Here is a 461,373-nt window from a genome sequence, read left to right on the forward strand (position 1 = left end):
CGCAAGTCTCGAAGCACTTGCGGACGCTACATGATGCTGAGATCGTTCAGGTAAAACCGCTCGGTAATCGGCGGATCTATCATTTGCGTCCGGAAACTTTTTTTAAGCTGACGGCGTGGAGCCAATCATTCGAACAACAAGTCGAGGAACGGATGTTACGCCTTGAATCGTATCTTTTAGAGCTGCAGGAAAAACCAACTGAAGGAGTGACGGATGATGACTGAAAAGTTGAAAACGACGCTTGACGGATCAACCTTAATCATGGAGTGGACGTTTGATGCACCGCGTGACCTGGTCTTTTCTGCTTTCACAGAAAAAGATCACCTCGAGGCATGGTGGGGACCAGCCGGCTGGGAGACGGAAATCAAGCAGTTCGAGTTCGTCCCGAACGGCATTTGGCATTACTGCATGCGGTGTCAGGATCCGGCACAAGGAGACTTTTACGGGATGGAGTCATGGGGGAAAGCAATCTTCCGGAGTATCGACGCCCCGGTCCGTTATGCCCATGCCGATTATTTTTCCGACGAGGCAGGAACGATTTCTGAAACCTTACCAGGAAGCGAAAATGAGACGACATTCGAAGCGCTTGACGGAAAGACGCGGGTCATCTTCCGGTCTGATTTTGGGTCAGCGGAAGCCGTCCGTCAAGTTCTTGAGATGGGAATGAAAGAAGGGTTCACGTCACAATTAGAACGGCTTGACCACTGGTTAGCTGTCAACGTAAACACATGATAAGTCGAAAAAGGACGATCCTCGAGCGGGATGGTCCTTTTTTTACGGTCGTCACGCTTCGAAATCATGAGCTTCATAATACCGGACGGCTTCCCGCCAACTCGAAAACCGTTCAATCAATAATGTTAATGAAGGCGCATGGTGTTCGCGCGCCCACCGTGCATACGTCTGACTCGTCAAACGATCACCTAGTTCGTCCGCGGCTTGCCGTAATCCATTGAGACAGTCTTCGTTCGTAAAACAGCCGTTTGAGGACAAAGCAAACTGTTCCAACGCATTTTTCCACGTCCCGTAATGGCGGATGATCGTATTGCTGCTGACCATGCGACGCTCGGTCTCGCGTAAGTCGGAATAGCGTTTAATCGTCACGCGCGTTCCGTATGTTTCGACGTAATGAGCGATGCTTTGTTCCACCGTCCAGCGTTTTTTTGGTCCTGTTCCTGGTTTTGGTCGGTTCAATGTCGACAGTTCTGCCGGTGTCAGTTGTCCTTCCGTGATAACACCCGCTTCCTGCAATAAATTCGTCCAGGAGTCAAAACGCTGTTCGAGTTCTTCGAGTGGCGGGTAGGGAAGATAGGCAGCGAGCTTTTGATAATGTGCTGCTCTCATCGGCTCTGGGTGAATATGATGGAGTCCTTGAATCAAGCGGATAATTTTTTGATAGTCCGTCAAATCGGGTTGAAGTGCGTGAGTGGTCTTTCGCATAGCGGAGTCTCCCTTAAAGTGGTGAAAAACTTAAATCTAGTGTAGCAGTTCGTCACGGGTTCGTTAACTAACAAAACCGTAAGATAAGGAAATAATTAATCAACGACTACGATAAGCCGATCATCCATATGATTTTGTTCTAGAAAAGAAAAAAGTGTGTTGAAAGCGTTTAATATCTGGAAAATGAACCGATACTAGGGAGGGAACGAATGACTGGGGGAATGGATGATGAAATGGTGGTCAGCGAACCGACAAGGAACCGACTTTGAGAAAGCACGTGCATCGGTCGCAAGCGAAGTCGAGCTCGAACTCGGGACAGACTTGGTGAAACAACTCCGATTGATTGATTTAACGGTCGAGGATTTACAAAACGTCCGGGTCATCCGTGATGACGTCAAAGACTGGATGCCACAGATGGTCGATGCCTTTTATGCAGAACTCGTCCGTGTGCCGGAACTCAAGCAACTGATTGAACGGCACTCGACACTTGAGCGGTTAAAAGGGACGCTCGCGACGCACATTTTACAAATGTTCGAAGGTAAAGTGACGACAGATTATATTGCGGTACGGCAACGGATTGCCATGCGTCATGTTCAGATCGGCCTACATAATAAGTGGTACATCGCCGCTTTTCAGAATGTATTAAACGTCTTTAGCGGACAGGTCGAACGAAGTACTTGGCCGGAGCTCGAAAAGATGAAAATGTTGCGTTCTGTCGGGAAGTTATTCAATCTCGAACAACAAATCGTTTTGACGATGTATGAAGCGACTGTCGACGAGGAACGTCAAGGTGTGCTGGAGACGAAACAACGTGTCGGTGCCGCCGTCCAAAAATCAACCGAGGAACTGGCGGCGATGAGTGAAGAATCGTCAGCGAGTTTCCAGGAGATGGAGCGGCATGCGAACAACGTTTCGATGACGACGGAGAAAATCTCTAGTCAGTTGGCAGAGGCCGTCAAAGAAGCGGAAGACGGCGTCAAACTGGTCGAAGCGGAAACACAACGCTTCGAAGCCGTCGTCACGGACATGAAGGCAACGACGGAACAGGTCGCCCAGCTCGCCTTCTTGTCGCAAGAAATCGAGCGGATCGCCGGGATGGTAACAGCAATTTCCGATCAGACGAATTTATTGAGTCTGAATGCTTCGATCGAAGCGGCACGCGCCGGCGAGATGGGGCGCGGTTTTACCGTCGTTGCCCAGGAAATCCGCAAGTTAGCGGAAGAAAGCAAACGGTCAGCCGCGGAAGCGTCCGATATCGCGCAGGAAATCACGTCGAAAATGATGACGGTCTCGAGTCAGATGGCGGGAACGGAACAGTCAGTCACGCAGACGACGAATGAAATGGCGCGTGTCGTCTCGGCCTTCACGATGATTTCGAATCAGACGATCCATGTCTCAAAACAACTCGTCGACTTGTCGAGCGATACCCAGGATGTCGCCGGCACAATCGAAGGAATGCGGACCGTCGCAGAATCAATTGCCGAGACGGCGGATGACCTGCAGGAAGTCGCAACGACGTTATGACGGAAGTTGCGAACTAAAAGGCGTAGCTCCCGCTTCGGAACTACGCCTTACGTCTATAAAAGAGTAGCAATCAGGTGATTTCGGTATCGTGCCGGAGTCGCTTTTTAGTGCGCTTGCATAGGAGTTTTATCACGATGCGGTGCTCACGGATGCTGCCTTTAACACAGCTCCATTTCCAAAATCCGTGAACAACGATAAAGCGGGGTGGACCCGGACGTCGACAATCATCAATTCACCTAAGATGCCGCCGATGTTTAATTTTGTCATGTTCGTTTCCTCCTCCAGTCGAATGGGTTCCTCAAACGATTTAAGCTAATTAAGATCGTGCTCGATTTTAGAGATATTCCTTTTCGATCGTCCGTGTGCTTCGGACGGTATCAATCGGACGGACCATTTGTTCAATCTGTTGCCGTTGGGATTCGAGGAATGGTGGCAAGGATAACTTTTCTCCGACCGTTTCGTACGGCTCATCGCCTAGGAAGCCGGGACCGTCTGTCGCCCATTCGAACAAGACACCGCGGGCGACCCGTGCATACAGGGATTCGAAGAAGAACCGGTCGACGTAGCCGGATGTGTTGAATTGTAACTGTTGCATCCGCTCGATCCATTCAGTTAAGGCAGCCGTGTCTTCGACGCGGAACGCGACGTGATGGACGGTGCCGAACCCTTGACGTCCACTCGGCAGTAACAGGTTATGTTCGACGATGACCTGGGCGCCGTTTCCGCCTTGACCCATCTCAAACAGATGCAGGGAACCGGCTTGATCGATTTCCCGCATCAGCATCGCTTTTTCCAAGACGTCTTTTAACCGGTCGAATTCCGCGATCCGGATGTGAATCGGACCTAAACCGGTAATCGCGAATTCTAATGGAACGGGACCGTTCTGCCACGGGGTTCCGGAGGCGATGCCTTCGTTCAACTCGTCTGAAATCAGCATATACTGCTGGTCATCAAAATCGACGAACGAGAGCGTCTGTTTCCCGAACTGTTCCTTGATGCCGCGATGCTTGACGTCATATTTATCAAACCGTTTAATCCAGTAGTCAAGCGCTGCATCCGTCGGGACGCGAAAAGCAGTTTTAAAGATTTCATTTGTACCGTGTGTTCCTTTTGGGATGCCGGGGAAATCAAAGAATGTCATATCCGTCCCGGCTGACCCTTTATCGTCAGCGAAAAATAGATGATAGGTCTGGATATCATCCTGGTTGACGGTCTTCTTGACGAGACGCATCCCTAAGACATTTGTGAAGAACGCATAGTTTTTCTCGGCACTGCTTGTAATTGCCGTGACGTGGTGGATTCCTTTTAATTCATTCATGAAAATCGCTCCTTTGATTATTATCTCGAATTCGAGATATCTATTAAAAAAATTAATGGTGTTGTGCCTGATAGCCGACTTTTTTAGCAGTGTTAATCAACGCTTCGATGTCAGACGGGTCAATTCCTTCGAACACCTGATTGATTGTTTTCTCATGTTCCGGAAAAATCGTGTCCATTAATTCTCGGCCTTCTGTGGTCAGTTCGGCAAATGTCACGCGCCGATCAGTCGGACACGCCTGCCGGACGACGTAATTCTTTTTTTCAAGCTTATTGATGACATAGGTGATGCTGCTGCTCGTAATCAAGACTTTTTTACCAATCAGTTGAATCGGTTGCCTTCCTTTATGGTACAGCAACTCGAGGACAGAAAAATCGGTCGGATTTAGTCCGAACTTCGCAACATCCTGTTTGATCACTTCATGAAGCGCATCGACGGCCCGAACCATGACGGTCAACGCTTTTAAGTTCGGATTCGACTGTTCCATGTCGTTCACCTCAATTTGTCTTTAGTTCAAATATCTTTAATTCAAGATAAATATAACATCTACCGATTTCGTCGTCAATTGTTTTGATTCTCTGCATGCTGACGATATAAAAAGAGGCATCCTGTAGCGTACAGGGTGCCTTAAAACAATTTGAACTTTTTTCAATGCCTGTCTTCTACCACGTCAGCTCGTTTAAGAAGGTAAGAATCTCTTCATTGATGTCGTTTCTGTCCTGACCTAACGTCATCAAGTGTTTTGATTGGGCAAACCCCTTAATTGATTTTTGATCTGACGCCACGCGGTTAAAAATCTCCTCGGCACTTTCTTTGTACAGGGGCGTGTCTAATTCTCCGTACAGGATGCGAATCGGCGAATCGATTTGCACTAAGTTGTCCCGTGTTTGGTTGACGAGCTGTTCAAAATCGACCAATGAATCAACGGTAAGATGTCGGAGCGCTTCCATTTCTGACTCGATTTGCTGCTCCTCTTTCCCTTCAATCTGTTTATAGCGTCGGGCATAATATAACAGCCGTTTTTGCAAGGAACCGGCTTTCTTGTACATCGGCACAGACAGTGTTACAACACCGTTGACCTGCAATTCCTGTCCCAGTTTTAACGCAAGGACACCGCCAAGCGAAAGACCGACGACGGCGATTTTTTCAAATCCTTTGTCCTGCAACAGTTGATAAGCGTCGCGCACATCCTGCCACCAGTCGGCTGGTCCATAGGTCAGAAGGTCTTCTGCCGGCAGACTATGACCACTAAGTACCGGGGTGTAACACGAATACTGATTTTGCTGCAAATAACGTCCGAGCGGTTTCATGTCGTTCGGATTACTCGTAAACGAGTGTAAGAGGAGAACGGCGCGTTCACCTCCTTCATAATAGACGGGTTTGAGCGGTGATAGTTTGATGACCATAAGATGCCTCACTTTCTAGGTGTCGATTTGATTTTACGGTAATCCAATCATGATTGCGCAGTACCGGCGAGTGGCGTCTAACAATAGAAAAACCCAAACAGTTCACTTTTTCAAGTGTATCCCATTTGGGCACTGCGCGGTTTTCATTATAACGAGAATTTGTTCGTTTGATCTTCCAAATGACGAGAAGTTGTGTTGAGGGTCGCGACAAGCGTATGCAGGCCCGTAATCGTCGCAATCATTTGTTCAGAAGCGGCTGCGACTTCCTCATTGCTTGCCGTATGTCCCTCTGCGACCGTCGCGATTTCGTGCAAGGCACTGCGGATGGTTTGTTCCGACCGGGTGACTTGTGTCATCTGATCGGTCATTTGTGCCATCGACGAGGCGACGCTTGTGACATGTTCAGCGAGGTGACGGAACGAAGCATCCGTCTCTTTAATATCCGTTTGTCCGGACACCGTTTCCTGCAGCGTCAAAGCAAAGGTGCTTTCCATCTGCTGCGTGTTTTCCTGGACGCTTTGGACGATTGCCGCGATTTCGTTAACACTGCTTGCGACATGGTTCGACAGTTTTTTGACTTCGGACGCGACGACAGCAAAGCCTTTTCCTTGTTCTCCGGCACGTGCTGCCTCAATCGCGGCGTTCAGTGCAAGCAGATTCGTCTGCGCGGCGATGTCGCGAATGATTGTGACGAGCGCTTGGACTTCCGTCGATTGTCGTTTCAGGTGCTGGATTTGGTCTGTTGAAGCGTGAACTTGTTGATGGATCGTTTCCATCCGACTGACCGACCGTTCCATTTGGGAACGTCCGGCGTCTGTCATGTCACGCATCTCAGCTACCGTCATCTGGACCTGTTCACCTTCCGTCGAAGTCGCCCCGATTAATCGCGAGAATGCATCCATTTCATCCGTCAATGATAACGTGACGTGGGTCTGACTTTCGGTCCCGGTCGCGATTTCGGTCATCGTCTGTGCGATTTGTGTTGAACCGTCGAGGACTTCCGTTGTACTGTCGTCGATCGATTGACTCGTCTCATGGACGAGAAGTGACGTCTGCGAGATGTCGGTGATCATCGTCCGTAACATGTCGTTCATCTGTTTAATCGAGTGGGCGAGCGAATAAATCTCATCATGCGATTTGATTTCGAGCTGGGTCAGTTGTGTATCCGCCTGCCGAAGTTGCCCGGCCGCGATGTTTTCCGAGACGGCTTGGAGCGTCTCGAGCGGTTTCAGCTTCCGTCCGAGCATATAGTACAAGGCAGCTAAGGTGAGTGCAAGTAAAATCAGTAATAAACCGATGAAGAGCGGTAAGTTTTGTTTGAGTAAAGTTGTCGACAGCGCATCGACGTCTTTTGCAGCGATATCGACACCTAATATGCCGATGATTGTGTTCGAGGCATCTTTCAGCGGTACATAGACGCTGACGTATTGTCCGTATTCCGGATCATCAATCACGTCCGTCGTATGGGTCTCACCGTTCAAAACGTGTTTCATGTCCTGCGCGACGGCACCTGTCGCCGGGTCATTAATGGCTGCGGCTTCTGCTTTCGGTAGACCGTCAATCAACAAATTGACTTTATTTTGGTCGATCGTTGCCGTATAGGCATACAGTAAACCGTTTTGCTGACGTAACGTATCAAGTGATTCACGAAGCGTTTCATAATTCTCGGAAGCGGTCGGATTGCTCAAAAATTCAGCGTAGGCAGCCGTGTCGAATGTTTTTGCGATGCGAAGAGCGTCTTGTTCCGCTGTTTTTTTAAGCGTCGAAACCGCTGTTTGGTTCGTGTTGTAATAAAGGGCGGCACTACTAAAGAGGAAAAAAATGATGAGGATGGAGCTGATGATCAGTAACAAACGTGTACGAATGGAATGGGTTCTTGCTTCAGTCATAGATGGACCTCCTGGTGGATTTCTAGTTGGTGATATATATACTATCGGTCTGAAAATTATTTTTTCGATGTTTTAAAATAAAAGTTCAATTTTTTTGAATGGAGAAGTTGTGACGGTTTAAAATGCAGGACGGTCAGGTTTGACAAATCAAAAACAAAGGAATTATAAAAAAGTACGTGAATGCTAGACAATAAGGGAGTTGAGACTTATGACAAAAGCTTTATTTTTAAATTGTTCATTAAAATCGTCAGATGAATTATCGAATACGGAAGCCTTAATCAACGAAGTGATTGCTTATTATCAAGACTTTGACATCGAGTCGGAAATCGTTCGCGTCGTCGATTATAACGTCGCCTATGGCGTGACGACTGACGAGGGAGACGGGGACGAGTGGCCGGTAATTTTTGAAAAGGTAAAGGCTGCTGACATCGTCGTCATCGGGACACCACTTTGGCTCGGTGAGAAGAGCAGCATCGCGACGCAAGTCATTGAACGGTTGTATGGCGGCAGCGGGTTAACAAATGAGAAAGGGCAATACATGTATTACAACAAAGTCGGGGGAGTCATCGTCACGGGGAACGAGGACGGGGCGAAGCATGCATCGGCGTCGATCCTTTACGGATTATCACATATCGGCTTTACGATTCCGCCGAACGTCGATACGTACTGGGTTGGCGAAGCGGGACCGGGTCCGTCCTTCATTGAAGCAAATGGAAAAAACAACGCGTTCACGCAAGGGCATGCGAAAGTCATGGCCTACAACTTGATGCATTTCGCGAAGCTGCTGCAAGCTCACCCGATTCCGGCTGAAGGCAACGTCGTTGAATAATCTACTTTCATATTGAAAAACTAAACGATTAAAAGGAGCGGTTGATTGTGATCGAAAAAGTGACAGCAGTCTCAAAAGGGATGCACACGGAAGGTCAGGCAGGGATTCATACGATCCGGATTGATGAGCCCGAAAGCATGGGTGGTGGAGATCAAGGCGCGAATCCTCTTGCGACGCTACTCGTCGCCCTCGTCGGTTGTGAAAATGCGGTCGCGAATTTCGTCGCAAAAGAGATTGAGTTTGATTTACAAGGAATCGACTTTGAAGTCGAAGGTTCGATTGACCCGCGCGGCATGATGGGTGACCCGTCTGTCCGGACACAATTCAAGCGGGTCACGGTCCATGCGAAGGTCACGACATCGGAAACGGAAGAACGGGTCCAGGAATTGCAAAAAATCGTCGATGCCCGTTGTCCGATTTCGACGACACTCGTCGCAGCGGACGTCACACTTGTCGCGAATTGGACGAAAGCGTAAAAAACACCTCCGAAATCTAGACCTGTACAAGGCTAAGATTCGGGGGTATTCTTATGACATCTAAGATAAGAGGGGGATAAACAATTGAACTTAACAGTCTTACCAGAAGAATTATCGGTCGTTCGCTATGCGGTTGAAGCCACACTACCAGAATGGATCTTTCAGAGTGGATCATTTTGGAACATCATGAAAACACGTGATGAGCTATCGGTCGTCTGCGAGACATCCAGTATTCCGACAGACGAGACATACTTAAAAATCGAGTCCGGATTTCGGGCAATCAAGGTCGAAGGTCCACTTGATTTTGCATTGACGGGTATTTTATCCAAGCTGATTCGTCCACTTGCAGCACATGAAATCAGTATCTTTGCTTTATCCACATATGATACGGACTATATTCTCGTAAAAGATGTCACGCTCGAGCGAACGGTTGAACTGTTCCGGGCAGATGGCCATCAGATTGTTTGAACTTGTGCTTAAACCTAAAAAACGGTCATTTCTCGAAAAAAGATTCGGGCAATGACCGTTTTTAGTTGGCGTAATTAGTAGGCCGTACTTAAAAAATTAAAATTGGTTGAGAAGCTCACTTGCACGATTGGCATCAATCGCGAAGTAGAGCTCTTTTTTGAGCACTTCCTCTTTTTTTAACTGATTCAGAATGAGGCTCGTTGTCTCTCTTGTGGAACCGATCATTTGTGCGATGTCAGTGTGGGTAAGTTTCAAATCGATTGATTGCCACTGTTTGTGTCGCGTGCCCGATTTTTCACTCAGCTTCAGCAACAAATAAACGATTCGGTATTTCACATCATTTAGCGCAAGGTGCTCACTGAAGGAGTAGACATCCTTTAGTCGATTTGACAAGACTTGAATCAATTTCATCGCAATTTTTGGATTACTTTCGATGAATGTTTCGAACTGATCAGTTGGCATGATACAAAGGCACGTATCAGTCATGGCTTCTGCATACATGTCGTCGTCCGTTAACGATAGTGTTGCCGTTTCTCCGAACGTGTTGCCACCAACTAAAACATCAACTGTGAATTGCTTGCCTTGTTTATTCATCCGATACAAACGAACTTGTCCTTCTTTTAGAAAAAATAGTGCGTCTTGCCGTTGATGCGGCGAGAGGATAACGTCGCCCCGTTTCAACTGGACCATTTCACTTGCGTCATTAATAAGTTGCAATTCGTTCGTCGGAAGTTCTTCAAACAAGCTGATTTGCGACAAAAGCTTAAGTTTATCCATGTTATTACTCCTTTTGGTCATCTCTTCATCAAGATGAGGATTGTCTTTTCACTATAACTGGTTTTCATAGATTTTCTAAACAGATAGTTTCGAATCAGCAGCAAACGTGAACAGGTAATCGCCGAAAGTGTAAGCTGGCTTACACGCGTAAGCATTCGTCTTGGAGAGAGAAAAGACTGCGTGGTACGGTATGCGTGTGGTAAAGAAACCAACAAAAAAGTGTATGAGGAGAGATTACAAATGGTTGAAAAAATTACAGCAGTATCAAAAGGTATGTATACAGAAGGCGTTTCACACGGTCATAAAGTCATCATCGATGAGCCGGCGAAAATGGGCGGAACAGATGAAGGTGCAAATCCACTTGCAACACTGCTTGTTGCTTTGACAGGTTGCGAAAATGCGATTGCTAACTTCGTCGCAAAAGAAATCAATTTCGATCTGCAAGGAATTGAATTTGAAGTGGAAGGCACGCTGGATCCACGCGGTATGATGGGGGATGCATCAGTTCGTCCCTATTTCGAACGCATCACAGTCAATGCAAAAGTCTTAACAAGCGAATCCGAAGAACGTGTACAAGAATTGCAACACATTGTGGATTCACGTTGCCCAGTCTACACGACTATGGTCGCTGCAAATGTTGAAATGGTGCCAAACTGGACAAAAGCGTAAACGAATAAATGAACTATTCTTAACTGCAGCATCAATATAATATGTAATCTGTCACACGCAACGCGTTCACTTCCGAGTCGTCGGGAAATGGATGCGTTGCGTTTTTTTTAGAACATATCTTCAAGCGACTGGTAAGGTTCCGTTATTGACTTAATAGAGTCTAATGTCTGGTGTAAATGGCGTTGCAGGGCATCGGTAACAAGATCAACCTGACGGGATTCAATCGCTGTGATGATCTCGAGATGCTCCTTAAGGCTCTTGTTATTTCTTTTACTTTTATAATCAATGACATTGTACATCATTAAATAGACGTCGATTTGATCAATGATCCGACTTAAAAATTCAATGACATACCGGTTCTGACTTTTTTCGGCGAGTAGCATATGAAATTTTTTGTTGATGCTCGTATATTCGGTTAAATCTTCATGAGTGTAGGCGTCCAGTTCTTTTTCGATGAGTTGCTTTAAATAGTCAAGATCCTTCTGTTCGACATTCGCGAGACCAAATTTTACGGCGACACCTTCTAATTCAATCCGGAGTTCAAACGCCTGAATGATGTCATTTACGGTCGGTTGAATCACATAAGCTCCGCGATTCGGTTTCAAGACGATGTATCCATCAAGTTCGAGTTTCTTAAAAGCGTTCCGGACGGGCGTCCTGCTTGTCTCAAGTTTCTCGGCGATGACGGATTCAGTAAGTTGCATACCGGGAGCAAATTCCCGATTGAGGATAGCTCGTTTAATTTTTTCAATAATAATCGTTTCGATGGGTTTTACAGTTTTCATGAAAACGTTCCTCCGTCCATTGAATTGTCTCTTATTTTATTTTAGCATTTTTCCCGGTCGATTCTTTCTGAAAAATCGAATGGTTTTTATAAATGAAAAAAGCAATAGACAAAACAGGTTTTATGTAGTAGAACTAAATTGTACTACAATTTAGTTCTACTACAAAGGAGAGCAAAAAAATGCAAAAAAAACATGTACTGCAATTACATGCCGGGCTTTTGATGGTGGCCTTTAATATTCACTTTATCCTAGTACCAAATTCGGTCGCGGCCGGCGGGATTTCAGGGCTTTCCGTTATCATCCACGAATTTCTGCCGAACTTGTCGTTAGGTGTGCTCATGATAGGATTGAACGTTTTTATTTTTTGTATCGGTTTTGCTTTCTTAGGGTTTACTTTCGGTTTTAAAACAGTCTATGCAAGTCTGGTATTATCTTTGTTTGTGTATATGCTCGATTTGTATGCACCAATCCGTCAACCGGTAGGAAATGATTTATTCATCCAGCTAGTATTTGGTTTTTCGATTAATGCATACGGGATGGCATTGATTTTTAGTCATAATGCTTCGACCGGCGGAACAGATATTTTAGCGATGATATTGAATAAATGGAGTGGTGTACGAATTGGAGTAGCTGTACTTTTATTTGATTTAAGCATTGCGCTTGTGTCCAGTATGCTATTTGGAATTGAGAAGGGAATGTATGCTGTATTTGGTGTATTTCTCAATGGGGTCCTGATCGATACTTTGCTACAGAAATTAAAGCAGCATAGTGAAGTTGTCATCATCAGTCATCAATTTGAACATATCCAGTCCTTTATTCTACAGGAATTAAAGGCACCAGCAACGGTTCATGTCGTTAATACGAATTCTTCGAAGGCGAAGCAACACGTAATCACGGTGCATTTGATGTCACCGGATGTCACGAAATTAAAGCGTTTTGTGTTGGCAACGGACTCCACTGCCTATTTAACGATTACGCAGACCAAGGAAATATACGGAAGTCATGAAGAGAAGGCATTCCAGCGTGCGTGAACGTTCATTAAAAGGAATTCGCTGAAACCGGTTAAAGGGTCTGTCCTTGAAGTGACTGTTGTTTTGACTCGAGCTTTTGTATACTGTTTAATTGGTAGACAATTAAACGGTTAAACGTTGCGGCAGGAGTGGGGTATATGTTGACTTTTAAGGAACGGATTCAAAAGTATGAATATCACCTGAACGATACAGACGATCAGATTATTTCATATATCAACGATCATTTTACGAACGTAACACGCATGTCGATTCAGGCGATTGCGGAAGAATCTTTTACAGTCCCGAATACAATCGTCCGGTTAGCTAAAAAATTAGGCTATGACGGTTTTTCGCACATGAAAAATGCAATCAAGCATGAACTTGAAGCAAATGAAGAAGATGTGCCGGGTGACGTATTAAAAAAGACGAAAGAACTCATCGATGAAGTACATGTCGAGCAAGTTCATCATTTACTCGAACAAGCCCGTCGCGTACTCGTATACGGTATTGGAGACTCTGTCACCTATTGCGAATACTTGGTGCAAGGGTATCGAGTCGTTAATAAAAAATGTGAGTTTTATCTTCACCGTCATACGACAATCACGGAACTAGAAGCGATGACACCGAAGGACTTACTTCTTTTGATATCCGTTTCTGGCGAGAGTGAAGCCGTCATTGAACTGGCAGGGCGGGCAAAAGAGAAAAACATTCCGATTGTCAGTATCACCCACTTTACGCATAACAGCCTCGTGAACTATGCCGATTACCGCCTCTATTTTTATTCGCCCCCTGAACGCTTATTACATCACAACATTACAAACCCGACTCCGATTTTTTACTTGTTGCGTCATCTGTTAGAACAGTATTGGAAAAATCACAAGTGATGTGTATTTATACACATGAAAACCCTTACAAAAGAAAAGGATGTGAAAGAAGAAGAAGAATCAAGCTTCTTCTTTTTTTGTTGATACACTACAGGTAATTCATTAAAAGTAAAAATGAAAGGGGTTACAAACATGTTGTTGCAAGCGAATACATCAACCTCACTTTTACATGTTCAACAGGCATTTGATTCAAAAGATCAAGCGATTCGCTTTTTAATTCACGAACTCGCCGAAGCCGGTAAAATTTCATCGGAAGAAGCATTTTATGAAGCAGTCATCGCTCGGGAGGGACTGTCACCGACAGGATTTGAAGGGGGGCTTGCGATTCCCCATGGTAAGTCAGATAGTGTCAGAGAAGCATCATTTGCGATTGCGACGTTGACAAAACCGATAACGGACTGGGAAAGCATTGATCCGGCAAACAAGGTGGAGCTGGTCATCCTGCTGGCGATTCCTTCAGCGGAAGCGGGATCAACCCATTTGACACTATTGGCTGAATTTGTAACCCGTCTTTCAAACGAAGACTACAAAAACCGCCTCCTTCAATCGCGTTCAGCAGAAGACTTACTGGCAGCCTTAGACGCCTCTGTCGATGAAAAGACGGACTCAACAGCAGAAGTTCCTTCGTCTGGAAAGTTAGTACTGGCAGTTACAGCATGTCCGGCAGGGATTGCGCATACGTACATGGCAGCCGAAGCATTGATTAAGGCCGGTCGCGAACTTGGCATCGAAGTGAAGGTTGAAAAACAAGGCGCAAACGGAATCGAAGACCGACATGCAGCCAAAGATTTACAGCAGGCAGATGCCGTCATCTTTGCAGTTGACGTCGCGGTAAAGGACGAAGCACGTTTTAAAGGCATTCCGTCTATAAAAACATCAGTCGCTGCCCCGCTTCGTAATGCAAAGGATCTCCTGGAAAAAGCTTTGACGAAAAGTGAAAATGTGAAGTCTGATGCTGACCGGATGGCGGATGAAGCGGATGAGGAGCCGACGAATTGGAAAAGCGAAGTGAAAGCGTCATTGCTGACAGGTATCTCGCATATCATTCCGGTTATCGTTGCCGGAGGGATGACGCTTGCCGTCGCCGTCTTCATCTCCCAACTGTTTGATTTACAGGCGCTCTATGCGGAAGAAGGTTCGTGGTTATGGTTACTGCGTCAATTAGGGGGATCCCTGCTCGGTCAGTTAATGATTCCGATTTTAGCTGCATACATGGCGTATTCGATTGCTGATAAACCTGCTCTAGGACCTGGATTTGCTGCCGGAGTCGCAGCCAACTTAATCGGTAGTGGCTTCTTAGGTGGAATGCTCGGAGGCTTACTTGCCGGATATTTCCTCAAATTCTTAAAGCAAAAAGTTAAACCGAAGGGTACATTTGCCGGGTTTATCAGTTTTTGGTTTTATCCGGTCGTCGGAACACTTGTCGTCGGGTCAATCATGTTATTTGTCGTCGGTCGTCCGTTAGCGTATTTAAATACAGGACTGATTTCTTGGCTGGATGGATTAGAGGGGGCTAATGCTTTATTACTCGGGGCAATCATTGGTGCGATGGTTTCGTTTGATCTCGGTGGACCAATCAATAAAGCGGCGTATACATTTTGTATCGGAGCGATGGCGAGCGGAAATTTAATCCCGTATGCCACATTTGCTTCAGTCAAGATGGTATCAGCGTTTGCCGTAACCGGTGCAACCCGCCTAGGCAAAGAGGCGTTCACTAAAGAAGAACGGGAAATTGGAAAACAAACCTGGTTACTCGGTTTAGCAGGGATTACGGAAGGGGCGATTCCTTTCATGATTAATGATCCCCTCCGTGTCATTCCCTCATTAGTCGCAGGATCCGCCGTGACGGGAGCGATTGTGGCCTATTTCGGAATCGGTCTGAACGTACCGGGAGCAGGTATCTTTTCGTTGGCATTACTTCAAGGACAACCCCTCGTACTTGCGGCATCAGTATGGCTTGGTGCGGCATTGGTAGGAGCGTTCATTTCGATGGTCCTTCTCCTTCTCACTCGAAAACATAAAAATAAAAAGCATCAGGATGCACTGAAAAATGTTGCTTAAAGGGAGCTGGAAACAATGAAAAATGTTCATGTCGTACCACATATGCACTGGGATCGGGAATGGTACTTCTCGACCGAAGAATCACGCATCTTATTAGTCAATAATTTAGAAGAAATCATGGAAAGGCTTGAAACGGATAAAAATTATCCATATTACGTTTTAGATGGACAAACATCAATCCTCGAAGATTATCTTGCGGTAAAGCCGGAGAACCGGTCACGGATAAAACAGCTAGTTCAATCAGGAAAATTGATTATTGGACCTTGGTATACCCAAACAGACGAAATGATTGTAGGCGGGGAGTCGATTGTCAGAAACTTATTGTACGGCATTAAAGATTCAGGTGAATTTGGTCCCCATATGAAGATTGGTTATTTACCGGATTCGTTCGGGCAGTCGGCACAAATGCCGATGATTTTGAACGGATTCGATATCGAGCGCTCGATTTTCTGGCGAGGAACGTCGGAACGGCATGGAACGAACAAAACTGAATTCAACTGGAATTCAGCGGACGGTTCCAATGTACTCGTCCAGCTGATGCCGCTCGGCTATGCGATCGGTAAATATTTACCGACTGAAGAAACGGCACTAAGAAAGCGAATGGATAAATATTTGCCTGTCCTCGATAAGGGTGCGACCGGAGATCATCTGCTGTTACCGAATGGTCATGATCAAATGCCGCTCCAGCAAAACATTACGGAAGTCATCGAACAACTACATCGTCTGTATCCGGAACGCGAGTTTTTCTTGAGTCGATACGAAGATTTATTTGATCAACTGGAGCAACAACTTAATCTGCCGACCATTTCAGGAGAGTTTTTAGATGGGAAATATATGCGTGTTCACCGTAGCATCTATTCGACACGGATGGACATCAAAGCGATGAATACTCAAATCGAAAACAAGCTGACGAATACATTAGAACCGTTAATGAGCCTTGCCTATTCACTTGGGATTGAATACCATCACGGGCTAGTCGAATTGATTTGGAAAGAAATCATGAAAAATCATGCCCATGATAGCATCGGATGTTGCTGCTCCGATAAAGTCCATCAAGAAATTTACAACCGTTTTTTCATTGCAAACGAAAAAACCGATCAATTGATTTCATTCTATAAAAGAAAGATTGTCGATTCGATTGCGACGGAGCGAACGGAAGACCGGTTAACCTTCTTTAATTTGAATGCGAGTCAGGAAACGACCACAACGACGACGGAAATCATCAGTAAATTTGAAAATATCCGTCTGGAAACGGAAGCAGGGCAGCCTGTTCCTTATCAGTTGATGAAAAAAGCAGTCATCGACCCGGGGCTGATTGACCGCCAAATCGTCCACTATGGAAACTATGATCCGTTTTATCGTTACACAATTGAACTTGATATCACACTTCCGGCCTTGAGTTATGAAACACTTTTCGTTGTTGAAGAGAGTGCGACTCCGGACGCGTTGCCGCAGGCGGAAACAGGTATAACGGAATGTGACACAGCGCGGTATCACGTAGTAATTCAGTCGAACGGTACACTTGATGTGACGGATAAACAGTCGAATCGGACGTACCGCGATCTCTTCCTGCTTGAGGACAGTGGGGACGATGGAGATGAATATGATTATTCGCCCCTGCTTCATGATGTGAGTATTACGACAGAAACGGATCGCCCGACAATCGAAGTCACACAAACAAATTATCGGGTAATGATCCGAATTGATCACCGCTTCGCTGTACCGGCAGATTTAGAAGAGCGGAAGCAAGGCAAACGGACGAAAGAGATGACGGTCGCGCTTGAAATCGTCTTAAAGCATGACGATCCTGTTATTGCCTTTAATGTGACGATTACGAACAACGCGAAGGACCACCGTTTACGTTTGTTGATTCCGGCAGAAGTAAACACCCGGCAAACATTTTCAGATAATCAGTTTGGTGTAATAAACCGCCCCTTCGTCGATGATGCGCTCCGTGTGTGGGAAGAGGAACAATGGAATGAACGACCAGACGGTATCTTCCCGATGTTATCGTATGTTGGGCTAAAGGATGATGAGACAGAGAACGGACTCGGTTTAATCACGAACAGCTCACGGGAATATGAGGTCATTGCAGGAGCTCGACCAACGCTTGCAGTTACGCTGTTCCGTAGCGTAGGTGTACTCGGAAAAGAAGAGCTCGTCCGCCGCCCGGGTCGTCCGTCAGGAATCAAATTAGCGACACCGGATTCGCAGATGATCGGAACATACAGCTTTGATTTCGGTCTCGTTTCACTCCGCAAAGAAGAAGAACTGGCCGTTTGCGCTAAGCGTCACTTATCACCGACTGTTGCTTACAATAAAATCCCGCACGATGCGATGCGTTTAAATCCGACCGGACTCCATTTGCCGGTATCGTATTCGTTATTCGAACTCGAATCGACGGGGATTATCATGAGTACGTTGAAAAAAGCAGAGCAAGGGGAAGGACTCATTCTTCGTGTCTTCAATCCGACGACGACCAGCCGATCTGTTCGATTTAAATCAAACCAAACGGGAACGTTCCATGAAGTCAATTTAAACGAAGCACATCCAGTTGAAATCACGTCAGCGGTACAAGACAAATCTTATGAGGTCGCACCGAACCAAGTAAAAACAATTCTTATTAAAAGATAATTAATCGTCAGACCATGGTCTGATTTGAAGGTCTGTAAAACGACAGGAGGGCTGACGAATGCAAGAACGACAAACCATTTTAGTCGCAATGGACTCTTTTAAAGGAAGTTTAAGTTCAGCTCAGGCAAACGGGGCGGTCATGGAAGGAATTCGTCAAATCAATCCGAATCAATCCATACAATCGATCGAGGTGGCAGATGGCGGCGAAGGAACGGTCGCTGCCTTGACTGGCCCCTTTAATTTAACGAGACGGAAAGTTACTGTGCATGATGCAAACGGCCGTCCGACTGAAGCCGTATATGGTCATAACAAAAAGACAAAACGTGCCGTGATCGAAGTCGCATCTGCTTGTGGATTACCACAACTGAAAAAGGAAGAACGGAATCCGCTAACTGCGACATCGTTCGGGGTCGGACAATTAATTACAGATGCCCTGTCGTCAGGAGCACGGCGGATTTACTTAGGACTCGGCGGTTCGGCGACGACTGATGCAGGGGTCGGCATGCTTCAGGCATTGGGGTACCGATTTCTGGCACAGGACGGGACGGAAATTACAGAGATGCAAGAACTTACTTCTTTGGCGTCCATCGATGAGACACGGGTTCACCCTGCTCTCGAAGATTGTCAATTCACAATCATTTGTGATGTCGATAATGTTTTCTACGGTCCAACTGGAGCTGCATATGTATACGGTCCCCAAAAAGGGGCATCCGAGCGTGATGTTGTCGAGCTGAATGACCGTCTCATCCATGTAGCAAAAGTAATTACGGAACATACTGGAATAGATGTTCAATCTATTCAAGGAGCAGGTGCCGCCGGTGGATTAGGAGGTGCTTGTTCGTCGCTCTTACAGGCTGAATTAAAACGCGGTGCTGAACTGATTTTGGAGGAAACAGGGGTCATGGCGCAAGTAGCGGACTATGCGTTTATTTTTTCAGGTGAAGGAAAAATTGACGGACAGACGTTTCAAGGGAAATTGCCGCAAGCAATCGGGCAATTCGGACACCGGTTCGGCATCCCCGTTATTTTATTAGGCGGAAGTGTCGACGCACAGATTGAAAACATAAGGACAGCAGGGATCACAGCTGCGTTTTCGATTACACAACAACCGGTCGCGCTAGAGGAGATGATGCAGCCTAAAAAAGCATATGACACTCTGAAGTACACGGCGGCCAATCTATATGCACTATGGATGACGATGAGATGAAAGGATGAAGCCGAAAATGATTTTAAAATGTACACCTGTATTTCAAGAACGGATATGGGGGGGACGAAAGCTCGCCTCACGTTTTAACTATGAAATTCCTGACGGTCCAATCGGCGAATGTTGGGGGATTTCGGGTCATCCCAATGGAATGAGCATCATTGAAACAGGACACTATGCCGGCTACTCAATAGAACGGTTATGGTCTGAGGAACGGGAATTGTTCGGCGACTACACATTAGCGGAATTCCCACTATTAGTGAAGATTCTCGTTGCAGAAAAAGATCTGTCGGTTCAGGTCCATCCGAGTGATGAACAAGCTTTTGAGCTGGAGGGTGAAGCATACGGAAAAACGGAATGCTGGTATGTCATCGAAGCAGAAAAAGATGCGGAAATCATTTTAGGTCATACTGCCCGAACGAAAGAAGCGTTGCGAGAGTCAATCGAACAAGCTGAATGGAGTACCTTGTTGCGGACACAACGTGTCAAAGCGGGCGATTTTATTTTTGTACCGAGCGGAACGATCCATGCGATTGGAAAAGGCATTGTGGTTCTCGAGACACAACAATCTTCTGATACGACCTACCGGCTGTATGATTTCGACCGTATTGATGATGTTGGAGAAAAAAGAGTTTTGCACCTTGAACAAGCGTTTAATGTCATTACAACACCCGATGTTACGTTTTACGGACGAACAGAGACGAAGCAAGTGACAAACGCAGAGATCACGACGCTTATTAAAGTTCCGGAATTCAACGTATATCACGTCAAAGTAAAAGACGGGTTTGTCCTTAAGCCACTTGAACGTTTCCGTACGATCACAATTTTAAACGGGCACGGAGAGATTGAAAATGTACCGGTTCAAGCGGGAGATCATTTCATTATTCCGCAGGGACAAGCTCCCCGCAATTGTATGGGAACATTTGAATTCATCATGAGTGATGTGGAAGTTCGATGAATATAACTGGAGTCTTTCAAGATAATAACGTGAATAATTGACTGAATATTCAGACTTTAATGTCGGTTAGTTTCACACATTACAGGATTTGTGAACGAGAAAGTCCACTCCTTAGGGGGAGGATGAACGTGAGTTTAATTTCGGAGTCCAGCTAGTAGGAGTTTTAGAAATCAACAAGTTAATCAGGCTGCCCTTACACAGTATTTTATCCGTGTAAGGGCAGCCTGGTTTTTGTTGGATACATTCTTCATTGGAGTGAATGAAATAAGCGTTCACCTATTTATTTTTTTATCATTTTAAGTTCTTCTTAATATACGTAATGATTTTACGAAGTTCAGTAGCAGTAGGACGACCAAACGGGCTAGTTTGCCGTTGCTGATAAAGAAGAGATCCTGTTTCATCAACAAGGAAATAAGCCGGCTCACCATGTAATCCATGATCCTCATAAGGTGAATCTTCACCGTGGTAATAGACGTCAAAGTCTTTAAGGACCTTCAGCTCTTCATCGGAGAGTACAGGGAAGGACAGTTGCTCTTTTGAAGTCATTTCCGACAAATTTTTTAATTGATCCGTCGCAATCGTAATGAGATCGACGCCATGTTTATCAAAAAAGCCTTTATTTTCTTCAAGTTCCTTTAAATCTGCGACACAAACAGGACACCATGCCCCTCTAAAGAAGATGATTAGCTGCCAATTGTTGTCTTGTTTTTTCGATGAAGGATAGTGATAATCTTCACCTGTTGTAGAAGGGAGCGTAAATGATGGAATATGTGTACCTAGTTGGAATGTACTCATTGTATTCTATTCCTCCTTAATGTTAAATCTACTTATTACCTTACACCATCTGTAGCAGAAAGGCTGTAACTCTGCTTACAAAACGTCTTTTAAATTTAAATCATGATTTAATTCGGAAAAAAGTTTAAAACCTGATAAATCAGGATATAATTACTTAATACGTATAGTATATGAGGATAAAGAATTTTATGTAAAAATGACCCAAATCTTTTTTTTTACCATTTATCTTTAATTCTTACTATTAATATTTAGAATTAATTGTCAATCATTCCATTATGTACATTATTAAAAAACTTCTCCATGTATAAAACAGACGGTTGTACACGGGAGAAGATTTAAGCTAAGGAGACCACCCACTTGACTACATTTCTTTCAAACGAAAAAACACTCTCATCCACCCATGTCCTGGAAGCCTTAAAAACAAATGTCGCCATGATCCGGTTTGACATACAACGCCGTGTCGTCGACGTCAATGATCTGTTCGCGAAGACGATGAAATACCGACGCGACGAAATGATTGGGATGCACCATCATCTGTTTTGTCCACCGGAATTCGTCAACAGCCCTGCTTACCAGGAACTTTGGAATAAGTTACTGAGCGGTTTCAGTGCCGCCGACAAAATCAAGCGGATTGATTCGCAAGGCAATGCGATTTGGCTCGAAGCGACGTATATGCCGATTTACGAAAATGACCAGGTCGTAGGCGTCGTCAAGATTGCGTCAGACATTACGGCGCGTCAGGAAACGATTGCAGAATATGCAACATCCTTCGAACAAATCGCGACACATCTCGATGAGCGTTCGCTTCAAGGAAAGCAGGAAAGTGAAGAATTGAAGCGAACGATTGAAAAAATGGCGACGGACGCCAAAAACAATTTGCAGACGTTAGCGAACTTACAGGCACAATCGTCGGAAATCACAAAAATCGCGGGGACGATTAAAGAGATTGCCGCCCAAACGAACTTGTTGTCTTTGAACGCCTCGATTGAAGCAGCGCGCGCGGGTGAACACGGGAGTGGATTTAACGTCGTTGCGATGGAAGTCAGAAACCTTTCGAAACTCGTCGAACTCGCCGTCGTCAACGTCCGAACGACGACCGATGACATGAACAAGGAATTAAGCCGGATTGAAACCGGGATTACACGGGCGAACGAAGATGCCTCGTCAAGCGTCCGCGTCATGGAAGAGACGTTAAGCCGGTTTGATACAGTCAGTCATGCGGCCGAGACCTTGAATCAAACTTCGAAAAAATTCACGACCATTATCTAAACGATTCGTCAGGAGCGAGGAAGCGGCTTCTGATTTTTTTTAGGAGACCGTTCTGAAAATCAAGTATAATGAAAAGAAGGGACGAAACGATTGCACGTCAGGTCGTTTTTTAAAGGACGTGAAACTTGTGAAAAATCAATACATCCTCCTCTTGTTTCTCCTTCTAGCAGGAGTTTTTCTCTACATCGTCTGGATCAACCCGAGTCTCAGGGCGAATGAAATTCATGTCGCACTGGACGGTGACGATGTACAAGACGGATCCCGGAAAAACCCGGTCCGGACGCTAAAACAGGCAGCGGCGTTAGCAAAACCTGGGACGACCGTTTATATCCATGCCGGCGTCTACACGGAACCGCTCGTCGTCAAAAACAGCGGGACGAAGGCGAAACCGGTCGTCTTTCGACCGTACCGGAATGATGAAGTCATCTTAAGCGGGAAAAAACTCAAGTCGCAAGATGGAACAACGGCGCTCGTCACGATGGACGGGAAAGCCTACGTGACGATTCGCGGCTTCATCATCGAGGACATCAAAACGAAGCGTGCCGATGAAACGATCATCGGCATTTACCTGATGGGACCGAGCCACGACGTGACGCTCGAGCAAAACACCGTCCGCCGGATCGAAACGTCGTCGAAAGACGGAAACGGACATGGGATTGCCGTCTACGGGACGGAACCAATGCATAATATCACGCTTACGAAAAATCGTGTCGAAGATTGCCGGCTCGGTTCGAGTGAATCAATTGTCTTAAACGGGGACATCCGACGCTTCACCGTCAAAGAGAACCGGGTCAGCCGAAATGATAACATCGGAATCGATTTGATCGGGCACGAGGGCGTCGCGACGAGCGGAACAGATTACGTTCGGGACGGAATCGTCACCGGCAATATCGTCCACGACATCTCGTCCTACGGGAACCCGGCTTACGGGGACGCGTATGCTGCCGGCGGGATATACGTCGACGGCGGGAAAAATATCGACATCATCAACAATACCGTCTATCGAAGTGATATCGGAATCGAAGTGACATCCGAGCATCGCGGAAAATATGCTGAACAGATTAACGTCGTCGGGAATACAGTGTATGAAAACAACTACACGGGCATCGCGATTGGCGGCTACGACAGCAAGCGGGGCGGGACACGACAGACGGTGATTCAACAAAATGTCCTTTACCGGAACGATACGAAGGGCGAAGACGGCGGACAACTGTTGGTCCAGCACTATGTGGAAACGACACGCTTCGAGGAAAATACTGTGACGGCGGGTCCGTCCCGCATCATGATCGCCAATTACGTGTCGAGCGGTTCGCCGAATCAGTTCGCACGCAACGTCTATGAAAAAGAGTCCGGCAAGACGAGTGACTGGATTTGGAAAGAGGACACCTTGTCGTTTACTGCATTTAATAAACAAGTCAGTGATGCGACGTCACTGTATACAGATCCGTTATATGTCAATGCCGAAGATCATGACTTCCGGTTAAAAGAAAATTCACCCGTCTTGAAACTCCGTAAATGATCGCATCCATCATTTAATCACTTAAATCGATGCGGAAGAAGGAAACGAAGCGATTGTGTATAAATAGAAAGAAGTGAACGGTCAACTATTTGCGATAAGAAGTACGTTTCACAGGAAAGACGAATCGCTTGGCCGAGGAGGAACATTGTGAAAAAGTCCATCTTAGCATTCTTTTTACTGACACTGATTGGTTGCGTCGGCTATGTCGTCCTCAACCGGGGACCGGACGTCGCCTATGAAAAAATGGTTCAAGCAAAAGTGACGCAATATGTCCAAAAACAATATGGAAAAGCACAAATCGTCGAGGTCCGTCCGGCATATGCTGATACGGACGAAAGTAAGGAGCGGCGCCACCAAATCGCCGTCAAGCTGAAGGCATACAAGCAGGATCAATACATGTTGTACCGCTTAAAGAAAAATAAAGTGATTGAACTCGGACTGACAGAGACGTTGCCGATTCCAAAGCAATGAATCACGAAACAGGCATGATGGCCGCGAGCCATCATGCCTGTTTTGTGTATGGATGCGATTAACCTGCGTCTTTCAACTCTTGATACGGATTGACCCGTGCCGCGATTTGCGCCGGCAGCAGTGAAGCGATTGTCCCGAACAGGATTGGTAAAGCAAGCGAGACACCGATCAAGAGCGGTTCGTCCCACGGGACTAAATCATAGAGGACGTAAATCGTCAGATAGGAAATGCTGAGACCGACCAGCCCTGCGACGAATCCGATCAGCATCCCTTCGAGCAGAATCAATTGGCGGATCGAACGATTTGTCCAACCGACAGCTTTGAGGATGGCGAGGGAGACGCGGCGGTCGGTGACGTTTTGCCACATGATTTCACCGGTCGTCAAGATGGCGATCGTGATCGCGACGCCCATCGTCACGTAATGCATCGGGCCGACTTGAAGCGCGACGAACTGGCCGAGCCAGGACGTATAGAGGACACCTTGCAAGTGGAACGTCACGAACAGGAAGAACGTCAACAGTGCTGTCGGTAACGCAATCGACAGAATCGACAACGCATTACGTTTCCATTTACCGAAGATTTCCTTTAACGCCAGTGTAAAGATCGAACGCAGACCCAGTTTGATGTGTGAGGATGCGGCGTATTCACCGGTCTTGATCGCTTCGTACGGCGAAATCTGACGAATCGTCCAGGCGGACCAGGCAGCACCAGTCAGGTAGATGAGTAAGCTGAATCCGGCGATCAAGACGAGACTCAGTACGTTCATCGTCTCATTGCGGACATACGAGAAAATACTTTCGACGAGCAGGGCGACGAGCGAGACGAAGCCTGCGAGCAGTACGGCTTCAATCATGACGATCCGGTAAAGATCTTTCGTCCGCCAGCCGAGTGCGAGCAAGACAGCGAACTCTTTCCGGCGGGCAAGCATCGAGACGTAGCTCGTCGCGAGGACATACACGATGGCGACGGCAAGCATCGCGAAGATGACACCGGAGAAGCCGACGCTCGTCTCACGGAAAATCGTCATCGTGGCACCGATGTGGATCCACGGCTGTTCAATCCAGCCGAGTGTCTTCCCGTCATCAACGACTTTCGTCACGACCGGTTGCGGGGAGGAGCCTTTCGTGATCGTCGCGACGAGACCGGTCTCTTGTTCAATTTGTTTTTTCACGTCTTGCAGCAGTTGTTCCGACTGTTCGCTGACGGTCGCTGCTCCTTTGACTTTTAAACGAATGGATGAAATCGCTTGTTTCCCGTTAATTGCTAAGGCGCTGTCAAGCGTCGTCAGGATATTCGGTGAACTGGTCAATAGACCAACTGGGTTTCCTGACGTATCAATCGGTTTAGCCGGATTGATTGGTTTTCCTTCGGCATCAAGGACAAGATCAGCGGACGACGGACGATATGTTTCCATCGGTAATTCGTTGAGCGGATCTTTTGAGACGTTGATTTTGCTCGGATCATATAAACCGACGACATTAAATGATAAGTATGGGAACGCAGTGTCTACTTCACCTGGCTTTGGCTTGTTTATTTTTCGACCACTCGATTCAAGTGACCGGAATCCATGTTCAGGGAAATAATTTTTCCCATATGTCCAATTTTTAATTTGGATGGGAGCGGAATTTATCTCATAAGCCGTAGTCCAACGGGTTGGATAAGGACTGTTGATCGTTTTGAACTGGAGCGGACCTGATGTGTAGAGCAATTGTGCCCCCTCTAACTCATCCGTGCCTAAGGCAGTAGCGTTCGTTTTTTCTATCAATTGTTGTAAATACGTTTTTTCTACTTTAGACATCGGGATTGTGAGATGTTGAATGACTTTAGCAGCATACGTAGTAAGGGCAGAGTTAGTAATGGAACGTTTTGGTTGTTTTTTAATCAATTCATCAATCAGCTTTTGTTGATCTTGTTCTGTTACAAAAGGAGCATCCAATCGTTCAATCGTGTATTCATAATTGCCTTGATTAAAGGAATTCGGATTAATGAGGACGGGAATGATATGTTCACCCGGGTTGTTTCCAGGTTTATGGTGATCAAGGTTAGAGAAATAACGCGATTTATTTTTTGAACTGACACTTTCATCCAGTCCGACCAGTCGCGCTTCTTCGACCGGATCGATGGCGACGACAAGGGCAGGATTTCTTGCGTTGGCATCTTGAAAATATTCAACTGGATTCGCCGTAAAGGAGGCATTTTGAGGAACAGGGACTTTTGTGCCTTGTGCAATATGGATGATTTCTTGCGATTGCTGCTCTTTCGTAAAACCATTTTGAATGTAATTCGTCGTCGTCAAACGATATATGCCTGGTTTTGTCGGAAACTTTAACGCTTTTTTGTAAGAAACACTCGAATTCGCGTACCCCATCACAGCAATCGGTGCGGCAATATCAACTTCCTTCATCTGCTTGATGTCCTCATACTGTTGAAAGGAAATCCCACCGTTGATGCCGTTCAAATAGTTCGGCTCAAGCAGGTCACTCGCTTCGGTCGCCATCTGGCTGCCTTTCGGTCGGACGACGATGTCGTAAGCGGACGACCATTTTTTCTGTAATGTCTGTTCGACCGTACCTTGACTTGAATCGGTCAGGTTGAACATCAAACTGAGTCCGGCACTGATAATCAGGGCACCGACAAGCGTTAAAATGAATTTAAAGCGTTGCCGGCGCCAGTGGTTCAAAACGAAACGTAGCATCTGGATCCTCCTTGATGTTGTAATGAGTAGCGAGGTGAGCTTTGGAGCATTTGGTAAAGGCCGATAAGAAGAGCTGTGATGTCTCGTTTACCCGCTTTGGATTGTCTTCTTACGACGATCTTCGATGATTTGCCCGTCCTGCATGAACAGAATCCGGTCCGCCCGTTCAGCAAGTGCCACGTCATGGGTGACGAACAAAATGCCGCACTGCTCTTCCCTGTGCAGGTCAAGCAACAATTGAAAAATTGTCTCGCCGGTGACGGAATCAAGATTTCCGGTCGGTTCATCGGCAAGGATCCAGCGCGGGCGACTGATCAGCGCCCGTGCGATTGCGACCCGTTGCTGTTGACCCCCGGACAGTTGGGCCGGTAACGCGTGTTGTTTTTCAAGCAAGCCGACTTTCTCGAGGATCTGGGCAATCCGTTCTTCTTTGTTGAAGTCCGTTTTTTGTTTTAAGAGCGGGACGAGCACGTTTTCTTTGACCGTCAACGCAGGCAGAAGGTGAAACTGTTGAAAGACGAAGCCGATTTCCTGTGCCCGGAAGGCGGAGAGGCGGTGATTTTTCCAACGGCTGATGTCTTGGTCGTCGTATTCGATTTGTCCGGATGTCGGACGGTCGAGTGAACCGATCATACTGAGAAAGGTCGACTTGCCGGAACCCGAGGCACCGACGATTGCCGTCACTTCGGTGGCTGAGAACTGGCACGTGAGGTCGTTTAAGACGAGTGATGGACTCCCATCTAATTGAAACGCATGGGAGAGGTGATTAACGGAAATATCCATTCGAACGCTCCTTTTACAAAATAAGGTAATTCAACTATAAAATTATTTAAAAATTTTGTCTATTGTTCTTTTTATCAAAATTAGGCGAGAATACGCCTACTTCTAAACGAAGTGAAAGTGGGAGATGAATCGCCAGCCTGCTTTTCGGGTATATTCCCTTTGAAGGAGGTGAACATCATGTTGACTCACAAGGCCTACAAATTCAGAATCTACCCGACAGAAGAGCAGGAAATCCTGATCGCGAAGACCATTGGTTGTTCGCGCTTTGTCTTCAACCACTTCTTAGCGAAGTGGGATGAGACATACAAAGCGACAGGGAAAGGACTGTCCTACGGGTCTTGTTCGAAAGAACTCCCGTCGTTGAAGCAGGCGTTCGACTGGTTGAAGGAAGTCGATAGCACGTCTGTGCAAACGAGCGTCAAACATCTTGCTGATGCCTTTGACCGCTTCTTCAAGAAGCAGAACGAACGGCCCCGCTTCAAGTCAAAGTGCAATCCCGTTCAATCGTACAAGACGAACATGCAAGGCAAGTCTCAACTTCCAGAAGTCTCGATCGTCGGCAACAAGTTAAAACTCCCGAAGTTGAAATGGGTGCGTTTCGCCAACTCGAGGCAGGTCGTCGGACGCATCTTGAACGCGACCATCCGGCGGAACGCTTCAGGAAAATACTTCGTCTCCCTGCTCGTCGAGCAGGAGAGCAACGAAATGCCGAAGACGGGCTCATCCGTCGGCGTAGATGTCGGGTTGAAGCACTTCGCCATCCTGTCGGACGGCACGGTGTACAAGAATGACCGTTACTTCCGCTCGCTTGAGAAGAAGCTAGCGCGCGAGCAACGTAAGCTCTCTCGTCGTCAACGGTTGGCCTTGGACAAGAAAGTGAAACTTTCCGAGGCGAAGAACTATCAGAACCAGAAGCGCAAGGTCGCCCGCATCCACGAAAAAATTGCCAACAAGCGAACCGACTTCCTGCACAAGGTATCGACCGAAATCGTCAAAAACCACGACGTCATCGGGATCGAGACCTTGCAGGTGAAGAACATGCAGAAGAATCGCAAGTTGAGCAAGTCCATCTCCGAGGTCAGTTGGTCGGAGTTCTTCCGCATGCTCGGATACAAGGCGGCATGGTACGGGAAGACCGTCGTCAAGGTCGCCAAGACCTTCGCCTCTAGTCAACTGTGCTCCAGTTGCGGACATCAACACAAAGACGTGAAACATCTTGGTTTGCGTGAATGGACATGCCCGAGTTGCGGGATCCATCACGACCGGGATGTGAACGCAGGACTGAACCTCAAACAAGAAGCTGAACGCCTCTTAGCTTCTTCAACCGTCGGGACGACGGGGTTAGCCTGATCAATTTTCGACCGTTAGGTCGGATCACTCAGGAATCCTCCACCTCTAAGCGAAGCGTAGGTGGAGGTAGTTCAATATCGGGTTAAAAACTGAGACAGCCTTGTCTCGTCAGTGCCTGCTGTTTATGCGTAGTATCCTTTTTGATACTTAACCACATTAATGTGCCTACTTCTCAGTTCACAAACAGGACTTTATGATAAGAGAGTAAGAGACAGAAAAAACAGGAGGTTGTAAAAATGAAGTGGAGTGTACGAATTATTCAAGGTGTGTTAGTAGTTGGCTTTTTATTATTTGGATTTATGAAACTGAGTGCAGATCCGACAATGGTCGACTCGTTTGAAAACGTGTACGGCTATGGAACAGGGTTCATGTATTTTGTTGGAACAATTGAAGTGGTAGCAGCCATCGGCTTATTGATTGGTTACTGGAAAAAGAAACTTATTCCAGTCTTCAGCGGGCTACTTGTACTCGTCATGGCAGGCGCCGTTTTGACACACTTAAATGCAGGACAAGGCATGGCAGTCGCAATGACACCGTTGATTTTGCTCGTCTTGGTAGCATTTGTATTCGTCGGTCAAAAGAAAGTCAATAACGGAGCGAATCAATCGGCTGAACAAATTTCATAAAGTATAGGAGAGTGACACGGCTAGCACCGTGCACTCTCTATTTGTTTAGTGAGAAATAACAAGAAACTATGTTGACGTTCAATAACGTCAACAGTGTGTTTCGCGGGATGCAACAGGTGGTTCCGCCTGGTCATGTCGGGAATGCGGAAGAGATCGCGCATGCTGTCCTGTTCCTCGCGACGGATGAAGCGAGCCATATCTCAGGCGTCGGTCTTCCGGTCGACAGTGGCGTCACGGCAAGATAACTGAGGATACATCAAGGCACTGTTAATGCGACAGTGTCTTTTCTTAATGAAATATTTGGTCAATAAGTAACAGAGGTTGTGATCAAAAGAATTTATTTACAAAAAAAGCGTTACAATGGAAGGGGGAAATGACAAACGAAATGAGTGGATGATTTTGCTTCAATCATGGAAAAAACGATTGATTTACGGAACGGCTGGACTAGCAGCAGCTGGATGTGCGAGTGCATTCTATATCGGCGCGCATCCAGAAGAACCAAAAGCCAGTTCTTACCCGATCATATCAAAAGATGTCACGACGATGACGTTTAAGCCGAACGACGGTCAGGTCATCTTGCTGTCCGGAAGCGACATCAACCGTTATAAAGAAACACAGGATGATCCGCAAGAGCCGGCACTGATGACGACATTATCAAAAACGGGAACAGAATTAAAGACGGAAGCGATTGCTGATCCAGATTTGTATCGGATGGCATTTTCACAAAAAGGAACGGACCTGCGGCATATTTATATCCATCACCCGGACGGTATCGAAGCGGACCACTTTTTTACGTATGACTTAAAACGAGGGACGTTCAAGAAACACGAGGTGCCGAATACAGCGATCACATCCGTTGCCCATTACGGGAAAGATGCCTGGGTCACATCAAACGCTACAAAGCCGTCGGAAAAGATTCAATTAATCAACGTCCGGACGGACAAACGGTATCCGATTGAAAACCGGTTGATGCCAGTCGTTGATTCACCGATCCTTGAACTGAATCAGACGATTGCTTACGCCAACAACGGTACCGAGGATGATCAAGAAGGGGCGGCCGGAATGGTCCTGCTCGACCAGACGACCGGAAAATCACGCGTCATTCGAAAAGATGTCGAACCATATGCCTATACTGCTTTATACGGCGCTAAGGACACAGCGTATTTTGCAACGACCGACGGCATGATGATCAAGCTGAAGACGGACGGAACGATGCAGCAAAAGTCATTTTCAGTATTAGACGGTGCTAGTTACTCGTCGACGACACCGATGCGGATGATCAACAAACAGACTGGTTATCAAATCATCGGCACCGGTGAAAACGATACGGATCAACGGTTCGTTAAGTGGACGTTCGGACAAGCGTTCCGGGTTGAACCGGTCCGACCTGATTTTTGGAAGCCGGGTAACTATTACCGTTACTTGTACCGGAATCCGTATAAGAAGACTTCCTACTTCACGGAAACGGACATGTCATCTTCTGGTGAATACCGGTTGATTGTCACGGACGACCAGTTAAAAACGTTACGGACGATACCGATTGATGGAGAAAAAGGTGTGGACTTTGTGATTGATTAACAGCAGAAGGAGTGAGGGAAATGGCTTTTGAAGAGGTGTATTTGACGGCAATTCAAGCACGGTTCCGCGCGGTCCGGGAACCGGCAGAGCAGGCACTCGGTTGGCTGAACGAGGAACAGTTTCATCAGACACTGGCACCGGATACGAACAGCGTCGCCCTGTTGATTCAGCATATGACGAACAATATGACGTCACGCTGGACCGATTTTTTGACGACGGACGGCGAAAAGCCGGACCGCGACCGGGACGCTGAGTTCATCGACCAGGGACATGACAAAGCGACGTTACTGAAACTGTGGGATGGCGGCTGGCAGCTTGTCGAAGCGACGCTCGCGTCCCTGACACCGGACGATTTGGAACGGACCGTTTTGATTCGTGGGGAACCGCATCTCGTCGTCGACGCGATTGAACGGCAACTCGCACATTATGCCTATCACACCGGACAGCTGATTTTTTTAATGAAGATCCTGCTCGGACCGGACTTCAAGCCGTTGACGATTCCCTTGCCGCATCAACGGAATTGAATAAAACAGACCTGCCTCTCTGATTTAGGAGGCAGGTCTGTTTTTATAAGATATCGCGGACTGGTTTCGTTGATAATGAGATGATAAAGATTCGTTCCCCTTTACTAAGTTTCACGTCTTGGGGTGCATCGAGTTGATCCATTTGATTTCCGCGCATTGATTGATGAATGCTTGATTGTTCTAACATCAACACTTGATAGTCAGAGCGAAGGAGTGTTTTTTCACGGAACGAGACACTACTGTACAGAAAGTCTTTCAGTTCTTCGGATTGCTCAGACCACGTTTGCATCGTACCATCCAAATCATACATGAACGATCGGTAACCTTTCGCGGTATCGAACTGTTCTCCTAGTTTCAGTTTCTTTCCCTCATATTGGCCAGGTTGAATTACTTTCGTAAACCAGATTTTTTGTTCACCAGAATGGAAATATTCAGTTCCGGTCAGATAAAGGGGCTGATTGGACTGACCAGAAATGGTATAGGTGAATTCAGTTTCATTAGGATTCTTATGTTCTTTAGACTCATCCATCTTTAACGTTAACGGCAATTCAATCGGTTTGACGACTTTTTTCGGCACAGCCTCTTCCGAACTGCAACCGGCAAGTAAAAGTGCCGATAATGAACAGACGAGCATTTGTTTCAACATCCACTTCACGTCCTTCGTATGTAAATAAAGTAAGTATAAAAGGATTGGATGTTATTTACAATCAGAAAAGTGTTAACGGAAAGGGGGGATTTGCGTGAAAAAACGATTTATTCTTTTCCTGTCGCTTGGACTGTTCGGTTGTTTAGCGACCTGGAACCAGGAACAGGCAGAGGCGACCGCTTCCAAAAAAGTCCTGTATGTCGCGCCAGCCGGCAAAGATACGAATTCCGGTTCGTTGAAACGACCGCTCAAAACACTGAAACGGGCGAGTCAGCTTGCGAAAGCCGGGACGACGGTCTATCTGCGTCAAGGAACGTACACGGAAGCGTTGACAGTCCGGTACAGCGGAACGAAACAGGCACCGGTTGTCTTCCGGAATTACCAAACGGAAAAAGTCGTCTTAAGTGGGAAGGCGTTGAAGAAACAGGACGGGGAGACGACGCTCATCCGAATCGAAAACCGGCAGTACGTGACGATTCAAGGACTGGTTGTCGCAGACATCAAGACGACACGAAACGATGAGACACCGATTGGGATATGTATCACCGGGACAGGACGGAACATTCAACTGATCGATAATCAGGTTCGCCGCATCCAAACGAATGCGAAAGGCGGCAATGCCCATGGGATTGCGATTTACGGAACCGGTCGCTTGAAGCAAATCACCGTCCGTGGGAATCGTGTCGAAGACAACCGGCTCGGGGCGAGCGAAGCGCTTGTTTTAAACGGCAACATCGACGGGTTTTCCGTCACGGACAACATCGTCCGTCGTAACGATAATATCGGCATCGACTTGATTGGCTATGAGGGAGTCGCGACAAACAACTCGGAGGATTATGTCCGTAATGGAGTCATTTCCGGGAATCACGTCTCCGACAGTTCGAGTTACGGCAATCCGGTCTACGGCAAGGACTACAATGCGGCGGGGATTTACGTCGACGGTGGGAAACAGCTGACAATCGAACACAATACCGTCGAGCGAAATGATATCGGGATTGAAGTAACAAGTGAACATGCGAAGAAGTATGCAGAAGACATTACGGTCCGCGGCAATCTGGTTAAACAAAACCGGTTTACCGGCATTTCGATCGGCGGATACGATAAAAAGCGCGGTGGAACGAAACGGGTTCGGATTACGGACAATCAAGTCACCGGTAATGATACGAAGGGACTTGAAGGCGGTCAGCTGCTCGTCCAACATGATGTCCGCGATAATCGGATTGACCATAATGCATTTACGACAGGGCGGGATAACCTGTTTATCGCGAACTTCTTCAAAACGAGTTCCGGCAATCAGTTTGACCACAATACTTATCAATTAAAAAAAGGAACAGCGAAACGGTGGATTTGGTTGGATCACGAGTACCGGACACAGGCATCATTTGAGCGGGCAGTTAAAGGAGGACTTAATAAGTGAAGCGAGCAGGGATTGTGTAGCACATGGAGAAATGGAATGGGGTAAGCGAACGAATTTGGAAAAGGAGCGATTGATATGAGTCAGGTGCAAGTGTTACAAATCGAGACCGTCATCCGACGACCCGTCGCCGAAGTCTGGACGTACTGGACGGAATCGGAGCACATCAAGGCATGGAATGCGGCATCGGACGATTGGCATACGACGGAAGCGACAAATGATGTCCAGGCAGGCGGTCATTTTTCCAGTCACATGGCAGCAAAAGACGGCAGTATGGGGTTTGATTTTTCCGGTGTTTATGACGATGTCGTCTTGAACGAAAAATTAGCCTATACACTGGACGACGGACGGCACGTGACGGTCTTGTTCGAAGCAAATGGGGACGAAACGAACGTCGTCGAAACATTTGAAGCGGAGTCGGCGAATCCGCCCGAGATGCAACAAGCGGGCTGGCAGGCGATCCTTGACCGCTTCAAAGAATATGCGGAACAACAGTGAAGCAGACAAAAAAGCCCGTTCCTAAGCAGGAGGGCTTTTTCTTTAGAGAAAAAATCGATTTACTGCCGTACTTGAACCAATGTTTCCCCGCAATTTTGACAAATGGAATCGAGTGTCTTCGTACAATCTGCGCAATATGTACAATTGTGCGAACAATGATACGTCACTTGGTTGTCTTTGAACTCCTCTGCGCAGCGGGTACACGTCGTTGCCTGCATCGGTCTCACCTCACTTTTCTTCTTTACCTATCTTTATTTTACAAAATGGAGTCACGGTCCGACAGATGGTTTTCCTTGTTTTCAAGTAGCTTCGCCTAAGAATCAATGGTAATTTAAAGATATGTCTTCATAATATTAGGAGGGTTAAAAATTGGACGAAATTGATTACGCCATTATCCGGGCGTTGCAGGAAGACGGACGGATGTCCTGGACGGAACTCGGCAAAACGGTTGGCCTTTCAACCCCCGCCGTCAACGAACGGGTCAAGAAGTTGGAAGATCGGGGAGTGATTGAAGGATACCGCGCCGTCATCAATCCCGTCGCGATCGAAAAAACAATCATGGCGATTTTGATGTTCGAGCAGACACGCTGTGCGGCGTTCATCACGTTTTGTAAAGATCATCCGGATGTCGTCGAGTGCCACCGGCTCGCCGGGACGTTTAATTTCATGGTCAAACTGTACACGCCGACAGTCGAGACACTCGAAGCGTTTATCGATGCTTCGATGGAATACGGAAAACCGTCGACCTGGATTCGTCTGTCGTCGCCGGTTGCGTTTAAGGCGTTTACGGTCGGGGAAGGGATTTTGATATGAACGTTTCTATCCAAGAACGAATCGAACAACAAGTCGGTGTGATCGATTCGGTCCATCCCGTTCCCGAGCAGGGGGGAACAGCCATCGTCTACTATGTGAAAACGTTAGGCGGTACCTATATCCTCAAGCAGGCAAGCTTACCCCGATACCGCGAGTGGTTGGCGCAGGAAGCGACAGTGATGCAGACGTTCAAGTCAAAACACATCATTATCCCGACTTATATTGATTATATCGAAGACGCGCAACAGGATTATTTACTGATGTCCTACATAGCCGGTGAGACGTTGACAGCGGCACTAGCGGGTGCTTCCGAACTGCAACGTCTTGAGCTGATTCGTGCATTCGGACGGTTCCTCAGACAGCTTCATACGAGCGGGACTAGCCCTACCCATTCTTCAAAAGACTGGCTGGGCAAACAGCTGCTTCAAGCCAATCGCTACATTGAACAGGGCTGGACAAATGGTTCACGCGAGTTGCTTAACGCATTATCCACCAAACAGCCGGAACCTGTTCCAGCGACGTGGATACACGGGGATTGTACGACAGACAATCTATTGGTCCGAGACAACGAAATCGTTGCTTTCATTGACCTAGCTGGAATGAAGGTCGGCGATTCCCGCTACGATGAAGCCTTGGCGACACGATCTTTTCGGAAGGATATCAAGATGTTCGATGCGTTCTATTCGGGATATGGATTTTCACCAATCTCAGAAGAAACATTCCGCTATTTCGATGACGGATTGTATGAATTTTATTGAACCGTTTGAAAAGCAAAAACGGCTATCTTCTGAAAATTAAGAGGAGATAGCCATCTTGATTATTTTTTCTATTAAGTACAACACCTTGTCGCTTGATCGACCTGATCTTGCGAAATCAGTAATTGATCGCCCTTGACTATAAACTCAATGTCATTGGCTTTTAGCCGTTTCCGTTTGAGCCGGTGTATGTTCACCCCATGGAACAGTTTTCGGTTGCTCAGCAACACATCCGGCGAGCAATAAGGTTCTCATCATGAAATCATCTCCTGTCAGTCGGTTCGTGAGTTCTTGTTAAAGAACAACCGTTTTAATTGCAGTCCGTCGCTTGGAAAGCCACTGGTCAACCGGATTGGAATCAGATTAAATAAAATGAAAATGGTGGACAACTGAATAAACGGTGGAGCCAACAGATGCATGACCGGACTTGGAAAGAGCTGACTTAATCCGGCAACGAATGTTCCAGCTATAAAATTGGCGCAAATCCCGCCAAGTAACAAGGCAGCTCTTTGTCCACGGTGAAGCGGAACCGTTGGAGGATGTGGTTGATATAGGCCTTCCCATATCTGCTTTCGAGCGACGGAAAAATGACCGATGCGTAAGAAGGGTTTTCCTTTCCCGATCGAAACTGATTTTAGATTCAGACCAATCAGGCGGCCGACGAGCGCATGCCCGTATTCGTGCAGAATCAGACTCGGAAAGTAAAAGGCAAGCATGATTAGATTAAACCAAAGTAAACCCATGTTCTTCCTCCTCTCGTCCATAAACATAGCAAAAAATGGATGTTACAAGCAACTTACATAAGTGTCATCGATTCATTTAGACATTAATAAAGGAAATTCGTTTTATGAACCTGTTAACTGATTCCAATTTGCCAATTCGGACCTTTCCGGGCAACGTCCAATTTCCTGCAAAATCATCTGTCTGTACCACGGGTGAGGATCCAGTGTTAGCAAATATGATGAATTTGCGCGGATGCTTTCCGGTAAAGGATTTACCGTCATTGTGCCGGAGCTAATTTTGCATGACAGCCACAATGCGCTAGGTGCGTATTTTGACCAAGGAATCGTCGAACAGCACTTTTGGGAAGTCGTGTTTCAAAGCATCGAAGAATCGGACACGCTCGCAAAACAGCTGAACGTTCCAAGAGAGGACATCATTTGGCTCGGCGTCTCGATGGGAGGATTCATCGCGAGCGGTGCAGCGGCTAAACAACAGGGAAGCGCAGGATTGATTAACATCAACGGGTCTGGTTCCTTCCTCTTTTCGGAACAGCTTTTACGAAGCCGCGACAAAAGCACGACGTTGTCGACTTCAGAAGAACAACGCCTGAGAAAGTATGATCCCTTGTCGCAAGAGCAGGTGACGCCGACCTTATTGTTACATGGAGAGGACGATGAGGTCATTCCGATTGCGACACAACAGCATTTTGTGCAACAAACTGTCTCAACTACAAATGATTTGACGTTCCTCAAATATCCATTGATCAACCATACTGTCTCAGATGACATGATTGCAGACGTTTTAAACTGGTTGGATGAGCGTTTTTAACAGTTCAGAAAAACCGGACTCCTCTTCAGGGGCCCGGTTTTTCTTTAGAAGCGGTTGGTTATAAGGGCTGTTGCACCGAAGATGGAAGCGAGAGTCGCCAACATGAGGCATTCCCCACGGTCACCGTAAAATCTTTTCGAGCGCTTTTCCTTTTGCCAGTTCGTCAATCAGTTTGTCGAGATAGCGGATCTCGCGCATTAAGTCGTCCTCGACGTCCTCGACCCGGACGCCGCAGACGACACCTTTGATGAGTGATCGCCGTTCCTGCATGTCTGGTGCTTCCGCAAAAAAGGTTTCGAAGGTCGTCGCATCTTGCGATAACGTCGAGAGCTGTTGTTCCGAGTACCCGGTCAACCAGCGGATGATTGTATCGACTTCCTGTTTCGTCCGACCTTTCCGTTCCGCTTTTTTGACGTAAAGCGGATAGACACTTGGGAACGCCGTCATGTATAAGCGGTGTTGCCCCATTTTTCTCACTCCTTATGATTCGTATATTTTACATCAAAAAAAGCGCGGCACTACGTTGTCGGACACTGCTCGTGATACAGCTGTTTGATTTGTTGATATATCTGGTCCGTCGATTGTGCGGCATCGATCCGGATGACAGGTGACCTTGAAAGGATCATCTGGAGCTGATGTTCTGCCAATGTCCCAATCTTGGCAGGGTCCGTCTCCGTCAAATACGTCCTGCACCAATCGAGGAAATCGTTTGACTTTGAAAAATCGGGATAGCGTGCCTGTTCCCGTTTGATTAACCGGTTCATCCGTGTTTCTTCGTCCAACGTTAAAAATACGAGCAGCTCGCGGTCCGGGAAGCCGTATGGATTCCATGAAAAGATGGAACCGGAGACAATGTACTGTTGATGGCGTTCGATGTCCTGTGTATATAAGGTATACCGTTCGTCGACCGACCGTTTTTTGGTGAACGTTTGATCTGCCCATAAGTAGCGATCGCTATCAATCCAAGGTATCCTTTCTTGTTGCCCGATCCACTCGCTGAGCGTGCTTTTGCCGGTGCCGGATCCACCGATGATTTGAATGCGCATGTTAGAAGTTCTCCAAAAAAATATAAATCTTGTTTTAAATTAAAACAGAGAGGCTGTCAATGATTGAGCGGTCAGGAAATGACAAATGTATCGCGAAGCTCGACAATCGTCCCTTCCGGTGCTTTTAATTTACTGAGGTGCCCGTCGACGACGAAGTAGATGTTTCCGCCGTTTTTCGGCAGGAAGGTGACACCGCGTTGTTCGAGCCGTGCGACTTCCGCCGCTAAATCGTCGACGTATAAAGCAAAATGAACGGGACCGGACGTATGTTTCGTATAAGGCGTCAAGGTCTCGTCGACTTTGTTCGTCTGGAGTTCGATATAAAAGTCGCCGAGCTTCAGCCAACTGTTGAACGCACGTGTATGAAAGTCAGGTGATTCCTGGACGAGTTCGAACCCGAGAGCTTCATAAAAGGATTTAGAGGCCGCGTAATCAGCCGTTTGGATACAGAGGTGATGGATTTGTTTCAACGTAAGGACGTCCTTTCGAAAACGGACCGCAACCGGCGCTCCGTTGTTTAGTCTATATGTCAGTTTAGCATAGTTTAAACCGTTTCAATGCAGACGAAAAACTCCACCCGTTCAAGAAAAGAACAAGGTGGAGTAGCGGTTACGGCGTGACGTCGATGACATGAAACGTAACATCCTGACCGTCCGAAACGGAATAGGCAATCGTCCTATTGACGTAAATCGGTTTAGACGTCGTGTCTTCCATTTCGGTCAACGGGGCGACGGTTCCGCGCGTTAAGTCGGCATAGAGGAGCTGCGACGTGTTTTCACGGAAGATTACCCGATCGCGGGACAAGAAACGAAACGCATCGACGGTCGAATGCCGATCGGATAATTCATAAGTGAAGTCGGATTGTTTTGAATCAAGCGGTAAAAAAGCAGCGTGTCCTTCTTCACCGGTTGCGACGTAATCGGCACCGTACTCGAAATCAATCAACCCATCAATCGGTCGTTGGAACCTGCCGTCATCACTCGCAAGGCGCGAGGTTTTAGTCCCGTCCTTGAACGTGCGGGTATGAATCAAGCGTCCGGCGTCGCCCGACCGGAAATCAAACGGTAAGATGCCGTCCTGTTTTCTTTTGGTTAGGTCATACTGTTCGTGTACGATGATTGTATCGGCGGCTACATCAAAGGACTTCATCAGCGTTGTCGTCTTCTTCGCGGTCGCGTCATGGATCAGCCAGGAGAGGCGGGTCGTTGAAGCGTCAAGCACCGGGATGGAGGCGTCGAAGCGGCTGATCCCTCGGTCAAGCAGATCCTGTTTTCCGTTTTTAAGATTGAAGCTATGAATCGTCCAGGCAATCCCGTCTTCTGCCGGCGCTGACGCGACCCAGAACAGGTAATGGGACACACCGGTCAATGAGCCAATCGGCTGATCGACCGTCTGGATGACTTCGTTCGTGTTCGACCCCGGGGTATAGCAGTAGATCGTACTGCTGACCTTGTTTTCGTTCGTCTGGATGAAGTGCGTGTAGTAAATATCGTGTTCATACAGATACTCCGTGGCAACCTGGACCGTCTGCCCGACAAGAAAAGGCGACAGGTTGTATGAATGCTTCGTACCGACCGAGACCAGTGTCTCCTTTTTTTAGTAGAGTGAAAATTGTCAATCAGATGAAAAACGATACCAAAACGTGTAGACTGGTGGAGTACCTAATTATTGTAACAGATGGACGGTTTATCCAATTTTTTTCTGGAGGTTCAGGTAAATCGAATATTTACATTCAGCAAGGAGTGCATCGAAATGGCAAGAACATTACGGAAATCAGCGACGGACAAATCAATCCAGGGTGTCTGCGGCGGACTTGCGGAACAGCTTGGGTTGTCGTCATTCGCCGTCCGCTTGATTTTTATCTTTATTCCACTGCCCGTCAACGTCATCATCTACATGATTCTTGCGAATGCGATGGCGAGTCCACCACGGACGTTATGACACGAGTTTTAACTAAAAGGGAGGCAACCAAGATGAACAAACAGAACCGCGCGTCATCCTTAGCAGCGCGACTGATCGCGATCACAATCGGCGCCTTGATTGGAGTAACAATCATGTACAGCGTACAAGGAGAGTTCAACTGGAGTGTTTTTCTCGGATTCGTCGGCGGAGCACTCCTGTTAGGGGGCATCAGTGCCGTAGTGGCCCGTAAGAAGCGGCACGCGTAACTGGTTAAAATAAGGGGGAAAAGAAATGAGTTATTGGATTTGTACGACCTGCGGGGTGCAGACGGATGAGGAGGCGGTTCAACCAACGACCTGCCGGATTTGCAGTGATGAACGGCAATACGTCAATCCGGACGGACAATCGTGGACGACGCGTGAGGCGATGGTCGCGTCCAAGAACTACCGGACGACGGTGACACCGGAGCAGCCGGGTCTGATGAGCCTCGTGACATCACCACAATTCGGAATCGGACAAACGGCGTATCTGGTCGCCGGGGCAAAACGGCTGTTGTGGGACTGCATTACTTATCTCGATCAGACCGTGATTGATGAAATCAACCAACAGGGGGGACTCGACGCAATCGCCTTGTCGCATCCGCACTACTATGCGACACAAGTCGACTGGGCGGAAGCGTTTGACGTTCCGATTTATATCCACCAGGCGGACGAACAGTGGGTGACGCGACCGAGCGATCGGATTATTTTCTGGTCCGGCGACCGGCTGGAACTGGCAGAAGACCTCGTCCTGCACCGGGTCGGTGGTCATTTTGACGGAGCGACGGTCCTTGAGTGGACGCAGGGAGACGCGGGACGGGGTGTCCTGTTGACGGGCGATATCGTCCGTGTCGTCGCCGACCGGGCATGGGTCAGCTTCATGTACAGTTACCCGAACCTGATTCCGCTGCCGGCAACGACGGTAGCGCAGATGGCGTCGCAACTCAGCCCGCTTTCGTTCAACCAGTTGTATGATGCCTTTCACCGCATCGTCGAGACCGACGCGGCAGGTGCGGTCGCGCGGTCGGCCGCGCGCTACATCGACGCGTTAGGCGGCACGGATGATTAACGGCCTGTACGAAGCCCATCTCCCGGTCCGGAATTTAAAACAATCGATTGCCTTTTACGAAGGGCTCGGGCTGACGCTCGATCATATCGTCGACGACCGGTTGGCGTTCCTCTGGATTGTCAAAGAAGAAAGTTGGCTTGGCCTCTGGGTCGCGGATCAAGTCGAACTCGACTACCACCCGTCCATCCGGCATATCGCCTTTCATGTCGAACTGGAGGCATTGACGGATGCCGTCGATTGGCTGACGGCGCGCGGTTACACGCCACGAAAAGCGTTCGGGTTCGAACCGACGGAACCATTCGTCATGGCACTGGCGCACCACGCGCACGCGAAGATTCATTTCAATGATCCGGACGGGAACAGCCTCGAGTTCATCTGCCCGGTCGACAATCCGCACCGGATCACGGGTACGATGTACTGGAGCGACTGGTTATATATGAACGCTCAAGCAGAGGAGGAGACCGATGAAACAAGCAATCATCTTTGATATGGACGGAACGTTATTTCAGACGCACCGGATTTTAGGACCGGCTTTAGACGTGGCGTTCACCCGGTTACGGCAAGCAGGGAAATGGCATGACGCAACACCGCTTGATACATACGAAGCGATCATGGGTGTCCCGTTACCGCAAGTCTGGGCGACGCTCTTGCCGAACCATCCGGAGGCGGACCGAAAGCTGATGGACGACTGGTTTCAACAGGCCTTGATTGAGCGGATTCAAGCAGGACAAGGTGCCTTGTATCCGGAAGCGGTGACGGTATTGCAAACACTCCGCGCTGCCGGACACGACCTGTATGTCGCGAGTAACGGATTGCCGGCATATTTAGCGGCGATCGTCGAGCAGTTTGCGTTAGACCGTTACCTGACCGGCGTTTATAGTATCGAAGACGTCGATTCGCTCAACAAATCCGAACTCGTCCGGATGATTCGGACGAAACACGGATTACAGTCGGGTGTCGTCGTCGGCGACCGACAGTCGGACTTTACGGCAGCGAAAGAAAACGGCTGGCCGGCGATCGGCTGCCGGTTCGATTTTGCACAGGAAGTGGAGCTCGCGACGGCCGAGTATATCGTCGATGACCTGCTGGCGATTACGAAAATCGTTTAACGGGACATGTCGTGCTACCTCATCATGAGTTCGTCTGAACATATAGGCAGAGGAGTCGCCTTTTCGCAAACAGTTGCCGTATGATGAGACGGAATCTGTTTGTAGTTAGAGGAGGCACGTCATGTTAGCAATTATCATTGGTTTAGCGATCGGCATCATCGTTCCGGTGCAGACGAGCGTCAACACGCGGCTGCGTGGAGTTGTCGGATCACCGTTTACGGCATCCTTCATCTCGTTTAGTATCGGGACGGTCTTTTTAGTCCTCTTGACCCTGATCGTCGAAGGGGACTTCACATTGAACGAAGCCCTCTGGACGACGGAACCCCGCTGGATTTGGTTCGGTGGTGTTCTTGGGGTCATCTTCTTGACGGGAAACATCTTACTCTTTCCAAAACTAGGCGGGGTCCAGACGGTCATCATGCCCATCTTCGGACAAGTCATCATGGGGCTGTTGATTGACCATTTCGGATGGTTTGATTCAGCGGTCAACCGGTTGTCGCCGACCCGGTTAATCGGGGCCGTGCTCGTCCTGCTTGGTGTCGTCGGTACTGTCGCCTTAGGCGATTGGTTAGCGAAACGCCGGCAACGCGGACAACAGGAAACGAAGAACCTTGCGGAAGTCAACCTGACCGGTTGGCGTTTACTCGGCATCGTAACGGGGACGATGAGTGCGATGCAAGCAGCGATTAACGGGCATCTCGGAAGTGTCCTCGATTCAGCGATTAAAGGGGCATTGATTTCCTTCGTCATCGGGACGCTGACGTTGCTGCTCGTGTTGTTGCTCGTGCGACCGAAGCTCCAAGTGGACCGGACGGCGCCAAAACCGTGGTGGATGTTCATCGGCGGTCTGATTGGTGCGACGTTCATTGCCGGAAATGCGTTCATCGTCCCGCTCGTCGGCACCGGCGTCGCCATCATCATCGTGACGATCGGTCTGTTGACGGGGAGTCTCTTGATTGACCGGTTCGGTTGGTTCGGGGCAGCCCGGACGCCGGTTACCGGCGTTCAAATTCTCAGCTTGCTCGTGATGATCGGCGGAATTGTTCTGATCCGACTATAAAGTAAACGCCTTTCGAGATTCTTTTGAATCCCAAAAGGCGTTTTTTGTTACTTCCTTACACAGACACCTGCATTAAAACCGTGACGCAAAACTTCAACAAGACCGATTTTTTCATAAGTTACCCGATTCATGACATTTGGGAATTAAATAGCTGGTCGCGTGTCCCGAAGCGCAACGCGAGTTTTAACAGGAAAACGTTTAGAATCAGTAAACCGATCGATAACAGAATCAGGAACAGCGTATTGATGAAGAATAATCCGCTGATTTGACCGATGATTAATCCGATGAACGGTAAGATGATGATACCGCTCAAGTTTTGTGCTTCCTGGTACGTACTGACCCGAGTCGAGATCAATAAATTAATTAACGCCGTCGTCAATAAAAGAATCGGTAACAGCAAGAAGAGTAACACCCACCACTGGGTCGAGGGAAAGCTGACTGAAAAGCCGTTGACGGAAATCAAAGTGTTGATGACGAGCAGATTTATCAAAAAGCAGACGGCGGAAATCAGGTAGGATGAGGCAATCGAGATCAGCAGCTTGCCGTAAAACAAATCACGGATGGTGATTGGCGAAAACAGTAGGCTTTCTAATGTATGCTGTTCCTTTTCACTGACGAAACTATTGGCAGCGATGACGGAACATGTAATGACCGGAACTAACAAAAATAACGTCACGAGCGGATAGTTTAGGAACAAATAAAGCAATTGTTCATTAAACGTCAGTGTCAGGACATCCGGACTGGCCGTAGTCGCCAAAAAACGATTCAGTAAATCGAGCACTTCCGGGTCGGTTAACGTGGACGGATCAAGCTCGATGATGAACCAGGAGAATCCGATCGGAAGAACGAGCCCCATCAAGACCGGGATGATAATCAACGTAAACAGCAAGATCTTTTTTCGAAAGAGTTGGATGCTGTCTTTTTTAATCACGGCAAGCACGAGTGGTAAATTCATTTCGTTTCACCCCTTAACTTAAAATAGACACCTTCTAAATCACGGTCGATTACTTGACACTCATACACCGCGTAGCCCTGATCAATGATTTGTTTCAAAAAAGGACTGATGCACGTTTCGTCTTTAAACGATACTTCAATCACGTCAGAAGCAACAGGTGCAACAGCTGTTTCGAACATCGTGTGGACGGAACCTGGTGGAAGGTTTGTCCGGATTCTGACGCGAATCGCAGTTTGGTGACGCTTCAGTAAGTCCGCGAGTGTCCCTTGATCGATGAAGCGGCCTTGTTCGATGAAGATGTAGGAGTCACAGACACTCTCCAATTGGTAGAGGAGGTGCGACGTGATGATGATGGTCGTTCCCTTCGTTTGATTCACGGACCGAATCATATCCAGGACCTGGCGAATGCCGTCGGGGTCCAGTCCATTCGTCGGTTCATCCAAAAATAAAATTTCCGGGTCATGCAGCATTGCTTTAGCGAGCGCGAGTCTTTTTTTCATACCGGTACTAAACGTATGGACATAGACATCGCGGACATGGGTCAAATCAAACTGGTTCAACAGTTCAAGCAGATGATTTTTATTTCTGACACCATATAAAGATGCATAAAAAGTTAAATTTTCAAGCGCCGTCATATCAGGGTACAATCCCGCACTTTCGGTGACGATGCCAGCTTTCGTACGAAGGGCTTCAATCGGCTGATCATCATAATGGACCGTGCCATGCGTCGGGGAGATCACACCGTTCATGATTCGAATCAGTGTTGTTTTCCCGGCACCGTTCGGACCGATCAAGCCGACTACTTTTCCACGCGGAATCGTGAACGACATATCTGATAAGACAAGCCGATCACCAAACGTTTTCGAAATGTTTTGTAATGTTAGCATCTGTTGTATCCTCTCATGTTCTGAATTACTAAAATGTATGGGCATTGCCGAATGAATTATTGTCCTATGTTTCTATTTCTAATTTTATCCAATTCAAGCGGTTTTTCCAACTGAAATCATTAATTCGTACATATAGTTCAATATGTAGCCAAAGTCATATTGAGTGATAAAAGCATCTGTCCTTATTTAGAAGATGCCAAAAAAAGATGCGTCATCTAAACGTATTAAAGCGTATTCCGTCTCGACAAAACGGCATCTGTACGTAAAATCTTTAAGCTTCATCAATCTTTTTTCATTGAACGGATGAAGAAAAAACAGGAAGTGGTCACGATCATGATGCCGCAATACAAGAGAATCCATGTGATGGTGAAATGGAAGTAGAGCGAAAGTGAGATTAACGCATACGACAGCGGGACTAAGCCGTTCGACGCCGCATTCACTAAACTCATGACACGTCCCATCATCGGCTGTTGGCTCTTCGCTTGAATGGTCGTCAAGAGTAAGACGTTGATGACAGCGGACAGTAACCCCATTGTAAGCAACAGGACGACACCTTGAAAGACCGTTGAGATTTGACCCAGTGCGGCTAACCCGATTCCTAATCCGCCAATCAGTAGAAGCAGTAAGCGGATCGACTGACTTAAATAGCTAGTGCAACTTAAAAAAAAATCCAGGTTCGGTTAGTTTACGATACAAAAAAAGATTGCAGAGGAGAACCCTCTACAATCCACGCGTAAACATCTGTTGGTGATGATGCACGATCAATTCGGTCAATTCTTCAAGCGTCCCGCTGCAGGGGATGATTTCCGGCAAATGATAGAACGTACTCGTCGTCTCGAACCGGTCGTATGTCTGATCAACGCAATGGAGAAAAATCGGCTTGTCTTGTCCTAGGGCGATTCCGAGTTCGATATGGCTTCCTTTACCTGCCGGCAGCAAAATGATGACGCAGTCCGAGAGCGTGATGGCCTGCTTTTCAGCATGACCAATCGTTTGCAGTGCCGCTTTACTCGTCGCCCGTTCGTTTTGGGTCCAGTCGTACGTCAGCGTAAATCCGCGATCGATCAGTTTATCCCGTAATGTACGGACGTTCGTGATATTGGCAAAGCTTGATCCGATATAAAACTGCATCCGTCTGCTCCTTTCAGCATGGGTTGTCAAAAACATTTAATTCGCTTCCTTCACCTTCAAGATGACTTTCCCTTTCGCATGACCGGATTCTGAATAGGCGAGCGCCTCCTGTGCCGCTTCAAACGGATAGACGCGATCGATGACCGGTTTGATTTGCCCCGTCTCAATCCATTCCGTGATGTGCTGCAGTTGTCGTCCGCTCGGTTTCATGAACAAAAACGTGTATGTGACGCGGTATTTCCGCTCGAGAAAGGCCTCGCGGACCGTCAAGAGACGAAATAACATCGTTTTTAAAACCCCGGACCCGTACGCTTTGCCGAACCGACCATTCGGCAATCCGGAAATCGAGACGATTTGTCCACCGGGCCGGACGATTTTAAAGGCCCGTCTGAGCGTGTCGTCGCCAATCGTATCGTAGACGCCGTCGAAGTCATGTAAGACCTCATCGAAGGCGACGGTCCGGTAATCGATGATTTCGTCGGCACCGAGTGCTTTGACCAAATCATGGCCGGCAGGACTGGCGGTCGTCGCGACATACAGTCCCATCGCCTTCGCCAGTTGGATGGCGAACGTCCCGACACCGCCGGCACCGGCCTGGATCAAGATTTTTTGACCCGGTGTCGCTTGTAAGACGTCGTGGAGTGCCTGATAGGACGTCAAACCGACGAGCGGAATCGCCGCCGCCTCTTCGAACGATAACGCATCCGGTTTTCGTGCGACGAGGTCTTCATGAATGGCGATGAATTCCGCGAACGTCCCGATCCGCTGTTTTTCGGCCCGTCCGTAGACGGCGTCGCCGACTTGAAACTGTGTTACCGCGGAACCGACCCTCGTGACGATGCCGGCAAAATCGTTGCCGAGAATCAACGGGAACTGGAAGGGAATCAACAGTTTGACCTTGCCGTCCCGAATCTTAAAGTCAACCGGATTGATGCTCGCGGCATGAATTTCGACTAAGACATCATGTGCGGAGACAACGGGAAGAGGCTGTTCCGTTAGTTCGAGTGGTACGTTTCCATATTTTTCAATCGTCATTGCTTTCACCGAACATCCAGCCTCTCTGACAAGTCTTTTTAACCAGTGTATCACGCCTTCCGATAATGCTATACTGAAATTGGATAGGGAAAATATGGGATTAACCAATCGTGAAAGGTGGGGACGTGTTGAAGAAATGGGGAGCACGGTTATTACAAGAATGGATTCGCATACCCCGCTGGATGAAACGGACCGTTCCTTTAGCAATCACGCTCGTTCTCGTCTGGCAGCTTGTCAGGACGATGTTTGATTTTGATGTAGCGTCGGTTACGTTCAGTGATGTCATCATGTGTTTGATTGGTGCGGGTATCATCGTCTTTTTACCCAAATTTGATTCGAAACGATAGGGAGGTTACATCATGTCAAAGGAAGATGAACAGGAACAACCGCTAACAGGGGGAAACGTTTCTGCCGTCAGTCGCGCAGGCGACACGGTCCGGCGGGAACAAACGCCGGACAGCCCGCGGATTCACCGGCTGCTCGTGCACCTCGAGAAAAAAGAGTATCCGGCAAGTCCACGGTTTCTCGGAATCGATCTACAAAATCGGGAAATCCTGTCGTATCTTGACGGGGAGGCGGGAAACTATCCCCTCAAGGCCTACATGTGGTCGGAGGCCGTGTTAGAAGAGACGGCCCGGTTACTCCGTCAGTTTCATGATGCCACGGCAGACTTCGAAGTACCCGCGTCATGGGAGCCGCTCGACAATACGCCGCTGCCGTATGCAGTCATCTGTCACAATGATTTTGCCGTCTACAATGTCATTTTTAAGGACGAAAAACCGATCGGCGTCATCGACTTTGATTTAGCGGCACCCGGACCACGGATTTGGGACATCGCCTACACGTTGTATACGTTCGTCCCGCTCAGCCGCCATCATCACGATGGACACGGGCGACAAGTCGACTATGACCCCGTTACGGGACCAGACCGGATCAAACGGCGCATCGACATCTTTTTAGCGGCCTACGGGATGCCGGAATTAAAAACGCAATTGTTTGATACGTTACTGCTGCGGATTGAAGCCCTCCTGTTGACGATTCATCGGAAAGCAGCCGACGGGGAGGAGGCGTTTCAGCGGATGATTGAGGAGGGGCATGCGACGCATTATGAGCAAGAACTTGCCTTTATCAAGCAGCATGGCGTGACGTGGTTCGATTAAAAAGGAGCGATGGTGCAAATGAAGACGGAAACAGATATCGTCCAGATGTTTGAACGGGACCGGGAGACAAGAATACTTCTTGAGGCGGTCGCGACACTCGACTTACCGGACTGGTGGATTTGTGCCGGGTATGTCCGGGCAAAGGTTTGGGATGTTTTAGAGCAAAAGGAAGCGACAGCGGTGGCGGACATCGACGTCATCTATTTTGATACATCCGACACGACGGAAGCGACTGACCAAATGCTGGAAGCCCGACTGAACGAACAGTTGCCGGACTACCCCTGGTCCGTCAAAAATCAGGCACGGATGCATACCAAAAATGACTTACCGCCATACCGGTCGTCCCGCGACGCAATGGCACAGTTTCCGGAGACGGTGACGGCGATCGGTCTGACGCTACAAGCGGACCAGCTCGAATTTTTCACGGCCTACGGCGTTGGTGATCTGTTGCAACAACGGCTGCGGCCGACGCCGCTGTTCCAGGCGACGGCACGGCATTTGATTTACCGGCAACGGCTGACGGAAAAACAGTGGGGAAAGAACTGGCCGGGTGTCCATGAAGCGGAGAATGAATCAACTTGAGTGAAAAAAATTTAAATCGTTGAAACGAAATTCGTCGATTACGCGGTCTAATAGGTAGTGACAGACAGAAAGGGGAGAACGGGCGATGATCGGTCGGCGAAACAAGCGACAACCCGCGTTTGACGATGACACGTTTCTGATGTTTTTGACGCGTCATGATACCTATCTTTACAAGATGTCCTACCTGTACTTAAAAAATGACCAGGATGCACTCGAAAATGTGCAGGAAGTTGCCTATCGCGCCTGGAAACACCGCCATACGTTATTGGACGCGACGATCGCCAAAACCTGGTTGACGCGGATCGCGATCAATTGTGCGCTCGACATGCTAAAGAAAACCCAAGGAATCCGGGTCGATTATGCGACGGCGGCAACGGATGTCGCCGAACCAGTTATTTTCGAGGAGCGACTCGTCAATGATCTTTACTTGCAGGAGCTGCTCGAAGTGCTCACCGTAGCGGAACGGACGATCCTGTTTTTACGGTATTACGAGGACTACACACTGCAGCACGTCGCCGATCTCCTGCAAATACCGGTCAGAACGGTCAAAAGTACACTCTACCGGGCCATTCAAAAGGTTCAGGCCAAACAGGTGAAAGGGGGCGGGGCAAAATGAAAGAGCAGGTCAAACGCGCAGTGGATTCAATCGATGTGCCCCGCGGACAGGTTCGCAGTCATTTGCTCGCCGGCGTTCAGCAGGCACGCCGTCCGCGCTTCGTCGGACGTAAGACCGCGACAGGACTGGTTGCAGCAGCACTCCTGTTGGCGGTCGGTGGCGGCATGCTACTGGAAGAGACACCGCCTGCGGCAGAAATCGTTCGGACAGACGGTGCCGTCGTCGTCCCGAACTGGGCGCAGGACGAACAAGTGGAGGGCAGTTCGACCGCAGGCAGTATGCTCCCCGGGCTCGTCTATCAAAATGAGCTTTATCTTGCGATGGAGACACCGCTGACGGATGACGTCCGTGCCCTGCAAGGGAAGAGACTGGGGCGCGTGACGGCAACACTTGAGGAAACGGGTGATACTACCCCTGAAACACTGGAAAGTGGCTCGAACCTCGGACCGGTCACTTTGTATCGGGTCGACGGCTATAAGCCGTCCGTGCTCCTGTTCGCTGTAGGGGAGGAAGAAGGCATAAAAAAAGTCTGGCTACTCGAGCGCCAGACAGGCTTCGTGCTGAAAACAGGCAACGATTTTTTCCGGGATTTAAACCTCGACGCGCCGGTCAGACGCCTCGCCTATCAAACATTTGACCAGTGGAACGACGACGAAACGGCACAACCGATGACAGCGGACAATCGGTACCGGGCTTTCATTGATGCCTTGTACGAGGCCCGTGCGATGACACGCGAAGAAGTCCCGCCAGAAGTCACGGATTACAAAACAATGAAGGTCTTACGCGTGACGCAAGCGGACGGGATCACGGTGTCGCTGCGGCTGATTGCAGGCGGCTACGTCGTCTATCACCAACTGGGTGTCTTCTTTAAGGTCGACCCGGTCGTCTTCAAAGCGATGTGGGAGGCGTTGTGACGGTGGCATCGATCGTCTTTCGAAAACCATAAAACGGACGATAGCCGAGTTGTTCGTAAAACGAGTGGGAGGAAGCGCTCGCAAGAATCTCGAGCCGTGTCGCCGGATAGAGGGCGTGGACGTGTCCGAGCAAGGCTTGTCCGAGTCCCTGTCCGCGGGCACTGTCCGCGATCAACAGCTCACAGATGTAGAGCGTGATCGCCGTATCCGTCATGCCACGGATGTAGCCGGAAACGGTTCCGTCGATGACGACAACGTAAGCAACGTTAGACGCCGCAAAGGCGCGTTTTGTTTCGTCAGCACGGGCGACGAGATTACTCCAGCCTTCAGCCACATTCAACCGTTGAATCGCCTCGAAATCGTGGTCCGCGTAGGGGCGGATTTGGTATTGCAGTTCTGACATGGTAAAAACTCCTTTTTGTTAGTCGTTCTGAAGCAATGTGCCTAATTCGGACCAGTCGTCGATCCAGTCCGTACACGGGGGCCGACGCGTGGAGCCGTTTCTTTTCCAAATCACGTTCATCCCGACTTGCTGCGCACCGTAGACGTCGTTTACGGGATGGTCGCCGATGTAGACGGTCGCATGTGCGTCAAGGGCACACTTTTCTAAAAAGTAGTTAAAAATAAGCGGGTCCGGCTTTTTGATTCCAATGTCTTCCGAAATGAGGATGTGATTGAAATAATGTACAATCCCTAAAGCTTCTAAATTGGCGCGCTGGAAGTCAGATGCGCCGTTTGAAATGAGGCCAATCAGATAACCTTGTTTATTTAAGTTGTTTAACATGACCGTCGTATCAGGATACGCGAGGCAATGGTCTGGAAAAAAAACGAGGTAATCGTCGAATAATTGACGCCACGTTACCGTCGTGATCTCGAACTCTTGAAGTAATTGTTGATAGACAACATCTTTTGAAACGTAACCATCGTGATCTAATGTGATGAAGCGACGCGAATAGTCCGGCAGTGAAACAGGTTGTAAGTCGTTTAAAAAACGCTGGTATTGTCCCGTGATGAATCTTTGTAAGGACAACTGACGATTCAGAAGGGTACCGTCTAAATCAAAGATAACAGCTTGAATATTTTTAATTTCAATTACCGCTATTCCTATAATAAAATCAAAACATAATTTCATTATAATGGAAAAATGATGACTATAGGAAAAAATGTTTATACTGTAGAAAACGGAGGATATACATGTCCCATTTCGATACGAAAACGCCGGGACGACCACTCGTCATTCTGCCCGGTCTTGGCTGCACCTATCATGAATGGTATCCAGTCATTGAATCATTAAAACAAACATTTCGCGTGATTTCATTTCACCGCCATGAACTGATGAACACAACTCAAACCGGAACAGTTGCGGTCGCTTTGCAATTGCAGGAATTACTGAAAACTTTAGACGTCACGGAGCCGGTCCTGCTTGTCGGACACTCTTACGGTGGGCTGTGTGCCCAACAGATGGCGCATGATTACCCGGAAACCGTCCGTGGACTCGTTCTCGTCGACTCGACATCCGTTCGCTTACGGCAACTCGATTCCTTGACGTTACCGGTCCTCGATGAACTGTCGACGGATCAGGTCTGGCTTGACAAGTGCCGAAGTTACGCGGAAATGACACGTCACGCCTTATGCGAGGCCATTCGACCAGAACTGACACACGAGCAACGGCAGTTACCGGTAAGCGTCCAACGAGAGCTGCTCGATTTCCAAACCGATCCGTTGCTGTACGGCGAAATGGCCACCGCCATCGAACAGTGGCAGAACGACGCTGTTACGTTGGAACGGCGCGGTCGACTCGCTGATCTTCCACTTATTGTGCTCGGACGCGACAAGGAACTGGCCGTGAACAGCGGAATCGAAGAGGGGTTGCCGGAAGCGGAGCTACGCTTGCTTGAGGACACATGGAAACGATTGATTTGCGAACAGGCCGACTTATCGACTCAAAGCGAACTACTTTTTGTGGAGCAGGCAAGTCATGCGATTCATCTGGACCGACCGGACGCCGTCCTTGATGCCGTCCGCCGAATCGATGAACGCGCGAACGATTAAACTAAAAGGAGCGAAGACATATGGGATCGCGGATCATGCATTATTGTATTGCGTCATTGCTCGCGGACAAGCTGAAACCGGAGCCCCGGAGTGATTTTCTGTTAGGCGGGATTGCACCGGATATCCACGGTCTGATGGGCGTGCCGAAAGGGAAAACCCACTTCAAGGACCTGGATGAGAACGGGAAGAACCGGATTAACCTGGACCGCTTTTTGCATACATATGAAACACGATTAGCGGAACCGTTTTACCTCGGTTACCTCTGTCATTTGATATCCGATCAGGTATGGTTAGCGTTTTACCTCGAGAAGGTCGCGTACGTCTCACGCGAGCAATGGCAGGCGGATTTAGAAAAATCTTACAGGGATTTCAACCGTTTAAATGGTCGGATTATTAAATTATATGAACTCAAACTCTCTCCGCTAACGGTTCCTTTGTTTGAAATCGAAGGCTATGATCAGACTTATCTGCCTACTTTAATTGACGAGTTGGCATTGGATTTTCAACTTGATGCCTCATTAGAAACCGAGAAGCTGGAATTTTATAAAAATCACAATCAAGAAATTACTAGCTACATCAATCAAGCTGTAAACAGTTGTTTAAAAATCCTTTCGAATCAAGTTGGTATTACCATCAATCAGCATTTTCCTAGTTTCTTTCATTCAAAAAGCATAAACTCAAAAAGGGAATGATAGAAAGGAGATTAAGATGGTGAATCAAAACAAGAAGCACTTTTATTGTAATGTTGAACTTTCTTTAGATGTCATGGGCGGTAAATGGAAGCCTTTGATTATTTATCATATCGGCGGAGCAAAAATCCTCCGGTTCGGCGAATTGAAACGAAAAATACCGAATGTGAATGAACGTGTCCTTTCAAGACAACTAAAAGAGCTGGTAGATGCGGGGCTTGTAAAAAGAACAGTATATGACGAATTGCCATTGAAAGTCGAATATGCGTTAGAGGACTTGGGACAAGCATTACTGCCGATTTTGAAAGAGTTGGGCACTTGGGGAAAAACCTACCACGAAACGTATGAGTATGGTGAAATTTCTTTTAGCGAGGAATACGAGTAAAAAACATAAAAACGTGAACTGTGCGCCTTTTACTAAGGGGTGAACGGTTCACGTTTTTTGTACTTTAATGTCCGTACGGATAAAAATGTCAGTACTTGTTTGCCGATTTTCCGGGATATATACTGACGAAGTACTTTACACATTAAACATACAAAGGACGTGGCAATATGACATTGATCAACACATTACAAACACGCTACTCTACAAAAGAGTTTGATCAGGAAAAAAAAATTTCACAAGAAGATATGGCAACAATTAAATCACTCCTTCAACTAGCACCTTCGTCAACAAATGTCCAACCGTGGCACTTTGTCATCGCATCAAGTGAAGCAGGGAAAGAACGGATTGCAAAGGCGGCACAAGGCTTTTTCGGATTCAACGAATCAAAAATCACCGGTGCAGCAGCTGTCGTGATCTTTGCCGCGAAAAGCGACATTTCGGACGAATATTTACTTCATCTGACGGAAAAAGAAGATGCGGATGGCCGGTTTGCTAAAGAAGAATTTAAGCAGGCAAATCATGGGGGGCGAAAAATTTTCGTTGATTTACACAAATACGACTTTAAAGATCTTCAACACTGGACGGAAAAGCAGGTGTACTTGAACTTAGGGTCGTTCCTTCTCGGCGTCGCGGATTTAGGAATCGATGCTGTCCCAATGGAAGGACTAGACATGAAAGTATTAGATGAAGAATTTAACTTACGCGAGCAAGGCTTCACTTCAAGTGTCGTCGTTTCATTAGGCTATCGGGCTGCTTCTGATTTTAATGCATCCTTGCCAAAATCGCGACTCGAGCAATCTGAAATCATCGAAGAATTCTGATGAATATCCTAATCACCGGTGCTACAGACGGAATCGGACTTGAGACAGCAAAGATGCTAGCCGAACAAGGTCATACGATATTGTTACATGGACGGAACAAAAAGAAATTAACCGCTGTGTGTAAAACTTTAAAAAACTCGACAATCGTACCTTTTGTAGCAGATTTGTCTAGGTTAATCGAGGTTAAGCGATTGGCGGAGCAACTCTCTCATGAGGTTTCCAGAATCGATGTGCTCATTAACAATGCCGGCGTCTACGGTGCACCCGAAACGGTTACTGCTGAAGGTTTAGACATTCGGTTTGCCGTAAATACAATTGCTCCTTATATGCTGACAAAAGCGCTTCTGCCATTGATGTCTTTAAGTAGTCGCGTCATTAACGTTTCGTCAGCAGCTCAACAAGAAGTAGAGGTCGATGCCCTTCTCGGAAAAAAAGTATTGCCTAACGGGGATGCATACGCTCAAAGCAAGTTAGCACTTACAATGTGGACCATCGAAATGGCGAAACAGCAAGCACCTGCCTTTATCGCAATTAACCCTAAATCACTATTAGGAAGTAAAATGGTCAAGTCTGCATTTGGCATTGAAGGTCATGATGTGAAAATTGGCGCAAAAATTTTAGTGGACGCCGCACTTTCAGACGAGTTCAAAAATGCTTCCGGAAAATATTACGATAACGATAGTTGCCAGTTCGTAAATCCGCATCAAGATGCATCCAGTCAGGTCAAACGTGCAAGGCTTGTTCAGATTTTAGAGAAATTGATTCGTTCAGACGGTGCTCCTGAGCATGACGAAATCAGTCGGTAAGACGAAGCACCTTTCATTCGCTTATATAAAAAATCCGTACATCTTCCGCGTTTTAAAGTGTGGAAGATGTACGGATTTTTTTTGTTGATTTATCAATGTACATGGCAGCATCAGCTTGCATGATGAGCTGCTCGACATCTTGTGCCATTCCGTTCGCGAAGCCCGAAGCGAGAGCGATATGCATCTTGTCCATTTCAGCATGAATGCCTGCTCTTAGTGTTTCGATTTCTTCAAGCGTCAAGTGTGATTCGATAATGGCAAACTCGTCACCGCCAATGCGGTAAACATTTTGGCTATGCTGCTTTAGAGCGAACGCGGTCAATTTGAGCAATTCATCTCCGGCAGCATGACCGTGATGATCATTTTGAATCTTTAAGTCGTTTAAATCAAATAATAAGATAGCGAGTGGAACGTTTTGACACGGCATAAGTTCCGATATCATATTATCAAATTGATAACGGTTATAAAGTCCTGTCAAAGCATCGGTCCTGCACCGTTTCTCTAATTCATTTTTTTCAGTTATCGCTTGTTCAACATTACGTATGATTCCTTGGATTGCGACAAGTTCATCATTTTCATAAATCGGAGTTGTATACTCCTCAAACCAGACATATCGTCCATCATTCGTCCGCCACCGTTGTAAAAAGGCGGTATCATAATTTCCCGTACCTGATATCTTTGCAATCAAAATATCAAAGTCATCCGGATGAATACGGTCAAAACAGACAGCCGGATCGGCGTAGCTCGCGTCGACGACGCCATCACCAATATGTTCATCAAGCGACGGGCTGATGTACCGAAAGCGTTGGATTGGTTTCACTTCGTAAACATAAATAACATCTTTCGTATGATGTCCGATCAGTTCAACTGATAATTGAGAAGCTTCATCGGGTTTTTGAAGTTTGGTAAAGATTAATGCCATGATAATACCAATACTCATTCCTAAAACAAGCATGCGGATTCACCTTCTTGTATTCTATATAACCTATATAATACCATGTTTTTTGAATTATTTCACTTTTTTACACGACGATTTTTTAGGTTTCCGTTCTGCTTCCATCCAGAACTGTAATTCCTTTTTTGAACCGGATGAATTGTTCCTGTCTTTTTCGGGTATCGAGTGGATAGGAACTACTTGCAATATACGAGGAATTGAACGGGTTGCGATCTGCTTTAAACAAGAAGCTGCTTCATCCTTTCCGCGTGCATCTACGGACGATCGACTGTCCGAGTTGCAGACAACACTTAAAGGAGAGAATGAAATGGGACATGACCACGGGCACGACCATGCACACACTGGAAACAAACGTGTATTATTGATTGCTTTTTCCATCATCACACTATTTATGATCGTTGAAGTGATTGGCGGATACTTGACGAATAGTTTGGCACTTCTCGCTGACGCCGGACATATGTTAAGTGACTCGGCGTCACTCGCGATTTCGCTCGTCGCGTTTAAGCTCGGGGAACGGGCAGCGAGCGGCAGTAAGACATTCGGTTACAGACGTTTCGAAATCCTGGCTGCCGTCATCAACGGTGTCGCTTTAATCGCGATTTCGCTCTATATCTTTTATGAAGCGATTCGTCGTTTTACAGAGCCGACGTCGATTGCCTCGACAGGGATGCTGATCGTCAGTGTCATCGGTCTTCTCGTCAATCTGCTTGTCGCTTGGATCATGCTACGCGGAGGCGACGTCAAAGAAAACCTGAACATGAAAGGTGCCTATCTCCATGTCTTGAGTGACACACTCGGCTCGATTGGTGCGATTGCAGCAGCCTTGCTCATCATGTTTTTCGGTTGGAACTGGGCCGATCCGCTCGCAAGTATCATCGTAGCGCTGCTCGTCTTACGAAGTGGTTACTTCGTGACGAAATCAGCCGTCAATATTTTGATGGAAGGTGTCCCTGAGAACGTCAATCTCGAAGAAATCACCGCGACGATTCAAGGGACAGAGGGTGTCAACGACGTCCATGACTTACATGTCTGGGCGATCACGAGTGGATTGAATGCCCTGTCGTGTCACGTCGTCACGGACGGGGACATGTCGATTGCTGAAGGGGAGGCGTTACTTCAGGAAATCAAGCATAAGCTTGAAGATCAACATATCCATCATGCGACGATTCAAATCGAGACTGCGAATCACGAGCATAGTGATGCCTTACTTTGTGAACTCGAGGGGCGTGCCGCACCTCATTCGCATCACCATTAATTAAATGGATCAACATCATGCATCGTTCACGACAGCTGTCCTTTTGTTTTAAAGGAGTTGATTAAATAATGGATCATCATTATTCGCCAAGTGAATTTAAAGATAAGATGTATGCCGATTTAAAAGTAACACCGAGCGACTCCGTTATTCTCATGTGTTCAATCTTCATTGCCTCAATCGGTCTGAACATGAACTCCATTCCAATCATCATCGGCGCGATGCTCGTCTCGCCGTTGATGACCCCTATTTTAGGTGTCGGATTTGCATTATCCGTATCCGATTTAACACTCCTCAAACGTGCGACGAAATTATTGATTGTCCAAGTGTCCGTCAGTCTGATTGTGGCAACGTTATACTTTTCCATTTCACCCATCACGTATGCAAGTAATGAGATCATTGCAAGAACGTCACCGACGATTTGGGATGTGGTGATTGCGTTTGCCGGCGGGACGGCAGGCATCATCGGTGCGCGAAAAAAAGTCAGCAATAACATCGTCCCCGGTGTCGCGATTGCGACCGCTTTAATGCCGCCTCTTTGTACGGTCGGCTATTCGATTGCGACGATGAATTTGGACTATTTTTTAGGATCGAGTTATTTATTCGTCATCAATTGCGGCTTCATCACGATTGCGACGTTCATCGGTATTCGGTTCATGGGCATTGCTTCTGCAGTGAATGCTAATAAACGTCAAAACCCTCGCATTAACATTGCACTTGCCGTCCTGTCCATCCTGATTACGATCCCCAGTATTTTTTCTGCCGTGACATTAGTCCAGGAAAGTGTCATCAGTACCGGGATCACGTCGTTAATCGATGAGCAGTTCGCGGAAAACGTGGTGATTGACCAGTCCTATGATGAACAAAAAGAACAATTGACGGTGACGGTCACCGGGAAACGCCTGTCTCAAGAAGAGGTGACGGCAATCGAATCGAGCTTACCGGACTATGGATTAGCGGATACAGACTTGGTAATCAATCAGGTCCCGGACATCAACGCCTTGACGGGCGAACAAGCAGCAGCCGTCCTGAACCGTTATCTCGAAGAACGGTTGCGTCAATCCAGCTGGTTCAGCAACCGGTCATTCAATCTTGATGAACTTCCATTCCAATTAAAGGACTGATTCGATGATTGCCTTTTTCATATTGATGCGAAACATGTTTCATGTCGTCCGAATCCTGTTTCGCCAAGAAGAACAGAAAGCGGTCATGTTTTCCGTCGTCTTCTTACTCGCGGTCGGAATGTTCTTCTATCATAGCGTCGAAAAATTGACGTATCTCGATTCCGTCTACTTAGCGGTCATGACATTGACGACGGTCGGCTATGGTGACGTTCATCCGATCACGCCACTCGGAAAAATCTTTTCGATGGTCTACGTGTTGCTTGGCATCGGGGTCCTCAGTGCCGTCATTGCCAACTTCAATCGGGCGTTAAAAGAATTTCATCAAACGAAACGGAAGCCGAAATGAGGTCTAAAGGAGGAGGGGAATGATGTGAAGTTCAATCTGGTTTTTATCTTCTACAGTTGCTTACTCGGGATTCTCGTCGGTGTAGTCGCGTCACTTTTTTTAGGCGTCGTCAACGCATTGATTCATCTCGTGTGGACGACATTACCGGAAACGTTTGACAGCACCTGGTACCCGCTTTGGATGGGAGCGACGGGTGGGGTGTTGATTGGACTGTTCCAGAAATACATCGGGGATTATCCGAAGACGATGCACGAAACGTTACATGAATTTCAAGAAACCGGACGGGTTACGTATGAAGGGGCGATTATCAAAAACAGTAGCGCGGCATTACTTGTCTTGACGTTCGGGGCAAGTCTTGGTCCGGAAGCGGCGCTCGTCAGTATTTTGGGAGGATTGATGACGTGGATCGGCGACCGGATGACGTGGACGATTCATAAAAAGGAACAATTGCTTGAACTCGGGATCGGGGCGATGTTAGCGACGATATTTTATGCACCATTCGTCGGTGTCAGTGAAGCGATCGAAGAGGGAATCGCAGAACGTCGTTTTCAATCAAAACTGACGAAAGCCCTCTTGTACGGGATTACGACAGCGTGCGGGATTTTAGCGTTTACGTTGTTGAACCGCCTCTTCCCGAGTGCTTCCGTATTCGGTATCAGTACCCCCGAAGTCAATTGGACGCGGGAAGTCCTTTACTTCATAGTCCCGGCAATCCTCATCGGGGCAGGTTTCGGAGCAGTGTTTCTTCTTCTTGGTCGATGGACGGACCAGCTTGCAATCAAATATCCATCACCGCTCGGACTCGCGATCAGCGCCGGACTCGCCATCGGTTTGTTTGGTATCTGGTCACCGTATTTTTTATTTTCCGGTGAACATGAACTATTAGACTTCTCAAAAGAAGCGCTCGATCAATCCATTCTCTTTTTAGTCTTGCTTGCGCTCGGAAAAGCTTTGCTGACGAATATCTGTTTTTCATTCGGATGGCGGGGCGGGAAAATCTTTCCGGCGATTTTCTCGAGTACCTCCATCGGCTTCGCGTTTGCTGTCTTGTTTCCGTATACACCCGGGTTACTCGTCGCCGTCGCCGTTGCTGCGAGCTGTACCGTCATTTTGAAACAACCTTTCGTCACGGCGACGTTGTTATTATTTTTGTTCCCACTTCAATTCTTCCCGTTCATCTTATTCGTCGCAATCTTGATTAAACAAATCTCGATTCGAATCGAAGGAAGTATCAAGTAAACGTCAGACGAGTCATGCGGTCCTTGATTTCTTCAATCAATCTCTTTTCCTGCTCCAGCAACGAATCACGAGCACAGAAAGCACGACGAACACGACCATCCAGGAGACGTGTTTCATGGCAAATGTGGCAACGAGATCCCAGCGTTCCTTTAGATAGTAACCGCTCGTCATGAAAAGCAAGGACCAGACCGTAAAGGACAGTGCCGTTGAAAGTAAAAATGTCGTCAAGCGAATCCGGACCGTCCCGGCACCAAACGCAAAAACCGTTTTCCAGAGCGGGGGCAAGAGCAGGTACCAGCCACCATACTGGCGTAAGTTGTGTTCGGCGCGTTGCAAGCGGTCCGGACGTACGTGAAGCCACTTCGTCAGCACGCGTAGCAGCCGTTCACCGCCGAAGTAGCCGAGACCATACAAAACGAGTTGCGACAGGACGAATCCGATGACGCCCGTCGCGAGCATCACGACGTAGGACAGCTGATTCGTCGCTACTAAAAAGCCGGCATAACTCATGATCAGTTCGGTCGGGATAAAGTGGGCGAACAGGGCGAGAAAGACACCGAGATACCCATAATGGTCCATCCAGATTTGCCAGTTTGTCATGTCATTTCTCCTTTCGAAGTCGTGTAGCGGCAGCCCGCACCAGAAGTTTACCGAATCGTTACACGCCCTTCATAAATGAAACGGTCGACATCTCCGATAGACTCGACGAGGAGATGATACGCCATGAGACCTAGAAAAAGAAAACGATTGCTGAGTGAACAATTGAACGGGTGGTTAATTCCGTTAGTCGGAATCAGCTTACTGACGATTAGTTTACTGAGCGTCTATGAAGTATATCAGACATCGACGAAGTCAGTGACGGAACGGCTCGAACGGGAGTTGACGATGCTCGATACAAGCGTCAAAGCGATTGCGCTGACCTATCCGGAAGCGAATAAAGCGCGGGATCAAGCGGTGAAACGGACGAAAAATCAACAGTTGGCGGATCTTGCGCAAGATGATTATGAAGCTGCGTTCGAAACGTTCCGTACGAAAGATCAGGTTTTCCCGGCAATTGCATTAACGAACACCGAGCAAACCACCGTCCGGCGCGACTTAAACACGAAAACCGTCACGACGGTAACACATGGAGACCGGTTCATCCTGGCAAAAGCGATTCAGGAACTCGATACGATCGTCTTCTTATCGGTCGACCGGGATCAACTGATCGGTCCGGCCAAGGCACTGGCATTCGAACTCGGGACCTTAAGCCTCGCGGTCCTATTTTTCGTCAGTCTGCTGATCCGCTTCCGGATTAAACAACAGCTGGCCCCGTTATCCGTCCTCTCGCTGAAGATTGAAGAGGCCCACGCGAAACGGAACTATCGGCCGCTTTCACTTAAGACCACCACGTTTGAAGTCGAACAGTTAGTGTTCCAGTACAATCAATTGATGAACCAAATCACAAGCTTGACGGATGAACTGGGCAACACGAGTAACCAGCTCAAACGGATGCAACCGGAATTCATGACTCAGCTATCGGCAACCGAGGAGTCGGTGACCGCCATCTCAGAAGTCGCCACTTCCTTGACCACCCATTCACGGGAAGTGGAATCTGTCGTCGAAGAAACGGATCAACTCCTGCACACCTCCTCGTTAGCGTTAGAACGGATGAATCAATCACTACAAGAGAGTCAACGGACGCTCGTCCAGTTCCAGTCGGAGATCGCACAGGAAGAAACCATTCTTGATGCGTTGAAAATCAGAACGCAGACGTTACATACGTCGTCCGACGTCGTCTTGCGGTCACTACACAGCACACGTGAGAAAAATGATTCGATGAACCACTCCATTCAGCAGATTCAACGCGTCGCTGAGGCGACACGACGGTTATCGCTTAATGCCTTGATAGAAGCCTCGCGCGCCGGTGAAGCGGGGCGTGGTTTCGCAATCGTCGCAAAAGAAGTCGAACTGCTATCGCTTGACGTGACGCACTTGATTCGGAGCATCAATCAAGCCAACGACGAATTGACAGCGAGTGTCACGACGATGGAAGGCGATTTAAGCCAGATGACGACCCACATCAATGACACGTTCCAACAGTTAGGTCAAGCGACGGACGGGATGACCCAGCTATTTTCCGGTTCATCCCGGATTGAAGAAGCATTACGACACGTCGAGCTGGAACGCCATGCGGTCAATACGGTGAATCCAGCAGTCGCCTCGCACCTCAAGACCATCCAGCACACCTTACTGACGTTACAAACGTACGGCAAGACGCTGGGTGATCAAATGAATGTGAACATCGCGCGGCAGGAACAGTTAAAACGTCATGGAGATACGATGCATCAACAGGTCCAACTCCTTGAACGAGCGATTGATGCAAGTGACCACACCTTGACTAGACGGTAAACAAAAAACCAAGACACACTCCAACGTAAGCACGGAGTAACTCTTGGTTTATCTCTGTTTCACGTCACAGCGTCAAGCAGCCGCGAAAGCCACGACTCGCATAATAGGAATCCGCTCCATTGTGATAAACGAATACCGTATCATACCGGCGATCGCAATAAAGCGCACCACCTTGGTCACGAATCGATGATGGCGTTGCAATCCAACTTGATGTTTTGAGGTCCATCGGTTCGAGTGCTTGCAGCATTCGGTATTGCGCTTCTGTCAATAAGCTGACCCCCATCTCCGTTGCCAGTTCGAGCGCACTCGTCGCAGGTGGATTTTTTTTACGTTTCTCGCGGGCAGCCTGGTCATAACAGCAACTGCGGCGACCCGTCGGACTTTCCTTGACGCAATCAAAAAAGGTTAAGTCATCGGGTGCGTCCGGGTCCGTGACGAGATCCGGTTCACCACCGGTCTGTTCCATTCGTTTGAGAACCGCTAAGGCATCAGGCTGTTGCTGTAAGCGTCTTTCGACATTAGCCCAGTCGACATTCGGGTGCCGGTGCATCTGTTCCTTGAAGCGGGTTTCGAGTTGTTTCAGTAATGTCTGTTCTTCTTCCGTTGCAGTCATGGGTAATACCTCCATTCTTCATCTACTACTCGTTACAGTCAGTATACCCACTTTCACTGTAAGATATGAAAAATCCGTGTTTCCTGTCACTTCGGAAGGAAACACGGATTTGATTAACAGCTCTCTAGTCATTGCTCCAAATAGCGGTAGAGCGTACTTTTGCTAATCCCCGTTTCCTGACGGATTTCAGCGAGGTTGTACTGTTTGCTTTGATACATTTCGATTGCCCGTTTGACATTGGCATCTGCTTTACGCGGGCGGCCCGTCTGTTTCCCGTCCGCCTTCGCTTTCGTCAACCCTTGTCGTGTCGTCATACTGACGACATCGCTTTGCAGGGCGACAAGATGTTCGACGAGTTCTCGAAACGAGTGCGTGAGCGGTTCGCGGGTATCGATTTGTTCCCGGATCGTCACGAGGTATGCTTGCTTTTGTTCGATTTGTTCAAGCAATTCAATCAAATGGCGCGATGAGTCAGCCAAGACATAAAGTTGCGAGACGACAACCACATCCCCCGTCGCCAGTGAAGCGATTAACTGTTCGAGCGCTTCCCGTCGTTTGGACGAAGCGTGTTCTTCGATGACTTGGCGTTCGGGTTTGAAGGCTTGAACGGCTTCCATTTGAAGGATACATTCCGGATCTTCATAAAACGGACGCATATAACTGATAATCATAAAATTCTCCTCACATCGTACACTAGTCGTAAAATCAATCGTCCCAAAACAGTTCCATTATGATACTTTAAGTGGTACGCTTAACGGACATTCAACGAAACCACCCATTCGGGTCATCCTTAGTATACGGGAAACCCTGTAGGGGTGAAAGGAAAGGTGGAACGAAATTGATGAATTTGACACTCCGGGAACAGTGGTTCTCAAACATCCGCGGTGATATTTTAGCGGGAATCGTCGTCGCCCTCGCATTGATTCCGGAAGCGATCGCCTTCTCGATCATTGCCGGTGTCGATCCGATGGTTGGCTTGTATGCCTCGTTCTGTATCGCCGTCATCATCGCTTTCGTCGGCGGACGTCCGGGAATGATATCGGCAGCGACCGGTGCGATGGCACTCCTGATGGTCCCGCTCGTCAAGGAACACGGACTGGATTATCTATTAGCGGCAACGATTTTAACCGGTGTCATTCAACTCGTATTCGGTATCTTGAAGGTTGCCCGCTTCATGCGGTTCATCCCGAGAGCCGTCATGATTGGTTTCGTCAACGCACTGGCAATCTTGATTTTTATGGCACAAGTCCCGCACTTCGTCGGGATTTCAACGTTGACGTATGTCATTGTCGGCATCACACTCGCCATCATCTATTTGTTGCCGCGCTTGTTCAACGCGGTTCCGGCACCGCTCGTTGCCATCATCGTCTTGACGGGACTGACGATTTACTTCGGCTTCGACTTACGGACGGTCGGAGATCTTGGAACGATTGAGCGGTCATTGCCATCGTTCTTCTTACCGGACGTCCCGCTCACATTCGAGACGCTCGGCATCATCTTCCCGTACGCACTCGCCTTGTCGATCGTCGGATTGCTCGAATCGTTGCTGACAGCAACGATTGTCGACGACATGACGGGAACGGAGAGCGAAAAGAACCGCGAAGCACGGGGGCAGGGGATCGCGAACTTCGTCACCGGTTTTTTCGGAGGGATGGCTGGATGTGCGATGATCGGACAATCCGTCATCAACGTTAAATCCGGGGGACGTGGTCGACTTTCGACGCTCGTCGCGGGACTGTTCTTAATGTTCTTAATCATCGTCCTCGGCAACTGGGTCATTCAAATTCCGATGCCGGTTCTTGTCGGGATTATGATCATGGTTTCAATCGGAACATTTGATTGGTCGTCCTTCACCTATATCCGAAAGGCGCCGAAAGCCGATGCAATCGTTATGTTGACGACGGTCATCACGGTCGTCGCAACACATGATTTATCAATCGGAGTCATCACTGGAGTCATCTTGAGCGCCTTGTTCTTTGTCGCGAAAGTCTCAAAAATCAACGTCGTCAAACGACAGGAGAAGGATCAGACGATTTATACCGTCCAGGGACCACTCTTCTTCGCTTCCGTCGATCACTTCATCGCATCTTTTGATTATGAGGTCCACGATACTGTGATCATCATTGATTTCTCATCGACACAAATCTGGGATGATTCAGGAGTCGGTGCCATCGACAAGGTAATGTTACGCTTGATGTCGAATCAGAATAGTATCACGATCCTTGGATTGAATCCGGAAAGTAAACGTCTCGTCGATCGCTTGGCGATTCATAACCGACCGGATTCGAAGTCCTCACCCCATTAACCTGAAGGAGTGATTTGTATGTACAATCATATTCTATTAGCCGTCGACGGTTCTGACCATTCTGTCCGTGCAGCGGAAGAGGCGATTAAACTCGCACGCTTGAACGAATCGAGCAAGATTGAGGTCGTCTTCGTCGCGGACTTCGCGAAAGCACGCGAAGAAGTCTTGCATTCGGAGGGGAGCGGAGCGCTAGAAGTCGCACGGCGACGAAAGCTCGGACCGGTCGAAGAAAAGCTCGAAGCGGCAGGGGTGTCCTATTACGTTACAATCCTCCGCGGGGAACCGGGGCCGGCCATTGTCGAGCATGCGAATCAACAGCCGACGGATATGACGATCATCGGTAGCCGCGGGTTGAACTCGCTTCAGGAAATGGTCCTCGGCAGCGTCAGCCATAAAGTCGCGAAACGCGTTAAAAGCCCCGTCATGATCGTCAAATGACCGGACGAGGGGATATTCTCTATACAAAAAACAGACCACTTTGTTGCCGTTGCACACAAAGTGGTCTGTTTTTTGATTTTAAAGGCGCATGCCCGGAGACAGTTTGACGACGCGGTAAAGTATGAAGGCACCGACCAACAGAATCGGATACGTCGTCTCGATGTGTTTGACGAATACAATGAGAATCGGGACGGCAATCAATAGGCCGAGCAGGACATAACTGATTTTGAGTAATCTGCGCTCTTGTTGCCGCAACACGGGGAACCAACCTTCAAACAGCAGCAAAAGCAGTTGTCCGCCGTCGAGCATGATCAGCGGAAGACAGTTCGTCAATCCGAGAAAGAGACTCGTCGCAGCGAGTAACTGAAGCAGGACCGTCACGGTGTAAGGACCGTCCGGCAAAAGAGACGGCAGACTATCAAACAGGAAGTGAACCGGATACGTGACCCACGGTGTTATCAGGTGATACCACCCGGCCACTAGAGATTGTGCCGGATTCATGATTTGCAGGACCGAGAGACAAGCAAGCGGGACGAGGACGATGCTCATGATTAGTCCCGAAGCGACAAAGACGATCCGTCTACCGCGAGTGACAGCAGCGTCAGCCGGTAAGACATAACCTCCGAGTAACAGCAAACAAAGCTGGTAGGTGACTCCACGGTATGTCGCCCGCGCGAGAACGGGACCGAACCCAACTGACAGGGTGCGGACCTGTATCCGGACGAGCTTGGCACCTGCGACGTGTCCGAGTTCATGGAGGAGCGTCGCCAGCAAAAAAGTCCCCAATAATACGAAATACGACATGATCTGCTCCTTTTAACGCGTTAATTGTTCTTGAAAGATGAGACGAAACTTCGGACGAACGTCGATTTCGATGGTTTGGACGACTTCGTCTTGTTCCAAGGTCAGTAAAATCCGTGCAGCCTCCCGGTCGTCTTGAATGATTTCAAATGACGAAAGGGCCTCTAAGTACATACTCGACAGCAGTCGACCGTCGGAACGCTGATTGACTTGAAGGAAAAACTGACCGCTTGCCGGTGTCAGGCGAACGATGAACTGTTCGACGGCATTTTGAAAGCGGTACGTCGATTCGTCGTAATAGAAGAGTGGAACCGGTTCACCCGGGTTTACTGAAAATAAGGACAACAGGTCTAGTTCTTCAGGAAACGACTTCACGAAAATCCACTCTTTTGGTAAAATGAACTGACTTTCATATCATACAGTATTTTACAAAAGAGGGTACAGTGAAATTGGAAGCAATCGTAACAAAGGAGGACAACACGTGGGATACATAACAGAATTAAGAAAATTCATCGGCAGTCGACCGATCATCAGCGTCGGTGCGACAATCCTCGTCATCAATGAACAAGGACAACTTTTGTTCCAACACCGTTCCGATACAAACGATTGGGGATTACCGGGCGGCTCGATGGAACTCGGGGAAACATTAGAAGAAGTCGCAATCCGGGAATTATATGAAGAAACGGGACTTGTGACGGACAAGGTCAAACTCATTGGTGTCTTTTCCGGACCACGCTACCAGTTCACATATCCGAACGGAGACGAGACGGATAGTGTGATCAACCTGTTCCACGCGCACGAAGTCACGGGGACATTACAAATCAATGATGACGAAAGTTTTGACTTGGCATACTTCAGTCAAGATGCGCTCCCGGAAAAAATCGAAAAACGGGCACATGCCTTACTGGAGGAGTTAGGTACCACGATTTGGGCATTACGTAACTCCTTTGAAGTAAAGAATTAAACCAAGCATGACAGAAAAAGCGCCCGACGTCCTTTTGAACAGGACATCGGGCGTTATCTGTTACTTCGAGACAACTGAAATGCGCTCTTTATCATGGCGATTGTGTTCGACCTCATCCGCAATGGCGACGGCATAATCGGCGTAACTGATGTAACTGTCACCTGCTGCATTAACGGTCAAGACGTCTGAAGCGAGTTGGTACGTTCCTGTCCGTTCACCTTCCGGATCGAAGAAGGCTGCCGGACTGACGAACGTCCAATGTAAATCGGTCGTCTGTTCCAAATCAATCAGGTTAAGCGTCTGACTTTTCGCCGTCGGAAGGTATGCTTCCGGGAAATCCGGTGTATCTGCCAAACGTGTCGTTTGTTCCTGGTCGACGAACAGGCTGCCGGCGCCACCGACGACGATTAAACGCGTTGCCGTTCCGGACAATGCCTCCATCAAATGGCGACCGAGTTCGACGTGCTGCAGTTCATCTCCAGGCGCCGCGCCAAAGGCATTGATGACGACATCGAATCCCGACAGGTCGTCCTTCGTCAATGCAAACGCGTCTTTTTCGAGGACAGCATCGTGCGTCGTCCGGGTTACATTTCGGACAATGGCCGTCAAGGCATGACCTCTTTCTGCTAATTCTTTTAAAATGGTTCGTCCTGCTTTCCCACTTGCACCGATGATCGCAACTTTCATCTAACATCTCCTCCTTTTAAGTTTATGTAGCATGATACTTGTAATCATTTTAGTTACAAAAATTTATTCTGTCAAGGAAATTGACAAAAAAACATCCCCTCACTAAACTGAAGATATTGGTGGTGAAAACAATGATCAATAGTCGACTAGCGGTCGCAGTGCATATACTCGCTTTAATCAGTTCAAGTGAAGAACAACCGATGTCTTCCGAAATCATTGCCGGGAGTGTCAATACGAACCCTGTCGTCATCCGTCGCCTGACCGGTCTCCTGCGAAAAGCAGGACTGCTCAAGACACAGGCGGGACGGACCGGTGCAATCCTGACACTAAAGCCGGAAGACATCACATTGCTGATGGTCTATCGTGCTGTTGAGCCGAAAGAAGACTTATTCATGATGCATGAGTCCCCGAATCCGAATTGTCCGATCGGCCGCGAGATTCAAGGCGCGCTCGAGACGACGTTCAGCCGGGCTCAACAGGCGTTAGAAGCAGAACTCGCAGCAGAAACGTTAGCTGATGTCGTCCATCGTCTCATTCCGAGATGATGGTGGTCGTGTCTAGATTTGTAAACGGATTCAAAGGAGGATAAACGATGCGCTTAGTCAGTTACTCTGCTGTGAGTGTCCTTTTATCGTTTTTATGTTTTACGGGTTATGCGCTGTTAAACAACTTAGAAAATGAATTTCTTTATCAATTTGGAACGTTTGCCGTGACACTTTTTTCATTTTTGTTCGGGATTCCCATGTTATGGATTGCCGGGCGGTACCCTTTACCGTTACGTCTCCTGATTTATCTGACGACGTTGACCTTCGCCATTCTCTTGTTTATCGGTGGTTATCAAGCGTTTGGTCAATCATCCATCGATATCCAACTGAACGTGCTCGGAATCGTTCGCTTTGCCGTCATCGCCTGTCTGTTTTATGTGATTCCGTATGAAGTCTGTGCAAAACGGGTTAAACGTCCCTCTGTCTCGACGTAAAACGATCTTTTTTTAAAGGTCGTTTTTGTTTTGCAGGAATTTCCAAATATATCACGAATTCCATTCAGGACAAGATGAATTTAAGGAGGAAATCAGATGAAGGATACATTTCAGTGTCAGGACATCGGTAAATCATTTTCAGGGGACGGTATCGAAACGAAGGCACTTGACGCCGTCAATCTGACGCTCGACGCAGGTGATTTCATCTCAATCATCGGACCGTCTGGATCAGGAAAATCGACATTGCTTAGTCTGATCGGGACACTCGACCGTCCGACGACGGGGCAACTGCTGTACGGTGACCAACCGATCAATCAGTTGAAGAGCAAAGAACTGTCTGATTTCCGGTTCGAGAACGTCGGATTTATCTTCCAACAGTTTCATTTGATTCCGACGTTGACGGCACTTGAAAATGTGATGGCTCCATTGTTCGGACGCAAAGTTTCCTATGATAAGAAGGAGCGGGCACTTGCCTTACTCGACCAAGTCGGTCTTGCAGAAAAAGCCAGCTCGTTGCCGTCCCAGCTCTCCGGCGGACAACAGCAGCGTGTCGCCGTCGCCCGGGCACTCGTCCATGAGCCGAAGTGGCTCCTCGCGGATGAACCGACGGGGAACCTCGATACGGAAACCGGGGAAATCATCTTTCAACTTTTAAAACGGTTGAACGCTGAAAAAGGATGTGGCGTCTTATTTGTCACCCATGACCCGGAGCTTGCTGACCGCGCCAATCGAAAAATCGAGATGAAGGACGGACTCGTCATCGCGGACTCGCGACTCGTCACGGTCTGACGGAGCACCGATTTTGTTTTCGGACGGCTGACCCTTTACACTTATCAGTAAAGGAGGCGACGCACGATGCGACTTGGCATACTCGATCAAGTCCCGCTCCACGAAGGGGATACGATCGAACACACGATGATGCGAACAAAACGACTCGTCGAAGCAGCAGAACAGCTTGGTTATGAGCGCTACTGGTTCGCCGAACACCATAATACGAATGGTTTACTTAGCGCGGCGCCTGAATTATTCATTGCCCGGATGGGGAGTGAGACAAAAACGATTAAGCTCGGGACAGGCGGCGTCCTGTTGCCGCAGTACCGCCCATTAAAAGTCGCGGAAAACTTTTCGACGCTCGAAGCCTTTTATCCGGGACGGATCGAACTCGGAATCGGCAGTTCACCAGGCGGGAGCGAGCGGACACGAAGTGCCTTGACGGACGGGGAAGCGAATAAGTATTCTGAGTTCCCACGCTTGATGGATGAATTGTCCGGTTTTTTAACTGATTCGTTGTCCGCAAAGCATCCGTTTCGGATCGTCAAGTCGACGCCGCGCCTCACGCAAACGGCTCCCCTCTATTTGCTCGGTCTGTCACCGAACAGTGCAAGGCTCGCGGCAGAGCGGGGGATGGGGCTTGTCTTCGGTCATTTCATCAATCCGGACCGCTGGGAAGAGACATTACGGACATACCGCGAGCAGTTCATTCCGAGTGCGCAGTTCAAGGAGCCGACGGTCATCGTCTGTGTGTTTGCGATCTGTGCCGAAACGACAACAGAAGCAGAACAGTTGGCGACGACACAAGATGCTTGGATTCAAGGGATCCGGCTCGGAAACTCGATCGTCCCGTCGTTTGATACCGTCGGGACGAAGGACTGGAACCCGGAACAATTAAAACGGATCCAACATGACCGGCGCCGGACTATCGTCGGGACGGCGACGGAAGTCGAAGCAGCACTCGAACAGTTGGCAACCCGGTACGGGACGAATCAATTTTTGTTAATCAACAATGCTTACGACCAAGACAAACGGCTCGAATCGTACCGGTTGATCGCCGAACAGATGATACAGCACTAAAAAACGGCCGACGATGTGTCGGCCGTTCTTGTATACTCCTTATTTTTGTGATGTCGGACGGATCAGGATTTCATTGATCGAAACATCATCCGGTTCACTGACCGCATAGTTGATTGCCCGAGCAATCGCGTCGGCATCAATCGCCTGCATGTTGCCGATTCCTTGTTTGATGTCTTCATCCGTGATGTGGTCTTTTAACTCCGTATCGACGGCTCCCGGTGAAATGATTGTCGCGCGAATGTTATTGTCGACTGATTCTTCCTTCCGGAGACCTTCCGTAATCGCACGAACGGCAAACTTCGTTCCGCTGTAGACAGCGCTTGACGGCATGACTTCGTGACCTGCGACGGACGAGATGTTGATGATATGCCCTGATTTTTGTTTTCGCATGTACGGAAGGACAGCCCCGATTCCGTAAAGAACCCCTTTGATGTTGACGTCAACCATCGTATCCCATTCATCCTGCTTGTTTTTATGGAGTTGCGACAACGGCATCAGACCGGCATTGTTGACGAGGACGTCGACTGATCCGTACGTCTCCTGTGCCAGTTTCGCGAGTTGTTCGAGTTGCTCCGTCTTTGTCACGTCCGTCACTTGATAGACCGCTTGACCACCGAGCTGCTCGATTTCTTCTTTTAATGCTTGCAACCGCTCTTCACGACGTGCTGCGAGGACAAGTTTTGCACCATTCTTCGCAAGTAACTTCGCTGTGGCTTCCCCGATACCACTTGATGCACCTGTAATGATGACGACTTTGTTTTCAGCCATGATTGATAACCTCCTGTAGTAGTTGCTTCACTGATTTATGCTCACTGTTGAGTTATTGCCTGTTTTGCTGCAGGACAAACCTTCGGATGACACTTATGAAAAAAAGGAGCTGGTTCGTATGAAACGACGGACGATTCGTTTAATCGTCATCTTACTTGTGATTGGATTGATTTTCATCATCGAACCATTCCGAAATCAACCGCCGCTTCCTGACGTGTCGGTCGGAAACCAAACGATCCCGACGCAGCAAGGGTCCTATTGCTGGCATGGTCTCATACGGGGACAATGTGTCGACTATATCTACACGAACCCGCTCGAAATGACAGAAAAATTGAAGCCGACCGTGGTCCGACCGGAGTCACCGATTACGATTGCCTTTCATGACGGCCCTGCGCCGGACGATTTAAAAATCGAACAGTGGCAAGATGCAGGGACAAGACAGACGGTTCCGCTGCAAGGCGAACAACTCAAAGCACCTGATGTGCGCGGAATCTATGTGTATCATGTCCTTGCTGATTGGGAGCAAGGGGACGGGAACTCGGCTTTCGTGATTGAAGTGAAATGACACGTCGAAACGGGTAAAGACGAGTAAGGTCGTCGTGTTTAAGCAGAGAGGATGAAAAAACATGAGACTCGAAAACAAAGTGGCCATCGTGACCGGGGCGGCGTCCGGAATGGGCAAGAGCATCGCGGAGCGGTTTGCAGCAGAAGGAGCACGTGTCATCGTGTCTGACATTCAGCTGGACGGGGCAAACGCAGTAGTCGCGGCGATTGAAGCAGCCGGTGGGACGGCGACCGCCATCAAAACGGATGTCACGTCTGCTGAAGCGATCAAACAACTGTTTGACGAGACGTTAACGGCTTACGGACAACTTGATATCCTTGTCAACAATGCCGGAATCATGGACGGGATGGAAGGGGTCGACGAGCTGACCGATGAACGCTGGGACCGCGTTCTCGCCATCAATACGACGGCCGTCATGCGGACGATACGGCTCGCGATTCCCTTATTTCGTGCACAAGGTTCCGGAAACATCATCAACAACATCTCAATCGGTGGACTAAACGGAGCGCGTGCCGGTGCTGCGTACGCCGCCTCCAAACACGCCGTTGTCGGTCTGACAAAAAACACGGCGTTCATGTATGCACAAGAAGGGATTCGCTGTAACGGAATCGCGCCCGGTGCCGTCGAGACGAACATCGGACAATCGATGACGAACATCAGTGAGTTCGGGATGGGACGGACGATGCTCGGGATGGGCTTGAACCCCAGAACCGGACAACCTGACGAAATCGCACAGCTCGCTTTGTTTCTTGCATCAGACGACGCGAGTTTCATCAATGGGGCAATCGTCGTTGCAGACGGGGGATGGAGTGCCTATTAGGCTGATAAGACGAGAGCATATACTATAATAGGGCAATAGGCTGTAGCGTAATCAAGATGACGGACATCCCCGTCATCTTTTAATTTGTCCGAAAGCAAATAACGCTTGTTCAGTCCGATTTTTTAATAAAATACATAAGAAAAACGAATCTCACTGTTAACGATCAACAGTAAAAATCCGTTCGCGGACAGTCGTTGTTTTCAATTGTTTCCGGGCATCAATCGAGTCACGGATATGTATAATGTATTGTCGTCCTTTCCGATACCCAGAGCGAGGCGGTTTAATCCGCAACTCTTTCCCATCGATGACAACGAGTTCATTTTGCATCCGTTCCCCCGTCGAATCCGTGACGGTAACGGTTCGGTTCGAAACTTGATCAGCGCGGAGTCCATGTGAAAATTCAATAGCGAATGTATGATACGTCGAAATCGAACGTGTCCGTGATTTGAAGTGCGGGTCGTCTGTTCGTGCTTCAAGGGAACAGTAACACCCTGTGAAGACTAAACAAACAGTCAGGATAATGGAAAATAACGGTTTCAAAACAAGGCTCCTTTCGTCATTTACTTCATTTTAATACAAAATATGGTAGTATTCAATCCGTCTCAGGACGGAATACTAAAATTTTTTCTTCAAGGAAGGTGGAGTGGGGTGGTATACTCGAAAGCGAGAGAAAGGCAGTGAGAGCGTATGACAGAAAGCATGAGAGAAATTATCGTCTCCATCCGGACAAGTTATGATTTTAAAGCAGACCAGGGACGTGCCGTCCGCGTCGTCGAGTTTCACGGGCGTCGGACGACGACGATCGACACCATCAAACAATCGACACCGAAGCGGATGATTTTGCTCGAGATGATTCGGGCCGTCAATTCATTTAAAGAACCATTCCATATCATTTTTAATGTCGAATGTAATTTCGGCTTTAAATATTTGAATGATGAACGCAAGTGGGAAAACCGCGATCTTGGTGATACGTTTAACGAAGCGATCAAGCAAGGTGGACACACGATTGAATTACGTGACAGCTCTTTTTACGAAGGTGGAAAAGACCTGCAAAAATGGTTACTCAACATCTTAAAGAAAGCAGACTGAGTCGGTCTGAAGGGGGGGTTCTATCGTTACCGATAGGATTCCTTTTTTCTTTAGGACTCCCGTGACTTACTAATATGTGGTAAATTTGTTGGAAGAAAGATTCTTTTTAAGAGGAGGTACGCTCTTGAATCATGTATTGCGTCGGTCGATCCCTGTCGTCGTCAGCTCCTCGATCCTCTATTTGATTGTCTCGAGTCTCGTCTTGAGCGGCTATTTCCGAATCGCCGTCGCCGATCCGTTCAGTTTGCTGTTTTACTTGGGAATTTTGCTGTCGGCCTGTTCGATCGTACTACTCAGTCAAATGCGACACGTGTATACCGGCATCCTGCAAATCGTGTTAGTGTGTCTGCTGCTTACGATGACCGGACTCATGACGGTGATGTATGGACTGGAAATCATCTTGAACTGACTTAAAACTTACATGAAGAGGTGTGTACAGATGAACAAAGAAGACCATCAACTTGCGAGAAAACTTTTAACGACCTACTTAACCGGAACCCAACTCGCGACGATTCACTTGGCTAGTTTCGTCAGCCTGGATTTCATTAATCTCTACGATACGATGAACCCGGAAATTTCGTTACGGATTGAAACCGATCGCCTCTATTACGGGGACGTCGAATCGTCAAAAGACTGGGTCGTCCGCCATATGACGAAAGAAGAGATGTTGCATCTGATTGTGACTTTACATACAGAACGGATTACCGGTGTACGCATCGGAAAAACGATTCCGCACCTTTTTCTGACGTTCAGTTCCGGGAAGACACTCGTCGTCAACGGCTCGGATACGTATTACGAATCCTGGACGGTCGATTTACGGTTGAACGCCGAAGCGACGGCCTCAATCGTCGCTGTACCGGGAGATGAAGTGGCCGTTTTCTCCAGTGATAACGCCTTATTCCAAGATCAAGATCGAGTCATGGATTGATATGAATCCAGAAATTCTTACACTTACGAATGAACTGGTGGCTGAACGATTCCCTGAATCCTTAGCTGCAATGATTGCCGGCAGTCATGTCCGCGGACGGGCGACAACAACGTCTGACATCGACCTGATTGTCCTCATGCCAACAGGATCACGCACCTACCGGGAGTCGTTTCTGTATGAAGGACACCCCGTCGAAGCATTCATTTATACGGAAGCGACGATTGGTGATTTTTTCGACGCTGACCGTGCGCGTCGTCGTCCGTCGCTGCAACGGATGGTAGCGGAAGCGGTGCCGGTCCGGGTGCATCCACTCGTCGACCGGTTGAAAACGGAAGCGTCGCGCCAATTGCTTGCTGGACCAACGCGATGGACGGTTGAACAATTAAATCAGAATCGCTATTTTTTGACGGATCTGCTCGATGACTTCATCGGGGTAGAGGATCGGACGGAAGGACTCGCCATCGCAACACGTCTTTTCGATCAAGCAGCTGCCTTTCACTTAACGGCATCCGGACGCTGGCTCGGTCAAGGAAAATGGTTGCCGCGTGAACTCGCCGCCCTCAGTCAAGCAGATGCTGACCGATTCACGGATGCTTTCGAACGTTATTTCCGTCATGATGAGAAACAACCGGTCATTCAGTTGATCGAGACGTGGCTAACACAACATGGCGGACGACACTTTGATGGATTTTCCATCGGGACATAAGACCTGCTCTTGTTGCGACGAGCAGGTCTTTGTTATGCTAAAGAACTAGACGAAACCATCAATCGGTTGAACGGACCGTCGCTTACACAAGGAGAGAATCGCATGAAGAAACAACTTGTATGGCTCATCAGCAGTTTCCTCGTCGGGATCGGTTGTTTCTTATTTTTACAACACGACAACCATTCCGCTGCGTTCCAGGATTCGGCCCCAGAACTGACACCGCAAGCGGTCGTCGCGAGTTTCAACAAAGATCCGACCATTCAGCTTACGACGAAAGAGGTCTACTGGACAGAAACATTAAGCGACACGCAAGCGATCGCTTATGCAGAGACGCAGACGACGCGCTATTTGATTGTGTTACGGCGCAACGAGGCAACGTACGCCGTCACCCACGTCACACGCCGTACCGTACACGACGGACAAGAGTGGGCGGAAGCGGATGTCATCGAAACGGACGCCGGCCGCTTCTTGATTGTTATCGGTGAAAATCACCGTCGCCTGATTGATCATTTGACGATCGCGCCTTATAAGGTCTCGTTGACGAACGGCGCAGAAGAGACCCGTGCCATCGAAGCGATGACGCGTACATTTGACGTCGCAACGAAGGAACGGTTCCATACGGTGCAAAAGCTCCCGCAAGCTTTTTCGAAATCACTGTTCTTTGATCTCCACGCGGTCGACGCCTCAGGCGCAGAACGGTTCCGCTTCCTGTCGAACAGCATCGACTGAAGCATCAAGAGTGGGCACTCGTCTTCTCGTTCGGTATACTAGTTGCAGTGAACAAGGGAGGAATCGGTATGTGGATTGTAATGAATCAACTACGCGTTGTCAAAGGGAAGTCCGATCAAGTTGCGGCGCGCTTTAAGACGACAAAAGGGATTGAGCAGATGGAAGGATTCATCCGGATGCAAGTGCTCGTCGATATTAGTCAGGACGAACATGATGTCGTGACAATTATGACGACATGGGGAAAACAAGCAGATTTCCACGCCTGGCAAGCGAGCCAGGCGTATAAAGGCGTCCATAAAAAACGCGACGCGGGGACTTCTGAAGTCAAACCGCTCGTCCTGTCGAATGCCGTGACGGAATATGCCGTCGTCGCCGATCATCCGCATCTCTAAAAAATGCCTGACACCTGTTCTTCGGATGTCAGGCATTTCAGCGTGTAGACAAACTAGATGGAAGGTCACTTGAATGTGATCTCCCATCTTTTTTTGCTCTCTCTTTCCTCCCTAATCGTCTTCCTGTGGCAAACATCGCGCCGCTTCGCTTCGCTGCAGGGTCGCTCCTGTTTGCTTTCTACTAGGAAGCGATTAGATCGGAAATCGAGGCTTTTTTAGCTTTCTTTCATATTATAAAGTAAAAGAAATATACCACGAAGGAGGGTTTCCCATGATGGGAAAACGAAATCAACCCCATCGTTCTGAAAACATCACGGTCACACTCGAACAATTGGTTCCTGCGGACCACTTGGTCCGCAAGGTCGATCAGGTGATGGACTTTCAATTCATCTATCCATTTGTATCATGAGTGTGTTCCTGTATCTTCTACAAAAATATGTAAAGCCACTGAAGACGATTCTATCTTCAAATCCCTTGATGGTCTTTGCGGCAATAGGAAGAAAAAACCGTTCATTTTAGTCAATCTTTCGTTTTTAAATAAAACATAAAAAAAGTGGTGTTTTCGAAATCGAGAACATCACTTTTTTATTAGAATGAAACAAGAAAAAGAAAGTCATCAATATTTAAGGTTTTATAAACAACAAAATCAATTATGAATCAGTATAAAACTTATTTATTTTATTTGAAACGCTATACATCGTGTTGTTCAAAATGTTCAATCACTCGATGGAAATAAATATTCACCTGACAAAAGTAAGATAAAAGGCTTAATTTTTAAAAGGTGGACAGTAAATCTATTTGATATAAGTAAAACTATCTGTAACTCTCAAAAGCTCTTGAGAGAAAATTAAAGGATTTAAGCACTACACAATTTGTTAAATCCGAAATGTAAGTCAATATTTTCAAGTTGTAATTTTAATTGATAAATATTAGTTTTTTTATTTTTTTATAAAATAATTATGTTCAAATTAATGTTTTATTGAAAAATAAATTTTAAATATTTTCATAAAGGAAATTTAAGTAATAAAATTCTTTTAAATGATAAAATAAATATTATTAATGTAAAGTAATATCAGTAAAATATGTGGTATATTTTCATGGAATTACCAATAAAATTTTAGTGGGAAAAAGAACAATGAAAGTACAAAAGAAATTAGTAAACACAGGAATGGCTTTAGCACTAGGACTTGGTGTCCTAGGAACATCGTCAGTTGCATTGGCTTCTAATGATAACGTTGGGTATAGCTTTACTTTAAAAGCCAATTATGGTAATACTTACAGTAGCGAGCGATACCGTCAAACGGAAAACACAGCTAACAAATGGAAAGTCAATATGAGTTATACTTCTGAAGGAACAGGAAAAATCGCTACATACTGGTTGGATAAATCAGGAACACAAGTTTCTAATACAGTTGATGTTAAACAAGGCGGAGGCAGTTATTATCGATCTGCATACCAAACAGCGAGTAAATCGTATGTACGTTTAGCAGCAGAAAATAATAACTATACTTCTAACACTTATACTGTAAGTGGTTACTGGGACGAAGAAACTGATTAATTTTTAAAGATGATGAATAAATCAAACACTATCATGTGTTTGATTTATTCATTTTTTAAAGTGAAAGAAGGGACGATGGTTTTATGATTAAAAGTCAATTGTTGAATCTGTATAAAAATCGTATGAGTAGAATCTTATTCTTGATCATTGTATGCATTCCAATGGTTGAAATCTTTTTATTGACGAGACAACAACAGTTGTCGGATGAAGTTTATCAGCCTGTATTTGCTTCTTTTTTAACTGGGTCAAGTATTGGTCATGCACCTCAAATTATTTTATTATGGTTTTTGCCTATTTACTTACTGTTATTAGGTGGAGACAATGCGATTCAAGACTATAAAACAGGATATCGAAAAATACTGATTAGTAAAATTGGTCGAAAAGCTTACTTTGCTCAAAAATTATTTATTTCTTTTGTAACTTCTTTCTGTACGATTTTGACTTCTTTAATGCTGAATTTGGTGTTAGTACATATTGTTTTTTGGGGTGGCACATTATCGGGCGGTAAAACTGAACTCAAGTTTGATGACAATCCGCTGTTTAATTTTAGTATCGCTAACCCATTAACCACAGCTCTTTTATACATTTTCTTCTTTTCACTCATTGCAGGATTAGTAGGAATGCTTGGAACGAGTATTAGTTTGTTTTTCTTGGATAAAAAAATAGCATACGCTGCAACATTCTTTGTCTGGTTCTTACTCGTTTTAAAGAAAGACTCTATCTTATTGTTGCTTCAACCCTTTACTGAGTATGGATTTGCTGACTTGACGAATATCTTTTTCCTGTCTTTATTAGTTTTATGTCTGTTCCCGCTGACTATTTATGTGTATGGAGTAAAATTCAATGAAGACTAAAAAAATCAGTGCAGTAGTGGGTGTGGTCCTGTTTTTAATCTTTATTTGGAATACTCAAACGAAGGCTAGTTTAAGTAACCCCTATTTAAAGACAGGTGACCTTACATATGACGATATCTTATTAATTGCCAACAACAGTGCTTTCGAATTTAGTTCGATCCAAGCATATTCCTTATTCTATGTAGCACCGTTTTTGATATTACTGAATAGTTTCTTTTCGCGAGAAGCTAAATGGTCTATTACACGGTTCAAGTCTCGTCAACAATACTTCTTCCTAAGAGTTAGACAGATTTTGCTCACTGCGTTTCTCTTTTCACTTACGCACTCCGTGATCAATTTAGGAATGTCCTATCAACATTTTCCGAGTGAAGTCTTAGAAAGTAATCATTTTTTGAAGATTGTCTTTTTAAACACGATCAGTCTTTTCTTATTCTATAGCTTCGTGGGGATTCTGTATGAATTGGTAAAAGATCTTGTAAATTCCTCGACCAAGTCCTTCTTCATCGTAGTCTTTACTATTGGTCTGCTTTTCTTTATGGAAAAATTATTGTTAAGTCAAATATGGGGTCCGCTAAAAGATTTATCAATGTACAACAAAATGCTTGAGGGAGAATGGGGCGTCTTAGATATTGCGCTTATCTTTATCCGACAATTTTTCTTTGCTGCATTTGCCTCTAGTCTCGGTCTTGCTGCCTTTGTTAGAAAGGATATGTACAAATAATGATAAAAAACAAACGTTTATTTGTATTAGTACTTCTTTCGATTATTGTTCAAATGATCTTCTTAAATTTTTCGAGCTTAGAGATGTCCCGATTTCCTTTCTTGGATGGGGTACCATTGACATCGAGTAGAATGTTGACGTACCAGTACTTACTCTATTGGTACTTCCCGGTAATCGTCATGAGTTTCTATTTTTCAGGAAACCTAAGAGAAGCAATTCGATTTAAAGGAATCCCCTATATTACTAGAAGATATAGCAAGAATATGTTCATGATGAAGCAATTCCTGTCCATGTTCTTGTCTTTAGTATTCTTTATCTCTTTTCAATTTCTTATATTTCGATTGTTTAAAGTCAATACTTATGATTTATCGGTCGATACATATACGTATATGATGGTAATCTATGTTGGCAGCTTAGTCGTAATGTTTTCGATACAAATGTACATGGAGCTTTTGTTTAAATCGGAAATCGCTCAGCTCATCGTAAGCATTTATATTCTTGTTCCAACCTTACTGAGCGCCGAGTTTCAAAAGACAGCTATGCTTTCAAACTATTTCTTTTTATCGAACTATGCAATGGGGTTGCGCAACGGTTTAAATGACTGGGATTTCCTCTCGAGTAACATCGTCAATAGTTCATATGGAATGATTGGTATCATGTTACTAGAAATTTTATTGGTATGGCTGTCAATTCAACGATTTAAAAAATTAGACATAATGTAGGTGAAGATAATGATTAAAGTAGAGAATGTAAGTAAAGAGATAAAAAGAAAAGCTGTCTTGAAAGACATCACTGTTGAATTTTTACCAGGTCAAATTTATGGCGTATTTGGAAGAAACGGCTCGGGTAAAACGATGTTACTCCGATCTATTGCCGGATTAATCGTACCTACTGCCGGCACAGTAAAGATTAACGACGAAGTACTTCATGAGGAAATATCGTTTCCACCAAGTTTAGGCATCATTATTGAAAACATGGAACTGTTACCACAGTATGATGCAATGACAAATTTAAAAATTCTCGCGAAAATTAGAAAAGTAGCGACCGAACAAGATATGATTGAGGCAATCGAAGCAGTAGGTTTAGATCCGACATCAAAGTTGAAGGTGAAGAAGTATTCTTTAGGAATGAAACAAAGATTGAACATTGCACAAGCAATTTTTGAAAAGCCGGACATTATCTTGTTAGATGAACCGACCAATGCTATCGATCAGAGTGGTGTCAACTTGATTCAAGAGTTATTGGTTCGTGAAAAGCAAAGAGGCGCAACTATTCTCGTGTCGAGTCATCAAAAAGAAGACATCGAAAAAATATGTGACCACGTAATTTATATGGATGAAGGACGTATTGTAGTCGACCAGGGACGAATCGTAAATGAATAAGAATAAGAAAGTGATATTTGTACTACTAATGTGCGTGTGTATCGCCTCTATTACGTATCCATATGTATCTAACTTTTTCACACATAAAGAGCAAGATGCACTGCAGCAAGTTACTTTAAAGTCTGGTGAGTATAAAGTCGGAGAAGATTTTCCCGAAGGTCAATACGATATTCAATCTACTAGTGATGACGCCATGTTTATGCAGAAAAAAATGAGCAACAATGACAAGTGGATGGGAATTTCATTTAGTGACGGTGAGTCAATTCCTTTGAAGGGAACCTTTATACTTACACCCTCTAAGCGGAAGCCTTTAAAAACTGACGATACGGGAAAATATGAAATCTCGAATTCTGGCTACTATGAAATTGGCAATCAGATACCTGCAGGTAAGTATATGCTTACATATGAATCACAAAGTAGCATGATTGAAAAGCCACTGATACAAATCTTATCTAAAAAACGTAGTATACTTAAAGGGTACTCATTTGAGGGAGCTAAACAATATACAATCGAGTTAAAAAAAGAAGAAATTCTAGAAATCCATAAGTCACTGTTCAAAGAGAATAATGCAGGTGTCATTTTAAATCCAATGTGAGGGTAAAACGAAAAATTTTCAAATTACTCAAAAAGAAACGTTAACCCTTATTTCCTCTTGAAATGAGGGTTTCAGCGTGTAGACAAACTAGATGGAAGGTCACTTGAATGTGATCTCCCATCTTTTTTTGCTCTCTCTTTCCTCCCTAATCGTCTTCCTGTGGCAAACATCGCGCCGCTTCGCTTCGCTGCAGGGTCGCTCCTGTTTGCTTTCTACTAGGAAGCGATTAGATCGGAAATCGAGGCTTTTTTAGCTTTCTTTCATATTATAAAGTAAAAGAAATATACCACGAAGGAGGGTTTCCCATGATGGGAAAACGAAATCAACCCCATCGTTCTGAAAACATCACGGTCACACTCGAACAATTGGTTCCTGCGGACCACTTGGTCCGCAAGGTCGATCAGGTGATGGACTTTCAATTCATCTATCCATTGGTTGAAAAGTTATACTGTGAAAATAACGGAAGACCTAGCGTGGATTCTGTTCTCTTAATCAAGATGGCTCTCCTTCAATATTTATTCGGTATTCCTTCTATGCGGAAGACGAAGAAATCGAAACGAACGTCGCCTATCGTTGGTTTCTAGGACTTGGATTGGATGAAAAGGTTCCTCATTTTTCAACCTTCGGAAAAAACTATGTCCGACGCTTCCAAGACACGACGATTTTTGAAGATATCTTCTACAAAATTCTGACCCAAGGCGTCGATGCTGGATTCGTGGACCCAGTGGTCCTGATTATCGATTCGACACACGTCAAAGCAAATGCGAATAAGCGGAAATATAAAAAGAAACATGTTCGTCGTGCAGCACGTTTTTATCAAGATGAACTGGAACAAGAAATCAATGATGATCGTGAGGCGCACGGATAAAAGCGTTTTACCCCCAAGAAGAAGGACGAGAATGATCGACGTTTGACGAAGGAGAGTACCACGGATTCTGAGTCAGGATATTACGTGAAGGGGGAGCGTGAAAAGCAATTCGCCTATTCCTTTCATACAGCATGTGATCGGAATGGTTTTGTCCTCGGGACAATTGTCACACCAGGTAATATTCACGATAGTATCATTTTAAATCCCTTGCTCGAGCTCATCATCCACCGTTTTACCGTCCCGTTTGCAGTCGTCGCAGACTCCGCCTATAAAACCGCCCCCATCGTACATTTACTTCTCAGACAGCGTATTTTGCCAGTCTTCCCCTACACTCGCCCCAAAGGGGTGAAAGGTATGTTCAAAACGAATGCCTTTTATAATGATGCGTATTACGACTGCTATCTCTGTGAAAATAATCAGCAGCTTGTCTATCGAACAACTACACGGGAAGGGAGACGGGAGTATGTATCAGATCCAAAAATCTGTGAAACTTGTCCATTTCTAGAACGGTGTACGAAAAGTCAGACGATGCAGAAAGTGATTCATCGGCATGTCTGGCAAGATGCAATCGACGAAGTCGAGCGCCTTCGCCACACACCGGTTAATAGGCAGCTGTATGCCCGACGAAAAGAGACAATCGAACGTGTCTTTGCGGACGCGAAAGAAAAGCATGGCATGCGTTGGACTCGCTACCGCGGGTTAAAAAAAGTAACGATGCAGACCATGCTCACTTTTGCTGCCCTGAACCTCAAAAAATTGGCCAATTGGTCATGGGATTCCAGTCGGAATCCTAATGGAGTGTCATATTTTTTACGCATACATAAGACAAACCCTCATTTCCAAGTGGATATGAGGGTTTGTCTACAGTCTGAAATGCCTGACACCCGTTCTTCGGATGTCAGGCATTTTACATGTTCTTTCGCAGAAATGGGTAAAAGAGTTAAAACGGACAACAGAGGTGAGACAGCATGACGCGACGGAAACTGATTGTATCCGGTATGACCGTAGTATTCGGCATGGTATTGATTCTCGGTTTTTTACTGTCAGGTGGATTCGTCTATCTTTATTTCTTTGCCATCCTGATCGGTTGTGCCTCGTTTTTGCGGGAACCGCTGTCCCGTGCAGAATGGTTGCAAGAAGGCATTGTCTTCATCCTCGTATGTTGTCTCATTTATGTCACCCAGCATTTTTTATTCTAATCAGTTGATCTGATAGGAATCGAGCAGTAAGTCCCGTGCTTCCGGCGTCAATTTAAAGCTGATTTTCCGCGTCCGGTCTTCAAGGTAGATATCCGTCTTTTTGACACGTCGATCGAGATAAATCCGATACTGTTGTGCTTGATCTCCGTTGAAGAGCGTCAAATAGGACCGCTCTGCGAGTTTTCCCTTTTTCTCCGCGACCTGACTTTGCTTGATCAATCCTGTCAACGTCTTCATTTCCTCGACGGATGTCATCAGGAATTCCTGCTCGCTCAATTCGTCATATGGCGTTTTTTGTGTGTAGTCGACCTTTGGAAACGGACGGTCATGAAAAACGGCATGGCGGGGGGACTCCGAACTGTCGTCGTCATCCGGTAGCAGCTTGATGCCTGGCGGTAGCTCGGACTCCTGTCTGACGGTCAACGTATAGCGCGACCGTTCTCCTGATGTCGTTGTTACCTGTAGCAATCCATACTCACCCCGACTGTTCGGTTCTGCCGGTGTAAAGCGTACCTTGACTGGTTTTTCCGCCTCGATAATCGGCGCTTCAAAAAGAAGATTGATCCCATCCGTCAGCAGGTGCGGACGAATCTGATGTCGGTCGTCCATGTACGTCTTATCAATAAATACGAAGTGCGGTATCCCGTGAGCAAACGGCGTCAATTCCATCACATTCGTGACGGTTGTTTCTTTCGTCTGATCATTCGTCGCCCGGATGACGAGGTATCCCGTCGTCGGAAGTGTCAACTGCATTTGCGACTTGCGAACGTGATCGACCAGATGGCTGTACAGTTGACGATTTTTCGGATCAATGGTCTTGATTTCGATCTTTTTCACCGGTTTCGTCAAGGCTGAAGTTGAAAACGAATTTTGTTTTTTCGTTAGCGAATGGAACGTCGGCAGATGCCGCATATCTTCACAATAAAGGTATGGTTGACCGTCCGACTCGATGTACGTCGCCCGCATGCCTTCGATGAACAGTCCGATGTTGACGAGCGAGACGTAATAATGGTCACCCACCGTATACTGTTTTGGTGGCTTGACCTTTTTCTGATGACAGACTTCTTGAATCAGGCTCCCCAGTTTCGGATCGGCACTTTTAAAGTCGCTGACGTTTAACGTATCGTAAAGGTCCGGTACATAGCTGAACTGAACCGGTTCCGGATCTTCAGCACAGCCACTTAAGAATACGAGGCAGAGGGCCAACACGAACCGTATGCGCATATCTCATTCCCCCTCAATCTGTTCCGCGAGCTGTGCAGCCAGCTCACCTGACAATTTTGTACCTTTTTTCGAGGTTGTGTCTTGCAGGTAGACATCTGTTTTCTGGGCACGCTTTTTTAAATACACGGTGAACGTTTGTGTTTTCCCCTTGTCGACGAGTGTAAAATACTGAAGCGACGGTTTATTTCCTTGCGGTTGCTCGAGGGTGACCTGTTTCAGTTCGTTCGCGAGGGCAAGTGATAATTCATCCGGCATGATCCCAATTTTGCGGATGTTGCCTTCTTGCAGGGACTCGATCGTCGGGTGGAGGAAACCTTTGATTCCGTCATTGCGTTCTTCATCATCCATTTCAAATAACTTCACCTTCTGATAGACCGGCTGATACCGTAAGGACAACGTTTTTTCTTCCATATCATCCAGGTCATTTTTTGCGCGTAACGTGACATACGGAATCGTTTGGTTCGCCGTAAGTGTCTCCGGTAAGGGATGATACGTCATGTCGACTTTTTCCTGATCATATGTCGTCATTACGATCCGGTCCTGCAGGTACCAACCGGGACTTTCGAAAGTAATCGAATGATATGTCGCATTTGCTCCGTTCCCGCTCGGACGCGTCGTCAAATAAAAGTCTGTCGTCTGGTTGATGAACGAAGTCGGGACATCGACGAGCACGTGCTCTTTGTTGTTCTCTGTCAGGATGACGAGTATTTGTCCTGCAATCGGCATATGTAAGTTATGGAAGGGTGCGAGACGACGGCTGAAATCACCCTCTGTTTTCGCTTCACGATTTTGATCCGCATGGCGTGTCCGTTGTTTTTCCGTCACCGGGAAAAATGTCGGCGTCTGCAAGGGCGTTTTGTCCGTTCCTTGTTCTACCTTCACCCACGGATGGTCTTTCGCTTCGACCGGATGAATTTTTAATTGATGCGTATCCCGCGACCGGCAGGCGAGGTACAGGTTTTCTTTTTCAGCGAGATAAAAGACCTCGGTTTGAGCTCCATACATTTCAAGCGTTTTTAAGGAAAAGTACATCTCATATGTATTAAGGATCCGGTAGGATGAGGGCAGTGCCGTCGTCTTTTTATTCTTGCACGTTTTTAACAATTGTTTTTTCTCTTTCGTCGATACATCGTCTACGAATTGATGATCGGTAAAACGTTCGACTGACCAGTACGCCGGTACGGACTCAAGCTTCAATAAACGTTCTTGACCGCACCCGGTCAAGACGAGACTGCAGGCCAGTCCTAATGCCAGTGACCATGATTTAATGACAATCCCTCCCCGTCGTTTTCTACTTATTTTACCATATATTTTTCCATATTTTATCTATTTTTCATTTCACTTTAACCTTAAGATGTTAATAATCTATCAGAACGGGTAATACTCAATCATCATGAATTTCACTACTACACGGGGGTTATTCAAATGGGTACATTCATTCAAGCAGTTGACGGAACTAAAATTTATGTCGAAGATGTCGGTTCAGGACAACCGGTCGTCATGTTACACGGATGGCCAGCGAATAACAACATGTTCGAATATCAAAAGAATGCCTTGCTCGACGCCGGCTACCGTTACATCGGAGTTGATTACCGCGGCTATGGCAAATCGGATGCTCCAGCCAGCGGATATGATTATGCAACGATGGCATCTGACATCGATCAAGTCATCACGCAGCTCGAACTGAAAGACGCAGCGTTACTCGGCTTTTCAATGGGGGGCGGGATTGCGTTACGCTATCTGCTCAACCACGGATCGAGCAAAATCTCGAAATTGATTCTTGCGGGTGCTGCAGCTCCGGTCTTCACGCAACGGGAAGGGTACCCGTACGGGATGACAAAAGACGAAGTCGATGACTTGATTGCCGATACGAGAAAAGACCGTCCGGCGATGCTTGAAGGATTCGGAAAAATCTTCTTTGAACAAGACCATTCAGAACCGCTGACACAATGGTTCCACAACTTAAGTGTCGCAGCCTCTTCTCACGGCACGATTTTATCGGCAATCGCCTTGCGCGACGAAGACTTACGGAATGAATTGCCGCAGATTGACGTCGAGACGTTAATCATTCATGGCAAAAAAGATAAAGTCTGTCCGTTTGAATTTGCGGAAGAGATGCAAAAAGGAATCCCGAACTCACGGATTGAACCATTTGAAGAGAGTGGGCACGGGACGGTACTCGATGAACGCGAAAAATTCAACGATACGTTACTTGCTTTCTTAAAATAATCAAAGACACGAAAAACAGCCATCGCAAGTATGCGATGGCTGTTAAAGCTGTAGCTAAACGGTTATGAAGCCTGAAAATGCTATATCGAGATGCGCTTTCCTGTCTCACCTCGTATTCAAAGCGGCAATCGTTCGCAGTTCTAAGCGATTCAAGACAGATTACGCTCTAAACCGTCTGCATATTTGGATTTATCTCACGGTATTCCCTAAAAAGCGTCACGTTTCGTTGACTCCTACGGGAAAAAGTGCGTTTTTAACGCACTTTCAGAGGCAGGCAAGACCCTGCTCGTTGTCCGTTAGGATCAAGGAGCAACGGCTTGCGCCTCGCCCGAGGAAAGTAACGAAAAAAGACGCTTGATTTCCTGATAGCACGTTGTCTACAGTCTGAAACAGCCATCGCAAGTATGTGATGGCTGTTTTTGTGTCTAGATTGAGGAATGAATACCTCTCTGTTTTAGGAGGTTCCACATGCAGACACCTTAGTGCACGTTCCGCCTTGAACCGAACACCCAGTTCATTCGAAATTCGAGTTCTTATGTTGTATAACTTTTGATGAACCGGCGATCGATCCATTGTTTCAAACGCCAGCTCAAATGATTCGTCTGATAGTGTCGTCCGTAAAGCAAGGTCCCTTGCTGATGTCCCATCGAAAGAATCGTCAAGTAACGCGCTTGCGGCCGGAACGTCCGCAAACGTTCCTGATTGATGAAACGAAGAAGGTTCTCATGCAAGACCGGTGCTTGCCGGACGGCGGTTACACCGTTCTTCGGTGTGTTCGGATATGCGGCGAGCGTCGCACAGTCGCCGACGGCAAACAGAGAAGGGTCCTCTAGCGACTGGAACGTCTCGTGGACGAGCAAAAATCCGCGGTCGTCACAATAGAGGCCGGATGCCTTGAACAGATCCAGTGCTGACGCGCCACCTAAAAACAGGACGGCATCCGCTTTGAATGATTGACCCGACTGGAGCCGGACGGTTTGCTCATCAAGAGAGAGGAACCGGTCGACGATGCGTGTCACGCCCAGCGTATCCAACCGGTCAAGGATGCTTGCTTCTGCCGGGTGTCCTGCGAGGAGCGGTTCATCATGGACGAGTGTGACCGAACAACCGTCCGATTGGAATGAGGCGGCCATCTCGATTGCAGCAGCACCGCTCCCGACGATGACGGGCGACGATGCCTCTTTAAACTGACGGAGCGCCTGATCGATTTGATAATTCGGCTTGATCGTGACGCGTGACGTCGCATCTGAGACATTCCAGTCATTCGAACCGATGTTACACGATACGACGTCGTAAGAAATGATTTCGCCTGACTGACAGAAAACTTGTTTCGTTTGCGGATCGATTCGCGTGACACGGTCCTCCATCAATGTCTTTCCGTGAAGAGAACAGAGTGCTTTGACATCGACCCGGGTCTCCTCGAGTCGATACGTGCCGTCCGCAAGACCGGAGAACATTCCTGAATAATACTGATAACGGGACGGGTTGATGACGATCCATTCAACATCCGGATGCGTTCCTTCCTTGATACATTCTAAATGGGCATGACCTGCCCCGACTAATACGATTCGTTTCAAACCTTCACCTACTTCTTTAAATTAACTGCTTCCGAAACTATGATTCCCTGAATCCGTCTGCGTTAATCTAATGAATGTCATAGGACAATCCGAAGCGAGCTCGCCACGAGACAAACGAGAGCAAAAAACACTTGATCGTGACGCGTCACGACCGGACGGACATAATACGTCCGCTCGGCCTGAAACCGACGCGCTTCCATCGCAATCGCGATTTGTTCCGAACGGATGATACTGTTCGTAAAAAGCGGTAAACTGATGGCGAAAAACGTCTGCCATGGCCAAATCGAGTGCTGTTGGCGGACACGCCGTGCTTGACGGATTGTTCTTATTTCCTGCTGGAAGATCGGAATAAAACGAATCCCTGCTAAAAAGCCGTATGCGAGACGGTCTGGAAGGCGGCACTGATGAATCAGGCTCATGACGAACCGGGTTTGGTCGGTCGTCGCGATGAACGTCAAACTGAGGAAGACGAAGGCGAGCATCCGCAGTGCGATCAACCAGGCGTGACCGATACTTTCTTCCGTGACGCGAAACCAACCGAATGACCAAACTTCCGTACTGCCTTTTCCGAAGGCTGCCATCATCCAAAATGTCAGCAAGAACAAGACGAGGTAGGGGGAGACCCGTTTGGCGAGCGTCAACAGTGACCAACCGGAGCAGCCCAATCCGACCGCAGCGAGTAAAAGTAAGGCTATCGTTTCGCGTAACGTCGGTGCCGCAATCAAGAGCACCATCACGTACAGGAGGGCACCGAGCTTGAGTGCCGGATTAATACGTGCGAGCGGGGAGTCGTTTTCCTGCACGACGTTTCACCTCCTCGAGTTGCTGATACAAATACGATAACGGACGAGAGAGTTGGTTATGCTCGAGTAACGTCTCGTCTTTAAACAAAGTGTCCGGTGTGCCGTCGAACTGAAGTCGCCCGTCACCAAGGACGAGGACCCGGTCGGCATACTGGTGGACCAGCTCCATGTCATGCGTCACCATGATCAGCGTCGTCCCGTTTAATCGCGCCTGCTCGAACATCTCGATGAGTTGACTTGTCGTCTCGGCATCTTGACCGAACGTCGGTTCATCGAGTAACAGGACGTCTTTTGGTTCTAACAACATCGTTGCGACGCTGAGCCGTCGCTTTTGACCCATGCTCAGGGCGAGGGGCGACTGACGGGCGACATGGGTTAACCGGTAGGATTGCAACGCCGTTTCAATCCGCTCCGGCGTCGGTGCATCCATGCTGATTACGAGCTCGTCTTCGACCGTCTGCTTGAGAAATTGGAGCTCTGGCTGTTGAAAGACGAATCCGACGTGTCGGTAATAGCTCCGACTTTTCCATGTCCGCAGTTCTTTTTCGAACAAGCGGACCGTACCGCCTTGCGCCGGAATCAATTTCGCCAGTGTTTCGAGCAACGTGCTTTTCCCGGCACCGTTCGATCCGACGACCATGATCCATTCTCCGGCGTGTGTTGCAAGCGACAGGTTATCGACAATCACTTGCTTACGCCGGCTAATCGCGGTGCGCGTCAGCGCGAACGTCGTGTCGTGCCGAACCGGAGGACGGATGTTATTCGTTTTTCGTAACCGCCCCGCCTGGGAAGAAGCGGGGGGCACGGTTTCCAGTTCATACGGGTAGAGGAGCGGTGTTGCAATGCCGCGTCGTTCGAGTTCAGCGCGATGCTGACCGAAGACATCAAGCGGCGGACCATCACGTAAAATCGTTCCGCCGTGATCGAAGACGAGCACCCGGTCACTGAACGTCACACAGCGGTCAAGCTGATGTTCAATCAGAACGAGCGTCAACGTCCGGTCGTGATGGAGTTCCTCAATCAGCTGCATCAAAACCCGATGTCCTGCCGGATCGAGTTGCGCCGTCGGTTCGTCAAGCAATAGAATATCCGGCTCAAGGGCTAGGACGCAGGCGAGGGCGAGTCGTTGTTTCATCCCTCCTGACAGTTGCATAATCGGTGTCGTCAGCGGCACATCAAGGCCGACATGTGCCAGTACGGCGTCAACCCGGTCATCCATCTGACTGCGGTCGACTGAGCGATTTTCAAGACTAAAGGCAACTTCCGCTCCGACGGTCTGCATGCAGAACTGGTCGTCCGGATTTTGAAAAAGGATTCCGACCGTCCCATTCGTTTTGCAGTGGCCGCTGACATCGGCTTCAATCGCGTCAGGTAATAAACCGGCGAGAACATGTAAAAACGTCGTTTTCCCACTGCCGCTCGGTCCGACGAGCAACGTCGTTTCCCCTTCGTGTAGCGTCACCGTCACCTTGTGCAGGACGTTGTCATGTTGCCCCGGATAGCGGACAGACAAGTCGTTACAATGAATCATGCTGCATCCGGCTTCCGCCGCTTACGCCCGATCGCATAACCGTTCAACGTCCCTGTCTTGACGAGCGCATCGACGATGACTTTCGCAAGTAATCCACCGAGCAATGCACCGCTGACGAGTTGAAGGGAAAACGTCAACAGAAGTGTCGTCGTCGTATAGTAGGCGAAACCATTGACGACAAGACTATAGACCATACTACCGATTGCGGCGAACATTCCGGATAGAACTAACGTCATTGTGTTGAACTTCCGGTATCCGAAGAGGGCAAAAGCGATTTCGGCACCGATTCCTTGAGCGAAACCAATCAATAAGGCCGATAATCCGAAGTGACTCCCCGTGAATAATTCGACAGCCGCGGCGACGACTTCTGCAATCAGTGCTGCCCCGGGCTTTTGAATGATGTAGGCGACAAGCGGACTCGCGATGACCCAAATCCCGAACATCCAGTTCGATCCGACCGGTCCGAAGATCGCGGAAATCGGTAACCACAATGTCGACCACCCTAAGTAGAGTACCCCGCAAGCAACCGACAACATCATCATGACAATGATTTCTTTCATTTTCCAACTGTTCATGTTCCTATCTCCCTTTGGCACAACCACCAGACAAACAAAAAGACCGCCCTCTATGAAAGAGAGCGGTCGCTGAATCTGCAAACATGCAGAAAAATTGAACGAATTACCGCTCCACTTTCCTACGCTAGTATGAACTAGATCAGGTTCAAAGGGTCCGAAGTGAATCGTCTCAGCCAATGGGCTCCCCTAGTGGATGTGCATATAATGTGTACGCTATTTACTGTACCGACTCTACTGACAGTTGTCAATACAGATAAAAAAACCCTCCGCGAGGGGAGGGTAAGAAAAATTATTCTTTTTCTTCCGTGTGTTCTTCAGTAGAAACCTCTTCTGTCGCTTCAGCTGATTCTTCAGCATCTGCTTCTTCGAGATCCGCTTCAAGTGTCGATTCGACGACGGCAACGACTTGAATGTCACCTTCCGTAACGATACGGTATTCTTTTTCTTCCGGTAAATCCGAAACCGATAGAGAATCACCGAGGTTAAGATTTGTCACATCGACTTCGACGCGTTCCGGTAATTTATCTGGTGTAGCTGCAACTGTTACTTTAAAGAGTGTTTGTGAAAGATATCCACCAAGTTTTGCACCAGCCGCTTCGCCGACGAGGACGATATCTGTTTCGACTTCTGTTTCTTCATCCATTTTAACAGCGATGAATTCAACGTGCTTGATTGTTGGTGTGAAGATATCCATATCGAGTTTATTGATCAGTGTGTTGACTTTTTTACCACCGATTTGAAGTGCAACAAGTGCATTCTCACCATGTTCGCGAACGACTTTGATCAATGCTTTTTCGTCAAAGGCAATCGGTGTACTTTCCACTTTGTAACCATACACAACACCAAGAGCTTTTCCTTCATGACGTAATTGCTTTCTAAGTGAGCGTGGGCGTACTTCGCGTTCTTCTACTTTTAATGTTACTGACATGTTCATTTCCCCCTTGAATTTGGTATAGCCCTCAAAAGGTAATGAAGAAAGGAGTGGAACGAATCGTTCCGGATCAAGACGGTGCATCGAATGCTATTTCAAATTGATTTCATAAAAATGAAGATCGAAGTGAGTGGTTAGCATTTCTCTCCCAGGTCATTACGCTGATATTGAGAAACATGTGGTTGTAAAAGCAACTCGCTGATGCGGTGCTATGATAGTTATACCCCCGTAACATTAAAAGCTAAACATCAACCGGCGAAAAAACGATAGCCAGAAACCTGTTCTCCCTAGAGCAGCAACGGTTTACATCCTATTAAGAAATCGGTGCCTTTCCTCTTATTCAAGCAATTGAACCATCTCATCGACCGATAACGCAAGTGACGCCGGTTGTTCAAGTATGTCCGTCACGAGTGTCGCTTTCCGTTCCTGCAGCTCGATGATTTTTTCTTCGATCGTGCCTTTCGTGATTAATTTAATGACTTCGACCGTCTGTGTTTGTCCCATCCGGTGTGCCCGGTCAGCCGCTTGCTGTTCGACAGCCGGATTCCACCAACTGTCATATAAGATGACAGTATCCGCCGTCGCCAGGTTCAGTCCGGTGCCGCCCGCCTTCAGTGAAATCAAAAACAGATCGACTTCGCCTGCATTAAAACGGTCGCAGCGTTCGAGACGCTCCGCAATCGGTGTATCCCCGCGCAGTTCGAAATGAGGGAGGTGCAACTCATGCAGGTCGTCCCGAATCAAATCGAGCATTTTTGTAAACTGTGAAAAAATTAAGATCCGTTTGCCTGCTGCCCGTTTTTCTTGAATCAAGGCGAGCAACCGGTCCCGTTTCGCCGACCGACCACGGTAGTTTTCGACGAACAACCGGGGATCGCAACAGATTTGCCGGAGCCGGGTCAATCCGGCGAGTAACTTCATCCGTTCTTCCGGTTTTGACTGATCGAGATGCTGTAACGTCTCGAGCTGTAACTTTGCCAAGTGGGCGGCATAGAGTTTTTTCTGTGCCGCCGTCAGTTCCGTGTACTGATGGACGACTTGTTTCGCCGGCAACTGTTGCAAAACATCTTTTTTCGTCCGGCGCAGCAAAAACGGTTCGACGAATTGTTGAACGTCCCGTGCTGACCAGTCGAGAAACCGTTGCCGGTCCGGCAAGAGTGCCGGGAAGACGACGTCAAAGATTGACCAGAGATCAAGCGTCTTGTTTTCGAGCGGCGTCCCCGTCAAGGCAAACCGCCGCGTCGCCCACAGTTGTTTTAAGCTGACCGTCGTCTGCGACCGTGGATTCTTCAGATGTTGTGCTTCATCAAAAAAGATACAATCGTAATGGATCGTTTGATGATTTTTGATGTCGAGCCGGAGCGACGGGTAGGAGATGATGAGAATGACGTCGTCCGGCAAGTCTTCGAGCTGTCGTAAGCGCGACGCACGACTCCCGCTGAGCACACGAACGGTGCGTGTCGGGGCAAAGCGGTGCAGCTCTGCTGCCCAGTTGTAGAGGAGTGACGCCGGGGCGACGATCAAGACACGTGAACTCGGGAGCGTTTCGATATAACCGATGGCTTGAATCGTTTTGCCGAGTCCCATCTCGTCCGCTAAGATGCCATGACAGTCGTGTGCCGCAAGACTCTTGAAGAAGCGGACGCCGTCTTGCTGATACGGCAAAAGTTGTGTCGCGAGCGGTTCCGGTAACGCCAGTCGCTCTGTTTTTCCGGCTTTCATCTCGAGCAATCGTTCCTTCAGTTGACTGTGGACCGTCAAGAAGGCAGCCGGGGTCAACAGGGCCAAGTTCGGCACGGCAGGAACGGTCAATTCCGCTTCAAGTAACGTCTGTTCCGTCGCTTCGACTTCCTGTAACAGTCGTTTGATTTGCGTGAAGGCACGGTCTTCAAGCGACAGCAATTGTCCTGAACGTAAACGGTGGTACGTCTTTTGCGTCACGAGTGACGCAAGGACCGCCGACAGTTCTTGTTCTGAAATCCCGTCCATCGAAAACTTGAATGTCAACCAATCGAGTCGCTTCGTCACATTGACTTCAATTTTCGGATGGAATGGACCGGGGAGCAATGCCGTTTTGATACTCGCCGTCGCGTATAACTCGAGTTGACCGAGGGCAACCATCGGGTCAAGTAAACCTTTTAAGACAACGTAGTGATTACTTTCTCCTTCTACTACATAACGGGCTTGATCCGCGCGGAGTCCTGTCGCTTTCAAGTAACGCGTCACCGCCCGCTCCGTCGATAAGTCACGCCCGATCCAGCGTGTCGGAGTCAACGGGTTGACGGTTTTGCCGTCGTAATCAAACGTGACGACGACTTCCAGCCGGGTATTGATCCGGTCGAGAGCCAGTTTGACGCGAGGGGACCCGCTGACGAGTCGGCCCCGGACAGCGGCACTCATCCAGATGTCCGCCCGTTCCCGTAACCAGTCGCGGTCGTTCAGTAAACGGTCGAAGTAGGGCAGGGACAAGAGATAACTGCGTTGTGTCGTCAGGCTTTCGAGTGCAACCCCGCCGTCGCGGACGTCAAACCGGAGCTGCGCTTTATTTTCGCGCGTCAATGCCGCAAGATAGGTTGCAGCTGAGGCATCTTCAATTGTCGGTTGCGCTGAAAACGGTGTGATGGCCGGACGATTCGGTCCGGGCGTCCCGTAGGCTTGAATTTGTTGTAAGGCTAACAGCACCGCGACGATATGCCCGCAAAACGAGGCATCCATGGCGAGTGAGGGACAGTTGCATCCGGCGTCAACACCCGTTTCCCGGAGGTGGACGTGGACATGAAAACGTGTTTCACCGGCAACTTCCGCCTCGACGAATACATCACCCGGTGTGTAGTTGCGTAAGGTCACTTTTTTTGCCGTCACATACCGTTTTCCGCGGCGAAAGGCATAGGTATCTGACATTTGTTTGATTTTTCGTTCACTTAATCCAAAATTCATCTGTGGTCTCCTTTACTATAAGGTGACATAATACTATTATCGTTCACCATCAAATAATTCAATCGCCCGTTTTTTCTCCTGATCGCCGATATGGGCATAGACTTGAGTCGTCGCGACGGACTCGTGCCCAAGGAGTTGCTGAATCGTCAAGACATCGACGCCGCCTGTCGCGAGACGCGTCGCAAACGTATGCCGTAACTTGTGCGGTGTGATTTGTTTTCGTTCCAAAAACGGTAAGACCGATCGTAACCGATCGGTATGCCGCTTTAATATATGTTGGACCGCCCGCGGGCTGAGCGGTTTCCCTTGTTTTTCGAATACAGCATCTTTCCCACGCATCGACAACTGATAGTGCGCGGCATACTTTCTGAGGGCGACGCGTGCCGGTTGCGCAAGTGGGATGACCCGCTCCTTGTTGCCTTTACCAATCACCCGAATCGTCCCTTCATGAAAATCGAGATCGTTCCACGTCAATTGTGTCATCTCGCTGAGACGCATCCCGCTATAGCCGAGTAGCTGGAACAACGTCACGTCACGGACGCGGTCACGCTCATAATGGGCCGCCTCCCGCGGATTCATCTCAATGTTCGACGGCAGCAATTGAATCAATTCATCCCATTCACGTTTCGTTAAGTAGACCGGATCACGTTTTGCCTGTTTCGGACGGTTGATTTTTGCGACCGGGTTTTCCGACAGGACGCCGATGTCGATCAAATGGCGAAATAACGATTGTAACGCCGACAACTTCCGGTTGATGACACTCGGGGCATTGCCCTTCGTCAAGGCTAAGTATTCGGCGTAAGCCGCAATTCCCGCGCCGTCAATCTCAAGAAATGCCTCTTGCGTGATATCAATCGCCCGGACATCTTGACCTGACGCTGCAGCGACAAAACTAAAAAACGAATCAAAGTCATACACATACCGACGCATCGTTGCTTTTGAGAAATTTTTTGAAGCTAAGTGGTCGATGTAATCGCGAATAAATTCCGGCATTCGGTGATAGCCTGGTAGATCAACAGTATGGGCTGGAATTTGGACGGTTTTAACGGTTTTTCCTAGATTTTTAAATAAACTCATCAGTCTATTCCCCCTCTGACCTTACTATACCAAACGTTGGTAGACGGCACACTAGTTTGCGTGAAATAGTTATTTCACGCAATGTTAAATTGTCAGACAGGGAGCCCTCAGTTGCATCGACTTTCCGACTCACGGGCGACTGGTCAACTCGATGCAAATCAACGAAAGGTGTAATTCCTTACATCAAAGAGAACAATAATTATATTATGTCACCTTGACAGAACGAATTCAGAAAAATATTCTTGAAAACCAATTTCGCTCTCAGTTGCATCGAACATGACTTCGACAGGTGGTTGGTCGTCTCATTTTCGTACAGAACGTTTTTCGTTTTTTCTCGAAATTGTCGCGAACTTTTAGAAACACGGCTTAACCGAAAGTGATTCGGGTATAGACAAGAAGATTGACTCAATTACGTATAGGGGGAGAAATGAATGATTTCTGATCAACAAGCACGCCAATTACTAAAAGAAGCGAAACGGATTGCCGTCGTCGGGATTTCAAGTGATTCCGGGAAAACTGCGAACTGGATCGCCGATTACCTTGTGCAGCACGGGTACGAGGTCGTTCCCGTCAATCCGACGCTTGACGAATGGAACGGATTAAAAGTTTATCCGACGGTCGATAGCATCCCGGGTCATATCGATATCGTCGACGTGTTCCGTCGCTCCGAGTTTTTAGCGGACGCTGCAAAAGAAGCGGTTGCCCATGGCGACGTAGGGATGATTTGGAACCAGCTCGGTCTGTCGAGCGTCGAAGCGGAAAGTTTAGCGCTCGGGGCAGGAATCCCGTATATCGAAAATCGATGCATCAAAATCGAACACCAATACTTATGATTTCGGATCAAATTAAGACACTTACTCAAGCGCGAGTGAGTGTCTTTTTTACGTTCCCCCTTGTCAGATAGCAAGAAGATGCCTACAATTAGATACAGACTACTAGAAAAACGAACGAATGTTTGGAAAATCGACGTTTTTCTATATGAGGTGAAAACTATGGCGACAGATTTAAACAATTATAATGACGATGCCATCCAGGTGCTCGAAGGACTCGAAGCTGTCCGGAAGCGCCCAGGTATGTATATCGGCTCGACTGACCACCGTGGTCTCCACCACTTGGTGTATGAGATCGTCGATAACGCGATCGATGAAGCCCTTGCCGGGTTCGGGGAACAGATCGATGTCACGATCCATAAAGATAACGCCATCACGGTCCGTGACCACGGGCGCGGGATGCCGACGGGAATGCACGCGTCGGGGAAACCGACGGCAGAAGTCATCTTCACCGTTCTCCACGCCGGCGGAAAATTCGGGCAAGGCGGTTATAAGACGTCTGGTGGATTGCATGGTGTCGGTGCCTCCGTCGTCAATGCCTTATCAACAGACTTGAAGGTGACGATTTATCGTGACGGAAAACAGTTCGAGCAAACGTTTGAAAATGGCGGAATGCCTAAAACGACGTTACTTGAGACGGGAGCGACGCGTCAAAAAGGAACAGGCGTCTATTTTAAGCCGGATGCGAAAATTTTCAGTACCTTGACGTACAACTACGAAACGCTCGCTGAACGTCTTCGTGAATCCGCTTTCCTCTTAAAAGGCTTGAAAATCACGTTGACGGACGAACGGTCCGACAAAGCAGATGTCTTCCAATACGAAGAAGGGGTTAGCGAGTTCGTCGGTTATTTGAACGACGACAAGGATGTCCTGCATCCGACGGTCGCGTTTGAAGGCGTCGAAAACGAAATCGAAGTCGATATCGCGTTCCAATTCACGGACGCCTACTCGGAAAACGTCCTGTCGTTCGTTAATAACGTCCGGACGCGTGACGGTGGAACCCATGAAGTCGGTTCGAAAACGGCAATGACCCGCGTCATGAACGAATATGCCCGTAAAAATAGCTTATTAAAAGAAAAAGATAAAAATCTCGACGGCAATGATATCCGGGAAGGCTTGACGATGATCGTCTCGATTCGGATTCCGGAAGAATTCCTCCAGTTCGAAGGACAAACGAAGTCAAAACTCGGTTCTCCTGAAGCACGGACGAGTTGTGACGCCGTCATCAGCCGCCGTCTGTCGACGTACCTTGAAGAAAACCCGCAAACGGCGACTTTGCTCATTAAAAAAGCCATTCGTGCGGCACAAGCGCGCGAAGCAGCCCGCAAAGCCCGGGAAGAAGCGCGCAACGGCAAGAAAAAGAAACGTTCCAGCATCTTAAACGGGAAATTGACACCGGCCGCTTCAAAAAACGCCGACAAAAATGAATTGTTCCTCGTCGAGGGAGATTCTGCCGGAGGTTCTGCAAAACAAGGACGGAACCGGACGTTCCAAGCGATTTTACCGTTACGCGGGAAAGTCCTCAATACGGAAAAAGCGAAACTCGCGGACATCATGAAGAATGAAGAAATCAACATGATCATCCATGCGATTGGAGCCGGGGTCGGGGCAGATTTCGACCTGTCCGACTGTAATTTCGACAAGGTCATCATCATGACCGATGCCGATACCGATGGCGCCCACATTCAAGTCCTCCTGCTGACGTTCTTCTTCCGGTACATGCGTCCGTTGATTGACGCCGGGAAAGTCTTCGTCGCTTTACCGCCGCTGTATCGTGTCTCGAAAGGTAAGGGAAAAACGGAGAAGTTCGAGTATGTCTGGGATGAAGACACACTGGCGAAAACAACGAAAAAGTATGGTAAAGGCTATATGATCCAACGCTACAAAGGACTTGGTGAGATGAATGCTCCTCAACTTTGGGAAACGACGATGGATCCTGAGACCCGGACATTGATTCGCGTCACGATCGACGACGCCGCCGTTGCTGAAAAACGTGTTTCCGTCTTGATGGGCGATAACGTCGGCCACCGCCGGTCATGGATTGAAGATAACGTCGCGTTCGGACTCGCGGAAGACATCTCAATCATTGAAAATGAACACGTGACGAAAGCGAGTGTGACAAAGCATGTCTAATCTACAAAACATCTTAAATTTATCGCTCGAACAGGTCGTCGGTGACCGGTTCGGACGTTATTCGAAATACATCATTCAAGACCGGGCTTTACCGGATGCGCGCGACGGGCTCAAACCCGTCCAGCGGCGTATTCTCTATGCAATGCATACGGAAGGGAATCTGTTTGACCGTGCGTACCGGAAGTCTGCCAAGACGGTCGGGGTCGTCATCGGCAATTACCATCCTCACGGCGACTCGTCTGTCTATGAGGCGATGGTCCGCTTGAGTCAGGAGTGGAAGTTACGGTACCCGCTCGTCGACATGCAAGGGAATAATGGATCGATCGACGGCGATAGCGCGGCCGCGATGCGGTATACGGAAGCGCGTCTCTCGAAAGTCTCAAGCTTGATTCTAGACGGCATCAATAAACAGACGGTCGACTATACCCTCAACTTCGATGATACGACGGAAGAACCACTCGTTTTACCGTCGTTGTTACCGAACTTGTTGATGAACGGCTCGACCGGGATTTCTGCCGGATACGCGACAGAGATTCCTCCGCACCACGCGGGCGAAGTCCTCGACGCGGCAATCGGTCGCATCTCAGGCACGGTCAATGACGTCAACGACCTGCTGACACACATGCAAGGACCTGATTTCCCGACTGGTGGCGTCGTGCAAGGGCTCGACGGGATCAAAAAAGCGTTCGAAACAGGACGCGGGAAAGTCATCATCCGGTCGCGGGCGACAATCGAGACACTCCGCGGGGGACGTCAGCAAATCGTCATCACGGAACTGCCGTACGAAGTCAACAAAGCAAATCTCGTCAAACGGATGGAAGAATTACGCCTCGACCGTAAAGTCGAAGGAGTGGCTGAAGTCCGCGATGAAACGGACCGGGATGGACTGCGTGTCGTCATCGAACTGAAAAAAGAGGCTGATGCAGAGGGGATTTTACATTTTTACCTCAAACAAACCGACCTCCAAGTCGCCTATAACTACAATATGGTCGCCATCCATGAGCGGACACCGCGTCAAATGGGTGTGCTCGCCTTACTGGATGCTTATTTAAGCCACGTCAAGGAAGTCGTCATCCGCCGGACAACGTTTGATCTCGATCAAGCGAAACGCCGCCAGGAAGTCGTCTCTGCCTTAATGACTGCGATTTCCGTCCTCGATGAGACACTCCGTCTGATTCGGGCTGCGACGAACAAAGCGGAAGCAAAAGAGAATCTGATTGAACGCTTCGCCTTCTCGGACCGACAAGCAGAAGCTGTCGTCATGCTCCAACTGTATCGCCTGACAAATACGGACATCGTCGAATTGCAGGAAGAGGCTGAAAAACTCGAGAAGGAAGTCACGCGTCTCGAGAAAATCTTGAACGATGAGAAGACGCGGAACCGCCTCATCATTAAAGAATTGAGCATCTTAAAGGATCAAGTCGCGGATGAACGCCGTTCGACCGTCGAAGCCGAAGTCGAAGAACTGAAGCTGAAGACGGAAGTCATGATCGCCGTCGAAGAAACGATGGTCTTCATGTCGAAAAACGGCTACATCAAACGCTCGTCGCTCCGTTCATTTGGTGCCTCGAACGACCTTCCGGAGATGAAAGAACAAGATCGTCTGCTCTATCAAGGGCAAGCGATGACGACCGATCACGTCATCGTCTGGACGATACGCGGTAATTACTTATTGATTCCCGTTCATCAGCTCCCAGATACGAAATGGAAGGATGGTGGGCAACATGTCGCCAATCTCGTACCACTCGAACCGGGCGACCGTGTCCTCTCGATTGATCTCGTCCGGACGTTTGATGAAACGTCACATTGTCTGTTCGTGACTCGCCAAGGAATGGTCAAACGATCGAAACTGAGCGATTACAATGCCCAGCGGAAGTCGAAACCATTGCAAGGCGTCCGCTTAAAAGCAGATGACGAGGTCCTCTATGCTGCGGTCTCGACTGGCGAGAAACAATTGTTCCTCGCAACGCAAAACGGCTTTGGTCTTTGGTTCACGGAAGACGATGTGCCGGTCGTCGGCGTTCGGGCGGCAGGTGTCAAAGCCATCAACCTGAAGGATGATGATGTCGTCGCAGGGGCGATCGCCTTTATGCAAGCACCGAATATCGTCTTACTGACACAGCGGGGTGCCTTGAAGAAGATGCGCCTTTCGGATCAGTTCCAAATCACGAATCGTGCCTTACGCGGTCAGCAATTGTTGCGTGATTTAAAATCAAAACCGCACCAGGTGGCGGCATTACTTGATGTAACGAATCAAAAAGAACTCGTTTTGATTGGAAAAGAGCAGGCAAAATCGATTCAAATCGGTTCCTTGTCTTATCTCGATCGGTTATCGAATGGTTCGTTTGCGTATGATGAAGAAAAATTCGGTCCACTCGTTGACTGGTATACCGTTTGACGGTCAGACGTCCCTCACGATGAAGCGTGGGGGACGTCTTTTTTTCTGTCTTTTTGTAGGAAATGTCGTCTTTTTAATCATTTTTTTAGATTATTTCCACAAATTATCGGTGAATCTTTAGTTTACAAATTGAAAGAGTGACCAATAACCGCTACAATAAAAGAAAATGGTCAGGTCAAGCATGTCACATCAGACGCGAAGCGGTTCGAAGCGTAGCTTATATGTATTTCTCAAGCAGCTACGGATCCGTCCTTAGCTGCTTTTGTGCCATCTGCCTAACTGGAGAGGTGATGAAGATGAAATTCAGACGACGCGAAAAAGTAGCAATCTATATCACACGGGAACAACCAGAGGGATGGGAACTACTTGTTTTTCATCCACAATCAGCTCCAGATAGTGACTGGCAGATTCCTGCCGGGACGATTGAAGACGCAGAAATCGCCAAGGAAGCAGCCGTCCGCGAGACGCTGGAAGAAAGTGGTCTATCACTTGCGACCGTTCAATACGTTGGCGAAGAAGAGATGCGTTACCCAGAGCGGATGCGGGTCCATTACACATATTTCTATCATGCCCATATCGAATGCCAAGAAAACAGATGGACGCATTGTGTTGCGGGTGACGGTCAAGATTGCGGTGATTTTTTCCATTTCGCCTGGTTGCCGCTTGATCGCATCACACAGCTCGAACGCCGGCATCATATTTTTCTTGATCGGCTCATTCATCGGTTGGAACGTAATCAACCATATGATTGTCGCAAACACGGCTAATGTCGTGTTTTTTTTGTTTTGTCTCACTATATTGAGTTTACCTTACTTATGAGACAAGATTATTTAACTATTGATAATATATGTTATGTTAACTAGTAAAGAAAAATAATTTTTTTGCATGTCCCCCATAAAAAATAGTCAGTTTGCCCCTTTGTTTTTTACTTCCACCCCTGTTACTCTAAATACAGTAACAAATCATTTGTTACCTTTATAACGGTAACATTTCGGTTGTAACCGAAATATCAGTAACAAAGGAGGAATTTGATGCAAGCCGTCGCCATTTCATTTGACGTCAAAAATTCACGCACTTTTCCGCACAAAGAAGAATTATTGCAGACACTCCGGACGTTGGCGGAGCAATTAAATGACCAGTTTAAAGACGCACTCGTCCCATTTCAAATCAAGTCTGGAGACAGCTTACTCGGTGTTTTCCAAAGCTACCCAGTCTGTTATCCCGTTTTACTCGAACTCGTTAATGGTCCGCTCGACGGTTATGTCGGCGTCGGATTTGGTCAATATGAAACGCTTTCGACGACAGAAGCCGACGAAGCGAACGGTAGCGCCATCATTTTTGCCTTCGAAGCGCAAGAGGCGGCCAAAAAATCAGACAATCAAATCGTTTTCGCCGGCCCCCCTTATTTCCCGGCTGCTTTACTAACAGGCTATGTCGATATGCTGTATCCCGCTTATTTTGGGAAAACAGATCGTCAAGTCGAGCTCCATACACTGATGGACCGATTCCCGGACGCAACGTATGAAGAAATCGGACTAAAAATGGGTTTTCAAGAAAAAGATGCCCGAATTAACGTCGCGAAACTTGTTGCCCGCTCGCAACGTAAACAACGGAAGCAACTCGAAACGGCTTTTATACAAGCGCTCGAGCAACTCCAGGTCTGGGAGGCGATTGGATGAATTTACTGTTGAGCCTCCTGATTGCCCATCTCATTGCCGATTTCCCGCTGCAAGGTAAACGGATCGCGGAGCACAAGCACCGGAAGCTTCGCCCCCTGCTCGTCCATCTCGGGATACATAGCCTCTGTACAGCGGCTGTCTTAAGTTATTTTTACCTGACCGGACAAATCGAGCTCGTAAGTGCCCTGTATCTCTTCAGTGCGATTATCGGATCACACGCCGTCATTGACCGCTCGCAACTCAAGCGGATCATCAAACCGGCACCGGCTTTTTGGATTGATCAACTGTTACATATCGGCATCATCATTGGTCTGATTGCGGTGATGTTCCCGATCAGTTGGCCAAGTGATATCACCCTCTCCTTCCAAGTGCTTTGGATCATCATGTGGAGCCTGGTTGCGACGGAACTGGTCGGACGCGGCATCGCCCCCTTGCTGCTACCGTTCGCTCCCCGATTGATTGAATCCCATTTCGAGCGGAAAGTGACTCGTAAGGAACAATTGAACGGGATCAGCCGTTCCGTCACCCACGAGGTTGAGGATTCGGCCCGCAGTTACACGACAGAGATTAATGGCGTTGGTCGCTATATCGGTCTCGTCGAGCGGGCCATCATCGTTATTCTCGTCGCCGTCAATGCGGTTGGTGCAATCGGCTTCATCATCGCTCTCAAAGCATTGGCGCGGTTCAAGCAGTTTGAAGACCGCCGTTTTGCGGAATATTATATCATTGGCAGTTTACTTAGTATTTTGAGCGCACTCCTCTGCGGAATCGCCATTCGCTTCGTATTATAGAACGAGAAAGAAAGTGAGGTGAGACGGTTTCCTGGCTTTACCAGAAAGACCGTCGAACAAAAATGAAAACGATTGGATTAGTCAGACACCACCGGGTCACAGAAGGATATCCGACGAAAGGTTGGATTAGCGCTTCCGACATCGAAGCTTGGATTGAACGGTACGACAGCTCGGCAATTGATGTCAAACCGGTCGAACTCGGACAGACGGACTGGACGATCTGTTATGCGAGCAGTATGCCGCGGGCGATCCAGACAGCAGAGAGTGTCTATGAGGATGAGATCATCGTGACCGATCTCTTACGAGAAGTGCCGTTCCCGACGATCAATTCCCGGATTCGCCTCCCCTTCCTCGCCTGGGCGATCATCGGTCGGCTCGTCGCTCCGTTCAGCAAACGGATTCAGGCGCAGATTAAAGATGCCAACCAACGCATTGAAGTGTTGTTGAATCAATTGGCGTTCGAGAATAATGAACGCGTTCTCCTCGTCGGCCACGGCGGAATGATGTTATTGATGCGGACGGCACTGAAAAAACGTGGTTACACCGGCCCCCGCTTCCGTCACCCGCGCAACGGGATGCTCTATCAATTTGAAAAGAGTGAGGTTAGACGATGAAATGGGCTTCGACGATTCTGCTCGCCCTCGGTCTGATCATCATTTTCTATATGACGCGGGAGGACGAAGCGCTACGCACCGACCGCGCCGAAACGACGGTCTCGGTATACGGATTTGATGTCGGACAAGGTGACAGCACCTTCATCCGGACGAAGACGGACGCGATTTTGATTGATGGTGGCAACAATGGGAAAGGAGATGACGTTGTCCGCTACTTAAAAGCGCTTGGGGTGACACGCATAACAGCCGTCATCGCGACCCACCCTGACGCCGATCACATCGGCGGACTCGACACCGTCCTTGAAGCATTTGATGTCGACCAAGTCTACGCCCCGCGTGTCAATCACACGACCGATACCTATCGTGACTTTTTGCTTGCTGTCAAAAATGAAGGGGTGACAATCAAGACGGCGAAAGCCGGCGTCGTCATCCCGAGTGAATCAGCCGATTTTGAGATCATCGCTCCTTTGACGGACGGGACCCGTGATTTAAACAGTTGGAGTGCCGTCCTGAAGATGACGCACGAGGAGAATACGTTCCTCTTCATGGGGGACGCGCCAATTCGGACGGAGCAACAATTACTAACAGCCGGAATTGACGTCAAGGCAGATGTCTTAAAGATTGGTCATCACGGTGCCGATACATCGTCGTCGATTCCATTTCTTCAAGCCGTCCACCCTGAACGTGCCTTGATTTCAGCGGGAGAAGGAAATGCCTACAACCATCCCCGGCCGACAGTCATGAATGCCTTAGCAGCAGAGAGCATCGCAATCGACCGGACGGACCGGATGGGGACGATTGAATACACATCGGATGGGACGGCAATTACCGTCACAAGTCGCAAAGACTTCCGTCCGAACTAAGGAGGCATGACGATGAAGATGACGGTCACAGCTTTCGAGGAGGCATTCGCCTTGTGTGAGACGGAAGCACGGGAAACGATTCAACTCCCGCGAGAACGACTGCCGGTCGCAGCAGAAGTCGGCGATCGGCTGGAATGGCAAGGGCGCTCGATCCGGATTTTACGTACCGAGACGGTGGCGCGTCGCCAGGAAATCGACCAGTTGATGGATGAACTGTTTGAGGATTGACGCAGGAAGCAGACACAGCGTGTCTGCTTTTTTTACGGATTAATGGAATTAATTAGAAGAAACATCGAGAATTACTGGCGGTTTTATCTGAATTTTCGTACACTTTAGTGAGAAGAAGAAAACAAGGGGGAATTATTTTATGTTTCAACAACTACGTACATCCTTAAAACAATCCGTCCTCGGGCAGGACCATGTCATCGATCATCTGTTGATCGGCATGCTCGCCGAAGGACATGTCTTACTGGAAGATCGACCGGGTACCGGCAAGACGACACTCGCTAAGGCATTGGCGCAGTCGCTCGATGCGAAGTTTTCCCGTGTCCAGTGTACAGCTGATACGCTACCGACCGATTTACTCGGAATGGAGTTGTTCAATCCGTTGACCGGCTCATTCGAACAACGATTCGGCCCTCTGTTCGCCAACATCGTCCTCGTCGATGAAATCAACCGGACGACCCCGCGCACCCAGTCAGCGCTCCTTGAAGCGATGGCGGAAGCACAAGTCACAATCGGTGACACGTCCTATACGTTACCGCAACACTTTTTTGTCATCGCGACACAAAATCCGTTCGATGGACAAGGAACGTTCCCGTTGCCTCAAGCTCAGCTCGATCGTTTTCTTTTCAAACTTTCGTTCACACCACTCGACCGGACTGCTGAAAAAGCACTTTTGCGAGGCGCACATCTCGAGGCGATGGATCTTCATCTCCCACTCGAGCAATTGAACGCCTGGAAACAGGAAGTCGCAGCCGTAACCATCGAAGATACGGTCGAGGACTACCTCCTTGATGTATGTGACGCCCTACGAGCGCACCGTGACATCGAAATCGGTCCAAGTCCGCGGGCGACGCTCGCCTTGCTGAAAGCGGCAAAAGCACGCGCCTGGATGCATGAGCGGAATTACGTGACGCCGGAGGATATCAAGAGCTTGGCCACCCCCTTGCTCGCCCACCGTCTCGTCTTGACCCTTGAAGCGACGTTGAAGATGACGAATGAACGACTCGTCAAACAAACACTTGAATCTTTGACTGTACCGACTGAGGTGTAACCATGCAATTGATTACACCTAAAGCATTCCATCCCATCTTCTTATTTCTCGTCGGGGTAAGTGGTGTCTTTTGCGCCCTATATGGTTCACTCGTCCTCGCCAGTCTATTCGTCGCCTATGTCCTCTACGGCTGGTATATGCCGAAGTGCCTCGAATACTTAGCTAATCAGATCGACGTCCGACTGGTCGAAACGACACGTGCCTTTCGTGACGATGAACTCGCCATCCCGTTTGCTTTAGAAAACCGGGCAAGGTTTTCGCTCGGTAAAGTCACTGTATCCGGATTGCTCGGGGACCAGGTCCGAATCGATGGTGCAGGCAGTCAATTTTGGCGGCATCACCTGTTCGTCGGTAAAAATCAAATCGTTCCGTTCGAAATTGACGTCATCGCCGCACATCGCGGAACGATTCGGATTCAGTCGTTCGATGTGATGATTTCAGATCCGTTCCATACGATGACGCTCTACTTGACATTACCGATTCAACAACTCGGGCATGTCTTCCCGGACTTCGCCCCTGCTTCCGTCGAATGGAACGAACGGCAAATCCCTGGTGAGACGGTTGATCGGTCGAGCCCGTTCACGGACCGGTCGAGCTTTCATTCCGTCGTCCCTTATGCGGGAGACGCCAAGACAATTTACTGGTCAGCATATGCGAAGACGAGCGAACTCTATTCCTATCAATACGACCGTGTCCGGAATCATGATTATGCCGTCATCATCGACGGTCTGTCCGGTGACGGATTGTCCTTGCGGAGTGACTTTGAAAAACTGCTGTCCCGTGGTGCGACAATCATCCGGGAACTTGAAAAACAAGGTGCCTCTTACAGTCTTTGGATTTCGATGGTCAATCGGGATGGTCAGTGGTACCATGTTCCGTCCGGAAAAGGAAAGGAACAGTTTTTACGGACGATGGAGTGTTTGGCGCGCCTGTCAGAGTACGACTTACCGCTTGAACGCCGATACTTCATGAAACGTCTCCAACGGGCCGTCCCGTCGACGACTGCCGCAATCCACCTCGGTCATCGGCAAAAGGAGGTGGGCGCATGATGTTGCTCTGGTGGTTACTCATCATCAGTCTCTTACAGACGATGGCACTCCCGTTGCTTGCCTTTGCGCTGCTTGCCGTCCTACCCGTTCGGAAAGTCCGGATTCTTCTGCAAGTGATCGCTGCGCTCGCCCTGTTTTATGTATCACCATTGATCAGCATCTTCTTATTGTTGGCGACTGCGATCGGTGCTTTCCTCGAGACGATCGAACTCGAGTACCGCTTTGCTTTGACGGGTGCTGTCTTCGTCGGAATTTGTTTCTTGTACCCCGGACTGACACCACCGCTCCTCGCCTATGTCTTGCTTGGTCTACTCGTCCTGACGCCGTTCTTAAAACGACATCTCGTCGAGTGGCGCCGGATTTTGACGAGCGTCACGCTCGCCTTCGGACTTAGCTTTTTGCTCGTCTTCCTTCTTCGCCTGATGAAGGAAGCATTGTTCGGATCCGTCGCAAATTTAATGCGCCCCGCCTTCGAGGCATTCGGTTCACTCTTTACGTGGACGATTCCGCTTTCGGAAAAGGTCGATGAAAAGACGCAGACTGGTGCAACCCTCGGCAACATGGAAGCGGTCGAACCCATCAAACAAGGGGCAATGAACGCCGCGACGATCCAGGTGTTTAATTATGCCGCCCTCGGACTGGCTCTCCTCGTCGTCGGACTGATGTTCTATTTCCTCCGTAAACGACGCGTCGTCACGGTGGAGCAGGACGAGATCGTCCGACCAACCGCCAAAAAGCGGACGAAGGCCGCGAAAAAGCACAGTCAGCATCCGTTGCTCCAACTCGCCTCGCAACTGGAGCAAGCCTTTCCACGCAAACGCGATGAGACGACATACGAATGGCTTGAGCGGATCGCCTTCCCGGAAGTCGAGCGCAATGCCCGCTTGATTGACGGAATCGAGTTTAGTCAAAGTGAACCCGCCTATGATTTGCAAGTTTTCCGTCGTCAGGTTCGGGAACGTATTGAACAATAAAAAAATCTCCATCTCTGTAACAGAGAATGGAGATTTTTCATTTAGTTGAATCAATTTTCGATGCTTTACGTGCGATGACGACGATAAAGACGATCGCACCGACAGGAAGCACTAACGGCATCCAGTCGAGGATATACTGTGTGTTCATGGTATCCCCCCTTATTGGCATGAGCTATAAGCGTAGCATATTCCAAATAACGGGATGATGCAAGTCTCGTTACAGCCGCGGTAAGACCGAATAAGCGATTGAATAATACAGTAAAATACTTGTTGCAAGCGAATAGACGACAAGAATTACCGGGATATGTTTGAGTTGACCACGACGTTTAAAGAGACGAATCGAAAAAATTGTAATGGCTAGTGCAAAGAGTGGACTAAAACCAAAAATGACGATATCCATCGTTTCTAATAATTCTTCCGCAAAAAGTAAGTTAAAAGCAAAAATAAACAATAAGTACCAGGAAGTATAGGATAGACAGACGAAGAATAGATACAATAGTCCATCCATCCAGCCCCGTGTACGGCGATTTTCCATCTGTTGCATGACGTTCCTCCTACATAAGTATCAGATACCCTTAATAGTAGACGGAAAAGATACGCGAAAATATTCAAATATGAATATACGACAAAAAACGACAAAAAGTGTCCTTTCCCTTGCAAGGACACTTTTCGCAGCATTAGTTTACAACAGAACTTTCCTGATAGATTCGTGCCAACTGAAGGACCTTCTCTTTAAAGGTTTCACGACGGATGCTCGGTTCGATGATTTCAGCTTGGTTAGCAAATTGAATCAACCATATCATGAAGCCTTCCGAGAAGAGGGCACTGACTTTAACCTCGAACCAGTCCTCGTCGATTCGTCGACAGCGGATATCCGTCCCGAATCGATCGACGACCGTCGGCATGACGCTTTCGTGAAATTTTAACGTCAGTTGCTCATCTTCCCCTCCGTACATGTTGAACATGTTACTCAAGTAGGAAGGATCCACCTCGACCGGAGTCTCTGCCGGTTCGAATACACTGCACTGGACGATCCGGTCGACACGATATGTCCGAATCTGCTGGACACGTTCATCACGACCGATTAAGTAATAGTTCCCGTTATCGACAATTAGGTGCGCTGGTGTGACGAGATAAAAATCACCATCTCGGCGGAGCTCGAACTTCCGCGTCCGTTCATTAAACTTCCCTTGGTACTGGAAGCTGATGATTTCTTGTTCCGTAATCGCCTTTTGAATCGTATCGATCGAGAACGGAATCACTCCTTTTGGTTTTTTGACCGTATGGATGACGGGGTTCAACGTCTTCGCCAACCGCTCGCTCGTCAATGATTGAATCGTTCGAACAAGCGCCTTCGTCTCACTTTCCGAAATGAATTTCGCACTTGCGATCGCGTCGACGAGTAAACGCAACTGGTGGTGCTCAAACCGCCGGCTGACGAGATGATATGGCGTCGCCAGTCCATTTTTCGTCTCTTCTTTGACGACATCAAACCCTGATTTCGCAAGGGCCTCGATATCGTCCTTCAGCGATTTTCGTGATAATTTTTCAATCAATCCTCGTTTTGATAAAGCGATACTCAAGTCTTCTAACGTCAAGGTCTCCTCTTCGTCCGAGTATTTTTCAAAAATATCCCGAACAGCCAGTAAGCGATCACGGTTTGATAATTTTTCAGTAGGCACGGTACATCCTCATTTCCTATCGTTACGGTATTTGATTATACTTCGAGTATACCGTAAATAAATAATAATATTAACAATAAATTGGTAAAATTTATATCGTTAGGAGAATTTGGATGCATTTGATTGCTGAATGGAAGGAACAACAATTTGATTACCGAGATAGCGGAACAGGTCCCATCATTCTGTTAATCCACGGTACACAGTCCGATTACCGGGAGATTTATCATGTCGAAAAATTAATTCACGCCGGGTACCGCGTGATTGTCCCGTCACGTCCCGGATACGGAAAAACCCCGCTGCGGTTAGCGGAGTCCCCTGTCGAGCTAGCTGCGTTCTATAAAGGTTGGATGCAGGCACGTGGTTTTACGCGCTATACCATCTACGGCATCTCAGCAGGCGGTCCGACAGCAATCGCCCTAGCGAGCCAAAACGATGCCGCTTGCTCACTCGTTTTAGCGTGTGCGATGTCTCATCAAATTTCACTTCCATACCAGAACGTATTGATTCAACCGCTCTTGCAACGTCCACTCCACTTCATTCAGTGGGTATTATGGACGTATGTCAAAGATAAGTTAAAAAAATTTCCTGAAGAGGCGTCCGTCCGGATGGTCGAAATGACGAGCCTGTTGCAACGTAGTGACATTCGGTCACTCTTGACGCATGAGGATGAACGCTTATTGTATGCCGTCGGACTACAGAACGGTCCCGGGCGCGGCGTCTTGTTCGACATCACTCAGCAGCTTGAGCGACAGACACTCGAAACGGTCAGCTGCCCAGTCCTAATCGTCCATTCACAAGCCGATCGCGCTGTCCCGTTCGAGCATGCCCGCTATACGCAGCGTCTGATCCCCCATGCCCAGTTCATCGAATCGAAAAGTCCGGGTCATTTGATTTGGATTGGTCCTTCAGCACGACGAGATGAACGAATGATTGAACGCTTCATCACATTAAATCACCTGTAAACGAACATGTAGCTTCATTTTTTCATTTTCCTCGACAATCGAGATGATTCCCCGGGCCGTCAATTCGTCGATCGCCTGCTCCGTCCGTTCTTCGTTCAAGCGGGCACAGCGGGCGATTTCTGCGATGCCCATTCGACAGGACAGTTGATTCGCTTTGATTTTCGACGAAGGTTTGGCAACGGACCGTTGCAACAAACGCCAAAAGACATGACGGGCGTCGTCCGATAATGCATAGGCGTTCTTTTCAATGACAGGGGGTACATACCGAATGTCTTCACGGATCCGACGAATTAAGTACAGGCTGAGCCATTCCTCGAGTTCAGCTTGAATCCGGAAAAATTCAAACCACCAAAGTTGATCAAGGGCGTGTTCCTCATCACGGCTGAGCATCCAGCTCGGTGGGATTTGATCAAACTCCTCTTCAAGCCAATCCTCATAATCAAGTGCCGTCTCATAGAGGACTTGCGGCGAAATTTGAGCCAACGATTCCCGTGATTTATAGATATCAAAGCTCATCCGACGAAAATGTTCGACGGACGCTGCGACTTGACTGAGCTGAACGAACTTTTTCGTGATGAGACGAGCGAGACCGTCTAAATCATGGTGCATCGCATAAAGGTGTTTTTCTAAAGCAATCAAAATACTTCTTTCCATCAGACGTTTCCTCCTCTTTTCCTGGTGTGCTGATAGTCTTTTTCCGCAATCCCGGTTTTCAAAACCATTCTTAGAAGCAAATCAGTTTATTTCAACGTTTCCTTTGTCTTACAATGGACAAATAGCGATTAATAAAGGAGATGGAACGAAGATGTATACGATTTACGGCAGTTCTAGAAAAGGGAACAGTGAATGGCTCGGTGTCCGCGCATTCGAGGGCATTCCTCATGTATCGGTCGATTTAGCCAACACGATGATTCAACCTGTGGAAGACCGGCGGCATCATGGTGGGTTCTTACCGATTGGCGATGATTACCGGCGGATCGTGGAAGAAATGCTCGAGCATGACGACATCGTGTTCATCACGCCGATCTACTGGTATTCGATGTCCACGAAGATGAAGCTCTTCATCGACCGCTTCAGTGAATCGTTGCGTGATGAAGACTTACGTTTCCGTGAGCGGATGCAAGGCAAGCGATTCCACCTGATTGCTGTCGGCGGCGATGATCCAAAAGAAAAAGGACGCGCCCTTGTGACACAGTTCGACCATATCGCGACCTTTTTAGGAGCCCGTCTTGAAACGGCGATCCTCGCGGAAGGGAATGCACCAGGGGACGTCGAACGCGATACGGTCGCCCTTGCAGAGATTAATGCGTTCCGAGAAAAAATGTCAAAAGCGTACGTTTAAGGAAAGTTATGTAAGGGAATCCTTTGATTAGTTCCATTCTGTAGTCAGACTAATCGGAGGTGGCGATAGATGTTACAGTCGAAAAAACGCAATGAACGCAAGTGGAAACGACTTAAGACACGCAACCATATCGTTTTACTAGAACAGCTATTTCAAACGTATGAAGAAATACGGGTCGTGCGACCACGACTTGATTCTCACTCCACTCCCTTAAATCCGATCGAGCCTTCTCGTTAAGTCGTATAGGACAAAAAAAGACGCATTTGCAATCGCAAATGCGTCTTTTGACTGTTTAGTCGTTTTTGAGCTTCACATTTTGGTCGGCAGGCAAGGTTGTCGTCGTTTCCTCTTCTTCAAGCTTCGGTACACCCGCTCCATAATCTTTCGATTCATCTGCGACGTAAGATGCGGCATAGGCCGGGTTGATTAAGTCTGACTTCGATCCGACAATGACGATATGGCCATGGCGGACTTCATCTTCCAAACTTTCTGCAACATCTTTCGTCATGCCAAGTTCAGATAGTTGGGCGATACGATCTTTTCGATTACTACGGACGGTCGCCATCAATGTTTCAAAAAAAGATTTTTTCGTGACGCGGTAAGCAAGCGTCTGTGTATCGTTCGCAATCCGTTCTGCCAATTCCTCGTCTTTTGCAAAAATATAAATTTGTTTATTTGAATACCCGCCTGACTTTAAACTCGTTATTTCTGCATCGACGCCAGTCATGTCACGGACAATACGTGTTTCAATCATGTTCGTTCATCTCCTTCATACTAAGCCTCAGTTGGCTGTCTCAATATAAAGTTATTCCCGAAACATAATGAATAAAACATGGATTTCAAAAACTGCTTATGAAACTTTCTTTAGTGACGTGCCGCGTCGTTGTTTACGAAGTACCGTCAGGATGATGATGAGGCCTACCAGCACTTGCGGCACCACGGTTTCAATCGTCGGATAAAATCCGATCCAGGCGACGGGCGGCAACGCAAGTGGATGGACAGGCAATACACCTGTCAGTTGGAGCGCGTGCAGACTTACACCGAGTATCTTAAAGGCCATCACATAGATTAAGATGGTCGCGCCTAAGAATAGACGGCGAATCGGCAAACGGACACCGAAATAGATGACTGCAATTGACACGAGTCCAATCAAGAGAATCGCTGCCAAAATGCCTCCACCTAAGGCGAGTGGCGTCATCGCCGGTGCCATCCCGACATAAAAGAGTAACGTCTCCGCACCTTCCCGGAAAATCGTCAAGAAACTGACGATGAAGAGTGAAGTCCGCGATAGGTCGGACACGAGTTGCGTTTGACGGGAAGTGATGGCCGTTTTCGAATGTAACCAATTTCCGACCAGTAACATCACGAGAACGGCGAACAAGCCGGTCCATCCTTCAATTTGCTCTCGTCCGACACTTGCGAGCGCGGTCGAGAAGAAAAATTGAATGATTAGCGCAAGCAGACCACTCGCTAAAAGCCCGAGGACGGCTCCGAACCAGATGTGCCGTTCCCCCCGTAAATTCGCTTTACGTGTCAAGGCGACGAGCGCACTGATAATCAGCAACGCTTCAAGTCCTTCCCGGACCATGACGAGCATCGCGTCGACGAACGTATAGCTCGTCTGGTCGGTCAGTTGTCCGAGCGATGCGCTTAATTCCTGTAACGAAGTGATTGTCGCGTTCCGCGTCTCCTCATTTAAGCGGGCGAGCAATAAGGGGACGTCCGTCTCGACTTGCGTATATAAAGCACTGTCTCGTGTCCGGACCGCCCCTTCTCCGCTCGGCCACTGGGCGATGAACGTCGTCAAAGTCGACCGCGCCCCGTCGAGGTCTTTTGCAACGAGCGCATCCGACGCCTGATCGAGTAAATGGATCAAATCGGTCAATTCGACTGATGCCGTCTTGACGATGTCCCCTTCGACGAATGAGTCGATGCTTGTATCAAACTGGTCGAGGGCCTCGTTCCATTCCGTCTGGTCGAATGTCTGACGTGCTTGTGCAATGCGAATCGCAGATAACGCCATCTCGACTTTTCCGTAGTGACCGATGCTTTCTTCCCGGACGACGCTCTCACGGGCCGTCCATTCCTTTAACAAGGTCTGTTCGAGTGTCTTTCGCTCACCCGCATCCGCTTGCCGCATTTGCTTGGTCACTTCATGCAAATCAAGCAGACGGGTCCGGGCCGCCGCATCCTGCGCGGGACGCATTGTGTCTTCGAGCGTCCGGACGGCCGTCGACAGTGCCGTCAAGTCCGCACTGATCGTCGCGAACGACGCATCCTGATGTTGATTCAGCGTCGATAAACGCTTTAAGATGACGGCTTTTTCATCTGAGTCAGCCAGTTCCTTTGATTGTTTAGCTAACGTCGCGATTCGTTTTGAAAGTGCATCGCGATCTTCCGCCTTCACGGCTGAGATGGCTTGACCAATCGACACGTAAAGGGCATCGGTTTTCGCCTCTGCACCCGCATGGGGGATGAGCGTGCTACATATAAGGAACACGAGTAAGGCAGCTTTAAGCAAAGAGCGCATCACCGATGTAACCTCCTTTTTGAATGCCGCCGAAACACGCGAACAGCGCGCTTCCACGATGAGTAATGTATTCATTCATCCGGTCAGAAGTTGCGAGCCGTTCTTGAATCGTGATGAACTGCTCCGGCGAACGCTGATACGAGAGGAACAACAGACCGGCGTCTAATGCGCCTGTCGTCTCATCAACGCCATCCTGGTAGGAGTAGGAGCGTCGGAGCAGTTGCACCTTTCCTTCACCATGCGCGACTGCTGTATGCGAGTCTGCCGGTAGTTCTGCTTCCCCCCGTGCAATCCGTTTCGTCGGTGTAACGGACGCGAACTCATCTTTTGAACCGAGTGGTGCCCCGGACGCCCGTTCACGCCCGAATGTCCGCTCCTGCTCCTTCAAAATCGTCCGGTCCCAGACTTCAAGGTGCATCTGAATCCGGCGAACGACGAGAAACGTCCCGTTCGTCAGCCAAGGTGAACCATCACGCCATTGATAAAACAGCGTATTCTCCCGCGTCGCTGCTTTCGTCACGTCAGGATTGCCTGTCCCATCTTTGAATCCGAACAAGTTCCGCGGTGTCCCGCCCGTCGCATCTGCCACTTTCGACCGCTGGAAACCGGCTTGCGTCCAGCGAATCTTGACGACACCCCGTCCGATTCGGGTCAAGTTGCGTAACGCGTGGAAGACGACTTGCTGGTCGTCCGCACAAATTTGGACAATCAAGTCACCGCCGGACCATTTCTCATCGAGCTGGTCCAAATCAAATGTCGGTAAATCTCGTAAGAGTGCCGGGCGTTTATGGCCGATGCCGAAACGATCCCCTTCAAATAAACTAATTCCGCAACCGAACGTGAACGTCAAGTGACTTGCAGATAACCCCTCTGCTTCACCGGTGTCGTCCGGTGGGATGTAGGCGCTATCTGTTTCGCCGAGCGATAGTCCTGCTGATAAGCGCGCGCAAGCCCGCGTCCAGCGCTTCAATAAATCAATCAGCTCGTCGCGGCGATCCGTCTTGACGTCAAAAGCGACGAGTTGGACATGATTTTGGGCCGGCGTCATGATGCCCGCTTGATAGGTGCCGTAAAACGGGACTTGATCGGACGCCTTAGCCGTCAAGGCGCGCGGTAAGAAGCGTTCGACACCACTTGCATAAAAAGCTGCACCGAGACCGGTCAGGCCGGCGACTTTTAAGACATCACGTCGCGTCATGCCAGCCTCTAATGTTGGTCGTGTCATGATTATCCCTCCAGTACGATGCCCATCTTCGACAGCGGTTCTGCCAGTTCGTTAATGGCTTGACTCAACTGTTTAACGTCGGTTTTTGATAAGTCCGTGTAGAGGACGTACCCCTTTTCCGTTTTCTTCGCTTCTAATAAGGCATTGACGTCCTCAAAGCGCGCTGCGATCTCTTTTGACAACGCTTCGTCTTGTTTCATCAGGCTCGGGTTCAATAACTGGTAAATCTTTTCCGCCCCTTGGACGTTCGCTGCAAAATCATAAAGATCGGTATGTGAATAGCGGTCTTCTTCGCCTGTCACTTTCGAAGTCGAGACTTCATTCAATAGATCCGTCGCCCCCGTCACGAGAAGCTCCGGTGTCACGTCGACTGTTTCGACTTTTGCACGCAAGAGGTGGACGTCCTGCATCAATTGCTCCGCGTATTGCTCATACCCTTTTGTTGTTCCCTTTTCGAACAAGCCTTGTTCGATCCGGTGATAACCGCCCCACTCGGATTCCTTGACGTCACCTGCACGGGCATCGATTTTCGGATCGAGGTCACCGAAAACTTCCGCGATCGGTTCCGCCCGTTCATAGTGCATCCGCGCCGGTGCATAGAGCGCTTTCGCCTTTTCAAGGTCCCCTTCCTTGACGGCCGTCGTAAAGGCTTCAGTTTTATTCGTGAAGGCATCGAGTTCATTGATCGCATAATCGCGGTAATCGGCGACGACCTGATCGAATTGGCCGTCCGCTGTTTTCGGTGTCGCTTTTGTCGTTGTTTCTTGTTCCCCGCAAGCAGCTAACAAGGTCGCGAGCGACAAGGCACTCGCCGTAAGGATTTTTTTATGTGACATGATTCATTTCCCCCAAATCGTTAAGTAAGTTCAGTTGTTAGTATAGACGATAATGATAATCGTTATCAATATAAATTTAGAGCTAACATGAAAAACCCGTCCTGACGAGCGTCATCAGGACGGGTTTTTGCTCATTTAGTTGTTTTTTCGCTTTTTAAAATACGTCCGTGAAATGATGAACGCCACGATCGCAAACCCGATAAAGACAAACGCTTTTTGGACGAGCGTCAAGAACGATAAATCAAACACTAACAGCTTAATCGCACTGACGCTAAGTAGCAGCAGACCGGATAATCGCCAGACGGACAAATTACGGATCCGACCAATCGTGACGAGAAGCAAGGCAAGTAAAATGTAGGCAACCGATAATGTCGTACTGCGATTCGTTTCGTCGAGTCCGTCATAAAACGGCAGTTCCATGACGAGTAACGTATACGTCGTCAGGACGCCGACGGCTGCGACAACTAGACTGATCTGGAACGTCCCGTCCTCGACCATCGCGCGGTGTTGTTGCACGAGTAAATAAATTAAACCACTCGTCGCAAGTACTAAGGCGACGACCGAAAGACGAAACGAGTCGTTCATTGCCGCGTACATACCCGACTGCGTAATCTGGTCGAAGATGAAGTAGACATACAAAGCGAGAGCGATCATCCGTTGGTACGGCATGTGCTGGCGTTTGACGAACCAAAGGCCGATCAGGATGCAGGCGAACAACAGGGTTTCGAACTGCTCGCTCAGTCGGAGTATGTCATAGGGAATTTGCGTGATCGCGTAGAACACCGTCGCGTGACCGACTGCATTGTGCCAGGCATCTTTTGAGTAGTTAGCGATGCTATAGGCAAGCCCTGCCAGCGCGAGGGCAATCAGTGTCCCCCACTGCCAATCGATGACGGCTAGACTCGCAATCACAATAAGACCGGCCCCGTAACTCGGATAATTCCACTTCATCCGGAGACGTTGCCCAGTGAAGGCGGTCCCGATGTAGCTGACGAGCGACGCAGCAAGCAGTGAGATTTCGTCAGACGTGGACGGTGGTGAAAAGCCGACCATGCTCATCGCTGTAACAAGAGCGATCGTCAGGAATCCCCAGCTGACGACGAAACCGAGAATCGTTTTTAAGCGAACCGCGGCATAGAACAAGGCGGCGAACAATATCACTTCATACAGTAAAAACAACGAAACGTTCGCTTCGTCCGCCAGTTGCAGAAACGGGAGTAAAAATCCGGTGATTGAGACGAGAATCAGGAGGACACGTGACGCCATCCATAACATTAATCCGAACGTAATGAATAAAATGACGAGTTCGAGCGAGAAGGCAAGACCTGGCGAATAGAATTGATACAACGCCATGCCAGCGAACAAGGCGGCTAAAGAAACGATGGTCCCCGTCGCGACGAGCCCGACGCCGAGTTCTCGTCGCTTTTTCTCATACTGATACTCGCCTACTCCGATTAAGAGCAATCCGATGAGCACTCCGCTGCCGACTCGGACCGCTGGATTGACCCAGCCGGAGATCGAGGCGTAAGAAAATAAGAAAATTGCCCCAATCGCGGCAAAAATTGCGGCGATGCGCGGTAACCAGATGGTCGCAATCATGTGTTCCCACTCATCGCGCGTCCGGATTTGTTTGATTTTTGGTGAAAACGTGTCGTCTTTTTTGACGAAGGCGGGTCTTTTTTTCGGTGTCGCGACCGTACTTTGCTCCGGAGTCGACGTTGGATGCGGAACAGGATGCAGCTGTTCGAGTTGCGCGACACGTAACTTCAACGCCTCGAGTTCCTGTTCCAGTTGGGTGATTCGTTGTTCTTCCATCATTCCACCCTTTCTTTATTTTAGATGGTACTAGTGTACCTGTTTCTTCTGCCTTTTTCTTATTTTTTCAAAAATAAGGAAACGTTAGGTGACGATTCAACGAAAAAAAACGACTTCCGCCCTTTTGGAAAAGGTGAAAGTCGTTTGTCAGGAGACCGGTTAACGAACGGATAACGCATATTGTCCCGTCGTGTTATAAACAGATGTGAACTGTGCGCGACTGACGGCGTATTTCCCACGGTACGGATCAGACACGTAGAACGAACTGCTTGAAACACCCGTCACGAGCATGACGTGATAGTTCCGGTACCCGGTGAACGTTTTGCCGTCCGGCTTGATCCAAGAGAAGTAGCCATATGGATTTTTGAAATCAACGGTCGCCCAGACGATGACGGGATTCCCGCTCCGGATTTCACGTTCAATCTTACTGACACCTTGTTTGGAGATATCGACGGCGCCACTCCGGTATTTTTTAGCGAGCGGGAGAATGCCTTTTGGATAGACGCCCCAGTTTTTGTAGTAAGAGAGCGTCCCGGCCGGATCACCCGTAAACATTTTTTCTGGATCGGCCCAGTAGTATTTCCCATTTTTGTAGGTCGCATTGCTGATGCTTTTCGGTAGTTGTTTATAGAGCGACGCAGCCGAAACAGACTTTTTCTTGTAGGCGAGCGCCATCTTCAACGAGACGAACTCGCAACCTGACGGGTAGCCTAACGTGTATTGATTGTAGTACGGGACATTTAATTTTTTAGTCGTACTGCTCGTTGGCTTCGTTTTCGTTAAGTACTGTGTCGAGACATAGCGGTAGCTCCCGCTATACAAAATACGTGTAAAGCTCCCTGACGTGCCATACGTTGCGACTTTGACCCCTTTACCGAGCTGGGTGACGGATTTGTATTTTGTGCTCGGGCCCGTTCTGACGTTTAACGTCCCGACCGTCGTATACTTCGTGCCGGTCGATGTGTATTTCGAGGACGTCGTCGATGTCTTCACATAATCTTTGTGTATGTACCCCGTCCGTGATTTATAGGTGATTTTGTACCAACTTCCCGATGTTCCTTTTAACGTATAGACGTTTCCTTTGACGACATTCCCGAGAATCTTGCTTGAGGTCGTCGGCTTTTCACGGACACGTAAGACTGCGGTCGTGATGGTCAGCTTCGTGGCGGCATGTGCGACGAGCGACGGACTGAATACGCCAAACAGAACACCAGCGACGATGACACTTGAAAAAAACTTCTTCATGATAGACCCCCTTAACAGAATGACAATACGATGATATACACCATTTTTCCCAAGTTATTGAAATAATAATCATGATTTCAAAAGAAAATTCTGAAAAAATAGAAATATCTTCATTCTTTGTAACAAAAAAAATCCTCCTGTTGTATATGCACAACAAGAAGATTCAGACTGTAGACAAAGTTCTATCGGGAGATCAAGCGTCTTTGTTCGTTGCGTTCCTCGGGCGAGGCGCAAGCCGTTGCTCCTTGGATCCTAGCGGCCAACGCGCAGGGTCTTGCCTGCCTCTGAACGTGCGTTAAAAACGCACTTTTTCCCGTAGGAGTCAACGAAACATGACGCTTTTTAGCTAATACCGTGACCAAAAAGCCGGGCATGGAGACGTTTTAAAGCGCAATCCGTCTTGAATCGCTTTTAAAGCACGAAAAGTAATCGGTCGCGACCCTGTAGCTTTTTATATGAAATTCAATTTTTAATATTGACGATAAACGGTGACGGTTGAGTGAACGCCTGCTCGAGCACATGGGCGACGAACGTCGTCTCTTCTTCCGTCACTGGAAGAGGGGCATCTTCAACGATACTCCGGTAAAATGCCCGATATAATTTACCGTAGTCACCAATCGGACTCGGAATCCGGACATTTTGAAGATGATTGTGGTTATCATGATAGAGTAACCGACCGAAATCATCTTCCGAATCTTCCCCGAATCCTTCTTCCCCTGGGAAGTAGTCTGCTTTTAAGTCAAGCTCTTGCCGATCGACATGCTGTTTGATGAACGTCCCGTTCGTCCCATGAATCATCCAGCGCGGAGCGGGTGCCAGTGCGACATGACTCGTTCGGACACTCGCCTTGAAATCGTCATAATAAAAATCAAGCGCAAACGTATCGTCCGGAATCGCAGTACCCCGGACGGTTCGGATGTCATAAGCGACTTGGTTCGGTCTTCCGAACAAGGCAATGATTTGATCAATCGTATGGACGCCGAGACTATAGAGCGCACCGTTCTCATTCGCCGTATTCGCCGGCTTCGCATCCGGGCGATACAAGTCGAAATGCGAGACGACTTCGACGATGCGACCGAGCTTTCCGGACGCAATGACTTGGGCGACGGCTTGAAAGTCGCTATCGAAACGCCGATTTTGATAGGCGAGTAGCTTGACGCCTTGCTTACGTGCTTCCTCAAACAGTTGCACCGCTTCTTGTTCTGTGACGGTAAAAGGTTTTTCGACGAGGACGTGCTTCTGCTGTTGCAACGCCTTCAAGGCATAGGCAAAATGCGTCGCAGGCGGTGTGTTGATGACGACGACTTGAAGCTTCTCGTCCGACAACATCTTGTCGAGGTCCGTCGTGAACTGGACTGCGGGAAGCTTGTCCATATATTTTTCCTCTAACTCCGGTTTTGCCGTCCGATTATAAATCCACGTCACCTCGAAATGGGGATCAATCATGACATAAGGCAGATGATAACGGGTCGTGCTCTTACCGAAGCCGATGAAGCCAATCTGAAGTCGCATCCTATCACTCCTCGCAATTACTTTTCTTTTACCTTAACAAAGCGGCTACGACTTGTCTTGAACAAATGACCGATTATGCCGTCGCTTCGATTCGTTCGTACTCATATGTCGAAAATCCGTCATATGTTCCTTGGTACGTAAAACCGACCGACGTATAATAGTTGTTTAAAAATGCATTTGACGCCACGCAGTCGAGGCGAAGTGTTTCCCCTTCGTAATCCGTCAACTCGATTACATAATCAAGAAGTTGTTTTCCGACGCGGCGTCCTTTCGCCAAATCACTGACGACAATCCGGTGGATATAAAGACCTTCTGTATCTGCCCATAACGAGCGATCCCATTCCATCGAAGGAAGCAGGGCAACGGAACCGAGCAACTGGTCGTTTTCTTCAAAAACAAACAGTCTTCCGGCATCAAGATCCTCTTGGACGAGTGTTTCGATGTCTTGTTCAAGGTAAGCAGACCACTGTGTGCTGCCCGTCGCTTGGAGTGCGAGCGCCTTGTGCTCGAGTAGTGTTGCGATGTTTCGAACGTCTTGTGATGTAGCTAGTCGTATCATGTTGTACCTCCTGTAAGCAAAAATTCTTCTTTATCCTAACGAAAACTGCACCAGAAGAAAACCGTTTTGCTCGCATCGCTAAAAAAAAATCATAAAAACGCATCATTTTGTGATTTTTTTCATATTCTACAATTTTATTTTTAAATATCGTATTCTAAAAGTGTGATCAGACCCCCAGTCTTCACAACGTGGATCTACCGGCTTCCCACGAGCCGGTAGGCCTTTTTTTGTCTTCAGTCGAGTCCGACCCATTTTTTCGATAGACGGCGCGCATCTTCACGGTAGCGCGTATCCTCGACGACCGGGTTACTGAGACGTGGTGCGGAATCGGCGTAATAGCCGCCATTGTCGAGCCGGTCATTCGTCGTCGCGAGGTACAGTGCGGTTTTCGCCCCGTACTCCGGCGTATACAGTTTCCCGGTCCAGTAACCGATTTGAGCGATCGGCTTTAAAAGCACCTTCATCGCTTTGCCGTACTTGCCACGATAGAACAAGTCGGTATTGACGATGCCGGGATGGACGCTGACGAATGTCACATCGTCCCCATACTTGTCCGCGAGTTCACGCATGTGGACCATCTGTAGCAATTTCGATTCGCGGTACGACCGCATCGGGTTGTATTGTTCTTTTTTAACATGGGCAATCGATTCCAGTTCGATATCTGTTCGGACGAGTCCACCTTCCCCGGCGAGCGATGAAATCGAGATGACCCGTGGATCGTTTCCGTGTTGAAGGAGCGGCAGCAAGCGTTCAATCAAATAGAAGTGACTCAGGTAGTTGACTTGGAACTGGGATTCGAAGCCGTCTTTCGTCAAATGATACGGCGGGACCATGACCCCGGCATTTAAAATCAGGCGATCGATGCGACCAATCTGCTCAAACAAGTGGTCTGCAAACCGGCGGACGGATTCCAGTTGGTCAAGTTGAACGATTTCGATTTCAAGATTCGTATGCGACACCCCATGTTCACGTAACATTTGGACGAGCAGTGTTGCTTTCTTCTCTGAGCGGACGGTCGCAATGACGCGGTCCCCCCGTTCAAGCAACGCTTGGATTGTCACCATTCCCATCCCCGAGTTTGCGCCTGTCACGATACATATGTTCATTTCCATTTTCCTCCTCTAATTACGCTTTCTTCGTTTACATGCATATATATTGAGTGTTTTCCTTTTTCCGTCGATTTATACACATCATTTCAAAAAAAGACTTCTCCGCCTGCAAAAGAGGTGAATAGCGTATACTAAACGTAACAGAAGAGAACCCTGCCCCGATTCGAGGAGGTATGCATGTGCATGAAGGAACCGTCTTACTACTTGCCGGTATTTTGTTACTACTCGCAATCATCACGACCAAGTTCTCCTTTCGTCTCAACGTCCCGACCTTGATTTTATTCGTGTTCGTCGGCATTCTTGCAGGAACGGATGTCGCAGGATGGATTGCTTTTTCTGACTTTGAACAAGCGCGTCTATTCGGAACAATCGCCCTCGTCATCATTTTGTTCGATGGCGGTCTCAACACGAAATGGGGCGATTTCAGGCAAGTCCTCCCTGCTGCCCTTTCGCTTGCGACGGTCGGCGTCGTCATCACGACTGGCTTGATTGCACTCGTCGCCCACTTCATTCTTGATTTCAGCTGGCCGATGGCGTTACTCGTCGGCGCCCTCGTCGGCTCGACCGATGCAGCGGCTGTCTTTTCCTTACTGAGCGGACGTCCTGTCGATGAGAAGGTCAAACATACACTGGAAGCGGAGTCCGGAACAAATGATCCGATGGCTGTCTTTTTGACGATTCTCTTTACAGAACTTGCGCTCGATCCGGAAAGTTTCTCGATTATCAGTGGCGTCCTGTCTTTATTCTACGAAATGGGAATCGGTTTACTCGTCGGTCTCTGTATCGGCTGGTTCTTGACACAATTGATGAACCGGATTCAGCTTCAAGCATCGGCCCTGTATCCGACACTCTTGATCAGCGGCGCCTTACTGTCTTACGGGATCGCGACGAGTATCCATGCGAGTGGCTTCCTCGCCGTCTACGTGACAGGCATTTGGATCAGTAACCACGACATGATTTACCGCGACATCTTGATTCGTTTCAGCGGCAGCTTGTCGCATCTGGCAGAAGTCGGGATGTTCATCATGCTCGGACTGCTCGTCTTCCCGCGCCAACTGCTCGATCCGCAGATGCTGCTCATTTCAGGCATCATCGTCGTGACGCTGATTCTCGTCGCACGACCACTCGCTGTTTTCATCTCACTTCTTCCCTTTCACTACAATTACCGGGAGCAAAGTGTCATCACGGCTGCCGGACTACGCGGCGCCGTACCAATCATCCTTGCGACCTATCCGCTTTCGAGCGGACTTGCGAACTCCTATCTCTTGTTCAACATCGTCTTCTTCACTGTCATGACATCGGCTTTACTGCAGGGAACGGCCTTACCGTGGATTGTCCGTGTCATGAAGCTCGAAGTGAAACCAACGATCGGGATTGAGCCGTTGATTCAATTCATGACGGTCGCAAATCCGAATGCTGAAATCGTCGAGGTCAGTGTCCCGTCGTTCTGTCGGATTGACGGGAAAACATTGCAAGAGATTGAGATGCCGCAGGATCTGCTCGTCGTCGCCGTCATTCGTGACGATGCCATCATTACCCCCCGCGGTCAGACACGATTGATTGGTGGCGATCAACTCCTGATTCTGACGCCGAAACAATCGGAAGAACGGATTCGAAAGCTGATTGCCTCGCTTGGTCTTTAAAGTTAAAAAGGACCGATGATTCCGTGAAAAAAGCGGGATCATCGGTCCTGTGATGGATGTTGGACGGGATGTCCGGTACTTTGTTCAGACGTAAGAGTCCTATCCCAGATGGATGTTGTTGCGACGTTTAAGTCAGCCAGCCTTTCAGCGTCTCCATCCGGTCCGTGTGGCGTTTTAAGTCGAGGATCGTCTGTTTCACCTGTTCTGTACCGATTCGTCGCTCCGTTTTATCCGCACTGAATGTCCGGCTGATATTATAAGCGAGCCAATCAAGTTTGCTCGAATAGCTACAGGCGATTACAGCCGACCATTTCGCATCCCCTAGGTTATTTTTCGTTGTGTAACCACTAAAAAATGCTTGAAACTTCTGCTTGTTCAGATGCCCCGTCTCATCCTCTGACCAGTAAAGCGCCGTCTCAAGGACATCAAGGACAGGATGAATCGGACCCGCCGATTCCCAGTCAATGACGACCAGGTCGTTTTTCGTCCATAAGACATTTTTAGGATCCAAGTCGCGGTGACTCATGACCCAAGCGTTGGATAGGAACGCTTCTGCTCGCACTGCTCGCTCGTTCCACACTTTTAACGCCTCGGTGATTTCGCTTAGGGCAACACTCCACTCGGCGTCGATTGCTTGGCCTCTTATGAGATGAGTTGTCCATTCGTGGCTAATCGTTCCAACCACTGCGGGGACCATGCCAGCATCAAGTTGGTGTAAGCCTGCGAGATAGGTCCCGATGGTATTACAATGGGATGGCTGGATCTCCTTCAAGGAAAGCAGGTTGCCGTCGACCCAGTCAAAAATAAGAAAGTACTCGTCAGCTATCTGTTGCACCGCTTCCCCCCGTATCCGTTTTGCCGGAAGAGCGGAAAGGTGCCGACCTACAAGCAATGCAAAATCTTCCGCGTTTTTGAAGTTCGCAAACGCGTCAGGTCGTCTCATAATCTGCGGATTCAAGCATTTTACAGCATAATGTCCTTTTGTCGTCCTCAGTCCATACATGTCATGGATGAAACCGCCGGAAAGGGGGCGTGGGTCTTCTGTCCGTTCGCCTAAATCAAACAATACACAAATCTGATCAAATCGGTATGACTCCATTTGTTTCTCCTGTTATCTCCGTTATTTTTTACGAACTTTTTCGCCTTGACAGGCGCCAGAATCGATTGAACTGTTAACTTATGCGAAAAAACCCCCGACGTTTTTTCGCAGGGCGAAGACATCGGGGGTTCGATCCTCATTCAATAGAATTTACTTGTTTTCTACCAACGTTTGTTCCTGCTGACGAATACACCAGACATCGAAGTGGTCCGTCAACTGTCTGATGCGTGAAGTCGTATCAGACAGTTTCGCGAGTGTAGCTGACGTTCATCGTTGTTCCTCTTCTCGTCTAATCTCGATCGTTCCGGGTGGGCGGTGCGGTAATGTAATGGATAGTCCTGCGAACTGGAAGTGGTCACGTCCGTTTTGTGCACGTTCAATCCAATTGACTGCCTCTTGGCGCGCTAAGCCATGCCGGATCCGGTTCTCCGCCTGTGTCCGTGAAATCCCGGTACAGACGACCTCTGTCAAGTAGGTCCGTTCATCGGACTCAAACTGTTGCCAAATCCCGAGGATGAGTTGTCCGACAGCACTGACGGGTGTCCCGTCCGTTTCACCGGCGCTGACGGCCTCGTCAAGCGCATGAATCGCTTCGGTACACGTGTCGCCGAGTGCTAAAATCCGTTGGGATGCTTTTTGCATGATCCGGAACCGTTTTTGTCCGTCTTCCAGCCATAACCGCTGTGCAAAAGGGTCGACGGGAATGCCATGAAAGAATGTGACCGTCCCGCGCCAAGCGAAGCCGAACGACGGATCGTAGTCACGAATCGTCTCCATCGCTTGTGTGTGGAATCGTTTGATTTCTGACCGTTCCTCATGCAATTGGTCGCGCAATCCTGCCGTATCATCAATCGCAACCGCAAGCGGCGTCATCGTGAACAGTTCATTATCGGCAATCCGGTGCGGCATCAGGACTGCTCCATCGAACCGGTAATCGTTCGCCGGGCGTCCCGTCCGCCCGACGAACATGTGCCATTTGCCTTCCGCTGCGGCGAATGCGTACGCTTGGTGTGCGAACGGTGGTGCCACGAACAGTCCAGGAAATTCCTCGAACGTTTCAATCCGGATCGTTTCTCCGTCATACCACTCCCGTTCGATTGCCGCGAGCAACTGCCCCGTCGGAGATTGACGGTCTGTCAAATAACGACCGGTATTGCTATAGAAGCCGAGTAAAAACTCACGCTCTTCTTCTTCGAATGTCACCATCGTCAGTTGGAACAACGATTCGATTTGTGCTTCGGCGAACGCATCCTCGACCGTATCCGGATGGTGCGATTCAATCGCAATCATTTTCCAGCCCATCCGTTCATATAAGTTGATCGTCACGGGGAAAAACAAAAAGGCTCCGTGAGTCGCCTCGAGCTTAATGATGTCTTGCATGGCCAGGCGTTCAATCCGTAAGTTAAAGCCCATTCGTTCGAAGTGATCCTGTAAGCGTCTTTTCCAGTGCGTAAATTCCATGATCCGTCCACTCCTCTCTCGATTCGTTTAGGCGCGTTTTCGTAGCGGGTTCTTCGACCAGTAGAGGTATAACGCAATCAGACCACCGACTCCGATGATGTAAGAGGGTGTCCCGCTGACTTGGAAGATGACATCGGGATTCGGGACGAATGTAATCAAGACCGCTTTATACGTTGCAAATAAAACGAAACTGATGATGAACTGTCCCCAGATACGTCCTTTGACGTCACGTATTTTCGGTGACGTGATTAAGATCGACATCGCGTCAATCAAGAACAAGGCGATGATCGAGAACAACAAATAGTCGGCGAGTGCGAACTGAAAGACGCCATCGATTCCCTCGATGAAAATATACATCAAGATGCTTGAGACATAGTTCCGTGTCCAGCGTTTTTGTGTCTCAGCACGACGCTGTTCCGGAATCGCTGCGATCATCGTGTCGAGTCGCGCTTCCGGTGTTTGCCCATGGACTTCTTCGAACGGTCGTTGTTGCCGCTGCGCTTCATACAAATCAGCCTGCAGTTGACGTTCGATGTCCGTTCGCTCCGGTTCTTCCGCGTTAACGTTCAAACGGGGTAACAATGATTCAAAAATGCGTGTGTTAGCTTTCGTTAATTTCAAGCGACATCCCTCTTTTCCATGTTTAAGTATAACGGTTTATCGGGAAAAATACTTAGGTGAAGATGACGATTACTTGACGAATCCCACTTAAATGTTCAGAATAATCAAAAAGTGTAACTTTTCTTTTTTCAATTTCGTAGGATAACAAAAGAAGGAGTGAGCAACGATGCGCCAAACACTAACGAATGCCGCACTCATCACGCTATTGACCAGTGCCGGGATCGCGTTTCCTTTGACGAACGAAGCAGATGAACTGGATCCACCTGTCGAAACGGAACAAATCGAACCGCATGATGAGCAAACCCCCTAAGCGGTGTTGACTCAAACGGGAGCACGTCTCTCGATTAACAAAAAACAAGGAAGACGGTTCTCTGGTGTTCGCCCCGGAAATCCATCTCCCTTTTTTTAATGCGGTCTTGCGAGATACACGGCAAAGATGACCAGGAGGATCCCCGGGACGAGAAACAATATGTAGGAACGCTTCCGTTTCCTGCGCGAAATGCTGAAAATTGTCAAGTAGATTCCTAGTATGAATGACAGCAACATGATGTAAAAACCCATTTGTATTCATTCCTTTCGAACGTAATTGTTCATGCCTAAGCATTACTCGGTTGTGTCACGTCACCTGTAACATCGATCGACCACGTCAAGATCGTCGTACTGTCCCGGACAGCATGGTGCTTGATCGTCGTCAACAAGGTCAAAACGGCATCCTGCGCCTCCGTATCGCGAAACGCGCGACCGATGTCCGTCGCATCGCTGAACGGTTCACCGGGACATTCGACGAGTCCGTCCGTCGTCAAAAAGATCCGGTTGTGTCCCTGACGCAGTTCACGGATGCCGCGGGTATAACACGGGACAGGTAACGCAAACGTATTGACTTGTCCGATCCATTCAAAGAATTGCCGTTGATTGAGACTGTGTTGACCTAACCCGGCAAGCTCCGGATGAAACAGATGCGCGATGCAATCTCCAACCGACAACCAAAAAACATAGTTTCCTTTCCGGACGACGACTAAACAAGCCGTCTCCCCCCGACACGTCTCGCATCGTGCGCGAAATGTGTCTTCCGTCAACAGTTCGAGGATGATGTGTTCGAACGTCGGAAGGACTGACTCGGCTGCTTGTTCGAGTTGCTGATGCAACCGCTCTTGATACGTCAAAAATTGCTCCGCCACGAGTTCGGCACTTTCTGCCGAATTATGGGCATCGAGTAAGACGGTCAACTCCCAGTCCTTCCCCGTCATGACGAGACAACCATCTTCGTTTTTTGTTTGACCCGCCGTCGAGCAGCCACCGAACCGTCCGAGAACGACCGGACCCACCTGCCGTATGTCGATTTGATCGACATACGCTTCTTCACTTCCGACCCAGCTAAACATGCCTGACTCCCCCTATTCTGTCTGTTCTATCGAGAATACCACACCTGCTGTCATTTGGAACATTTTCCCTTTCATTAATCCAAAAAAAAGTCCCTCACTTCGACTACGGCTGTAGTGACGTGAGGGATGCGGCTTAATTCGTTGTCATGAATGGCTGGATGAATAATTTTAAGCGTTTTTGATAGTTGACTTGATCTTCGAGATACGTTTGACCATGACCCGCTCCTCGGACCGGATACAACTGCTTCAATCCAGGTTTTGCTTGATACAGTTCATAAACCATCCGCGATGGCATGAGTTGATCGTCCGTCCCATGGATGAACAGCGTCGGAATCATGATTTTGCTCGTTTGTCGTGTCACTGACACGTCACCGTAAAAGAAGTCCTGTTCGAATTTATTGAACGTGCTCGCCATTGCGAGTGACGGTCCTGCAGGATAACTGATCTGTAGATCCGCTAAATGATTGAGCCAGTCATCAAATCGGGCGTAGGCACCTTCAGAGATGACGACTTTGACTTGTGTCGGTAACATTTCTTCTCCAGCTGCGAGTAATGCGGTCGACCCGCCGACACCAAGCCCGTGATAGGCGATGTGACTCTCGTCCCCTGTTTCCTCGAGAAGTCGTTTCGTCCATTCAATCAAATCAAGCCGATCGAGCCAGCCGTAATTCTTTTTCCCACCGTTTTCAGGCTGCCCCCGTCGTTCGACGACTAAGACATTGTAGCCGAATTGTTCATGATACAGCTGCACGAGTGGTGCAACTCCGTCCGGCGTCGCTTGTTCCTCGTCCGGGACGAGAATGACCGATTTGTTTGTTGATTCTGTTGCAGGTAGATAGTCTGCGTGATGAACGCGTCCATCCGTCTCGAACGTCTTCTGTTCGAACGGTTGGGCAGCAGACCATTCAGTTGCCTTGGTCACGGCGTCACTTGATTCATCAGCCGGTTTACCCGCAAGAATCGGTGACGCTTCCGACTCGCCGACTAATGTTTTTTGAATGCGGTATCCATCAAAACTGATTAATCCGATGAATACGAGTAGTATCGCGAGTACGATTGCTAGTCCTTTTCGCACAACATGAACTCCTCTCTTTTCCTATATAACGCGTTATTCGTTATCATACCGTATGTCCCCTGCTTCTGCACGGTCTGTTTTCAGAAAAGAGCGTTGGTACCAGGTCCGGACGTCCTCAAATTGCTTATGTGTAAAATAACCTGCGTTCAAATGTCCTTTACCACGCAGATTGATTTCAAACTTCAGCAAGTCCTTTTGTTCGAGAAAACGGGAGACGTGCCCCGACAAAGCCTCGATTTTTAAACGCGGTGCATAAATCGTTTCCCGGTTGACGAGTTGGCGACGTAAGACGAACAACTCCTGTTCGAACCCGTAACACGTATTGCGGTACCCCGTCCGGGCAACAACGTAATAGAGCGGTAAAACCAGGTACAACAGCATGCCGATCCATTTAAGCGGGCTCGTCAAAAAATAGACGAGTCCGGCATTGACTGCTGAAAACAAGACAATATACCGGACGAGCCGCCAACGGATGACATAGAAGAATCCGCGGTCGGTCGCATGATGCATCGGTTTGACACGTTTGAAGCGCGGCAGAAACCGGTCGAGGAAGGCGTCGATTTCCGATTCCCGGATGAAGGGGTGGAACAACATCTGCTCTTCCTTCCCGTTCGCCGATATGACGTTGAGTGACAGGTGGGCACGCTTGAACCGTCGTTTGATCCAGTTTTCCTCGATGAATAAGGCTTGGACCTTATCCTGGTGAAAGATGACTTCCGTCCGGTTCACTAATCCGTAACGGATGGTCAGCCGTTCATCTTTAAGTGTCGCTTCGAACGAACCGTAACGAACGACGTAGACGACAATCGATCCGATGTAGGCGAGGAGCAAGACAAGCAATCCGATTCCAATCAGGAGGATGAGTGATAAATGCGCCAATTCATTAAAGACACGATCAACATACTTTTCGATATATTGATCAATCAGTTGATACCCTGCAAAGAAACCGACTAGCGCCAGTCCGAGACGACCGGACAAGGCGCCGGCAAAAAACAGGTCGGACAAGCTGACACGAAACGAGTCCGTCGTCTCTGTTTGTTCTATCTGTTCGTCCTCTTCTTTAATCGTCGACTTCAAGGAAGTAGCGAACGCGAGCCGGACACCTTTTAATTCGACTTCCGGTTCACCGCCTTCAGAAGACGTTTCGACGGACAGCGTCGCTAAACCGAGCAGACGCTCGAGCAGGTTTTGGTTGATGCCGACGGATTCAATCCGCCGCCGTTGTGTCGTCCGTTCACTTTTACGGAAGACGCCTTTGTTAACACGAATCGCTTGGTCATCAATCGTAAACGTATAAAAATACCAAGAAGTGATTCCAGAAATGAGAAGAACGAGACAAAAAACACTAAAGCCGATGATTGTATACCAACCGAATCCATCGTTCTTTAAATCATTGAACAATAAAAAAGCGAGCGGGATGACCGTCGACCGGAGATGCGTCAGCGTCGACATCAAGATGAATAACGGGTGGACGCGACGTGTCATAAGGATTCCTCCTCTTGCTCCTCGAGTTTCGCGAAGCGTTCGATATGGCGTCTTAATTCGAGTGTGCGTCGTTCCTCGAGACGCTGGATTTCCGCAAATCCGGATGCCGTATTGACTTTGATGTTCATCAAGCCGGCGCGACGTAACAAGGGACCGGTCGATGTATCGATGAACTGAACTTTGACGAGTGGTATGATTTCGATTTTACGGAAGATGACGCCTGACTTGACGCCTAAAAATTCTTCATCGACCTGATAACGGAAATAGTCGTAACGCAGACGCGGTATGTAATAAAACTTTAAGATGAATAACGCGGTCACGAGTCCTGTCACGATCCACATCCACCACGGAGATAAGTCGAGCCACACAATTTGGACGGTTGTCATGACGGCAATCAAAAGCGCATACAAACTAAACCGTATCGCCACATATTGCCGTTCGACTTTGACGGAGTCGAGTGATAACCGTTGCCAGCCACTTTCTAAGGTTGAAGATTGCATCTGTTCCCACTTCCTTTCTCTTAAAACTACGGAGTCCATCGTCAATAAGTTTCACTCGGCTTAAATCGAACATTGACATTTGACCCGAAATCATCGCATATATAGAAGAGTAGAAATGTAATTCTAGGAGGTACCATGCTAACATTTGAAGAAAAATTAAACATCATTGAGTCGTTTCCACAACTCGTCCGAAAAGATGTTTCACTGAACCGTGTCAATTTCCACTTTCCTGAAAGTCAGTTTGAGAAAAAAATCGTCGTCTATCACCTTCATCCGAACGGGAACGGATTCGTCTATGCCGCCGGATTACCGGGCTACGAAGTCGATAACAAAGGACTCGTCAACATCCGTGAGTTTTCTGCTCCTGCCTTGATTCTTTTGCTTGAAGATGCAATCAAATCGTTATCGACGGTCGAGACGGTCGAAACGCTCGAAGAAACGTGGGTCAACGATAACCAGTTCGAACTCACACTTTTGAATGAAGACCTCGATACATGGCTCGTCTATGCAGGCGACCTGCTCGATGGTGCCTTCAATTCATACAAAGAAGCGGCAAACTATCTTGAAGAAGAAGGTTTCCGCCGTAAATAACGAACATGAACGGAACTGAATCATTCAGTTCCGTTCATTTTTATAACCAATTGATTTAACGTTTGTTTGACACGTTCTAAATCCTCCTCCGACACGCCGAGTGTCTCTTTTAAGGCGAGCGGAACTTGTTCCGCTTGCTCGCGCAACATATGCCCTTTGTCTGTCAACGTGATTTGGATATGTCGTTCATCTTTCTTATTGCGGACGCGTCGAATTAACTCTGATGCTTCGAGCTTTTTCAATAACGGGGTTAGCGTCCCCGAATCCAAATGCAACCGTTCACCGACGGCTTTCAAGGATTGTTGATCTTCTTCCCATAAAACGAGCATGACTAAATATTGCGGATACGTCAGTCCAAGTGGTTCGAGCAACGGACGATATCGTCTCGTGATTTCCCGCGAAATCGAATAAAAGGGAAAACAAAGTTGTTCATCTAACGATAATGGGTTTGACATGATAGTCCTCCTCGGGAGCAAAGTACTTGCTTTCTTTTTTAAATTGTATACAATCTAATTGTAAGCTACTTAATAATAAGGAATCAACGAAAGGGAGTTATTGATTATGAAACCAATGTTCACATCATCAGCTACAGCAGTCGGAGGACGCGACGGACGCGTCGTTTCAGAAGATGGCGTTTTAGACGTCGCTCTCGCAATGCCAGTCCCAGGATCTAAAAAATCAGCGACAAATCCGGAGCAATTGTTTGCTGCTGGATACTCTGCTTGCTTTGATTCTGCATTAAATCTTGTTGCACGTAAACAAGGCATCAAACATGATGGAAGCGAAGTAACGGCACACGTTACGTTGAACGAAGCAGCAGACGGATTTGCTTTATCTGTTGAACTTGATGTTCTCGTCCGTGGTGTATCGGAAGAACAAGCTGCCGAACTTGCAAAAATCGCACACACAGTTTGCCCTTACTCACGTGCGACAGCTGGAAACATCCAAGTCGATGTTTTCACACGTACGACTGATGCAGCATAAGCATAACATTGTCTGCCCTTTTCTAGTGATATCTACTAGAAAGGGGTACTTTTTTATTGTCAATGCGACGTATTTTGAGGTATCGTTCGTTTTTTGTATCAAAAATTTAATAAGTAATTACGGTAAATGAAATAAATAGTCCGTTATTTTAGAAAACACACTTCTATTAACAGTGTGTTTTCTTCGTTTGTTCGCTGTTCGCTTTACAGTTGGTTGACGGATAAAATGACCAACTCGCCGGAGACAATCATGTAATAGGCATCATCGAACCGGTGCCGGACATACCGCTCGGCGTCAAAAATCGTCACCATCGGCTCGGCATCTTCTCCGATCGTTTCATGTACATAAAAGCGATCACGCAAGACGCGTTCGAACGGATCCCGGTCTAAAAAACGGGCTCCCGTCCGTAAATTAATCACTTCATGGTGTTGCTCCGACCGGTCGTTGACGATAAAGATCGTCGATTCGACGTCATCATACGTAAAATCAAATGCTTCATAATCACTCCAGCGGATCCGTTCAAGCTCCGTCACGTCCGTTTCGTCACGGATTTGATAAAACACTTCTTCGTTCAAACGGTCCGTATAGGCACTGAAAATCAAAAACCCGGCTTGTTCCCCGAGGTACTGCACCGTATCCCCTTCCCCGTCAAGGCGTAAGAGTGTCTTGAAGGACAGGACTTCTGTCCCTAGTTCGATTTCCGAAACGATCGTCTCAAGTGAAGCGATTAATAACCCTTCCGAGTGATCAATTGGATCTTCCGGAGAAATCAAGCCGCTTTCGAGGGCATCATAAAAGGAAAATTCGTCGAGGCGCGTGTTGCAGACGATATAATCGACGTCTTGGAGTGTGACGAGGAAAAAGTACAGTTCCCGGTAATTTTCCGTCATCCCGTACAGCCGTTGATCATGGATCAAGTGTTGCTGCTTCGTCTTCGTGTCATATAAAAAGGCAGACGTCACACGGTCGACGTGGAGCAGTACCATGTAGCGTTCATTGAGGACCCAGTACAGTGACAAATCACCCGGGACGTTGAACGTCGCGACCTGTTCCGTCTTCCCGGATAAGAGATCAATCGTCAATAACTCCGTCGCTCCCCCGTTCGCCCGGTCGTGTTCGTTCAAGCAATAGACTTTCTGGTGTTTGACGAACGGACGGGTCGGTCCGTGATCCGTCAAAACGTCTTGCGACAAATCAACTTGTTCTTGATCTTCGAGGTCAAACCGGCTGATATGGTACTGTTCGGCGTTGACTTTTCGTCTGAAGTAAATCGAAGATGGCGAGACATGAAGTATGTCCGAGTGATCCGCTGGTAACGCACGCGCGTCTAGTATTTCCATCTTGTGCACCCCTCCTAAGCATGTTCTACTGTTCTTTTCCCACGATTGGTCCCGCTTGAAACAAGGTCATTTCGTGCGTCTACGGAATACGAATGATACAATACAGCTAGATAATACCACGATGAGGAAGGTGATTCGCTTGCACGCACAAGACTTGAATACGATGATGCTCGAATACGTCAATGATAAGGAAGATTATGACGCATTCGCAGATAAACTAAAAATTCTATTATCCGAGCTGCTCGACGCGGCCGGAATCAAATACCATTCGATCGTCTCACGGACGAAAGATTCGGAAAGCCTCTACCAAAAAGTCTTACGGCAACCGAACAAATACCGATCGCTCAAGGACGTCCATGATTTGACGGGAATCCGGATCGTCACCTATTTCCACGACGACGTTCGGGAAGCTGCCCGTATCATTGAAAATGAATTCTCGATCGACCGTGATCAATCGGTCGATAAATCGACGTTGCTCGATACGACGGAGTTCGGCTACTTGTCCGTCCACTTCGTCGCCGCCCTGAGTGAGCAACGCCTGGCCTTAAGTGAATACGGCCGTTTCAAGTCGCATACGGCAGAAATTCAAATCCGTTCGATTTTGCAACACGCCTGGGCAGAGATTGAACATGACTTAGGGTATAAAAATCCGAACAGCGTCCCGGCAGAAGTCCGGCGCAGTTTCAGCCGCGTCGCCGGACTGCTTGAGATTGCCGATCAAGAATTCGTCAACATCAAAAAGCAACTCAAACAATTCGAGGATGAGACCGTCCAACAGATTTTATCGGACCCGTATAAAGTCCGGATCACGTCCGATAACTTAAACTATTTCATTGACCACTCCCCTGTCATCAGCGAGCTCGACAAGCGACTCGTCACGTCACAAATGATGCTCGATTCCGACCAGCAACTGATTAATGAGTTGATCCGGATGTTCCATTACGTCGACATCCGCAATTACGGTGAACTGATCGATGCCGTCTCGAGTCACAGCACACTCGCCTTAAAATGCGCTCAAGTCATGCCGAATCCTTTTTTGCCGCGCCAAGGCATCGGTATCGCCTACATCTGCATGGCCGTGACGATTGCCGGGAACGACACACACCGGATCGATTACTTTTTCCGTCGTTTCTATCCGGAACTTCGGAACGTCACGGAAATCATTACAAAAGTTCAGCCGTCGCATGATGAGATGATTCAAGAGAAAAATATTGATTAAACTAAAATTTTTCACTATACTAAATGGCGGGTAACGAAACTATCGTATGGAAAGAGTGAAGCTAAACATGGCAACGACAATCGAAGTAGCACAACGCGATCAATTGATCGTCGATACAGAAAAAGGACTCCGCATGAACTACCGCGCCATCAAAAAAGATGTTCGCAGCATGTTCACGACCTATTTGACACGGAATGAATTCTTCATTTTGAAGTCGCTTTGCGGGCAAAGTCCACAAATCGCATCCGCCCTGTCGAATGAATTCCAGTTCTCTGCAAGTATGATTACCGCACTTGCTGACGAATTGACAAAAAAAGGCTTGATTTCACGCGAACGCAGTGAACTCGACCGCCGTGTCGTCGAGCTCCGGGCAACACCGGACGGGATCGAACTCTACGGAAAACTTGAAGCGATGAAGATGGAGTACCTGTCGGACGTTTTCTCCACGTTTTCGGATGCAGAACTTGATACGTTCCGGACACTCTTGACGAAACTCGAGCAACAGGATTAACATTTCCCCCTCTAGCTGACTGAGCTGGAGGGGTTTTTGTACCAGCAACCGAATTGGAGGATGATGAGATGACGCATGCTACTTTAGAGCAGGTGACGGCGCTCCGTCAGTCGAAACAATACGAGCAAGCAAAACAGATGATGCGTGAGCTGTTAGAAACCGATCGTACGAACCCTTACTACCATTTCCAGATGGCCTGGTGCTTCGATAACCTCGGCGAGGAGCAGGCTGCCGTTCCGCATTATGAGTTTGCGATCGCAAACGGCCTCGACACACGGTTTTTGACGGACGCCTTCATCGGGCTCGGCAGTACATACCGGGCGCTCGGACAATACGCTGCTGCGCATGACACCTTTACGGAAGGCTTAGCACGTTTCCCCGACAGCACGGGATTGAAGACGTTTTTAGCCTTGACATTGTTTAATCTCAAGCAGCATGAGGAAGCGATGCAACAGTTACTTGACGTCATCACGACGATGACGCCGGACTCCGACGTCCATACTTACAGACAAGCCCTCCGTTATTACCGCGACCATTTACATGACGTGTCCGAGACATAACCGGCTGCCCGCTTAACCGTTCAATGATTCCTTCTCTTCCTCTTTTAGCGCGAAAGGAGCTTGTTCATGAAACGACCAGCAGAGGCACAACCGTCAGTCCTGACGATCATTGCCTATAAGTATCCCGACCGCCCCCATTACGAGTGGACTGGCAACATGCTCGTAAAAACAGACGACTACGTGCTCGTCCATGGACAAGTGGGCAGAAGACTGGTCCATCACACACGGGGACAGACCTTTACCTACGCGACACAGTCGCTTGAGTATTATCCCCTGAATGCGCCGTTCACGGTCAATATCGACTTCGATGCACACGGTGCCTCCTATCACTGCAACGTCTGCCTGCCCCCACGGCTCGACGGGGATACCCTTTCCTTCGTCGACCTCGACCTCGATTATGTCCGCAATCAAGCAGGTACCTGGCAGGTCGTCGACCGGAACGAGTTCCTCGTCAATCAACGGACGTCCGCCTATCCTGCCCGACTGATTGAACAAGCGGAAGCTGCCTTGACGGACTTGATTAAACGCGTGACCGAGGGACGGTTTCCGTTCGACGGGTTTCTTGCGCAACAGGTGACCAGACTGTCACAATCCGTCTCCCGTACCCCGTATGAAGAGAGTCATCAGATGAATCTAGACTAGAGCGTCAATCTTTTTAAACAATCCAAAAAGCCGCTGATGTAGATTGTTTGTCACATCCATCACTCGGCTTTTTGTTTGGTTTAACTACTGTTGTCCTCACTATCACTCCGCTCAGCCCGTATACCATACCGGAATCCGTCGCGAGAAGTTGTCGTGCGCCGCAAGAATACGCGTCAGGCGATTGGTCATCTCAGCGACTTCCTCCGTATGATTCCGAACCGTCCAGACGAGGGCTGAGAACAGGGCCATCGCCATATAGACACCGTAGACATCCCAAAACACATCCGGGACTGGGCCGTCAAAATAGCCTCTGAGCTGCCCCCGTGCGAACGGAATGCTCTGCTCGACAGTAAACAACCCGAGCTTGACGAAATCATGCCACGGGTCACCATAATCCGCTTGATCAAAATCAATCACACCTACAAGTGATCCGTCCCGGACGATCAGGTTGCCTGGATGAAAGTCATCATGTTGAAATCGGTTCGGACGATTGGCGAGTCGCGGTATCTGTTGCTCGACCCATGCATTGATTTGTTCCGCCTGTTCAAACTCCACTCCGCTGCTCCTGTAGCCGGTGACGTACCGCTCATGTTTTGCTTGGCACCGCTCTGCCCAAGGTGCGACCGAAGCAGGTGCAACATATCCGTGGAGCGCTGCCAGTACCCGTCCCGCCTCGATACCTAGCTTGTACGCTGTCGCCTCGTCTGCCGTCGCGAGCTCCGTCCTTGCATCGTTTCCCCTAAAATACGGTCTGATGCTGTAAGCTGAATGTGCTGAGAGCCGTCCCACCTCAACAAAAGGCACGACCGGCAGTCCGTCTGCACTCATCGTTTGGACGTTTTCCGCCAACTCCCGTTGCCAAGCGAACCGTGTTCCATCCATGAGCTGTAACACGTACTCCCTTTGCCCGTTGATGACGTAGAATTTCGGGTAAGACGAATAACCAATCGTCAATGGCTCGATGCGTGTCGCACTCCTTAACCAGCCGATGTTTTGTTTGATCTCTTCCCGGTCCATCCTGTTTCCTCCCTTGCATGGCTAGTCCTGAGATTAGACAAAGTAAAAAGCAGGGAAGCCCGTGCCTCCCTGCTTTTTTACGATGATGGCTGTCCTGGGATATACTCCGAGATGATCCCGAGTAACTCCGCGTAGGCCTGTTCAAAATCAATGTTTTCAATCATATAGTCATAGTGGTCCCGGTCTTTCCAAGCTTCCGAGTAATCGATGAGCCGTGCCTCGAACTCCGGTGTATCCCCGCGCATCAACAGACGTTCTTTCATCAGATCAGGTGGAACGGACACGAAAATCGTGATGACACGGTCTTCGAACAATTCCTTGAATGCTGCCGCACCTTTCGGATCGATGTCTTTGATGACGATTCCGTTCGTCGTCAGGACGTCCTCATACGCTTGTCGGGGTGTTCCGTACCACGCCCGGTGGACATGGGCGTACTCGATGAACCCCGTCTCTTGAATCAATTGTTGGAACGTTTTCACGTCGACGAAATGATAACTTTCCCCGTCTTGTTCGGTCGGGCGTTTCGGTCGTGTCGTCACGGAGGGAATGAACCGGACATGTTCATACTCGTGTCGTAATCGTTTGATTAAGGACGACTTCCCGCTGCCCGATCCACCAATCAATAGAATGATTTTACCTGACATTGTCATCCTCCTTTTGTTGTTGCCTAGTCATGAAATACCCCGAAACACGCAGCGCGAATTGTTCGAGTTCGCTATCGTCGACGACCCCGTAAATCGAACGGATGACGACGAGATACCGATCGTATTCAATGATGCGCGCGACATCATTTCGGGTCATCTGGACACGTTGTTCCGGATAGCTTGCGACGTAGTACCAGTCGACGGCAATACGTTCCGGTGTCGGTGTCGCATAAATCCACGTCTCGCTTTTCAGGTCATGTTCAATCGTACTCTTTAAAGAAAAACGTTGTACGGTCTCTAATTCGGTTTTTGCGTCTTGAAGTCCTGCTTGGAAGTCATCCGGTCGTGTCGCTGACTGTGCAACTTGTTTCGGTTGCGGTTGTGGTATTTTTTGAAAACCAATCTCGAGACCGATGCCAAGCGCAATCAGTGAAGCTATGATTGTCAACACATACCCCTTCCGCATGACGCTTCCTCCTTAGTCGATCGACAGGCGCGCTTTGAATCCTTTTGGATCATTGACGATGACGGCATCAATGCCGATTGCCTCCATCCATCTGACATCCTCTGCCGATTTCGGAGTATAGACACGGACGGAAATTCCTGCTGCGTGAGCCAGTGCGACGTCTTCTGCCGTCACGCGACGATAATCCGGATGAATGCCCTTCGCCCCGAGCTGCTTCGCTTGTTGCTCCGGGTGAAACAAGGGATACGGATAGAGCAGTGCTGTCTCGAGCGACGGATCAAGCTGACGAATCGTATCAATCGAGTAATGATTGAAGGAACTGAAGATTAATCGATCTGGTGCAAGCTGATGGGCACGGCACCGTTCGACGACGTAGGCCTCGAGACCTTCATAACGGATCGTATCCGTCTTCAGTTCGATGTTGAGGACGATTTGCGTTGGCGCCACGAGCTCTAAGACTTCGTCAAGTGTCGGAATCATCGCACGCTGCGGTCCCGTATCTTTAAAGCGCGCTCCCGCATTCAATTGTTTGAGTTCTGCAAGCGTAAGATCAACGACGCGCCCTGTTCCGTCCGTCGTCCGGTCGACCGTTTCGTCATGAATGACGATTCCGACGCCGTCTTTTGAGAAATGGACATCGAATTCGATGCCATCGACGTCCGGTAAAGCTGCTTCGAACGCCTCGAGCGTATTTTCCGGAAACGCGTCACTTGCGCCGCGGTGGGCAAACCATTGCATCACAGCGTTTCGACGACGCGTGTATATTTCTTCGTCAAGTAATCAATCAACGGCTGGACCGTAATCGATTGTCCGGTCGCTGCTTCAATCAATTCGGCCGGCGTCTTCGCTTTTCCGTGTTGATGGATATTTTCCTTTAACCAATTTTTGATCGGTGTAAACGAACCGCTTGCAATCAGTTCGTCGATGTCTTTAACATCCCGACGCATCGCTTCGTTCAACTGGGCACTGTAGACGAGTCCGAGCGCATAGCTCGGGAAGTAACCGAACGAACCACCTGACCAGTGAACGTCTTGTAAGACACCTTGTGCGTTCGATGGGACATCGACTCCAAGGTATTCTTTGTAGAGGCGGTTCCATTCCTCTGGCAGTGCCTTGACTTCGAGTTCACCTGTGATGAGACGTTTTTCAAGTTCGTAGCGGATGATGATATGCATCGCGTATGTCAGTTCGTCCGCCTCGATCCGGATCAACGATGGTTTGACTTCATTAACGGCAGCATAAAATGTTTCGAATGGAACGTCCGTCAATGAAGGAATCGCAGCTTGCAACCCTGTATAACGTGCTTCGAGGAAACCACGGTTGCGTCCGATGAAGTTCTCAAAGAATAACGATTGTGATTCATGAATCCCCATCGACGCCCCTTCACCAAGACCAAGCGAGTCGAGTTCCGGATCGATACCCTGTTCGTACGTCGCGTGACCGGCTTCGTGCATCGTCCCGAAAACAGAGTTCCGGTAATCCGCTTCATCATATTTCGTCGTGACACGGGCATCTTTGCGGTTGATTGTCGTTTGGAACGGGTGGACCGTCTCGTCCAAGCGACCGGCTGTAAAATCATAACCGATATCATGCAACCACTCGTGATTGAGTTTGATTTGTGTCTCCCGGTCTGCTGACCAATCGAGTTTCGGGAATGTTTTTCCATCAAGATCGGCGAGCAACGTGATGATTGCTTGACGGAGCTCCGCGAACAATGGATCGAGCTGAGCGACCGTCATTCCTGGCTCATAGTCATGGAGCAATGCATCGTATGGGTGATTGTCGTATCCCCAGTACTCGACGAATTTCCGCTCTGTCGCGACGATTTTTTCTAAGAATGGTTCGAATATCGCCCAGTCATTGGCATCCTTCGCTTTTTCCCAAACACTTTCCGCTTCCGAAATCAATGTCACAAAGGCTTGATATTCCGCTTCCGGAATTTTTGAGTCCCGGTCAAATGCCTGTTTCGCCTTTTCGTACGAAATCGCATCGAGTCCCGTCAACGATTCTTGCCCCATCGCTTCTAACAGCGACTGATACTGTGTGCCTGTCCGGCGACGGAAACTTTCCGTCGATAAGAAACCGAGTGATTTCGAACGGTTCGCTGCCGATTGTTCCGGCATGTATGTCCGCATGTCCCAGTAGAGTAAAGCGACTGCTTCCTCATAGGCACCGAGTGCGTCAAAGTGGTCGCGCCATTGTTGTAATGTATTCATTCTAAAATCCCCCTTGAAGTATGTAGTGGTATACGTTTTTTAGCATATCACAAAATGTTCAAAACATTCATACAGGAATACCCTTCGAAACCTTTGTGGTCATTTGAACGTATAAATTGTATAATCAAGCTATCAAAGAAAGGATGGGGCATACGTGAAAACAGATCAAGAACTGGCGTCTGCTATCGACATCGGATCGGACGGACAAACGTATACGATTATTAATCAACCAAACGAATTAGAATGGATCGGCACAGGACGGAGTGCGTTCGTCTTTCGGATTCAAGGAACGGACCGCGTCATCAAAAAGTTTTTCCCGAGCCATCGTCATCTCGCTGCACTCGAAGGGTCGATTTATGAACAGTTGGCCCCCTTTCCGACGTACGCCAAACAATACGCCTACGGGACGGATTATCTCGTCATCGAATACATCGAAGGACAGACGTTGTTCGACTGTCTCGTCAGCGGGACAATGATTTCACGTGACGTCATCCGTGTTGTCGATTACGCCTTGGCGGAAGCACGATCGGTCGGCTTGAATCCGTCCGACATCCATTTGCGCAACATCATGCTGACGAACGACGGGACAAGGATCATCGATGTCGCACGGTTCCGTCAGACAGCACCGTGTTCGCAGTGGGACGACTTAAAACGGGCATACGATTACTTTTATAGCAAATCGTATTTTCCGAAAAAGCTGCCCGAGTCCTTTTTGAATACGGTGGCGGATATTTATAAGCGGCGGATGTTCGAGTCACACCGTAATACCGGGTGACGCAGATAGATGAAGCGGTAACGTATCTTATTAACGATGAGATACGGTAGCGTTTTTCCTGATTCACTTCATAACTCGACTACTGAAACAGGAAAATCCATCCGTTTTCGTTATACATTTTTTGGTATAATTAAGATAGATGAAAAGCAATTCATACCCTGTTTGAAAGTAGGTCGACAGATGAAAGAAATGATTCAAACGCACGATGATTTACTTGACATGCTTGACGATTTACTGCGTGAACCGACAGCATTCTGGAACGGCTTTTACGCCGACCGGGACAGACGGATTCCTTTTTTCGTCAATAAACCGGACGAAAATCTCGTCCAGTATTTTGAGCGCGGCCTCTTCGCGCCGGGTCACGTTTTGGAACTCGGTTGCGGGCCGGGACGCAACGCGCTGTATTTTGCAAGGCAGGGATGTACCGTGACCGCCGTCGATTTGTCGCGCGAGTCGCTTGACTGGGCACGCGAACGGGCGCAGGAGGAGCAGCTCGACGTCGACTTCATCGAACGGAACATCTTTGATTTCCCCCTTGTTAAAGAGGCGTATGACATCGTATACGATTCCGGTTGCTTCCATCATATCGCCCCACACCGCCGACGCGATTATCTTACGCTCGTCACCGATTCCTTAAAGGATGGCGGACATTTCGCCCTGACTTGTTTTATCGAAGGCGGTGAGCTCGGCGGATCCGACATCTCCGACTGGGAAGTGTACCGGACACGCAGCTTAAACGGTGGCTTAGGATTCACGGAAGAGAAGTTACGGTTGGTTTTCGCTGACTTCGACGTGATTGAAATCAGACCGATGCTGATGATGCCGGCGTCCGCGACGACTTTCGGTCGTACTGGACTGTGGACGGCAGTGTTTCAAAAAAAGCACGATAATGGACCTCTGCTATATAAAAAAAACGTAGCAACGTGAGCCCTGATGTGCACCTGACAAAAAACCATGGAGGACGACCTCCATGGTTTTTTGTCACTTTGCTTTTTTTCCGCTCACGCGTTTCGGTTTAGCGAATAATCCGAAATACAGTCCGACCAATACGCTGACGATGATCCAGCCATCTGTTTTATCCATCTTGGCGCCTCCCGTCTTTCACTGAAGTGTTCCTAAATCATACACCAATGAATGATCATGTGCTTCATGAACACTTTTTTTGTGCCTTTACTTACGATTGAAAATGATAATGGAACAATACGAGCACCGACAAGATCAGGGACCGATTTTGCTGTTCCTTGACTTGAAACGTTACGTCGGACCGCAAGTTTGCTTTACTCGTCGCAATCACCTCAGCCCCCCGCCGCACTTCTATTTTCGAAGATAACGTCGAGGACGTGACTTCGTACTCGACGTCTTGATAGGACAGGAGCATGACTTCTTTAAACGTACTCATCCGTTTCAGTGACGCGTCGGTCCGGACCGTTCCGACGACTTCACCGTTTTCGTAGACGAGCCACTTTTGATTCCGCGCTAGGAGAGAACTCCGTTGTTCGACGTAAGAAACAGTACGGTCCGAAAAACTGAAGTTCAGATTCAAAAACCACCCCCGCAGTTTTGCCGAGAGCTGAACGAATAAAAACTGCCATCCTTTTTGATAGCTCCGTCGATAGGACCCGATTTGCTGTGCACCTTCCAGCACGTATTTCGGTCGCCGTGTCGTCCGTTCGACGCACCGTGTCGTTAACGTGTTCGCACGTCCCCCGTACCGCATGTCGCGTCTGATTTGCCAGTTGTCGAGAAGACCGAACACGAGTGATGCGAACAACAACAACGAAATCAAACCAAATTCCAGCCAACTGAACATGCCGGTTAAGAGGAAGCGGATGACCATCCCAATCGTGAATAACCCATACAATAACAGCATTTCACCCATCGTCATTCTTACCTCCTTTTAATACCCGCTCGTTAATCCTGGTTTTAGTGTACACTAGCACGATTACGTTAGTAAGGATTATCTAAATGAGTTAAAATATGTTAATACGTGAAATTCGAGGAGGAGATGCAGCATGATTGAACAACGACAAATCGCACTCGTGACCGGTGCCAGTCACGAACGGGATATCGGGGCAGCGATCTGTCGGACGCTTGCAGCACGAGGCATCGAGATTTTTTTCACCGCCTGGCAAGCGGAAGCCGACTGGATCCCATCATTTGAAGCGGAGTTAGCAACATTCGGTGTCCGGGCAAGAGGATTCCGGATTGACTTAGCCAATCCGACGGCGGCGGCAACTGTCCATCGAACCGTCGTTGAGACGCTCGGCCAACCGTCGATTTTAATCAACAACGCCGCTCACTCGACGCAGACCGACTATTTGTCGCTCGACGCCGCAGCGCTCGACACTCATTATGCAGTCAATATCCGCTCGACGTTACTATTATCGGTCGAGTTCGCCCGCCAGCTGCAAGCGTCACCGTTACTTTCAGGACGGATCATCAATATGACATCCGGCCAGGAACGCGGACCGATGCCGGGTGAACTTGCTTATGTCGCGACGAAAGGTGCGATTTCTGCTTTTACGCAGACGTTCGCGCAGGAAGTTGCACCGTTCGGCGTGACGGTCAACGCCGTCAACCCCGGTCCGACCGACTCGACTTGGATGACGGATGAGATCCGCTCCGCCCTGCTACCGAAATTTCCCTTTGGCCGCATCGGGGCACCAAACGACGTCGCCCGCCTGATTTCATTTCTCGTCAGTGACGAAGGTGCCTGGATCACCGGGCAAATTCTGCATTCGGAAGGTGGCTTCATCCGTCAATAATCGAGCCATTTCTCTTCAAGAGAACGAAAAAGGTCACGAGACAATCCGATTGTCCCGTGACCTTTTTACTTTATTTGCGTTTCATTCAAATCAGACGTCATCCTTGCAAAAATTGAGTCAAGGACGGAGCGACGACTTCTTCGCGTTCCAGTGTTTCATGACCGACGACCATCACTTCACTCGTTACGAGATCCACACATAACAGGTCCCCATCCATGTCTTCGTATCCGATGATGTACCATGATTTTAATCGATCCGCTTGATGGTGTTCGACTTCAATGATACTCCGAAAAATCGCTTGTGATTCCTCAAACAGATCAACCGGATGAACACATGCATAACGTGGCAATCCATCGACATCTGTCAATCGTATTTCTTCTTCCTCAACCGGTAACATCGCCATTACTTGTTCAATCGTCATCACTTCTTCTTCACATCCCTTTTAGGAGCACGTCGCTGTTTCATCTTCAGTTCGATGCTTCTTTATGTTAGTAAACAAAAACAGACTTCGGAAACTCCCGAAATCTGTTAGCGTCATTACGTATTTTTCTAGGGTAGCTTAGTCGTTTCGATTGGTCAACCCAAGGAACTGGGCTTTTTGATTAAACAGTTTCCGGTAGGACAGGTAGCCGACCATGACGGAAGACACGGCAGCATTCGTCAAAATCAGGAACAGGATTAATAACTGGTACATGACAGCTTCCATCGGATCGGCCCCACCGATGATCAAACCGCTCATCATGCCGGGAAGCTGGACGAGTCCCATCGTTTTCTGGGCCTCGATCGTCGGAATCATACTCGTCCGGATAGCGCTTTTCAAACTTCGGTCAATCGCTGTTTTCGGAGTACCTCCGAGCGCTAAAATCAGCTCAATGACCTCATCGCCCCGCTCGACCTCATCCTTGAACTTATTCAGGAACAGGAGCGACAAAATCATACAGTTGCCGATCACCATCCCGCTGATCGGAATGACTTCCTGCGCTTCGAACGGAATGATTTGAAGACCGAGCATGATGCCCATCGTCAAGACTTCGACACTGACTAACGTCAGTAAAATAATGCCCGTAATCCCGGGAATTCCGTCACCTTTTTTGATGATGTTGAGCGTTGCCGCGACAATCATCAACAGAATCATCAACCCGATGTAAATTTTACTGTCACTTTCGAAAACGAACGTCAAGATATAACCGACAATCAGCAACTGGACGATCGACCGGACCGTCGCTATCAAAATGTCGTTGCCAAGTCCAAGCTTTAACGTATATGTCAGCACTAACGGAATCAAGATGAAGACTAAGGCGGAAGCGAGTTGCACGTAACTCATTGGTCGACCCCCTTGACGAACGCTTCGATGGCGGGATTATCCGAGCCCTCAATCAATTCAATCGTTCCCTGTTCAATCAATTGCCCGTCTTTTAAGAACCACATGTCATCACTGACACGGCGCGCCTGTTCGAGATCATGCGTAATCCAGATCACCGTCACGTTGAATTCCCGTTGAACCTTTTGGACGAGCGCCTCGATTTCCTTGACCATCCGGTAATCGAGACTGGCCGTGATCTCGTCGAGCAGCAGGATATCCGGTCGGTTGACGAGTGTCCGCGCGATCGCGATGCGGCTTTTTTCGCCACCCGACAGTTCCTTGACGTTTTGTGTCAACGGGACCTCTTTCAAGTCGACCCGCTCCAACAGTCGTTTTGCCTCTTCCTGTTCCAATGTCTGATTGAAGATCGCTTTCGGAAGATTCAAATTGTCGTAAACAGTCCCCGCAATCATCGGGGCACTTTGAAAGGCCATGCCAATCTTTTTTCGAAGCTCCATCATATCGATGTCTTTTAAATCGGTCCCCTTAAAATAAATCGTCCCGGCGTCCGGGGAAAGTAATCCGTTGATTTGTTTCAGACACGTCGTTTTCCCGGCACCGCTCGGTCCGACGAGCGTCGTGATTTTTCCTTCCCGAAACGTCCCGGAGATCCCTTTGAGTATCGATTTGTACTGGACATCCTTAAATTCAATGACTGCCACACCACTCCACCTCACCTTTTTGGTCGTTTTTTCTAGTGTAGCAGGGACGGTTGCCGCGCGGACAGCGAGAAGGTTCGACAGATGCCCAAGGCTTAGCGAAAGTTAACGAATCGTTGATATCACGTCAGACGATAGACCCAAATTTCTTCGCCGTTCGTTTCATCGATCCGTTTGATATCAGTAAAGCCCGCTTGCCCGTAAAAATACTTGGCATGCGTATTTTCTGTGTGTAAGCTCAACACGATTTCATCGACTTCGAAATGGTCTTCGATGAAACCGATTGCTCGTTTTAAAAACTGCGTTCCTAGCCCTTGTCCTTGATACTGCTGACCGATCATGAACCGGTCAAGCCAGATGTACTTGTCCGTCCGGTTTTCCGCACCAATCATCATGAACCCGACCGGCTGCCTGTTTTCGCATAAGGCATAACAACGCCAGTCGTGGTCGTGGTCGTGGTCGTGATCGTTCATCGCTTCCTGAATCGACTGCGCGTTCGTTTCGATATATGCGCGCTGCGCGGCTGCGACTTTTAATCCGAGAACCGCGGCCAGATTCGCGTCATTAATGTCTTCGATCGTCATGAAAGGATTCATTGGCCATTCACCTCCTCTGCGTTCTTGTAAGATCTACAGCCTGCTCAAGACACGAACAAATCCCGCATCGCTTCAACAGACTAAGCGCGATACGGGTTATAGCGTGCATGGATCAATGAAACAAGCGATTTTACCGTCCTTCACGAATGACACGTGTTTTCGCAAACTCATCTTCCGGTAAAACGGAGGCATCCTCCAGATAACGCTGACGGTCCTTAAAGAATTTCCCTGCTGTGAATACTTCACGGTAAGCAATCCGTTTAAGGATTTGTGTCGTTTTCAACGGTTGGTTGTCTTGACTGACGACACGGAGTCCCATGACACGACTGCCGACCGTTCGGCCATCCGTCAAGCGTAATTGAACCGTTTCCATGACGACATCGACGACCGACTGGGTGACGATGCCACGGATGACGGGACGTTTGACCCGTTTGAGAACTGTTTCTTCAAGGACATTTACAATGACAGCGTTCACCATCAAGTTAACGACAGCCGCTCCGACTCTTCGTTTTGTGAGAGATTCCATTTAAATCATCCTTTCTCGATTTGAATTAAAAAAATGCCACTTCTCTTTCTGAAGAAAGAAGTGGCGTCATGCAAAACGATGAAACGTCCTGTCTGCCCAGCCATGCGGTGATTTCAGAGGCAACGAACATCCCCTCTCTTTTCCCGTTTTCTCATGGATTTAATCGAACGGTGACCGTTGATGTTTGAACAGTAATCTGTCTGAGTGTTGAAGCGTCAGCGTTGTCCTTTGATCGTTGAACATTCAGCTTTGACCGGACGGTCGCAAGGACCATCTTGGATGCTAATCGGTCAACCGATTAGAAGATGTCCGTTATCGCACGGACGACGCGTGTTCGGTTATGAAATCATCAGACAAACAGGATGGTAGGTTTAGATTAATATTTTCGTAAGTGTATTACTTTCAGATAGACTGAAATCGACTTCGGCATCAAATGCGTCGATTGACTCGTCTAACTGTTGAATGACTTGCCGAAGACCGGAGGGGTCAATCAATTTCGGTTCTAATCGTTGGATGAACAGACGACGCGTTTTTTCAATTTCTTCCGCGTCCCCTTTTTCACGCGCACCGTATGTCGCTTCGATATGATTTTCTGCACGCCGCTCGATCTCGATACGTTCCTGTTCAATCGTCTGCTCCACTTCATGCAGTTGTGTTTTGAGCGTTTGTAACAATTGGCGATCGTAATCAAGACCCGTATCGCGACGATCAATCGCTTCCGCGACCGTCATCTCGGTCCCGGCGATTCGGACACGCGTCACGGCATTCGATGCGGTAATCGCTGCTTTGATTTGATTTCGACGCTCAATCAATGCGCGAATCGACTGGAGATTTGCCGCCGCTTCCGTCGCGAACTGTTCGACGTTCGGAAAACCGACAGGCGGTTTGTCTCCCGTATGCAGTCCGATAAAGTGACCAAGCTGACCTTTTTTAATCCGTTTATCTAACATTTTCAATTCCACTAATCCACGATGGATCGACATCTCAATCTGCTCGATGTTCGCCACTTCCTTTTTAGATACTCGTGAGCTCCGCTCTACCTTTTCAGCATAGCAGAAAACACTTTAAAATCGGGCAATCGATGTTTCTTTCAACCTTACAAAATTGTCATATACTGATTTATCTTCATGTTATAATTCCATTATCAGGATATTCATATTAAGAAAACGGAGGAACTGAACGCATGCCACACAGACTGCAATTGACGGCCCCCCGGACGCTCCAGTGGGTCGAGCAACCCTTAGCGCCCTTGCAAGCAGATGAACTACTCATCCAGACATTACATGGAGCGATCAGCATCGGCGCGGAATTGCCGCAAGTCATGGCGACTGACCGGTCAGAGCTCGCCCCGACCTATCCGAAGGAAACGGGATACGAGAGTTACGGGGAAGTGCTGGCGATCGGAGAGGATGTCTCAAATATCCGTGTCGGCGACCGTGTCGTCGCTTTTTACGGTCATCACGACATCGCCATCGTCCGCGCAGCAAAAGTCATTCCCGTCCCGCGCGACCTGCCGCCGCAACTCGCCTTGTTGACGATTTTATCGTGTGACGCCGCAAAAGGCGTCCATAAACTTAATCCCCGTCCGTCGGATGCCGTCGTCGTGACCGGGCTCGGGACGATCGGATTATTGACCGTCTTTTACTTACGTCACTACTTCGGTCTCTCGCGCATTGACGCCGTCGACCCGGACGAGACACGCCACCAACTCGCAAAACAGCTCGGGGCAACCCGGACGGTTACGTCCGGAAACGACCTCGAGCTGAATACCTATGCCGCTGCCCTCGAATGTTCGGGACGGCAAACCGCGTTTGCGCATCTTCAGGAGGCACTCGCTCCAAACGGTCAGCTCTGTATTCTCTCTGACGGCAATTACGACGTCTTGTCGCTCTGCCCGAGCTTCTATGCAAAAGAGTTACGGATCGTCGGATCGAGTGACGGGCTCGATTACCGCGCCCATGCGGACTGGTTTTTGCCGGTCGCCCGAAAGACACCTGCCTTACTCAAGCTGTTTGAACAGTCGGTCGATTGGTCGGACTTGATTCCATGTTTCGAGGCTTTACAGGCAGGTGCAAAACCGTTAAAAGTGTTTGTCAGCTACGACCGGTGACCGTGTTTGTCTGACAGACACGCCGTTCGGATCGACGGCTTCCCTGTCTTCCCCCGTAAAAATGACTTGCTGTAAGACGGTATGATCACCAGGCACCGTCGTCACTTCATCGATTGCACGGCCGAACAACCGCTTCAACTCCTGTTCGAAGCCGACTTGCTTCGTTGAGAGCTCAAGCCGTTTCAGATGAGGACCGTCCGATAAAATCGCATCGTGATGCGTCTGCAGTTCAATCCGACAGGCGTACGGGGTCTGGATGAATGTCCGCCGTTCGTTCGCTTGGACTGTCCAGTCCATCTGTTGTGCACGTTCGAGAAGCAGCGTCCGTTGTTCGGGTGTCACGAGAAAACCGAGATGGTCGAAGCGGACGGCTTTCCCGTGACCGAACGTGACGTTGATGGCGCCGCGTTTCATCTCGATGATTCGAAAGCGGATCCCGTCGTCCCGGAAGTCATCCCATGTCAACGGCGGATCAAACGCGGTAAACGCGCCGTCGGTCTTTCCGATCCGTTGCGTGACCGCAAAGCCTAATTTTTCATAAAACTGCTCCGTCGCCTCAACGTTCGGCGTCCAAAGATGATAATGAAACAACATCGGCGTTACTCCCCTTCGCGATCAGTTCAGGGAACGTCATCACATCGACGCCCCCGCTGTCGTCTAAAAATTGTTTTAATAGCGGTAAATGGGCGGCACCGTACAGGACGAGAATCCGTTCCCCCGGTTCCGCCAAATCAAGAATCCGGTTCGCGATCAACAGATTGCGGTAGTACCAGTACTGGATGACCCACCTCGCCCCGACGTGCGTCGCCGGATCAAGCCGGGCGAGTTGCCGGTACGTCCGGTGACTTGCTTCGACCGCCTGTTTGTCATTTAGTTGTTCAAGAAATGAGAGGTAGGTCTGCCCGAGCAATGTCGCTTCGAGTGACTCGGATTTTTGTTGTTCGGCACGCATCAAGCGGTCAAACGCGACCGGGTCGAGCTGTTCGAGTTCCGCAAGATTCGGGACACCTTCCACCGTCTGATTCCAGTCCACCGCCTGCAGACCGGCCAGACCTGCCAAGCGCGCTACTCGAAACCCGAGTTGATGGCGTTCATTCGCCGTCAGCGTAAAGCTTTGCTTGAGGTAAGCGGCATAGTCGGCATTCAGTGCACCCGCCTGCTCAGGCAAAGTCTCTAGCGCGACTTCTGTCGGATCAAATGTTTGCAGGACCTCGGCGACCTGTTGAATTTCCCGCTGCCGTTCGTCTGAAAACACATCAAAGATGCGCGGACGAAACAAGTCCCCGTTGTCAGGACGGTCCAGATGAACGGTCCCGACGAGTAATACGGTTGCGCGTTGTGCCATCGATACCTCTCCCTTCTACTATTTCCATTTTACTGTAAACAGGAGGCTAATCCTAGTCGGTTTCTTTAAAATAGACCTCTCGCTGATTGTCAGAGGCGACTCGACCTGACTTCCCTCCAAGTAGAAGGAGAAGACGAACTGCGATGCAGAATCCATACACTTGCCGAAAGATTAAATCCGGTAGAAAAACTGAACCGATTCATGTCAGCTCAGTGAATTTAAAGGAATTAAAAAAGGAAGTACGTCAAAATTCAGTTAGTCTCAGGAGCTTATTGATATTTTTAAAGTTTTCAAAATGAATCCATCTTTTATGACTTGAATTTCATAAAGCCCCCCCGATTTTTTTATAGATTTTAGATTTGAAGTATTAGACTTTTTCTGATTTTATCACGCTTCGTATGCTTCGTACCCTTCGTCGTAAGCATTAGAAATATAAAGCTACCTCACAACAGTTAATCGCAATTTTCGTTATCACCCTTACAAAAAAACACCGGTTCTATAAGAACTTTGCCACCATACAACTTTCAATCTCACACATGAACTTGCAAGATTTCTTCTCTTTTTAAGATTGAATTACAATTGAACTATATTAGATTCTATATCCTTCTTGTTTGGAACAAATCTATCTCTTACTTATAGAGAAATATTTAAGTGATTTCGTATGAGCTGTTTGAACTCATTTTTCTCTGTCAAACTTAATACACGTATGTTCTTTGAGATAATTAATGCTTCAGATTTTTGATAATACAGATAAATATGATTTTCATCTTCATTTACTTTTTCAATCGATTCCCAAGCAAGTTTAAGTGTTCGATTCAATTTCCCATCGTCAGAATTCCAATCAATACCCGCTTCATGAAGATTCAACGTCACATTTCTCGGCCAACTACTATTTTTTTTCAAGAAGTACCTGCCTTGTCTCATAGCGATTGCCAGATACATTTTTTTCAAAAGAGGCCTCAGTAGAATAGCGAACAAAATCCCTACTGTTACAGCAATGGAGCAGAAAATTGCAAAGGGGATCGTTCTAGGTAAAAAATACAAGATCGATGTAAATCCATAGAAGAATGCTAAAATCTCCGTATAGATCAACAAAAATTTGCGTCTTTTTTTATGATACTTTGTGTTTTCAATCAGGTCTTTCTGTAAAGACATTAAATCCTCGAACGTTAATTGATACTTTATAATCAATTACATCGCTCCTTTCTACAGTCTGGAAGCTCTCGCTTGAACTTCTTCTAAAAAACCTGCTGAATATAAATTTTTCTAGTATTGATCCATACTCTAGTAAAGTAATTTTTTGAATTATAAATTCCAACTAACTCCCGTTTCCTTTTCCGAGACTTCCCATAGTCTTTTTGATACTTTCTTATCTAAGGCGTGATCTTTAATACCACAGTTGCCAACAGGACCTACCCAGTTGGCTCTTCCTGTAGGACCATAAAATCCACTCTCATCTAGATTGCCCTCTGTTGCACACATGAGTTCAGGGTATGCACCTTTTTCTGCTGATTGAACCATAGGTGACAATTTCATTAAACCAAATACGATTCTCAAACCTAAGCTGCCGCTTGTTGTTATTAATGACGTAGAAGACGAACCGGGATGACAGGCATATGCCTTAACATTGGTTTTACCTGCTTTTTTCAGGCGGTCTTGCAATTCATAGATACTCATAATTTGCGCCAGTTTACTTTGACTATACACATTATTTCCTTGATAACCCTTATCCCAATTCATGTCATCAAATTTGATAGTTTTAATCCCCACATCGTACCCCATACTCCCTACAGTCACTATTCGACCATTAGATTTTACACGAGGTCGTCATGAGCTTTTTTTGTTTTCTCCTAGGTGTTGCACTTAATATTACAATTCGTCACAAAAAAGACTAGCTCTGATTTCGGCTAGTCCAATCAATTGGCTCGTTCGTTCTCTGGAATCAATTGTTTAATCAACAACGTCTTCCCACTGATTTCTTTCGGAATTTCCGGGACCGCTTTTAAGAGGACATCCATTTGTCCACCGAACAAACGCTCTAACACGAAGTATAACTCCTTTTCATGCTCTTGTTTAAACCAACGTTCGTCCGGTACGTACAACATCACAACTTCATCCGCTTCTTCTTGGATGTACTGGACTCGTTCGATACAATTCGGGAACCGCCGCACGATTCCAGCGAGTTCCCCTTCAAAGATTCGATGCCCATTTTTCAACTGGATATAACTTCGTCCGCGTCCGTCAATCGATGCGATGATCGGACCACCATGCCCACATGGACACGTCTCGTGACTAAGCGTCATCCGGTCACCAATCCGGTAACGGACAAGGGGCGTACCATGTGTATCAAAACTCGTCACGAGAATTTGACCGTCTGCTTCGACTTCGATGATACCCATCTCATAATGGAGATGTTTTTTACCGTAGCGGCATTCGGCGACAATCGGTGCCCCTTCCGACGAGGCGTACTGATCAAAGATCGGTGCATGAAATACTTCCTCGATTAAAGCACGTTCGTCCCGTGTCAACATTTCAGCCGTCGGAAAAATCGCCTTCGGACGGAATGTACAGTCGACAGCATGTTTTTTGGCGTATCGTGCAACTTCAATCATTCCCGACGGTAAACCATCAATCGACACTGGATTAAATCGGTTCAATTGTTCGATGTAAGCGGGAATTGTCAACGGGTTAATATTCTTAATTGAAAAAAGCATTTGATTGATCGCCTTATTCATCCGCCAATAGACGGGTGACTTTTGTTGTTCTGCCGCTAATGTCTGTCCCGTAAAACTCGCCCGGCGCATTCCCTGTTCAATTCCATGCGTCCATTTGAAATAGTCGAGGTGCGCCATGCGGATTTGCATGTCCTCTCTCGTATAATGGACTTGGATCGATTTCCCGGTCGTCCCGCCCGTCTTTCCAAGAATCGGCGCATGAATCCGCGCATGGACGTCGGCATTCCTTGTCCGTAGCGTCTCCTTATCGAGCAAGGGAATTTGTTTTAACTCTGACAACTGCGCAAGCGGAAGCTCAATCCGCTTCTTATCGAACAACTCTTTGTAGTACGGGCTATAGGCCTGACAAAACAGTAAAAACTGATTCAGGCGGGATAATTGCTCCTGCTCGGGATCAATCGATTGCCGTTCTTTCCGCTTCAATTCTTCTAACCGATTACGGTAGGCGGACCCGTAACGTTCCTGGTACAAGACCCGTCCGTAAAGCGTCGTTAGGATATTCTGAATGAAAATCGGTGAATGGAAATAAATCGATTCTTTGAGTTGCATATGTTCACTCCCCTTCCTCATCATTCGACGCGCGACCTGTCAGCAGTCGCCACACCTTCCCTGTTACTTACATCTTATTTCCAGTCCTGCCGCTAGACAACCAAATCTTAAGGCATAAGCTTAGCTTTTATTTAGATGCTGTTTTACATTAATAACTTCAGTTCACAAATGTAAGTTAACGGTCCTTGAAATGACAAAAAAAGATAACCGAAGTCCATCTGACAACGGCTACCTTCTTTAGTGTACTTGCATGTTTTGATTTCCGAATGACCGGATTTGGATGGCTCCGAGGACGAGCTCTAACTCCGTTTCTTCTAACTGATCGATGATCTCCATGATCGTCAACGTCGTCCTGCCGTTATACAACTGAACGAGTAATTGACGTTCGACATCGACGGTTAAATCTTCGACAGGTTCCGCTAATAATTCTTGGTAAAAAAATTCACCCGTCTCCGGAAAAAAATAGTCACTGAACAATTGCATAAGTGCTAGATTACCCGTCGCTAAAAATAAGATTGATTGAAAAGAATACTTTTTACGGTTTCGTGCATTCAATCGCTTCAATATCATTTGGTAACGTGTATGATGACGTTCGTCCAAAAAACAGACAGCATTCATATCCGTCTCCCTCCCCTAAAAAATGATACTGTCCATCCCTCCAAAACAGTGCGCAAATCTTCTTTATTTGTTTTCCCTGTTTTAAAAAGATGAAGTATTTGTTTTTAACTATAACATTCGTTTGATTAAATCGCAGGTCGTTTGGGTAAATCTTTGTAGTAAGCAGTTAATGAGGAGGAATTGACATGACGCAACCACGTAAACGCCTGGCACTTGCCGGTGCGACAGGCTATATCGGACATAACCTACTAAATGAGTTGAAGAAAAAGTACGACGTCATTGCCTTGTCACGCAATGGTGACGATAAGGAAGATGAAGCGAATGTCGAATGGCGTTCGTGTGACCTTTTTTCGTTAGCGGATACGACAGCCGGATTAAAAGGAGCAGACATCGCCATCTACCTCGTCCATTCGATGATGCCGTCAGCAAAGTTGACGCAAGGCTCATTTGAAGACATGGACTTGATTTTAGCCGACAATTACGCACGCGCTGCAAAAGCAAACGGCATCCAGCAGATTGTTTACTTAAGTGGCATCATTCCGGACGAGACGGAAAATTTATCACGTCATCTTAAAAGTCGCCTTGAGGTCGAGCGCGTCCTCGGTGCATACGGTACACCGGTCACGACGATCCGCGCTGCGCTCATCGTCGGTCCGAAAGGGTCTTCGTTCCCGATTCTGTCAAAACTCGTCAAACGACTTCCCGTCATGCTACTCCCGCGCTGGACGCGTAACAAAACCCACCCCGTCGCGCTACCGGACGTCATTCATGCGCTCGGATCTAGCGTCGACCGCGAGGACCTCAAGGATCGTGCCATCGATATCGGCGGTCCGGAAGCGATGACGTACAAGGAAATGATTTTGAAGACGGCGGAAGTAATGGACAAAAAACAACCGACCTTCGACTTACCGTTGATGACCGTCAAATTGTCGCGGCTTTGGGTGACACTCATCTCTGGAGAACCGAAAGAAACCGTTTATCCGCTCGTCGAAAGTATGGTCCATGAGATGGTGGCGGATCCCGACAAGATGGTCGAGGGCATCAGTGACGGAAAAATTTCATTCGAGCAATCCGTACGGATGGCGATCGAAGAAGAAGAAGAGTCGAAATCAAAAAAATCAGGAAGCTCTTCATCGCACCAGAAATCACAAACGCTTGATGTCCGGTCCGTCCAACGTGTCCGTCTTCCAGACGACCGGAACGCGAACTGGGCTGCCGACAATTATGTCGATTGGTTATCGACGTTCGCGAAACCTTTTCTTACATCGAAGACAGCGGAAGAAACAGTCGTTCGGATTCATGTTCCGTTGCTTGACGCCCCGTTGCTTGAACTGACGAAAGAACCATTCGAAGACGATCAACAGGCAACGTACCGAATTACGGGCGGCTTGTTTGCTCAAGTTAAAGAAGATAGCAATGGACGCATCGAGTTCCGGCAAATCCCGGGTTCGCAAGAGTGTATCATCGCGATTCATGAATATGTTCCCGCATTACCATGGTTGCTCTATAAAACGACCCAGGCGAATGTCCATCTCATCGTCATGTATCTCTTTAAACTGCACCTGCTACGCTTGATGCAGACGACAGAAGAACAGCCCGACGAATCAGACATGATCGTTCCGGAACCGAACTGAATCAGCACTGTTTTTAGAGGCTTCTCACGATTCGTGAGCGCCTCTTTTTTCGTGTGCAACCGTAAGATGACGAAAGCAAAATAAACATGATACACTTACAATTGACTGTAAGAAAGGGGTTACAATTTGCATGCGCTCATTTGAAGAACGATTGACGAACCACCTGGAAGCGACGGCGCTTCTCGCGACACTGATTCAACCTTCACGCGATCAGCTCCGACTCGATAAATTAGATACATTTTCAAAGAAGTTATTACGACGCGACTATACGATTGCCTTCGCCGGTCATTTTTCTGCCGGTAAATCCAGTATGATCAATGCCTTGACGGGCGAATCCATTCTCCCGACGAGTCCCATTCCGACGAGTGCAAATATCGTCACGCTTCGTCAAGGCGAGACCGACGAAGCGATTGTTTCCTTCCATGATCGAAAAGCAGTCCGTCTAGCCTCGGAAGATGATTTGCAACACTTACGCCATTTCGGCCGTGACGGCACCGTCCAACAAATCGACATCACCCATGCGACATCCACTTTACCACCTGGTCTCGTCCTGATGGATACGCCAGGCGTCGACTCCGTTGATGACGCCCACCGGATTTCGACTGAATCGGCGTTACATGTCGCCGACTTAATCTTTTATGTCATGGACTATAACCATGTCCAATCTGAACTGAACTTCAGCGTCACAAAAGACTTGCTCGCTTCTGTTCCTGAACTCTATTTAATCGTCAATCAAATCGACAAACACCAAACATCCGAGCTGTCATTCGATGCCTTTAAACGATCCGTCGAAAAATCGTTTACTGAGCATGGTGTTCAGCCGAAAGGCATTTTCTTCACGAGCCTGCGTGAGCCGGAATTCGCGGGGAACGACTTTTCTGCCGTCAAGCGATTGGTCGACCAAAGCATTCGTGACGCCCAGCCGAAATTGATCGAATCCGCTCAAACGACGCTCGAGGTCTTACACCAGGAACACATCAACTATTTAGAAGACATGATTGAAGAAGCATCTGACGCGATGCGGGATACGGTCTCGGCGACCGAACGCGCAGAAGCGGAGCGTGTGTTTGACCGGCATGCACAAGTCAAACATCAATTGACCCTGTTTGCTCCTGAACAATGGAGCAGCCGTTTTTCGGCACACCGGGAAAGTTTACTTCGCAATGCGACGCTGATGCCGTTTGAATTGCGCGAAAAGATGAAAACGTTCCTCGAATCTCGGCAACCTGCATTCAAGGTCGGATTGTTCCGGAGCGCTAAAAAAACACAGGCGGCGCAACAAGTCATCGCTGACGATGTCCTGCGCGCTCTCCAGTCTGTCACTGCTTCTGAAATTGCGCTTCACCTTCGAAAACTTATGAAACAATCGCTAGCGGAAATTGATTTGCTGTCTGACGAGCACTCGTTACGAATCGATCAACTCCCACTTGATCCACCGTTAGCCGTCATTGAGGAAGCACTTCAAGACGGCATCACGATTACCGGGGAATCGGTCTTGCAATTCACGAATCGGGTCGTTGCATCGGTCAGTGCTTGGTACGTCAAGGAAACGAACCATTGGCGAGAAGCGGTCCGCCAGGAGTTGACGCATGAAAACATCCCTGCGAAAGCGACGCTTCAAGCTGAATTTGAAACGCTCGAACAAAAATGTGACGTGATGACAACGTTCAAGAATGCGGAACAGGTGTTAATAAGCTACCTCGAACGAGCGAACGAACCGACCACTGACGATATGACAGCGGCACGTGAGCAACTAGAACAGTGGCGTACGCAGCTTACGCAGGCGACGCTCGACATTGAGACGTTTACAGGGATCAATCCAGTCGTGACACAAGAGATGGAGACTACGCATGAAGAAACGCTTCAAGCTGTCCCATCCCGTTATACATTAGAAGAGATGCAGCAAATCCAGACCATTCTCTCCGGTGTTCGCGGGTTCGAGGACGCTACGAAGTATTTGCAACAAAAGCTTGCGCGCGTGACGACAAGCGACTTTACGATTGCCTTATTCGGTGCTTTCAGCGCCGGCAAATCTTCGTTTTGTAATGCTTTGCTCGGTCAGCGTGTCCTACCGGTCTCACCGAACCCGACGACGGCATCCATCAATCGGATTAAACCGGTCACGGCGACGCATGTCCACGGGACCGCAACGATCCGGTTTAAATCGGAGACTGACCTTCTCAACGACTTGAACGAAGCCCTGCAAACGTTTGACGCAACGATGCCGTCAGTCACTGCCGTCGTCACATGGTTGCGCGAACGGACGACAAGCGACTTGAAAGATGCCTCTTTCTTACGCGCGTTCCTAAAAGGATATCCGACGGTCGAACCTTTCATCGGTACAGAACAGACCGTCGATCAATCGGCATTCGAGGAGTATGTCGCGCAGGAACACCTCAGTTGTTTCGTCGATGTAATCGACCTGTATTTCGACAGCCCGTTGACACGTCTCGGAATCACGCTCGTCGATACACCGGGTGCCGATTCCATCAATGCCCGGCATACGGACGTCGCATTTGAATACATTAAAAATGCGGATGCGATCCTGTTCGTCACCTACTACAATCACGCCTTCGCCCGAGCCGATCGTGAATTTTTGATTCAACTCGGCCGGGTTAAGGATGCATTCGAGCTCGACAAAATGTTTTTCGTCGTCAATGCGATTGATCTCGCAACTTCGACAGCGGAACAGCAAGATGTCCTACACTATGTCGGCACGGAACTAAAACGGTTCGGCATCCGTGCACCACGTCTGTTCGGCGTCTCGAGCCTCAACGCCCTTGCCGAGAAACAACAAGGGATTGATGAACAATCCGGCATCGATTCGTTCGAACAAGCCTTCCATCACTTCTTGAACCATGATTTGAAAGGGCTCGCGCTTCAATCCTTGACGGAAGAGACGGACAAGACAATCCACCGCCTCAATCAATTGATTGATCAGACAGAACGGAACATCGCCAGAAAAGATGCCCGATTGACGGAACTCGATGCGCTCGAACAAGAAATCACGGCACACTTCTCGAACGGTCGGGTCGAACTCGTTCACCATGAGCTATTTGCTGAGATTCATGAATTGTTACATCACGTCAACCAACGCATCTATTACCGCTTCCCAGACTTTTTCAAGGAAGCCTATCATCCGGTCCGGTTTGCGAACGCGACGAAAGCAGTCGCTTTGCAACAAGCACTCATCGAATTACTCGGATTTTTGCGGTATGATTTTGAACAAGAATTACGTGTCACCCATTTCCGGATCGATAGCTGGATCCAACGTGCCATCGCAAAGCGTCTTGACGAAGAGGCGATGTATGCTGCGAAACTGAACCCGTCGTTCCAACTATCACCACTCGATCCGCCAACGCTACCTCCGATGACGTTCAGCGGTCCGTTCCAAGATGACACGAAATACCGTTCCGTCAAAAGCTACTTCCGGAACGCAAAGGCTTTCTTCGAACGGAACGAGAAGGAGCACTTAAAAGACGCGCTGGTCGCGTTGACGAAACCGGATGCCGTTAGTTATCTCGAAGGCGAAGAGTCGCGCCTTCGTCATCTAACGGAGCAACATCTCGACGAGGTCTTCGCGACACTCTATGCCGAATGGACAGAGACATTATTGAGCCAAATTGAGACGGAACGTTCGACTTTGACGGATGCGCATCCACTGGACTCATTCAAGGCTGCCCAAGCGAAACTGCATGACGTATTTGAGCAATCGGTTCACTAAAACAGTGGGCTGACGCTTTAAGATTTGTTCAGGTATCCGTCATGAATGAGAAGATTATACAATGGAAAACGCCGCTGTCCCCGTGTGTAAAACGGAAACATCGGCGTTTTTTTGTGTGACCGGTGGGAAAGGAACGACGATTTCCCACGCCTACTCTTCAAACCAGTGATTTCGGATAAAATAAACCGTCATCCCGATTGCGACGAGCGCCATCACGCCAAGCGTAATGAAGTAACCATAGCGGACCGTCAGCTCGGGCATATATTGAAAGTTCATCCCGTAGATGCCGGCGATGAACGTCAACGGCATGAAAATCGTCGTAAAGATCGTCAACGTCTTCATGATGTTATTCATGCGGTAGGAGTTCAAAGATATGAAGTTTTCCCGGAATTCCGACGTCATCGCCCGATTGTATTCAATCATGTCGTTTAACTTCAGCAAATGGTCGTAGATGTCACGGAAAAATGCTTGTTTGTTCGGATGAATCGCCAGTCGTTTCGATTCGATGACCCGGTACAGTAAATCCCGCATCGGTAAGACCGTCCGTGCGAGTTCAAGTAAGTCTGAGCGGATGTCAAAGATATCTTCCATGATTTGTTTGTCATTGCCTGCTTGTTCATATCGACTTTCGAGTGAAAAAATGCGGTCTTCCAGATTATGGACGATCGGGAAATACCCGTCGACGATTTTATCCATGATTTTATGGACAACTTCGACCGTTAGATGTTCTTCATGCCCTGTCAATTTTTGAAATGCCCGAAACACGAAGTCCACTTCCCGTGACGCCTGCTCATGATACGAAATGACGTATTGTTCACTCGCAAATAGATTGATTTCTTTCCCTTTTAACGAAGGTTCTTCAACCGCATGCAATACAAAAAAGCTGTAGCCGTCATAATATTCGAGTTTCGGTCGCTGTAAGTATTGAAAACAATCTTCTATTGCGAGCGGGTGGAAGGTAAACTCGGAAACGAGTAACTGTTTCTCCTGTTCTGTCGGTTGGTCGAAATCAACGAAATACCACTTAATGTCCGAACGGTCCAGTCGCTCGAGATTGCTATCGATAAAAACTTGATTGTCCTGTGTGACAATGAGAGAACGAATCACCAATGAACACCTTCCTTGCTATTTTCTCACTTTAGTATGGCAAAACCAATCTTAAATAGCCATCATCAAAAAAAGGACTTGCGCCAATTAGCAACACAGTCCTTGATCGTTCACCCGCGTTCAAAATAAAAGCCACTCCAATAGACTTGGCGATATGTGAATTCTTTCCCACTTTTCGTTGTCACGAGCATCTCATCTTCCGAAACGACAGCGATCTTGATCGGCGTTTCACCATGATCCGTCAAGTAATTGAGAATTTCAAGATGGCGGTTCAACCACATACGGCGCCGAAACCAACGAAAACGGCTAAATGCGGCGCTAAAGTGGAGAATCGACAATAACATGATGATCATTCCGAATGGAAGCGGGATTTGGAAGAGCGCGATGATATAAAGATCGGCGATGATGAGGAAAACAGACAGCCCCATCTCCGTCATCTCCATGAAGGAAGCTTTATACGTCGCGTAATATGTCATGACCCGAAACAAAACGATCACGGTCAAGTACGGTACGAAATAAAGTTGGAACACATTGTCGGAGCCACTATTCATGAACATCAATAAGGGTAAGAAGAAGAGCAACTTCCAGATCAGGATGGCGGAATAAAACAAAGTGTGGTCCGTGTAGCGTTTGCGTACGATGGTTTGACTAATGTTCATTGCCTTCCCCTCCTTCAAAAGTGACTGAGTGCTAAGCCATTGATGTCGGGACATGATGCCTATAAGGGTATCTTTCCTGATTGGACGGTTTCTAATCGTCTATTTTGCAATTATACGCGTCCGTATGTAAAGTATACGAAATATTCCGAAAAAAAGATTCGATTTCCCATCATTCCCCACACTTCAATGACACATTTGAATTTAGATTTGTCGCTTTGCCCTTTTTTCTTTAGACTAAAGAAAGACCGTCATTAGAAAAGAGTTGAATTGACATGTACACACACATCATCGTCGGCGCCGGTATTCTCGGTGCATCGACAGCCTATCACCTATCAAAACAAGGGGCGACCGTGCTTTTGATTGACCGAAAAGAAAGCGGACGCGCAACCGATGCAGCAGCCGGCATCATCTGCCCCTGGATGACACAACGTCGCAACAAAGCCTGGTACCGCTTAGCAAATAATGGCGCTCACTATTACGATACGTTAATCGAAGAACTGGAAGCGCTTGGCGAAACCGCGACCGGGTACCGAAAAGTGGGCACGATCGCGCTACATGAATCATCAAAAATCGAGAAGATGAATACGATTGCTGAAAATCGATTCCCGGAAGCCCCAGGCATCGGACGCATCGAACGACTCGACGCTTCTCAGGTCAAATCTCTATTTCCATTGATCGATACTGTCGAAGACGCGTTGTTCGTCTCCGGCGGGGCTCGCGTCGATGGTCGTGCCTTGCGTGGTGCACTCGAGCGGGCGGCAATCCATTACGGGGCGACCGTTATTGATGCGGATGCTGAATTACTCATCGAAACAGGACAAGTGAAAGGTATTTCAATCGATGGACAACCGCATTACGCGAAGCACGTGATTTTGACAGCTGGGGTCTGGATTAATGAATTGTTACGTCCGCTCAAGCTCGAACTCGATATCCGGACGGAAAAAGGACAAATCCTTCATCTTGATTTAGAGGAAATGAAAACGAAACATTGGCCCGTCATCATGGGGCAACGTGGACTCTATCTCGTGTCGACGGAAGATGGTCGCCTTGCTTTAGGTTCGACCCATGAAAAACAACTTGATTACAACTTACAACCGACCGTCAAAGGGATGCATGCGCTCTTAACGCGTGCCCTCCCTGTCGCACCACGACTCGAAGAAACGAACATCCATGAAATGCGGGTTGGTCTACGTCCCTACACGAGTAATTCGTTACCGGTCATCGCCTCACTCGATGCTCACCCGAACGTTTTCATCGCGAACGGCCTCGGTGCATCCGGATTGACGATCGGCCCTTATCTCGGACGCGAGCTCGCAGAACTGGCGTTAAATCAACCGTTCGAGATTCCGTTAAGTGATTACGTTCCGACTTATCACAACTAATTTGTTTGACGATAGGAGATGACCCATGGATCCGATTAAACCATTTGTACCCGTCGAAACCTTTACCGCGTTAGATATCCGTGTCGGGACGATTCGTTCTCTCATCCGTGACGAGAATGAAACACACCTTCTCAACGTGACGATCGACTTCGATGGACACGATCACTCTTTTTTACTCGACTGGGTCGAAACCCGGTTCGACTATGAAGAAATTTTAGGGAAACAAGCCATCGCGATCCTGAACGTCGAGGGCGTACGTGCCGGTTTCACAGGTCGTATCCTTGAACTCGGTCCGCTCGATCAACTGATGCCCGTCCTCGTATGTCCGGAACATCCAATTCCGGACGGAAGTCGCGTCAGCTGAGATTTCGCCTGATAGTTCTGCATGCCGCGTCTTTTCGGTTAAACAGTTTCAAGCGGAAAATCCAATGCAACTTTATCTACACGCAAATAGAAGGGATTGCCCATCAACTTTAAGATGGTAATCCCTTCTATTTTGTCATCAGTTAGCGGTGTGTCAGCCCTTCTTCCATCGTCATGATCGCGTTAGCCGTTCGTCTTCTCAAGGTAATGGACGCTGAAGTGATGATTGGCGTCCGTCCAGTAAGTGACGGCCCGAAAGCCACTTTTACCTGCCAACTGCTGAAATTCTTCGATGCTATATTTGTACGAATTTTCTGTATGAATCGTTTCACCTTCCTGGAACGTAAACGGCTGACCGTTGATTTGTACGATCTGGTCAATCCGACTGCGGATGTGCATCTCGATTCGACCTTGCGCCTCATTATAAAATGCTACATGCTCAAACCTTGTTTGATCAAATGTTCCATCTAATACACGATTGATGTGGGTCAGGATGTTTAAGTTGAACGCTTCCGTGACGCCGGCCATGTCGTTATACGCCCGATGAAGAATGTCCGGATTTTTTTTCGTATCGACACCGATTAAAAAGCCGTCTCCCACTTCGAGTAAATGAGATGAATGGCGCAAGAACTCCATCGCCTCCGCCGGATCAAAGTTACCAATCGTCGATCCCGGGAAGAAGATAACTTTTTTCAGTGCGCGGTCAATCGGTAGTGTGATCGGTGTCGAATAGTCGCCACAAACTGCTTTAATCGAGAGATTCGGATAATCTTTTGACAACTCCGCCGCCGACTGTAGTAAATAGTCCTTCGAGATATCGATTGGGACATATTCTTCCAACCCGTGCAGCGAACTGAGCAGACTTTTGATTTTCCGACTACTGCCACTCCCATACTCAATCAATGTATGGACAGGACCAATTTTATCTGCAATCGTCGTTTGGTGCGTCGTCAAAATCTCGAGTTCAGTGCGCGTCGGATAATATTCCGGTTGTTGCGTAATCTGCTCGAACAGTTCCGACCCCGTTTGATCGTAAAAATACTTGGCGTGAAGTGTTTTAGCCGGTTTCGATAAACCAGCTATGACTTCTTCTAACATATTTTGCTGCGTCGTATATAAATCAAAGCTTTTTACCTGCTGACTCATCTTACAGGTCACCTGCCAAACGGAACCCACTGAATTGCCACCGTTTATCCGGCGGGAAGAAATTACGGTACGTCTCACGGATGTGATCGTCCGGCGTCACACACGCGCCCCCCCGTAACACCATCTGGTTAGACATGAACTTTGCATTGTATTCACCTAGTGCTCCTTCAAGCGGTCGACTGCCCGGATATGATGAATAGGCACTGGCCGTCCATTCCCAAACGTCACCAAACATTCCTGTCAATTCGTGCTCGGCCCGTACAACCGATGCCGGATGATACGTTCCGCGTCCCATCATGTTCCCTTGTCTTGCGACCATTTTTGCCGCATGCTCCCACTCCGCTTCCGTCGGGAGACGTTTTCCTTTCCAGCGACTATAAGCATCCGCCTCATAAAAGCTGACGTGACAAACCGGTTCTTCGAGTGCGAGTGGTTCGACACCATTTAATGTGAAGACAGACCAGTCCCCGGACTCATTCTTCATCCAGTAGAGCGGTGCTTTCCAGCCGAGTTGCTTGATGACTTGGTACCCGTCAGAAAGCCAATATTCAGACGTCTCATAACCTCCAGCTTCGATGAAAGCTAAGTATTCCCCGTTCGTCACGGGCGCAGTTGCCAGTTCAAATGGATTCAACCATACTTTATGGACAGGACTTTCGTTGTCAAACGCAAAGCCGGTCCCATCATGACCGATTTCAATCAATCCTCCATCGAATGTTTTGTAAGTAGGACTGACATTGGTTTCAGCAGTCGGCACGACCGCTTTATTTTGATAGGCCGGTAACAAGGGATTGACGAACAAGTTAAATTTCATATCCATCAAAATAAGTTCCTGATGTTGCTGTTCATGTTGTAATCCCATCTCAATCAAACCTTCAATTTTATCTTGACTCGCCGCGTCGCGATCTTGTCTCAAGAACGTATCGATTGCCGCATCGACGTACGAGCGGTAGGCGATGATTTCACTTACAGTCGGCCGCGACAAGACACCTCGTTGATGGCGCGGTTGATACGGACCGATTGAGTTGTAATACGAATTGAACAGATAATTGAACTGTGGATTAAACACTTGATACGCTGCATCGTATTCCTGTAAAATCATCCGTTCGAAAAACCATGTCGTATGCGCGATATGCCATTTAGCCGGACTTACATCAGCACTTGCTTGGATTACGAAATCTTCCGGTTCAAGTGGATCAATCAATTCAATTGTCTTATCACGGACTCGCGTAAACTTTTCGATTAAGTACGTTGTCGTTTCTGTGTTCATATGCTATGACACCCCTTTTGATGGAATTTTCTGAAAAAATAACCATTTAACTATTACCCTAGTTTTATAGGAAGTATGCAAAAAAAAAGCAGACGTCGTCGAGACCGTCTGCTTTTTCTACTTTTAATTGCCTTAAAATACTTTATCCCCATTAAAGATTGAGTTCTTGACGACGACATAGTCGACCGTCCGAATCGCTTGCAGTTTATTTCCTCCGGCGTACGAGATCGACGATTGCAAATCTTGCTCCATCTCCGTCAATGTATCGGCTAAGCTCCCTTTATGCTCAACAAACATCTTTTTCCCTTCGACGTTCTTTTTTTCACCTTTTTGGAACTCTGATGCCGAACCAAAGTATTCTTTGACGCGGACACCATCGACTTCATGCGTCTCACCAGGCGATTCTTCGTGCCCGGCAAACAATGAACCGATCATGACCATCGTCGCACCAAAACGGACGGATTTCGCAATATCACCGTGTGTCCGAATTCCTCCATCCGCGATGATCGGCTTGCTCGCAGCTTTAGCGCACCAGCGAAGTGCTGCCAGTTGCCAACCGCCTGTGCCGAATCCTGTTTTAATCTTCGTGATGCAGACTTTCCCGGGTCCGATTCCGACTTTCGTCGCATCCGCACCTGCATTCTCAAGTTCACGGACAGCTTCCGGCGTTCCGACATTTCCAGCGATGACGAAACTGTTCGGTAAAAATCGTTTAATGTGCTGAATCATTTGAATGACTGCGTCTGAATGACCATGCGCGATGTCAATCGTAATATACTCCGGTACGAGCCCTGCCTGTGCGAGTTCTTCGATGAACGCGTACTCTTCGATCTTGACGCCGACACTAATCGACGCGATTAAGTTTTTCGCTTGCATCGTCTCAACGAACATCCGTCGTTTTTCTGGTTCAAAGCGATGCATAATATAGAAGTAACCATTTTCGGCTAAGTACGTCGCAATCGATTCATCGATGATGGTTTGCATGTTCGCCGGGACGACCGGTAGTTTGAATCGTCTTCCACCAAACTCGACCGTCGTATCACACTCAGATCGACTGCCAACGATTGACTTTGCGGGAATCAATTGAATATCTTCATAATCAAATACTACATCCATTTCCAACACTCCAAATAACGAATATTTTTTAAACTATTGTTTATAATCGTTCGTACTTGAACACTATATCGAATGCAGAATGTCATGTCAAAGGATTTAGAGTAATTTATCATCTAAAAACAAATATTTTTATCTTAAAAATGATTTATCGTTCGTTTTTTCACTCATTTTTATGCTTCAATTGCTCTAATCAGTTTTTTCAACAGTCAAAATATCTTAATTTTGACTTTCGGATGAAAATCGATGTTAGATCATGCAGTGCGAATGAGCGTGTAGACAAACTCTTATGAAGCGTGAACAGGCTATAACGAGAGGCAATCCGTTCGCGCTTCCCTGTCTCGCCTCGTCTTCAAAGCTTCAACCGATTGCTTTTCGCGGTCTAAAGCGATTCGAGACGGATTGCGCTCTAAACTGTCTGCATGACTGGATTTCTGTCACGGTATTACCTGAAAAGCGTCATGTTTCGTTGACTCCTACGGGGCAAAGTGCGTTTTTAACGCACGTTCAGAGGCAGGCAAGACCCTGCTCGTTGTCCACAGTCTGGCGAATGATAGTCGTTCTTCAAGATGAAAGTACGTCCATTCAAGCGATTCACCATTAAAACAGCCAATCAGGCGTGTTAGTCGAATGAATAATCCAGTTTCTTCATATAATGTGCAAATGACTGCATACACAGAAGGTTCACCTTATTCGATTGTACCCGCGGATGATCGCGACGACAAAAGACTAAAAAGTAATGGCGTTTTAGTTTTTTGCACCATGCACTATAATACGTCGACATCGACAACAATCATTTTCTCCTCACTCTAAAAATTCTTCTTTTAATAGTGCGAACATCGTGAAGTCTTCCCAGTTTCCATTTATATATAGACTTTTCCTAGCAAGTCCCTCTCTTCGAAAGCCTACTTTTTCGAGAACACGGATCGATCCAATGTTCTCAGGCATCACTTCCGCTCGTAACCGATGAAATGCATACTTGTCAAAGAGCAGTGCAACTGCTTGACTGACCGCTTCAGCCATCAATCCTTGACCATTGTAATTTCGATCAAGTTGATAGCCGATCATACATGTTTCAGCCGGAAACCGTTCAATGAAAGAAGCAGATACTTCGCCGATTAATGTATTGTTCTCCTTCAGGAAAACACCAAACGCATAGTAACGATCATCTTGCATCTTTTGTAATGTTTGACGAATCCGTTCTTGGTGGGCTCCAAGTGAATATTGATCTTCTTTCGGCTTAAGTGGCATCCAAAATTCAAAGTGCCCCCGGTTTCGTACGTTCAGTTCCAGCAATTCTAATGCATCTTCTTCTATATAAGGTCTAATAAAAACACGACTCATCCTTAAACAGCTCCTTTTTAAGTAACACGCCCTATAAATATCTTGAAATTAAACAGTTTAAACGTTTGATTATTATGTCTTGGGGAAAACAACCTAAGCAGAACAGATGACAATTCAATGACAATCATTTAACTACATGACATTAAGGAGGAGAGCATGAAGACAGACCAAGAACTATTCGAACAAATCGAATTAAGAAATAGTCATGCCCTCGAGTTACTTTACGATCGGTATGAAACTTCTCTTTACCTTCTACTTAGACGCGTGACAACGGATGAAACACGGATTCAACGGACGTTGACACATATTTTTAAAGCCGTTTGGACGGAGCCACGCCGGCATGCTTCCATTCACGGTTATGTCATGGCAGCAATTAAGCACGTCCGACACCCTCATCAGCCTGTCCATTGACTACAAACAGACCTTGCCACTTTTATTCGTTAGGTCGACGCCGAACCCTTTAAAATTTAAGTACATCTGAAGTCATTTCAAGTTTTTTAACAAAAGTTAATGATATTTCTGTTTATTCCTTCCTTTTTTTTCGAAGGCATGCTATATTATTAAGTAATTATTGTTGTTCGGTGGAGATACAAAGTTTACGCTTTAACTCGATGAAATTGATCACGGTAGTAATAAACAGTGTGACTCAGTCGCACGCAGGAGGCAACACACATGGAACAAGGTACAGTAAAATGGTTTAACGCAGAAAAAGGTTTTGGCTTCATCGAACGTGAAAGCGGCGACGACGTTTTCGTTCACTTCTCAGCTATCCAAACTGATGGCTTCAAATCACTTGACGAAGGTCAAGAGGTTTCTTTCGAAGTTGAAGAAGGTCAACGCGGACCGCAAGCAACTAACGTTACTAAACTTTAATTTCCTTAGAGGATTTGCTGATGCAAATCCTCTTTTTTTATTTTTTTTGAAATTACCCTTTCTTTCTTCCGATGAGCATGGTATATTATTAAGTAATTATTGTTGTTCGGTGGAGATACAAAGTTTACGCTTTAACTCGATGAAATTGATCACGGTAGTAATAATCAGTGTGACTCAGTCGCACGCAGGAGGCAACACACATGGAACAAGGTACAGTAAAATGGTTTAACGCAGAAAAAGGTTTTGGCTTTATCGAACGTGAAAGCGGCGACGACGTTTTCGTTCACTTCTCAGCTATCCAAACTGATGGCTTCAAATCACTTGACGAAGGTCAAGAGGTTTCTTTCGAAGTTGAAGAAGGCCAACGCGGACCGCAAGCAACTAACGTTACTAAACTTTAATTTCCTTAGAGGATTTGCTGATGCAAATCCTCTTTTTTAATTCTTTTTTATCTCCCCTTTCTTTTTCAATCGATCCATGGTATATTATTAAGTAATTATTGTTGTTCGGTGGAGATAAGAAGGTTACACTTTTAACTCGATGAAATTGATCACGGTAGTAATAATCAGTGTGACTCAGTCACACGCAGGAGGCAACACACATGGAACAAGGTAAAGTAAAATGGTTTAACGCAGAAAAAGGTTTTGGCTTCATCGAACGTGAAAGCGGCGACGACGTTTTCGTTCACTTCTCAGCTATCCAAACTGATGGCTTCAAATCACTTGACGAAGGTCAAGAGGTTTCTTTCGAAGTTGAAGAAGGCCAACGCGGACCACAAGCAACTAACGTTACTAAACTTTAATTTTTTTAAGACCTTGCTGATGCAAGGTCTTTTTTTTAATTTCATTCATGATAAACTTCATACGTATAGAAAGGAAAGGAGAACTTCCATGCAACTCTCAACACAAGAACAACTGCAACATGTCTTACAAGCAAGACACGACCATTTGATGGCTGGAAACCGAGAAGCGATGAACGAACTTTTAACTCCTAGTTTCTCGTTCATCGATGGACTTGGACGACAATTCGACGCAGAAACTTATTTAGACCACTATGTTGACGTTGATTTGATAAAATGGGTTTCTTCTATAGATGAATCGATGACTGTCGAGCTTTTTGAGACGACTGCCTTGGTACAAACATTGACAGAAGACCAGTTTCAATACGGGACGACGTCTTATGTAGGACGTTTTCGTATCGTCTCCCTTTATCAACTGACGGACACAGGCTGGAAGTGGCATTTTTCGCAAGCGACGTCGCTTGATCAAAATTAAATGACATGGATTCACTCCTCTCATTTACTGCGATGACGATCAACGGCCTTAACAAGGAATGGCTCTCTCACTTTTCTCGGGTGAGACAAAAGCCCGTTTCCCTGCTCACTATGGACAGGGAAACGGGCCTATTTGTATCTGACGGTGCGAGCTCTTCCGTTTTATTCTGTATAGCCGTGTGAAACCGGAACCGTCCGTCACTACAATTGGTTTTGGAGCGACTTTTGAGTCAGCGTCTTTGTTTATTCGAATTCGGTACTTGAAATCTATCTGAAAGCAATTTGAAAATCCGTTTTCATTCCGTTACACTGAAGTTGCATGTATTTTCTGAAAATTAACGAGAAAGAAGGAATTGGATGACTGTTTTTAACTTTTCCGCAGGTCCAGCCGTTTTACCTGAACCTGTCTTACGTAAAGCACAATCGGAATTATTGAATTATCGAGGGTCCCATCAGTCTGTCCTCGAGCTCAGTCATCGCTCCGCCCTATTCGAAGCAATCTTAGACGATGCAACGTCGCTCGTCCGCGAACTGCTTGAAGTGCCGTCAGACTATGATGTCTTGTTCTTACAGGGTGGCGCAACGCTCCAATTCTCTATGTTGCCACTGAACCTTGCGACGACTCATCGTGTCGACTTCATCGATACGGGCGGCTGGTCGCAAAAGGCGATTGCCGATGCTGCTCCTTATGCATCGACACGCATCATCGCCTCTTCCCGAGACGATCACTATCGGTCGATTCCGGCCGGTCCTTTTACTTCGGATGCCGATTATCTACACGTGACATGGAACAACACGCTTGAAGGGACGACTTTTCAGGAAGCTCCACGTGTCAACGTCCCGCTCGTCGCTGATTTTTCTTCATCAATTTTATCAGAACCGATTGATGTCAGCGCGTTCGACGTCATCTATGCAGGCGCCCAAAAAAACCTCGGTGCTGCCGGTATGACACTTGTCATCATCAAAAAAAGTTTAGTCGAGCAGACACCTTCTGCTCTCGGTTCATACTTACGTTATGACGTTCATGCGAAACACCATTCACTCTACAATACACCACCTACGTATAGTATTTATTTAACGAAACTCGTTCTCGAATGGATAAAACAAGAGGGCGGATTACAGACAATCACGGCACGCAACCGTGCTCAAGCCGCCTCGTTTTATGATGCGCTCGACCACTCCAACCTGTTTTCGAATCAAGTCGCTCACGCAGATCGAAGTTTGATGAACATCCCGTTTTCGACAGGACAACAAGCCTTAGACGATGCCTTTATCGCATACGCCGAACGACACGGCTTAGTGAACCTACAAGGACATCGTTCTGTCGGCGGTATGCGGGCTAGCCTTTATAACGCGATGCCGACCACTGGTGTCGAAGCTTTACTATCCGTCTTACGTAAATTTGAACAGGGGGAACGTTAAATGTACCAAATCCAGTTGTGGAATGATTTGTCTGAAAAAGGACTGAGTCGCTTTACGGACGATTACCACGTCCATCGCCAAGTTGAGGCACCAGATGCTTTCCTCGTTCGAAGCAAGGACTTACACGGGATGCAGTTCGCCGACTCCTTGAAGGCGGTCGCCCGTGCTGGCGTCGGTGTCAACACGATCCCGCTCGACCAACTCGCAAATCGTGGGATCCCCGTCTTTTCGACGCCCGGTGCGAATGCGAATGCCGTTAAGGAACTCGTCATCGCCAGTCTTTTTTTAACAGCCCGAAAATTGATACCGAGTATCCTTTGGACGAATAATTTACGCGGACCAGACATCCCGGAACGGATCGAAGCCAACAAGCGGCAATTTGTCGGGACAGAGCTGTTAGGTAAACGAATCGGCATCGTTGGCCTCGGGGCAATCGGGGCAAATCTTGCTAATACGCTGCATGAGTTAGGGATGACCGTTTCCGGTTACGATCCGCATATGTCGATTGAATCCGCATGGCGGGTCTCAAATCAAATTCATCGGGTGACGAATCTTGAAGAACTTCTTGCGACGAGTGACTATGTCACGCTTCACCTTCCACTCGTCGATGCAACACATCACCTGCTCGATGAACGCTTGTTGTCGAAAGTCAAGCAAGGTGCGACGCTACTTAATTTTTCGCGTGGTGAGTTGATTGATGAAGCTGCACTCGCAACCGTCCTGAAATCTGGTCGCCTCGCGAACTACGTGACCGATTTCCCGAATGCCTTCATTTTATCATTACCGCGCGTCATCCCGTTGCCGCATATCGGGGCATCGACGGCTGAAGCGGAGGAAAATTGCGCCATCATGGCCGTCGATCAACTGAAAACGTTTCTTGAGACCGGCAACATCCGTCATTCCGTCAACTTCCCGTCAGTTGAACTCGCCGATTCAGGTAAACGTCGCTTGACGATTGCCCATCAAAATATTCCGAACATGGTCGGTCAGATTGCTTCTGTCCTCGCGACGGAGCGTATTAACATCGCGAACATGATTAACGGTAGCAAAGGGCCGATTGCCTATACGATCATCGACATCGATAACCATCTTGACGAAACGATTTCCTTGACACAGCTCGATGCGATTCCCGGCATCTTAAAAACGCGACTACTTTAAAGGAGTGATCTCATGCCAACATTCGAACCTTTCCAGGCACTACGACCACAAAGCAAATATGCAGAAACGTTCTCTTCGCTACCTTATGATGTCTTCAACCGGGCTGAAGGACGGGTCGAGGTACGCCGTCGCCCTTTATCCTTCCTTCGGATCGACAAAGCTGAAGTGACGCTACCTGATCTAATCGATGAGCACGACATGCGTGTTTATCAACAAGCTGCCCTCCACTTCAAGGATGCACGCGATAGTCAAATCCTAAAGCTTGACGAAGACGAATGCTATTACCTCTATCGTCTCCGTGATGGCGAACATGTCCAAACAGGTTTTGTCGGTTGCGTGTCCGTATCTGATTACGACGACGGCTTCATCCGTAAACACGAATTTACGCGTCCTGATAAGGAGCGAGATCGCGTCCGTCAAATCGATGCGTTAGAGGCACATACCGGTCCCATCCTACTCGCCCATCAACCGGATGATGAACTCAATCGAATCGTTGCAGAACAGAGTACGAATGTCCCGCTCTATCAGTTCACCACCGAGGACGGGATTGAACATACAATCTTTAAAATTACAAATCGCTCTGACATGCTGACGATTGGGAGTCAGTTCGCTCGTCATGACGCACTGTACATCGCGGACGGACATCACCGGGCAGAAGCGGCATCAAAAGTTGCAAAATTACATCCGGACAACGAAGAGGCACAACTGTTCCTTGCTGTCTCCTTCTCAAGTGATCAATTAAAGATCATGGGGTATCATCGCGCTGTCGAAGATCTTTACGGACAATCGGTCGACGAATTACTCGAACGGATCAGTCAACGCTTCACCGTGACGGTTGGTCGTGCTGAGACGACGCAAAAACACCGGTTTGAGATGTATCTTAAGCAACAATGGTATACGCTCGATTACACGGCGCAACAGACGACTGTCAAAGACAATCTTGACGTCTCTATCCTTCAACATGAACTTTTGACACCCTTTTTAGGAATTGAAGATCCTCGGACCGATGCACGGATTCAATTCGTCGGTGGCATCCGTGGGTATGCCGGACTAGAACAACTCGTTGATCACGGGACGATGGCAGTTGCCTTTCACTTACATCCGACCGACTTGACGGATTTGATGCAAGTCGCGGATGCAAATCAAGTCATGCCGCCAAAATCGACGTGGTTCGAACCAAAACTGCGTAGCGGTTTACTGATTCATCGCTTTTTCAGCTGACAATATAAAAGGATTGGCGCAAAAATTGCGCCAATCCTTTTTCTTATCCATTCTTTATTTGTAAGATCGTCCCATGGATTGGCCCTACGTTGATTTCACCAGCCCACTCCGTTCCGTCCAGTAAGTCGACTGCACGTCCTGAAAATTCGAACCGCGCTTCTTTCTCCCCATTGTTGATGAGGATTAGATAGTCCCCATGTGGTGAGGAGCGCCGGATAACGAACTGATTTTTTTCGTCATCGATTTGCTCAAAGACATACGATGCTTCATTCGCGAGCGCCGGATGGGCTTTTCGAATCGCAATCAATTCCGTTACGTAGCTAAGCAGTTCTGTGTCTTGTTTTTCTTGATCCCACTCCATACATTTCCGGTTTGCCGGATCCTGCCCACCGGTCATACCGATCTCATCACCATAATAGATGACAGGACTTCCCGTGAAGGTTAAGAGCGATAATAAAAGCAGTCGCATCCGTTCCTTATCGCCACCCGCTCGTGTCAATGCACGTGGTGTGTCGTGAGAGCCAACTAAGTTAAACATCACCTCGTTGACGTTCATCGCGTTTCCGTTCAAGTTCCGGACGACGGCATAACTAAATTCAGAGGCTGTCGTTTCTCGCGTCGCAAAGAAGGTCAAGAACGCTTCCGTCAGTCCGTAGTTCATGACGGCATCAAATTGATCTCCAAACAACCACTCTTGCGAATCCGTCCAGCATTCTCCAACGATATAGGCTTCCGGATTTGCCGTACGTACTTCTTTTCTGAAGTCACGCCAAAAGGCATGATCGACTTCGCTCGCGACATCGAGCCGCCAGCCGTCAATTCCAAACTCTTCGACCCAGTATCGCCCGACTTTCAACAGATAGGCTTTGACATCTGCATTCGCCGTGTTCAACTTCGGCATGTTGGCTTCAAAAGCAAATACTTCATAGTTCGGCGGGTCCATCTCGATCGGAAACGAATCAATCATGAACCAATCGGCATATTCTGAATCAGCCCCCCGCTTGATGACATCCTGGAACGTCGGGTGGTCGACACTGACATGATTAAAGACGGCGTCGAGTAATACGCGAATCCCGCTCGCATGTAACAATTTGACCATCTCACGAAACTTCTCTTCCGTCCCGAATGCAGGATCGAGTTTCAAATAGTCAAGCGTGTCGTACTTATGATTGGAGGGTGCAGCGAAAACCGGACAGAAATAAATCCCGTTGATCCCCAAGTTTTTCAAATAACCGATGTTGTCAATCACACCTTGAAAATCGCCACCAAAGTGATTCTCGTAAGCCGGTGCTTCCGACGCCCACGGGACCGTTCCTTGTCGGTCGTTCGTAACGTCTCCATTCGCAAACCGATCAGGGAAAATTTGATACCAGACCGTCTCTTTGACCCATGCCGGTGCATCGAATACGTCAACTGCATTGATGTACGGAACGGCAAAATAATAACCGGGGTGGTCAAGCGGAATCTCGTCGTACCATCCCCGTTCCGTGTAGATTGCCGTTTCCTCAGCAGTCGACAACTCGAATCCATAACGGACGCGTCTTCGACTCGGTTTTATGGCGACGAACCAATAGTCGTGCGTCGCGTCAGCACCTGTCCGAATCATCGGTGTTTGTTGCGTTTTCCAAAACTTTTCTTTATCCGGATCAAAGTTCCAGTCCCGATCCTCTTCTCGTTCTGCATCCCATTCGTATGGATCGCCATGAATCAGACGGATACGGTCGACATCCCCTTTTGCGGTCGTCAACCTGATATGGACTGTTTCTTGATCGTACTTGTAGACATATGGCGACATCGCCCGGTGAAAAACGGCCTGCTTATTAATGATCCGTCACCCCTTCAGAATAGCTGTAGATTTAATTCCTGTTCCCGACTTCGTACCCCTTATAAACGTTTTCCGCAAAAAGTCAGCTATTCCCTCACCATTTTGATTCAATATCTGGCTGTTTTTGATGTATACTGATAACGCAGAGGAAGCCGTCTGGTTTCCAACTAAAATCGAAGTCATGTGAAAGAGAGAGTGGATTCTGATGGGTCGTAAATGGAATAACATTAAAGAAAAAAAGGCATCGAAAGACAAAAACACCAGCCGGATTTATGCGAAATTCGGTCGTGAAATTTATGTCGCTGCGAAACAAGGTGAACCGGATCCTGAATCAAACCAAGCACTTAAAGTTGTTCTCGAGCGTGCGAAGACGTATAACGTGCCACGGGCAATCGTCGATCGGGCGATTGAAAAAGCAAAAGGCGGCGCGGAAGAGAACTTCGATGTTCTCCGTTATGAAGGATTCGGACCAAGCGGCTCGATGGTCATCGTCGAGACATTAACGAACAACGTCAACCGGACGGCCTCAGACGTGCGGGCTGCCTTTGGGAAAAATGGAGGCAACATGGGTGTCAGTGGTTCCGTTGCCTATATGTTTGACGCGACTGCCATTTTTGCTTTTGAAGGAAAATCGGCGGATGATGTTCTTGAATTGATGATGGAAGCGGATATCGACGTCCGTGACATCCTAGAAGAAGAGGAAGCCGTTATCATCTATGCTGAACCCGATCAGTTCCACACGGTCCAGGAAACATTAAAAAATGCCGGTGTGACGGAATTTTCAGTTGCCGAACTCGTTATGCTCGCTCAAAACGAAGTCGTTTTATCTGAAGAAGATGTTCAGCAATTCGAAAAAATGGTCGATGCACTCGAAGATTTAGAAGATGTGCAACAGGTCTATCATAACGTTGAACTTTAAACGATAAAAAAGCAGCCTTTTGGCTGCTTTTTCCTTTTTTTAGCTGACGCTTGGTTTAACTATGCTTCCAATTACGCGCTACCTTATTTACAAAATACATTATGAAACGCGTTTCATGACAAGCAAAAAAAAGATTCTTTTTTTCAGCGTGTAGACAAACTCTTATGAAGCGTCAACATGCGATAACGAGAGACAATCCGGTCGCGCTTCCCTGTCTCGCCTCGTCTTCAAAGCGGCAATCTTCCGCGCCGCTACAGCAAAGCTGCAGGGTCGCGACCGATTGCTTTTCGCTTTAAAAGCGATTCGAGACGGATTGCGCCCTAAACCGTCTGCATGACTGGATTTCCGTCATAGCGTTACCTAAAAAGCGTCACGTTTCGTTGACTCCTGCGGGGAAAAGTACGTTTTTAACGCACTTTTAGAGGCAGGCAAGACCCTGCTTCTTGTCCGTTAGGATCAAGGAGCAACGGCTTGCGCCTCGCCCGAGGAAAGCAACGAAAAAAGACGCTTGATCTCCCGACGGCACTTTGTCTACAGCCTGAAAAAAAAAGATTCTTTTTTTATGTTTAGTTCTTCAATTTAATGGGAAAATTATTAATCGGAACGGTTAATCTTTGGAATAGCCCGTTAGTTTTGTAAGAGAAGAAGGAGGAATAATCATGTCATATGCAGTCATTGAAACTTTTAAACACATCGTCAACGAGGCTACTCGCTTTAATCGGGTCGACTTTGGTGGTTACGATATTTATATGCAGACGAACGATGGTCGCCTAATTACTGCCCACATCCGTTTCGACGGTGGTGGTGAAGATCAAAACGAGGCGTATTTACTCCTCGAATCAAGCACCGGTCAACGCCGGATGACGACACTGACGTTACATCAGTTCGAACATCTTTCATCCTATACTGCCCATAGCGAACGAATTCGAGCCCTCGAAAGTACGAGTGCTTAAGTGGTTTTCTAATACATGTCAACAGCGCCTCCCATTACAGGACGCGCTGTTTTTTTACACTTCTTCGTTTTCTAGACGCTCACGTTCCGCATGTGTTTGCGGGAAACCATTCGCTTGCCACTCTGCTTTTTGGATGGAATCGAGTTGTGTTAAGCCAACTTCCGATTCATCTTGACCTTGATCGACACTCGGACGACGATCGAGCTCAGCTGAATCACTGATGCTTTGATTTTGTTTCGCGCATGAACGTTTATATTGCTTGATTCCGAAAACAGACACTGCGGCTAAGCTACCTACAAACAGACTGCGCTTTAATGTAGTATTCATGATTTGGTTCCCCCTGCTTTCCATAGTAAATGATCTTACTTGAATAATGTTCCCTCAATGATTGCAGATTAATCACTTTCTAACCAAGGCTAAAAATTTTTTTCAATCCTTTTCACCCGTGTTTCTACATATTTAATAATTTAATCTAAAAACACTGGTCTCCTTTGCTTCATGAGGGTTCTAGTCATGCAGAGACGGCAAATGTACGCTATACTTTTAACAGGTGCTCAATCATAAAATCGAATGAATATGGCTGAGAGGACAAGTCCCAAGCAGAACAAACGCTTGCGTACGAAGTCCTTCTTTCATTTATTCGGTTCATTTCAAAGGAGGGAATCTTGTGTCATTGCTTCATTTGGCCATCTTGTTGCCATTACTTGCTAGTATCTTCATCCCATTCTTGTACAAACAGTTTCGCTCCGTGCATACGGGATGGTTCGTCTTGCTCGTCCCTCTTTCGCTCGTTCTTTACTTTAGTCAATACATCAGTCAGACGATGGCTGGGGAGACTGTCACGCAGTCGATGCAGTGGATCCCGTCACTCGGAATCAACTTCGTCGCTTACATCGATGGTCTCGGACTATTGTTCGCCCTGTTGATCACAGGAATCGGGACGCTCGTCGTTCTCTATTCCGTCTATTATCTCGACGCAAAAAAAGAGGCGCTGCATAATTTTTATGTCTACTTGCTTCTTTTCATGACGGCGATGCTCGGAATCGTCCTCTCTGACAACATGATTGTCATGTACATGTTCTGGGAGATGACTTCGATTTCTTCATTCCTGTTGATCGGGTATTGGTATGAAAGGGAACGTTCCCGCTACGGTGCTCAAAAATCAATGTTGATCACCGTCTTTGGTGGACTTTCAATGCTCGGTGGGATCTCGATTCTTTCGTTACTATCCGGCTCCTTTAGTATCCGGGAGTCATTCAGTACACTCGGTACGTACAGTAATGATCCGATGTTTCTTGTTGCACTCGTCCTCTTTTTATTGGCAGCCTTTACGAAATCGGCTCAATTCCCGTTTCATATTTGGTTACCGGATGCGATGGAAGCGCCGACACCGGTCAGTGCTTACCTCCACTCGGCAACAATGGTCAAAGCCGGTCTCTATCTCGTCGCTCGGATGAGTCCGATCTTTGCCGAGACGCCACTTTGGTTCTATCTTGTCTCTGGCGTCGGAATGTTCACGCTATTCTGGGGATCTCTCAACGCTGTCAAACAAGTCGATTTAAAAGCAATCTTAGCGTACTCGACGATTTCTCAGCTCGGTCTCATCATGTCGCTCCTCGGTTTAGGAGCTGCCGCTTTGCAGGTCGAGGCATTGCCTGACAGTTTATATACGATCGCGACCGTCGCGGCCGTCTTCCACTTGATTAATCACGCGACCTTTAAAGGAAGCTTGTTCATGATGGCGGGAATCGTTGACCACGAAACCGGAACACGCGATTTACGTAAGCTCGGTGGTCTATCACAATTGATGCCGGTCACGTTTACAATTGCGATGATTGGAACATTGTCGATGGCAGGTGTCCCACCATTCAACGGTTTCCTGAGTAAAGAGATGTTCTTGACTGGAGTCAACGAAGTATCTGAATCCGGCTTATTCCATCTCGAAACGTTCGGCTTCTTATTCCCACTTTTCGCCGTCGTCGGAAGTATCTTTACGTTTGTTTACAGTTTACTGATCGTCTACCGGACGTTCCTTGGACCAAAACAGCATGATCAGTTACCAAAAAAACCACACGAAGCACCAATCGGGATGCTGATCTCACCTATCATTTTGGCTTCACTCGTCATCTTGATCGGTCTTTTCCCGAATATGTTGTCGGAAACGATCATCCGTCCGGCAGCCGAAGCGATCTTACCGCAAGTCCTAGCTGCTGGTGGTGAAATTGATGTCCACATTAAGCTTTGGCACGGATTGAATCTTGAACTTCTCTTCACCGTCATCATCATTACGGTCGGGTTCATCTTGTTCAAGACTTTCCCGAAATGGCAGTCACTCTATAATCGGATGCCGAAAAGTTTCTCGCTGAACCATCAATATGATGGCTTGTTACGCCGCGGGGAAAAAGTTTCGACGGCGATTCACGATGCGGTCATGACCGGATATATGCGGTCTTATCTCGTTTATATTTTCGGATTCATTGTCCTCCTCGTATTATCGAGCCTGTTTTTCTTCGATGCCTTTGCCTTCGACGTCGATCCCCTAAGCTCGATTTCCGCTTACGAAATCATCTTAGTACTCGTCCTCGTCAGCAGTGCGCTCTCGATCACGTTCGCTCGGTCGCGTTTGACATCAATCATTTTGCTTGGTGTTGCCGGTTATTCGGTCGCTTTGTTCTTCGTCTTGTTCCGTGCGCCCGATCTCGCTTTGACGCAACTCGTCATCGAGACAGTTTCTGTCGCACTGTTCCTGCTAGTGTTCTACCACATGCCGGAAATCAGTCGTAAAGAAGAACGAATTAAATTTAAACTTGGAAATGCTGCGATTTCAGCATTGGTCGGTCTCAGCGTGACGCTCGTCGCCCTGTCATCGCTCAGTCAACGCTCGTTTGCCTCAATTGCTAAATACTATATTGATAACGTGTATGAATTGGCAGCTGGCGGAAACATGGTCAATGTCATCCTCGTTGATTTCCGTGGTTTTGATACACTGTTCGAAATCAGCGTGCTTGCCATTGCTGGTCTTGGCATCTACGCGATGATTCACTTCAGAAAGACAGGAGGCATCGACAAATGAAAAAACCAATGAAAAAGAATACGAATGACGTCATTCTAGAGTCGGCGACGACGTTCATCACCTTCATTATTTTCTTGTTTGCCGTCTACTTGTTTTTCGCTGGACATTATACGCCAGGTGGCGGATTCATCGGTGGACTAGTCACTGCGTCTGCTCTCGTGTTGATTTTGCTTGCCTTCGACATCAAGACGCTTCGGCAAATCCTGCCGTTCGACTACAAGATGGTGACAGCCGTCGGGATGTTGATCGCTGTTTTGACGGCGTCCGGTGCCTTACTGTTTAATGTACCGTTCTTCACCCACGCCCATGGGTACTTTGATTTACCATTGTTCGGAAAAACGTCTTTGCATACGGCCATGTTATTTGACCTAGGTGTCTACTTCGTCGTCGTCGGCGTCACGATGACGATCATTCAAACGATTGGGGAGAGTGATTAACAGATGGAGATTATCATGGCGATAGCTGCAGGCATCTTGACGATGTGTGCCGTCTATCTCATTCTTTCAAAAAGTATTTTACGCATCATCATCGGAACCGGCTTACTCAGTCACGCTGCCCACTTAATCGTCATGACGATGGGTGGACTGAAGACTGGTGCTGCGCCTGTCCTTGAAGACGGAGTGACGAAATATACCGACCCACTCCCGCAAGCGCTTGTCTTGACCGCAATCGTCATTAGTTTCGGGGTAACAGCATTTTTCCTCGTTCTTGCCTACCGAGCGTATCAAGAGCTTGGGACCGATAATATCGAGGAAATGAAAGGAACCGATACGAATGATTAATTTACCGCTATTACCGATTTTAATTCCACTGCTGACTGGTGTCTTGTTGATGTTTTTCACGAAACGTCTGTGGATGCAACGTATCGTATCCTTCTTGTCGACGCTGTTGACGATTGGTGTCTCGCTTTACCTCGTCTCTCAAGTCAAGGCAAACGGGATTTTGACGGTCACACTCGGCAGTTGGCCGGCACCGTTCGGCATCACACTCGTTTCAGATATGTTATCCGCCTTACTCGTTTTGACGACGAGCGTGCTCGTTTTCTTCGTCATTTGGTATTCGATGACGTATCTGTCGGAGCAGCATCAACGTTTTTATTACTACATCGCCGTTCAGTTTTTGCTCGTCGGTGTCAATGGCGCCTTTACGACCGGTGATATTTTTAACATGTTCGTCTTCTTTGAAGTCTTCTTGATTTCATCGTATGTCTTGATCGTGCTCGGTGGTAAACCAGCGCAGTTACGCGAGTCGTTGAAGTATCTGTTGGTCAATGTCATTTCATCTGCTTTGTTCGTCATGACGGTCGCTTTTTTATACGGCATCATCGGCACGCTCAATATGGCAGATATCTCGCAAAAGATTTCTGAAATCAATCAGCCCGGAATCTTGAGTGTCATCGCGATTTTATTTTTAGTCGTCTTCGGCTTAAAAGGAGCGATTTTCCCGCTTTATTTTTGGTTACCTGGCTCGTACCAAGTGCCACCGACACCCGTCCTCGCCTTGTTCGGCGCTCTCTTGACGAAAGTCGGCGTCTACGGCATCTTGCGGACGTATAGTTTGTTCTTTTCGAACGAAATCGGAATCATCCACTCGCTTCTTGGTGGATTGGCACTGGCGACAATCATCATCGGTGTCATCGGCGCCCTCGCGACAAAAGATGCGAAACAAATCTTAATCTACAACATCATCGTTGCCGTCGGCGTCATCCTTTACGGCGTTTCCGTCATGACTCGTCAGTCGCTCGAAGGAGCCGTCTTCTACCTGTTACATGATATGTTAATCAAAGCAGCTCTCTTCTTGCTCGTCGGTATCATGGTCGGAATTGCGGGCTCGAGCCGTCTCAAAAGCATGGGCGGGATGATTAAAGCCTATCCGTTGCTCGGTTGGACGTATTTCATCGCTGCCTTGTCCTTGGCTGGTATCCCGCCGTTCAGCGGGTTCATCGGTAAACTATTGATCGTCCGTGGCGGGATTGAAGCGGGTGATCTCGTCGGACCGTTCATCGTCCTTGCGTCAAGTTTGCTTGTCCTCTATTCCGTCATGCAAATCTTCATTCGCGGATTTTGGGGTACACCGAAGACGTATACGGGTTCACGACGTCATCTCGTCAAACAATTGCTCGCTCCATCAATTCTTTTAGTAATGATTACCGTCGCGTATGGGATCGGGGCAGAAGCCGTTCGTCCGTTCATCACCCAAGCCGTTGATCCGCTCGTCGATCCATCACTCTATATTCAAGCTGTACTGAAGGAGGGCTAATCGATGCCATTTCAATTAATGCTCAATGCTTTTTTAGCCATCTTATGGATGTTTCTCTCGAACTCCTTCACGACTTCGTCATTCATCGTCGGTTATCTACTCGGGTTGATTGCGATGTTCGCGATGCGTCGCGGTTTCAGTAGCCGGTTTTACCTCGGTCCGGTCATCGCTCTAGTTCGCCTCTCGATTCGGTTTCTTTATGAATTGGTCGTCGCGAATATCGAAGTTCTGGCCGTCATCTTAAAACCGCGACTCGATATTCAGCCCGGTATCTTTGCGTACGAGACGACGTTAAAGAAAAACTGGGAAATTACGTTACTTTCTATGTTGATTACGTTGACACCCGGAACACTCGTCGTCGATATCTCAGATGATAATAAAACACTGTATATCCACGCGCTTCATATGCCAGAAGCGGATGAAGCTGTCGCTGCCATCCGGAATAGTTTTGAAAAAGCGATTCTGGAGGTGAGTCGATAATGTTCGAAATGCTGATCTATATCGCACTCGGAGGCGTCTTCATTTCCATGCTCGGTTTGTTTTACCGCGTCATCAAAGGACCCTCGATTGCTGATCGCGTCATCGCACTTGATTCAATCGGCATCAGTTTAATCTCCATCGTCGGTTTAGTATCCGTTCTCTTACGGACAAGTGACTATTTAGAAGTCATCTTGTTAATCGGTATTTTAGCTTTCATCGGGACTGTCGCCTTCTCGAAATTCATTGAGAAAGGAGAGATCATCGAACGTGATCGCAATAAATGAAATCTTCGTAGTCGCCTTTGCTTTAATTGGAGCCTTTTTCAGCATCGTCGCGGCTCTCGGGCTGATTCGTCTACCCGATATCTATACACGCGCACACGCAGCCTCTAAGAGCGCCACACTCGGCGTCATGAGTATTCTAATCAGCGTCATCATTTTCTTCGTGACAGAAGAAGGACTCTTTTCATCACGAACATTTTTAGGTATCCTGTTCGTTCTGACGACAGCACCAATCGGAAGTCATTTAATCGCCCGTGCTGCCTACTACAGTGACGTTCCCTTATGGAAAGGATCCGTTCAAGACGACCTCTCGAAAAACAAAGAACATGTCATGCCGAAAAAACGCATCAACCGAGACAACTAATTCTCGTTAATTCAACGCAAAAAGGACATCATCCTCCGATTTTTTACGGGAGATGATGTCCTTTTTCGTGAACGTCGTCACGTGTTTACGATTGAATTGATGTCGTTTCTGATGCAAATAAAAAGGTTAACTCCTCTTTATTTTCAACGAGCTCTGCTAGTGTGTGTTGTTCGAGTTCTTTAAGAAACGCACGCAAAGCGCGTCCAAGAATCCCTTTTAAGTGACAATTCGGCTCAATGATGCACCGGCCTTCTTCAGAAAAACATTCAACGATTTCCATCGGTTCCATCTCACGGACAACTTGTCCGATATTGATGTTTGCTGGATCCTTTATCAATCGTAATCCACCTGTCCGTCCACGCGTCGATTCCACGTAACCGAGTTTCGTCAACTGTTGCGTGACTTTCATCAAATGATTCGCTGAAATTCCATAATGGCTCGCGATCATCGGCATCGGCGTAATTTTATCTCGATGAACACCGAGATAAATCAGGACCCGTAATCCATAATCCGTATATTGTGTGATGCGCATCCAACCCGTCCTTTCTCAAGCGTCTTAAAACAATTTTAATTCATCCGAATTTTCTATGCCTAGCGTACTATTTTTTAGATAGAATCTGAAAATCAAATGTCCGATTTAAATTTTTCCATCTCACGCGTTTCGGCGAATAAACCGTTTTTTCATACAAGCATACGTAAGCACATCGCTCTTGGATCGTTTTTTTATGAATGATAAAAAAAATCAGCTACCTCCTTCCATAATGGGAGACAACTGATTTTTCTTGTATTCATTTATTTTTTTTATTCAGAGCGTGCAACACTTCATTAAATCGATCGGCATAGTTCGTAAAGACACCCGTCACCCCGTAATCAAGCATCCGCTCCATGTCGACTTTTTCGTTGACTGTATAGGGGTGGAGCAACAACCCGCGTTCCCGAATCATCGCTGTATTTTCCCGCGTCAATCCTTTAAAGGACGGTCCGAGTCCGACTGCGTACGTCTGTAGCTCGTCGAGTGCCTCAGGCGTCATCGCTTTGACCGTCGCCGCGTCCATCAATTGAACGAGCGGAAGACGTGCATCCAGCTGTTTGACTTTCAACAAACTTTCTTGACTGAATGATTGAATCATGACTTGCCCCGGTTTGACGCGATCGCTTGATAGACCATGACGTTGTAACGTTTTCAGTAATTTTTCTTCCATGCCCGGGTAAACTTCAGGTGATTTTGTTTCAATATAATAGTTCGCATGTTTGCCATACGTATCAAAAATCTCATCGAGTGTCGGGACTTGAAGTCCCTTATATTCAGCCTTCGCGTATTCAGGATTCGCCGTATTAAACCAGCTTCCTGCATCAAGTCGCTTGATTTCTGCTAATGTCTTGTCTTTGACGGCACCTGTTCCGTTTGTCGTCCGGTCGACCGTCTCATCGTGCATCGCAATCAGCTTACCATCTTTCGTCATCTGTAAATCGATTTCGATGTAGTCAGCTTTTAATTTTTTATGACTTAATTGATACGCCATCATCGTATGTTCTGGTGCATAACCAGAAGCACCGCGGTGGGCGATATTGACGACTCGATCCGGATCGAGTAACCCGTGTTTCTGTTGATGTGCCGAAGCATCGATGCTTCCAAAACTTGTTGCAACGAGTGCTCCTGTAAGTACGGTAACGCCAATCTGTTTCATCATGTTGTATTTCCCCCTTAAAAGTAACTTACAGACTGAATCTTACGCTGTGACTGTGAAGGAAACATGTAGTGCGGATGAAGAAGCTTTTAGAAACGATGACAACGATGTAATACTAAAAAACAATATCTCTGTCAATTATTAAGCGCACTTCTAATCGTGCTCTTCTTGTATGGTACACTTTGAATAGGGAATTATTCCCTGTAACTTCAACATCACTCAAGGAGGGCTCCAGTATGAAAGCAGCAGTATGGTACGGGCGAAAAGACTTACGAGTAGAAGAAGTTGAATTAGCAGAAATGAAAGACAACGAAGTTCAAGTAAGGGTCGCATGGGCTGGGATTTGCGGAAGTGACTTGCATGAGTATGAAGAGGGTCCCGTTTTCATGCCTAGTCAAACAGAAGATATGTTGACGGGTCAGAAGACTCCATTAACCATGGGACATGAGTTCGCTGGAGTAGTCGAAAAAGTCGGCGCAAAAGTCTCTGGAATCAATCCAGGTGACCGTGTTGCGATTAATCCGACTTTGACACACGGCAACAAACATGAAGATGTAGATATATATGATGGGTTCAGTTTTATTGGATTACATGGAAATGGCGGATTTACTCGGTTTGCGAACGTCCCACAAGATAACGTGTATATCTTGCCTAAATCGTTATCCCTTCAAGATGGCGCTTTAGTAGAACCGATGGCCGTTGCCGTGCAAGCTGTGAAAGAATCTGGTTTACAATTTGGTGATACAGTTGCAGTATTTGGAGCTGGTCCGATTGGTTTAGTAACGATCGTAGCTGCAAAAGCTGCTGGAGCAAGCAGAATCATTGCTCTTGACCTTTCAGAAACTCGTCTAGAAAAAGCGAAAGAGATGGGGGCAACAGATACAATTAATCCAGGTGAAGTAGATGCAATCGAAGCGATTAAGGGCTTAGAAAAAGAGGGTGTCGCTATTACTTTTGAAGTAGCAGGAGTTGGTCCCACTTTCAAACAGGCGATTGATGCGACAAAAGCGAGAGGCACTATGGTGATCGTCTCGATTTTTGCAGGTCCTATCGAATGGAATCCGATGCAACTGACCGGAAGTGGCGTTAAAATCACTTCAACCATCGCTTACTCCCCAACTACTTTCCAACAAACCGTCGATTTGATGGGGACAGGTCAACTTAAACCACAAGGTATAGTGACGGATCAGATTCAATTAGAAGAGATTGTCGAAAAAGGGTTCGAGACCTTAAGCAATGACAAGTCTCAAGCTAAAATCCTAGTTGAACTGAGCGGCGAGCTATGAAATGTTCGAACCGTGCCGACCCTGCTCCTCGTGTCTGAGGGCAGTACGGGAAGAATGAATCTTTCTTCGGATGACATGATTTAGTCTAAAAAACAGGCATTCCCCTATTCCCTAGGAGAATGCCTGTTATTTTTAAGGTTTACGCTTCAAAAATCAATGATTCTGGATCTTCAAGTAAATCTTTGATGTGTTTCAAGAACGTCACGGCTTCTTTTCCATCCACAATCCGGTGATCGTATGAAAGTGCGACATACATCATCGGGCGGTTTGCCATCCGTTCTGCATCGATTGCGACGGGGCGTAAGTTGATTGCATGCATCCCGAGAATCGCAACTTGAGGACCATTCAAGATAGGTGTCGACATCAATGAACCGAATGTCCCACCATTCGTGATCGTAAACGTCCCACCCGTTAGGTCAGACAGACCTAATTTATTGTCGCGTGCTTTAACAGCCAGACTGATGATATCTTTTTCAATCTCACCAAAGTTCTTTTTGTCCGCGTCACGGACGACCGGAACGACGAGTCCGTCTGGAGCAGACACGGCGATGCCGATATCATAGAATTTCTTAAGGACGATTTCGTCGCCTTGGATTTCAGCATTCAAGTACGGCATTTTTTTCAGTGCTGCGACGGCTGCTTTCGTAAAGAAGGACATGAAACCAAGTTTGACGTCGTTGTCTTTCACGAATTTTTCTTGGCGTCGTTTCCGTAATGCCATCACGGCCGACATATCGATTTCGTTGAATGTCGTCAACATCGCTGCCGTCTGTTGCACTTCGACGAGACGGTTGGCAATCGTCTTACGACGACGTGACATTTTAATCCGCTCTTCCGGTTTACCTGGAGCTGCTTGTGCTGGTGCTTTCGGTGCCGGTGCTGCTTGTTTTTCCTTTACAGGTGCTTGCTCACGAGGTGAAACTTCGAACGTCGCGACATCTTGAACACGAATCCGACCGAGTGGGTCTTGTGTCGCCACTTGCGCGAGATCGATTCCTTTTTCCCGTGCCAATTTCCGAGCCGCTGGAGAAGCGATCGGACGATCAGCCGCTGATGTTTTTTCAGTTGCTGCGACTGCGACCGGTTGTTCTTTTTCAGGTTGCTTCGCTTCTTCTTGTTTCGGTTCTGCTTTTGGCGCTTCTGCTTGTTTCGGCGCTTCCGCTTCTCCACCAACCGTGATGATGGCGATTGTTTCCCCGACACGTACCGTATCCCCTTCTGCTGCCATCACTTCTGATAATGTTCCCGCTTCGTCTGACGGTACTTCGATGTTTACTTTGTCCGTTTCCAGTTCAACGATTGCTTCCCCTTTTTCTACGTGATCGCCCGGTTGTTTCAACCACGAAGCGACCGTCCCCTCTGTAATTGATTCGGCAAGTTCTGGTACTTTGATTTCCATCGTTTTTGTCCCCCTATGACTATGGTTCAATCTCTGCTAAATCGCTTTCGTTACGCGTTCGTATTCGATGTTTGTTGTTCGTTCTCCATCCGTGCTGCTGTCCGAGTCAACGCATCATGAATGATACGCGCTTGTTCGACTTTGTGACCGGTCGGATCTCCTTCAGCTGTACTCGACCGGCGTCTGCGACCAATATAACGGACTTGTGTGATTCCGTTAGGTGCGACGGACTCAAGGCGTGGTTCGATATAAGACCACGCGCCCATGTTCTTCGGTTCTTCTTGGACCCATACGACTTCTGTCACATTCGGATAACGCGCGACTAACTCCTTCAACTGTTTCGCCGGGAACGGATAGATTTCTTCGACGCGGACGATATGCAGCCAGTCATATGACTCGTCCGACTTCGCGAGTGCATCCGCTAAATCAATCGCGACTTTCCCCGTTGCGAACACAAGACGTTCGACGCGTTCCGGTGATTGACCTAATCCCTCTTGTTCGACGATTCGCTTGAACGAACCGGATGTCAACTCTGATAAATCGGATGTCGCAAGTGGATGACGAAGTAAACTTTTCGGCGTCATCACGACAAGCGGACGAACTTCGTCTTTGCCGAGAATGGCGGCTTGACGACGCAATAAGTGGAAGTACTGTGCTGCACTCGTGACGTTTGCGACTGTCCAGTTCTTTTCACCGGACAATGTCAGGAAACGTTCCAAGCGACCACTTGAGTGTTCTGGACCTTGCCCTTCGTACCCGTGTGGCAACAGCATGACAAGACCTGATGTTTGACCCCACTTCGCGCGACTTGCGGCGATGAATTGATCAAAGATGACTTGCCCCGAGTTTGCAAAGTCACCGTATTGCGCTTCCCACAAGACAAGTGTCTCTGGCGCAAAGACGTTATATCCATATTCAAACCCGAGTACGCCAGCTTCCGATAACGGACTGTTATAGACGGCGAATGATGCTTGCGCTGATTCTAACTCATGCATCGGTGAGAACGATTTCCCTGTTTTCACGTCATTCAAGTTAATGTTACGTTGTGCAAACGTTCCCCGCTCCGAATCTTGACCGCTGAGACGGATTGGTGTGCCATCTGACAGGATTGAAGCAAAGGCAAGCGTTTCGGCATGTCCCCAGTCAATTCCCTTGTTCGTCGTTAAAGCATCCGTTCGCCGTTTTAAGACTTTTTCAAGCTTATGGAAGACCGTGAACCCACTCGGCCATGCGAGTAGCTGGTCATTGTAATGAATCAATTTATCCTTCTCGACCCCCGTCTCAATCGACGGAACCCCTTTGAATACGACATCCGGCATGATGCCCCCGTATTCTTTTTCGACGTTTGGTACTTTTTCGCGCGCCGCTTTCATCACATCACTAATCTCAGCTTCGATCGTTTTGACTTCCTCTTGCGATACTTCCCCGCGTTCGACAAGATCTTTTGCATAGAGGACACGCGCTGTGTCATGGTTATGGATCAACTCATACAGGACCGGGTTCGTATTCATCGGCTCATCCATCTCATTGTGACCAAACCGGCGATATCCGATTAAATCAATCAAGACATCCTTGTTGAACTTCGCACGGTATTCGCTTGCTAAGAGCGCGACTGCTAAACAGCTTTCCGGCTGATCCGCATTGACGTGGAAAATCGGAATCTCATAACCTTTCGCTAAGTCACTCGAATAACGTGTCGACCGTGAATCGGTTGGCTCTGTCGTGAAGCCAATCGTATTGTTGGCGATGATGTGAATCGTACCGCCCGTGTTGTACCCCTTCAAGTTCGTCATGTTCAAGGTCTCTGCGACAATTCCTTGACCAGGGAAGGCAGCATCACCATGAATTAAAATCGCGGCTGCTTTATTTTGACTTTGCGTCGGCATCCCCTTGCCGGAGCGATCGTCTTGCGCCGCCCGCGTGAACCCTTCGACGACAGGATCGACGAACTCGAGGTGTGACGGGTTGTTCGCAAGTGTCACGCGGACGTTCGTCGATTGTTGTTCCATTTTGCGATTGAGCCCGAGGTGATACTTAACATCGCCTGTCCAACCATACGTAATTCCGATTGACCCTTCTGACGGGACAAGGTCATGATTTGGCGCGTGCTGGAACTCTGCGAAAATCATTTCGTACGGTTTCCCGAGCACGTGAGCGAGCACGTTCAAGCGTCCACGGTGAGCCATCCCGATATTGATCGTTTCTGAACCGTTCGCAATCAAGTGACCGATAATCGTATCAAGCAATGGAACCATCGCGTCGAGTCCTTCGATTGAAAAACGTTTTTGTCCGACATATGTTTTATGAAGAAACTTCTCGAACAACTCCGTTTCAGCTAGTCGTTTGAACAATTGTTTCTTTTGGTCATTCGTCAGTTTCGCCGTCAATGCGCCTTGTTCGACTTTTTGACGTAACCATTTCTTTTCGTCTAAATCATCAACGTGTTGGAGTTCGACTGCCGCCGCTCCCGTATATTGCGCTTTTAAGTGCTCAATCGCTTCGAATGCGTCCGAAAGACCTGCAGGTGGATCTGGACAAACGAGTGAGATCGGCATCGTCCGTAAATCTGCCTCCGTTAATCCGAACTGCTCTAATTCAAGCAATTCGTTCTCACGCGGATGATCTTTCAACGGATAAATATCTGCCGCAAGGTGACCCTTCGCCCGAATGCGTTCTGCGAGACGATGCGCGGCTAAATATTTTTCGAAATCCCCTGTTTCTACGTGCACTGGTGTGACAGTTTCTGTGACCGGAGCACCGTGTGTCTCAAAATAAGCACGCGTCTCTTCGTCAATCGAAGAAGCATCTTCTAAAAATCGTTCGTACATCTCGATGATGTACCCAAGGTTCGGTCCATAAAATGCTTGTTGCTCCTGTTCCCGGCTTGCCATGTACGGTTCCCCCCGTTTCATTCATTTCACCCTTTGAGCTGCTCAACACAGCCCGTTCCCAGCTCTCTACCTGTTAGCGCTTTCAAACATAATGGCATAAAAAATCGACAGTGGCACGTCCTCTATGAATAAGTAGGATGACCACGTTTGAAGGCGTTTATCAAAATCAGGCGAGAATACGCCCACCTCTAAGCGTCTCAGGGCGAAGCCCAGCGCAGGTGGGAGATGAATCGCCTTCGGGCAAGACGTGCCTTGAGACACGTCAATTGCACGACATTCTTGGTTTAAAAACACTCAAAATCAGGAATAAAATCAATGTCATGTTCTTTGAAAACTGAAGATATAGGGTTGTGACAGGGAGTTCGTCTGTCACGTAAAATCTTCAACGTTCACCTTGCGGATGACCGAAGTAGCGAAAACCAAGCAAAGTAGGCATCTGCGTAAAAGAAACTGACAAGATTAACTCTCAACCGTCGGGACGACGGGGTTAGCCTGATAAAGTTTCGACCGATAGGTCGGATAACTCAGGAATCTTTCACCTCTTAGCATAGCGTAGGTGGAGGTAGTTCAAACCAAAGTGTTTGCCTTAGTTATTATCTTACTACTTCTGAGCCCTCAGTGCGTTTCGAATTCCCAATTTCTCTGTGGTAAATGTATAAGTTTTTCTTATGATGTCACCTTCAGTAATTTATGATACAAGCATTTCTTTTTTATCCCATGACAAAGAACACAAGTATCCCCGTTAGAGACACTTGTGTTCTGTATTCATAAGACTTTACTTAAAAAAGATTGGGTCCGTTCATGTTGCGGAGAATCAAACAGTTCACTCGGAACATTCTCTTCGACGATATAGCCGCCGTCCATAAAGAGTACGCGATCCCCGACCTCACGGGCGAAGCTCATTTCATGTGTCACGACAATCATCGTCATCCCTTCGATCGCCAATTGTTTCATGACTTCAAGGACATCCCCGACCATCTCCGGATCAAGTGCCGATGTCGGTTCGTCGAACAACATGATTTTCGGATTCATCGCGAGTGCACGGGCAATCGCGACCCGTTGTTTCTGACCTCCCGAGAGTTCACCAGGATAGTTGTCCGCTTTTTCGCGGAGCCCTACCTTATCAAGTAATGCAAGCGCACGTTCCTTTGCTTGTCCCTTTTCCGTTTTACGGACTTTAATCGGTGCGAGCATGACATTATCTAAAACCGTCTTATGCGGAAAGAGATTAAAGTGTTGAAAGACCATCCCGACTTCTTCTCGGACTTTATTGATGTCGACTTTCGGGTCCGTGATATTGTGCTTATCGATGATGACTGTCCCACCTGTAATGTCTTCCAGACGATTCAGACAACGAAGAAACGTACTTTTCCCGGAACCAGATGGCCCAATGACGCAAACGACTTCTTTCTCTTCTACTTCAACGGAGATATCCTTTAGGACTTCATTTTTTCCGAATGACTTTTTTAAGTTATCTACTTGAATGATACTCATCGTAGCGTAAACCTCCGTTCCAAGAATTTCGCTAACATCGACAGCAGATAGATGATGACGAAATACATTAAGCCGACGACGGACCAGACGATGAACGGTTCAAACGTCGTCGCTTGCTGGACTTGTCCTTGTTGCGTCAAATCGGCGATGCCGATAATCGAGAGCAACGAAGTATCCTTTAAACTAATGATCGATTGGTTCGTAATGGTCGGCAACATTCTCCGAAAAGCTTGCGGTAAAATGATTTGGACCATCGTTTGACGGCCCGTCATCCCGAGCGATCGTGCGGCTTCGGTTTGACCTTTGTCAATCGACTGGATGCCGGCCCGGATGATTTCTGCAAAATAGGCCCCTGCATTGATCGCGACCGTCAAAATCCCCGCGTACATCCGGTCCATCGATAACCATTCGAGTGAGTTCAAACCAAAATAAATGAAGAACAGTTGAACGATGAACGGTGTCCCACGAATCACATCGATATAAACGATCGCAATCCCATTTAAAAGTTTTAATGGAGACAAGCGCATCAAGGCAACGATGAGACCAATCAAGAATCCTGCGATGACGGCGATGATAAAGATATATAAGGTAACTTGTAACCCATCTAAGAAAAACGGAAATGCAGCTTTTGCTACTTCCATCAGCAGCTCAACTCCCTTATCATTCACTCAATCGGGTGATTATTTTAAATAACGATCAACGATTTCGTCGTACTCGCCACTGTCTTTTAAATTCGCTAAACCTGTATTGATTTTTTTCATCAAGTCTTCGTTTTCCCCTTTAAGGACGGCAATCCCGTAATTATCTCCATTTAAACGATCTCCCACGAGTTTCAGACCAAGGTTTTGTTGTTTGTTGGCATACGAGATGACTGGATAGTCTTCAATCAAGGCTGCTGCATTCCCATTTTTGACTTCCTGGAACATCGCTGGACTATCATTGAATTGTGTAACTTTAATGCCTAGCTTATCCGCGTTATCCGTTGCATACTTTGCCCCCGTCGTCCCTTTTTTAACTGCCACGCGTTCCCCTTTTAAATCATCAACCGACTTGATGTCATCATTGTTGTCTTTGACGACAAGAATCAGTCCGGCTTCAAAATATGGGTCAGAGAAGGTAACGACTTTTTCACGTTCCGGTGTGATACTCATCCCGGCAATCGCGATGTCGAGTTGATCCGCCTGCAGAGCAGGAATGATTCCGCTAAAGTCCATCGCTTCAAATTCAATCTTGAAGTTTTGGTCGTCTGCAATCGCTTGAATCAAATCGATATCGATTCCTTTGTACGTATCCCCGTCCTTGTACTCGAATGGTGGATAGGTGACGTCGATCCCGACTTTGTACGTTTTGTCCTCTGACGATGAATCATCATTTGAACCGATGCTACACGCACTTAATACGAACAGACATCCCATCAATAAAAATAAGATAGAAAAACGTTTATTCATCCTTTTTACCCCCTTCTTTTGAAGGCACGGCCCTCTATTAGGATATTTTCCTTAATAATGGTCCCTTTGAAACATGTTTTGGTAAAAAAACTGAATTATCTGAAAGAAAACTAAAAAAGTCGCGATTTTCGATCTAACTGCTTCCTAGCGGAAAGCAAACAGGAGCGACCCTGCAGCTTCGCTGTAGCGGCGCGATGTTTGCCACAGGAAGACGCTTAGGAAGGAAAGAGAGAACAAAAAAAGATGGAAAATCACATGCAAGTGACCTTCCATCTAGTTTGTCTATAGTCTGTGACCTACTAACAGGTCTTCAACTTATGGAAATGCCGCCGAGAGGACTTGAACCTCCACAGTGTTGCCACCACTAGATTCTGAGTCTAGCGCGTCTACCGATTCCGCCACGACGACATGACTTATATGATTGTAGAATACGAAATGGACTGATTTTTGTCAATCCATTCCTTCCGCTTCATACACTTTCATTTGTCATGCTGACAATACGCGCCGAACAAATGCCTCGACGACTTCATCGTATCGATCGGGTGCTTCAAAATAAGCCATTGCATGTGCCGCATTCGGAATGACGACGAGTTCCTTCTTCGTTTGGCAAGCATCATACAGTTCATAGACCATCGATGTCGGAACGAACGTATCTGCATCCCCATGAATGAATAAGATCGGTACCGCCGCCTTTTTGACTTGTTTTAGTGCGGAAGCTTCACTGAAGAAGTAACCAGCCTTTAATTTCGTCAATAAACTCGTCATCGCAAGGAACGGAAAGTGCGGCAAACGATACATCCGTTTCATCTGATAGGCGAGGACTGCGTTGACTGATGTATAAGCACAGTCGGAGATGATGCCTTTGACTTGAGCAGGTAATGTTTCTCCGCTCGTCATCAAAACCGTCGCCCCCCCCATCGATACACCATGTAAAAAGATGGAAGAATCCGTTCCAACACGTCCGACTAAATAGTCGATCCAGCGCAGACAGTCTTGCCGGTCATGCCAACCGAAACCGATGTAATTTCCGTCACTTTTTCCGTGACCACGATTGTCCGGCATCAACACATGAAAACCCGCTTGATGATACAGATAGGCGAATCCTGCTAAGTCCGTTCCGACACCACCGTAACCATGTACGAGAATGACGACTCGATCGGACGCAACGAGTGGCGGTAAGTAATGTGCGCGAAGGGTTAATCCATCATGTGCTTGCGTCGCGACGAGTTCTAACGGTTGTTCCTTAATCCATGTCTGACCCGGTTGCATCAATCGGACCATCTCATCACTTAAATCACGGTTGTTCGTCAAGAAGGGTTTCGGATTCGTTGCGATCGCCATTTCGTAAAAGTAATAGCTTGCTGCAAGCATCCCTGAACCAATCACGCCTAAACCAATTTTTGTACCTGTTCGCATCCGGTCCTCACTCCTTGTTGTTATAGTTCGATTTCTAGTTGAGCTGACGACTCTGGATGATCATCTTGTAATATGTGCTGGCGCAACCGTTGTTCATGCTGCGCCTTCCGGTAAGCGAATTCGCGAATGAGCTCTTGCCCCGCAAATCCTTCTTCAACGATTTGCGCTAATAATTCGGTCTCCATCTCGACCATCTCGTCTGGATTGCGCATGACGAGGACTTGTCCGACTTGCGCAATCATTACTTCATCCGTCAGTCCGAGTGCATCATAAAAAGGTTCTGGTAACGTCATCCGGCGTGTTTCCGGATTGATGTAGATTCGCTTATATGCACCAAGCGATTGAAAATGTCGTGTCGCCATATGAAATCTCCTTAGTTGAATGTCATATCAAGCCGTGAATCTTTTCCTTGAAGCGTCACTGTTGCCGTCGCACCGTTGACGAGTGTCAATTGGGGCGGCTGATGACCGATGTCTAAATCATAAAAAATCGGCAGTCCTGTCTCTGTTGCAATCATTTGGTAGACATCCAATAATGCATAATCTTCGATTGCCTGCCCTGCGCTTGTTCGACCAAACAAAATACCAGTTGCGTTATCAAACCAGCCGGCAAGATGCATCTGCATCAAGGAACGGTGAAGATCAGTCGCGCTGGCTTCACAGGCTTCGAAGTACCAAAGAATCGGTTCACCCCCGAGTTGTTGTTCTTGAAATGCACGGACATCGCCATAAGGCGTACCGATTAAATGACGGACGGTTTCGAGGCATCCTCCGAGAAGTCGACCCGTCACCTGAGTGATGGATGGATTCAGGGTTTTCCATTCCGTCGGTTGATCGAAATGGAACATAAAGCGCTCAGGGCGCACGTTGTGATTCCAGGCTGTCTGAAACCTTGTCGACATCCACTGGGTCACGGAACCATCACGCGGTGTTGCAAGCACGCGACGCCAAGCAGCTGTCGTCTCGTCCCATTCTTCACTTCTCAACTCAAGCACGTTCGGACCATGTGCTGTCGCAATCCCCGTTTTTACGGTAATTGCGAACAAGACCGTACTCGTATCTGAATATCCGAGTAACCATTTCACCGGCAGCTCATAAAAGTCTAGATGCGGTAATATATCCAGGGCACGTTCGCCACCAAACGGCGGCAGGATCGCATCGATATTTGGGTTTTGGAACATTTGCATCAATTCAGATGCCCGAACCGATGCTGTTGTACTCTGTGCTTTCTTTTGTGTCCAAACCGTATCACCAATCATCGTCTCCATCTGCCGATCCTCTAAACGTAACTTGGATTCTTCGAGTAAAGGATGGAGCGCATCAGGTAAGCCGGAAGATAATGCTGTTATACCAATCGTTTGCCCTGTCCAGCCGAAAAATGGATACCTCATCTTCTTCCTCCTTCAATTAACGATTAATTTTCTAAATGATGATTTCTGATTTTACAAATTCACCAATCTGCTCCACACGTCGACGGAATCGTTCGATTGGGACGATTCGTGCCTCGCGGTGCATCTCTTTTCCGTCTAAAAACAAAAGTAAGACAGGGGCGGTGAAAATGGATAACGCTCCTGCAATTTCGGGAACGTCCGATACATCGACACGCGCCGATCGAATTTCTGGGTGTTCCAACATGATGGGTTCGATTTGTGGGAACAAGGATTCACAGACGGAACAATTCGGGCTTGAGACGTATAAAAAACTAGCACCCTGAACCGAATACCAGGACTGCACGGCATCAATGGACGTCAATCGTGTAAACTCAACCATCAACAAGACCTCCTTTTAAAAAATGTTGCTCTTATTATACCGCTCTTCGCATAGAGAAACCAAATTTCGTGCTAGCGTTCCCGTGACACAGCAAATGAAAAAACACCTAAAACTGCTTCGGTGACATCTCTCACGCGAAGCAATTTCAGATGTTTTAAAGGGGGTCATCTAGTGTCAGTCTGAAGTGTAGCGTACTCTTCATCCGTAAAGGCACGGGATCGGGTCAGAAAACGTTTCCCTTCGACCCCTTCAAGCGAAAACATGCCACCGCGCCCATCGACAACATCGATGAGGAGTTGCGTGTGTTTCCAATACGTATACTGATCTTCATGAATATAAAATGGACAGCCGCCAATCGTCCCAATCAATAAATCGTGATCTGCGAGAAATAAATCCCCTTCCGCAAAGCACATCGGTGAACTGCCATCACAACACCCCCCGGATTGATGAAAGATGAGGGGTCCATGCTTTGCTCGTAACTTGTCAATCAACTCGAGCGTCGCCGCTGTAGCAAGGACACGTTCAACCATACGGACACTTCCTTTCTTCGCTTAGAAGAAACCGAGTTTGTTCGGGCTATAGCTGACGAGAAGGTTTTTCGTCCGCTGGTAATGATTGAGCATCATTTTATGATTTTCTCGACCAATCCCGGACATCTTGTAACCGCCGAATGCCGCATGGGCAGGGTACTGATGGTAACAGTTCGTCCAGACACGTCCTGCTTCAATCGCCCGTCCGAAGCGATAGGCACGGTTCATGTCGCGCGTCCATACACCGGCACCGAGACCATATAACGTATCGTTCGCAATCTCAAGCGCTTCGTCATCCGTTTTGAACGTCGTGACGGACAGAACCGGTCCAAAAATTTCTTCTTGGAAAATCCGCATCTTGTTGTGCCCTTTAAAGATCGTCGGCTGGATGTAGAAACCGTCCGCAAGATCGCCGTCCATCTGATTGCGTTCTCCACCAATCAGGCATTCTGCGCCTTCTGATTTACCGATTTCTAGATAAGATAGAATTTTTTCCATTTGTTCATTCGATGCTTGTGCACCCATCATGACGTCGCCGTCAAGTGGATTTCCGAGTTTGATTGCTTTGACGCGTTCAAGTACCCGCTCCATGAACGGTTCATAAATCGACTCCTGAATCAACGCCCGCGATGGACAGGTACAGACTTCCCCTTGATTCAAGGCAAACATTAGTAACCCTTCGATTGCTTTATCGAAAAAGGCGTCATCGGCGTCCATAATATCTTCAAAGAAGATGTTCGGAGATTTTCCACCTAATTCAAGTGTGACGGGAATAATGTTTTGTGACGCATACTGCATGATTAAGCGACCTGTCGTCGTTTCACCCGTGAAGGCGATTTTCGCAATCCGTTTGCTCGACGCAAGTGGTTTCCCTGCCTCTAAACCAAACCCGTTGACGATATTCAAGACGCCTGCCGGGAGCAAGTCTTCAATCATTTCAGTCAAGAGTAAAATACTTGCCGGTGTCTGTTCTGCCGGTTTTAAGACGACACAGTTTCCGGCAGCTAATGCCGGTGCTAGTTTCCAGACTGCCATCAGAATCGGGAAGTTCCACGGAATGATTTGACCGACGACGCCGAGCGGCTCATGAAAATGATAGGCGACGGTATCGTTATCAAGTTCCCCGACAGATCCTTCTTGCGCCCGGATGACACCGGCGAAATAACGGAAATGATCAATCGCCAGTGGTAAATCTGCGTTTAACGTCTCGCGGACGGCTTTCCCGTTTTCTAGCGTCTCGGCGTAGGCTAAAAGTTCTAAATTTTCTTCCATCCGATTGGCGATTTTATTTAAGATGTTCGACCGTTCCGTGACCGATGTTTTTCCCCACGCCTCTTTGGCTGCGTGTGCGGCATCGAGTGCTAATTCGATATCTTCTTTTGTCGAACGCGCGACTTGGCATAATACCTTCCCGGTGACCGGTGTGATGTCATCAAAATATTCTCCATTGACGGGTGCCGTCCATTTCCCGTTGATGAAATTTTCATAACGATCTCTGTACTGTACTTTTGACCCTTGTGTGTTTGGAATCTCGTAAATCATGACTGTTTTCCTCCCTCAAATAAAATGGTCAATCCGAGAAGTTTTTGTATGCGCTTTCATTTTGGTCCCCCGTAAAAAACCCCTCATGTACATACTAACAAATAAGTATGAAAAGTCAAAATTTTCCGTTAACTTTTTTGATTGAAAAAATGCAAGACAGGAAACGATTATCGCCCCCTGTCTTGCATCTCTTAATCAACCTCTTATGAACGCGTCGTGTCGATGCCATCTTCATTATCTGACGGCGAGTCTGAGTTTCCGAAGTCACTGACTTTACTAAAGCCATCCGTATCTCCATCAATATCTTTTCCCGTCGCTGTAACAGATGGATCGAGTACATCCTCTTCGACCGGACGTTGTTGCTCATTCAAGCTATTTTTTTCAGCTTCTTCTTTCGCATCATCAATGCATAAGAGTGTTTCAGGAATGATATCGAGACGCTCTAGCTCGATTTCTTTTCCACATACCTTACAGATTCCGTACGTGCCTTCTTCGATTGCTTTTAGGGCAAGATCGACGTCAGATAACATGTCTGTTTCTAAATCCGTGATCGCTTGATCCCGTTCCCGTAAGAATAATTCGTCACCTGAATCTCCAGGATGATTATCATAACTTGAAAGTGCGCCTTCGTCGTAATCTGTTTCACGGTTCTCGATGTTCGATTCCGTTTTATCTTTTTCCTTAAGTAGACGTTCTTTGAATTCCTCGATTTGTTTCGCTGACAACATGTTCATCATCTCCAATTCTCTATTCTGCTCTAATTATGTTTTAGCCGAATCAGAGGTATCTTAAACGTTTAGTTGCCGTTTATGAACACTTGTACGAACGAATCGACCCACGATAATCACAGATGACGGTCATGCATTCCTGCCCATCATGAAAACAAATTTGATGGCTTCTGCCATTCTTAGAAGTCGTGATATCATCAATCCATAGTCGTGATTCGTCTGCTGAAGATAACATCGCTACTTTTTCCCGAATCGAAAATAAGTCAAACGGCAATAAATTCAATGATTGAATCACGAGACCATATTTCCGGAACAACGGATCGAGTTGGTACTGCGATAAACTATATAAACTTTTTTCCGAACCACCGATCAACAATTGGATTGAATGCGAAGGTTCATGGCTATCGATCCGTTCCTTTTGAAGAATGATTCTTCCACGAACGCCAGACTCGTCGAAGATGCTTTGTACACGGTCTTGGGTAAACCGTAAACTTGACTCTTTAACATGAAGAACGAGATGCGCGAATTCCGCAAAGTCTGGTTTTCCGATTTCAAGGGATGGGATGTGTCTGACTTCTTCACGTTCAATGATTTCAATCAAATCACGCTCGATTTGCGGATCAACCGTCTTTTCTGCATAAACACGGACATCGACGACATATTGATCAATCACGGTATTGACTTCAAGTGTATACATCAATCCTGTATTTTTATCTTGTTCAATCATCAATCGATTTAAAATCAATTGATGCAATAAGTCGACAGGTGTGTAGGAAAGAAACTGACTCGTATAAATCAAGTTTTTAAAACTACCTGATTTCCCATTCTTTGGTCGAGAACCATTGATCATATAGACGTTCACTTTATAATTCAGCATGTTTCCACCTTCTTATAGTAAAAATCGAAACAGACAGGTTCCGTTTCTATAGCGTACAATCTATTTGATGGAAATAATATTCGTTTTCGAATATTCCAAATCTCGTATACAAATTCTAGTTCATTTATGTTAGGAATAGACATCATTAAAAAGAAATCTGGCGTGCATCCTCAGTGATGCACGCCAGATTTCTTTACCCTTCCCTAACTACTTAAGCAAGCGAATTGATTGAATCATTGATTTGATTATATTGGCTGATGATTAATTGACCGAGACGCTCATTCGGCTGAAGGCCAAGATACGTCACTAAAGTCTCTTCGATCCCCTTTGTTTCGATAAATGTTTTCAATTCAACAGATTCCGAATCATTCGGGTCAAAATACGTTAAGGCCGCTGCGATTCCGAGTGCTAGTCCGTTCGCTTCGATGCCACGCTCCATCAATTCGCGCGCTGGTTTGACAAGGCGATCATTCGGACTGAGTTTACGGATTGGCGAACGGGCAACACGAACGATTTCGTCATGAATCCGCGGATTTTCGAACCGTTGAATATTCTTTTGGATATAAGCACTATGCTCTTTCGCGTCAAACCCGTATTTTTCTAGTAACAACCATCCTGTTTCGTAAAGAGCCGCCTGGACCCCACGTCGGACACGATGATCTTGCAGGCTTTGGGCAATCGTTTCATTTTCGAATAATGCACCTAGATACGATGTGAGTGCATGACCTGTGTTGACAGTGAACAGCTTTCGTTCGATGAATGGTGTAATTTCCTCGACATATGTTACGCCTTCTAAAACTGGATAATCTGCCGGCAATCGTTTCGTTTCAATCACCCATTCAAAAAATGGTTCGACTTCAACATACAACGGATCTTCATGACGCTGAAGCGGTACGATACGGTCGACCGCTGCATTTGGAAAATAACTTGTAGCTTCAGTTAACGTCGTATGACGCGCCACTTCTGTTTGTAAGTGTGTCGATCCACCAATCATGTTTTCACAAGCGACGACATAAATGGGGTGATTTTTTGTTCGTTTTTTTAACCCTTTAGCAATCAGGGGTGCAATTTTCGAAAGCAGTGCTGGTCCGACAGCCGTCGTGACAATTTCTGCGTCTGCAATTGCTGCGATGACATCGTTTGCTTCCGTCATACTATTGAGTGCCGTAACACCAGTCACGGTCTCATTTGCCATTCCTTCAGCTGCATAGCCGACTTCATATGTGCCTCGAGACTTTAACTCGTCTACCACGGTCGTGTTGACGTCAACAAAACAAACTTCGTAGTTTGACTTCACAAGTTGTAATCCGATGAAGCCACGTCCAATATTACCTGCTCCAAAATGAACGGCTTTCATTTTTACACCTCCATCGATAACAGTTCGATGATTTCTTGCTTCGTTTTCGCTTGAATCAACTGCTCGACATTGTCTTCATCTGAGCAAATTACTGCGATATTTGACAAAATCTCCAAATGCTCATCACCGACACCAGCAATCCCAATGATTAATTTTGCTGGTTCAGTACCGAACGTTACACCGCCCGGGACTTGAAGAATCGATAATCCTGATTTTTCGACTTCACTTTTTGCTTCTTCCGTACCGTGTGGAATCGCCACATGATTTCCGATATATACACTCGACATTTCGTTTCGTGCTAACATCGAGTCCACATAGGCCGGGCGAACAAAACCGTGATCGACGAGGAGTTTCCCCGCCGCACGAATTGCCGCTTCTTCTGAATCGAATTGCTGATCGAGTAAAATCATATCTTCTGTTAGTTTCATTGCTGTCGCCATTGTAAATCCCCCTCTAATTTTTAAGAAATTTTATTGCGTGCCTTTTCAATTTCTTGAACGAGCTGATCGTAATAGGCAGCATTCAAGAAGTTTTCGACCGAGCGATGTTCTGCATCTGGAACTTGTTCGACTGCACGTTCCGTCAAATCTTGGTGCGTAATGACGAACTCTGCGTCTGCTGGCAGGTTACTGATTGACGTGTTCGTCACCTTAATCGGCAAGCCAGCCTTGTTGATCTTATTCCGGAGAACGGAAGCTCCCATCGCACTCGAACCCATTCCAGCATCACACGCAAAGATAATGTGTTCGACTTCAGCGAGTGATTTTTTAGAATCTGCTGCGACAAGTGATGACGTGATTGAACTCTTACCTTTCATTGCACCGACATTCGCCGTTGCTTCTTCAAGTGACGTTTCCTTCGCTTTGCTCGTTTTGAGTAAGACAGCAGAAATTACGAACGTTACCGTTGCAGAGATGAGAACACCCGCAATCAAGCCGACATATGATCCACGTGCTGCCATCGCAAGAACAGCGATGATACTACCTGGTGAAGCCGGAGCGACAAGACCGACATCAAATATAACAAATGTCAAAATCCCACTCATTCCACCCGCGATCATACCGAGAAGAAGAACTGGCTTCATTAGTACGTACGGGAAGTAAATTTCATGAATCCCACCGATGAACTGGATGAATGCAGCACCTGGCGCTGTTTTTTTCGCTGCACCTGAACCAAAGACTGAGTATGCGAGTAATAATCCAAGCCCTGGACCCGGATTCGCTTCAAGTAAGAACAAAACGGATTTTCCTGCTTCACTGACTTGATCGAGACCAAGTGGACTTAAAATTCCGTGGTTAATGGCGTTATTTAAAAATAAGATTTTTGCGGGTTCGATGAAGAGACTCGCAAGTGGTAATAATTGTGCGCTGACGATTGCACCAACTGCCGCCGCCATGACATCATCCAACCCAGTCATGATCGGACCGAAGATTTCAAATCCTCCAATCATCAACAAACCACCGATGATGCCGACAGAGAAGTTGTTAACGAGCATTTCTAAACCTGGTTTCACTTTTCCTTCGATGAAATGATCAAATTTCTTGATGACGAATCCACCGAGAGGCCCCATGATCATTGCTCCAAGGAACATCGGAATTTCCGTCCCGACGATGACACCCATCGTTGCGAGCGCCCCGACGACACCCCCTCGAACGTCATGCATTAATTTACCACCAGTAAAACCAATTAAGAGCGGTAAGAGATACGTGATTGTCGGACCTACCAACTCCGCTAAACTTGCGTTTGGAGCCCAACCGGTTGGAATGAATAGTGCTGTAATGATTCCCCAAGCGATGAATGCACCGATATTCGGCATGACCATCCCACTTAAAAAACTCCCGAATCGTTGTACTTGTACCCGTAATCCACGGATTCCTTTAGTTGCAGTTGCCATCTCTATAGCCTCCATTTTCAATAAATTCAATTAGCCGTTCTTTGCTACATGTTTATTGTATATTGATTGCAAACGCTTACTCAATCTTACCTAGTTCGCGTTTTGGCAAGGTAGTTGGACAAGTAAAAAAGATAGTATGGCAGACAATGAAAAATGGAATTCGTCTCATGACGAATTCCATTTTTCATTGTCTATTCGATTCATTCATCACATCAAACTTCCGTAACGTTCAACTCCCGTTCAATGACTTTGCGGAACGTTTCATTGAGGACGTTGTCCAATTGTTGTTCATCGCCATATTCAAACTGAGTCGTCCGTTCTTCACTTTCAATGATTGCACCACTGATTGAACTCAGCAATTGAAGAAGTTCATCCGGTGCTTGTTCGGGCGCGACAAGTACTAAAATCCGCTCAACCGGATGGATGACTTGATCCATTCCGAGCAAATCGATAGCTTGATTCAGCTCGAAAATTAAAAAGGCACCCTGTTTGATTGAACTGTCACGTCCATGGAATAATGCGAGCCGTGTTCCCGGAATTCCAAGACCTGACATTTCATGCCGCCGCAACAATTGTGTCGACAGCTGGACCGCTGAATGCGCGATATCTTTTATAACCATCACATTACTTACTTCAAGAAGCAGCTCTTCTAGGCCTTCTGACTGTGAAGCAATCGACTCAATCGAAAAAAGTTCTGTCAATTCACGTGCCGTTTTCACAAGTTGTTCTAATCGTTTTAAATCTAACCACCCCTGTACCTCTTTTCGGGCGGGTTGTTTAAATGATTTCGGAAGCGAGACAAGCAGTTTTCTGACGCGATCGACTTCATCTTGCGGAAGTAAGGGGTTGACGAGTAAATGTGGTTGACTGATATCCGGCAACGGAACCGTCGATAATACAAAGTCGTAATCAGTTAAATTCAAACGATCAATCCCGAACAAGGAAGAATTTTCGATTTGATCAAGTTCTAAAAATTCTTGTCGCAACCGGTTCATTAATAATTTGGAAGAGCCAAGTCCTGCTGAACAAACGACCAGAACGCGATACGGAACTTTTACGACAGGTCTACTCAATACCGCTCCAAAATGCATCACCCAAAATGCTAAATCATGATCAGCAAACGCTTGATCCGAAAAGACGGTTTGCGCCACCTGTTTAACCGAATCGAACAGCCGTGGATACTCCCTTTCAATCTGCTTGATGACATAAGACGGATTGATGACGTTTTGTCGCGTATAGGACATGATATGGGAAACGAGTCCCCGCTCAAGGGCACTGTCTTCTGTAAACGGCTCTCCATATAAAAGAGAGACTTCCTCAATCAATCGCTTGACGCGCAATCGAATGACCAATTCTTCGGAACTGTCTAGTTGATCTTGTTGAAAATTGCGTAGTTCTTCTGAAATCCATTGACGCTCCGCAACTGTCAACACATAGGGTAGACGTCGTCCGATGACATCGACCCGTTGAAGCACTTCGACCGGGTACGTTTTCAATTCATAGCGCATTGGAAACATTTCCATCCGCATCGCTTGGAGCGCTAAACTAAGTGTGGCTCGCATAATTGACCGGTCGCTCAGTTCCTGTTGCTTTATTACGGGAGCGATTACTGCATAGGATTGATTGATTGCTTCGACCCACTGATTACGCGCCGGATGCAAAAGATCGGGTAATTGATTAAGATCCCCTTGAAGCAACCGGTAAAAGGACAATACATCCCATTGCGTGAAAATAAGCGAAAGCAATAAACGACGCTTATTGATTTCTTCGCCGATGACTTCGGCTCCGATTCCCTTCTTCCGTTTCAGCTCTAAATCATATTGTTGAAACCATTCATCAATCCGCTCTAAATCTTGACTGATCGTACTCGGTGCGATGTACATCGCATGTGCGAGTGCCTGTAATTTAATCATGCCCGGTTCTTGTAAGAGACGATAAGTGAGCTCAACTTGCCGGTCATCCGTCGAAGGTAGTGACTTATGTGATAATAACAAGGCCTCTCGGAGCTTCCGTTTGTCACTTTCATCTCCAACGATCACTAATCCTCTTCCTCGAATATAATCCAGTCCTAACTGAAAAGAAGCAATTGTTTGAGCAATCGGTTCTCGTTCGCGCTGAATGGTCCGTTCGGACGTTCCAAGCGTTTCTGCGATTTCTTGGACTTGAACAGGCTCTGTTTTTGTCAACAAATAAAATAAGACTTCACGTTCTCGTGTCGAAAATTCAATCACCCTCAATCAACTCTTTTCTTAATACAGTGATCACTTCATCGTAAGCCGCTTCAGACAATAGATGATTGACGATGCATACGCGACAATCCGTCACCCACGTCACTTGGCGGACGATCTTCTCAGGTCCGACAATCAGACGTATTTCAGTAGGTACATCCTTCAGACGATAACTCCGGACATCGACTTGCAACTGCTCCTGTCGCAGACGCTTTCGTAGCACGTTCGCTCCTAGGACGCTTCCTACTAACCCAGAATCACAGACAAATCCGATTTCAAAACGTTTCACGTCATTACCCACCCCTTTTCTTTTATCCTAGCCGATGTCCTCTTGTGTGTGTTAACTTCGCAAGACTTTTTCGACAGTTCTTTTTTGATAATTGTCCCAAGTGATGGACAGAAAAAAAATTATCAACAAAAAAAGTCACACAGGGAAACTTGAATGTTTCCCTGTGTGACTTCAGCGTGTAGACAAACTCTTATGAAGAGTGAACATGCGATATCGAGCGGCAATCAGTCACGCCGCTACAGCAGAGCTGTCGGGTCGCGACCGATTGCTTTTCGCGGTTCTAAGCGATTCGAGACGGATTGCACTCTAAATCGTCTGCATGCCCGGCTTACCGTCACGGTATTCCTATAAAACGCGTCACATTTCGTTGACTCCTACGGGAAAAAGTGCGTTTTTAACGCACTTTCAGAGGCGGGCAAGACCCTGCTCGTTGTCCGTGAGGATCAAGGAGCAACGGCTTGCGCCTCTACCGAGGAAAGCAACGAAAAAAGACGCTTGATCTCCCGATAGCACGTTATCTACAGCCTGAAGTCAAACAGGAAAACTTAAATGTTTCCCTGTTCGACCTTTAGTCATTTATCCCGTTCGAGTCATCAGTGACAGATGTTGTTCGACTGCTTCCGCTACTTCTCGCCCTTCGCGAATCGCCCAGACAATCAAGGACTGTCCGCGCCGTGCGTCCCCTGCAGCGAAGACACCTTTCCGATTTGTTGCATATCCCTTCGTCTTGATTTTCCCTCGCTCTGATTCAACGATGAGTTGATTCAAGACCGTCTGCTCGACTCCGCTGAAGCCGATTGCAATCAGCATCAAGTCGACCGGATAGTATTTTTCTGTTCCTTCAATTGCTCGGAATTCAACTGTCCCGTCTGCTTGCTTTACTTTTTCATTATGAATCGTCCAAACCCCTGTCAAGCGACCGGAATCACTTGTCGTGTAACGTGTGATCGCGATCAAATATTCGCGAGGATCACGTCCGAATTGATCGAATGCTTCTGCATAGCCGTAATCAAGTGTAAAGAGGTTCGGTGTATCCGGCCACATGTTGTCGTTCGCCCGGACCTGACCTGGCATTTCATGCTTCCCGAACTGGACGACAGAACGGCAACCCTGTCTGAGTGCCGTCGCGACACAGTCCGCTCCCGTGTCTCCGCCACCGATGACGAGCACATCTTTACCTCGCGTATCGTGTTGCTCAAGCAGGGATTGATTCGACAACAGATGGCGCGTCACGCTTGTTAAATAGTCCATCGCGTAACCGACACCGCTCGTCGGAAGATTTGGAAGCGTTCTTGGTTCCGTTGCACCGACACAAAGAATGACGGCATCAAACGCTTGTTCAAGCTCGTCCAGCGTCACATCAAGACCGATCGTTACGCCGGTCTTAAAGAGAATGCCTTCTGCTTTGAGCAGATTGACACGACGCTCGACGATATCTTTTGATAACTTCATCGCCGGAATCCCGTACGTCAACAGACCTCCGATACGATCTTCCCGTTCAAAAACGGTGACTTGATGCCCTGCTTGGTTCAATTGATCGGCCGCGGCTAGCCCTGCCGGACCAGAACCGACGACTGCCACATGATGGGACGTCCGGTTCAATGGCATCCGCGGAACGACCCATCCTTTTTCAAAGCCGATATCGATGATTGTACGCTCGATCTGTTTGATCGCGACGGCCGGTTCATTAATCGATAACGTACATGAACCTTCGCACGGTGCGGGACAAACACGTCCCGTGAACTCCGGGAAGTTGTTCGTTTGATGCAGGCGCTCGAGCGCTCCTTTAAAGTCTCCCTCTTCGACGAGGAGATTCCACTCGGGTATCAAATTGTAGACCGGACAACCGATTTTGACATGTCCATAGGTCTCGCCGACATGACAAAACGGGGTTCCGCAATCCATACAGCGGCTGGCTTGTTCCGACGCCTCACTTTCAGAAAATGCTTCTTTATATTCATTAAAGTCTTGAATCCGTTCTGTACTGGCGCGCTCTCGTCCGGACTGGCGAGGAACACTCATGAATTTATCGCGTCTTTTCATTATTGACCTCCCGTTCCGCGTCCGAGGTGTGTCTCAAACGCTAACAACATCGCTTCTTCCGTGTTGTGTCCTTTTTTCGCATAATCAGCCATCAATGTCGTGACGACTTGATAGGTCGTCGGAATGACACGAATAAACGAACTCAAAACATGATCCCAGTTTGAAAGAATCGCATGTCCTTGTTCACTGTTCGTCCGTGCGACATGACGTTCGATAAATGTTTTTAAGCGTGCCGCTTCTTCCGTGTCTGTTACTGCACCCATCGTGACGAGCTCGAGATTGACGCGCGAGCGGAACAACGCGATGTCTTTCGGTAAGACGTAGGCGACACCACCTGACATACCGGCAGCAAAGTTCTTTCCGACGTCACCGAGAATGACGACACTCCCGCCCGTCATATACTCCAAGCCGTGATTCCCGATTCCTTCGACGACTGCCGTCGCACCACTGTTTCGGACGGCGAACCGTTCGCCTGCCTGTCCATTGACATACAGTTCCCCACTCGTCGCACCATAAAGCGCGACGTTACCGATGATGACTTGCTCTGAAGAAACAAAACTCGTCTTCATATCAGGACGAACCGAAAGAATTCCTCCAGATAATCCCTTTCCAACGTAATCATTAGCATCCCCGACGACGTTCAACGTCATTCCGCGAGGTACGTATGCACCTAAGCTTTGTCCGGCTGATCCCGTCAGGTTCAATGTTAGCCGATCGGATGGTAAGCCCATTTCTCCGAACATCCGTGTCAGACGTGATCCGGTATTCGTACCGATTGCCCGGTCTGTATTCGTAATTGCAAGCGCAAATGTTTGTTTTTCCGTAAACGCATCATGATCAAGCAACGGAGCGATTTCACGGTGGTCAAATGACTTCGCGACAGCATGATCTTGTGCTTGTGTCGACGTCGAATCATATGTTGCTTGAACAAGTAGTCGAGAAAAGTCGAGACTGGCTGCTTTCCAGTGATTCGTCAAACGATCCGATGTCACTAAAAGATCCGTCCGTCCGACGAGTTCCGCTAGACTACGGACGCCGAGTTGAGCTAAATATTCACGAACTTCTTCCGCAACGAACGTCATGAAATGGACGACGTGATCGGCAGATCCGGTGAATTTTTCACGCAACTTCGGATCCTGTGTCGCGACACCGACCGGGCACGTATCTAAATGACAGGCACGCATCATGATGCAACCGACGGCAATCAATGGTGCTGTCGCAAATCCATATTCATTCGCCCCGAGCATCGCTGCGATGACGACATCGCGTCCAGTTAGTAACTTACCGTCCGTTTCTAAGCTGACCCGTTCCCGCAGACCATTCAAGGCTAGCGTTTGATGCGTCTCAGCGAGTCCCAGTTCCCACGGTAAGCCCGTATGTTGGATACTCGTCTTCGGGGAAGCCCCCGTTCCTCCATCATGCCCACTGATGACGATGACATCGGCAAGTCCTTTGGCGACACCGGCAGCAATCGTTCCGACGCCTCCTTTTGCGACAAGCTTAACACTGATCCGCGCCTCGTCATTTGCCCGCTTTAGATCGTGAATCAATTGAGCCAAGTCTTCGATTGAATAAATGTCATGATGTGGTGGTGGTGAAATCAGACCGACACCCGGTGTCGAAGCACGGACCCGCGCAATCCACGGATACACTTTTTCGCCTGGGAGTTGTCCCCCTTCGCCTGGCTTCGCGCCTTGTGCGACTTTAATCTGGAGTTCGTCCGCATGGGTCAAGTAATGACTCGTCACGCCGAACCGACCTGATGCAATCTGTTTAATCCGACTCATCCGTGAGTCACCATTTTCGTCGAGTTGATACCGTTCCTCTTCTTCGCCACCTTCACCACTGTTACTCTTACCACCTAGACGATTCATCGCAATCGCTAGTGTTTCATGAGCCTCCTTCGATAGTGAACCGTACGACATCGCACCGGTCTTAAAGAATTTGACGATTTCACTCGCGGGTTCGACTTCCTCGAGCGGAATCGGTGTCGTTTCCTTGAACGTCAACAAATGACGCAGGAAGGTTGCGGGTTCTTCTGCAATTTGATTTGAGTACCGTTTAAATAACTGATAGTCCCCAGTTCGGCAAGCATGTTGTAACAAATGAATCGTCGCCGGATTGAACGCATGATGTTCTCCGTCATTACGGTACCGGAAGACACTACCTGATTCCAAGAACGTCCGTTTCGTCCCTTCCTCATGTTGACGCTTCGCTTCTTTTTCAATCAAAGCGAGCGACAGACCACTGAGCTGAGAGACTGTTCCCGTAAAGTAGCGATCGATGACGTCCGTCGAAATCCCGACGGCTTCGAAAATCTGAGCCCCCCGATAACTGAACACGGTCGAAATCCCCATCTTCGACATGACTTTGACGACCCCCTCCGTCACGGCGTCACGATAACGAACGGCATTGTCCGCGTGTTTTTCACCAATCGCTTCATCGAGTGTCGCATATACAAGGTACGGGTAGATTGCGTCAGCTCCGTAACCGAGCAGCGCCGCGAAGTGATGCACCTCCCGGACTTCTCCCCCTTCGATGATTAAACTGACGTTCGTCCGAAGCCCTTTACGGATTAAATGGTGATGAACGGCACTCGTCACGAGCAGGATTGGCATCGGTATGGCCCCAGGTCGAATGTTCCGGTCAGAAAGAATCAACAACTCACAACCCGATTCGACGGCATGAACCGCTTCTTCGAGGAGCGTTTCAAGTGTTTCTTCCATTTGATTCGTAAACAATGTTGATAACGTTTTTTGTTTCAATTTTGTTTGACTGAGCGCATGCGCTTCAGCCGGAACTAGCACCGGTGAGTTCAAGCGGACCCGACGACAGTTTTTCCGGTTCGGGGTCAATAGTTCACCTTGACGCCCGAGCCAGGTCATCGTTGACGTGACGATTTGTTCACGTAACGCATCGATCGGCGGATTGGTGACTTGCGCAAACAATTGTTTGAAGTAACGGAACAACGATTGTGGTCGCTCACTTAATACAGCGAGCGGGATGTCCGTTCCCATCGCACCAAGCGGATCTTTTTTTTCCTCGACGAGAGGAATCAAGTATTGCTCGATATCTTCTCGCGTGTATCCAAACAGACGTTGCGTCGTACCTAATTCCTCAATCGTTTCTGAGTGCATTAACGTCGGTAATTGAATCTGTTCTTCTGATAACCATTCGGCATAAGGATGACGCATCGCAAGATCCCGTTTCACTTCTTCGTCAGAAATCAGCTGACCGGAAGCAAAATCAAGCAAGAGGAGCTCACCAGGAATCAGACGTTTCTTATACAAAATCTCTTTTTCCGGAATCGGGAGGACACCTGATTCTGAAGACAACATAAAGTGACCATCGCGCATCATGATATAACGGGCAGGTCTGAGTCCATTTCGGTCAAGTGTCGCGCCGATTTGTTTCCCATTCGTAAATACGATGGCAGACGGACCGTCCCATGGTTCCATCATACTGCTGTGATACTCATAATAAGCACGTTTCGCCGGTCGTACTTCCGCATGCTCGAATGGCTCTGGAACCAGCATTAAAGCCGTTTCCGCTAACGTCAAACCAGACAAGTATAAAAATTCAAACGCATTATCGAGCATCGACGAGTCACTTCCTGATTCATCGAGGATTGGGAGCACATCATCTGCACGGCGACCATACGTCGTTTTCGCAAGACTTTTTTCGCGTCCACGCATCGCTTGAATATTGCCTTGTAACGTATTGATTTCTCCATTATGAATCAAATAGCGGTTCGGGTGAGCTCGTTTCCAACTCGGGAAGGTGTTCGTGCTAAAACGTGAGTGAACAATCGCAAACCCTGATTGGTACCGTTCATCACGTAAATCATCAAAATACTGACCGAGCTGATCTGTAGTGACAAGTCCTTTATAGACGATAGTCTCACTTGAACTACTGAGCACGTACTGTTCGATTCCGAGACGATTTGCTTCTCGTTCAAAAGAACGACGAATCATGAATAACGTTCGTTCGAAGGCCAACCCTTCAATGTCCTTCGCTTCAATGAAGCATTGGCGAATGACCGGTTCTGTTTGACGTGCTTTTTCACCAATCACTGTATTCGAGACTGGTACCGTTCTCCACTCGATCACCCGTTGTCCTTCTGATAAAATAATTGATTCTAAAGCGCGTTCGAGTCGCTGTCTCGACCGTTCCTCCCGAGGCAGGAACATCATCATGACACCATAATCTCCTTTTTTCGGTAAGGTTACATTCCGAAATGTCTCCCGAAAGAGACGGTCGGGAATTTGAGTCAAGACACCGGCACCATCCCCTGTTTTCGCATCGCTCCCCTGTCCGCCTCGATGCTCCATCTGACAGAGCATCGCGAGTGCATTTTCGACGATTTCATGGCTCGGTCTCCCGGTTCGGTGCGCATAGACTCCGATTCCACACGCATCATGTTCTTGCTTCGGATCATATAAACCTTGCCGTTCAGGCAATTGATGAAATGACATAATTTCACTCTCCTTAACACGTTCTAAATTTTCTGTATATTCAGTTAAAATATACTTTACACTCTTTTATGATTATTCGCCACTATGTATAAACGAAACTACTATATCTAAATTACTTATGATTCCCTAAGGTTAGACAATGATAACGCTTACATAGAGATGAATAATCCTTCTATTTATTTTTTCAGAAGAATTATTTTCGTTTAAATTTTATTTTTTGCAACGAGTGTTTCAAGCGTGGTATTTTTAATAAAGAGAAATCTATTATTTTGATTAGAGAGGAAGTACGTTATGAAAAATTCAGTAAAGTGGACAGGGCTCTTGATTGCAGGAACTACCCTGTTCCTTAGCGCTTGTGGTCAGGAAGAAGAGAAGACGACAGCATATGACAAAATCGTTAAGGAGGGGACGTTGACAGTAGCTACTGCTGGAACACTTTACCCAACGTCGTTTCATGATGAAGAGAGCAACAAGTTGACTGGCTTTGATGTCGAAGTCGTTAAAGAAGTCGCAAAACGACTCGATCTAAAAGTAAACTTCAAAGAGATGTCATTCGATGGTATGTTGACGAGCGTCAATACTGGACAAGTCGATCTCGCCGCAAACGATATTACGATCACAAAAGAACGGAAAGCAAAATTCGCATTTTCAAAACCTTACAAGTATACGTATGGAACGGCCATCGTTCGTAAAAGTGATTTATCTGACATACAATCTCTTGAGGATTTAAAAGGTAAAAAAGCAGCCGGCGAGGCAACGACGACTTACATGCAAATCGCTAAAAAATATGGTGCAAAAGAAGTCACATATGATAATGCAACGAACGATCAATACCTCCGCGACGTCTCGAATGGTCGAACGGATGTCATCTTGAACGACTATTATCTTCAAAGCCTTGCCGTCGATTTCTTCAAAGACTTCGACATCACGATCCACCCGGACATCGCCTATAATCCGAGTCAAGTCGGTCTCATCATGGATCTTGATAATAAAGAGCTCCAATCAAACATTAACGCTCAAATCGAGGCGATGAAAAAAGACGGTACGCTCGCAAAATTATCAAAACAATATTACGCCAACAAAGATGTTTCAAAAATGCCTGACGTCAAAACGACGATCGTGGATGTGAATTGAGCAATGTCGACTGGCGCTCCGTGTTTAATCCTGAGTTAGCGGTTGATGCGTTTCCCTATATCTTAGGAGGACTTGGACATACATTATGGATTGCATTCGCAAGCATGGGATTTGGTCTGATATTCGGCTTGTTGCTTGCACTTGCTCGTTTATCAACGTCTCGTTTTTTACGCCTGACTGCGACGCTCTATATTTCATTCATGCGCGGTGTACCGATCCTCGTGATTCTTTTCATGCTGTACTTCGGGTTACCTGTGATCAATATCGAACTCGATGCGTTAACAGCAGCGATAACGGGCTTCAGTCTCAACAGTGCTGCGTACATGGCAGAAATCATTCGCTCCGCCATTGTGTCTGTCGACAAAGGACAAAGAGAGGCTGCCCAGTCTCTCGGCCTCTCTCCTTATCGCGTCCTAGTCGGAATCATTCTCCCGCAAGCGATTCGTTTGGCAATCCCACCTTTATCGAACGTTTTACTCGATTTAGTCAAAGCGTCTTCTTTAGCTGCGATGATTACCGTCCCAGAAATCTTTCAACGTGCAAAAATCGTCGGTGGACGCGAATTCGATTACATGACGGTCTATTTCGTAATCGCCTTCATCTATTGGGGAATTTGCGCCTTGATTGCAGCTGTACAAGAAGTCCTAGAGCGTCATTTTGCTCGTTATCTTTAACCGAAAAAGCACCGCCTGCTTGACGAGTCGACTTTCCTCGTCAAGCAGGCGGTGCTTTAGCCTTATCTATAATTCTTAGCTAAAAAGGGTTCGATTTGTATAGCTTGGAGAGGTTTATGGAACAAATAACCTTGCAACGTATGGCACCCTAACTGATTTAATAACCTTGCTTCTTCGACTAACTCGACCCCTTCAGCAACAATCGTCATGTTTAACCGTCTTCCTAACTGAATAATCATCTCGACGATTGCACGCTTCTCATCTGAACGAATTGCTTCTTGAACGATTTCTTTAGGAATCTTTAACTGGTCGAACGGTAATTCTACGAGTGTTTGCATTGAAGAAAAACCTGTTCCGAAATCATCGAGTGCAATCCGAATCCCATGAAGGTGAAGTTCGTTTAAGGTCTCGATAATCTGATTCGTTCCTTCGATAAAAATGTGTTCTGTCATTTCAATTTCAAGCAAATATGCCGGAAAATGTGTCTCTTCAAGAATCGTCAGTACTCTTTCGGTAAAGTCGGGTTGCCTTAATTGCCACGGGGAGACATTGACTGCAATCGTAATCGCTCCATGTCCTTGATCCAACCACGTCTTTCCTTGCGCGCAAGCGCGGCGCATCACCCATCCTCCTAGCGTTTCAATAAAACGCATCCGCTCCGCAATCGGAATGAACTCTAAAGGGGAAATCATTCCATACTGGGGATGATTCCAACGCACAAGCGCTTCCGCTCCAGTAATTTTGTGACTGTCTGCTTCTACTTGCGGTTGAAACAGTACAAAAAAATCTCGATCGAGTTCTGCATCGTACAAATCGCGTGTCAGCTGAAGCGCTCGCTTACGCTGATTTTGAGTCTCTGCATCCGTAATCGCATACGTGTTTTTTCGGTTTGATTTAGCTGTGAACAATGCAATTTCTGCATCATTGATGACATGATCAATGGATTCGTCATAAATAAAAGAAACACCGATGCTCGCTGTGACATTGATTTGTTTGAAATCAATTTGTACGCGTTCAGCGACACATGTTAAAACCTCCTCGCATAGCAGTTCAATACCAGCATGACCTTTCGCATGAAGTAAAAAAGCACTTCCGCTTGCTTTGGCAATTAAACAATCGGGAAAACGATTCATGAGTCTACTCCCAACCATATGCAACGTGCGATCTCCCGTCCGGTAACCGAAGGCATCATTGACCGTTTTGAAGTCATCTAAATCAATTAAACAAATTGCATCTCCTTCGCTTGCAATTTTTTCGACTTCAAGAACGAAATAAGATCGATTAGCGAGTTTTGTTACCGGATCAAGAAAGGCTTGCTCTTGTAAGCGTGAAAGATACTCGATATTACGTTCTAATCGTGTCACGTACTGACGATGAATCAATAAACTGATCAGCGCAGCAATGATGACTAAGCCGATTCGTGCGATACAATCTGCTGTATTAGTAACGGACGTGACGTTCGGTGCATTAAACCAAATGTATAAGAGCGAAATGATCGTCGTCCCCGTGGCATAGACGAGCATCGTTCGATTAATGACGACAAGAGAACTCAGTAAAAAAAGAATCGCAGCTGCCCAAACGGTCTGAGCACCACTTTCGAGGAAGGGATAATAGATGAATGGAATTAGTAAAAAAACACTCGACATCACGTGGGGTTTAAGACGATCCGGCAAATTACTTTTCCCAAGCAGAAATTGACAAATGCCTACGAGAAAAATAAGACCTGCACGTAAAAGGTCATACCTGTTCAAGCCGGATGTACTGAGTAAACTAGCAAGCACATACAAAATCGCACCCGAGCTCGTCAGAACTAAAATGATGGAGCCAAACAATTGATAGTTCGCTTTTGCTTCTCGATTATACTGAAGACTGGCGGAAGAAGGTCGCTGCTGATTTTTCATAGGAATCCCTCTTTTCTGTTCTATCCAATTGTCTTTTTCCTTTAGATCATACTTATAAAACCTAATTTTTCCTAAAATAATGATTTAGTTGGAAACGTCTAAATGAAAAGAGAAACGGGTATTCATTAAAAGAAGTGTTGATTATATGCTAAGAAAGGAGCTTAACGATGAGCCATCTGCTGTTTATCGAAGCCAATGATAGTACACATCAATCGAAAAGTCTTAGTTCACAGATGAATAACGCATTTCTTGCTTCCTATCGCAAGGAACATCCAAAAGATGAGATTACCATCCTAAACTTATTTGAAGAACGCCTGCCTTTTTTTGATTTACGTCTCGCTAAATCTGCCGCGAAACTATTTCGAGGGGAAACGCTCGATCAAGAGGAAGCCGAACAGGCGGAACGATTACAAGAATATTTAAATCGTTTCTTAGAATCAGAAAAAATCGTTTTTTCTTTTCCGATGTGGAATTTAAGTGTTCCTGCCCCCTTGCATAACTATATGGATTATCTCGCGCAATCCGGGCAAACGTTTCATTACACTGCGGAAGGATCCGTCGGACTTGTGACTGGTAAACGTGTACTACTCTTACATTCTCGTGGAGGTGACTATTCAACGCCTGATAAAATCGAATCCGATCATGCCGTACGGTATATGCAGGACATTCTGCAATTTTTCGGAATCACGGATGTCGGATCCATCATTCTAGAAGGGCACCAACAATATCCGAATCAAGCCGAAGAACGGATTCAAAAAGCCCTCTTTGCATGTGAGAAGGCTGGGATGGATTTTTAGATGCGATAGAGCAAGTATTCGACATGGCTATCAATGACTAGCTGTTCATAGTTAGGCATGTTGAATGCTTTAAATATCGTATAAGAAAGTGTAAAGTCTTTCTTTATTTCGTCAATATTACCACCCATTTTTTTATTGAAATAACCACGTTGGTAATAAAAATGACCTAAAAATGATCCATCATCCAATGCGAGACTTTCCTTTATTCCTACGTTCGCTGTTTTAAATCCCTTTCTATAATTCCCTTGAAAAGATAACTGTTGCGCATGGTTATAAATAATTTTGAGGCGAGTTTTTTTCAATTCTATCGTATCATAATTTAACCCTAAAATTTCCTCGTATACATTTTCAGAGTGAATGAATTGATCATTTTCAAAATAAAAATTTGCAATCGCCATTTTGATTCGAAGAAACATTTTGGGAGACTCAAACCAGATGTCTTCTTTATCCGTTAAATGTGCGAGTTGCGAAATACTCGAGCGATAGTCCACCTTTTTTGACCGTTCAGCACTTACTATTTCAAAGTACCTTGCTAAGAGCACAATCTCATTATTAAAAACTGTTTGTTTGATTTTATCTATCTCGATTAACAGTCCGTCAAAATTTTGATCACGAAATAATTCAGTTAGACGACGATCAACTTCTCGGAACTGTTCGCTTTGATGTTGATCTTGAAACAATAATGATATCGGTACACGAAGACGCTTCGCAATTTGTTGTAATAAATCGATAGTTGGAGAATTTCGTCCATTTTCAATTTTACTGATTTCTGCTTGACTACAAATTCCGTCACATAAAGCTGCTTGTGTCATTTTTTTTTCTTTTCTTATTCGTTTAATTTCGTTTCCGATTGATTTTGGTAATGTAGTATCCATCTACCTACTCCCCTAGCTAACAAAATCTATTTCTATTAAGTTAAAACGTAAATAACAAAAAATGTTTTCTTCCATCTTCCACAATTTTTACGTAGTTCGATAGTTCTACTGCAGAAAAAAGTGTATAAGACATTGTATAATCATATTCAATTTGCGCTACATCATTCTCTAGCTTTTCATCGAAATTTGCTTTCTGATAATAGAAATGACCTAAAAATGAAGTGTCAAATAATTGCACACTTTCATTGATTCCTCTTTCTGTCACTAACTTACCTTCTTTATAATCACCTTGAAAAAAAAGTTGTTGCGCGTGATTGTAAAGAATTTTTATTCGTAATTTCTTTAATTCAGTCGTATTAAAATCCATTTCCAATAGTTGAACGTATACCTTCTTAGAATGAACAAATTGTTGATTTAAGTAATAATAGTTTGCGATCGCCATTTTAATTCTCAAATACATGAAAGGTGACTCATACCAAATCGCTTCTTGTTCGGTCAAATATGATAATTCTGAAATACAAGTACGATAATCAATGTTTTTCTTTCCCTCTAAGGCAACTAAATCAAAGTACTTAGCTAATAACACAATGTCCTTATTTTCATTTAATTCAATGAGTTTTTTCGAGCGTGAAATTAACTCATCAAATTGATGAGTACGAAAAAGGTGCGTTAATTCCCGATCATATTTCTGAAAAGAAATAGACTCAGCATCACGATCAAACAATCTAGAAATTGGAACATTTAAACGCTTTGCTAATTCTTGCAACAATTCGATCGTAGTTGAAATTTTCCCATGTTCAATCTTACTGATTACAGCCTGACTGCAAATTCCATCGCATAGTTCCTGTTGTGTCATATTTTTCTCAAATCGCAATAACTTAAGTTGCCTTCCTACTAATTTCGAAAAAGAAGCCATATGATCATCGTCCTCTTTTTATTTTGGTTTATGATGAAACTGTTTTAAAAATTGTTTTTTTGTATCTTCAACAATTTTTACATAACGCTTCATTTCTAATGCTTTAAACAATTCGTAAGCCATCGTGTAATCATTTCGGGTACGATTATCGAAACCATACATCTCTTCATAACATTCTGCACGTTGATAATAGAAATGGGCGATATACGATAAGTGATTTAACTGCACACTTTGTTCAATTCCCGTGGTACAAATCAAAACGCCTTTTTTAAATCCCTTGATTTTATATACTAATTTGGCGTGATTATACAGAACTTTTAGTTGTTGTACTTTCATTGTTACAGATAAGAAATCGGTAGTTTCTAATTCTTTATATATTTTTTCAGCTTGTGTAAATTGTTTGTTTTCCGCATAAAAAATCGAAATCGCCATTTTTATTCTTATATACATCATCGGTGCGTCATATACCAAATCTTTAGAGTTAGCCAACTGCAATAAAATCACTGATGCTGTTCGAAAATCAATTCGTTGCAATCTATATTCGGCTATTACTTGATGATACCTAAGTAATAGCTTGATTTCATCATCACTCTCCAGGGAGAAGCGATTTTCTATCAATAATAACAGTTCTAAATATTGTTCTTCTCTCATTAAACTAAGAAGCTGATGATCAATACTTTGAAAACGATCAGTCATTTCATAATCTTCAAGTAAAGTAGTCATTGAAGTACCTAGTCGTTTCGCGATTAAGCCTAGCAACTGAACCGTTGGTGAATTTAGACCGTTTTCTATCTTACTTAACTCCGCTTGACTACAAATATTATCACTTAACTCACTTTGCGTTAATTTTTTTTCAATCCGTTTTTGTTTTATTCTTTTTCCAACTGAATGATGTGATGTCTTCATAACTTTTTCTCTCAGATCCCCTTCCAGATATTCTTGAACTGGCTCCATCTACACTTCGCTTAGAAGTGGTTGAAGACGAAACGCGAACAACCAATGGTCTTCGCGATCAGGATTTCCTACTCTTTTGTCGAATATATTCTGAATTTGTAGGCCTTGTGTGTCAACATGATGTTCACCTTCTTGCAAAGCATATACCCGAAAGAGAGGTTGGCGATTCATCTCCCACTTTCACTAGGGCTTCACCCGTATCGTTTAGAAGTGGGCGTATTCTCGCCTAATTTGATAAAAAAAAGTCCCCCGTCCAAGTTAATTTTACTTGTTACGGAAGACTTATTTATTCGATGCTTCCGGCGAGAATCGAACTCGCACTGCAGCATTACCATTGCTGAGGTCTGCCATTAACCTACGGAAGCGTACATATTTCTGATATCAGTATAGCTTAGATGAAACATTTCTTCAATAAAAAAACTGACAGACGTTGCCAAGTCTGCCAATTTAGAAGAATTATTTACTTATAATACGGTTTTTGTTAGCGAATTATCGAACACGATAAGAACTGAATAATGTTCGTCTGCTTTTGATGCAACGAATGTAGAAAACTTAAGTGTAATGATTGAATTTGAACCGACTCCGTTTTCTTCGAAGAAATGATTCATTCGTTCTTCTAACTCCTCAGGCGTACGTCCTACCAATACTTTTGAATGCAACATCTTATTCACCCCGTCTATTTTTTGTGTACGATTATGGTTTTTCCCAAAAGCGTACACTCTAAAACCTACATTTTTTCAACTTGCTGAATTTCAATCTGTTCGCTAAGGTGAAGATATGAATCATATTTTACGAAGGAGTCGAGGCATATGAAAGATGACATGTTTGATGAAATCATTGATAAAAAAATGACGGGTTCGGTCAAATGGGACGGCTTAAAAGATTTATATGGAGCAGAAGAATTAATTCCGATGTGGGTCGCCGATATGGATGTCCGACCAGCGGATTCAATCGTCGGGGCATTAACAAAACGGATTGCACACGGTCATTTCGGCTATTCCCTATTCGAAGATCGAGCCAAACAAGCCATTCAAAACTGGTTTTTGAAACGTTATGATCAACAGATTGAACAATCATCGCTCCTTTATTCAAGTGGCGTCGTCCCTGCTCTAGTACACAGTCTCCTGGCACTGACCGATGAGCATGATGAGGTCATCATTCAAACTCCTGTTTATCCCCCGTTTCACCAAATCATTCAATCGAACAATCGGACGCTCATTGAAAATCCGCTCCGCTTGATTGCAGGACGTTATGAAATTGATTTCTTGAGTCTTGAAGCACAGATGAAAACTGCGAAAATGATGATTTTATGCAGTCCCCATAATCCAACTGGTCGGGTGTTTAATCGGAATGAACTTGAAACGATTGTTGATTTGGCCAAGAAATATGACGTTTATCTTCTGTCCGATGAAATCCATGCTGATTTGATTTTTTCCGGTAACAAACACCATCCGATTTCAGCATTTTCATATGAGAAGGCAATTCTCGTCAGTGCACCTTCAAAAACATTCAACATTCCAGGACTTTATGCTTCTTATCTGGTTGTTCCGAACGAAACCATTCGTTTGAAAATCGAACGTGTCCAGCAAGCAAACTTTGTTCATCCGAACGCGCTTGCCTCAACGGCAATCATCGCTGCCTATGAGGATAAAGCGAGCGAACAATGGCTTGACCAACTCCTCTTATATTTAGAGCAAAATCGTGACCATGCTCTCAGACGAATCGAAACGGAGATGCCGCTACTATCTGTCGTCAAACCCGATGCAACCTTTTTACTTTGGATTGATTTTGAGCGCCTCGGATTGACCGAAGATGACCGTGCGACTTGGCTCGTTGAACAAGCATCCCTCGCCTTAACCCATGGAAAAGCATTCGGAACGAACGGCGTGACATTCGAACGTTTAAATTTCGGATGCCCGCGGCGCCAACTAGACGAAGCACTCGACCGGCTGCATGCCGCATACCTCAGCTTGATGTAAATGATTTTTCTGTAAACAGATTAGCACAGGCTAGTCTGTTTTTTAATTTTTCGCATTATACTTCATTTTTACGAATACTGAAATACGTTTATCTGATTTAAACATTACAATAAAGTGACGAAAATCAGAAAATTAGAACTTTAACAGGGACGAAAAGTGTCCCAATCCCTTGATAGACTAGGCTTGAAGCCATTTTTCACCTGTTTGCAAGGACTTGCAATGTGGTTTTAGCCCCTGTAAGGTTGGGAACAAATCAGTCATCGGCGTTCACTTTTTAACTTTTTTATATCTGAACAGACAACAAACGATGACAACTACATGCATGGGAGGATTTATTTTTATGTCGCAAGAATGGATTTCAATTGGCTTGTATCTGCTTATGATGCTTGCCATCGGTTACATCGCGTATAAACGAACGACAAACACGGAAGATTATATGTTAGGTGGTCGTAACTTAGGACCAGGCGTAACAGCATTATCTGCTGGTGCTTCCGACATGAGTGGTTGGATGTTAATGGGTCTTCCTGGTGCCATGTATGCAACTGGCGTCTCGGCTCTTTGGCTCGCACTCGGTTTATTGATCGGATGTTACATCAACTATATCGTCCTCGCTCCACGTTTTCGTCTCTATACGGAAATGGCAAACGATTCGATTACGATTCCAGACTTCTTGGAGAATCGTTTTAAAGATACATCACGTATCTTACGGACGGTCTCTGCGATCGTCATCATCGTCTTCTTTACGTTCTATACTTCAGCCGGTATTGTATCGGGTGGTAAATTGTTCGAAAGTTCATTTGGCTTTGATTATCATTATGGTATGCTCTTGACGATCGCGGTCGTTGTCGCCTATACACTCTTTGGCGGTTTTCTCGCAGTCAGTTGGACCGACTTCGTCCAGGGTTGTATCATGTTCGTCGCTCTCATCCTCGTACCAATCGTCGCATTGACGGATGTTGGTGGTGTCGACGGCGCATTCAACTATGCGGACAACTTAGATCCTACACTATTTGATCCGTTCAAAGGAACGACTGTCCTCGGAATCATCGGATTCCTCGCTTGGGGACTTGGTTACTTCGGTCAACCTCACATCATCGTCCGCTTTATGGCAATTCGTTCTGTTAAGGACTTGAAAAAAGCCCGTCGTATCGGGATTGGTTGGATGTTCTTCTCAATTTTAGGTGCGATGTTGACAGGTCTTGTCGGGATTGCCTACTTTGAAGGACAAGGTAATGGACTCGGTGACCCAGAAACGGTCTTTATTCGTTTCGCTGATGTCTTGTTCCACCCGTATATCACCGGCTTCTTGATGGCAGCCATCTTGGCAGCAATCATGTCGACGATTTCTTCTCAGCTGCTCGTTACATCAAGTGCGCTGACGGAAGACTTCTATAAGACGTTCTTGCATAAAGAAGCGTCAGACAAACAACTTGTATTAATCGGTCGTGGTGCAGTTTTAGCCATCGCAGTGATCGGAACATTCCTTGCCTGGAATCCTTCAGCAACGATTCTTTCACTTGTCGGTTACGCATGGGCTGGTTTCGGTTCTGCATTCGGACCAATCATCTTGCTTTCCCTTTACTGGAAACGGATGACGAAACAAGGGGCACTTGCCGGAATTATCTCTGGTGCCGTCACAGTCATTCTATGGGTCCAACTCAACTTTAGCGATACGCTTTATGAGATGGTTCCAGGATTCTTTACAAGTCTTCTCTTTACAGTCGTCGTCAGCCTTCTTACGAAACAACCTGTTGACTCTGTACAAGACAAGTTTGATGATATGGAAGAAGAATTAAAAGAAGTACAACAATAAAAATAAAAAGCCTACCGTGATTTTGGTTTTAACCATAAATCACGGTAGGCTTTTTCTGCATCTACGGTCACGTCAGTTCAATGACACCATAATGCAGTTTCGATGATTTCCGTTTAACACGCTCGAAGCCGAACCGCTCGAAAAGTTCGCTTTCGAAATGCGCCTTGACGACGACTCGTTGACGGGCGACTCGTTGTGCTTCCGTTACTGCTACGCTTGACAATTGTTCATAATCAGCGAGCGTCCGCAGTCCGTTTAAGTGTGTTGACTCTGTCACAGTCTTTTCAAACATCGGATCAAAATAAATGACATCAACCGCATTGTCCGGCAACGCTATAAGATAGGTACTATGCTGTTGTTGAAGGACCTCTATCCGACACATCGCTTCATTGATTGGCGGATAGTCTTCCTTCCAATGCTTCATACCTTCAGCTACAATCAAGGCCGTCTCTCTTTTACTTTCTAGCGCAGTAATCTGTCCACTCGCACCCACAGCATGGCTCATGACGATTGCATCCGCTCCTAATCCTAGCGTGCAATCAAGAACGGTCATTCCCGGCTTAAGCTTGGCGATTGCAATTAATGGATCATGACCCGATGCATCAAATTGTTTTATCCGAAAGACCGCACTAGACGGATGAAAGAAAAACGAGGCTTCTTCATCTAACGGATAATATTCCAACCGTTGCTTGTCGACGACTAAAAGGGGTAAGCGGTGGGTTTGTTGTAACGACTGAATGCTGTGTTTTTTACGTTCGACAACCTGAAAGTCTAGCGCTCCCTCTTGCATCAACTGATGTAAGCGTGTTTCGACGGCAGCGGTCGGTCTTAAACATGTTGTCAACAACACCTGTTCTTTCTTCACTTGATTCACTCCCTTGAACTACCTCCACCTACGCTTCGCTTAGAGGTGTAGGATTCCTGAGTTACCCGACCTAACGGTCGAAAATTGATCAGGCTAACCCCGTCGTCCCGACGGTTGAAGAAGCTAGGATGCGTTCTGCTTCTTGTTTGAGGTTCAGTCCTGCGTTCACATCAAGGTCGTGGTGGATGCCGCAACTCGGGCATGTCCATTCACGCAAGCCAAGATGTTTGACGCTCGTCTGCACAGACGTGCTATCGACTTCCTTCAGCCAGTCGAACGCCTGCTTCAACGACGGGAGTTCTTTCGAACAAGAACCGTAGGACAGTCCCTTCCCTGTCGCTTTATACGTCTCATCCGACTTCGCTAAGAAGTGGTTGAAGACGAAGCGCGAACAACCGATTGTCTTCGCAATCAGGATTTCCTGCTCTTTTGTCGGGTATATTCTGAATGTGTAGGCCTTGTGTGTCAACATGACGTTCACCTCCCTACAACGGATATACCTGAAAGAGAGGGTGGCGATTCATCTCCCACCTTCACTCGATCTTCACCCTGATCGTTTAGAAGTGGGCGTATTCTCGCCTAATTTAGATAAAAAATAAGCTAGCCCAGGCCAGCTTATTTTTTTTTCTTCAATAACCCTTCGATATCTTCGATGAGTGCTTTTTTAGAAATCAAATCTTCCTGTTTTTCTTGCTCGACTTTTGCGTCGACTGTCGTCCGTTGCAATAATGCCTGCAACGTCTCATCGATACTTGATTTCAAATGATCCCGATCTTCTTTATTTAACGCAACATCATGTCGTACATCATCACCTTGCTCATCCAACTGACGTAAGCGTTCTGTCAATTGTTTTGCCTCACGATTCAAATCAGCATACAATCGTTCGATTTGCTCGAGGCGTAATTTAATACCATCTCGTTCAGTGAACATTTTTCCATCTCCTTCCAATACATATATGTCTACATCATTACTTTACCATATTCGACGTCAAATGATACAACGACATTCCGTTTACAGGTGCTTCCGAATACTTTTTTAAAGATGTCCTTCCTCCCTTCCCATCGGCTATCTTTTGCTTTTTCGTTCTTTTACTCGCTATAATGAACATGCACAGGTAATTGCTATCAGAGGAGGATAACGTCATGGATTTAAAACGTCGAACACTACGACATGTAGACCAAGTGGAATTCGAACATTTCGTAAAATATGGCGAGCCGGCCTACGGACTGACGAAACAAGAAATTCGAGGCTACGATCAGGAACTCGGGACCACTCGTGCCTTTGATTCACTCGAACACAGTTACCCGGAGGATTTCTATTTTGACATTATCGTCGAAGACCAAGTCGTCGGTCGTGTCTTGTTATTAAAAATGGGTCATTACTTCCAGCTCGATTTGATGATTTTTGATTCATACAGCGGGAACGGTTATGGAACAAAGGCTGTTCAGTCCGCCTTGCATACATCGAACGTCCTTGAAGTATACGAAGTACGTGCTCGCGTCTTACCGACATCACCTCATGAACAGATTGCACGGAAAATTTTCCTTTCCAATGACTTTCAGGAATCAGACGGGTACTTCGTCAAAGGCCGTCGAAAACGTTATTCGCTTCAACGTCCCGATTGACCACCGACGCTCTCGAGCGTCTTTTTTTTGACATATTTTAAAATTACGCGTAAAATTCTGCTCTGTATGACCTAGAAAGGAGCACACTATTTATGAATGAATGGTTATGGTTCCCCTCGATTATCTTAACGATGGGATTATTATTACTCAGTTATCGTTTTTTTGGTAGAACGGGATTGATGGTCTGGATTGCGATCGCGACAATCATCGCCAATATCCAAGTAACCCAACAAGTCGATATCTACTCGTACATTTTCACATTAGGAAATGTCGTGTATGGAAGTTGTTATCTTGCCACGGACATTTTGAATGAAAAATACGGTAAAAAAGTTGCGCGTCAAGGTGTTTTCTTAGGATTCTTCTCTTTGATTGCTACGACCATCCTCATGCAATACAGTCTCCTTTACTCACCTCTAAATGATGCTTTCGCGAAGGACATGTCTTCATCGATGAACTTATTATTCGGTTTATTACCTTGGATTGCACTCGGTAGTCTTTCTGCTTATTTGGTCTCACAACTATTTGATGTCTTCATGTATTCAAAGATTCGTCAAAAGACGGGTGAAAAAAAATTATGGCTCCGAACAACTGGTTCAACAGTCATCAGCCAATTGCTCGATACGTTGACGTTTTGCGCGATTGCTTTTCACAGTCTCCCGTTCGATATTTGGTGGCAAATCTTTTTGACGACGTATGTTGCGAAGTTCGTCATCGCATGGCTCGCGACACCATTTATGTATATCGCGAAACGGATGAATCCGCCTGCTGATTCGACGGATCTCGCAGCCTGACATCAAAAAATCCAATGACTTCATTCATCAAACCGAGGATGGAAGATTTTATTGAATTAACGGATAATGGTAAGTGGGAGGTGGTATGATTGAAAATCAAACGGAATGAACCTTTTCGCTATACCTTTAAAGAACCGATCACAGGTGAGTTTTACCTCGTTAAAGACGGACGCCGCACACCAGCTGGATTGATGCACATCCATAATATTTCTCCAAGTGGTATCGCCATCACGACCCCACTCAAGTTACCTTTACAGAAAACGACAACAATCATCGTCGAGTTTTCGTTGCTTGCCAATACGGAACCTTTAAAAATTGAAGGGCAACTGTTACACGAAAAGTGGATTGGAACGGAGCGGTTATACGGACTACATCTACACACGACTAAACAAGACCGTGAATCGATTGTTCAAGCTGTCAAACATATCGCTAAAAATGAACGTTAAGTGTGATGAAACAGCCCCTTTCTCAATGAGAAAAGGGCTGTTTTTTTATTCCGTTCGATAGACAACCGCTTCATATGGACGCAAAACGACTTCTTGATCTGTATTCGTTGGGGCAGTGGCATAGTTTCCAATTATGATATCCGTGGTATCGTGCGCGACCTCGACTGTTGTCTCCTCTTCTGCAAACGAACAGTACACGTACCACGTTTCTCCTTCATAAGTCCGCGAATACGCATAGATATCATTAGCCGTTTCGAGCAACGCATACTTCCCGTAGACGACCAAATCGTGTTCATGACGCAATTGAATCAGCTTCTTATAGTAATAAAAAATCGAATTCGGATCTTCTAACGCCCGTTCGACATTAATTTCACGATAATTTGGATTGACTTTCAACCACGGTGTTCCTGTCGTAAAGCCTCCATGCTGCTCTGCATTCCACTGGATTGGTGTCCGTGCATTATCGCGTCCTTTTTGGTGGACTGCCTGCAGTAATGCTTCAGGATTTGCTCCTTGGGCCATCCGTTCCTTCCACATGTTCCGAATCTCGATGTCTTCATACTCTTCAATTGTCTCGAAGGCGACATTGGTCATCCCGATTTCTTCTCCTTGATAGATGTACGGTGTTCCTTTTAACAAGTGTAACAACGTCGCGAGCATCTTCGCCGACTCGACCCGGTACGTCGTATCATTTCCGAAGCGACTGACAACACGCGGTTGATCATGATTGTTCCAATAGAGTGAGTTCCAGCCTTTGTCGTGTAACGCGACTTGCCATTTCGTGAAATTGTCCTTTAATTTTTGTAAGTCGAACGGTAAGACGTCCCACTTTCCACCTGGACCTGAATCTAAATCCATGTGTTCAAACGTAAAGACCATGTTGACCTCATCACGCGCTGGATCCGTATATAAAATCGCATCTTCCGTCGTCGCCCCTGGCATTTCCCCGACGGTCAGGACATCATAATTCCCGAACGACGCATCGTTCATCTCTTTTAAGTATTCATGAATCCGCGGACCATTGACGTAGTGTTGTCCCCCGTCGCCATACAATGCCCCCGGTGCAACATCCGCATCCGGCAGGCCTGGAGTTTTCGAAATCAAGTTGATGACATCCATTCGGAACCCATCGATTCCACGGTCTAACCAGCGCGTAATCATCGCATAAATTTCATGACGCAATTGTTCATTTTCCCAGTTCAGATCCGGTTGTTTCTTCGAGAAGAGGTGTAAGTAATGTTCATTCGTCGCTTCATCTAACTCCCACGCTGGGCCGGAGAAGATTGAGCCCCAATTGTTCGGCAATGTACCATCGTCATTCGCTGCCCGCCAAATATAATAGTCCCGATACGGATTGTCTTTACTTTTTCGTGATTCTGCGAACCAAGCGTGCTCATCTGAAGAATGATTGACGACTAAATCCATGACAATCTTAATTCCACGTGCGTGCGCTTGATCAAGCAATTGATCAAAATCATTCATCGTCCCGAACTCATTCATGATCGCTTCATAATCACGAATATCATATCCATTGTCATCATTCGGCGAATCATAGACCGGGCTCAACCAGATGACGTCAATCCCGAGTAATTTTAAGTAATCCAGTTTTTCAATGATTCCGACGAGGTCCCCGATTCCATCCCCATTCGAATCATTAAAGCTACGCGGATAAATTTGATAGACAACACTATCATGCCACCATTTTTGTTCCATACTTTGTCATCACTCCTCCATGATTGCTTTAGGCAAACGCTTGCACATTTCGGTTAAGCGCTTCCAACGACTTCATCGCCATCGTACCATGTCATTTTGACTTAAAACAAGTGAATTCCAATATTTTAAACAGTACCTTTACATCCGTTTCCACAGACTTTTGATGTTTAAAGTATACTGATTGAGGAAAATAATTTGAGAAGGGAGGCGTTTCATCGTGTATCGTCGTTATTTTTTATTTTTAATTTGGATTGTCGCTATCGTCTTTATTTTATCCTTCGGAAACAATCGTGTTTTTCCGGACGGTTTTTTATTTTCTTTTCTTCGGTTTGATCAAAGTCAATTTGATACGTCAGCCCTGAGCCTGTTTACACTGCTAGGCATTTATCCGCTTGCATTCTTTATGATGTTCTTAGACGAAAAACGATTTTTAAAACCTTCACCGATGTTAGCAAGTATCGGCGCCTTCGTCCTCGGATCGTTTGTTTTGATGCCTTACCTCGCACTCGCCATTCCGCGACAGACATTTCTTCCGTTTCGTCGGCGCACTTGGATATTGATTGCCGTTCCTCTGTTAGCTGTCCTTTCAGCGTGCATCATCTGGATTGCGTTAGCCCGTTCCGACTGGTCGATTTTCTTGCTTTACTTCATGACGAATCAGTTCGTCCGAACGATGGCCGTCGACCTCGTGATGTTTTATATTTTACAAATTTTTATGTTATACCGCATTCGCTCACGCGATGAAAAAAAGTTGATGTGGCGCGATTTCCTCCCGCTATTCGGACTGTTCAGCTATCTCTTTCGCCGTCACGTCTCTAGCTCATCTTCCTGATTTCAGATACAATAAGGGAATAGAGAGTTAGAGGGGGAGTTTTGCAAATGAAACAATATCACGACCTATGCCATGAAATTCTAACGAACGGGACAAAAAAAGAAGATCGGACGGGAACCGGGACGACGAGCATCTTCGGTCATCAAATGCGGTTCCCGCTTAAGGACGGGTTTCCGATGGTCACGACGAAGAAATTACATATGAAATCAATCATCCATGAATTGATTTGGTTCATTTCTGGGAACACGAACATTGCTTACCTACAAGAAAACGGAGTTCGAATTTGGAATGAGTGGGCAGACGAAGACGGGAATCTAGGCCCGGTTTACGGAGCACAATGGCGTTCCTTTCCTAAGCCAGACGGAACGACAGTTGATCAACTCGCAAATGTCATCGAGCAAATCAAAACAAATCCAGATTCTCGCCGCCTCATCGTCAGCGCCTGGAATCCGGGACAAGTAGACGAGATGGCGTTACCGCCGTGCCACCTCTTGTTTCAATTCTACGTCGCCGACGGCAAACTTTCTTGTCAGCTCTACCAGCGTTCGGCAGACGTCTTTTTAGGAGTACCGTTTAATATCGCGTCATACGCCTTATTGACACATATGGTCGCACATGTCTGCAAACTCGAAGTCGGGGATTTTGTCCATACGTTAGGAGATGCACATATCTACTCCAATCACATGGATCAAGTCAATCTTCAATTGAGTCGGACGCCCAAACCACTCCCACGGCTCCGTTTCGCCCGCGAAGTGACTCGAATTGAGGACTTCCGTTTCGAAGATATCATCATCGAAGGGTATGATCCTGATCCACACATTAAAGGAGTCGTCGCCGTATGATTTCACATATCGTCGCCTATACGAAAAATCGTGTCATCGGTCGTGACAATGAGATGCCTTGGCATCTTCCAGCTGACCTCGCTCATTTTAAACGCGTGACACTTGGCAAACCGATCATCATGGGGCGAAAGACTTTTGAATCAATCGGACGTCCGTTACCCGGGCGACAAAATATCGTCGTTACGCGGGATGAACAGTTTCAAGCAGACGGTGTCACGATTTGGTACAATCTCGATTCACTCCCTGCCATGATTAATTCAGAAGAAGAAGTCTTTTTGATTGGGGGCGGCGAACTGTTCCGTCAAACCTTGCCAGTTGCGAAACGTCTCTACGTGACCGAAATTGAAGCCGAGATCGACGGGGATGTTTTTTATCCCTCCATCCCTTCGCACTTCACTTTATTAGAAGAAGCATTTTATCCGGCTAACAAAGAAAATACATTCGCATTCTCGATAAAATGTTATGAACAGGAATGATAACAGGATTCTTTTAATCGTCAGTCTTTAAATAAAGTAACTTAGGTCTGTAAACTCCAACGTCCTCCTCCTTAAACTAAGGAAGAGGACGTTTTTTTTACACTATTCATCATGATAAACGAAGCACCCATTGCCGAATCTGTTCTTCGATTTGATTCGATTCAAGGGGAAGTAGACAGTAATCGACGACACCCCGTTGTAATGCTTCTCCAAGCAACGTACTTTCCTCCATGACAGTAACAATCGTTTCAATCGTATGTTCGCGTTCGTGTTTCCATTGATCGAGCAGACGGAAATCCGCTTCCGCAATCATAGATAACGGAACAAAGTTAAGTTGCATTACAGCCTCTGCCGGATCCTCGTATGGTAACACACGGAAATGATATTTTGGATGCTCCGGTACGTCAAGCTGACTCAAGTTCTGCAAAGGCATTCCGTCAATTTTTATCAAGCCTTCAATCTTTTCTTTTTCCGTTGCGACCGAGTACGCCACGACACGGTTCCGTCCTTTTCGTTTAGCTTGATAAAGTGCTTCATCTGCTTCGGATGTCATCTCTTCAAGGTCGAACGATGGTTGAGAGACAAGCGTTACACCGATTGAAACAGTGACCTTTAGACCGTTAGGAAATGTATGCCGTTCGATTCGTTCCCGAACTTTCCCCATCGTTACACAGGCAGCTTCCACATGCTCTGTACTAAAGAGCAACATGAATTCCTCTCCACCAAATCGAATCATTTCATCCTCTTGGCGAATTGCTTGTTTCGTTAAAGATGCAAGCTCAGATAGCACGAGATCCCCTGTCGGATGTCCGTGTAAATCGTTAATCCGCTTAAAATGATCGAGATCAAAGATTGCCAGTGCAAATAATTGACCGTCACGCGCAAGGCGTGACACACGCCGTTGAAAAGCATTCTGTAAGTATTTACGATTGAACGCCCCGGTCAGTTCATCAACAAGAATCGTAGATGAGACAATTCGCAGCTTATGTAGTAGCCGTTTCAACCGGATTTGTCGTTCGATGAGCGTCACCGTTTCATCCCAGTAATCATCTGCTCCGAGCTGGTAACAATATTGACGCGTCTGTTGATTTTCCTCTCCGATAATAATCAAAGGGGTGAACGTCGCCTCTAATTTTTTGATTAACTTATCTAGCTGTACCTTTTTTGAAGCCCGGATAAGTTCATAGTCAATCAACAATGCATCCGTCGGTAAATCGTAACCGACCTCAAGCATATCTTCGACTGATCCAAAAAAACGGGTCATGTAACGTTCGTTTTCTAACGCCTTTTTCCACTGGACATTATCAAGAAACCGTTTCGTGATTGAGACGATTAATTCTTTTCGGACCATTTTTTTACGACCATATGCAGATAAATAGTCGATGACAGGTCGTAATTGAAGTTTTACCACCTCATGACCAATCGTCTTTTCTTCTGAAGGAAGTTCTTGTTCAAGCCGCGTCGCTTGTCGCGCAAAGAACTCCATGCTTTCTTGTTGACCGAGCCGCTCAAGCCAACTGGCGAACACTAGTAATTCCGCTGTCGGGACGGATTCCATCCGCAATAAACGTTCTACCATCAGAATCGTCTGATTGATTTGTTTCTCCAACTGCATTTGTTTATTTCTCAAAACATCCTCCCCCTCTTTCTCTACAACCGAAGCAGTGTTGCTTCGAGTGAAGAGAAAGCGAGGGAGGCACCCTCACTTTCAAATTAAGCCTTTAAATTCGGACTAATCATATCGGCTGGAACAATCCAGGAGTCATATTGTTCTTCTGTCAATAATCCTGTCGCCAATGCCGCTTCTTTTAACGTCGTTCCATTCTTATGTGCAGCTTTTGCAATCTTCGCTGCATTTTCATACCCGATGTGTGGATTTAAGGCTGTGACGAGCATGAGCGAGCGCTCTACATTTTCATCGATGACTGCTCGTTCCGGCTCGATACCAACTGCGCAGTGGTCGTTGAATGAATGGAGCGCGTCCGTCAACAGACGAACGGACTGAATGAAATTATACATAATGACCGGTTTGAAGACATTCAGCTCAAAGTTTCCCTGGCTCGCAGCAAATCCAATCGTCGCATCATTTCCAAGCACTTGTGCCGCGACCATCGTCAACGCTTCACTCTGTGTCGGATTGACTTTCCCTGGCATGATTGAACTACCCGGCTCATTTTCAGGAATCGTGATTTCACCAATTCCTGCTCGTGGACCTGACGCGAGCCAGCGGACATCATTGGCGATTTTCATCGCGTCCATCGCGAGCGCTTTAATGGCACCATGCGCGAAGACAAGCTGGTCATGGCTCGTCAAGGCATGAAATTTGTTCTCAGCGCTGACGAATGCTTTTCCTGTCTCTTGACTCATTTTTTCAGCAGCCCGGTCCCCGAACTCTGGGTGCGCATTGATCCCTGTCCCGACAGCCGTTCCTCCAATCGCGAGTTCCGTCAATGGATCAAGCGTCAACGTAATCATTTTTTTCGATAAGTCGAGCATGCGGACCCAACCGCTGATTTCCTGACCGAGTGTAATCGGTGTCGCGTCTTGTAAATGTGTCCGTCCAATCTTGACGATGTCCGAAAATGCCTTCGCTTTTTCGTCAAGCGTCGCATGAATGGCTTCAATCGCCGGGAACAAGTCATCAATGACGACCGTTTTGGCTGCGATGTGCATGGCCGTCGGATATGTATCATTTGAACTTTGTGATTTATTGACGTCATCATTCGGATGAATCGTCAAGTCGCTGCCACGTTCTTGTAACTTACGTGTCCCAACGCGTGCAATCACTTCGTTGACGTTCATGTTCGATTGTGTGCCGGACCCCGTCTGCCACACGACCAGTGGAAACTCCTCATCGAATTGCCCCGCGATGATCTCGTCACAAACTTCTGCAATCACGTCTGCCTTTTCCCGGTCGAGTACACCGAGGTCTCGATTGGCTAACGCTGCGCCTTTTTTTAAGACGGCAAAGGCACGAATAATTTCGATTGGCATCTTTTCTGTACCGATTTTAAAGTTCTCTAAACTCCGTTGTGTTTGTGCGCCCCATTCCTTTGAATCCAGAACACGAATTTCCCCCATCGTGTCTCGCTCTAAACGATATTCCATTGTTGTTTCCCCCTTTTTTTCATCTTACACCTTATCAGTTTAACGGAAAAAACGTTGAATGGGAATGATAGAGCGTTGTTTGGGGAATAGTTTGTTAATCGAAAAGGAGTGAATGCAGTATGTGGTTTATCAATCTGACGATTGTCTTACTTTTAATCGTCGCAAACGGGATTTTTGCAATGACCGAACTTGCGCTGTTGTCTTCAAAACGCCAGAAACTGCAACAGTATGCGGATGAAGGAAAAAAATCAGCCCAAATCGCACTTGATTTTTTAGATCGTCCGACGGATTTACTATCGACGGTCCAAGTCGGCATCACTTTGATTGGAATCGTCAACGGCGCGTTTGGCGGTGCCGCTTTATCGCAACCTGTCATCCGCTGGCTCGGTCAATTTTCTTGGCTTGAAGCCTATGCCAGTACGCTCGGATATATTTTCGTCGTCACAATCATCACGTATATTTCACTTGTCATCGGTGAATTGGTCCCGAAACGGATTGCTCTCGTCAGTCCGGAACGTGTCACGATGTGGCTCGCCCAACCGATGCGTTTTTTTTCAACACTCCTTCGTCCGTTCATCTACATTTTGAGTAAGTCGACGAGTGGCATTTTCCGATTGATTGGCCTCGATCGTCTCGAAAGCGAAGATGAGACAGAAGATGAAGTGAAACAGTTGTTGATTCGTGGTGCTCAGGAAGGAATCTTTGCAGATTCGGAAGCCGAACAAGTCTCTCGTGTCTTTGCGTTCCACGATCAATACGCCTATGAATTAATGGAACCCCGGACCGTCACGGAGTGGATTGATTTAAACGATTCACCTGAACAAATCTTAAATGATTTACGTCGGGCGAAGCACCGGAATTTGCCCGTCGGACACGATGATTTGGATCATTTTGTGGGCTATATCGATGCGAAAGAAGTCTTAGCATCCGATACTCCCGCCTTGACGATTGAACGCTACATCCAGACACCGCTTATTGTCCCTCGACAGCTTAAAGCAACAGACTTACTCGAGCGGATGCGGAAAGAAACCGTCTCGATTGCCTTTGTCCTCGATGAATACGGTGGTTTTTTAGGAATGATAACATTATTTGATATATTGGAAGCCTTCGTCGGAGAAATTTCAACGATCGAGGAAGAACCAGAGCTGATCATGCGAAGTGATGGCTCCTATTTAGCAGACGGATTGTTGCATATCGATGATTTGAAACGAACGCTCGGTTTGACGACACCACTCCCGGGTGAAGTCCAGAATGCGTATCATACGGTAGCTGGACTGATTTTATATACACTCGGCGAATTTCCACAGCGTGGCAGTCACGTCATGATCGCCGATTATCGTTTTGAAGTCGTTGATTTGGATGGACGTCGCATCGATCAAGTCTTAATCGAAAAAGCCGCTCCTGATTTGTAATATCAGAAAAACGACCTGATTGCACCGAGTTACTCGGACAAACAGGTCGTTTTTAAATTAAAACTCATTTAATGCTTCACGTGCCACGCGGTCCGCTTTATTTTCAGACCGCGGAATCCACTTGACGAATGCCAGTGGTAATTGTGAATACCGTTCGAATGCCGGATCAAAATAAACTTGAATGCGCTTGTTCTTGGCGAACTCGCGTTCGACCGCTAACGAAACTGCTTCCGAGTCCGTCCGGAACGAAAAGACACTTTCTCCTGCGTTCAATAACTCTTCCGCTAATTCGACCGCTCGTGCAAACGCCTGGAATTCCGCTTCATGATTGTTGACCGCGGTAATCCGAAACGTTCGTTCGATGACTTCTCCTGCGGAATTCTTACAGAAGATTCCTACCGTCGCGTCATCATTCGATGGCCGAACAGCCCCATCAAAATACATTTCAACCATGTTCAATCGCCGCCTTTACACCTTTTCGGATTGCTTGTTCATCTAAATTTTTTCCAATGAAAACTAGCGTCGTTTGTTTCTCTTGCTCGAACATTCCACGTACTGCTGTTCCGTAAATCATTCCGGTGCCTTGAAGAATCGTCTTTTGATCCGTATCCGCGAAATGAATGATTCCTTTATAGCGGTATAAATCTTCCGCATAGGCTTCGAGTACTTCACGCAAAACGGCGCCGAAACGATTCCGATTCAACGGCTGCACTTCCGTAATCGTCAATGCCGTGAACGAATCTGCCGCTCGTTCGAAGCGATCATCTTGTTGTAATAAACGTTCTTCTTCCGCTTTTGGAAAATGGAACGTTTCAAATAAATTTGCTACCTCGACACGTGACTCGACTGTCGGAATGATATGTGCCGTTGGATTCAAGACTTCGAGCCGGGCGATGATGTCGGTTCGTGCAGCATCCGGTACCAAATCCACTTTATTCAGTAACAAAACATCGGCAAATCCAATTTGTCTGACATTCTCTTCAAACGTCAATTCTCGTTCGAGATGGTACGCGTCGACGACCGTGATGACGCTCGAGAGTTGATATTGTTGTTCAATTGCCGGTTCAAAGTAGAATGTTTGGAGGATTGGGCCCGGATCAGCAATTCCTGTCGTTTCAATCAATAAACGATTGAACACCATCTCACCTGCGCGTCGTTTTTTAGCAATCCGTAATAACGCCTCTCGTAAATCGCCACGAATCGAACAGCAGATGCATCCATTCGTCAATTCAATCATCTCTTCGTCACTTCGTTCAATCAAAGCTTCATCGATATGGACTGATCCTACCTCATTGACGAGCAGCGCCACCTTTTCGGTTGGATGGGAGACAATATGATTCAACAGTGTCGTTTTTCCCGCTCCTAAAAAACCCGTAATCAATGTCGTTTTAATTCGTTCTTGCATAACTTTCACTCCTTACAGCAGTTGTGCCGTTCGCCATTTCTCTTTTCGTGCGTCCAGTAAATCAATCGCATGCAAATACCAGGCTTCCGTTGTTTGTGGTGTGACACTTGAACCCCATTCTTTTTTTCCATGATGCGATAAGATGAGATGCATCATCCGATGATGCATGTCTAACGGAATCCGGAGTGCCTCGTCACGCAACGCGCGTTCGAACACAAAACAGCCGAATGGCATATGTCCGACTAGACTTCCAAGCGGATCAATCGCAATACCGGATAACGTTTCCTCTGCCGCATCGACTTGCAGTAAGTCCGTGAAGCGACTTGGTGTTGCGCCGAGATGATTATACTCCCAAATCTTTCCGATGTCATGCAACAAGACACCTAACAAGAGTTCATCCTGATTCGGTTCTTGATCGAGAAGCGTAATCGACCGTGCCGCCTGATAAAGAGAATCGAAGCTATCGTCCCAGGCAAATTGACGTGTCGCTCGCTCAGGAGCTTGAAATAAATCGTTTTTATGATCAGCTTCTGCTTCTTGAATACACTGGAGTAACGTCAAATAAGGTCGCTCCGATTGACAGATTCCTGCCGCGATCGTCATCATACAAGCAGTGTGCTTCATCAACCCACCAATATAGGCATGGTGATGGAACAATGCCGCTGGTCTCGTCGAAAAATCATCCCAATACAAGTTTAGACAACGCAGGGCAATCTGGCGGTAAGGTTGTTGCATTTGCTCGACTAGGCCAATCAATTGATCCCGATAATCGCTCGCAGACTCTTCCATCGGCATCTGAGGTAACAATGTCGTTCCAGCGACATCATGGACGGCCTTGACGCGTTGAACAGTCAACGACTTATTACCTGAGTCGACGGGATATTCCTCGACCTTGGCAGTAACGTGGACGATCCGCGTCTCTAGATAAGGACGCATCGCCTCTTCCGCCGTTCCTTGATTCAACCATTGTTTTCCTTTACAAGAACCACTCGATGAATTGAATGTAAACTGTAACCATTCACGCCCTGTCTGACTCGTTCTGATTTCCGCAGAAGCGACTAAAAGTGTCTCTTCGATTTGTTCTCCCGGAACGTGACGTTCAATCAAAAAGCCGCCTGACGCATTTGATACGTCAACCACAAATTCATCCCCAAGGTAAGGTGGCATCTGTTGCTCTGGAATTGCTTTAAATAAGCGAATCATTTCCGAATCACTCCTCTCATCTCTATTGTCCATCATATCAAAGTCGCTCACCACCTGTACAAAACAAAAGAATGATTGTAAGCGTTTACTTAATCAGCTATGATGAATGCATATGTACAATACTTCCAATTAAGGAGGACTTTCATGATGCTTCGCTCACTCTCTTCAAGTTATGATGTCGTGATGCGCACAGCGCGAGATACAGTCGATCCAGCAACACGTGCTCAACTGAGGCAGGCCGTCGTCGCCTATGGCATAACGGCTAAAGATGAATCACCTTTACAGGCTTTAATCGAACAGGAGCTCCACTTATGTTGTATTCAAGTACAGCATGCCGGACTCGACGTTCAATCCAACCTCGTCAAGTTACTCGTCTTGTCCGCTTTCAGTAGTGATGCGGGATTTAGCACCGCAGAACTGAACAGTATGACACCAAATGCAATCAAAAGACAATTGTCTTCATACGATGCCATCTTCGCGCGTCTCATCCAAAAACTTTTTCTCCATCAGACCCAAGTCGATATCATTTGCCAACGGCTACAACGTGTTCTGCGTGGTGCAGCAGCACAAAAGTGTTCGATTCGGGCACGTCGACTACAAGAGTCAACCCGCGTCACCTACTCTCATTAAAAAAAGTCCTGACTCGAGTGAGTCAGGACTTTTTTTCAACGACCTGGCATTCCAGCTCCTTGAAAGGTGTATATTATGAAAATGCGGCATTCCGCTTCGTCATATTCTATAATCATCATCACAGATATTGGAGGTTCTGTCAATTGATTTTCAAAAAAAGTGGGTTGATCTCGTTAGAAATCAACCCGAATGGAAGAGTGAATAATTACCATGGCAATGCTTGATTTCATCATACAATGCAATGGAAGCGTTTACAAGCCTTTATCTAAAATTTTCTCAAGAAAATATTGTTCTGTTAATGGCAAATGTACGACTTCAATCCCGCTTTGGCGCATCAAGTTTAATCCATCGCCGTATTCATAACCCGTCGTATAGACGACGCGATCAATTTTTGAAGCGATTAAAGCTAAACTACATGCGTGACACGGACTATGCGTGACATAAGCCGTCGCATGACGCGCACTCGTCGAATCCGCAGCAAGTTTTCCTAACGCATTAATCTCCGCATGAATTTCATGTTGCTTTGACCATTCATGATGTTCTTGTTGGTTATTACAACGATAAAAAACTTCGCCATTATGTATAGTAGTATCAGATTCCAACACATTTTCATTGATTGATTTATAGAAAACCCCGTGTTGCTTTAAAAAAATTTCGTTGCAGTTCACATGCTGACTCGGTGTTCCATTGATTCCAATCGAAATTGGCTTTTCATCCTTGACGATGACGCATGCGACAGACTTCGAGGCACATTTCGAATGACGTTCTGCCATCATCTGCGCAAACAGTAACCAGGTCGTATCCCATTTCTCTTGTTTCGGATCCATAACGTTCACTCCTTAAACAATACGAAGGAACACGTAAACGTGTCCCTTAGTATCGTTGATTTGGTAATTCGCGACTTTTCGAAGCGACTTCAATGACTTTTTGTTTTAATTCATTTTCCATCCGCTCTAACTCATGCTCTGCATCGCGACGTTTCTGCTTCCCATCTTGTTGAATCCGCAGTGTCTCATCAAGCGTCTCGATTAAATTTTGATGCGCAACTTTTAACGATTCGACCGATACGATTCCTTTTTCATTCTCTTCTGCGATTTCAATCGATGAATCTTTTAAGAGACGTGAATTTTGTTCGAGCAATTGATTCGTCGTACTTGTAACATCCTTTTGCATCTGCAAAGCACTCTTTTGCCTAGACAGACTGAGTGAGAGGACGACTTGGTTTTTCCAAAGTGGAATCGTATTGACGACTGCAGATTCAATTTTTTCAGCAAGAATCTGGTTATTCTGCTGAATGACACGGATTTGCGGTGCCATTTGAAGACTGATCGTACGTGATAACTTTAAGTCGTGAATTTTTTTCTCGAACCGGTCCGTCAATTGAATCAAATCATTTAATTCTTGTAGTTTCGTCTGGTCACGTGAAACCTCGACTTCTGTCCGAAGCGGTTCGATCTCATTTTCTCTGACGTGTGCAATCTTCGTCTCACCCGCTGCGATGTAAAGATTTAGTTCCTCGAAGTAACGTCGATTTTTTTGATACATTTGATCAAGTAACGTAATGTCTTTCATTAAGCCGAACTTCGAACGATCTAAATTATGAACGACCTCTTCTAAATAAGCACTCATCTTTTCATATTGTAAGAAGTAGGTCTCCGCTTTTTTCTTCGCCCGTCCGATGACGGGAACGTTTGACCAAAAGCTTTTCTTTTCTTGTAACGAATCCGGGTCCATTTGACGGACACGTTGCATTAAATCCGACAACAGTTTTCCGGCGTCGCCACCATCTTTCATTTTGACTTCGCTTAACACTTGATCTGAAAATTGCGAGAGTTCCCGTTGAACCGGTGCTCCAAATTGCATGACGGCATCGGATTTATTCAAATCAATCACTTGAAGTAAACGTTCGATTTTTTGACGCTGTTCAGCTGGAACGTCACTTGGAATCATTTCTTCAACCGGACGAACTGGCGTCCGGTGTTTTGGTGTTTCCGCAAGATTCAGGTCAACTGATGGATCAGAAATCGTTGGTTGTGCCTGTTCCTCTGTTTTGGATTCGTCCGGCCACTCTTGCCATGAATTGTTATCAGAATGGGTCATGTTTATAACTCTCCTCCTGTTTTCTTTGTTCCGATTCTTGTGCCAAAACTTTTTCAATCGTTAAAAGTTCACGCTCTAAGTCGACCGTATCTCCTTCTAACAACAAGGATTGGTGTTGTTTTAATTTTTGAGCAATCATCTTCAAGTTCGCTTGCAGTTGTTCGCGTGTATCAAATTGCACTTGAGCCCCACGTCGTTCTAAATCTGCGAATTTTTCTGAAATCGATAATAAGGAATCGAGATAAAACGTGAAGAAGTCGCGTACTTTTTTTACTTCACGTGGTGCATTAAATAATTCTTCAAATAAAACATGTGCTTCGCGCGAGACGATTCGCATATCTGAACGTACTTCGCTGTCTCGGATCGATGGGATAATGCCATCGAATGCCTGTAACTTTACGAAACCTTCTTCGACGGTCCGTTGCAAGACTTGCAACTCCAAATCATCCGTTTCATCAAATCTGCGCGTCGCTTGTTCAGGCTTTAAGATGACGCTTCCGACAAATTGATCATCATCATCGAGTAACAATTTCTTTTTGACATTTTGTCGTTTTATCTCTGTTGATTTTCGTTCTGTCCGGTACCGCTTCCCGGGTTTCGCCCGGTAACCGCTCCAAATGAACCATAAACCGAGTGCTACGAAGATTCCGGAAAAGTTTAACGTATCTGCTATCTGAAGAAATACGAACATCAAACCAATCGATCCGAAAATCCACCATGTAGAAGATTTCATGTCATCCCCTCTTTCTATTGACTCCATCTATTTGTGTCATGAATGAATCTACTGTTTCTTATATCTTACCATTACGGATGTCTTAACAAAAAGTTTCCCGTTTTCGATAAATGTTAGTCCTCTCTACTCTTTATTTCACCATAATCTTTCACCGGCCGCATCCGTCTCTAGATGTACGATGCTGAATGGATTGCATCTACTTTTTACTTTTTACTTTTCTTGAGTAACATATACGCATAAGATTTTTCGATTATTCAAAAATCACTTTCATCAAAAAAACTAGCTTCCGTTAATCAAAACGAAAGCTAGTGCTCGTAATCATATTCTGATTCAATCAAACATTTAAGAGAATACGAGTGGCCAAATCAGAATGATTAAAATGGCGAGCGGACTCAAGTAGCATACACTAAAGCGCCAAAATGGAATCATTCGTTTTAACAGGGGACCTGTCGCTAGCTCACGTTCGACAATCGCCCGATCAAGTTTAAATCCAGCAAATATTGAAATCAAGAGTGCACCGATTGGCATCAAAATATTCGATACGAGGAAATCCATCCAATCAAAAATTGTCTTATCGAACCACATGATGTCGCTCGCGACTCCAAAGGAGAGTGCTGATGGAACACCTACTATTGCGACAAGGATTGTCGTAATAATCGTATTACGTTTCTTATTTTGGACGGTCGCATCTTCTTTTCGATCAGTAATCGATGAAACCACAACTTCTAGCATCGCGATTGAAGAAGTGATCGACGCGAAAGCAAAGAGTAAGAAAAACAACGTTAAGAAGACTGTTCCAAATTGGACTTGGCTGAATACTGTTGGTAACACGATGAATAAGAGTGAAGGACCTTCAGCAGGATCAAGACCTGAAGCGAAGACCGCTGGGAAGATCGCGAATCCGGCTAGTAGTGATACGACGATGTTTAAAGAGACGATCCATCCTGCTGACCGATTGATTTGACCACGCTCTTTCATATACGAGGCATACGTCAACATTGCGGAGACGCCGAGCGATAATGAAAAGAAGGCTTGTCCGAGCGCACTCAGGACCGATGTCCGGTTCAGTGCTGAGAAATCCGGTTCGATGAAGAAACGAACCCCTTCACTTGCACCTTCAAGGGTCAATGACCGACTCACTAATATAATGAAACAAAGGAATAATAATGGCATCAAGATTTTACTCATTTTTTCAATTCCCGACTGAACACCTCGCAAGACGATTAATCCCGTAATGATGAGGAATACGACTTGGCCTAAAATCGCATAGAGTGGAGAGGCGGATATCGTTCCGAAGAGTTCTCCTAACTGATCCCCACTCATGGAAGTCAAATTTCCGGAAAAACCAAGAACCGTATAAATTAATACCCATCCCCCGATGACGCTGTAAAAGGATAAGAGTAAGAAACAGGTGATGACACCTAACACGCCAATAAAGGTGAATTTCTTATGACCCAACTCTTCGAAAGCGCGCAACGCCGTTTTTCCACTCGTTCGACCGATTAAAAATTCTGCAATCAATACCGGGAGACCGAGGAGCAAGGTGAACACTAAAAATAGTAGTAAAAAAGCGCCTCCACCATTCGTTCCTGTCGTATATGGAAACTTCCATATCGCACCGAGTCCAATCGCTGATCCTGCTGCTGCTAAGATAAACCCAACTTTTGAAGCCCATGCATTGCTTTTCATGGTACTCCACCTCCTTTTCAAAAATACTTCCTTATTGTACAAAAGTTAAATCAAGAAGTCATCCTTTATCAAACATTTTCTTTAAAGCGTCAAAGCATAACCGCATATTCGCATGTTTGTATTAAAACAAAAAGCTTATACACTAAAAAAGGAGAGACATGGATTCTTCTTCGAATCTTTTTTGTCTCTCCTGATACAATCTTGTTAAGTTCGATTTAGTTTACGATTTTGTCCAGCGTACATTTTTAAGAATTCCGGTAAGACCTTCACCTCGACAGGCGAGTTCAGCGCCTTCTCACCATCCGTATCGATGACTTTCGGAGAATCCGTTTTTAAGGTAAAACCACTCGTTAAGATGTGCGTGAAAGATGGGTCGTTTGCTAGTCCGATTTTTTGAAGGATCACGTCACGGATTGTCGCTAAGTTGACTTCATCGACAATCACTAAATCCAGTTTTCCATCATTGTATGCACCGTTCGATAGATTCGTTTCAATTCCCCCAAGCGACTCGCCGTTCGCTGCTAAAATCAAAACGGCTTCTCCTGTCATTTTTTGCCCTTCATTTAATTCAAGTTCGTAGGCAAACGGTTTTGCATCCAAGCTTGAGCGGATGGTTGACAGATAATACCCCATTTTCCCAAGTCGGACTTTTTCTTCTGTATCAATGCCAATTGATGCTTCAGCAATTAATCCGAGACCCAAAAAATTAAGGAAGTACGTATCGTTGACTTGTCCAAGATCGACTTCGACGATTTGTTGGGTCGCAATCATCTCTGCAGCAAGACGCGGCACCATCGGTAAACCGAGTGTCCGTGCAAAATCGTTACACGTTCCCCCTGGCACGATGCCAAGAATCGGACGCGTCTCCAGTTTGGCTAATCCATTAATGACTTCAAATACGGTTCCATCACCACCGAGGACGACAAGGGCATCGAAGTCTCCCGCTTCTTCTGCAAACTCCTGTGCATCTCCTGCCCGACTCGTTTGCTTAATGACGATTTCATTGAATTGTTCCGCAAGTGGACTAATAACATCTTCTAGAAGACCACTCCGGTTCGTCCCGGCGGAAGGGTTACTAATCATCAATAGTTTCATTGAATGATTCCTTCTTTCTTCAAATAATTATTTGCCACTTCGTTGGCAGTTTTACCACCATAGGCGACTTCTTCATTCATTTTAGACATTTCTTCATCCGTGATTTTTCCATCTAATTTCTTTAATGCTTGCCCGACTTCCGGGTACTCATCAAGCGTCTCTTGGCGCAACAGAGGTGCCCCTTCATACGGAGGGAACAGTTGTTGATCGTCTTTCAAGACGACCATGTCATATTTCGCGATTTCCGGATCGGTCGAATAGGCATCGATGACTTCGATGTCTCCTGATTCGATTGCCTTGTATCGTAATTTCGGTTCCATCGTCACGACTTCTTTAAAATTGACACCATATTTTTCTTGAATCCCTTTGTAACCATCTTGACGATCTTTAAACTCTAACGTGAAGCCTGCCGTTAATTGACTCGCAACCCGCTTGATGTCGGAAATCGTTTTTAAGTCATACCGTTCCGCGATTTTTTTCGGAACTGCGATGGCGTAGGTGTTATTGTAGTCCATCGGCGGTAAAAGCGCGAGGTCCTGTTTGACCAATCCATCTCGTGCTTGCTCGTAAACCGCTTGTGCATCATTTGAGACCGGTTTTTCATTCGTTAAGCTAGCAAGGACCGTCCCTGTGAATTCCGGGTACAGATCGATATCACCCGATTGCAAGGCTTTATAGACGAACGTCGTCTTTCCGAAGTTCGGTTTGACTTGGACGTTTAAGTCCGTTTCATCCTCGATGACGATTTTATACATGTTCATTAAGATTTCTGGTTCGACCCCTAATTTCCCGGCGACGACCAAGTCAGGTTGTTCCGTCCGTCCGAGTGCGAACGGCGTGATAATCAGTGTCGCAATCAAGACCAGGGCGACGACCATCCGGCTCGTTTGCCGTTTTTTTGTGGCGACTTCCGTCTGACGTAATAAAAAATCGAACAATAACGCGAGTAAGGCTGCCGGGATAGCTCCTAATAATAAGAGATTGTTATCATTTCGGTCGATTCCGAGCAAGATGATCGATCCGAGTCCCCCTGCCCCAATCAAAGCAGCAATCGTCGCCGTCCCGATGATAAGAACCATCGCTGTCCGAACACCAGCCATCATGACCGGTAAAGCGAGCGGTAACTCAACCTTCAACAAACTTTGCGTCGGTGTCATTCCGCAGGCACGGGCCGCTTCTTTAATTGAAGGGTCGACTTCTGCTAATCCCGTAAACGTGTTACGGACGATTGGTAAAAGAGCATATAGAACAAGTGCAATGACAGACGGGAGTGTGCCGATTCCAACAAGCGGAATCATCAGTCCGAGTAGTGCGAGCGAAGGAATCGTTTGGATGACGGATGTCACACCAATCGACCATTCACTAATTTTTTTATTTCGTGATAAGTAAACGCCTAAAGGAATGGCAATCAAACATGCGATTAATAACGAAATGACCGAAAGTTGAATATGTTCGATTAATGCCTGCAGTAATTCTTCTTTTCGATTTTGAAACGTTTCGACTAAACCGTTCATCATATCGTCCCCCTGACTTGTCCCATGAACTCTTTGATGAAGGGATCGTCACTCGCTAAGACTTCCTCTTTTGTTCCGATAAATACGATTTCGCCCTCATTCATCAAGCAGATGCGACTGCCGAGCTTCAACGCTTCATTCATGTCATGGGTGACGAACAAAATCGTTTTACCGAGTTCACCGTTCAATCGAATCAAGTCATTTTGAAGTTGGTCTCGAGAAATCGGATCAAGGGCTGAAAATGGTTCATCCATCAGAATGACATCTTGCTCTGCAGCGAGCGCACGCATGACGCCGACGCGTTGTTGTTGTCCACCCGATAGTTCACTTGGATATTTCTTTTTTAAATTTTCATTAAGACCCGTCAACTCGAATAATGTGTCGACGCGCTTCGCAACTTTTTTCTTGTCCCACTTTAACAACTGCGGAACGACAGCGACATTTTCTTCAATCGTCATATGGGGAAAAAGTGCAATTTGTTGCAGAACATAGCCGATTTTCCGGCGAAGTTCATGTTCATCAATCGACATGATCGGCTCTCCATTAATCCATATCTGACCTGCTGTATGATTAATCAATCGGTTGACCATCTTCATCGTCGTCGTCTTTCCACAACCAGATGGACCAATCAAACAAAAGATTTCGCCTTCTTCCACTGTAAAATTCAAATTTTGGACCGCTTTTGTTCCGTCGGCATAAGTTTTTCCGACTTCTTTAAATTCAATCACAGATGATCCCTCCGTTTCCTATTTGTTTTATTATCTTTGTAAAATTTCCCTTAATCAGTGTTTCCAAAACCTGATTTTTTAGCAATTTCATTAAAAAAGAGCCATCTCGACCGAAACGTTCGGTCGAGATGACTCTTTTAGTCTGATTCGTAAATCGTAACTTGGACCGAACGTCGGCCCCAGTTGATTGCTTCTTGTTCCGTTTCCATCATTAAATCCATGATTTTCCCATGGATGACGCCTCCCGTATCGAGAGCAATCGCATCTCCAAATCCTTCAACATGCACTTTCGTACCGAGGGGGATGACGTTTGGATCAACCGCAACAATCCGTCGGCCTTCAAAATGAATCGTATGTGTAACATCATAGCCTGAAGCCGTTAAAACTTTTCCATCATATGAACCATTCAGCGCTGCATCATTCGTATAAGCCGTCGTCTCAAATGTCTCTTGGCGCCCACCAGTTTCATTTTTGGCAGCTACTTTTTTTGGTTCGACAGTCGATGCCGCTTCTTTTTGATTTTCCTGTTGTTTACGTTTCGCTTCGTCTTCTGCTTGTTGTTTTTTCTGTGCTTCTGCCTTTTCTAATGTTTCCTTTTTTTGCTTTGCTTCCTGCTCGGCTTTCGCCTGGCGTTCACGTTCTTGTTGCGCTGCCTGTTCTGCAGCACGTTGTTTCGCCTGTTCTTCAGCTCGTTTTGCTGCTTGCTTCTCTTTTTCCAATCGAATAGCCTCTCGTTTCATCTGGAGCGGATTTTGGACGATTTTCTTTTCCGTCCCGATTCCAATTTGTGCGGCTTCCGTATGCATATGTGGTAAAAGAATAAGTCCTGTAAAAGTAAAAATGATTGTAAGTACGATCTGTTTTAGTTTCATCTTTCAAAACAACCTTTCCGGCCTTTAACGGCTCGAACACCTTACCATGATGAATTTGCGGATGAAAACCCTAAAAGGTCATTTGAAATATATCTGTCAAAAAGTAACGAAATGGTTACACGCTTTCAAAATATGCTCTTATCGTTGATATCAAGCCATTTCTATGATTGTTACCGTTCTGTCATCTTTTTATTCTTGTAACGTCTTTGTAATGATTACGATTGTTCATGAAATTCTGTTAATTTATTCTTAAAATTGAGGTCATCCAATCGATTCAGCGATCAAATGACTGATTTGTTTATAACTTTTCACCCACGCTTTGAATATTTATTCAAAATCAAACGATTCATCTCCCACTTCTAAACGTTCAGGGTGAACTCCTCGTGTAAATGGGAGATGAATCGTCTTCGGGCAAGATTAACGTTCAACCGTCGGGACGACGGGGTTAGCCTGATCAATTTTCGACCGATAGATTGAATAGCTCAGGAAGCCTCCACCTCTAAGCGAAGCGGAGGTGGAGGTGGTTCAATCAAACAAAAAACCCGACAATATGTTGTCGGGTCCCGTGTTATTTTGTTTTACGTTCTAACAATTCAATCTCTGATTTGAGGAGAACTTGTTTTTCAAATTCGAATCCAAGTGATTCAAAGTTTTTTGTATGCGAGAGATCACCGACAACCGTATTTGTTAATACAGCCGTAACTTCCGCGACCCATCCTTCTTTCGTTTTGACCATATCACCCACGATATAATCAAATAACTCTTCTGTTTCTTCCATCTCAATCATCTCCTGACACGTTCAGATAGTACTAATCATATAAAAGAACTCACAAAAAAGCTAGTATCGTGAAATCATACTCAACACTTGGCGAAGAATCTTTGCCGTCAATCCCCAAATCAAGTAGTCCTCATGTTCATAAAAATGTTCGACGACTTTGTACGTCCGATCAAGATAAGCTTCCCGATTCGCCATCCGACTTGTCGGAACCGCTTTTCCCGGGCGAATTCGCCATTCCATCTCTCCTTCAATCGGACGCGCTTTCAACAGTGCGTTTAACGGGACATAAAAAATATGATCGACTTCATCCGGAGAGGGATCGATTTGATTCGCTTGTATGATTCCGACGTATGGATAGATGATGGAGCGGTTCGGTGTCACGAGCGGTTCTAACGTCCCGATGACTTCAATTTCTTCCACTGTCACATTGAGTTCTTCTCGCGTTTCCCGGATTGCCGCTTCTTTCGGTTGTTCTCCGGCATCGATTCGTCCACCCGGAAAAGAAATCTCTCCGGGTTGCGAACGTAACGTTTTTGCCCGCACTTGAAAGAGGAGGCAGATTTCCCCATCGCGTTCGACTAACGGGACAAGAACTGCTGCTGCTTGCCGCGGAAGGCTGTCCCTTGTCGATTTGAATACATCTTTGATTTGATCGAATACGGGATTATTCATCGTCCTTCCTGCGAAACTCTCTGATACGCTTCCTCTAAGTGACGCATCCGAACAATCAAATCGGCGTTCTTCGCGATTCGGTCTGCAAGAATCGAGCCCGAAACTACTTTATAATACGCATTCAATGCTTGTGTCTTTGTCATATATGCCTCATTTTGTCGAATATACTCTTTGAAATTCGCTACTAAACGGTCTGCTGTAAATAACTGTTCGTTCAACCGACTCATCCTCTCTTGCGGTTAGCCGCTAGGTGTATAGTTTAATGGTAGCTACTTTTGGCTAAGAAGTAAAATAAGGGGGGCTTATTCGTGAAGAAAAACATAGATGTATTGATTATCGGGGCCGGACCGACCGGATTGACACTTGCACTCGCGCTCTCACGGTATGGCTTAACATTCCGGATCATCGAGCGAGCGAGCGGACCATCTGTCGTCTCAAAGGCAATCGGTATTCAAGCACGCTCACTTGAATTGTTTGCCCGTCTCGGTGTTGCCGAGGAACTGATGGCAGAAGCGATTAAGATTAATCAAGGAAATCTCTATGTGAATGGAGCTTGGCAAGCAAAACTTGATTTTACGGATTTGAATACACCATTCCCATTTGTAACACTCTTACCTCAAAGTGAAACGGAACGAATTCTTGAACAACGCCTACTTGATTACGGACATCGTGTCGAACGGGATACCGAGTTGACCGGCTTCGCTCAATTTCCAACATTCGTCACGGCATCGATTCGAAAAAACAATGTCGTCGAGACAGTCGATGCCTCGTTCGTAGTCGGCGCAGACGGTGCGAACAGCTTCGTCCGGCGTGAACTAGGACTTCCCTTCAGTGGCAAGTCGTTTAAGGAATCTTGGGCGCTTGCTGATATTGAAGTCGACTGGCCGCTTTCGTCAGAAGAAGTCCATATTTTCTTTTCCGATCATGGAGTAATCGAGTCGTTCCCATTACAATCAAACTTATTTCGAATTACGGGCAATTTAACGGACGGTGTCGTGCCGACGGATCATGCGGCGATTGAAGACTTTCTTAAAAATCGGGCGAAAGTACCCTTTAAACTTAAAAAAGTCCATTGGTATTCCATGTTCCGTGTCCACAATCGAATCATCGAAAAGTTTGGTCACCACCGGATTTACTTAATCGGTGATGCAGCGCATATCAACTCGCCTGTCGGCGGACAAGGGATGAATACGGGAATCGCAGACGCGATGAATCTAGCCTGGAAGCTTTGGTGTGTACATGAGTTTAAAGCAAGTTTCCCGTTGCTCGACTCTTATAGTACGGAACGGCGGGAAGCGGCACGTGGAATTTTACGTTCGACGAACCTTGCGACTGAATTGTTGCAAATCAATGTGCCATTTTTACTACCTCTGCAAGAAAAAGTCATTCGGAACAGTTTAAAAATCACACCGCTTCATCATTACGTGACGAACCGGATTGCTCAATTGAATAGTAACTATCATCCATCCGATACGTTTGTCACGCAAGGGAGATTTGGCTTACTTGCACCGAAACCGGGTGAACCGATGCCGTACAGCGAAGTTGTAAATCCGCGGACGAAAAAAAATGAGTTACTGCTACGTCGCGCTGATCGAAATTTCTTATTGCTGCTCTTTTTACCGCGTCAGTCCGATGAATCAGAACTGACCCCTTATAAAGAACTCGCCTACTCCTATCCGGACCTGTTTGAGACCGTCTCGATTCATCAAGAGCTAAAAGAAGACGGGGTCGTCGACCAGGGGGGAGAACTCGCACGGAAGTTCGGGATTAAGCAATGTGGTCTGTATTTGATTCGTCCAGACGGCTACATCGCTTATCGTCAGCAAGGCTTGAAGATTAAACCTTTCTCTCGCTACCTTGAACGTTTACTTTATGCCCGGTAAGCACGTATGATAGGTATGAGGTGATAAGATCCATGGAGTTTATGAATATACGATACTTTTTGATCATCGTTCTAGTTGTTCTGTTCATCATCATCGTCGCCCGTCGCACAAAAGAGTCTTTGCGTTGGGTCCTCGTCGGTGAAGAATTTGGAGAAAAAGGCGAACAGCTTCATCGAGATTACGAGCTACTAGCGGATGCCGGTTTTGAAGTTCGGCTCGAACGAGGTGTTAAAACCTCTATCTTTTTCCGAAGGTTCAGTAAAGATTTAGCCGATCGTGTTGCAATTTATGCACTTAAAGAAGATATCGACCGTGTCGAACGTTTTCTCACTCAACCTAAAAAAAGACGTTAAAAAATAAGCAGCCTCTCCGTAAGTTGAGAGGTTGCTTATTTTTGATGGTTTGCCAGTATAAAAGCAACCTGTTTACGATCTTTCTCCGTGACAGGAGTTCCTTGTCGTCTTGCGATCCATGGCTTGATGGCGGCAAAGGACTGGCCAATCGGAAACTTAACCCGCGTCATACGCAACTTTGGCGCTTGTTTGAATACTATCATCGTGTGAACAGGAATCGACACGCCTTCCGCCTTTAAAAGTGATCTGACATGTTTCGTGAGGCGTTGTGCCTCTATTACTGGGTGCCGTTGTTCAACCCGTTGAACACGTTGCTCGTCTTCGACGTGATAGGTTTGATCACTTAGCAATACAGCAGCCTCTTGATTGACAAGGACTAAAAACAATCCTTTTGGCCCGATTAAGGCAAATTCAATCTTCATGCGGCGGTCGAGCTCGACGTTTTCAAATAACATCCAATCGTACCGACAAATATGTCGCACTTGATCACAGACGAGTTCTAAGTCGTTCACCTTACTTGGAACTGAACGTTTAAAGGAAAAGAAACGCCGCTCTTCTAGAGGTGTCATTTTTTTTGCCATCACCTGTAACATATTGTCTCCCCTTACGTCTATGTATTATTAGTTAGTTTACCATCCTTTTGCACAAGCGGTGTGCGCTTTCAAAATCAGGGGAATTTCGTAACAAAAAAAGACATCCACTTCTTTTTAAGTAGATGTCTTGACGTTTATTGATTTTCTTGGTGAGGACGTCCAAAAACAGCTTTTTCAAGATTTGAAATCCGGCGTAGCATGTCATAATTCGATGGATTAGACACTGGGGCTTCCGCCTCAACGATTCGCTCTTCGGGTTTCGGCGCCGTCGCTTTTGCTGCTTCTAGTTCTTTCTTCAAACGCTCGATTTCGCGCTCGAATCCTTCGTAATCTTTGATGACTTGATCCAAATATCCATCCACTTCTTCAATCACGTAACCGCGTAGGCCCGTCTTAAATTCTTTTTTGTAAATATCATCTGCTGTCAATAAGGGTTTATACATCGTCTTCACTCCCACTGATCATTATAGTTCAGTTCCTGTTCCATCATCGATAAATCATCTTGTGTGATTAAGAACAGTTGATAATCGGTCCGTTCCATCTCTATTCTAGCACGCTCGACAAGATACTTCGCTGAGCCACCGTGTTCTTCATCAAAAACGGATAACAGACCTTGGCTTTTTTCAATCATGAATTCCGTTTTGTTACGAAGCTGACTCGGATTCTCATAAGGCTTTTGGCTGATTGCATCGACGAAGTCCGCCTGGTTCAGTACCGCTAAATACTGAGCTTGTACAGGTTCCTTCCATTTAGCCTCTTGCTCTAAAAAGGGCAATAAAATCCCGAGACGAATGTCCGGATAGTCTGCTTTTAGTTCTAAGATGACTTCACAGGCCCACAGTTCACAGCCTGGAGTCGCGCTTGTTACGAACCATGTCGTCCCCATGTCTTCAATGAGTCGAATCAAGCGTTCGCGGTACGCCGCTTTGATAACCGGAATACCAGGATGTTTTTGATCAAAAATTCCTAGTTCAGTTGGCTTATAACCCGTGATGGCAACGACTTTCATTCTTGACACTTCCTTTGTAACCGATTGCTCCGATGTGTAAGTTCAGCGGTCAAACGTTCCCGCCGTGTTGTTAGTAACACCTGTCCTTCTAACAGTTGTTTTGCTTGCTCAGTATAATCATAAGCAAGCTGTGGCTCTTTTGCAATGTGCTCCGCCCATTTCGCCAACTCGATGTATCCGCGGAATGTCTCACTCTTTTCAAAGCAGTTGACTGCTTCCTGATGCCGTTTCATTTTTTTGTGCAGAAGTCCTTGCCGTAACCAACCTTCTGCCGATAGATCGTTTGCCTGATGAAAATGCTCGACCGATTGCTCATTGATGCCTAAATCGGCTAACCAGACGGCAATGTTTTCCCCAATTCGAGGTGATACCTCTTTTCGATGGGTCACGAGATGATTGCATTCATCGTACAGACTGACAAGTGTCAGACAGTCATGCAGGTGATGTTCAAGGACGCCATCCATGATGGACGGATTTTGATGTTCGACGTATTGAAAGTAATGCATCGGGGCTAAAAATCCTGGCAAATCACCCGCTCGTTCAAATCCGATTTGCTCTTCCATCGCTGTCAGACGGTACGAATCGGATAACCCTTTAAAAATCCGCCGACAGACATGGAGTAAATCCAGGTGACCGACTTTCGGCAGACGCGGTACACGTTCACGGACGAAGACATGTCGCGTCTTGATTTGCGGCCAATCAAAGCTTTTTCCGTTATAGGTGACGAATCGGACGTCTTCTCCGATATCAGTCAAAAAGTGATGATAAAAAGCTGCTTCATAGTGCGGATGCGGCAGGAAGTATTGCCGCATCAATAGCTCGCCTTGTTCAAAACGGGCGAACCCCATCAAAAAAATCGTTGTCCCCGTTCCACGTAAACCGGTCGTTTCCGTATCGAAAAAGATGATCTGTTCGAGCGGGACATCGAGCGCGAGTGGTGGATGCGGTAGTTGGAGTGATTCGTACCCGGCACCAAACGTCCGGTGTCCATGGCTTTCTGTCAGTGGATAGCGCTGATCGATTCGAACGATCCACTCATCTTCGAACGTTAAAATTTCCGCCCCCTTCTCCACCCAGGCGGCTTGTTCATTCGCAATCTTCGGATCGACGACGTGCGTCGAAGTCTTTTCTATCGTTTGCCGTTGTCCACTCTCCTGATTCGTCGGTTTTAACATTCGTCTTAATTTATTTTTCATGTTAACTCCCTTTCCATCTCAGTCAACATCTGAATCGTCCGCTCCTTTTCGTCTGCGAGACCGACCATGCCGATACAGGCCGGGCAACCGTCAAGGCAGGGACATGTCTCAATCGAGTCGCGTGCTGCCCGTAACATGATGCTCCGTTGTTTATAGATTGAAGAAGCTAAGCCGACCCCTCCAGGATACCGGTCATACAAATAGATGGTCGGTTTCTGCGTGTGTGTCGCCTTGACTTGCGGCACGACGAAAACATCACTCGCGTCACACATTAAATAAAGAGGTGCCACACGCCGTAGGCTGTTCGCGACCCCTTCCAGTACTTGTTCGAGCTCCGTACTGGAAGCAGATGTAGCAGGCAACGTAAACCAGACGCCTGTCGTATGGATTTCCCGTTCAGGTAAATGAATCGGACCAGACCCGATGTTTTCGTGGGTACCGAACTTAATTTTTTTGAACATCGTCGCCATCCCACGAACACTGACATCACCACGGGCCACACTAAACAGATCATTCGAATAGCTTTCATCTTCTTCAAGGACAGACAAATCGACTGAAAAATTAGCATCGGTATAATAATCGACATCAACGGCACGGACGAACGCTTTTTTCTCCTCAAAATCGAGTGTCTCGACTTGATATTGATCCGCCCCATGCAAGTAAATCGCTTCATCGTGAAGTAACGTCATTGCACTAAATGTATCCATCTCACCGATGACCCGATTCGGGACTTCCGTCTGATCGACGATGACGACGTTTTCTTGATCACTTGAGCGTAACGAGATCTCATGTGCCGGAAACGCATCATTCATCCAATAGAAACGCTCTCCCCGCTGATGCAGGACACGTTCTTCAACTAAATACTCGAGAATATCTTCCGTCTCGAGTGTGCCGAATCTTTCACTTTGCCGAAACGGAAGTTCGAATGCGGCACATTTTATATGGTCGACGGCGATGATTAAATTATCGGGATCGAGTCGTGCCGCCTCTGGTGATTGATTTAAAAATAACTCCGGTCGTTCTGCCACGTATTGATCGAGCATCCCGGACGAGGCGACGAGGATGATTAAAGCATCATCTTGCCGTCTTCCGGCACGCCCGGCCTGTTGCCAAAGCGAAGCAATCGTTCCCGGATAACCATTCATGATACAGACTTGCAATTGACCGATATCGACGCCCAGTTCTAACGCATTCGTCGAGACGATGCCGGTGATTTCACCTTTTCTTAGACGCCGTTCGATATCACGTCGCTCCGTCGGTAAATAACCACCACGGTATCCTTCAATCGATTTCGGACCGAGTTCATGGCGAACCAAACTGCGTAGATACGTCAGCAACACCTCGACGCGGACACGTGAACGGGCAAAGACGATCGTCTGAAACTTCTTTTTGATGAATCGGGATGCCAGTTGTTTGGTTTCGAGTGTCGCCGAACGTCGAATTCCGAGTTGGGCATTGACGATTGGTGGTTGATAGACGATGAAATGTTTTCGCCCGGTCGGAGCACCGTTGTCATCGATCAGACTGACCTGCTTCTCAATCAGCCGTTCCGCCAGTTCTTGTGGGTTGGCAATCGTCGCGCTCGTCATGATGAAGACAGGGTCACTCCCGTAATAGTGACAAATCCGGCGTAACCGTCGGATGACATTCGCGACGTGACTCCCGAAGACGCCACGGTACGTATGCAACTCATCGATGACGATATACTTCAGGTTTTCGAACAGTTCAATCCACTTCGTATGATGCGGCAAAATGCCCGAGTGAAGCATATCTGGATTTGTAATGACAATGTTCCCCGCTTTGCGGACTTTCGTCCGAATCGTCGGTGACGTATCTCCGTCATACGTAAAACAACGAATCGGTGCTTCGAGCTCATCAATCAACTCGAGCAGTTCACTGTTTTGATCTTGTGCGAGAGCTTTCGTCGGATAGAGATACAGTGCCCGGTCGTTCGGATGCTCCAGTAGATGCGAGAGAATCGGTAAATTAAAGCAATATGTTTTCCCGGAAGCCGTCGGCGTGACGATGACCGTCGATTTCCCTGCCATGACTTGATCAAATGCTAATGCTTGATGCCGGTATAAGGCATCGATGCCACGTGCTTTGATGGCTTGTTGTAATCGTTTTGGCATCTGTTCCGGAAAAGGTGAGTACCGTCCTGCTGTAGCTTCCATCGTCTTCATATATGTGACGCGCTCCATAAAGGCGCGATCAGCTTTTAATTCCTCTAAATAGGTAACGAGTGATTGTCTCGGTTCCATCGACTCACTTCCTTCCTTCTTCACTCATTATACAAAAAAAAAGAGGTAAGACTGTAGCGACAGGTTCGCCACTTCAGTCTTGACCTTCAATTCATTCCTCTGTTTCTTATTCCGTGCTTTGGGAATCCTCTTTTTTGTCCGTCTTTTCTTTATCGGATTGTTTTTTCTTATCATTTTCTTTTGCTTTTTCATCCGTTGATTGTGTAGAGACTGACTCATCCGTTGCCGGTTCGTCCGTTGCCGGTTCATCCGTCGCTGGTTCATCCGTTGCCGGTTCGTCCGTTGCCGGTTCATCGGTCGTCGGTTCGTCCGTTGCCGGTTCATCGGTCGTCGGTTCGTCTGTCGTCGGTTCATCCGTTGCCGGTTCATCTGTTGCCGGTTCATCTGTTGCCGGTTCATCCGTCGTCGGTTCATCCGTCACTGGTTCCTCAGTCTCTGGTTCAGCGACTGTGACTGACGTCGCAACAGGACCTGACTCTTCTCCTGATGCTTTCGCGACGAGTGTGAACTCTGTTCGTCCTGGTTTTAGACCATTGATACCAATTCGATTCGTCGAACTCGTCCCAAGAACCGATGTATTGCCATCCGGATCTTTCATCGATACTTCAAATGTTACGCTATCGTATCCGTTCGTCCGCAACGCTGAATCGTTGTAATTCCAAGTCAGCTCACCTGACTGCGCTTCTTCATCGTAAGAAGCTTGCAATCCAGTCGGAGCTGGTACGGCCTTTTTTTCGACGACCGGCTCCTTCGTTCCTTTCACATACAGTTCGTCACCGATACTGAGGACCGAGCTTGGTTGTTCGAACGGCGCTGGTGTCCGGTCACGTGTTTTGGTCACAAAATCTTTCCATAGGTTTTGTGCCATTCTACTCTCGGTTTGCCCTTCGAGGCCGATCCCGTTATTATTTCCAGATGTCGTCGTTCCTGTCCAAACACTAATGGAGACATCAGAAGTATAACCAACGAACCAAACATCCTTATAGGCATTCGTCGTTCCGGTTTTTCCTGCTGCATCAAATGAAAGTCCAGCCGTCGGGAACGTACCGCCCGGCTTCAGAACATCACGAAGCATGTCCGTCAACATATAGGCTGTATAGTCTTCCATCGCTTTTTTCGATTTGATTGGTGATTTGATTTTTGATCCATCACTGTACTCAATTGACTTGATGATGTGTGGCTCCACATAATCGCCACCGTTTCCGAGTGTCGCATAAGCGCCCGCCATCTCAGTCGTGTTGAATCCGTGTTTCATCCCACCGATTGCGTACGCTGGAGAAATTGATTCATCTTTTTCTAATGCCAAACCAGATTTAGCAGCAAACGATTCGACCGCATCGCCACCAATCTCTTGGAACGTTTGGATTGCCGGCGTATTGGCTGAAATCTTCAACCAGTTTCGAATCGTGTTTGTTCCTTTGTAACCGTCGTAATAGTTTTGAATCGTCTTGCCGTTAATCTTCGTTTCTTGGTCCGTGATTTGTTTTGCTGTCGACCATTTTTCATTTTCAATCGCTGGACCATACGCGAAGAAGGGTTTCGCAGAAGAACCCGGTTGGTGCGGTTCATTCGCGTAGTTACGGCGTGCCGTGTCTTCCCCTGGATTTTTTCCATCGACGACGGCTAAGACTTCACCCGTTTTTGTGTTGACGGCAGAGGCCGCAGCTTCGGCATAATCTGGTAATTGTACGACTTTGTCTTCTTTAATGGCTTCATTCATATAATCATGCATCGGTTTATCAATCGATGTATAAATTTTGAGTCCTTGGCCATAGATGTCTTTTCCTTCAAGACCAAAGACATCTTCTAATTCTTTTGAGACCATATCAAAGATGACGCTATCGTACGAAGCATCTGTCGTCGATTTTGGAGCGGGATCAATCAATTTAGAAATCGGTTGATCGACTCCTTGGTCACGTTGTTTTTGCGTGATGACGCCTGTCGTCAACATCGCATCTAATACTTGTGTTTGACGCCCCTTCGTTAACTTCGGATCCCCTTTAATCGGGTCATATGCTGTCGGACGCTGTGGCAATCCGGCAAGCATCGCTGCTTCTGCATAATCTAATTTATCGACTGTCTTATTGAAATAGGCTTTTGAAGCCGTCTGAATTCCGAACGAATTCTGACCATAGTAGTTTTTATTCAAGTACATTTCTAAAATTTGATCTTTCGTGTAGTCTTGTTCTAGACGAATCGCTAACCACTGTTCTTGTACTTTCCGTGTGATTGTTTTTTCAGAACTTAAAAACGATTGTTTGATGACCTGTTGCGTGATTGTTGATGCCCCTTCCGAGCCGAATCCATCGGTGATGTTCGCGATGATCGCTCCACCGAGACGACGGAAGTCAATCCCTTTGTGTTGGTAAAAACGTCGATCTTCAATCGCGATGAAGGCGTCTTTGACGACTTCAGGAACTTCTTTAATCGAGACGTACTCGCGACTCGTTCCACCCTGTTTGATTTCCTCTTTGTTGCTCGCATAAATTTTCAGCGGGAGCGCATCCCGTAGTTTCGTCTCATCGAGTTCCGGAGCAGTGGCAATCGCATACGCAGCAAACCCACCTCCGACAAGCATCATGATGATGAATAAGCCGGTTGCAATCATTAATAGCTTTTTAAAAAGTGGACCTTTTCCAGATCCACCTGAACCACCGGACTTCTTTTTTTTCGGACGTTTCGTCCGATTCGATTTTTTAGTTGACGTCTTCGTTTCTTCACGACGTGCGACACGACTTCTTTCCATATGCTATCCTTCTCCTTCAATCCGTAAGTTTCTCAAGTGAAATATAATTCGTCCACTGCTTCGAGATAATCAATCGCAGGGAACGCACCTGTCTTGATTTTTATACCATGTTGCTCGATTTGGTCGAGCGGAATTGATTTACGACCCGTTTCCAATTGCTCCCACCAAGGGAACACGTGCTCGACTGAAAGCACATATTGCACATTATACATACTGAATCGAATGATGACAAAACAAATTCCTCCATGTGCTACGCATTGTCGCATGTGTTCGATTTGGTGGGGGTGGAAGTTCTTGAGTGGAAAAGAGGTTTTATGATTCGTTTCCTTCGCTTCAAAATCAATATATTTCCCCCGATAGACACCATTATAATCGGTCGTCGACGGTTGTTTGAAATAGGCTTCTTTCACGACAGCCGCAGAACGTTTCGGGTAATCGACTTGAACGATTTGAAGGGGGGTTGGCTTCTTGTGAATAATTGCCCGATTATGCGTCAAGTAAAACGTATTGCTTTCATTAATCAATTTTTCAAGCTTCATCCCCCGATTAGAAAATGTCGATGCATTCGCCCGTGGGTTTTTCATCGTCGTTCCATGAGGTTCGAGAGGCTTTTGAAATTTTTTACCGTTCGGATAATTCAAAACGATTCCCCTCCTATCGCGTTTATTGTACCATGATATGTGATTGTATCGTATCGGCCGAGAGGAGTAGTTAAAAACAAATGACAATTGAACCGTTACTTCAAGAAATCGAAAAAATTTATCAAGCAGGACGCGCCGGAACAGAATATGACTTCAACGAAGATGTCATTCCGTTCGTCGAACAAGCAGACGTGCTCATCGCTGACTGGCAACGCAACGCGCAGAACAGCCCTTATTTACGCCCGGCGATGGTCGAAAGTGCCGTCGATCAACTGAAACAACTATCAGTCCAGGCGTTCCAACCAAAAACAAGTTTAAAACGTTTCAATGAAACGATTAAGTCTGTTCGCTATATCGATCAACTGATGCAGTGATTTCTCTCACTTCAGGTTTTACTTTTTTTAGCAGGAAATCTTGGTATACTTGTCGTACACAGTATAGTGTGGGAGACAGTTACAACTGGTCCTGTAGAACCGCGCGAGGAGGAATCTGATTGGCAACACCTAAATCGAATTCGCGCCATGAATCAAAAATGATTCCTAGAGCGTCGAACAACACTGCGAAAAAATACGTCATGTTCGTCGATGAGACGGTGATTCGTCACACTCCTACTATATAATAGGAAGATACGTGATGCCTTTGGTTTTTGATGGTGTTGTCCTATCGTTTTCTGATATATCTTTAAGGTGAAATTGAGTGTGTAATCGAAGAAATTCATCATAGTGTGAAATGAGGTGTGCAATTTAAAATTGCACACCTCATTGCGTTTCTAAGTGAATTATACGTGGTAAATACTCATAAATTAGTGAATGTGCAGCTGCTCGTCGTGGGAACGGGAGGTTGGCAAGTGATGAAAATATTATTAATGGGAGATAATCAATTAGCAATCACTGGGGACATGTTCGAGATCAAACGGGTGATGGAACAATTGACGACCGGAAACCAAGTTGACTTATTGCTGCGCACGGAATGCATGACCAAAATAAATGTCGTATTGTCCCGTACTAAAGAAGCATCCGTTCCAATATATGAACAATTAGTGCTTAATCTGGATTAACCACCATACAACGGGAAAGGGGAAGATCCCCTTTCGCGTTCGCCCGATTCAACTTCAATCGTAGGACCGCTAGATCTCCCCCAGATTCCCTTATGGGAAATCTAAATTATATCATTAATTATCCATATTTACCCACATTAAAAAAGTTGTATTTCCCCAGTTTTTTCTTTACTTTTGTAAGTAGATTGAAAATTTAAGGGGTGTATTAAATGAATGAGTGGTTCAAAGGGTTTTTAGAGTTATTAGCTGCATTCGGTACGTTATTGGCAGCACTTTCTGCTAGAAAATCGGCAAAAATCAGTAACATACAGTTAAATAATCAAATTGAGGAAAAGAGACGTATCGATAGACCACGGTTAGTGCCCTTAAACCACGTGATTTCTACAGAAATTTCAAGTTTTTTTACTGACTGGCAAACAAATGAAGATAGAGAGATACGAAAATTTGAAGAAGATAACGAAATGAGTCGTTTTTATGTACCGTTAATTAATACTGGAAATACACATGCTTTTGATGTAAGGTGCTCATTCAAGTTACAACGGGGGATATACGCATTTCAGGAAAATTATGAATCAGAGCGGGTTAAGTTAGAACGTCCTGATGGTAGTTCTACACAAGATGAAGATTATTTTGAATTTAATGTTACTACAATTTTCCCAGGTTATAATCAGAGAAATGAAACACAAAATGTTAAAGTTGAATCTTGCACTCAATTTTTCCCATTAATACAAAATGATAAAAGTAGCAAAATTTATATGCCTAAATTTTTTATTATCCTTAACAATATTTATTTAAAAGAATATTTAAATCCACCAGTCACATTTCATAAATACAAGGTAATACTTACAATACATTACAAGGATCAAATTGAAACTGAACATACTGATCGGTACTTGATGGTCCTGAGCAATAAACAAATCTCTTACAACGAATCAATTTTTAATACATGGACTGATTTCAAATACATTGAACTTTCAAAATAAAAAAGCCTACCCACTAAGGTAGGCTTTAATCAAAACAAAATATTCCAGGTAGCTAGTCCGACAACGCCGTCTGCATCGAGTTTCTTACGTTTCTGGTACGCCACAACAGCTTTTTCAGTGGCCATGTCGTACTTTCCAGTTACGGAAGCTCCAACAGCCCGCTGGATACGCTCGATGTCCTTTTTAATCATGCCTTTTGCCCCTTTGTACAGTGGGTTACCCGGATATGGGACGATTGCTTTCCCGTCACCTTGCGCCTGCTTCGGTTTAGCTGCAGGTTTTGAAGCTGGTGCGGATCCGAGTACTTTATCCGTGCCATACCCTTTGTATTCGTACTGAAGGTGCGGCGAATCGATAAATGTTTCATCACGTTGGCTACCGTCCGAGTCCCAGTCCCCTCCCCATGTGAATCCGAGACGCTGTGCTTCCTTGATCGCTTTTTGGATATTCGCGGCATTGTAACCACCCCACAATGCTTTGCCGTCCTTGACCGGTACGAAATCAAGTGCCTGGCCAACGATATGATACGAGTACATCGTCTGTGATGCACCAGACGCTACGTTGGCTTTTTGTTCCGCTACCGTGCGACGTGCATCGTACACCAGTACTTCAATCCCGTTCTTAACGAGATACTCGTACCATTTGAGTGCGAATCGTTTTGTGTTGGGAGCCAGTTCACTTAAAGTTGCGCGGTTTCGTTTATCGTAATACATTATTTTGCCTCCTTTTGTTTTTCATCAGACTTTACTTCTGCAATACTTACTTCACTCGAAATCGGCGTAACTTGTTCTTCTTCCGCTGCTGCATTCTCGATGATTGAATCAATCGTGCGCGGTTGTTTCTCTTCTTGGAGCTGCGTCAATACATCGATAAGCTGTTGCGGCAACGGGACACCAAGCAGTGCAAAGTTTTCGGTGACGGACAATGCTTCTCGTGCGATGTAGTAATAGAGGACAAGCGTCCGCATGATCGGTAATCCGTTATTGACCAGTTCGTCGACCAGCACCGCAATGATGACCACAATAAAAACGACGCCCTTTCGGACGCCGCCCCAAAACATGACATCGAAATTAACTTTCTTCAACTTATAAGCTGCCAAGAAGCCGCTCATGTAATCGACTACCATAAGAACCACTAAAATCTTCAGCGCAGTATCCCACCCTCCCATCAATGCTGTTATGACTGTTCCAATAACAGCAATTGCCCCTTCGAATAGATAATGAGTCTTCAATTCAACCACTCGCTTTCTTCTGTACAATTTTGAAAAATAAAAAAACGTCTTCATTTCTGACGTTTCCAAATAGTGAACATTTAATTAAATAATCGGGTTTTGCGGGGTTGCTAAGATTGCATCCACTTCTTCTTGTGTCAACCGCTTCACTTCGACTTGATACTGGATATAGGCTTCATCAACACGACGTTCTTTCCACATTTTTAAAGCAAAGTTATACATAAGGCTCATTATCCTCTCTCCTTTTGGTTTCAATTAATCTATGTCAAAACGGCATAGTCAGAATGACGATCATGTCTTGTGTACCACCATTTGTAAGGACGGGATGTTTCATCCCACCCTTGCAGTGACGACTGACTGCCTTATGAGGTTCTTTGTATCCGAGTACTTTTGCGACATCAGAGGCGACGAATAATGGAATCTTGTTCTTCTGAATCATTCGAATTTCGTTACCTTCAAAAATTTTTGTGAGTTGATTCATAATTTTTCCTCCTAATTTCGGGTATAAAAAACAGTAAATCAAAAAATATTATTTTTTAGTTGCTTTTACGCAACCTTCATTCAAAAAAATTTGTTGCTCCACATCTTTTTCCATTCCTAAAAGATTAATTACTCTAAAAATTTCTGTAGCCGTGAATTCTGTTTTACCTGATTCTTTTCTATAGTAAGTTAAGGTATTAACTTCTAATTCTTTGGCTACATCACTACGAGTGAGTTTGCTTTTCTTTCTTCTAAACTCAATAAGAGCAAGAAAGGCATCGTTCATACTATCCCTCCTTTCTGTTGCGTATTTGCTACCCTAAAACCAAATATAAGCTATATGTTGCTTAAACGCAACTATAAGTTTTCACATTTTCCTTTTTTGCATTGCATATATGCAACAATAGTTGATATGTCGGTTATACTATTTGTGAAGTCGTATTATTTAATTTACTAAATGGCGGTGATGTATAAATGAAAAATTCTTCAACAACATTTACAGATAGATTTGAAGAAGAAATGAAGAGAAGCGGTCTATCTAAAGCTACGATTGCAGATAAAATCGGAGTTAGTAAATCTACAATCACAAGGTATGCAGATGGATCAATGGGACCTAATGCATCTTCGATAGCTAAACTCTCATTGCTATTTGGTTGTAGTGCAGACTATCTACTTGGTTTGACTTCGAAACGAAATGCTTCTGCTGATCCTATCATGAAAGAATCAGATGTTCATTATGAAGCAGATGATCGTGTCAGAAAACTGCTTAAACTTACCGATGAAGAGCTAGAAAGTCTGTCTCGCAAACAGATAGAAGAAATTTATGCGTTTATCGAATTCCAAATCGAAAGAAGCAAAAAGGCGGCTGAATGATTTCAGTCGCCTTTTTCATACTCAATTTTTATTGTCTCCCATTTATCTCTATCGAATACTTCATCCAGTGTGAAGACCATTCGAATAGTTAGTCCATCTTTCCTTACAGTCACTTGTCGCTCTTTTAATAACATTGATTCGTTTGATTTTAAATTGAGCGTTGACTTCATACGCAAAATGAACCCTCCAAATGCGAACTAGCGTTCTGTATGTTATTTTTTCAGTATGCCTTATGCAAGCCTTATTTTCAAGTATCACCCTGTTCTTTACAATCTCAACGATTCGACATTTTATGACATTTGCAATTTATTTATAAATCTGTTTTTCAAAATAGTGAAACGTGACTGATACAGATTTTTGTCGAACACTTTTTTATTTACTTAGATTAGAATTGTCGAAACCTGTCGGACGGTTGTTGTCAAACCTTCCCTTTTTCTTAAAAGGAAAGACTTTCATGCATCTTAAAATTGGTAAAATGAAGGGGAATGTATATTAAGGGAGGAAAAATTATGTCTACAAGTCGTCCGTTCCCACTAAATGAACTCGATCGACTTCATCCAAATGGATTCGTAACGTTAGGTAAAGCAAAATCTGCTACATATAGTGAACCCTTCTACGTTGTTGCCACTGAAAAAGAAGGGCTTTATTTTTACGTTCGTCATCAACAATCCGTTGAACTTTTAGTTTACTATCATTGGAATCAGATTCCCGATGAATTATTTAAAAGTGATCGTAAAAATGATCGTACCTATCGGCATAAAAAGACTGTTATCCTGACTATTTTTATCGGCGATGACGAAGGTAAAGAGGTTGCGAAGCTAATCGAACGTCGCAAGAAGATCTTGTTGCTTGTCCGTCCATGGTATAGAAAAATCCCGGGCTATCGAAGCGGCACCGTTTGGAAGATGCTTCTTGCTTCCCTCGTCTACTTCTCATTACTATCTGGAATGGTTGATGGCGATGACGATAAAGCTCAGCCAGTGAAAACAGAGCAAATCAATACAATAAAAGCAGAAGACACTGAAGATAAAGAAATAGCTGATGACGAAAAGGCCCAACAAGAAGCTGCTGAAAAAGAAAAAGCAGAAAAAGAACGTGAACGCAAAGAAGAACTAGCTGCTCAAAAGAAAGCCGAAGAAAAGGAAGCTGCCAAACAAGCCGCGGCGAAAAAGGCAGAGGAGAAAAGAGCCGCTGAACTTGCTGCACAAAAAGAAGCAGACAAGAAAGCGGAAGAAGAACGTATTGCACAAGAAGAAGAAGCCGCTGCTGCAGAAGCTGTCGAGACAGATTTTGCGAATTGTACAGATCTCAGAACCGTTTATCCCGATGGTGTTCCGAGTACTCATCCCGCTTATCAAGATAAGATGGACCGGGATAACGATGCTTTTGCGTGTGAACAAAGCTAAGAATTTGTTACCAGCAAGCCAATGATGATTCACAAAATGGAGGGAACTAAACTTGTACGAGACAATACTAGAGCTATTAAACGTTGGAGGAGAAACAAGAAATATTGAATTTAAAAAAAGCTATGATTGGGCAGACCCTAAACACAAAGCAAAGATTGTAAAATGCATTCTTTCTATGAGTAATACAAAAGACGGCGGCTATTTAGTTCTAGGCATTGATGACAATAAAACACTACAAGAAGAAAAACTCTGCGGAATGGACTTAGAACACTATAAAAAAATTAACTATGATGATGTTGTAGTACAAGTAAATAAGTTTGCAGACCCTCCTATATCATTTCAAATGCATCCCGTTGAAGAGAAAGGAACAAATTTTTGGTTATTCAGAATACCAGAATTCGAAGAAATACCGATTATTTGTAAGAAAAATGGTGATGAAAACTTGACCGAGGGCGCTATTTTTTCTCGTTCTAAGTCAAAACCAGAGTCTGCAATCATTAGATCTCAGTCTGAAATGAGAGAATTAATTAATACAGCAATAAATAAAGGAATAAAGGAATTCTATACAAGAGTACGAGATAGTGGATTACAAATAACTGATGATAACTCTTCAAGTAAGTATGAAGCTGAGTTAGATGGAATCGAGAACAACGAAATATTCAGCATTATTCAGAAAGCTGGTTACTGGAAAATCACAATTAAACCAACACACTATAAAGAAAATAGAATAAATACTTTATCTGAATGTGCAAATCGACTGTATAAAAATAAGTTAAGTCTTAGAGGATGGGACTTTCCACATATTTCGACTCTTGAAAATGGAAATAGATTTGTACAAACGTCAGAGAAATTTATGCATTATAATGAATTTTTCAGATTTTTTAAGAGCGGGCAATTCGTGTATTATAAAGCAATGTACGAAGAATCAATGGAGGATTACTATCAATCTAAAGTCAATGGAAAGGGCTTAGAAATAATAAGCACCCTTCTATTATTCACTGAGATATTTGAATTTGCTTCTCGGATGTTTGCTCAAGAAGATATGGGAAGTCATATTACTGTAAATATCGAAGCATTCGATATTAAAGATCGTCAATTGTTTTTCTACGATGCAAGAGCTCTATATACTCAATATGTTTCCAAACTTGAAGATAAAATCGAAATTAAAAAAGATATGAGTATCGAACAGTTGATTACAGAGAGTTCAGAGTTGGCAATTAAGGCCTCTAATGATTTTTTCGAAATATTTAATTTAGATACGAATACTGAAATTTTTAATGGAGTCTTTAAAGAGGAACAAGAAAAGCTTTTATCCGGAAGAATTTAAACACCTCGATGGTGTAAACGCGTTTTTAGATAAAATCATTCAAGCACCCTCGCTGGTGCTTTTTTTTCTAAAAAATTGTATAAAAAAGCTTGGTTGAAAAGGGACCACACCCTGTTCTACCAAGCCCCAACTAATTTTCACTTATTGTTTCAACATAGGAATATCTTGAGAACTTTCTTCAGGCTGTTCGTATTTAATTAATGTATTTTTATTTGAGTGTTCATCCTTTACATAATCAGTAATCGTCCTTCTTTCAATTGTTGCTGAAATTTTACTTGGAACATAAAACTTCAAGTTATTATCATTTATTCTTTTTATGACTTCTTTGGAGATCTTACCTGTAATAGTAGGTTCTACTATAATTTCTTTGTCATCAGACTTAACGTCTTCAATTCTAAAGCGGTTCCGTTGCATGCTTACCATCGTTAAATTTCCACTAATAGTAAACGTTTCAGTCATTTCGCTACTTTGTTCTTCCAAAATCTTATCCAAAATCTCAATATTTTGATATGCATCTTCTCTAAACGAAACGTTTTTGAAGACTTCGTTCTGCTCATCTTTAGCTTCGACTATAAATGAGTACTTTTTATCCGATATCGTTTTTAAAAATGTCTTAACGTGCTTTACCGTCTCAACAGAGTATGACTCGTCAATGTATATTTGATCATTAATATCCTGGGTCGTTCCATTCGATACGTCATCAATTAAATGCATAAAATCAAGAACCGCTTCCTCAGAAGTATTGAAGATGTCTATGTTGTTGGGATCAATCATCATAGTAACTCCAAACGAAGAAGCTTCGAGTGCAAGTAAGTTTAGATGAATCGATTGTTCATTTTTTTGATCAATCAACTTACTGATATTATGCGTTGCTAAGCTATCTAAAGAACTTTGAAATTTCCCCATTACGTTATTAAAATAACTTAGTTCAATGTCGTGTTTGTTTGTGCGATCTTTTAAAACTAATTTAAAAGATTTTAAATTAGTCACTTTTTCGGTTATTTTTTCGATTGGTTGATCCTCAAGGTAATCATAATCTACAAAATAATTTTCACTTGGAAAAGATTTTGGCTTAAAATTCTCTTTTGTAATCAATTCTGCAATCAATTCTTTTTCTAAATTTTCTTCGTGTATATCAAAGCATAGATGATATAGTCGTTCGTTAGTTCTAAGCTTATTTAAAAACTCTAAAACTCCCGTTTGTTGATTAACTAATTTTCGATATTCTTTTTTCGTGATTCTTGCTACCAACCACTTATCTACACCATTCTTAACTTCATTTACATAGTGATGCATATACAATTCACTTTTAGAAGACTCTGCCACATAAAACATTGGAAAATCATAATACTCGAAAATTATTATAGGATTTAAGTCTTTAAATTCTCTATAGTTTTTTATCATCTCCCCACTTCCTCTTTTCTTGTAAATTCTTCAAACATTTTTACTCCATGGAATACCCATAAATTTAAATGTTGCCTTTTAGTTTTATGTACTCCCGCATTTTCGCGTATATTTCCTTTTAATATTGTCGCAGATTCGAATTTTTCTGGAAACCTAATTCTCATTTCCGCTACTTTTTTGTCAGTAGTGAAAAATGATAAAGCTATCGCTTCACATAATCGGTCTTTTGTATAAAATAAATTTCTTTTTAAGTGGTTATCAAAGTCTAATTCTTGAGGATCTGCTTCTTCTAAAAATCTAAATACATTCTCAACATCTTCACTTTTAGCAGTCGCTGGAGGACATTTTTCGGGCATTGACTCTTCGTTTATATATTTCATATTATTCCCCACCTTTTTTACATATCAATCCCCCATCGGCTTATGATGACAAAAAGTTAATAGAAATCCGAGAAAAATACTTTTTTTTACATATTTATATATAAAACACAAACAAGCGCTCTTGTTTTACATATATTATACAAAGTTTATTAATCACCTTACATCTATAAAATAAAAGATCGTAACCTATACACTTAAAGTTTTGATAAGATTGATGAAACGATTCCTTTTATTTTTGGAGGAAGGAGCAATTGAGATGACGAATATAAAAAAGAATGCCACTACGGGGAAATGGGAAGCCAGGATCAGTCTTGGATTCGATGAACGAGGCAAACGGATCCAGAAGTATAAACGAGCGGATACGAAACGGGAATTGGAGTATTGGATGGCCAACTTACTCAAGGAACGCGAGGACGGGTCCATCAAGCGGCAAAAGTCTCAGATGACGGTAGCAGATCTGATTGCGGTCTATTATGAACGTCGTGCTCCGCAGCTCGCGAAAGCGACGCTTTACAACCGCCGAAAAATATCGTCACTGTTAGAAATCGAACTGGGGAAAATGAAGCTCGAGAACGTCCGGACGCATCATCTATCGGATGTCTTGACGAAGCATGCTGAGCTACGGGAATGGAGTGCAAACAGTTATAACACGATGATGCAGCAAGTTCGTGCCTTCTTCCGTTATGCGGTCGAAATGGAGTACCTTCGGGAAGATCCGAGTAACGGACTTGCTCAGGACCGACGTCGGGCTGTCAAGAACCATCAGGTCTGGTCGAAACAAGAATGTGAACTATTCATCCAGACGCATGAGAAGGAACTGCGTGCCCTTCCCATCATCCTGATCTTGCATACCGGGATGCGCATCGGTGAAGTCATTACCTTACGTTGGTCTGACATCGATTTTGAGCAACAGACGATCCTCGTCAAGCGCTCCATTGCGGACCATAACCGCTCGGCCTTCGAAAACGAGAAAGCTCCTAAAAACGGCCGTTCTCGCCTCATCGTGTTGAACGAGACCGCTATCGATTACCTCAAGAGCATGAAACGGCTACAATCTGCTCATCAGCTAAGCCATGGATATCGGAATGATAGTGACTACGTCTGCTTGAATACGATGGGAAGACCTTTAGGGACCAGCATCACACACCGGGCGTTCAACTGGCTGTCGGAGCTCGCCGGCGTACCACGAATCCGGATTCACGATCTACGTCATACGCATGCCACCCTGTTGCTCGAACAAGGGGTGCATCCGAAAGTCGTCCAGGAAAGATTAGGTCATGCAAGTTATGCAATAACCATGGATTTATATAGCCATGTCAGTGTAAAGTTGCATAAAGAGGCAGCCGATGTGCTCGTTTTCAATAAAAGTGTGCAATAAATGTGCAATTGGAGGAGATTCTGTTGAACAAAAGAGAACCAAAAAACGTGAAAAACGTTGATGTCAAAGGATTTCCTAGGGCTACAAACACCACGGCGAAAAAATACGTCATGTTCGTCGATGAGACGGGGACACCTAAAGGGAATACGCAATTTAATTTGACAGGTGTCTTGATGGAATACAAATATGCCATCGATTCGGACGAAACGGGTGAACCGAGCCCTTTACGGAAACGCTTGATGGAATTTAAGTCGAGTGTGTTTGAAGATCCACACATTCCACTCCATTTAAAAGAAATTTTAAAGGCGGAGCATCCTTACGGCAAAGAAGACGGGATCACGATTGATATGTTACGTCATTTTTGGGTCGCATTACCTGACTTCCTAGTCGATATCGACTGTACGATTGTCAGTGTCGAAGTCGATAAACAGAAGCTGCAAGATTTTTATTCGACACCAAAAGATCCTTACGTCGTCGCCTTTGCCCACTTGATGAAATCTTTTTACGCTTTTTTAGAGGAGACGGAAGCGACGAGTGCTCGTGTCGTCCTCGAAAGTCGTGATGATTATCAAAACTTATTAATTCAAAAAGCGTTCTTCGATATCTTTAACTCGGGGACGGTCCACCTTGACGTCGAAAAAAGTCGTCAAAAAATTAAAGGCTTCATCTTTGCTGAAAAGGATAGCGACCTCTACCAATCCGGTCTTGAGATTGCTGACCTCGTCTGTCTTCCCCTTTCACGCGTACGTCGTGGCGTGATTGAGGTGAAACCACGGTTTGTCCATTACGGGGACGAAAACCGAATCTTTAAAGCAATCAAAGAAAAAATTTACATTCGTCGCGATAGTCCCGATCAAGATTTCCGAAACTGGGGATTCAAAAAAGTTCCGATCACGAAAAAGCGTCGGGAATGGTCCGATACGCCTTGGAATGGTTAAACATACGCGCGTATGATGGACAAGAGACATTTTATTTCACACGAATAAAGGATAGCACGCTTCCGGGGTTTCTTCCGGAAACGCGCTATCCTTTTTTTGCTTTCAAGCATCATTTAAATAATTCTTCGTTAATCGACAGGGATGATTGTCCCTTTCGTCCGTTTTTTTCCTTCCCGACACATGTCGAGTAATGGGCATTCAAGGCAGTGCGGACGTTGCGCCTTGCAGTGATACCGTCCGAAAAAAATGAATTGATGATGAAGCTTCGACCAGCGTTCCCGCTTGAATCGTTTCATCAACGTCGCTTCGACTTGTGTGACATTATCTTTCCAGCGACAGATACCGAGGCGTTTCGAGACCCGTTCGACATGCGTATCGACTGCGAATGCCGGGACATCGAATGCAACCGATAACACGACGTTCGCTGTTTTTCGCCCGACGCCGGGTAACGCTTCGAGTCCGGCGCGGTCCGTTGGTACTTCGCCTTCATGCAACGTGATGAGGCGTTCCGCGAGTGCTTTGATATTTTTCGCTTTATTGCGATAGAGACCGAGTCGTTTGATTTTCTCTTCGATGGCAGCGACCGGTGCAGTGGCTAGGTCGCTTGGCGTCGGATACGCGGCAAACAATCCCGGCGTGACTTGATTGACGAGCACGTCCGTCGCTTGCGCACTCAAGGCGACGGCGACGACGAGTTCAAACGGATTTTTATGAATCAGTTCACAAAAAGCGTCCGGAAACATCTCTTCGAGGGTCAATTCAATCCGGTCGATTTCAGCTACTCGTAACATGATTCACCCTCCTCTCGTCGCAAGATCTTCGAGTGTTTTAATACCCTCGCGTTCCCACGTCCGCAAAATTTGATTGATATAGGTCATCTTCCGGACGTTATGGTAGACGGCTTCGCGAAGCGCAGCAAGGACTAGCTCTTCCGCGATGTTTTCAATCGTCAGCCACTGAATGATTTGTTCCATTTGAAACGGCGACATCATTCCGAGTTCCCGCTCAAATTGTTGGAAGACCGATGGATTGATCGTATCGAAATTCGGCGCCTCTTGTTCCGGTGGTGCCATTAATTTTTCATAGAGTGGAACTAACGAATAGCGTTCCGATCCGGCGACGTTTTCCATCGCCAGCAACCCCTTCTGTAACAAACCGAGCGTCGTCTCAATCGTTTCCGTCTCGGACAGCCCGAGACGATTGCTCAATTCTTCCGGTGAAGGCATCTCCATCCCTTCCGCACGGCAAGCGAACAGTTGACCGATTAACGTAAACTCGACGAAGCTGATTCCAAGCCGCTTCGCTTCCGTGAACAATCGTTTCGGAAGCACGACGGTCCCTTCTTCGAAAAGTTGGATTAAATTATGATTCATGACACTTCCTCGATTCTTTAGTCTAAGCAAGAAATCGACCCGTCTAAACGATGGGTCGATTTCAGTCTAAATTACGGATACAACCGGTTGAGTAGACGTGGGAATGGAATCGTCTCCCGAACGTGCTCGACGCCCGTGATCCAAGCGACAGTCCGTTCAAGTCCTAAACCAAAGCCACTGTGCGGTACTGAACCATACTTGCGTGTTTCAAGATACCATTTATAGGCGCCTGTCTCATCCAAGTTATGTTCTTTCATATCAGCAAGCAGTTTGTCGTAATCTTCTTCACGTTGCGAACCACCGACGATTTCGCCGTATCCTTCCGGTGCAATCAAGTCGTCACACAGAACGAATCCCGGGTTTTCCGGATCTTCTTTCATGTAGAACGGTTTGATGGCTTTCGGCCAGTGCGTGATGAAGACCGGGCGGGCAAAACTATTTGCGATTGCTGTTTCATGTGGTGCACCAAAATCATCTCCGAATTCGATGTCATCGAATCCTTGCTCTTTCAACATATCGATTGCTTCCGTATACCGGACGCGTGGGAATGGTGCTTGAATCGTTTCAAGAACCGTCAAGTCACGCCCGAGCAACTCGAGTTCCGCTTTACAGTTCTTCAAGGCGGACTGAACGAGATGCGAGACATAGTTTTCTTGGACTTCGAGGTTCATCTCGTGGTCGTAGAACGCCATCTCCGGCTCCATCATCCAAAACTCAATCAAGTGGCGACGTGTTTTTGATTTTTCAGCACGGAATGTCGGACCGAATGAAAAGACTTTCCCGAGCGCCATCGCTGCCGCTTCCATGTAGAGTTGACCCGATTGTGACAAGTATGCATCTTCGTCGAAGTATTTCGTCTGGAACAATTCGGTTGTTCCTTCCGGTGCACTGCCCGTCAAGATTGGTGGGTCGACTTTGATGAACCCTTCTTGGTTAAAGAACTCATATGTCGCACGGATCAATTCATTTCGAACGACCATGACGGCATGCTGGCGTTTTGACCGCAACCAGAGGTGACGGTTATCCATCAAGAAATCTGTTCCATGTGCTTTTGGTGTAATCGGGTAGTCGATTGCTTCATGGATGATTTCGATTGACGTGATCTCCATCTCATGACCAAGTGCTGTCCGCTCACCATCTGATTTGATGACTCCCGTCACCCAAAGTGATGATTCTTGCGTTAGACCTTTCGCTGTTTTGAATAAGTCTTCTCCGACCGTTTCTTTGACGACGACACCTTGCATAAAGCCGGAACCGTCACGTAACTGAAGGAAGGCGATTTTACCGCTTGAACGTTTGTTCGCTAACCAACAGCCAATCGTGATTTCCTCTCCCACATGTTTTGCTACATCTCGAATCATTGCTTTCAAAAGTCAACATCCTCTCTAAGTTAAACGGCTGTACGAGCCGCGATAAATCCTTCAATCCGATCGAGCGCTTCTAGGACACGCTTCGGGTCTGTTGCGTACGATAGACGTACATATTCCGGCGCACCAAATCCTGAACCTGGAATCAAGGCTACTTTTGCTTCTGACAAGACAGCTGTACACCAGTCATCGACGTTTGCATAACCACACATCTTCGCTGCCTCTAAGGCATGTGGGAACAAGTAGAAGGCACCTTCCGGCTTCAAGCACGTCAAACCAGGAATCTGAATCAACCGATCGTAAATTTGTTCGAGCCGTTCTTCGAACACGACACGCATCGCTTCGACCGGGGCATCCCCTTCTTCGTAGGCCGCGACAGAAGCAGCTTGCGCGATTGACGTCGGGTTCGACGTCGAATGGCTCGCAAGGTTTGTCATTGCGCCGATGATTGCTTTCGGTCCGATCGCATAACCAATCCGCCAGCCCGTCATCGCATGCGATTTCGAGACACCATTGATGATGATTGTCCGTTCCCGCATTCCTGGAAGTGTCGCAATCGATAAGTGCGTCACACCGTTATACAGTAATTTCTCATAAATTTCATCGCTGATGACGAGAATGTCATGTTGAATCGCCATCTCTGCTACCATCTCTAACTCTTCTTTCGTGTAGACCATACCTGTCGGGTTCGAAGGTGAGTTCAAGACGATTGCTTTCGTTTTCGGTGTGATGTGTTGCTCGAGCAACTCACGTGTCACCTTGAAACGTGACGCTTCCGTCGTCTCTAAAACGACCGGTACGCCGTCACTCAACTTGATTTGCTCAGGGTAGCTGACCCAGTACGGAGCAGGAACGATGACTTCATCTTCCGGGTCGAGAATGGCTTGGAAGAGTGTCGATAAAGCATGTTTCGCACCAGACGCAACCATGACTTCCGAGCGATCATACGATACCCATAAATCGCGACGTGTCTTCTCGATAATCGCGTCTTTCAACGCAACCGTTCCGCCTGAAGGCGTATACTTTGTATCGCCTGCTTCTGCTGCCGCAAACGCCGCTTGAATGATGAACTCCGGCGTGTTGAAATCCGGTTCACCAGCCCCAAGACCGATGATATCTTGACCGGATGCCCGCAGTTCCTTCGCTTTCGCCGTGATGGCAAGCGTTGTAGAAGGCGTCAATTGTTGTACGCGTTTTGATAACATGTCGCACACTCCTTTTAGTTAATCCGTAGTCGTTTGATGAAAGATCCCTCTTGATACGTATAGTACGAATATTCATAGCCCGTCTCGGTTTCCGCGACGATCTCAATTAAGGCGCGATCTTCGAAACCATATTTCGTGGAAACGATTTTTCCTTGATCTCCACTTTGACGAATGACTTCATCCACCTTAATGCCGTCTTTAACCGGGCGTGTCTCAATCTTACCTTTTGACGGGACAAAAGCGCGTAACGCCTCTCCCTCTTTTTTAATCGAGAAGACGGTGTACTGGTCTTTTCCGTTAAAGACATTTTCGAATGTCACGGCGTCCGGGGCCATTTCTTGTGTTAAACGTTTTTCTGCCCGCTTGACGACTTCTTGTTCTCGCCCCTTTGCTTCACCAACCGTTAACTGGTAGATTCCTGTACCGATTAGCGTAATCAAAAGAACGACCGAAATCAAACCGATGGCGATTTTCCACTTCATGTGCGGTAGATGGTGAAGACCATCTGCTCCTTGTCTTTCTCATCTAGAGCTAAACCAAACATTAAGTCCTCCGTTTTTAACGTGCGATTCAATAAGTCTACGATTTTGTACGTATCGTCATGGCGATTGACCTTGACCGTTGCGAGTGTCTCGATTTTCGAATCCATCTTATATCCTCCCTCATTTTTCTTAACCTATTATAATGCGATAATGGTTATTTTAATAGACTCAATCCGTATCATTCAAGAACAATTCGAGTTCTGCCGTCAATTCTTGAAGTGGTTTTGATAAAACAGGCACATTTGGCAAACTTGAAACAAAACGTTTTCCGTAACGTGTCGTCTCAATTCGACGGTCAAACACGAACACGACACCACGGTCATTCGTCGTTCGAATCAAACGACCGAACCCTTGTTTAAAACGAATGATCGCTTGCGGTAAGCTGTATTCAAAAAACGAAGATTTACCTTGTTGTTCGATTTGTTCCGATCGTGCCTGAACGATCGGTTGGTCAGGCGGTGCGAAGGGTAGACGAACGATGACAAGACAACTTAAGTCGTCACCCGGAACATCGATCCCTTCCCAAAAACTCGCAGTCCCAAAAAGAATGCAGGCATCGAGTTGCTTAAACTGTTTCATCAAGCGCTGCCGGGATCCTTGTGTGATTCCTTGCGACAGCAACGTAAATCGTGCCGGAAGTGCCTGCTTCGTCGCATCATGCGTTTGTCGCAACATGTCATTGGATGTGAACAAAACGAGCATCCGCCCTTCCGTCACTTCAGCGATTTCGATGATTACTTCCGCAATCGTTTCGGCATATTTCGCAGGTGGGACGTCCTGCAGTAACGGCAAGTCCGTCGGAACCATCAGCCGGACTTTTTCCGCGTACCCGAATGGTGACGGGACAATGAACCGCCGTGTCTCGAGTTCGCTTAAACCAAGCCGCTTTTCAATGAATTGAAACTTATTCGAGACCGTCAACGTCGCGGATGTCAAAATGCTCGTCCGTTTCGAGAAAACATCCCGGTATAAGCGTTCTGAAATATCGATTGGTTGCGTATAAATCCGTGTCAACTTCCGATTTTTTGCAGTCGTCTCAATCCAGGATACTGTTTCATCATGAGGCGCGAGCATCGTCTCAAAAATCGCATTCTCGACATCCTCGATTTGACCAATCACGGATTTGAGATCCGCGACGACGGACCGTTCCCGGTAACTCATGTGTTCGCGTTGATCGTGGAATAATTTATGAATCGCCCGAATCGCTTGTCGTAATCGACGTAAGACCAATTCGACCCGTTTCGCACTTTCCTGAACGGCCCGCATCGAATGATCGAGTCGTTTGAAGCGGACCGTGACACGTCCTTCCCGTCGCTCTTTCCGGGAAGAGAGATCAAGTCCATAGGCTTGGATGATCATCAACAGGTTATCTGCCTCTTCGATTAGCTCCGTCATCGTCTCATCAATCACTTCACTATGTGCTTCGACCATCTCCGTCAAATCAAACTGATCGGAGAGGTTGACGAGACGTGTCAACAATTTTTTATCCGCGGAGAATCCGAGTTGTCTAAAAATCCGGTCGAATGAATGCCCGTCGAAGACGAGTCCGAAATGGTGGCTCGCGACTTCCTCGATTTGATGGGCCTCATCTAAAATCAACGGACAGCCTTTCGGTAAGACACCCGCCTCATACTGAATATCACTAAACAATAAGGCGTGGTTCGTGACGATGATCGTCGCGTCCTTCGCTCTACGGACGGCATGTTGGAAAAAGTCACGGCTAAACCACGGATCGAATCGCCCGAGTTGCGACTGGCTATCCGACTGGATCAACTGTTTGATGGCGATGTTCCCTTGTGCTGCTCCACCGGGAAGACTGACTTCTTCCAAGTCTCCCGTCGTCGTTTCAGTCAACCAAACGAGCAATGTTGCTTTCGCTAACGTAAAATTATACGGTTCTTCTGTTTCATTCAGGAAAAACTCGAATTTACGTAAATCAATATAATTGTTCCGCCCTTTGAGCAATGTAATGTCGACTGGGGCATCGAACAGTTGACGCAACAGCGGTAAATCACGGGCGAACAGTTGCTCTTGCAGTTGAATCGTATGTGTACTGACGATAATCGGCGTCTCGTGTTCAATCGCATAATGTGTCGCCGGAACAAGATAGCCAAGAGATTTTCCGGTACCCGTCCCAGCTTCGACGAGCAATGGTACTTCTTGATCAAGTGATTGATAGACATGGCGCATCATCTCAAGTTGACCGGTTCGTTGCTCATAGCCCCTGAACAGCTTCGGAAAGATCTCTTGATTCAAGTGATCAACGAACGGTCCGAATGGCTGGAGTTCCGACCGGTACGGCATCAGTTCCGGATCAAGACGTTTTTTCAGCGCAATCTTTCGGAACGAATCGAACCGATCGTCTGTCTCGATGCCGACGGCTTGAATCGCAAAATCAATCTCTTCTTCCATCGCGCTGAATAATTTTGGGGCTAAGCGACGCAACTGTTTTAATGTATCGAGCGGTAGCTCGCGAAGTCGACTTAACAGTTCGAGTAATAATTCTGCCGTCGCTTCTGCATCGCTGCCCGCCCGGTGAGCTTCTTGATGCGTCAACTGTAAACTTTCCGTCAGGTGCGATAAGGAGTGACTCTCTGCCGTCGGTAATAGAATCCGTGCCAGTTCGACCGTATCGATGACGGGACCCGTGTACGGTAAGTAGCCTTCTTCTTCAAGCGCTTCATTTAAAAATGTTAAATCGAATTGGACATTGTGCGCGACAAACACTCCGCCATCTAACATCGAGAGGACGCGCGGTGCAATGACATCAAATGTGTCTGCGTCCCTTACATCTAAATCGGATATTCCTGTCAATTGCGAGATGAACGGCGGAATCGGATTTTTCGGTCGAACGAAAGCCGACAGACGTTCCGTCACTTGCCCTTGTTCGACGACCGCTACGCCGATTTCAATCATCTCATCTCCAGCTTTAATCGAATGACCTGTCGTCTCTAGGTCGATCACCACATACTTCTTCTCCACGACTTATCTCCACCTTTAACCATCCATCTGTTACGTATCGAACTTCTCATGTTTCATCTTAACAAAAATAGAGACCCGAATGTGTTCCGGGTCTCTGAATTTCATAAGATCGTATGCGCGATTTCTTGAGAAAGCATCTGTTTGATGTTATTCGTTTCATCGAGAACAGCCACCTTCGGCTCGTGAACGAGGATTTCTTCATTCGTCAATTGTGCATATGCCATGATGATGACTTCGTCTCCAACTTGGAAATGGCGAGCTGCCGCACCATTTAAACAAATGACACCGGAGCCACGTTCACCCTTGATCGCATATGTTTCGATTCGGGCACCGTTTTGATTGTTCGTCACTTGAACTTTTTCATTTTCAAAGATTCCGACCGCATCAAGCAAATCTTCATCAACCGTGATGGAACCAACGTAATGGAGGTTCGCCTCCGTCACTCGAGCTTTGTGTAGTTTAGCGTGCATGAATGTCCGTAACATAAATCATGCTCCTCTCGTATAAAGTAAATTATCAATCAAGCGTGCTGATTCAAACTGAACCGCGACGGCTAATAAAATCGTTTTCGTTTCTGATGTAACCGGTCCGAGCGTCGGATAGTCGACCGCTTCGACATAATCAAGCGCCGTTCCCTCAAGACGCAAGGCATCTTTCGTCCGTTCGACGACTTCCTCGACGGCTGTTCCTGCTTCAAGTAACGCGTTAGCTTGCTGTAGAGCTTGTTGCAAACGCGGTGCTTGACTGCGTTCTTGCTCAGACAGATAGACATTTCGTGAGGACTTTGCGAGACCGTCAGCTTCCCGGATAATCGGACACCGTTTAATCTCGACCGGGACAAAATAATCTGCGACATATCCTTCAATCAAGGCTAACTGCTGAGCATCTTTCAGTCCGAAATAGGCACGTGTCGGGTGGACGATGTTCAATAATTTACTGACGACCGTCAAGACGCCATCGAAATGTCCTGGACGTGATGCACCACAAAGGACGTCGTCGCCCGTTCGGACCGTCACGCGCGCCATATCGAGCGGATACATCGTTTCATTCGTCGGATAAAATACATAATCGACGCCTGCCGCACGCGCCAGTTGTTGATCGCGATGTTCGTCACGTGGATACCGTTCTAAATCTTCGTTGGGTCCGAACTGCGTCGGATTGACAAAAATACTCAACACGACAATCTCATTTTCACGTCGTGCTTGTTCGAGTAACGAACCATGACCTTCATGCAAAAACCCCATTGTCGGTACAAAACCAATCGAGTCATAGGCTGCTAATTCTTGCCGTAGTTCGTCGATGTCTTGAATGACTTTCATTCTTTACCGCCTCCATAAAGCGAATCGATCAATTCTTCATCCATCGTGAACGTATGTTCAATAGATGGGAATACACCTTGTTTTACTTCTTCGACGTAGCTAGCAATCGCTGCTGTCCCTGACGTATTCCAGTCCGTATACGCTTTAACAAACTTCGGTAGACGTCCGACACCATATGTCAGGATGTCATGGTAGACGAGGACTTGTCCATCAACATCAACGCCGGCACCAATCCCGATGACAGGAATCTGAAGTAATTCGCTGACTCGTTTCGCAAGTTGGTGCGGGACACATTCCAGGACGAGCATCTTCGCACCGGCTTGTTCCGCTGCTAAACTGTCTGCAATCAACTGTTCCGCTGCTGCAAGCGATTTTCCTTGTACTTTAAAACCTTCGAGTACGCCAACCGATTGGGGTGTCAATCCAAGATGTGCGACACAAGGCATCCCTGCGTCCGTCAAGCGACGAATCGTCGTCAAAATGTCCCCTGCACCTTCAAGTTTTAAGGCATCGGCCTGACTTTCTTGAAAAATACGTGCCGCAGCATCAAGCGTCCGGTCGAACGAACCGTGGTAACTTGCGAATGGCATGTCAACGACCATGAATGTCTTCGGTGCCCCACGGCGGACCGCCCGTGCATGATGAATCATGTCCTCAACCGTCACGGCAATCGTCGAATCATATCCTAAAATTACGTTTCCAAGCGAATCACCGACGAGTAAGAGATCGACGGCTCCTGCTTCTGCTAATTTCGCTGACGGATAATCATACGCCGTCAACATAACGAGTTTTTCTCCCGTTGCTTGTTTTTTTAGTAAAGGTGTCATTGTGTGCATGTGTGTTCTCTCCTTCGTTAGTGTAGAGAGGACAAAAGGAAACGCCTTCCTTCCTAAAAATACCCATAGGAAAGAAGGCGTGAATAAGTGCAACATCGTCCTTCTGTCCCTGTCCGAAATAGGATCAAGGCAGGTCGTACTAGCGATAAAAAAAGTTTTCTACCGGTATGACTCCTAACGGCTATCATCCTTCGCTTTATTATACATGATTCAAATTGGCAACTGCAAACGTCGGGATTTTAGTTTTCTGTCCAGTAGACGAGTTCCGCCGAATGGAATGCTTCCATTCCTTGGTCCGTTTCGACCATCAGCGTTCCATCGGCGCGAATTCCGCGCAAATAACCAGACAAGGTTTGTTGACGCGAGCGTAGTGTAACGGGTTGATTGAGCTTATCCGCAAGATGTTCCCACGCTTCGACAAAAGAGCCGAATCCATCGACCAACCATCGTTCGTACATCTGCTCAAACTGATTTAAGAAGGATGCAACGATTTCTGCCCGCCGAAACGTTCGATTGGTCGCGAGTTTAAGGGACGTCGCCCGATCAGCGATTGCCGTACTGAAGACGTCATGGTGGACATTGATTCCAATTCCAATGATGACCGAACTGATCCGGTTTGCTTCCGTCTGCATTTCCGTCAAAATCCCTGCGACCTTTCGACCATCAATCAATAAATCATTCGGCCATTTGATTGTCACTGGCACGTCGAACTCACGTAAAGATGTCGCTAGGGCAATGCCAGACACGAGTGTTAATTGTCCTGCTTGATCGAGCGGGACGTCTGGTCTTACTATCAAACTCATCGCAATTCCGTTTCCTTTCGTCTCGTGCCAAACACGACCGAGCTGTCCGCGCCCACTCGTCTGGTAGTCACAGACGACGAGTTTCCCTTCTTTGACCTGCTGTTGTGCTAAATCATGCGCAATCCGTTGCGTCGTCTCCGTCTCCTCGACATGAAAAATATCGCGTCCGAAAAATTTCGTCTGTAAGTACTGTTCGATTGCAAGTGCCGTTAAATGATCACCACGATCGATGAGGTGGTACCCGTTTTTTTTATTCGATTCAATCGCGTACCCTGCTTCTTTTAAAGACGCAATTTGTTTCCAAATAGCGGTACGTGAAATATTTAACTGGTCAGCTAAATCTTGACCTGAAATCCAATCCGTCTGCATCAATCGTTGCAAGATTACGTCTCGTGTTGATTTTTCCAATTGCTCACTTCCTCTAACAGAATCGAACGTTGATTTTCAAGGTGTCCGTTTACGACATGCTGTTCCAAATAGTGGAGTGCTTCTTTGATTTCTTGTTTTTTCAGCCCGGCAGCAATCATGTCGCGTCCGCCGACTTGTAAATCTTTTAACGAACGGATCGCTAAAGTTGTCCGGTCTGCGTGACTCCGACCTGTCATTTGATTTAAAACGAGCAGTTCCTCGTCCGTCAATGTATACCGTTGCCAGTCCGTTAGTTGCTCCAGTCGAACAAGCGCTACGAGTCGTTTTGCCCGCTGCTCCTGTTTTTTCGAACGTTTAAAGACACGTAACCGTTCTTGCGGAAACCCGGCGTCGAGCAGCAGCGTCCACACATTTTCTGTCGCGACACCCTGTAATGATGATTGTGCTAATCGTCCCATCACTTCTGAAGTGACGTGTGGAAGATAGGTCGCGAGTCCTGTGCGTAACATCGCTTGTAACGCTGCAGCACGCCCCGGTCCAAGGAGTAGTTTTTCGAACTCAATCGCGACACGTTCGATTGCGACGTGTTGAATCGTCTCCGCTTGCTTCGCGATGGCCCGCTCCGTCAAACCGTCTAACGAGAACTCGAGCTGACTCATGAAGCGAAAGGCACGAATCATCCGTAAGGCATCTTCTTCGAAGCGCTCTTCTGGCCGGCCGACCGTTCGAATGATTTTGCTTGCAAGGTCGGCTTGTCCGCCAAAGAGATCGACGAGCCCGGTTGGTTTTAACGCCATCGCGTTGATCGTAAAATCACGTCGTGTCAAATCTTCTTCCAGCGAGACGCCAAGCGTCACGTGGTCTGGTCTACGGCGGTCGCTATACGTTGACTCAGAACGAAACGTCGTCACTTCGAACGGTACGTGTTCTAAGACGATCGTCACCGTCCCATGCTCGAGTCCGGTCGGGATGACGACCGGAAACAACGGGATGACCTCGTCCGGTAAGAGTGACGTCGCTAAATCATAATCGCCAGGCACGCGTCCGAGTAACGTGTCGCGAACAGCTCCACCGACGACATACGCTTCGCCACCTGCACGTTCGATTGTTTCAATGATCGTATTCGCCAGCTCAGACATTTTCATATCGTGCACACACCCGTTCATAGACCTGTTCATACTTTCGGACGATTTCATTTGAATCGAACCGTTGCCGTGTATCGCGAATTCCGGCATCCGCCATCTGTTCGAGTAACTCGGGCGTATCGGCTAACTGGCCGATTCGTTCCGCCGCTGCCTTGACGTCATACGTCGGAACGATGAATCCGGTTTGTCCGTCTTGGATCACTTCTGGTAAGCCACCGGCATTCGAGACGACACTTGGGACTCCGACCGCCATCGCTTCAAGGACGACGAGTCCGAACGCCTCTTTTTCCGACAACAATAAATGGATGTCACTGATTGCGAGCAACTGGGCGACATGTTCTTGTTTTCCGGCGAAGATGATTTTTTCATAGACCCCGAGTTCTTTTGCCCGACGGCGCGTCTGCCCCATCTCCGGACCATCTCCGACGAGTAATAACCGCATGTCACGATTATTTGCAGCAATTGCAAATGCGACGAGCGTATCATCGATGCGTTTGACGGGGCGGAAGTTCGAAATATGTATGACGACGACTTCTCCCGGCTCAATCCCATAATGTCGTTTTAGACGTTCGTCGCGCATCGGATAATACACACTCTCATCAATCGAGTTCGCAATGACGTCAATATCGTACTCGGCATGCAACGTCATGTTCGTCTCAAGAGCAAGACTTTCCGAGACGGCGGTCACAGCATCCGAACTTTCGATTCCGTAACGGATGGCTGGCTGCATCTCTAAGTCTTGACCGATGACCGTGATGTCCGTTCCATGTAAAGTCGTCACGACAGCGACGCCTTTCTTCTTCGCCATATTGCGTCCGAGCTCTGCACAGACGGCATGCGGGACGGCGTAGTGGGCATGGATGATGTCGAGATCGAACACATCGATGACTTCTGCGACTTTCGAAGCCAATGTAATATCATAAGGCGGATATTTAAATACAGAATATTGGTTGACTTCTACGAGGTGAACCGTGATATTCGGACGATATTCCGTCAGGCGAAACGGCATGCTTGATGTAATGAAGTGGACATCATGCCCACGATCCGCAAGTTTCATCCCGAGTTCCGTCGCGACGACACCACTTCCGCCTACGGACGGGTAACAAAGGATTCCAATCGACTTTTTCATATAAGATCACTCTCTCTTTAATTAGGTTAAGCTTGTCTTCTCGATTCAATTGTAAACAAAACGCCTCTTAAAAACTACATCGACCACTTTTCAAGGAGATTTCCGTAGAAAAGCTAGTCTTTTTCAACGTCTACCGTTACCCTAGAGAAAGAGTCTTGTTAGAGAGGAGCAACCTGATATGGCACCCCCATTTCAATTTCCGATTCGCTTCCGAAATATTTTTTGGATTTTAATCGGATCATTTATCTTTGCGTTCGGCATTTATCATTTTAATGTTCAAAATGAGTTAGCTGAGGGTGGATTCACGGGAATCACCCTTATTTTAAAGGGCTTGTTCGGTTTATCCCCGTCGATTACGAACCTCGTCTTAAACGTCCCGTTATTTTTCGTCAGCTATAAAATGCTCGGGCGGACGACGTTCATCTATACCTTGATCGGCACGTTCAGCTTTTCCCTTTGGTACGGCTTAATCGCCAAATATTCACCGCTTGAAATCATGTTGAAAGATGATATGGTGCTCGCTTCGTTGTTCGCCGGCGTCTTCATCGGTGTCGGCCTCGGCATCATCTTCAACAACGGCGGGACGACGGGCGGGGTCGATATCATCGCCCGACTGACGAAGCGGTATTTCGGATGGTCGATCGGTCGGACGTTCATGATTTTTGATTTTTTCGTCATCGTCGCTTCATTGACATATCTCGACTACAAACAGGCGATGTATACGTTGCTTGCCGTCTACGTCGGGGCCCGTGTCATCGACTGGATGCAGGAAGGAACGTATGCTGGTAAAGCCGCGATGATCATCAGTGATCACCGGACGGAGATCGCCGACGGGATTCACGCGACGATGAACCGCGGAACGACGCGGTTACTCGCGAAAGGTGGATTCTCCGGTCGCGACCTTGAAGTCTTGTATGTCGTCGTCGCCCGCAATGAAATCACCCGGTTGAAGACGCTCGTCAAAACAGTTGACCAACATGCTTTCATCACACTCCATGATGTGTATGAAGTAACCGGCGAAGGATTTACGTTCGACGAAAATCGTGTTCCGATCAAGGAAACGTAAAAACAAAAAAAACACCCGTATGATTCGATTCTGAAGAAGAAGATCGAACCAGCCGGGTGTTTATTTTTTATTAATTTGTACGCGTTACTCTTGAATTACTCGTCAGACGGTGCAAAGACCATCAAAGCGAGGCGGAGGAATTCGGCGACAGCGACGAGTGTCGCAGCGACGTAAGTCCAGGCGGCGGCGTTCAAGACACGGCGTGAGCCACGCTCTTCTTCCGCATCGATGATTCCGTGTTCCGTTAACTGAGCCATCGCCCGTTTCGACGCATCGAACTCAACCGGCAACGTCACGAGCTGGAAGACGACGGCACCGAGCATCAAGATGACACCAAGCATCGCAAGACCAGTCATCCCAGCGAAGAAACCAACGAGTAATAACGGGAATGACAGATTCGACGTAATTGACGCAACCGGTGCAATCCGGTGACGGACACGCATCATGTTATAGTCCGTCGCATCTTGGATGACGTGCCCGATTTCGTGCGCTGCAATCGAAACGGCAGAAACCGTTGAACCATGATACACATCTTCCGAAAGACGAACGACTTTATTCGTCGGATCGTAATGATCGGACATCGTTCCGCCGATTGCTTCGAGACGGACATCCGTAATCCCATTCTGTTTCATGATGAAGTCAGCGACTTGAGCGCCTGTCACCCCACTATGAATCGGAACTTCTTGGTATTTTTTATACGTTTTTCGGACTCGCATTTGTGCCCAGATGGGAACAATGATGATGATGGCGAGGTAAATCAGATAGTTAGCCATGTAACATCTGTCCTTTCCTAAAAGATTATATCCTTATTTTACGTTCAAGCGACCTTATTGTCAATCGAATCGCGTGCGACAAAGAAATATCCCATCAAAATACATAATCCCGTCAACCAGAACGAACCATAGCCAATCCACTGGATGTGCTCCGCAAGTGCCGGATAGCGTGGCCACTGACCGAGCACGTAGTCGACGACATCGTTATGGATGACCCAAATCGAGACAAGGACAAGTTCCTTGACGCGAAACGTCATGAATGGAACATAAAGCAGTGCCTGGAATGCCATCGCGCCGTGCGAGACCATCAACATCAGTGCCATTGCCGTCAAATAACTGTTACCTGTCCCGAGTTCTTGAAGCATCAAGGCATTCATGACGACGGCCCAGACACCGTATTTAATCAACGTGACGAACGCGAGCGCTTCAAACAGTCGGGAACGACGATTGAAGATCCATAAAAACACGATGATCGTAAAAAATAGCGACGCCGTCGGACTGTCCGGGATGAACGGATAATAGTACCATTTCGCCGTCTCGAGTTGCGGTTGATACCAATAATAGCCGTATAACGTTCCCGCTAGATTGATTAATCCGAGCGGCCAAAGGAGGGCTTTATGTTTTAAAATCTGCAAAAACGGCACATTCATTCACCTCATGATAGACAAAAGCCGGAGGAATCATTCCCCCGGCTCTTCTCTTATTTATTGTTCTCTCCGCCTTCACCGTAAGAAGCGATGAATTTAGCGAGTTCTTTACGATCTGCATCTGAACCTTTGTACTGTCCAGCAGGCATCGCACCGACACCTTTATCTGCGATTTCATAAATTTCATCTTCTGTCTTTTGTGTCCCGACGAGGGCAGGAGCGGCTGCTCCACCTTCGAGGTTCTTACCATGACAGTTGACACATGACTGGTTCGAGTAAATTTCATACCCTTTCGCCGTCGTATCGATTTCAGGACCTTCGTTCATCGTCAACTCACCTTGTTTATGGATCGTATCCCAGTGCGTTGTTTGAACAGATTCCCAAGTCAAGAAAATGATTGAGACGATTCCGAGTAACATCATGCTGACTGCGACTGGACGTTTTGCCGGGCGACGTTCAATCCCTTGGTCGAGCCACGGTGCTACGAGTAACGCCGTAAAAGCAAGACCTGGAAGAATGACAGTTCCCATCAAAATGTACGGACCGGCAGCAAATTGATATTTCAAGAGCTGATAGAGGAATAGGAAGTACCAGTCCGGAAGTGGAATGTACGACGTATTCGTCGGGTCAGCTATATTTTGTAGTGGTGCTGCTTCAACGATTGTCAGCGTCATGAAGCCGATCAAGAAGACCGCTCCTACCATCCATTCGCGAAGTAAGAAGTTTGGCCAGAACGCTTCCGTCCGACCTGGATACTCAGAATAGTCTTTCGACTTATTCGGCATCCGGTTATTGATCGACACCCGTGAATCGGTGACGAATTTCATTCCTTTACCACGATGCATCGTGTTCTCCCCCTTTTAGGTTGCCTAAGTTGATTGTCGGTTTAAAGTGGTCCAGAGATCCCTTGTTTACGGATCATCATGAAGTGGGCCCCGAGCAAGACGAACAATGCCGCAGGAAGGAAGAAGACGTGAATCGCAAAGAATCGAGCAATCGTACTTGCACCGACGATTTCTCCACCCGCGAGGAGCGTCTTCGCGATGCCACCGATGACCGGTATGCTTTCCGCGATTTGAATCGTAACTTTCGTCGCGAACAATGCTTTCATGTCCCAAGGCAACAAGTATCCGGTTAGACCAAGTGCTAAGACAACGAAGAACAAGAGGACACCGACGACCCAGTTCAATTCACGTGGCTTTTTGTATGATCCTGTGAAGAAGACGCGTAATGTATGTAAGAACAACATTACGATGACGACTGATGCGCCCCAGTGGTGCATACCACGAACGATTTGACCGTGTGCGACTTCGTTTTGAAGATAGTACACTGACGCATGGGCATTGATGATATCTGGTACGTAATACATCGTCAAGAACATCCCTGAAAGAATCTGGATGACGATTGTAAAGAACGTCAACCCGCCAAAACAATAAACGAATGCTGAAAAGTTATGGGCAGGGTTTACGTGTTCTGGAACTTCATGATCGGCGATATCTCGCCAAAGCGGAGTGATATCAACCCGCTCATCAATCCAATCATAGATTTTTTGCATCATCGCTTACGCACCTCTTTCGACTGGTTTACCTAAGTAGAGGAAACCATCTTTCTCTTGCATTTCATATTCATCAAGCGGCTTCGTCGGAGGCGTTCCTGGTACGTTGACGCCATCTTTCGTGTACCGTCCGAAATGACATGGGCAATAGAATTGCTCTGGGTGCGTCGGATCTGCTCCGAAACTGACTTGGCATCCTAAATGCTTACAGATCGGTGATAGTGCGAGAATTTCGCCCTTATCATTTTTGAAGACCCATGCTGATAATGTTTCTTCGAAATCATACCAAGCATCCTGTGTTTGCTTCTTGAAGTCGACCCGTTTTGGTTCTGTTGTGATGTCCGACAACTTCATTACTTTTACTTTATCGCCTGATCCTGATTTCTTCAGGACCGGATCAACTGCGAAGTTGACCATCGGCATGACCATCGTCGCTGCCATAAAGCCACCGACTCCAGTCAGTGTATACGTCAAGAATTGACGACGTGTTACGTTAGACCCGTTTTGAGCCATATCGATCCCCCCTTGTGATGTACGCCGTGCCCCAAGACCACTGTACTTCACACAAATTTCTCACATGGTAATAGTATCTTAATAAAATCATCGCGTCAACCGCTTCATAGCGCGGTCCAACGGTTTCCTAACTGTTCGAGAACTTGTCCTACAAAATTCCCGACCATCTGACCTTGCTGGTCGCGACTCATCGTCTCGAGCGATAATCGTGGAACATAGACGATGTCGTCGACCGCTGTGTCTTTCCAGCGTAAATCTGCCGTAATGAACGTGACAAAACGGAATTGCTCGGCAGATGCCGCTTCCCGCCAACCGTTCAATTGATCGAGTGACGGTATACCGACATACGTCATTGCTGGAAGGAGCATCGCCCGACCGGACAGTTGCCGTTCGACTTCTGACGCAACCGTCAATGTCATGTCAGCACATTCCGCAAAAGCATGCATCGATTCATCAAATCCGATCGGTATCAATGGGACGACCAACGTATCGATATACGCTTGTTCGTTTCTCGTCCTTTGAACATCGGATGGTTTGAAACGCAAATCATTTCCCCCTTTCCTGTTCACTTACATTTCGTCACAATTAATGTATCATATCCGCTTTTATTACTGCTCGCTTAATGTGAACGTTTTATGAAATTCCATTCTATTTTTCTTCATATTTAGGTTTTTTTCAAACTCAAATAAAATCATCCTCTTCTTTATCCGAAGAGGATGACTGCAGACGAACGCGTATGAAGATTGAAAAGTGTATTTTAGTTATTGGAGTTGGCTCCGAATCGTCCGCAATTCTTCCGAGAGTGATTGAAAACGACTCCGATCGCGTGCATCAAGTGCTTCATCAATCAAACGAATCAATCGCTCTTCCTCTTGCCGATTGACCGTCGCCGCGATGAAATTCATCGCTTCGTCCGCTAATCGTGGTTCAACAGTGACCTCCGGACGAAACGGGTTCTCTTCAAGTAGGGACAAGTATTCATCATCCATCATCATCCCTTGAAAATTTAACTCGATATAAATCGGTTCGTCCGTCAATCGGATGTCGTGATATGCCTTTTCCGGGTCAGTCGTTTTAACCTCACCTTTTTTAAAGAGAAACGGTTCAGCGTCAAACCCGTATGTCGTCATGATGATTGCTTTTGGCGCGAACATCGCATTTTGAACAAAATGAACTTGATCCAGTTTCGCATCATTACGAAGCCAATAATCAAGGATCCATTTGGATTCCCGACGCTTCAACGTGTAATAGGTCAAGATGCGGCGCAAGAAACGCTGTTTTCTCTCTGTCATCTCAATCCTACTCCCTTCTCCAATCGAATCAACTATCCATCCGTTCGACATAATCGACGAGATCAGCATCTTCTCGAGCGAACATCGCTGCCCGACGCAACAATGCTTGCCCCTCTTCACGTCGTCCTTCTTCAACCAATGCGAAACCATATTCTTTCAAGAAGAGGGCATCATCCGCGAATGCAGATTCAACTTGAGCATACTGCTTCATTGCATTCGTATAATCTTCCAGCGCATAGAGTGATCGAGCACGGTACCACGTCAAGATTGGTGCCGTGACGTGTTCTTCGATTGCTGAAATCGTTTCAATCGTCGCCTCATGGTCCTCATCTTCAGCGAGGAGCGCAAGTAAACGTTCCGCAGCGAGCAAGGATTCCGGGTTAAGGGCAAGAGCTTCACGTAAGGCGTTGACACTCCCTTGGCGGTCTCCTAGCTTCAAGAGGAATAAAGCTTCCATCGTCCGGAGCTCATCATTATAATCGTCTCGCTCCATCCCTTGCTTAATGACATTCAACGCTTCCTTCGTCAAGCCGAGTTCTGCTTGACTCTCGGCGTAAGGCACGTAAGCCGACGTATAGTCTGGATCTTGGGCAATCAGTTGTTGGAACGTTTCGACCGCTTTTTGGTGTAGTCCGACGCGGTGGGCGGTCATCGCAAGTCCAAACAGCGTATGCAAGTCAGACCGTTCCGCGACTGCACGTTCATATAAGGGAATCGCTTCTTCGAATTCACCAATCATTGCGAGCGACTCGGCGTACAGGGCATCCAGTGGCAATTCTTCTCTTAATGCCGGAACAGCTGCAATTTCAGCGAACAATGGGACCGCTTGATCAAACGCTCCAAGTGTCATATAGAGTTCAGCCAGTCCGTAAGCGAGCAACGGTTCATCCGGCGCAAGTGACCGTGCCTCTTTTAATTTCGCGAGCGCGACTTCGTCGAGTCCTTGTGATTGATAGAGGTCCGCTAACAACACTAATGTCCGAGGTCCATTTTCGCTATCCGTCTTATCGACTTGTTCAAGGACGGTGATTGCTTCTTCTTCTCTATCAAGATCGATATAACATTCGGCAAGCAATAAAGCGACGCCAGCATTCCCCGCATAATCGACGTAAAGAGGCGATAAGATATCGACTGCCCGGTCCGAGAGTCCGAGTTCGATGTAAAGATCTGCGACAGCTAAGCGATCCTCATCGGTCCCTGTCTTTTCAAGTTGTTCGAGTGAAGCTAACGCTTCCGACGTATGGCCGTGTTCTAGCCCTTCGACGATTTCTTTTAATACCTGTTCGTTCAAGGCAAACGCCTCACTTTCTAAATTCAATTCGGAACTTATCCGTTCCCGTTATCTTGCAGTTTCTTTAAATCATCATAGAACGTTGGGTAGCTGACTTCAACTACTTCATTCCCGTTCACTTGAATTTCTTCGTTCAATGTCTTAGCAATCGTCAACATCATCGCCAAACGGTGATCACCGGCACTGTCGACCGCCGCCCCTTTTAATGACGTCGGGCCTTCAATTGTCATCCCGTCTGCCGTCGCTTCAATCGACGCTCCGAGTCGTCGTAGTGACGCGACGACCGTCTCGATCCGGTCCGTTTCTTTGACGCGTAACTCCGCTGCATCCCGGATGATCGTCTTTCCTTCCGCTTGCGTCGCGAGTAAAGCGAGGAGCGGAATCTCGTCGATCAACGAAGGGATTTGTTCTCCTTCAATCGTCATCGCCTGCAGGGTAGTCGATTCTACCGTCACATCCGCGACTTCCTCCCCTGCCACTTCCTGCCGGTTCGAAATTTTGACGCTCGCACCCATTTGTCGTAACACTTGTAAAAATCCGATCCGGGTCGGGTTCATGAGTACGCGTTCCGTCGTGATGACACTGTCCTCGCCAATCGCCGCCGCCGTCCACCAAAATGCAGCCGAGGACGGATCGCCCGGTATATCGACTGTCGTCGCCGTAAGTTGAACAGGACCTTCGACACGAATATGCCGTCCGTCTTCAAAGTCATCGATTGTCACATCGACGCCGAATTGCGGCAACATCCGTTCCGTATGATCGCGTGATAAGATCGGCTCAATCACCGTTGTCTCACCTGTCGCAAATAACCCCGCTAGTAAGACCGCACTTTTCACCTGAGCACTTGCGACCGGTAAGGTATACGTCGTTCCGACGAGCGGTTGCCCCTGAATCCGTAACGGAGCGTAGTTCCCTTCGATTTTCGCACCAAGCTGACTGAGTGGAATCGTCACCCGATCCATCGGTCGTTTTTTTAACGAATCATCGCCTGTCAATTCATACGCCGCCTCGCTACCAGCTAAAATACCGCTTAGTAGTCGAATCGTCGTTCCGGAATTCCCACAATCGATTTTTGCTTCGTTTAATGCAGTCGTCCCTGTAATCTGAATCGTTTTTTCAGAACGCTCGATTTTCGCACCAAGTGCCTCAACCGCCTTCAGTGAAGCGAGACAATCCGCTCCTTCGAGTGCATTCGAAATCGTCGTCGTCCCGTTCGCAATCCCACCAAATAAAAAAGCACGGTGTGTCATTGATTTATCGCCGGGTACTCGTACCTTTCCCTTTAATCCCATTTCAAGCACCTCACAGTCATGTCATAGGCGGACAGCAATCGTCCCACCGGAATTTCCTCTAAATTAAATTTCCCGTTTTCTGCTAAGACGAATCGAATCGACTGATTATTTTTTTTATCCCGTTTCATATAGTCGAAATAGACCTCGAAAGATTGCCTTTTTGGTAGTTCGACACCTAAACGCGTCAACAATTGAGCCAGTTGATTTCCTTCTTCGACTTGTCCCTCTAACATTTTGGCAAAGACTAAACCGATTCCGACTGCCTCACCATGCGCGAGACGCTCACTCGCATACTCGACGGCATGACCAAATGTATGCCCATAATTTAAAAAGGCACGGATGCCTTGTTCTTGTTCATCTTGTTCGACGATTCGTTGTTTGACGGAAATCCCTTTCGCAATCCAGGATTCGAGTGGCAACTCTTTCATATCGGACAGTTTTAAATCCATCAATTGATCAGCAAACGGTTCCGCTGCCAATAGACCATGTTTCAACAATTCAAAAAAACCGCTTCTCCACTCGCGGTCCGGTAATGTTTTCAGAAAAGATACATCGTAGAGAACGGCACTCGGTTGATAGAACGCCCCGACGAGGTTTTTACCGAGCGATAGATTTAGCCCGACTTTCCCGCCGACGCTCGAGTCATGCGCGAGTAACGTCGTCGGAATTTGGATGAACGGAATGCCTCGTAGAATCGTTGCTGCAACGAAACCGGCGAGATCTCCAATCATTCCACCACCAAATGCCAGGATGACCGTACGACGGGTCACCCCTCGTTCAATGCCTTCTTGAAGCAAGTCTGCATACGTTTCGAGCGATTTACTGCTCTCACCTGGTACGACAGTACTCGTCATCCAGTTTGTTTTCGGAAAAAGAGTCGTGACGTGTTTGATCAATGTCTCTAAATGAAGGGTACTGACCGTTTGATCGGTGATAATCCAAAATCGATCTGCTACCTGGGCTTCTTCGACTTCCGCCAGGCGTCGCAACGCACCCGGCTCGATGTGAACCGAATACGGGCGACTCGCTTTGATGCAAAGATGCGTCAAAACAGACGCACCTCCTCCTTGTAATCAGCTATCGTTTGTTTTAATCGATCCATCGTTGAACTCCCGAACATTTCGAGAATCGCGGCTGCGACTTCGAATGCGACGACAGCTTCGAGAACGACAGCTGCTGCCGGCACAGCACAAGCATCACTGCGTTCAATTTGGGCCGTGAACGGCTCTTTCGTTTCAATATCGACCGATTGCAGGGGTTGATACAATGTCGGAATCGGCTTCATCGCAACTTGAACCCGAATCGGCATTCCTGTCGACATCCCACCTTCAATTCCGCCTAGGTGATTGGTTCTGCGGGAGTAACCTGCTTCACTATGAATGATTTCATCTTGGACCGTACTACCGGGACGACGCGCCAAATCAAAACCATCACCAAATCCAACCGCTTTCATCGCATTGACACTGATGACAGCTTGGGCGATCCGACTGTCTAACTTCATGTCATTTTGCGTAAATGATCCAATCCCCGGAACAAGTCCCGTGACGACGACTTCGACTTCACCACCAAGTGTGTCGCCGTCTTTTTTAGCTTGATCGATCGCACGCATCATCTGTTCAGTCGCTGCTTCATCTGCACAACGGACTGGAGAAGCTTCAATCAACTCACGCCGCGTCGTCGGATCAACGGCTTCAGCATCAACGCCACCGATTGATCGTACATGGGAAAACAAATCGACATCGAGCTGTGCCAACAATTGTTTCGCGATTGCCCCAACTGCAACTCGGGCCGCCGTTTCTCGAGCAGAGGAACGTTCGAGGACATCACGGAGATCACGATGACCGTACTTCAAGCCACCTACAAGATCCGCATGTCCTGGGCGTGGGCGTGTCAATGTCCGCGGACGTTCAAGCGCTTCCTCGAGCGGTTCCGCCTGCATGACTTGTTTCCAGTGCGTATGGTCTTTGTTTTCAATAAACAGACTGATTGGCGCCCCCGTCGTGTAACCGTGACGAATTCCACCCCGAACATCAATCGCATCCTGTTCGATTTGCATCCGCCGTCCACGTCCATAACCGCCTTGACGTCGTGTCATTTCAGATTGAATTTTTTCGAAATCGATTGTTAGTCCGGAAGGAACACCATCGATGATGACGGAAAGTCCTTTTCCGTGTGATTCTCCAGCTGTCATGTAGCGCATACGCTTCATCCCTTCACGTCGTTAAATTTTTTCATAAAAGAAGCTTTGCTTCATTTTTAGACCAAATCGTTCCGGTTGAAAGATTTGTTCCGTTCCGCCGACGAATAAAATGCCGCCCGGTTTTAACGCATCTACAAAAGAGCGATAGACGTGCGCTTTTGCTTCTTCTGTAAAGTAAATAAGTACGTTACGACAGATGATTAAATCAAATCCACTGTCATAGCGATCTCCTAACAAATTATGTTTACTGAAACGGACGAGCCGTTTAATTTCTGGAGCGACCTCATATTGTTGATCCTGTTCGATGAAATATCGTTTTTTCCTTGATTCGACGACTTCGTTTAAGGCTGAAATGCCGTATCGACCTTGCTTCGCCTTTTCAAGAACGATCTCATCTAAATCGGTCGCTTGAATCGTGAATTGGGCAGGGTCCATCATCTCATTAAGAATCATCGCGAGCGAATAGGGCTCTTCCCCCGTTGAACAAGCCGCGCTCCATGTCCGAATCCGACCATGCGCACGTGCTTGCAGCACCGGAAGAATATCTTGTTCGAGCTGTTGCCAGCGAATCGGATTTCTGAAGAATTCACTAACATTGATCGTCATCCGGTCCAAGAATTCTTCATATAAGGTCTCGCTTTTTTCCATTGCCTGCATATACGAGGCGAAGGTATCATGTCCTTTTTTATCGCGCAAAGCCGTCAAACGTCGTTTCATTTGTGCTTCTTTATATTGTCCTAAATCAATTCCTGACTTTTTTAAGAAACGTTGGATGAAAAGCTCGTAATCGTCCATAGTACACCTCACTGGTCCTCTCTATCATCGGTCATACACGTTTTATGACCCTATCTTATTCTCTATAGTAGCATAAAGCCATTTCCTTTCCAAAATACAAAAACAGACGATTGAGCAATTGCTCAATCGTCTGTTTGCCGTTCGTTTCATTATGCGTTTACCGGTTGCCCTTGAAACCAAAGTCCAAGTTCACGCTCCGCACTCTCGACGCTGTCTGAACCATGGATGACGTTCTCGCTCATCGTGTTCGCGAAATCTCCCCGAATCGTCCCAGGTAGTGCTTCTGTCGGTTTTGTTTTTCCAATCATCAAACGTGAAACAGATACGACATCCGTTCCTTCGACACGAAGTGCGACGACAGGACCAGACGTTAAGAAAGTGACCAACTCTCCAAAGAATGGCTTCTCTGCGTGCTCTGCATAATGTGCTTTCGCCAATTCTTCAGACGCTTGCATCATTTTCATTTCACGTACAACAAATCCTTTTCGTTCGATCCGGCCGATGATTTCCCCAATCAATCCGCGTTCGACACCATCAGGTTTTACCATTAAAAATGTTTGTTCCATTTTTGAGTCCCCCTATGAAATGCTTTTAGAAAAGCGCTTACATAGTAAGTTTACTCGTAAACGGATCGAGCGGCAAGAAAATTTTGACAGTTTTTTATCCTTTTCGCTTTCCAACGTAACGTGCGACTTCTTCAAGTGAACGCTTTGCAGAAGACTTCGGTAAATGCTCTAAACGACGAATCGCTCGCTTAATGTAAAGATCGACGGTCTGTTGTGTCCGTTCAAGTGCGTCAGACGCTTGCAGACGGTCAAGAAGTGGCGCGACTTCTTCGTGGGAGGGCATCTCCTGAATTTTGACGAGTTCCTTGAAAAAAGCTGGATTTTCTGAGGCGTAGAAAACTGGCAACGTCTTATGCCCATGTCGTAAATCTTCTGCGACCGGTTTACCAAGCTCGACCCGGTTCGCTGTGAAATCCAGTAAGTCATCCGCAATTTGAAAAGCAAGACCGATGTCACGCCCAAATTGCCGCAATGCTTTCGTATCCGCTTCCGAGCAGTTCGCGACGATGGCTCCTAGATGACAACTTGCCTCAATCAAGATCGCCGTTTTCCGCTCGATTCGTTTAATATATCGTTTAATCGATTGATTCCAATCGTATTGATCATAAATTTGTTCGATTTCACCCTCACAAATTTCGCGCATCGCATGGACCATGACTTGGACGAGTTCCGGTTTCCCGATTTCTCCAATCAATTTGACTGCCTCACCAAACAAATAGTTACCCGAGTATAATGCAACTTCTTCATCAAAACGTTGCATGACGGTCGGCTTTCCACGTCTCAGTTCGGCATCATCGATGACATCATCATGCACGAGTGATGCCATGTGGACCAGTTCAAGACTTGCCGCGACACGGACCAGTTCATCCCGGTCTGCTTGACCAAACTTCGAAGCGAGCAAAACAAAAGCCGGACGAATCCGCTTCCCCCCCGCTTTCAAGAGTTGTTGTCCCGCAGCATCAATCGTCGGTTCTTCGGACGCAATATGATTTGTTAAGAATCGGTCGACTAAATTCACTTCTTTCGTTACATCTCGATAAATTGAATGCAGTGACATCTCACCACTTCTTCCCGAGGTGCATTGCAGCCGCCCCACCTGCAAACGCCTTTACTTCGACCTGCATGAAGCCAGCCTGCTCAAATAATTGCTTTAATTCAACACGATCGAGGAACACTTCCGTCGATTCTTGAAGCCAGTTATATTGATCAAACGATTTTGCAAACAAACGACCGACTTGTGGCATGATTTTACCAAAGTATAACGAGTAGGCCTCACGGAAAATTGGTGCCGTCGGTTGACTCGTCTCAAGACATACGACTGTTCCACCTGGTTTTAAGACACGATGCATCTCTTTGATGACTTGGAGATAGTCCGGAACATTCCGTAGTCCAAACCCAATTGTCACGTAGTCAAAGGAATGATCACCAAAAGGTAAATCCATCGCATTGCCATGAATCAATTCGACGTTTTTCATCCCTAACGCCTCGACTTTATCGACTCCGACTTTAAGCATGTTTTCAGAGAAATCGAGTCCTTTGATGACACCGGTCGGACCAGCCGCTTTCGCGAGTTGAATTGTCCAGTCAGCCGTTCCGCAACATAAATCAAGACATTTTGCCCCCGGAAATACATCCATCCGGCGCATTGTTTCTTTTCGCCATAATTTGTGCAAGCGGAAACTGATGATGGAATTCATCTGATCATAATTTGTCGAAATTGATTGAAACACTTCATAAACTTTCTTTTCTTTTTCTTGTGTCTGCACGCAGTTCACCCTTTCAAGAATATTACGCTACTGCCATTTGTTCTAAATGTGATAATAGTAGTTGTTGCGCTTCATGATCGAGCAACTCGGCCTGTTTCCGAATGATGCGTTGCCCTTCTCGTGTTAACCAATCTTGACCGCTGATTGCCGCCAAACCTTGAACGAGTCCAAATTCCGCCGTCAGCCAGAGTAAGACGTAATCTTCTGTCGACGTATAATTTCGCTCATGGATCGAACATTTTGCTTCATTCACACGCTGTACGGTCCGTCCTAACGTCACGAGTGCCGTTTGGGGAAGCGACGCTAACTCTTCAAAAAAGTAAGTCGAAAAAAGATCTCCCGCCAATACGAGCAATTGTCTTTCTTTTGATCCTCGTTTCGTTTCACCTACTCGTTCATGTAAGACAAGTGCAACCTTCGCAAAATGTACGCCCTTTACGAGCGCCTGCCAATCCAATGTCTCGTTTTGAGCGACATCAATCAACCAACTGATCTGTTCACGATCGATGGAAGGGAAATCCACATGTCGAGCTAGTTGAGTCGTCTGTTTGTTGTTGAGCGCAGTAATGATTTCTGTCATGAATAGCTCTCGTTGGTCCATGCTTTTACCCCCCGATCTCCAGTGCCATCTCGTTGATGGATGTTCTTCTTTTTTAATATACCATAATCATCGCTTTTTCACGCCTTTGAATACCCACAAAAAAAGCCGTTCGAGGAATTCCTCGAACGACTATGTAGCCAAATTACTTGACTGCATCTTTCAATGCTTTACCCGGTTTGAAGGCAGGCACTTTGCTTGCTGGGATTTCGATATCTTCTTTCGTACGTGGGTTGCGACCTTTACGAGCGGCACGTTCACGGACTTCGAAGTTACCAAAACCAATCAATTGGACTTTTTCTCCAGATTGGAGTGTCTCAGTGATTGATTCGAATGTTGATTCAACAACTTTAGTCACGTCTTTTTTTGTAAGACCTGATTTTTCGACAACCGCTTGAATGAGTTCAGTTTTGTTCATTACTTTCACCCCCTCCCAATCGCTTCTTCGAGGCTAATCATACCTTATAAACGTTGCTATTACAACATTTTCGTCATAATCCCTCTCAATTTTCTGATTCTTCGATCGATTCCTCAGAAAACGTAGGTTCGCCTTTTTCGTTAATTGTATAGCTTTGAGAGTATGCCGGGACAAAAGGTTGATCATCATACAGTAAATGACGAATATCTTGACCGACTTTTGGTTTTTTCTTCGCAGTTTCAACGGCTTTCTTCAATTCAGGAAGATAGTTGACATACAACTGCCCTTGACCGTCGACATAGATGTCCAGTTCCGTATCGGAATAAGGACTCGGAATCTTCGGTTCTTCCTTAATGAACAACTTTTTATAGTCGAGTGTGAATTGATTTTTACCAATCGAACCTTTAAATGGATATTTTTCATTTTTCTTTCGGTACGTATCGATGCGCACCTGTAGCTTTTGGAGTTCTTCTGCAACGAGTAAATCCATCAGCTTTACAGTCGGTTTCTCTTCCACATCGACTAACAAGTAAATGAACGTTCCACCACCTTCGAAACTATTCGGTGGAGGATCACTCATATAACGAGGAATTAAGCGTCCGAGTTCAATTTGATACCGCTCCATCAAAGGCGTATCTGCGTCTCTTGTTTTGATTGGTAAGACACCGGTATCTTTTTGATACGCGTCGACAGCATCTTGAACCGTTGCGATTTGTTGCGGATAGGGTATCCGGTTCGAAGGTTTTTGACTATCCGGGAAGAGACATCCCGATAACAACATGACAGGCACCAACATGAAAAGAACGACTAGCTTCTTCATGCGCTCGGACCTGCCATGACGATGAACACCATAATAATGGAAGCTACAATAAAACATAGGAAGGCAAGGGTCGAGAGCAGGAACTGCCAAACCCCTGTCAATTTCGTTCGACTGATCGTGACGAATAAGACGCTAATCGCAAATAACCCGATCCCGCCAAACGAAATCCACATTTTTAATAATCCAGGACTCAAGGTTTCCACCCCACTCCGTTAATCTTTCGTCGTAAACAGATGTTCAATTTCATTTTTTTGCGGGCGTTGCATCAACTTCCGTACTTCTTCTTCCGGTGTGTGACCATCGAAAAGGACATGGTAGAGTGCCGTCGTGATTGGAAGCTCGCACTGTTTCGTTTCTGCCAAATCGTAAGCAGCTTGAGTCGCACGAACTCCCTCAACGACCATCCCCATGTTTTCTAATACGGTTTCGAGTTTTTCACCACGCCCGATGGCATTCCCGGCTCGCCAGTTCCGACTATGGACTGATGTACAGGTCACGATCAAGTCCCCCATCCCCGTCAAACCGGTGAACGTCATCGGTTTAGCACCAAGCAATGTACCGAGACGCGCGATTTCTACCATTCCACGCGTAATCAATGCTGCTTTCGCATTATCTCCATACCCTAAACCGTCCGTCATTCCTGCAGCTAAGGCAATGATGTTCTTCAAGGCGCCACCAAGTTCCGCTCCGATGATATCCGCGTTCAAGTACACCCGGAAGTTTTCATTCATGAAGAGTTCTTGGACACGACCGGCCTCTTCTAAACCTTCAGAAGCAATCGTCACCGTCGTCGGTTTACGTAATGCAACCTCTTCGGCGTGTGACGGTCCTGTCAAAACACAGACCGCCGAACGTTTTGCGGGATCGATTTCTTCTTCAATCAACTGAGACAATCGTAAGTGCGTCTTCGGTTCAATCCCTTTCGACGCATGAATGAGGACGACGGGTTCTGTTAATCGTTCATTTAACTGGCGTGCGACGCCACGAATCGCTGACGAAGGCGTCACAATCAAAATATGCGAAGCACCTGCTACAGCATCATCTAAATTCGTCGTTGCCCGTAAAGAAGAAGGCAATGCCACACCAGGCAGAAATTGTGTATTCTCATGATTTTCATTAATGGCATCAACATTTTTTTGATCACGGCCATAAAGAATGACGTCATGACCATTATCTGCTAAAACGAGTGAAAGCGCAGTTCCCCAGCTTCCAGCTCCAATGACTGCAATTTTTTTCATCATGATTTTCACCCTGCCTTATTGTTTTTGACGTGCCAAAATCCGAATCGGTGTTCCAGTAAAATCAAATGCTTCCCGGATTCGGTTATCGAGATACCGTTTGTATGAGAAATGCAAGAGCTCTGGATCGTTGACGAACAAGACAAATGTAGGCGGACGCGATGCCACTTGTGTCGCATAGTTAATCCGTAGACGAACACCCTTATCCGTCGGCGCTGGATTCATCGCGACTGCGTCGACGATAACATCGTTCAAGACGCTTGTCTGAATGCGTTGGGCATGACTTTTCGCCGCTTGATTGATGACAGGGAGCAATGTTTGAAGACGACGTTTCGTCTTCGCAGAGACGAAAACGATTGGTGCATAGTCGAGGAAGCGGAATTCTTCACGAATTTCTTCTTCCATTTTCTTCATCGTTTTATCATCTTTTTCGACAGCGTCCCATTTATTGACGACGATGACAATCGCACGTCCGGCTTCGTGGGCATATCCGGCGACTTTTTTATCTTGTTCGATGATACCTTCTTCACCGTCGAGGACGACACAAACGACGTCAGCTCGCTCAATGGCTTTTTGGGCACGCATGACACTAAAGCGTTCTGTCGATTCGTAGACTTTCCCACGTTTACGCATACCTGCTGTGTCGATGATGACGTATTCTTGATCGTCACGTGTAAACGGTGTATCGATTGCATCACGGGTTGTACCAGCGACACTTGAGACGATGACACGTTCTTCACCGAGAATCGAGTTCGTCATACTCGACTTCCCGACGTTTGGACGACCAACCAAGGCAAACTTAATTGTATTTTCGTCGTATTCGATGTCTTCTTTGTTTGGCGCTAGTTCGAGGACACGATCAAGCATGTCTCCGAGTCCTAGACCATGCGTTCCGGAAATCGGATATAAATCGCCGAATCCTAATGAGTAAAATTCATACATTAAATCACGCATTTCAAAGTTATCGACTTTATTGACCGCGATAACCACTGGTTTATTTGAACGGAACAACATGCCGGCGACTTCTTCATCGGCAGCCGTAATCCCTTCGCGTCCATTGACCATGAAAATAATGACGTCCGCTTCATCGATTGCAAGCTCCGCCTGATGACGCATCATTTGAAGTAGGGGCTCATCCCCGACTTCGATTCCACCTGTATCAATCAAATGAAAATGACGATTGAGCCATTCTCCAGTTCCGTATATACGGTCGCGGGTAACACCTGGCTTGTCTTCTACGATCGAAACCCGATCTCCAATCACCCGGTTAAAAATCGTCGACTTTCCGATATTTGGGCGACCTACGATCGCCACTACTGGAATTGCCATCCCAACACCTTCTTTCTCTTCTCTCGCTTCATAGCCGTTCTATTGTATCAAATCAAGCGCGCTTATACCACATCTAACCGAAACATAAAAAAAGCAGACACGAATCGTGTCCACTTTTTGTCAAAATTTATTCTTTTGCATCCGAGTCTTTATCAGCGAGGTCCGCTACCGAAAACCCTTCATTTTGATCCGTATATTGAGAGTAGTCATCTTCATCCGTCTCTTCTTGTTCTAAGACACGCGTCGAAAGGGAGATCTTGTGTTCATCTAAGTGAACCTCAAGAACTTTCGCTTCGATTTCTTGTCCCTCTTCAAGCACTTCCGACGGCGAACTAATATGGCGATTAGCGATTTGAGAGATATGGAGGAGACCTTCGACTTGCGGTGCAAGTTCGACGAATGCTCCGAATTGAACGAGACGACGGACACGTCCTTTGACGATGTCACCCGCTTCGATTTTCCCTTCCATCTGTTGCCATGGACCTGGTTGCGTCTCTTTAATTGATAGCTTGACCTTTTCTGTATCGCGGTCGACACCAAGTACTTTCACTTCGACTTGTTGCCCTTCCGTTACGATATCAGACGGTCGTTCGACACGATGATGCGCCATTTCAGAAATGTGGACGAGTCCGTCAACACCACCGATATCGACAAATGCACCAAAATCCGTTAAACGTTGGACAGTTCCTTCAAGGACTTGACCCACTTCCAAGTTTTCAAGCGTCTCTTTTTTCTTCGCATTAAGCTCGCCTTCGACGACCGCTTTATGTGAAAGAATGACACGATTTTTTTCTTGGTCGAGCTCAACGACCTTGACTTCGATCGACCGGCCGATGTAGTCAGAAAAATCTTCTACATAGTGACGTTCGACAAGTGAAGCTGGAATGAATCCACGTACGCCGATGTCGACGACGAGACCCCCTTTGACGATGTCTTTGACGACAACTTCAAATATTTCAGCCGATTCATATTTCGCTTCGACTTCTTCCCATGCTTTCAAGGCATCAATCTCACGTTTTGAGACGACGACTTCTTCGTCTGTAATCTTCTTCACCTTTACTTGTAATTCATCACCGACTTTTAGCACACCTCGTATGTCATCCAAATGGAGACTTGAGACTTCGCTAATCGGCAGGATTGCTTCTGTCTTATATCCGATATCAATGAGTGCTTGCTTGTCTTCAATCTTCACGACCATCCCAGTAACTACCTGGTCCCGATGAATTTCAAAATCAGGCATATCTTTCATTTCTTCGACCATTCCAACACAACCTCCTCACGATGAGTACAAGAAACGTAATAAAATACGTTTATCCTTCTTTTAACTTCTTACAATTCTGACTATTTGTCAAGGTTTTACACATGATTGTAGTAGACCGATTTGATTTCTTCGAGAATTCGTTCTGAAATCGCTTTCGCGGCACCGCGTTGATCGCGTAAATCTTCAATATCGACTGGTTTTCCGATTACGACCCGCATCGGCTTAAACGGGCGATAGTTGCCGATGATCGCGACAGGAACGATTTGCGCCGGAGATCGGAGTGCAAAAAAACCGACACCTGGTTGCGCTGCCGTGAACTCACCTGGAGCAGACCGTGTTCCTTCTGGAAAAATTCCGACGGTTTCGTCCGTTTTCAATAATTCAATCGTTCGTTTTAAAGCTTGACGATCGCCCTGTCCGCGTCCGACGGGATACGTCCCCGCTGCCGTCATCAATTGTTTTAATCCAGGGACTTTAAACAGTTCCTCTTTTGCCATATAACGAACCGAGCGACTCGTCGGAATCGCGCTAACTAGAAAGACGGGATCCCAGTTCGAGCTATGATTCGCACATAAAAGAACGGATCCATCCTTCGGAAGATTTTCTCTCCCTGTCACGCGAAGACGAAATACAGTTTTGGCGATGACGAGCACGACGAATCGCGCTAGTCGATAAACGGAGTCCGTTCGACTCATTTTAATACCCCTTCCGCAAGCTCTGTCAGACGGAGGACGACTTGATCGATCGACATGACGGTTGTATCGAGATAAATGGCATCGTCTGCTTGTCTGAGCGGAGACACTTCCCGTTCACTATCACGTTTATCACGCAACGCGATTTCTGCTTGAAGTGCTTCTAAGTCACTGTCCATCCCCCGAGACACGTTTTCACGATGCCGGCGACTCGCACGTTCTTCGACTGTTGCTGTCATGAAGACTTTCAGTTCGGCATCTGGTAAGACGACTGTACCGATGTCACGCCCATCCATGACAATACCGCCCGATTCTGCTAAGCGGCGCTGCATCTCGACGAGTGCCGAACGTACTTGAGCATGTTTTGCGACGAATGAGACATTGTTCGTCACTTCGCTCGACCGAATCGACTCTGTTACTTCGCGCTCGCCAATAAAGACACGTTGCCCGTTTTCACCCGGTGTTAAACGGATATCAAGTGATGTCATTAACTCACCTAACCGTTGCCCATCCTCGAGATCGATTCCTTGCTCAAGTGCTGCGAGCGTTACGGCCCGATACATCGCCCCTGTGTCGATGTAGACGTAGTCAAGATGTGCTGCTAATTGTTTAGCAATTGTACTTTTTCCGGCACCAGCTGGTCCGTCAAGTGCGATTTGAATTTTAGTCATGTTTTTCGTTCCTTCCGTTTGAACCATTTTTAAGCGGTTCATAGTATCGACCGTTATCATAGCAAAAAAATAGACTTAGGTGAATGAATTCGTGCCACTCCGCGAATTTTTCATTTGCGCCTGATAACAGTGCCGTAAGACGAGCTCACGACTTCGATCATGAATTTGTGTAAATTGAAAGGCGAGTTCGTAACGTTCTTCGCGTCGATCGACGCGAACTAACTCACCTAAAACGTCAAGTGTATGGGTTCCTCCATGTTCGGCCGGTAGTAAAAACGTCAATTCAACCTCGTCTTTTAGTTCAATCGGTAAATGATTCGCTAAGATCAATATTCCACCTGCTGATAAATCAAGCGAGACCGTCGTGAACGGTTCGAATTTAGTTTTATGTGGATGAAGTGCGACGTCCAAAAGTAACGGCACACGTACGAACTGACGACGTTGAACACGCTCAATCTGTTGGTCGGTCGGGCGTCTGATTGCATATCGTTGTCCACGAAGCGGATCATTTTGTCGTTCGACGATTTCCGATTCAAAGCCATACAACCGTCCCTTTTCTTTAAAAAAGTAAACGTGAATCGATTCATCTTCCGATAAAATAAATGTCTTTAGCGTGTCCGCCTCACTTGGCGCTTCCATCCAGATTAAACGGTTCGTCACAGCCGTGACCTTCGTCCGACCTTGTCGATCTTCACTGTTGCGTACCATTATCAAATCACCTGTTTGCATCATGTCACTCTCTCCCAATCCATTCTATTCAATTACTATTTTTTTTGTATCGATGATTCAAGCGATTCGCACTCTTAACTTGGTAAAGGCCGACTCCCCATAAAATCACCATAAAAATAATGGGCAGCAAGGAAATACCACCATTTTCCAATATTAACAAATTAAACATACTGTGCGCAATCATCGGAACGATTAAGGACAGACTTAGCCAACGATTCGGGTAAATTGAAAATTTTGCACGCCCCATAAAGAAGCCCATTAGAACAGCAAAGAGTGCATGACCCGATACAGGAAGCAACGCTCTGAATATCATGTGTTCAACCGTCCCATTGACCATTAAATATAAAATATTCTCAAGCGTCGCAAAGCCGAGCGAACAGGCGACTGCGTAAATGATACCATCATAATAATCATTGAAACGTTGATGGATATATACGGTATAAAAAACGATAAACCATTTCGCAAATTCTTCCGTAATTGCCGTTCGAAACAGACGAATCGATTCATCTCCCCCAAATTCAGTCTGAACGACGTAGTCGATGAACATCAATGGAAACACAAGTAAAATGCCAAAAATGAAACTCCGTAAAATATAACCGACGGGTTCAGCTTCATGTTCATGGCGGAGATAAAAATAAGTAAGTAGTGCAATTCCCGGGGCAATTCCTGAGAAAACGATCGATAACACGTTTTTGCCCCCTTCCTATTCCTTAAGGATAAAGGTTTCTCCTGGAAAAGAAAACCGAGTCCATTGTATATCCGAAAAAAAAAGGTACAATTATGGATGAAAATGAATAGTCAGCTTTTAGTGTCTGACTATCGAACGAATAGACAGGAGGCTCTTTATGAAAAAATTACTATTAGTCCATACCGGAGGCACGATCGCGATGGCACAAAATCATTCCGGTCACGTTCTGCCGAATGACATCAACCCACTTGATGCTTCATTGCCACGTGCGACCGACATCGCGGACATCACGACACGCCACTTCGCGAACCTTCCTTCACCACACATCACACCGGACATCATGCTCCGTCTCGCACACTTCATCAAAGAAGAACTGCAGGCAGGGTATGATGGCGTCGTCATCACGCACGGAACGGATACGTTAGAAGAAACGGCTTATTTCTTACAGTTGACGATTGGTGCTCCAATTCCAATCGTCTTGACAGGTGCGATGCGTTCATCAAATGAAGTCGGTTCAGACGGTGAGTTCAATTTGATTACGGCATTGCGTGTAGCCGTCAGTGATGCAGCTAGAGGAAAAGGGGTTCTCGTTGTCTTTAACGGAGAAATCCACTCTGCTTTTAACGTCACGAAAACGCATACTTCTTCTGTCGATACTTTTAAATCGGTTCATTTCGGTAACTTAGGGATGGTCACGAAAGATCATGTCTATTTATTCAATACACCTGTCTTAAAACCAACGCACATGGTGACGAAACTAACAAAGCGTGTCTCCGTCCTAAAAGTTTACGCCGGGATGGACCCCGACCTTTTAGTTGCTGTCGGTGAACTTGGTTATGATGGTCTAGTCCTCGAAGTACTCGGGCAAGGAAATGTGCCACCGAGTCTGATGGATGCGATTCGTCAGCTGACTGAACAAATGCCAATCGTCATCGTCAGTCGTTGCTTTAACGGCATCGTCCAAGATGTCTACGGATATGCAGGCGGAGGACAACAATTAAAAGAACTTGGTCTGATTTTCTCGAATGGTCTGAACTCACAAAAAGCTCGCTTGAAATTGATGATTGAGCTCGAAATCGAGGCTACACACCCTGAACTTGAGACTTCATTTCAAGTCGAATGATCTGTCACTAAAAATAACCGCTTCCCGGGGAGGGAAACGGTTATTTTTTTAGCGATCGAAAAGAGCGCTTATCGCGTCGTTTCACGAACAAGTCGATCTGAAAGACTCGTTGCAATCAATTCTCCATGAAAACGACCGTTTTCGATAAATATTTTGTTGGCGTCATATCCTGCAGCGACGACACCCGCAATATAAATGCCGGGAACGTTTGACTCCATCGTTTCCTCATTGAAATCCGGAACTCCCGTTTCTCCATCAATCATGATACCGGCATCCGCGAACAAACCAACGTCCGGTGTGTAACCTGTCATCGCAAAAACAAAATCTGCCTTAATTGAGGTCGCTTCTCCTTGTTCTTTATAATGGACGTGCGTCGGTGTGATAGAATCGATCGTTGCGTTAAACACCATCTTGACCTTCTCGGCCCGTACGAGCGCTTCGAAGTTCGGGAGGACCCATGGCTTGATTGACGGACTGTACGCTTCACCACGGTATAACAGCGTGACATGTGCACCTGCCTTCTCAAGTTCAATTGCGGCATCGACACTCGAATTTTTTCCACCAATGACGACAACGTCTTGTCCGAAGAAAGGATGACCTTCTTTAAAATAATGAGAAACGTGCGGTAATTCCTCACCTGGTACGTCCATTTTATTTGGCAATCCGTAATAGCCTGTCGCTAAGACGAGTGCCCGTGCCTGACGCGTCACCGTCTCCTCCATTCGCGACGATACGACTTCGAACCCTTCACCATCCGTACGTTTACTGATTCGTTCCACCGTCTCAAACGGACGAATCGTGATTTCTTTCCGTTTAACGACTTCACGGTAATAGACGAGTGCATCTTGGCGTTTCGGCTTAAGTTCCTTGTTGATAAACGGAACACCACCGATTTCTAATTTTTCGCTACTCGAAAAAAATGTTTGATGCGTCGGATATTGATAAATCGCTTCGACGATATTTCCTTTTTCGATGACTTCGACAGCTAATCCACGATCTTGCATCTCGATCGCTGCCGATAACCCACACGGTCCTGCACCAATGATGAGACAATCCAGCATAATCTTTTCTCCTCTTCCACGTGCTTTTTTTTTATCTTAGCAAACATGAGCAAACGAAGAAAGAATTTAAGTTACATGAAAAAAGTTCACTCCTGTAAGAAGTGAACTTTTTCAAATTAAACCCATCCACGGAAGCGTGAGGCTTCCGCCATTTTACGAACGCCTACCATGTAGGCAGCGAGGCGCATATCAACATTTCGTGTATGCGATGTTTGATACACTTGATTAAACGAGTTCACGAGTACTTTTTCAAGCTTTTCATGCACTTCTTCTTCCGTCCAGTAATACCCTTGGTTGTTTTGAACCCATTCAAAGTAGGACACCGTTACGCCACCACTTGAAGCCAAGACATCGGGAACAATCAAGATTTCACGATCTGCGAGAATTTTAGTCGCTTCATTCGTCGTCGGACCGTTGGCTGCTTCGACGACGATTCGCGCTTTAATGTCATGCGCATTATCTTCCGTGATTTGATTTTCAATCGCTGCCGGAACAAGAATGTCACACTCTAATTCGAGCAGTTCTTTATTTGAAATTGTATTTTTGAACAGCGTCGTCACCGTCCCGAACGAATCGCGACGATCAAGTAAATATGGGATATCCAGTCCGTTCGGATCATGGAGAGCGCCATATGCATCACTGATCGCAATGACTTTCGCCCCCAAATCATGCATGAACTTCGATAAGAAGCTCCCTGCATTACCAAACCCTTGAACGACGACGCGGGCTCCTTCTAATGTAATCCCTTTTTTCGCAGCAGCTTCCCGAATCATGATGGCGACCCCTTTAGCTGTCGCAGTCTCACGCCCGTGGGAACCACCGAGTACTAACGGCTTTCCTGTAATGAAGCCCGGTGAATTGAATTCATCAATCCGGCTGTACTCATCCATCATCCAGGCCATGATTTGTGAGTTCGTGAAGACATCAGGTGCTGGAATATCTTTTGTCGGACCAACGATTTGACTGATTGCACGGACATAGCCACGACTCAGACGCTCGATTTCCCGGAAACTCATCTCTCGTGGATCGCAAATGATTCCACCTTTACCACCACCGTATGGTAAATCGACGATTCCTGCCTTCAAGCTCATCCAGACTGATAACGCTTTGACTTCGACTTCCGTTACGTTCGGGTGGAAACGGATTCCACCTTTCGTCGGACCGACAGCATCATTGTGTTGCGCCCGGTAGCCGGTAAAGATTTTTGTTGACCCATCGTCCATCCGAACTGGAATCCGAACCGTTAACATTCGCAACGGTTCTTTTAACAATTCATACATTTCGTCCGGGTAACCCAACTTCTCAAGAGCTTCTTTTACGATTTCCTGTGTTGCTTCAAGTACGTTTTTCCGATGATTCGCATGTTGTTGGTCAGTGATCATTCCAACGTTCCTCCCCATAAGTGGCATCCCCTATGCCGTTTCCTTGTTCGGATAAAGTATACCTTGTTCCGACGTGTAATGAAAGGGATTCCTACTATATTTGTAAGCGCTTTCTATCATCTACTCTTTTTCGTTTACTTTATGTTGTTCGAAGTCGCTTGATGACGTGTAATCGCTAGATTGATAAACGATTCGACTAGCTCTGGATAATCAATCCCGATTGCCCGTGCCCCGTCCGGGAATAGACTTGTCGCTGTCATACCAGGTAGCGTATTGGTTTCTAAAATAACGGGATGACCGATTTCAGGCACCAGGAAATCAGAACGGGAATAGCCCGAACATCCGAGGACTTGATGGGCGAGGACTGCCCACTCTTGTAATTTTTGTGTCGTCACCTCGTCAAAATCAGCAGGACAGATATGCTCTGATCCACCGACTGCATATTTTGATTCATAATCATAAAATTCATTTTTAGGAATGATTTCGATGACGGGCAACGCTTTTTCAGCACCTTTTTGGCCGAGCACCGGTACGGTTACTTCTCGCCCTTTAATGAATTGTTCAATCAAAACCGCATCGTCTGCCTGAAAAGCGAGTTCGATTCCGCTTCGTAACATCGCGTCGTCCATCGCAATCGTCAATCCATTTGACGATCCTTCTTGAGCCGGTTTGACGACACAAGGGAATTCACCGCCCCACTGCCGGACCTTATCTGCGATGTCGTCACCGCGTTCAATCAAGACATCACGCGCAATCCGAATGCCAGCCTTCTCAAAGTGCAACTTCGACCGTGCTTTATCCATCGCTAATGCGGAAGCCAACACACCTGATCCAGTATACGGAATATCCGCTAACTCTAGTAATGCTTGGACACGACCATCTTCTCCATATTTTCCATGAAGAGCAATGACGGCGACTTCAACATCCAGATTGAAAATTTCTTCAGCACGTTCCGGATGGAAATCGATGGCAACGACTTCGTGCCCTTTTCCCTCCAATGCTTGAATCACGGACTTCCCGCTACTTAACGAAACCTCACGTTCTCCAGAAATCCCACCATATAATACTGCCACTCTCATACTCTTCACTCCTTCATCTTACGTTCACTGTTTATCATACCATCACTCTTTCAACGAAAAAATACAAAATGGTGTTAACTGATGATTCCTCATGAAAAAGACCACTTTCCGTCAGAAACCGGTCAGTGGCCTTAAAAAGAATCGTCGTATGTGCCGATTCGTTAAAAATCATCATTTACACGGAAAATGTCCCGGCGATCATTTTGATTGCATCCGAACGCTGAAGTGTTTTTCCGTATTCCGCCATCGCGAGCGGACTTTTCGCACTTGGTACGCCATATTCAGACAGTACGGTCGTAATCGTCCGTTCAAGCGCCTCTGCCATCCGTTCCTCGAAATACAAGTAATACCGTCCTTCGAAGTAGTACAGCCTACCACCCGTTTCCGTCATCGGAACGTGGCGAAGCAATCCGTGGCTCGCTTGAATGACGTCCTCGAATTCTTCGAGTTGATACAGGACATGATGTACGATATCGACGGTCATCCGAATTTCTACTTGATCAAATTCATCAAACGTTTCTTCTGGTAATTCACCTTCTCGTCGTACATCGACCAACATCCCGTCATTCGGAAAGAATGTCACAAAAAATTCGAGTGTCCCGACCGCATGAAATCCAAAATTTGATTCTGCTTCTTCTAACAGGTTACGTAATAGGTCCTGTCCTTTTCCAACTGCCAGTGTTTCTGGTCGAACGTCGTGAACGGATAGTTCCTGCTTCGTAATAAACACACGTAAATGCCCTTGTTTAAATGTCTCAAATCTCATCTAAGACTCCTCCAGTCAATGCCGGAGAAAAACAACTTCTCCGTTCAATATGAATCACACTATACACCAGTTGTCGGAGTGAGTCGACTTAACCAACTTTTCCAGGAGGAATCGTCCGTCCCGAGGAGATGATCCGCGTATTTTTCAGGGAGCTGTTCGACGGCATAACCACCTAGACCAATCTCGACGTTCGGTACAGCCTGTCGTAGTTCGACAAGCGCTTCATCTAAAAGACTGAGGTGGTCAGAAATCGTACACGAAAGGACGACAGCACGCGGTACTAATTGTTTCGTCACCGTCACAAGATCTGACACGGGAATTCCTGCTCCAAGAAAAATCACATCGAAGCCGGATTGGCGTAAGTATAGCGTAAAAAATAACAATCCCAATTCATGTTCTTCTTCTGGCGCACATACACATAAAATGCGCGGTAAAAAAGGATTGATCGGCATTTGCAACGATAATGTCGAAAGGCGGGCCCGTAAAAAGGCTGTCGCAAAATGTTCATGCGCAATCGTAATTTCACCATTTTCCCACTTCGAGCCGATTTCGTGCAGCAACGGTCCGACGATATCTTGAATCACCTTATCGAAACTAAACATCGAGAATGCCTTATTCATGATGTCATGGGCATGTCGTTCCTCAAATGTCGTTAATGCCTCAAACAGTTGTTCACGTAGTTCAACACCATAATCAAGTGGAAGCTCCGTGCGACTGACAGGCATTTCGTACAGTTGAATCGCTTTCGAAACAGATAGTCCTTCTTTTTGTTTGTCTACAATCCAGCGGAGCTTCGCGACATCGCTATCACTATAGATGCGATGCCCAGATTCACTCCGGTCCGGATCAAGCACTTGATATCGCCTTTCCCAAGCACGAATGGTCGTTGGGTTGAGCCCTACTAATGCAGCGACTGCTTTGATATTATATTTCCCACGATCCATGCACCGTGCCTCCTTCCTTCTCCTTTTCAGTATACCCGTAAAGGAAAATAATCTCTGTTCACAATGTGCCCTTACATCATGAAACCGAGGGAAACGAAGGCGATAATGATTGTAATCATAAGAATCGTCAGCGTGATGGCTAACGGATTTTTGACAAAGGGTTGCTTTAACCGTTCATTCCGCACATGTTCAATTCGTGAAGAACGTGGTGGTAAGCTTGATTTTGGTTCTTCTTGTCGGTTCTTTCGTTGATCGTATTTACTCAAATTCATCACCTTTTCTAAAAATAAGGATAATACTAGTTTACACTGAATCGGCTGATGAAAAAAAGACCTCTTCTAGTCGTTGTTCCCAATCCAAAATTTCAATCGTATGCCTTTTTTGCGGTGATCGTTTTGTCGTATTACCACAAATATCACAGCACCGGTCCTGGACGATCGGTTGCTCATCAAAATGATTCAAGATGAACGTTCGTCGACACGTTATACTTTGAATATAATTTATCATTTGCATAAGTTCACGTAAACGTATCTTTTTTCGCTCTTCTTGCCAAGCGATGATGTCCTCACGCGACCAGCGATCACTGAGTTGCGATTTTAATAAACGATACGCTGGATCTTCGACATCTAACCCTAAACGCCGTTCCATCGTTTCAAGCGGTTCCTGACGTGCCATGCCCGCTAACAATTGGTCAATCCAAAGCACAGGGGCATACTGCTTTTCGACTAGAAACTGCTGTAGACGGTGATCCCCCTTTGCATAGAGCAGTAGCGCTGTCGACGGCGCTCCGTCTCGCCCTGCCCGACCGACTTCCTGCATATAGGCTTCAATCGTCGCCGGCATCGAGTAATGGATGACGGTCCGGACATTCCCTTTATTGACCCCCATGCCGAAGGCACTTGTACAGACGAGACACTCAATCTCATCATGTAAGAATTGTTGTTGGATCAATTGACGATCCTCTGCTTCGAGTCCTGCATGGTAGTATGTCGCCTTCGTGATTAGACGTGCGACACGCTCTGCTTCGTTTCTTGTCGTCGTATAGATGACACACGGACGTTCTACCTTCGTTAACCAGTTTACCAGCACATGATCTTTTTGATCAGGCTCAACGTCTTCGACGATAAATTGAATTTCCGGTCGATTGACGGAATGCCGGATAATCGTCGGGTCCGACAGCTCTAAGCCTCTTAACATATCCTGTTCCACTTGTTTCGTTGCTGTTGCCGTCAAAGCTAAACAAGTCGGGTTTCCGAGTTGTTTCTTTACGATTCCAAGCTTCGCGTACTCGGGGCGAAACTCATGACCCCATTGTGAAATACAATGCGCTTCATCCACGACGAATAAATTAATGTTTGTTTGCTGAAGCCGTTGTTTGACGTTCGGCATCGCCAATTGTTCCGGTGACAAATACAAATACCGAAGTTGACTCAGGTGACGTAAAATCTGCTCTTTTTGGTCTTTTGTTTCGTGCGACGTCAATTTAGCAACGGAACGTTCACCGCGACTTTTGATTTGCATGACTTGATCTTCAATCAACGATAAGAGCGGCGAAAGGATGACGGTCAACCCTTCTGGCAACAAATAGGACGGAAGTTGATAACAGATCGACTTCCCTCCCCCGGTCGGCAAGATGGCGACCGTATCGCGACCTGCTAAAACGGATGCAATGATGTCTTTTTGACCTGCTCGAAAGCGGTCATGCTTAAAATAACGTTTTAAGACAGTCTCCATCATCTCTCCTCCCATCTTTTTCGCGCTAACGCGATACGAATTTGAAAATAATCGGTCTCAAGCTTCAATTCACCTTTAATTCGTTTCAACGAAAATGTCTCGTTTCGATTTGCTACTTCAATCACTTCTTTAAATTGTGCATCCGATAAGAATTGGCTCCGCGGGAATACGTCACTGTACATCGCAATTTCGACGAGGTGATCTTCCATCGTGCTCTTCTTCAGGCGGCGCCGCTCGGAGATTTCATTCAAAGCAAATCCGTTACGTAACATATCCCACGTTTTCTGTGCTGATTGTGTCATCTTCGATTGATCAATATCTTCACCAAGACGTAAAATCAGTCCTGCTTCATCCAAGTGACGCAGACATTTTCGCCAAGCCATCATAAATTCCAAGCGGAGCGACAAGACGTCACTGTCAAGTTTCTCTTCAAGTTGCGGGTAAGACAAACCTGTTTTCAACCCCGACAAGCGGTAACTGATGAGCGTCGCTTCTTTTACCGACAGCTGACGCAACGCCTCTCGTAATTCATGGTACACCTGATCAATCCACTGCGTACGCTGCGGCATCCCTTTGACGTATCGCCGGACCCAGTCCTTTATCGCGACGTCTTGCTGAACCGGTACGAAAAATCGTTTTTGTTCGAGACAAACGACGGTTTGAATCAAAAGGCTTAAGCGTTTCCATAAAATGATTGGAAATCCACGCAATTCACCGCCCATGTCATCGATTAAAAACGGTACTTTGATCGAGGATTCACCAAGCTCCGTGATGCGCAACGTTTCCGCTCGTTCAATGAAACCCTGCTGTTCCAGCTCAAGCAGTAGCCGATCGAATGTTTCTCGTCGAAAGGGCAGCACCCCAAAGACAGTTTCTAATTCATAGAAATGTGCATCCTGGAGTGATGTTGCCGAACGTTTTCCTTGAAGGATATGAAAGAGGCTACGATCTGTCCGTTCACCCCGGAGACGACTAATGGTTTCTAACAAAACTTGATTGACGACAGTCAATTTCATCCACTCCCCCTCACCTTCGATCGGTTTGATTATATTTAAAGTATCGTCTTCATTCGTTTATATGTATAGCATAATTAGCTTGACCTTTCCAAACCTCTTTCTTAGATTAACGCACCTACTGCGCCTTACCCGACTATTTCCATCGCATCCTGTTACTTTGTTTGAATACTTCTACCGCTTCCTCATTGAAAAGAATGCATGAGTCCGATACAATGACATATAGATGAGAACAATACTAGATCAATCATGTTTTCGAATAGAGAGGAGAAATACAAAATGGCTAAATTTACGATTGTCGATAAAGACACGTGTATCGCTTGTGGCGCTTGTGGTGCCGCAGCACCTGATATCTATGACTATGATGACGAGGGCTTAGCATACGTCATTCTAGACGATAACAAAGGGACAGCAGAAATCCCGGAAGCATTGTTCGATGACATGATTGACGCATTCGAAGGTTGCCCAACTGATTCAATTAAAGTGGCGGACGAATCATTCGAAGGCGACGCATTAAAATACGAATAAGTATTTGACAGTATGGTAGCTTCACGCCATGCTGTTTTTTTTATGACCATACATCAAAAAAGCTGTACGGTTCGACCCAATCGGTCGATCCGTACAGCTTTTTTTAACAAGAATACCTGAATGATCGTTATCGTTTCCCTTTGATGTACGGTACACCAACAGCTTTTGGTGCATCGGCGCGACCGACGACACCAGCAAGTGCAAGGATCGTTAAGACGTAAGGCGCAATCAAAAGATAGACTTGAGGAATTTGATCGAGTAATGGTAACTGTTGTCCGATAATCGAAATCGCTTGAGCGAAACCGAAGAACAAGGCAGCTGCCATTGCACCGAGCGGATTCCATTTTCCGAAAATCATCGCGGCGATCGCAAGGAAACCTTGCCCGAGAATCGTCGTCACGCTGAAGTTCAATGAAATCGAAGTTGCATAAACTGCACCCGCAAGACCACCGAATCCGCCTGAAATCATGACTCCGATAAAGCGCATCTTCGTGACGTTAATCCCCATCGTATCTGCTGCCATCGGATGTTCTCCGACAGAACGGAGACGAAGACCGAATGGTGTCTTAAAGACGACGAACCATGCCACAACTGCTAAGATGATCGCAATGTACGAAGTATAGTAGACGTTTGCAAAAAACATTTTCAAAACAGGAATATCAGATAGGAACGGCACATTCTCTTTCGAAATCCGGTTCGGAATCGAGTCTGTTTGTCCTTTTCCATAAAAGGCACGGACTAAGAAAATCGCAAGACCAACTGCTAAGATATTGATCGCGACACCAAGTACCGTTTGGTCGGCACGGAACAAAATCGCAGGCACTGCAAGGAATAAAGCGAAGATTGCCCCGATGACGATAGCGATTAACATCGCGATCCATGGACTAGCAGCGCCGAATCCCATCTTCGATAATGTCAGGGCTGAAACAACACCCGTGAATGCTCCCATGACCATCAAGCCTTCAAGCGCGATGTTGACGACACCAGAACGTTCACTGAAAATACCACCGAGCGCTGCGATGATCAATGGAGCCGAATAGGCAAGCGCGATCGGTACGATAATATAAAGTACATCTAGAAAGCCCATTATTTATCGGCTCCTTTCACTTTTTTGCCTTCTGCTCTTTTAACCGTCAGCTTTTCGATGACGAGACGGATCGCGTAACCGGAAGCGACGAAGATGATGATGAAGGCGATGATGATTTTAATCAGTTCTGGTGGAATCCCGATTTGTTGCATCGACAATCCGCCAATGTTGAGTCCGGCAAATAATAACGCGGCCAGAACGACTCCGATCGGGTTGTTCGCACCAAGTAAGGCGACGGCGATTCCGTCAAATCCAACACCCGTAAAGGATGCGTTTAGCGTCATGTTTTGGAATGTCCCTAACCCTTCCATCGCACCAGCAAATCCAGCGAATACACCAGAGATGACGAATGAGAGAATGATATTCTTATTGACACCCATACCGGCATACTCTGCAGCACTTTTATTAAATCCAACTGCACGTAACTCGTAACCGAGCGTCGTCTTCCAAAGAATGAACCAGAAGACGAGTGCGGCGACGATGGCAATGAAAATCCCATTGTGCAAACGCGAAAAATCCGTTAACTCTTGCAAGAATGGTGAAGCCAACGAAGCCGTTTCTTTGACTGAATCTGTCCGCTCGTTTTTGATTCCGATGACGTGACGTAAAATATCATTCGTCACATACAACGCGATGTAGTTCATCATGATTGACGTGATGACTTCATGGACATGGAAACGCGCTTTTAAAATACCTGGAACCGCAGCCCAAAGTGCCCCCGCTAAACCCGCTCCGATTAACGCGAGTGGCAAGTGGATTGCTGTCGGGAGATCGAAAGAAATCCCGATCCAGACCGCGACCATCCAACCGACTAAAACTTGACCTTCAACCCCGATGTTAAATAATCCCGTTCGAAAGGCAAAGGCGACGGCGAGACCCGCAAAAATCAATGGTGCTGCTGCACGCAACGTTTCTCCGATACTATACGGTTCACCAAAGATTCCGTAAAACAGTTGATCAAATCCAGCGATTGGGTCATAACCACCAATCAACATGACGATGGCACCAACTACCATCCCGAGGATAATTGACAAGATTGGAATCAAAATCCCATAAAAACGTTCGAGTTTCATGAACGACCTACCTCCTCTTTCTTACCGCCAGCCATCAGGAAGCCGAGTTCAATTTCATTCGTTTCCTTAGGATCGAGAAAGGCTACTGTCCGTCCTTCATACAGAACGGCAATGCGGTCTGAGACTTGTAAAATTTCTTCGAGTTCAAACGAAATCAAGAGGACAGCGCGTCCTTTTTCCCGTTCAAGTACTAACTGCTCATGAATGAATTCAATTGCACCGACATCGAGTCCACGTGTTGGTTGCGCAGCAATTAATAAGTCAGGTGAACGATCGACTTCACGCGCGATGATGGCTTTTTGCTGGTTCCCGCCCGATAAGGCGCGAGCAAATGTTTCAGGACTTGGAGTTCGGACGTCGAACTTCTCAATTAACGTTTGAGCTTTTTCCATGACCTGCTTATAGTTCATGATGCCTGCTTTTGAATACGGTTTTTGATAGTACGTTTGTAAGACCATGTTATGACCGATTGAATAATCAAGAACGAGTCCATGTTTATGACGGTCTTGAGGAATATGACCGATGCCCGCTTCCGTCACTTTCCGCGGCTTCAGGTTTTTGATTGATTTGTTGTTTAAGAATACTTCTCCGCTTTCGGCTCTTCTTAATCCTGTGATTGCTTCAATCAATTCAGTTTGACCATTCCCATCAATCCCTGCAATCCCGACGATTTCGCCGGCTCGAACATCTAAGTTCAGTCCGTCGACTGCTTTAATCCCACGACCGTCTTTAACGACGAGGTTTTTTACATCGAGAACGAGTTCTTGTGGATTTGCCTTGGAATACTCCGCATCAAAGTTTACTTCACGGCCAACCATCATTTCAGCGAGTCTCGACTGTGTCATCGTTTCATCGATATCAACTGTACCAATGTACTTACCACGACGAATCGTCGTACAGCGATCTGCGACTTCCATGATTTCCTTCAATTTATGTGTGATCAAGATGATCGACTTACCTTCAGCAATCAACCGATTCATGATTTGAATCAATTCTTTGATTTCCTGAGGCGTCAATACAGCCGATGGTTCATCGAAGATGAGAATGTCAGCTCCACGATACAGTGTCTTTAAAATCTCGACACGTTGTTGCATCCCGACTGAAATATCTTCAATTTTTGCATCTGGATCTACCGCAAGACCATACTGCTCCGAAATTTGGCGTACTTTCTCCCGGGCAGTTGCGCGGTCGATTTTAAGACCCGATTTCGGTTCTGCACCTAAAATGATGTTTTCCGTGACGGTGAAATTTTGAACGAGCATGAAGTGTTGATGCACCATGCCGATTCCAAGATCATTCGCGACGTTCGGACTCGTAATATTAACTTTTTCACCGCGTACGCGAATTTCTCCAGCCTCAGGCTGATACAAACCAAATAAGACGTTCATCAGCGTCGATTTTCCGGCACCGTTTTCACCAAGTAAAGCGTGAATCTCACCTTTCCGAAGCTGGAGCGTGATATTATCATTTGCGACGAAACTGCCAAACTCTTTTCGTATGTTTAGCATCTCAATGACGTATTCCAAGAAAATCCACTCCCATGTTTAGTTTAAAAGGGGAGGCCGCAATGCTAGCGACCCCCGCTTCCATTTTATTAAAGTGATGCTTCGTACTCTTTATACTCATCGTCAGTTCCTGGAACTGTGATCTTTCCATCGATGATTTGTTTTTTGTAGTCTTCGACTTTCGTCAAGACGTCTTTTTCAATGTTGTCTTGTGAAGGTGCGATATCAACGCCGCCATCTTTAAGACCGAATTCTACGACTTTACCTGCTGGGAAGTTGCCATCTTTCGTATCTTTCGCAACTTGTTCAACTGCTGTATCAACACGCTTAACCATTGACGTCAATGTCACGTTTTCTGGCATACCTTCTTCGACTTGGTCACGGTCAACACCGATGACCCAAACATCTTCACCGTTTTTCTTACGGTTTTTCGCTTCTGTGAAGACACCTTGTCCTGTACCGCCAGCTGCGTGATAAATCACGTCAACTTTCTTGCCGTACATCCCTGAAGCGATTGCTTGTCCTTTTTCAGCAGCATTGAAATCTTCTGCATATTGAACTTCAACTTTTGCATCTGGTTTGACAGCCATGACGCCTGCTTTAAATCCACTTTCAAACTTTTTGATTAAGTCTGAGTTTACGCCACCGACGAATCCGACTTTATCTGTTTTCGTAGTAAGACCCGCGACGACACCAACGAGGAACGAACCTTCGTTTTCCTTGAAGACGATTGACGCGACGTTCGGCTTATCAACGACCATATCGACGAGTGCAAAGTTCTTGTCGTCAAACTGATCCGCTACTTTACCGATATCTTCTGCCATCAAGAACCCGATTCCGAGAATCAAGTCGTAGTTCGCACGTGCTAATTGTTGTAAGTTCGGTTGATAATCCGATTGTTTTGCTGATTGAAGGTACTTGTAACCAGTTCCTTCTTTCAAATCGTTATCTTTACCGAACTTCTGAATGCCTTCCCACGCAGATTGGTTGAATGATTTATCATCAACACCGCCTGTATCTGTGACCATACCTACTTTGAAGCCGTCTTTTTCGCCGCTTCCTGAATCTTTAGAATCATCGTTGCTACCACATGCTGCGAGTACCGAACTCATTGCTAAACCTGTTGCTGCTAATGCGAGAAGTGACTTCTTTTTCATCTGAAATAATCCCCTTTCGAATATGGTCATACAAAGTTCCTGACTACGTCAAGCACCTGAGGCTGGTGATGAGGAGCGTTACGTAGGTTGGCGGAAGCGCTTTCAGTAAAACTCCTAAAACAATCGATTATACACGTTTACGGATGACATGGAAATCAAACTTATCCGCACGGAAATAGTTCGCTGAATAAAGAACGGATCGGTCGAGCTCATCATAATGCGTTTGTCGCAACGCGAGCAAGGGTTGGTCCGTATGTAATTGTTCAGCGATTTTCGGATCGATTCGAGGTTCGATATGCGTCACCGCATGTGTGACCCGACGACCTAGTTCTTTTTCTAGTGCGTCGAACAGTGAAGTCGAAGACGTAAACTGTTCTTCATTTTTAATATAATGGCTTGGAATCTTATCGACGCAATAGACAACAGGAACATCTCCTGCAAGTCGAATTCGTTCGATTCGATAAACCAGTTCATCCGGACCAAGTTGGAAACGTTCTCGGTCACGTTCTGTCGGTTGAACCATTTCTGAAGATAAGACTTCAGACGTTGGAATCATCCCAGCGCGCGCAATCATCTCCGTCACACTGTACAATTCTTCAATCCCCGACGTGAATGGTGGTCTTGCATTGATAAACGTACCGACACCGTGTTTACGGATGACGATGTTCTCATCTTCAAGAATTCGTAAAGCCTCCCGAAGAGTCGCTCGACTAACGCCAAGTTGCTTTGAAAGTTCAAACTCTGAAGGTAGTTTCTCGCCTTCCTTGTAAACGCCGTCATCGATGTCAGACTTAATCTTTTCAATCACTCGTAAGTAAAGCAAACGATGATCTAATTTAATCGACATGACGCATCTCCATCCTCTATCTAGTTGTAACCAGTGCTCAGACTTCTGACGTATGAGAACTCCAGCCAAGATAAGTATATGACGTCGAACACAATCCTGCAATCATTTTGTAACAGGTTAGAAGTCTGACTTCTGGCGCTTTTGTAACCCTTTTCATATCGTATCTATTGTTGGAAGAAAATAGGGCGTTCTACCTAAGAATGCCCGCTCTTCCTTTGACGCTTATTGTTCAGGTACTTCTGTTTTACCTGAAATGACTTTTTCTTTCGCTTGTTCGAGCATGTCGAGTGTCTTTTTCGAGATTTTTTCTGACTCAATGATGTCAACGCCTTGCTCTTTCAAACCGTAACGAATCGTCTCTCCACCTGTGAGTTTTCCAGCTTTCGCTTCATTCGCTGTATCTTTGACCGCTAAGTCCACTCGTTTGATGACAGATGTCAACGTGACATCTTCTGGCATGCCTTCTTCTTGTTGGTCACGATCGACACCGATGACAGCAACTTCTTCTCCATTTTTCTTCCGGTTTTTCGCTTCTGTGAAGACGCCGTTTCCTGTTCCACCGGCTGCCGGGAAAATGATATCTGCCCCTTTACCATACATGCCTGCTGCGATTGCTTGTCCTTTTTCAGGTGCAGCGAAATCTTCTGCGTACTGTACGTCGACTTTGATGTTCGGATTAACGGATTTTGCCCCAGCTTCAAAGCCTGCCCGGAAGCGTTCGATTACATCCATCTTCATTCCACCGACAAAGCCGATGTGATCTGTTTTCGTTTCCATCGCGGCAACGATTCCCGCAAGGTAGGCACCTTCGTTTTCTTTAAACGTAATCGATGTCACGTTGTCTCCTTCGACGACGTTATCGATAATTGCAAACTGTGTATCTTTAAACTGATCGGCAACCGTTTTGATATCTTCATTAAACGTATTCCCAATCCCAAAAATCAAATCTTCTCCCGCTCGTGCAAGACGCGATAAGTTCGGTTGGTAATCTTGTTGCGATTTTGATTGAAGGTACGAGTAACCCTCATTTTTCTGAAGGTCGTTTTCTTTTCCATACGCTTGCAGACCTTCCCACGCCGACTGGTTAAACGATTTATCATCGATTCCGCCTTTATCGGCAACCATTGCGACAGAAAACTCGTCCTTGTTTCCCTTTGCACTATCATCTGATCCTCCACATGCTGCGAGTCCCACTGTTGCTACCGTCATTGCTGACACAAGTACTTGTTTTTTCTTCATTGTCATTCATCTCCTCTTCCATTTATGTGAGCGCTTTCATTATCTATTTGTGTAAAAGTCGCTCACTTACCTCTGTGAGAGGTAGGTCAACTCATATGACTGAGTATGACAAAACATGCGTATAAAATCAACAGACGTCTGACAACTATTTTCCTGAAATCGTTCTCATTTAGACTTTTTTTTATATTTTCTTACACGTAAAGAAAACCAACGCTCATCATGTGAACGCTGGTTCTCTGTTATTACTTAACGTCCGATGACTCGGCGTGGTTTCGATCCTTCTGACGGACCGACGAGGCCATTCTCTTCTAATGCATCGATCAGTCGTGCAGCGCGATTATAACCAATCCGATACTTCCGCTGTATCATTGACGTCGAGGCTGTATCTTGCGTTAAGATGAACTGAACAACCTCATCATACAACGGATCGTCGACGTCAGATTCACCCTCAGGAACATCTTTTGGAATCATCGCTTCCACGTACTGTGCTTTTTGTTGACTGATGACATGGTTGACGACTTTTTCAACCTCTTCGTCCGATAAGAACGCCCCTTGGACACGAACAGGTTTATTCATCCCATTTCCAAGGAGCAGCATGTCCCCTCGTCCGAGTAGCTTATCTGCCCCGCTCGTATCGAGGATGGTGCGAGAATCCGTTCCACTTGATACGCTGAAAGCAATCCGAGACGGTATGTTCGCTTTGATGACACCCGTGATGATATCGACACTCGGCCGCTGTGTTGCGATGACCATATGAATGCCGGCTGCCCGTGCCATCTGAGCAAGACGCATGATGGCATCTTCGACTTCGTTTGAAGCGACCATCATCAAATCTGCTAACTCATCGACAATGACGACGATGTAAGGTAGGCGTTGATGGACTTTCTCTTCCGCATTCATCTTATCAATCAATGCATTGTAGCCTTCGATGTTGCGGGCGCCGTTCTGACTGAAGATTTCATACCGCCGTTCCATCTCTGAAACGACTTGTTTTAAGGCTTGCGCAGCTTTTTTCGGATCGGTGACGACGGGTGCAAGAAGATGCGGAATACCATTGTAGACATTCAACTCAACCATTTTCGGATCGATCATCATCAAACGGACTTCATCCGGTCGTGCCCGCATCAATATCGAGACGATCATCCCATTGATACAGACTGACTTCCCGGATCCCGTCGATCCTGCGACTAACACGTGTGGCATTTTGTTTAACTTCGCCGTCACGGTCTCTCCCGAGATACTCCGTCCAAGAGCGACAAGTAATCGATCAGGATCGGCTTGAACGCTTTCTGCTCCGAGGACTTCCCGAAGTGAGACCATCGCCACTTCACGATTCGGCACCTCGATCCCGACCGCTGCCTTTCCCGGAATCGGTGCTTCGATTCGAATGTCCTTCGCAGCGAGCGCGAGCGCCAGGTCATCTGCGAGTCCCGTAATCCGACTGAGCTTGATTCCTTGATGCGGTTCAATTTCATACTTCGTGACACTTGGACCTAAATGAATTTTTAAGACCTTTGCCCCAATCCCGAACGACTTTAAAGTCGCAATCAATTTCGTTGCATTGTCCTTGAGGCGTTTGTTCTCACCTGATAAATCTTTTGATGTCGGTTCCATCAATAATTCAAGAGAAGGCAATTGGTATCCGTCCGGTGTTTCAGTCATCGTCAACGGACCTTGTAGTTCAGCCGCCTGCGGTTCGACATGGTCCGCGAACCCGATGATCGGGACGTCTTGAATACTCTCCACTGCATCTTCTGGTTCGTTTTCCGGAAGTGACGGCACAGCAGTCTCCTGTTTAGCTGTCGTTGGTTTTGCTTGCCGTTCGAGTGGTTTACGTTCTTTTTGTTTTTTAGCCTCTTTGACAGGACGCTCCTTGCGTTCAGGTAAAGACCGCTCACGATTTCGAAACGCTTCCACCCGCTCGAGCATTCCATGCGCCAGTTCACTGAAGAATAACGGATGAAGCAGGTGCACGCTTGTGCCAATTAAAAACAACCCAATCAAGAAAGCACCAAAACTCGAAATGTAATAGGCCGATCCTTGATAGAGCCAAGCATTTAATGTACCCCTCGGCTCTCCTAATATTAAATCAATCCAAATTAAAAGACCGACTGCGAGTAAACTGATCGCCCATTTTTTTTGTCGCTCGAGTTGCGATAGGAACAAGAGGAGCAAACTCCCTGACAAGCCATAAAGCAACGAGCCGAATTGACCGACCGTATCAAAAGCGAACTCGGCGAACTTCTCACCGACTCGTCCAAATTCTCCTAACGCAAGAAGATAGGCTAGTAATAACAAAACAGCGAAAACACCTACATATGTACGATATTGAATCGGAGGGCGTTGTTTTTTAGCCGGCGGTCGTTTCCGTGCCGTCGTTTGTTTGCGAACAGGTTTCTTTTTTGTCGTCGCCATCTATACTACCTCCTGATAAAAAAACGACTCAGCTGACCAGGAATTGGTCGATCTGAGTCGCTCTTCTTGTTAAATCTCCATGATGATCGGCAAAATCATTGGACGACGTTTTGTCTGTTCATATAGATAAGAACTCAGCTTATCTCGGATCAACGACTTCATTTCAGTCCAATCGAGTTCTCCCGTTAATTTTCCTTGGAGTTGTTTCGCGACGATTCGGTTAGCCTCATTGATCATATCTTCTGACTCACGCATGTAGACGAATCCACGTGAGATGATTTCTGGGCCTGACACGATCGTTTTGTTCTTCCGACTAATCGTGATGACGCAGAGAACGACACCATCTTGAGACAAGAGACGACGGTCACGTAAGACGATGTTCCCGACATCTCCTACACCAATCCCGTCAATCAACACATTTCCGGCATTCACTTTACGTGACATGCGTGCTTTACGTTTTTCAAATTCGACCACATCACCATTTTCAATAATGAAGATGTTGTTTGCATTGACACCTACCGTCTGTGCGAGACGACTATGCGCTTTTTGCATCCGGAATTCTCCGTGAATCGGAATAAAGAACTTCGGTTTGATTAAGTTGAGCATCAACTTCAAGTCTTCTGCGTGACCGTGACCAGACACGTGAACTTTACGTTGGTTATAAATGACGTTCGCCCCGGCACGGAACAACAGATCGATTGTTTTCGAAACCGATTTCTCGTTCCCTGGAATTGGTGACGCTGCGACGACGACTGTATCGTTAAGACGGATGTTGACTTGTTTATGTGCATTGCGTGCCATCCGTGTTAATGCCGCCATCGGCTCGCCTTGTGAACCGGTCGTCAAGATGACGACTTGGTTATCATCAAGGCGATTGATTTCTGATAACTCAATCAATGTTTTTTGCTTGAACCGTAAATAGTTCAAACGTTGCGCGACTTCGACGATGTTGACCATACTTCGTCCGACGACTGCAACTTTCCGGTTATTCGCTTCGGCCGCTGCGAATACTTGTTGCAAGCGGTGAACGTTCGATGCGAACGATGCAACGATAACACGACCTGGTGCTTCATAGATGACGTCGTTCAATTCGGACCCGACCGTCGACTCTGAACCGGACATCCCTGGCCGCTCTGCATTCGTTGAATCAGATAGAAGACATAAAACGCCCCGTTGCCCGATTGCTGCAATCTTACCGAAATCTGCTTGTTTCCCGTCGACTGGTGTGTAGTCAAACTTGAAATCCCCCGTATGAACGATGGCTCCTTGTGATGTTTGGATACAAACCCCGACCGCATCCGGTATCGAGTGGTTGACGCGGAAGAACGTAATGAAATGTCCCGCAACGGTTAATTTCGTCTTGGCATCAATTGGACGAAGATCTGCCTTCTTCAATAAACCGGCTTCTTTTAATTTGATTTCAATCAATCCGAGTGTCAGGCGTGTCCCGTATACAGGCACTTTCAAGTCACGTAAGACGTAACTGAGTGCGCCGATATGGTCTTCGTGACCGTGCGTGATGAAAATCCCTTGAATCCGTTCTTTGTTTTCCTTCAGATAACTTATGTCTGGAATGACTTTGTCAATTCCAAGCATCTCATCTCCTGGGAACATCAAGCCAGCATCGATTACGAAGATGTCCTCGTCGAGTTCGACGACGTACATGTTCTTACCGATTTCACCAGCCCCACCAAGAGCAAAGACGCTTACTTTTTCCGTCTTTTTCTTTGACACAACATGACCTCCTATTTGTATTCACTTTTCGTGAGCCGTCCACTTATCACTATCACTATTCTAGCCGAACTTTGCCTTCCTGCCAACAACGGGACTAGGAAAATTAAAAAAAAACGTCATACCGAATCAGAACATGTCCGGTATGACGCTTCATCAGGATTCAAGCAAGTGCTCGATTTCCTCAGTTCGATTGGCCTTTTCTTGCTTACTCGGTCGTGCACCGGACTTCAATTCACTTAAAGAATAATTGAAATTCATCTCGAAATGCGGATAATCAACAAAACGCTTCCAGTCGCCACCCCACTCAAATCCAAGGGCTTTACCAACATCGGCGACCTCTCGCCAATCACTCTTGCCTGATTGATTGCCATCGTAGTCAATGTCATATGAAATCCCGCCATCAATCATTTGTACGAAGTCAATCGCTAGACCGTAGTTATGCATTGATTCCCCGCCACGCGCATTTGTTACGATGTCACCAGACGTTGAACGACCTTGTGCATAGAGGGCATCCTGTTGTTTTTCAGTGCGATAACCTTGCGTGATTCGAATATCGATATCGTAGCAAGAGTGGCTAATTCGAATCAAATCCTCTGCCCCTGCTTCGACGGCTGGGTGGAGCTGTTTGAGGTTGTCGCGACTAGCATTAATCAAACGGTTCTCCCCTGCTACATCCCGGGGACAGCTGTCAATTCCTAAATCTGGTTGGTCTAGTAGAACAGACGGCAAACGATTTGTTGAAGCAGCAAGAAACAACCCGACCGCGAACATCGCGAATAAAAACAAGATCCAGGCAAAGATTGTCCCTCTCTTCATTAGCGACGAAACTTCTTCCGTAATCGCTTCAGAATCGGTAGACCTGTTTCAAGCACAAGATAAAGAGGTTTGTTGAGAACGTAATCAAATTCTCCGATTTTTTCAATCATCGTACTGCCCCAGCCCGACTTAAACGCGTATAACCCTGCATAGTGATCATCCGGGTCCGTCGATCCACTGACGCCACCAAAATCATACGATACGGCGCCGTGCGCTTTGGCATACTGCATCATCGTCCACTGCATCAAGTGATTCGGCATGAACTCACGATACTCATTTGACGACGCACCATATAAATAGTAAGAACGACGACCGGCAAGCGTCAATAATCCACCTGAGAGAATGACGCCGTCCGGATGCTTCGCGGCAATTGCCATCAACTCAGTTTTTGATTTCTCAGCCTTGTCGATTTGTGCTGTCGTCTGTTCGAGACGATTGTTCAGACTCTTGATTTTTTTCTCCGTCGTCTCCTTTTCAAGCTGTCGGTGGATTTTTGCCAATTCGCGATCAGCTTGTAACAATAATGCTTCCGTGCTTTCAAGTGCCTTCGCCGCATCAAGTTTTGTTAAAAAGAGTGCCGCATCCCCGTTCGGACGCAAATGATCATAGAGATTTTCGAAGTAGTCAAGACCACGGATCGAGAACCCGTCCCGTTCGCCCGTTTCGACCATCAACTTCGCGAACGTTTTCAGTTCTTCACGACTCGCTTCATAGCAAACAATTCCTTTTCGTTCAGCCAGTCGGACGTTGTAGCGAAACTTTGAATGAAACCGATCAAAGATTTCTTTCTCCGTTCCTTCAAGGCTCGTCTCCATCGTAAAACGCGGTTGCGCATGATCGAAGCCGCCACCAAAACCATTATGCTTAAATCCGAGGGCCATCATTTCTGTCAGCAGTGTCGGGTCTTCATCACGATCAATGTTCGGATCCAATTTGATGGCGATGGCTTTATGTTGTTTTGCCACCTTAATCGCGAGATCACGCAGTGCTGTGACGGCTTCTTTATTTGCATAATCGACGACAAATCCGCGCGGTGCGTAACATAACGTAAACGGTAGTTTCGGCACTTGCTTAAATAAGAGTAAAGCGACACCGATTGGTTGACCGTCCGGCGTTCCAACAGCAATCCGCTGATGGGTCCATCCTGTCGCCTGTTTGACGTCTCCCCATGCCGGCAACTGTAATAAGTCCCCTTTTGGATGTGTTTTAACAAACGCTTCAAATCGTTCTGTCGTTAATTCAAGTGGTTGATAATTCACTGCTTTTCCTCCAATTGGCGTATCATCTCTTTGACGATTTGTTCTTCGTCGAGTGGTGTTTTTTCGTCACCAATGATTTGATATTTTTCATGCCCTTTTCCTGCGAGAATGACGATATTATCGGGACGTGCAAGACTCGCTGCATATCGAACGGCTTCGACTCGATCGCCAATTTCGACGAATTGGTCATGAAGCATCCCTGACGCAATCCCTGATGTGATCGACTCATAAGACTCAAAGCGCGGATCATCCGTCGTGACGATGACCGTCCCGGCATAGGTCGATGCCAATTGTCCCATCATCGGACGTTTCGTCACATCCCGATTTCCACCTGTTCCAATCAAGAAAATAATCTTCTCTTTCGGGACATCGACGAGAGCCTTCAGACATTGCTCGATTCCATCTGGTGTATGGGCGTAATCGACATAGACATTATACCCGTCGATCGGTAAACGTTGCATCCGCCCTTGGGCTGGCTGAATCTGAGTGATCGCGTTCGAAATCTCAGGTAAACGATAGCCGAGTGATAATAAGATACCTGTTGCGAGCAACAAGTTATAGACGTTAAAACGACCAATGAATTGGACCGTCAATTCAATCGACTCTTCTTGATAATCCATCGTAAATGTCGTCTCTTGAAGTGTCTGTGTAATGTTGTGTGCCTGCAAATCCGCGGGCTGATCAATGCCATATGTTAACACGCGCGCACCCGTCATCATCTCAAACAATTCACTTGTCGCATCGTCTGCATTCAAGACGGCTACTTTTTCATCCGATAGGCGCTGTCCGAGTTGTGCAAACAATAACCCTTTTGCGCGGGCGTAGTTTTCGAACGTCTTATGGAAATCGAGATGATCATGCGTTAAGTTCGTAAATCCTGCCACATCAAAATCTGCGCCCGTGACACGTCCTAGCTCTAATCCATGCGACGATACCTCCATAATGACGTCTTCAACGCCCTCTTGGTACATCTGATGGAAAAATGCTTGCAGTTCCGAGCTTTGTGGCGTCGTATTCCGACTTGGAACGACACGGTCACCAATCTTCACTTCGACGGTCCCGATGATTCCTGTCTTACGCCCTAGGCGCGCCAAGACGTCACGAACAATCGTCGTCGTCGTCGTTTTTCCGTTTGTTCCTGTAATGCCAATCATCCGCATTTTTTCGGAAGGATAATCATAGAATTTCCCTGCAAGTTCAGCGATTGCCCGCGTCGTACTTCTGACAAGAATGACAGGAATCGTCACATCGAGCGCGTGTTCAGCGATGATTGCAATTGCTCCGCTCGATTCAGCCTGTCGAGCGTAATCGTGTCCATCTACTGTATATCCTTTAATCGCGACAAATAATGTCCCAGGCTTCACGTCACGTGAATCTGTCGTCAAAGAGACGACTTCCGCATCTACCATCCGTTCAATTTTTTGAATTTGGATGGCTTCGATTAATTCAGCTAAATTCAAGGGTATTCCTTCTTTCTCGACAACATGTTTTCTGTATGGTTTTTTTTAGTTGAGAGCTTCTCTCACACGGTTTCTTCTTCCATTTCCGGTAAGATATACGCTTTTGCTGGTGGTTCTTCGAAGATATGTGTGATCAATCCTTGAATATCTTCTTTAGTGACGCGCTCCACCTCTTCGATGACTTCTTCTAACGTCGGGTGTTTTTCCAGATGAAGTTCATTTCGTGCATTTCGGTTCATGTGACTTGATGTTCCTTCATTCCCGAGAATGAGTGAACCTTTCAGTTGCTCGATGCCATCTTCAACTTCTTTATCCGTCAAACCATTCGCAAGCAACAGTTTGATTTCTGCTTCTAAGACATCTTCGACTTCCTTCAGTGTTTCGTGTGAAGTACCGACGTAAATCGTGAACGTCCCATGGTCGTCAAATGTCGTGTAGTACGAAAAGACAGAGTACGCCAGTCCGCGTTCTTCACGAATGGATTGGAACAAGCGGCTAGACATCGTCGCTCCAAAGGCATTATTCAATAATGCAAGTCCCGGTAAACGATCGTCCGTAGAATCGATTGCACGGAAATTATAACAAAGATGGACCTGTTCTGTATCCTTTTCCTTACGGATTACATCATTTTTTAGTTCGGGAAGCTGAATCGGACGCGAGATTTCACTCGGTGTCATGACACTGAACCGCTCCTTCACTTGTTCCACTAAAGCATCCGATACGTGACCCGCAATCGAGATGACGATTTGGTCCGGTGCATACGCCTGTTTCATGTATTCCGTAATCATCTGCCGATTGATTTTAAGAACACTCTCTTCCGTCCCAAGGATTGGTCGCGCCATGACGTCCTCGCCATAGGCTGCGATTGCGAGCAGTTCATGGACGAGATCATCTGGTGTATCTTCGTACATCTTGATTTCTTCGATGACGACCCGTTTCTCTTTTTCGAGTTCTTCTTCGTCGAACGTCGAGTCGAGGAACATATCCGCTAGGACATCAAATGCCGTCGCTGCATGTTCATCTAATGTCTTAACGTAATAACACGTTTGATCCTTACTTGTGAATGCATTAATATTTCCACCAAGTCGGTCGAAGTAAACCGCAATCTCTTTCGCCGAGAACTGTTCTGTCCCTTTAAAGACCATATGTTCGATTAAATGACTGATTCCATGTTCCTCAAGCGTTTCTGTTCGTGAGCCGGCCTTGATGAAAATTCCTGTTGCTACGCTCCGCGCGCTCGGCATCCGTTCGATGATGATTCGTACTCCGTTTTGTAGCTGTATCCGTTCGACCATAATAGTTTCCTCCTGAATCGGAAACAAGGTGGCCCTCGTTGCGACATCCGCACCGTTGAGCCACCTTGTTTTCATTAGTTACGACGTGGTGGACGTTGTCCGTCACGTGGTGGGCGAGATCCTGTATCCCGACGTGGCGGGCGGTTGTCACGCTCTGTTTTTTTCTTTTCATCGTATGCTGCACGGTCTTCCGCGCTCATTCCTTCAACGAGAAGGATTTTATGTGAGGCGTTGACACGACCTTTATCATCAACTTCTGTGACACGGACTTTCAGCTTGTCGCCGAGTTTGACGACATCTTCCGTTTGACCGACACGATCAAGTGCAAGCTCAGAGATGTGGACGAGTGCGTCTTTTCCTTTGAACAACTCAACGAACGCTCCGAATTTCTCAATCCGGCGGACTGTCCCGTCAAACTCTTCACCGATGACGACTTCACGAACGATGTCCTCGACGAGTTGACGTGCACGATTAATGCCATCTTGATCTGTCGATGCGATAAAGACCGTACCATCTTGGTCGATATCAATCTTGACGCCTGTTTCATCGATGATTGCATTGATGACTTTACCGCCGGGTCCAATCACATCACGGATTTTATCCGGATTGATTTTGAGGGTAACGATTTTCGGTGCATATTTCGACAACTCGACACGTGGTTCTGCAATGATCGAATTCATGTGTTCAAGAATGTGCAAACGGCCAAGGCGTGCTTGTTCGAGCGCCTCTTCAAGAATTTGACGCGTGATGCCGCCAATCTTCATATCCATTTGTAAAGCAGTTACACCATCTTTTGTTCCTGCGACTTTAAAGTCCATGTCGCCGAGGTGATCTTCCATACCTTGAATGTCTGTTAAGATTGAATAATTTTCGCCTTCTTTAATTAATCCCATCGCGATTCCTGCAACTGGTGCTTTAAGCGGGACACCGGCATCCATCATCGCGAGGATTGATCCACAGATTGAGGCTTGTGAAGAAGATCCATTTGATTCAAGCACTTCCGAGACGAGACGAATCGTATACGGGAAATCTGTTTCTGATGGCAAGACAGGCTGTAAGGCACGCTCTCCAAGTGCTCCGTGACCAATTTCACGACGACCTGGTGCACGCATTGGACGCGCTTCCCCGACTGAGAACGGCGGGAAGTTGTAATGGTGCATGAAACGTTTTTCTTCTTTCAAACCAAGTCCATCGATGATTTGTGCGTCTCCAGCGACACCAAGCGTCGCGACAGACAAGACTTGTGTTTGACCACGTGTAAAGAGTCCAGAACCATGAGCACGTGGCAAGAGACCGATTTCTGAGTCGAGCGGACGAATTTCAGCAAGTCCACGACCATCCGGACGTACTTTATCTTCTGTGATGAGACGACGAACTTCCGCTTTGACGAACTTATTCAATACACCAGAAACTTCAGCAAGTTGTGCTTCCGTGACCGACTCGTCGGCTGCGTAAAGATCAATATATTTTGAGATGACTTCGTTGATCGCGACGTCACGCGCTTGTTTTTCTTCGACTTGAACCGCTGTCGTGACTTCTGCTAATGCTTCCGTCTTCAGACGCGCAACAAGTGCTTCATCAAATGATGACACCGTGTAGGCAAATTTCTCTTTCCCGACGGCAGCAACGATTTCCTCTTGGAACGCAATCAATTCTTTGATGACGTCATGTCCGAGAAGAATCGCTTCGAGCATCGCTTCTTCCGGTACTTCCTTCGCACCGGCTTCGACCATGTTGACGGCATGTTTTGTCCCTGCGACTTGTAAATCGATATCGCTTGCTTCCGACTGACTTGCCGTTGGGTTGATGATGAACTCTCCATCAACGCGACCAATCGTCACACCAGCGATTGGACCGTCAAACGGAATATCCGAGATGGAAAGGGCAATCGAAGCACCAATCATCGCTGCGACTTCTGACGAGTTGTCCGCATCTGAAGAAAGAACTGTCGTCGCGACTTGAATGTCATGACGGAATCCTTCTGGGAAGAGTGGACGAATCGGACGGTCAATTAATCGTGAAGTTAAAATCGCGTTTTCTCCAGGACGGCCTTCACGTTTTAAAAAACCTCCTGGAATTTTACCTGCTGCGTATAATTTTTCTTCATAGTTCACTGTTAATGGGAAGAAATCCAAGTCTTTCGGTTGCTTCGACGCAACGACTGTTGCGAGGACGGCTGTCTCGCCATAGCGAATCATCGCTGCCCCGTTCGCTTGTTTGGCCAGTTGACCGATTTCAATTGTTAAAGTACGTCCACCGAGTTCGGTCGAAAACGTCTGTTTTGTTTGTGACATGCACAAATCTCCTCTCACTACTATCCGTTTTTTCATTCAAATCTAATTATGTAGGTTCTTGCGCCAAATGTCCACGAATCGGCAAAAAAAAGAAACAGGAGACAATGCTCCTGCTTCCACTTGTCCTTTTAGTCGGATTAGCGACGAAGACCAAGACGCTCGATCAATGAACGGTAACGAGCAACATCCTTGTTACGAAGGTATGTGAGCAAGTTACGGCGACGACCGACCATTTTCAAGAGACCACGACGTGAGTGGTGATCCTTTTTGTGTGTACGTAAGTGATCGTTCAAAGTTGTGATCTGTTCAGTTAAAACAGCAACTTGTACTTCCGGCGAACCAGTATCGCCTTGTTTCGTAGCATAAGCTTCGATAATTTCATTTTTACGTTCTTTAGTGAGTGCCATTGTCACTCCACCTCCATCTTTTGAATGACCGTATTGCCGAGCATCGGATGGTGAGACCTGATGCCAAGTCAATCGGCTGTACGTGATCGTACTGACTTATCATAACGAACCGCTATTCTTCTGTCAAACGTTTAAACGACGTGCCGCTTCGATTTTATCTTGAGCGAGTTGTGCTTTTAAGCTCTCGATCCCGTCGAATGCCCGTTCGTCACGTAAATAGGCGATCCACTCCAGTTTTAATTCTTGGCCGTATAAATCTTCGTCAAACTGAAGTAAGTGGGTTTCCACACTGACTTCTCCTGTTTCATAAAAGGTCGGTCTCCGTCCGATGTTCGTCATCGCGGGGAATGTCCGTCCATCTTCTAAATGGACATGTGTCGCGTATACCCCGAGTTTCGGAATGACATACGCAAACTCCGGACGGATATTAGCAGTCGGAAAGCCGATTTGTCTTCCTCGTGCATCTCCATGAATGACTGTCCCTTTAATTTGATACGGTTCCCCGAGTAAACTCGCTGCCGCTTCGACTTCACCAGCCGCTAACAGCTTTCGAATCCGCGTCGAACTGACTTTTTCATCATCTGCTTGCTGTTCAGCGACAGTCGTGTGTGTGAATTGACCGCGACTATGGAAATCGAGTGTTGCCATCTTTCCAGCTCCGAATCGTCCGTAAGAATAGTCAAATCCGGCGACGATATGTTTCGCACCCGCCGCAATCAAGTACGTATCGACGAACTCTTGCGGGGACAACTCGGAAAACGCAATCGTGAACTCAATCACGTAAGCCCGGTCGATTCCGAGGTCCGCCATCTTCTCGAGCTTTCGATCAAGCGGGGTGATGTAACGGATTTGATCGTCACTTTTTCCGAGGACCTGCTTCGGGTGCGGGTCAAACGTCATCACAGTGACAGGGAGATTGAGCTCCTCGCCTTTCTCGATTGCCGTTTGCAAGACATGTTGATGCCCTAGGTGAACCCCATCAAAGAATCCAAGTGCAATGACTCCCGACTCCGCTACCGGTTTTTCCGGATATGTTAAATGAATGATTTCCATCCCTATCTCTCCGATCTTAATCGATTTGTAACATGACCTCGACACGCCCCATATTGATTTCAGGGTCTCGGCGATAAATCGCTAACGGTACGTCCTCTTCATTATAGACAGTAAACAGTTCGAATTCATCCGGAATGCTTGCAAGCTTTGCTCCGTTTAAAACCCGAGTTGCCGTTTCAGCGTCAACAGTCATCCGTGGCCACTTTTGAATGACTTGTTCAATTGGTAAAACGTACGCCATCCGCTCCTCGACCGTCTCACAGCCTTCGAGCATCGCAAGTGTGACCGTATCACCCTCTTCAATCGCACCCGACGCCGTTCGTCGCAAGTGACTCATGTGCGCTGCATAACCGAGCAACTCTCCGATTTGAACAGCGAGCGTCCGGATATAGGTTCCTTTTCCGCAGGCAATCTCCATGTGAAAGCGGCACGTGTTGTGATCGAACGTCAAAGGAGACGTTCGTTTTAATTCGTGAATCTCAACGATGCGCGTTGGTCGTTCGACTTCGATTCCTTTTCGTGCATATTCGTATAGCTTTCTTCCATTGACTTTAACAGCAGAGTAGTACGGCGGGGTCTGTTCGATTTGCCCAGTCAATTGCCCGAGAACTAAATCGATTTGCGCTTCCGTCACTGCCCCTTGCATCACGTCAGTCGTCTCGACCGTTTCCCCATGGGCATCTTCTGTCGTCGTCGAAAAACCAAGCGTCACTTCCGCTACATACCGTTTTCCTTCATCCGTGATGAACCGTGCAAGTTTTGTCGCCCGTCCTAAACAAATCGGTAAGACGCCTGTGACTTCAGGATCAAGCGTGCCGGTATGTCCGACTTTCTTTGTTTGAAACAAACGGCGCAATTTAAATACACAATCGTGACTCGTCATACCCGCTGGTTTGTCTAACGGTAGTACACCAATCGGTTCCATCTCTCATCATCTCCTAAAAAAAGGGCAACCACGCCTGTGGTTGCCCTGTTCATGTGTCAATCCTTGTTCAAGTTCCGGAGCAACTCATCAATCCGCGATCCATACTCGACCGATGTATCAATCTCGAACATCAATTCAGGAGTTTTGCGTAACCGGATGCGTGACCCAATTTCTTTACGCATGAATCCTTTTGATTTTTCAAGACCGATCCGTGCCTCTTCGCGTACTTTCTCGTCACCAAGCACTGAATAAAAAATCGTTGCTTGCTGTAAATCACCCGTCACTTCGACACCTGTTACAGTAATCGCTTTGACACGGGGATCATTGACGTCTTTGATGAGCATTTGCGTAATCTCTTTACGAACTTGTTCTGCAACACGATTTGAACGTACACTCATGTGAATTCCCTCCAGTTCGGATATTCTCCGTTCTGTTACTTCCGTTTTACTTCTTCCATGATGAAGGCTTCGATAACGTCATCGACTTTGATGTCGTCATATTTCTCAATCTTGATTCCACATTCGTAGCCGGTTGCGACTTCTTTGACGTCGTCTTTAAAGCGACGTAGTGTATCAAGTTTCCCTTCATAAATAACGATGCTGTCACGGACGACACGAACACCTGCTGCACGTGTCAGCTTACCTTCAGTCACGTAACCACCAGCAATCGTTCCGACTTTCGAAACTTTGATGACGTCACGGACTTCAGCTTGTCCAATGATTTTCTCAACGAATTCAGGGTCAAGTAACCCTTTCATCGCTTGTTCGATTTCTTCAATCGCATTGTAGATGATTTTGTGAAGACGAATCTCAACTTTTTCTTGATCTGCCATTGATTTCGCGTTGCCGTCTGGACGGACGTTGAAACCGATGATGATCGCGTTCGCTGCTGAAGCGAGGATGACATCACCTTCTGTGATGGCACCAACACCTGAGTGAACGATGTTGATTTTAACGCCTTCGACATCAATTTTCTTGAGTGAACCAGCGAGGGCTTCGACTGAACCTTGAACGTCACCTTTGATGATGATGTTTAAGTCCTTGACTTCGCCTTCTTTGATACGATCAAAGAGATCTTCGAGGCTGACTTTCGCCGAATCGCGACGTTGTGCTTCGATTTCACGTTGGTAACGTGCTTCACCGATTTGACGCGCTTTTTTCTCATCTTCAAACGCGAAGAATTGATCACCGGCTTTTGGTACATCGTTTAAGCCTGTAATTTCGATTGGTGTTGATGGACCGACTTCTTTCACACGGCGACCGATATCGTTGACCATTGCCCGGATACGACCGAACGTATGACCGACGACGACTGGATCTCCAACGCGAAGTGTCCCGTGCTGGACGAGTAACGTCGCAACCGGTCCACGACCTTTATCGAGTTTCGCCTCGATGACCGTACCACGCCCGTGCATTTCTGGTGTTGATTTGTATTCTTGAACTTCTGAGACGAGAAGAATCATTTCGAGTAACTCATCGATTCCTTCGCCTTTAAGAGCAGAAACCGGTACGAAAATCGTATCGCCGCCCCAATCTTCCGCAACGAGTTCGAACTCTGTCAATTCTTGCTTGACGCGGTCCGGATTCGCTCCTTCTTTATCCATCTTGTTGACGGCAACGATGATTGGTACGCCTGCTGCTTTAGCGTGACTAATCGCTTCTTCCGTCTGTGGCATGACACCATCATCTGCTGCAACGACGATGATTGCGATATCCGTCACATCTGCACCACGTGCCCGCATCGTTGTAAACGCTGCGTGACCTGGTGTATCGAGGAATGTGATTTTTTTGTTATCGATTTCAACTTGATATGCTCCGATGTGCTGCGTAATCCCACCTGCTTCGCCCGCTGTTACTTTCGTATTACGGATCGAGTCAAGAAGTGTTGTTTTACCATGGTCAACGTGACCCATGATCGTAACGACAGGAGGACGTTCCGAGAGTTCGTATTTATCAAGGTCGAGTTCATACGCATCGAAATCGGTTTCGTCGACTTGGACTGATTTTTCAACTTCGAAACCGAAGTCTGATGCTAGCAATTCAACCGTCTCATCGTCGAGATCTTGGTTGATTGTCGCCATGACGCCCATGCCCATCAATTTCATGATGAGTTCGTTTGGTTTTTTCGCCATTTTTTCAGCAAGTTCACCGACCGTCAAGTTATCCGCGTATTGAACGACGTTCGCCATCGCTTCTTCTTGTGCACGGCGTGCTGCTTTCCGTTGACTTGATTTCGAGTTCGGGTCAGCGACTTCTAACTTGCGTGGTTCTGCTTTTTTCTGGTTCGGACGACGTTTTCCACCGCGGTTGTTGCGGTTTCCGAATTCTGGACGTCCGCCTTTTGTATTACGTGATTGATTGCCTGCTGGTTTATTAGTAGTAGTTCCTGGTCTGTTCGGTTTATTGTCTGATTTCACTTGTTTTGGAGCCTCCGTTTTTTGAGCCCGATGTTTCTCGGGATTAAATACTTTGTCGAGTTGCTGTACTGTCTGTTCATCTAATACTGCCATATGATTCTTGACGGGTTTCTCAAGCTTTTCAAGCTGTGCGATGACCTGCTTACTTGTTACGTTTTGTTCCTTAGCGAATTCGTATACACGTTTACCCAAAGGATCCACCTCCAATTAGTCGTTCGAGAGGAGTTCAGTTAGCTTTTTCGCAAATCCGGCTTCATTGACTGACACGACAACACGCGCATCTTTTCCTAGTGCATGGCCAAGAATCGAACGATCCCCGACTTCAAGATATGGGACATGATAACTTGTACATTTATCCGTAACCTTTTTACGCGTGGCAGCCCCCGCATCTGCTGCTAAGAGGACAAGCTTCGCTTGTCCTCCCCGTACTTCTTTCAGCACGAGTTCTTCTCCAGTCGTCACTTTCCGCGCTCGGTTCGCGAGACCAAGTAGCGATTCCCATTTACTCATGTATACCTCCCGCGATCTCAAGCAATTGATCATACAATTCATCTGTCGTCTTGACTTTTAAATGATGATCGAGCGTTCGCTTCTTTTTCGCCTTAGTAATGACAGCTACATCTTTCGTTAAATAGGCACCTCGCCCATTCATCTTACCATTAAGATCGATGACAACCTCACTGTCAGGTGTTCGAACGACGCGAATTAGCTCTTTTTTGGTTTTCATTTCTTGTGTGATGACGCATTTACGTAAAGGTACCTTCTTTTGCACGAATTATTCCTCGCCTTCGACTTGGACCGCTTCCACGTCAACTGCTTCATCTTTAAGGAACACATCACGAAGACCCATCGATTCTGCTTCTGACTCACTCTTGATATCAATTTTCCATCCCGTCAGTTTCGCCGCAAGACGTGCATTTTGTCCGCGTTTCCCGATTGCGAGTGACAATTGGAAATCAGGCACGACGACGATTGTCGCCTTCGCCGGTTCGTTGACATACACGCCGACGACTTGAGCAGGACTCAAGGCATTGGCCACATATTCTTTCGGATCATCGGAATAGCGAACGATGTCAATTTTTTCACCGTTCAATTCGTTGACGATGTTTTGAACACGTGCCCCTTTTTGACCGACACACGCACCAACCGGATCGATATCATCTGACGCGACCGCGATTTTTGAGCGATCTCCGGCTTCACGCGCAACAGATTTCACTTCGACTTCGCCATCAGCGATTTCCGGCACTTCAATCTCAAACAAGCGTTTGAGTAAGCCAGGGTGTGTCCGTGATACAAGAATCGATGCGCCAGACCCTTTCACCATTGGGTCGACTTTCGTCACGTATACTTTGATGTATTCCCGAATACCGAACCGTTCATTCGGCATTTGTTCATGTGTTGATAGAACCGCTTCGATTCCCTCGAGATTAACATAGAGGTTACGTGCGTCTTGGCGTTCGACCATCCCCGTCATGATTTCATCTTCACGATCCGCAAAGTGATTGTAGATGCGCTCGCGCTCTGCTTCACGCATTTTTTGTGTGACGATTTGTTTTGCCGTCTGTGCCGCGACACGTCCGAAATCTCCCGGTGTGACTTCAACTTTATGGAAGTCTCCTAGTTCATAGGTCGGATCGATTTCATGCGCTTCTTCTAGCGAAAGTTGCTCTTCCGGTTGTGTCAACCGTTCGACGACTTCCTTCAGTGCAAAGACACGAATCTCTCCTGTTTTTTGGTCGAACTCAACCTTGACTGCCTCCGACTCTTTACCGAAGTTCCGGCGGTAAGCTGAAATCAATGCTTGTTCTAACGCATCGATGATGATGTTCTTATCGATTTCTTTTTCTTTTGCAATTTGCTCGATTGCTTCGAGTAACTGTGGTCCCATCGTTCTCTTCCTTTCCTTAGAACAGTACCGCAAGTCGCGCCATCGCGATCTTGGTCACCGGTATTTCAATTTTCAATTTTCGTGTTTTTACGCGGACTTCGATTTCAAGCATTTCGTCGTTATACGCAAGTAACGTTCCTTCAAATTCGGTAGCATCTTTAACCGGATCATTCGTTTTGACGTAGATATGTTTACCAATCGCCTTTTCGAAATCTTCCGCTTTTTTGAGTGGTCGTTCTGCACCTGGACTGGCAACATCTAGATAATAGGGTTCGTCAATCGGATCATCATTATTCAATGCTTCCGATAACTGTTCGTTGATGTTGACACAATCTTCAAGGTCAACGCCACCTTCCTTATCGATGGAGACACGTAGGAACCAATCCGCCCCCTCTTTGACGAATTCGACGTCGACAAGCTCCATCCCCTCTCGTTCCACGATTGGTTTTGCGAGCGCCTCGACCTTCTCAGTTACGTTCGTCATCTTCATCCTCCTTCAAAAAACAAACAAGAAAGGAGCAGGTCCCCCTACTCCTTCCAAGTCGTAGTATAAAAAACATTTCCTCACTCAATATAGCATAATGAACCGCTCTAAGCAAGTCTCCGCCTGGCTTTACAGGTCAAATAACGAAAGCTGGTTCTCGTCCGGAAGACCTTCGAGACAACCAAGATTGTCGAGCGTTTCGATAATCGTTTTCGATAATTTGGCACGTTTCTGTAAATCTTCTTTCGACAGGAACTCGCCACCTTTTCGGGCCTCGACGATTTGTTTTGCCGCATTTGTTCCGAGCCCTGTCACGGCGTCGAACGGTGGTAACAGCGAATCACCTTCAATTAGGAATTCACTGGCGCTCGACTTATACAAATCGACTTTTTGGAACGTAAAGCCGCGTTCAATCATCTCAAGCGCAATTTCAAGAACCGTATAGAGTCCTTTATCCTTCGCCGTCGCCTCGAATCCTTTATCTTTGATATCTTGTAAAACTTTTCGGACGGCAGCTGTTCCTTTGTTCATCGCGCCGATGTCAAAGTCACCCGCTCGGACCGTGAAGTACGATGCGTAGTAGTACATCGGATGGTGGACTTTGTAATAGGCAATCCGGACCGCCATCAAAACGTAAGCTGCAGCGTGGGCTTTCGGGAACATGTACTTGATTTTTTTACACGAGTCGATGTACCAAAGGGGTACACTGTTTTCAATCATCGCTTCTTCCATCTCAATCGAGAGTCCTTTTCCTTTACGGACGGATTCCATGATTTTAAAGGAAAGCGACGGCTCAAGACCGGCATAAATCAAGTAGACCATGATGTCATCCCGGCAGCCGATGACGTCTTTCAGTTCACAGGTTCCGTTATAAATCAACTCACTGGCATTCCCGAGCCAAACGTCCGTTCCGTGCGACAGACCGGAAATCTGGACGAGTTCCGAGAACGTCGTCGGTTTCGTTTCTTCAAGCATCTGTCGAACGAACTTCGTCCCGAACTCTGGAATCCCGAGCGTTCCGGTTTTCGAATCAATCTGTTCCGGTGTGACACCAATCGATTCCGTCGAACTGAAAATTTTCATGACCTCGGCGTCATCGACGGGAATCGTTTTCGGATCACGACCGGATAAATCTTGCAGCATCCGAATCATCGTCGGGTCATCGTGTCCGAGAATATCAAGTTTCAGTAGATTATCGTGAATCGAGTGGAAGTCAAAGTGTGTCGTTTTCCATTCCGATCCCATATCGTCCGCCGGGAACTGGATCGGACTGATATCATAGATGTCCATGTAGTCCGGGACAACGATGATACCGCCGGGGTGCTGTCCTGTCGTCCGCTTGACACCTGTCACCCCGCTGACGAGCCGGTCGACTTCCGCGTTACGGTAATTTAAATCATTTTCCGACTGATACCCCTTCACATACCCATAGGCCGTTTTTTCGGCGATCGTCCCGATCGTCCCTGCACGGTAGACATAATCATCCCCGAACAAGACTTTCGTATAGGCATGGGCTTTCGGCTGGTACTCCCCACTAAAATTCAAATCGATATCCGGTACTTTATCCCCCTTGAACCCAAGGAACGTTTCGAACGGGATGTCGTGTCCGTCTTTCGTCAATGGAATTTGACACGTCTTACATTCCTTATCCGGTAAATCGAATCCGGATCCGACCGACCCATCATCAAAGAACTCGGATTCTTGACAGTTCGGACAGACGTAATGCGGCGGTAATGGATTAACTTCCGTGATCTCCGTCATCGTCGCGACGAGACTCGATCCGACAGAACCACGCGATCCGACAAGGTACCCATCATCAAGCGATTTTTTTACGAGTTTATGCGAAATCAAATAGATGACGGCAAAACCATGGCCGATGATTGATTTCAATTCCTTTTCGAGTCGGGCTTCGACGATTTCCGGTAACGTTTCCCCATAAATTTTATGTGCCATGTCGTAGGACAGATTGCGAACCTCATCATCAGCACCGTCAATTTTAGGAGTAAAGAGATCTTTCGGGATGATATCGATGTTTTCGAACATCTCAGCGACTTTCTGACTATTCGTGACGACAAGACGTTCTGCAAGATCCGGTGCAAGGAACCGGAAGTCTTCCATCATTTCCTGCGTTGTCCGGAAATGAGCCGGGGGAAGCTGTTTCCGCATGTTGAGCATATTTGCCCCACCTTGCGTCCGAATCAAAACTTCACGGTACGTCGCGTCATGGCGATCGAGATAATGTACGTTCCCTGTCGCGACCGGCAGGATGTCGTTTTCTTCTGCGACCCGGATGACTTTTTTGATCAACTCACGAAGTTCGAGTTCATTTTGAACGATTTCCCGCTCGATTAAATGACCGTACATCGCCGGCGGCTGAATTTCGATGAAATCATAAAACTGCATGACCTTCGCTAAATCTTCATCCGATTTATTGAGCGCCGCATCAAACACTTCTCCATTGTCACACGCAGAGCCGATGATTAAACCTTCCCGGTGCGCAACGAGCTGCGAACGTGGCGTCCGAACGACACGATGAACGTGTTTCGTATGCGCAAGCGAGATGAGCTGGTAGAGATTTTTTAGCCCCGTCCGATTTTTAGCATAGACGGTCGCATGATATGGACGCGTCCGAGAAATGTCTTTTCCCATTTCCCGGTTGAGCGACAAGTGCGTTGTCATGTTGAACATCTCATCTGCCATTTGCAATAACTTCAACATCAAGTAGCCGGTTGCTTCCGCATCATAAATCGCACGGTGATGTTGTGTCAGTTCGATATCAAACCGTTTCGCGAGCGTATTCAAACGGTGATTCTTCAGTGTCGGCATCAAGACACGTGCCAGTTCAAGCGTATCGATAACGGGCAATGTCGATTCGTCATGTTCACCAGAACGAAGCGTCGCATTCAAAAACCCGATGTCAAAGGCCGCATTATGGGCGACAAGAATCGAATCCCCCGCCCAGTCCATGAATTCCTTGACGACTTGTTCCGGATCCGGTTTCCCACGGACCATGTCATCGGTGATGCCCGTCAAATCGATCGTCGTCGCAGATAATAAGTGTTTCGGATCAGCGAATGCCTCGAATTTATCAATCACGTCTCCGTCATAAATTTTTACGGCAGCTAATTCGATGATTTTGTTATACATCGCTGATAATCCGGTTGTCTCGACGTCAAAGACGACGAACGTCGCGTCCTCAAGACTGCGATCGACCGGGTTATAGGCAACTTGGACACCATCATTGACGACGTTCGCTTCGATTCCATACAATACCTTAATGTCATTTTTCTTTCCGGCATAATAGGCATCCGGGAAGCTTTGCGCTCCCGCGTGATCTGTGATGGCGACGGCCGGGTGTCCCCAAGCAGCAGCACGTTCGACGTACTTCGTCACGTTCATGACAGCATCCATCTGACTCATTTGCGAGTGCGCGTGCAATTCGACACGCTTCTCACCTGTCCAAGGGTCACCCGGAAGTTCAACCTTCACTTCAGACAATTGTGCAATCATCATACAGAGATCGCGGAGGAAGGTGTCGAACTCGACTCGTCCAGCCACTTGAATCCACATGCCCTTTTTGATTGCTGATAGGACTTTGACGTCCGTTTCATCTCGTGCAAACATCTTGACGACAAGCGAATCGGTATAGTCGGTCAATTTAAACGTAAAGATCGTTTTTCCACTTCGTAATTCCCGGCTCTCTGCTGAGAAGACAAGTCCCCGAATCGCAATCCGACGTTCTTCATCTTGAATCGTCTTAATCGGCACGATTTCATCTTGAATCGGTTTTCCGATCCGAATGTCGACCGGTCCCTCATCATCATCGCGCGACTGCTCACGTTTGAATTGAAGCTCGAGCATCCGTTTCGCTTCCTCGATGTCCTCTTGTTTGACTTGATTGCGTAACGCCTCTTGCGTCGATTGATCCATCTGGACAATCGGTTCACAAACAAACTTCGGAAATCCATAGGCACCGTATAATAATTGCATCTCTCCACACAGATCATTCTTTAAAAAACCAGCTTCCGGTTCACTCCTAACAGGGATGAAGAGTTTATTTTCCCTAAACTCTGGCAAAACACGACTGAGCTGGGTCCGCATTGCTGCAGACGCATCAGCTAAATCCTGAACGACGTATGGCCAATAGTCGATGAAAAGTTTGCTTTCCGGACGATCGTCCGAAACGAGGTTTAATTTGACTTCCGCAAATTGTTGATAACGACTCGTCAAACGACTGAAAAACATCTGATAGACGTTTTGCGGCAAAATCTTCGGAATTCGAATTTGGAACGTCCACGTTGAATTGCTTTTATTGACACGGAGCTTCTCAAGGGTAGCCCCCGTAAAATATTCTTCAGTAATTCCTGTCGGTAAATCTAAATCACTCATTAAAAGCGACATGCGTTGTTGTGTATCCACTCGCAATTGTGCTGTCCTATCGCATCACACCGTGACAGCAACTCCTCCTCCTCTTGCAGATTGCCCAAGGGGCGAATGGGTGTGAGACAAGAAAACAGTCACTTAAACGTTTTAAGTGACCGTTCCCATTACTTATTCTAAACCTTCATACAGCGAACGAACAGCCTGAACGAGATTTCCTTGTTCAATTTCTTCTGCTTCGCCGCCGCGGCGTGCTTTCAGCTCAACGATTCCGTCTGCCGCTTTTTTCCCGACGTTGATTCGAACAGGTAAGCCAACTAAATCAGCATCTGCGAATTTCACGCCAGCCCGTTCTTTCCGATCGTCAAACAGAACAGAGAATCCAGCAGCCGTCAGTTGACGGTAGACGTTTTCTGCCACTTCCATTTGCTCAGCGTTTTTCCCATTTACGGCAATCAAATGCACATCATACGGAGCAATCGCTTTCGGCCAAATGATACCACGCTCATCATAATGCTGTTCGACGACGGCAGAAAGTGTCCGTGAAACACCGATGCCGTAACAACCCATGATAAGGGGTTGCGCTTTTCCACCTTCATCAAGGAACGTCGCACCCATTCCTTGCGAGTAGCGTGTCCCGAGTTTGAAGACTTGTCCGACTTCGATACCGCGGGCGAACTTGACGTGCCCCTCGCCGTCTGGTGAAGCATCGCCTTCTTCGACGAAGCGTAAATCTGTATATTCCGCTTCGAAATCACGACTTGGATTTACATGGATGTAATGCGTTTCCGCTTTATTCGCTCCACAAACTGCGTTCGTCAAAGCGCGGACAGCATAATCCGCCACGACCTGCATGTCTGCTCCAATCGGACCGAGCGTGCCCGGTTTCGAATGCAGTGCTTGTTCGATTTCCTCATCAGAAGCCATCGTGATATCAAGCGCACCAAGGTAGTTTTTCAATTTAATGTCATTGACTTCGTGATCACCCCGGACGAGGGCCATGACGAGACCTTGTTCCGTCTTGAAGACGACCGTCTTGATTGATTCGGTTGCCGGTACCTGCAGGAACTCGCCTACCGCTTCAATCGTTTTCGCTTCTCCTGTATTAACGGTTTCCAGTGCTTCCGGTGCTTTGCCTTGTACGTCGTACGCGTCAACAGCTTCTGCCATCTCCAGGTTTGCTGCGTAATCCGACTGATCGGAATAAACAATCGTATCTTCACCGATTGCTGCAAGTGCATGGAATTCATGTGTGCCACTTCCACCAATCGCACCCGAATCGGCAACGACAGGGCGGAACTCTAATCCGACACGCGTAAAGATTTTATTGTATGTTTCAAACATGTTTTGGTATTCGTCATCCAGGCTTTCTTGTGTCGCATGGAACGAATACGCATCTTTCATGATGAACTCACGTCCGCGCAAGAGACCGAACCGTGGGCGACGTTCGTCACGATACTTCATTTGAATCTGAAACAGATTGACCGGTAATTTTTTGTACGAGTTCAACTCATCCCGAACGATTGACGTAATTAATTCTTCATGTGTCGCACCGAGCGCGAACCGTCGATCATGACGGTCTGTCAAGCGCATCAATTCAGGTCCGTAAATGTCCCAGCGCCCGGTTTCTTCCCATAGCTCTGCCGGTTGAATAGCTGGCATCAATAGCTCTTGTGCCCCAGCCGCATCCATCTCTTCACGAATGATCGTCTCAATCTTCGCTAAGACACGTTTCGCAAGTGGCAAGTATGAGTAAATTCCTGCTGCATTTTGACGGACAAAACCCGCACGTAATAATAGTTGATGGCTAATAGCATCTGCGTCTGATGGTACTTCACGCAATGTTGGCATAAACATTTTCGATTGTTTCATAATGAGTCGTGAACCCCTTTGATTGAAAGATTAAAAGAACTTCTGGATGTCATTCCATGTGACGACGAGCATCAAGAGCATGAGCAGTGCAAATCCAACGAAGTGCACGAGCCCTTCTTTTTGCGGGTCGACCGGTTTGCCGCGTAACGCTTCGAGGAAGAGGAAGAGTAATCGACCACCGTCAAGCGCGGGTAGTGGTAATAGGTTAAAGACCGCTAAGTTGACGGACAATAGAGCTGTCCACGTCAAGAGCATCGAAAATCCGCTGTCCGCTACCTGGTCCGTCATCTTGACGATTCCGACAGGACCTGATAGTTGATCGACACCAACGACCCCTGTCACTAAGTCACCGACTGCGCCGACAATTAACGTCGACATCCGCCATGTTTCCGTTACACCCGTTTCGAGTGCCGTCCCGAACGACTTTTCCGTCTCATTCGTCACACCGATGATTCCGACTTTTTGATCGCCTTGTTGTTGAATTTTCGGCGTGATTTGTGTTGTTGTTTCTTGACCATCCCGCTCATAGACGACGGTCGTTTCTTTTCCAGCTTCATCTTGGAATCCAGCACGAAGGTCTTCCCATTTTGTCGTCTCGTCTCCGTTGACGGAAACAATCCGGTCGCCTTCGACGAGTCCTGCTTGGTCCGCCGGCGAATCTTTTTGAACGGTCCCGATGACACTTTCACCTGTTGGAGAACCGTTGTACAACGCTAATCCAAATAAGATGATGAAGGCGAGAACAAAGTTCATCGCTGGTCCGGCAGCAATCGCAAGTACCCGTTTAAAAACGGATTTCGAACCAAATGTCCGGTCGTACGGCGCAATTTGTGTTCGTGTCTGCCCTTCGACGAGGAAGGCGGTTTTTGAAATATCGTATCGTGTCGAGACTTCGTCTTGTAACCCAACGAGCTCTAACTTGTGCAATAAATCAATCCGTTCGACCGTCACGACTTGGTCTGCCTTCGGATGGCTTGCATCTAAATAGATCGCGTCGACAAGGCCCTCATTCATGCCTAAGCCAACAGCCTGACCAGGTTTGACTTCAACGAACTCTGGTTCTTCGCCAGCCATCTTAACATATCCGCCAATTGGCAAGAGGCGAACCGTATACAATGTCTCATTTTTGAAAAACGAGAAGATTTTCGGTCCAAAGCCGATCGCGAACTCCCGGCAAAGGATTCCAGCGCGCTTCGCCATTACGAGATGACCCCATTCATGTACGGCAACAAGTACACCGAACATCAATACGATCGAAATAAAGGTCGTCATTGCTATCCCATCCTTAGTTAGCGAGTGAAAGTGACGCGACAAACGCACGTGCCCAGCGATCCGCCTCTAAAATTTGATCCAAAGACGGATCGTTGATCAGTTCATGCGCCCGTAACGCAGCTTCAACACTCACTTCGATTTCTAAAAAGCTGATTTCCCCTTTTAAAAAGCGGTCAACGGCTTGTTCGTTCGCGGCATTAAGTACTGAAGGCATCGAACCCCCCACACTACCCGCTTCAAAAGCGAGGCGTAATAAGGGATAGCGTTCAAATGAAGCTTCAGCAAAGTTCAAGCGTCCGATTTCTTTTAAGTTTAACCGTTCTCCCCCTTTGATTTCAAGGCGGGACGGATATGTAAGGGCATATTGAATCGGTTCACGCATATCCGGTATACCGAGCTGTGCCATGACGGCACCATCATTGAACTCGACCATCGAGTGAATGATTGACTCTCGGTGAATGACGACATCGATTTCTTCATACGCAACATCAAACAACCAGTGGGCTTCAATGACTTCGAACCCTTTATTCATCATCGTTGCAGAATCAATCGTAATTTTCGCCCCCATCGACCAGTTCGGATGATTCAGCGCTTGCTCGACCGTAACATCTGCCAATTGATCGCGCGTCATGTCACGGAAACTACCGCCAGATGCCGTTAAAATAATTTGACGGACATCTTCACGTCGTTCTCCATTCAAACATTGGAAAATCGCTGCATGCTCACTATCGACAGGTAAGATAGCAACACCTTTTTCACGTGCTTTTTTCATGACAAGATGTCCAGCAGTAACCAAGGTTTCTTTATTCGCGAGACCAATCGTTTTTCCTGCTTCAATCGCTGCGAGCGTCGGACGGAGACCGACTGCACCGACGACTGCCGTGATGACAATATCTGCTTCTTCCATTGTTGCGACGTCAATCAAGCCTTGATCGCCCGTCAAAATTGTCGGACGATAGTCGAGTAGCTTTTGCAACTGTCCGCGCGTCACTTCGTCCATGACGGAGACAAGCATCGGACGTAAACGATTCAACCATGGAACTGCAACGTCAATATTTTTCCCGAACGCAAAACTGACGAGTTGAAACTGTTCAGGATTGGCGGCAATGACGTCCAGCGTCTGTGTCCCGATCGAACCTGTTCCCCCAATAATACTGACTTTCTTCATGTAACTTCCTCCTCAACTGAAGATGCCGAGTGTGATCAATACCGTAAAGACGATTAACATGCTATCAAAACGATCAAGAATCCCACCGTGCCCCGGAAGTAAACTTCCGGCATCTTTCACGCCATAATGTCGTTTGTATGCTGATTGTACGAGATCACCCAGTTGACCGACGACAGCCACGATCAGTGCTAATAAAACGACTTCCGCATACCCGATTGTCGGTGTAATCGCTTCAAAAATCACACCAAGAAGTACCGCGAGTAAAATTCCGCCTGCCGCCCCTTCAATCGTCTTATTTGGACTGATTGCCGGCCATAGTTTTGTTTTGCCGAAACGTTTCCCGACAAAATAGGCACCTGAATCTGTGAACCAAATCAAAAGAATGATTAACAGCGATAACGTCAGGCCATTATCCAGTAAACGGATAAACGCGAACGATGCAAAACCAACACCGACATAAACACTCGTTAGTAGCAAAAAAGCCACGTCGTCAAACGTGAACACATTTTTTGAAAATACAGTCCAAAATAGACCGACTAAAATAATCAGCATTCCCCAAGCAAGTGGAGATAATCCGCTTACCACTGTTTGTTCACTCGTTAATTCATAGACACGAATGAAGGGAAGCAATGTCCCAATCCCGAACAAGAGAACGGGAATCGACGAAAAGCTCAGTTGTCTCATCTTGACGAGTTCTGTATAACCGACCACTGTTAAGATTGCCATGAAGGCAAGAAATGGAAGACCACCCAAGTAAAGTAACCCTAAAAAGATGGCACCTGCCCAAATCCCTGTAATAATACGCGTTTTCATAAGCTATGTCCTCGTTTAGTCAGACGCCGCCGAATCGGCGTGTCCGTTGATTGTAATCCTCGATTGCTGTCAAAAATTGTTCCCGTCGAAATTCCGGCCACAAGACATCGGTGAAGTAAAACTCCGCATAGGCTGCTTGCCATAACAAGAAATTCGATAACCGCTGTTCTCCGCTCGTTCGTATGACGAGATCGACATCTGTCATGGAACCCGTCATCAATTCGTGTTCGATGACCTCATTTGTAATCTCAGTCGGAAGCAGTTGTCCGGCTTGTACTTTTTCAGCAATCTTTTGCATGACTTGAACGATTTCATCTCGCCCGCCATAATTTAATGCAAAAATTAACCGTAGTCCAGTATTGTCAACTGTATCCTGTTTCGCTTGTTGAACTGCCTCCCGTGTATAGACGGGTAAACGCGATATTTCACCAGCGACTTCTACTTTGACATTGCGTTCATTCAAGTCTTTTAAATCCGACTCTAAAAATTGAGCCGGTAACTTCATCAAGAAACTGACTTCTTCTTCAGGACGCGTCCAGTTTTCAGTCGAGAAAGCGTATAAGGTCAGACTCTTTACCCCTAACTCATTAGCGACACGGACGACTTCGCGAACTGATTTCATCCCTTCACGATGCCCCATGATGCGGGGAAGTCCTCGTTTTTTTGCCCAACGTCCATTTCCATCCATGATGATCGCGATGTGATCAGGTACGTGTTGTTCGATCACTTCTTTTGTCTGGTTTAACCATTGAAACATGTACTTCTTCCTCCCCTCATTCATTTATAAGAAGAAGGGGACTCTTCGTGTGACAAAGAGTCCCCAACATGACGACGATTCGCGTCATACTTCCATAATTTCTTTTTCTTTATCCGTCGCTGTTTGATCAAGCGCTTTGACGAATTTATCCGTCAATGTTTGGACATCTTCCGTATAACCACGTAAGTCATCCTCTGTTAACGCTCCATCTTTTTCTTCTTTCTTCAGTTGCTCATTCGTATCACGGCGAATGTTACGTAATGCAACTTTTCCTTCTTCCGTATACTTCTTGACGAGCTTAACAAGTTCTTTTCGGCGATCTTCCGTAAGTGGCGGAATCGCTAAGCGAATGACCGTACCATCTGAAGATGGGGCTAATCCTAAATCTGCACGTTGGATTGCTTTTTCGATTTCTGTAACCATCGATTTATCCCAAGGTGTGATTAAGATGAGGCGCGCTTCCGGTGTATTCACGTTCGCGACTTGATTAAGTGGTGTCGGTGAACCGTAGTAATCGACATGAACAGGATCAAGGATTGCAACGTTCGCACGACCCGCACGGAGTGTCGCAAGTTCTTTTTTAAGTGAAAGATGCGCTTTTTCCATCCGATCTTCGGCTTGTTTCATGATTTGCTGTGACATATTATTTCCCCCTTACGAGTGTTCCAATTTCGTCGCCAACGACGACGCGTTTAATATTTCCTTCTTCCATCAATGAGAAAACGATGAGCGGAATATCATTATCCATGCAGAGTGACGTTGCAGTCGAATCCATGACTTGCAAGCCGTCTTTTAATACATCGAGGTAAGACAATGTCTCGAATTTTTTCGCATCCGGATCCACGTTCGGATCGGCCGAATACACACCATCGACATTGTTTTTCGCCATCAAGATGACTTCAGCTTCAATTTCAGCGGCACGAAGCGCTGCTGTCGTATCTGTCGAGAAGTACGGATTTCCCGTTCCGGCCGCAAAAATGACGACCCGACCTTTTTCTAAGTGACGCATCGCACGACGACGAATGTACGGTTCAGCAACTTGTCGCATTTCGATTGAAGTCTGAACGCGCGTTTCAACGCCTACTGACTCTAAGCTATCTTGTAATGCGAGCGAGTTCATGACCGTCGCAAGCATCCCCATATAATCGGCATTTGCCCGGTCCATTCCAAGTTCTGCCCCTGTTTTACCACGCCAAATGTTACCTGCACCTACAACAACGGCAACTTGTACATTCAATTCTACCAATTCGCGAATCTGTTGAGAAATTGAATTGACGATTGCGGGGTTGATTCCGAACCCTTGATCACCTGCGAGCGCTTCTCCGCTCAATTTTAACACAATCCGGTTATATTTCGGTTGCATGACTACGTCCTCCTTGCTAAATTCCGTAAAAAAGGAACACGAACCACTTCCACACGAAAGTGGATTGAAGCATACGTGTTCCTTCTCTTGTCATCAGGAAATCCTGATTCTTATTTTTTAAGTTGGTTCATAACTTCTTCAGCGAAGTTTTCTTCACGTTTTTCCATACCTTCTCCAACTTCGAAGCGTACGAATGAAACGACTTTTCCGCCTTTAGATTCTACGTATTTACCAACTTTGAAGTCTGGGTCTTTAACGAATGTTTGGTCGACGAGGCAAATTTCCTCGAAGTACTTGTTCATACGTCCAGCAATCATTTTTTCAACGATGTTAGCAGGTTTGCCTTCGTTGATTGCTTGCTCTGTCAAGACTTTTTCTTCACGTGCTTTTTCTTCTTCTGTTACAGAAGAACGATCGACGTAAAGTGGGCGTGCCGCTGCGATGTGCATCGAAACATCTTTTGCAACTGCTTCGTCTGTTGTTCCTTCGATGACGACGACAGAACCGATACGTCCACCCATGTGGAGGTAAGAACCGAACGCTGCGTTGTCTTCTTTCGTGAAGAGTGCTACACGGCGGAGTGAAATTTTCTCTCCGATTGTAGAAGCTTCTTCAGAAATATACGTTTCGATTGTTTTACCCGCTTCGTATTCAGAAGCGAGAGCTGCTTCAGCCGTTTCAGAACCGTTACGGAGAACTGCATCCGCGATGTTTTGAACGAGTGATTGGAAACGTTCGTTTTTTGCAACGAAGTCTGTTTCTGAGTTGATTTCGACGAGTGCTGCTTTGTTTCCGTCAACTGCGACTGCTGTCAAACCTTCTGCTGCGATACGATCGCCTTTAGCTGCTGCTTTTGCGATCCCTTTTTCACGCAAGAAATCAACTGCCGCGTTCATATCCCCATCCGTTTCAACGAGCGCTTTTTTGCAGTCGAGCATACCTGCACCTGTTTTTTCACGAAGTTCTTTTACCATTGCTGCTGTAATAGCCATTCGATATTCCTCCTTATAACGTCCTTATTTTCAAAAAAAAGGTGATAAAAGGTCAATTCCCTTTATCACCTGGCATCACGAATTACTCAGCGTCTGCTACTACTTCTTCAGTAGTTTCAGGTGCTACGTTATCTTCGCCTTGTTTAACTTCGAGGATTGCGTCAGCCATTTTACCAGTGAGCAATTTGACTGCACGGATCGCATCGTCGTTCGCTGGGATGACGTAGTCGATTTCGTCTGGATCACAGTTAGTATCAACGATCGCAACGATTGGGATGTTGAGTTTGTGTGCTTCTGCAATCGCGATACGCTCTTTGCGTGGGTCAACGATGAAGAGTGCATCTGGAACGCCTGGCATATCTTTGATACCGCCGAGGAATTTCTCAAGACGAGTCATTTCTTTTTTAAGAATGATGACTTCTTTTTTAGGAAGAACTTCGAACGTACCGTTCTCTTCCATTTTTTCGAGTTGTTTCAAACGGTTAATCCGTTTTTTGATTGTAGAGAAGTTCGTGAGTGTTCCACCTAACCAACGTTCGTTGATGAAGTATTGACCAGCACGGATCGCTTCTTCTTTCACAGTGTCTTGAGCTTGTTTTTTCGTACCAACGAAAAGAACGTTTCCGCCTTCAGACGCTACTTCACGGATGAAGTTGTAAGCTTCGTCTACTTTTTTAACCGTTTTTTGTAGGTCAATGATGTAGATTCCGTTACGTTCTGTGAAGATGTATTTTGCCATTTTTGGGTTCCAACGGCGTGTTTGGTGACCGAAGTGTACACCAGCTTCTAACAATTGTTTCATCGAGATTACTGCCATGATGAATTCCTCCTTTTGGGTTTTGGATGTCCTCCGCGATGATCGTTGTCCCAGCTAACCTATTAAAGGCACCGCAGCCGGCGATACATGCGTGCGTAATTAACACCGTAGACTAATATAGCATAAACTTTACCGTCGGGCAACCTTCGTTTTTGAAGAAAGTTTCGCAATCAATGCCACTTCACCCGTTCCTCGATTTAAAGAACGCGCGAGTTGATCCAGATCGGCCCCTGCCGCAAGTTGATCTTTCACATCTGTCAGTACTGGCTGAACGGATTCAGCCGATTCTTCCTGCGCCTGTTCGAACTGTGGGAGTTCTGTTACATCAGGACTGACGACCGTTTCATATGAGGACTGGGCAGGCGCAGCCTCAGCAGTCGGTTGCTCCTCGCGTTCTGCCAATCCGTTCACTTGTTCCATGAAGCGAAGCAAGATTTCTTCCGTCTCTTGTTTTTGACGTTCAAGATCGGTCACACGATCTTTTAACAATGCTTGTTGTTTAAATAGAAGCAACAGACCATAACTAACGGCCGCGGCCAGTAAAATATAAAAAATTGTCATAGTAGTTCCTTTCACATCGCGACACGATCAGACAAATAGGCACTTCCTAGCGCTTGCTTTAATTTACGTAACGCCTTCGAGTGGATTTGTGAGATACGTGAAGTCGACAGTCCTAGCACTTCTCCGATTTCCGTTAACGTCAGTTCTTCAAAGTAGAAAAGGGACACAACATATTGCTCTTTTTCCGATAGTTGCTCGACTTCTTCTGCAAGCTTCGAAATCAATTCACGCATCAGTAACGTATCTTCCGGCGTCGCTGCTTCCGGGTCGAGATACGATACGGCCATTGCTTTTCCCTCATCTTGGAGCGTCACCGCCTCGTCGATCGAGAGGACATTCGCAAAGTAACTTTCTGCAAGCGCCGTCTTGACTTCGTCCGGACTCATTTCGACGATAGACGATACTTCATCAAGCGTCGGCGTCCGTTGTAAGCTCTGCTCGAGAATTTCGACGGCCGCCTCGACACGTTTTGATTTTTCACGCAAAGAGCGTGGCAGCCAGTCAATTTTTCTTAATCCATCTAAAATGGCTCCACGAATTCGAAAGGCTGCGTATGTATCGAATTTATTGTTATGATTTTGATCGAACTTTTGCAGTGCGTCGTAAAGACCCATCATACCAAGACTTTTTAACTCATCACGATCGACACTTTTCGGAAGTGTCGCACTAAGACGTTGAACGTGGTATTGAACTAGAGGTTCATAATTCAGAAGTAATAGGTCAGCTACCGCTATATCGCGCGTCGATAGCCATTTATCCCAAAGTTGTTGTAGTTCCTCACGCATGACCATTCCTCCTCTAAATTTCCAGCGTTCCGACGTTGACCGTCCGAATGACGAGACGACCAGAGCTTGAATGGAACTCGATCGTCCGACCGTTCGTTCCACCAACATCTTCCGCGACGAGTGGGATTTTCGCTTGTTGCAATGCTGCTTTAACAGCAGCGATGTTCCGTTCACCGATACGCATCGATTCATGTTCATATTTGAATTGAAACATTTGCGCTCCCCCGGCAATCTTTGCCCGTAACCGAATCGCGCCACCTTGTCGTAAGCGCTTTACAAGCTCAGTTACTGCAGTATCTGCGAATTTCCCGACTTCAACGGTGATATCGCGACTGATTGCCGAGTCTGGGAGCATGACATGTGCCATGCTCGATAGACCACGTTCTTGATCATAAATGATGACGCCGACACAGGAACCTAATCCTGCAGTACGAAGGACGACCGGTTTTCGACTAACGGCATATTCCGCTATTCCAATCCGAATGACTTCATCCATCAACTTCCACACCCAATCGTTGAAAGACCGCTGCAAAAGCATCTGCTTCTGGCAATAATAATAAATGACCGTTTAAGTCGTTGCCTAAACTTGAAAGACGCGTATCGATGTATACTGCCATGTTACCAAATTTTGTCGACTCAAGTAAGGCAACTTCCAAAATTGCTCCAACCATATCAAAAGCGGAGGCAGGAACCGTCACATGAACGGATAAATCCAGCCAGTCAGAAATCGCGCGAGCGTAAGCGCCGATTAAGATATTGCCGATTTCTTCCCAAGCGGAAACACCGATCGCATGATGTTCCGAAAAAAACTGAAACGGCTGTTGCATCAACTGAGAAATCAGTTTTTCCGCATCTTGGAGCGGCATCAAAAAGAGTAGAGACGCCTTGATATCTCCTGTAAAGCGAAGTAAGGCTCCGGCAGTGTAAGCTTCCGCTCCGCCTACACGATCAATAATCGTCGAAAAGTGTTCGAGTTCTGCTGACGGTACTTCAATTTCAACAGGCTGTCCAAGAAGTGTCGATAATGCCGTAGCTGCATGCGCTGCCCCGATGTTTCCGACTTCCTTGAAAATGTCCTGTTCCATCCGATTAAGCATGAACGATGTCCTCGAATAAACGGTTCGGCTCAAGTAAGGAGAACAATTGATCTTCCCCTTTAGCGATTGCTGTCAAATAATTGGTTTCTTCTTGTTTTTGATCAGTCAACGGTTCAATCCGGACATCGATTGCTTCGACGACTTCATTCGCCCGATCGACGATGAACCCGGCATCTCCATGTTCGAGCGTCGCGATGATGATTCGTGTTTCTTCCGTTCCTTCGATTTCCTCAAAACCAAGACGTGTCCGTAAGTCAATCACCGGTGTCACGACCCCGCGCAAATTGATGACGCCTTTTACGTAAGGTGCAGCGTTCGGGATTCGTGTAATCGGAATCACGCGTTCGATGGAGCGGACCGATTGAACATCAATCCCGTAAGCATTTTGTTCCAGTTGAAAAACGACCCATTTTTGTTCCATTATCTATTCCCTCACTTTCGTAGCAGTGCATTGCTATCGATGATTAACGCGACTTGACCGTCCCCAAGAATCGTCGCGCCAGAAATCGCGCGAATTCCTTCTAAATAACTTCCGAGCGGCTTCATGACGATTTCCTGTTGACCAATTAATTCAGTGACCATCAATCCGGCTAATTTTTCACCACTTCGAACGACGACAACTGAGTAGGCTTCTGCTTCTACTTGTGGAAGACCATACACTTCATTCAACGAAATCAATGGAACGAGTTGTCCACGGAAATCAAACACCTTTTCACGATGCGCTTGTAAGATGGCATCTTGTCGAAGCGATGTCGTTTCGATGATTGCCGTCAGCGGAATCGCATACGTTTCTTGACCGAGCTCAACAAGCATCGCGGAAATGATTGAGAGCGTCAATGGAAGACTGATTCTAAAGATTGTCCCTTCGCCACGTTTCGTCTCGACGAAAACTTCGCCACCGAGCGACTCAATCTTCGATTTGACGACGTCAAGACCTACGCCACGTCCCGACAAGTCGGTTACTGTTTCTGCCGTTGAGAAGCCTGGTGCAAATAGTAGCATCGACGCTTCTTCCGGTGTTAAGACAGCAGCTTCTTCTTCCGTTAGCAACTCTTTCTCAATCGCAATCCGTGTGACCCGCTCATGGTTGATTCCTGCCCCGTCATCTTCAATCTCAATGAAGACCCGGTTTCCAGAATGATAAGCACGTAACGACAGATTGCCTTCGACTGGTTTCCCGGCTAAAATTCGATCCGTCTTGCTTTCAATGCCATGATCGACGGCATTACGGATTAAGTGAACGAGGGGATCACCAATCTCGTCAATCACTGTTCGATCAAGCTCCGTCTCTGCACCCGTGATATGCAATTTAATATTTTTACCGACATCTTTTGAAACCGATCGGACCATCCGTGGGAAACGATTGAAGACCTGTTCAATCGGCATCATGCGTAACGTCAAGACCAGCGATTGTAATTCATTCGTGCCGCGTTTAATGCGTTCGACGGTTTCCGTCAATTCAGATGAACCGACTTCGGCAGCAATTCGTTCTAAACGACCACGATCAATGATGAATTCTTCGAATAAGTTCATCAAACGGTCAATTCGTTCCAAGTTGACACGAATCGTTTTCGAGGCGACTGGTGCTGTTACGTCTGTTGTTTCGCTGACGACTTTCGTTTCTGACTCGACTGTTGATTTAGGTTCAACTAACGTGGATGTCGCAACTTCGGCTTCTATCGTTGTTTCAAAAGGCTGAATCGATACGTGTGCCACTTCCGACACTGACTGGATGCCTTCAGTCACTTCTTCCTCTGATTTCATCGTGACGAACAAGACATCGAAACTTGTTTCGAATTGTTCTTGCTCTAATTCATCTGAAGTCGGATTCGAAAGGATGACATCGCCTAGACTTTGAAGACGGTCGAACACCATGTAGACACGCGCCGCTTTTAAAATGACATCTGCCGATAGTTCGACCGTGATGACGTATGCATGGTAACCGGACGCAATCGATTGTTTAACGACAGACTCTGAATAGACATCACATTCAAAATTACGTTTCGTCGCCACAGCCGTCGCTTCTTCAGTCGTCTCTACAGCAGTTTCTTCTGCTTGAATGAATCGTTTTAATCGTACGACCGTTTCTTTCACGTCGAGCTTTCCGGTTCCACCTTGACTGATGTCCTCAACCATCGTTTCGAGTTGTTCCGCCGCGATGAACAAAACATCAATCAGCTCTTGTGTAGCAGGTTGCGTCTTTGAGCGCACTAAGTCAAGCGCACTCTCCATTTCGTGTGTTAAATCCGCGATAGCATCGTACCCCATCGTACCGGACATTCCTTTTAATGTATGGGCAGAGCGGAAAATCTGATCGATGACGGCTTCATCATCGAGACGCTGTTCAAAAATGAGCAGACTTGAATTGATAGCTTGCAAATGTTCAATCGATTCGTCTAGAAACAATCCTAAATATTCATTTAAATCCATTGGTGATACCCTCCTTCATGATTAGCGCACACGATTGTTTCGATTTTTCAAGCGACTTACCAATCGATCTAAAAATTTCCGTTCCTGTACGCGAAGACCTGTTAATGCGGTGGTAATATGATCGAGTCGCCAGCTAACATCACTCGTCCGATCAAAAAGATAGAACGGTTTTTGTGCTTTGACGGCTCTGACGACTGTTGGGTCATCTGGTAAAAACCCAGCGAATCGTAAAGGTTTGTTCAAAAATTGTTTACTGACCAGTTCGAGACGATCAAATGTTTCGAGTGCCTCTTCACCGTTCATCGCACGATTGACGATGACACCGATCGGTAACTCCGTTGCATGATGGTGCGACAATTTAACGAACGCATAACCATCCATGATCGATGTTGGCTCTGGTGTAACAACGAGCCAGGCTTCATCGGCACTACTAATGAAATCGAATGTCTGGTGTGTTGCTCCAGCACCCAGGTCGAGGATGACAAAGTCGTATTCATAGAAAAAACGAAATTCTTTCATCATGAACGCAACATCCGGATCCGTTAAATTCGTTAATTCAGTAAAACCACTTCCACCATGGATGAAATGTAAGGTTGGTGAAACTTCAACCACTGCATCTGCCAAGGATTCACGACGCTTGACACAATCCATGAGCGACGTCTTCGATGATTTTCCTAACAGCACCCCGACGTTCGCCATCCCGATATCAAGATCGATGATGAGGACACGTTTTTCTTGAAGCGATAAGGCGACACCCAGGTTTACGGCGACGTTCGTTTTTCCAACGCCCCCTTTACCACTGACGATCGCAATCGTTTTTGTTTCTTTGACTGACACTTTTGAACGTAAGACACGCGCTTGATCATCTCGCATCACCTGCCCCCTCTTTCTACAATCATTCGAGACATGTCGGATTGATCGACCCACGTGATATCTTCTGGTACTTCTTGACCCGTCGTGATGCAGAGCACCGGCAGCTTCGCTTCGACGGCTAGACCGTAGATGGACCACAACTCCGTCGTTTCATCTGCTTTCGTAAAGATAAACCCGTTGAGTGGAACTTGTTCAAAACGTCGTCTAATCTGCTCTAAGTCCCGGTATTTTGCCGTTAAGCTTAAAACAAGAAAAACATCCGTATTTGAAAAATCATGACGTGATTCAAGCTGTGTGATATAACCTGCGTCCAAGAAGTTCCGTCCAGCTGTATCAATCAAAACGATGTCACAATCTGCTAATTGTTCTTTCGCTCGTTCAAACTCTGCTAAATCGTAGGCGATATGTAGCGGAACATCGATGATTTCAGCATAGGTTTGCAACTGTTCGATTGCTGAAATCCGGTACGTGTCCGTTGTAATCAATCCAACCGTCTTACCTTCCGTCAATCGGTAGTAAGCAGCAAGTTTAGCGATTGTCGTCGTCTTGCCGACCCCTGTCGGTCCTGTCAACATCACGTAACGTGATGTCACGGTCGTTACTTGTAACTCATGTTCAATCGTTTGGGCGAACGCTTGTTGAACTTGTTCAAGATCGTCTGTTTTGTAATACGTCGATAACAAAACGTCGTGCAATTGCTCCACCCGTGCCTGTAAAGCCGGTTCGGACAAAATCGCTTCATATGCCCCCAACTCTTCCGGTAAACGTCGAGAGGAAAACGAAATGATTTTCGGGACTGGCATTTCAATCGTTTTCTTAAGCTGCGGGGTCCGTTTAGGAGCCGGTTGCTGGACATCTTTTTCATGAATGATTGGATGTTCGTCAACAGAAGCAACGAGTTCGACCTTTTTTTGTGCAAACAATCCGAAGAGTCCACCCACTTTGATATGTCGTGTGTTTAAAATAATCGCCTCTTCGCCTAAATCACGTTTGACAAGTTCCATTGCTTCACTGACTGAATTTGCAATAATTTTTTTAACCATCATGTGTTAAATCACCCCAATGCTCTTGACTTCAATCGTCGGAATTAATTCGTTGTATGACAGGACAGGTACATCTGGGAAATAGCGCTCCGTCAACTGACGAACAAACATCCGAATGCTTGGTGAGGCCAAGATGATCGGTTGTACTCCGTAACGTTCGAACTCTGACGACAGTTCATTAAACGACTCGATGAACCGTGTCGCTTTTTCCGGATCAAGCGCAAGATAATTTCCGAACTCTGTTTTTTGAATCGCGGACTGAATATCGATTTCCATTTCACTCGATACCGTCACGACGTGTAAGACATCCCCTTGCAGCACCTGTTCCGTAATTTGCCGTGATAAGGCTTGGCGGACGTATTCAGCAAGCAATTCGCTATCTTTCGTCACGGCCGCATAATCAGCTAGTGTTTCAAAAATCAATGGCAAATTGCGAATCGATATTTTTTCTTTTAGTAATTGAACGAAGACTTTTTGCAGTTCTCCAATCGTTAAGAGTTGCGGCGTGACTTCATCGACTAAAATTGGATGTGTTTCTTTCAAGTGATCAACGAGTTGCTTCGTCTCTTCTCGTCCCAGCAAGTCTGCAGCATGTTTTTTAAGCAGCTCCGTTAAATGCGTTGCGACGACCGATGGTGGATCGACGACCGTATAACCAGACATTTCTGCCCGACTTCTCGTCTTTTCATCAATCCAAAGCGCCGGCATTCCAAATGCTGGTTCGACCGTTTCGATGCCTTGGATTTCAGGATCATCGACTCCGGGACTCATTGCTAAATAATGATCGAGCAAGAGTTCGCCCGTCGCCATCTCACTGCCGCGAATCTTAATCCGATAATGATTCGGCGGGAGTTGTAAGTGGTCGCGAATCCGAACGGTCGGGAGGACGAAACCAAGTTCCAATGCTAACTGGCGACGAATCATGACGACACGGTCGAGTAAATCGCCACCTTGTGCTTCGTCAGCAAGTGGAATCAATCCATAACCGAATTCAAACTCAATCGTATCGACATTTAAAAGCGAAATGACCGATTCACTTGAGCGTAGGTTTTCCGTCGATTCTTCTTCGACGGCGACTTCTTCCGTGGTCGCTTTTGGCGTCCGTCTCAGTTGCCAAGCAAAGAAGCCGGCTGCTGCTGCGACAGGAATTGTCACATAGTCTGGAATCGCCGTGAACAGACCGAGTAAGAAAATCGCGCCTGCACCAATCATGACGAGCAATGGCGTCCGCGTTAACTGACCGATGATGTCTTCACCTAGATTGCCGTCCGACGTCGAGCGTGTGACGATAATCCCGGTTGCGACAGAAATCAACAGCGCTGGAATCTGACTGACTAATCCATCTCCGACTGTCAAGAGCGTATATAAGTTGATTGATTCTGTCATCGGTAACCCTTGTTGGACGACTCCGATGACCATCCCGAAAATCAAGTTAATGATGACGATGATGATGCCGGCGATTGCGTCTCCTTTTACAAACTTTGACGCCCCATCCATCGCCCCGTAAAAGTCGGCTTCGGATTGAATTTTTTGCCGGCGTGTCCGTGCCTGAAGTTCATCAATCATGCCAGAGTTCAAATCGGCATCAATCGCCATCTGTTTCCCTGGCATCGCATCCAGTGTAAATCGGGCCGATACTTCCGAAACCCGTTCCGACCCCTTTGTAATGACGAGAAACTGGATCAAGACGAGAATCAAGAAGACGACGAACCCGACGAGTGCGTTCCCGCCGACGACGAAGCTCCCAAATGCTTCAATCACTTCGCCCCCATTCCCGTTCGAGAGAATCGAGCGGGTCGTCGAGACATTTAATGCGAGACGAAACAGGGTGACGATTAACAATAAAGTTGGGAAAACTGAAAATTCCAATGCTTCTTTGGCATTCATCGAAACGAGTAAGACCATCAAAGCAATCAAGATGTTGATGATGATTAAAAAGTCGAGTAAAAAGCCTGGCAGTGGAATGACCAGCATGAAGACGATCATGATGACGCCTAGCAGTACGGAAAGATCTCTTGTTGAAATAGTCATGATGCTTCATCCTTTCATTTTGCTTGTTTCATTTGGTAGACAAAGGCGAGTGTTTCAGCGAGTGCCTGATAAAATGATTCATCCACTGCCATACCTATCTCTGATTTTGCGAACAAGGCCCGCGCGAGCGGACGATTTTCGATGATTGGGATGTCAGCTGCTGTCGCCTTCTCCCGAATACGGAATGCGACAGCATCCACACCTTTTGCGACGACGATTGGTGCCGCGTGTTTTCCATCATCGTATTGAATGGCAACTGCATAGTGGGTCGGGTTCGTAATGACGACGTCTGCATTCGGTATTTCTTGCATCATCCGCCGCATCGCCATCTCCCGTTGTTGCTGTTTGATTTTACCTTTGATTTGAGGGTCACCCTCCGTGTTCTTATGTTCGTCTTTTAAGTCCTGTTTACTCATCCGAATCGATTTTTCAAAATCAAACTTTTGATAGGCAAAGTCTAAAACGGCAAGTGCAATCAACGCGATGCTGACCGAGAGACCCAGTAAAAAGGTCAAATGACCAATGATGGCTAACGCATCTCCAATCGGCTCAGACGTCAACCGTGAGATTTCGACCTTGTTGTTCCATAAGATCGTCCCGCTCGTCATTCCGATGACAAGTAACTTAAAAACAGACTTTAAAAATTCGATCAGTGCTTTCATACTGACGATGCGCTTGACCCCTTGGAGTGGATTGATTCGATCTAACTTTGGTTGAATCGATTCTGCACTGAGTAAAGCACCAATCTGGACGAAGTTTCCTAAAATCCCGATGGTGACAGCCGTTAAAAAAAACGGGGCGACGAGAATCGCCATTTGCCCTAACATCTCAATTAATATCTGCTCGACACGCCCTTCCTCTACTGAAACAAGGACGGTCCTTGCACTCAATCCATTTTCTAAAACCAAGACGAAACGTTTGCCGAGAAACGGTCCAAAGAAAAACAAGACGAGGAACATCGCGAATAACATTAAACTACTCGTTAAATCAGCGGATTTTGCGACTTGCCCTTTTTTTCTCGAATCATCCCGCTTACGCGGTGAGGCTTTCTCTGTTTTTTCACCAGCGAAGTACTGGAGGTCGAGTTTTAAACGATATGTATTCATCTCAACCTCCCAGTAATCGAATGGCATCCGCTAAAACGTCTTGCAGTAGCGGAATGAACTTTGAAATCCCGGTAATCGTCGAACCGGCAAGTAAAAATAAAATCGCATAGCCCATTAGTAATTTGACTGAAAAACCAATCGCAAAAATATTGAATTGCGGTGCTGTCTTTGCTAAAAATCCAAGTGCAAGATCGACCAGGAACAAGGACACGATGAGCGGCATCGCCATTTGAAGTGCCGTTAACATCGCCAGACCGACGACTCGAACGACAAGACTCATACCCGCCTCCCCTGAAACTGCAATCGAACTGCCGGGTGGAAAGATTTGAAAACTGGTGTAAATGCCATCGAGTAAAATCAAATGCATGTCGGAGGCAAGTAACACGAGTAGTGTCAACATGTAATAAAACCGGCCAATGATTGGTGACTGACCACCGAACATCGGATCATAAGCTGATGCCATCGCGAGTCCCATCTGTAAATCGATGATGGAACCGGCGATTTGCGGGGCAAATAAAAGGAAGCTAGCTAACAAGCCAAGCGATAATCCAACGATGACTTCCGTACCCATCCGAAAGAAAAAATTGAAATCATCGACTTCAACGGTCGTTTTGACGGCATAGCTCGCAAAATAGGCAAGACCGGCAGCTAAGGCTAATTTATGTTGGGCCGGCAATTGTTTTGATGAAAACAACGGTGCCGCGACCAAAAATCCGACGATGCGACCAAATACGAGTAAAAATACGCTGACAAAAGACAATAACGTCATTTCCTTGAAACCTCAGCAATCTGTTTAAAGATTTCAATCGTAAACGTTTTTAATTCTTCCATGATCCATGGTCCGAAAAAGACGAGTGCTAAAAATACAGCAACGATTTTCGGGACGAACGAGAGGGTCTGCTCTTGAATTTGCGTCGTCGCTTGTAAAATACTGACGAGCAGACCTACAACGAGTGAGACGAGCAAGAGCGGTGCCGATACCTTTAACAAGGTCCAGACGGCCGAACTCGCTAGTTGAATAATCATTTCCTGCGTCATATCGTTCCTCCCTACTTCATGCTGACAAGCAATGACTCGACAATTAAATGCCAACCATCGACGAGGATGAATAGTAATAATTTAAACGGTAAAGCAATCATGACAGGCGGTAACATCATCATCCCCATCGACATCAACACACTTGAGACGACCATGTCGATGACGAGAAATGGAATGAAAATCATGAACCCAATCTGAAAAGCCGTTTTCAACTCACTGATGGCATAAGCAGGAACTAACGCGACAAGCGGAATGTCTTCGACTTTTTCCGGCTTGTCGTAATTTCCATACTTCAAAAATAATTCTAAGTCATTGGTACGTGTATGTTTTGACATAAAACGTTTCATCGTTCCACCTGCTCGATCAAACGCTTCGTCCTGACTAATTTTTTCACCCATGTATGGTTGAAGTGCCGTCGTGTTGAGTTCCGTCAGCACCGGTGACATGACGAATAATGTAATAAATAAGGCAAGACCGACTAGCAACTGGTTCGGTGGTGTCTGTTGTGTCCCGAGCGCCGAACGTACAAAAGATAAGACGACGACAACGCGCGTAAAACATGTCATCAAAATCAATAACGAGGGTGCTAAGGATAATAATGTCAACAAGACAAGTAACTTAACTGATGTCGCTGTTCCTGATGGTGTGTCTAAAGAAATCAGACTTTCAATCGTTGTCATGAACGACCTCGTTTCTTCTGGAATTGATCAAGTTGTTGCTTGAACGATTCCAAGAAAGGCGATTCGCTCGTCGACTGTTTCATGTCATGCAACTCTTCAGTCGACCATTCCGTATCCGCTTCGAGCGTGTCGAGTAGCTCAATGTTTTGCCCGACACCAACGACGTAAACTTTATCGTGGACGCGTACGAGTTGCACCGATCGATCTTTTCCGAGCGGCACACCTCCGAGATGTGAAAGTTGATTGGATTGGCGGACACCTCGCGTCCGATCATTGATTAATCGGACAGCCAGGAGAAATCCCCCGATTAAGACCACGAGCGTGACGATGACTTTAATGACCGTCACAATCGTCGACGACCCATCGACCTGTTGAGTTGTTGGTTCACTCTTCTTAGATGGATTCAAATTCTCTTCCACTGTTTCTGCCCCAACTTGTGCTGAGAGCAGGAACAACAGGAGACAGGTCAAAAAGGTCAGTCTTTTCATGACGAAACAGTTTTCGAAACGGCTTCAAGCACACGGTCTGCTTGGAACGGTTTAACGATGAAGTCTTTTGCACCGGCTTGAATCGCATCGATAACCATCGACTGTTGTCCCATTGCCGAACACATGATGACTTTTGCTGCTGGGTTAAAGGCTTTGATTTCTTTTAGTGCTGAAATGCCGTCCATTTCTGGCATCGTGATATCGAGCGTTACGAGATCCGGTGTTAATTCTTTGTATTTCGCTACGGCTTCGCGACCATTTTCTGCTTCACCGACGACGTCATATCCATTCTTCGATAAAATTTCCTTAATCATCATTCGCATGAAAGCTGCATCATCTACGATCAATACTTTTGCACTCATCTTATTTCCTCCTTAGAACATCCGAAGACGTTCTTTTGTATTTACGATTTCTGTAATTCGTACTCCAAAGTTTTCTTCAATGACTACGACTTCACCTGTCGCAATCAATGTATTGTTGACAAAAACATCAACCGGCTCTCCAGCCAACTTATCGAGTTCGATGATTGAACCTTGTGTCAATTCCAATATGTCGCGTACAGAGCGACGTGTTCTGCCAAGTTCGACGGTTACATTCAGTGGTACATCATACAACATCCCGATGTTACCCGGTACGCCTTCTTGTTGCACTTCTTCAAATTGACCAAACTGGACCGGGCTGACACCTACCGGTTCCTTCTTCGGTGCAACAGGCGTTTCATAACGTTGTTCCTGCTGTGGCATTTGTTGCGTTTGTTGCGTTTGTTGCGTTTGTTGCGGTGCTACTTGTGGCGACGGTTGAACCGGTTCATGCGTCGCACCTTTTGCTTCTTCAGTCGTCGTCGTACTTGCGCTGAATAATTTCTGAATCAACTGCTTTGAAAATTCGAGTGGTGCAAGCTGAACGATTTTCGAATCGATCAACGTCCCGATTTTTAAATCGAATTCGATGATGACCATGCTTTCCCATAAAGAAAAGCTGTCGACAATACTTTTCTCTTGCGAAAAGTCGAAAATTTCAACGGCTGGTGGCGAAATATCAATTCGCATCGAGAAGACCGTTGACATCGACGTCGCCGCTGCTCCCATCATTTGGTTCATCGCTTCTTGAACGGCAGAAAGGGCGATTGGCTCCATTTCATGGTTTTCCTCGACCATCCCGTCGCCGCCCATCATCAAGTTCGCGATGACAGACGCGTCACGTTGCGTCAAGATTAAGACGTTTTCACCTTTGAAGCCTTCTGTGTACCCGACGCGCAAAGCAACGTGCGGGATTGGATAGCGACTGCGTAATTCGTCCATCGTGATCATCCGCACATGTGGCGTCGTAATCTCGACTTTTTGGTTGAGTAATGCAGATAACGCTGTTGCTGAATTCCCGAGTGAAATATTCCCTACTTCACCTAAGGCATCAATTTCCATCTCGTCTAATTCTTCTAATCCATCATCCGAACTTGTATCAGTCGGCTCATCATCCGACGGGGTCCCGCGTAATAACGCATCGATTTCATCTTGCGAAAGCATATCGCTCATGTTATTCCTCCTCAATTCGTTGTATGACTTGTAAAGCGAGATGCTTCCCATTCAGACCAGGTCGCGCTTTGAACATTTTCCGATCATCAACAAACAATTCAACCGGGTCGGATGTACGTGTCTTCAGGGACAGGCAGTCGCCTACCTCGAGGTGTAACAATTCTCCAAACGACAATTCCGTTTGGCCGAGCACAGCTTTTAAATCGACGATTGACCCCATCAACTGAGTTTGCATCTGTTCAGATTCTTGGTTATCGACCGCTTTACGTTTTTCTTGTTGCATCCAAAAATGACTCGATAGCTTCGGAATGATCGGTTCGAGTGTGACGAACGGAAGACAGACATTGAGCGTCCCACTGACTTCTCCAACCGTCACATAAATCGAGACGAGGATTACCGTCTCATTCGGCGAAACGAGTTGAAGGAATTGCGGATTGATTTCTAAATCGTCATACTCTGCTTCTAGTTCTGTGATTGACTCCCAAGCTTCGCCATATTGTACGAATGCCCGCTTAAACAATTGTGTCAAAATGCGTGTCTCGATTTCAGTCAAATTTTCAATCTTATTCATCCCTTCGCCAGGACCACCGAGGAGACGATCGAGCATTGCATAGGCGATGTTCGGGTTGACTTCAAAGATAACTTTACCATCGAGCGGTTTCAGGTTAACTAGATTGATTAAGGTCATGTTCGGAATGGAATGGATGAATTCATCGTATGGCAACTGTTCGACCGTATTGACCGTGAACTGGACGTACGTTCTCAGCTGCGCTGAAAAGTGTGTTGTCAGTACACGTGCGAATTGCTCATGAATTCGAGTCAAGTTCCGCATTTGATCTTTTGAGAAACGAAGTGCCCGTTTGAAATCATACACTTTGACACGCCGTTCCTCTTCTTGACTTCGTATCTCCTCGACTTCCATATCTCCGCTCGAAATGGCTGATAGCAAGGCGTCAATTTCATGTTGTGATAATACTTCGCTCATGCTGCCACCTCACTGGATGATTTTTTTCGTCGTATAGACGCGTTGAACATCGCCTTCTTGAAGAAGTTTTTTGAATTGACCACGTAATTTTTCTTCAAGCTTTGCCATATCTTGTTTTGAATCCAAGTCTTGCTTTTTCATCGATGCTAAATCACCAAGAATGATGTTGTTGATTTGAAACTTACGTAGTTCTAACTCTTCCTTCGTTTTCACATCATCCGTGACAATCGTAAACTGAACATTCAAAAACCGTTCGTCTGCGATGTTCGTCGTCAAGTCATCTGTTTGAAAACTTCGTTCTTCGAGCTCGGCACCTGTCGGTTGTTCAACTTTTGCTTCCGTCTCATCTCCGACTAACCAATACTTCGTGAGCATATACCCTGCGCCGATCATCATGAGGGCCACGATAACCATGATCAACGGTATTTTTAACTTACTCTTCTTCTTTTCTTCTGCCATCTTCGAGCCTCCTAATGCTGTTCAAGCCCGCTAGTCCGACTTGTCGGTAAAAATCGATTGTTGCCGCTTTTACCTCTTCTAACGATTCTTTGACGATGTATGTCTGCCCTCCAACGAGTTGAATCGTCGTATCTGGTGTCGATCGAATCGATTCGATTAATATAGCATTCAATACGAGCGGTGCTTGACGTAACGTCGTCAGTGTAATCATCGTTTCAAGTTAACGAGTTCTTCTAAGATTTGGTCGGATGTCGTAATAATCCGTGTATTTGCCTGGAATCCACGTTGCGCGATAATCATTTCCGTAAACTCTTCTGATAAGTCGACGTTCGACATTTCGAGCGTCCCAGACGTCAGTTGCCCAAGTCCGTTCGTGCTTGGCGTCCCTGTTGCTGGAATCCCTGAGTTCTGTGAGGCAGAAAAGAGGTTCACCCCTGATTTTTCAAGTCCACCCGGGTTCGCAAAGTTTGCCATCGAGACGTATCCGACGCGTTGCAACGCACCTGTCGCATCAACGAATGTGACCAATCCATCTTTTCCGATTGCTAAGTTCTGCGCGCCGGTCGGAATTTGGAGTTTCATGTAGCCGTTTGGTGCTTTATTCGTAATTTGGCCATTCGCCGGATCGTATGTGTTTGCTGGCAAGTTTGCTTGATCTGCTGGTGGCTGTCCTGGATTCGCTGGTGGCGGATCAGATAGTCCGACGAGGTAGTTCCCGTCTCCCGTGACGATATTCCCTTGCAAGTCCGTGTAAAAGTTTCCTGAACGCGAGTAACGAACGCCATCTGCTGTAAGCACTTGATAGAACCCTTCGCCTGAAATCCCGACATCGAGTGTCCGTCCCGTGTTTTGAAGTGCACCTTGGTTGTAGACGTTATCGACCGTCGACATTGATGCCCCGAGTCCGACTTGTTTCGGGTTTGTACCACCGACACCGCCACCTGCTCCTGAAGCTGAACCGACTGATTGGTTAACGAGATCTTTAAAGGTAACCCGCCCCTTTTTGTAACCGAACGTATTGACGTTTGCGATGTTATTCCCGACGACGTCAAGCTTTGTCTGGAAGTTCTTTAACCCACTGATTCCTGAATACATTGAACGTAACATTATTTTTCCTCCTTTGTTTTAATCTCCGTTAATTCATAGACACTGACTTGCTTCCCGTTCGAGAGTTCCGCGATGACGTCAATTCCGTCTCGCTTGACGCTTATAACATTCGCTGTCTCCTTGACCGTCGCGCCCGTCGCCGTTCCCGTCGCATCCTCAACCGTTCCATCTGTTTCGTAACTAACTGATTTCCCGATTAAATTACTGTATGTCAGCAAGGAATTCGCATGTTGATTCAAGACCATCGTGTCCATCCCTTTTCCAATCGCTTGCATTTGTTCAAGGGAAGAAAATTGTGCCATTTGTGAGATGAACTCTTTATCTTCCATCGGTGCAGTCGGATCTTGATTCGATAACTGGGCAATCAAGATTTTCATGAACATGTCTTTGTCCATCGAATTATTCGGGACAGCTGTCGTTTTATCCGGCAACTGGTAGGACGATGCCGCATTAATGGAATCAGTCATCTTCTTCCTCCTCTAACTCCTCATCTTGAGGTTTCGGTTGTTCCTCTTGCGCTGTCTCTTGCCGCTCTTGTGGTGTCGATGTATCAAACTCTTTTACGGTCGAGGCAAGTAATCCCGTCTCGATTTTAACGAGCGGCGCTTGATGTTGCAGCGAACCTTGTAATTTACCTAGCTGTTGCTCAATCAGTTGTTTTGCCTGCTCGGTGCCCGCAAACAACTTCACTGTCAACACACCTTCTTTTCGCTCGAGTTGAACGACGACTTCACCTAGCTGTTCTGGGTATAAACGAATCGACATTCGTGTCGAACCGTCTGCTCCTTTTAAGAACGGGGCTTGTTGGAGTGCTGCTTCGATTCGTTTTGCCAATTGTTCATCGACATTACTTTGCGGAACGAGGGGAGGCATCGTAACGGTACGATCGCTTTTCACGAACAGTGTCGAAGAAAAGGCGAGCGGTAACGCCGTTCCTTCCGAATCAACTGTTCCTTTCAACGGCTCACTACGCGTCAAGCCTTCGCCTAACTTCATCGAAGCCGGTAAGGTTTGAGCCATGGCGACTTGTCGTGTCACCGGAAGAACCGTCTGCACGACCCTCCCCGTCTTCAATTCACCTTCCGCTGTCTTAACACCTTTTCCGACGGGCGTATCTGCTACTGGTTGCTGTTGACCTGCTACCGGTTTTGTAACACCAAGAATCGACACGATTGTCGCCGTAATCAATTGACCGACGGACGCCGGTAATTGTTGCAACATCGCCGTCGCTTGTTCCGCATCTCCTTCTTGGATCGTTTTTACGAGTTGTACGAGCTCCGTCATTCCTTTTGGATCCTGCTCTAGTGCTTCTAATTGTGGATGATCCAGTAAAAGCAAGGCTTGTTCGGGTTGTGCTGTGAGCATCTTCACCAGCTGACCTTCATTTGATTGTGGCATCGTCGTGCTAGGGACGGTGTTCTCAGGCAGAAGACTTGGTTCTGGCGTCGTGAACAGTTGTAGCAAAGAAGCAAAACTCCCCATGCCTTCAGCCGAAGGAGCACTTTGACCGACTGATTTCGCCGTACCTTTGACTGTTTGATTTTGTTGCACATCTGTCAAATTCATCGTGTTCGCTCACCTCTATTTCGTCGCGAGTAGTTGCGTCAATGCCGCAGCCTTTTTCGCATCCATTTTTGCGATGATGGCTGCTTGTTGTTCCGCATCGATAGTCTCGATGATAGGAACGACCTCTGTCGGACTGAGTTCATTTAAGATTGTCGCTGCTTCCTTAGGCGACATCTCTGCATAAACATCGGTCACACTTGCCGTTTTTGTTGTCTTCTTGTCTTCCTCGGTTGTTTTATCCGGGAAAGGCGTTTGTTTTAATTGATCGCGCTCCGCGATTAATCGCGTAATCTCTTGTTCTTTCACTTTGAGTGTATCCGCTTGTTCCGTCGCTTCATTTCGCAATTTTTTAATTTCTTGATTCGCTATTTTTAATCGATTTTCTAAATCAGACGTTTCCTTACCAGGCGTTCCCTTCGTTTGTTTCGACGTTTCCTCTGTCGAAAACGGGAGTGCAAGCATCGGACGACCGTTAGCATAATTGAGCACAAGATAGGCTGTACCTAAGATTAAGATCAAGGGAATGATCAACAACGGTAAAATCCATTGTTTCGATGATTTTGAATTACTTATGATGTCCGCCCTCTTCCAAACTGTAACAGTGCCAGTTCATCTAATTGATTTTGTTCGAGTAGTGCATTGATTTGCCGTGCTTCTTCTAGTTGATTCGCCTGAAGACGCGTGAACTTCTTTTCCTCAATCATCGCTTCTTTTAAATCGACTTGTGCGCGTTCATACTGATTTTTTGCTTGAGTGACATATAATTGTTGACGTTCGATTTGCTGTTTGACGACGTCACGCGCACGTTCACGGTATTGAGAAGCGAGTAATTCGACGGTACCCGTCTCATTTTGTGCCTTCAAAAATGTTTCGTAACGAACGAGCAGGTGATACAACTTTTCGACTTCAATCTCGTAGCGTTTCTTTTTTTCAGCCGTTTGTTTCGATACACGATCTTTCTCCGCCTCGGCTAAAGGAATGATTCGCTCATATATTGTTTTCATGCCTTTTCCTCCTTAGCGAATCGTCGTGATTAAACGGTTCATGGCTTCTTCAAATTGACTTCCTTCTTCAACACGTTGCTTCAAAAAGCCGATTAATTCCGGATATTTTTCGACGGCACGATCGATTTCAGGGTTTGTCCCACTTTTATATGCACCGATATTGATCAAGTCTTCTGCATCTAAGTATGTCGAGAGCAATTGCCGAAAGACGATCGCACTGTCTTTATGTTCCGTCGATGTGATTTGATTCATAACCCGGCTAATCGAACGTAAAACATGAATCGCCGGATACTGCCCTTTGTTCGCCAAACTTCGATCAAGGACAAAGTGACCATCTAAAATCCCGCGGACTGCATCCGCAATCGGTTCGTTCATGTCGTCTCCATCGACGAGTACGGTATAAAAAGCTGTAATCGACCCGGCTGTCGTCTTTCCGCTTCGTTCGAGTAACTGAGGTAGTAGAGCGAATACACTCGGCGTGTATCCTTTTGAAGCAGGCGGTTCTCCTGTCGCCAGACCGATTTCACGTTGCGCCATCGCGAACCGCGTAACGGAGTCCATCATCAAGACGACATTCTTACCTTGATCCCGAAAGTATTCTGCGATTGCTGTCGCCGTATAGGCTCCTTTTAAACGGACAAGCGGTGGTTGGTCACTCGTCGCGACGACGATGATGGAACGCTTCATCCCTTCTTCGCCCAACTCCGCTTCGATGAACTCTTTCACTTCCCGCCCTCGCTCTCCAATCAAGGCGATCACATTGATGTCAGCAGTCGAACGTTTTGCAATCATTCCGAGCAGTGTTGATTTCCCGACACCAGACCCGGCAAACAAACCGACGCGTTGCCCTTGACCGACTGTCAACAGACCATCAATGGCGCGGATACCTGTCGACAACACTTCATTGATACGTGGTCGTTCAAGTGGACTCGGTGGTTTTCGCACGATTGATGTTGTCCGGAGGTGAGTCAACTCCTCACCATCAAGTGCTCGACCTAATCCATCTAATACTTTCCCGATCAGTTCCTCACCGACGGGTACGTGAAGTGGTTTTCCTGTTGCGATGACGATTGATCCTGGTGCAATTGCTGTCGTTTCACCGTAAGGCATCAATAAGACGTGCCCTTCTCGGAAGCCGACAACCTCTGCTTCGATTTCTTGACCTCGGTGCAGTTGAATCAAACACCGTTCCCCGATTGCGACTGCCGTCGGTCCTCGTGATTCAATCATTAAACCGATTACTTGCACGACTTTACCGGAATGCCGGACTAAGTCATCCGTCCGAATATCTCGAACGGCCGCTTGCAACTGCTTCACGTTATACATCTTGTAGCACCTCAGTCACCTGGTTAATCAATGCCTCATAACTAGAAGTAAGCCCGCCCGTAATCGCTCCATTTTCTGAATCGATACGGAAATCGCGAGGCGCGAGTTCCGGATCAATCCGTAAGCTGATTGTCGCAGCACCACCTAAAATCGTATGTAGACGTTCATCCAGTAATACAACCCGTTCAAAATCTTCTGCAGACGTGTAAACAATGATCTTTTCACGGTCACGGAACTGAATAATCAATTGGTGAATCGATTGATAGAGTGCCTCCTCATCTGTATCATGTAATTTTTCTAAAAAATGATGGGTCACTTGAAGTGACAATGCACATAATTCATCTTCCATCGCTAACAAGCGGTCCGTCTGCATCTGCTCAAGACGCATTGCAAATTGATTCGTTTCCTCGAGTTTTCGTGCATAAGCGTCTAGTCCGTCTTGCTGCCCTCGCTCATAACCCGCTTGATAGCCTTGTTCCTTCGCTTCCTGTAAAGCCATTTCACGTTCCTGTTCAAAAGCCTGTCGACGCGCTTCTTCTTGTTGACGCATCAGCTGAAGTTGCTCGTCGAGCTCATTTTGACCTTTTGCCATCAACGCCTCATAAGAAATACTCGGCTCGGCATCCCGTTCGATCGCTCGCTCTTCTTGATGAAGAATTGTGCGCTGATGACCTTCGATGACAATTTGTCGTTTAATGACGTTAGACAACGATATCATCTCCTCCACCACGTGCGACGACGATTTCACCCATATCCTCTAGGCGACGAATGATTCCGACGATTCGGCTTTGAGCTTCTTCGACATCGCGCAATCTGACGGGTCCCATGAATTCCATATCTTCTTTGAACGATTCGACCATTCGCTGAGACATGTTTCGGTACACCATTTCTTTGACATCGTCCGAAGAGACTTTAAGCGCAAGCAACAAATCTTCGTTTGAAACTTCGCGGATGATTCGTTGGATTGCTCGTGCATCGAGTGTGACAATATCTTCGAAAACAAACATCCGTTTTTTGATTTCTTCGGCGAGTTCCGGATCCTGAATTTCGAGCGTATCGAGGATTGTCCGTTCCGTCGTCCGATCGACACCGTTCAATACTTGAACGACTGCCTCGATACCACCAGACTGCGCATAATCTTGCATACCGGCTTGAGATAAGTTCCGCTCAAGAATCTGTTCGACTTCGCTGATGATTTCCGGGTTCATTCGGTCCATCGTTGCAATTCGTCGTGCTACATCCGATTGCGCCTCAGCTGGAAGCTCCGAAAGAATCTGACCGGACTTTCCCGGGTCGAGATGTGCCAAGACGAGTGCAATCGTCTGTGGATGTTCGTTTTGAATGAAGTTCAATAATTGCTTCGGATCTGCTTTACGGGCAAACTCGAACGGCCGGACTTGCAAGGTCGAAGTTAATCGATGAATCAATTCCATCGCTTTTTCTTCACCTAATGCTTTTTCAAGCACATTTTTCGCAAAGCCGATACCACCTTGCGTAATGTAGTTTTGCGCCGTTGCCAACTCATGAAATTCTTCGAGTACTTCTAGTTTTTCTTCAGGATCAATTCGTTTCATGCTCGAAATTTGGAGTGTCAACCATTCCATTTCTTCCTCAGTCAAATGTTTGTAGACGTTCGCCGCCACTTCTGGACCTAACGAAATCATCAAGATCGCTGCTTTCTCACGACTATTCATATCTAGTTTCTTCATCTCATCAATCCTCCGCTAACCATGTGCGTAATAACTTCGCAAATTCATCTGGATTTGAGGATGCTAATTTTTCAAGCTGTTTCCGTTTGACTGCTCCGCCACTCGTATCTTCTGTCGATAGTTCTGGAATCTCTGTTTCGATTGGTGTCCATTCTTCTAATTCTTCGACTTCCGTCGTACGACGTCTTCGCATCATCATGAAGATGGCGCCGATGACGATCAGTGCTGCTGCACCAAGCGCGAACCAAACCCACATCGGCGTGACTGTAGTCGTCGCTTTTTGTGTTGGTGTTTCAGCGAACGGTCGGGACATGACGACGACCTTGTTCGTCAATTCGGCATCCGTCAACGTCGCTTTTGCATCCGTTTTCGTGATGGACGTCCGAATAATCGAGTAGAGCATCGTTTGAAGGTCCGTTTGAAGTTGCGGATCGATTTGAGCTTGACCTTTTGGTGGTTCAACGATGACTTGAATACCTAAATCACGTATTTCATAAGGTGCTCCCGTAATCTGTTTCGTAATCCGGTTTACTTCATAATTGATGATATCGTGCGTTTTCTCACTCGTATCACCTGTCGTTCCTGTACCGGCCGGGAAGTTGATGGTCTCATTTTCACCAGTACCGGCTGTTCCTTCATTCGCTGCACCCGTGTAGGCTTCGGCAACCTTTTCTGCCGAAGTTACAATCCCCTCGATTTTATCAGGGTCAACGGGTTCGACTAGTTTTTGTTCTTCTTGGCGCTGTGTGACATCGACGTCTGCCGTGACTGACACGAGCGCTTTTTGTGGTCCGAGAACGACGGATAACATTTGTTGAATTTGTTTTCGTAAATCATTTTCCGTTGTTTTCTTTAATTGCATCGGATCTGCGCCACCAGCCGTCTGTGTTCCTTGGCCCGGTTCGTAGTACGTAAAGTACTGATCCATGATTGTAATATTTTCTTCTTTCAAATTAGGAATACTTTTTGCGATTAGGTGGTAAAGACCTTGTACAGTCTGTTGATTCAAATCACTCCCAGCGCTTGACGTTAACACAACCGATACGGTTGACGTCTCTTCGGCGTCTGATAAAAAGACGCTTTTTTCAGGAAGTGTAATCATTACCTTCGCTGCATCAATCCCGTTTACTTGCGTAATCAAGTTCTCAAGTTCAGTCTGCATCGTATCGCGCTCTAAAATATTCATTTCCTTGTCAGTCGTACCAAACCCGGCATTTTCACTAAAGAATGAATAATCGATTTGACCGGACTTCGGTATGCCAGCAGTAGCCAACTCTACTTTCAAATTTTCCGCATTCGCCTCCGGCACAAGAATCGTCACTCCGTCTGAAGCTGTCACAACTTCCGAACGAACGCCATCTTCATTTAATTTTTCAGTGACTTGTCCAGCCTCTTGCGGTGATAGTTTTGAATACAATGGCGTCATTGTCGGTGTCGACAACCAAATGATGGCAGCAATAAGAGCTGATAAAATGATTAAGGTAATACCGATGATGGTCGCTTTTTTTGCGAGTGACCATTCGTTCCATGTCGTGTTGATTGCGCTAAAACGCGCCTTTAGCCGTTCGTTCATCAAACATCTCCCACGCTTTCCTTAGCAGTCACAGTTGCATACGCATCATTTCTTGGTATGCCTCAATCCCTTTATTCCGGACTTCAATGGCGAGTTGCATAGAAAGCGATGCTTCTTCTGTTTTAATCATGATGTTATGTAGATCCGTTGTCTTCCCTGTCGCAAGGTCCACACGTGCTTGTGAGGATGCTTGTTGCGCGTCGTTCAAGCCGTTAATGGCTTGGCTTAGCACATCGCTAAAATCTCCTGGGGACGTCTTAGCGACTGATTGTGATGGTAAGACCATTTGTTGCATCCCTTGAATAGGTTGAATTGCCATGATGTCATCTCCTCGTTATTTACCGATTTCCATCGCTTTTACTAACATCGCCTTTGTCGCATTCAGCGCCGTGACGTTTGCTTCATACGAGCGGGTCGCGCCCATCATATCGACCATTTCCTTCAATAAATCCACGTTCGGCATTTTTACATAGCCAAGTTCGTCTGCATCTGGGTGGTTTGGATTGTACTCTAATTTAAACGGCTCTTGATCCTTCCGGATTTCACTGACTGTGACGCCGTTACCTGTTTCTTTTAATACGGCTAATTTTCGTGCATACGGTTGCCATTCTCCATTCACGAGTTCGCCTCGTGTCGTTTGAGCATTGGCGATGTTTGCTGATACCGTATCGAGTCGGAGCCGCTGCGCTGTTAATCCTGTAGCGGATGTATGGAATCCTGAGAACATCGTCATCTTTATCGCCCTCCTCGAATAACAGATTGAATACCAGAGAATTTACGATTCAATTGTTCGACTAGCGCTTCATATTCAATTTGATTGCGTGATAATTCAGACATCTCAAGGTCAATATCGACGCCATTTCCATCATTTCGCATCGATGTGCTTTGTTCGACGACCGTTCCTGAAGTATTAATCGTCGCATGTCGTTGTAAACTCATTTTCATCTCTGAATTCAATACATCACCAAAAACGAGGCGTTTTGCTTTGTATCCGGGTGTATCCACATTCGCAATATTCGTTGAGATTACTTTTTGAGCTGCAACCGTCCGATCGACGGCTTGTGTCATGAGTGAATAATCTGAGCCTAACCAATTCATCCCTTAACCTCCACTTGATTTTATATCGAGTATTTAGTTTTTTTGTAATCATTAGTAACACTTCTGAAATAATTGAAACAAATAGGTCAATGTTTGGAAAGAAGTTTTTTGAAAATCAGGGTAATGAGATGTTAAATTTCTGTTTTTTATTACCTTTTCTTATAAAAATGATAAATAATACCTATATAAGAAAAGAAGACCTAGTATTTACTAGGTCTTCTTGATTGATTCCAGTTTTCGTTGTTTAGTTTGATTTAATCCGTTCTAATTCATAAAGGAAATTATCGTTTAAGATTTTGATATACGTCCCTTTCATACCGAGTGAACGCGATTCGATGACACCCGCACTTTCAAGCTTGCGCAGTGCATTGACGATGACGGAACGTGTAATCCCGACACGGTCTGCAATTTTTGATGCGACGAGTAATCCTTCATTGCCGTCGAGTTCTTCAAAAATATGCTCGATTGCTTCAAGCTCTGAATATGATAACGAGTTGATTGCCATTTGGACGACAGCTTTTTTACGTGCTTTATCCTCAGCTTCATGTGCTTTCTCTCGAAGAATCTCCATACCGACTACCGTCGCTCCATATTCAGCTAGGACGAGATCTTCTTCGTCGAAATCATCGACCATTCGTCCGAGGACGAGTGTCCCTAAGCGTTCGCCGCCTCCGATGATTGGAACGATTGTTGTTTTTGATGATTCGAACGTATCACGATTATCAATCGGGAATGCCGTATGTTCACTATCAATCGTAATATTCGCTGTCGTTTCCATGACGTTAAATAAACGTTTTGTGTAGTCTTCTGGGAATTGACGTTCTTCGAGGAATCCACGAATTCGTGCATTCTCAATTTGTTGCTTGATGGCAATACCGAGTAATTTCCCACGGCGGCTAACGATGAATGTATTCGACTCCATGACTTCACTTAACCGTTCCGCCATAATTTTAAAGTCTACATGTGTACTAGCTTCCTGTTGTAACATCGTATTAAGCTTTCGTGTTTTTGCCAATAAATTCATGATTTTCTTCCTCCACTTATAAGATGAACTGACTTAAGTCACGATCATCTGCTACTTTTCCAACTCGGTCCATTACATATTGTGGTGTGATCGTAACATCCGACTCTGGCATATCTGCCGCTTCAAAGGATAGTTCCTCTAACACCCGTTCCATGATTGTATATAAACGTCGTGCACCGATATTATCAGTTTCATCATTGACCTGAGCAGCAATCCGCGCGATTTGACGAATCGCATCCTCGGTAAAGGTGACGTGGACCTGTTCTGCTCCAAGCAACGCTTTGTATTGTTTCAGTAACGCTTGATTCGGTTCTGTCAAAATCTTGACGAAGTCTTCTTCCGTTAAACTATCCAACTCGACTCGAATCGGGAAACGTCCTTGTAACTCTGGAATGAGATCAGACGGCTTCGCCATATGGAACGCTCCTGCGGCGATAAACAACATATGGTCCGTTTTGACCGAGCCGTATTTCGTCACGACGGTAGAGCCTTCGACGATTGGTAAGATATCTCGCTGGACACCTTCGCGTGAAACGCCGGCGCTATCTTGACCTTTCGTTGCAATTTTATCGATTTCATCGACGAAGATGATCCCCATTTGCTCCGCACGTCGAACGGCTTCGTCATGGACTTCGTTTAAGTCAAGTAAACGTTCCGCTTCTTCAGCAGTCAAAATCGGTCGTGCTTCTTTGACGGTCAGTTGTCTTTTTTTCGTTTTCTTCGGCATGACTTGACCTAGCATATCTTGTAGGTTTGATAAGCCTTCCATCCCTTGTTGTCCCGAAAATAAATCCATTTGGCGCTCTTCGACGTCGACATCAATCATGCGGTCTTCTAGTTGACCACTGATTAATTGTTGACGAATGACTGAGCGGTCCGCCGTATCATTCGCTGTTTCTTGTTCAGGTTGTGCTTGATTACCACCAAACAACATTTCGAATGGATTACTTCCACCACCAAGACCCGACGTCGATTTTTTTCCGACTAACGCATCCACGATCCGTTCGTTCGCAACGGCTTCTGCTCGATCTTTTAACGCTTCTTTCTTCTCATCTTTGACAAGACGGAGTGAAGCTTCGACTAAATCACGAACCATTGATTCAACGTCACGACCGACGTATCCGACTTCTGTGAATTTCGTCGCTTCGATCTTAACGAATGGTGCGCGAACGAGTTTTGCTAGACGTCTTGCGATTTCCGTCTTTCCGACTCCAGTCGGTCCAATCATCAAAATATTTTTAGGTGTTACTTCGTCGCGTAATGCCGGGTCGAGTAATTGGCGACGGTACCGATTACGAAGTGCGATTGCGACGGCGCGTTTCGCATCCGATTGTCCAACGACGTGTTCATCTAATTTGGCTACGATTTGTTTTGGTGTCAATTCATGCATCTGCACTTCCTCCAATCGTCTCTAAAACAATTTGATCATTCGTGAACACGCAGAGCTCTCCGGCTGTTTCAAGAGCGGCTCGTGCGATTTCTTCTGCTGACATCTGTCCAGCGTGACGTGCCAATGCTCGACCAGCAGCAAGCGCGTAATTACCGCCTGAACCGATTGCAAGAATTCCATCATCCGGTTCGATGACTTCACCATTTCCGGAAACGAGCAGTAAATGTGTCCCGTCCATGACGAGTAGCAATGCTTCGAGTTGACGTAACATTTTGTCGCCGCGCCATTCTTTTGCTAGCTCGACTGCGGCACGTTGGAGATTACCATTATACATCTCTAGCTTCGCTTCAAACTTCTCAAACAGCGTAAAGGCATCTGCTACACTTCCAGCAAATCCTGCAATCACTTTTCCCCCATAAAGGCGTCTTACTTTCTTTGCACTTTTCTTCATGATGACTTGATTACCAAATGTCACCTGACCATCTCCACTCATCGCGGATTGACCATTATGTTGAATCGCAAAAATCGTCGTTGCATGAAACATTCCGTTTCCTCCCTTAGGCACGCGGATGCGCTTGCTGATAAACATGACGCAACCGCTCCGTCGTTACATGAGTATATTGTCCCGTCGTCGATAGAGAGGCATGACCTAAGAGTTCCTGAACCGCCCGAAGGTCCGCCCCTCTCTCTAACAGGTCTGTCGCGAAGCTATGTCGAAGTGCGTGCGGCGTCACATGTTTCGAAAGCAAATGATCGCCTTTTTTTAAGATTTTACGAATACCGTCTGTCGTCAGTCGTCGTCCCGATTTCGAAACGAACACAGCCTGTTCCTTTTCATCTTTTCCTCGACGCTCTTGCAAGTAAACCTGCAACGTCCGTCTAGCGAAAGAACCAATCGGCGTGATGCGTTCCTTACGACCTTTTCCATATACATGGACATACTCTAAGTCTTGATCTAAATCTTGAAGATTTAGTCCTGCCAACTCACTGACACGCATCCCGGTCGCATAGAGCAGTTCAATCATTGCGACATTTCGGTTGCCTAGTGTATCTTCCGTTCGAAAGGCTTCTAAAAATCGTTCGTATTCAGATGGAACTAAAAAGGTCGGTAACGATTGGGCACGTTTGGGCGCTTTCAATCCTTCAAACGGGTTGACTGCATCCGTGTCGCGCGTCAAAAAGCGACCAAATTGCTTCAAGCATGATACTTTTTGGGCAATTGTCGATTTTGAAGCTTGTTGCTCGTAGAGTGCATACAAATAACGCCGTGCAGTTGCCAATTCAATCGATCGTAGTTGATGATCGAGGCAAAAAGCGGCGTATTGTCGAAGGGTTTGATCATATGAGCGACCCGTATTCGGAGATAGTTGACGTTCGATATGCACGTACCGCAAAAAGTCTTTCCGCAGCCGCTCAAACTCTGAGTCTAATCCCATTTCCGAGCCTCCTCCTGACCATGTGTTCTCGAATCGACCTTAGCATAGCACACCGCAAGTAGTCTGACAATAGACCAAAAACCGAAAAAATGACGAAATTATCACGCTTTTATGAAAAATTAAGAAATGGGGGAAAAGTCCGCTGTTTCTGCGGCTTTTCCCCCATCCTCTTTACATATCGGTAAAGTCTTTGATGGCTTCTAACGCTCGTTCTGCGAGGAGCGCATATTTCTCAGGTTTCTTCATTCGGACTGGATGACCGACGAGCCCGGGAACAAGTCCAAAGTTCGCGTTCATCGGTTGGAAGTTCTTTCCTTCCGTCGTCGTGATGTAGTGCGCCATCGCCCCCATCATCGTCTCTTTCGGGAACGCGATTGGTTCTACTTCATTCACTAACCGTGCCGCATTGATCCCTGCCGTCAAACCGGATGCTGCTGACTCGACGTATCCTTCGACCCCTGTCATTTGACCGGCAAAGAATAAATCATGTCGTGTCCGTGTTTGATACGTCGCTTGCAACAAGTTCGGTGAATTGACGAACGTATTCCGGTGCATGACACCATATCGGACGATTTCGGCATTTTCTAAACCAGGAATCAAACGGATGATCCGCTTTTGCTCGCCCCACTTCAAGTGCGTTTGGAAACCGACGAGGTTGAAGAGTGTTCCAGCCGAGTTATCTTGACGAAGCTGAACGACTGCGTAAGGACGTTCGCCTGTTTTCGGGTCTTCAAGACCGACCGGTTTCATTGGTCCGAACAACAATGTTTTTGGTCCGCGTGAGGCGAGTACTTCAAATGGCATACAGCCCTCGAAGTAAATTTCTTTTTCAAATTCTTTCAGCGGAACGACTTCTGCCGCAATCAGCTCATTATGGAAATGCGTAAACTCTTCTTTTGTCATCGGACAGTTCAAGTACGCGGCTTCTCCTTTATCGTAGCGTGACTTGAGGTAGACCTTGTCTCGATCAATCGTATCCCCATCGAGAATCGGTGCTGCCGCATCGAAGAAATACAGATAATCTTCTCCCGTGAACTGTTTGAGTGATTCAGATAACGCAGCACTCGTAAGTGGTCCAGTTGCAACGATCGTCGGACCATCCGGAATCGCTTCAAGCTCTTCATGATGGACCGTGACGTTCGGATGATTCTTCAGTGTTTCTGTCACATAGCCTGCGAAGTCATGCCGATCGACAGCGAGTGCGCCCCCTGCAGGGACACTCGCTAAATCAGCCGCTTTCATGATGAGAGAGTCTAATTGACGCATCTCTTCTTTTAATACACCAACTGCATTCGTCAATTGATTCGCACGTAAGGAATTCGAACAGACGAGCTCTGCAAATTGATCGGTATGGTGAGCAGGGGTCTGCTTCACCGGTCGCATTTCATATAAATCTACTTGGACGCCTCGCTTCGCAAGCTGCCATGCTGCTTCAGAACCTGCGAGCCCGGCACCAATTACCGTTACTCGTTTCAACGGTCACTCCTCCTCTTGCTCTTGATCGATGCGCGTTTCATGATGTCCACAAGATGTACATTCTACTTTCACACCGTTCTTGATTTTCTTTTGTACCATCATACTGCTACAGACGGGACATGGCTCTTCGACCGGCTTATCCCATGAGACGAATTCGCACTCTGGATAATTTGAACACCCATAGAACAACCGGCCTTTTTTGCTGCGACGTTCGACGATGTCCCCTGTACCACATGTCGGACACTTGACCCCAATCTCGACTTGGATTGGCTTCGTGTTTCGGCATTCCGGGAAGTTTGAGCACGCCATGAACTTGCCGTACCGTCCCATCTTGATGACCATCGCATGACCGCATACTTCGCAATCTTCTCCGGCTGGTTCATCTTTGATTTCAATTTTCTCGATTTCTGCTTCCGCCCGCGTCAAACGTTTCGCGAATGATTTATAAATCGGATCGACGACTTCCGTCCACTGCATGTCGCCTTTTTCAATCGCATCAAGCAACGCTTCCATGTCTGCCGTGAATTGAACCGTGATGAATTCTTGGAAATAATCACTAATCATATCAATGACGAGCTCTCCGAGTTCAGTCGGTAAGAATTTCTTTTCTTCGAGCGTCACGTACCCTCGTTTTTGAATCGTGTCGAGTGTTGGAGCGTATGTCGACGGACGACCAATCCCGAGTTCTTCCATCGCTCGTACTAAACGTGCCTCTGTATAGCGTGGCGGTGGCTGCGTGAAGTGTTGTTTCGGGTCAATCGATTCCTGTTGCAAGACTTCACCGTCTTCGAGTGGTGGTAAGAGTCCTTCTTTGACGTCCGTCACTGCTTCATCATCTGTATCCTCGATGTAGACTTTCATGAAACCAGGGAATTTGACCGTCGAACCGTTCGCCCGGAACATGACATCGTTCGAATTCAAATCAACTTTGACCGTGTCTAAAATCGCCGGTGCCATTTGACTGGCGACGAATCGTTCCCAAATGAGTTTATACAGTCGGAACTGGTCTCGCGACAAATACGATTTAACGAGTTGTGGGTCACGCATCGTTGACGTCGGACGAACTGCTTCGTGAGCATCCTGTGAATTGGCCGCTTTTTTCTCTTTACGTTTTTCACTGGCGATGTATTCTTTTCCGTACGCATTTTCGATGAAACCATGCGCTTCGAGGTTCGCTGTTTCAGACGTTCGTGTCGAATCGGTACGCATATACGTAATCAAACCGATTGTCCCTTCTTTCCCTAACTCGATTCCCTCGTAGAGTTGTTGGGCAATCATCATCGTTTTCTTCGCCCGGAAGTTAAGCTTACGTGCCGCTTCTTGCTGGAGCGAACTCGTTGTAAACGGTAACGCTGGATTACGTTTGCGCTCTTTCTTCGTTACCGAATCGACCGTAAAGGATTCTGAAAGTTTTGCCAACACCTCGTTGACATCTTCTTCAGAATGGAGTTCACGTTTTTTACCGTCGACGCCATAAAAGTTTGCTTCGAGTTTTTCACCGTTCGCATCAAGCTCAAGTTTAATCGTCCAGTACTCTTCTGGTAAAAAGGCATTGATTTCTTGTTCCCGATCAATAATCATCTTCACGGCAACCGATTGAACACGTCCCGCAGACAATCCTTTTTTAATTTTCTTCCAAAGTAACGGACTCATGCTGTACCCAACAAGACGGTCCAAAATACGCCGCGCTTGTTGCGCGTCGACAAGATCATAGTTGATCTTGCGGGGTTTCTTGAACGAATCCTTGATGGCGTCTTTTGTGATTTCATTGAAGACGACCCGACACTCTGTCGATTCATCGACACCGAGGGCTTTCGCTAAATGCCAAGCGATCGCTTCCCCTTCACGGTCAGGGTCGGCCGCGAGATAGATTTTTTGTGCTTTTTTAGCAGCAGTTTTCAATTCTTTCAAGACCGGACCTTTACCACGAATCGTAATATATTTTGGTTCATAGTCATGTTCGACGTCGACACCCATTTGGCTTTTTGGCAAATCGATGACATGCCCCATCGATGCTTTCACGGTATAGTTCGAACCGAGATAACGTTTGATGGTTTTTGCCTTTGCAGGTGATTCGACGATTACTAAATATTTTGCCATTGCAATCGCTCCCTATTAGAGGCGTACTCGTATTTTAATCTCACTTATCATAGTAGTCTCGATTCCCATTTGTCAACGTCCATCAAGATACTTTTTGAAACTTCTTCCGGATTCAGGAGCGGAATCGCCCCTTCCGCAATCAATTGATTCGTTCCACAAAACATTTTTTCAGTCGGACAACCCGGCAAGCAATAGACGTCTTTTCCTTGGTCCAGAGCGTGTCCTGCTGTATTCATCGTTCCGCTTTTCAACGCTGCTTCGACGATGACGAGGGCTGATGATAATCCAGCGATGATGCGATTACGTTCTAAAAATTGGAATTTTTGAATGGGGGTCTCAGGAGGGTACTCGGAGAGCAACAAACCAGCTTGTGCGATGCGATCAAAGAGGGCCGCGTGTTGTTTCGGATAAAGAGAATCGAGTCCTGTTGCCATGACGGCGATGGTTGGTTGGTCATACTTCAAGGAAAGGCGATGGACGAGGGAATCAATCCCGTAAGCTCCACCAGAGACAGTGACGAAAGGGGAATTAAAAAACGGGCGTAAGAACGATAGACGTTCTTTATGGGACGGGGATGGGGTTCGGCTACCGATGATGCTGATTAAAGGATGACGCAGAAGCGACGAATCGCCTACGTAATACAGGCCGTAAATCGGTCGTGGTATGTGGAGTAATTGTTGCGGGAACTCGGGATCGGTCGGAACAAGTAACTGAGACGGGAGGTGTTCGAGTGAAAGAGCTGCTTGATATCGCTTTTTACTCTCGGCATTTGTCGGAAGATCAGCGACCGATAAAATACCATATTGTTCTACTAAGGCGACAATCGGATAAGGAACACGACATGCTGCAAATCGAACGTACCATTCTCGCTCCATTAACATACACTCCTTTTATATAGAAGAAAGCCGTCCTGAATCTTCAGGACAGCTCTCGACGTTTTTATTTGACCGTTGAACCCGTGACACATTGATCGTAGATACCAGCATCTTTGATGACACGAATTAACGTTTCACCAATGACTGCCGGAGAGTCTGCGACTTCGATACCATTTGCACGAAGTGTCTTGATTTTTTCCGATGCCGTACCTTTACCACCTGAGATGATGGCACCCGCATGACCCATACGTTTGCCCTCAGGAGCAGTTTGTCCACCGATGAATCCGATGACCGGCTTCGTCATGTTGGCTTTGACCCACTCAGCCGCTTCTTCTTCTGCCGTACCACCGATTTCACCAAGCATGATGACCGCTTTTGTTTCAGGATCTTCATTGAACGCTTTGAGCGTGTCGATGAAGTCTGTCCCGTTGACAGGATCACCACCGATACCGACAGCAGTCGATTGACCGATTCCAGCCGTCGTCAATTGGTGCACCGCTTCATACGTCAATGTCCCAGAACGTGAAACGATTCCGACATGACCTGGTGTGTGGATGTAACCAGGCATGATGCCAAGTTTCGCGACGCCTGGTGTGATGACGCCAGGACAGTTCGGACCAATCAAACGAACTGGTTTTCCGTCAAGATAACGTTTTACTTTTACCATATCAAGAACGGGAATTCCTTCTGTGATACAGATGATGAGAGCGATGTCTGAATCCGCAGCTTCCATGATTGCATCCGCAGCGAATGCTGGTGGTACATAGATAATCGATGCATTTGCCCCTGTTTTAGCGACTGCTTGCGCAACCGTATCAAAGACAGGCACGCCACCGAGCACTTCTGTTCCGCCTTTACCTGGTGTGACACCACCGACGAGGTTCGTTCCGTAATCAATCATTTGTTCACCGTGGAACATTCCTTGATTACCTGTAATTCCTTGAATGATCACTTTTGTTGATTCGTTTACCCAAATACTCATCCTTAGCTCCCCCTTACTTCACGAGCGCAGCGATTTTTTCTGCGCCGTCTGCCATTGATGTAGCTGCTGTAATCGCTAGACCTGAATCTTTGAGAATTTGTTTCCCTGCGTCAACGTTTGTTCCTTCAAGACGAACGACGAGTGGTAACTCTAAGCCGACTTCTTTTGTTGCTGCAACGATCCCTTCCGCGATGACATCACACTTCATGATGCCGCCGAAGATGTTGACAAAAATTCCTTTGACGTTATCATCTGAGAGAATCAATTTGAACGCTTCTGTTACTTTCTCTTTCGTCGCGCCGCCACCTACATCGAGGAAGTTGGCCGGATCGCCACTGAAGTGTTTGATGATGTCCATCGTTGCCATCGCAAGACCTGCGCCATTAACGAGACAGCCGATATTCCCATCAAGCGCGATGTAGTTCAAATCGCTTTTTGAAGCTTCGACTTCACGTGGATCTTCTTCCGTTTCATCACGGAGTGCGACGATGTCCGCATGACGATACAACGCATTCGAATCGAAGTTCAACTTCGCGTCAAGTGCAACGACATCACCGTCTTTTGTTGTGACGAGTGGATTGATTTCAGCGATTGAGCAATCCTTTTCAACGAAGAACGTGTAGAGTTTCGTCACCATACCAACGAATTTGTTAACGAGTTTAACGGGTACACCCATTGCGAACGCTAATTTACGTGCTTGGAAAGCTTGAAGTCCGACTGCTGGATCAACGATTTCCTTGATGATTTTTTCAGGAGTCGCTTCTGCCACTTCTTCAATATCCATTCCGCCTTCACTTGAACCCATGATGACGACACGACCTGTCACACGATCAAGGACAATCCCGAGATAGTATTCCTTATCAATCGCACAACCTTCTTCGACGAGAAGACGTTGAACGACTTTACCTTCTGGTCCTGTTTGATGCGTGACGAGCGTTTTGCCGAGTAACTCCGTCGCGAATTCTTTTACTTCTTCTTGCGATTTTGCTAGTTTGACACCACCAGCTTTACCGCGTCCCCCTGCGTGAATCTGTGCTTTGACAACTTTAATTGGGCCTGACAATTGTTCTGCTGCATCGACAGCCTCTTCGACCGTAAATGCTGCGATTCCGTTCGGTACAGGTACACCGTATGAACGAAGTAACTCTTTTGCCTGATATTCATGTACATTCATGAAAAAATCCCCCTTAACCCCTTTAGTTTCGGCTCTTTCATTGTAGTTAAAATTGGAAGCGCTGTCTATCGTTATCGACCGAAAGCATTTATTTTTTCGTGATTCCCTCATGATCGAGCTGATATAAAAAGGCAAACAGCTCGGCGATGACCCCGTATAACTCCGGCGGAACTTGCTCAGACACCTCGATTGCATCAAGTAATGTGACCAATGTCTGATCTTGCCGAATCGGAATGTTGTGTCGGATCGCTTCTTCTAAAATCCGCTCGGCGACGACTTCGGAACCTTTGGCGACGACTTTTGGAGCTGCCATTTGTTCTTCATAAGATAAAGCAATTGCTTTTTTCATGCTTGGTAATCCACCCTTCCACTCCGACGTGTCAAATCGATAGGCACCCGCTCTTTCGTTTGTTCGACCAATTCAAAACGAATCAACTCATATCCCTGCTCCTTTAAGCGTTGTTCCATCATCGGTTGATAAGCGTCCATGAATGCGCTAATCCGTTGATCCGGATGAAAGACGGAAACAGCCATCTTTCGATCAGTGATTAATAAGTCAATCGCAATTTCGCCCAACTGAGGCAGTTTGAGATAAAAAGCGATTCGGGCATGGTCCGGGTTGAATTCTTTTTTGTCGAACGGTGCTTCCATCGTCACATCGACATCTTCAAAGGGACCAAACTGTGGTAGTTGCAACATAAAGAGTCCGCGCCCCGGTTCATTCGTCGCTTGAACGAGTTGTTGCGTCAAGATTTGATCACTCGTCTTTCGGTCGAGCGTCCCTTGCCCTTCCGTCTCTGCATTTCGTGCTAACTGAACAAGCTGGACAATTGCCTGCTTCAGTGTCTCACCCGAGCCCTCCATTGTTGCGCGTTGACCGAGTTGTTGTAACAGCGCACGTGTCGTCTGCGGTACTCCCTCTGAGGTCGGGCGCAAGAGACTCTCAAGCATCGAAGGCAGGACTTGTTTCGCCGCAGTTTGTGGAGCTTCCGACAAAATCTTCAGTACGGGTTGCCCTTCCGTACTCGTCACGACGAACCGGTACGACATCCCTTCTTTCAAGTCGGCCGTCGTTCCGGCAGTTAAAACCCGTTGTCCGACTTGTAACTCCATCAAACCATCGGGGAGGAGCTTCAGCACTTTGCCGACGACATTCGCCCCTTCACGTAACGGCATGTTGGCTTGGTCGATGACCTTAAAGGGGAGTAAAGCCCGATGTTCGATTTGCACGCGCATTCACCTCCTAGAGTCGATCAAGAACCGGTTTAAACGTTTTGCGATGAATCGGTGTCACACCGTATGTATCGAGTGCCTGCAAATGCTGTGCTGTCCCGTACCCTGCATGTTGCTCAAACCCGTATCCCGGATACTGTTTCGCATAGTCCTCCATCATCGCATCACGCGTTTCCTTCGCAATGACGCTCGCCGCTGCGATTGAGATGCTACGCGCATCCCCTTTAATCAGTGACGTTTGAGGTAGATTGAGATCAAGCTCCATCGCATCGACGAGCAATGCCTCGGCAGACACGCCATTCACCGCTTGTAACATCGCCTGTTTCGAGGCTTGGTAAATATTGATCCGGTCAATTTCTGCTGGTTCGATGATGCCGATGGCGACCTCTGCGACTTTACGAATATGCTGATACGCCAGTTGCCGTTGTTTTTTTGACATTTGTTTTGAGTCCGTCAACGCGGGGTGATAAAAATCTTTTGGTAAGATGACTGCTGCCGCGACGACAGGTCCAGCAAGCGGACCTCGCCCGACCTCATCGACACCAGCAATCTTCTCCCACCCCTGCGCCCGGTAAGCTTCTTCGAACTGCGAGCGTTCAATAAAACTGAGGCGCAATTGTTCTTCGAGATCGAGGCGACGGCTTGTTTGTTTCAATAACAGCCTGATTCCTTTTCGTTCATCATGCATCAGATCCTGTTCGATGGCTGCGAATTGTTCGCGTGAAATCCCTTTGAGACGTTCTCTTAAGTCTTGAATCTTCATCTGACGTTCACTCCTATTTCGAAAAAAGCTTGGACCTTCTAGAGAAGGTTCCAAGCTCGTCTTATTCTGCTGTTGTTGCCCATTCTTCGACTGTTTCAAGTGTCACACGTCCGACTTTTTCCGTCCGTAGCTCATGTAACAACATCTCGCTCGTCCGTTCGAAATCGACGTATCCACCTGAATTGAACCCTCGTTTGTTCCCGATTGCTTCTAGTACATCGACGGCTTCACCGGACACATCGTCTAAGCGATAGCGTTCCATCAATTGCTCCGGATAACGCGATTTGAGCTCACGGATGGCAAACAGCGCGATGTCATCGATGTTTAAGATATCATCTTTGATTGCACCTGTTGCTGCTAGACGATAGCCAACCAACTGATCGTCGAATTTCGGCCAGAGAATACCTGGTGTATCGAGCAACTCCATCTCACCTGTCTTCATTTTGATCCATTGCTGACGTTTCGTCACACCCGGGCGGTCACCCGTGATGGCAATGTTTCGTCCGGCAAGGCGATTGATTAATGTTGATTTCCCGACGTTCGGGATGCCGATGATCAACGCTCGAATCGCACTCGGATTTCGTCCCTTTTCACGCATGCGATCATGTTTTTCTTTCATCAGGCGTAATGCACCTTCATGAATTTGTCCGAGACCCTTATTGTGTTTCGCATCGACAGCGATGACATCGACTCCATCCTTACGAAGGGCTTTCATCCAGCGCTCCGTCAAACGCGCATCAGCCATATCGGCTTTGTTCAAGACGATTAACCGCGGTTTTCCTGCCGTAATTTGCTCGACCATCGGATTGCGACTCGACATCGGGAGACGTGCATCGACCAATTCGATGACGACGTCGATTAATTTTAATTTTTCCTGGACTTCACGACGTGCTTTCGCCATGTGACCAGGGAACCATTGTATCGTCATATATTCCACCTCAACTCATCATATTACTGGACTGCTAACTTCATGTTGTGTGACGCGGTAAGACATGCTTCAGTTACCGTCACTTCGTTCTCAAGAAACGATCCATCCCTTAGTATACGCAAAAAAAGCCAAGAAAAGAAGTAGTGTCGTGCGGACACTACTCAATTCCTGACCTTGTTCCATCAAACGCACGGTTGATGGAGCTGTTTCTGCTAGACTCACCTTACTACGCGCCCATGATTTTTTAATCAACTGATCGTAAATCACCGAACGGATAAAAGACGAAATTTGTCGTTCCGACGATTTGATCTTCATCGACGAACCCGATGTCACGGCTGTCTTTCGAGTTTTGACGGTTATCTCCCATGACGAATACTTTACCGGCCGGTACTTTCGTTTCGCCAGTCCGTTCTTCTAACGTAAAGTCTTCCGTCAACGGAACACCGTTCATTTGTGCTTTAAATTCTTTTAAATACGGTTCTTCCACTTTTTTGTCGTTGATATACAGCATATCATCCTTGTAGTACAGCGTATCGCCTGGGACAGCGATGACACGTTTAATATAGTCACGTGTTTCCGTCGCATGGAAGACGACGATATCGCCACGCTCTGGTTCATTAAAGTAATAGGGAACCTTATTGACGACCATTCGGTCTGAATTGTGCAGTGTCGGCATCATCGACTCGCCGTCCACGATGACCGGGACGAATAGAAACGTTCGGATGATGAACGCAATCACGAGCGCTACGACAAGCGCCTTTACCCAACTAAATAACTCCTTCACGCGTTCCACTCCTTTGATTAAATCTTTAACCTAGACTTAGTATACGCATAAACGATAAAAAAAAGAAGCTTGTCCGAGGACAAGCCACTTTTTCACATGATTAACGACGAACTTCTTTAATACGCGCCGCTTTACCACGAAGGTTACGGAGGTAGTAAAGTTTCGCACGACGGACTTTACCGTAACGAACGACTTCAACTTGTGCAACACGTGGTGAGTGGAGCGGGAAAGCACGCTCTACGCCAACTCCGTAAGAAATCTTACGGACTGTGAAAGTTTCACTGATGCCGCCACCGTGACGTTTGATGACTACGCCTTCGAAAAGCTGGATCCGCTCACGCGTACCCTCGACGACTTTAACGTGTACACGGACTGTATCCCCAGGACGGAACGAAGGGACGTCTGACTTGATTTGTTCTTGTGTAATTTCACGGAACAATTGTTGTGTGTTCATGAATGATTTCTCCTTTTTTCACCAATGTTCTTATCTTCATTTGCTTATTGCATCCAACAGCGGAACATCGTTAATAGGTGGCTTTTGCCACATGTTTTAACTTATCACAATTTCATTCTTTTGACAATCCTGAAATTGACTGAAGGTACTTTAAATCACTTGCGGACAGCTCGGCTGTCTCGAGTAAATCAGGACGTCGCTCGAGCGTCCGCTTCAAGGCTTGCTGTCTTCGCCACTGCTCGATTTTTGCATGATTCCCGGATAATAAGACGTCCGGTACCCTTAATCCGTTATAGTCGGCAGGACGGGTATAATGGGGGTATTCGAGCAATCCGGTCGAAAATGAATCGTCTTCATGACTGGCCGACTTGCCGAGGACATCAGGTAACAAACGGACGACGGCATCAATCATCGTCATCGCAGCTAATTCCCCTCCCGTCAAAACGAAGTCTCCAAGCGACACTTCATCCGTCACCAGTTCGTCATGAATCCGTTGATCAAATCCTTCATAATGTCCACATAAGAAAACAAGTTCCGATTCCTGCGCCCATTCTTCCGCTACTGCTTGATTAAACCGCTGTCCTGTCGGTGTCATCGCAACGATGCGACGGTTCGCTTTCGGCAAGGCCGCAACAGCGTCAAAAACAGGTTGCGGCGTCAACAACATCCCAGCACCACCCCCGTAAGGAGAATCATCGACGCGCCCATGTCGATTCGTCGAATAGTCTCGGAAGTTAATGTACTCGAGATGTATCCGCGCATCTTCTTGTGCCCGTCCGACGATTGAATGATCGAGTGCTGTGAACATATCTGGAAAAAGCGTCAAGACTTTGATGTTCATCCTTCAATCAATCCAGGTAATGGTGTGATTTGAATCCGCTTTTCTTGCACATCGATCGACGCGACGACTTGTTCGATGTACGGAATCAAGACGTCTTTTTTTCCCGGACGTTTAATCGTCCAGACATCGTTTGCTCCGGTCTCTAAGATTTCCGAGACGACCCCGATTTTCTCATCTCCGTCATAGACGTCGCAACCGATGATTTCGTGGTAGTAATATTCATTTTCTCCGAGCTCTTGTAAGACTTCCGGCTGCACGAAAAGTTTCATCCCTTTATACTTTTCGACGTCGTTGATGTGATGCATTCCTTTGAAGGTCACCATGACGAATTGTTTATGTTTCCGGTAACTGCTCACCGTCAGCGGTACATACGTCCCCTCCGTCTCGAGAAATACGTCATTTCCGACTTTAAAGCGTTCTTCCGGAAAATCGGTACTCGCAAGTAACTTCAATTCTCCCTTTAGACCGTGTGTATTCGCGATTTTCGCGACTTCTAACCATTGCATCTTCTTCACTTCCTTCCTTTAAAATCGTCATTCTTCTATTTTTCTGCAACAAAAAGGAGGTAAGCTTTCGCTCACCTCCAAATGTCTTACTTCGCGAGTTTCGCGTTGTGGAATTTCTCCATGATACCAGCTTTTGAGAAGAGGTTACGAACTGTGTCTGATGGTTTAGCACCTTCAGCGAGCCATTTAAGAGCGAGCTCTTCGTTAAGTTTTACTTCTGCTTCTGGTTTAGCAACCGGGTTGTAGTATCCGATTTGCTCGATGAAACGACCATCACGTGGTGCACGTGAGTCTGCTACTACCACACGGTAGAAAGGTGATTTGTTTGCGCCCATGCGCTTAAGACGAATTTTAACTGCCATTCGTAAGTCCCTCCAGATATTAAATAGTTTTTTGGTTTAGTCAAATTGACAACTTCACTAGTATACAACGTTACAGCAAAAGAGAAAAGACTTTTAGAAGAATGGGAGGCCAAAGCCGCCTTTCTTTTTCCCTTTGCCCATTTGGCCGGAGAATTGTTTCATCATCTTCCGCATGTCTTCAAATTGCTTGATCAACCGGTTCACTTCTTGAATGCTACGACCACTGCCGCGCGCAATCCGTTTCCGGCGACTCGCATTGAGGATTTCCGGTTCAGTCCGCTCCCGTTTTGTCATCGATTGAATAATCGCTTCGACATAAACAAGTTGCTTCTCATCGATTTGAGCATTTTTCAAGCCCTTCATCTTTCCTTTACCGGCACCCGGAATCATTCCTAACAACTCATCCAAAGGACCCATCTGTTTCACTTGCTGCAACTGCTCGATGAAATCGTCAAACGTGAACGATGCATCGCGCATTTTGCCTTCGAGCTCCTTGGCGCGTGTTGCGTCCATTTGGAACTCTGCTTTTTCAATCAGCGTTAACATATCTCCCATACCGAGAATCCGTGACGCCATCCGCTCTGGGTAGAATGGCTCGATTGCGTCTAGCTTCTCTCCAAGACCGACGAACTTAATCGGTGCTCCGGTGACTGCCTTGATGGAGAGTGCTGCTCCGCCTCGAGTATCTCCGTCGAGTTTCGTCAGGACGACCCCTGTCACGCCGAGCTTTTCATTAAAGCTTTGTGCGACATTGACCGCATCCTGACCCGTCATCGAGTCGACGACAAGGAAGATTTCGTTAGGCTTGGCGATTTCCTTCACATCGACAAGTTCCTGCATGAGGTCCTCATCGACATGTAAGCGTCCCGCCGTATCGATCAACACGATATCGTGGTGATGCTCTTTTGCATAGTCGAGCGCGCCGGTTACGATTTCTTGTGGACTTACCTGATCTCCCATTGAGAAGACCGGTAATTCAAGTTGTTTTCCTAGCGTCTCAAGTTGTTTAATCGCAGCCGGACGGTAAATATCCGCTGCGACGAGCAGTGGACTGCGATTGTGTTTTTTTCGTAAATGATTGGCGAGTTTTCCGGTTGTCGTCGTTTTACCTGCCCCTTGAAGACCAGTCATCATAATGACTGTCGGCGGACGGTTAGCGAGCGTCAACGGAGATACTTCTTCCCCCATCAATTTCGTCAATTCGTCATGGACGATTTTGACGACTTGTTGACCGGGTGTTAGAGACGTCATCACATCTTGACCGACGGCGCGCTCCTTCACATCATTTACGAACTGTTTCACTACTTTGAAGTTGACGTCGGCTTCTAACAACGCGAGGCGGACCTCACGCATCATTTCCTTTACGTCCGCTTCAGAAATTTTACCTTTACCTCGCATTTTGGCGAGACTGGCTTGAAGCCGTTCCGATAATCCTTCGAATGCCATTGATGATGCCTCCTACTCTAATTGCTCCAGTGATTCAATCGTCACCAGTGCCTCGCTTGGAAGGTCGAGCTGCTTCAGTTCATCAAGAAGGATCTTTCGCTGCTCATATTTTTGAAACAAGGAAAGTCGTTCTTCATATTGCTCAAGCATCGCTTCCGTACGTTTTATGTTGTCGTAGACTGCTTGTCGGCTGACTTCAAACTCATCGGCGATTTCACCTAACGAAAAATCATCTAAATAATAGAGTGACATATAATTTCGTTGTTTCGGCGTCAAAAGCTCCTGATAAAAGTCAATCAGATAATTCATCCGGTTCGTTTTATCAAGTGTCATCCGAGCACCTCCACGGTTGTTAAGTGAAATTCCTTTACAGATAGTATAGTACAGCCCTCACAGTGTGTTGTCAAGTTTTTTTCTTTACAAGCAAACCTAGCTTATTCCTCTTCCGGTGCCTCGTCCGTCGTTTGCTTTTCTTCGAATACGTCACCGAAGAGACCGTGGACGAATTGCTCGGCATTAAACGGTTGGAGATCGTCAATCTTTTCACCTAATCCAACGAACTTCACGGGGAGATTCAGTTCATTCTTAATCGCGAGAACGATGCCACCTTTTGCTGTCCCGTCAAGCTTCGTCAAGACGATGCCGCTGACATTCGTCGCTTGTTTGAACGCTTTGGCTTGCACCATCGCATTTTGTCCGGTCGTCGCGTCGAGCGCAAGCAGGACTTCGTGTGGTGCGCCTGGAATTTCACGTTCGATGACCCGTTTGACTTTCTCGAGTTCATTCATCAAATTGACTTTGTTTTGCAGACGTCCTGCCGTATCACAAATCAAGACATCGACTTTCCGCGCTTTTGCCGCTTGGACAGCATCGAAGACGACGGCAGCAGGATCTGATCCTTCTCCCTGACGGATGACCGGTACGCCGGAGCGCTCGCCCCAGACTTGCAACTGATCGATGGCGCCTGCTCGGAATGTATCCCCTGCTGCGAGCATGACCGTTTTCCCTTCATTTTTCAGGCGATTCGCAAGTTTCCCGATCGTCGTCGTTTTTCCGACGCCATTGACACCCACGAATAAGATGACACTGAGGTCGTGGTCTAAATCAAGTTCCGTTTCTTCTTCTTCAATCAACATGTTGGCGACGACTTCGACGAGTACATCACGGACTTCTTTTGTATCTTTAACATTTTTTCGTTTGACTTCAATCTTTAATTTTTCGACCAAATCCATCGTCGTCGTCACACCGACGTCAGCTTGAATCAGCACTTCTTCTAACTCTTCAAAAAATTCTTCATCGACTTCCCGGAAACGGTAGACGAGATCATTGACGGCACTCGCAAGCCCGTCACGCGTCTTCGACAACCCTTCCGTAAACTTAGACGTGACTTCTTGTGTCGACGTCGTCAACCGGTCTTTTAGTTTCTTAAAAAAACTCATTGTTTTAGCTCCTTTGATTCTACTTCTTCAGTCAATGTTCGCCGTGCCTCTTCTAGTTTAACGGATAACACTTCCGAAATACCGTTTTGTTGCATCGTCACGCCGTATAAAACATCCGCTGACTCCATCGTACCTTTCCGGTGTGTGATGATGATGAATTGTGTATCACGCGCCAACTGATGAACGAACTCACCGAACCGGGCAACGTTCGCTTCGTCAAGAGCTGCTTCGACCTCATCAAGGACACAAAACGGGACGGGACGCGTCTTCAAAATCGCGAACAACAAGGCAATCGCCGTCAACGCGCGTTCCCCACCAGATAAGAGTGACAAGTTCTGTAGTTTTTTACCCGGTGGTTTCGCGACGATGTCGATCCCGCTCGTCAAGAGGTCGCTCGGATCGACAAGAATCAAGTCCGCTTCTCCTCCACCGAACAATTCGCGGAATGTCTCACGGAAGTGTTCCCGTACAGCCGTAAACGTCTCTTTAAAGAGTCGGACGACTTCACGATCCATCTCATCGATGACGGCATATAAATCCGTTTTCGCCGTCACTAAGTCATCACGTTGCGTCGAGAGGAACGTAAACCGTTGATCGACTTCAGCGAACTCTTCAATCGCACCGATATTAACAACTCCGATTTCTTCTAATTGACGCTTGAGCAGGTGTACTTCCTCTTTCGCCTCTTCGAATGGAATCGTCAGCGGTTCAATCAATTCGAGAATCAGCCCCATCTCGTCGAGCATTTCTTGACGTGTTTCAAGACGTGTACTGATTCTGCCGTGGTTGAGGCGCGCTTGATCGACTTGTTGTTTCGCCGACTGTTGCTCCTCTTTCAGCTTCGCTTCACGGATCCGTAGAAGTCGTAAACTTTCGCCGTCACGTTGGATTTGGTCCGTGATTGCTTTCAATTCTTGTTCAACCGTTGTTTGTTCTTTAAGCATCTGCGCCTGCTCTGCATGCAATGCTTCGATTTGACCTTCACCAAACCCTTCGAGCACATGTTTTAAATCACGCCGCTTATGACTCCGTTCGAGTTTCGCATGATTCAACGATTCTTCGATTCGTTCGACTTCACGATTGACTTGATCTAACTTCAAGATCATTGTCCGTTCTTCGAGCAAGGCATCTGCTTGTTGTTGTTTCAAGTCTTCGATTGTCACAGCACCCCGTGCCTGTGCCTCTTTTAGCTGATCGAGATCACGTCTGAGTTCTTGTTGCCGCTTCGTCAAGTTCGCGATATCGTGCTCAGCTTGTTCAATCGTCGCCTTCGCTTCCCGTTCTTGCTCCGCCAACCGTTGCAACTGGCCATCTTGGACGGACAGTTCCGAAGCTGTGATTGCGAGACCATGTTTCGCCTCCGTCAATTCATCCCGAAGTGATTCAAGTGTCGTTCGCGTCGTTTTCATTTCTTGCGCAAGCGTCTCAAGCGTAACGTTCAATTGTTCATCTACTACTTTCATCTCCGCGAGGCGGCGCTCTTGTTCACGAATGACCGCCTGTCCTTGCGTCAGCCCTTCGCGGAGTTCGTCTAACTCCCGTGATTGACTAAAGAGTGGCGTCCCTTTTTTCCGGCTCCCCCCTGTCATCGAACCACCGACGTTGACGACATCTCCGTCGAGCGTCACGAGCCGATACCGATGTCCCGTTGCACGGGCAATCGCGTTCGCTTGTTCAAGCGATTCGACGACAAGCGTCGTCCCGAGCAAGTTCTGTTTTAATTTCGTCAGCTCATCGGTCGTCGTCACGAGTTCACTCGCAACGCCGATGTATCCTTGCATCGCAGATAGTTGATTGCGAACCGATTGATTCAAATCGCGCCGTTGAATCGAACTGAGCGGCATGAACGTCGCCCGTCCCGCATTTAGACGGCGTAATTCCTGAATCAATTTCCGCCCTGTCGCGTCTGTATCGACGACGACGTTTTGCATCGCTCCACCGAGTGCCGTTTCGATCGCCGCTTCATATCGGGCCGGTACGGAAATCAATTCGGCAACCGCTCCATATATTCCTGAAATGTGATCACGCTGTTTCAAAATCGTTTTGACGGCACCGAAATAACCACTGTAATCTGCCTTGACGGACTCCAAAAATTCAATCCGGTCTTCTGTTTTATCACGCCGGCGATGGAGATCGACGATGGATCGTTCGACTTGCGTCATCATCGTTCGCTGTTCGTGTTGTTTCGTTTCAACTTGCGTCTCTTCCGCCACTAAAGCATCGAGCTGTTGCCGCACGTTGAAAGAGCTCGCTTCTAGTCGGTCGACCTCGGCCGTATAAGCTGTTTGCGCCGATTGTTTCGACCCTGTCCCTTCCGCGAACGTCCGGCGTAACTCTTCCGCACTCTGTAAATCTTGTTTTGCTCGGTTATAGGCGTTATTCGTCGCCGCCAGCCGACTCGCTACTTCAAACGCTTCAGACCGTAGTTGCTCTGCTTCTTTTTCAAAATCACGGTCCGAATACGTTAATGCGGCATCTGCTTGTTCACGACGTTTGACAGTTTCCTCGTATGTTTGCTTCGTTTCGTCTCGTAAGCGAACTGCTTTTTTCGCCTCATCCTCAATTAGGGAAACGCGCGCTTCAAGTGTCGCCACTTCTTGTTCTAAACGCTCTTTCATTTGCGTCCCATGTTTCTCACGTTCTTTTGCCAAGTTCAGCGAACCTTGAATTTCAACGAGCGTCGTCGAGACGGTTCGTAACCGTTCCTGCATCTCTGTCTCTGTCCGGCGAATGTTTTCAAGCATCGTTTCTTGTTCTTCTCTCGAGGTTTGCGTTTTCTCAAGACGTGCCTGTTCATTTGACAACTCACGCTCAAACGTTTCGATTTCCGTCGTCAATCGGGCAATTTGTTCCATATAGTTTTGAATTTCTTCTGCAATGATGCCACGTTCTAAAAAGTCGAACCGGTCGCGGGCAATCAGATACTCTTTTGCAAGCGCTGCTTGTTCTCGTAACGGTTCGATTCGTCCACCGAGTTCAAATAAAATATCATCGACACGTGAGAGATTCGTTTCCGTGTCACTCAACTTCCGCTCCGCTTGTTTTTTCCGGTGCCGGTATTTTAAGACACCCGCCGCCTCTTCGATGACGGACCGCCGCTCTTCCGGTTTCCCGGAGATGACTTGTTCGACACGTCCTTGACCAATGATTGCGAAGGCATCACGGGACAGTCCCGTATCCATGAAGAGATCAAGGACGTCCTTCAAGCGACATGGTTTTTTATTAAGAAAATAATCACTGTCTCCATTTCGACTGACGCGTCGCGTCACGCTCAACTCTTGGTAAGGTAACGCAACCGTTCCCGACTCATTATCGAGGACAAGTGTTACTTCTGCGAACTGCTTTCGATGTTCTGACATACTGCCGGCGAAGATGACATCTTCCATCTTCGCGCCGCGTAATGATTTAGCCGATTGCTCACCGAGCACCCAGCGCACTGCATCCGATATATTCGACTTCCCACTACCGTTCGGTCCGACGACTGCCGTCACTCCCGGTAGGAAGTCAAGTTCTGTCCGGCTCGCAAAAGATTTGAAGCCGTTGATTTCAATTCGTTTTAAGTACATCTTTACCACCCGTATGTTTAAATTTCTTTTAATTTTCTTTTAGTTTACCATAGCCGAAAGGTCTACAAAATGGTAGGTTTTATGGTAATGTTAACGGTAAAGACGTGAAGAGGAGAATTCAACGATATGACAATTGAACAAATGATTGAAGCAATCTTGGATAAATTAAATATTATTAATAAAGGCGTCATCAAAGCCGAGCAGTTCGACGGCACGAAAAATGACGACTTAAAAGAAATTTATGAGTTCGTCATGATGCGTGAATCGTTATCACTCGCTGAGGTCGATGCAATCGTCGATGAACTAAAATCACTGAAGACGGTGTAAGAAACCATATAAAAAAAGGCGTTCCCAATCGGGCGCCTTTTTTTATATGGTTTTTTTACTTAAAATTGTTTTTTCAGCTCAAGCAAGGCTTGTTTCGCTGCTTGCTGTTCTGCTTCTTTTTTCGAACGACCGGTCCCGATTCCTTCAAGCTTATCCGGGACTTGAACACGCGAGATGAATTCCCGGCTATGTGCGGGACCACGCTCTTCGATGATTTCGTATTCAATTTGTCCGAGTCCGACCCGTTGGATCGCTTCTTGTAATTGGCTCTTGAAGTCTGTCTGCTCTTCGAAGAAACCAGATGCCACTTTCGGAAAAACCGCTTCGGCGAGGAATCGTTCTGCTGCTTCAATGCCTTGGTCAAGATAAAGTGCACCGATAAACGCTTCAAATACGTCAGCAAGTAATGCTGGCCGATTTCGTCCGCCTGTCAGTTCTTCCCCTTTACCTAGCAAAATCATGTCAGAGAATTCATAATGATTGGCAAACTGGACGAGCGATGGTTCACACACGATAGCTGCTCGCAGTTTTGTTAATTCCCCCTCGGAACGTTCCGGGTAGTGTTCAAATAAATATCTTGAGACCGTCAATTCTAAGACCGCATCCCCTAAAAATTCAAGTCGTTCGTTATCCCCATCCGATTCACGTTGTTCATTGACGAACGAAGAATGGGTAAACGCTTGCTTCAACAATTCGACATTTGAAAAATGAATCGAAAGGCGCGTTTGTAACTCTTCGAATTTTTGCTCGATTTGAGCAAACGTCCGCGCATCTTTTCGACGTTTTACGTAAGGTCCTTTTCGGACACGACGTCCTTTTTGATTCGTCATAATTCCTCCTAAACAGCTAAATCCCACCGCAAAAGAACGGTGGGTCAGCGTCAATGATTAGACTTGTGTTTCGATGTAGCTGACGACATCGCCGACAGTCTTCAAGTTTTCTGCTTGATCGTCTTCGATTGTGATTTCGAATTTATCTTCGAGATCCATAACGAGTTCCATTACTTCAAGTGAATCTGCACCGAGATCGTCTTTGAACGATTTATCGAGTGTGATTTCACTTTGCTCTTTACCTAATTTTTCTGCGATTGCCTCTTGTACGTCTACTAAAATTTGTTCTTTTGTCATTTGAAATCCCTCCATGAGTTGAGTATATAAGATGATTGCCGATTTGGCAAAGTACTACCGGTGTTCAGTTACATTGTCATGCCGCCATCAACTGCGAGCGTTTGCCCTGTGATGTAACGGGCTTCATCCGAAGCGATGAAGCTGACGAGTGCTGCGATGTCTTGCGTTTGCCCAAACCGTTTCAATGGAATTTGTCCAAGTGACAGATTCCGTTGATCGTCCGTCAATTCATCGGTCATATCTGTTTCGATGAATCCTGGGCAAATCGCATTCGCTGTGACCCCTTTACTTGCGAGTTCACGGGCGACCGATTTCGTCAACCCAATCAAACCGGCTTTCGCGGCCACATAGTTCGCTTGCCCCGGATTACCCGTGATGCCGACGACCGAAGCGATATTGATGATGCGACCACCCGCCTTCATCAACGGGCGTGATGCCGCTTGTGTGACGAGGAACGCCCCTTTTAGGTTCGTATCAACGACAGCATCAAAATCGGCTTCTTTCATACGCATCAACAAACCGTCGCGTGTGATACCAGCATTATTGACGACACAATCCAGTTGACCGAATGTATCGACAGTCTGTTTAACCAACGCCTTGACTTGATCAGCGTTCGCAACGTCTGCTTGGATGGCGATTGCCTCACCACCAGAAGCGATGATATCCGCGACGATGGCTTCTGCTTTTTCAGTGCTACCGGCATAGTTGACGACGACTTTAAAACCATCTGCCGCGAGACGTGTTGCGATCGCCGCACCAATCCCCCGGGAAGCGCCTGTTACGAGTGCTACCTTACTCATCCACGAATTCCCTCCGCTTCTAGTTGTTCAAGTGTCGTGATACTAATGATTTTAACGTCTTTTTTGATACGTTTGACAAGCCCACTAAGTGGTGAAGACGGTCCGAATTCGATGAAGGTATCGACACCCTCTTCAATCAATTGCTCGACACATGCCTCAAAGCGAACAGGTGAATACAATTGTTGAACGAGCAGACGTTTCAAGTCGTCCGGTTGATCGTGAAACGATCCGTCCACGTTTGAGATAAACTTCGCTTGCGCCGCTTCGAATGGTGAAGAAGCAAGGAAATCTTCGAAACGTGGTGCGAACGGTGTCATTAAAGAGGAGTGGAACGCACCGGAGACATCGAGTGGTAAGACACGCTTTGCACCGAGCTCTTTTAATTTCGCTGTCGCCGATTCGATGGCTGCGACGTGACCTGAGATGACAAATTGGCCGGGACAGTTGTAGTTCGCGATTTGCACGATTTCACCTGTCGCCGCAATCGATTCGACGGCATGGTGTGCCGCTTCGACATCGTTTAATCCGATGACGGCAGCCATCGTTCCACCTGAAACCTGGTTCATCAACTTACCACGTTCATGGACAAGATAAACGGCTTCACTCGGCGTAAGGACCGATGCTGCGACAAGCGCGCTGTACTCCCCGACGCTATGCCCAAGGACATAGTCCGGTTTGTTACCGAGTGCCGCATAACGAGTGGCGAGAAGTGTACTATGTGCGACGATTGCGGGTTGAGCAAGCTCCGTCGCCTTTAGTTCTTCTTTTGTACCCGTCGTTAACAGCGTTGTTAAATCTAGGCCGATTCGTGTTCCGAGATCGACTAACGTTTGTTTAGTTTCTTCCTCACTGACAAGTGTCTGTCCCATACCGGGCATTTGTGACCCTTGCCCCGGAAACATCCATACCGTTTTCCCCATCTCGCTCACTCCTTTAGCTCTATTTTGTCTTCGCTTCAATGATTTTCGCAACGACGTGTTGCTCGACCATCATTTCAGCCTGTGCCAGCGCACGACTGAAGGCATAGGCATTGCTCGAGCCGTGTGCTTTGATGACAGGTGCCGCAATTCCGAACAACCCGGCCCCACCATATTCTTCGTACGCGAGCAATTGCTTCATTTTTTTAAGTTTCGGCTTTAAAATTAACGCCGCGATTTTCGAACTGAATGAACTCATGAACTGTTCCTTCATGACACCCATAATCATGCTTGCAGCACCTTCCGTACTTTTCAACAACGTATTCCCTGCAAATCCTTCTGTGACGATTACGTCCACATCACCACTCATCGCTTCTCTCGCCTCGACATTCCCAATAAAATGAATAGGGGCAGTCTCAAGTAAGGGATATGTTTCCTTCGTCAGTGCATTGCCTTTACCAGCTTCTGAGCCGATATTGAGCAGACCAACTTTCGGTTGTTTGATACCACGAACTTGTTCTGCGTAGACTGATCCCATGATGGCATAATCAAGCAAATGTTCTGCTTTTGCATCCGGATTAGCACCGACATCTAAGATGACGACACCTTTTCCGTTTCTTGTCGGGAAAGTCGGGGCCAGCGCAGGACGGTCAACCCCTTCGATTCGACCAATCACAAACAATCCGGCAGTCATCAGTGCTCCCGTGTTGCCTGCTGAAATCAAGGCATCCGCCTCTTTTGTTTTCACCAGGTTTGCAGCCACAACGAGTGAGCTATCTTTTTTCCGTCGAATCGCACGGACCGGTTCGTCTTCTCCAGTAATGACAGTCGCCGCGTGAACGATCGTCACACGGGAATCCTTGATGTCGTAAGAACGTAACTTCAATTCATCTCCAACCAATCGAATTTCAATGTCCGCCTTCGGGCGCTCCCCTAAATACTGGATCACACCTTCGACAATCGCACGGGGGGCGTTGTCACCACCCATTGCATCTACTGCTAAAATCATCATGATTCCTCCTTACTACTACGATACACCGTAAACTCACCGATAAAGACACACTCATCACCGACATAACTTTCGACGTTGATGTCTGATCGTCCATCTTGTCGATGGGAACTGACGAACGCTTTCGCGACGACGCGTTCTCCAACATGGACAGATCGTGTAAATTGCACGTTTGCTCGTGTCGTCAATGCTAACTCGTCATCAATTAACGCGATGGCGAGCGAATTGGCTTGAGCGAACAGAATATGCCCGCGTGCAATCGCGTTCCGGCTAAAAGCGTGTTCCGGCAAAATTTCTAAAATCGAAATCGCAGATGTATCAAGTTTCAGGTCAATCATATCACCAATGACTTCGCTTTCGGTCAAAGTACGCACGTCATCGAGTCGTTCTGTCGCGACGTGTTTAATCCGTTCCCGTAATTCAGGGATTTTCAATTCCATTCGATCGAGCCGAATCGTCTGAATGCTGACGTTAAAATGAAGCGCAAGTGCTTCATCCGTGATGAATGGGTTTTGTTCAATCGTATGCTGTAGTTCTACTTGCCGTTCTTTTTTAGGTACCCGCATGTACGTTCCTCCTACAAGAAGGATAATCACTATTATCACCTGGTACTAATAGTAGTATATATCCCCCGTTGTTCACTTTCAAGTATTATTCAATTCTTTCTCCGTCAAGCAGTCCTTGCTCTTCGATATAATAGCGTAACACGTCGTAGTCCGATGTTTGCCAAAAGGCATCCGAACGTAACAAACGGACGGCGTCGTTCCGGGCTGTTTCCATGATTTGAATATCGAGAGCAGGATCTGTCAGGACGAAACGTGGCAATCCACTTTGTTCTGTCCCAAAGAAATTACCCGATCCGCGTAGTTCTAAGTCTTTTTCCGCTAATTTGAAGCCGTCGTTCGTCTCTGTCATCGTCTTAATTCGCTCTTTCCCGGTGTCAGACGACGGATCAGCAATCAAGATACAATATGACTGCGCATCCCCTCGTCCGACACGTCCACGCAATTGATGCAGTTGCGCGAGACCGAATCGTTCTGCATCGTAAATGACGATGATTGAGGCATTCGGGACGTTCACCCCGACTTCGACGACAGTCGTCGAGACGAGGACTTGGACCTGATTGTCCTTGAAAGCTTGCATGACCTCGTCTTTTTCAGATGAGCCGAGACGTCCGTGCATCAAACCAACTTGATGATCGCGGAAACGTTCGACGAGAACGGCATGCAATTCCATTGCATTTTGAACATCAAGCGATTCAGATTCCTCGATCAATGGCGTGATGACATAGGCTTGCCGCCCGAGAAGTAATTCCTTCTCAACAAAACCAAAGACACGTTCAATCTGTTCTGGTTTTGCCCAGTACGTTTCAATTTCTTTACGCCCTGCTGGCATCTCGTCGATGATCGAAACATCCATATCGCCAAACACAGAAATCGCAAGTGTTCGCGGAATCGGTGTCGCCGTCATATAGAGGACATCTGCTTGCGCTGCTTTTGCTCGGAGGCGCTTCCGTTGTTCGACACCAAACCGATGTTGTTCGTCCGTAATCACTAAATGTAAGTCCTTGAAGACGACTGTATCCTGAATCAAGGCATGGGTGCCGACGAGGATGTCGATTTCTCCTTGCCGTAAGGCTTCTAGCAATAACACACGAGCCTTTCCTTTGACAGAACTCGTTAAGAGACCGACTTTAATCCCGAATGGTTCGAGTAACGGGGCAAGTGAGGAAGCATGCTGCTCCGCTAGTATTTCAGTCGGAACCATCAAGGCACCTTGCTTGTTCGCACGAATCGTCGCGAACAGGGCAATCGCCGCGATGACGGTCTTCCCACTTCCGACATCTCCTTGCAGCAACCGATTCATTCGCTCTGCTCGATGCATATCACTCAAAATTTCTTCTGTCACTCTTTTTTGAGCGCCTGTCAACGGAAATGGCAGTCCTGCAATGAACTCGTCGACGGCTGCTTGATGTAACGGTAAAGCAATGCCTTGTCCCTGCCGCTTTCCAAGTCGTAATGTCTGAAGCTTTAACTGAAAATAGAGGCACTCTTCATACACATAACTTCTTCTCGCCGCCGTCAATTCTTTTCGATGCGTCGGGAAGTGTAGCGCCTTCAGCATCGTCATCCGGTCGAGAAGACGATACGCCGTCCGAATCGAATCGGGCACCCGCTCCCCGACTGATTCTACTGCTGCGAAAGCGAGTTCGACGACACGGCGGAACGTCTTCATCCGCATGTCACCTTTTAAGGAATAGACGGGTGTCAGTTCACCTTCGATCGCCCCGAATTGAAGTTCCGTCGCTGAAATCGTCATCCGGTGCAAATCCCACTTGCCGCTGACCGTCACTTCTTCCCCTAACTTCAACTGGGCTTTGTAGAAGGCACGGTTAAACATCGTCACCGTGACGCTGTACCGTTCTTCGACAAGTAACCGGAACGTTAGCCGATTCTTACCTTTTCCGTAATAACGAACGAGCGGTTCTGATTGAACTTGACCTGTGAACTTGACCTTATCTTCATGGATGGCTTCCGTCAAACTCCCCGTAACGAAATCATCGTAACGAAATGGGACGTGCTCCAGCACGTCCGAGATCGTTACGATATCCATTTCTGCAAGCTTAGTTGCCAAATCACGCCCGACTCCCTTAAGTGCCGTGACCTCACTTGATGGATTCATTCGATAAATCTCCAAAAATCTTCGACTCGAGCCAGCGTCCAGTCGGTGTATTCGCAAGACCGCCTTTCGCCGTTTCACGTAAGGCAGAAGGCATCATTTGACCGATTTCATACATTGCCGAGATGACTTCGTCACACGGAATACGTGACGTGATTCCAGCCAGTGCCATATCTGCTGCGACGAGCGCATTTGCTCCTCCCATCGCATTTCGTTTGACGCACGGGACTTCGACAAGTCCAGCGACTGGGTCACAGACGAGACCAAGCATATTTTTTAAAGCAATTGCAAACGCATGCGCCGATTGATCCGGTGTGCCTCCTGCCATTTCGACGATGGCAGCTGCAGCCATTGCTGTCGCCGAACCTACTTCCGCTTGGCATCCGCCTGCCGCACCTGAGATGGAGGCATTATTGGCAACAACGAACCCGAACGCACCCGATGTGAAAAGGTATCGGAGCATCTCCTCGCGTGAAGGCTGAAGCCGTTCTTTGACGGCGAACAACGTCCCTGGGACGACGCCCGCGCTCCCTGCTGTTGGTGTCGCACAGATTTTCCCCATTGCCGCGTTGACTTCATTCGTTCCGATGGCTTTGCTGACGGCATCTAACAAAAGATCTCCCGATAATCCGTTCCCTGACGCCCGATATCGTTGCAGTAAGACTGCATCCCCGCCTGTCAAACCGGTGACCGATTCGACACCGTCGCCTGTCAATGACCGTTCGACAGCTTCTTCCATGACTTGTAAATTCCGTTCCATCATTGCGTATACTTCATCACGCTCTAAGTGGCGGACCGTCATTTCTTGTTCAATCATGATTTCCGAAATCGGGACATTCTTTTCCGTAGCGAGTGCTACGAGTTCTTTTACTGATTTAAACATTTCTTCACTCTCCCATCATGACGGATCGTTCGACTTGTGGTAACCGGTTAATTTCTTCAAGCACTTCTTTAGGCATCCGATCATCGATTTCAATCGCCATCAAGGCTTGACGTCCTTTTTCGTGGCGCGACACTTCCATGTGACCAATGTTAATTTCATAGTCTGCGAGAATACTTGTGACTGCCGCAATTGCCCCGAAACGGTCGTGGTGCAGGACGACAAGTGCCGGCCCGCCACCTGAGAGGCGCAACGGTACACCATTCAACTCTGTAATTTCAATCGTTCCTCCGCCAATTGAAATGCCGACGAGTTCAAATTGATTTTCTCCGTCAGTTAAATGGACTCGCGCCGTGTTCGGATGGTCCGTCAGTGCTTCACTCGTTTCAAAATGAATCCGAATCCCTTTCCCTTCGGCGATTTTAATCGACTCAGGAATCCGATCATCAAACGTATCATAACCAAGCACTCCACCAATGATCGCTACGTCGGTTCCGTGCCCCCGGTACGTATCGGCAAATGATCCATAAAACGTGATATAAATGTCTGTTGGCGTTTCCCCGAACAACTTACCCGCCATCAAACCGATTCGTGCTGCTCCTGCCGTATGGGAACTCGATGGTCCTACCATGACAGGACCGATGATATCAAATACACTACGATACTTCATTTCATTTCCCCCTCTCTTTTAAACAAAACAAAATCCCACCTCTATTATCGCAGATGGTGGGATTCGTGAAAAGGTAACTTCACATTTATTCTTTATTCAACACTAAGAATATATGAATAGAGCGGTTGCTTTCCGTCGTGAACTTCGACTTCAGCGTCCGGATTGACAGATTCGATGTAAGCGACTAACTCGTCGACTTCATCTTGGGCTACGCCTTCTCCGAATAAAATCGTTACGATTTCGTCATCTTCCGTGACGAGCGTATCGATGAGTTTCTTCGCTGCACCGAGACTCGAGTGATCCGTTGCGACGATTTGTTTTTCCGCAATCGCCATGTGATCATCTTTTTTAATCTCGACACCATCGATACTCGTATCACGGACAGCATATGTGATTTGTCCTGACTTGACAGCACCAATCGCATCCATCATGTGACGCTCGTTCTCATCGACTGTCGCTTCCGGGTTGTAGACGATTGTCGCAGCCAGTCCTTGTGGGACCGTTTTTGATTTCACGACCGTCACGCCGCATGATGCAACAGATGCTGCTTGTTCAGCCGCCATGATGATGTTCGAGTTGTTCGGATACACATAGACGTGCTCCGCATGCGCGTCTTCAATCGCTTTGACGATATCTTCCGTCGATGGATTCATCGTCTGTCCACCTTCGATGACGATGCTGACACCGAGTGATTTAAAGAGCTCACTGATCCCTTCGCCCATTGCGACCGTGACGAGTGCAGATTTCGCTTTCGCTTTCGTTGCAACTGGAGCTGTTACGTGATTGACGCCTTCTTCTTCTAAAATCGTTGAGTGTTGTTGGCGCATGTTTTCGATTTTAACCGCGACGAGCTCACCAAATTTTTGTCCTTTGTTGATGACATCACCTGGTGTCTCGACATGGACATGAACTTTGAGCAACTCTTCATCTGCGACGACGAGCAGTGAATCTCCGAACTCAGATAATTCGTTACGGAATGCTTCTTCACTGAACGGCGCATTCGCTAACTTATCATCTTGGAAACGAACCATGATTTCTGTACAGTAACCGTAATGGATTTCCTCTGTCGACATGAAGCTTTGAGCCGATTTATGATGCTCTGCTTCGACGAGTGCTTCCATGACAGGAGCATGCGGTTTTTCAAGTTCTTTTCCTTCGAGTGTCGCAAGGAACCCTTCATAAATACAAACAAGTCCCTGTCCACCAGAATCGACGACACCGACTTCTTTTAAGACCGGTAAAAGATCGGGTGTTCCTTCAAGTGAAACTTTTGATGCTTCGACAATCCCGCGCATCAATTCAAGTAAGTCCGTCGTTGTTTCCGATTGTGCGATCGCAGCGACTGCTGTTTCACGAGCAACTGTTAAAATCGTCCCTTCGACTGGCTTCATGACGGCCTTGTATGCTGTATCAACACCTTTTTGCAAGGCATCTGCGAATTCCTTCGTATCGATTGTTTGTTTTCCTTCAATCGATTTCGAGAAACCACGGAATAATTGACTTAAGATGACACCAGAGTTCCCACGTGCCCCCATTAAAAGACCTCGTGCGAATATTGATGCGACGTCTGCGACAGAATCAGATGTTGCGTTTGTTGCTTCTTTCGATCCAGATGTCATCGTCAAGTTCATGTTCGTTCCTGTATCGCCATCCGGCACAGGGAACACGTTCAGTGAATCGACGAAATCTGCATTTTGATAGAGATTTGCCGCGCCATTTTGAATCATCTTGACTAATTGGGCTCCTGTTAAACGATCTACACTCACTAAAGTTTCCTCCTCTATTTCCGTCTTAGACATTCGTCAAACGGACTCCTTGGACAAAAATATTTACAGATGTCACTTCTAACCCTAACGCTTGGTTCAACGTATATTTAACACGGCTTTGAACATTGTTCGCGACTTCAGAAATTTTCGTACCGTAACTCACAATGATATGCATATCGATGTGAACTTGTTCTGAAGATTGTCGAACGATGACGCCACGTGCAAAATTCTCACGTTTCAATAATTCAGCTAGCCCATCTTTGATTTGTGATTGTGATGCCATACCAACGACACCAAAACATTCCATTGCTGCTCCGCCCGCCAGTTGCGCGACGACATCATTATCTACATCAATCTTTCCATAGGTCGTTTTCATCTCGATTGCCACCTGAGTAGCCCCCTTTAACTAATTGTGTTCTTCTCGTAATTCTACTATAAGGACCTACTATTGAAAAGTCGCCGTACTGACTATACAATGAATAAGTGAAAAATAGTAGCGGTCAAATGAACTTTTACCATCATCCTCATCCATTATTTTAAATTTTGAGGTTCTCTGTCAAGTTTTTTTCTTGTCAGCTACTTTTTTTATGTTGCAACCGTCCTGACACCATGCTAAGATAGCAAAGTGTCTATTAGGACGAACGCAAAACAACATAAAAGGAGGCGGAACGCATGGCACGTAAATGCTACGTTACTGGAAAATCGCCGAAGTCGGGAAACAACCGTTCACACGCATTGAACAAAACGAAACGCACTTGGGGAGTCAACGTACAAAAAGTACGTATCCTCGTTGACGGTAAACCTAAAAAGGTTTGGGTTTCAGCTCGAGCTCTTAAATCAGGTAAAGTCGAACGCGTATAAGGCGCAAAAACCGGACGGGAATCTTCCCTTCCGGTTTTTTTGTCGTCTTTTTTATTTTTCTCCTAAAGTAATTGTCGCAGCATTTGAAAACGCTTACAATAAGTTGGCAGTTACTTTATTGCTCAAGGGGGAATTCATCATGCAGTTAAAAAGAGCCATGACAAGCCGACATCTATTTATGATTTCGCTTGGTGGTATTATCGGGACGGGGTTATTTCTCGGTTCAGGGTTGACGATTTCGCAAGCAGGACCACTCGGGGCGGTCCTCAGTTACATCGTCGGCGGGACGATCATGTACTTAACGATGCTCTGTCTAGGAGAGATGGCTGTCCACATGCCTGTGTCCGGTTCATTCCAAACGTATACGACACGTTTTATCGGTCCAGGCATCGGTTTTGCCGTCGGTTGGATTTATTGGCTCGGATGGGCCGTAACCGTCGCTCTTGAAATCACAGCTGCCGGTAGTCTGATGGATCGCTGGTTTCCACAGGTTCCCGTCGTCATCTGGTGCGCCTTATTTACCGTCATCTTATTCGGATTGAACGCCATCTCTGCGAAAGCATTCGGGGAAGCAGAATTTTGGTTTTCAAGTCTTAAAGTACTCGCCATCCTGTTCTTCATCGGACTCGGGGGAGCCGCATGGTTCGGATGGATTGATATGGCGGCTGAACGACCAGCTACGTTGTTCGCGAACTTCACGGCGAACGGCTGGTTTCCGAACGGGGCTCTCGGCGTCTTGACGACGATGATTGCCGTCAACTTCGCTTTCCAAGGAACAGAATTGATTGGTGTCGCTGCCGGGGAATCGAGTGAGCCAGAAAAATCGATTCCGAAAGCGATTCGTAATACGGTTTGGCGGACGTTTATTTTCTTCGTCCTCTCGATTACAATTATCGGAGCTTTAATTCCGTATGAGTCAGCGAGCGGCATCAGCAGTCCCTTCATCATGGTCTTTGACGCAATCGGCATCCCATATGCTGCAGATTTGATGAACATCGTCGTTTTGACGGCACTCTTATCCGTCGGAAACTCTGGACTGTATGCTGCGACACGCATGCTCTGGTCGATGTCGCAAGAAGGCATGATTTCAAAGAAACTCGCCATCGTCAATCAGCGGGGTGTGCCGATGCGCGCCTTAACGTTCACGATGCTGTTCGCGATGTTATCCTTATTGACGGCATTCTTCGCAGAAGATACCGTCTTCATCTGGCTATTATCCATCGCCGGTCTCGGAGCACAAGTCGGTTGGATCTCGATTTCCGCTTCGCAAATCGCTTTCCGACGCCAATTCATCAAGGCAGGACACACGCTTGACGAACTGAAGTTCAAAACACCGTTCTTCCCAGTCTTACCCATCCTCTCATTCTCACTCAATCTGCTCGTCTTAATCAGTTTAGGTTTTCAAGCCGATCAACGCGTCGCCTTATATCTCGGCGTCCCTTTCTTCCTACTGACATGGGCGAGTTACCATCTCTTCGTCAAAGGGAAACATATCGCTGCCAAAAGCGAACAACAGGCAGCCAGTTCGACACTTCACGACAATCGGTAACTTGTTATCGGACCCTGGATACACCGGGTTAATCTCAAACAGGCGGCTAACTAAATAAGCTGCTAAAAAATCAAAGCGCCGATGATTCCGTTTCACATACGGAGTCATCGGCGTTTGCCATACCTATCTTTTTGTTCATGACGTCATGACGTGTACTTGAAGAACGCATGTCCCGATCGCTTCAGCGGGATATGATGGAGTCGCGTCTATCACGTTTTTATTTTTCGTGCGTGCGCAGGACGAGAACTTCCCCTTCGACGACCGTCACTTGCGCAACACCAACCCACTCATTGCTGACCGTCAGCGAACCACCGACCGGAACAGGATGCTCCGTCAAAGGGTATTTGACGCCGCGTAACGTCAAGTTCGACGGGACAAGGGGAATGAATGACAGGTAATGATACCCTTCAGACGCGAGTTCGTACTGACCGGTTTTCCAGTACCGGACATCCTCACGTTTCGTCACGAGTCGTGCTGTCGGGAATTGTTTTAACAAATAGACGTTCTGTAGCGTCATGTCGAGCCGACCACCCGTCGCACCAAAGATGAGTAGTTCAGCACCTGCAGCCTGTTCGGTAGCGTAACGTAACGCTAGTTCTAAGTCCGTTTCATCTTTTTCTGCCGGATGAAGCAATCCACCATCCGGAACGTATCCGAGCGAATCAAAGTCACCAATTGCCACATCAAAATCAAGTCCTTGCTCCACTAATGTCGCAATCCCGCCGTCAACACCGATAATCATCGTCTTGTCTTTCACGAATGGTGCGAGCGTCGGGACGTCTTCTGCCGGTCCTGCCGCAACGATTAAAACTCTCATCTTTAAATACCGCGAGCGGAGTAACGTAAAAGACGTGGTGCTGTCGTAAGCAAAATACCTGCAACGACCCCACATAAAACATACGACGGAGCCATATACGTCGCGTTATAAATGAACGAGTATGGAACGACAGGTCCTTTGGCATACTCTGCAAAAAAGACGATTCCACTGATGACATGACAGATGTAACGTAGACCTGCACCTAACAAGGTCGCAAACAAGACAATCGTCATGAGACGCTTTTTTTGACCTTCTGTTGCTGCTTTTTTGACTTGGCCTGCAAACACTCCACTCAAACCGACGACACCATATGCAAGCGTATAGTCAAGCAGCGGTTGGACGACCGTCAAGACTTGCGGAGCGAACATCAATTGAATCGTTCCGACGAGCGCACCCGTGATGACACCACCAACGACGCCGTGACGAAAGGCCATGACGAAAATCGGTAACATCGCTAAGCTGATGGATCCGCCTTGTGGCATTTTGAACGGAATCAATAAATCAAATACAACACCGAGACTCGCGAAAATCGCAATCTCCATTAACATTTGTAATCGTTTCATACTGTGTTCCTCCTAAAAATAAAATAATGATGACAACAAAAAGGCAGTACGACGGACGCCGTACTGCCTGCGTGCGCCACATCCCTACGTCCGTCTGAACGGAACAGGTTCGAAGGGTTAAAGTCTACTCACTTCTCTCAGCCGCTTGACGCGACACCCCTTGCGGTCAAAATTTAATTGTCTTGGCTCTATTATACGTGAGCCGCGTTTCGAATACTAGTGATGGCTTCTGCATAGTCTGGTGCATTGTAGATTGCAGAACCTGCGACAAGGACGTTTGCCCCATTGTCGATACACAGTTTTGCCGTTTCCGCGTTGACACCACCATCGATTTCAATTTCGAACGTCAAACCGCGCTCTGCTTTGATCATCGCTAATTGCTTCAGCTTCGTCATGACGCTCGGCAAGAAAGCTTGTCCGCCAAATCCTGGATTGACCGTCATCAACAAGACCATGTCGACTTCTTCTAGGACATGTTCAATCGTCGACAGTGACGTGTGTGGATTCAGCACGACGCCGGCCTTTGCTCCAGCCCCTTTAATTTGTTGCAAGACACGATGGACATGATTCGTCGCTTCGACATGGAAGGTGACGATATCCGCTCCTGCCGCTACAAACGCTTCGACGAAGTTTTCTGGTCGATCGATCATTAAATGAACGTCAAGGACCATGTCCGTCTTTTGACGAAGACTACTGAGGACGGGTAGACCAAATGAAATGTTCGGGACGAACTGGCCGTCCATGACGTCGAAATGGATGTAATCTGCTCCTGCCGCCTCGACAGCTTTAACGTCTCGTTCTAGGTTGGCGAAATCTGCTGATAAAATAGATGGTGCGATTTTAATCATTTCAATACCTCCGCGCTCGATTCTTGATTTCCTCTACAAACATACCATAATTCGTATAGCGTGAGGACATGATTTCTTCTGCCTCAACTGATTTTTTGACAGCACAGCCTGGTTCGTTTAAATGCAGGCAACCACGGTATTTGCACGTATCTTGCCGTGCGACGAATTCCGGAAAACACCAACGTAATTCTTCGATTTCCATCTCGTGTGGAAAATCGAGGTTCGAAAACCCAGGCGTATCAGCAATCAAACCCTCTGCAAGCGGAATTAACGTCACATGACGCGTCGTATGTCGTCCGCGTCCGAGCGATTTCGAGATGTGGCTCGTTTCGAGATCGAGCGTCGCATCGAGCGCATTCAACAATGAACTTTTTCCGACTCCCGACTGTCCCGCGAGCACACTTGTTTTTTCCTTGAGTAGCGGGCGGACTTCCTCTACCCCTTCTAGCGTCTCACTCGACGTCTCAATCACCTGATAACCGATTTGTCGGTAACCGGCAATCGCCGTCCGGACTTCTGCTTCTGCTGTTCCTTGCAACAAATCCATCTTCGTCAAGATAATGATAGGTTGAATCTCTTTTGCTTCGATTAAGACTAAAAACCGATCGAGCAAATGGGCTGAAAAGTCCGGTTCTGCTGCTGAGACGACAAGCAACGCTTGATCGATGTTTGCGACCGGTGGACGAACCAGGAAATTTTGCCGTTCCTTCACTTCTAAAATGTATCCAGTTTCGCTTTCGATATGCAATACGACCTCATCTCCTACAACAGGACTGATACCACGTTTTCGGAAGTTTCCCCGAGCGCGCGATCGCACCTCGCCCTGCGTCGTCATGACATCATAAAACCCACCTTGTAGACGAATGATCGTCCCGTCCCGATTTTCTTCGATACGATTTTCTGCCATCCCATGCCCTCCTTCAATTTGCGGTTCGTAGCACACTCATTGTTCTGCTTTCGCTTGTTTATAGGTAATCGTTTTCGAGCGATACACTACATCATCTTTATAAATCGTGATTTTTCCTTCTTCGCCCGGATCAATCGTCACCGGAACATCAAATGTTTCGTCACTGTCAATCGACTCTTCAATCACCGTACGTTTCCCTTTAGCATCATCCGTCTCGATTCGAATGACTTGCCGCGGCGGATCTTCATCCCCTTCACCTACAGCATCGTAGGCTACTTTTTCCGGGAAGGTCGCCGTCACGGTTTGTTCTTCCTCCCCTTTTGAAATAAAGACCGTCACGGAATCGTTCGGCTCGACTTTGACACCCGCTTGCGGAAATTGACGAATGACTTGGTCCAGTTCGACTTCACTCGAAAATTCTTGTTCGAATGTACCATCGAGACCTGTCGCGTCCAAGTACGCTTTTGCTTCAGCACTCGACATGTTCGTCAAATCCTTCAATTCAAATGCTGACGAACCTTCGGATACCGTGATTGTAATCGTCTGTTCTTTTGCAATCACTTCTGTTCCGGCTGAAATCGATTGCCGGATGACATTGCCTTGTTTGATGTCTTCCGACTCTTCTTTTTCGACATCTACTTTTGAGAACCCAGCATCCTTCAAGATCGAGGTCGCTTTTTTCTCTGTTTCGTCCGTTACATCCGGCACTTCGACCGGATCACTGCCCGTCGAGACAACAAGATTGACCGTCGAACCTTTTTTGACGGTCACTTTTGCCCGCGGTGCTTGACTGATGACAAGTCCTTCATCAATCGTATCACTTGATCGCTCAGTCGATTCGACGATAAAACCGAGTTTCTCAAGTTGTTTTTCGGCCTCGTCCGCATCTTCTTTTGCGACATCCGGCACAACGACCGTCGGATCCGGCCACATCGCGAACGTTGTCGCGGCACCTCCGAGTAGGAGGAGGAATACGAGCACAATCCACCATCGCTTTTTTTTCTTTTGCTTCGGTACAACTGTCGCGACCGTAGCTTCTTCTTCCTTGACCGGAGTCCCGGACGGAGCCGAGACTGGACTCAACACCATCGTTTGCTCCATCGGATCTTCCCCGCGAACCCCTTCATCTGCTCGTTCAACAGATAAGGCCGTCACCATATCTTCCCGAAATTCAGCAACGGATTGTTGCCGATCGTGCGGGGCCTTCGCTAGTGCCTGCATGATACAGTTTTCTAGCGCTTGCGGCACGGCAGGATTCAAGAGGGATGGCCGCCGCGCTGTATCTTGCAAGTGTTTTAATGCCACGGCAACGGGTGAATCTCCTTCGAACGGGACGTGTCCTGTCACGAGTTCATAAAGGACAGCACCGAGCGAATAAATATCCGATTTTTCATCGGCAAATTTTCCTTTTGCCTGCTCAGGTGAGAAGTAATGCACTGAACCAAGAACGGACATCGTATGTGTCAATGTCGCGTTCGACATCGCGACGGCAATACCGAAGTCCGTCACCTTGACCGTACCATCCTCTCGGACGAGCATATTTTGTGGTTTTATATCTCTGTGGATGATGCGATGGGCATGGGCATGATCAATCGCGTCACAAATCTGACTGATGATTTCAACCGCTTTATTGATTGCGAGCGGTCGTCCTTCACAGTAGGTTTTCAACGTCATCCCATCGATGAACTCCATCACGATATAGTAAATCGAATCCTCTTCACCGACATCATAGACGGCAACGATATTCGGATGGTTCAAACTTGTCGCAGCATGAGCTTCGCGCTCAAAGCGCCGAATGAATTGTTCATCATGCGAAAATTCAGTCCGTAAAATTTTGATTGCGACATTCCGTTTTAAGATTTCATCATAAGCTTGATAGACATTCGCCATCCCGCCATTTCCAACTAGCCGTTCTATGCGGTAGCGGTCATTTAATCGATCTCCGTATCGCATATTCAGCCCCTCTTTCTTTCTTTGAAACGGATGGCAGCAACGGTGATGTTGTCTGCTCCACCCCGCTCATTCGCCTCAAAAACTAATCGTTCAACGATTTGCTCGAGTGGCGCATCTTCTTGTAGCAGCTGTTGTATTACTTCATAAGGGACTTCATCCGTTAATCCGTCACTACAGACGAGGACAATTTCATAATCTGGTGCATCCCGGACTTGGACGTCGACGTCGACGAGTTCGTTCGAGCCAATCGAGCGCGTGATGACGTTTCGACGTGGATGATTTTCGACTTCTTCTTCCGACAGTTCACCTAATTGCTTAAGCATATTGACATAAGAATGATCATCTGTCAGTTGCTTCAGTTGACCTTCTTCAATCGCATAGACTCGACTATCCCCGACATGACCGATAACGAGGAGTTCGTCCGACCAACAGACACACGCCATCGTCGTTCCGACGACGGCCAAGTTTTCTGTCTTGGAGTACTGTAAGATTTTAGAATTGGCTTCCTGCACTTGCTGTTCAATCCAAGAAGATAATTCAGCTGGTCGGCTTGGCATGTCCGCATAGGCATCAGCAAATACTTGATGCACAATCGCGCTTGCCTTCTCACCTGCCGCGTGACCACCCATTCCGTCAGCGACGACGGCAAGCCCTTGTTTTTCATCACCAACGAGTAACACCGTATCCTCGTTTTGCAATCGCACTTTTCCCGTCGTCGTCAGATAAGCTAACTCCATGACCGTCCTCCTCTTCTATCTCACCTACTGTTGATGCATTTAAGAAAATTCAGCGTGCGTGTCATCCTTGCTTTTTAAAGGCTGCGATGTAAAATCCGTCGGTCCCAAGCGTCGTCGGAAGCAACTTGAGCTCCGCCCGTTCTGAAATCAACGGCTGCACGCTTTCTGGCATTCGCCCTTTGAACGACTCATCAAAAACAAACCCTTGGCTTAAGATAAATTCCGTTTGTTGTTCATTTTCGACTGGATCAATCGTACACGTCGAATAGACGAATGTCCCTCCGCGCTTGACGAGTGGAAGAACTGCCTCGATGATTTGTCGCTGAATGACAGGTAACTGTGTTAAATTTCCTGGTTGCTTTGTCCATTTAATGTCGGGTTTCCGGCGGATGACACCGAGTCCAGAGCACGGTGCATCAACGAGAATCCGGTCAAACGATTCTGCATCGAACCGGTCGCCGACTTTTCGTGCGTCGAGGGCTTCTGCTTCTACCGTATCGAGTTCAAGACGTTCTGCCTGTTTTTTTAGTAATTTAATTTTATGTGTGTGTAAATCAAGTGCCGTCAACGAACCTGTCGTCAAGCCTTCCGCAATATGCATCGCTTTCCCACCCGGTGCTGCACAACTGTCGAGCACATGGTCAGACGGTTCTGCTCCGACGGCCCGCGCAACGAGCATCGAACTCTCATCTTGAAGCGAGAGATACCCACGGTCGAGCAAATCCGTTTGTTGGACACTGCCACTGATGATTTCAAGTCCGTCCGGGGCGACGGCGGCTGGTTTAGCAAAGACACCTTGGGCTTCGAGTAATTCGACGGCTTCTTCGACGGTCGCTTTATTCCGATTGACGCGGACCGTGACGGGTGCCGCTTCGTTGTTGATTTGACAAATCTTCAACGTCTCGTCTTCCCCGAACAATTCAATCCAGCGCTCGACAAGCCACTCCGGGTGACTCGTCTCAATGCTGATTCGTTTGCTCGTTGAAGGAATCGCCGAGAAGTCTGGTTTCCCTTGACGTAAAACGTTACGTAAGACACCGTTGACAACTTTTGCGATATGCGGTTTTCCACGCGTTTTCGCGATTTCGACCGCTTCGTTGATGACGGCGTGATCCGGAATCCGGTCTAGATAAAATAACTGATAGACACTCATCCGGAGTAACGGTCGCATGAAGGGATCGAGTTTTTTTTGTGACGCGAGCAACGGATCGAGGATATAGTCGAGTGTCAACTCACGGCTGAGTGTCCCATAGACGAGTTCTGTATATAATCCGACATCGGCTTTTGAAATCGCCCGTTTTTCAAGCATTTGGTGGACGGAGATCGTCGAAAATGCACCACCTTGTCCAATTTTCAATAACGTCGTGACTGCAGCATCGCGTACATTCATGCATCTTCGCCTACTTTCTGTCCGATTTCGAGCGTCTGACCAATCCCACGCATGAAGGTCGCACCATCCATCCGTTTCTTTCCGGCAGGTTGGAGATCGACGAGTTTCAAGGCGATATCCGAGCCCGTCGCAATGACCGGACCATCGCTGTCGAGCGCAATGATTTCTCCTGGTGTTCCGGTCCCTTCACACTTCTCAGCGAAGTAGACTTTAAGTCGATCTTTGCCAAGTAGCGTATAGGCACTCGGGAATGGGTTCATCCCCCGGATGTGGTTATAAAGTTCTTCCCCCGGGCGAGAGAAGTCAAGCCGTTCCCGTTCCCGACTGATATTCGGAGAAAATGTCACGTCTTCTTCTCGTTGCGCTTCTGGTGTTAGTCTGCCAGCAAATAACTGCGGGAGTGTTTCAATCAATAAACGTGCTCCAGCGTCACTCAATTTTTCGAACATCGTACCGACCGTATCCCGTTCTTCGATCGGGACGATGATTTTTGATAACATGTCTCCCGCGTCCAAGCGATCGACCATATACATGATTGTCACGCCCGTCTCCTTCTCACCATCGATGATGGCTTGATGAATCGGCGCCCCACCACGGTACTTTGGTAACAAGGACGCGTGGACATTGATTGCGCCATATTTCGGAGCCTCAAGTACGGCAGACGGAACGATTTGTCCGTAAGCTGCCGTGATGATGATGTCCGGGTTCAGGTCGAGCAAGTCTTGGTAATCCTCGCGAATCTTCATCGGTTGCAAGACAGGAATCGCGTGGGCAAGTGCGACTTCTTTGACCGGTGTCGGTTTAATTTCGCGTTTTCGTCCGACCGGTTTATCCGGCTGCGAGACGACACCGACGACATTGTACCCAGCATCAATCACTTCACGGAGCGTACTCGCTGCAAATTCAGGCGTCCCCATGAAAACGACACGTGGTGCCGCATCCTGTTCAACGAGTTTATCCGTGAACAGCACGCCGTCGAGATGATCCATCTCATGCTGGATTGCACGCGCGAAAAAACCACTTGCTTTGATTTTAACGCTGCGTCCAAGGCGGTCTTGTGTTTTGACGACGATGTGGTCGAATCGTTCGACAGGACCGAAGACACCAGGCATACTCAAACACCCTTCGTCATCGATTTGCGATCCACTTGATTCGAGGATTTCCGGGTTGATCAACTCAATCGGACCTGTCTCGTCATCGGTATGGACAACGGCGACACGGATCGGCTGATTAACTTGTGGTGCTGCGAGTCCGACGCCGTCATACTCGTACATCGTGTCGAACATTCGATCGATCATCTTGCCTAACTTTTTATCAAACTTCGTGACGCGTTGACACGTCTGACGCAATACGTCATTTGGAACTTCTACTACTTTATACATACTGCCACCTCACATAAATACGAATGGATTTAAATCCACTGTTACTTGGATCTTTTGTTTGATGCGTAATGCGAGCATCGCGCGGAGTGCCTCCCGCACCTCTTCTTGACCTTTGTGTTTTATAATGACTTGCTGCCGATACATGTTTTTCAGTCGGGCGAGCGGTGCATCGAGCGGACCATTGACGACGAGGTCGTCTGACTCAAGATGTCGTAGTTGTGCCGCAATTGCTTCCGCCTCTGCTTGTGCTTCTAGCGGATGCGCCGCTGAAATCGTTATGAGTCCTAAAAACCAAAATGGGGGATGCCCACCTAGTTTACGTAATTGCATCTCACGTTTATAAAACGTTTCATAATCATGTTGCTTTGCGGTTTGGATGACGTAATGCTCGGGATTGTACGTTTGGATGATGGATTGCCCAGCCAGTTCACCGCGACCGGCGCGTCCGGAGACTTGCGTAATCAACTGGAACGTCCGTTCACTCGCCCGAAAATCAGGAATTCCAAGTGTCGCATCTGCTGCGATGACACCGACGAGTGTGACATTCGGAAAATCTAGCCCTTTCGCAATCATCTGCGTCCCGAGTAAAATGTTTCCCTCGCGTCGTTCAAAGGCATTGAGTAGCTTTTCGTGTGCGCCTTTACGCGACGTCGTATCTTGATCCATTCGAATGATTTTCGCTTCCGGAATCAAATGTGCCAGTTCTTCTTCAATCTTTTGCGTCCCCGTCCCGAACTGTCGAATTTTTTTCGACGAACAGGATGGACATTCTTTTGGCATCGCTGCCTCGAAACCACAGTAATGGCATTTGAGACGATCGGCTTGTTGATGATACGTCAAGTTGACGGCACAGTGCGGACACTGCAACGTCTCTCCACAATCACGACACAGGACAAACGTCGTATAACCACGTCGATTGAGTAGCAGGACTGTCTGTTCGCCCCGCTCAATCCGTTGTTTGATTCCTTCGATCAGCGGCAAGCTAAACGGTGTCCGGTTCCCGCGCTCGAGTTCTTTACGCATGTCGATGATATCGACCGGAGGCAACTCGCCACCGAATCGTTCCTTGAGCGGTAAATACTGATAGACCCCTTTTTGCGACCGGGCGTATGTCTCAAGAATCGGTGTCGCACTTCCGAGGACGACCGGGCAATGATGGAACGCAGCCCGCCACGTGGCGACATCTCGCGTATGGTACCTTGGATTTTCTTCTTGCTTATACGTTGTTTCATGTTCTTCATCTAAGATGATGATGCCGACATTCGTCAGTGGTGCAAACACGGCAGAGCGTGCCCCGACGACGACATCGACTTCCCCTTGCGCAATCTTGCGCCATTCATCGTACTTCTCACCGAGCGACAACCCGCTATGCAAGACGGCGACCCGTTCCCCGAACCGACGCTTGAATCGTTTGACCATCATCGGTGTCAGACTAATTTCGGGCACAAGCAAAATCGCCTGTCGTCCCCGTTCAAGCATCGCGTGAATCGACTCGAGGTAAACTTCCGTTTTTCCACTGCCGGTCACACCATGCAGTAAAAAGGTCGCCGTTTCGTCCGGCGCCGTAATCGCGTCGACCGCCGCCTGTTGATCAGCTGTCAGCATCGCAGGCGTAAAGATATCCTGCGTCAAATGTTCGTAGGGATTGCGATGGATGTCCACCGTTTCGACACTGAGGACACCTTTACGTTCTAGCGTATGGACGATGCTTAATGTCAAATCGAGCTCATGCATGACGTGACTCCACATCGTCTCTTTCTGTTCGATTAAATAGTCCCGCAACAATACTTGTTTCGTTGCTTGGCTCGACAACGGAATCGACGGATCGAGCAGGCGAATCCGTTTGTCCGTTTTCGTCGTCTTTTTTTCTTTGACGACCGGTTGGAGCTCAATCTCGCCTTGGCGTGCGGCGAGTAAGATTTCCTGTTGGACTTCACTCGGGAACTGACTGATTTTTTTGCGGTTCCAGTTCGAAAATCGAGCAGTTTCCGTCAAAATCAGTTTATCATAACTGACCTTTAACGCCGCGGGTAACATCGCGAGTAACGCCGTCGCTTGATAACAAAGTGTCGTCTCCGACAGATACGAGGAAAGTTCTAACAGTTCCTCCGTATAGGTCGGAACTTCATCAAGAACACGGACAATCGGTTTAATCCGTGTCAAATCGCTTTCTTCCTTTGTCGCGACGACGATGCCAAGTAACGCCCGTGGCCCAAAGGGTACTTCGACTCGCATGCCGGGAACGACAAGATTCTGCCACAATTCCGGTACTTCATAATCGAACGGTCGGTCGACGGTCGCTGCTGCTACATCGACGATGACTTCAGCAATCATCGTAAGACCTCAGCGAATTGTTCCAGTAAAACTTTCGCTAAATCCGTTTTCAGTTGTTGACCGTAGTGTCTAGCGGGACCATTTTTCCCGAAAACCGTCACTTGGTTTTCGTCACTTGAAAATCCGATGTCCGGACGGGAGACATCATTTGCGACAATAAAATCAGCATGCTTTCGCTCTAGTTTTTTCAGAGCGTGAACTTCGACTTGTTCCGTCTCAGCCGCGAACCCGACAAGCACTTGATGCGTCTTCTGCTCACCCAACGTCCGTAAAATGTCCGTCGTCTCTTCGAGTTCAATCCGTAACGGCCCATCGATTTTTTTCTGTTTTTTCGTATATTGAACCGTTGGACGATAATCGGCCACTGCTGCCGCCATGATGACTAAATCTTGTGCCGCATAACGCGTAAGCATCTCATGGAGCATCTCGTCTCCTGATTCAATCGCCACTGTCGTCATCCCGCTCGGCAGTTCGCCTTTAATCGGTCCATGGACGAGTGTCACCGTAGCGCCAAAATCACGTGCTGCTTCTGCTAGCGCAACACCCATTTTTCCGGACGAATCATTTGTTAGATAACGGACCGGATCAATCCGTTCGATTGTCGGACCGGCACTGACTAATACATGACGCCCGGCAAGTGGTTTCGTCTCGAAGAGCCCTTTGATGGTCTCGACTAAATCCTCAGGCTCCGGAAGACGTCCTTTCCCGACCCATCCACAAGCAAGATTACCGACTCCTGGTGCAATCACCTGGACGCCGTCTGCCATCAATTGATCGAGATTTCGGACTGTCGCCGGATGTTCGAGCATATTGACGTTCATCGCCGGTGCGACGACGACAGGACACTTCGCAGCGAGAATCGTCGTCGTGATGAAATCGTCGGCGATGCCTGTCGCGAGTTTGGCAATCAAATTCGCTGTCGCTGGAGCGACGACAATCAAATCCGCCTCGTCCGCTAAATCGATATGCGCGATTTTCGAAGCATCATGTTCGATGAAGACATCATCATAGACCGGCTTCCGTGTCAATGCCTCAAACGTCGTCTTCCCGACGAATTGTTGCGCATTTTTCGTCATTGCGACTTGGACGTCCGCCCCTGCCTGAACAAGTTTTGAGGCGAGTGCCGCTGCTTTATAGGAGGCAATTCCACCTCCGACGCAGAGTAAGATATTACGATTCGTTAGCATATTGAACTCCTCCTTATTGAAAAAAACAGCCACAATGAGGAGTGGCTGCTTCAAAATTAGTCTTGCGGTTGGTTCGTGACCAATACCTCTCCGAAGTAGAGCTCTTCAAGGGCTTTTCCGACTGGCTTATGTGATTTCGGATTCGCTACTTTCACACGTTTTCCGTCTTGAATTTGACGCGCTCGTTTAGCAGCGACCGTCACAATTGTGTATTTAGAAGGGACTTTCTTTTGTAGCTTATCTACTGATGGATATAACATGTTATTTAACCTCCATGGCTTTTTTATAAAGGGACGCAACGCGTTCCCGACTACAATGTTCCGCAGTGACGATTGCTTGAATCCGATCACACGCTTTGTGAATTTCATCATTCGTCACGACATAATCATAAGCATCCATCATTTCAATCTCTTCTTTTGCAACGAGGAGACGTTGTTTGATGACTTCTTCTGATTCAGTCCCTCGCCCGATGAGACGATTGCGTAATTCTTGAAGACTCGGAGGCGCCAAGAACAAGAAGACCGCTTCCGGGAAGTGCTCCTTCACTTGCATCGCACCTTGTACTTCGATTTCTAAGATGACATCTTTACCTTCATCTAAGATTTTGTTCACCCAGTCAACTGGTGTACCGTAATAATTCCCAACAAATTCTGCATGCTCAAGTAATTGATTGTTTTCAATCATATGCTCGAACTCATCACGTGTTTTGAAGAAATAATGAACACCATCAATTTCTCCTTCACGCGGTTTCCGTGTCGTACATGACACCGAATAATGCAAATTATTGTCCTCGTCTTCACGTAAGGCACGACAAACCGTCCCTTTACCAACACCACTTGGACCAGATAATACGAGTAATAAGCCACGCTCTTTGAAAATCACTTCAGAACCCCTCCATCTAACAAACTTCACATTGTTTCATATTAGCAGTATAGACAGGAAGTTCGCAAGTAATCTTTTTCTAGCTCGACTGCTTTATCATACCATAACGAAGCCGTTTCTGTTACCTTTAGAAAGTGGAAACGAAATCAGGAAAGAAGGTAATATCATGGCTTTTGATGGATTGATGACGACACGTGTCGTCAACGAACTACAGATGCTCGTCGGTGGGCGGATCAACAAGATTCATCAACCGTACGCACTCGATTTAATTTTTAGCATCCGGGCCGATCGTAAGAACGTCACCCTACTCGCATCTGCGAACGCAATGTATGCACGTTTGCATATGACGAGCGAATCGACGAGCAATCCTAGCGAACCCCCGATGTTTTGCATGATGCTCCGGAAGCATCTAGAAGGTGGCTTCATCGAATCAATTGAACAATTAGGACGGGACCGTGTCATTTTGATGCGTATTCGTTCCCGCAATGAACTCGGTGACGAAGAAGCTAAAAAATTGTACATCGAATTGATGGGACGTCACTCGAACATTCTATTGACGGATGGTCAGGACAAAATCCTTGATGCGATTAAGCATCTTCCACTCAGTCAAAATACGTTCCGGACGATCATGCCGGGACTACAATATCAACTCCCCCCGCAACAGGATAAAGTCGATCCATTGACCGGGGATATTGAAACAGCCTTACATCGTATCGATTGGAACGCCGGTAAGATTGACCGTCAATTACTCGGGCTGTTCAGTGGACTATCCCCACAAATCGCTGAAGAAGTCGTCTTGCGTGCAGGACTTGCCAATCGAACTTCGCTCGCGGAAGCACTCCGGTCCGTCTTGAACGAACTGGAAGGACCGTACTATTTCCAACGGCTCGCGAGTGGGAAAGAACGGTTTTCGCCCGTTGCCTTACAGCATGGCGAGATTGTCGATGAAAAAACGTTCACGACGAGTGGTGACGTCCTCGATGCCTTTTTCCATCAAAAATCGAACCGCGACCGTGTCAAACAACAGGCCGCGGATTTAGAACGCTTCATTAAGAGTGAATACGAGAAGAACCTCTTAAAACGGACGAAACTCGAACGTGACCTTGCGGCGACTGAGAAGATGGATGAACTGAAGCATAAAGGTGAGCTCTTGACGACCTACTTGTATCAATTACAACGCGGGATGAAAGAAGCGACCGTCGTCGATTATTATGATGAGGACGGGAAAGAAATCACGATTGCACTCGATCCCCGTTTCTCACCGAACGAAAATGCACAGCGTTACTATAAACGCTACAACAAACTAAAGACAGCCAAAGTTGAAGTCGCAAAACAATTGACGAAGAACCAACTCGAAATCGATTACTTCGAGTCGTTACTCGCCCAACTCGAGGTTGCATCACCCGATGATATCCGGGAAATGCGCGAAGAACTCGTCGAAGAAGGCTACTTACGCGAGCGCAGTAAAAAGAAAAAGAAACCGCTCGTCCCAAAACTTGAAGCTTATCAATCTTCGACGGGCATCGACTTCTTCGTCGGTAAGAATAACAAACAAAATGACTATGCGACGTTCAAATTCGGACGACGCTCCGAAACCTGGTTGCATACGAAAGACATACCCGGCTCGCACGTCATCATTCGGAGTGATGAACCGGATGAAACGACATTAAAAGAAGCTGCAATCGTCGCTGCTTATTATTCAAAAGCACGTGAATCGAGTCAAGTCCCTGTCGATTTCACGGAACTCCGTCATGTCAAGAAGCCAAGTGGTGCCAAACCCGGTTTCGTCATCTACACGGATCAAACGACGTTGTACGTCACTCCGGATGCGAGTCTCGTACAAACGCTTCGCCTAAAATGATATTTACACGCTAAAAAAGATGGAACATCACTTTGAAGTGACGTTCCATCTTTTTTGGCGTGTTCGTCTTCTTTTACGAAAATATTATGAGACGCCCGCTCGGAGAGAACATCTACTTGATTTTTTCGAGCTGTTCACGGTAATCAAGGAGATGCCCATTGATGATATCCTTCGCTTCATTCACTTCTTCATCAAACGAGAACATTGATTGTTTCCGTTCATGCGAAAAAATCACATCATAATGATGACTCAACAAAAAGTCGATCTCTTGACCGAGCATTTTTTCTTGTTCATCCGTCATCGGGATATCTCGGTGACTGGCGATACTCTCAAGCAGTAACAGTAATTTATCTTCTAAATCGACGAGCTGCTTCAGTTCAATAAACGGTTCACTTTGTCCACTCGTCACGAGCGGATATTTTTGATCTTCTTGAAGCATCAACATCATCTCTTCATGTTTTAGCACTTGCTTACGGACTGCCAGCAGTTTTGCGTCGTCCTTAACGAGACTCCGCCAGTCCTCCATTAATTGTTGCGTCGTTTTTTTAACGAGCAACATCAAACGGTTTTCATAGTGCGGTGGGAAGACGATATAGTTGACGGCGACCGCCGATAAAACACCAACGACCGTCAACAGAGACCGCGTCAAGGCATAATGGACATAATCGGCAGTCGGACTTTCAAACATCAAAACGATGGCAAAGGCAGCAAACGTCGACATGTCCGTCCGACCAATCATCGAGTTGAAGACGAGCGACACGATAACGGCTAACCCAATCGTCAAGGGGTTTGCCCCTAACGTCGCAACGACTACGAGACCACAGACAAGGCCTAAAATCGTTCCGAACACTCGATTAAAGAACATTTTAAAGGAGCGGTGAATCGTCGGTTGCATCGCAACGATTGCTGCGACGGCTCCCATTCCAGAATAGATGTCAAAGACGTACCAAGAGAAGCTGAGCGCAATCGCGACGGCGATCCCTGTCTTAATGGTACGGAGACCGATTCGAAATTGGATGTTCACTCGAGCGTCACCTGCCCGACTTCACTTTCAACCGTCACTTCCGGCTTTTCTTGTTTCGACAGCTCATAAATAACTGCACTGTCGTCTTTTAATTTCGTGTAACGTTTTGCAGCTTTCACGTCTCCATCCGTTTCAACCGTAATTGTCCCAGCGGTTTTTGCAGGATTTAATCGAATCGCTCCATCAATCGTCTTGACGCTTAAATCAAGTTTCACACCATATTCGTCGAGTTTGACACTCTTTCCTGTGATATCAGCATGAACAGCATTCAAATCCTCGATGTCAACAGATCCGCTCCCAATCAATGTCACGTCATCTGCGTTAATTTTGTTCAGACGAATCGTCTCCGCGTCAAGCTGAATCACCTTGGCAAAAACGCCCATCCCTGTTAACGAGGCCGCATCGACATCAATCCGATTCATATAGCTGGGTAAACCAACTTCAATCTCATAATCCCCCGTTTTCAAGCTCGGTCGATTTCCGAATCGGGCCAGCCAGCCGTCACGTCCTGTCACGGTAATCGTATTTCCTGACGTCCCGACTTTTAAGCGTTTTTTACTTGAAGCACTATCGACCAGTTTCAATTGAACATTCCCATCCGTGCTTCTAACGAAGTTGATGCTCGCGTTCGGTGCTTCGATTTGTAATTTTTTATAGCGGTTCGTCGTCTTGAATGTCTCACCACGAGATAAAGAATCTGTCGTAAGTAAGAGTGTCACCGCGTATAGAAGAAAAAGGGCTGATCCGACCGAAGCATATAGTATCCACGGACGGCGAACAGGCTTGCGCTGACCAATTCTTTCAAAAGAATCATTTTGTTTTCGTCTTTTTTCTTTTAAACGTGTAAACGTCGACTGTTTTCGTTTTCGTTCTGATCTACTCGTTGTATCGTCCATCCGTTTACCTCCATCCAGTTCACTTCCATTATTCCGAATTTATGATTGTCCTGTCAACATCCTCTCTCCATCATACGAAAATCGTAAATGTCTTGGCATCGGGCGGAAGAATGAACGGCGGTAAAAAAAAGGAAGAAGAAGAATCAGCTGAAATGATTCTCCTTCTTCCTTTTAAGTTAGCGCTAATTTTTCAAAATCTGCTTTACAGTTCAAGCGATTCATCAATCGCTAAAGGATGACCTGTCTGCCCTTGCGCTTCAAGCTCATCACAAAAAGATTTGGCATCTTGTTTGATTAAGTCGAATGTATCGTAATGAATCGGTACAACCGCGTTCGCCTGCAACATATCGGCAGCGATTAAGGCATCTTCCGGTCCCATCGTGAAATTGTCGCCGATTGGTAAAAATGCAAGATCAATGTCATGATGTGCCCCATACAATGCTAAATCGCCGAACAACGCCGTATCTCCTGCATGGTACAGTACCTTATCTTCAATCGTCAGTAAGAAGCCAGCCGGCATTCCCATGTACATGATGGTCTGCTTCTCTTCATCAATGATGCTTGAAGAATGGAAGGCTTGCGTCATTTTTACTTTTCCGAATGGAAATTCAAATTGACCGCCGATATTCATCGGATGAACATTCAACCCTTTAAAACTTAAATACGTCGCTAGTTCATGTGTTGCGACAATCGTCGCGCCCGTCGACTTCGCAATCGTTTCCGCATCCGCCATATGATCGGCATGGGCGTGGGTCAAAAGAATAAAATCTGCTTTGACGTCTTCCGGTTTTGTCATCGCTTTGTCATTCCCACTAAAAAACGGGTCAATCACGATGTGTTGTCCATTCGTTTCAATCGTTACCGTTGACTGTCCGTGATATGTCACTTTCATTTAAAAGACCTCCCCTAACAAATAATCGGAACGAGTTATTTTTTCCCCTCTCCCCAAGCACATAAACCTTTCATCGCCGGTTGAAGCGTAAACGCAGCATCTGTCAGTCGGTATTCGACATGCAGGACCGCTTCATCAAATTCAATCCGTTCGACCATGCCAAGTCGTTCAAGTTCCTTTAATTGATCTGTCAACACCTTCCTTGAGATGCCCGGAATCGACCGATGCAATTCTAGAAAACGTTTAGGACCGTTCTCTAACGTGCAATATAACCGTGGGCGCCATTTTCCACCAATGATTTCGAGCGCTCGATTAACTGGAAATTGTTCTGTCGTCATTACTTTTCGTCTCTCCTTCAAGTAGTTACTTCAAAGTGCGTACTATGCAATCGAGTGTATCGTAAGTTACCGTTAGCGTAAATCAAAAAGCAAAGGAGACAACAAACATGACTTACCCACGTAATTTTTCACACATCGGACTTTCGGTCCCAGATTTAGAGGCAGCTATTAAGTTTTATTCGGAGGTTATGGGATGGTACGTCATCATGGAACCATCTGATGTCGTTGAAGACGATTCCCCAATCGGCGTCATGTGTACGGACGTATTTGGAGCAGGATGGGGCAAATTCCGCATCGCGCATATGGCGACAGGCGACCGGATCGGGATCGAACTCTTTGAATTCCCGAACAATGAACAACCGGAAAATAACTTCGAATTCTGGAAAACAGGTATTTTCCATTACGCGATTCAAGACCCGGATATTGAAGGCATGGTCGAAAAAATTGTGGCTCACGGCGGCAAACAACGGATGCCGATTCGTGAATACTACCCGGGTGAAAAACCGTACCGCATGGTATATTGTGAAGATCCGTTCGGTAACCTCGTCGAACTCTATTCACACTCATATGAATTGACGTACTCCGAAGGCGCCTATTAATCATGAAGGCGTGGCTCAATCAAGAGGGAACATCTATTGAAAATTGGCAGTACCGTGACGTCGAGATGCCGCAACTTAAAGCACATGAAGCGTTGATTCGTGTTAAAGCCGTCGCCCTGAATCCTGTCGATTACAAAGCGACGAACAATCCCGATTGGACGTTCCCGCACATTCCCGGTGTCGATTTAGCCGGAGTCGTTGAGCAAGTCGGTTCAGAAACAGTTGGTCTTTCGATTGGAGATCGTGTGGCGATTCATACGAACCTTCAAAAAAATGGAGCGTTCGCGGAATACGCTGCAGTCGATGCACGGGCACTTGCCCTCATTCCGGAAGACGTCAGCTTTACCGATGCCGCAGCGATTCTCTGCGCCGGGATGACGGCTTATGAAGCGATCCATCAAAAGATGAACACGACGGATAAAGAGACGATTCTCATCCACGCCGGTGCCGGTGGTGTTGGCGGGTTCGGTATCCAGCTTGCGAAACGTCTTGGCTTACGTGTCGCGACAACAGCGTCGACTGAAAATCATGACTGGGTCAGACAACTAGGGGCGGACTTAGCGATTGATTATAAACTGGAGAACATCACCGATGTGATTCGCGACTGGACGGATGGACGTGGTGTCGATTTAATCTTGAATACGGTCGGCCGAGCTGAAGCGACGGACGATTTAGGACGGCTCGCCTTTTCCGGTCAACTCGCTTATATCGCCGGCGGTCCGGATTTGTCGATCGTCAAACCGTTTACGTTGTCACCGTCAATCCATGAAGTCGCGCTTGCCGCTGCTTACGCGAGTCAAAATGACCGCGCCATCCGTAACCTTGGTCATATGGCATCGACGTTGCTTCTGCTCGTGCAACAGAATGAACTCGATCCACTCGTCACAGATATCATCCCAGCCGATCAACTGGTCGAAGGGCTAAAGCGGTTGGCAGAACGACACGTCCGCGGTAAAATCATCGCGACGTTTTAAGTAGGCAACACCCGAAATTAAAACGCCGATGCTTCCATTTTTCAGACGGCAGCATCGGCGTTTTTATATTTATCATGATTTGATGCATAGCTGTAACACCGCAACAACAGTTTTCATCCCGTGTTGAAAAAATCATTCGCTTCGCCCGCACCAAACAGGAAAAAAGCTTATGTTCCGTTGTCAAAGACAAACAGACCGACTCTTGACTACCGGTATTTATCGGTTTTTGTGATTTGTAACGAGCGACCGACGAGTTGAAAGCCGATTGCTTGATAGATTTTATTGGACGTCGGGTTCGACCAGTCCGTATAGAGTGTGATCATCGGGTACGCTTGCTCCAGCAAATAGGTACAGACACGGGCCACGAGATCAGAAGCAAGACCTCGCCCTCTAAGTTCCGGCGGCGTATAGACGTAAGAGACGGTCACGCCTGACGTCGTCGGTCGACTAGCTGACGTCATGGATATGAGACGGTCCCCGTCGAACAGACCAAATAACGTCTGCTTTGAACTATGACGACGAATCGTCTGTTCATTTTGAAGACGATTCCGCTCCGTCACGGCTAATGCACCGGTCTCGCAAATGAAGTCCCATCCGAACGAGACGGCTTGGTCGACAGCCTGTTCGTCAACGATACGAAAAGCGTATTCAAGTTGCGGTGGTCCCGTCACGTGATGTAAGGCATACATTCCTTGATCCATCTTCACACGGTATTTCGTATGCGGAGCAAGAAGCGGCTTGACGAGCGCATGTTCTCCGACATATCCCTTACAGTCAAAAATCCGGGCAAGTTTTCGCATGCTTGGATCCGAAAATGCTTCACCTGCCAAAATCGCCTGTTCTTCAATCGTTTGTAGGATGATGATTTTTCGGTCGTCTTCTTCAGCGATCGCCATCAAAAGTGGCGTATCCCCCCGTGCCAAGATACCGAGCGGCAATTGGTGGACCTCACTGCGCTGTTCAAGGAAAGGAACAGCCACGCGTTTAAAACTCTCATAATCCCGATAATGCGTTACCATCTGAAGCGACCTCCTTTGTTCTACAACTAGTGTAACAAAAAAAGTTTCCACCCCATACGACAAGTCAAAAAACATTCATCTAAAATCGTCAAGGCTCCTTACCCGTCCGGATAAGGAGCCTCTATTTACACTCTGGTATTTGATTCACTCAATCAAATCGTCGCTGTGAAACGGTCACTCCAAGCAACTGGATCAATTGACCACGCGAGCAGTTGTGTCTGTTCGTCTCTCGAGATCGCACTTGTCGCAACTGCCGTTTCGAGTAACTCCGAAAAATTCAGTAGCGATGTCGCCTTCAGATTCGCTGCCGTTAAATTAGCTTGCAAACGACTCATGCCATAGGAGAAGATGGCTTGAATCTGCACGACTTCCGCCCCTGCCTGTTGCAAAGCTTCAGCCGCTTCAATCGATGATTTACCTGTCGATAACAAATCTTCGATGACAACGACACGTTGGCCCGGTTTAATGCGCCCTTCGATTTGATTCCCTTTTCCATGTTGTTTGGCACTACCGCGGACATAGACCATCGGTAAGTTGAGTCGGTCCGCGACGAGCGCGGCGTGTGGAATACCCGCTGTCGCCGTCCCTGCGATGACGTCGACTTGTAACGATTTGACCTGCTGCGCCAATAAATCGGCAATCATCGAACGGATATCCGGACTCGACAATGTCAGACGATTATCACAGTAGATCGGGGAACGGAGTCCGCTCGCCCATGTGTACGGTTGACTTGGTGAAAGTGTGACGGCTTCGATTTCGAGTAATGCAGTCGCTAATTGATTCATTGTCGGATCCCCTTCCATTGTGCCAGTAAGTCTTCGTACATCGCTGCCGGGTCATCCGCCTGCGTGATGGCGCGTCCGATGACAAGATCCGTCGCTCCCGCATCGCGGGCAAAACCAACCGTTGCGATTCGTTTTTGATCATGCACCGCTGTCCCTGCCGGACGAATCCCCGGTGTGACGAGTTGAAATCCATCGCGGCAACCCGGCTTGATTTTTTCAACATCGAGTGCTGAACAGACAACTCCGTCTAAACCAGCTTGTTCGGCTAGTTGTGCATATGCGACGACGACGGTATCCAATTCCTCATGAATCAGTAATTGTTCGACCATCGCCTGATCCGTCGACGTCAATTGTGTCACGGCAATCAACCGGGTGCTGGCAGCTGTTTCGTCTAATCCTTCCCGTGCCGCACGCATCATTTCGAGTCCTCCCGCAGCATGAACGTTCGTCAACTCAACGCCGAGCTGACCGATGACGCGAAGTGTTCGTCGCGCCGTTTCCGGGATATCATGGACCTTCAAGTCTAAAAAGACGGCATGTCCCCGTTCGACCAATTGTCGGACGAACGCCGGCCCTTCGGCGTAATAGAGCTCCATGCCGACTTTGACGGCAGGTCGGACTGGACCGAATTTTTCTAAAAATCGAGTGACGTGTAATCCTGACGGAAAATCAAGCGCGATGTAAAGCTGATCCATAAGCGTTCCCCCTAATGTCTAAAATATGTTCGATCCCGAGTTCGTCCATCCGTTTCGGGAGTGCCGCAATCAACTCTTGGCAAATGAACGGATTGACGAAGTTCGCCGTCCCGACCGCTACAGCCGATGCACCGGCATAAATCATTTCCAGCACATCATCGACCTCCATGACGCCGCCCATCCCGATGATCGGAATCTCGACGACTTGTGCGACATCATGAATCATCCGGATTGCAACGGGTTTGATGGCGGGGCCAGATAGACCGCCAATCCGATTTGCAAGAATCGGTTGACCGGTCCGGACATCAATTCGCATCCCGACTAGCGTGTTGATCATCGTCAGCCCGTCCGCTCCTGCCTGTTCGACGGCCTGTGCCATCTCGACGATTGACGTGACGTTCGGTGACAGTTTGACGTAGACGGGTTTATCCGACACTGCTTTGACACGTCGCGTCAATTCTGCTGCCATGCGTGGGTCTGTTCCGAACTGCAGTCCGCCGGATTTGACGTTCGGACAAGAAATATTCAACTCGATTGCTTTGACGACCGGATTTTGACTGATTAACCGGGTGACCGTTTCGTATTCTTCCGGTGTCGATCCGGCGACATTCGCGATGATTTCCGTATCGAACTGACTTAAGAACGGTAACTTCGTTTCGATGATGCCCTCGACGCCTGGATTTTGCAACCCGATTGCGTTCAACATCCCCATTCCGCTCTCCGCGACGCGTGGGGTTGGGTTTCCGTACCGTTCCTCGCCTGTCGCCGCCTTAATCATGATTCCGCCAAGGACAGATAAATCGTAGAACTTGGCAAACTCTTCCCCGAAGCCGAAGCAACCGGATGCTGGCATAATTGGATTCTTCAAATTCAATCCCGGTAACGTGACCGCTAATCGATTCATAAAATCACCTCTTCCGCCCGAAAGACAGGACCATCGGAGCATGTCTTCACGTAGTTTCCGTCCGGTGTCTTACAGACACAGGCGAAACAAGCACCAATCCCGCAACCCATCCGGTTTTCAATCGACAGGAAACGATCTTGAATCGGGACCGTCTGCAAGGAGCGTAACATTGGTTCCGGCCCACACGCGAGTAACGTATCGAACCGCTCTGGTGTCAGTGCCGCCGTCACAAATCCTTGAACACCCGCCGTCCCGTCGACCGTCGTAATCGTCGTCGGCCCGAGCTTTTTAAACGCCTCTTCGTAAAACACACTGTCTGCCGTATCAAACCCTAGAATCGCTTCACACGTCACCCCACGTTCGACGAGTTTACGCATCGTATAATACAGCGGCGGAACACCGATTCCCCCACCAACGAGGACAACGCAACTCGTCGGCTCAATCAAGTTCACCGGGAAACCGTTCCCGAGTGGTCCGAGGGCATCGACGAAATCCCCAGGCCGTAAGGAAGCGAGTTCTTTTGTTCCTTGACCAATCTCTTTGAATAAAAAAGTGATTAGATCGCCTTCGACGTTTGCGATTGAAATCGGACGCCGTAATAACGGGCCGACACGCAGGTGCATGAAGCGACCCGGCTCAATCTTTTTTACCTCCGGCATCCGACAAATCAATTCTGTCGCATTAACTGCGACCTTTTTCGTTGAGACGACCGTTAGTAGTTCAATCATCGCGTCACCGCCTTTTTCATGTGCGTGAATGCTTGAATCGAACTCGCTTCGAATGAGAGACTCTCAATGACTCGGAGTAACGCTTCTGCCGTATCGAGCGATGTCAGACAGACGACATTGTTTTCTGCGGCTGCCCGGCGAATGATGAAACCATCTTTCGTCACTTGGGAGTCGCGACTCATCGTGTTGATGACATACTCGACTTCTGCTTTTTCGATTAAATCGAGCATTGACCCTTGATCGGAACCAATTTTTCCGACAACCTGGACGGCTAACTCATGTCCTGTCAAGAAGCTTGCTGTTCCGGCTGTTGCGAGCAATGTGAATCCGAGTGTTGCAAACCGCTTGGCGAGACCCAGCATTTCTTGTTTATCTTGATCAGCGACCGTCATCAAGATACGACCATGTTCAGGAATCGCCATTCCGGAAGCGAGTAACCCTTTATACAGTGCTTTCTCGAGCGTCCGATCCGTTCCGATGACTTCACCGGTCGACTTCATTTCCGGTCCGAGTGACGGATCCACTTCCTTCAGTTTCGCGAATGAGAAGACCGGTACTTTGACGGACACGAGCTTCTCTTCCGGCAGGAGACCGCTTGTCAGTCCGTAAGACGCGAGTGTCTCACCTAAGATGACGTTCGTCGCGAGACGTGCGACCGGTAATCCCGTTACTTTTGAGATGAACGGTACAGTCCGACTCGCCCGCGGGTTGACTTCAAGCACATAGAGTTCCCCGTCAGCGAAGACGAACTGGATGTTGAGCAATCCTTTGATGCGGAATGCTTTTGCGATACGCGTCGTGTAATCAACGATTTGATCTTTGATTGCTTGCGCGACACGTTGCGGGGGATACACCCCGATCGAGTCCCCGGAGTGTACTCCCGCACGTTCGATGTGCTCCATGATACCCGGGATGACGACATCTTCACCGTCGCAAATCGCATCCACTTCAAGCTCCATTCCCGTCAAGTAACGGTCGACGAGGACCGGTCGTTCCGGCGAGGCGATGACGGCATGTTTCATATAATGTTCGAGCTCTTGTTGCCCGTAGACGATTTCCATTGCACGTCCACCGAGGACATAAGACGGACGGACGAGGACAGGATAGCCGAGACCCGCTGCCGCTGCCGTCGCTTCTTCGACCGTGACCGCTGTTTTTCCGGGCGGTTGTGGAATCTCAAGTTTTGTCAAAGCGGCTTCGAATTGTTTCCGGTCTTCTGCCATATCAAGATCTTCTAACGCCGTTCCGAGAATCTTGACCCCTTCGTCAGCGAGCGACTCAGCTAAGTTGATGGCAGTTTGCCCGCCGAACTGGACGATGACGCCGATCGGTTGTTCATTTCGGATGACTTCGAGAACATCTTCCGTCGTCAGTGGTTCAAAGTAGAGCCGGTCCGAAATCGAGAAGTCCGTCGAGACCGTTTCCGGGTTGTTGTTGACGATGATCGCTTCATAACCCGCTTCGCGAATCGCTTGAATCGAGTGGACCGTCGCATAGTCGAATTCGACACCTTGTCCAATTCGGATCGGCCCGGAACCCAGTACGAGAATCGACGGGCGTGTCGTCGGTGCCGCTTCATTTTCGACTTCATACGTTCCGTAGTAATACGGTGTATCGGAAGCGAACTCTGCTGCACACGTATCGACCATCTTGTAGACGGGATGAATCTGTTCTTGATTTCGCGTATGACGAATCACGGTCTCACTTTTCTTCGTGATCCGGCCAATCATCGCATCGCTGAAGCCGTAACGTTTTGCGTGTAATAAACGCTCGCGTGTCAGCTCTTCGCGTGCCAACTCCTGTTCAATCCGGAAGATATGGTGTAACTTCTCTAAAAACAGCCGGTCGATGCTGGTCCATTCGTGAATTTGTTCGACCGAATAACCCCGCTCCATTCCCGCGTAAAGGGCGAATAGCCGTTCATCCGTTGCTTTGACGATGTACTGGTTGAGTGTCACTTCATCCATGTCGAGGAAACGGTCCATCCGGAGATCCGACATCCCGATTTCGAGCGAGCGGACTGCCTTCAGCAAGGCTTCTTCCATCGTCCGTCCCATCGCCATAACTTCACCTGTCGCCTTCATTTGCGTCCCGAGCGTCCGGTCTGCCGATTCAAACTTATCAAACGGCCAGCGCGGAATCTTCGCGACGACATAGTCGAGTGCCGGTTCAAACGAGGCAAAACTCGTTTCCGTGATCGGGTTCTTCAGTTCCGATAAGGCATAACCGACAGCAATTTTTGCCGCAAGTTTTGCAATCGGGTAGCCTGTCGCCTTCGACGCCAAGGCCGACGAGCGTGAAACGCGCGGGTTCACTTCGATGACATAGTAGTCGAAACTATGCGGATTAAGTGCAAACTGGATGTTACATCCGCCTTCGATGCCAAGGGCACGGATGATGTCGAGTGAAACATTTCGCATCATTTGATAATCGCGGTCGGACAGTGTCTGGGTTGGAGCAAAGACAATCGAGTCGCCCGTATGGACGCCGACCGGGTCAAAGTTTTCCATCGCACAGACGATGATCGCTTGGTTCGTCGCGTCACGCATGACTTCGAACTCAACTTCTTTCATCCCGGCAATTGATTTCTCGAGCAATACTTGGTTCGCCGGACTCGCTTTGATACCGCCCTCGACGATTCGGACGAACTCGTCCATCGTTTCGGCAATCCCGCCGCCTGTACCACCGAGTGTGTAAGCCGGTCGAATGATGATCGGCAGACCGATTTTCGCGCAAAATTGTTCCGCTTCTTCTACTGTATGAACGATTTCACTCTCCGGGACACCGTGTCCCAGTCTGAACATCAATTTTCTGAACAAATCACGATCTTCTGCCTCTTCAATCGCGGACAGTTTCGTTCCGAGCAGTTCGACACCATATTCAGCCAAAACGCCGAGTCGGTCGAGTTCGACCGCTAGATTCAATCCAGTCTGCCCACCGAGTGTCGCAAGCAAGGCATCCGGACGTTCCTTGCGGATGATCCGGGACACGAACTCCGCTTGGAGCGGTTCGATGTAAACCCGGTCCGCGACAGTCGGGTCTGTCATGATCGTTGCGGGGTTCGAGTTCACGAGGATGACTTCGTAGCCTTCTTCCTTGAGTGCTTGGCACGCTTGGGTTCCGGCATAATCAAACTCTGCTGCTTGTCCGATGACGATTGGACCTGATCCGATAACGAGAATCTTCTGGATATCTTGACGTTTAGGCATGAGTGACCTCCTGTTGGTTCGTGATTTCTGTTAAAAATTGATCGAATAAATCATTGGCATCCATTGGACCAGGTGATGCTTCCGGATGATATTGAACAGAGAAGACAGGTTCCGTCCGGTGTCTGACACCTTCGACCGTCCCATCATTGATCGCGACGTGTGTGACGATTAACTCGAATCCCTTCAATGACTGTTCGTCGACGGCGTAGCCATGATTTTGTGAGGTGATGCTGACGTGACCGGTTTGAAGATCTTGAACCGGGTGATTGGCACCGCGATGACCGAACGGTAACTTGAACGTATCGGCGCCGTGCGCAAGCGCAATCAATTGATGACCGAGACAAATGCCGAAGATGACGATTTTCCCTGCCAACTCTTGAATCAATGGAATCGCTGTTGGAACGTCTTTCGGATTCCCGGGACCGTTCGATAACATCATGCCGTCCGGTTTATAACGCAAGACGTCCTTCGCCGTAACATTGTACGGTACGACGACAACTTCGCAACCGCGGCGGACGAGTTCACGGACGATGCCGAGCTTTGCACCAAAGTCGACGAGGACAATCCGCGGACCGGCACCCGGGATGATGTACGCCCGTTCCGTCGAAGCACGTTGCACCTGATCCGTTGCGAGCGGCATGTTGTGCAAACGGTCTAATTGGTCGGCGAGATTAAATTCACCATCGACGAGCAATCCGCGCATGACGCCTTTTGATCGTAAGTGGCGCGTCAGTTGACGTGTATCGACGCCGGTTAAGCCCGGAATATCGAATTCTTCTAAGGCCTCTGCTAACGACGATTGGGAGCGGAAGTTCGACGGAGTATGGCAGACTTCACGGACGATGAGTGCTTTCGCAAGTGGTCGCGTCGTTTCGTAATCTTCCCGGTTGATGCCATAGTTCCCGATCAAGGGATTCGTCAAGACGATCATCTGGTCACAATAGGATGGATCAGATAACATTTCCTGGTATCCCGTCATCCCTGTCTGGAAGACGACCTCCCCCATCGTGACGCGTGTTGCGCCAAATGCTGTCCCTTCGAACGTCATACCATCTTCTAAAATGAGTGTCCGTTTAGACATGTGCCGTTTCCCCCTTGAATACGATTTTTCCACCGACGAGTGTCATGACCGGGTATCCTGTCAGTAACTGCCCCGCGAACGGTGTATTTTTTCCTTTTGAATAAAAGCGTTCTGGTTCAACCGGTCGGACGGTCTCTAAATCAAGCAACACGAAATCTGCCGGTGCCCCGACTTCCAAGCGACCATACGGTAAGTCGAACAAGGCGGCCGGCTTGCGTGCCAAGGCATCGACTAAGTCGCTTAGCGTCATCTGGTTCGTTTGAACAAGTTTCGTATAAAGTAGTGGAAAGGCTGTCTCGAAGCCCGTAATTCCAAATGGTGCCCGCTCGATGCCGAGCGCTTTTTCATCGGCTGCGTGCGGCGCATGATCCGTTGCGATACAATCAATCGTGCCATCGCGTAACCCTTCGAGCAGTGCCGCCCGGTCTGCCTTACTCCGAAGGGGCGGATTCATTTTAAAGTTCGGATCCTGCCCCTCGATGTCATCTTCCGTCAGGACGAGATGGTGCGGTGTCACTTCTGCCGTGACACGGATTCCTGCCCGTTTGGCGTCACGAATGACCCGGACTGATTCTTTTGTCGAGACATGACAGACATGATAATGGCAGCCGGTCGCTTCTGCGATTAAGACGTCGCGCGCGATGTGGATACTTTCCGCGAGTGATGGAATCCCCTGCAGTCCTTCCCGTTCACTATACGCACCTTCATGGACACAGCCGGCTTTCAACGTATCGTCCTCACAATGGGCGACGACCGCCTTCCCGAGTTTCGCGGCGCGGCGCATCGCTTCCCGCATGACGGCGGCACTTTGAACGCCGACGCCGTCATCTGTAAACGCAAAGGCATCCGTTAATTCTTCAAACGCGACGAGTTCCTGTCCTAGCTGATTTTTTGAAATCGCCGCATAAGGCAAAACCCGGACAGACGCCGTTTCTTCGATTTTCTTGAACAAGGCGTCTAACGTCTCGCGGTCATCCGGAACAGGACGCGTATTCGGCATCGGACAGATTGTCGTGAATCCGCCTGCTGCGGCTGCGGCCGTACCTGTTGCAATCGTTTCTTTATGTTCGCCACCCGGTTCGCGGAGATGGACATGAATATCGACGAAGCCTGGTGCTAACAAGCGGTTACTTGCATCGATGACTTGCTCGTCCGCCCGCGGCGCAGCATCGAGATCCGTAATCAAGCCATCCTCGATGCGAATGCTTGATTGTTGCAATTGTCCGTTTTGATACCATGTTGCGTGATCGATACGTAGTGTCATATTAAATCTCTCCTTCAGTTGAGTTAGGATGAAACGCACGTTCTAAAATCGCCATTCGGGCGAACACACCATTTTTCATCTGCTCGAAGATTCGTGACTGGGTATGTTCGACCAGTTCGTCCGCAATCTCGATCCCGCGATTGACGGGTGCCGGGTGTAAGATGATTGCTTCCGGTCGAATCCGCCGCATCCGGTCGAGTGTCAAACCATATTGTTCGTGATACGTTTCTTCGAGCTCCATCGCCTGATTGTGCCGTTCCTGTTGAACCCGGAGTAACATGATGATGTCACTTTGCTCGAGTGCCTCGTCAATCGGGACATAGGCAATCCCCATCGTCTCGTCAAACCATTCCGGTGGACCGGAACCGATGACGGTCGCCCCGAGCCGCTGCAACACGTCCGCGTTCGACCGGGCGACCCGGCTGTGTCGCAGGTCCCCACAGATGACAACCGTTTTGCCGTGAATATGACCGAATTCAGCGAACATCGTCATTAAATCGAGTAAAGACTGGGACGGATGTTGACCACTCCCATCGCCCGCGTTGATGACCGGAATCGTCAACTGTTCAATCAGCGCGTGGTAATAACCTGTCTCGTGATGGCGGATGACAAGTGCTTCGACCCCGAGTGCTTCAAGTGTTTTACATGTATCAAGTAACGTTTCTCCTTTTTGGACGGACGATGTCGTCGTCTCAAACGGCAGGACATGCATTCCTAAGCGATGTTCCGCCATCTCGAATGAACAGCGTGTCCGTGTCGAATTTTCAAAGAACAGGTTGGCGATCGTTTTATTCGCAAAGGTATTTGACGGTTGTCCATGTTTCAATTCAAGCGCCCGCTCAATCAACTGCTCGATTTCTAGAATCGAGAGCTGGTCGAGACTGACGAAATCGGGACTCACTGGTTGGGTTTTCATCTCGTTCACTCCTTTTTCGGCCGCAAAAAAGCGCACCTTCTGATGTGAAGGTGCGCTGAAGAAAGCAGATGAACATCTGCGATCTACAAGGGCCTCCACTTTATCGTCCTCTCGGGAACGTCTTAAAAGTCGTTAGCTGCTCGTTTCGGTTGTAAAGGTGTTTCTTCGATGTCGACTTCTTCCTGTGCCGCCTTCGGTAAAATCAAGTTCAAGACAACTCCGAGGATGGTGGCGAGCGCCATTCCTTCTAACGAGAAGTTCCCCACTTTCAAAGCTGCACCGCCGATGCCGATGACCAAGATGACCGCCGTGATCGTCAAGTTTCGTTTATCTGCTAAATCGACCTTACTTTCGACGATCGTCCGGAGACCGTTCGAGGCGATGACCCCGAACAAGAGGATGCTGATGCCGCCCATGACGGGTGTCGGAATCGTTTTAATGAAGCCTTCGACGTATCCAAGGAATCCGAAGCTGATTGCAAGTAATGCTGCGCCACCAAGGACAAACACGCTGTAGACACGCGTAATCGCCATGACACCGTTATTTTCGCCGTATGTCGTGACAGGTGGTCCACCGAGCATCGAAGCGACTGCCTTGGCAATCCCGTCTCCAAGCACTGTCCGGTGCATTCCCGGATCAAGGAGCGTCTCGCGCCCAATGATGCGGGAAGTGACCTTTTGTTCACCGATATGTTCCGTCAACGTGACGAGTGTGACCGGGACGATCAAGGCGAGTGCTGCCCAGTTCAAGGTCGGTGAATAGTCGAGGAACGGAATCGTAAAGTCAGGTAGATGGAAGAATGTTGCTTCGCGCAGTGGTGCGAAATCAACGATCCCGCTAATTGCTGCGACGAGGTATCCGGCGAGAATACCGAACAAAATCGGCACCGTACTCCACATGCCTTTAAAGTACGTCATCGCGAGGAGCGTAACAGCGAGCGTCGTCAAGGCGACGAAGAAGAACAAGCCGTTATATGTGCCATCCGCTCCGTTCATTGCCATGCTGACAGCCGTTGGGGCAAGCGATAGACCGATGACCATGATGACTGGACCGATGACGACCGGCGGAAGCAGTTTCATCAACCAGGAGACACCTGTGTACATGATGATTAAGGAGACAAGTCCGTAGACAAGTCCAGCGACCATCCCGCCGACAAGTGCATCTTCGACACCCCAGCGTTCGCTGACGGCGATGATCGGGACGATGTAGGCAAAACTAGAACCAAGGTATGTGGGGACTTTGAAACGGGTGACGGCGAGGAAAATCAACGTGCCGACTCCGCTCGCGACGAGTGCGACAGATGTGTTTAATCCCGTAAGTAACGGAACGAGCACGGTCGCACCAAACATCGCGAAGACATGTTGGAGGCTGAGCATCAGCCATTGAAGAGGATGTTTCGGTAATTCACGGACTTCAAGAATTGCTTTATGTTTTGACATGAGAGCATCTCCCTTTCTGGTCTCTCTGGACCACGTTAAAGGTATTTTTGATTTAACGTTTAATGAATACTTGATCAGCATCGTCGACTTCTGATAAGGCGACGACGACTTGTTCTTCGCGTGACGTCGGAACGTTCTTGCCGATGAAATCTGGTCGAATCGGGAGTTCCCGGTGACCTCGGTCAACAAGGACAGCTAACTGAATCATGCTTGGTCGACCATGATCGACGAGTGCGTCCATTGCCGCGCGGACCGTCCGTCCCGTGTACAGGACATCATCGACGAGCACAACGATTTTTCCTGTGACGTCTTCCGGCATCTCGGACCCTTTGATTTCCGGCTCGAGGCTTTTCTTCGAGAGATCATCGCGGTACATCGAGATGTCGACGACACCAAGTAACACGGCTTTTCCTTCAATCTCTTCAATCCGCCGGGCAAGGCGTCTCGCAAGTGTTTCGCCCCGCGTCTTGATACCGACGATCATCAATTCTTCAATCCCTTTGTTGCGCTCGATGATTTCATGGGCGATTCGTGTTAAGGCACGACTGATTGCCGCTTCATCTAAAATGATGGCTGGTTTCATGGCTTCTCCTTTCATAAAAAAACCTCCTGCTTAATCGGCAGGAGGTTGTTGAAGACAGATGTGTACATAGCAAAGCCATGTGTTTACACGCGTTACGGTGTCTCCCTTTCGTAGCCTCTCCGGACTCGATTAAAGGTGTTCTAATTTTGTAGGATCGTCACGCGGACGACCGATTTGGTGAGGCTGATGTCTCGCATCGCTCTCTAGGTGTTACTCTACCGTTTTATTAGAAAAACGTCAAGACTCTAATTCAAGTTTTTTCAACTGACTGATCTCAAACGTCATCTCTTCCGGGAGTGGTGCTTCGAACGTCAACCATTCGCCGGTCCGTGGATGTTCAAATCCGAGAACCGCTGCGTGGAGTGCTTGACCATTCATCTTCATCGTCTTCCGCGGTCCATATTTCGGGTCACCTGCGAGCGGGAATCCGATATAGCGCATGTGGACACGAATTTGGTGAGTCCGTCCTGTTTCGAGTTTACACTCAACGACCGTAAAGCCTTCATACCGATCGAGGACACGGAAATGCGTGACCGCTGCTTTTGAGTTTTTGTCCGTGACCGTCATCCGTTGACGGTCATTTTTATCACGGCCGACCGGTGCTTCAATCGTTCCGAGTTCATGGGGAATCTCGCCATGGACAAGCGCGATATAAAGACGTTCCGTCGTCTTATCTTTTAATTGTTGCGCAAGCGATTCATGGGCTAAATCATTTTTAGCGACCATCAAGAGACCCGATGTATCTTTATCGATCCGGTGAACGATTCCTGGTCGTTTGACCCCATTGATGCCTGAGAGGTCTTGACAGTGATGAAGCAACGCATTAACGAGTGTTCCTGACACATGTCCTGCTGCCGGGTGGACGACCATGCCTTTTGGTTTATTGATGACGATGACATCGCTGTCTTCGTAAACGACATCTAGCGGAATGTCTTCCGGTAAGATTTCGAGTTCGACGGCTTCCGGGATATGCACGGTGATGCTTTCCGTTCCCGTCATCTTATAGTTCGGTTTCACGATGCGTCCGTCTACTTCGACGTGCCCCGCCTTTAACCAGTCTTGCACTTGCGAACGCGACCACTCTTGTTGTTCAGCCAACCATTTATCGATTCGCCCTGTCGCGCCTTTTGCTTCGACCGTCCATACTTGTTGTTCATTCATTAATCAATCGTTCCCTTCTTCGTCAAACGCTCTTCGAACATGACGCTAATCAGCATCAAAATCACTCCAAATGTCAAGCAGACGTCTGCGACATTAAAGATCGGAAAATTATAGCCGAACGGATAAAAGTGTAAGAAATCAACGACTTCCCCACGCGCCATCCGGTCAATAAAATTTCCGATCGCTCCACTCAGTAGTAAAGCGACACTCCAAGCAAATACTTTGTTTTTTGTTCCTTCTTTGTACAGAAAATAAATCAGACCAACAACGACGAGAACCGTCACGATGAAGAAGAAGCCGAATTTTCCTTCAAGCATTCCCCATGCCGCTCCACGGTTGCGGTATGAATTGAGATAAAAGAAATTTGGAATGACTTCAATCGCTTGACCAATCGTCATCTGCTGAACGACGATCCATTTCGTCAATTGATCCACTCCTACGAGTAAAGCAGCAATCACTAAGTAAAGCCACATCCTGTTTTCCCCCACATCAAAAATAATGAGGGGTAGCTACGAAGTCGCAGTAGCCGCCCCTCCCCTTATTCATTATAAAGAATTGACGACCGCAGTACAACGAGGACAAAGTGTCGGATGAGCCGGATCTTGACCAAGTTCAGTCGAATATGTCCAGCAACGTTCACATTTCTCGCCGTCCGCTTTCAAAACAGTGATTGCTGTCGTCTCATAGTTACGTTCTGCCGAGTCGACAAAATCGATGTGTGAGACTTGAAGCAGTTGTTCAAGATGGTCGATTGTCGCAAGCAAGTTCTTCGTCGCTTCGTTCGGTGCGAGCTCGAGTTTGGCTTCGAGCGTTTTCCCGACGAGCTTCTCTGCCCGTGCTTCTTCAAGCGCCTTCAAGACATCATCGCGGAAGACGAGGAACGCGTTCCATTTCGCGATCAGTGCAAGTCCTTCTTCCGATACGTCGACTGCTTCCGGTAAATCCGTCAAGAAGATACTTGCCGTCTCGACACCAGGAACGAATTCCCATGCTTCGTCTGCCGTATGCGGTAAGACAGGTGCCATCAATTGTAACAATGTCACGACGGTATCATACATGACCGTTTGAACGGCACGACGCGCCGGTGCATCTGCTTGTTCGATATACAAGATGTCTTTCGTGTAGTCGAGGTAGAACGAAGACAGGTCAAGGACACAGAAGTTATGCAACAGTTGGTAAACTGCCATGAAATCATACGCATCATAGGCTTTTTTGACTTTACCGACTAATTGATCGAGCTTCGTCCGCATGAAACGGTCTGCTTCCGGTAAATCTTCAAACGCAACACGATGTGCCGTGTGATCGAATTGATCCAAGTTCCCGAGCAGGAAACGGACCGTGTTCCGGATTTTACGGTATGATTCTGAAACTTGTTTAAAGTTGTCCATCGATGCCCGGACATCTGACTGATAATCGACTGACGCAACCCACAGACGAAGAATCTCAGCACCGAATTGTTGCATGATTTGGATTGGGGCAATCGTATTCCCGATTGACTTCGACATCTTCCGTCCTTGACCGTCTAATACGAAACCATGACTGACGACTGCTTTATACGGTGCTTTTCCCGTTGTCGCAACAGCTGTCGAAAGCGACGAGTTGAACCAGCCACGGTATTGGTCTGAACCTTCGAGGTAAAGATCAGCCGGACGCTCTAGTTCTGGACGCGTCGCCAGCACACCGGCATGTGACGAGCCGGAATCGAACCAGACATCCATGATGTCTGTTTCTTTTTTGAACTGACCATTCGGACTTGCCGGGTGCGTAAAGCCTTCCGGCAATAAGTCGATTGCTTCGCGTTCATACCAAACGTTCGAACCGTGCTCTGCGAACAAGTTCGCGATATGGTCGATTGTTTCCGGTGTAACAATTTCTGTTCCGTCTTCTGCATAGAAGATTGGAAGGGGCACGCCCCATGCACGTTGACGCGAGATGACCCAGTCGCCACGATCTTTAAACATGTTGTGAAGACGTGTTTCTCCCCATGCCGGTACCCACTGCACATCTTTGATTTCGTCAAGGATTTCCGCACGGAAGTCTTTAATCGACGCGAACCATTGTGGTGTTGCCCGGAAGATGACCGGTTTTTTCGTCCGCCAGTCGTGCGGATACGAGTGTTTGATGAACGATAGTTTCAACAATGCGCCCGCTTTTTCTAACGCAAGACCGACTTCTTTATTCGCATCTTCATAGAACATGCCTTCGAATCCTGGTGCTTCCGCCGTCATGACCCCTTTATCATCGACCGGGCAGAGGACATCGAGTCCGTATGCTTGTCCGATGCGATAGTCATCTTCCCCGTGTCCAGGTGCCGTATGCACGACGCCGGTTGCTTCCGCCGTAACATGATCACCGAGCATGACGAGTGATTCACGGTCATAGAGCGGGTGTTTGGCTTTCATGTATTCGAAATCTGCTCCATTGAAGACACGACCGACTGTCGCGTCTTCCCATCCGAGTGCCTCGATGACTTCAGGAACAAGCGCCTCTGCGACGATATAACCTTTTCCTTCGTACTCGATCCGGGCATACGTGAGTTCCGCACTGACAGAGATTCCGAGGTTTGCAGGAATCGTCCACGGCGTCGTCGTCCAGATGACGAAGTGATCGGTTGGCTCTAAGATGTTATTTCCTTCTAAGACAGGGAACGCAACATAGATGGCAGCAGAACGTTTATCATGGTATTCGATTTCGGCTTCTGCCAGTGCCGACTCAGAAGAAGGTGACCAGTAGACTGGTTTTTTTCCTTTATAGATATAGCCTTTGTTCGCCATGTCACCGAAGAGGCGAATTTGCGCCGCTTCAAATTCCGGTTGGAGCGTGATGTATGGATTATCATAATCACCGAGAACACCTAAACGCTTAAACTGTTCACGCTGATGATCGACTTGTTCGAGCGCATATTTCGCACACAACTCACGGAACTCAGCGACCGACATCGTCTTCCGATCGACACCTGATTTTTGGAGCGCTGTTTCAATCGGTAAACCGTGTGTATCCCAACCCGGTACGTACGGTGAACGGAAACCATTCATCGATTTGTAACGGACGACGATATCTTTTAAGACTTTGTTTAATCCGTGCCCCATGTGGATATCACCGTTTGCGTATGGTGGTCCATCATGAAGGATGAAGGTTGGTTTCCCAGCATTTTTTTCTTGAACTGCTTGATATAAGTTCATCTCGTTCCAACGTGCCTGCATGTCCGGCTCACGTTTCGGCAAGTTACCTCGCATTAGAAATTCAGTTTTCATCATCAGTAATGTATCTTTGTACTCCATCTGGCATTCCCTCACTTCTTTTAATTTAACATACAAAAAAAGCCAAACACATCCCTGGTATAGGGACGAGCTTGGCTTGAACTCGCGGTACCACCCTACTAGTAGTTCAACCGTACGAACTACCACTTAAGAGCCCGATAACGGGGGCGAATCGGTGCGACTTACTTAATGGTTCAGTCTCACACTCGAAGGGGATATCCATTCTCACTTACTGTTCGGGCTCACACCAGTCCCCGATTCGCTTGCAGCAGTCTGATTAAGACGTGTCCTTGTCATTGATTTAAGTTATATGACATCGTCGTCATTATACGCAACTGCCGGAATCTCGTCAAGCGCACCACGGGTCGAACTATCAAACGCGTCCCAATCATGGCTTGCCAATAACTCCATCTGCGCATCGATCAAGACTTTAAAACGATTACGGTACAATTCGATTTTCTTACGCATCTGTTCGACTTCAAAGTCTGTCCGTTGCGCTCGACGCTGTGCGGAATCTTGCAGTTGTTCCGCTTCACGCTCGGCTTGTTTTAAAATCAAGCTTGCTTCTTTCGTCGCATTGGCCTTGACTTCTTCTCCTGCTTCTTGGGCAACGATGATTGACTTGTTTAACGTCTCTTCCATCGAACTGAAGTAATCGACACGCGATTGCATGTTTTGAATCACTTCTTGCTGTTGACGGTTTTCCCGCAACAACATTTCAAAATCCTTGATGACTTGATCAAGAAATTCGTTGACCTCATCCTCGTCATAGCCGCGAAACTTACGTGTAAATTCCTTATTATGAATATCAAGTGGCGTCAATGGCATGATGAAATCCTCCTCAGCATTTTTTAACCTTTTAATAATCCGTACTGTAATTTAATCCGGTCGCGTTTCGTCGACCCTAAAATAGCCGTCAATTTGACGCGGCCTGTTCCACGGAGCGAAAGCAAATCGCCTTCTTCAAGCATGAAGCTTGGATCTTCGACGATTTTATAATTCACTTTACTTTCCCCTTGTTTAATCAAACTCTGTGCTTTTTGTCTCGAAAAACCAAGCACTTCGCTGACGACAGTATCAAAGCGGAGCGAACTGACGAATCCAAGTTCTTCTTGCCATTCCTGTTCTTTGATCTTCAATTGGTCTTCTAGTTCGACGCGAGATAAACGAATTTTCGTTTTCCCTGCCCGCTCGACGTTGACTTCGATATAAGAAGCAACGTCTTCTGCGACTGCGAACTGAACGACTTGATCTTGAATGACGACGTCACCGAACTTGCCGCGTTTCAGACCGACGTTTAAGAGCGTACCTGTTACTTGTCGATGCGATAGTTCAACGAATTTTGTAGGATAATGAATACGATAGATGGCAATATCAAAGTCGCTCGCATCAAGTTCGTAGTAATCAGGCGCAATTAGTGCCCGCTGTCGCTCTGCCCCTTCGAAACCGCCCTCAAAAAAGAGGGCACATTTCGTTCCGACGAGTTCGCGTGTGATTTGCTGTTCGCGTGGGTCAAGAAAATCTGTCAGTTTAAACGTATAGGTCGCTTCGACATGATCGATCCAGTTTAAGACAAGATCGACGAACTCCCGCTCATGTCCGCGATAGTGATCATAGACGCTCATTAGAAGAAGATTGCTCGAATGCCTGACTGTGCTAAGTTCAACACTAAAAAGGCAACGATTGGTGAGATGTCAAGCATACCTCCGATGGGCGGGATGATCCGTCGGAAAGGCGCGAGGAACGGTTCGACTAACATCGCTAATACTTGTCCGAATCTTGACTCTCGTGCGTTTGGGAACCATGAAAGTAAAATATAAGCAATCATGACATAGCTATAATATTGAAGTAACGTGCTCAATGTACGCCCAATCGCGTACATAACTTGTGAATCCATGTTTACCACCCCTTATGATTGATATCATCTTCTCCAAGTAGATTTGAAATACTACCCGCGAGCTCGACGTTGTTCGGCACACAGAGGAGCGTGTTTTGACTGATTGTCGTAATCGTACCATCGAGTGCAAAGACGACGCCTGAAAGAAAATTAATCATTTGCCGTGATTGATCTTTTGACATGCGTTGCATATTAACGATGACCGCACGATTTTGACGGAGATGCTCCCCAATTTCTTGTGCTTCATTGAAGACACGCGGCTCACTTAAAATGACTTGTGATTTTGCTTTTTTCGTATGAATCGGAACGATATTCGATTGACGCACAGGGTCCTCCTTTTGAGTAACACTCGGGGTAGATTCCTCGTAGTACTCTTCATACTCTTGCTCTGCAGTACCTCTACCTTTATTTATTGTAGCATCATTTTCATATTCAAGTTCGTCTAAATCGTCTGTGTTCCCAAGAAACAGATGTTGCATTTTCGATTTGAATCCCATTTCGATTCTCCTTTCAACTTCTTCTACGTTTTATGATTGGACGAGGACCGTTCCGATTCTGACGTGTGTCGCCCCTTCTTCAATCGCAATTTCATAATCAGACGACATCCCCATCGATAATTCCGTACAGGGAGCGTAAGACAGGTTTCGTGCTGCTACTTCGTCTCGTAAGACGCGTAAAGCGCGGAAAACGGACCGCACTTCCTCTTGATTTTCTGTCAATGGTGCCATCGTCATGAGTCCAATCACACGAACTTTTGGATATTGACCGATTTCATGTAGAAAGGAATGGATGTCTTCTGCGGAAATACCTTGTTTCGAAGCTTCACCCGAGACATTGACTTGAACAAAACAATCGATAGGACGTTTTGCACGTTTATTGATTTCTTCCGCTAAATGCAAACGATCGAGTGAGTGAAGCACATCGATTTGATCGATGATTTGACGTACTTTTCGCGACTGCAGTGTCCCGATGAAGTGCCACTCACAGGCTTCACGCCCAAGTGCTGCTTGTTTTTCTGACAAACCCTCCGGACGATTTTCACCTAGCGCCGTTATACCTGCTTCTAACAGCTCAGAGGCAACTTGACTTGAAACTGATTTCGTCACGCCAATCAGTTGTACCTGCTTTTTTTGAAAACTCTTTTCACTCGCTTGTTGCATCTTTTGTTGGACAAGTTGAACATTTTCATTAATCGACATGTAATGACTCCTTTACGATCAAGCTCGCGAAACGACCTTGGTGGTCCCCATGACGGTAAGAGAAATAGTCATCTGCTTGGCAGTGCGTACAAATTCCTGCATCAATGATGTCACCTAATCCACTTCGCTCTGCTAATGCAGCATTCGTCTGCTGAAGCGAAAGCATCGCTTTTCCGTTTTCTTTTATTGTGTAGGGCGTATCTTCAAGACCAAGCCCGTCAATCGCTTCAAGGACGGGTTGGTCGACCTCATAACAACATTCACGAATCGAGGGTCCGATGACCATTTGAATCGAGGAACGGTCTGCCCCCGCCGCTTCCATTCGGGCGACAGTCGCTTCAACGATATTCGCGACTGTTCCACGCCATCCGGCATGCGTATTCGCAATAATTCCTGTCGTCGGATCACAAAACACGAGCGGTACACAATCCGCGAATAACATGGCGAGTAATACATTTGCATCCGTCGTCACCAATCCATCTGTACCCTCGATCGTTGTTCCATAATCCAGTGCGCCTCGTCCAGAATCTAGCGTCGTCACTTGTTCGACATGGTTCCCGTGAACCTGTTCTGCCCAAACTGAATTTTCGAGCGATAAATCAAGTTGACGGGCGATGACTTGCCGGTTTTGAATGACACCATCGCGATCGTCATTGACATGCAATCCAAGATTGCCAATACCATGCGGCGCTGAAAATTTTGTAGTGAATGCCGCACGCACTGTACCGGTCGGTGTATCCCACTTTATCCATTGACCAAACATCATTTCACATCCCTTTCAAAAAAGAGGTGCCGCTTACGCGACACCTCTTTGTCTAGCAGTCGTGTCTTGGAAAAAATCGATTAACGATTGTTCCGACGAAGGAATGATGGAATGTCCATCGTTTCTTCAACATCTGACCCTTTTGCTGGTTCTGGATTCGAGCTGACAGGTGTCTCTTCGACTTGTGGTTTCGGCTCCTCAGTCGCAGCAGGAGTTGGAGTCGCCTGCTTTTTCTTGAGTAAGTTTTTCATCATTTCTTGAGCAGATGGAATCTCGAAATCGAGTGGCTCGTTTTCGAATTCTGTTGCGATGACGGTAACGATGATTTCATCTTCTAAGTTATCGTTGATAACAGAACCGAAAATCAAGTTTACTTCTTCATCTGCTGCACTTTGAACGATTTGAGCAGCTTCCGTTACTTCATATAGACTGAGGTTCGCACTACCTGTGATGTTCATTAAGACACCTTTTGCACCTTCAATCGATGTTTCAAGCAATGGACTTGAAATGGCTTTCTTCGCAGCTTCCGTTGCACGGTGTTCGCCTGTCGCAACACCAACGCCCATCAAGGCAGATCCTTTTTCAGTCATGATTGTCTTAACGTCTGCAAAGTCTAAGTTGATTAAACCAGGGACAGC

482 protein-coding genes, 2 tRNA genes, 4 pseudogenes, 2 riboswitches and 1 other annotated feature (2 of these 491 running past the window's edge) are annotated in these 461,373 nt (G+C 46.9%); of the genes and pseudogenes, 153 read left to right on the top strand and 335 right to left on the bottom strand.

Features of this window, described 5'->3' with window-relative positions:
- Together KNP94_RS03915 and KNP94_RS03920 are read left to right on the top strand one after the other, a co-directional pair.
- Window positions 1-224, top strand: partial view of an ArsR/SmtB family transcription factor gene (locus KNP94_RS03915; RefSeq protein WP_088837065.1) — the 3' portion only. Its footprint begins 127 nt before the window's first position; 224 of the gene's 351 nt are visible here — the last part of the coding sequence; its start codon lies off the left edge, out of view; it ends in the stop codon at window positions 222-224.
- Complete coding sequence (locus KNP94_RS03920; RefSeq protein WP_239456887.1) at window positions 217-732, top strand: SRPBCC family protein; 516 nt, start codon at window positions 217-219, stop codon at window positions 730-732. Before KNP94_RS03915 ends, KNP94_RS03920 begins: the two co-directional genes overlap by 8 nt.
- A gap of 51 nt (window positions 733-783) precedes the next feature.
- Here KNP94_RS03920 and KNP94_RS03925 read toward each other — a convergent pair whose 3' ends face one another.
- Window positions 784-1,437: a homing endonuclease associated repeat-containing protein gene (locus KNP94_RS03925; protein WP_088837067.1), complete on the bottom strand. Its 654-nt coding sequence runs from the start codon at window positions 1,435-1,437 to the stop codon at window positions 784-786.
- Between the two features lie 228 nt (window positions 1,438-1,665).
- Between KNP94_RS03925 and KNP94_RS03930 the strand changes: the two genes are divergently transcribed.
- Window positions 1,666-2,961, top strand: coding sequence for a globin-coupled sensor protein (locus KNP94_RS03930; protein ID WP_215115283.1), 1,296 nt, complete (start codon window positions 1,666-1,668; stop codon window positions 2,959-2,961).
- Window positions 2,962-3,090: 129 nt separating this feature from the next.
- Here KNP94_RS03930 and KNP94_RS03935 read toward each other — a convergent pair.
- The 5 genes and pseudogenes from KNP94_RS03935 to KNP94_RS03955 all read right to left on the bottom strand — a co-directional run.
- Window positions 3,091-3,216 (bottom strand): annotated as a pseudogene (locus KNP94_RS03935) (NADPH-dependent oxidoreductase); the annotation flags it as partial.
- Between the two features lie 79 nt (window positions 3,217-3,295).
- On the bottom strand, window positions 3,296-4,279 hold the full coding sequence (locus tag KNP94_RS03940) for a ring-cleaving dioxygenase (RefSeq protein WP_214808159.1): 984 nt from the start codon (window positions 4,277-4,279) through the stop codon (window positions 3,296-3,298).
- A gap of 52 nt (window positions 4,280-4,331) precedes the next feature.
- Entirely contained in the window at window positions 4,332-4,766 is a 435-nt protein-coding gene (locus KNP94_RS03945; protein WP_215115284.1) for a MarR family winged helix-turn-helix transcriptional regulator, read from the bottom strand.
- 175 nt (window positions 4,767-4,941) lie between these two features.
- Window positions 4,942-5,685: an alpha/beta hydrolase gene (locus KNP94_RS03950; protein WP_251132439.1), complete on the bottom strand. Its 744-nt coding sequence runs from the start codon at window positions 5,683-5,685 to the stop codon at window positions 4,942-4,944.
- A 146-nt stretch (window positions 5,686-5,831) separates the two neighbouring features.
- Window positions 5,832-7,574: a methyl-accepting chemotaxis protein gene (locus tag KNP94_RS03955; protein ID WP_215115285.1), complete on the bottom strand. Its 1,743-nt coding sequence runs from the start codon at window positions 7,572-7,574 to the stop codon at window positions 5,832-5,834.
- 208 nt (window positions 7,575-7,782) lie between these two features.
- Here KNP94_RS03955 and KNP94_RS03960 point away from each other — a divergent pair, with 208 nt between their 5' ends.
- The 3 genes from KNP94_RS03960 to KNP94_RS03970 all read left to right on the top strand — a co-directional run bounded on the left by KNP94_RS03960 (window position 7,783) and on the right by KNP94_RS03970 (window position 9,347).
- The gene (locus tag KNP94_RS03960; protein WP_088837073.1) at window positions 7,783-8,403 is read left to right on the top strand and encodes a flavodoxin family protein; all 621 of its coding nucleotides are present in this window, start codon (window positions 7,783-7,785) and stop codon (window positions 8,401-8,403) included.
- 80 nt (window positions 8,404-8,483) lie between these two features.
- Window positions 8,484-8,879 carry an OsmC family protein gene (locus tag KNP94_RS03965; RefSeq protein ID WP_088838483.1) on the top strand — a complete coding sequence of 132 codons (396 nt, stop codon included), beginning with the start codon at window positions 8,484-8,486 and terminating at the stop codon, window positions 8,877-8,879.
- Between the two features lie 84 nt (window positions 8,880-8,963).
- Complete coding sequence (locus KNP94_RS03970) at window positions 8,964-9,347, top strand: ACT domain-containing protein (RefSeq protein WP_157898478.1); 384 nt, start codon at window positions 8,964-8,966, stop codon at window positions 9,345-9,347.
- A 96-nt stretch (window positions 9,348-9,443) separates the two neighbouring features.
- Here KNP94_RS03970 and KNP94_RS03975 read toward each other — a convergent pair whose 3' ends face one another.
- Window positions 9,444-10,124 carry a Crp/Fnr family transcriptional regulator gene (locus tag KNP94_RS03975; RefSeq protein WP_214766004.1) on the bottom strand — a complete coding sequence of 227 codons (681 nt, stop codon included), beginning with the start codon at window positions 10,122-10,124 and terminating at the stop codon, window positions 9,444-9,446.
- A gap of 240 nt (window positions 10,125-10,364) precedes the next feature.
- Here KNP94_RS03975 and KNP94_RS03980 point away from each other — a divergent pair, with 240 nt between their 5' ends.
- Window positions 10,365-10,793 carry an OsmC family protein gene (locus KNP94_RS03980; protein ID WP_088837075.1) on the top strand — a complete coding sequence of 143 codons (429 nt, stop codon included), beginning with the start codon at window positions 10,365-10,367 and terminating at the stop codon, window positions 10,791-10,793.
- Between the two features lie 107 nt (window positions 10,794-10,900).
- Here the strand turns inward: KNP94_RS03980 and KNP94_RS03985 are convergent, their stop codons facing one another.
- Complete coding sequence (locus KNP94_RS03985; RefSeq protein ID WP_088837076.1) at window positions 10,901-11,578, bottom strand: GntR family transcriptional regulator; 678 nt, start codon at window positions 11,576-11,578, stop codon at window positions 10,901-10,903.
- A gap of 179 nt (window positions 11,579-11,757) precedes the next feature.
- On the opposite strand from KNP94_RS03985, the gene KNP94_RS03990 reads away from it, so the two are divergent.
- The 6 genes from KNP94_RS03990 (at window position 11,758) to manA (ending at window position 20,329) form a co-directional block, all read left to right on the top strand.
- Entirely contained in the window at window positions 11,758-12,609 is an 852-nt protein-coding gene (locus tag KNP94_RS03990; RefSeq protein WP_214804643.1) for a YitT family protein, read from the top strand.
- Between the two features lie 137 nt (window positions 12,610-12,746).
- Window positions 12,747-13,472, top strand: coding sequence for a MurR/RpiR family transcriptional regulator (locus KNP94_RS03995; protein ID WP_088837078.1), 726 nt, complete (start codon window positions 12,747-12,749; stop codon window positions 13,470-13,472).
- A gap of 132 nt (window positions 13,473-13,604) precedes the next feature.
- A complete protein-coding gene (gene mngA / locus KNP94_RS04000; RefSeq protein WP_215115286.1) occupies window positions 13,605-15,533 on the top strand; it encodes a PTS 2-O-a-mannosyl-D-glycerate transporter subunit IIABC in 1,929 nt (642 codons plus the stop codon).
- Between the two features lie 15 nt (window positions 15,534-15,548).
- Window positions 15,549-18,167: a mannosylglycerate hydrolase gene (gene mngB / locus KNP94_RS04005; RefSeq protein ID WP_214769231.1), complete on the top strand. Its 2,619-nt coding sequence runs from the start codon at window positions 15,549-15,551 to the stop codon at window positions 18,165-18,167.
- Between the two features lie 58 nt (window positions 18,168-18,225).
- The gene (locus KNP94_RS04010) at window positions 18,226-19,374 is read left to right on the top strand and encodes a glycerate kinase (RefSeq protein WP_215115287.1); all 1,149 of its coding nucleotides are present in this window, start codon (window positions 18,226-18,228) and stop codon (window positions 19,372-19,374) included.
- 16 nt (window positions 19,375-19,390) lie between these two features.
- On the top strand, window positions 19,391-20,329 hold the full coding sequence (gene manA, locus KNP94_RS04015; protein ID WP_215115288.1) for a mannose-6-phosphate isomerase, class I: 939 nt from the start codon (window positions 19,391-19,393) through the stop codon (window positions 20,327-20,329).
- Window positions 20,330-20,620: 291 nt separating this feature from the next.
- Here manA and KNP94_RS04020 read toward each other — a convergent pair whose 3' ends face one another.
- Entirely contained in the window at window positions 20,621-21,124 is a 504-nt protein-coding gene (locus KNP94_RS04020) for a peroxiredoxin family protein (RefSeq protein ID WP_214769222.1), read from the bottom strand.
- 357 nt (window positions 21,125-21,481) lie between these two features.
- Here KNP94_RS04020 and KNP94_RS04025 point away from each other — a divergent pair, with 357 nt between their 5' ends.
- From KNP94_RS04025 to KNP94_RS04035, 3 genes are all read left to right on the top strand, one after another.
- Complete coding sequence (locus KNP94_RS04025; RefSeq protein ID WP_215115289.1) at window positions 21,482-22,393, top strand: methyl-accepting chemotaxis protein; 912 nt, start codon at window positions 21,482-21,484, stop codon at window positions 22,391-22,393.
- Window positions 22,394-22,520: 127 nt separating this feature from the next.
- A complete protein-coding gene (locus KNP94_RS04030; RefSeq protein WP_215115290.1) occupies window positions 22,521-23,912 on the top strand; it encodes a right-handed parallel beta-helix repeat-containing protein in 1,392 nt (463 codons plus the stop codon).
- A 147-nt stretch (window positions 23,913-24,059) separates the two neighbouring features.
- The gene (locus KNP94_RS04035; RefSeq protein ID WP_088837084.1) at window positions 24,060-24,383 is read left to right on the top strand and encodes a hypothetical protein; all 324 of its coding nucleotides are present in this window, start codon (window positions 24,060-24,062) and stop codon (window positions 24,381-24,383) included.
- A 58-nt stretch (window positions 24,384-24,441) separates the two neighbouring features.
- Here the strand turns inward: KNP94_RS04035 and KNP94_RS04040 are convergent, their stop codons facing one another.
- Window positions 24,442-27,078 (bottom strand): ABC transporter permease, encoded by a 2,637-nt coding sequence (locus KNP94_RS04040; protein ID WP_215115291.1) that lies wholly within the window; start codon window positions 27,076-27,078, stop codon window positions 24,442-24,444.
- Between the two features lie 87 nt (window positions 27,079-27,165).
- Window positions 27,166-27,861, bottom strand: coding sequence for an ABC transporter ATP-binding protein (locus KNP94_RS04045; RefSeq protein WP_215115292.1), 696 nt, complete (start codon window positions 27,859-27,861; stop codon window positions 27,166-27,168).
- A 177-nt stretch (window positions 27,862-28,038) separates the two neighbouring features.
- Here KNP94_RS04045 and tnpB point away from each other — a divergent pair, with 177 nt between their 5' ends.
- The 5 genes from tnpB (at window position 28,039) to KNP94_RS04070 (ending at window position 31,939) form a co-directional block, all read left to right on the top strand.
- A complete protein-coding gene (gene tnpB, locus KNP94_RS04050; RefSeq protein WP_215115293.1) occupies window positions 28,039-29,211 on the top strand; it encodes an IS200/IS605 family element RNA-guided endonuclease TnpB in 1,173 nt (390 codons plus the stop codon).
- Window positions 29,212-29,447: 236 nt separating this feature from the next.
- Entirely contained in the window at window positions 29,448-29,837 is a 390-nt protein-coding gene (locus KNP94_RS04055) for a DoxX family protein (RefSeq protein WP_215115294.1), read from the top strand.
- Window positions 29,838-29,905: 68 nt separating this feature from the next.
- Complete coding sequence (locus KNP94_RS04060) at window positions 29,906-30,082, top strand: SDR family oxidoreductase (RefSeq protein WP_214894335.1); 177 nt, start codon at window positions 29,906-29,908, stop codon at window positions 30,080-30,082.
- A 148-nt stretch (window positions 30,083-30,230) separates the two neighbouring features.
- Window positions 30,231-31,415 carry a hypothetical protein gene (locus KNP94_RS04065; RefSeq protein WP_251132565.1) on the top strand — a complete coding sequence of 395 codons (1,185 nt, stop codon included), beginning with the start codon at window positions 30,231-30,233 and terminating at the stop codon, window positions 31,413-31,415.
- A gap of 20 nt (window positions 31,416-31,435) precedes the next feature.
- Window positions 31,436-31,939 carry a DUF1572 family protein gene (locus KNP94_RS04070; RefSeq protein ID WP_215115295.1) on the top strand — a complete coding sequence of 168 codons (504 nt, stop codon included), beginning with the start codon at window positions 31,436-31,438 and terminating at the stop codon, window positions 31,937-31,939.
- 43 nt (window positions 31,940-31,982) lie between these two features.
- Here KNP94_RS04070 and KNP94_RS04075 read toward each other — a convergent pair whose 3' ends face one another.
- The gene (locus tag KNP94_RS04075) at window positions 31,983-32,585 is read right to left on the bottom strand and encodes a hypothetical protein (RefSeq protein ID WP_215115296.1); all 603 of its coding nucleotides are present in this window, start codon (window positions 32,583-32,585) and stop codon (window positions 31,983-31,985) included.
- A gap of 94 nt (window positions 32,586-32,679) precedes the next feature.
- Here KNP94_RS04075 and KNP94_RS04080 point away from each other — a divergent pair, with 94 nt between their 5' ends.
- Window positions 32,680-34,002: a right-handed parallel beta-helix repeat-containing protein gene (locus KNP94_RS04080; protein WP_215115297.1), complete on the top strand. Its 1,323-nt coding sequence runs from the start codon at window positions 32,680-32,682 to the stop codon at window positions 34,000-34,002.
- A gap of 75 nt (window positions 34,003-34,077) precedes the next feature.
- A complete protein-coding gene (locus KNP94_RS04085; RefSeq protein ID WP_215115298.1) occupies window positions 34,078-34,497 on the top strand; it encodes an SRPBCC domain-containing protein in 420 nt (139 codons plus the stop codon).
- A 59-nt stretch (window positions 34,498-34,556) separates the two neighbouring features.
- Here KNP94_RS04085 and KNP94_RS16110 read toward each other — a convergent pair whose 3' ends face one another.
- Window positions 34,557-34,715: a DUF1272 domain-containing protein gene (locus KNP94_RS16110; RefSeq protein WP_215115299.1), complete on the bottom strand. Its 159-nt coding sequence runs from the start codon at window positions 34,713-34,715 to the stop codon at window positions 34,557-34,559.
- A gap of 151 nt (window positions 34,716-34,866) precedes the next feature.
- Here KNP94_RS16110 and KNP94_RS04095 point away from each other — a divergent pair, with 151 nt between their 5' ends.
- Together KNP94_RS04095 and KNP94_RS04100 are read left to right on the top strand one after the other, a co-directional pair.
- A complete protein-coding gene (locus KNP94_RS04095) occupies window positions 34,867-35,310 on the top strand; it encodes an Lrp/AsnC family transcriptional regulator (protein ID WP_215115300.1) in 444 nt (147 codons plus the stop codon).
- Window positions 35,307-36,068 carry a phosphotransferase gene (locus KNP94_RS04100; protein ID WP_215115301.1) on the top strand — a complete coding sequence of 254 codons (762 nt, stop codon included), beginning with the start codon at window positions 35,307-35,309 and terminating at the stop codon, window positions 36,066-36,068. The genes KNP94_RS04095 and KNP94_RS04100 overlap by 4 nt, the downstream gene beginning before the upstream one ends.
- Window positions 36,069-36,337: 269 nt before the next feature.
- Here KNP94_RS04100 and KNP94_RS04110 read toward each other — a convergent pair whose 3' ends face one another.
- A complete protein-coding gene (locus tag KNP94_RS04110; protein ID WP_214845679.1) occupies window positions 36,338-36,808 on the bottom strand; it encodes a site-2 protease family protein in 471 nt (156 codons plus the stop codon).
- Between the two features lie 232 nt (window positions 36,809-37,040).
- Here KNP94_RS04110 and KNP94_RS04115 point away from each other — a divergent pair, with 232 nt between their 5' ends.
- Window positions 37,041-37,616, top strand: a complete 576-nt coding sequence (locus tag KNP94_RS04115; RefSeq protein ID WP_215115302.1) for an alpha/beta hydrolase family protein — start codon at window positions 37,041-37,043, stop codon at window positions 37,614-37,616.
- A gap of 120 nt (window positions 37,617-37,736) precedes the next feature.
- On the opposite strand, the gene KNP94_RS04120 is transcribed toward KNP94_RS04115, so the two are convergent.
- The 4 genes from KNP94_RS04120 to KNP94_RS04135 all read right to left on the bottom strand — a co-directional run bounded on the left by KNP94_RS04120 (window position 37,737) and on the right by KNP94_RS04135 (window position 40,030).
- Window positions 37,737-38,084, bottom strand: coding sequence for a DUF2200 domain-containing protein (locus KNP94_RS04120; protein WP_215115303.1), 348 nt, complete (start codon window positions 38,082-38,084; stop codon window positions 37,737-37,739).
- 50 nt (window positions 38,085-38,134) lie between these two features.
- On the bottom strand, window positions 38,135-38,662 hold the full coding sequence (locus KNP94_RS04125; RefSeq protein WP_215115304.1) for a P-loop NTPase family protein: 528 nt from the start codon (window positions 38,660-38,662) through the stop codon (window positions 38,135-38,137).
- A gap of 71 nt (window positions 38,663-38,733) precedes the next feature.
- A complete protein-coding gene (locus KNP94_RS04130; RefSeq protein WP_088837102.1) occupies window positions 38,734-39,132 on the bottom strand; it encodes a VOC family protein in 399 nt (132 codons plus the stop codon).
- A 139-nt stretch (window positions 39,133-39,271) separates the two neighbouring features.
- The gene (locus tag KNP94_RS04135; protein WP_215115305.1) at window positions 39,272-40,030 is read right to left on the bottom strand and encodes a hypothetical protein; all 759 of its coding nucleotides are present in this window, start codon (window positions 40,028-40,030) and stop codon (window positions 39,272-39,274) included.
- A gap of 384 nt (window positions 40,031-40,414) precedes the next feature.
- Between KNP94_RS04135 and KNP94_RS04140 the strand changes: the two genes are divergently transcribed.
- From KNP94_RS04140 to KNP94_RS04165, 6 genes are all read left to right on the top strand, one after another.
- The gene (locus tag KNP94_RS04140) at window positions 40,415-40,603 is read left to right on the top strand and encodes a PspC domain-containing protein (protein ID WP_088837104.1); all 189 of its coding nucleotides are present in this window, start codon (window positions 40,415-40,417) and stop codon (window positions 40,601-40,603) included.
- A 32-nt stretch (window positions 40,604-40,635) separates the two neighbouring features.
- Window positions 40,636-40,830 carry an LPXTG cell wall anchor domain-containing protein gene (locus KNP94_RS04145; protein ID WP_088837105.1) on the top strand — a complete coding sequence of 65 codons (195 nt, stop codon included), beginning with the start codon at window positions 40,636-40,638 and terminating at the stop codon, window positions 40,828-40,830.
- A gap of 25 nt (window positions 40,831-40,855) precedes the next feature.
- Window positions 40,856-41,671: an MBL fold metallo-hydrolase gene (locus tag KNP94_RS04150; protein WP_215115306.1), complete on the top strand. Its 816-nt coding sequence runs from the start codon at window positions 40,856-40,858 to the stop codon at window positions 41,669-41,671.
- Entirely contained in the window at window positions 41,664-42,158 is a 495-nt protein-coding gene (locus tag KNP94_RS04155; RefSeq protein WP_088837107.1) for a VOC family protein, read from the top strand. The genes KNP94_RS04150 and KNP94_RS04155 overlap by 8 nt, the downstream gene beginning before the upstream one ends.
- Window positions 42,136-42,780 carry an HAD family hydrolase gene (locus tag KNP94_RS04160; protein ID WP_215115307.1) on the top strand — a complete coding sequence of 215 codons (645 nt, stop codon included), beginning with the start codon at window positions 42,136-42,138 and terminating at the stop codon, window positions 42,778-42,780. The genes KNP94_RS04155 and KNP94_RS04160 overlap by 23 nt, the downstream gene beginning before the upstream one ends.
- Before the next feature lie 121 nt (window positions 42,781-42,901).
- Window positions 42,902-43,840: a DMT family transporter gene (locus KNP94_RS04165; RefSeq protein ID WP_215115308.1), complete on the top strand. Its 939-nt coding sequence runs from the start codon at window positions 42,902-42,904 to the stop codon at window positions 43,838-43,840.
- A 127-nt stretch (window positions 43,841-43,967) separates the two neighbouring features.
- On the opposite strand, the gene KNP94_RS04170 is transcribed toward KNP94_RS04165, so the two are convergent.
- The 5 genes from KNP94_RS04170 to KNP94_RS04190 form a co-directional block, all read right to left on the bottom strand.
- Entirely contained in the window at window positions 43,968-44,795 is an 828-nt protein-coding gene (locus KNP94_RS04170; RefSeq protein ID WP_214769166.1) for an ABC transporter permease subunit, read from the bottom strand.
- The gene (gene ccmA, locus KNP94_RS04175) at window positions 44,792-45,682 is read right to left on the bottom strand and encodes a heme ABC exporter ATP-binding protein CcmA (protein ID WP_215115309.1); all 891 of its coding nucleotides are present in this window, start codon (window positions 45,680-45,682) and stop codon (window positions 44,792-44,794) included. Before ccmA ends, KNP94_RS04170 begins: the two co-directional genes overlap by 4 nt.
- Window positions 45,683-45,963: 281 nt before the next feature.
- The gene (locus KNP94_RS04180) at window positions 45,964-46,224 is read right to left on the bottom strand and encodes an MFS transporter (protein WP_214766065.1); all 261 of its coding nucleotides are present in this window, start codon (window positions 46,222-46,224) and stop codon (window positions 45,964-45,966) included.
- 178 nt (window positions 46,225-46,402) lie between these two features.
- Complete coding sequence (locus KNP94_RS04185) at window positions 46,403-46,813, bottom strand: nucleoside 2-deoxyribosyltransferase (RefSeq protein WP_215115310.1); 411 nt, start codon at window positions 46,811-46,813, stop codon at window positions 46,403-46,405.
- Between the two features lie 36 nt (window positions 46,814-46,849).
- Entirely contained in the window at window positions 46,850-47,857 is a 1,008-nt protein-coding gene (locus KNP94_RS04190) for an NADP-dependent oxidoreductase (RefSeq protein WP_215115311.1), read from the bottom strand.
- A gap of 119 nt (window positions 47,858-47,976) precedes the next feature.
- Here KNP94_RS04190 and KNP94_RS04195 point away from each other — a divergent pair, with 119 nt between their 5' ends.
- The 5 genes from KNP94_RS04195 (at window position 47,977) to KNP94_RS04215 (ending at window position 51,120) form a co-directional block, all read left to right on the top strand.
- On the top strand, window positions 47,977-48,195 hold the full coding sequence (locus KNP94_RS04195) for a hypothetical protein (RefSeq protein WP_215115312.1): 219 nt from the start codon (window positions 47,977-47,979) through the stop codon (window positions 48,193-48,195).
- A gap of 12 nt (window positions 48,196-48,207) precedes the next feature.
- Complete coding sequence (locus tag KNP94_RS04200; RefSeq protein ID WP_215115313.1) at window positions 48,208-49,008, top strand: phosphotransferase enzyme family protein; 801 nt, start codon at window positions 48,208-48,210, stop codon at window positions 49,006-49,008.
- 18 nt (window positions 49,009-49,026) lie between these two features.
- Window positions 49,027-49,590, top strand: coding sequence for a nucleotidyltransferase family protein (locus KNP94_RS04205; RefSeq protein ID WP_215115314.1), 564 nt, complete (start codon window positions 49,027-49,029; stop codon window positions 49,588-49,590).
- Window positions 49,591-49,675: 85 nt separating this feature from the next.
- Window positions 49,676-50,206, top strand: a complete 531-nt coding sequence (locus KNP94_RS04210) for an RNA polymerase sigma factor (protein ID WP_215115315.1) — start codon at window positions 49,676-49,678, stop codon at window positions 50,204-50,206.
- A complete protein-coding gene (locus KNP94_RS04215; protein WP_214766075.1) occupies window positions 50,203-51,120 on the top strand; it encodes a hypothetical protein in 918 nt (305 codons plus the stop codon). The genes KNP94_RS04210 and KNP94_RS04215 overlap by 4 nt, the downstream gene beginning before the upstream one ends.
- Here the strand turns inward: KNP94_RS04215 and KNP94_RS04220 are convergent.
- Complete coding sequence (locus KNP94_RS04220) at window positions 51,095-51,523, bottom strand: GNAT family N-acetyltransferase (RefSeq protein ID WP_215115316.1); 429 nt, start codon at window positions 51,521-51,523, stop codon at window positions 51,095-51,097. The two genes, KNP94_RS04215 and KNP94_RS04220, sit on opposite strands and share 26 nt — an antisense overlap.
- Window positions 51,524-51,541: 18 nt before the next feature.
- On the bottom strand, window positions 51,542-52,252 hold the full coding sequence (locus KNP94_RS04225) for an HAD family hydrolase (RefSeq protein ID WP_256442561.1): 711 nt from the start codon (window positions 52,250-52,252) through the stop codon (window positions 51,542-51,544).
- 62 nt (window positions 52,253-52,314) lie between these two features.
- Between KNP94_RS04225 and KNP94_RS04230 the strand changes: the two genes are divergently transcribed.
- The 5 genes from KNP94_RS04230 (at window position 52,315) to KNP94_RS04250 (ending at window position 55,873) form a co-directional block, all read left to right on the top strand.
- On the top strand, window positions 52,315-53,172 hold the full coding sequence (locus tag KNP94_RS04230) for an alpha/beta fold hydrolase (RefSeq protein ID WP_214766081.1): 858 nt from the start codon (window positions 52,315-52,317) through the stop codon (window positions 53,170-53,172).
- A gap of 20 nt (window positions 53,173-53,192) precedes the next feature.
- Window positions 53,193-53,864, top strand: coding sequence for a zinc dependent phospholipase C family protein (locus KNP94_RS04235; protein WP_214766083.1), 672 nt, complete (start codon window positions 53,193-53,195; stop codon window positions 53,862-53,864).
- Window positions 53,865-53,883: 19 nt separating this feature from the next.
- Complete coding sequence (locus KNP94_RS04240) at window positions 53,884-54,246, top strand: winged helix-turn-helix transcriptional regulator (protein ID WP_239456891.1); 363 nt, start codon at window positions 53,884-53,886, stop codon at window positions 54,244-54,246.
- 167 nt (window positions 54,247-54,413) lie between these two features.
- Window positions 54,414-55,067, top strand: coding sequence for an oxygen-insensitive NAD(P)H nitroreductase (nfsB, locus tag KNP94_RS04245; protein ID WP_215115318.1), 654 nt, complete (start codon window positions 54,414-54,416; stop codon window positions 55,065-55,067).
- A complete protein-coding gene (locus tag KNP94_RS04250; protein ID WP_214766087.1) occupies window positions 55,067-55,873 on the top strand; it encodes an SDR family NAD(P)-dependent oxidoreductase in 807 nt (268 codons plus the stop codon). The genes nfsB and KNP94_RS04250 overlap by 1 nt, the downstream gene beginning before the upstream one ends.
- Before the next feature lie 52 nt (window positions 55,874-55,925).
- On the opposite strand, the gene KNP94_RS04255 is transcribed toward KNP94_RS04250, so the two are convergent.
- Window positions 55,926-56,828 carry a sensor domain-containing diguanylate cyclase gene (locus tag KNP94_RS04255; protein WP_214769126.1) on the bottom strand — a complete coding sequence of 301 codons (903 nt, stop codon included), beginning with the start codon at window positions 56,826-56,828 and terminating at the stop codon, window positions 55,926-55,928.
- Between the two features lie 307 nt (window positions 56,829-57,135).
- Between KNP94_RS04255 and KNP94_RS04260 the strand changes: the two genes are divergently transcribed.
- The 4 genes from KNP94_RS04260 (at window position 57,136) to KNP94_RS04275 (ending at window position 60,789) form a co-directional block, all read left to right on the top strand.
- Window positions 57,136-58,083 carry a cation diffusion facilitator family transporter gene (locus KNP94_RS04260; RefSeq protein WP_088837128.1) on the top strand — a complete coding sequence of 316 codons (948 nt, stop codon included), beginning with the start codon at window positions 57,136-57,138 and terminating at the stop codon, window positions 58,081-58,083.
- Window positions 58,084-58,151: 68 nt separating this feature from the next.
- The gene (locus KNP94_RS04265; protein WP_204251449.1) at window positions 58,152-59,204 is read left to right on the top strand and encodes a DUF389 domain-containing protein; all 1,053 of its coding nucleotides are present in this window, start codon (window positions 58,152-58,154) and stop codon (window positions 59,202-59,204) included.
- 4 nt (window positions 59,205-59,208) lie between these two features.
- Complete coding sequence (locus KNP94_RS04270) at window positions 59,209-59,550, top strand: potassium channel family protein (RefSeq protein ID WP_088837130.1); 342 nt, start codon at window positions 59,209-59,211, stop codon at window positions 59,548-59,550.
- Between the two features lie 24 nt (window positions 59,551-59,574).
- Window positions 59,575-60,789 (top strand): chloride channel protein, encoded by a 1,215-nt coding sequence (locus KNP94_RS04275; RefSeq protein WP_215115319.1) that lies wholly within the window; start codon window positions 59,575-59,577, stop codon window positions 60,787-60,789.
- A gap of 36 nt (window positions 60,790-60,825) precedes the next feature.
- Here the strand turns inward: KNP94_RS04275 and KNP94_RS04280 are convergent, their stop codons facing one another.
- A complete protein-coding gene (locus KNP94_RS04280; RefSeq protein WP_215115320.1) occupies window positions 60,826-61,389 on the bottom strand; it encodes a DedA family protein in 564 nt (187 codons plus the stop codon).
- Between the two features lie 123 nt (window positions 61,390-61,512).
- On the opposite strand from KNP94_RS04280, the gene KNP94_RS04285 reads away from it, so the two are divergent.
- Window positions 61,513-63,180 carry a methyl-accepting chemotaxis protein gene (locus KNP94_RS04285; RefSeq protein ID WP_215115321.1) on the top strand — a complete coding sequence of 556 codons (1,668 nt, stop codon included), beginning with the start codon at window positions 61,513-61,515 and terminating at the stop codon, window positions 63,178-63,180.
- Between the two features lie 64 nt (window positions 63,181-63,244).
- Here KNP94_RS04285 and KNP94_RS04290 read toward each other — a convergent pair whose 3' ends face one another.
- Together KNP94_RS04290 and KNP94_RS04295 are read right to left on the bottom strand one after the other, a co-directional pair.
- Window positions 63,245-63,793, bottom strand: a complete 549-nt coding sequence (locus KNP94_RS04290) for a DUF4256 domain-containing protein (RefSeq protein ID WP_215115322.1) — start codon at window positions 63,791-63,793, stop codon at window positions 63,245-63,247.
- A 128-nt stretch (window positions 63,794-63,921) separates the two neighbouring features.
- A complete protein-coding gene (locus KNP94_RS04295; RefSeq protein WP_088837135.1) occupies window positions 63,922-64,464 on the bottom strand; it encodes a recombinase family protein in 543 nt (180 codons plus the stop codon).
- A 170-nt stretch (window positions 64,465-64,634) separates the two neighbouring features.
- Between KNP94_RS04295 and KNP94_RS04300 the strand changes: the two genes are divergently transcribed.
- Together KNP94_RS04300 and KNP94_RS04305 are read left to right on the top strand one after the other, a co-directional pair.
- Window positions 64,635-66,098 carry a SulP family inorganic anion transporter gene (locus KNP94_RS04300; protein WP_215115323.1) on the top strand — a complete coding sequence of 488 codons (1,464 nt, stop codon included), beginning with the start codon at window positions 64,635-64,637 and terminating at the stop codon, window positions 66,096-66,098.
- Window positions 66,099-66,116: 18 nt separating this feature from the next.
- Window positions 66,117-66,536 carry a universal stress protein gene (locus tag KNP94_RS04305; protein WP_029330103.1) on the top strand — a complete coding sequence of 140 codons (420 nt, stop codon included), beginning with the start codon at window positions 66,117-66,119 and terminating at the stop codon, window positions 66,534-66,536.
- Between the two features lie 78 nt (window positions 66,537-66,614).
- On the opposite strand, the gene KNP94_RS04310 is transcribed toward KNP94_RS04305, so the two are convergent.
- Window positions 66,615-67,340, bottom strand: coding sequence for a site-2 protease family protein (locus KNP94_RS04310; RefSeq protein WP_215115324.1), 726 nt, complete (start codon window positions 67,338-67,340; stop codon window positions 66,615-66,617).
- 12 nt (window positions 67,341-67,352) lie between these two features.
- Window positions 67,353-67,712: a hypothetical protein gene (locus tag KNP94_RS04315; RefSeq protein ID WP_215115325.1), complete on the bottom strand. Its 360-nt coding sequence runs from the start codon at window positions 67,710-67,712 to the stop codon at window positions 67,353-67,355.
- A 106-nt stretch (window positions 67,713-67,818) separates the two neighbouring features.
- Between KNP94_RS04315 and KNP94_RS04320 the strand changes: the two genes are divergently transcribed.
- On the top strand, window positions 67,819-68,301 hold the full coding sequence (locus KNP94_RS04320; RefSeq protein WP_088837140.1) for an NUDIX hydrolase: 483 nt from the start codon (window positions 67,819-67,821) through the stop codon (window positions 68,299-68,301).
- A gap of 60 nt (window positions 68,302-68,361) precedes the next feature.
- Here the strand turns inward: KNP94_RS04320 and KNP94_RS04325 are convergent, their stop codons facing one another.
- Entirely contained in the window at window positions 68,362-68,988 is a 627-nt protein-coding gene (locus KNP94_RS04325; protein WP_215115326.1) for an NAD(P)-dependent oxidoreductase, read from the bottom strand.
- Window positions 68,989-69,119: 131 nt separating this feature from the next.
- Here KNP94_RS04325 and KNP94_RS04330 point away from each other — a divergent pair, with 131 nt between their 5' ends.
- From KNP94_RS04330 to KNP94_RS04345, 4 genes are all read left to right on the top strand, one after another.
- Window positions 69,120-69,533 (top strand): Rrf2 family transcriptional regulator, encoded by a 414-nt coding sequence (locus tag KNP94_RS04330; protein ID WP_088837142.1) that lies wholly within the window; start codon window positions 69,120-69,122, stop codon window positions 69,531-69,533.
- Between the two features lie 47 nt (window positions 69,534-69,580).
- Window positions 69,581-69,967, top strand: coding sequence for a hypothetical protein (locus tag KNP94_RS04335; RefSeq protein ID WP_088837143.1), 387 nt, complete (start codon window positions 69,581-69,583; stop codon window positions 69,965-69,967).
- A 96-nt stretch (window positions 69,968-70,063) separates the two neighbouring features.
- The gene (locus tag KNP94_RS04340; protein WP_214801698.1) at window positions 70,064-70,756 is read left to right on the top strand and encodes an ABC transporter ATP-binding protein; all 693 of its coding nucleotides are present in this window, start codon (window positions 70,064-70,066) and stop codon (window positions 70,754-70,756) included.
- Between the two features lie 66 nt (window positions 70,757-70,822).
- Window positions 70,823-71,818, top strand: a complete 996-nt coding sequence (locus tag KNP94_RS04345; RefSeq protein ID WP_214804576.1) for an LLM class flavin-dependent oxidoreductase — start codon at window positions 70,823-70,825, stop codon at window positions 71,816-71,818.
- Between the two features lie 39 nt (window positions 71,819-71,857).
- Here the strand turns inward: KNP94_RS04345 and KNP94_RS04350 are convergent, their stop codons facing one another.
- On the bottom strand, window positions 71,858-72,586 hold the full coding sequence (locus KNP94_RS04350; protein ID WP_214804574.1) for an SDR family oxidoreductase: 729 nt from the start codon (window positions 72,584-72,586) through the stop codon (window positions 71,858-71,860).
- 118 nt (window positions 72,587-72,704) lie between these two features.
- Between KNP94_RS04350 and KNP94_RS04355 the strand changes: the two genes are divergently transcribed.
- Both KNP94_RS04355 and KNP94_RS04360 read left to right on the top strand, forming a co-directional pair.
- Window positions 72,705-73,151, top strand: coding sequence for a hypothetical protein (locus KNP94_RS04355; protein WP_215115327.1), 447 nt, complete (start codon window positions 72,705-72,707; stop codon window positions 73,149-73,151).
- A gap of 61 nt (window positions 73,152-73,212) precedes the next feature.
- The gene (locus KNP94_RS04360) at window positions 73,213-73,971 is read left to right on the top strand and encodes an SDR family oxidoreductase (RefSeq protein WP_214804562.1); all 759 of its coding nucleotides are present in this window, start codon (window positions 73,213-73,215) and stop codon (window positions 73,969-73,971) included.
- Between the two features lie 156 nt (window positions 73,972-74,127).
- On the opposite strand, the gene KNP94_RS04365 is transcribed toward KNP94_RS04360, so the two are convergent.
- Window positions 74,128-74,511, bottom strand: a complete 384-nt coding sequence (locus KNP94_RS04365; protein ID WP_088837148.1) for a hypothetical protein — start codon at window positions 74,509-74,511, stop codon at window positions 74,128-74,130.
- A gap of 159 nt (window positions 74,512-74,670) precedes the next feature.
- Between KNP94_RS04365 and KNP94_RS04370 the strand changes: the two genes are divergently transcribed.
- From KNP94_RS04370 to KNP94_RS04440, 15 genes and pseudogenes are all read left to right on the top strand, one after another.
- Window positions 74,671-75,060 carry a hypothetical protein gene (locus KNP94_RS04370; protein ID WP_251132441.1) on the top strand — a complete coding sequence of 130 codons (390 nt, stop codon included), beginning with the start codon at window positions 74,671-74,673 and terminating at the stop codon, window positions 75,058-75,060.
- Between the two features lie 124 nt (window positions 75,061-75,184).
- Window positions 75,185-75,469, top strand: a complete 285-nt coding sequence (locus tag KNP94_RS04375; protein WP_214804558.1) for a hypothetical protein — start codon at window positions 75,185-75,187, stop codon at window positions 75,467-75,469.
- A gap of 30 nt (window positions 75,470-75,499) precedes the next feature.
- The gene (locus KNP94_RS04380; protein WP_214804556.1) at window positions 75,500-75,988 is read left to right on the top strand and encodes a hypothetical protein; all 489 of its coding nucleotides are present in this window, start codon (window positions 75,500-75,502) and stop codon (window positions 75,986-75,988) included.
- 1 nt (window position 75,989) lies between these two features.
- Window positions 75,990-76,694, top strand: coding sequence for a nucleotidyltransferase domain-containing protein (locus KNP94_RS04385; protein WP_214804554.1), 705 nt, complete (start codon window positions 75,990-75,992; stop codon window positions 76,692-76,694).
- Between the two features lie 102 nt (window positions 76,695-76,796).
- The gene (locus KNP94_RS04390) at window positions 76,797-77,423 is read left to right on the top strand and encodes a hypothetical protein (RefSeq protein ID WP_215115328.1); all 627 of its coding nucleotides are present in this window, start codon (window positions 76,797-76,799) and stop codon (window positions 77,421-77,423) included.
- Window positions 77,424-77,491: 68 nt separating this feature from the next.
- Complete coding sequence (locus KNP94_RS04395) at window positions 77,492-77,815, top strand: antibiotic biosynthesis monooxygenase (RefSeq protein WP_088837154.1); 324 nt, start codon at window positions 77,492-77,494, stop codon at window positions 77,813-77,815.
- A 271-nt stretch (window positions 77,816-78,086) separates the two neighbouring features.
- Window positions 78,087-78,224 carry a hypothetical protein gene (locus KNP94_RS04400; protein WP_215115329.1) on the top strand — a complete coding sequence of 46 codons (138 nt, stop codon included), beginning with the start codon at window positions 78,087-78,089 and terminating at the stop codon, window positions 78,222-78,224.
- 726 nt (window positions 78,225-78,950) lie between these two features.
- Window positions 78,951-79,373, top strand: a complete 423-nt coding sequence (locus tag KNP94_RS04405) for a DUF2712 domain-containing protein (RefSeq protein WP_214811710.1) — start codon at window positions 78,951-78,953, stop codon at window positions 79,371-79,373.
- An 83-nt stretch (window positions 79,374-79,456) separates the two neighbouring features.
- A complete protein-coding gene (locus tag KNP94_RS04410) occupies window positions 79,457-80,227 on the top strand; it encodes a hypothetical protein (protein WP_214769099.1) in 771 nt (256 codons plus the stop codon).
- The gene (locus tag KNP94_RS04415) at window positions 80,217-80,948 is read left to right on the top strand and encodes a WxPxxD family membrane protein (RefSeq protein ID WP_215115330.1); all 732 of its coding nucleotides are present in this window, start codon (window positions 80,217-80,219) and stop codon (window positions 80,946-80,948) included. The genes KNP94_RS04410 and KNP94_RS04415 overlap by 11 nt, the downstream gene beginning before the upstream one ends.
- Window positions 80,948-81,670 carry a DUF2705 family protein gene (locus KNP94_RS16115; protein ID WP_215115331.1) on the top strand — a complete coding sequence of 241 codons (723 nt, stop codon included), beginning with the start codon at window positions 80,948-80,950 and terminating at the stop codon, window positions 81,668-81,670. Before KNP94_RS04415 ends, KNP94_RS16115 begins: the two co-directional genes overlap by 1 nt.
- Window positions 81,671-81,679: 9 nt before the next feature.
- Window positions 81,680-82,330 carry an ABC transporter ATP-binding protein gene (locus KNP94_RS04425; protein ID WP_214766121.1) on the top strand — a complete coding sequence of 217 codons (651 nt, stop codon included), beginning with the start codon at window positions 81,680-81,682 and terminating at the stop codon, window positions 82,328-82,330.
- Window positions 82,323-82,925, top strand: a complete 603-nt coding sequence (locus tag KNP94_RS04430) for a hypothetical protein (protein ID WP_214766123.1) — start codon at window positions 82,323-82,325, stop codon at window positions 82,923-82,925. The genes KNP94_RS04425 and KNP94_RS04430 overlap by 8 nt, the downstream gene beginning before the upstream one ends.
- 305 nt (window positions 82,926-83,230) lie before the next feature.
- Window positions 83,231-84,567: pseudogene (locus tag KNP94_RS04435) on the top strand (IS1182 family transposase); the annotation flags it as partial.
- Window positions 84,568-84,761: 194 nt separating this feature from the next.
- On the top strand, window positions 84,762-84,992 hold the full coding sequence (locus tag KNP94_RS04440; RefSeq protein WP_029330173.1) for a hypothetical protein: 231 nt from the start codon (window positions 84,762-84,764) through the stop codon (window positions 84,990-84,992).
- On the opposite strand, the gene KNP94_RS04445 is transcribed toward KNP94_RS04440, so the two are convergent.
- Together KNP94_RS04445 and KNP94_RS04450 are read right to left on the bottom strand one after the other, a co-directional pair.
- Window positions 84,993-86,216, bottom strand: coding sequence for a hypothetical protein (locus KNP94_RS04445; protein ID WP_088837157.1), 1,224 nt, complete (start codon window positions 86,214-86,216; stop codon window positions 84,993-84,995).
- A gap of 3 nt (window positions 86,217-86,219) precedes the next feature.
- Window positions 86,220-87,440 (bottom strand): hypothetical protein, encoded by a 1,221-nt coding sequence (locus KNP94_RS04450; protein WP_088837158.1) that lies wholly within the window; start codon window positions 87,438-87,440, stop codon window positions 86,220-86,222.
- A 201-nt stretch (window positions 87,441-87,641) separates the two neighbouring features.
- Here KNP94_RS04450 and KNP94_RS04455 point away from each other — a divergent pair, with 201 nt between their 5' ends.
- Window positions 87,642-88,445: an alpha/beta fold hydrolase gene (locus tag KNP94_RS04455; RefSeq protein ID WP_088837159.1), complete on the top strand. Its 804-nt coding sequence runs from the start codon at window positions 87,642-87,644 to the stop codon at window positions 88,443-88,445.
- 533 nt (window positions 88,446-88,978) lie between these two features.
- Here KNP94_RS04455 and KNP94_RS04460 read toward each other — a convergent pair.
- The 7 genes from KNP94_RS04460 to KNP94_RS04490 all read right to left on the bottom strand — a co-directional run bounded on the left by KNP94_RS04460 (window position 88,979) and on the right by KNP94_RS04490 (window position 97,876).
- A complete protein-coding gene (locus KNP94_RS04460; protein ID WP_215115332.1) occupies window positions 88,979-90,022 on the bottom strand; it encodes an NAD(P)/FAD-dependent oxidoreductase in 1,044 nt (347 codons plus the stop codon).
- Between the two features lie 77 nt (window positions 90,023-90,099).
- Complete coding sequence (locus KNP94_RS04465) at window positions 90,100-90,825, bottom strand: energy-coupling factor transporter transmembrane component T family protein (RefSeq protein WP_214801715.1); 726 nt, start codon at window positions 90,823-90,825, stop codon at window positions 90,100-90,102.
- Window positions 90,791-92,356 carry an ABC transporter ATP-binding protein gene (locus KNP94_RS04470; RefSeq protein ID WP_251132566.1) on the bottom strand — a complete coding sequence of 522 codons (1,566 nt, stop codon included), beginning with the start codon at window positions 92,354-92,356 and terminating at the stop codon, window positions 90,791-90,793. The genes KNP94_RS04465 and KNP94_RS04470 overlap by 35 nt, the downstream gene beginning before the upstream one ends.
- Complete coding sequence (locus KNP94_RS04475; RefSeq protein WP_088837162.1) at window positions 92,353-92,931, bottom strand: ECF transporter S component; 579 nt, start codon at window positions 92,929-92,931, stop codon at window positions 92,353-92,355. Before KNP94_RS04475 ends, KNP94_RS04470 begins: the two co-directional genes overlap by 4 nt.
- Before the next feature lie 99 nt (window positions 92,932-93,030).
- Window positions 93,031-93,129: riboswitch (TPP riboswitch) on the bottom strand.
- 91 nt (window positions 93,130-93,220) lie between these two features.
- On the bottom strand, window positions 93,221-93,859 hold the full coding sequence (locus tag KNP94_RS04480) for a 50S ribosomal protein L25/general stress protein Ctc (protein WP_214771044.1): 639 nt from the start codon (window positions 93,857-93,859) through the stop codon (window positions 93,221-93,223).
- Window positions 93,860-94,198: 339 nt separating this feature from the next.
- A complete protein-coding gene (locus tag KNP94_RS04485; protein ID WP_215115333.1) occupies window positions 94,199-96,799 on the bottom strand; it encodes a DEAD/DEAH box helicase in 2,601 nt (866 codons plus the stop codon).
- Between the two features lie 36 nt (window positions 96,800-96,835).
- A complete protein-coding gene (locus tag KNP94_RS04490) occupies window positions 96,836-97,876 on the bottom strand; it encodes a tyrosine-type recombinase/integrase (protein WP_251132166.1) in 1,041 nt (346 codons plus the stop codon).
- A 431-nt stretch (window positions 97,877-98,307) separates the two neighbouring features.
- On the opposite strand from KNP94_RS04490, the gene KNP94_RS04495 reads away from it, so the two are divergent.
- The 12 genes from KNP94_RS04495 to KNP94_RS04550 all read left to right on the top strand — a co-directional run bounded on the left by KNP94_RS04495 (window position 98,308) and on the right by KNP94_RS04550 (window position 110,483).
- A complete protein-coding gene (locus KNP94_RS04495) occupies window positions 98,308-98,709 on the top strand; it encodes a CoA-binding protein (protein WP_088837166.1) in 402 nt (133 codons plus the stop codon).
- A 159-nt stretch (window positions 98,710-98,868) separates the two neighbouring features.
- Window positions 98,869-100,839 carry a DNA topoisomerase IV subunit B gene (gene parE, locus KNP94_RS04500; RefSeq protein WP_214891813.1) on the top strand — a complete coding sequence of 657 codons (1,971 nt, stop codon included), beginning with the start codon at window positions 98,869-98,871 and terminating at the stop codon, window positions 100,837-100,839.
- Window positions 100,832-103,237: a DNA topoisomerase IV subunit A gene (parC, locus tag KNP94_RS04505; protein WP_215115334.1), complete on the top strand. Its 2,406-nt coding sequence runs from the start codon at window positions 100,832-100,834 to the stop codon at window positions 103,235-103,237. The genes parE and parC overlap by 8 nt, the downstream gene beginning before the upstream one ends.
- Window positions 103,238-103,533: 296 nt before the next feature.
- The gene (locus KNP94_RS04510; protein WP_235195152.1) at window positions 103,534-104,004 is read left to right on the top strand and encodes an NUDIX domain-containing protein; all 471 of its coding nucleotides are present in this window, start codon (window positions 103,534-103,536) and stop codon (window positions 104,002-104,004) included.
- Between the two features lie 264 nt (window positions 104,005-104,268).
- On the top strand, window positions 104,269-104,916 hold the full coding sequence (locus KNP94_RS04515) for a hypothetical protein (RefSeq protein WP_214891817.1): 648 nt from the start codon (window positions 104,269-104,271) through the stop codon (window positions 104,914-104,916).
- The gene (locus KNP94_RS04520; protein ID WP_214891819.1) at window positions 104,913-105,707 is read left to right on the top strand and encodes a DUF3307 domain-containing protein; all 795 of its coding nucleotides are present in this window, start codon (window positions 104,913-104,915) and stop codon (window positions 105,705-105,707) included. The genes KNP94_RS04515 and KNP94_RS04520 overlap by 4 nt, the downstream gene beginning before the upstream one ends.
- 62 nt (window positions 105,708-105,769) lie before the next feature.
- Window positions 105,770-106,321, top strand: coding sequence for a histidine phosphatase family protein (locus KNP94_RS04525; protein ID WP_029330219.1), 552 nt, complete (start codon window positions 105,770-105,772; stop codon window positions 106,319-106,321).
- Entirely contained in the window at window positions 106,318-107,184 is an 867-nt protein-coding gene (locus KNP94_RS04530; RefSeq protein WP_215115335.1) for a ComEC/Rec2 family competence protein, read from the top strand. The genes KNP94_RS04525 and KNP94_RS04530 overlap by 4 nt, the downstream gene beginning before the upstream one ends.
- Before the next feature lie 12 nt (window positions 107,185-107,196).
- Complete coding sequence (locus tag KNP94_RS04535; RefSeq protein ID WP_157898482.1) at window positions 107,197-107,412, top strand: DUF3006 domain-containing protein; 216 nt, start codon at window positions 107,197-107,199, stop codon at window positions 107,410-107,412.
- A gap of 139 nt (window positions 107,413-107,551) precedes the next feature.
- Entirely contained in the window at window positions 107,552-108,460 is a 909-nt protein-coding gene (locus KNP94_RS04540) for an AAA family ATPase (RefSeq protein ID WP_029330224.1), read from the top strand.
- A gap of 2 nt (window positions 108,461-108,462) precedes the next feature.
- Entirely contained in the window at window positions 108,463-109,509 is a 1,047-nt protein-coding gene (locus KNP94_RS04545) for a DUF58 domain-containing protein (RefSeq protein WP_215115336.1), read from the top strand.
- Window positions 109,506-110,483: a hypothetical protein gene (locus KNP94_RS04550; protein ID WP_251132567.1), complete on the top strand. Its 978-nt coding sequence runs from the start codon at window positions 109,506-109,508 to the stop codon at window positions 110,481-110,483. The genes KNP94_RS04545 and KNP94_RS04550 overlap by 4 nt, the downstream gene beginning before the upstream one ends.
- Window positions 110,484-110,700: 217 nt before the next feature.
- Here KNP94_RS04550 and KNP94_RS04555 read toward each other — a convergent pair whose 3' ends face one another.
- Together KNP94_RS04555 and KNP94_RS04560 are read right to left on the bottom strand one after the other, a co-directional pair.
- On the bottom strand, window positions 110,701-111,027 hold the full coding sequence (locus tag KNP94_RS04555) for a hypothetical protein (protein ID WP_215115337.1): 327 nt from the start codon (window positions 111,025-111,027) through the stop codon (window positions 110,701-110,703).
- Between the two features lie 133 nt (window positions 111,028-111,160).
- On the bottom strand, window positions 111,161-112,165 hold the full coding sequence (locus tag KNP94_RS04560; protein ID WP_215115338.1) for a helix-turn-helix transcriptional regulator: 1,005 nt from the start codon (window positions 112,163-112,165) through the stop codon (window positions 111,161-111,163).
- Between the two features lie 113 nt (window positions 112,166-112,278).
- Here KNP94_RS04560 and KNP94_RS04565 point away from each other — a divergent pair, with 113 nt between their 5' ends.
- Complete coding sequence (locus tag KNP94_RS04565) at window positions 112,279-113,127, top strand: alpha/beta fold hydrolase (protein WP_214891827.1); 849 nt, start codon at window positions 112,279-112,281, stop codon at window positions 113,125-113,127.
- On the opposite strand, the gene KNP94_RS04570 is transcribed toward KNP94_RS04565, so the two are convergent.
- Entirely contained in the window at window positions 113,113-113,781 is a 669-nt protein-coding gene (locus KNP94_RS04570) for a hypothetical protein (RefSeq protein WP_159172483.1), read from the bottom strand. The genes KNP94_RS04565 and KNP94_RS04570 overlap by 15 nt on opposite strands.
- A 151-nt stretch (window positions 113,782-113,932) precedes the next feature.
- Here KNP94_RS04570 and KNP94_RS04575 point away from each other — a divergent pair, with 151 nt between their 5' ends.
- Window positions 113,933-114,469: a flavodoxin family protein gene (locus KNP94_RS04575; RefSeq protein WP_215115339.1), complete on the top strand. Its 537-nt coding sequence runs from the start codon at window positions 113,933-113,935 to the stop codon at window positions 114,467-114,469.
- Window positions 114,470-114,761: 292 nt separating this feature from the next.
- Here KNP94_RS04575 and KNP94_RS04580 read toward each other — a convergent pair whose 3' ends face one another.
- The 9 genes from KNP94_RS04580 to KNP94_RS04620 all read right to left on the bottom strand — a co-directional run bounded on the left by KNP94_RS04580 (window position 114,762) and on the right by KNP94_RS04620 (window position 125,297).
- On the bottom strand, window positions 114,762-115,223 hold the full coding sequence (locus KNP94_RS04580) for a YflT domain-containing protein (protein ID WP_088837180.1): 462 nt from the start codon (window positions 115,221-115,223) through the stop codon (window positions 114,762-114,764).
- A 96-nt stretch (window positions 115,224-115,319) separates the two neighbouring features.
- Window positions 115,320-116,999: an FTR1 family iron permease gene (locus KNP94_RS04585; RefSeq protein WP_215115455.1), complete on the bottom strand. Its 1,680-nt coding sequence runs from the start codon at window positions 116,997-116,999 to the stop codon at window positions 115,320-115,322.
- Window positions 116,983-118,224: an iron uptake transporter deferrochelatase/peroxidase subunit gene (efeB, locus tag KNP94_RS04590; RefSeq protein WP_088837182.1), complete on the bottom strand. Its 1,242-nt coding sequence runs from the start codon at window positions 118,222-118,224 to the stop codon at window positions 116,983-116,985. Before efeB ends, KNP94_RS04585 begins: the two co-directional genes overlap by 17 nt.
- Before the next feature lie 2 nt (window positions 118,225-118,226).
- Window positions 118,227-119,060: an iron uptake system protein EfeO gene (gene efeO / locus KNP94_RS04595; RefSeq protein ID WP_215115340.1), complete on the bottom strand. Its 834-nt coding sequence runs from the start codon at window positions 119,058-119,060 to the stop codon at window positions 118,227-118,229.
- Between the two features lie 135 nt (window positions 119,061-119,195).
- The gene (locus KNP94_RS04600; RefSeq protein WP_088837184.1) at window positions 119,196-120,875 is read right to left on the bottom strand and encodes a DUF2339 domain-containing protein; all 1,680 of its coding nucleotides are present in this window, start codon (window positions 120,873-120,875) and stop codon (window positions 119,196-119,198) included.
- Window positions 120,876-121,034: 159 nt separating this feature from the next.
- Window positions 121,035-122,120, bottom strand: coding sequence for an SH3 domain-containing protein (locus tag KNP94_RS04605; protein ID WP_088837185.1), 1,086 nt, complete (start codon window positions 122,118-122,120; stop codon window positions 121,035-121,037).
- A gap of 462 nt (window positions 122,121-122,582) precedes the next feature.
- Window positions 122,583-123,632 carry an oxidoreductase gene (locus tag KNP94_RS04610; protein WP_088837186.1) on the bottom strand — a complete coding sequence of 350 codons (1,050 nt, stop codon included), beginning with the start codon at window positions 123,630-123,632 and terminating at the stop codon, window positions 122,583-122,585.
- Between the two features lie 73 nt (window positions 123,633-123,705).
- On the bottom strand, window positions 123,706-124,191 hold the full coding sequence (locus tag KNP94_RS04615) for a GNAT family N-acetyltransferase (RefSeq protein WP_215115341.1): 486 nt from the start codon (window positions 124,189-124,191) through the stop codon (window positions 123,706-123,708).
- A 233-nt stretch (window positions 124,192-124,424) separates the two neighbouring features.
- A complete protein-coding gene (locus KNP94_RS04620; protein ID WP_088837187.1) occupies window positions 124,425-125,297 on the bottom strand; it encodes an SDR family NAD(P)-dependent oxidoreductase in 873 nt (290 codons plus the stop codon).
- Window positions 125,298-125,473: 176 nt separating this feature from the next.
- Between KNP94_RS04620 and KNP94_RS04625 the strand changes: the two genes are divergently transcribed.
- Complete coding sequence (locus tag KNP94_RS04625; protein WP_239456722.1) at window positions 125,474-126,943, top strand: potassium/proton antiporter; 1,470 nt, start codon at window positions 125,474-125,476, stop codon at window positions 126,941-126,943.
- A gap of 127 nt (window positions 126,944-127,070) precedes the next feature.
- Here KNP94_RS04625 and KNP94_RS04630 read toward each other — a convergent pair whose 3' ends face one another.
- From KNP94_RS04630 to KNP94_RS04640, 3 genes are all read right to left on the bottom strand, one after another.
- Entirely contained in the window at window positions 127,071-128,042 is a 972-nt protein-coding gene (locus tag KNP94_RS04630) for a phosphotransferase (RefSeq protein ID WP_214811969.1), read from the bottom strand.
- A gap of 267 nt (window positions 128,043-128,309) precedes the next feature.
- Window positions 128,310-129,503, bottom strand: a complete 1,194-nt coding sequence (locus KNP94_RS04635; RefSeq protein ID WP_214811966.1) for a hypothetical protein — start codon at window positions 129,501-129,503, stop codon at window positions 128,310-128,312.
- 27 nt (window positions 129,504-129,530) lie between these two features.
- On the bottom strand, window positions 129,531-130,124 hold the full coding sequence (locus KNP94_RS04640; protein ID WP_214804522.1) for a hypothetical protein: 594 nt from the start codon (window positions 130,122-130,124) through the stop codon (window positions 129,531-129,533).
- A 166-nt stretch (window positions 130,125-130,290) separates the two neighbouring features.
- Between KNP94_RS04640 and KNP94_RS04645 the strand changes: the two genes are divergently transcribed.
- Window positions 130,291-130,434, top strand: coding sequence for a hypothetical protein (locus KNP94_RS04645; RefSeq protein WP_215115342.1), 144 nt, complete (start codon window positions 130,291-130,293; stop codon window positions 130,432-130,434).
- A 286-nt stretch (window positions 130,435-130,720) separates the two neighbouring features.
- On the opposite strand, the gene KNP94_RS04650 is transcribed toward KNP94_RS04645, so the two are convergent.
- The 4 genes from KNP94_RS04650 to KNP94_RS04665 form a co-directional block, all read right to left on the bottom strand.
- On the bottom strand, window positions 130,721-131,506 hold the full coding sequence (locus KNP94_RS04650; protein WP_215115343.1) for a PP2C family serine/threonine-protein phosphatase: 786 nt from the start codon (window positions 131,504-131,506) through the stop codon (window positions 130,721-130,723).
- A gap of 133 nt (window positions 131,507-131,639) precedes the next feature.
- A complete protein-coding gene (locus KNP94_RS04655; RefSeq protein ID WP_214891850.1) occupies window positions 131,640-132,581 on the bottom strand; it encodes an alpha/beta hydrolase in 942 nt (313 codons plus the stop codon).
- 33 nt (window positions 132,582-132,614) lie between these two features.
- Window positions 132,615-134,066 (bottom strand): PH domain-containing protein, encoded by a 1,452-nt coding sequence (locus KNP94_RS04660; protein ID WP_215115344.1) that lies wholly within the window; start codon window positions 134,064-134,066, stop codon window positions 132,615-132,617.
- Window positions 134,063-134,566, bottom strand: a complete 504-nt coding sequence (locus KNP94_RS04665) for a PH domain-containing protein (protein WP_215115345.1) — start codon at window positions 134,564-134,566, stop codon at window positions 134,063-134,065. The genes KNP94_RS04660 and KNP94_RS04665 overlap by 4 nt, the downstream gene beginning before the upstream one ends.
- A 135-nt stretch (window positions 134,567-134,701) precedes the next feature.
- Here KNP94_RS04665 and KNP94_RS04670 point away from each other — a divergent pair, with 135 nt between their 5' ends.
- Entirely contained in the window at window positions 134,702-135,157 is a 456-nt protein-coding gene (locus KNP94_RS04670) for a hypothetical protein (RefSeq protein WP_029330281.1), read from the top strand.
- Window positions 135,158-135,177: 20 nt separating this feature from the next.
- On the opposite strand, the gene KNP94_RS04675 is transcribed toward KNP94_RS04670, so the two are convergent.
- On the bottom strand, window positions 135,178-135,615 hold the full coding sequence (locus tag KNP94_RS04675; RefSeq protein ID WP_353048600.1) for a MarR family winged helix-turn-helix transcriptional regulator: 438 nt from the start codon (window positions 135,613-135,615) through the stop codon (window positions 135,178-135,180).
- 103 nt (window positions 135,616-135,718) lie between these two features.
- On the opposite strand from KNP94_RS04675, the gene KNP94_RS04680 reads away from it, so the two are divergent.
- Window positions 135,719-136,141, top strand: coding sequence for an organic hydroperoxide resistance protein (locus KNP94_RS04680; protein WP_029330285.1), 423 nt, complete (start codon window positions 135,719-135,721; stop codon window positions 136,139-136,141).
- A 203-nt stretch (window positions 136,142-136,344) separates the two neighbouring features.
- On the opposite strand, the gene KNP94_RS04685 is transcribed toward KNP94_RS04680, so the two are convergent.
- Window positions 136,345-137,481, bottom strand: coding sequence for a Six-bladed beta-propeller, TolB-like protein (locus KNP94_RS04685; protein WP_215115346.1), 1,137 nt, complete (start codon window positions 137,479-137,481; stop codon window positions 136,345-136,347).
- A gap of 130 nt (window positions 137,482-137,611) precedes the next feature.
- Between KNP94_RS04685 and KNP94_RS04690 the strand changes: the two genes are divergently transcribed.
- The 4 genes from KNP94_RS04690 (at window position 137,612) to KNP94_RS04705 (ending at window position 140,413) form a co-directional block, all read left to right on the top strand.
- Complete coding sequence (locus KNP94_RS04690) at window positions 137,612-138,700, top strand: GTP pyrophosphokinase (RefSeq protein ID WP_235195154.1); 1,089 nt, start codon at window positions 137,612-137,614, stop codon at window positions 138,698-138,700.
- Window positions 138,701-138,767: 67 nt separating this feature from the next.
- Window positions 138,768-139,211: a MarR family winged helix-turn-helix transcriptional regulator gene (locus KNP94_RS04695; RefSeq protein WP_215115347.1), complete on the top strand. Its 444-nt coding sequence runs from the start codon at window positions 138,768-138,770 to the stop codon at window positions 139,209-139,211.
- Between the two features lie 68 nt (window positions 139,212-139,279).
- On the top strand, window positions 139,280-139,771 hold the full coding sequence (locus KNP94_RS04700) for a tetratricopeptide repeat protein (protein ID WP_215115348.1): 492 nt from the start codon (window positions 139,280-139,282) through the stop codon (window positions 139,769-139,771).
- Window positions 139,772-139,837: 66 nt separating this feature from the next.
- Window positions 139,838-140,413 (top strand): DUF402 domain-containing protein, encoded by a 576-nt coding sequence (locus tag KNP94_RS04705; protein ID WP_215115349.1) that lies wholly within the window; start codon window positions 139,838-139,840, stop codon window positions 140,411-140,413.
- Between the two features lie 111 nt (window positions 140,414-140,524).
- On the opposite strand, the gene KNP94_RS04710 is transcribed toward KNP94_RS04705, so the two are convergent.
- The 5 genes from KNP94_RS04710 to KNP94_RS04730 form a co-directional block, all read right to left on the bottom strand.
- Window positions 140,525-141,430 carry an aminoglycoside phosphotransferase family protein gene (locus KNP94_RS04710; protein ID WP_215115350.1) on the bottom strand — a complete coding sequence of 302 codons (906 nt, stop codon included), beginning with the start codon at window positions 141,428-141,430 and terminating at the stop codon, window positions 140,525-140,527.
- A gap of 77 nt (window positions 141,431-141,507) precedes the next feature.
- Window positions 141,508-142,074, bottom strand: a complete 567-nt coding sequence (locus KNP94_RS04715; RefSeq protein WP_088837202.1) for a guanylate kinase — start codon at window positions 142,072-142,074, stop codon at window positions 141,508-141,510.
- A complete protein-coding gene (locus KNP94_RS04720) occupies window positions 142,064-142,540 on the bottom strand; it encodes a hypothetical protein (RefSeq protein WP_215115351.1) in 477 nt (158 codons plus the stop codon). The genes KNP94_RS04715 and KNP94_RS04720 overlap by 11 nt, the downstream gene beginning before the upstream one ends.
- Before the next feature lie 12 nt (window positions 142,541-142,552).
- On the bottom strand, window positions 142,553-143,278 hold the full coding sequence (locus tag KNP94_RS04725; RefSeq protein WP_251132568.1) for a glycerophosphodiester phosphodiesterase: 726 nt from the start codon (window positions 143,276-143,278) through the stop codon (window positions 142,553-142,555).
- Window positions 143,278-144,756 carry a carboxypeptidase M32 gene (locus KNP94_RS04730; protein ID WP_215115353.1) on the bottom strand — a complete coding sequence of 493 codons (1,479 nt, stop codon included), beginning with the start codon at window positions 144,754-144,756 and terminating at the stop codon, window positions 143,278-143,280. The genes KNP94_RS04725 and KNP94_RS04730 overlap by 1 nt, the downstream gene beginning before the upstream one ends.
- Window positions 144,757-144,910: 154 nt before the next feature.
- Here KNP94_RS04730 and KNP94_RS04735 point away from each other — a divergent pair, with 154 nt between their 5' ends.
- Together KNP94_RS04735 and KNP94_RS04740 are read left to right on the top strand one after the other, a co-directional pair.
- Window positions 144,911-145,531, top strand: a complete 621-nt coding sequence (locus KNP94_RS04735) for a serine/threonine protein kinase (RefSeq protein ID WP_215115354.1) — start codon at window positions 144,911-144,913, stop codon at window positions 145,529-145,531.
- 180 nt (window positions 145,532-145,711) lie between these two features.
- Window positions 145,712-146,458: an SAM-dependent methyltransferase gene (locus KNP94_RS04740; protein WP_215115355.1), complete on the top strand. Its 747-nt coding sequence runs from the start codon at window positions 145,712-145,714 to the stop codon at window positions 146,456-146,458.
- A 247-nt stretch (window positions 146,459-146,705) separates the two neighbouring features.
- Here KNP94_RS04740 and KNP94_RS04745 read toward each other — a convergent pair whose 3' ends face one another.
- Entirely contained in the window at window positions 146,706-147,416 is a 711-nt protein-coding gene (locus tag KNP94_RS04745; RefSeq protein ID WP_215115356.1) for a tubby C-terminal domain-like protein, read from the bottom strand.
- Between the two features lie 127 nt (window positions 147,417-147,543).
- Here KNP94_RS04745 and KNP94_RS04750 point away from each other — a divergent pair, with 127 nt between their 5' ends.
- Window positions 147,544-148,296 carry an SDR family oxidoreductase gene (locus KNP94_RS04750; protein ID WP_215115357.1) on the top strand — a complete coding sequence of 251 codons (753 nt, stop codon included), beginning with the start codon at window positions 147,544-147,546 and terminating at the stop codon, window positions 148,294-148,296.
- Between the two features lie 97 nt (window positions 148,297-148,393).
- Here KNP94_RS04750 and KNP94_RS04755 read toward each other — a convergent pair whose 3' ends face one another.
- The 6 genes from KNP94_RS04755 to KNP94_RS04780 all read right to left on the bottom strand — a co-directional run bounded on the left by KNP94_RS04755 (window position 148,394) and on the right by KNP94_RS04780 (window position 152,447).
- On the bottom strand, window positions 148,394-148,720 hold the full coding sequence (locus tag KNP94_RS04755; protein ID WP_157898485.1) for an SMI1/KNR4 family protein: 327 nt from the start codon (window positions 148,718-148,720) through the stop codon (window positions 148,394-148,396).
- A gap of 135 nt (window positions 148,721-148,855) precedes the next feature.
- On the bottom strand, window positions 148,856-149,620 hold the full coding sequence (locus KNP94_RS04760) for an ABC transporter permease (protein WP_214891874.1): 765 nt from the start codon (window positions 149,618-149,620) through the stop codon (window positions 148,856-148,858).
- Entirely contained in the window at window positions 149,617-150,321 is a 705-nt protein-coding gene (locus KNP94_RS04765; RefSeq protein ID WP_214811938.1) for an ABC transporter ATP-binding protein, read from the bottom strand. The genes KNP94_RS04760 and KNP94_RS04765 overlap by 4 nt, the downstream gene beginning before the upstream one ends.
- Window positions 150,322-150,440: 119 nt before the next feature.
- The gene (locus KNP94_RS04770; protein ID WP_215115358.1) at window positions 150,441-150,914 is read right to left on the bottom strand and encodes a GNAT family N-acetyltransferase; all 474 of its coding nucleotides are present in this window, start codon (window positions 150,912-150,914) and stop codon (window positions 150,441-150,443) included.
- Window positions 150,915-151,044: 130 nt separating this feature from the next.
- Complete coding sequence (locus KNP94_RS04775; protein ID WP_215115359.1) at window positions 151,045-151,440, bottom strand: RDD family protein; 396 nt, start codon at window positions 151,438-151,440, stop codon at window positions 151,045-151,047.
- A gap of 371 nt (window positions 151,441-151,811) precedes the next feature.
- Entirely contained in the window at window positions 151,812-152,447 is a 636-nt protein-coding gene (locus KNP94_RS04780; RefSeq protein ID WP_353048362.1) for a hypothetical protein, read from the bottom strand.
- 176 nt (window positions 152,448-152,623) lie between these two features.
- Here KNP94_RS04780 and KNP94_RS04785 point away from each other — a divergent pair, with 176 nt between their 5' ends.
- Complete coding sequence (locus KNP94_RS04785; RefSeq protein ID WP_215115360.1) at window positions 152,624-153,550, top strand: zinc-dependent alcohol dehydrogenase; 927 nt, start codon at window positions 152,624-152,626, stop codon at window positions 153,548-153,550.
- Here the strand turns inward: KNP94_RS04785 and KNP94_RS04790 are convergent.
- The 6 genes from KNP94_RS04790 to KNP94_RS04815 form a co-directional block, all read right to left on the bottom strand.
- Complete coding sequence (locus KNP94_RS04790) at window positions 153,521-154,144, bottom strand: VOC family protein (RefSeq protein WP_215115361.1); 624 nt, start codon at window positions 154,142-154,144, stop codon at window positions 153,521-153,523. The genes KNP94_RS04785 and KNP94_RS04790 overlap by 30 nt on opposite strands.
- Entirely contained in the window at window positions 154,107-154,895 is a 789-nt protein-coding gene (locus tag KNP94_RS04795; RefSeq protein WP_215115362.1) for a DUF5694 domain-containing protein, read from the bottom strand. The genes KNP94_RS04790 and KNP94_RS04795 overlap by 38 nt, the downstream gene beginning before the upstream one ends.
- A 633-nt stretch (window positions 154,896-155,528) precedes the next feature.
- Window positions 155,529-156,086 carry a YcxB family protein gene (locus KNP94_RS04800; protein WP_215115363.1) on the bottom strand — a complete coding sequence of 186 codons (558 nt, stop codon included), beginning with the start codon at window positions 156,084-156,086 and terminating at the stop codon, window positions 155,529-155,531.
- 114 nt (window positions 156,087-156,200) lie between these two features.
- A complete protein-coding gene (locus KNP94_RS04805) occupies window positions 156,201-156,665 on the bottom strand; it encodes an SDR family NAD(P)-dependent oxidoreductase (RefSeq protein ID WP_214771133.1) in 465 nt (154 codons plus the stop codon).
- Window positions 156,666-156,811: 146 nt separating this feature from the next.
- Window positions 156,812-158,179, bottom strand: coding sequence for a phenylacetate--CoA ligase family protein (locus KNP94_RS04810; RefSeq protein ID WP_214807387.1), 1,368 nt, complete (start codon window positions 158,177-158,179; stop codon window positions 156,812-156,814).
- A 237-nt stretch (window positions 158,180-158,416) separates the two neighbouring features.
- Entirely contained in the window at window positions 158,417-158,797 is a 381-nt protein-coding gene (locus tag KNP94_RS04815) for a hypothetical protein (protein WP_088837221.1), read from the bottom strand.
- Between the two features lie 185 nt (window positions 158,798-158,982).
- On the opposite strand from KNP94_RS04815, the gene KNP94_RS04820 reads away from it, so the two are divergent.
- A complete protein-coding gene (locus tag KNP94_RS04820) occupies window positions 158,983-160,431 on the top strand; it encodes an NAD(P)H-binding protein (protein WP_214891883.1) in 1,449 nt (482 codons plus the stop codon).
- A gap of 130 nt (window positions 160,432-160,561) precedes the next feature.
- Complete coding sequence (locus tag KNP94_RS04825; RefSeq protein ID WP_215115364.1) at window positions 160,562-164,155, top strand: dynamin family protein; 3,594 nt, start codon at window positions 160,562-160,564, stop codon at window positions 164,153-164,155.
- Between the two features lie 150 nt (window positions 164,156-164,305).
- On the opposite strand, the gene corA is transcribed toward KNP94_RS04825, so the two are convergent.
- Together corA and KNP94_RS04835 are read right to left on the bottom strand one after the other, a co-directional pair.
- On the bottom strand, window positions 164,306-165,262 hold the full coding sequence (gene corA / locus KNP94_RS04830) for a magnesium/cobalt transporter CorA (protein ID WP_215115365.1): 957 nt from the start codon (window positions 165,260-165,262) through the stop codon (window positions 164,306-164,308).
- 110 nt (window positions 165,263-165,372) lie between these two features.
- Window positions 165,373-165,921 carry a hypothetical protein gene (locus tag KNP94_RS04835; protein ID WP_214765048.1) on the bottom strand — a complete coding sequence of 183 codons (549 nt, stop codon included), beginning with the start codon at window positions 165,919-165,921 and terminating at the stop codon, window positions 165,373-165,375.
- A gap of 272 nt (window positions 165,922-166,193) precedes the next feature.
- On the opposite strand from KNP94_RS04835, the gene KNP94_RS04840 reads away from it, so the two are divergent.
- The gene (locus KNP94_RS04840; protein WP_215115366.1) at window positions 166,194-167,303 is read left to right on the top strand and encodes an NAD(P)/FAD-dependent oxidoreductase; all 1,110 of its coding nucleotides are present in this window, start codon (window positions 166,194-166,196) and stop codon (window positions 167,301-167,303) included.
- Window positions 167,304-167,328: 25 nt separating this feature from the next.
- Complete coding sequence (locus KNP94_RS04845; protein WP_215115367.1) at window positions 167,329-167,667, top strand: hypothetical protein; 339 nt, start codon at window positions 167,329-167,331, stop codon at window positions 167,665-167,667.
- 182 nt (window positions 167,668-167,849) lie between these two features.
- Here the strand turns inward: KNP94_RS04845 and egtD are convergent, their stop codons facing one another.
- The 4 genes from egtD to KNP94_RS04865 all read right to left on the bottom strand — a co-directional run bounded on the left by egtD (window position 167,850) and on the right by KNP94_RS04865 (window position 172,539).
- Window positions 167,850-168,812 (bottom strand): L-histidine N(alpha)-methyltransferase, encoded by a 963-nt coding sequence (gene egtD, locus KNP94_RS04850; protein ID WP_215115368.1) that lies wholly within the window; start codon window positions 168,810-168,812, stop codon window positions 167,850-167,852.
- 1 nt (window position 168,813) lies between these two features.
- Window positions 168,814-170,082 carry an ergothioneine biosynthesis protein EgtB gene (gene egtB / locus KNP94_RS04855; protein WP_215115369.1) on the bottom strand — a complete coding sequence of 423 codons (1,269 nt, stop codon included), beginning with the start codon at window positions 170,080-170,082 and terminating at the stop codon, window positions 168,814-168,816.
- A gap of 132 nt (window positions 170,083-170,214) precedes the next feature.
- Window positions 170,215-171,198, bottom strand: coding sequence for a GMP reductase (guaC, locus tag KNP94_RS04860; RefSeq protein ID WP_214891894.1), 984 nt, complete (start codon window positions 171,196-171,198; stop codon window positions 170,215-170,217).
- A gap of 801 nt (window positions 171,199-171,999) precedes the next feature.
- Window positions 172,000-172,539, bottom strand: coding sequence for a GNAT family N-acetyltransferase (locus tag KNP94_RS04865; protein ID WP_215115370.1), 540 nt, complete (start codon window positions 172,537-172,539; stop codon window positions 172,000-172,002).
- A 156-nt stretch (window positions 172,540-172,695) separates the two neighbouring features.
- Between KNP94_RS04865 and KNP94_RS04870 the strand changes: the two genes are divergently transcribed.
- From KNP94_RS04870 to KNP94_RS04905, 8 genes are all read left to right on the top strand, one after another.
- Window positions 172,696-172,950, top strand: a complete 255-nt coding sequence (locus tag KNP94_RS04870; RefSeq protein ID WP_214891898.1) for an RNA polymerase sigma factor — start codon at window positions 172,696-172,698, stop codon at window positions 172,948-172,950.
- Window positions 172,951-173,211: 261 nt separating this feature from the next.
- Window positions 173,212-173,412, top strand: a complete 201-nt coding sequence (locus KNP94_RS04875; RefSeq protein WP_029330387.1) for a cold-shock protein — start codon at window positions 173,212-173,214, stop codon at window positions 173,410-173,412.
- 200 nt (window positions 173,413-173,612) lie between these two features.
- Complete coding sequence (locus KNP94_RS04880) at window positions 173,613-173,813, top strand: cold-shock protein (protein ID WP_029330387.1); 201 nt, start codon at window positions 173,613-173,615, stop codon at window positions 173,811-173,813.
- 200 nt (window positions 173,814-174,013) lie between these two features.
- A complete protein-coding gene (locus KNP94_RS04885; protein ID WP_012370557.1) occupies window positions 174,014-174,214 on the top strand; it encodes a cold-shock protein in 201 nt (66 codons plus the stop codon).
- A gap of 88 nt (window positions 174,215-174,302) precedes the next feature.
- Window positions 174,303-174,686 (top strand): nuclear transport factor 2 family protein, encoded by a 384-nt coding sequence (locus KNP94_RS04890; protein ID WP_088837232.1) that lies wholly within the window; start codon window positions 174,303-174,305, stop codon window positions 174,684-174,686.
- A 356-nt stretch (window positions 174,687-175,042) separates the two neighbouring features.
- Window positions 175,043-176,107, top strand: a complete 1,065-nt coding sequence (gene serC, locus KNP94_RS04895) for a 3-phosphoserine/phosphohydroxythreonine transaminase (RefSeq protein WP_215115371.1) — start codon at window positions 175,043-175,045, stop codon at window positions 176,105-176,107.
- Complete coding sequence (locus tag KNP94_RS04900; protein WP_088837234.1) at window positions 176,108-177,265, top strand: phosphoglycerate dehydrogenase; 1,158 nt, start codon at window positions 176,108-176,110, stop codon at window positions 177,263-177,265. It begins immediately after the preceding gene.
- Between the two features lie 12 nt (window positions 177,266-177,277).
- Window positions 177,278-178,486 (top strand): DUF1015 domain-containing protein, encoded by a 1,209-nt coding sequence (locus KNP94_RS04905; protein WP_159172460.1) that lies wholly within the window; start codon window positions 177,278-177,280, stop codon window positions 178,484-178,486.
- Window positions 178,487-178,529: 43 nt separating this feature from the next.
- Here the strand turns inward: KNP94_RS04905 and KNP94_RS04910 are convergent, their stop codons facing one another.
- Window positions 178,530-180,281 (bottom strand): glycoside hydrolase family 13 protein, encoded by a 1,752-nt coding sequence (locus tag KNP94_RS04910; RefSeq protein ID WP_251132569.1) that lies wholly within the window; start codon window positions 180,279-180,281, stop codon window positions 178,530-178,532.
- 235 nt (window positions 180,282-180,516) lie between these two features.
- Here KNP94_RS04910 and KNP94_RS04915 point away from each other — a divergent pair, with 235 nt between their 5' ends.
- On the top strand, window positions 180,517-181,230 hold the full coding sequence (locus KNP94_RS04915) for a YebC/PmpR family DNA-binding transcriptional regulator (protein WP_214891902.1): 714 nt from the start codon (window positions 180,517-180,519) through the stop codon (window positions 181,228-181,230).
- Window positions 181,231-181,889: 659 nt separating this feature from the next.
- Entirely contained in the window at window positions 181,890-182,183 is a 294-nt protein-coding gene (locus KNP94_RS04920) for a hypothetical protein (protein WP_214891904.1), read from the top strand.
- Window positions 182,184-182,237: 54 nt separating this feature from the next.
- Here the strand turns inward: KNP94_RS04920 and KNP94_RS04925 are convergent, their stop codons facing one another.
- Window positions 182,238-182,510, bottom strand: coding sequence for a hypothetical protein (locus tag KNP94_RS04925; RefSeq protein ID WP_088837238.1), 273 nt, complete (start codon window positions 182,508-182,510; stop codon window positions 182,238-182,240).
- Window positions 182,511-182,850: 340 nt separating this feature from the next.
- Between KNP94_RS04925 and KNP94_RS04930 the strand changes: the two genes are divergently transcribed.
- Genes KNP94_RS04930 through mnhG form a run of 7 tightly spaced genes read left to right on the top strand, consistent with a single transcriptional unit; the run spans window position 182,851 to window position 188,640 of the window.
- Window positions 182,851-185,256: a Na+/H+ antiporter subunit A gene (locus tag KNP94_RS04930; protein ID WP_214891906.1), complete on the top strand. Its 2,406-nt coding sequence runs from the start codon at window positions 182,851-182,853 to the stop codon at window positions 185,254-185,256.
- Window positions 185,253-185,693: a Na(+)/H(+) antiporter subunit B gene (locus tag KNP94_RS04935; protein WP_200872396.1), complete on the top strand. Its 441-nt coding sequence runs from the start codon at window positions 185,253-185,255 to the stop codon at window positions 185,691-185,693. The genes KNP94_RS04930 and KNP94_RS04935 overlap by 4 nt, the downstream gene beginning before the upstream one ends.
- A gap of 3 nt (window positions 185,694-185,696) precedes the next feature.
- The gene (locus KNP94_RS04940; protein ID WP_088837240.1) at window positions 185,697-186,038 is read left to right on the top strand and encodes a Na(+)/H(+) antiporter subunit C; all 342 of its coding nucleotides are present in this window, start codon (window positions 185,697-185,699) and stop codon (window positions 186,036-186,038) included.
- Window positions 186,031-187,515 carry a Na+/H+ antiporter subunit D gene (locus KNP94_RS04945; RefSeq protein WP_214891908.1) on the top strand — a complete coding sequence of 495 codons (1,485 nt, stop codon included), beginning with the start codon at window positions 186,031-186,033 and terminating at the stop codon, window positions 187,513-187,515. Before KNP94_RS04940 ends, KNP94_RS04945 begins: the two co-directional genes overlap by 8 nt.
- 3 nt (window positions 187,516-187,518) lie before the next feature.
- Complete coding sequence (locus KNP94_RS04950; protein ID WP_088837242.1) at window positions 187,519-187,995, top strand: Na+/H+ antiporter subunit E; 477 nt, start codon at window positions 187,519-187,521, stop codon at window positions 187,993-187,995.
- A gap of 8 nt (window positions 187,996-188,003) precedes the next feature.
- The gene (locus KNP94_RS04955) at window positions 188,004-188,279 is read left to right on the top strand and encodes a Na(+)/H(+) antiporter subunit F1 (protein WP_369834785.1); all 276 of its coding nucleotides are present in this window, start codon (window positions 188,004-188,006) and stop codon (window positions 188,277-188,279) included.
- Window positions 188,263-188,640, top strand: a complete 378-nt coding sequence (gene mnhG, locus KNP94_RS04960; protein WP_088837244.1) for a monovalent cation/H(+) antiporter subunit G — start codon at window positions 188,263-188,265, stop codon at window positions 188,638-188,640. The genes KNP94_RS04955 and mnhG overlap by 17 nt, the downstream gene beginning before the upstream one ends.
- A gap of 85 nt (window positions 188,641-188,725) precedes the next feature.
- On the opposite strand, the gene KNP94_RS04965 is transcribed toward mnhG, so the two are convergent.
- Entirely contained in the window at window positions 188,726-189,172 is a 447-nt protein-coding gene (locus tag KNP94_RS04965; RefSeq protein ID WP_214891910.1) for an Rrf2 family transcriptional regulator, read from the bottom strand.
- A 256-nt stretch (window positions 189,173-189,428) separates the two neighbouring features.
- On the bottom strand, window positions 189,429-190,331 hold the full coding sequence (locus KNP94_RS04970) for a glycerophosphodiester phosphodiesterase (RefSeq protein ID WP_214891912.1): 903 nt from the start codon (window positions 190,329-190,331) through the stop codon (window positions 189,429-189,431).
- A 233-nt stretch (window positions 190,332-190,564) separates the two neighbouring features.
- On the opposite strand from KNP94_RS04970, the gene KNP94_RS04975 reads away from it, so the two are divergent.
- Complete coding sequence (locus KNP94_RS04975) at window positions 190,565-191,614, top strand: 2,3-butanediol dehydrogenase (RefSeq protein WP_214891914.1); 1,050 nt, start codon at window positions 190,565-190,567, stop codon at window positions 191,612-191,614.
- A 139-nt stretch (window positions 191,615-191,753) separates the two neighbouring features.
- Here KNP94_RS04975 and odhB read toward each other — a convergent pair whose 3' ends face one another.
- The 21 genes from odhB to gltB all read right to left on the bottom strand — a co-directional run bounded on the left by odhB (window position 191,754) and on the right by gltB (window position 217,994).
- Complete coding sequence (gene odhB / locus KNP94_RS04980) at window positions 191,754-193,013, bottom strand: 2-oxoglutarate dehydrogenase complex dihydrolipoyllysine-residue succinyltransferase (protein ID WP_214891916.1); 1,260 nt, start codon at window positions 193,011-193,013, stop codon at window positions 191,754-191,756.
- A 50-nt stretch (window positions 193,014-193,063) separates the two neighbouring features.
- Window positions 193,064-195,925, bottom strand: coding sequence for a 2-oxoglutarate dehydrogenase E1 component (locus tag KNP94_RS04985; protein WP_215115372.1), 2,862 nt, complete (start codon window positions 195,923-195,925; stop codon window positions 193,064-193,066).
- 744 nt (window positions 195,926-196,669) lie between these two features.
- Window positions 196,670-197,398 carry an amino acid ABC transporter ATP-binding protein gene (locus KNP94_RS04990; protein WP_251132570.1) on the bottom strand — a complete coding sequence of 243 codons (729 nt, stop codon included), beginning with the start codon at window positions 197,396-197,398 and terminating at the stop codon, window positions 196,670-196,672.
- Complete coding sequence (locus tag KNP94_RS04995) at window positions 197,395-198,039, bottom strand: amino acid ABC transporter permease (protein WP_088837249.1); 645 nt, start codon at window positions 198,037-198,039, stop codon at window positions 197,395-197,397. Before KNP94_RS04995 ends, KNP94_RS04990 begins: the two co-directional genes overlap by 4 nt.
- 39 nt (window positions 198,040-198,078) lie before the next feature.
- The gene (locus KNP94_RS05000; RefSeq protein ID WP_088837250.1) at window positions 198,079-198,846 is read right to left on the bottom strand and encodes a transporter substrate-binding domain-containing protein; all 768 of its coding nucleotides are present in this window, start codon (window positions 198,844-198,846) and stop codon (window positions 198,079-198,081) included.
- Window positions 198,847-199,170: 324 nt separating this feature from the next.
- Window positions 199,171-199,254, bottom strand: a tRNA-Leu gene (locus KNP94_RS05005).
- Window positions 199,255-199,332: 78 nt separating this feature from the next.
- On the bottom strand, window positions 199,333-200,262 hold the full coding sequence (locus tag KNP94_RS05010) for an alpha/beta hydrolase (RefSeq protein WP_215115373.1): 930 nt from the start codon (window positions 200,260-200,262) through the stop codon (window positions 199,333-199,335).
- Between the two features lie 20 nt (window positions 200,263-200,282).
- Window positions 200,283-200,624, bottom strand: a complete 342-nt coding sequence (locus tag KNP94_RS05015; RefSeq protein ID WP_214845102.1) for a hypothetical protein — start codon at window positions 200,622-200,624, stop codon at window positions 200,283-200,285.
- A gap of 11 nt (window positions 200,625-200,635) precedes the next feature.
- Window positions 200,636-201,652 (bottom strand): S66 family peptidase, encoded by a 1,017-nt coding sequence (locus KNP94_RS05020; protein WP_215115374.1) that lies wholly within the window; start codon window positions 201,650-201,652, stop codon window positions 200,636-200,638.
- Between the two features lie 31 nt (window positions 201,653-201,683).
- A complete protein-coding gene (locus tag KNP94_RS05025) occupies window positions 201,684-202,031 on the bottom strand; it encodes a thioredoxin family protein (RefSeq protein ID WP_215115375.1) in 348 nt (115 codons plus the stop codon).
- Window positions 202,032-202,195: 164 nt separating this feature from the next.
- Window positions 202,196-202,561 (bottom strand): DUF779 domain-containing protein, encoded by a 366-nt coding sequence (locus KNP94_RS05030; protein WP_029330465.1) that lies wholly within the window; start codon window positions 202,559-202,561, stop codon window positions 202,196-202,198.
- Between the two features lie 21 nt (window positions 202,562-202,582).
- Window positions 202,583-204,103, bottom strand: a complete 1,521-nt coding sequence (gene adh, locus KNP94_RS05035) for an aldehyde dehydrogenase (protein WP_215115376.1) — start codon at window positions 204,101-204,103, stop codon at window positions 202,583-202,585.
- A gap of 203 nt (window positions 204,104-204,306) precedes the next feature.
- Complete coding sequence (locus tag KNP94_RS05040; RefSeq protein WP_029330472.1) at window positions 204,307-204,831, bottom strand: TraR/DksA C4-type zinc finger protein; 525 nt, start codon at window positions 204,829-204,831, stop codon at window positions 204,307-204,309.
- A gap of 79 nt (window positions 204,832-204,910) precedes the next feature.
- Complete coding sequence (locus KNP94_RS05045; protein WP_029330473.1) at window positions 204,911-205,708, bottom strand: hypothetical protein; 798 nt, start codon at window positions 205,706-205,708, stop codon at window positions 204,911-204,913.
- Window positions 205,709-205,919: 211 nt separating this feature from the next.
- Window positions 205,920-207,065 carry a mannitol-1-phosphate 5-dehydrogenase gene (locus KNP94_RS05050; protein ID WP_214891929.1) on the bottom strand — a complete coding sequence of 382 codons (1,146 nt, stop codon included), beginning with the start codon at window positions 207,063-207,065 and terminating at the stop codon, window positions 205,920-205,922.
- A 2-nt stretch (window positions 207,066-207,067) separates the two neighbouring features.
- The gene (locus tag KNP94_RS05055) at window positions 207,068-207,505 is read right to left on the bottom strand and encodes a PTS mannitol transporter subunit IIA (RefSeq protein WP_088837260.1); all 438 of its coding nucleotides are present in this window, start codon (window positions 207,503-207,505) and stop codon (window positions 207,068-207,070) included.
- Window positions 207,506-207,525: 20 nt separating this feature from the next.
- A complete protein-coding gene (locus tag KNP94_RS05060) occupies window positions 207,526-208,959 on the bottom strand; it encodes a PTS mannitol transporter subunit IIBC (protein WP_088837261.1) in 1,434 nt (477 codons plus the stop codon).
- Window positions 208,960-209,171: 212 nt separating this feature from the next.
- Window positions 209,172-211,190 carry a BglG family transcription antiterminator gene (locus tag KNP94_RS05065; RefSeq protein WP_215115377.1) on the bottom strand — a complete coding sequence of 673 codons (2,019 nt, stop codon included), beginning with the start codon at window positions 211,188-211,190 and terminating at the stop codon, window positions 209,172-209,174.
- Window positions 211,183-211,476 carry a PTS sugar transporter subunit IIB gene (locus tag KNP94_RS05070; RefSeq protein ID WP_214891938.1) on the bottom strand — a complete coding sequence of 98 codons (294 nt, stop codon included), beginning with the start codon at window positions 211,474-211,476 and terminating at the stop codon, window positions 211,183-211,185. Before KNP94_RS05070 ends, KNP94_RS05065 begins: the two co-directional genes overlap by 8 nt.
- Window positions 211,477-212,052: 576 nt before the next feature.
- Window positions 212,053-213,519 carry a glutamate synthase subunit beta gene (locus tag KNP94_RS05075; RefSeq protein WP_215115378.1) on the bottom strand — a complete coding sequence of 489 codons (1,467 nt, stop codon included), beginning with the start codon at window positions 213,517-213,519 and terminating at the stop codon, window positions 212,053-212,055.
- Window positions 213,519-217,994 (bottom strand): glutamate synthase large subunit, encoded by a 4,476-nt coding sequence (gene gltB / locus KNP94_RS05080; protein WP_215115379.1) that lies wholly within the window; start codon window positions 217,992-217,994, stop codon window positions 213,519-213,521. The genes KNP94_RS05075 and gltB overlap by 1 nt, the downstream gene beginning before the upstream one ends.
- A 291-nt stretch (window positions 217,995-218,285) precedes the next feature.
- Here gltB and KNP94_RS05085 point away from each other — a divergent pair, with 291 nt between their 5' ends.
- Together KNP94_RS05085 and KNP94_RS05090 are read left to right on the top strand one after the other, a co-directional pair.
- The gene (locus KNP94_RS05085; RefSeq protein WP_215115380.1) at window positions 218,286-219,128 is read left to right on the top strand and encodes a transporter substrate-binding domain-containing protein; all 843 of its coding nucleotides are present in this window, start codon (window positions 218,286-218,288) and stop codon (window positions 219,126-219,128) included.
- Window positions 219,125-219,802, top strand: coding sequence for an amino acid ABC transporter permease (locus tag KNP94_RS05090; protein WP_214891948.1), 678 nt, complete (start codon window positions 219,125-219,127; stop codon window positions 219,800-219,802). Before KNP94_RS05085 ends, KNP94_RS05090 begins: the two co-directional genes overlap by 4 nt.
- Before the next feature lie 62 nt (window positions 219,803-219,864).
- Here KNP94_RS05090 and KNP94_RS05095 read toward each other — a convergent pair whose 3' ends face one another.
- Window positions 219,865-221,703: a putative bifunctional diguanylate cyclase/phosphodiesterase gene (locus KNP94_RS05095; RefSeq protein ID WP_215115381.1), complete on the bottom strand. Its 1,839-nt coding sequence runs from the start codon at window positions 221,701-221,703 to the stop codon at window positions 219,865-219,867.
- Between the two features lie 167 nt (window positions 221,704-221,870).
- Here KNP94_RS05095 and KNP94_RS05100 point away from each other — a divergent pair, with 167 nt between their 5' ends.
- On the top strand, window positions 221,871-222,500 hold the full coding sequence (locus KNP94_RS05100; RefSeq protein ID WP_214891952.1) for an FMN-dependent NADH-azoreductase: 630 nt from the start codon (window positions 221,871-221,873) through the stop codon (window positions 222,498-222,500).
- On the opposite strand, the gene KNP94_RS05105 is transcribed toward KNP94_RS05100, so the two are convergent.
- The 6 genes and pseudogenes from KNP94_RS05105 to KNP94_RS05130 all read right to left on the bottom strand — a co-directional run bounded on the left by KNP94_RS05105 (window position 222,497) and on the right by KNP94_RS05130 (window position 225,907).
- Window positions 222,497-223,375 carry a helix-turn-helix domain-containing protein gene (locus KNP94_RS05105; protein WP_214891954.1) on the bottom strand — a complete coding sequence of 293 codons (879 nt, stop codon included), beginning with the start codon at window positions 223,373-223,375 and terminating at the stop codon, window positions 222,497-222,499. The two genes, KNP94_RS05100 and KNP94_RS05105, sit on opposite strands and share 4 nt — an antisense overlap.
- A 40-nt stretch (window positions 223,376-223,415) precedes the next feature.
- Complete coding sequence (locus KNP94_RS05110) at window positions 223,416-224,291, bottom strand: helix-turn-helix domain-containing protein (protein WP_214891956.1); 876 nt, start codon at window positions 224,289-224,291, stop codon at window positions 223,416-223,418.
- A gap of 18 nt (window positions 224,292-224,309) precedes the next feature.
- Window positions 224,310-225,245, bottom strand: coding sequence for a helix-turn-helix domain-containing protein (locus KNP94_RS05115; protein WP_214891958.1), 936 nt, complete (start codon window positions 225,243-225,245; stop codon window positions 224,310-224,312).
- A 14-nt stretch (window positions 225,246-225,259) separates the two neighbouring features.
- A pseudogene (locus KNP94_RS05120) lies at window positions 225,260-225,364 on the bottom strand (helix-turn-helix domain-containing protein); the annotation flags it as partial.
- Window positions 225,365-225,539: 175 nt separating this feature from the next.
- Window positions 225,540-225,610, bottom strand: a tRNA-Thr gene (locus KNP94_RS05125).
- Between the two features lie 99 nt (window positions 225,611-225,709).
- The gene (locus KNP94_RS05130; RefSeq protein ID WP_029330508.1) at window positions 225,710-225,907 is read right to left on the bottom strand and encodes a hypothetical protein; all 198 of its coding nucleotides are present in this window, start codon (window positions 225,905-225,907) and stop codon (window positions 225,710-225,712) included.
- A 147-nt stretch (window positions 225,908-226,054) separates the two neighbouring features.
- Between KNP94_RS05130 and KNP94_RS05135 the strand changes: the two genes are divergently transcribed.
- Window positions 226,055-227,224 (top strand): MalY/PatB family protein, encoded by a 1,170-nt coding sequence (locus KNP94_RS05135; RefSeq protein ID WP_214891960.1) that lies wholly within the window; start codon window positions 226,055-226,057, stop codon window positions 227,222-227,224.
- Window positions 227,225-227,564: 340 nt separating this feature from the next.
- Window positions 227,565-229,037: a sodium/proline symporter PutP gene (putP, locus tag KNP94_RS05140; protein ID WP_215115382.1), complete on the top strand. Its 1,473-nt coding sequence runs from the start codon at window positions 227,565-227,567 to the stop codon at window positions 229,035-229,037.
- Between the two features lie 67 nt (window positions 229,038-229,104).
- Here putP and KNP94_RS05145 read toward each other — a convergent pair whose 3' ends face one another.
- From KNP94_RS05145 to KNP94_RS05155, 3 genes are all read right to left on the bottom strand, one after another.
- Window positions 229,105-229,902 carry a class I SAM-dependent methyltransferase gene (locus tag KNP94_RS05145; RefSeq protein ID WP_215115383.1) on the bottom strand — a complete coding sequence of 266 codons (798 nt, stop codon included), beginning with the start codon at window positions 229,900-229,902 and terminating at the stop codon, window positions 229,105-229,107.
- 88 nt (window positions 229,903-229,990) lie between these two features.
- A complete protein-coding gene (locus KNP94_RS05150) occupies window positions 229,991-230,374 on the bottom strand; it encodes a helix-turn-helix domain-containing protein (protein ID WP_483297873.1) in 384 nt (127 codons plus the stop codon).
- Window positions 230,375-230,517: 143 nt separating this feature from the next.
- On the bottom strand, window positions 230,518-230,832 hold the full coding sequence (locus KNP94_RS05155; RefSeq protein ID WP_029330516.1) for a hypothetical protein: 315 nt from the start codon (window positions 230,830-230,832) through the stop codon (window positions 230,518-230,520).
- A gap of 212 nt (window positions 230,833-231,044) precedes the next feature.
- Between KNP94_RS05155 and KNP94_RS05160 the strand changes: the two genes are divergently transcribed.
- The 3 genes from KNP94_RS05160 (at window position 231,045) to KNP94_RS05170 (ending at window position 232,764) form a co-directional block, all read left to right on the top strand.
- Window positions 231,045-231,527: a GNAT family N-acetyltransferase gene (locus KNP94_RS05160; RefSeq protein WP_214891967.1), complete on the top strand. Its 483-nt coding sequence runs from the start codon at window positions 231,045-231,047 to the stop codon at window positions 231,525-231,527.
- A 92-nt stretch (window positions 231,528-231,619) separates the two neighbouring features.
- Window positions 231,620-232,318 (top strand): queuosine precursor transporter, encoded by a 699-nt coding sequence (locus tag KNP94_RS05165; RefSeq protein WP_029330520.1) that lies wholly within the window; start codon window positions 231,620-231,622, stop codon window positions 232,316-232,318.
- 89 nt (window positions 232,319-232,407) lie between these two features.
- A complete protein-coding gene (locus KNP94_RS05170; RefSeq protein WP_088837278.1) occupies window positions 232,408-232,764 on the top strand; it encodes a PilZ domain-containing protein in 357 nt (118 codons plus the stop codon).
- 45 nt (window positions 232,765-232,809) lie between these two features.
- Here KNP94_RS05170 and KNP94_RS05175 read toward each other — a convergent pair whose 3' ends face one another.
- A complete protein-coding gene (locus KNP94_RS05175) occupies window positions 232,810-234,477 on the bottom strand; it encodes a glycoside hydrolase family 13 protein (RefSeq protein WP_215115384.1) in 1,668 nt (555 codons plus the stop codon).
- A gap of 217 nt (window positions 234,478-234,694) precedes the next feature.
- Here KNP94_RS05175 and KNP94_RS05180 point away from each other — a divergent pair, with 217 nt between their 5' ends.
- The 3 genes from KNP94_RS05180 to KNP94_RS05190 are packed head-to-tail and all read left to right on the top strand — an operon-like array spanning window position 234,695 to window position 236,627.
- The gene (locus KNP94_RS05180) at window positions 234,695-235,309 is read left to right on the top strand and encodes a hypothetical protein (protein ID WP_088837280.1); all 615 of its coding nucleotides are present in this window, start codon (window positions 234,695-234,697) and stop codon (window positions 235,307-235,309) included.
- A 47-nt stretch (window positions 235,310-235,356) separates the two neighbouring features.
- Window positions 235,357-236,151: a thymidylate synthase gene (locus KNP94_RS05185; RefSeq protein WP_088837281.1), complete on the top strand. Its 795-nt coding sequence runs from the start codon at window positions 235,357-235,359 to the stop codon at window positions 236,149-236,151.
- Complete coding sequence (locus tag KNP94_RS05190; protein WP_214891973.1) at window positions 236,148-236,627, top strand: dihydrofolate reductase; 480 nt, start codon at window positions 236,148-236,150, stop codon at window positions 236,625-236,627. Before KNP94_RS05185 ends, KNP94_RS05190 begins: the two co-directional genes overlap by 4 nt.
- A gap of 109 nt (window positions 236,628-236,736) precedes the next feature.
- Here KNP94_RS05190 and KNP94_RS05195 read toward each other — a convergent pair whose 3' ends face one another.
- Both KNP94_RS05195 and fumC read right to left on the bottom strand, forming a co-directional pair.
- A complete protein-coding gene (locus KNP94_RS05195) occupies window positions 236,737-238,257 on the bottom strand; it encodes a GGDEF domain-containing protein (protein WP_214891975.1) in 1,521 nt (506 codons plus the stop codon).
- Between the two features lie 83 nt (window positions 238,258-238,340).
- Window positions 238,341-239,735, bottom strand: coding sequence for a class II fumarate hydratase (gene fumC / locus KNP94_RS05200; RefSeq protein ID WP_088837288.1), 1,395 nt, complete (start codon window positions 239,733-239,735; stop codon window positions 238,341-238,343).
- Between the two features lie 119 nt (window positions 239,736-239,854).
- Here fumC and KNP94_RS05205 point away from each other — a divergent pair, with 119 nt between their 5' ends.
- Window positions 239,855-241,147 carry a hemolysin family protein gene (locus KNP94_RS05205; protein ID WP_214765092.1) on the top strand — a complete coding sequence of 431 codons (1,293 nt, stop codon included), beginning with the start codon at window positions 239,855-239,857 and terminating at the stop codon, window positions 241,145-241,147.
- Window positions 241,148-241,204: 57 nt separating this feature from the next.
- On the opposite strand, the gene KNP94_RS05210 is transcribed toward KNP94_RS05205, so the two are convergent.
- Genes KNP94_RS05210 through KNP94_RS05220 form a run of 3 tightly spaced genes read right to left on the bottom strand, consistent with a single transcriptional unit; the run spans window position 241,205 to window position 243,755 of the window.
- On the bottom strand, window positions 241,205-241,600 hold the full coding sequence (locus tag KNP94_RS05210; protein WP_029330538.1) for a ribonuclease HI family protein: 396 nt from the start codon (window positions 241,598-241,600) through the stop codon (window positions 241,205-241,207).
- On the bottom strand, window positions 241,593-242,552 hold the full coding sequence (locus KNP94_RS05215) for a CobW family GTP-binding protein (RefSeq protein ID WP_214845111.1): 960 nt from the start codon (window positions 242,550-242,552) through the stop codon (window positions 241,593-241,595). The genes KNP94_RS05210 and KNP94_RS05215 overlap by 8 nt, the downstream gene beginning before the upstream one ends.
- A gap of 12 nt (window positions 242,553-242,564) precedes the next feature.
- A complete protein-coding gene (locus KNP94_RS05220; RefSeq protein ID WP_214891981.1) occupies window positions 242,565-243,755 on the bottom strand; it encodes an HD domain-containing protein in 1,191 nt (396 codons plus the stop codon).
- 144 nt (window positions 243,756-243,899) lie between these two features.
- Here KNP94_RS05220 and KNP94_RS05225 point away from each other — a divergent pair, with 144 nt between their 5' ends.
- A complete protein-coding gene (locus KNP94_RS05225) occupies window positions 243,900-244,385 on the top strand; it encodes a hypothetical protein (RefSeq protein WP_215115385.1) in 486 nt (161 codons plus the stop codon).
- A 251-nt stretch (window positions 244,386-244,636) separates the two neighbouring features.
- On the opposite strand, the gene KNP94_RS05230 is transcribed toward KNP94_RS05225, so the two are convergent.
- The 11 genes from KNP94_RS05230 to yvfG form a co-directional block, all read right to left on the bottom strand.
- The gene (locus KNP94_RS05230; protein WP_088837293.1) at window positions 244,637-245,212 is read right to left on the bottom strand and encodes a deoxycytidylate deaminase; all 576 of its coding nucleotides are present in this window, start codon (window positions 245,210-245,212) and stop codon (window positions 244,637-244,639) included.
- Between the two features lie 46 nt (window positions 245,213-245,258).
- A complete protein-coding gene (locus KNP94_RS05235; RefSeq protein ID WP_214891983.1) occupies window positions 245,259-246,485 on the bottom strand; it encodes a toxic anion resistance protein in 1,227 nt (408 codons plus the stop codon).
- The gene (locus KNP94_RS05240) at window positions 246,472-247,218 is read right to left on the bottom strand and encodes a 5-bromo-4-chloroindolyl phosphate hydrolysis family protein (RefSeq protein WP_088837294.1); all 747 of its coding nucleotides are present in this window, start codon (window positions 247,216-247,218) and stop codon (window positions 246,472-246,474) included. Before KNP94_RS05240 ends, KNP94_RS05235 begins: the two co-directional genes overlap by 14 nt.
- Window positions 247,219-247,560: 342 nt before the next feature.
- Window positions 247,561-248,907: a sodium-dependent transporter gene (locus KNP94_RS05245; protein WP_088837295.1), complete on the bottom strand. Its 1,347-nt coding sequence runs from the start codon at window positions 248,905-248,907 to the stop codon at window positions 247,561-247,563.
- A 204-nt stretch (window positions 248,908-249,111) separates the two neighbouring features.
- Window positions 249,112-250,002, bottom strand: coding sequence for a diacylglycerol/lipid kinase family protein (locus KNP94_RS05250; protein ID WP_214804460.1), 891 nt, complete (start codon window positions 250,000-250,002; stop codon window positions 249,112-249,114).
- Window positions 249,999-251,516, bottom strand: coding sequence for an ABC transporter permease/substrate-binding protein (locus KNP94_RS05255; protein WP_215115386.1), 1,518 nt, complete (start codon window positions 251,514-251,516; stop codon window positions 249,999-250,001). Before KNP94_RS05255 ends, KNP94_RS05250 begins: the two co-directional genes overlap by 4 nt.
- A complete protein-coding gene (locus tag KNP94_RS05260; RefSeq protein WP_215115387.1) occupies window positions 251,516-252,244 on the bottom strand; it encodes an ABC transporter ATP-binding protein in 729 nt (242 codons plus the stop codon). The genes KNP94_RS05255 and KNP94_RS05260 overlap by 1 nt, the downstream gene beginning before the upstream one ends.
- Window positions 252,245-252,381: 137 nt before the next feature.
- The gene (locus KNP94_RS05265; RefSeq protein WP_215115388.1) at window positions 252,382-253,116 is read right to left on the bottom strand and encodes a 3D domain-containing protein; all 735 of its coding nucleotides are present in this window, start codon (window positions 253,114-253,116) and stop codon (window positions 252,382-252,384) included.
- A gap of 568 nt (window positions 253,117-253,684) precedes the next feature.
- Window positions 253,685-253,894, bottom strand: coding sequence for a hypothetical protein (locus KNP94_RS05270; protein ID WP_029330566.1), 210 nt, complete (start codon window positions 253,892-253,894; stop codon window positions 253,685-253,687).
- A gap of 60 nt (window positions 253,895-253,954) precedes the next feature.
- Complete coding sequence (locus KNP94_RS05275) at window positions 253,955-254,566, bottom strand: NUDIX hydrolase (protein ID WP_215115389.1); 612 nt, start codon at window positions 254,564-254,566, stop codon at window positions 253,955-253,957.
- On the bottom strand, window positions 254,563-254,784 hold the full coding sequence (gene yvfG, locus KNP94_RS05280) for a protein YvfG (RefSeq protein WP_029330575.1): 222 nt from the start codon (window positions 254,782-254,784) through the stop codon (window positions 254,563-254,565). Before yvfG ends, KNP94_RS05275 begins: the two co-directional genes overlap by 4 nt.
- 90 nt (window positions 254,785-254,874) lie before the next feature.
- Here yvfG and KNP94_RS05285 point away from each other — a divergent pair, with 90 nt between their 5' ends.
- Window positions 254,875-256,449: an FAD-dependent monooxygenase gene (locus tag KNP94_RS05285; protein ID WP_088837300.1), complete on the top strand. Its 1,575-nt coding sequence runs from the start codon at window positions 254,875-254,877 to the stop codon at window positions 256,447-256,449.
- A gap of 32 nt (window positions 256,450-256,481) precedes the next feature.
- Window positions 256,482-256,802: a hypothetical protein gene (locus KNP94_RS05290; protein WP_088837301.1), complete on the top strand. Its 321-nt coding sequence runs from the start codon at window positions 256,482-256,484 to the stop codon at window positions 256,800-256,802.
- A gap of 35 nt (window positions 256,803-256,837) precedes the next feature.
- On the opposite strand, the gene KNP94_RS05295 is transcribed toward KNP94_RS05290, so the two are convergent.
- The 7 genes from KNP94_RS05295 to recU form a co-directional block, all read right to left on the bottom strand.
- Window positions 256,838-257,395: a nuclease-related domain-containing protein gene (locus tag KNP94_RS05295; RefSeq protein WP_088837302.1), complete on the bottom strand. Its 558-nt coding sequence runs from the start codon at window positions 257,393-257,395 to the stop codon at window positions 256,838-256,840.
- Window positions 257,396-257,529: 134 nt separating this feature from the next.
- Complete coding sequence (gene gpsB / locus KNP94_RS05300; RefSeq protein WP_088837303.1) at window positions 257,530-257,838, bottom strand: cell division regulator GpsB; 309 nt, start codon at window positions 257,836-257,838, stop codon at window positions 257,530-257,532.
- Between the two features lie 5 nt (window positions 257,839-257,843).
- On the bottom strand, window positions 257,844-258,404 hold the full coding sequence (locus KNP94_RS05305; RefSeq protein ID WP_088837304.1) for an SLOG family protein: 561 nt from the start codon (window positions 258,402-258,404) through the stop codon (window positions 257,844-257,846).
- Entirely contained in the window at window positions 258,401-259,600 is a 1,200-nt protein-coding gene (locus KNP94_RS05310; RefSeq protein WP_214807351.1) for a ribonuclease H-like domain-containing protein, read from the bottom strand. The genes KNP94_RS05305 and KNP94_RS05310 overlap by 4 nt, the downstream gene beginning before the upstream one ends.
- Window positions 259,597-261,861 (bottom strand): DEAD/DEAH box helicase, encoded by a 2,265-nt coding sequence (locus tag KNP94_RS05315; RefSeq protein ID WP_088837306.1) that lies wholly within the window; start codon window positions 261,859-261,861, stop codon window positions 259,597-259,599. The genes KNP94_RS05310 and KNP94_RS05315 overlap by 4 nt, the downstream gene beginning before the upstream one ends.
- Before the next feature lie 106 nt (window positions 261,862-261,967).
- Complete coding sequence (locus KNP94_RS05320; protein ID WP_215115390.1) at window positions 261,968-264,607, bottom strand: transglycosylase domain-containing protein; 2,640 nt, start codon at window positions 264,605-264,607, stop codon at window positions 261,968-261,970.
- 32 nt (window positions 264,608-264,639) lie between these two features.
- Window positions 264,640-265,254, bottom strand: a complete 615-nt coding sequence (gene recU, locus KNP94_RS05325; protein WP_029330591.1) for a Holliday junction resolvase RecU — start codon at window positions 265,252-265,254, stop codon at window positions 264,640-264,642.
- A gap of 74 nt (window positions 265,255-265,328) precedes the next feature.
- Here recU and KNP94_RS05330 point away from each other — a divergent pair, with 74 nt between their 5' ends.
- The 4 genes from KNP94_RS05330 (at window position 265,329) to KNP94_RS05340 (ending at window position 267,288) form a co-directional block, all read left to right on the top strand.
- Window positions 265,329-265,622 carry a DUF1798 family protein gene (locus KNP94_RS05330; protein ID WP_029330594.1) on the top strand — a complete coding sequence of 98 codons (294 nt, stop codon included), beginning with the start codon at window positions 265,329-265,331 and terminating at the stop codon, window positions 265,620-265,622.
- 119 nt (window positions 265,623-265,741) lie between these two features.
- Window positions 265,742-265,867 carry a hypothetical protein gene (locus KNP94_RS16055; protein WP_256442567.1) on the top strand — a complete coding sequence of 42 codons (126 nt, stop codon included), beginning with the start codon at window positions 265,742-265,744 and terminating at the stop codon, window positions 265,865-265,867.
- A gap of 231 nt (window positions 265,868-266,098) precedes the next feature.
- Window positions 266,099-266,305, top strand: coding sequence for a hypothetical protein (locus tag KNP94_RS05335; protein WP_215115391.1), 207 nt, complete (start codon window positions 266,099-266,101; stop codon window positions 266,303-266,305).
- A 209-nt stretch (window positions 266,306-266,514) separates the two neighbouring features.
- Window positions 266,515-267,288, top strand: coding sequence for a hypothetical protein (locus tag KNP94_RS05340; RefSeq protein WP_215115392.1), 774 nt, complete (start codon window positions 266,515-266,517; stop codon window positions 267,286-267,288).
- Window positions 267,289-267,317: 29 nt separating this feature from the next.
- On the opposite strand, the gene KNP94_RS05345 is transcribed toward KNP94_RS05340, so the two are convergent.
- The 5 genes from KNP94_RS05345 to KNP94_RS05365 all read right to left on the bottom strand — a co-directional run bounded on the left by KNP94_RS05345 (window position 267,318) and on the right by KNP94_RS05365 (window position 269,285).
- Window positions 267,318-268,001: a peptidoglycan-binding protein gene (locus KNP94_RS05345; RefSeq protein WP_215115393.1), complete on the bottom strand. Its 684-nt coding sequence runs from the start codon at window positions 267,999-268,001 to the stop codon at window positions 267,318-267,320.
- Window positions 268,001-268,528, bottom strand: coding sequence for a phage holin family protein (locus tag KNP94_RS05350; protein ID WP_371816003.1), 528 nt, complete (start codon window positions 268,526-268,528; stop codon window positions 268,001-268,003). The genes KNP94_RS05345 and KNP94_RS05350 overlap by 1 nt, the downstream gene beginning before the upstream one ends.
- Before the next feature lie 75 nt (window positions 268,529-268,603).
- Window positions 268,604-268,750 carry a hypothetical protein gene (locus KNP94_RS05355; RefSeq protein WP_215115461.1) on the bottom strand — a complete coding sequence of 49 codons (147 nt, stop codon included), beginning with the start codon at window positions 268,748-268,750 and terminating at the stop codon, window positions 268,604-268,606.
- Window positions 268,751-268,784: 34 nt separating this feature from the next.
- Window positions 268,785-269,000: a BRO-N domain-containing protein gene (locus KNP94_RS05360; RefSeq protein ID WP_215115395.1), complete on the bottom strand. Its 216-nt coding sequence runs from the start codon at window positions 268,998-269,000 to the stop codon at window positions 268,785-268,787.
- Between the two features lie 48 nt (window positions 269,001-269,048).
- Complete coding sequence (locus KNP94_RS05365; RefSeq protein ID WP_215115396.1) at window positions 269,049-269,285, bottom strand: helix-turn-helix domain-containing protein; 237 nt, start codon at window positions 269,283-269,285, stop codon at window positions 269,049-269,051.
- Window positions 269,286-269,473: 188 nt separating this feature from the next.
- Between KNP94_RS05365 and KNP94_RS05370 the strand changes: the two genes are divergently transcribed.
- From KNP94_RS05370 to KNP94_RS05380, 3 genes are all read left to right on the top strand, one after another.
- Window positions 269,474-269,872, top strand: a complete 399-nt coding sequence (locus KNP94_RS05370; protein ID WP_215115397.1) for a helix-turn-helix domain-containing protein — start codon at window positions 269,474-269,476, stop codon at window positions 269,870-269,872.
- A gap of 509 nt (window positions 269,873-270,381) precedes the next feature.
- On the top strand, window positions 270,382-271,278 hold the full coding sequence (locus tag KNP94_RS05375) for an excalibur calcium-binding domain-containing protein (protein WP_215115398.1): 897 nt from the start codon (window positions 270,382-270,384) through the stop codon (window positions 271,276-271,278).
- 52 nt (window positions 271,279-271,330) lie between these two features.
- Window positions 271,331-272,605 carry an AlbA family DNA-binding domain-containing protein gene (locus KNP94_RS05380; protein WP_215115399.1) on the top strand — a complete coding sequence of 425 codons (1,275 nt, stop codon included), beginning with the start codon at window positions 271,331-271,333 and terminating at the stop codon, window positions 272,603-272,605.
- A gap of 141 nt (window positions 272,606-272,746) precedes the next feature.
- Here the strand turns inward: KNP94_RS05380 and KNP94_RS05385 are convergent, their stop codons facing one another.
- Both KNP94_RS05385 and KNP94_RS05390 read right to left on the bottom strand, forming a co-directional pair.
- Window positions 272,747-274,009 carry a hypothetical protein gene (locus KNP94_RS05385; protein WP_215115400.1) on the bottom strand — a complete coding sequence of 421 codons (1,263 nt, stop codon included), beginning with the start codon at window positions 274,007-274,009 and terminating at the stop codon, window positions 272,747-272,749.
- The gene (locus KNP94_RS05390; RefSeq protein WP_215115401.1) at window positions 274,006-274,389 is read right to left on the bottom strand and encodes a hypothetical protein; all 384 of its coding nucleotides are present in this window, start codon (window positions 274,387-274,389) and stop codon (window positions 274,006-274,008) included. The genes KNP94_RS05385 and KNP94_RS05390 overlap by 4 nt, the downstream gene beginning before the upstream one ends.
- Window positions 274,390-274,645: 256 nt before the next feature.
- On the opposite strand from KNP94_RS05390, the gene KNP94_RS05395 reads away from it, so the two are divergent.
- Window positions 274,646-275,767, top strand: a complete 1,122-nt coding sequence (locus tag KNP94_RS05395; protein ID WP_215115402.1) for a site-specific integrase — start codon at window positions 274,646-274,648, stop codon at window positions 275,765-275,767.
- Window positions 275,768-275,814: 47 nt separating this feature from the next.
- A complete protein-coding gene (locus tag KNP94_RS05400) occupies window positions 275,815-276,705 on the top strand; it encodes a DUF3800 domain-containing protein (RefSeq protein WP_371816004.1) in 891 nt (296 codons plus the stop codon).
- Between the two features lie 128 nt (window positions 276,706-276,833).
- Here the strand turns inward: KNP94_RS05400 and nth are convergent, their stop codons facing one another.
- The 13 genes from nth to bshA all read right to left on the bottom strand — a co-directional run bounded on the left by nth (window position 276,834) and on the right by bshA (window position 289,775).
- Window positions 276,834-277,496 (bottom strand): endonuclease III, encoded by a 663-nt coding sequence (gene nth / locus KNP94_RS05405; protein WP_088837310.1) that lies wholly within the window; start codon window positions 277,494-277,496, stop codon window positions 276,834-276,836.
- A gap of 3 nt (window positions 277,497-277,499) precedes the next feature.
- Window positions 277,500-278,078: a DnaD domain-containing protein gene (locus tag KNP94_RS05410; RefSeq protein WP_029330601.1), complete on the bottom strand. Its 579-nt coding sequence runs from the start codon at window positions 278,076-278,078 to the stop codon at window positions 277,500-277,502.
- Window positions 278,079-278,149: 71 nt separating this feature from the next.
- Window positions 278,150-279,439, bottom strand: a complete 1,290-nt coding sequence (gene asnS, locus KNP94_RS05415; protein WP_152638933.1) for an asparagine--tRNA ligase — start codon at window positions 279,437-279,439, stop codon at window positions 278,150-278,152.
- 29 nt (window positions 279,440-279,468) lie between these two features.
- Window positions 279,469-280,650: a pyridoxal phosphate-dependent aminotransferase gene (locus tag KNP94_RS05420; protein WP_215115404.1), complete on the bottom strand. Its 1,182-nt coding sequence runs from the start codon at window positions 280,648-280,650 to the stop codon at window positions 279,469-279,471.
- Between the two features lie 14 nt (window positions 280,651-280,664).
- The gene (locus KNP94_RS05425) at window positions 280,665-281,132 is read right to left on the bottom strand and encodes a hypothetical protein (RefSeq protein ID WP_215115405.1); all 468 of its coding nucleotides are present in this window, start codon (window positions 281,130-281,132) and stop codon (window positions 280,665-280,667) included.
- Window positions 281,129-281,299 (bottom strand): YpmA family protein, encoded by a 171-nt coding sequence (locus tag KNP94_RS05430; protein ID WP_012370646.1) that lies wholly within the window; start codon window positions 281,297-281,299, stop codon window positions 281,129-281,131. The genes KNP94_RS05425 and KNP94_RS05430 overlap by 4 nt, the downstream gene beginning before the upstream one ends.
- Before the next feature lie 61 nt (window positions 281,300-281,360).
- Complete coding sequence (gene dinG, locus KNP94_RS05435) at window positions 281,361-284,174, bottom strand: ATP-dependent DNA helicase DinG (RefSeq protein WP_215115406.1); 2,814 nt, start codon at window positions 284,172-284,174, stop codon at window positions 281,361-281,363.
- A 101-nt stretch (window positions 284,175-284,275) separates the two neighbouring features.
- Window positions 284,276-284,659: an aspartate 1-decarboxylase gene (gene panD / locus KNP94_RS05440; RefSeq protein WP_215115407.1), complete on the bottom strand. Its 384-nt coding sequence runs from the start codon at window positions 284,657-284,659 to the stop codon at window positions 284,276-284,278.
- 3 nt (window positions 284,660-284,662) lie between these two features.
- Window positions 284,663-285,493, bottom strand: a complete 831-nt coding sequence (gene panC, locus KNP94_RS05445; RefSeq protein ID WP_215115408.1) for a pantoate--beta-alanine ligase — start codon at window positions 285,491-285,493, stop codon at window positions 284,663-284,665.
- Window positions 285,490-286,329, bottom strand: coding sequence for a 3-methyl-2-oxobutanoate hydroxymethyltransferase (gene panB / locus KNP94_RS05450; RefSeq protein WP_029330615.1), 840 nt, complete (start codon window positions 286,327-286,329; stop codon window positions 285,490-285,492). The genes panC and panB overlap by 4 nt, the downstream gene beginning before the upstream one ends.
- 239 nt (window positions 286,330-286,568) lie before the next feature.
- Window positions 286,569-287,540, bottom strand: coding sequence for a biotin--[acetyl-CoA-carboxylase] ligase (locus KNP94_RS05455; protein ID WP_251132571.1), 972 nt, complete (start codon window positions 287,538-287,540; stop codon window positions 286,569-286,571).
- A complete protein-coding gene (locus KNP94_RS05460; RefSeq protein WP_251132572.1) occupies window positions 287,516-288,646 on the bottom strand; it encodes a CCA tRNA nucleotidyltransferase in 1,131 nt (376 codons plus the stop codon). Before KNP94_RS05460 ends, KNP94_RS05455 begins: the two co-directional genes overlap by 25 nt.
- Window positions 288,633-289,775, bottom strand: a complete 1,143-nt coding sequence (gene bshA, locus KNP94_RS05465; RefSeq protein ID WP_215115409.1) for an N-acetyl-alpha-D-glucosaminyl L-malate synthase BshA — start codon at window positions 289,773-289,775, stop codon at window positions 288,633-288,635. The genes KNP94_RS05460 and bshA overlap by 14 nt, the downstream gene beginning before the upstream one ends.
- 178 nt (window positions 289,776-289,953) lie before the next feature.
- Here bshA and KNP94_RS05470 point away from each other — a divergent pair, with 178 nt between their 5' ends.
- On the top strand, window positions 289,954-290,841 hold the full coding sequence (locus tag KNP94_RS05470; RefSeq protein ID WP_029330623.1) for a YitT family protein: 888 nt from the start codon (window positions 289,954-289,956) through the stop codon (window positions 290,839-290,841).
- A 95-nt stretch (window positions 290,842-290,936) separates the two neighbouring features.
- Here the strand turns inward: KNP94_RS05470 and KNP94_RS05475 are convergent, their stop codons facing one another.
- The 26 genes from KNP94_RS05475 to prsW form a co-directional block, all read right to left on the bottom strand.
- A complete protein-coding gene (locus KNP94_RS05475) occupies window positions 290,937-291,614 on the bottom strand; it encodes a zinc metallopeptidase (RefSeq protein WP_088837317.1) in 678 nt (225 codons plus the stop codon).
- 44 nt (window positions 291,615-291,658) lie between these two features.
- On the bottom strand, window positions 291,659-292,264 hold the full coding sequence (locus tag KNP94_RS05480) for a DUF1405 domain-containing protein (protein ID WP_251132445.1): 606 nt from the start codon (window positions 292,262-292,264) through the stop codon (window positions 291,659-291,661).
- A 50-nt stretch (window positions 292,265-292,314) separates the two neighbouring features.
- Window positions 292,315-293,106 carry a menaquinol-cytochrome c reductase cytochrome b/c subunit gene (locus tag KNP94_RS05485; RefSeq protein WP_214804441.1) on the bottom strand — a complete coding sequence of 264 codons (792 nt, stop codon included), beginning with the start codon at window positions 293,104-293,106 and terminating at the stop codon, window positions 292,315-292,317.
- Window positions 293,107-293,147: 41 nt separating this feature from the next.
- Complete coding sequence (qcrB, locus tag KNP94_RS05490) at window positions 293,148-293,819, bottom strand: menaquinol-cytochrome c reductase cytochrome b subunit (RefSeq protein WP_012370658.1); 672 nt, start codon at window positions 293,817-293,819, stop codon at window positions 293,148-293,150.
- Window positions 293,820-293,822: 3 nt separating this feature from the next.
- Entirely contained in the window at window positions 293,823-294,329 is a 507-nt protein-coding gene (locus KNP94_RS05495; RefSeq protein WP_029330633.1) for a ubiquinol-cytochrome c reductase iron-sulfur subunit, read from the bottom strand.
- 104 nt (window positions 294,330-294,433) lie between these two features.
- A complete protein-coding gene (locus KNP94_RS05500) occupies window positions 294,434-294,874 on the bottom strand; it encodes a DUF2487 family protein (RefSeq protein ID WP_029330635.1) in 441 nt (146 codons plus the stop codon).
- 216 nt (window positions 294,875-295,090) lie between these two features.
- Complete coding sequence (locus tag KNP94_RS05505) at window positions 295,091-295,621, bottom strand: ReoY family proteolytic degradation factor (protein WP_029330637.1); 531 nt, start codon at window positions 295,619-295,621, stop codon at window positions 295,091-295,093.
- 28 nt (window positions 295,622-295,649) lie between these two features.
- The gene (locus tag KNP94_RS05510) at window positions 295,650-296,912 is read right to left on the bottom strand and encodes a tetratricopeptide repeat protein (protein ID WP_215115410.1); all 1,263 of its coding nucleotides are present in this window, start codon (window positions 296,910-296,912) and stop codon (window positions 295,650-295,652) included.
- A gap of 35 nt (window positions 296,913-296,947) precedes the next feature.
- Window positions 296,948-298,204 carry a 3-phosphoshikimate 1-carboxyvinyltransferase gene (gene aroA / locus KNP94_RS05515; RefSeq protein WP_215115411.1) on the bottom strand — a complete coding sequence of 419 codons (1,257 nt, stop codon included), beginning with the start codon at window positions 298,202-298,204 and terminating at the stop codon, window positions 296,948-296,950.
- Window positions 298,195-299,253 carry a 3-dehydroquinate synthase gene (gene aroB / locus KNP94_RS05520; protein WP_214804437.1) on the bottom strand — a complete coding sequence of 353 codons (1,059 nt, stop codon included), beginning with the start codon at window positions 299,251-299,253 and terminating at the stop codon, window positions 298,195-298,197. Before aroB ends, aroA begins: the two co-directional genes overlap by 10 nt.
- Window positions 299,250-300,404, bottom strand: coding sequence for a chorismate synthase (gene aroC, locus KNP94_RS05525; protein WP_088837321.1), 1,155 nt, complete (start codon window positions 300,402-300,404; stop codon window positions 299,250-299,252). The genes aroB and aroC overlap by 4 nt, the downstream gene beginning before the upstream one ends.
- 21 nt (window positions 300,405-300,425) lie before the next feature.
- Window positions 300,426-301,199: a CheR family methyltransferase gene (locus KNP94_RS05530; RefSeq protein ID WP_214765107.1), complete on the bottom strand. Its 774-nt coding sequence runs from the start codon at window positions 301,197-301,199 to the stop codon at window positions 300,426-300,428.
- 149 nt (window positions 301,200-301,348) lie between these two features.
- Window positions 301,349-301,765 (bottom strand): nucleoside-diphosphate kinase, encoded by a 417-nt coding sequence (gene ndk / locus KNP94_RS05535; RefSeq protein ID WP_088837323.1) that lies wholly within the window; start codon window positions 301,763-301,765, stop codon window positions 301,349-301,351.
- Window positions 301,766-301,859: 94 nt separating this feature from the next.
- The gene (locus tag KNP94_RS05540; RefSeq protein ID WP_088837324.1) at window positions 301,860-302,822 is read right to left on the bottom strand and encodes a polyprenyl synthetase family protein; all 963 of its coding nucleotides are present in this window, start codon (window positions 302,820-302,822) and stop codon (window positions 301,860-301,862) included.
- Window position 302,823: 1 nt separating this feature from the next.
- A complete protein-coding gene (locus tag KNP94_RS05545) occupies window positions 302,824-303,531 on the bottom strand; it encodes a demethylmenaquinone methyltransferase (RefSeq protein ID WP_029330660.1) in 708 nt (235 codons plus the stop codon).
- A gap of 22 nt (window positions 303,532-303,553) precedes the next feature.
- Entirely contained in the window at window positions 303,554-304,132 is a 579-nt protein-coding gene (locus KNP94_RS05550) for a heptaprenyl diphosphate synthase component 1 (RefSeq protein WP_029330662.1), read from the bottom strand.
- A gap of 142 nt (window positions 304,133-304,274) precedes the next feature.
- On the bottom strand, window positions 304,275-304,547 hold the full coding sequence (locus KNP94_RS05555) for an HU family DNA-binding protein (protein ID WP_012370671.1): 273 nt from the start codon (window positions 304,545-304,547) through the stop codon (window positions 304,275-304,277).
- 85 nt (window positions 304,548-304,632) lie between these two features.
- On the bottom strand, window positions 304,633-305,367 hold the full coding sequence (locus KNP94_RS05560; RefSeq protein ID WP_029330664.1) for a hypothetical protein: 735 nt from the start codon (window positions 305,365-305,367) through the stop codon (window positions 304,633-304,635).
- On the bottom strand, window positions 305,364-305,561 hold the full coding sequence (locus KNP94_RS05565; RefSeq protein WP_029330666.1) for a DUF2768 domain-containing protein: 198 nt from the start codon (window positions 305,559-305,561) through the stop codon (window positions 305,364-305,366). Before KNP94_RS05565 ends, KNP94_RS05560 begins: the two co-directional genes overlap by 4 nt.
- An 18-nt stretch (window positions 305,562-305,579) precedes the next feature.
- On the bottom strand, window positions 305,580-306,605 hold the full coding sequence (locus tag KNP94_RS05570) for an NAD(P)H-dependent glycerol-3-phosphate dehydrogenase (protein WP_215115460.1): 1,026 nt from the start codon (window positions 306,603-306,605) through the stop codon (window positions 305,580-305,582).
- Window positions 306,606-306,623: 18 nt separating this feature from the next.
- Window positions 306,624-307,934: a ribosome biogenesis GTPase Der gene (gene der / locus KNP94_RS05575; RefSeq protein WP_029330675.1), complete on the bottom strand. Its 1,311-nt coding sequence runs from the start codon at window positions 307,932-307,934 to the stop codon at window positions 306,624-306,626.
- Window positions 307,935-308,061: 127 nt separating this feature from the next.
- Window positions 308,062-309,195 carry a 30S ribosomal protein S1 gene (gene rpsA / locus KNP94_RS05580; RefSeq protein WP_029330677.1) on the bottom strand — a complete coding sequence of 378 codons (1,134 nt, stop codon included), beginning with the start codon at window positions 309,193-309,195 and terminating at the stop codon, window positions 308,062-308,064.
- Window positions 309,196-309,290: 95 nt separating this feature from the next.
- The gene (locus KNP94_RS05585) at window positions 309,291-309,890 is read right to left on the bottom strand and encodes a lysophospholipid acyltransferase family protein (RefSeq protein ID WP_088837326.1); all 600 of its coding nucleotides are present in this window, start codon (window positions 309,888-309,890) and stop codon (window positions 309,291-309,293) included.
- Complete coding sequence (gene cmk / locus KNP94_RS05590) at window positions 309,887-310,558, bottom strand: (d)CMP kinase (RefSeq protein ID WP_214765110.1); 672 nt, start codon at window positions 310,556-310,558, stop codon at window positions 309,887-309,889. Before cmk ends, KNP94_RS05585 begins: the two co-directional genes overlap by 4 nt.
- A 75-nt stretch (window positions 310,559-310,633) precedes the next feature.
- Window positions 310,634-311,290, bottom strand: coding sequence for a flagellar brake protein (locus tag KNP94_RS05595; RefSeq protein ID WP_088837327.1), 657 nt, complete (start codon window positions 311,288-311,290; stop codon window positions 310,634-310,636).
- Between the two features lie 25 nt (window positions 311,291-311,315).
- Entirely contained in the window at window positions 311,316-311,975 is a 660-nt protein-coding gene (prsW, locus tag KNP94_RS05600) for a glutamic-type intramembrane protease PrsW (protein ID WP_088837328.1), read from the bottom strand.
- 157 nt (window positions 311,976-312,132) lie between these two features.
- On the opposite strand from prsW, the gene KNP94_RS05605 reads away from it, so the two are divergent.
- On the top strand, window positions 312,133-313,098 hold the full coding sequence (locus tag KNP94_RS05605) for an asparaginase (RefSeq protein WP_088837329.1): 966 nt from the start codon (window positions 312,133-312,135) through the stop codon (window positions 313,096-313,098).
- Between the two features lie 68 nt (window positions 313,099-313,166).
- On the opposite strand, the gene KNP94_RS05610 is transcribed toward KNP94_RS05605, so the two are convergent.
- The 8 genes from KNP94_RS05610 to KNP94_RS05645 all read right to left on the bottom strand — a co-directional run bounded on the left by KNP94_RS05610 (window position 313,167) and on the right by KNP94_RS05645 (window position 321,080).
- Window positions 313,167-314,159, bottom strand: coding sequence for a YpdA family putative bacillithiol disulfide reductase (locus KNP94_RS05610; protein ID WP_214892009.1), 993 nt, complete (start codon window positions 314,157-314,159; stop codon window positions 313,167-313,169).
- 116 nt (window positions 314,160-314,275) lie between these two features.
- The gene (locus tag KNP94_RS05615; RefSeq protein WP_029330690.1) at window positions 314,276-315,541 is read right to left on the bottom strand and encodes a Glu/Leu/Phe/Val family dehydrogenase; all 1,266 of its coding nucleotides are present in this window, start codon (window positions 315,539-315,541) and stop codon (window positions 314,276-314,278) included.
- A 134-nt stretch (window positions 315,542-315,675) separates the two neighbouring features.
- Entirely contained in the window at window positions 315,676-316,620 is a 945-nt protein-coding gene (locus KNP94_RS05620; RefSeq protein ID WP_029330692.1) for a D-alanine--D-alanine ligase, read from the bottom strand.
- 175 nt (window positions 316,621-316,795) lie between these two features.
- Entirely contained in the window at window positions 316,796-317,386 is a 591-nt protein-coding gene (locus KNP94_RS05625) for an adaptor protein MecA (RefSeq protein ID WP_215115412.1), read from the bottom strand.
- Between the two features lie 59 nt (window positions 317,387-317,445).
- Window positions 317,446-318,330, bottom strand: a complete 885-nt coding sequence (locus KNP94_RS05630) for a MerR family transcriptional regulator (RefSeq protein WP_215115413.1) — start codon at window positions 318,328-318,330, stop codon at window positions 317,446-317,448.
- 71 nt (window positions 318,331-318,401) lie between these two features.
- Window positions 318,402-318,596, bottom strand: coding sequence for a hypothetical protein (locus KNP94_RS05635; protein WP_029330697.1), 195 nt, complete (start codon window positions 318,594-318,596; stop codon window positions 318,402-318,404).
- 37 nt (window positions 318,597-318,633) lie between these two features.
- Complete coding sequence (locus KNP94_RS05640; RefSeq protein WP_251132573.1) at window positions 318,634-320,064, bottom strand: RecQ family ATP-dependent DNA helicase; 1,431 nt, start codon at window positions 320,062-320,064, stop codon at window positions 318,634-318,636.
- Window positions 320,064-321,080: a YpbB family protein gene (locus KNP94_RS05645; RefSeq protein ID WP_214765116.1), complete on the bottom strand. Its 1,017-nt coding sequence runs from the start codon at window positions 321,078-321,080 to the stop codon at window positions 320,064-320,066. Before KNP94_RS05645 ends, KNP94_RS05640 begins: the two co-directional genes overlap by 1 nt.
- Before the next feature lie 276 nt (window positions 321,081-321,356).
- Between KNP94_RS05645 and KNP94_RS05650 the strand changes: the two genes are divergently transcribed.
- Window positions 321,357-321,605 carry a ferredoxin gene (locus KNP94_RS05650; protein WP_012370689.1) on the top strand — a complete coding sequence of 83 codons (249 nt, stop codon included), beginning with the start codon at window positions 321,357-321,359 and terminating at the stop codon, window positions 321,603-321,605.
- Window positions 321,606-321,732: 127 nt separating this feature from the next.
- Here KNP94_RS05650 and KNP94_RS05655 read toward each other — a convergent pair whose 3' ends face one another.
- The 85 genes from KNP94_RS05655 to smc form a co-directional block, all read right to left on the bottom strand.
- Window positions 321,733-322,692: an ABC transporter permease gene (locus KNP94_RS05655; protein WP_029330703.1), complete on the bottom strand. Its 960-nt coding sequence runs from the start codon at window positions 322,690-322,692 to the stop codon at window positions 321,733-321,735.
- Complete coding sequence (locus KNP94_RS05660; protein ID WP_088837335.1) at window positions 322,692-323,765, bottom strand: ABC transporter permease; 1,074 nt, start codon at window positions 323,763-323,765, stop codon at window positions 322,692-322,694. The genes KNP94_RS05655 and KNP94_RS05660 overlap by 1 nt, the downstream gene beginning before the upstream one ends.
- The gene (locus KNP94_RS05665; RefSeq protein WP_088837336.1) at window positions 323,762-325,291 is read right to left on the bottom strand and encodes an ABC transporter ATP-binding protein; all 1,530 of its coding nucleotides are present in this window, start codon (window positions 325,289-325,291) and stop codon (window positions 323,762-323,764) included. The genes KNP94_RS05660 and KNP94_RS05665 overlap by 4 nt, the downstream gene beginning before the upstream one ends.
- 68 nt (window positions 325,292-325,359) lie before the next feature.
- A complete protein-coding gene (locus tag KNP94_RS05670) occupies window positions 325,360-326,427 on the bottom strand; it encodes a BMP family lipoprotein (protein WP_215115414.1) in 1,068 nt (355 codons plus the stop codon).
- Between the two features lie 127 nt (window positions 326,428-326,554).
- Window positions 326,555-327,274, bottom strand: coding sequence for a GntR family transcriptional regulator (locus tag KNP94_RS05675; protein ID WP_029330710.1), 720 nt, complete (start codon window positions 327,272-327,274; stop codon window positions 326,555-326,557).
- Between the two features lie 222 nt (window positions 327,275-327,496).
- Entirely contained in the window at window positions 327,497-328,513 is a 1,017-nt protein-coding gene (locus KNP94_RS05680; protein ID WP_214765118.1) for a BMP family lipoprotein, read from the bottom strand.
- A 246-nt stretch (window positions 328,514-328,759) separates the two neighbouring features.
- Window positions 328,760-330,928 (bottom strand): DNA translocase FtsK, encoded by a 2,169-nt coding sequence (locus KNP94_RS05685; protein ID WP_214801834.1) that lies wholly within the window; start codon window positions 330,926-330,928, stop codon window positions 328,760-328,762.
- A gap of 69 nt (window positions 330,929-330,997) precedes the next feature.
- Window positions 330,998-332,662 (bottom strand): ribonuclease J, encoded by a 1,665-nt coding sequence (locus KNP94_RS05690; RefSeq protein ID WP_029330716.1) that lies wholly within the window; start codon window positions 332,660-332,662, stop codon window positions 330,998-331,000.
- Between the two features lie 153 nt (window positions 332,663-332,815).
- Entirely contained in the window at window positions 332,816-333,478 is a 663-nt protein-coding gene (locus KNP94_RS05695) for a M15 family metallopeptidase (protein WP_251131906.1), read from the bottom strand.
- Window positions 333,478-334,737: a lipid II:glycine glycyltransferase FemX gene (locus KNP94_RS05700; protein ID WP_029330720.1), complete on the bottom strand. Its 1,260-nt coding sequence runs from the start codon at window positions 334,735-334,737 to the stop codon at window positions 333,478-333,480. The genes KNP94_RS05695 and KNP94_RS05700 overlap by 1 nt, the downstream gene beginning before the upstream one ends.
- Window positions 334,734-336,197, bottom strand: a complete 1,464-nt coding sequence (locus tag KNP94_RS05705; RefSeq protein ID WP_088837340.1) for a UDP-N-acetylmuramoyl-L-alanyl-D-glutamate--2,6-diaminopimelate ligase — start codon at window positions 336,195-336,197, stop codon at window positions 334,734-334,736. Before KNP94_RS05705 ends, KNP94_RS05700 begins: the two co-directional genes overlap by 4 nt.
- 62 nt (window positions 336,198-336,259) lie before the next feature.
- The gene (locus tag KNP94_RS05710; protein ID WP_214845121.1) at window positions 336,260-337,492 is read right to left on the bottom strand and encodes a M16 family metallopeptidase; all 1,233 of its coding nucleotides are present in this window, start codon (window positions 337,490-337,492) and stop codon (window positions 336,260-336,262) included.
- Between the two features lie 74 nt (window positions 337,493-337,566).
- The gene (gene pnp, locus KNP94_RS05715) at window positions 337,567-339,786 is read right to left on the bottom strand and encodes a polyribonucleotide nucleotidyltransferase (RefSeq protein WP_088837342.1); all 2,220 of its coding nucleotides are present in this window, start codon (window positions 339,784-339,786) and stop codon (window positions 337,567-337,569) included.
- A gap of 137 nt (window positions 339,787-339,923) precedes the next feature.
- A complete protein-coding gene (rpsO, locus tag KNP94_RS05720) occupies window positions 339,924-340,193 on the bottom strand; it encodes a 30S ribosomal protein S15 (protein WP_023468676.1) in 270 nt (89 codons plus the stop codon).
- A gap of 123 nt (window positions 340,194-340,316) precedes the next feature.
- The gene (locus tag KNP94_RS05725) at window positions 340,317-341,246 is read right to left on the bottom strand and encodes a bifunctional riboflavin kinase/FAD synthetase (RefSeq protein WP_159172422.1); all 930 of its coding nucleotides are present in this window, start codon (window positions 341,244-341,246) and stop codon (window positions 340,317-340,319) included.
- A gap of 16 nt (window positions 341,247-341,262) precedes the next feature.
- On the bottom strand, window positions 341,263-342,171 hold the full coding sequence (gene truB / locus KNP94_RS05730; protein ID WP_215115415.1) for a tRNA pseudouridine(55) synthase TruB: 909 nt from the start codon (window positions 342,169-342,171) through the stop codon (window positions 341,263-341,265).
- Window positions 342,172-342,227: 56 nt separating this feature from the next.
- The gene (gene rbfA / locus KNP94_RS05735; RefSeq protein ID WP_029330730.1) at window positions 342,228-342,569 is read right to left on the bottom strand and encodes a 30S ribosome-binding factor RbfA; all 342 of its coding nucleotides are present in this window, start codon (window positions 342,567-342,569) and stop codon (window positions 342,228-342,230) included.
- Between the two features lie 35 nt (window positions 342,570-342,604).
- Window positions 342,605-344,779 (bottom strand): translation initiation factor IF-2, encoded by a 2,175-nt coding sequence (gene infB / locus KNP94_RS05740; protein ID WP_251132574.1) that lies wholly within the window; start codon window positions 344,777-344,779, stop codon window positions 342,605-342,607.
- A 15-nt stretch (window positions 344,780-344,794) separates the two neighbouring features.
- Complete coding sequence (locus KNP94_RS05750; RefSeq protein ID WP_029330734.1) at window positions 344,795-345,097, bottom strand: YlxQ family RNA-binding protein; 303 nt, start codon at window positions 345,095-345,097, stop codon at window positions 344,795-344,797.
- Entirely contained in the window at window positions 345,090-345,359 is a 270-nt protein-coding gene (rnpM, locus tag KNP94_RS05755; RefSeq protein ID WP_029330736.1) for an RNase P modulator RnpM, read from the bottom strand. Before rnpM ends, KNP94_RS05750 begins: the two co-directional genes overlap by 8 nt.
- A gap of 3 nt (window positions 345,360-345,362) precedes the next feature.
- A complete protein-coding gene (gene nusA / locus KNP94_RS05760; RefSeq protein WP_029330738.1) occupies window positions 345,363-346,475 on the bottom strand; it encodes a transcription termination factor NusA in 1,113 nt (370 codons plus the stop codon).
- A 16-nt stretch (window positions 346,476-346,491) separates the two neighbouring features.
- On the bottom strand, window positions 346,492-346,959 hold the full coding sequence (rimP, locus tag KNP94_RS05765) for a ribosome maturation factor RimP (protein WP_088837345.1): 468 nt from the start codon (window positions 346,957-346,959) through the stop codon (window positions 346,492-346,494).
- Window positions 346,960-347,088: 129 nt separating this feature from the next.
- Window positions 347,089-351,360 (bottom strand): PolC-type DNA polymerase III, encoded by a 4,272-nt coding sequence (locus tag KNP94_RS05770; protein WP_371816007.1) that lies wholly within the window; start codon window positions 351,358-351,360, stop codon window positions 347,089-347,091.
- A 150-nt stretch (window positions 351,361-351,510) separates the two neighbouring features.
- Window positions 351,511-353,211: a proline--tRNA ligase gene (locus KNP94_RS05775; protein WP_088837347.1), complete on the bottom strand. Its 1,701-nt coding sequence runs from the start codon at window positions 353,209-353,211 to the stop codon at window positions 351,511-351,513.
- Window positions 353,212-353,241: 30 nt separating this feature from the next.
- A complete protein-coding gene (gene rseP / locus KNP94_RS05780; RefSeq protein WP_088837348.1) occupies window positions 353,242-354,483 on the bottom strand; it encodes an RIP metalloprotease RseP in 1,242 nt (413 codons plus the stop codon).
- A gap of 13 nt (window positions 354,484-354,496) precedes the next feature.
- Complete coding sequence (locus KNP94_RS05785) at window positions 354,497-355,651, bottom strand: 1-deoxy-D-xylulose-5-phosphate reductoisomerase (RefSeq protein ID WP_215115417.1); 1,155 nt, start codon at window positions 355,649-355,651, stop codon at window positions 354,497-354,499.
- 12 nt (window positions 355,652-355,663) lie between these two features.
- Window positions 355,664-356,464: a phosphatidate cytidylyltransferase gene (locus tag KNP94_RS05790; RefSeq protein WP_214765128.1), complete on the bottom strand. Its 801-nt coding sequence runs from the start codon at window positions 356,462-356,464 to the stop codon at window positions 355,664-355,666.
- A 19-nt stretch (window positions 356,465-356,483) separates the two neighbouring features.
- Entirely contained in the window at window positions 356,484-357,221 is a 738-nt protein-coding gene (locus KNP94_RS05795) for an undecaprenyl pyrophosphate synthase (RefSeq protein ID WP_029330752.1), read from the bottom strand.
- Between the two features lie 84 nt (window positions 357,222-357,305).
- Window positions 357,306-357,863 carry a ribosome recycling factor gene (gene frr / locus KNP94_RS05800; RefSeq protein WP_029330759.1) on the bottom strand — a complete coding sequence of 186 codons (558 nt, stop codon included), beginning with the start codon at window positions 357,861-357,863 and terminating at the stop codon, window positions 357,306-357,308.
- 1 nt (window position 357,864) lies between these two features.
- The gene (gene pyrH, locus KNP94_RS05805; RefSeq protein ID WP_088837351.1) at window positions 357,865-358,584 is read right to left on the bottom strand and encodes a UMP kinase; all 720 of its coding nucleotides are present in this window, start codon (window positions 358,582-358,584) and stop codon (window positions 357,865-357,867) included.
- Window positions 358,585-358,694: 110 nt separating this feature from the next.
- Window positions 358,695-359,576, bottom strand: coding sequence for a translation elongation factor Ts (tsf, locus tag KNP94_RS05810; protein WP_214765130.1), 882 nt, complete (start codon window positions 359,574-359,576; stop codon window positions 358,695-358,697).
- 82 nt (window positions 359,577-359,658) lie between these two features.
- Window positions 359,659-360,393 carry a 30S ribosomal protein S2 gene (gene rpsB, locus KNP94_RS05815; protein WP_012370721.1) on the bottom strand — a complete coding sequence of 245 codons (735 nt, stop codon included), beginning with the start codon at window positions 360,391-360,393 and terminating at the stop codon, window positions 359,659-359,661.
- Window positions 360,394-360,522: 129 nt separating this feature from the next.
- Complete coding sequence (locus tag KNP94_RS05820; RefSeq protein WP_214765132.1) at window positions 360,523-360,954, bottom strand: hypothetical protein; 432 nt, start codon at window positions 360,952-360,954, stop codon at window positions 360,523-360,525.
- Window positions 360,955-360,965: 11 nt separating this feature from the next.
- Complete coding sequence (locus KNP94_RS05825) at window positions 360,966-361,739, bottom strand: FliA/WhiG family RNA polymerase sigma factor (protein WP_029330769.1); 774 nt, start codon at window positions 361,737-361,739, stop codon at window positions 360,966-360,968.
- A gap of 13 nt (window positions 361,740-361,752) precedes the next feature.
- On the bottom strand, window positions 361,753-362,235 hold the full coding sequence (locus KNP94_RS05830) for a chemotaxis protein CheD (protein WP_029330771.1): 483 nt from the start codon (window positions 362,233-362,235) through the stop codon (window positions 361,753-361,755).
- Window positions 362,228-362,836: a chemotaxis protein CheC gene (locus KNP94_RS05835; RefSeq protein WP_029330772.1), complete on the bottom strand. Its 609-nt coding sequence runs from the start codon at window positions 362,834-362,836 to the stop codon at window positions 362,228-362,230. The genes KNP94_RS05830 and KNP94_RS05835 overlap by 8 nt, the downstream gene beginning before the upstream one ends.
- A complete protein-coding gene (locus KNP94_RS05840) occupies window positions 362,829-363,257 on the bottom strand; it encodes a chemotaxis protein CheW (RefSeq protein ID WP_029330774.1) in 429 nt (142 codons plus the stop codon). Before KNP94_RS05840 ends, KNP94_RS05835 begins: the two co-directional genes overlap by 8 nt.
- An 11-nt stretch (window positions 363,258-363,268) precedes the next feature.
- Complete coding sequence (locus tag KNP94_RS05845; RefSeq protein ID WP_088837354.1) at window positions 363,269-365,266, bottom strand: chemotaxis protein CheA; 1,998 nt, start codon at window positions 365,264-365,266, stop codon at window positions 363,269-363,271.
- A gap of 21 nt (window positions 365,267-365,287) precedes the next feature.
- Window positions 365,288-366,139 carry a MinD/ParA family protein gene (locus KNP94_RS05850; protein WP_034800809.1) on the bottom strand — a complete coding sequence of 284 codons (852 nt, stop codon included), beginning with the start codon at window positions 366,137-366,139 and terminating at the stop codon, window positions 365,288-365,290.
- Window positions 366,139-367,185, bottom strand: a complete 1,047-nt coding sequence (locus KNP94_RS05855; RefSeq protein ID WP_215115418.1) for a flagellar biosynthesis protein FlhF — start codon at window positions 367,183-367,185, stop codon at window positions 366,139-366,141. Before KNP94_RS05855 ends, KNP94_RS05850 begins: the two co-directional genes overlap by 1 nt.
- A gap of 3 nt (window positions 367,186-367,188) precedes the next feature.
- Complete coding sequence (flhA, locus tag KNP94_RS05860) at window positions 367,189-369,213, bottom strand: flagellar biosynthesis protein FlhA (RefSeq protein WP_029330780.1); 2,025 nt, start codon at window positions 369,211-369,213, stop codon at window positions 367,189-367,191.
- A 14-nt stretch (window positions 369,214-369,227) separates the two neighbouring features.
- Window positions 369,228-370,319, bottom strand: coding sequence for a flagellar biosynthesis protein FlhB (gene flhB, locus KNP94_RS05865; RefSeq protein ID WP_214804423.1), 1,092 nt, complete (start codon window positions 370,317-370,319; stop codon window positions 369,228-369,230).
- Between the two features lies 1 nt (window position 370,320).
- A complete protein-coding gene (fliR, locus tag KNP94_RS05870) occupies window positions 370,321-371,088 on the bottom strand; it encodes a flagellar biosynthetic protein FliR (RefSeq protein ID WP_029330783.1) in 768 nt (255 codons plus the stop codon).
- Window positions 371,085-371,357 carry a flagellar biosynthesis protein FliQ gene (gene fliQ, locus KNP94_RS05875; RefSeq protein WP_012370733.1) on the bottom strand — a complete coding sequence of 91 codons (273 nt, stop codon included), beginning with the start codon at window positions 371,355-371,357 and terminating at the stop codon, window positions 371,085-371,087. The genes fliR and fliQ overlap by 4 nt, the downstream gene beginning before the upstream one ends.
- Window positions 371,358-371,368: 11 nt before the next feature.
- Entirely contained in the window at window positions 371,369-372,037 is a 669-nt protein-coding gene (fliP, locus tag KNP94_RS05880) for a flagellar type III secretion system pore protein FliP (protein ID WP_029330785.1), read from the bottom strand.
- On the bottom strand, window positions 372,034-372,525 hold the full coding sequence (locus tag KNP94_RS05885) for a flagellar biosynthetic protein FliO (protein ID WP_214765140.1): 492 nt from the start codon (window positions 372,523-372,525) through the stop codon (window positions 372,034-372,036). Before KNP94_RS05885 ends, fliP begins: the two co-directional genes overlap by 4 nt.
- Entirely contained in the window at window positions 372,522-372,887 is a 366-nt protein-coding gene (locus tag KNP94_RS05890; protein WP_029330789.1) for a response regulator, read from the bottom strand. Before KNP94_RS05890 ends, KNP94_RS05885 begins: the two co-directional genes overlap by 4 nt.
- 12 nt (window positions 372,888-372,899) lie before the next feature.
- Window positions 372,900-374,057: a flagellar motor switch phosphatase FliY gene (gene fliY / locus KNP94_RS05895; protein ID WP_215115419.1), complete on the bottom strand. Its 1,158-nt coding sequence runs from the start codon at window positions 374,055-374,057 to the stop codon at window positions 372,900-372,902.
- Between the two features lies 1 nt (window position 374,058).
- Entirely contained in the window at window positions 374,059-375,042 is a 984-nt protein-coding gene (gene fliM / locus KNP94_RS05900) for a flagellar motor switch protein FliM (RefSeq protein ID WP_088837358.1), read from the bottom strand.
- A 9-nt stretch (window positions 375,043-375,051) separates the two neighbouring features.
- The gene (locus KNP94_RS05905; RefSeq protein WP_029330792.1) at window positions 375,052-375,501 is read right to left on the bottom strand and encodes a flagellar basal body-associated FliL family protein; all 450 of its coding nucleotides are present in this window, start codon (window positions 375,499-375,501) and stop codon (window positions 375,052-375,054) included.
- Window positions 375,476-375,712, bottom strand: coding sequence for a flagellar FlbD family protein (locus KNP94_RS05910; RefSeq protein WP_088837359.1), 237 nt, complete (start codon window positions 375,710-375,712; stop codon window positions 375,476-375,478). The genes KNP94_RS05905 and KNP94_RS05910 overlap by 26 nt, the downstream gene beginning before the upstream one ends.
- Window positions 375,709-376,608, bottom strand: a complete 900-nt coding sequence (gene flgG / locus KNP94_RS05915; RefSeq protein ID WP_214801847.1) for a flagellar basal body rod protein FlgG — start codon at window positions 376,606-376,608, stop codon at window positions 375,709-375,711. The genes KNP94_RS05910 and flgG overlap by 4 nt, the downstream gene beginning before the upstream one ends.
- Window positions 376,608-377,075: a flagellar hook capping FlgD N-terminal domain-containing protein gene (locus KNP94_RS05920; RefSeq protein WP_029330801.1), complete on the bottom strand. Its 468-nt coding sequence runs from the start codon at window positions 377,073-377,075 to the stop codon at window positions 376,608-376,610. Before KNP94_RS05920 ends, flgG begins: the two co-directional genes overlap by 1 nt.
- The gene (locus KNP94_RS05925; protein WP_215115420.1) at window positions 377,068-378,174 is read right to left on the bottom strand and encodes a flagellar hook-length control protein FliK; all 1,107 of its coding nucleotides are present in this window, start codon (window positions 378,172-378,174) and stop codon (window positions 377,068-377,070) included. Before KNP94_RS05925 ends, KNP94_RS05920 begins: the two co-directional genes overlap by 8 nt.
- 15 nt (window positions 378,175-378,189) lie before the next feature.
- Window positions 378,190-378,708 carry a MotE family protein gene (locus KNP94_RS05930; RefSeq protein ID WP_251131908.1) on the bottom strand — a complete coding sequence of 173 codons (519 nt, stop codon included), beginning with the start codon at window positions 378,706-378,708 and terminating at the stop codon, window positions 378,190-378,192.
- 35 nt (window positions 378,709-378,743) lie between these two features.
- Window positions 378,744-379,178 (bottom strand): flagellar export protein FliJ, encoded by a 435-nt coding sequence (locus KNP94_RS05935; RefSeq protein WP_088837363.1) that lies wholly within the window; start codon window positions 379,176-379,178, stop codon window positions 378,744-378,746.
- Between the two features lie 12 nt (window positions 379,179-379,190).
- Window positions 379,191-380,504: a flagellar protein export ATPase FliI gene (fliI, locus tag KNP94_RS05940; protein WP_088837364.1), complete on the bottom strand. Its 1,314-nt coding sequence runs from the start codon at window positions 380,502-380,504 to the stop codon at window positions 379,191-379,193.
- Window positions 380,497-381,222, bottom strand: a complete 726-nt coding sequence (locus KNP94_RS05945) for a FliH/SctL family protein (protein ID WP_029330810.1) — start codon at window positions 381,220-381,222, stop codon at window positions 380,497-380,499. Before KNP94_RS05945 ends, fliI begins: the two co-directional genes overlap by 8 nt.
- Window positions 381,206-382,213 carry a flagellar motor switch protein FliG gene (gene fliG / locus KNP94_RS05950; protein ID WP_029330812.1) on the bottom strand — a complete coding sequence of 336 codons (1,008 nt, stop codon included), beginning with the start codon at window positions 382,211-382,213 and terminating at the stop codon, window positions 381,206-381,208. Before fliG ends, KNP94_RS05945 begins: the two co-directional genes overlap by 17 nt.
- A gap of 4 nt (window positions 382,214-382,217) precedes the next feature.
- On the bottom strand, window positions 382,218-383,786 hold the full coding sequence (fliF, locus tag KNP94_RS05955; RefSeq protein WP_214768593.1) for a flagellar basal-body MS-ring/collar protein FliF: 1,569 nt from the start codon (window positions 383,784-383,786) through the stop codon (window positions 382,218-382,220).
- Between the two features lie 28 nt (window positions 383,787-383,814).
- On the bottom strand, window positions 383,815-384,105 hold the full coding sequence (fliE, locus tag KNP94_RS05960) for a flagellar hook-basal body complex protein FliE (protein WP_215115421.1): 291 nt from the start codon (window positions 384,103-384,105) through the stop codon (window positions 383,815-383,817).
- Between the two features lie 15 nt (window positions 384,106-384,120).
- Window positions 384,121-384,519, bottom strand: a complete 399-nt coding sequence (gene flgC / locus KNP94_RS05965) for a flagellar basal body rod protein FlgC (protein WP_029330818.1) — start codon at window positions 384,517-384,519, stop codon at window positions 384,121-384,123.
- Window positions 384,520-384,521: 2 nt separating this feature from the next.
- Entirely contained in the window at window positions 384,522-384,884 is a 363-nt protein-coding gene (gene flgB / locus KNP94_RS05970; RefSeq protein ID WP_088837369.1) for a flagellar basal body rod protein FlgB, read from the bottom strand.
- Between the two features lie 244 nt (window positions 384,885-385,128).
- The gene (codY, locus tag KNP94_RS05975) at window positions 385,129-385,908 is read right to left on the bottom strand and encodes a GTP-sensing pleiotropic transcriptional regulator CodY (RefSeq protein ID WP_029330822.1); all 780 of its coding nucleotides are present in this window, start codon (window positions 385,906-385,908) and stop codon (window positions 385,129-385,131) included.
- 16 nt (window positions 385,909-385,924) lie between these two features.
- On the bottom strand, window positions 385,925-387,304 hold the full coding sequence (gene hslU, locus KNP94_RS05980; RefSeq protein ID WP_029330824.1) for an ATP-dependent protease ATPase subunit HslU: 1,380 nt from the start codon (window positions 387,302-387,304) through the stop codon (window positions 385,925-385,927).
- Entirely contained in the window at window positions 387,291-387,842 is a 552-nt protein-coding gene (hslV, locus tag KNP94_RS05985) for an ATP-dependent protease subunit HslV (RefSeq protein WP_029330826.1), read from the bottom strand. The genes hslU and hslV overlap by 14 nt, the downstream gene beginning before the upstream one ends.
- A 13-nt stretch (window positions 387,843-387,855) precedes the next feature.
- On the bottom strand, window positions 387,856-388,734 hold the full coding sequence (locus KNP94_RS05990; RefSeq protein WP_214765153.1) for a tyrosine recombinase XerC: 879 nt from the start codon (window positions 388,732-388,734) through the stop codon (window positions 387,856-387,858).
- 171 nt (window positions 388,735-388,905) lie between these two features.
- The gene (trmFO, locus tag KNP94_RS05995; protein ID WP_088837372.1) at window positions 388,906-390,210 is read right to left on the bottom strand and encodes an FADH(2)-oxidizing methylenetetrahydrofolate--tRNA-(uracil(54)-C(5))-methyltransferase TrmFO; all 1,305 of its coding nucleotides are present in this window, start codon (window positions 390,208-390,210) and stop codon (window positions 388,906-388,908) included.
- Between the two features lie 3 nt (window positions 390,211-390,213).
- The gene (topA, locus tag KNP94_RS06000; RefSeq protein WP_088837373.1) at window positions 390,214-392,310 is read right to left on the bottom strand and encodes a type I DNA topoisomerase; all 2,097 of its coding nucleotides are present in this window, start codon (window positions 392,308-392,310) and stop codon (window positions 390,214-390,216) included.
- Between the two features lie 47 nt (window positions 392,311-392,357).
- On the bottom strand, window positions 392,358-393,185 hold the full coding sequence (gene dprA, locus KNP94_RS06005; protein WP_214892048.1) for a DNA-processing protein DprA: 828 nt from the start codon (window positions 393,183-393,185) through the stop codon (window positions 392,358-392,360).
- Window positions 393,186-393,249: 64 nt separating this feature from the next.
- Complete coding sequence (gene sucD / locus KNP94_RS06010; RefSeq protein WP_088837375.1) at window positions 393,250-394,167, bottom strand: succinate--CoA ligase subunit alpha; 918 nt, start codon at window positions 394,165-394,167, stop codon at window positions 393,250-393,252.
- 13 nt (window positions 394,168-394,180) lie between these two features.
- Complete coding sequence (sucC, locus tag KNP94_RS06015; protein WP_029330843.1) at window positions 394,181-395,341, bottom strand: ADP-forming succinate--CoA ligase subunit beta; 1,161 nt, start codon at window positions 395,339-395,341, stop codon at window positions 394,181-394,183.
- A gap of 88 nt (window positions 395,342-395,429) precedes the next feature.
- Window positions 395,430-395,690: an EscU/YscU/HrcU family type III secretion system export apparatus switch protein gene (locus tag KNP94_RS06020; protein WP_215115422.1), complete on the bottom strand. Its 261-nt coding sequence runs from the start codon at window positions 395,688-395,690 to the stop codon at window positions 395,430-395,432.
- Window positions 395,687-396,571: a flagellar hook-length control protein FliK gene (locus KNP94_RS06025; protein ID WP_215115423.1), complete on the bottom strand. Its 885-nt coding sequence runs from the start codon at window positions 396,569-396,571 to the stop codon at window positions 395,687-395,689. The genes KNP94_RS06020 and KNP94_RS06025 overlap by 4 nt, the downstream gene beginning before the upstream one ends.
- A gap of 13 nt (window positions 396,572-396,584) precedes the next feature.
- Window positions 396,585-397,337: a ribonuclease HII gene (locus tag KNP94_RS06030; RefSeq protein ID WP_088837378.1), complete on the bottom strand. Its 753-nt coding sequence runs from the start codon at window positions 397,335-397,337 to the stop codon at window positions 396,585-396,587.
- Window positions 397,338-397,398: 61 nt separating this feature from the next.
- Entirely contained in the window at window positions 397,399-398,265 is an 867-nt protein-coding gene (gene ylqF / locus KNP94_RS06035) for a ribosome biogenesis GTPase YlqF (RefSeq protein ID WP_088837379.1), read from the bottom strand.
- 244 nt (window positions 398,266-398,509) lie between these two features.
- Window positions 398,510-399,049, bottom strand: coding sequence for a signal peptidase I (gene lepB, locus KNP94_RS06040; protein ID WP_088837380.1), 540 nt, complete (start codon window positions 399,047-399,049; stop codon window positions 398,510-398,512).
- A 100-nt stretch (window positions 399,050-399,149) separates the two neighbouring features.
- Window positions 399,150-399,503: a 50S ribosomal protein L19 gene (rplS, locus tag KNP94_RS06045; protein ID WP_088837381.1), complete on the bottom strand. Its 354-nt coding sequence runs from the start codon at window positions 399,501-399,503 to the stop codon at window positions 399,150-399,152.
- 112 nt (window positions 399,504-399,615) lie between these two features.
- Window positions 399,616-400,344 (bottom strand): tRNA (guanosine(37)-N1)-methyltransferase TrmD, encoded by a 729-nt coding sequence (gene trmD, locus KNP94_RS06050; protein WP_214807322.1) that lies wholly within the window; start codon window positions 400,342-400,344, stop codon window positions 399,616-399,618.
- Complete coding sequence (gene rimM, locus KNP94_RS06055; protein WP_029330851.1) at window positions 400,341-400,850, bottom strand: ribosome maturation factor RimM; 510 nt, start codon at window positions 400,848-400,850, stop codon at window positions 400,341-400,343. Before rimM ends, trmD begins: the two co-directional genes overlap by 4 nt.
- A gap of 86 nt (window positions 400,851-400,936) precedes the next feature.
- The gene (gene rpsP, locus KNP94_RS06060) at window positions 400,937-401,212 is read right to left on the bottom strand and encodes a 30S ribosomal protein S16 (protein WP_012370770.1); all 276 of its coding nucleotides are present in this window, start codon (window positions 401,210-401,212) and stop codon (window positions 400,937-400,939) included.
- Window positions 401,213-401,305: 93 nt separating this feature from the next.
- Window positions 401,306-402,658, bottom strand: a complete 1,353-nt coding sequence (gene ffh, locus KNP94_RS06065; protein WP_214765163.1) for a signal recognition particle protein — start codon at window positions 402,656-402,658, stop codon at window positions 401,306-401,308.
- A 12-nt stretch (window positions 402,659-402,670) separates the two neighbouring features.
- The gene (locus KNP94_RS06070) at window positions 402,671-402,991 is read right to left on the bottom strand and encodes a putative DNA-binding protein (protein ID WP_088837385.1); all 321 of its coding nucleotides are present in this window, start codon (window positions 402,989-402,991) and stop codon (window positions 402,671-402,673) included.
- Between the two features lie 101 nt (window positions 402,992-403,092).
- Window positions 403,093-404,097, bottom strand: a complete 1,005-nt coding sequence (gene ftsY, locus KNP94_RS06075; RefSeq protein WP_088837386.1) for a signal recognition particle-docking protein FtsY — start codon at window positions 404,095-404,097, stop codon at window positions 403,093-403,095.
- Window positions 404,094-407,663, bottom strand: a complete 3,570-nt coding sequence (gene smc / locus KNP94_RS06080; RefSeq protein WP_215115424.1) for a chromosome segregation protein SMC — start codon at window positions 407,661-407,663, stop codon at window positions 404,094-404,096. Before smc ends, ftsY begins: the two co-directional genes overlap by 4 nt.
- A gap of 126 nt (window positions 407,664-407,789) precedes the next feature.
- Here smc and KNP94_RS06085 point away from each other — a divergent pair, with 126 nt between their 5' ends.
- Entirely contained in the window at window positions 407,790-407,990 is a 201-nt protein-coding gene (locus tag KNP94_RS06085; protein WP_029330856.1) for a DUF1128 family protein, read from the top strand.
- 59 nt (window positions 407,991-408,049) lie between these two features.
- Here the strand turns inward: KNP94_RS06085 and rnc are convergent, their stop codons facing one another.
- The 11 genes from rnc to KNP94_RS06140 form a co-directional block, all read right to left on the bottom strand.
- The gene (gene rnc, locus KNP94_RS06090) at window positions 408,050-408,820 is read right to left on the bottom strand and encodes a ribonuclease III (protein WP_088837388.1); all 771 of its coding nucleotides are present in this window, start codon (window positions 408,818-408,820) and stop codon (window positions 408,050-408,052) included.
- Between the two features lie 57 nt (window positions 408,821-408,877).
- On the bottom strand, window positions 408,878-409,117 hold the full coding sequence (gene acpP, locus KNP94_RS06095; protein WP_012370777.1) for an acyl carrier protein: 240 nt from the start codon (window positions 409,115-409,117) through the stop codon (window positions 408,878-408,880).
- A 68-nt stretch (window positions 409,118-409,185) separates the two neighbouring features.
- The gene (gene fabG, locus KNP94_RS06100; protein ID WP_214892056.1) at window positions 409,186-409,917 is read right to left on the bottom strand and encodes a 3-oxoacyl-[acyl-carrier-protein] reductase; all 732 of its coding nucleotides are present in this window, start codon (window positions 409,915-409,917) and stop codon (window positions 409,186-409,188) included.
- Entirely contained in the window at window positions 409,914-410,837 is a 924-nt protein-coding gene (fabD, locus tag KNP94_RS06105) for an ACP S-malonyltransferase (protein ID WP_215115425.1), read from the bottom strand. The genes fabG and fabD overlap by 4 nt, the downstream gene beginning before the upstream one ends.
- A gap of 19 nt (window positions 410,838-410,856) precedes the next feature.
- Window positions 410,857-411,843: a phosphate acyltransferase PlsX gene (plsX, locus tag KNP94_RS06110; RefSeq protein ID WP_029330860.1), complete on the bottom strand. Its 987-nt coding sequence runs from the start codon at window positions 411,841-411,843 to the stop codon at window positions 410,857-410,859.
- Window positions 411,843-412,409, bottom strand: coding sequence for a transcription factor FapR (gene fapR, locus KNP94_RS06115; protein ID WP_029330861.1), 567 nt, complete (start codon window positions 412,407-412,409; stop codon window positions 411,843-411,845). Before fapR ends, plsX begins: the two co-directional genes overlap by 1 nt.
- 85 nt (window positions 412,410-412,494) lie before the next feature.
- Entirely contained in the window at window positions 412,495-414,525 is a 2,031-nt protein-coding gene (gene recG / locus KNP94_RS06120; protein ID WP_215115426.1) for an ATP-dependent DNA helicase RecG, read from the bottom strand.
- On the bottom strand, window positions 414,509-415,405 hold the full coding sequence (gene sdaAA / locus KNP94_RS06125; protein WP_088837392.1) for an L-serine ammonia-lyase, iron-sulfur-dependent, subunit alpha: 897 nt from the start codon (window positions 415,403-415,405) through the stop codon (window positions 414,509-414,511). The genes recG and sdaAA overlap by 17 nt, the downstream gene beginning before the upstream one ends.
- A 4-nt stretch (window positions 415,406-415,409) precedes the next feature.
- A complete protein-coding gene (sdaAB, locus tag KNP94_RS06130; RefSeq protein ID WP_088837393.1) occupies window positions 415,410-416,072 on the bottom strand; it encodes an L-serine ammonia-lyase, iron-sulfur-dependent subunit beta in 663 nt (220 codons plus the stop codon).
- Between the two features lie 92 nt (window positions 416,073-416,164).
- The gene (locus KNP94_RS06135) at window positions 416,165-417,838 is read right to left on the bottom strand and encodes a DAK2 domain-containing protein (protein WP_369834716.1); all 1,674 of its coding nucleotides are present in this window, start codon (window positions 417,836-417,838) and stop codon (window positions 416,165-416,167) included.
- A 25-nt stretch (window positions 417,839-417,863) separates the two neighbouring features.
- A complete protein-coding gene (locus tag KNP94_RS06140; protein ID WP_029330866.1) occupies window positions 417,864-418,226 on the bottom strand; it encodes an Asp23/Gls24 family envelope stress response protein in 363 nt (120 codons plus the stop codon).
- A 284-nt stretch (window positions 418,227-418,510) separates the two neighbouring features.
- On the opposite strand from KNP94_RS06140, the gene rpmB reads away from it, so the two are divergent.
- Both rpmB and KNP94_RS06150 read left to right on the top strand, forming a co-directional pair.
- On the top strand, window positions 418,511-418,699 hold the full coding sequence (gene rpmB, locus KNP94_RS06145) for a 50S ribosomal protein L28 (RefSeq protein ID WP_023468758.1): 189 nt from the start codon (window positions 418,511-418,513) through the stop codon (window positions 418,697-418,699).
- A 139-nt stretch (window positions 418,700-418,838) separates the two neighbouring features.
- Window positions 418,839-420,248: an amino acid permease gene (locus KNP94_RS06150; protein ID WP_215115427.1), complete on the top strand. Its 1,410-nt coding sequence runs from the start codon at window positions 418,839-418,841 to the stop codon at window positions 420,246-420,248.
- Between the two features lie 217 nt (window positions 420,249-420,465).
- Here KNP94_RS06150 and KNP94_RS06155 read toward each other — a convergent pair whose 3' ends face one another.
- The 13 genes and pseudogenes from KNP94_RS06155 to gmk all read right to left on the bottom strand — a co-directional run bounded on the left by KNP94_RS06155 (window position 420,466) and on the right by gmk (window position 433,245).
- Window positions 420,466-421,065 (bottom strand): thiamine diphosphokinase, encoded by a 600-nt coding sequence (locus KNP94_RS06155; protein WP_214892062.1) that lies wholly within the window; start codon window positions 421,063-421,065, stop codon window positions 420,466-420,468.
- Window positions 421,066-421,067: 2 nt separating this feature from the next.
- Entirely contained in the window at window positions 421,068-421,628 is a 561-nt protein-coding gene (gene thiT / locus KNP94_RS06160) for an energy-coupled thiamine transporter ThiT (RefSeq protein WP_029330869.1), read from the bottom strand.
- 64 nt (window positions 421,629-421,692) lie between these two features.
- Window positions 421,693-421,799, bottom strand: a riboswitch (TPP riboswitch).
- Between the two features lie 20 nt (window positions 421,800-421,819).
- Window positions 421,820-422,476, bottom strand: a complete 657-nt coding sequence (gene rpe, locus KNP94_RS06165) for a ribulose-phosphate 3-epimerase (protein ID WP_029330870.1) — start codon at window positions 422,474-422,476, stop codon at window positions 421,820-421,822.
- A 1-nt stretch (window position 422,477) separates the two neighbouring features.
- Window positions 422,478-423,383 (bottom strand): ribosome small subunit-dependent GTPase A, encoded by a 906-nt coding sequence (gene rsgA, locus KNP94_RS06170; RefSeq protein WP_214892066.1) that lies wholly within the window; start codon window positions 423,381-423,383, stop codon window positions 422,478-422,480.
- Window positions 423,384-423,419: 36 nt separating this feature from the next.
- Window positions 423,420-425,336 (bottom strand): Stk1 family PASTA domain-containing Ser/Thr kinase, encoded by a 1,917-nt coding sequence (gene pknB, locus KNP94_RS06175; protein ID WP_215115428.1) that lies wholly within the window; start codon window positions 425,334-425,336, stop codon window positions 423,420-423,422.
- A 2-nt stretch (window positions 425,337-425,338) separates the two neighbouring features.
- A complete protein-coding gene (locus KNP94_RS06180; RefSeq protein ID WP_088837400.1) occupies window positions 425,339-426,073 on the bottom strand; it encodes a Stp1/IreP family PP2C-type Ser/Thr phosphatase in 735 nt (244 codons plus the stop codon).
- Window positions 426,074-426,134: 61 nt separating this feature from the next.
- Complete coding sequence (gene rsmB, locus KNP94_RS06185; RefSeq protein ID WP_214810835.1) at window positions 426,135-427,463, bottom strand: 16S rRNA (cytosine(967)-C(5))-methyltransferase RsmB; 1,329 nt, start codon at window positions 427,461-427,463, stop codon at window positions 426,135-426,137.
- On the bottom strand, window positions 427,460-428,380 hold the full coding sequence (gene fmt, locus KNP94_RS06190; RefSeq protein ID WP_251132605.1) for a methionyl-tRNA formyltransferase: 921 nt from the start codon (window positions 428,378-428,380) through the stop codon (window positions 427,460-427,462). The genes rsmB and fmt overlap by 4 nt, the downstream gene beginning before the upstream one ends.
- Before the next feature lie 33 nt (window positions 428,381-428,413).
- A pseudogene (gene def / locus KNP94_RS15885) lies at window positions 428,414-428,845 on the bottom strand (peptide deformylase); the annotation flags it as partial.
- Window positions 428,846-428,854: 9 nt separating this feature from the next.
- A complete protein-coding gene (gene priA, locus KNP94_RS06195) occupies window positions 428,855-431,179 on the bottom strand; it encodes a primosomal protein N' (protein ID WP_214807306.1) in 2,325 nt (774 codons plus the stop codon).
- Window positions 431,176-432,366 carry a bifunctional phosphopantothenoylcysteine decarboxylase/phosphopantothenate--cysteine ligase CoaBC gene (coaBC, locus tag KNP94_RS06200; RefSeq protein ID WP_214768615.1) on the bottom strand — a complete coding sequence of 397 codons (1,191 nt, stop codon included), beginning with the start codon at window positions 432,364-432,366 and terminating at the stop codon, window positions 431,176-431,178. The genes priA and coaBC overlap by 4 nt, the downstream gene beginning before the upstream one ends.
- Window positions 432,367-432,422: 56 nt before the next feature.
- Window positions 432,423-432,626, bottom strand: coding sequence for a DNA-directed RNA polymerase subunit omega (gene rpoZ / locus KNP94_RS06205; protein WP_029330878.1), 204 nt, complete (start codon window positions 432,624-432,626; stop codon window positions 432,423-432,425).
- 1 nt (window position 432,627) lies between these two features.
- Window positions 432,628-433,245, bottom strand: coding sequence for a guanylate kinase (gmk, locus tag KNP94_RS06210; RefSeq protein WP_200872407.1), 618 nt, complete (start codon window positions 433,243-433,245; stop codon window positions 432,628-432,630).
- Window positions 433,246-433,414: 169 nt separating this feature from the next.
- Here gmk and KNP94_RS06215 point away from each other — a divergent pair, with 169 nt between their 5' ends.
- Window positions 433,415-435,109: an Rqc2 family fibronectin-binding protein gene (locus KNP94_RS06215; protein WP_214765182.1), complete on the top strand. Its 1,695-nt coding sequence runs from the start codon at window positions 433,415-433,417 to the stop codon at window positions 435,107-435,109.
- Between the two features lie 112 nt (window positions 435,110-435,221).
- On the opposite strand, the gene KNP94_RS06220 is transcribed toward KNP94_RS06215, so the two are convergent.
- From KNP94_RS06220 to KNP94_RS06235, 4 genes are all read right to left on the bottom strand, one after another.
- Window positions 435,222-436,133 carry an FUSC family protein gene (locus KNP94_RS06220; protein WP_214765184.1) on the bottom strand — a complete coding sequence of 304 codons (912 nt, stop codon included), beginning with the start codon at window positions 436,131-436,133 and terminating at the stop codon, window positions 435,222-435,224.
- Complete coding sequence (locus KNP94_RS06225) at window positions 436,130-437,029, bottom strand: DUF4097 family beta strand repeat-containing protein (protein ID WP_215115430.1); 900 nt, start codon at window positions 437,027-437,029, stop codon at window positions 436,130-436,132. The genes KNP94_RS06220 and KNP94_RS06225 overlap by 4 nt, the downstream gene beginning before the upstream one ends.
- Before the next feature lie 202 nt (window positions 437,030-437,231).
- The gene (locus KNP94_RS06230; RefSeq protein ID WP_214892084.1) at window positions 437,232-437,921 is read right to left on the bottom strand and encodes a metal-dependent hydrolase; all 690 of its coding nucleotides are present in this window, start codon (window positions 437,919-437,921) and stop codon (window positions 437,232-437,234) included.
- Window positions 437,922-437,956: 35 nt separating this feature from the next.
- Window positions 437,957-438,259 carry a winged helix-turn-helix transcriptional regulator gene (locus KNP94_RS06235; protein WP_214807304.1) on the bottom strand — a complete coding sequence of 101 codons (303 nt, stop codon included), beginning with the start codon at window positions 438,257-438,259 and terminating at the stop codon, window positions 437,957-437,959.
- A 107-nt stretch (window positions 438,260-438,366) separates the two neighbouring features.
- Between KNP94_RS06235 and KNP94_RS06240 the strand changes: the two genes are divergently transcribed.
- Window positions 438,367-438,858 (top strand): lactoylglutathione lyase family protein, encoded by a 492-nt coding sequence (locus tag KNP94_RS06240; protein WP_215115431.1) that lies wholly within the window; start codon window positions 438,367-438,369, stop codon window positions 438,856-438,858.
- 2 nt (window positions 438,859-438,860) lie between these two features.
- Window positions 438,861-439,832: a zinc-binding dehydrogenase gene (locus tag KNP94_RS06245; protein WP_215115432.1), complete on the top strand. Its 972-nt coding sequence runs from the start codon at window positions 438,861-438,863 to the stop codon at window positions 439,830-439,832.
- A 206-nt stretch (window positions 439,833-440,038) separates the two neighbouring features.
- On the opposite strand, the gene KNP94_RS06250 is transcribed toward KNP94_RS06245, so the two are convergent.
- From KNP94_RS06250 to ftsZ, 21 genes are all read right to left on the bottom strand, one after another.
- Window positions 440,039-440,851: a GNAT family N-acetyltransferase gene (locus KNP94_RS06250; protein WP_088837412.1), complete on the bottom strand. Its 813-nt coding sequence runs from the start codon at window positions 440,849-440,851 to the stop codon at window positions 440,039-440,041.
- 152 nt (window positions 440,852-441,003) lie between these two features.
- On the bottom strand, window positions 441,004-441,636 hold the full coding sequence (pyrE, locus tag KNP94_RS06255) for an orotate phosphoribosyltransferase (RefSeq protein ID WP_215115433.1): 633 nt from the start codon (window positions 441,634-441,636) through the stop codon (window positions 441,004-441,006).
- Window positions 441,633-442,331, bottom strand: a complete 699-nt coding sequence (gene pyrF / locus KNP94_RS06260) for an orotidine-5'-phosphate decarboxylase (RefSeq protein ID WP_215115434.1) — start codon at window positions 442,329-442,331, stop codon at window positions 441,633-441,635. The genes pyrE and pyrF overlap by 4 nt, the downstream gene beginning before the upstream one ends.
- Entirely contained in the window at window positions 442,306-443,235 is a 930-nt protein-coding gene (locus tag KNP94_RS06265) for a dihydroorotate dehydrogenase (protein ID WP_088837415.1), read from the bottom strand. The genes pyrF and KNP94_RS06265 overlap by 26 nt, the downstream gene beginning before the upstream one ends.
- Window positions 443,232-443,963: a dihydroorotate dehydrogenase electron transfer subunit gene (locus KNP94_RS06270; protein ID WP_215115435.1), complete on the bottom strand. Its 732-nt coding sequence runs from the start codon at window positions 443,961-443,963 to the stop codon at window positions 443,232-443,234. The genes KNP94_RS06265 and KNP94_RS06270 overlap by 4 nt, the downstream gene beginning before the upstream one ends.
- A complete protein-coding gene (gene carB / locus KNP94_RS06275; RefSeq protein ID WP_215115436.1) occupies window positions 443,960-447,172 on the bottom strand; it encodes a carbamoyl-phosphate synthase large subunit in 3,213 nt (1,070 codons plus the stop codon). Before carB ends, KNP94_RS06270 begins: the two co-directional genes overlap by 4 nt.
- A complete protein-coding gene (locus KNP94_RS06280) occupies window positions 447,165-448,253 on the bottom strand; it encodes a carbamoyl phosphate synthase small subunit (protein ID WP_215115437.1) in 1,089 nt (362 codons plus the stop codon). The genes carB and KNP94_RS06280 overlap by 8 nt, the downstream gene beginning before the upstream one ends.
- The gene (locus KNP94_RS06285) at window positions 448,246-449,517 is read right to left on the bottom strand and encodes a dihydroorotase (RefSeq protein ID WP_215115438.1); all 1,272 of its coding nucleotides are present in this window, start codon (window positions 449,515-449,517) and stop codon (window positions 448,246-448,248) included. The genes KNP94_RS06280 and KNP94_RS06285 overlap by 8 nt, the downstream gene beginning before the upstream one ends.
- A 1-nt stretch (window position 449,518) precedes the next feature.
- The gene (locus KNP94_RS06290) at window positions 449,519-450,433 is read right to left on the bottom strand and encodes an aspartate carbamoyltransferase catalytic subunit (RefSeq protein ID WP_214765211.1); all 915 of its coding nucleotides are present in this window, start codon (window positions 450,431-450,433) and stop codon (window positions 449,519-449,521) included.
- A gap of 122 nt (window positions 450,434-450,555) precedes the next feature.
- Window positions 450,556-451,872, bottom strand: a complete 1,317-nt coding sequence (locus KNP94_RS06295; RefSeq protein WP_214801892.1) for a uracil-xanthine permease family protein — start codon at window positions 451,870-451,872, stop codon at window positions 450,556-450,558.
- A gap of 52 nt (window positions 451,873-451,924) precedes the next feature.
- Complete coding sequence (gene pyrR / locus KNP94_RS06300) at window positions 451,925-452,455, bottom strand: bifunctional pyr operon transcriptional regulator/uracil phosphoribosyltransferase PyrR (RefSeq protein ID WP_029330897.1); 531 nt, start codon at window positions 452,453-452,455, stop codon at window positions 451,925-451,927.
- A gap of 237 nt (window positions 452,456-452,692) precedes the next feature.
- Window positions 452,693-453,616, bottom strand: a complete 924-nt coding sequence (locus KNP94_RS06305; RefSeq protein ID WP_088837422.1) for an RluA family pseudouridine synthase — start codon at window positions 453,614-453,616, stop codon at window positions 452,693-452,695.
- Complete coding sequence (gene lspA / locus KNP94_RS06310; protein WP_088837423.1) at window positions 453,616-454,089, bottom strand: signal peptidase II; 474 nt, start codon at window positions 454,087-454,089, stop codon at window positions 453,616-453,618. Before lspA ends, KNP94_RS06305 begins: the two co-directional genes overlap by 1 nt.
- A 72-nt stretch (window positions 454,090-454,161) precedes the next feature.
- Window positions 454,162-456,897: an isoleucine--tRNA ligase gene (gene ileS, locus KNP94_RS06315; protein WP_088837424.1), complete on the bottom strand. Its 2,736-nt coding sequence runs from the start codon at window positions 456,895-456,897 to the stop codon at window positions 454,162-454,164.
- A 58-nt stretch (window positions 456,898-456,955) separates the two neighbouring features.
- Window positions 456,956-457,182: a binding site (T-box leader), on the bottom strand.
- On the bottom strand, window positions 457,183-457,704 hold the full coding sequence (locus KNP94_RS06320) for a DivIVA domain-containing protein (RefSeq protein WP_088837425.1): 522 nt from the start codon (window positions 457,702-457,704) through the stop codon (window positions 457,183-457,185). It lies immediately after the preceding feature.
- 23 nt (window positions 457,705-457,727) lie between these two features.
- The gene (locus KNP94_RS06325) at window positions 457,728-458,501 is read right to left on the bottom strand and encodes a YlmH family RNA-binding protein (protein ID WP_029330902.1); all 774 of its coding nucleotides are present in this window, start codon (window positions 458,499-458,501) and stop codon (window positions 457,728-457,730) included.
- The gene (locus KNP94_RS06330; protein ID WP_088837426.1) at window positions 458,501-458,773 is read right to left on the bottom strand and encodes a YggT family protein; all 273 of its coding nucleotides are present in this window, start codon (window positions 458,771-458,773) and stop codon (window positions 458,501-458,503) included. Before KNP94_RS06330 ends, KNP94_RS06325 begins: the two co-directional genes overlap by 1 nt.
- Window positions 458,774-458,775: 2 nt before the next feature.
- Window positions 458,776-459,270 (bottom strand): cell division protein SepF, encoded by a 495-nt coding sequence (locus KNP94_RS06335; RefSeq protein ID WP_029330904.1) that lies wholly within the window; start codon window positions 459,268-459,270, stop codon window positions 458,776-458,778.
- A gap of 30 nt (window positions 459,271-459,300) precedes the next feature.
- Entirely contained in the window at window positions 459,301-459,972 is a 672-nt protein-coding gene (locus KNP94_RS06340) for a YggS family pyridoxal phosphate-dependent enzyme (RefSeq protein ID WP_088837427.1), read from the bottom strand.
- Window positions 459,962-460,735 (bottom strand): peptidoglycan editing factor PgeF, encoded by a 774-nt coding sequence (gene pgeF / locus KNP94_RS06345; RefSeq protein ID WP_088837428.1) that lies wholly within the window; start codon window positions 460,733-460,735, stop codon window positions 459,962-459,964. Before pgeF ends, KNP94_RS06340 begins: the two co-directional genes overlap by 11 nt.
- 80 nt (window positions 460,736-460,815) lie before the next feature.
- Window positions 460,816-461,373, bottom strand: partial view of a cell division protein FtsZ gene (gene ftsZ, locus KNP94_RS06350; protein WP_029330907.1) — the final stretch only. Its footprint extends 603 nt past the window's final position; the window shows 558 of its 1,161 coding nt (coding positions 604-1,161); its start codon lies beyond the right edge, outside the window — the gene reads right to left on this strand; its stop codon occupies window positions 460,816-460,818.

The organism is Exiguobacterium sp. s80 (genome assembly GCF_018618725.1).
In the GTDB taxonomy this organism is placed as follows: domain Bacteria; phylum Bacillota; class Bacilli; order Exiguobacteriales; family Exiguobacteriaceae; genus Exiguobacterium_A; species Exiguobacterium_A oxidotolerans.

Excerpts from the sequence above, each read along its gene's own strand:
- KNP94_RS03920 (WP_239456887.1), top strand. The coding sequence starts at position 217 with ATGACTGAAAAGTTGAAAACGACGCTTGACGGATCAACCTTAATCATG.
- KNP94_RS03925 (WP_088837067.1), bottom strand. The coding sequence starts at position 1,437 with ATGCGAAAGACCACTCACGCACTTCAACCCGATTTGACGGACTATCAA.
- KNP94_RS03930 (WP_215115283.1), top strand. The coding sequence starts at position 1,666 with ATGAAATGGTGGTCAGCGAACCGACAAGGAACCGACTTTGAGAAAGCA.
- KNP94_RS03940 (WP_214808159.1), bottom strand. The coding sequence starts at position 4,279 with ATGAATGAATTAAAAGGAATCCACCACGTCACGGCAATTACAAGCAGT.
- KNP94_RS03945 (WP_215115284.1), bottom strand. The coding sequence starts at position 4,766 with ATGGAACAGTCGAATCCGAACTTAAAAGCGTTGACCGTCATGGTTCGG.
- KNP94_RS03950 (WP_251132439.1), bottom strand. The coding sequence starts at position 5,685 with ATGGTCATCAAACTATCACCGCTCAAACCCGTCTATTATGAAGGAGGT.
- KNP94_RS03955 (WP_215115285.1), bottom strand. The coding sequence starts at position 7,574 with ATGACTGAAGCAAGAACCCATTCCATTCGTACACGTTTGTTACTGATC.
- KNP94_RS03960 (WP_088837073.1), top strand. The coding sequence starts at position 7,783 with ATGACAAAAGCTTTATTTTTAAATTGTTCATTAAAATCGTCAGATGAA.
- KNP94_RS03965 (WP_088838483.1), top strand. The coding sequence starts at position 8,484 with ATGCACACGGAAGGTCAGGCAGGGATTCATACGATCCGGATTGATGAG.
- KNP94_RS03975 (WP_214766004.1), bottom strand. The coding sequence starts at position 10,124 with ATGGATAAACTTAAGCTTTTGTCGCAAATCAGCTTGTTTGAAGAACTT.
- KNP94_RS03980 (WP_088837075.1), top strand. The coding sequence starts at position 10,365 with ATGGTTGAAAAAATTACAGCAGTATCAAAAGGTATGTATACAGAAGGC.
- KNP94_RS03985 (WP_088837076.1), bottom strand. The coding sequence starts at position 11,578 with ATGAAAACTGTAAAACCCATCGAAACGATTATTATTGAAAAAATTAAA.
- KNP94_RS03990 (WP_214804643.1), top strand. The coding sequence starts at position 11,758 with ATGCAAAAAAAACATGTACTGCAATTACATGCCGGGCTTTTGATGGTG.
- KNP94_RS03995 (WP_088837078.1), top strand. The coding sequence starts at position 12,747 with ATGTTGACTTTTAAGGAACGGATTCAAAAGTATGAATATCACCTGAAC.
- mngA (WP_215115286.1), top strand. The coding sequence starts at position 13,605 with ATGTTGTTGCAAGCGAATACATCAACCTCACTTTTACATGTTCAACAG.
- mngB (WP_214769231.1), top strand. The coding sequence starts at position 15,549 with ATGAAAAATGTTCATGTCGTACCACATATGCACTGGGATCGGGAATGG.
- KNP94_RS04010 (WP_215115287.1), top strand. The coding sequence starts at position 18,226 with ATGCAAGAACGACAAACCATTTTAGTCGCAATGGACTCTTTTAAAGGA.
- manA (WP_215115288.1), top strand. The coding sequence starts at position 19,391 with ATGATTTTAAAATGTACACCTGTATTTCAAGAACGGATATGGGGGGGA.
- KNP94_RS04020 (WP_214769222.1), bottom strand. The coding sequence starts at position 21,124 with ATGAGTACATTCCAACTAGGTACACATATTCCATCATTTACGCTCCCT.
- KNP94_RS04040 (WP_215115291.1), bottom strand. The coding sequence starts at position 27,078 with ATGCTACGTTTCGTTTTGAACCACTGGCGCCGGCAACGCTTTAAATTC.
- KNP94_RS04045 (WP_215115292.1), bottom strand. The coding sequence starts at position 27,861 with ATGGATATTTCCGTTAATCACCTCTCCCATGCGTTTCAATTAGATGGG.
- tnpB (WP_215115293.1), top strand. The coding sequence starts at position 28,039 with ATGTTGACTCACAAGGCCTACAAATTCAGAATCTACCCGACAGAAGAG.
- KNP94_RS04055 (WP_215115294.1), top strand. The coding sequence starts at position 29,448 with ATGAAGTGGAGTGTACGAATTATTCAAGGTGTGTTAGTAGTTGGCTTT.
- KNP94_RS04060 (WP_214894335.1), top strand. The coding sequence starts at position 29,906 with ATGTTGACGTTCAATAACGTCAACAGTGTGTTTCGCGGGATGCAACAG.
- KNP94_RS04065 (WP_251132565.1), top strand. The coding sequence starts at position 30,231 with ATGATTTTGCTTCAATCATGGAAAAAACGATTGATTTACGGAACGGCT.
- KNP94_RS04070 (WP_215115295.1), top strand. The coding sequence starts at position 31,436 with ATGGCTTTTGAAGAGGTGTATTTGACGGCAATTCAAGCACGGTTCCGC.
- KNP94_RS04075 (WP_215115296.1), bottom strand. The coding sequence starts at position 32,585 with ATGTTGAAACAAATGCTCGTCTGTTCATTATCGGCACTTTTACTTGCC.
- KNP94_RS04085 (WP_215115298.1), top strand. The coding sequence starts at position 34,078 with ATGAGTCAGGTGCAAGTGTTACAAATCGAGACCGTCATCCGACGACCC.
- KNP94_RS16110 (WP_215115299.1), bottom strand. The coding sequence starts at position 34,715 with ATGCAGGCAACGACGTGTACCCGCTGCGCAGAGGAGTTCAAAGACAAC.
- KNP94_RS04100 (WP_215115301.1), top strand. The coding sequence starts at position 35,307 with ATGAACGTTTCTATCCAAGAACGAATCGAACAACAAGTCGGTGTGATC.
- KNP94_RS04110 (WP_214845679.1), bottom strand. The coding sequence starts at position 36,808 with ATGGGTTTACTTTGGTTTAATCTAATCATGCTTGCCTTTTACTTTCCG.
- KNP94_RS04115 (WP_215115302.1), top strand. The coding sequence starts at position 37,041 with ATGCTTTCCGGTAAAGGATTTACCGTCATTGTGCCGGAGCTAATTTTG.
- KNP94_RS04120 (WP_215115303.1), bottom strand. The coding sequence starts at position 38,084 with ATGGGGCAACACCGCTTATACATGACGGCGTTCCCAAGTGTCTATCCG.
- KNP94_RS04125 (WP_215115304.1), bottom strand. The coding sequence starts at position 38,662 with ATGCGCATTCAAATCATCGGTGGATCCGGCACCGGCAAAAGCACGCTC.
- KNP94_RS04140 (WP_088837104.1), top strand. The coding sequence starts at position 40,415 with ATGGCAAGAACATTACGGAAATCAGCGACGGACAAATCAATCCAGGGT.
- KNP94_RS04145 (WP_088837105.1), top strand. The coding sequence starts at position 40,636 with ATGAACAAACAGAACCGCGCGTCATCCTTAGCAGCGCGACTGATCGCG.
- KNP94_RS04150 (WP_215115306.1), top strand. The coding sequence starts at position 40,856 with ATGAGTTATTGGATTTGTACGACCTGCGGGGTGCAGACGGATGAGGAG.
- KNP94_RS04155 (WP_088837107.1), top strand. The coding sequence starts at position 41,664 with ATGATTAACGGCCTGTACGAAGCCCATCTCCCGGTCCGGAATTTAAAA.
- KNP94_RS04160 (WP_215115307.1), top strand. The coding sequence starts at position 42,136 with ATGAAACAAGCAATCATCTTTGATATGGACGGAACGTTATTTCAGACG.
- KNP94_RS04165 (WP_215115308.1), top strand. The coding sequence starts at position 42,902 with ATGTTAGCAATTATCATTGGTTTAGCGATCGGCATCATCGTTCCGGTG.
- KNP94_RS04170 (WP_214769166.1), bottom strand. The coding sequence starts at position 44,795 with ATGAATTTACCACTCGTGCTTGCCGTGATTAAAAAAGACAGCATCCAA.
- ccmA (WP_215115309.1), bottom strand. The coding sequence starts at position 45,682 with ATGCTAACATTACAAAACATTTCGAAAACGTTTGGTGATCGGCTTGTC.
- KNP94_RS04185 (WP_215115310.1), bottom strand. The coding sequence starts at position 46,813 with ATGCAGTTTTATATCGGATCAAGCTTTGCCAATATCACGAACGTCCGT.
- KNP94_RS04200 (WP_215115313.1), top strand. The coding sequence starts at position 48,208 with ATGTCAAAGGAAGATGAACAGGAACAACCGCTAACAGGGGGAAACGTT.
- KNP94_RS04205 (WP_215115314.1), top strand. The coding sequence starts at position 49,027 with ATGAAGACGGAAACAGATATCGTCCAGATGTTTGAACGGGACCGGGAG.
- KNP94_RS04210 (WP_215115315.1), top strand. The coding sequence starts at position 49,676 with ATGATCGGTCGGCGAAACAAGCGACAACCCGCGTTTGACGATGACACG.
- KNP94_RS04215 (WP_214766075.1), top strand. The coding sequence starts at position 50,203 with ATGAAAGAGCAGGTCAAACGCGCAGTGGATTCAATCGATGTGCCCCGC.
- KNP94_RS04220 (WP_215115316.1), bottom strand. The coding sequence starts at position 51,523 with ATGTCAGAACTGCAATACCAAATCCGCCCCTACGCGGACCACGATTTC.
- KNP94_RS04225 (WP_256442561.1), bottom strand. The coding sequence starts at position 52,252 with ATGAAATTATGTTTTGATTTTATTATAGGAATAGCGGTAATTGAAATT.
- KNP94_RS04230 (WP_214766081.1), top strand. The coding sequence starts at position 52,315 with ATGTCCCATTTCGATACGAAAACGCCGGGACGACCACTCGTCATTCTG.
- KNP94_RS04235 (WP_214766083.1), top strand. The coding sequence starts at position 53,193 with ATGGGATCGCGGATCATGCATTATTGTATTGCGTCATTGCTCGCGGAC.
- nfsB (WP_215115318.1), top strand. The coding sequence starts at position 54,414 with ATGACATTGATCAACACATTACAAACACGCTACTCTACAAAAGAGTTT.
- KNP94_RS04250 (WP_214766087.1), top strand. The coding sequence starts at position 55,067 with ATGAATATCCTAATCACCGGTGCTACAGACGGAATCGGACTTGAGACA.
- KNP94_RS04255 (WP_214769126.1), bottom strand. The coding sequence starts at position 56,828 with ATGCTTGTTTTAGGAATGAGTATTGGTATTATCATGGCATTAATCTTT.
- KNP94_RS04260 (WP_088837128.1), top strand. The coding sequence starts at position 57,136 with ATGGGACATGACCACGGGCACGACCATGCACACACTGGAAACAAACGT.
- KNP94_RS04265 (WP_204251449.1), top strand. The coding sequence starts at position 58,152 with ATGGATCATCATTATTCGCCAAGTGAATTTAAAGATAAGATGTATGCC.
- KNP94_RS04270 (WP_088837130.1), top strand. The coding sequence starts at position 59,209 with ATGATTGCCTTTTTCATATTGATGCGAAACATGTTTCATGTCGTCCGA.
- KNP94_RS04280 (WP_215115320.1), bottom strand. The coding sequence starts at position 61,389 with ATGACAAACTGGCAAATCTGGATGGACCATTATGGGTATCTCGGTGTC.
- KNP94_RS04285 (WP_215115321.1), top strand. The coding sequence starts at position 61,513 with ATGAGACCTAGAAAAAGAAAACGATTGCTGAGTGAACAATTGAACGGG.
- KNP94_RS04290 (WP_215115322.1), bottom strand. The coding sequence starts at position 63,793 with ATGACTGCAACGGAAGAAGAACAGACATTACTGAAACAACTCGAAACC.
- KNP94_RS04295 (WP_088837135.1), bottom strand. The coding sequence starts at position 64,464 with ATGATTATCAGTTATATGCGTCCGTTTTATGAAGATCCGGAATGTATC.
- KNP94_RS04300 (WP_215115323.1), top strand. The coding sequence starts at position 64,635 with ATGAATTTGACACTCCGGGAACAGTGGTTCTCAAACATCCGCGGTGAT.
- KNP94_RS04305 (WP_029330103.1), top strand. The coding sequence starts at position 66,117 with ATGTACAATCATATTCTATTAGCCGTCGACGGTTCTGACCATTCTGTC.
- KNP94_RS04310 (WP_215115324.1), bottom strand. The coding sequence starts at position 67,340 with ATGTCGTATTTCGTATTATTGGGGACTTTTTTGCTGGCGACGCTCCTC.
- KNP94_RS04325 (WP_215115326.1), bottom strand. The coding sequence starts at position 68,988 with ATGAAAGTTGCGATCATCGGTGCAAGTGGGAAAGCAGGACGAACCATT.
- KNP94_RS04330 (WP_088837142.1), top strand. The coding sequence starts at position 69,120 with ATGATCAATAGTCGACTAGCGGTCGCAGTGCATATACTCGCTTTAATC.
- KNP94_RS04335 (WP_088837143.1), top strand. The coding sequence starts at position 69,581 with ATGCGCTTAGTCAGTTACTCTGCTGTGAGTGTCCTTTTATCGTTTTTA.
- KNP94_RS04340 (WP_214801698.1), top strand. The coding sequence starts at position 70,064 with ATGAAGGATACATTTCAGTGTCAGGACATCGGTAAATCATTTTCAGGG.
- KNP94_RS04345 (WP_214804576.1), top strand. The coding sequence starts at position 70,823 with ATGCGACTTGGCATACTCGATCAAGTCCCGCTCCACGAAGGGGATACG.
- KNP94_RS04350 (WP_214804574.1), bottom strand. The coding sequence starts at position 72,586 with ATGGCTGAAAACAAAGTCGTCATCATTACAGGTGCATCAAGTGGTATC.
- KNP94_RS04355 (WP_215115327.1), top strand. The coding sequence starts at position 72,705 with ATGAAACGACGGACGATTCGTTTAATCGTCATCTTACTTGTGATTGGA.
- KNP94_RS04360 (WP_214804562.1), top strand. The coding sequence starts at position 73,213 with ATGAGACTCGAAAACAAAGTGGCCATCGTGACCGGGGCGGCGTCCGGA.
- KNP94_RS04370 (WP_251132441.1), top strand. The coding sequence starts at position 74,671 with ATGAGAGAAATTATCGTCTCCATCCGGACAAGTTATGATTTTAAAGCA.
- KNP94_RS04380 (WP_214804556.1), top strand. The coding sequence starts at position 75,500 with ATGAACAAAGAAGACCATCAACTTGCGAGAAAACTTTTAACGACCTAC.
- KNP94_RS04385 (WP_214804554.1), top strand. The coding sequence starts at position 75,990 with ATGAATCCAGAAATTCTTACACTTACGAATGAACTGGTGGCTGAACGA.
- KNP94_RS04390 (WP_215115328.1), top strand. The coding sequence starts at position 76,797 with ATGAAGAAACAACTTGTATGGCTCATCAGCAGTTTCCTCGTCGGGATC.
- KNP94_RS04395 (WP_088837154.1), top strand. The coding sequence starts at position 77,492 with ATGTGGATTGTAATGAATCAACTACGCGTTGTCAAAGGGAAGTCCGAT.
- KNP94_RS04400 (WP_215115329.1), top strand. The coding sequence starts at position 78,087 with ATGATGGGAAAACGAAATCAACCCCATCGTTCTGAAAACATCACGGTC.
- KNP94_RS04405 (WP_214811710.1), top strand. The coding sequence starts at position 78,951 with ATGAAAGTACAAAAGAAATTAGTAAACACAGGAATGGCTTTAGCACTA.
- KNP94_RS04410 (WP_214769099.1), top strand. The coding sequence starts at position 79,457 with ATGATTAAAAGTCAATTGTTGAATCTGTATAAAAATCGTATGAGTAGA.
- KNP94_RS04415 (WP_215115330.1), top strand. The coding sequence starts at position 80,217 with ATGAAGACTAAAAAAATCAGTGCAGTAGTGGGTGTGGTCCTGTTTTTA.
- KNP94_RS16115 (WP_215115331.1), top strand. The coding sequence starts at position 80,948 with ATGATAAAAAACAAACGTTTATTTGTATTAGTACTTCTTTCGATTATT.
- KNP94_RS04425 (WP_214766121.1), top strand. The coding sequence starts at position 81,680 with ATGATTAAAGTAGAGAATGTAAGTAAAGAGATAAAAAGAAAAGCTGTC.
- KNP94_RS04430 (WP_214766123.1), top strand. The coding sequence starts at position 82,323 with ATGAATAAGAATAAGAAAGTGATATTTGTACTACTAATGTGCGTGTGT.
- KNP94_RS04440 (WP_029330173.1), top strand. The coding sequence starts at position 84,762 with ATGACGCGACGGAAACTGATTGTATCCGGTATGACCGTAGTATTCGGC.
- KNP94_RS04445 (WP_088837157.1), bottom strand. The coding sequence starts at position 86,216 with ATGCGCATACGGTTCGTGTTGGCCCTCTGCCTCGTATTCTTAAGTGGC.
- KNP94_RS04455 (WP_088837159.1), top strand. The coding sequence starts at position 87,642 with ATGGGTACATTCATTCAAGCAGTTGACGGAACTAAAATTTATGTCGAA.
- KNP94_RS04470 (WP_251132566.1), bottom strand. The coding sequence starts at position 92,356 with ATGATTCATTGTAACGACTTGTCTGTCCGCTATCCGGGGCAACATGAC.
- KNP94_RS04475 (WP_088837162.1), bottom strand. The coding sequence starts at position 92,931 with ATGAACAGTTGGAAAATGAAAGAAATCATTGTCATGATGATGTTGTCG.
- KNP94_RS04480 (WP_214771044.1), bottom strand. The coding sequence starts at position 93,859 with ATGTCAGTAACATTAAAAGTAGAAGAACGCGAAGTACGCCCACGCTCA.
- KNP94_RS04485 (WP_215115333.1), bottom strand. The coding sequence starts at position 96,799 with ATGAATTTTGGATTAAGTGAACGAAAAATCAAACAAATGTCAGATACC.
- KNP94_RS04490 (WP_251132166.1), bottom strand. The coding sequence starts at position 97,876 with ATGAGTTTATTTAAAAATCTAGGAAAAACCGTTAAAACCGTCCAAATT.
- KNP94_RS04495 (WP_088837166.1), top strand. The coding sequence starts at position 98,308 with ATGATTTCTGATCAACAAGCACGCCAATTACTAAAAGAAGCGAAACGG.
- parE (WP_214891813.1), top strand. The coding sequence starts at position 98,869 with ATGGCGACAGATTTAAACAATTATAATGACGATGCCATCCAGGTGCTC.
- parC (WP_215115334.1), top strand. The coding sequence starts at position 100,832 with ATGTCTAATCTACAAAACATCTTAAATTTATCGCTCGAACAGGTCGTC.
- KNP94_RS04510 (WP_235195152.1), top strand. The coding sequence starts at position 103,534 with ATGAAATTCAGACGACGCGAAAAAGTAGCAATCTATATCACACGGGAA.
- KNP94_RS04515 (WP_214891817.1), top strand. The coding sequence starts at position 104,269 with ATGCAAGCCGTCGCCATTTCATTTGACGTCAAAAATTCACGCACTTTT.
- KNP94_RS04520 (WP_214891819.1), top strand. The coding sequence starts at position 104,913 with ATGAATTTACTGTTGAGCCTCCTGATTGCCCATCTCATTGCCGATTTC.
- KNP94_RS04525 (WP_029330219.1), top strand. The coding sequence starts at position 105,770 with ATGAAAACGATTGGATTAGTCAGACACCACCGGGTCACAGAAGGATAT.
- KNP94_RS04530 (WP_215115335.1), top strand. The coding sequence starts at position 106,318 with ATGAAATGGGCTTCGACGATTCTGCTCGCCCTCGGTCTGATCATCATT.
- KNP94_RS04535 (WP_157898482.1), top strand. The coding sequence starts at position 107,197 with ATGAAGATGACGGTCACAGCTTTCGAGGAGGCATTCGCCTTGTGTGAG.
- KNP94_RS04540 (WP_029330224.1), top strand. The coding sequence starts at position 107,552 with ATGTTTCAACAACTACGTACATCCTTAAAACAATCCGTCCTCGGGCAG.
- KNP94_RS04545 (WP_215115336.1), top strand. The coding sequence starts at position 108,463 with ATGCAATTGATTACACCTAAAGCATTCCATCCCATCTTCTTATTTCTC.
- KNP94_RS04550 (WP_251132567.1), top strand. The coding sequence starts at position 109,506 with ATGATGTTGCTCTGGTGGTTACTCATCATCAGTCTCTTACAGACGATG.
- KNP94_RS04555 (WP_215115337.1), bottom strand. The coding sequence starts at position 111,027 with ATGCAACAGATGGAAAATCGCCGTACACGGGGCTGGATGGATGGACTA.
- KNP94_RS04565 (WP_214891827.1), top strand. The coding sequence starts at position 112,279 with ATGCATTTGATTGCTGAATGGAAGGAACAACAATTTGATTACCGAGAT.
- KNP94_RS04570 (WP_159172483.1), bottom strand. The coding sequence starts at position 113,781 with ATGGAAAGAAGTATTTTGATTGCTTTAGAAAAACACCTTTATGCGATG.
- KNP94_RS04575 (WP_215115339.1), top strand. The coding sequence starts at position 113,933 with ATGTATACGATTTACGGCAGTTCTAGAAAAGGGAACAGTGAATGGCTC.
- KNP94_RS04580 (WP_088837180.1), bottom strand. The coding sequence starts at position 115,223 with ATGATTGAAACACGTATTGTCCGTGACATGACTGGCGTCGATGCAGAA.
- KNP94_RS04585 (WP_215115455.1), bottom strand. The coding sequence starts at position 116,999 with ATGCGCTCTTTGCTTAAAGCTGCCTTACTCGTGTTCCTTATATGTAGC.
- efeB (WP_088837182.1), bottom strand. The coding sequence starts at position 118,224 with ATGACACGACCAACATTAGAGGCTGGCATGACGCGACGTGATGTCTTA.
- efeO (WP_215115340.1), bottom strand. The coding sequence starts at position 119,060 with ATGTCACATAAAAAAATCCTTACGGCGAGTGCCTTGTCGCTCGCGACC.
- KNP94_RS04600 (WP_088837184.1), bottom strand. The coding sequence starts at position 120,875 with ATGGAAGAACAACGAATCACCCAACTGGAACAGGAACTCGAGGCGTTG.
- KNP94_RS04605 (WP_088837185.1), bottom strand. The coding sequence starts at position 122,120 with ATGAAGAAGTTTTTTTCAAGTGTCATCGTCGCTGGTGTTCTGTTTGGC.
- KNP94_RS04610 (WP_088837186.1), bottom strand. The coding sequence starts at position 123,632 with ATGCGACTTCAGATTGGCTTCATCGGCTTCGGTAAGAGCACGACCCGT.
- KNP94_RS04615 (WP_215115341.1), bottom strand. The coding sequence starts at position 124,191 with ATGATACGACTAGCTACATCACAAGACGTTCGAAACATCGCAACACTA.
- KNP94_RS04620 (WP_088837187.1), bottom strand. The coding sequence starts at position 125,297 with ATGAACATATGTATCGTGACAGGCGCAAACTCGGGGATGGGAATGGTG.
- KNP94_RS04625 (WP_239456722.1), top strand. The coding sequence starts at position 125,474 with ATGCATGTGCATGAAGGAACCGTCTTACTACTTGCCGGTATTTTGTTA.
- KNP94_RS04630 (WP_214811969.1), bottom strand. The coding sequence starts at position 128,042 with ATGGAGTCATACCGATTTGATCAGATTTGTGTATTGTTTGATTTAGGC.
- KNP94_RS04635 (WP_214811966.1), bottom strand. The coding sequence starts at position 129,503 with ATGGAATTTACGCACTGGAAAAGACGCTTACAGGATCACTTCGAACGA.
- KNP94_RS04645 (WP_215115342.1), top strand. The coding sequence starts at position 130,291 with ATGCGCCAAACACTAACGAATGCCGCACTCATCACGCTATTGACCAGT.
- KNP94_RS04650 (WP_215115343.1), bottom strand. The coding sequence starts at position 131,506 with ATGTTTAGCTGGGTCGGAAGTGAAGAAGCGTATGTCGATCAAATCGAC.
- KNP94_RS04660 (WP_215115344.1), bottom strand. The coding sequence starts at position 134,066 with ATGACACGTCGCGTCCACCCGTTATTCATCTTGATGTCGACGCTGACG.
- KNP94_RS04665 (WP_215115345.1), bottom strand. The coding sequence starts at position 134,566 with ATGCAATCTTCAACCTTAGAAAGTGGCTGGCAACGGTTATCACTCGAC.
- KNP94_RS04670 (WP_029330281.1), top strand. The coding sequence starts at position 134,702 with ATGCTAACATTTGAAGAAAAATTAAACATCATTGAGTCGTTTCCACAA.
- KNP94_RS04680 (WP_029330285.1), top strand. The coding sequence starts at position 135,719 with ATGAAACCAATGTTCACATCATCAGCTACAGCAGTCGGAGGACGCGAC.
- KNP94_RS04685 (WP_215115346.1), bottom strand. The coding sequence starts at position 137,481 with ATGGAAATACTAGACGCGCGTGCGTTACCAGCGGATCACTCGGACATA.
- KNP94_RS04695 (WP_215115347.1), top strand. The coding sequence starts at position 138,768 with ATGGCAACGACAATCGAAGTAGCACAACGCGATCAATTGATCGTCGAT.
- KNP94_RS04700 (WP_215115348.1), top strand. The coding sequence starts at position 139,280 with ATGACGCATGCTACTTTAGAGCAGGTGACGGCGCTCCGTCAGTCGAAA.
- KNP94_RS04705 (WP_215115349.1), top strand. The coding sequence starts at position 139,838 with ATGAAACGACCAGCAGAGGCACAACCGTCAGTCCTGACGATCATTGCC.
- KNP94_RS04710 (WP_215115350.1), bottom strand. The coding sequence starts at position 141,430 with ATGGACCGGGAAGAGATCAAACAAAACATCGGCTGGTTAAGGAGTGCG.
- KNP94_RS04715 (WP_088837202.1), bottom strand. The coding sequence starts at position 142,074 with ATGTCAGGTAAAATCATTCTATTGATTGGTGGATCGGGCAGCGGGAAG.
- KNP94_RS04720 (WP_215115351.1), bottom strand. The coding sequence starts at position 142,540 with ATGCGGAAGGGGTATGTGTTGACAATCATAGCTTCACTGATTGCGCTT.
- KNP94_RS04725 (WP_251132568.1), bottom strand. The coding sequence starts at position 143,278 with ATGCAATGGTTTGCCCACCGCGGCGCAAGTGACGCGTTTCCGGAAAAT.
- KNP94_RS04730 (WP_215115353.1), bottom strand. The coding sequence starts at position 144,756 with ATGAATACATTACAACAATGGCGCGACCACTTTGACGCACTCGGTGCC.
- KNP94_RS04740 (WP_215115355.1), top strand. The coding sequence starts at position 145,712 with ATGAAAGAAATGATTCAAACGCACGATGATTTACTTGACATGCTTGAC.
- KNP94_RS04745 (WP_215115356.1), bottom strand. The coding sequence starts at position 147,416 with ATGACGATGGGTGAAATGCTGTTATTGTATGGGTTATTCACGATTGGG.
- KNP94_RS04750 (WP_215115357.1), top strand. The coding sequence starts at position 147,544 with ATGATTGAACAACGACAAATCGCACTCGTGACCGGTGCCAGTCACGAA.
- KNP94_RS04760 (WP_214891874.1), bottom strand. The coding sequence starts at position 149,620 with ATGAGTTACGTGCAACTCGCTTCCGCCTTAGTCTTCATCTTGATTCCG.
- KNP94_RS04770 (WP_215115358.1), bottom strand. The coding sequence starts at position 150,914 with ATGAATCCTTTCATGACGATCGAAGACATTAATGACGCGAATCTGGCC.
- KNP94_RS04775 (WP_215115359.1), bottom strand. The coding sequence starts at position 151,440 with ATGGAATCTCTCACAAAACGAAGAGTCGGAGCGGCTGTCGTTAACTTG.
- KNP94_RS04785 (WP_215115360.1), top strand. The coding sequence starts at position 152,624 with ATGCCACACAGACTGCAATTGACGGCCCCCCGGACGCTCCAGTGGGTC.
- KNP94_RS04790 (WP_215115361.1), bottom strand. The coding sequence starts at position 154,144 with ATGTTGTTTCATTATCATCTTTGGACGCCGAACGTTGAGGCGACGGAG.
- KNP94_RS04795 (WP_215115362.1), bottom strand. The coding sequence starts at position 154,895 with ATGGCACAACGCGCAACCGTATTACTCGTCGGGACCGTTCATCTGGAC.
- KNP94_RS04810 (WP_214807387.1), bottom strand. The coding sequence starts at position 158,179 with ATGCAACTCAAAGAATCGATTTATTTCCATTCACCGATTTTCATTCAG.
- KNP94_RS04815 (WP_088837221.1), bottom strand. The coding sequence starts at position 158,797 with ATGAATGCTGTCTGTTTTTTGGACGAACGTCATCATACACGTTACCAA.
- KNP94_RS04820 (WP_214891883.1), top strand. The coding sequence starts at position 158,983 with ATGACGCAACCACGTAAACGCCTGGCACTTGCCGGTGCGACAGGCTAT.
- KNP94_RS04825 (WP_215115364.1), top strand. The coding sequence starts at position 160,562 with ATGCGCTCATTTGAAGAACGATTGACGAACCACCTGGAAGCGACGGCG.
- KNP94_RS04835 (WP_214765048.1), bottom strand. The coding sequence starts at position 165,921 with ATGAACATTAGTCAAACCATCGTACGCAAACGCTACACGGACCACACT.
- KNP94_RS04840 (WP_215115366.1), top strand. The coding sequence starts at position 166,194 with ATGTACACACACATCATCGTCGGCGCCGGTATTCTCGGTGCATCGACA.
- KNP94_RS04845 (WP_215115367.1), top strand. The coding sequence starts at position 167,329 with ATGGATCCGATTAAACCATTTGTACCCGTCGAAACCTTTACCGCGTTA.
- egtD (WP_215115368.1), bottom strand. The coding sequence starts at position 168,812 with ATGAGTCAGCAGGTAAAAAGCTTTGATTTATATACGACGCAGCAAAAT.
- egtB (WP_215115369.1), bottom strand. The coding sequence starts at position 170,082 with ATGAACACAGAAACGACAACGTACTTAATCGAAAAGTTTACGCGAGTC.
- guaC (WP_214891894.1), bottom strand. The coding sequence starts at position 171,198 with ATGGATGTAGTATTTGATTATGAAGATATTCAATTGATTCCCGCAAAG.
- KNP94_RS04865 (WP_215115370.1), bottom strand. The coding sequence starts at position 172,539 with ATGAGTCGTGTTTTTATTAGACCTTATATAGAAGAAGATGCATTAGAA.
- KNP94_RS04870 (WP_214891898.1), top strand. The coding sequence starts at position 172,696 with ATGAAGACAGACCAAGAACTATTCGAACAAATCGAATTAAGAAATAGT.
- KNP94_RS04875 (WP_029330387.1), top strand. The coding sequence starts at position 173,212 with ATGGAACAAGGTACAGTAAAATGGTTTAACGCAGAAAAAGGTTTTGGC.
- KNP94_RS04880 (WP_029330387.1), top strand. The coding sequence starts at position 173,613 with ATGGAACAAGGTACAGTAAAATGGTTTAACGCAGAAAAAGGTTTTGGC.
- KNP94_RS04885 (WP_012370557.1), top strand. The coding sequence starts at position 174,014 with ATGGAACAAGGTAAAGTAAAATGGTTTAACGCAGAAAAAGGTTTTGGC.
- KNP94_RS04890 (WP_088837232.1), top strand. The coding sequence starts at position 174,303 with ATGCAACTCTCAACACAAGAACAACTGCAACATGTCTTACAAGCAAGA.
- serC (WP_215115371.1), top strand. The coding sequence starts at position 175,043 with ATGACTGTTTTTAACTTTTCCGCAGGTCCAGCCGTTTTACCTGAACCT.
- KNP94_RS04900 (WP_088837234.1), top strand. The coding sequence starts at position 176,108 with ATGTACCAAATCCAGTTGTGGAATGATTTGTCTGAAAAAGGACTGAGT.
- KNP94_RS04905 (WP_159172460.1), top strand. The coding sequence starts at position 177,278 with ATGCCAACATTCGAACCTTTCCAGGCACTACGACCACAAAGCAAATAT.
- KNP94_RS04910 (WP_251132569.1), bottom strand. The coding sequence starts at position 180,281 with ATGTCGCCATATGTCTACAAGTACGATCAAGAAACAGTCCATATCAGG.
- KNP94_RS04915 (WP_214891902.1), top strand. The coding sequence starts at position 180,517 with ATGGGTCGTAAATGGAATAACATTAAAGAAAAAAAGGCATCGAAAGAC.
- KNP94_RS04920 (WP_214891904.1), top strand. The coding sequence starts at position 181,890 with ATGTCATATGCAGTCATTGAAACTTTTAAACACATCGTCAACGAGGCT.
- KNP94_RS04925 (WP_088837238.1), bottom strand. The coding sequence starts at position 182,510 with ATGAATACTACATTAAAGCGCAGTCTGTTTGTAGGTAGCTTAGCCGCA.
- KNP94_RS04935 (WP_200872396.1), top strand. The coding sequence starts at position 185,253 with ATGAAAAAACCAATGAAAAAGAATACGAATGACGTCATTCTAGAGTCG.
- KNP94_RS04940 (WP_088837240.1), top strand. The coding sequence starts at position 185,697 with ATGGAGATTATCATGGCGATAGCTGCAGGCATCTTGACGATGTGTGCC.
- KNP94_RS04945 (WP_214891908.1), top strand. The coding sequence starts at position 186,031 with ATGATTAATTTACCGCTATTACCGATTTTAATTCCACTGCTGACTGGT.
- KNP94_RS04950 (WP_088837242.1), top strand. The coding sequence starts at position 187,519 with ATGCCATTTCAATTAATGCTCAATGCTTTTTTAGCCATCTTATGGATG.
- KNP94_RS04955 (WP_369834785.1), top strand. The coding sequence starts at position 188,004 with ATGCTGATCTATATCGCACTCGGAGGCGTCTTCATTTCCATGCTCGGT.
- KNP94_RS04965 (WP_214891910.1), bottom strand. The coding sequence starts at position 189,172 with ATGCGCATCACACAATATACGGATTATGGATTACGGGTCCTGATTTAT.
- KNP94_RS04970 (WP_214891912.1), bottom strand. The coding sequence starts at position 190,331 with ATGATGAAACAGATTGGCGTTACCGTACTTACAGGAGCACTCGTTGCA.
- KNP94_RS04975 (WP_214891914.1), top strand. The coding sequence starts at position 190,565 with ATGAAAGCAGCAGTATGGTACGGGCGAAAAGACTTACGAGTAGAAGAA.
- odhB (WP_214891916.1), bottom strand. The coding sequence starts at position 193,013 with ATGGAAATCAAAGTACCAGAACTTGCCGAATCAATTACAGAGGGGACG.
- KNP94_RS04985 (WP_215115372.1), bottom strand. The coding sequence starts at position 195,925 with ATGAAACGGGGGGAACCGTACATGGCAAGCCGGGAACAGGAGCAACAA.
- KNP94_RS04990 (WP_251132570.1), bottom strand. The coding sequence starts at position 197,398 with ATGAGTATCATTCAAGTAGATAACTTAAAAAAGTCATTCGGAAAAAAT.
- KNP94_RS04995 (WP_088837249.1), bottom strand. The coding sequence starts at position 198,039 with ATGGAAGTAGCAAAAGCTGCATTTCCGTTTTTCTTAGATGGGTTACAA.
- KNP94_RS05000 (WP_088837250.1), bottom strand. The coding sequence starts at position 198,846 with ATGAATAAACGTTTTTCTATCTTATTTTTATTGATGGGATGTCTGTTC.
- KNP94_RS05010 (WP_215115373.1), bottom strand. The coding sequence starts at position 200,262 with ATGCGAACAGGTACAAAAATTGGTTTAGGCGTGATTGGTTCAGGGATG.
- KNP94_RS05015 (WP_214845102.1), bottom strand. The coding sequence starts at position 200,624 with ATGGCGACACGACATTTTCAATCGCTTGGTGCATATAAGCGAATCTAC.
- KNP94_RS05020 (WP_215115374.1), bottom strand. The coding sequence starts at position 201,652 with ATGAGGTATCCATTTTTCGGCTGGACAGGGCAAACGATTGGTATAACA.
- KNP94_RS05025 (WP_215115375.1), bottom strand. The coding sequence starts at position 202,031 with ATGGTTGAGTTTACACGATTGACGTCCATTGATGCCGTGCAGTCCTGG.
- KNP94_RS05030 (WP_029330465.1), bottom strand. The coding sequence starts at position 202,561 with ATGGTTGAACGTGTCCTTGCTACAGCGGCGACGCTCGAGTTGATTGAC.
- adh (WP_215115376.1), bottom strand. The coding sequence starts at position 204,103 with ATGATTTACGAGATTCCAAACACACAAGGGTCAAAAGTACAGTACAGA.
- KNP94_RS05040 (WP_029330472.1), bottom strand. The coding sequence starts at position 204,831 with ATGTTGTCAGCGAAACAAATCGAGGAATTCAAAGAACGTCTACTTAAG.
- KNP94_RS05045 (WP_029330473.1), bottom strand. The coding sequence starts at position 205,708 with ATGCTGAATTATAAAGTGAACGTCTATATGATCAATGGTTCTCGACCA.
- KNP94_RS05050 (WP_214891929.1), bottom strand. The coding sequence starts at position 207,065 with ATGAAAGCCGTTCATTTTGGAGCAGGTAATATTGGACGTGGCTTCATC.
- KNP94_RS05055 (WP_088837260.1), bottom strand. The coding sequence starts at position 207,505 with ATGGCGACAGCAATGAAACTAACAGAAGATATGATTTTACTCGATCAG.
- KNP94_RS05060 (WP_088837261.1), bottom strand. The coding sequence starts at position 208,959 with ATGGCAACTGCAACTAAAGGAATCCGTGGATTACGGGTACAAGTACAA.
- KNP94_RS05075 (WP_215115378.1), bottom strand. The coding sequence starts at position 213,519 with ATGAAAAGACGCGATAAATTCATGAGTGTTCCTCGCCAGTCCGGACGA.
- gltB (WP_215115379.1), bottom strand. The coding sequence starts at position 217,994 with ATGTCATTTCATCAATTGCCTGAACGGCAAGGTTTATATGATCCGAAG.
- KNP94_RS05085 (WP_215115380.1), top strand. The coding sequence starts at position 218,286 with ATGAAAAATTCAGTAAAGTGGACAGGGCTCTTGATTGCAGGAACTACC.
- KNP94_RS05095 (WP_215115381.1), bottom strand. The coding sequence starts at position 221,703 with ATGAAAAATCAGCAGCGACCTTCTTCCGCCAGTCTTCAGTATAATCGA.
- KNP94_RS05100 (WP_214891952.1), top strand. The coding sequence starts at position 221,871 with ATGAGCCATCTGCTGTTTATCGAAGCCAATGATAGTACACATCAATCG.
- KNP94_RS05105 (WP_214891954.1), bottom strand. The coding sequence starts at position 223,375 with ATGGATACTACATTACCAAAATCAATCGGAAACGAAATTAAACGAATA.
- KNP94_RS05110 (WP_214891956.1), bottom strand. The coding sequence starts at position 224,291 with ATGGCTTCTTTTTCGAAATTAGTAGGAAGGCAACTTAAGTTATTGCGA.
- KNP94_RS05115 (WP_214891958.1), bottom strand. The coding sequence starts at position 225,245 with ATGGAGCCAGTTCAAGAATATCTGGAAGGGGATCTGAGAGAAAAAGTT.
- KNP94_RS05130 (WP_029330508.1), bottom strand. The coding sequence starts at position 225,907 with ATGTTGCATTCAAAAGTATTGGTAGGACGTACGCCTGAGGAGTTAGAA.
- KNP94_RS05135 (WP_214891960.1), top strand. The coding sequence starts at position 226,055 with ATGAAAGATGACATGTTTGATGAAATCATTGATAAAAAAATGACGGGT.
- putP (WP_215115382.1), top strand. The coding sequence starts at position 227,565 with ATGTCGCAAGAATGGATTTCAATTGGCTTGTATCTGCTTATGATGCTT.
- KNP94_RS05150 (WP_483297873.1), bottom strand. The coding sequence starts at position 230,374 with ATGTTGACACACAAGGCCTACACATTCAGAATATACCCGACAAAAGAG.
- KNP94_RS05155 (WP_029330516.1), bottom strand. The coding sequence starts at position 230,832 with ATGTTCACTGAACGAGATGGTATTAAATTACGCCTCGAGCAAATCGAA.
- KNP94_RS05160 (WP_214891967.1), top strand. The coding sequence starts at position 231,045 with ATGGATTTAAAACGTCGAACACTACGACATGTAGACCAAGTGGAATTC.
- KNP94_RS05165 (WP_029330520.1), top strand. The coding sequence starts at position 231,620 with ATGAATGAATGGTTATGGTTCCCCTCGATTATCTTAACGATGGGATTA.
- KNP94_RS05175 (WP_215115384.1), bottom strand. The coding sequence starts at position 234,477 with ATGGAACAAAAATGGTGGCATGATAGTGTTGTCTATCAAATTTATCCG.
- KNP94_RS05185 (WP_088837281.1), top strand. The coding sequence starts at position 235,357 with ATGAAACAATATCACGACCTATGCCATGAAATTCTAACGAACGGGACA.
- KNP94_RS05190 (WP_214891973.1), top strand. The coding sequence starts at position 236,148 with ATGATTTCACATATCGTCGCCTATACGAAAAATCGTGTCATCGGTCGT.
- fumC (WP_088837288.1), bottom strand. The coding sequence starts at position 239,735 with ATGGAATATCGTTTAGAGCGAGACACGATGGGGGAAATTCGTGTTCTG.
- KNP94_RS05205 (WP_214765092.1), top strand. The coding sequence starts at position 239,855 with ATGTGGTTTATCAATCTGACGATTGTCTTACTTTTAATCGTCGCAAAC.
- KNP94_RS05210 (WP_029330538.1), bottom strand. The coding sequence starts at position 241,600 with ATGGTTGAAATGTATTTTGATGGGGCTGTTCGGCCATCGAATGATGAC.
- KNP94_RS05215 (WP_214845111.1), bottom strand. The coding sequence starts at position 242,552 with ATGCAAGAACGAATTAAAACGACATTGATTACGGGTTTTTTAGGAGCG.
- KNP94_RS05220 (WP_214891981.1), bottom strand. The coding sequence starts at position 243,755 with ATGATTCGCTTATTTAAAGCAATTCCAGAGCAACAGATGCCACCTTAC.
- KNP94_RS05225 (WP_215115385.1), top strand. The coding sequence starts at position 243,900 with ATGATGCTTCGCTCACTCTCTTCAAGTTATGATGTCGTGATGCGCACA.
- KNP94_RS05230 (WP_088837293.1), bottom strand. The coding sequence starts at position 245,212 with ATGGATCCGAAACAAGAGAAATGGGATACGACCTGGTTACTGTTTGCG.
- KNP94_RS05235 (WP_214891983.1), bottom strand. The coding sequence starts at position 246,485 with ATGACCCATTCTGATAACAATTCATGGCAAGAGTGGCCGGACGAATCC.
- KNP94_RS05240 (WP_088837294.1), bottom strand. The coding sequence starts at position 247,218 with ATGAAATCTTCTACATGGTGGATTTTCGGATCGATTGGTTTGATGTTC.
- KNP94_RS05245 (WP_088837295.1), bottom strand. The coding sequence starts at position 248,907 with ATGAAAAGCAATGCATGGGCTTCAAAAGTTGGGTTTATCTTAGCAGCA.
- KNP94_RS05250 (WP_214804460.1), bottom strand. The coding sequence starts at position 250,002 with ATGAAACTATTGATGATTAGTAACCCTTCCGCCGGGACGAACCGGAGT.
- KNP94_RS05255 (WP_215115386.1), bottom strand. The coding sequence starts at position 251,516 with ATGAACGGTTTAGTCGAAACGTTTCAAAATCGAAAAGAAGAATTACTG.
- KNP94_RS05265 (WP_215115388.1), bottom strand. The coding sequence starts at position 253,116 with ATGAAACTAAAACAGATCGTACTTACAATCATTTTTACTTTTACAGGA.
- KNP94_RS05270 (WP_029330566.1), bottom strand. The coding sequence starts at position 253,894 with ATGGAAGAAACAGAAGAGTTATTTGATTATATCGTGGGTGATATGGTC.
- KNP94_RS05275 (WP_215115389.1), bottom strand. The coding sequence starts at position 254,566 with ATGAATAATCCCGTATTCGATCAAATCAAAGATGTATTCAAATCGACA.
- KNP94_RS05290 (WP_088837301.1), top strand. The coding sequence starts at position 256,482 with ATGGAGTTTATGAATATACGATACTTTTTGATCATCGTTCTAGTTGTT.
- KNP94_RS05295 (WP_088837302.1), bottom strand. The coding sequence starts at position 257,395 with ATGTTACAGGTGATGGCAAAAAAAATGACACCTCTAGAAGAGCGGCGT.
- gpsB (WP_088837303.1), bottom strand. The coding sequence starts at position 257,838 with ATGTATAAACCCTTATTGACAGCAGATGATATTTACAAAAAAGAATTT.
- KNP94_RS05305 (WP_088837304.1), bottom strand. The coding sequence starts at position 258,404 with ATGAAAGTCGTTGCCATCACGGGTTATAAGCCAACTGAACTAGGAATT.
- KNP94_RS05310 (WP_214807351.1), bottom strand. The coding sequence starts at position 259,600 with ATGAAAAATAAATTAAGACGAATGTTAAAACCGACGAATCAGGAGAGT.
- KNP94_RS05315 (WP_088837306.1), bottom strand. The coding sequence starts at position 261,861 with ATGGAACCGAGACAATCACTCGTTACCTATTTAGAGGAATTAAAAGCT.
- KNP94_RS05320 (WP_215115390.1), bottom strand. The coding sequence starts at position 264,607 with ATGGAAAGAAGTCGTGTCGCACGTCGTGAAGAAACGAAGACGTCAACT.
- KNP94_RS05330 (WP_029330594.1), top strand. The coding sequence starts at position 265,329 with ATGACAATTGAACCGTTACTTCAAGAAATCGAAAAAATTTATCAAGCA.
- KNP94_RS05335 (WP_215115391.1), top strand. The coding sequence starts at position 266,099 with ATGAAAATATTATTAATGGGAGATAATCAATTAGCAATCACTGGGGAC.
- KNP94_RS05340 (WP_215115392.1), top strand. The coding sequence starts at position 266,515 with ATGAATGAGTGGTTCAAAGGGTTTTTAGAGTTATTAGCTGCATTCGGT.
- KNP94_RS05345 (WP_215115393.1), bottom strand. The coding sequence starts at position 268,001 with ATGTATTACGATAAACGAAACCGCGCAACTTTAAGTGAACTGGCTCCC.
- KNP94_RS05355 (WP_215115461.1), bottom strand. The coding sequence starts at position 268,750 with ATGAGCCTTATGTATAACTTTGCTTTAAAAATGTGGAAAGAACGTCGT.
- KNP94_RS05360 (WP_215115395.1), bottom strand. The coding sequence starts at position 269,000 with ATGAATCAACTCACAAAAATTTTTGAAGGTAACGAAATTCGAATGATT.
- KNP94_RS05365 (WP_215115396.1), bottom strand. The coding sequence starts at position 269,285 with ATGAACGATGCCTTTCTTGCTCTTATTGAGTTTAGAAGAAAGAAAAGC.
- KNP94_RS05370 (WP_215115397.1), top strand. The coding sequence starts at position 269,474 with ATGAAAAATTCTTCAACAACATTTACAGATAGATTTGAAGAAGAAATG.
- KNP94_RS05375 (WP_215115398.1), top strand. The coding sequence starts at position 270,382 with ATGTCTACAAGTCGTCCGTTCCCACTAAATGAACTCGATCGACTTCAT.
- KNP94_RS05385 (WP_215115400.1), bottom strand. The coding sequence starts at position 274,009 with ATGATAAAAAACTATAGAGAATTTAAAGACTTAAATCCTATAATAATT.
- KNP94_RS05390 (WP_215115401.1), bottom strand. The coding sequence starts at position 274,389 with ATGAAATATATAAACGAAGAGTCAATGCCCGAAAAATGTCCTCCAGCG.
- KNP94_RS05395 (WP_215115402.1), top strand. The coding sequence starts at position 274,646 with ATGACGAATATAAAAAAGAATGCCACTACGGGGAAATGGGAAGCCAGG.
- nth (WP_088837310.1), bottom strand. The coding sequence starts at position 277,496 with ATGTTACGAGTAGCTGAAATCGACCGGATTGAATTGACCCTCGAAGAG.
- KNP94_RS05410 (WP_029330601.1), bottom strand. The coding sequence starts at position 278,078 with ATGAATCATAATTTAATCCAACTTTTCGAAGAAGGGACCGTCGTGCTT.
- asnS (WP_152638933.1), bottom strand. The coding sequence starts at position 279,439 with ATGATTCGAGATGTAGCAAAACATGTGGGAGAGGAAATCACGATTGGC.
- KNP94_RS05420 (WP_215115404.1), bottom strand. The coding sequence starts at position 280,650 with ATGTTATCAAAACGCGTACAACAATTGACGCCTTCTACAACGCTTGCC.
- KNP94_RS05425 (WP_215115405.1), bottom strand. The coding sequence starts at position 281,132 with ATGAAGTGGAAAATCGCCATCGGTTTGATTTCGGTCGTTCTTTTGATT.
- KNP94_RS05430 (WP_012370646.1), bottom strand. The coding sequence starts at position 281,299 with ATGGATTCGAAAATCGAGACACTCGCAACGGTCAAGGTCAATCGCCAT.
- panD (WP_215115407.1), bottom strand. The coding sequence starts at position 284,659 with ATGTTACGGACATTCATGCACGCTAAACTACACAAAGCTCGAGTGACG.
- panC (WP_215115408.1), bottom strand. The coding sequence starts at position 285,493 with ATGAAAGTCATTCAAGACATCGACGAACTACGGCAAGAATTAGCAGCC.
- panB (WP_029330615.1), bottom strand. The coding sequence starts at position 286,329 with ATGCACACAATGACACCTTTACTAAAAAAACAAGCAACGGGAGAAAAA.
- KNP94_RS05460 (WP_251132572.1), bottom strand. The coding sequence starts at position 288,646 with ATGAAAATGTCTGAGCTGGCGAATACGATCATTGAAACAATCGAACGT.
- bshA (WP_215115409.1), bottom strand. The coding sequence starts at position 289,775 with ATGAAAAAGTCGATTGGAATCCTTTGTTACCCGTCCGTAGGCGGAAGT.
- KNP94_RS05470 (WP_029330623.1), top strand. The coding sequence starts at position 289,954 with ATGGCACCCCCATTTCAATTTCCGATTCGCTTCCGAAATATTTTTTGG.
- KNP94_RS05475 (WP_088837317.1), bottom strand. The coding sequence starts at position 291,614 with ATGGCTAACTATCTGATTTACCTCGCCATCATCATCATTGTTCCCATC.
- KNP94_RS05480 (WP_251132445.1), bottom strand. The coding sequence starts at position 292,264 with ATGAATGTGCCGTTTTTGCAGATTTTAAAACATAAAGCCCTCCTTTGG.
- KNP94_RS05485 (WP_214804441.1), bottom strand. The coding sequence starts at position 293,106 with ATGCATCGTGGTAAAGGAATGAAATTCGTCACCGATTCACGGGTGTCG.
- qcrB (WP_012370658.1), bottom strand. The coding sequence starts at position 293,819 with ATGATGCAAAAAATCTATGATTGGATTGATGAGCGGGTTGATATCACT.
- KNP94_RS05495 (WP_029330633.1), bottom strand. The coding sequence starts at position 294,329 with ATGGCTCAAAACGGGTCTAACGTAACACGTCGTCAATTCTTGACGTAT.
- KNP94_RS05505 (WP_029330637.1), bottom strand. The coding sequence starts at position 295,621 with ATGACAGAGAGAAAACAGCGTTTCTTGCGCCGCATCTTGACCTATTAC.
- aroA (WP_215115411.1), bottom strand. The coding sequence starts at position 298,204 with ATGGGATTAAAGGGAAAGGTACGAGTACCCGGCGATAAATCAATGACA.
- aroC (WP_088837321.1), bottom strand. The coding sequence starts at position 300,404 with ATGCGCTACATGACAGCTGGAGAATCACACGGAAAAGGACTTTCCGTC.
- KNP94_RS05530 (WP_214765107.1), bottom strand. The coding sequence starts at position 301,199 with ATGGACGATTACGAGCTTTTCATCCAACGTTTCTTAAAAAAGTCAGGA.
- ndk (WP_088837323.1), bottom strand. The coding sequence starts at position 301,765 with ATGGAACAAACATTTTTAATGGTAAAACCTGATGGTGTCGAACGCGGA.
- KNP94_RS05540 (WP_088837324.1), bottom strand. The coding sequence starts at position 302,822 with ATGTCACTGCATTCAATTTATCGAGATGTAACGAAAGAAGTGAATTTA.
- KNP94_RS05550 (WP_029330662.1), bottom strand. The coding sequence starts at position 304,132 with ATGGACCAACGAGAGCTATTCATGACAGAAATCATTACTGCGCTCAAC.
- KNP94_RS05555 (WP_012370671.1), bottom strand. The coding sequence starts at position 304,547 with ATGAACAAAACTGAACTCATTCAAGCGGTTGTCGAAAAATCAGGTCTT.
- KNP94_RS05560 (WP_029330664.1), bottom strand. The coding sequence starts at position 305,367 with ATGAAGAAGCTAGTCGTTCTTTTCATGTTGGTGCCTGTCATGTTGTTA.
- KNP94_RS05570 (WP_215115460.1), bottom strand. The coding sequence starts at position 306,605 with ATGAAAAAAATTGCAGTCATTGGAGCTGGAAGCTGGGGAACTGCGCTT.
- der (WP_029330675.1), bottom strand. The coding sequence starts at position 307,934 with ATGGCAATTCCAGTAGTGGCGATCGTAGGTCGCCCAAATATCGGAAAG.
- rpsA (WP_029330677.1), bottom strand. The coding sequence starts at position 309,195 with ATGGTCGAAGAAATGAAAGATATGCCTGATTTTGAAATTCATCGGGAC.
- KNP94_RS05585 (WP_088837326.1), bottom strand. The coding sequence starts at position 309,890 with ATGAGTCGAACGGACTCCGTTTATCGACTAGCGCGATTCGTCGTGCTC.
- cmk (WP_214765110.1), bottom strand. The coding sequence starts at position 310,558 with ATGACTAAAATTCAAATCGCACTTGACGGACCAGCTGGTGCCGGAAAA.
- KNP94_RS05595 (WP_088837327.1), bottom strand. The coding sequence starts at position 311,290 with ATGATGCAAACAGGTGATTTGATAATGGTACGCAACAGTGAAGATCGA.
- KNP94_RS05605 (WP_088837329.1), top strand. The coding sequence starts at position 312,133 with ATGAAAAAATTACTATTAGTCCATACCGGAGGCACGATCGCGATGGCA.
- KNP94_RS05610 (WP_214892009.1), bottom strand. The coding sequence starts at position 314,159 with ATGCTGGATTGTCTCATCATTGGTGCAGGACCGTGTGGGTTATCGGCA.
- KNP94_RS05615 (WP_029330690.1), bottom strand. The coding sequence starts at position 315,541 with ATGATCACTGACCAACAACATGCGAATCATCGGAAAAACGTACTTGAA.
- KNP94_RS05620 (WP_029330692.1), bottom strand. The coding sequence starts at position 316,620 with ATGAGAGTGGCAGTATTATATGGTGGGATTTCTGGAGAACGTGAGGTT.
- KNP94_RS05625 (WP_215115412.1), bottom strand. The coding sequence starts at position 317,386 with ATGAGATTTGAGACATTTAAACAAGGGCATTTACGTGTGTTTATTACG.
- KNP94_RS05630 (WP_215115413.1), bottom strand. The coding sequence starts at position 318,330 with ATGGATCGTGGGAAATATAATATCAAAGCAGTCGCTGCATTAGTAGGG.
- KNP94_RS05640 (WP_251132573.1), bottom strand. The coding sequence starts at position 320,064 with ATGGAGACTGTCTTAAAACGTTATTTTAAGCATGACCGCTTTCGAGCA.
- KNP94_RS05645 (WP_214765116.1), bottom strand. The coding sequence starts at position 321,080 with ATGAAATTGACTGTCGTCAATCAAGTTTTGTTAGAAACCATTAGTCGT.
- KNP94_RS05650 (WP_012370689.1), top strand. The coding sequence starts at position 321,357 with ATGGCTAAATTTACGATTGTCGATAAAGACACGTGTATCGCTTGTGGC.
- KNP94_RS05655 (WP_029330703.1), bottom strand. The coding sequence starts at position 322,692 with ATGGGCTTTCTAGATGTACTTTATATTATCGTACCGATCGCGCTTGCC.
- KNP94_RS05660 (WP_088837335.1), bottom strand. The coding sequence starts at position 323,765 with ATGAAACTCGAACGTTTTTATGGGATTTTGATTCCAATCTTGTCAATT.
- KNP94_RS05670 (WP_215115414.1), bottom strand. The coding sequence starts at position 326,427 with ATGAAAAAGAAGTCACTTCTCGCATTAGCAGCAACAGGTTTAGCAATG.
- KNP94_RS05675 (WP_029330710.1), bottom strand. The coding sequence starts at position 327,274 with ATGTCGATTAAATTAGATCATCGTTTGCTTTACTTACGAGTGATTGAA.
- KNP94_RS05680 (WP_214765118.1), bottom strand. The coding sequence starts at position 328,513 with ATGAAGAAAAAACAAGTACTTGTGTCAGCAATGACGGTAGCAACAGTG.
- KNP94_RS05685 (WP_214801834.1), bottom strand. The coding sequence starts at position 330,928 with ATGGCGACGACAAAAAAGAAACCTGTTCGCAAACAAACGACGGCACGG.
- KNP94_RS05695 (WP_251131906.1), bottom strand. The coding sequence starts at position 333,478 with ATGAAGAGAGGGACAATCTTTGCCTGGATCTTGTTTTTATTCGCGATG.
- KNP94_RS05710 (WP_214845121.1), bottom strand. The coding sequence starts at position 337,492 with ATGGTCGAACGGATACAGCTACAAAACGGAGTACGAATCATCATCGAA.
- pnp (WP_088837342.1), bottom strand. The coding sequence starts at position 339,786 with ATGTCACAAACAAAACAGACGTTTTCGACCGAACTCGGTGGACGTACT.
- rpsO (WP_023468676.1), bottom strand. The coding sequence starts at position 340,193 with ATGGCACTCACTAAAGAACGTAAAAATGAAATTATCGAAGCTTATGCT.
- KNP94_RS05725 (WP_159172422.1), bottom strand. The coding sequence starts at position 341,246 with ATGGAAATCATTCATTTAACATATCCGGAAAAACCGGTAGCGGAGTCG.
- truB (WP_215115415.1), bottom strand. The coding sequence starts at position 342,171 with ATGGAACCGATTGGTGTACTACCGTTAGACAAACCAGCGGGTATGACG.
- rbfA (WP_029330730.1), bottom strand. The coding sequence starts at position 342,569 with ATGAGTGTACGTTCAAATCGTGTTGCAGAACAAGTTCGTAAAGAGATT.
- KNP94_RS05750 (WP_029330734.1), bottom strand. The coding sequence starts at position 345,097 with ATGAGTAAATGGGAATCGCTACTTGGTCTCGCGAACCGAGCGCGGAAA.
- nusA (WP_029330738.1), bottom strand. The coding sequence starts at position 346,475 with ATGGGACCACAGTTACTCGAAGCAATCGAGCAAATTGCAAAAGAAAAA.
- rimP (WP_088837345.1), bottom strand. The coding sequence starts at position 346,959 with ATGACGAACGTAACTGAGAAGGTCGAGGCGCTCGCAAAACCAATCGTG.
- KNP94_RS05770 (WP_371816007.1), bottom strand. The coding sequence starts at position 351,360 with ATGTCGCTTTTAATGAGTGATTTAGATTTACCGACAGGAATTACTGAA.
- KNP94_RS05775 (WP_088837347.1), bottom strand. The coding sequence starts at position 353,211 with ATGAAACAATCGAAAATGTTTATGCCAACATTGCGTGAAGTACCATCA.
- rseP (WP_088837348.1), bottom strand. The coding sequence starts at position 354,483 with ATGACGACCTTTATTTCGATCGTATTGATGTTCGGTGTACTTGTTGCC.
- KNP94_RS05785 (WP_215115417.1), bottom strand. The coding sequence starts at position 355,651 with ATGAAGAAAGTCAGTATTATTGGGGGAACAGGTTCGATCGGGACACAG.
- KNP94_RS05790 (WP_214765128.1), bottom strand. The coding sequence starts at position 356,464 with ATGAAAACGCGTATTATTACAGGGATTTGGGCAGGTGCCATCTTTTTA.
- KNP94_RS05795 (WP_029330752.1), bottom strand. The coding sequence starts at position 357,221 with ATGTTTCAATGGTTAAACCAGACAAAAGAAGTGATCGAACAACACGTA.
- frr (WP_029330759.1), bottom strand. The coding sequence starts at position 357,863 with ATGTCACAGCAAATCATGAAACAAGCCGAAGATCGGATGGAAAAAGCG.
- pyrH (WP_088837351.1), bottom strand. The coding sequence starts at position 358,584 with ATGCAACCGAAATATAACCGGATTGTGTTAAAATTGAGCGGAGAAGCG.
- tsf (WP_214765130.1), bottom strand. The coding sequence starts at position 359,576 with ATGGCTATTACAGCAGCAATGGTAAAAGAACTTCGTGAAAAAACAGGT.
- rpsB (WP_012370721.1), bottom strand. The coding sequence starts at position 360,393 with ATGGCAGTAATCTCGATGAAACAATTGTTAGAAGCTGGTGTACACTTC.
- KNP94_RS05820 (WP_214765132.1), bottom strand. The coding sequence starts at position 360,954 with ATGACAATTTTTTATATTTTACTGGCCGCGGCCGTTAGTTATGGTCTG.
- KNP94_RS05825 (WP_029330769.1), bottom strand. The coding sequence starts at position 361,739 with ATGCGTGAGGAACTACAACAACTTTGGGATAAATGGCTATCGACGCGC.
- KNP94_RS05830 (WP_029330771.1), bottom strand. The coding sequence starts at position 362,235 with ATGGATGAAGTCATTCGGATTGGAATAGCGGAATATGCCGTTAGTCGA.
- KNP94_RS05835 (WP_029330772.1), bottom strand. The coding sequence starts at position 362,836 with ATGCTTAATCGGATGGAACAGGACATTTTCAAGGAAGTCGGAAACATC.
- KNP94_RS05840 (WP_029330774.1), bottom strand. The coding sequence starts at position 363,257 with ATGGAACAAAAATGGGTCGTTTTTCAACTGGAACAAAATGCTTACGGG.
- KNP94_RS05845 (WP_088837354.1), bottom strand. The coding sequence starts at position 365,266 with ATGGATTTAAATGAATATTTAGGATTGTTTCTAGACGAATCGATTGAA.
- KNP94_RS05850 (WP_034800809.1), bottom strand. The coding sequence starts at position 366,139 with ATGCGAGATGATCAAGCGCGTGTCTTACGTTCAAAAGTGTCAGTCAAA.
- KNP94_RS05855 (WP_215115418.1), bottom strand. The coding sequence starts at position 367,185 with ATGATGGTTAAAAAAATTATTGCAAATTCAGTCAGTGAAGCAATGGAA.
- flhA (WP_029330780.1), bottom strand. The coding sequence starts at position 369,213 with ATGACTATTTCAACAAGAGATCTTTCCGTACTGCTAGGCGTCATCATG.
- flhB (WP_214804423.1), bottom strand. The coding sequence starts at position 370,319 with ATGAATACATATCGTTTAAAACTCGACCTCCAGTACTTCGCTGGTGAA.
- fliR (WP_029330783.1), bottom strand. The coding sequence starts at position 371,088 with ATGACGTTATTGTCTTTTGTCAGCGTATTTTTACTCGTATTTGGTCGC.
- fliQ (WP_012370733.1), bottom strand. The coding sequence starts at position 371,357 with ATGACGCAGGAAATGATTATTCAACTAGCGAGTTCGGCCGTCTGGACC.
- fliP (WP_029330785.1), bottom strand. The coding sequence starts at position 372,037 with ATGACAACGATTGAAAGTCTGATTTCTTTAGACACACCATCAGGAACA.
- KNP94_RS05885 (WP_214765140.1), bottom strand. The coding sequence starts at position 372,525 with ATGAAAAGACTGACCTTTTTGACCTGTCTCCTGTTGTTCCTGCTCTCA.
- KNP94_RS05890 (WP_029330789.1), bottom strand. The coding sequence starts at position 372,887 with ATGAGTGCAAAAGTATTGATCGTAGATGATGCAGCTTTCATGCGAATG.
- fliY (WP_215115419.1), bottom strand. The coding sequence starts at position 374,057 with ATGAGCGATATGCTTTCGCAAGATGAAATCGATGCGTTATTACGCGGG.
- fliM (WP_088837358.1), bottom strand. The coding sequence starts at position 375,042 with ATGAGCGAAGTATTATCACAACATGAAATTGACGCCTTGCTATCAGCC.
- KNP94_RS05905 (WP_029330792.1), bottom strand. The coding sequence starts at position 375,501 with ATGGCAGAAGAAAAGAAGAAGAGTAAGTTAAAAATACCGTTGATCATG.
- KNP94_RS05910 (WP_088837359.1), bottom strand. The coding sequence starts at position 375,712 with ATGATTACACTGACGACGTTACGTCAAGCACCGCTCGTATTGAATGCT.
- flgG (WP_214801847.1), bottom strand. The coding sequence starts at position 376,608 with ATGTTACGTTCAATGTATTCAGGAATCAGTGGGTTAAAGAACTTCCAG.
- KNP94_RS05920 (WP_029330801.1), bottom strand. The coding sequence starts at position 377,075 with ATGACTGATTCCATTAATGCGGCATCGTCCTACCAGTTGCCGGATAAA.
- KNP94_RS05925 (WP_215115420.1), bottom strand. The coding sequence starts at position 378,174 with ATGAATTTGACAGATGTGCAACAAAATCAAACAGTCAAAGGTACGGCG.
- KNP94_RS05935 (WP_088837363.1), bottom strand. The coding sequence starts at position 379,178 with ATGAAAACAATATATGAGCGAATCATTCCTTTAGCCGAGGCGGAGAAA.
- fliI (WP_088837364.1), bottom strand. The coding sequence starts at position 380,504 with ATGTATAACGTGAAGCAGTTGCAAGCGGCCGTTCGAGATATTCGGACG.
- KNP94_RS05945 (WP_029330810.1), bottom strand. The coding sequence starts at position 381,222 with ATGATATCGTTGTCTAACGTCATTAAACGACAAATTGTCATCGAAGGT.
- fliG (WP_029330812.1), bottom strand. The coding sequence starts at position 382,213 with ATGAAGAAACTAGATATGAATAGTCGTGAGAAAGCAGCGATCTTGATG.
- fliF (WP_214768593.1), bottom strand. The coding sequence starts at position 383,786 with ATGAACGAACGGCTAAAGGCGCGTTTTAGCGCAATCAACACGACATGG.
- fliE (WP_215115421.1), bottom strand. The coding sequence starts at position 384,105 with ATGGCAATTCAACCTATTCAAGGGATGCAACAAATGGTCTTACCATCA.
- flgC (WP_029330818.1), bottom strand. The coding sequence starts at position 384,519 with ATGACGATGTTCTCAGGATTCCATACATCCGCTACAGGATTAACAGCG.
- flgB (WP_088837369.1), bottom strand. The coding sequence starts at position 384,884 with ATGAATTGGTTAGGCTCAGATTATTCACTCATGACACAAGCCGTCGAT.
- codY (WP_029330822.1), bottom strand. The coding sequence starts at position 385,908 with ATGAATTTATTGGCAAAAACACGAAAGCTTAATACGATGTTACAACAG.
- hslV (WP_029330826.1), bottom strand. The coding sequence starts at position 387,842 with ATGTTTCATGCAACGACGATTTTTGCGATTCAACATAATGGTCAATCC.
- KNP94_RS05990 (WP_214765153.1), bottom strand. The coding sequence starts at position 388,734 with ATGGGATTAGACTCAGAGTTTGAGCGGCTGCGGAAAGACTTTTTGCGG.
- topA (WP_088837373.1), bottom strand. The coding sequence starts at position 392,310 with ATGGCAAAATATTTAGTAATCGTCGAATCACCTGCAAAGGCAAAAACC.
- dprA (WP_214892048.1), bottom strand. The coding sequence starts at position 393,185 with ATGGAGCGAGAATGGTACGTTCGATTTGCAGCATGTCGTGTTCCTTAT.
- sucD (WP_088837375.1), bottom strand. The coding sequence starts at position 394,167 with ATGAGTATTTGGGTAAACGAATCAACAAAAGTGATCATTCAAGGAATT.
- sucC (WP_029330843.1), bottom strand. The coding sequence starts at position 395,341 with ATGAATGTACATGAATATCAGGCAAAAGAGTTACTTCGTTCATACGGT.
- KNP94_RS06020 (WP_215115422.1), bottom strand. The coding sequence starts at position 395,690 with ATGAAAAAAGCAATTGCTTTATCTTATGAAGAACAAATGGCAGCTCCA.
- KNP94_RS06030 (WP_088837378.1), bottom strand. The coding sequence starts at position 397,337 with ATGAAGATTCAAGACTTAAGAGAACGTCTCAAAGGGATTTCACGCGAA.
- ylqF (WP_088837379.1), bottom strand. The coding sequence starts at position 398,265 with ATGACGATACAATGGTTCCCTGGTCACATGGCGAAAGCACGTCGTGAA.
- rplS (WP_088837381.1), bottom strand. The coding sequence starts at position 399,503 with ATGAACACACAACAATTGTTCCGTGAAATTACACAAGAACAAATCAAG.
- trmD (WP_214807322.1), bottom strand. The coding sequence starts at position 400,344 with ATGAACATCAAAGTCTTGACGCTTTTTCCAGATATGTTCACAGCACTC.
- rimM (WP_029330851.1), bottom strand. The coding sequence starts at position 400,850 with ATGCAATGGTTAGAAGTCGCGAAAATCGCGAATACACACGGTCTAAAG.
- rpsP (WP_012370770.1), bottom strand. The coding sequence starts at position 401,212 with ATGGCAGTTAAAATTCGTCTTAAGCGCATGGGCGCAAACAAATCACCT.
- ffh (WP_214765163.1), bottom strand. The coding sequence starts at position 402,658 with ATGGCATTCGAAGGATTATCGGAACGGCTTCAAGCCAGTCTCGCCAAA.
- KNP94_RS06070 (WP_088837385.1), bottom strand. The coding sequence starts at position 402,991 with ATGACACTTGATAAAACGAACCGGATGAATTATCTGATTGACTTTTAT.
- ftsY (WP_088837386.1), bottom strand. The coding sequence starts at position 404,097 with ATGAGTTTTTTTAAGAAACTAAAAGACCGGTTGACGACGTCGACACAA.
- smc (WP_215115424.1), bottom strand. The coding sequence starts at position 407,663 with ATGTACTTAAAACGAATTGAAATCAACGGCTTCAAATCTTTTGCGAGC.
- KNP94_RS06085 (WP_029330856.1), top strand. The coding sequence starts at position 407,790 with ATGACAATTGAACAAATGATTGAAGCAATCTTGGATAAATTAAATATT.
- rnc (WP_088837388.1), bottom strand. The coding sequence starts at position 408,820 with ATGACGAATCAAAAAGGACGTCGTGTCCGAAAAGGACCTTACGTAAAA.
- acpP (WP_012370777.1), bottom strand. The coding sequence starts at position 409,117 with ATGACAAAAGAACAAATTTTAGTAGACGTACAAGAGGCAATCGCAGAA.
- fabG (WP_214892056.1), bottom strand. The coding sequence starts at position 409,917 with ATGAGTAAGGTAGCACTCGTAACAGGCGCTTCCCGGGGGATTGGTGCG.
- fabD (WP_215115425.1), bottom strand. The coding sequence starts at position 410,837 with ATGGGGAAAACGGTATGGATGTTTCCGGGGCAAGGGTCACAAATGCCC.
- plsX (WP_029330860.1), bottom strand. The coding sequence starts at position 411,843 with ATGATTTTAGCAGTAGATGCAATGGGTGGTGACAACGCCCCCCGTGCG.
- fapR (WP_029330861.1), bottom strand. The coding sequence starts at position 412,409 with ATGCGGGTACCTAAAAAAGAACGGCAAGTAGAACTACAGCATACGATT.
- recG (WP_215115426.1), bottom strand. The coding sequence starts at position 414,525 with ATGAATCCATCAAGTGAGGTCACGGCACTTAAGGGAGTCGGGCGTGAT.
- sdaAA (WP_088837392.1), bottom strand. The coding sequence starts at position 415,405 with ATGTTTAAATCAGTAAAAGAACTCGTAGCACTCGCTACGGAAAAGAAT.
- sdaAB (WP_088837393.1), bottom strand. The coding sequence starts at position 416,072 with ATGAAGTATCGTAGTGTATTTGATATCATCGGTCCTGTCATGGTAGGA.
- rpmB (WP_023468758.1), top strand. The coding sequence starts at position 418,511 with ATGGCACGTAAATGCTACGTTACTGGAAAATCGCCGAAGTCGGGAAAC.
- KNP94_RS06150 (WP_215115427.1), top strand. The coding sequence starts at position 418,839 with ATGCAGTTAAAAAGAGCCATGACAAGCCGACATCTATTTATGATTTCG.
- KNP94_RS06155 (WP_214892062.1), bottom strand. The coding sequence starts at position 421,065 with ATGAGAGTTTTAATCGTTGCGGCAGGACCGGCAGAAGACGTCCCGACG.
- thiT (WP_029330869.1), bottom strand. The coding sequence starts at position 421,628 with ATGAAACGATTACAAATGTTAATGGAGATTGCGATTTTCGCGAGTCTC.
- rpe (WP_029330870.1), bottom strand. The coding sequence starts at position 422,476 with ATGATTAAAATCGCACCATCTATTTTATCAGCAGATTTCGCCAACCTA.
- rsgA (WP_214892066.1), bottom strand. The coding sequence starts at position 423,383 with ATGGCAGAAAATCGTATCGAAGAAAATCGGGACGGGACGATCATTCGT.
- pknB (WP_215115428.1), bottom strand. The coding sequence starts at position 425,336 with ATGCGATACGGAGATCGATTAAATGACCGCTACCGCATAGAACGGCTA.
- KNP94_RS06180 (WP_088837400.1), bottom strand. The coding sequence starts at position 426,073 with ATGGAGTTAGCTTATCTGACGACGACGGGAAAAGTGCGATTGCAAAAC.
- rsmB (WP_214810835.1), bottom strand. The coding sequence starts at position 427,463 with ATGAATGTACGCGATGCTGCAGTCACGACGTTATTGAAAATTGGACAA.
- fmt (WP_251132605.1), bottom strand. The coding sequence starts at position 428,380 with ATGGGGACGCCTGAATTTGCAGCGAGTACGCTCCGTGAAGTGATTGAT.
- priA (WP_214807306.1), bottom strand. The coding sequence starts at position 431,179 with ATGATTGCTGAAGTCATCGTCGATGTAGCAGCAGCGACCGTCGACCGA.
- coaBC (WP_214768615.1), bottom strand. The coding sequence starts at position 432,366 with ATGCTAACGAATCGTAATATCTTACTCTGCGTCGGAGGTGGAATTGCC.
- rpoZ (WP_029330878.1), bottom strand. The coding sequence starts at position 432,626 with ATGTTATATCCATCAGTAGATAAGCTACAAAAGAAAGTCCCTTCTAAA.
- KNP94_RS06215 (WP_214765182.1), top strand. The coding sequence starts at position 433,415 with ATGGCTTTTGATGGATTGATGACGACACGTGTCGTCAACGAACTACAG.
- KNP94_RS06225 (WP_215115430.1), bottom strand. The coding sequence starts at position 437,029 with ATGGACGATACAACGAGTAGATCAGAACGAAAACGAAAACAGTCGACG.
- KNP94_RS06230 (WP_214892084.1), bottom strand. The coding sequence starts at position 437,921 with ATGAAAGTGACATATCACGGACAGTCAACGGTAACGATTGAAACGAAT.
- KNP94_RS06235 (WP_214807304.1), bottom strand. The coding sequence starts at position 438,259 with ATGACGACAGAACAATTTCCAGTTAATCGAGCGCTCGAAATCATTGGT.
- KNP94_RS06240 (WP_215115431.1), top strand. The coding sequence starts at position 438,367 with ATGACTTACCCACGTAATTTTTCACACATCGGACTTTCGGTCCCAGAT.
- KNP94_RS06245 (WP_215115432.1), top strand. The coding sequence starts at position 438,861 with ATGAAGGCGTGGCTCAATCAAGAGGGAACATCTATTGAAAATTGGCAG.
- KNP94_RS06250 (WP_088837412.1), bottom strand. The coding sequence starts at position 440,851 with ATGGTAACGCATTATCGGGATTATGAGAGTTTTAAACGCGTGGCTGTT.
- pyrE (WP_215115433.1), bottom strand. The coding sequence starts at position 441,636 with ATGAATCAATTAGCGACTGCATTACTCGAAATCGAAGCCGTCACACTT.
- pyrF (WP_215115434.1), bottom strand. The coding sequence starts at position 442,331 with ATGGATCAGCTTTACATCGCGCTTGATTTTCCGTCAGGATTACACGTC.
- KNP94_RS06265 (WP_088837415.1), bottom strand. The coding sequence starts at position 443,235 with ATGAATCGATTAGCGGTCACGTTACCGGGATTGAATTTGAAGAATCCA.
- KNP94_RS06270 (WP_215115435.1), bottom strand. The coding sequence starts at position 443,963 with ATGATTGAACTACTAACGGTCGTCTCAACGAAAAAGGTCGCAGTTAAT.
- carB (WP_215115436.1), bottom strand. The coding sequence starts at position 447,172 with ATGCCTAAACGTCAAGATATCCAGAAGATTCTCGTTATCGGATCAGGT.
- KNP94_RS06280 (WP_215115437.1), bottom strand. The coding sequence starts at position 448,253 with ATGTCTAAACGGACACTCATTTTAGAAGATGGTATGACGTTCGAAGGG.
- KNP94_RS06285 (WP_215115438.1), bottom strand. The coding sequence starts at position 449,517 with ATGACACTACGTATCGATCACGCAACATGGTATCAAAACGGACAATTG.
- KNP94_RS06290 (WP_214765211.1), bottom strand. The coding sequence starts at position 450,433 with ATGAAAACCCAACCAGTGAGTCCCGATTTCGTCAGTCTCGACCAGCTC.
- KNP94_RS06295 (WP_214801892.1), bottom strand. The coding sequence starts at position 451,872 with ATGTCAAAACATAAAGCAATTCTTGAAGTCCGTGAATTACCGAAACAT.
- pyrR (WP_029330897.1), bottom strand. The coding sequence starts at position 452,455 with ATGAAACCAGCCATCATTTTAGATGAAGCGGCAATCAGTCGTGCCTTA.
- KNP94_RS06305 (WP_088837422.1), bottom strand. The coding sequence starts at position 453,616 with ATGAATGAACAACAAGTATGGACGGTCGAAGCAAAAGGCGCGACAGGG.
- lspA (WP_088837423.1), bottom strand. The coding sequence starts at position 454,089 with ATGTGGCTTTACTTAGTGATTGCTGCTTTACTCGTAGGAGTGGATCAA.
- ileS (WP_088837424.1), bottom strand. The coding sequence starts at position 456,897 with ATGGAGTACAAAGATACATTACTGATGATGAAAACTGAATTTCTAATG.
- KNP94_RS06320 (WP_088837425.1), bottom strand. The coding sequence starts at position 457,704 with ATGCCATTGACGCCACTTGATATTCATAATAAGGAATTTACACGTAAG.
- KNP94_RS06325 (WP_029330902.1), bottom strand. The coding sequence starts at position 458,501 with ATGAGCGTCTATGATCACTATCGCGGACATGAGCGGGAGTTCGTCGAT.
- KNP94_RS06330 (WP_088837426.1), bottom strand. The coding sequence starts at position 458,773 with ATGGATTCACAAGTTATGTACGCGATTGGGCGTACATTGAGCACGTTA.
- KNP94_RS06335 (WP_029330904.1), bottom strand. The coding sequence starts at position 459,270 with ATGGGATTCAAATCGAAAATGCAACATCTGTTTCTTGGGAACACAGAC.
- KNP94_RS06340 (WP_088837427.1), bottom strand. The coding sequence starts at position 459,972 with ATGTCGATTAATGAAAATGTTCAACTTGTCCAACAAAAGATGCAACAA.
- pgeF (WP_088837428.1), bottom strand. The coding sequence starts at position 460,735 with ATGTTTGGTCAATGGATAAAGTGGGATACACCGACCGGTACAGTGCGT.